Source organism: Gorillibacterium timonense (assembly GCF_001457415.1).
Taxonomy (GTDB): Bacteria; Bacillota; Bacilli; order Paenibacillales; family NBRC-103111; genus Gorillibacterium; species Gorillibacterium timonense.
The window spans coordinates 1,728,010-2,189,382 of record NZ_LN881724.1 but is presented as its reverse complement, the minus strand read 5'-3'; the positions used below and the strand labels follow the sequence as shown (position 1 = coordinate 2,189,382).

Annotated in this window: 437 protein-coding genes, 2 tRNA genes, 5 pseudogenes and 3 riboswitches (2 of these 447 cut by a window edge); of the genes and pseudogenes, 197 read left to right on the top strand and 247 right to left on the bottom strand. The window is 52.2% G+C overall.

The genetic code is table 11. The annotated features are described in order from the left end of the window. The 19 genes from BN2684_RS22710 to BN2684_RS22620 all read left to right on the top strand — a co-directional run. A protein-coding gene (locus BN2684_RS22710; protein ID WP_058304692.1) for an ABC transporter ATP-binding protein crosses the window boundary here: on the top strand, positions 1 to 215 show its 3' end. Its footprint begins 559 nt before the window's first position; the window shows 215 of its 774 coding nt (coding positions 560-774); the start codon falls outside the window, past its left edge; its stop codon occupies positions 213 to 215. A gap of 169 nt (positions 216 to 384) precedes the next feature. Continuing rightward, positions 385 to 2,040 carry a serine/threonine protein kinase gene (locus BN2684_RS22705; RefSeq protein ID WP_058304346.1) on the top strand — a complete coding sequence of 552 codons (1,656 nt, stop codon included), beginning with the start codon at positions 385 to 387 and terminating at the stop codon, positions 2,038 to 2,040. Positions 2,041 to 2,377: 337 nt separating this feature from the next. Then, complete coding sequence (locus tag BN2684_RS22700) at positions 2,378 to 3,499, top strand: P-loop NTPase family protein (RefSeq protein WP_148450054.1); 1,122 nt, start codon at positions 2,378 to 2,380, stop codon at positions 3,497 to 3,499. Then, positions 3,492 to 4,715: a CpaF family protein gene (locus tag BN2684_RS22695; RefSeq protein ID WP_058304344.1), complete on the top strand. Its 1,224-nt coding sequence runs from the start codon at positions 3,492 to 3,494 to the stop codon at positions 4,713 to 4,715. The genes BN2684_RS22700 and BN2684_RS22695 overlap by 8 nt, the downstream gene beginning before the upstream one ends. Then, a complete protein-coding gene (locus BN2684_RS22690; RefSeq protein WP_058304343.1) occupies positions 4,712 to 5,608 on the top strand; it encodes a type II secretion system F family protein in 897 nt (298 codons plus the stop codon). The genes BN2684_RS22695 and BN2684_RS22690 overlap by 4 nt, the downstream gene beginning before the upstream one ends. A 16-nt stretch (positions 5,609 to 5,624) precedes the next feature. Continuing rightward, positions 5,625 to 6,410 (top strand): type II secretion system F family protein, encoded by a 786-nt coding sequence (locus BN2684_RS22685; protein WP_058304342.1) that lies wholly within the window; start codon positions 5,625 to 5,627, stop codon positions 6,408 to 6,410. Positions 6,411 to 6,428: 18 nt separating this feature from the next. Next, the gene (locus BN2684_RS22680) at positions 6,429 to 6,623 is read left to right on the top strand and encodes a Flp1 family type IVb pilin (RefSeq protein ID WP_082652210.1); all 195 of its coding nucleotides are present in this window, start codon (positions 6,429 to 6,431) and stop codon (positions 6,621 to 6,623) included. Positions 6,624 to 6,706: 83 nt separating this feature from the next. Beyond that, on the top strand, positions 6,707 to 7,651 hold the full coding sequence (locus tag BN2684_RS22675) for a hypothetical protein (protein WP_058304340.1): 945 nt from the start codon (positions 6,707 to 6,709) through the stop codon (positions 7,649 to 7,651). Positions 7,652 to 7,663: 12 nt separating this feature from the next. After that, positions 7,664 to 9,934 carry a TadE/TadG family type IV pilus assembly protein gene (locus BN2684_RS22670; RefSeq protein WP_058304339.1) on the top strand — a complete coding sequence of 757 codons (2,271 nt, stop codon included), beginning with the start codon at positions 7,664 to 7,666 and terminating at the stop codon, positions 9,932 to 9,934. A gap of 37 nt (positions 9,935 to 9,971) precedes the next feature. After that, positions 9,972 to 10,604, top strand: coding sequence for a TadE/TadG family type IV pilus assembly protein (locus BN2684_RS22665; protein WP_058304338.1), 633 nt, complete (start codon positions 9,972 to 9,974; stop codon positions 10,602 to 10,604). Positions 10,605 to 10,640: 36 nt separating this feature from the next. After that, the gene (locus BN2684_RS22660) at positions 10,641 to 11,171 is read left to right on the top strand and encodes an A24 family peptidase (RefSeq protein WP_058304337.1); all 531 of its coding nucleotides are present in this window, start codon (positions 10,641 to 10,643) and stop codon (positions 11,169 to 11,171) included. Further along, complete coding sequence (locus BN2684_RS22655; RefSeq protein ID WP_082652141.1) at positions 11,156 to 12,622, top strand: DUF6382 domain-containing protein; 1,467 nt, start codon at positions 11,156 to 11,158, stop codon at positions 12,620 to 12,622. Before BN2684_RS22660 ends, BN2684_RS22655 begins: the two co-directional genes overlap by 16 nt. A gap of 101 nt (positions 12,623 to 12,723) precedes the next feature. Beyond that, entirely contained in the window at positions 12,724 to 13,014 is a 291-nt protein-coding gene (locus BN2684_RS22650; RefSeq protein WP_058304335.1) for a Dabb family protein, read from the top strand. A 346-nt stretch (positions 13,015 to 13,360) separates the two neighbouring features. Continuing rightward, a complete protein-coding gene (locus tag BN2684_RS22645; protein WP_058304334.1) occupies positions 13,361 to 13,627 on the top strand; it encodes a hypothetical protein in 267 nt (88 codons plus the stop codon). A 164-nt stretch (positions 13,628 to 13,791) separates the two neighbouring features. Then, positions 13,792 to 14,823 carry a M42 family metallopeptidase gene (locus tag BN2684_RS22640; protein ID WP_058304333.1) on the top strand — a complete coding sequence of 344 codons (1,032 nt, stop codon included), beginning with the start codon at positions 13,792 to 13,794 and terminating at the stop codon, positions 14,821 to 14,823. Positions 14,824 to 14,826: 3 nt separating this feature from the next. After that, complete coding sequence (locus BN2684_RS22635; RefSeq protein ID WP_058304332.1) at positions 14,827 to 16,743, top strand: ABC-F family ATP-binding cassette domain-containing protein; 1,917 nt, start codon at positions 14,827 to 14,829, stop codon at positions 16,741 to 16,743. Between the two features lie 36 nt (positions 16,744 to 16,779). Continuing rightward, positions 16,780 to 18,396, top strand: a complete 1,617-nt coding sequence (locus tag BN2684_RS22630; protein ID WP_058304331.1) for an ABC-F family ATP-binding cassette domain-containing protein — start codon at positions 16,780 to 16,782, stop codon at positions 18,394 to 18,396. Positions 18,397 to 18,537: 141 nt separating this feature from the next. Continuing rightward, positions 18,538 to 19,053 carry a GNAT family N-acetyltransferase gene (locus tag BN2684_RS22625; protein WP_058304330.1) on the top strand — a complete coding sequence of 172 codons (516 nt, stop codon included), beginning with the start codon at positions 18,538 to 18,540 and terminating at the stop codon, positions 19,051 to 19,053. Between the two features lie 85 nt (positions 19,054 to 19,138). Next, positions 19,139 to 19,771: a hypothetical protein gene (locus tag BN2684_RS22620; RefSeq protein ID WP_058304329.1), complete on the top strand. Its 633-nt coding sequence runs from the start codon at positions 19,139 to 19,141 to the stop codon at positions 19,769 to 19,771. 130 nt (positions 19,772 to 19,901) lie between these two features. Here the strand turns inward: BN2684_RS22620 and BN2684_RS22615 are convergent, their stop codons facing one another. Continuing rightward, positions 19,902 to 20,123 (bottom strand): hypothetical protein, encoded by a 222-nt coding sequence (locus BN2684_RS22615; protein WP_058304328.1) that lies wholly within the window; start codon positions 20,121 to 20,123, stop codon positions 19,902 to 19,904. 99 nt (positions 20,124 to 20,222) lie between these two features. On the opposite strand from BN2684_RS22615, the gene BN2684_RS22610 reads away from it, so the two are divergent. The 9 genes from BN2684_RS22610 (at position 20,223) to BN2684_RS22570 (ending at position 25,571) form a co-directional block, all read left to right on the top strand. Beyond that, on the top strand, positions 20,223 to 20,741 hold the full coding sequence (locus tag BN2684_RS22610) for a hypothetical protein (protein ID WP_058304327.1): 519 nt from the start codon (positions 20,223 to 20,225) through the stop codon (positions 20,739 to 20,741). 81 nt (positions 20,742 to 20,822) lie between these two features. After that, positions 20,823 to 21,491, top strand: a complete 669-nt coding sequence (locus BN2684_RS22605; protein WP_058304326.1) for a DUF6483 family protein — start codon at positions 20,823 to 20,825, stop codon at positions 21,489 to 21,491. 63 nt (positions 21,492 to 21,554) lie between these two features. Further along, the gene (kapB, locus tag BN2684_RS22600; RefSeq protein WP_058304325.1) at positions 21,555 to 21,956 is read left to right on the top strand and encodes a kinase-associated lipoprotein KapB; all 402 of its coding nucleotides are present in this window, start codon (positions 21,555 to 21,557) and stop codon (positions 21,954 to 21,956) included. Further along, positions 21,957 to 22,745 carry a TIGR00266 family protein gene (locus BN2684_RS22595; RefSeq protein WP_058304324.1) on the top strand — a complete coding sequence of 263 codons (789 nt, stop codon included), beginning with the start codon at positions 21,957 to 21,959 and terminating at the stop codon, positions 22,743 to 22,745. Positions 22,746 to 22,747: 2 nt separating this feature from the next. Next, positions 22,748 to 23,590: a histidinol-phosphatase HisJ gene (gene hisJ, locus BN2684_RS22590; protein ID WP_234340305.1), complete on the top strand. Its 843-nt coding sequence runs from the start codon at positions 22,748 to 22,750 to the stop codon at positions 23,588 to 23,590. 104 nt (positions 23,591 to 23,694) lie between these two features. Then, positions 23,695 to 23,901 carry a hypothetical protein gene (locus BN2684_RS22585; RefSeq protein ID WP_058304323.1) on the top strand — a complete coding sequence of 69 codons (207 nt, stop codon included), beginning with the start codon at positions 23,695 to 23,697 and terminating at the stop codon, positions 23,899 to 23,901. A gap of 144 nt (positions 23,902 to 24,045) precedes the next feature. Further along, entirely contained in the window at positions 24,046 to 24,558 is a 513-nt protein-coding gene (locus BN2684_RS22580) for a metallophosphoesterase family protein (RefSeq protein WP_058304322.1), read from the top strand. Between the two features lie 15 nt (positions 24,559 to 24,573). Further along, positions 24,574 to 24,912, top strand: a complete 339-nt coding sequence (gene ytxJ / locus BN2684_RS22575) for a bacillithiol system redox-active protein YtxJ (RefSeq protein ID WP_058304321.1) — start codon at positions 24,574 to 24,576, stop codon at positions 24,910 to 24,912. Positions 24,913 to 25,046: 134 nt separating this feature from the next. After that, entirely contained in the window at positions 25,047 to 25,571 is a 525-nt protein-coding gene (locus tag BN2684_RS22570; RefSeq protein ID WP_058304320.1) for a type 1 glutamine amidotransferase domain-containing protein, read from the top strand. 89 nt (positions 25,572 to 25,660) lie between these two features. Here BN2684_RS22570 and BN2684_RS22565 read toward each other — a convergent pair whose 3' ends face one another. After that, positions 25,661 to 25,930: a hypothetical protein gene (locus BN2684_RS22565; protein ID WP_058304319.1), complete on the bottom strand. Its 270-nt coding sequence runs from the start codon at positions 25,928 to 25,930 to the stop codon at positions 25,661 to 25,663. A 201-nt stretch (positions 25,931 to 26,131) separates the two neighbouring features. Between BN2684_RS22565 and BN2684_RS22560 the strand changes: the two genes are divergently transcribed. The 7 genes from BN2684_RS22560 (at position 26,132) to BN2684_RS22530 (ending at position 34,142) form a co-directional block, all read left to right on the top strand. Further along, the gene (locus BN2684_RS22560; RefSeq protein ID WP_058304318.1) at positions 26,132 to 26,992 is read left to right on the top strand and encodes a polysaccharide deacetylase family protein; all 861 of its coding nucleotides are present in this window, start codon (positions 26,132 to 26,134) and stop codon (positions 26,990 to 26,992) included. Between the two features lie 92 nt (positions 26,993 to 27,084). Continuing rightward, positions 27,085 to 28,200: an aminopeptidase gene (locus tag BN2684_RS22555; RefSeq protein WP_058304317.1), complete on the top strand. Its 1,116-nt coding sequence runs from the start codon at positions 27,085 to 27,087 to the stop codon at positions 28,198 to 28,200. A 945-nt stretch (positions 28,201 to 29,145) separates the two neighbouring features. Next, the gene (locus BN2684_RS22550) at positions 29,146 to 30,975 is read left to right on the top strand and encodes a putative bifunctional diguanylate cyclase/phosphodiesterase (RefSeq protein ID WP_159065832.1); all 1,830 of its coding nucleotides are present in this window, start codon (positions 29,146 to 29,148) and stop codon (positions 30,973 to 30,975) included. Between the two features lie 314 nt (positions 30,976 to 31,289). After that, positions 31,290 to 32,282: an ABC transporter substrate-binding protein gene (locus BN2684_RS22545; RefSeq protein ID WP_058304690.1), complete on the top strand. Its 993-nt coding sequence runs from the start codon at positions 31,290 to 31,292 to the stop codon at positions 32,280 to 32,282. 2 nt (positions 32,283 to 32,284) lie between these two features. Beyond that, positions 32,285 to 32,578: a thiamine-binding protein gene (locus BN2684_RS22540; RefSeq protein ID WP_058304315.1), complete on the top strand. Its 294-nt coding sequence runs from the start codon at positions 32,285 to 32,287 to the stop codon at positions 32,576 to 32,578. Positions 32,579 to 32,640: 62 nt separating this feature from the next. Beyond that, complete coding sequence (locus BN2684_RS22535; protein WP_316245529.1) at positions 32,641 to 33,351, top strand: ABC transporter permease; 711 nt, start codon at positions 32,641 to 32,643, stop codon at positions 33,349 to 33,351. After that, a complete protein-coding gene (locus BN2684_RS22530) occupies positions 33,348 to 34,142 on the top strand; it encodes an ABC transporter ATP-binding protein (protein WP_392389028.1) in 795 nt (264 codons plus the stop codon). The genes BN2684_RS22535 and BN2684_RS22530 overlap by 4 nt, the downstream gene beginning before the upstream one ends. A gap of 112 nt (positions 34,143 to 34,254) precedes the next feature. Here the strand turns inward: BN2684_RS22530 and BN2684_RS22525 are convergent, their stop codons facing one another. Both BN2684_RS22525 and BN2684_RS22520 read right to left on the bottom strand, forming a co-directional pair. Then, entirely contained in the window at positions 34,255 to 34,677 is a 423-nt protein-coding gene (locus BN2684_RS22525; RefSeq protein ID WP_058304313.1) for a VOC family protein, read from the bottom strand. Positions 34,678 to 34,823: 146 nt separating this feature from the next. Continuing rightward, the gene (locus tag BN2684_RS22520; protein WP_058304312.1) at positions 34,824 to 35,360 is read right to left on the bottom strand and encodes a D-glycero-alpha-D-manno-heptose-1,7-bisphosphate 7-phosphatase; all 537 of its coding nucleotides are present in this window, start codon (positions 35,358 to 35,360) and stop codon (positions 34,824 to 34,826) included. A 258-nt stretch (positions 35,361 to 35,618) separates the two neighbouring features. Here BN2684_RS22520 and BN2684_RS22515 point away from each other — a divergent pair, with 258 nt between their 5' ends. The 6 genes from BN2684_RS22515 (at position 35,619) to BN2684_RS22490 (ending at position 42,886) form a co-directional block, all read left to right on the top strand. After that, positions 35,619 to 36,467 (top strand): DegV family protein, encoded by an 849-nt coding sequence (locus BN2684_RS22515; RefSeq protein WP_058304311.1) that lies wholly within the window; start codon positions 35,619 to 35,621, stop codon positions 36,465 to 36,467. Between the two features lie 12 nt (positions 36,468 to 36,479). Then, positions 36,480 to 37,319 (top strand): DegV family protein, encoded by an 840-nt coding sequence (locus BN2684_RS22510; protein ID WP_058304310.1) that lies wholly within the window; start codon positions 36,480 to 36,482, stop codon positions 37,317 to 37,319. A 254-nt stretch (positions 37,320 to 37,573) separates the two neighbouring features. Beyond that, positions 37,574 to 38,599: a 2-oxoacid:acceptor oxidoreductase family protein gene (locus BN2684_RS22505; protein ID WP_058304309.1), complete on the top strand. Its 1,026-nt coding sequence runs from the start codon at positions 37,574 to 37,576 to the stop codon at positions 38,597 to 38,599. Positions 38,600 to 38,662: 63 nt separating this feature from the next. Then, positions 38,663 to 40,969: a thiamine pyrophosphate-dependent enzyme gene (locus BN2684_RS22500; RefSeq protein WP_058304308.1), complete on the top strand. Its 2,307-nt coding sequence runs from the start codon at positions 38,663 to 38,665 to the stop codon at positions 40,967 to 40,969. A gap of 167 nt (positions 40,970 to 41,136) precedes the next feature. Beyond that, the gene (locus BN2684_RS22495; protein ID WP_058304307.1) at positions 41,137 to 42,087 is read left to right on the top strand and encodes an L-lactate dehydrogenase; all 951 of its coding nucleotides are present in this window, start codon (positions 41,137 to 41,139) and stop codon (positions 42,085 to 42,087) included. Between the two features lie 67 nt (positions 42,088 to 42,154). Beyond that, positions 42,155 to 42,886, top strand: a complete 732-nt coding sequence (locus tag BN2684_RS22490) for an NAD-dependent protein deacylase (RefSeq protein WP_058304306.1) — start codon at positions 42,155 to 42,157, stop codon at positions 42,884 to 42,886. On the opposite strand, the gene BN2684_RS22485 is transcribed toward BN2684_RS22490, so the two are convergent. The 5 genes from BN2684_RS22485 to BN2684_RS22465 form a co-directional block, all read right to left on the bottom strand. Then, positions 42,883 to 43,875, bottom strand: coding sequence for a phosphotransferase (locus BN2684_RS22485; protein WP_058304305.1), 993 nt, complete (start codon positions 43,873 to 43,875; stop codon positions 42,883 to 42,885). The genes BN2684_RS22490 and BN2684_RS22485 overlap by 4 nt on opposite strands. 94 nt (positions 43,876 to 43,969) lie before the next feature. Then, positions 43,970 to 44,572 (bottom strand): response regulator transcription factor, encoded by a 603-nt coding sequence (locus BN2684_RS22480; RefSeq protein WP_058304304.1) that lies wholly within the window; start codon positions 44,570 to 44,572, stop codon positions 43,970 to 43,972. After that, positions 44,569 to 45,702 carry a sensor histidine kinase gene (locus BN2684_RS22475; RefSeq protein ID WP_058304303.1) on the bottom strand — a complete coding sequence of 378 codons (1,134 nt, stop codon included), beginning with the start codon at positions 45,700 to 45,702 and terminating at the stop codon, positions 44,569 to 44,571. The genes BN2684_RS22480 and BN2684_RS22475 overlap by 4 nt, the downstream gene beginning before the upstream one ends. A 12-nt stretch (positions 45,703 to 45,714) precedes the next feature. Further along, a complete protein-coding gene (locus tag BN2684_RS22470) occupies positions 45,715 to 46,452 on the bottom strand; it encodes an ABC transporter permease (protein WP_108722270.1) in 738 nt (245 codons plus the stop codon). Between the two features lie 7 nt (positions 46,453 to 46,459). After that, positions 46,460 to 47,365 carry an ABC transporter ATP-binding protein gene (locus BN2684_RS22465; protein WP_058304301.1) on the bottom strand — a complete coding sequence of 302 codons (906 nt, stop codon included), beginning with the start codon at positions 47,363 to 47,365 and terminating at the stop codon, positions 46,460 to 46,462. A 231-nt stretch (positions 47,366 to 47,596) separates the two neighbouring features. Here BN2684_RS22465 and BN2684_RS22460 point away from each other — a divergent pair, with 231 nt between their 5' ends. Next, positions 47,597 to 47,782 (top strand): hypothetical protein, encoded by a 186-nt coding sequence (locus BN2684_RS22460; RefSeq protein ID WP_058304300.1) that lies wholly within the window; start codon positions 47,597 to 47,599, stop codon positions 47,780 to 47,782. On the opposite strand, the gene BN2684_RS24620 is transcribed toward BN2684_RS22460, so the two are convergent. Continuing rightward, positions 47,773 to 47,943 (bottom strand): hypothetical protein, encoded by a 171-nt coding sequence (locus BN2684_RS24620; protein ID WP_159065831.1) that lies wholly within the window; start codon positions 47,941 to 47,943, stop codon positions 47,773 to 47,775. The two genes, BN2684_RS22460 and BN2684_RS24620, sit on opposite strands and share 10 nt — an antisense overlap. Before the next feature lie 94 nt (positions 47,944 to 48,037). On the opposite strand from BN2684_RS24620, the gene BN2684_RS22455 reads away from it, so the two are divergent. The 3 genes from BN2684_RS22455 (at position 48,038) to BN2684_RS22445 (ending at position 51,002) form a co-directional block, all read left to right on the top strand. Continuing rightward, positions 48,038 to 48,514 (top strand): DsrE/DsrF/DrsH-like family protein, encoded by a 477-nt coding sequence (locus BN2684_RS22455; RefSeq protein WP_058304299.1) that lies wholly within the window; start codon positions 48,038 to 48,040, stop codon positions 48,512 to 48,514. Positions 48,515 to 48,594: 80 nt separating this feature from the next. After that, the gene (locus BN2684_RS22450; RefSeq protein ID WP_058304298.1) at positions 48,595 to 50,097 is read left to right on the top strand and encodes an aminotransferase class V-fold PLP-dependent enzyme; all 1,503 of its coding nucleotides are present in this window, start codon (positions 48,595 to 48,597) and stop codon (positions 50,095 to 50,097) included. A gap of 72 nt (positions 50,098 to 50,169) precedes the next feature. Then, positions 50,170 to 50,319: riboswitch (cyclic di-AMP (ydaO/yuaA leader) on the top strand. A gap of 5 nt (positions 50,320 to 50,324) precedes the next feature. Then, positions 50,325 to 51,002 (top strand): CAP domain-containing protein, encoded by a 678-nt coding sequence (locus tag BN2684_RS22445; RefSeq protein WP_234340303.1) that lies wholly within the window; start codon positions 50,325 to 50,327, stop codon positions 51,000 to 51,002. Between the two features lie 188 nt (positions 51,003 to 51,190). On the opposite strand, the gene BN2684_RS22440 is transcribed toward BN2684_RS22445, so the two are convergent. Beyond that, positions 51,191 to 52,552: an MDR family MFS transporter gene (locus tag BN2684_RS22440; protein WP_058304297.1), complete on the bottom strand. Its 1,362-nt coding sequence runs from the start codon at positions 52,550 to 52,552 to the stop codon at positions 51,191 to 51,193. 162 nt (positions 52,553 to 52,714) lie between these two features. On the opposite strand from BN2684_RS22440, the gene msrA reads away from it, so the two are divergent. The 13 genes from msrA (at position 52,715) to BN2684_RS22375 (ending at position 65,585) form a co-directional block, all read left to right on the top strand. Beyond that, the gene (msrA, locus tag BN2684_RS22435) at positions 52,715 to 53,707 is read left to right on the top strand and encodes a peptide-methionine (S)-S-oxide reductase MsrA (protein ID WP_058304296.1); all 993 of its coding nucleotides are present in this window, start codon (positions 52,715 to 52,717) and stop codon (positions 53,705 to 53,707) included. A gap of 89 nt (positions 53,708 to 53,796) precedes the next feature. Further along, positions 53,797 to 53,880: transfer RNA gene (locus BN2684_RS22430), tRNA-Leu, on the top strand. A 462-nt stretch (positions 53,881 to 54,342) separates the two neighbouring features. Further along, positions 54,343 to 54,696: a hypothetical protein gene (locus BN2684_RS22425; RefSeq protein ID WP_058304295.1), complete on the top strand. Its 354-nt coding sequence runs from the start codon at positions 54,343 to 54,345 to the stop codon at positions 54,694 to 54,696. A 166-nt stretch (positions 54,697 to 54,862) separates the two neighbouring features. Then, a complete protein-coding gene (locus BN2684_RS22420) occupies positions 54,863 to 55,702 on the top strand; it encodes a YitT family protein (protein ID WP_058304687.1) in 840 nt (279 codons plus the stop codon). A 165-nt stretch (positions 55,703 to 55,867) separates the two neighbouring features. Then, positions 55,868 to 55,954, top strand: a tRNA-Leu gene (locus tag BN2684_RS22415). Positions 55,955 to 56,177: 223 nt separating this feature from the next. Next, on the top strand, positions 56,178 to 57,473 hold the full coding sequence (locus tag BN2684_RS22410; RefSeq protein ID WP_058300604.1) for an IS110 family RNA-guided transposase: 1,296 nt from the start codon (positions 56,178 to 56,180) through the stop codon (positions 57,471 to 57,473). A 775-nt stretch (positions 57,474 to 58,248) separates the two neighbouring features. After that, entirely contained in the window at positions 58,249 to 59,448 is a 1,200-nt protein-coding gene (locus BN2684_RS22405) for a hypothetical protein (RefSeq protein ID WP_058304294.1), read from the top strand. Positions 59,449 to 59,485: 37 nt separating this feature from the next. After that, complete coding sequence (locus BN2684_RS22400; RefSeq protein WP_058304293.1) at positions 59,486 to 61,471, top strand: FRG domain-containing protein; 1,986 nt, start codon at positions 59,486 to 59,488, stop codon at positions 61,469 to 61,471. A gap of 28 nt (positions 61,472 to 61,499) precedes the next feature. Beyond that, entirely contained in the window at positions 61,500 to 62,783 is a 1,284-nt protein-coding gene (locus BN2684_RS22395; protein WP_058304292.1) for an ApeA N-terminal domain 1-containing protein, read from the top strand. Positions 62,784 to 63,642: 859 nt separating this feature from the next. Continuing rightward, the gene (locus BN2684_RS22390) at positions 63,643 to 63,951 is read left to right on the top strand and encodes a copper amine oxidase N-terminal domain-containing protein (RefSeq protein WP_058304291.1); all 309 of its coding nucleotides are present in this window, start codon (positions 63,643 to 63,645) and stop codon (positions 63,949 to 63,951) included. Next, the gene (locus tag BN2684_RS22385) at positions 63,890 to 64,519 is read left to right on the top strand and encodes a DUF4367 domain-containing protein (RefSeq protein ID WP_108722240.1); all 630 of its coding nucleotides are present in this window, start codon (positions 63,890 to 63,892) and stop codon (positions 64,517 to 64,519) included. The genes BN2684_RS22390 and BN2684_RS22385 overlap by 62 nt, the downstream gene beginning before the upstream one ends. A 156-nt stretch (positions 64,520 to 64,675) precedes the next feature. Further along, on the top strand, positions 64,676 to 64,954 hold the full coding sequence (locus BN2684_RS22380; protein ID WP_082652139.1) for an RNA polymerase sigma factor: 279 nt from the start codon (positions 64,676 to 64,678) through the stop codon (positions 64,952 to 64,954). Beyond that, positions 64,944 to 65,585 carry a hypothetical protein gene (locus tag BN2684_RS22375; RefSeq protein WP_058304289.1) on the top strand — a complete coding sequence of 214 codons (642 nt, stop codon included), beginning with the start codon at positions 64,944 to 64,946 and terminating at the stop codon, positions 65,583 to 65,585. The genes BN2684_RS22380 and BN2684_RS22375 overlap by 11 nt, the downstream gene beginning before the upstream one ends. 54 nt (positions 65,586 to 65,639) lie before the next feature. Here BN2684_RS22375 and BN2684_RS22370 read toward each other — a convergent pair whose 3' ends face one another. From BN2684_RS22370 to BN2684_RS22360, 3 genes are all read right to left on the bottom strand, one after another. After that, a complete protein-coding gene (locus BN2684_RS22370) occupies positions 65,640 to 66,416 on the bottom strand; it encodes an EFR1 family ferrodoxin (RefSeq protein WP_058304288.1) in 777 nt (258 codons plus the stop codon). 45 nt (positions 66,417 to 66,461) lie between these two features. Further along, a complete protein-coding gene (locus BN2684_RS22365; protein ID WP_058304287.1) occupies positions 66,462 to 67,355 on the bottom strand; it encodes a LysR family transcriptional regulator in 894 nt (297 codons plus the stop codon). Between the two features lie 248 nt (positions 67,356 to 67,603). Continuing rightward, positions 67,604 to 68,500, bottom strand: coding sequence for an EamA family transporter (locus BN2684_RS22360; RefSeq protein WP_234340302.1), 897 nt, complete (start codon positions 68,498 to 68,500; stop codon positions 67,604 to 67,606). Positions 68,501 to 68,830: 330 nt separating this feature from the next. On the opposite strand from BN2684_RS22360, the gene BN2684_RS22355 reads away from it, so the two are divergent. The 7 genes from BN2684_RS22355 (at position 68,831) to BN2684_RS22325 (ending at position 78,833) form a co-directional block, all read left to right on the top strand. After that, complete coding sequence (locus BN2684_RS22355; protein ID WP_058304285.1) at positions 68,831 to 69,541, top strand: class I SAM-dependent methyltransferase; 711 nt, start codon at positions 68,831 to 68,833, stop codon at positions 69,539 to 69,541. Positions 69,542 to 69,727: 186 nt separating this feature from the next. Beyond that, positions 69,728 to 71,467, top strand: a complete 1,740-nt coding sequence (locus tag BN2684_RS22350; RefSeq protein WP_058304284.1) for a sensor histidine kinase — start codon at positions 69,728 to 69,730, stop codon at positions 71,465 to 71,467. A gap of 2 nt (positions 71,468 to 71,469) precedes the next feature. Next, entirely contained in the window at positions 71,470 to 73,056 is a 1,587-nt protein-coding gene (locus tag BN2684_RS22345) for a response regulator (RefSeq protein WP_058304283.1), read from the top strand. Between the two features lie 84 nt (positions 73,057 to 73,140). Beyond that, entirely contained in the window at positions 73,141 to 74,922 is a 1,782-nt protein-coding gene (locus tag BN2684_RS22340) for a type 2 periplasmic-binding domain-containing protein (RefSeq protein ID WP_058304282.1), read from the top strand. Between the two features lie 375 nt (positions 74,923 to 75,297). Beyond that, complete coding sequence (locus tag BN2684_RS22335) at positions 75,298 to 76,257, top strand: ABC transporter permease (protein ID WP_058304281.1); 960 nt, start codon at positions 75,298 to 75,300, stop codon at positions 76,255 to 76,257. Between the two features lie 13 nt (positions 76,258 to 76,270). After that, entirely contained in the window at positions 76,271 to 77,206 is a 936-nt protein-coding gene (locus BN2684_RS22330) for a carbohydrate ABC transporter permease (RefSeq protein WP_058304280.1), read from the top strand. Between the two features lie 124 nt (positions 77,207 to 77,330). Beyond that, on the top strand, positions 77,331 to 78,833 hold the full coding sequence (locus BN2684_RS22325; protein WP_058304279.1) for an ABC transporter substrate-binding protein: 1,503 nt from the start codon (positions 77,331 to 77,333) through the stop codon (positions 78,831 to 78,833). A gap of 150 nt (positions 78,834 to 78,983) precedes the next feature. Here the strand turns inward: BN2684_RS22325 and BN2684_RS22320 are convergent, their stop codons facing one another. Further along, positions 78,984 to 80,186, bottom strand: coding sequence for an MFS transporter (locus tag BN2684_RS22320; protein WP_058304278.1), 1,203 nt, complete (start codon positions 80,184 to 80,186; stop codon positions 78,984 to 78,986). Between the two features lie 187 nt (positions 80,187 to 80,373). Between BN2684_RS22320 and BN2684_RS22315 the strand changes: the two genes are divergently transcribed. Beyond that, a complete protein-coding gene (locus BN2684_RS22315; RefSeq protein WP_058304277.1) occupies positions 80,374 to 80,955 on the top strand; it encodes a TetR/AcrR family transcriptional regulator in 582 nt (193 codons plus the stop codon). A gap of 118 nt (positions 80,956 to 81,073) precedes the next feature. Then, on the top strand, positions 81,074 to 81,901 hold the full coding sequence (locus BN2684_RS22310; protein ID WP_058304276.1) for a methyl-accepting chemotaxis protein: 828 nt from the start codon (positions 81,074 to 81,076) through the stop codon (positions 81,899 to 81,901). A 125-nt stretch (positions 81,902 to 82,026) separates the two neighbouring features. On the opposite strand, the gene BN2684_RS22305 is transcribed toward BN2684_RS22310, so the two are convergent. Next, entirely contained in the window at positions 82,027 to 83,043 is a 1,017-nt protein-coding gene (locus tag BN2684_RS22305) for a LacI family DNA-binding transcriptional regulator (protein WP_058304275.1), read from the bottom strand. 221 nt (positions 83,044 to 83,264) lie between these two features. Between BN2684_RS22305 and BN2684_RS22300 the strand changes: the two genes are divergently transcribed. From BN2684_RS22300 to BN2684_RS22280, 5 genes are all read left to right on the top strand, one after another. Continuing rightward, positions 83,265 to 84,317, top strand: coding sequence for a 2,3-butanediol dehydrogenase (locus BN2684_RS22300; RefSeq protein ID WP_058304274.1), 1,053 nt, complete (start codon positions 83,265 to 83,267; stop codon positions 84,315 to 84,317). Between the two features lie 187 nt (positions 84,318 to 84,504). After that, positions 84,505 to 85,236 carry a ZIP family metal transporter gene (locus BN2684_RS22295; protein ID WP_058304273.1) on the top strand — a complete coding sequence of 244 codons (732 nt, stop codon included), beginning with the start codon at positions 84,505 to 84,507 and terminating at the stop codon, positions 85,234 to 85,236. Between the two features lie 122 nt (positions 85,237 to 85,358). Beyond that, the gene (locus BN2684_RS22290; RefSeq protein ID WP_058304272.1) at positions 85,359 to 85,886 is read left to right on the top strand and encodes an SRPBCC domain-containing protein; all 528 of its coding nucleotides are present in this window, start codon (positions 85,359 to 85,361) and stop codon (positions 85,884 to 85,886) included. A gap of 146 nt (positions 85,887 to 86,032) precedes the next feature. Beyond that, on the top strand, positions 86,033 to 86,554 hold the full coding sequence (locus BN2684_RS22285) for a TetR/AcrR family transcriptional regulator (protein ID WP_058304271.1): 522 nt from the start codon (positions 86,033 to 86,035) through the stop codon (positions 86,552 to 86,554). Between the two features lie 126 nt (positions 86,555 to 86,680). After that, positions 86,681 to 87,655, top strand: a complete 975-nt coding sequence (locus BN2684_RS22280) for an NAD-dependent epimerase/dehydratase family protein (RefSeq protein ID WP_187385795.1) — start codon at positions 86,681 to 86,683, stop codon at positions 87,653 to 87,655. Between the two features lie 132 nt (positions 87,656 to 87,787). Here the strand turns inward: BN2684_RS22280 and BN2684_RS22275 are convergent, their stop codons facing one another. Further along, entirely contained in the window at positions 87,788 to 88,846 is a 1,059-nt protein-coding gene (locus BN2684_RS22275) for an AI-2E family transporter (protein ID WP_058304269.1), read from the bottom strand. A gap of 163 nt (positions 88,847 to 89,009) precedes the next feature. Between BN2684_RS22275 and BN2684_RS22270 the strand changes: the two genes are divergently transcribed. From BN2684_RS22270 to BN2684_RS22135, 29 genes are all read left to right on the top strand, one after another. Further along, on the top strand, positions 89,010 to 89,696 hold the full coding sequence (locus BN2684_RS22270) for a hypothetical protein (RefSeq protein WP_148450052.1): 687 nt from the start codon (positions 89,010 to 89,012) through the stop codon (positions 89,694 to 89,696). Positions 89,697 to 90,104: 408 nt separating this feature from the next. After that, positions 90,105 to 90,755 carry a response regulator transcription factor gene (locus tag BN2684_RS22265; protein WP_058304267.1) on the top strand — a complete coding sequence of 217 codons (651 nt, stop codon included), beginning with the start codon at positions 90,105 to 90,107 and terminating at the stop codon, positions 90,753 to 90,755. 236 nt (positions 90,756 to 90,991) lie between these two features. After that, positions 90,992 to 91,258 carry an acyl carrier protein gene (locus tag BN2684_RS22260; protein ID WP_159065830.1) on the top strand — a complete coding sequence of 89 codons (267 nt, stop codon included), beginning with the start codon at positions 90,992 to 90,994 and terminating at the stop codon, positions 91,256 to 91,258. Between the two features lie 4 nt (positions 91,259 to 91,262). After that, positions 91,263 to 92,273 (top strand): ABC transporter ATP-binding protein, encoded by a 1,011-nt coding sequence (locus tag BN2684_RS22255; protein ID WP_058304265.1) that lies wholly within the window; start codon positions 91,263 to 91,265, stop codon positions 92,271 to 92,273. Next, complete coding sequence (locus BN2684_RS22250; protein ID WP_058304264.1) at positions 92,245 to 93,036, top strand: ABC transporter permease; 792 nt, start codon at positions 92,245 to 92,247, stop codon at positions 93,034 to 93,036. Before BN2684_RS22255 ends, BN2684_RS22250 begins: the two co-directional genes overlap by 29 nt. 3 nt (positions 93,037 to 93,039) lie before the next feature. Further along, positions 93,040 to 93,873: an ABC transporter permease gene (locus BN2684_RS22245; protein ID WP_058304263.1), complete on the top strand. Its 834-nt coding sequence runs from the start codon at positions 93,040 to 93,042 to the stop codon at positions 93,871 to 93,873. A 43-nt stretch (positions 93,874 to 93,916) separates the two neighbouring features. Then, complete coding sequence (locus BN2684_RS22240; RefSeq protein ID WP_058304686.1) at positions 93,917 to 95,509, top strand: bifunctional metallophosphatase/5'-nucleotidase; 1,593 nt, start codon at positions 93,917 to 93,919, stop codon at positions 95,507 to 95,509. A gap of 45 nt (positions 95,510 to 95,554) precedes the next feature. Then, positions 95,555 to 95,815: an acyl carrier protein gene (locus BN2684_RS22235; RefSeq protein WP_199825333.1), complete on the top strand. Its 261-nt coding sequence runs from the start codon at positions 95,555 to 95,557 to the stop codon at positions 95,813 to 95,815. Then, the gene (locus tag BN2684_RS22230) at positions 95,816 to 96,958 is read left to right on the top strand and encodes a BtrH N-terminal domain-containing protein (RefSeq protein WP_058304262.1); all 1,143 of its coding nucleotides are present in this window, start codon (positions 95,816 to 95,818) and stop codon (positions 96,956 to 96,958) included. Positions 96,959 to 97,108: 150 nt separating this feature from the next. Next, a complete protein-coding gene (locus BN2684_RS22225) occupies positions 97,109 to 98,632 on the top strand; it encodes a class I adenylate-forming enzyme family protein (RefSeq protein WP_058304261.1) in 1,524 nt (507 codons plus the stop codon). 117 nt (positions 98,633 to 98,749) lie between these two features. After that, the gene (locus BN2684_RS22220; protein WP_199825332.1) at positions 98,750 to 99,589 is read left to right on the top strand and encodes a nucleotidyltransferase domain-containing protein; all 840 of its coding nucleotides are present in this window, start codon (positions 98,750 to 98,752) and stop codon (positions 99,587 to 99,589) included. A 39-nt stretch (positions 99,590 to 99,628) separates the two neighbouring features. Then, a complete protein-coding gene (locus BN2684_RS24795; protein ID WP_199825331.1) occupies positions 99,629 to 99,895 on the top strand; it encodes a hypothetical protein in 267 nt (88 codons plus the stop codon). After that, positions 99,892 to 101,043: a glycosyltransferase family protein gene (locus tag BN2684_RS22215; RefSeq protein ID WP_187385794.1), complete on the top strand. Its 1,152-nt coding sequence runs from the start codon at positions 99,892 to 99,894 to the stop codon at positions 101,041 to 101,043. Before BN2684_RS24795 ends, BN2684_RS22215 begins: the two co-directional genes overlap by 4 nt. A 59-nt stretch (positions 101,044 to 101,102) precedes the next feature. Beyond that, the gene (locus BN2684_RS22210; RefSeq protein ID WP_058304260.1) at positions 101,103 to 101,831 is read left to right on the top strand and encodes a dTMP kinase; all 729 of its coding nucleotides are present in this window, start codon (positions 101,103 to 101,105) and stop codon (positions 101,829 to 101,831) included. A 39-nt stretch (positions 101,832 to 101,870) separates the two neighbouring features. Then, positions 101,871 to 104,513: a hypothetical protein gene (locus tag BN2684_RS22205; RefSeq protein ID WP_058304259.1), complete on the top strand. Its 2,643-nt coding sequence runs from the start codon at positions 101,871 to 101,873 to the stop codon at positions 104,511 to 104,513. Then, positions 104,510 to 105,898, top strand: coding sequence for a type III PLP-dependent enzyme (locus BN2684_RS22200; protein ID WP_234340301.1), 1,389 nt, complete (start codon positions 104,510 to 104,512; stop codon positions 105,896 to 105,898). The genes BN2684_RS22205 and BN2684_RS22200 overlap by 4 nt, the downstream gene beginning before the upstream one ends. After that, entirely contained in the window at positions 105,891 to 107,237 is a 1,347-nt protein-coding gene (locus BN2684_RS22195; RefSeq protein ID WP_058304258.1) for a preATP grasp domain-containing protein, read from the top strand. Before BN2684_RS22200 ends, BN2684_RS22195 begins: the two co-directional genes overlap by 8 nt. Positions 107,238 to 107,256: 19 nt before the next feature. Continuing rightward, entirely contained in the window at positions 107,257 to 108,234 is a 978-nt protein-coding gene (locus BN2684_RS22190; RefSeq protein WP_058304257.1) for a hypothetical protein, read from the top strand. Positions 108,235 to 108,471: 237 nt separating this feature from the next. Beyond that, a complete protein-coding gene (locus BN2684_RS22185) occupies positions 108,472 to 109,905 on the top strand; it encodes a MerR family transcriptional regulator (RefSeq protein ID WP_058304256.1) in 1,434 nt (477 codons plus the stop codon). 43 nt (positions 109,906 to 109,948) lie between these two features. Further along, positions 109,949 to 110,653: a response regulator transcription factor gene (locus tag BN2684_RS22180; RefSeq protein ID WP_058304255.1), complete on the top strand. Its 705-nt coding sequence runs from the start codon at positions 109,949 to 109,951 to the stop codon at positions 110,651 to 110,653. Then, positions 110,638 to 111,906, top strand: a complete 1,269-nt coding sequence (locus tag BN2684_RS22175) for a HAMP domain-containing sensor histidine kinase (protein WP_058304254.1) — start codon at positions 110,638 to 110,640, stop codon at positions 111,904 to 111,906. The genes BN2684_RS22180 and BN2684_RS22175 overlap by 16 nt, the downstream gene beginning before the upstream one ends. 182 nt (positions 111,907 to 112,088) lie before the next feature. After that, positions 112,089 to 113,657: an IS1182 family transposase gene (locus BN2684_RS22170; RefSeq protein ID WP_058304253.1), complete on the top strand. Its 1,569-nt coding sequence runs from the start codon at positions 112,089 to 112,091 to the stop codon at positions 113,655 to 113,657. 135 nt (positions 113,658 to 113,792) lie between these two features. Beyond that, complete coding sequence (locus BN2684_RS22165) at positions 113,793 to 114,578, top strand: ABC transporter ATP-binding protein (RefSeq protein ID WP_058304252.1); 786 nt, start codon at positions 113,793 to 113,795, stop codon at positions 114,576 to 114,578. A gap of 3 nt (positions 114,579 to 114,581) precedes the next feature. Continuing rightward, positions 114,582 to 116,930, top strand: coding sequence for an ABC transporter permease (locus BN2684_RS22160; protein ID WP_058304251.1), 2,349 nt, complete (start codon positions 114,582 to 114,584; stop codon positions 116,928 to 116,930). A gap of 296 nt (positions 116,931 to 117,226) precedes the next feature. After that, complete coding sequence (locus BN2684_RS22155) at positions 117,227 to 117,757, top strand: GNAT family N-acetyltransferase (RefSeq protein WP_058304250.1); 531 nt, start codon at positions 117,227 to 117,229, stop codon at positions 117,755 to 117,757. Positions 117,758 to 117,957: 200 nt separating this feature from the next. Continuing rightward, positions 117,958 to 118,662: a TetR/AcrR family transcriptional regulator gene (locus BN2684_RS22150; protein WP_058304249.1), complete on the top strand. Its 705-nt coding sequence runs from the start codon at positions 117,958 to 117,960 to the stop codon at positions 118,660 to 118,662. Between the two features lie 3 nt (positions 118,663 to 118,665). Beyond that, a complete protein-coding gene (locus tag BN2684_RS22145; RefSeq protein WP_058304248.1) occupies positions 118,666 to 119,364 on the top strand; it encodes a flavodoxin family protein in 699 nt (232 codons plus the stop codon). Positions 119,365 to 119,529: 165 nt separating this feature from the next. Beyond that, on the top strand, positions 119,530 to 121,686 hold the full coding sequence (locus tag BN2684_RS22140; RefSeq protein WP_058304247.1) for an alpha-galactosidase: 2,157 nt from the start codon (positions 119,530 to 119,532) through the stop codon (positions 121,684 to 121,686). 269 nt (positions 121,687 to 121,955) lie between these two features. Further along, positions 121,956 to 122,702 carry an MBL fold metallo-hydrolase gene (locus BN2684_RS22135; protein WP_058304246.1) on the top strand — a complete coding sequence of 249 codons (747 nt, stop codon included), beginning with the start codon at positions 121,956 to 121,958 and terminating at the stop codon, positions 122,700 to 122,702. A gap of 91 nt (positions 122,703 to 122,793) precedes the next feature. Here the strand turns inward: BN2684_RS22135 and BN2684_RS22130 are convergent, their stop codons facing one another. Next, positions 122,794 to 123,735, bottom strand: a complete 942-nt coding sequence (locus BN2684_RS22130; protein WP_058304245.1) for an MBL fold metallo-hydrolase — start codon at positions 123,733 to 123,735, stop codon at positions 122,794 to 122,796. A gap of 261 nt (positions 123,736 to 123,996) precedes the next feature. Between BN2684_RS22130 and BN2684_RS22125 the strand changes: the two genes are divergently transcribed. The 9 genes from BN2684_RS22125 to nrdF all read left to right on the top strand — a co-directional run bounded on the left by BN2684_RS22125 (position 123,997) and on the right by nrdF (position 131,739). Next, the gene (locus BN2684_RS22125; protein ID WP_058304244.1) at positions 123,997 to 124,365 is read left to right on the top strand and encodes a MerR family transcriptional regulator; all 369 of its coding nucleotides are present in this window, start codon (positions 123,997 to 123,999) and stop codon (positions 124,363 to 124,365) included. After that, complete coding sequence (locus tag BN2684_RS22120; protein WP_058304243.1) at positions 124,362 to 124,688, top strand: thioredoxin family protein; 327 nt, start codon at positions 124,362 to 124,364, stop codon at positions 124,686 to 124,688. Before BN2684_RS22125 ends, BN2684_RS22120 begins: the two co-directional genes overlap by 4 nt. 133 nt (positions 124,689 to 124,821) lie before the next feature. Continuing rightward, positions 124,822 to 125,133, top strand: coding sequence for a (2Fe-2S) ferredoxin domain-containing protein (locus BN2684_RS22115; RefSeq protein ID WP_058304242.1), 312 nt, complete (start codon positions 124,822 to 124,824; stop codon positions 125,131 to 125,133). A gap of 203 nt (positions 125,134 to 125,336) precedes the next feature. Next, positions 125,337 to 126,671, top strand: coding sequence for a putative DNA modification/repair radical SAM protein (locus tag BN2684_RS22110; RefSeq protein ID WP_058304241.1), 1,335 nt, complete (start codon positions 125,337 to 125,339; stop codon positions 126,669 to 126,671). Continuing rightward, positions 126,650 to 127,495 (top strand): TIGR03915 family putative DNA repair protein, encoded by an 846-nt coding sequence (locus BN2684_RS22105; RefSeq protein WP_082652134.1) that lies wholly within the window; start codon positions 126,650 to 126,652, stop codon positions 127,493 to 127,495. Before BN2684_RS22110 ends, BN2684_RS22105 begins: the two co-directional genes overlap by 22 nt. Beyond that, positions 127,492 to 127,785 carry a putative quinol monooxygenase gene (locus BN2684_RS22100; protein ID WP_058304240.1) on the top strand — a complete coding sequence of 98 codons (294 nt, stop codon included), beginning with the start codon at positions 127,492 to 127,494 and terminating at the stop codon, positions 127,783 to 127,785. The genes BN2684_RS22105 and BN2684_RS22100 overlap by 4 nt, the downstream gene beginning before the upstream one ends. Positions 127,786 to 128,231: 446 nt before the next feature. Continuing rightward, on the top strand, positions 128,232 to 128,591 hold the full coding sequence (gene nrdI, locus BN2684_RS22095) for a class Ib ribonucleoside-diphosphate reductase assembly flavoprotein NrdI (RefSeq protein WP_058304239.1): 360 nt from the start codon (positions 128,232 to 128,234) through the stop codon (positions 128,589 to 128,591). Further along, positions 128,578 to 130,662, top strand: coding sequence for a class 1b ribonucleoside-diphosphate reductase subunit alpha (gene nrdE / locus BN2684_RS22090; RefSeq protein ID WP_058304238.1), 2,085 nt, complete (start codon positions 128,578 to 128,580; stop codon positions 130,660 to 130,662). Before nrdI ends, nrdE begins: the two co-directional genes overlap by 14 nt. Positions 130,663 to 130,776: 114 nt before the next feature. Then, positions 130,777 to 131,739, top strand: a complete 963-nt coding sequence (gene nrdF, locus BN2684_RS22085; RefSeq protein ID WP_058304237.1) for a class 1b ribonucleoside-diphosphate reductase subunit beta — start codon at positions 130,777 to 130,779, stop codon at positions 131,737 to 131,739. 136 nt (positions 131,740 to 131,875) lie between these two features. On the opposite strand, the gene BN2684_RS22080 is transcribed toward nrdF, so the two are convergent. From BN2684_RS22080 to BN2684_RS22065, 4 genes are all read right to left on the bottom strand, one after another. Then, positions 131,876 to 133,315: a sugar porter family MFS transporter gene (locus BN2684_RS22080; RefSeq protein ID WP_058304236.1), complete on the bottom strand. Its 1,440-nt coding sequence runs from the start codon at positions 133,313 to 133,315 to the stop codon at positions 131,876 to 131,878. 283 nt (positions 133,316 to 133,598) lie between these two features. Further along, on the bottom strand, positions 133,599 to 134,936 hold the full coding sequence (locus BN2684_RS22075; RefSeq protein ID WP_058304235.1) for an AraC family transcriptional regulator: 1,338 nt from the start codon (positions 134,934 to 134,936) through the stop codon (positions 133,599 to 133,601). Next, complete coding sequence (locus BN2684_RS22070; protein ID WP_058304234.1) at positions 134,911 to 136,368, bottom strand: sensor histidine kinase; 1,458 nt, start codon at positions 136,366 to 136,368, stop codon at positions 134,911 to 134,913. The genes BN2684_RS22075 and BN2684_RS22070 overlap by 26 nt, the downstream gene beginning before the upstream one ends. Beyond that, a complete protein-coding gene (locus BN2684_RS22065) occupies positions 136,365 to 137,360 on the bottom strand; it encodes a substrate-binding domain-containing protein (RefSeq protein WP_058304233.1) in 996 nt (331 codons plus the stop codon). The genes BN2684_RS22070 and BN2684_RS22065 overlap by 4 nt, the downstream gene beginning before the upstream one ends. Before the next feature lie 155 nt (positions 137,361 to 137,515). Here BN2684_RS22065 and BN2684_RS22060 point away from each other — a divergent pair, with 155 nt between their 5' ends. Beyond that, entirely contained in the window at positions 137,516 to 139,162 is a 1,647-nt protein-coding gene (locus BN2684_RS22060; RefSeq protein ID WP_058304683.1) for a formate--tetrahydrofolate ligase, read from the top strand. Between the two features lie 121 nt (positions 139,163 to 139,283). Here BN2684_RS22060 and BN2684_RS22055 read toward each other — a convergent pair whose 3' ends face one another. Next, entirely contained in the window at positions 139,284 to 139,592 is a 309-nt protein-coding gene (locus BN2684_RS22055) for an MTH1187 family thiamine-binding protein (protein ID WP_058304232.1), read from the bottom strand. A gap of 292 nt (positions 139,593 to 139,884) precedes the next feature. On the opposite strand from BN2684_RS22055, the gene BN2684_RS22050 reads away from it, so the two are divergent. After that, positions 139,885 to 141,357, top strand: coding sequence for an NAD(P)/FAD-dependent oxidoreductase (locus BN2684_RS22050; RefSeq protein WP_058304231.1), 1,473 nt, complete (start codon positions 139,885 to 139,887; stop codon positions 141,355 to 141,357). Positions 141,358 to 141,467: 110 nt separating this feature from the next. Here BN2684_RS22050 and BN2684_RS22045 read toward each other — a convergent pair whose 3' ends face one another. After that, a complete protein-coding gene (locus BN2684_RS22045; RefSeq protein WP_148450051.1) occupies positions 141,468 to 142,286 on the bottom strand; it encodes a C39 family peptidase in 819 nt (272 codons plus the stop codon). 170 nt (positions 142,287 to 142,456) lie between these two features. Here BN2684_RS22045 and BN2684_RS22040 point away from each other — a divergent pair, with 170 nt between their 5' ends. The 12 genes from BN2684_RS22040 (at position 142,457) to nifN (ending at position 155,741) form a co-directional block, all read left to right on the top strand. Beyond that, entirely contained in the window at positions 142,457 to 144,373 is a 1,917-nt protein-coding gene (locus tag BN2684_RS22040) for an LTA synthase family protein (protein ID WP_058304229.1), read from the top strand. 313 nt (positions 144,374 to 144,686) lie between these two features. Then, positions 144,687 to 145,082 carry a NifB/NifX family molybdenum-iron cluster-binding protein gene (locus tag BN2684_RS22035; RefSeq protein ID WP_058304228.1) on the top strand — a complete coding sequence of 132 codons (396 nt, stop codon included), beginning with the start codon at positions 144,687 to 144,689 and terminating at the stop codon, positions 145,080 to 145,082. Continuing rightward, entirely contained in the window at positions 145,079 to 145,828 is a 750-nt protein-coding gene (locus BN2684_RS22030) for a type 1 glutamine amidotransferase (protein ID WP_058304227.1), read from the top strand. The genes BN2684_RS22035 and BN2684_RS22030 overlap by 4 nt, the downstream gene beginning before the upstream one ends. After that, complete coding sequence (locus BN2684_RS22025; RefSeq protein ID WP_058304226.1) at positions 145,809 to 146,345, top strand: pyridoxamine 5'-phosphate oxidase family protein; 537 nt, start codon at positions 145,809 to 145,811, stop codon at positions 146,343 to 146,345. The genes BN2684_RS22030 and BN2684_RS22025 overlap by 20 nt, the downstream gene beginning before the upstream one ends. Before the next feature lie 530 nt (positions 146,346 to 146,875). Further along, entirely contained in the window at positions 146,876 to 147,700 is an 825-nt protein-coding gene (nifH, locus tag BN2684_RS22020) for a nitrogenase iron protein (RefSeq protein ID WP_058304225.1), read from the top strand. Between the two features lie 34 nt (positions 147,701 to 147,734). Further along, entirely contained in the window at positions 147,735 to 149,294 is a 1,560-nt protein-coding gene (anfD, locus tag BN2684_RS22015; protein WP_058304224.1) for a nitrogenase iron-iron protein, alpha chain, read from the top strand. 19 nt (positions 149,295 to 149,313) lie between these two features. Then, a complete protein-coding gene (anfG, locus tag BN2684_RS22010; protein ID WP_058304223.1) occupies positions 149,314 to 149,664 on the top strand; it encodes a Fe-only nitrogenase subunit delta in 351 nt (116 codons plus the stop codon). A 25-nt stretch (positions 149,665 to 149,689) separates the two neighbouring features. Then, positions 149,690 to 151,078 carry a Fe-only nitrogenase subunit beta gene (gene anfK, locus BN2684_RS22005; protein ID WP_058304222.1) on the top strand — a complete coding sequence of 463 codons (1,389 nt, stop codon included), beginning with the start codon at positions 149,690 to 149,692 and terminating at the stop codon, positions 151,076 to 151,078. A gap of 81 nt (positions 151,079 to 151,159) precedes the next feature. Then, positions 151,160 to 151,558 carry a HEPN domain-containing protein gene (locus BN2684_RS22000; protein WP_234340300.1) on the top strand — a complete coding sequence of 133 codons (399 nt, stop codon included), beginning with the start codon at positions 151,160 to 151,162 and terminating at the stop codon, positions 151,556 to 151,558. A gap of 107 nt (positions 151,559 to 151,665) precedes the next feature. Next, positions 151,666 to 152,991, top strand: coding sequence for a nitrogenase cofactor biosynthesis protein NifB (gene nifB / locus BN2684_RS21995; RefSeq protein WP_058304221.1), 1,326 nt, complete (start codon positions 151,666 to 151,668; stop codon positions 152,989 to 152,991). A gap of 52 nt (positions 152,992 to 153,043) precedes the next feature. Next, entirely contained in the window at positions 153,044 to 154,420 is a 1,377-nt protein-coding gene (locus BN2684_RS21990; RefSeq protein ID WP_082652130.1) for a nitrogenase component 1, read from the top strand. Beyond that, positions 154,407 to 155,741, top strand: coding sequence for a nitrogenase iron-molybdenum cofactor biosynthesis protein NifN (gene nifN / locus BN2684_RS21985; RefSeq protein WP_148450049.1), 1,335 nt, complete (start codon positions 154,407 to 154,409; stop codon positions 155,739 to 155,741). Before BN2684_RS21990 ends, nifN begins: the two co-directional genes overlap by 14 nt. A 52-nt stretch (positions 155,742 to 155,793) precedes the next feature. On the opposite strand, the gene BN2684_RS21980 is transcribed toward nifN, so the two are convergent. After that, the gene (locus BN2684_RS21980; RefSeq protein ID WP_058304218.1) at positions 155,794 to 156,195 is read right to left on the bottom strand and encodes a NifB/NifX family molybdenum-iron cluster-binding protein; all 402 of its coding nucleotides are present in this window, start codon (positions 156,193 to 156,195) and stop codon (positions 155,794 to 155,796) included. A 171-nt stretch (positions 156,196 to 156,366) separates the two neighbouring features. Continuing rightward, positions 156,367 to 156,558, top strand: a riboswitch (Lysine riboswitch). A 180-nt stretch (positions 156,559 to 156,738) separates the two neighbouring features. On the opposite strand from BN2684_RS21980, the gene BN2684_RS21975 reads away from it, so the two are divergent. Together BN2684_RS21975 and BN2684_RS21970 are read left to right on the top strand one after the other, a co-directional pair. Continuing rightward, entirely contained in the window at positions 156,739 to 158,217 is a 1,479-nt protein-coding gene (locus BN2684_RS21975) for an amino acid permease (RefSeq protein ID WP_058304681.1), read from the top strand. A gap of 216 nt (positions 158,218 to 158,433) precedes the next feature. Beyond that, positions 158,434 to 158,925 (top strand): C40 family peptidase, encoded by a 492-nt coding sequence (locus BN2684_RS21970; RefSeq protein ID WP_058304217.1) that lies wholly within the window; start codon positions 158,434 to 158,436, stop codon positions 158,923 to 158,925. A gap of 159 nt (positions 158,926 to 159,084) precedes the next feature. Here BN2684_RS21970 and helD read toward each other — a convergent pair whose 3' ends face one another. Continuing rightward, positions 159,085 to 161,460 (bottom strand): RNA polymerase recycling motor HelD, encoded by a 2,376-nt coding sequence (gene helD, locus BN2684_RS21965; RefSeq protein ID WP_058304216.1) that lies wholly within the window; start codon positions 161,458 to 161,460, stop codon positions 159,085 to 159,087. A gap of 319 nt (positions 161,461 to 161,779) precedes the next feature. After that, a complete protein-coding gene (locus BN2684_RS21960; RefSeq protein ID WP_058304215.1) occupies positions 161,780 to 163,336 on the bottom strand; it encodes an ABC-F family ATP-binding cassette domain-containing protein in 1,557 nt (518 codons plus the stop codon). Between the two features lie 208 nt (positions 163,337 to 163,544). On the opposite strand from BN2684_RS21960, the gene BN2684_RS21955 reads away from it, so the two are divergent. From BN2684_RS21955 to BN2684_RS21940, 4 genes are all read left to right on the top strand, one after another. Continuing rightward, entirely contained in the window at positions 163,545 to 164,453 is a 909-nt protein-coding gene (locus BN2684_RS21955; protein ID WP_058304214.1) for a GNAT family N-acetyltransferase, read from the top strand. Positions 164,454 to 164,471: 18 nt separating this feature from the next. Continuing rightward, positions 164,472 to 167,597 (top strand): GNAT family N-acetyltransferase, encoded by a 3,126-nt coding sequence (locus BN2684_RS21950; protein WP_058304213.1) that lies wholly within the window; start codon positions 164,472 to 164,474, stop codon positions 167,595 to 167,597. Between the two features lie 48 nt (positions 167,598 to 167,645). Beyond that, the gene (locus BN2684_RS21945) at positions 167,646 to 168,521 is read left to right on the top strand and encodes an amidohydrolase family protein (RefSeq protein ID WP_058304212.1); all 876 of its coding nucleotides are present in this window, start codon (positions 167,646 to 167,648) and stop codon (positions 168,519 to 168,521) included. Between the two features lie 161 nt (positions 168,522 to 168,682). Further along, on the top strand, positions 168,683 to 169,762 hold the full coding sequence (locus BN2684_RS21940) for a hypothetical protein (protein WP_058304211.1): 1,080 nt from the start codon (positions 168,683 to 168,685) through the stop codon (positions 169,760 to 169,762). Here the strand turns inward: BN2684_RS21940 and BN2684_RS21935 are convergent. Next, positions 169,759 to 170,607 carry a carbon-nitrogen family hydrolase gene (locus BN2684_RS21935; RefSeq protein WP_058304210.1) on the bottom strand — a complete coding sequence of 283 codons (849 nt, stop codon included), beginning with the start codon at positions 170,605 to 170,607 and terminating at the stop codon, positions 169,759 to 169,761. The two genes, BN2684_RS21940 and BN2684_RS21935, sit on opposite strands and share 4 nt — an antisense overlap. 154 nt (positions 170,608 to 170,761) lie before the next feature. On the opposite strand from BN2684_RS21935, the gene BN2684_RS21930 reads away from it, so the two are divergent. After that, on the top strand, positions 170,762 to 171,364 hold the full coding sequence (locus BN2684_RS21930; RefSeq protein ID WP_058304209.1) for a GNAT family N-acetyltransferase: 603 nt from the start codon (positions 170,762 to 170,764) through the stop codon (positions 171,362 to 171,364). A 28-nt stretch (positions 171,365 to 171,392) separates the two neighbouring features. Here the strand turns inward: BN2684_RS21930 and BN2684_RS21925 are convergent, their stop codons facing one another. After that, complete coding sequence (locus tag BN2684_RS21925) at positions 171,393 to 171,983, bottom strand: biotin transporter BioY (RefSeq protein WP_082652126.1); 591 nt, start codon at positions 171,981 to 171,983, stop codon at positions 171,393 to 171,395. A gap of 91 nt (positions 171,984 to 172,074) precedes the next feature. Here BN2684_RS21925 and BN2684_RS21920 point away from each other — a divergent pair, with 91 nt between their 5' ends. Both BN2684_RS21920 and BN2684_RS21915 read left to right on the top strand, forming a co-directional pair. Then, the gene (locus BN2684_RS21920; RefSeq protein WP_058304208.1) at positions 172,075 to 172,923 is read left to right on the top strand and encodes an energy-coupling factor ABC transporter ATP-binding protein; all 849 of its coding nucleotides are present in this window, start codon (positions 172,075 to 172,077) and stop codon (positions 172,921 to 172,923) included. 3 nt (positions 172,924 to 172,926) lie between these two features. Further along, the gene (locus BN2684_RS21915) at positions 172,927 to 174,684 is read left to right on the top strand and encodes an ATP-binding cassette domain-containing protein (protein ID WP_058304207.1); all 1,758 of its coding nucleotides are present in this window, start codon (positions 172,927 to 172,929) and stop codon (positions 174,682 to 174,684) included. 300 nt (positions 174,685 to 174,984) lie between these two features. On the opposite strand, the gene BN2684_RS21910 is transcribed toward BN2684_RS21915, so the two are convergent. Next, positions 174,985 to 175,584, bottom strand: a complete 600-nt coding sequence (locus tag BN2684_RS21910; protein ID WP_058304206.1) for a nitroreductase family protein — start codon at positions 175,582 to 175,584, stop codon at positions 174,985 to 174,987. A gap of 191 nt (positions 175,585 to 175,775) precedes the next feature. On the opposite strand from BN2684_RS21910, the gene BN2684_RS21905 reads away from it, so the two are divergent. Next, positions 175,776 to 176,333 (top strand): class I SAM-dependent methyltransferase, encoded by a 558-nt coding sequence (locus BN2684_RS21905; protein WP_058304205.1) that lies wholly within the window; start codon positions 175,776 to 175,778, stop codon positions 176,331 to 176,333. 102 nt (positions 176,334 to 176,435) lie between these two features. On the opposite strand, the gene BN2684_RS21900 is transcribed toward BN2684_RS21905, so the two are convergent. Further along, entirely contained in the window at positions 176,436 to 177,485 is a 1,050-nt protein-coding gene (locus BN2684_RS21900; protein ID WP_082652124.1) for a YheC/YheD family endospore coat-associated protein, read from the bottom strand. 510 nt (positions 177,486 to 177,995) lie between these two features. Here BN2684_RS21900 and BN2684_RS25130 point away from each other — a divergent pair. The 9 genes from BN2684_RS25130 to secA2 all read left to right on the top strand — a co-directional run bounded on the left by BN2684_RS25130 (position 177,996) and on the right by secA2 (position 190,768). After that, complete coding sequence (locus BN2684_RS25130) at positions 177,996 to 178,271, top strand: hypothetical protein (RefSeq protein WP_058304202.1); 276 nt, start codon at positions 177,996 to 177,998, stop codon at positions 178,269 to 178,271. 452 nt (positions 178,272 to 178,723) lie between these two features. Beyond that, positions 178,724 to 180,487 (top strand): ABC transporter ATP-binding protein, encoded by a 1,764-nt coding sequence (locus tag BN2684_RS21885; RefSeq protein WP_058304201.1) that lies wholly within the window; start codon positions 178,724 to 178,726, stop codon positions 180,485 to 180,487. Beyond that, positions 180,477 to 182,297 (top strand): ABC transporter ATP-binding protein, encoded by a 1,821-nt coding sequence (locus BN2684_RS21880; protein WP_234340299.1) that lies wholly within the window; start codon positions 180,477 to 180,479, stop codon positions 182,295 to 182,297. The genes BN2684_RS21885 and BN2684_RS21880 overlap by 11 nt, the downstream gene beginning before the upstream one ends. After that, positions 182,294 to 183,226 carry a D-2-hydroxyacid dehydrogenase gene (locus BN2684_RS21875; RefSeq protein ID WP_058304199.1) on the top strand — a complete coding sequence of 311 codons (933 nt, stop codon included), beginning with the start codon at positions 182,294 to 182,296 and terminating at the stop codon, positions 183,224 to 183,226. Before BN2684_RS21880 ends, BN2684_RS21875 begins: the two co-directional genes overlap by 4 nt. 138 nt (positions 183,227 to 183,364) lie before the next feature. Then, entirely contained in the window at positions 183,365 to 185,080 is a 1,716-nt protein-coding gene (locus BN2684_RS21870) for a methyl-accepting chemotaxis protein (protein ID WP_058304198.1), read from the top strand. 133 nt (positions 185,081 to 185,213) lie between these two features. Beyond that, the gene (locus BN2684_RS21865) at positions 185,214 to 187,643 is read left to right on the top strand and encodes a heavy metal translocating P-type ATPase (protein WP_058304197.1); all 2,430 of its coding nucleotides are present in this window, start codon (positions 185,214 to 185,216) and stop codon (positions 187,641 to 187,643) included. A 76-nt stretch (positions 187,644 to 187,719) separates the two neighbouring features. After that, a complete protein-coding gene (gene copZ / locus BN2684_RS21860) occupies positions 187,720 to 187,929 on the top strand; it encodes a copper chaperone CopZ (RefSeq protein WP_058304196.1) in 210 nt (69 codons plus the stop codon). Positions 187,930 to 188,017: 88 nt separating this feature from the next. Further along, the gene (locus BN2684_RS21855) at positions 188,018 to 188,347 is read left to right on the top strand and encodes a metal-sensitive transcriptional regulator (protein WP_234340331.1); all 330 of its coding nucleotides are present in this window, start codon (positions 188,018 to 188,020) and stop codon (positions 188,345 to 188,347) included. 132 nt (positions 188,348 to 188,479) lie between these two features. Continuing rightward, positions 188,480 to 190,768 carry an accessory Sec system translocase SecA2 gene (secA2, locus tag BN2684_RS21850; RefSeq protein WP_058304194.1) on the top strand — a complete coding sequence of 763 codons (2,289 nt, stop codon included), beginning with the start codon at positions 188,480 to 188,482 and terminating at the stop codon, positions 190,766 to 190,768. A 7-nt stretch (positions 190,769 to 190,775) separates the two neighbouring features. Here secA2 and cls read toward each other — a convergent pair whose 3' ends face one another. Beyond that, entirely contained in the window at positions 190,776 to 192,224 is a 1,449-nt protein-coding gene (gene cls / locus BN2684_RS21845) for a cardiolipin synthase (RefSeq protein ID WP_058304193.1), read from the bottom strand. Between the two features lie 259 nt (positions 192,225 to 192,483). On the opposite strand from cls, the gene BN2684_RS21840 reads away from it, so the two are divergent. The 5 genes from BN2684_RS21840 to BN2684_RS21825 all read left to right on the top strand — a co-directional run bounded on the left by BN2684_RS21840 (position 192,484) and on the right by BN2684_RS21825 (position 197,004). Then, entirely contained in the window at positions 192,484 to 193,503 is a 1,020-nt protein-coding gene (locus BN2684_RS21840; RefSeq protein WP_058304680.1) for an aminoglycoside phosphotransferase family protein, read from the top strand. A gap of 52 nt (positions 193,504 to 193,555) precedes the next feature. Next, on the top strand, positions 193,556 to 194,053 hold the full coding sequence (locus BN2684_RS21835; protein ID WP_108722238.1) for an AAA family ATPase: 498 nt from the start codon (positions 193,556 to 193,558) through the stop codon (positions 194,051 to 194,053). A 50-nt stretch (positions 194,054 to 194,103) separates the two neighbouring features. Next, complete coding sequence (locus BN2684_RS25450; RefSeq protein ID WP_082652121.1) at positions 194,104 to 194,262, top strand: YdeI/OmpD-associated family protein; 159 nt, start codon at positions 194,104 to 194,106, stop codon at positions 194,260 to 194,262. Between the two features lie 26 nt (positions 194,263 to 194,288). Continuing rightward, the gene (locus BN2684_RS21830; protein ID WP_058304192.1) at positions 194,289 to 195,566 is read left to right on the top strand and encodes a serine hydrolase domain-containing protein; all 1,278 of its coding nucleotides are present in this window, start codon (positions 194,289 to 194,291) and stop codon (positions 195,564 to 195,566) included. 586 nt (positions 195,567 to 196,152) lie between these two features. Then, a complete protein-coding gene (locus tag BN2684_RS21825; RefSeq protein ID WP_058304191.1) occupies positions 196,153 to 197,004 on the top strand; it encodes an aldo/keto reductase in 852 nt (283 codons plus the stop codon). A gap of 33 nt (positions 197,005 to 197,037) precedes the next feature. Here BN2684_RS21825 and BN2684_RS21820 read toward each other — a convergent pair whose 3' ends face one another. After that, a complete protein-coding gene (locus tag BN2684_RS21820) occupies positions 197,038 to 197,784 on the bottom strand; it encodes a flavodoxin (RefSeq protein ID WP_058304190.1) in 747 nt (248 codons plus the stop codon). A gap of 35 nt (positions 197,785 to 197,819) precedes the next feature. Further along, positions 197,820 to 199,007, bottom strand: a complete 1,188-nt coding sequence (locus tag BN2684_RS21815; RefSeq protein ID WP_234340298.1) for an MFS transporter — start codon at positions 199,005 to 199,007, stop codon at positions 197,820 to 197,822. Positions 199,008 to 199,296: 289 nt separating this feature from the next. Here BN2684_RS21815 and BN2684_RS21810 point away from each other — a divergent pair, with 289 nt between their 5' ends. Further along, positions 199,297 to 200,088, top strand: a complete 792-nt coding sequence (locus BN2684_RS21810) for an AraC family transcriptional regulator (protein ID WP_316245528.1) — start codon at positions 199,297 to 199,299, stop codon at positions 200,086 to 200,088. Positions 200,089 to 200,178: 90 nt separating this feature from the next. Here the strand turns inward: BN2684_RS21810 and BN2684_RS21805 are convergent, their stop codons facing one another. The 8 genes from BN2684_RS21805 to BN2684_RS21770 form a co-directional block, all read right to left on the bottom strand. Then, the gene (locus BN2684_RS21805) at positions 200,179 to 201,255 is read right to left on the bottom strand and encodes an alkene reductase (protein ID WP_058304188.1); all 1,077 of its coding nucleotides are present in this window, start codon (positions 201,253 to 201,255) and stop codon (positions 200,179 to 200,181) included. Between the two features lie 24 nt (positions 201,256 to 201,279). Then, the gene (locus BN2684_RS21800; RefSeq protein WP_058304187.1) at positions 201,280 to 201,978 is read right to left on the bottom strand and encodes an SDR family oxidoreductase; all 699 of its coding nucleotides are present in this window, start codon (positions 201,976 to 201,978) and stop codon (positions 201,280 to 201,282) included. 121 nt (positions 201,979 to 202,099) lie between these two features. Then, on the bottom strand, positions 202,100 to 202,678 hold the full coding sequence (locus BN2684_RS21795; RefSeq protein WP_058304186.1) for a TetR/AcrR family transcriptional regulator: 579 nt from the start codon (positions 202,676 to 202,678) through the stop codon (positions 202,100 to 202,102). Between the two features lie 121 nt (positions 202,679 to 202,799). Further along, the gene (locus BN2684_RS21790) at positions 202,800 to 203,834 is read right to left on the bottom strand and encodes a zinc-binding dehydrogenase (protein ID WP_058304185.1); all 1,035 of its coding nucleotides are present in this window, start codon (positions 203,832 to 203,834) and stop codon (positions 202,800 to 202,802) included. 72 nt (positions 203,835 to 203,906) lie between these two features. Then, positions 203,907 to 204,764, bottom strand: a complete 858-nt coding sequence (locus BN2684_RS21785) for an aldo/keto reductase (protein ID WP_058304184.1) — start codon at positions 204,762 to 204,764, stop codon at positions 203,907 to 203,909. A 44-nt stretch (positions 204,765 to 204,808) separates the two neighbouring features. Further along, the gene (locus tag BN2684_RS21780; RefSeq protein WP_058304183.1) at positions 204,809 to 205,789 is read right to left on the bottom strand and encodes an aldo/keto reductase; all 981 of its coding nucleotides are present in this window, start codon (positions 205,787 to 205,789) and stop codon (positions 204,809 to 204,811) included. Between the two features lie 32 nt (positions 205,790 to 205,821). Beyond that, positions 205,822 to 206,217, bottom strand: a complete 396-nt coding sequence (locus tag BN2684_RS21775) for a cupin domain-containing protein (RefSeq protein ID WP_058304182.1) — start codon at positions 206,215 to 206,217, stop codon at positions 205,822 to 205,824. A gap of 38 nt (positions 206,218 to 206,255) precedes the next feature. Further along, the gene (locus tag BN2684_RS21770) at positions 206,256 to 207,026 is read right to left on the bottom strand and encodes a carboxymuconolactone decarboxylase family protein (protein WP_058304181.1); all 771 of its coding nucleotides are present in this window, start codon (positions 207,024 to 207,026) and stop codon (positions 206,256 to 206,258) included. A gap of 316 nt (positions 207,027 to 207,342) precedes the next feature. Here BN2684_RS21770 and BN2684_RS21765 point away from each other — a divergent pair, with 316 nt between their 5' ends. From BN2684_RS21765 to BN2684_RS25125, 4 genes and pseudogenes are all read left to right on the top strand, one after another. Continuing rightward, complete coding sequence (locus BN2684_RS21765; RefSeq protein ID WP_058304180.1) at positions 207,343 to 207,891, top strand: TetR/AcrR family transcriptional regulator; 549 nt, start codon at positions 207,343 to 207,345, stop codon at positions 207,889 to 207,891. A gap of 108 nt (positions 207,892 to 207,999) precedes the next feature. Next, positions 208,000 to 208,449, top strand: a complete 450-nt coding sequence (locus tag BN2684_RS21760; protein ID WP_058304179.1) for a MarR family winged helix-turn-helix transcriptional regulator — start codon at positions 208,000 to 208,002, stop codon at positions 208,447 to 208,449. A gap of 101 nt (positions 208,450 to 208,550) precedes the next feature. Then, positions 208,551 to 209,357 carry an arsenite methyltransferase gene (locus BN2684_RS21755; RefSeq protein ID WP_058304178.1) on the top strand — a complete coding sequence of 269 codons (807 nt, stop codon included), beginning with the start codon at positions 208,551 to 208,553 and terminating at the stop codon, positions 209,355 to 209,357. Positions 209,358 to 209,361: 4 nt separating this feature from the next. Beyond that, positions 209,362 to 209,454, top strand: a pseudogene (locus BN2684_RS25125) (arsinothricin resistance N-acetyltransferase ArsN1 family A); the annotation flags it as partial. A 221-nt stretch (positions 209,455 to 209,675) separates the two neighbouring features. On the opposite strand, the gene arsC reads toward BN2684_RS25125, so the two are convergent. From arsC to sigZ, 6 genes are all read right to left on the bottom strand, one after another. Then, entirely contained in the window at positions 209,676 to 210,101 is a 426-nt protein-coding gene (arsC, locus tag BN2684_RS21750; RefSeq protein WP_187385793.1) for an arsenate reductase (thioredoxin), read from the bottom strand. A 23-nt stretch (positions 210,102 to 210,124) separates the two neighbouring features. Continuing rightward, on the bottom strand, positions 210,125 to 211,186 hold the full coding sequence (arsB, locus tag BN2684_RS21745) for an ACR3 family arsenite efflux transporter (RefSeq protein ID WP_058304176.1): 1,062 nt from the start codon (positions 211,184 to 211,186) through the stop codon (positions 210,125 to 210,127). A gap of 28 nt (positions 211,187 to 211,214) precedes the next feature. Further along, entirely contained in the window at positions 211,215 to 211,532 is a 318-nt protein-coding gene (locus tag BN2684_RS21740) for an ArsR/SmtB family transcription factor (RefSeq protein WP_058304175.1), read from the bottom strand. Between the two features lie 122 nt (positions 211,533 to 211,654). Continuing rightward, the gene (locus tag BN2684_RS21735; RefSeq protein WP_148450045.1) at positions 211,655 to 211,897 is read right to left on the bottom strand and encodes a hypothetical protein; all 243 of its coding nucleotides are present in this window, start codon (positions 211,895 to 211,897) and stop codon (positions 211,655 to 211,657) included. An 84-nt stretch (positions 211,898 to 211,981) separates the two neighbouring features. After that, positions 211,982 to 213,331, bottom strand: coding sequence for a glycoside hydrolase family 5 protein (locus tag BN2684_RS21730; RefSeq protein WP_058304173.1), 1,350 nt, complete (start codon positions 213,329 to 213,331; stop codon positions 211,982 to 211,984). A gap of 93 nt (positions 213,332 to 213,424) precedes the next feature. Further along, a complete protein-coding gene (gene sigZ / locus BN2684_RS21725) occupies positions 213,425 to 214,006 on the bottom strand; it encodes an RNA polymerase sigma factor SigZ (protein WP_058304172.1) in 582 nt (193 codons plus the stop codon). Between the two features lie 359 nt (positions 214,007 to 214,365). Here sigZ and BN2684_RS21720 point away from each other — a divergent pair, with 359 nt between their 5' ends. Then, on the top strand, positions 214,366 to 215,262 hold the full coding sequence (locus BN2684_RS21720; RefSeq protein ID WP_058304679.1) for a DMT family transporter: 897 nt from the start codon (positions 214,366 to 214,368) through the stop codon (positions 215,260 to 215,262). A 94-nt stretch (positions 215,263 to 215,356) separates the two neighbouring features. Here the strand turns inward: BN2684_RS21720 and BN2684_RS21715 are convergent, their stop codons facing one another. The 4 genes and pseudogenes from BN2684_RS21715 to BN2684_RS25440 form a co-directional block, all read right to left on the bottom strand. Then, positions 215,357 to 216,808, bottom strand: a complete 1,452-nt coding sequence (locus BN2684_RS21715) for a DUF6179 domain-containing protein (protein WP_058304171.1) — start codon at positions 216,806 to 216,808, stop codon at positions 215,357 to 215,359. Continuing rightward, positions 216,790 to 217,278, bottom strand: a complete 489-nt coding sequence (locus BN2684_RS21710; RefSeq protein WP_058304170.1) for a DUF6323 family protein — start codon at positions 217,276 to 217,278, stop codon at positions 216,790 to 216,792. Before BN2684_RS21710 ends, BN2684_RS21715 begins: the two co-directional genes overlap by 19 nt. A 370-nt stretch (positions 217,279 to 217,648) precedes the next feature. Next, positions 217,649 to 217,813 (bottom strand): annotated as a pseudogene (locus BN2684_RS25445) (aldo/keto reductase); the annotation flags it as partial. Position 217,814: 1 nt separating this feature from the next. Then, positions 217,815 to 217,997: pseudogene (locus BN2684_RS25440) on the bottom strand (winged helix-turn-helix transcriptional regulator); the annotation flags it as partial. Positions 217,998 to 218,179: 182 nt separating this feature from the next. Between BN2684_RS25440 and BN2684_RS21700 the strand changes: the two are divergent. Further along, complete coding sequence (locus BN2684_RS21700) at positions 218,180 to 219,598, top strand: helix-turn-helix domain-containing protein (protein WP_058304169.1); 1,419 nt, start codon at positions 218,180 to 218,182, stop codon at positions 219,596 to 219,598. Between the two features lie 278 nt (positions 219,599 to 219,876). Here the strand turns inward: BN2684_RS21700 and BN2684_RS21695 are convergent, their stop codons facing one another. The 17 genes and pseudogenes from BN2684_RS21695 to BN2684_RS21615 all read right to left on the bottom strand — a co-directional run bounded on the left by BN2684_RS21695 (position 219,877) and on the right by BN2684_RS21615 (position 238,140). Beyond that, positions 219,877 to 220,848 carry an aldo/keto reductase gene (locus tag BN2684_RS21695; protein ID WP_058304168.1) on the bottom strand — a complete coding sequence of 324 codons (972 nt, stop codon included), beginning with the start codon at positions 220,846 to 220,848 and terminating at the stop codon, positions 219,877 to 219,879. Between the two features lie 321 nt (positions 220,849 to 221,169). After that, positions 221,170 to 221,964, bottom strand: coding sequence for an SDR family NAD(P)-dependent oxidoreductase (locus BN2684_RS21685; RefSeq protein WP_058304166.1), 795 nt, complete (start codon positions 221,962 to 221,964; stop codon positions 221,170 to 221,172). A 116-nt stretch (positions 221,965 to 222,080) separates the two neighbouring features. Then, entirely contained in the window at positions 222,081 to 223,100 is a 1,020-nt protein-coding gene (locus BN2684_RS21680; RefSeq protein WP_058304165.1) for an AraC family transcriptional regulator, read from the bottom strand. Positions 223,101 to 223,150: 50 nt separating this feature from the next. Further along, positions 223,151 to 224,044, bottom strand: coding sequence for a hypothetical protein (locus BN2684_RS21675; RefSeq protein ID WP_058304164.1), 894 nt, complete (start codon positions 224,042 to 224,044; stop codon positions 223,151 to 223,153). A 230-nt stretch (positions 224,045 to 224,274) separates the two neighbouring features. Continuing rightward, a complete protein-coding gene (locus BN2684_RS21670) occupies positions 224,275 to 226,107 on the bottom strand; it encodes a UbiD family decarboxylase (protein ID WP_058304163.1) in 1,833 nt (610 codons plus the stop codon). Between the two features lie 168 nt (positions 226,108 to 226,275). Next, the gene (locus tag BN2684_RS21665) at positions 226,276 to 227,196 is read right to left on the bottom strand and encodes a tyrosine-type recombinase/integrase (protein ID WP_058304162.1); all 921 of its coding nucleotides are present in this window, start codon (positions 227,194 to 227,196) and stop codon (positions 226,276 to 226,278) included. A gap of 170 nt (positions 227,197 to 227,366) precedes the next feature. Next, a complete protein-coding gene (locus BN2684_RS21660) occupies positions 227,367 to 228,626 on the bottom strand; it encodes an MFS transporter (RefSeq protein ID WP_058304161.1) in 1,260 nt (419 codons plus the stop codon). 34 nt (positions 228,627 to 228,660) lie between these two features. Beyond that, entirely contained in the window at positions 228,661 to 229,443 is a 783-nt protein-coding gene (locus BN2684_RS21655) for a TrmB family transcriptional regulator (RefSeq protein WP_058304160.1), read from the bottom strand. A gap of 166 nt (positions 229,444 to 229,609) precedes the next feature. Beyond that, positions 229,610 to 229,780 (bottom strand): annotated as a pseudogene (locus BN2684_RS25115) (VOC family protein); the annotation flags it as partial. Positions 229,781 to 229,799: 19 nt separating this feature from the next. After that, a complete protein-coding gene (locus BN2684_RS21650; RefSeq protein WP_058304159.1) occupies positions 229,800 to 230,426 on the bottom strand; it encodes a type 1 glutamine amidotransferase family protein in 627 nt (208 codons plus the stop codon). 117 nt (positions 230,427 to 230,543) lie between these two features. Further along, a complete protein-coding gene (locus tag BN2684_RS21645; protein ID WP_058304158.1) occupies positions 230,544 to 231,506 on the bottom strand; it encodes a helix-turn-helix transcriptional regulator in 963 nt (320 codons plus the stop codon). Between the two features lie 172 nt (positions 231,507 to 231,678). After that, entirely contained in the window at positions 231,679 to 232,878 is a 1,200-nt protein-coding gene (locus BN2684_RS21640; RefSeq protein ID WP_058304677.1) for an MFS transporter, read from the bottom strand. A gap of 60 nt (positions 232,879 to 232,938) precedes the next feature. Then, positions 232,939 to 233,967 (bottom strand): ROK family protein, encoded by a 1,029-nt coding sequence (locus BN2684_RS21635; protein ID WP_082652120.1) that lies wholly within the window; start codon positions 233,965 to 233,967, stop codon positions 232,939 to 232,941. Positions 233,968 to 234,236: 269 nt separating this feature from the next. Further along, positions 234,237 to 235,439 carry an iron-containing alcohol dehydrogenase gene (locus BN2684_RS21630; RefSeq protein WP_058304157.1) on the bottom strand — a complete coding sequence of 401 codons (1,203 nt, stop codon included), beginning with the start codon at positions 235,437 to 235,439 and terminating at the stop codon, positions 234,237 to 234,239. Next, positions 235,433 to 236,599 carry a MalY/PatB family protein gene (locus BN2684_RS21625; RefSeq protein WP_058304156.1) on the bottom strand — a complete coding sequence of 389 codons (1,167 nt, stop codon included), beginning with the start codon at positions 236,597 to 236,599 and terminating at the stop codon, positions 235,433 to 235,435. The genes BN2684_RS21630 and BN2684_RS21625 overlap by 7 nt, the downstream gene beginning before the upstream one ends. Before the next feature lie 19 nt (positions 236,600 to 236,618). Beyond that, the gene (locus BN2684_RS21620; RefSeq protein WP_058304155.1) at positions 236,619 to 237,467 is read right to left on the bottom strand and encodes a DUF3737 family protein; all 849 of its coding nucleotides are present in this window, start codon (positions 237,465 to 237,467) and stop codon (positions 236,619 to 236,621) included. A 295-nt stretch (positions 237,468 to 237,762) separates the two neighbouring features. After that, entirely contained in the window at positions 237,763 to 238,140 is a 378-nt protein-coding gene (locus tag BN2684_RS21615; RefSeq protein ID WP_058304154.1) for a VOC family protein, read from the bottom strand. Positions 238,141 to 238,481: 341 nt separating this feature from the next. Between BN2684_RS21615 and BN2684_RS21610 the strand changes: the two genes are divergently transcribed. From BN2684_RS21610 to BN2684_RS21580, 7 genes are all read left to right on the top strand, one after another. Continuing rightward, positions 238,482 to 239,060, top strand: a complete 579-nt coding sequence (locus tag BN2684_RS21610; RefSeq protein WP_058304153.1) for a CD3073 family putative ECF transporter S component — start codon at positions 238,482 to 238,484, stop codon at positions 239,058 to 239,060. Then, complete coding sequence (locus tag BN2684_RS21605; RefSeq protein WP_058304152.1) at positions 239,050 to 239,562, top strand: CD3072 family TudS-related putative desulfidase; 513 nt, start codon at positions 239,050 to 239,052, stop codon at positions 239,560 to 239,562. The genes BN2684_RS21610 and BN2684_RS21605 overlap by 11 nt, the downstream gene beginning before the upstream one ends. Further along, on the top strand, positions 239,559 to 240,401 hold the full coding sequence (locus BN2684_RS21600) for an ATP-binding cassette domain-containing protein (protein ID WP_058304151.1): 843 nt from the start codon (positions 239,559 to 239,561) through the stop codon (positions 240,399 to 240,401). The genes BN2684_RS21605 and BN2684_RS21600 overlap by 4 nt, the downstream gene beginning before the upstream one ends. Continuing rightward, a complete protein-coding gene (locus BN2684_RS21595) occupies positions 240,386 to 241,267 on the top strand; it encodes an ATP-binding cassette domain-containing protein (protein ID WP_058304150.1) in 882 nt (293 codons plus the stop codon). Before BN2684_RS21600 ends, BN2684_RS21595 begins: the two co-directional genes overlap by 16 nt. A 34-nt stretch (positions 241,268 to 241,301) precedes the next feature. Further along, positions 241,302 to 242,093: an energy-coupling factor transporter transmembrane component T family protein gene (locus tag BN2684_RS21590; RefSeq protein WP_058304149.1), complete on the top strand. Its 792-nt coding sequence runs from the start codon at positions 241,302 to 241,304 to the stop codon at positions 242,091 to 242,093. 188 nt (positions 242,094 to 242,281) lie between these two features. Beyond that, entirely contained in the window at positions 242,282 to 242,590 is a 309-nt protein-coding gene (locus BN2684_RS21585; protein ID WP_058304148.1) for a hypothetical protein, read from the top strand. A 23-nt stretch (positions 242,591 to 242,613) separates the two neighbouring features. Continuing rightward, on the top strand, positions 242,614 to 242,904 hold the full coding sequence (locus BN2684_RS21580) for a hypothetical protein (RefSeq protein WP_058304147.1): 291 nt from the start codon (positions 242,614 to 242,616) through the stop codon (positions 242,902 to 242,904). Between the two features lie 34 nt (positions 242,905 to 242,938). Here BN2684_RS21580 and BN2684_RS21575 read toward each other — a convergent pair whose 3' ends face one another. From BN2684_RS21575 to BN2684_RS21565, 3 genes are all read right to left on the bottom strand, one after another. Next, on the bottom strand, positions 242,939 to 243,721 hold the full coding sequence (locus BN2684_RS21575) for an alpha/beta fold hydrolase (protein ID WP_187385792.1): 783 nt from the start codon (positions 243,719 to 243,721) through the stop codon (positions 242,939 to 242,941). A 150-nt stretch (positions 243,722 to 243,871) separates the two neighbouring features. Then, entirely contained in the window at positions 243,872 to 244,240 is a 369-nt protein-coding gene (locus BN2684_RS21570; RefSeq protein ID WP_058304146.1) for an ArsR/SmtB family transcription factor, read from the bottom strand. Between the two features lie 40 nt (positions 244,241 to 244,280). After that, positions 244,281 to 244,601 (bottom strand): ArsR/SmtB family transcription factor, encoded by a 321-nt coding sequence (locus BN2684_RS21565; RefSeq protein ID WP_058304145.1) that lies wholly within the window; start codon positions 244,599 to 244,601, stop codon positions 244,281 to 244,283. 283 nt (positions 244,602 to 244,884) lie between these two features. On the opposite strand from BN2684_RS21565, the gene BN2684_RS21560 reads away from it, so the two are divergent. Continuing rightward, entirely contained in the window at positions 244,885 to 245,421 is a 537-nt protein-coding gene (locus tag BN2684_RS21560; protein WP_234340294.1) for an acetylglutamate kinase, read from the top strand. A gap of 102 nt (positions 245,422 to 245,523) precedes the next feature. Here BN2684_RS21560 and BN2684_RS21555 read toward each other — a convergent pair whose 3' ends face one another. From BN2684_RS21555 to BN2684_RS21525, 7 genes are all read right to left on the bottom strand, one after another. Further along, the gene (locus BN2684_RS21555) at positions 245,524 to 246,336 is read right to left on the bottom strand and encodes a DUF2935 domain-containing protein (RefSeq protein ID WP_058304144.1); all 813 of its coding nucleotides are present in this window, start codon (positions 246,334 to 246,336) and stop codon (positions 245,524 to 245,526) included. A 222-nt stretch (positions 246,337 to 246,558) separates the two neighbouring features. After that, a complete protein-coding gene (locus tag BN2684_RS21550) occupies positions 246,559 to 247,779 on the bottom strand; it encodes a VWA domain-containing protein (RefSeq protein ID WP_058304143.1) in 1,221 nt (406 codons plus the stop codon). A 3-nt stretch (positions 247,780 to 247,782) separates the two neighbouring features. Then, on the bottom strand, positions 247,783 to 250,206 hold the full coding sequence (locus tag BN2684_RS21545) for a DUF5682 family protein (RefSeq protein ID WP_058304142.1): 2,424 nt from the start codon (positions 250,204 to 250,206) through the stop codon (positions 247,783 to 247,785). Further along, positions 250,164 to 251,255: an ATP-binding protein gene (locus BN2684_RS21540; protein ID WP_058304673.1), complete on the bottom strand. Its 1,092-nt coding sequence runs from the start codon at positions 251,253 to 251,255 to the stop codon at positions 250,164 to 250,166. The genes BN2684_RS21545 and BN2684_RS21540 overlap by 43 nt, the downstream gene beginning before the upstream one ends. Continuing rightward, positions 251,231 to 253,039: a HEAT repeat domain-containing protein gene (locus tag BN2684_RS21535; RefSeq protein WP_058304141.1), complete on the bottom strand. Its 1,809-nt coding sequence runs from the start codon at positions 253,037 to 253,039 to the stop codon at positions 251,231 to 251,233. The genes BN2684_RS21540 and BN2684_RS21535 overlap by 25 nt, the downstream gene beginning before the upstream one ends. A 12-nt stretch (positions 253,040 to 253,051) precedes the next feature. Further along, on the bottom strand, positions 253,052 to 254,509 hold the full coding sequence (locus BN2684_RS21530; protein ID WP_058304140.1) for an SWIM zinc finger family protein: 1,458 nt from the start codon (positions 254,507 to 254,509) through the stop codon (positions 253,052 to 253,054). A gap of 120 nt (positions 254,510 to 254,629) precedes the next feature. After that, positions 254,630 to 256,060 carry an aminotransferase-like domain-containing protein gene (locus tag BN2684_RS21525; RefSeq protein ID WP_058304139.1) on the bottom strand — a complete coding sequence of 477 codons (1,431 nt, stop codon included), beginning with the start codon at positions 256,058 to 256,060 and terminating at the stop codon, positions 254,630 to 254,632. A 100-nt stretch (positions 256,061 to 256,160) separates the two neighbouring features. On the opposite strand from BN2684_RS21525, the gene BN2684_RS21520 reads away from it, so the two are divergent. Then, the gene (locus BN2684_RS21520) at positions 256,161 to 256,781 is read left to right on the top strand and encodes a LysE/ArgO family amino acid transporter (protein ID WP_058304138.1); all 621 of its coding nucleotides are present in this window, start codon (positions 256,161 to 256,163) and stop codon (positions 256,779 to 256,781) included. Between the two features lie 168 nt (positions 256,782 to 256,949). Here the strand turns inward: BN2684_RS21520 and BN2684_RS21515 are convergent, their stop codons facing one another. The 6 genes from BN2684_RS21515 to BN2684_RS21490 form a co-directional block, all read right to left on the bottom strand. Then, positions 256,950 to 257,402, bottom strand: coding sequence for a MarR family winged helix-turn-helix transcriptional regulator (locus tag BN2684_RS21515; RefSeq protein WP_058304137.1), 453 nt, complete (start codon positions 257,400 to 257,402; stop codon positions 256,950 to 256,952). 191 nt (positions 257,403 to 257,593) lie between these two features. Continuing rightward, positions 257,594 to 257,995 (bottom strand): NUDIX hydrolase, encoded by a 402-nt coding sequence (locus BN2684_RS21510; protein WP_058304136.1) that lies wholly within the window; start codon positions 257,993 to 257,995, stop codon positions 257,594 to 257,596. A 39-nt stretch (positions 257,996 to 258,034) separates the two neighbouring features. Beyond that, the gene (locus BN2684_RS21505; RefSeq protein WP_058304135.1) at positions 258,035 to 258,937 is read right to left on the bottom strand and encodes a hypothetical protein; all 903 of its coding nucleotides are present in this window, start codon (positions 258,935 to 258,937) and stop codon (positions 258,035 to 258,037) included. Further along, positions 258,901 to 259,461, bottom strand: a complete 561-nt coding sequence (locus BN2684_RS21500; protein ID WP_082652118.1) for a DMT family transporter — start codon at positions 259,459 to 259,461, stop codon at positions 258,901 to 258,903. Before BN2684_RS21500 ends, BN2684_RS21505 begins: the two co-directional genes overlap by 37 nt. Positions 259,462 to 259,490: 29 nt before the next feature. Beyond that, the gene (locus tag BN2684_RS21495; RefSeq protein WP_058304134.1) at positions 259,491 to 260,189 is read right to left on the bottom strand and encodes a Crp/Fnr family transcriptional regulator; all 699 of its coding nucleotides are present in this window, start codon (positions 260,187 to 260,189) and stop codon (positions 259,491 to 259,493) included. An 18-nt stretch (positions 260,190 to 260,207) separates the two neighbouring features. Further along, the gene (locus BN2684_RS21490) at positions 260,208 to 260,633 is read right to left on the bottom strand and encodes a DMT family transporter (RefSeq protein WP_058304133.1); all 426 of its coding nucleotides are present in this window, start codon (positions 260,631 to 260,633) and stop codon (positions 260,208 to 260,210) included. A 157-nt stretch (positions 260,634 to 260,790) separates the two neighbouring features. Here BN2684_RS21490 and BN2684_RS21485 point away from each other — a divergent pair, with 157 nt between their 5' ends. The 4 genes from BN2684_RS21485 to BN2684_RS21470 all read left to right on the top strand — a co-directional run bounded on the left by BN2684_RS21485 (position 260,791) and on the right by BN2684_RS21470 (position 264,128). Continuing rightward, positions 260,791 to 261,381 (top strand): GNAT family N-acetyltransferase, encoded by a 591-nt coding sequence (locus BN2684_RS21485; RefSeq protein WP_058304132.1) that lies wholly within the window; start codon positions 260,791 to 260,793, stop codon positions 261,379 to 261,381. 207 nt (positions 261,382 to 261,588) lie between these two features. Continuing rightward, complete coding sequence (locus tag BN2684_RS21480) at positions 261,589 to 262,602, top strand: ABC transporter substrate-binding protein (RefSeq protein WP_058304131.1); 1,014 nt, start codon at positions 261,589 to 261,591, stop codon at positions 262,600 to 262,602. After that, positions 262,599 to 263,318, top strand: coding sequence for a GTP-binding protein (locus BN2684_RS21475; RefSeq protein WP_058304130.1), 720 nt, complete (start codon positions 262,599 to 262,601; stop codon positions 263,316 to 263,318). The genes BN2684_RS21480 and BN2684_RS21475 overlap by 4 nt, the downstream gene beginning before the upstream one ends. 3 nt (positions 263,319 to 263,321) lie before the next feature. Continuing rightward, the gene (locus BN2684_RS21470) at positions 263,322 to 264,128 is read left to right on the top strand and encodes an ATP-binding cassette domain-containing protein (RefSeq protein ID WP_058304129.1); all 807 of its coding nucleotides are present in this window, start codon (positions 263,322 to 263,324) and stop codon (positions 264,126 to 264,128) included. Between the two features lie 315 nt (positions 264,129 to 264,443). On the opposite strand, the gene BN2684_RS21460 is transcribed toward BN2684_RS21470, so the two are convergent. The 4 genes from BN2684_RS21460 to BN2684_RS21445 form a co-directional block, all read right to left on the bottom strand. Next, positions 264,444 to 264,683, bottom strand: a complete 240-nt coding sequence (locus tag BN2684_RS21460; protein WP_058304127.1) for a DUF3977 family protein — start codon at positions 264,681 to 264,683, stop codon at positions 264,444 to 264,446. Positions 264,684 to 264,706: 23 nt separating this feature from the next. Continuing rightward, positions 264,707 to 264,901 (bottom strand): DUF4177 domain-containing protein, encoded by a 195-nt coding sequence (locus BN2684_RS21455; protein WP_058304126.1) that lies wholly within the window; start codon positions 264,899 to 264,901, stop codon positions 264,707 to 264,709. Between the two features lie 23 nt (positions 264,902 to 264,924). After that, complete coding sequence (locus BN2684_RS21450; RefSeq protein ID WP_058304125.1) at positions 264,925 to 265,428, bottom strand: cupin domain-containing protein; 504 nt, start codon at positions 265,426 to 265,428, stop codon at positions 264,925 to 264,927. A gap of 151 nt (positions 265,429 to 265,579) precedes the next feature. Beyond that, a complete protein-coding gene (locus BN2684_RS21445) occupies positions 265,580 to 265,813 on the bottom strand; it encodes a spore germination protein (RefSeq protein WP_058304124.1) in 234 nt (77 codons plus the stop codon). A 259-nt stretch (positions 265,814 to 266,072) separates the two neighbouring features. On the opposite strand from BN2684_RS21445, the gene BN2684_RS21440 reads away from it, so the two are divergent. From BN2684_RS21440 to BN2684_RS21425, 4 genes are all read left to right on the top strand, one after another. After that, positions 266,073 to 266,765, top strand: a complete 693-nt coding sequence (locus BN2684_RS21440) for a response regulator transcription factor (protein ID WP_058304123.1) — start codon at positions 266,073 to 266,075, stop codon at positions 266,763 to 266,765. Positions 266,766 to 266,862: 97 nt separating this feature from the next. Beyond that, on the top strand, positions 266,863 to 267,786 hold the full coding sequence (locus BN2684_RS21435) for an ABC transporter ATP-binding protein (RefSeq protein ID WP_058304122.1): 924 nt from the start codon (positions 266,863 to 266,865) through the stop codon (positions 267,784 to 267,786). Continuing rightward, entirely contained in the window at positions 267,779 to 268,540 is a 762-nt protein-coding gene (locus BN2684_RS21430; RefSeq protein WP_058304121.1) for an ABC transporter permease, read from the top strand. Before BN2684_RS21435 ends, BN2684_RS21430 begins: the two co-directional genes overlap by 8 nt. A 21-nt stretch (positions 268,541 to 268,561) precedes the next feature. Then, positions 268,562 to 269,476, top strand: a complete 915-nt coding sequence (locus tag BN2684_RS21425) for a sensor histidine kinase (protein ID WP_058304120.1) — start codon at positions 268,562 to 268,564, stop codon at positions 269,474 to 269,476. Between the two features lie 596 nt (positions 269,477 to 270,072). On the opposite strand, the gene BN2684_RS21420 is transcribed toward BN2684_RS21425, so the two are convergent. From BN2684_RS21420 to BN2684_RS21335, 18 genes are all read right to left on the bottom strand, one after another. Beyond that, complete coding sequence (locus BN2684_RS21420; protein ID WP_058304119.1) at positions 270,073 to 270,546, bottom strand: hypothetical protein; 474 nt, start codon at positions 270,544 to 270,546, stop codon at positions 270,073 to 270,075. A 134-nt stretch (positions 270,547 to 270,680) separates the two neighbouring features. Beyond that, positions 270,681 to 272,057 carry an MATE family efflux transporter gene (locus tag BN2684_RS21415; RefSeq protein ID WP_058304118.1) on the bottom strand — a complete coding sequence of 459 codons (1,377 nt, stop codon included), beginning with the start codon at positions 272,055 to 272,057 and terminating at the stop codon, positions 270,681 to 270,683. Between the two features lie 113 nt (positions 272,058 to 272,170). Next, positions 272,171 to 274,393: a M56 family metallopeptidase gene (locus BN2684_RS21410; protein ID WP_058304117.1), complete on the bottom strand. Its 2,223-nt coding sequence runs from the start codon at positions 274,391 to 274,393 to the stop codon at positions 272,171 to 272,173. Further along, on the bottom strand, positions 274,390 to 274,767 hold the full coding sequence (locus BN2684_RS21405; RefSeq protein ID WP_058304116.1) for a BlaI/MecI/CopY family transcriptional regulator: 378 nt from the start codon (positions 274,765 to 274,767) through the stop codon (positions 274,390 to 274,392). Before BN2684_RS21405 ends, BN2684_RS21410 begins: the two co-directional genes overlap by 4 nt. Positions 274,768 to 274,917: 150 nt before the next feature. Next, the gene (locus BN2684_RS21400; protein WP_058304115.1) at positions 274,918 to 275,436 is read right to left on the bottom strand and encodes a flavin reductase family protein; all 519 of its coding nucleotides are present in this window, start codon (positions 275,434 to 275,436) and stop codon (positions 274,918 to 274,920) included. Beyond that, the gene (locus BN2684_RS21395; RefSeq protein WP_058304114.1) at positions 275,433 to 275,969 is read right to left on the bottom strand and encodes a nitroreductase family protein; all 537 of its coding nucleotides are present in this window, start codon (positions 275,967 to 275,969) and stop codon (positions 275,433 to 275,435) included. Before BN2684_RS21395 ends, BN2684_RS21400 begins: the two co-directional genes overlap by 4 nt. A gap of 185 nt (positions 275,970 to 276,154) precedes the next feature. Further along, positions 276,155 to 276,706, bottom strand: a complete 552-nt coding sequence (locus BN2684_RS21390) for a GNAT family N-acetyltransferase (protein ID WP_058304113.1) — start codon at positions 276,704 to 276,706, stop codon at positions 276,155 to 276,157. Positions 276,707 to 276,722: 16 nt separating this feature from the next. Beyond that, the gene (locus BN2684_RS21385) at positions 276,723 to 277,694 is read right to left on the bottom strand and encodes a DMT family transporter (protein WP_058304112.1); all 972 of its coding nucleotides are present in this window, start codon (positions 277,692 to 277,694) and stop codon (positions 276,723 to 276,725) included. Next, positions 277,691 to 278,653, bottom strand: a complete 963-nt coding sequence (locus tag BN2684_RS21380; RefSeq protein ID WP_058304111.1) for an acetylxylan esterase — start codon at positions 278,651 to 278,653, stop codon at positions 277,691 to 277,693. The genes BN2684_RS21385 and BN2684_RS21380 overlap by 4 nt, the downstream gene beginning before the upstream one ends. A gap of 104 nt (positions 278,654 to 278,757) precedes the next feature. After that, a complete protein-coding gene (locus tag BN2684_RS21375) occupies positions 278,758 to 278,970 on the bottom strand; it encodes a hypothetical protein (protein ID WP_058304110.1) in 213 nt (70 codons plus the stop codon). Continuing rightward, complete coding sequence (locus BN2684_RS21370; protein WP_058304109.1) at positions 278,967 to 280,379, bottom strand: sensor histidine kinase; 1,413 nt, start codon at positions 280,377 to 280,379, stop codon at positions 278,967 to 278,969. The genes BN2684_RS21375 and BN2684_RS21370 overlap by 4 nt, the downstream gene beginning before the upstream one ends. Next, entirely contained in the window at positions 280,376 to 281,080 is a 705-nt protein-coding gene (locus BN2684_RS21365; RefSeq protein ID WP_058304108.1) for a response regulator transcription factor, read from the bottom strand. Before BN2684_RS21365 ends, BN2684_RS21370 begins: the two co-directional genes overlap by 4 nt. Before the next feature lie 21 nt (positions 281,081 to 281,101). Further along, a complete protein-coding gene (locus BN2684_RS21360; RefSeq protein WP_058304107.1) occupies positions 281,102 to 282,343 on the bottom strand; it encodes a cell wall-binding repeat-containing protein in 1,242 nt (413 codons plus the stop codon). A gap of 196 nt (positions 282,344 to 282,539) precedes the next feature. Beyond that, positions 282,540 to 283,529, bottom strand: a complete 990-nt coding sequence (locus tag BN2684_RS21355) for a DMT family transporter (RefSeq protein ID WP_058304106.1) — start codon at positions 283,527 to 283,529, stop codon at positions 282,540 to 282,542. Between the two features lie 116 nt (positions 283,530 to 283,645). After that, positions 283,646 to 283,782, bottom strand: a riboswitch (FMN riboswitch). Between the two features lie 80 nt (positions 283,783 to 283,862). Beyond that, entirely contained in the window at positions 283,863 to 284,042 is a 180-nt protein-coding gene (locus BN2684_RS21350) for a hypothetical protein (protein WP_058304105.1), read from the bottom strand. A gap of 12 nt (positions 284,043 to 284,054) precedes the next feature. After that, positions 284,055 to 285,209: a Ger(x)C family spore germination protein gene (locus tag BN2684_RS21345; protein ID WP_058304104.1), complete on the bottom strand. Its 1,155-nt coding sequence runs from the start codon at positions 285,207 to 285,209 to the stop codon at positions 284,055 to 284,057. Positions 285,210 to 285,230: 21 nt separating this feature from the next. Then, positions 285,231 to 286,346, bottom strand: coding sequence for a GerAB/ArcD/ProY family transporter (locus tag BN2684_RS21340; RefSeq protein WP_058304103.1), 1,116 nt, complete (start codon positions 286,344 to 286,346; stop codon positions 285,231 to 285,233). Then, a complete protein-coding gene (locus tag BN2684_RS21335; RefSeq protein WP_058304102.1) occupies positions 286,343 to 287,860 on the bottom strand; it encodes a spore germination protein in 1,518 nt (505 codons plus the stop codon). The genes BN2684_RS21340 and BN2684_RS21335 overlap by 4 nt, the downstream gene beginning before the upstream one ends. 196 nt (positions 287,861 to 288,056) lie before the next feature. Here BN2684_RS21335 and BN2684_RS21330 point away from each other — a divergent pair, with 196 nt between their 5' ends. The 4 genes from BN2684_RS21330 to BN2684_RS21315 all read left to right on the top strand — a co-directional run bounded on the left by BN2684_RS21330 (position 288,057) and on the right by BN2684_RS21315 (position 291,779). Then, positions 288,057 to 288,488 (top strand): MerR family transcriptional regulator, encoded by a 432-nt coding sequence (locus tag BN2684_RS21330; RefSeq protein ID WP_058304101.1) that lies wholly within the window; start codon positions 288,057 to 288,059, stop codon positions 288,486 to 288,488. A gap of 122 nt (positions 288,489 to 288,610) precedes the next feature. Then, positions 288,611 to 289,546, top strand: a complete 936-nt coding sequence (locus tag BN2684_RS21325; protein ID WP_058304100.1) for an alpha/beta hydrolase — start codon at positions 288,611 to 288,613, stop codon at positions 289,544 to 289,546. A 113-nt stretch (positions 289,547 to 289,659) separates the two neighbouring features. Beyond that, on the top strand, positions 289,660 to 290,634 hold the full coding sequence (locus BN2684_RS21320) for a permease (protein WP_234340330.1): 975 nt from the start codon (positions 289,660 to 289,662) through the stop codon (positions 290,632 to 290,634). Beyond that, positions 290,631 to 291,779 (top strand): TIGR03943 family putative permease subunit, encoded by a 1,149-nt coding sequence (locus tag BN2684_RS21315; RefSeq protein ID WP_058304098.1) that lies wholly within the window; start codon positions 290,631 to 290,633, stop codon positions 291,777 to 291,779. Before BN2684_RS21320 ends, BN2684_RS21315 begins: the two co-directional genes overlap by 4 nt. A gap of 151 nt (positions 291,780 to 291,930) precedes the next feature. On the opposite strand, the gene BN2684_RS21310 is transcribed toward BN2684_RS21315, so the two are convergent. The 8 genes from BN2684_RS21310 to rpsN all read right to left on the bottom strand — a co-directional run bounded on the left by BN2684_RS21310 (position 291,931) and on the right by rpsN (position 298,841). Beyond that, the gene (locus BN2684_RS21310; protein WP_058304097.1) at positions 291,931 to 293,058 is read right to left on the bottom strand and encodes a stalk domain-containing protein; all 1,128 of its coding nucleotides are present in this window, start codon (positions 293,056 to 293,058) and stop codon (positions 291,931 to 291,933) included. Between the two features lie 294 nt (positions 293,059 to 293,352). Then, positions 293,353 to 293,502 carry a 50S ribosomal protein L33 gene (gene rpmG / locus BN2684_RS24070; protein WP_082652114.1) on the bottom strand — a complete coding sequence of 50 codons (150 nt, stop codon included), beginning with the start codon at positions 293,500 to 293,502 and terminating at the stop codon, positions 293,353 to 293,355. A gap of 36 nt (positions 293,503 to 293,538) precedes the next feature. Next, positions 293,539 to 294,597 (bottom strand): metal ABC transporter substrate-binding protein, encoded by a 1,059-nt coding sequence (locus BN2684_RS21305; RefSeq protein ID WP_058304672.1) that lies wholly within the window; start codon positions 294,595 to 294,597, stop codon positions 293,539 to 293,541. Positions 294,598 to 294,652: 55 nt separating this feature from the next. Beyond that, complete coding sequence (locus tag BN2684_RS21300) at positions 294,653 to 295,543, bottom strand: metal ABC transporter permease (protein ID WP_058304096.1); 891 nt, start codon at positions 295,541 to 295,543, stop codon at positions 294,653 to 294,655. Next, positions 295,489 to 296,196, bottom strand: a complete 708-nt coding sequence (locus BN2684_RS21295) for a metal ABC transporter ATP-binding protein (protein ID WP_108722265.1) — start codon at positions 296,194 to 296,196, stop codon at positions 295,489 to 295,491. Before BN2684_RS21295 ends, BN2684_RS21300 begins: the two co-directional genes overlap by 55 nt. A 165-nt stretch (positions 296,197 to 296,361) precedes the next feature. Then, on the bottom strand, positions 296,362 to 297,327 hold the full coding sequence (locus BN2684_RS21290) for a TIGR03943 family putative permease subunit (protein ID WP_058304094.1): 966 nt from the start codon (positions 297,325 to 297,327) through the stop codon (positions 296,362 to 296,364). Between the two features lie 15 nt (positions 297,328 to 297,342). Then, on the bottom strand, positions 297,343 to 298,386 hold the full coding sequence (locus tag BN2684_RS21285; RefSeq protein ID WP_082652113.1) for a permease: 1,044 nt from the start codon (positions 298,384 to 298,386) through the stop codon (positions 297,343 to 297,345). Positions 298,387 to 298,571: 185 nt separating this feature from the next. Beyond that, positions 298,572 to 298,841 carry a 30S ribosomal protein S14 gene (gene rpsN, locus BN2684_RS21280; protein ID WP_058304093.1) on the bottom strand — a complete coding sequence of 90 codons (270 nt, stop codon included), beginning with the start codon at positions 298,839 to 298,841 and terminating at the stop codon, positions 298,572 to 298,574. Positions 298,842 to 299,005: 164 nt separating this feature from the next. Between rpsN and BN2684_RS21275 the strand changes: the two genes are divergently transcribed. Next, positions 299,006 to 300,037, top strand: coding sequence for a CobW family GTP-binding protein (locus BN2684_RS21275; RefSeq protein ID WP_058304092.1), 1,032 nt, complete (start codon positions 299,006 to 299,008; stop codon positions 300,035 to 300,037). On the opposite strand, the gene BN2684_RS21270 is transcribed toward BN2684_RS21275, so the two are convergent. Then, positions 300,034 to 301,128, bottom strand: a complete 1,095-nt coding sequence (locus BN2684_RS21270; RefSeq protein WP_058304091.1) for a TIGR03943 family putative permease subunit — start codon at positions 301,126 to 301,128, stop codon at positions 300,034 to 300,036. The genes BN2684_RS21275 and BN2684_RS21270 overlap by 4 nt on opposite strands. A gap of 32 nt (positions 301,129 to 301,160) precedes the next feature. Beyond that, positions 301,161 to 302,201: a permease gene (locus BN2684_RS21265; protein ID WP_234340292.1), complete on the bottom strand. Its 1,041-nt coding sequence runs from the start codon at positions 302,199 to 302,201 to the stop codon at positions 301,161 to 301,163. Positions 302,202 to 302,440: 239 nt separating this feature from the next. Between BN2684_RS21265 and BN2684_RS21260 the strand changes: the two genes are divergently transcribed. Further along, positions 302,441 to 303,010 (top strand): hypothetical protein, encoded by a 570-nt coding sequence (locus tag BN2684_RS21260; RefSeq protein ID WP_058304090.1) that lies wholly within the window; start codon positions 302,441 to 302,443, stop codon positions 303,008 to 303,010. Positions 303,011 to 303,075: 65 nt separating this feature from the next. On the opposite strand, the gene BN2684_RS21255 is transcribed toward BN2684_RS21260, so the two are convergent. Then, positions 303,076 to 303,390, bottom strand: a complete 315-nt coding sequence (locus tag BN2684_RS21255) for a VOC family protein (protein WP_058304089.1) — start codon at positions 303,388 to 303,390, stop codon at positions 303,076 to 303,078. Positions 303,391 to 303,499: 109 nt separating this feature from the next. Further along, complete coding sequence (locus BN2684_RS21250; protein WP_058304088.1) at positions 303,500 to 304,732, bottom strand: aminopeptidase; 1,233 nt, start codon at positions 304,730 to 304,732, stop codon at positions 303,500 to 303,502. A gap of 228 nt (positions 304,733 to 304,960) precedes the next feature. Here BN2684_RS21250 and BN2684_RS21245 point away from each other — a divergent pair, with 228 nt between their 5' ends. The 4 genes from BN2684_RS21245 (at position 304,961) to BN2684_RS21230 (ending at position 309,319) form a co-directional block, all read left to right on the top strand. Beyond that, positions 304,961 to 305,461 carry a DUF4358 domain-containing protein gene (locus BN2684_RS21245; RefSeq protein ID WP_058304087.1) on the top strand — a complete coding sequence of 167 codons (501 nt, stop codon included), beginning with the start codon at positions 304,961 to 304,963 and terminating at the stop codon, positions 305,459 to 305,461. Positions 305,462 to 305,467: 6 nt separating this feature from the next. Further along, the gene (locus BN2684_RS21240; RefSeq protein ID WP_058304086.1) at positions 305,468 to 306,862 is read left to right on the top strand and encodes an MBOAT family O-acyltransferase; all 1,395 of its coding nucleotides are present in this window, start codon (positions 305,468 to 305,470) and stop codon (positions 306,860 to 306,862) included. A 12-nt stretch (positions 306,863 to 306,874) separates the two neighbouring features. Beyond that, positions 306,875 to 308,023, top strand: a complete 1,149-nt coding sequence (locus BN2684_RS21235) for a DHHW family protein (protein WP_058304085.1) — start codon at positions 306,875 to 306,877, stop codon at positions 308,021 to 308,023. Between the two features lie 213 nt (positions 308,024 to 308,236). Then, entirely contained in the window at positions 308,237 to 309,319 is a 1,083-nt protein-coding gene (locus BN2684_RS21230; RefSeq protein ID WP_058304084.1) for an AI-2E family transporter, read from the top strand. 99 nt (positions 309,320 to 309,418) lie between these two features. On the opposite strand, the gene BN2684_RS21225 is transcribed toward BN2684_RS21230, so the two are convergent. Both BN2684_RS21225 and BN2684_RS21220 read right to left on the bottom strand, forming a co-directional pair. Beyond that, on the bottom strand, positions 309,419 to 310,585 hold the full coding sequence (locus tag BN2684_RS21225; protein WP_058304083.1) for an AI-2E family transporter: 1,167 nt from the start codon (positions 310,583 to 310,585) through the stop codon (positions 309,419 to 309,421). Between the two features lie 74 nt (positions 310,586 to 310,659). Then, positions 310,660 to 311,622 carry a phosphotransferase family protein gene (locus tag BN2684_RS21220; RefSeq protein ID WP_058304082.1) on the bottom strand — a complete coding sequence of 321 codons (963 nt, stop codon included), beginning with the start codon at positions 311,620 to 311,622 and terminating at the stop codon, positions 310,660 to 310,662. 104 nt (positions 311,623 to 311,726) lie between these two features. On the opposite strand from BN2684_RS21220, the gene BN2684_RS21215 reads away from it, so the two are divergent. Then, positions 311,727 to 312,590 carry an alpha/beta hydrolase gene (locus tag BN2684_RS21215; RefSeq protein WP_058304081.1) on the top strand — a complete coding sequence of 288 codons (864 nt, stop codon included), beginning with the start codon at positions 311,727 to 311,729 and terminating at the stop codon, positions 312,588 to 312,590. A gap of 214 nt (positions 312,591 to 312,804) precedes the next feature. Next, positions 312,805 to 312,897 carry a YjcZ family sporulation protein gene (locus BN2684_RS24065; protein ID WP_082652111.1) on the top strand — a complete coding sequence of 31 codons (93 nt, stop codon included), beginning with the start codon at positions 312,805 to 312,807 and terminating at the stop codon, positions 312,895 to 312,897. 90 nt (positions 312,898 to 312,987) lie between these two features. Here the strand turns inward: BN2684_RS24065 and BN2684_RS21210 are convergent, their stop codons facing one another. Beyond that, positions 312,988 to 313,197: a TOBE domain-containing protein gene (locus BN2684_RS21210; protein ID WP_058304669.1), complete on the bottom strand. Its 210-nt coding sequence runs from the start codon at positions 313,195 to 313,197 to the stop codon at positions 312,988 to 312,990. 157 nt (positions 313,198 to 313,354) lie between these two features. After that, positions 313,355 to 315,550 carry a heavy metal translocating P-type ATPase gene (locus tag BN2684_RS21205; RefSeq protein ID WP_058304080.1) on the bottom strand — a complete coding sequence of 732 codons (2,196 nt, stop codon included), beginning with the start codon at positions 315,548 to 315,550 and terminating at the stop codon, positions 313,355 to 313,357. 193 nt (positions 315,551 to 315,743) lie between these two features. Here BN2684_RS21205 and BN2684_RS21200 point away from each other — a divergent pair, with 193 nt between their 5' ends. Together BN2684_RS21200 and BN2684_RS21195 are read left to right on the top strand one after the other, a co-directional pair. Continuing rightward, positions 315,744 to 316,115 (top strand): ArsR/SmtB family transcription factor, encoded by a 372-nt coding sequence (locus tag BN2684_RS21200; RefSeq protein ID WP_058304079.1) that lies wholly within the window; start codon positions 315,744 to 315,746, stop codon positions 316,113 to 316,115. Positions 316,116 to 316,221: 106 nt separating this feature from the next. After that, positions 316,222 to 317,736 (top strand): S41 family peptidase, encoded by a 1,515-nt coding sequence (locus BN2684_RS21195; protein ID WP_159065829.1) that lies wholly within the window; start codon positions 316,222 to 316,224, stop codon positions 317,734 to 317,736. A gap of 30 nt (positions 317,737 to 317,766) precedes the next feature. Here BN2684_RS21195 and BN2684_RS21190 read toward each other — a convergent pair whose 3' ends face one another. The 15 genes from BN2684_RS21190 to BN2684_RS21120 all read right to left on the bottom strand — a co-directional run bounded on the left by BN2684_RS21190 (position 317,767) and on the right by BN2684_RS21120 (position 336,222). Then, positions 317,767 to 318,357 (bottom strand): GNAT family N-acetyltransferase, encoded by a 591-nt coding sequence (locus tag BN2684_RS21190; RefSeq protein ID WP_058304077.1) that lies wholly within the window; start codon positions 318,355 to 318,357, stop codon positions 317,767 to 317,769. Between the two features lie 196 nt (positions 318,358 to 318,553). Then, positions 318,554 to 318,886 (bottom strand): hypothetical protein, encoded by a 333-nt coding sequence (locus BN2684_RS21185; protein WP_058304076.1) that lies wholly within the window; start codon positions 318,884 to 318,886, stop codon positions 318,554 to 318,556. 216 nt (positions 318,887 to 319,102) lie between these two features. Further along, positions 319,103 to 322,138: an efflux RND transporter permease subunit gene (locus tag BN2684_RS21180; RefSeq protein WP_058304075.1), complete on the bottom strand. Its 3,036-nt coding sequence runs from the start codon at positions 322,136 to 322,138 to the stop codon at positions 319,103 to 319,105. Positions 322,139 to 322,427: 289 nt separating this feature from the next. Beyond that, entirely contained in the window at positions 322,428 to 323,429 is a 1,002-nt protein-coding gene (locus BN2684_RS21175) for a potassium channel family protein (RefSeq protein ID WP_234340329.1), read from the bottom strand. 48 nt (positions 323,430 to 323,477) lie between these two features. After that, positions 323,478 to 323,867 (bottom strand): DUF350 domain-containing protein, encoded by a 390-nt coding sequence (locus tag BN2684_RS21170; protein WP_058304073.1) that lies wholly within the window; start codon positions 323,865 to 323,867, stop codon positions 323,478 to 323,480. Then, positions 323,867 to 324,553, bottom strand: a complete 687-nt coding sequence (locus tag BN2684_RS21165; protein ID WP_058304072.1) for a hypothetical protein — start codon at positions 324,551 to 324,553, stop codon at positions 323,867 to 323,869. Before BN2684_RS21165 ends, BN2684_RS21170 begins: the two co-directional genes overlap by 1 nt. After that, a complete protein-coding gene (locus tag BN2684_RS21160; RefSeq protein ID WP_058304071.1) occupies positions 324,544 to 325,764 on the bottom strand; it encodes a glutathionylspermidine synthase family protein in 1,221 nt (406 codons plus the stop codon). Before BN2684_RS21160 ends, BN2684_RS21165 begins: the two co-directional genes overlap by 10 nt. Next, the gene (locus BN2684_RS21155) at positions 325,761 to 326,585 is read right to left on the bottom strand and encodes a hypothetical protein (RefSeq protein WP_316245527.1); all 825 of its coding nucleotides are present in this window, start codon (positions 326,583 to 326,585) and stop codon (positions 325,761 to 325,763) included. The genes BN2684_RS21160 and BN2684_RS21155 overlap by 4 nt, the downstream gene beginning before the upstream one ends. Before the next feature lie 25 nt (positions 326,586 to 326,610). Next, entirely contained in the window at positions 326,611 to 326,826 is a 216-nt protein-coding gene (locus BN2684_RS21150; RefSeq protein ID WP_058304070.1) for a hypothetical protein, read from the bottom strand. 243 nt (positions 326,827 to 327,069) lie between these two features. Further along, complete coding sequence (locus tag BN2684_RS21145; protein WP_058304069.1) at positions 327,070 to 327,939, bottom strand: radical SAM/SPASM domain-containing protein; 870 nt, start codon at positions 327,937 to 327,939, stop codon at positions 327,070 to 327,072. Between the two features lie 139 nt (positions 327,940 to 328,078). Beyond that, complete coding sequence (locus BN2684_RS21140) at positions 328,079 to 330,151, bottom strand: acyltransferase family protein (protein ID WP_058304068.1); 2,073 nt, start codon at positions 330,149 to 330,151, stop codon at positions 328,079 to 328,081. 412 nt (positions 330,152 to 330,563) lie between these two features. Beyond that, positions 330,564 to 331,010: a Fur family transcriptional regulator gene (locus BN2684_RS21135; protein ID WP_058304067.1), complete on the bottom strand. Its 447-nt coding sequence runs from the start codon at positions 331,008 to 331,010 to the stop codon at positions 330,564 to 330,566. A gap of 160 nt (positions 331,011 to 331,170) precedes the next feature. Continuing rightward, positions 331,171 to 332,484 (bottom strand): 2-oxoglutarate dehydrogenase complex dihydrolipoyllysine-residue succinyltransferase, encoded by a 1,314-nt coding sequence (gene odhB / locus BN2684_RS21130; protein WP_058304066.1) that lies wholly within the window; start codon positions 332,482 to 332,484, stop codon positions 331,171 to 331,173. A gap of 18 nt (positions 332,485 to 332,502) precedes the next feature. Beyond that, on the bottom strand, positions 332,503 to 335,382 hold the full coding sequence (locus tag BN2684_RS21125; protein ID WP_058304065.1) for a 2-oxoglutarate dehydrogenase E1 component: 2,880 nt from the start codon (positions 335,380 to 335,382) through the stop codon (positions 332,503 to 332,505). A 78-nt stretch (positions 335,383 to 335,460) separates the two neighbouring features. Beyond that, entirely contained in the window at positions 335,461 to 336,222 is a 762-nt protein-coding gene (locus tag BN2684_RS21120) for an MBL fold metallo-hydrolase (RefSeq protein WP_058304064.1), read from the bottom strand. Between the two features lie 121 nt (positions 336,223 to 336,343). Between BN2684_RS21120 and BN2684_RS21115 the strand changes: the two genes are divergently transcribed. Continuing rightward, positions 336,344 to 336,811 (top strand): Lrp/AsnC family transcriptional regulator, encoded by a 468-nt coding sequence (locus BN2684_RS21115; protein WP_058304667.1) that lies wholly within the window; start codon positions 336,344 to 336,346, stop codon positions 336,809 to 336,811. A gap of 1,217 nt (positions 336,812 to 338,028) precedes the next feature. On the opposite strand, the gene BN2684_RS21105 is transcribed toward BN2684_RS21115, so the two are convergent. The 22 genes from BN2684_RS21105 to BN2684_RS21005 all read right to left on the bottom strand — a co-directional run bounded on the left by BN2684_RS21105 (position 338,029) and on the right by BN2684_RS21005 (position 354,679). Then, positions 338,029 to 339,186, bottom strand: a complete 1,158-nt coding sequence (locus tag BN2684_RS21105) for a hypothetical protein (RefSeq protein ID WP_058304062.1) — start codon at positions 339,184 to 339,186, stop codon at positions 338,029 to 338,031. Further along, complete coding sequence (locus BN2684_RS21100; protein WP_058304061.1) at positions 339,179 to 339,733, bottom strand: RNA polymerase sigma factor; 555 nt, start codon at positions 339,731 to 339,733, stop codon at positions 339,179 to 339,181. The genes BN2684_RS21105 and BN2684_RS21100 overlap by 8 nt, the downstream gene beginning before the upstream one ends. Positions 339,734 to 339,870: 137 nt before the next feature. Beyond that, positions 339,871 to 340,974 (bottom strand): GerAB/ArcD/ProY family transporter, encoded by a 1,104-nt coding sequence (locus BN2684_RS21095; RefSeq protein ID WP_058304060.1) that lies wholly within the window; start codon positions 340,972 to 340,974, stop codon positions 339,871 to 339,873. 15 nt (positions 340,975 to 340,989) lie between these two features. Then, positions 340,990 to 341,202 (bottom strand): hypothetical protein, encoded by a 213-nt coding sequence (locus tag BN2684_RS21090; protein ID WP_058304059.1) that lies wholly within the window; start codon positions 341,200 to 341,202, stop codon positions 340,990 to 340,992. A gap of 5 nt (positions 341,203 to 341,207) precedes the next feature. After that, positions 341,208 to 342,371, bottom strand: coding sequence for a Ger(x)C family spore germination protein (locus tag BN2684_RS21085; protein WP_058304058.1), 1,164 nt, complete (start codon positions 342,369 to 342,371; stop codon positions 341,208 to 341,210). Then, a complete protein-coding gene (locus BN2684_RS21080; RefSeq protein ID WP_058304057.1) occupies positions 342,358 to 343,860 on the bottom strand; it encodes a spore germination protein in 1,503 nt (500 codons plus the stop codon). Before BN2684_RS21080 ends, BN2684_RS21085 begins: the two co-directional genes overlap by 14 nt. Positions 343,861 to 344,027: 167 nt before the next feature. Beyond that, positions 344,028 to 344,918 carry a lipoyl synthase gene (gene lipA / locus BN2684_RS21075; protein ID WP_058304056.1) on the bottom strand — a complete coding sequence of 297 codons (891 nt, stop codon included), beginning with the start codon at positions 344,916 to 344,918 and terminating at the stop codon, positions 344,028 to 344,030. Continuing rightward, on the bottom strand, positions 344,882 to 345,640 hold the full coding sequence (gene lipB / locus BN2684_RS21070; RefSeq protein ID WP_392389027.1) for a lipoyl(octanoyl) transferase LipB: 759 nt from the start codon (positions 345,638 to 345,640) through the stop codon (positions 344,882 to 344,884). Before lipB ends, lipA begins: the two co-directional genes overlap by 37 nt. Positions 345,641 to 345,843: 203 nt before the next feature. Next, positions 345,844 to 346,350, bottom strand: a complete 507-nt coding sequence (locus tag BN2684_RS21065) for a ferritin (protein ID WP_058304055.1) — start codon at positions 346,348 to 346,350, stop codon at positions 345,844 to 345,846. A gap of 187 nt (positions 346,351 to 346,537) precedes the next feature. After that, positions 346,538 to 346,879 (bottom strand): histidine triad nucleotide-binding protein, encoded by a 342-nt coding sequence (locus BN2684_RS21060; RefSeq protein WP_058304054.1) that lies wholly within the window; start codon positions 346,877 to 346,879, stop codon positions 346,538 to 346,540. Between the two features lie 28 nt (positions 346,880 to 346,907). Then, positions 346,908 to 347,180: a YqkE family protein gene (locus tag BN2684_RS21055; RefSeq protein WP_058304053.1), complete on the bottom strand. Its 273-nt coding sequence runs from the start codon at positions 347,178 to 347,180 to the stop codon at positions 346,908 to 346,910. 72 nt (positions 347,181 to 347,252) lie between these two features. Further along, complete coding sequence (locus tag BN2684_RS21050; RefSeq protein ID WP_058304052.1) at positions 347,253 to 347,633, bottom strand: spore germination protein GerPE; 381 nt, start codon at positions 347,631 to 347,633, stop codon at positions 347,253 to 347,255. 14 nt (positions 347,634 to 347,647) lie between these two features. Beyond that, positions 347,648 to 347,824 carry a spore gernimation protein GerPD gene (locus BN2684_RS21045; RefSeq protein WP_392389026.1) on the bottom strand — a complete coding sequence of 59 codons (177 nt, stop codon included), beginning with the start codon at positions 347,822 to 347,824 and terminating at the stop codon, positions 347,648 to 347,650. After that, positions 347,799 to 348,596: a spore germination protein GerPC gene (gene gerPC / locus BN2684_RS21040; RefSeq protein ID WP_159065828.1), complete on the bottom strand. Its 798-nt coding sequence runs from the start codon at positions 348,594 to 348,596 to the stop codon at positions 347,799 to 347,801. Before gerPC ends, BN2684_RS21045 begins: the two co-directional genes overlap by 26 nt. Before the next feature lie 97 nt (positions 348,597 to 348,693). Next, on the bottom strand, positions 348,694 to 348,903 hold the full coding sequence (locus BN2684_RS21035) for a spore germination protein GerPB (RefSeq protein WP_058304049.1): 210 nt from the start codon (positions 348,901 to 348,903) through the stop codon (positions 348,694 to 348,696). Next, entirely contained in the window at positions 348,900 to 349,127 is a 228-nt protein-coding gene (locus BN2684_RS21030; RefSeq protein WP_058304048.1) for a spore germination protein, read from the bottom strand. The genes BN2684_RS21035 and BN2684_RS21030 overlap by 4 nt, the downstream gene beginning before the upstream one ends. Before the next feature lie 187 nt (positions 349,128 to 349,314). After that, on the bottom strand, positions 349,315 to 349,476 hold the full coding sequence (locus BN2684_RS24790) for a hypothetical protein (protein ID WP_187385791.1): 162 nt from the start codon (positions 349,474 to 349,476) through the stop codon (positions 349,315 to 349,317). A gap of 71 nt (positions 349,477 to 349,547) precedes the next feature. Beyond that, complete coding sequence (locus BN2684_RS21025; protein ID WP_058304047.1) at positions 349,548 to 350,237, bottom strand: class I SAM-dependent methyltransferase; 690 nt, start codon at positions 350,235 to 350,237, stop codon at positions 349,548 to 349,550. After that, entirely contained in the window at positions 350,221 to 350,976 is a 756-nt protein-coding gene (locus BN2684_RS21020; protein ID WP_058304046.1) for a hypothetical protein, read from the bottom strand. Before BN2684_RS21020 ends, BN2684_RS21025 begins: the two co-directional genes overlap by 17 nt. A 15-nt stretch (positions 350,977 to 350,991) precedes the next feature. Continuing rightward, on the bottom strand, positions 350,992 to 351,498 hold the full coding sequence (locus BN2684_RS21015; protein ID WP_058304045.1) for an NUDIX hydrolase: 507 nt from the start codon (positions 351,496 to 351,498) through the stop codon (positions 350,992 to 350,994). Positions 351,499 to 351,753: 255 nt separating this feature from the next. Continuing rightward, positions 351,754 to 352,368 (bottom strand): anaerobic ribonucleoside-triphosphate reductase activating protein, encoded by a 615-nt coding sequence (nrdG, locus tag BN2684_RS21010; protein ID WP_082652104.1) that lies wholly within the window; start codon positions 352,366 to 352,368, stop codon positions 351,754 to 351,756. Further along, the gene (locus tag BN2684_RS21005; protein ID WP_058304044.1) at positions 352,361 to 354,679 is read right to left on the bottom strand and encodes an anaerobic ribonucleoside triphosphate reductase; all 2,319 of its coding nucleotides are present in this window, start codon (positions 354,677 to 354,679) and stop codon (positions 352,361 to 352,363) included. Before BN2684_RS21005 ends, nrdG begins: the two co-directional genes overlap by 8 nt. Positions 354,680 to 355,170: 491 nt before the next feature. Here BN2684_RS21005 and BN2684_RS21000 point away from each other — a divergent pair, with 491 nt between their 5' ends. After that, complete coding sequence (locus BN2684_RS21000; RefSeq protein WP_058304043.1) at positions 355,171 to 356,718, top strand: MDR family MFS transporter; 1,548 nt, start codon at positions 355,171 to 355,173, stop codon at positions 356,716 to 356,718. A 136-nt stretch (positions 356,719 to 356,854) separates the two neighbouring features. Here the strand turns inward: BN2684_RS21000 and BN2684_RS20995 are convergent, their stop codons facing one another. Beyond that, complete coding sequence (locus BN2684_RS20995; protein ID WP_058304042.1) at positions 356,855 to 357,409, bottom strand: hypothetical protein; 555 nt, start codon at positions 357,407 to 357,409, stop codon at positions 356,855 to 356,857. Between the two features lie 265 nt (positions 357,410 to 357,674). On the opposite strand from BN2684_RS20995, the gene BN2684_RS20990 reads away from it, so the two are divergent. Beyond that, positions 357,675 to 358,838, top strand: a complete 1,164-nt coding sequence (locus BN2684_RS20990) for a conserved virulence factor C family protein (RefSeq protein WP_058304041.1) — start codon at positions 357,675 to 357,677, stop codon at positions 358,836 to 358,838. 127 nt (positions 358,839 to 358,965) lie between these two features. Here BN2684_RS20990 and BN2684_RS20985 read toward each other — a convergent pair whose 3' ends face one another. Beyond that, positions 358,966 to 359,844: a PPK2 family polyphosphate kinase gene (locus BN2684_RS20985; RefSeq protein ID WP_058304040.1), complete on the bottom strand. Its 879-nt coding sequence runs from the start codon at positions 359,842 to 359,844 to the stop codon at positions 358,966 to 358,968. A 190-nt stretch (positions 359,845 to 360,034) separates the two neighbouring features. Here BN2684_RS20985 and BN2684_RS20980 point away from each other — a divergent pair, with 190 nt between their 5' ends. Then, positions 360,035 to 360,280 (top strand): helix-turn-helix domain-containing protein, encoded by a 246-nt coding sequence (locus BN2684_RS20980; protein WP_058304039.1) that lies wholly within the window; start codon positions 360,035 to 360,037, stop codon positions 360,278 to 360,280. 18 nt (positions 360,281 to 360,298) lie between these two features. Beyond that, positions 360,299 to 360,814 (top strand): peptide deformylase, encoded by a 516-nt coding sequence (def, locus tag BN2684_RS20975; RefSeq protein ID WP_058304038.1) that lies wholly within the window; start codon positions 360,299 to 360,301, stop codon positions 360,812 to 360,814. Between the two features lie 21 nt (positions 360,815 to 360,835). Here the strand turns inward: def and coaW are convergent, their stop codons facing one another. The 4 genes from coaW to BN2684_RS20955 form a co-directional block, all read right to left on the bottom strand. Further along, entirely contained in the window at positions 360,836 to 361,669 is an 834-nt protein-coding gene (gene coaW, locus BN2684_RS20970; RefSeq protein WP_058304037.1) for a type II pantothenate kinase, read from the bottom strand. A gap of 30 nt (positions 361,670 to 361,699) precedes the next feature. Continuing rightward, a complete protein-coding gene (locus BN2684_RS20965; RefSeq protein ID WP_058304036.1) occupies positions 361,700 to 362,623 on the bottom strand; it encodes an MBL fold metallo-hydrolase in 924 nt (307 codons plus the stop codon). Between the two features lie 107 nt (positions 362,624 to 362,730). Then, positions 362,731 to 363,759: a phosphotransferase enzyme family protein gene (locus tag BN2684_RS20960; protein ID WP_159065827.1), complete on the bottom strand. Its 1,029-nt coding sequence runs from the start codon at positions 363,757 to 363,759 to the stop codon at positions 362,731 to 362,733. Between the two features lie 161 nt (positions 363,760 to 363,920). Then, positions 363,921 to 366,584, bottom strand: coding sequence for a calcium-translocating P-type ATPase, SERCA-type (locus BN2684_RS20955; RefSeq protein ID WP_058304034.1), 2,664 nt, complete (start codon positions 366,582 to 366,584; stop codon positions 363,921 to 363,923). Positions 366,585 to 366,822: 238 nt separating this feature from the next. On the opposite strand from BN2684_RS20955, the gene BN2684_RS20950 reads away from it, so the two are divergent. Then, the gene (locus tag BN2684_RS20950) at positions 366,823 to 367,809 is read left to right on the top strand and encodes a DMT family transporter (RefSeq protein ID WP_058304033.1); all 987 of its coding nucleotides are present in this window, start codon (positions 366,823 to 366,825) and stop codon (positions 367,807 to 367,809) included. Positions 367,810 to 367,955: 146 nt separating this feature from the next. Here BN2684_RS20950 and BN2684_RS20945 read toward each other — a convergent pair whose 3' ends face one another. From BN2684_RS20945 to BN2684_RS20895, 14 genes and pseudogenes are all read right to left on the bottom strand, one after another. Beyond that, entirely contained in the window at positions 367,956 to 368,531 is a 576-nt protein-coding gene (locus tag BN2684_RS20945; RefSeq protein ID WP_148450043.1) for a hypothetical protein, read from the bottom strand. Beyond that, a complete protein-coding gene (locus BN2684_RS20940; RefSeq protein WP_234340291.1) occupies positions 368,528 to 369,022 on the bottom strand; it encodes a hypothetical protein in 495 nt (164 codons plus the stop codon). Before BN2684_RS20940 ends, BN2684_RS20945 begins: the two co-directional genes overlap by 4 nt. 58 nt (positions 369,023 to 369,080) lie before the next feature. Continuing rightward, a complete protein-coding gene (locus BN2684_RS24785) occupies positions 369,081 to 369,236 on the bottom strand; it encodes a hypothetical protein (RefSeq protein WP_187385790.1) in 156 nt (51 codons plus the stop codon). A gap of 7 nt (positions 369,237 to 369,243) precedes the next feature. Then, entirely contained in the window at positions 369,244 to 369,420 is a 177-nt protein-coding gene (locus BN2684_RS24780) for a hypothetical protein (RefSeq protein WP_187385789.1), read from the bottom strand. Positions 369,421 to 369,461: 41 nt separating this feature from the next. Then, the gene (locus BN2684_RS24775) at positions 369,462 to 369,602 is read right to left on the bottom strand and encodes a hypothetical protein (RefSeq protein ID WP_187385788.1); all 141 of its coding nucleotides are present in this window, start codon (positions 369,600 to 369,602) and stop codon (positions 369,462 to 369,464) included. A gap of 22 nt (positions 369,603 to 369,624) precedes the next feature. Beyond that, positions 369,625 to 370,548: a hypothetical protein gene (locus BN2684_RS20935; RefSeq protein WP_058304031.1), complete on the bottom strand. Its 924-nt coding sequence runs from the start codon at positions 370,546 to 370,548 to the stop codon at positions 369,625 to 369,627. A 135-nt stretch (positions 370,549 to 370,683) separates the two neighbouring features. Then, on the bottom strand, positions 370,684 to 371,676 hold the full coding sequence (locus BN2684_RS20930; RefSeq protein WP_058304030.1) for a type II secretion system F family protein: 993 nt from the start codon (positions 371,674 to 371,676) through the stop codon (positions 370,684 to 370,686). Continuing rightward, positions 371,666 to 373,093, bottom strand: coding sequence for an ATPase, T2SS/T4P/T4SS family (locus BN2684_RS20925; RefSeq protein ID WP_058304029.1), 1,428 nt, complete (start codon positions 373,091 to 373,093; stop codon positions 371,666 to 371,668). The genes BN2684_RS20930 and BN2684_RS20925 overlap by 11 nt, the downstream gene beginning before the upstream one ends. 18 nt (positions 373,094 to 373,111) lie before the next feature. Continuing rightward, positions 373,112 to 374,332 carry a CpaE/TadZ family protein gene (locus BN2684_RS20920; protein ID WP_058304028.1) on the bottom strand — a complete coding sequence of 407 codons (1,221 nt, stop codon included), beginning with the start codon at positions 374,330 to 374,332 and terminating at the stop codon, positions 373,112 to 373,114. After that, entirely contained in the window at positions 374,329 to 375,090 is a 762-nt protein-coding gene (locus BN2684_RS20915) for a CpaB family protein (RefSeq protein ID WP_148450041.1), read from the bottom strand. Before BN2684_RS20915 ends, BN2684_RS20920 begins: the two co-directional genes overlap by 4 nt. Positions 375,091 to 375,325: 235 nt before the next feature. Continuing rightward, on the bottom strand, positions 375,326 to 375,598 hold the full coding sequence (locus BN2684_RS20910; RefSeq protein ID WP_058304026.1) for a hypothetical protein: 273 nt from the start codon (positions 375,596 to 375,598) through the stop codon (positions 375,326 to 375,328). A 332-nt stretch (positions 375,599 to 375,930) separates the two neighbouring features. Next, the gene (locus BN2684_RS20905) at positions 375,931 to 376,572 is read right to left on the bottom strand and encodes a YueI family protein (protein WP_082652102.1); all 642 of its coding nucleotides are present in this window, start codon (positions 376,570 to 376,572) and stop codon (positions 375,931 to 375,933) included. 21 nt (positions 376,573 to 376,593) lie between these two features. Next, the gene (locus tag BN2684_RS20900; RefSeq protein WP_234340328.1) at positions 376,594 to 377,412 is read right to left on the bottom strand and encodes an AraC family transcriptional regulator; all 819 of its coding nucleotides are present in this window, start codon (positions 377,410 to 377,412) and stop codon (positions 376,594 to 376,596) included. Positions 377,413 to 377,502: 90 nt separating this feature from the next. Beyond that, positions 377,503 to 379,616: pseudogene (locus tag BN2684_RS20895) on the bottom strand (ATP-dependent RNA helicase). Between the two features lie 279 nt (positions 379,617 to 379,895). Between BN2684_RS20895 and BN2684_RS20890 the strand changes: the two are divergent. Together BN2684_RS20890 and BN2684_RS20885 are read left to right on the top strand one after the other, a co-directional pair. Next, positions 379,896 to 381,875: a copper amine oxidase N-terminal domain-containing protein gene (locus tag BN2684_RS20890; RefSeq protein WP_159065826.1), complete on the top strand. Its 1,980-nt coding sequence runs from the start codon at positions 379,896 to 379,898 to the stop codon at positions 381,873 to 381,875. 273 nt (positions 381,876 to 382,148) lie between these two features. After that, positions 382,149 to 382,406 (top strand): GlsB/YeaQ/YmgE family stress response membrane protein, encoded by a 258-nt coding sequence (locus BN2684_RS20885; RefSeq protein WP_058304023.1) that lies wholly within the window; start codon positions 382,149 to 382,151, stop codon positions 382,404 to 382,406. Positions 382,407 to 382,548: 142 nt separating this feature from the next. Here the strand turns inward: BN2684_RS20885 and BN2684_RS20880 are convergent, their stop codons facing one another. After that, complete coding sequence (locus BN2684_RS20880) at positions 382,549 to 383,748, bottom strand: CapA family protein (protein WP_058304022.1); 1,200 nt, start codon at positions 383,746 to 383,748, stop codon at positions 382,549 to 382,551. Between the two features lie 166 nt (positions 383,749 to 383,914). Here BN2684_RS20880 and xerS point away from each other — a divergent pair, with 166 nt between their 5' ends. Together xerS and BN2684_RS20870 are read left to right on the top strand one after the other, a co-directional pair. Further along, entirely contained in the window at positions 383,915 to 384,991 is a 1,077-nt protein-coding gene (gene xerS / locus BN2684_RS20875; protein ID WP_058304021.1) for a tyrosine recombinase XerS, read from the top strand. Positions 384,992 to 385,305: 314 nt separating this feature from the next. Further along, positions 385,306 to 386,604 carry an MFS transporter gene (locus tag BN2684_RS20870; RefSeq protein ID WP_058304020.1) on the top strand — a complete coding sequence of 433 codons (1,299 nt, stop codon included), beginning with the start codon at positions 385,306 to 385,308 and terminating at the stop codon, positions 386,602 to 386,604. 96 nt (positions 386,605 to 386,700) lie between these two features. Here the strand turns inward: BN2684_RS20870 and BN2684_RS20865 are convergent, their stop codons facing one another. Next, positions 386,701 to 387,363 (bottom strand): SGNH/GDSL hydrolase family protein, encoded by a 663-nt coding sequence (locus tag BN2684_RS20865; protein WP_187385787.1) that lies wholly within the window; start codon positions 387,361 to 387,363, stop codon positions 386,701 to 386,703. 228 nt (positions 387,364 to 387,591) lie between these two features. Here BN2684_RS20865 and BN2684_RS20860 point away from each other — a divergent pair, with 228 nt between their 5' ends. After that, on the top strand, positions 387,592 to 388,632 hold the full coding sequence (locus BN2684_RS20860) for a DMT family transporter (protein WP_082652100.1): 1,041 nt from the start codon (positions 387,592 to 387,594) through the stop codon (positions 388,630 to 388,632). Positions 388,633 to 388,888: 256 nt separating this feature from the next. Here the strand turns inward: BN2684_RS20860 and BN2684_RS20855 are convergent, their stop codons facing one another. From BN2684_RS20855 to tsf, 65 genes are all read right to left on the bottom strand, one after another. Further along, positions 388,889 to 391,720 (bottom strand): GxGYxYP domain-containing protein, encoded by a 2,832-nt coding sequence (locus tag BN2684_RS20855; RefSeq protein WP_058304019.1) that lies wholly within the window; start codon positions 391,718 to 391,720, stop codon positions 388,889 to 388,891. Positions 391,721 to 392,064: 344 nt separating this feature from the next. Beyond that, on the bottom strand, positions 392,065 to 393,093 hold the full coding sequence (locus BN2684_RS20850; protein ID WP_058304018.1) for a hypothetical protein: 1,029 nt from the start codon (positions 393,091 to 393,093) through the stop codon (positions 392,065 to 392,067). A gap of 106 nt (positions 393,094 to 393,199) precedes the next feature. Then, positions 393,200 to 393,985 (bottom strand): ABC transporter permease, encoded by a 786-nt coding sequence (locus BN2684_RS20845; RefSeq protein ID WP_058304017.1) that lies wholly within the window; start codon positions 393,983 to 393,985, stop codon positions 393,200 to 393,202. Then, positions 393,982 to 394,896 carry an ABC transporter ATP-binding protein gene (locus tag BN2684_RS20840; RefSeq protein WP_058304016.1) on the bottom strand — a complete coding sequence of 305 codons (915 nt, stop codon included), beginning with the start codon at positions 394,894 to 394,896 and terminating at the stop codon, positions 393,982 to 393,984. The genes BN2684_RS20845 and BN2684_RS20840 overlap by 4 nt, the downstream gene beginning before the upstream one ends. Next, positions 394,896 to 395,111, bottom strand: coding sequence for a PLD nuclease N-terminal domain-containing protein (locus BN2684_RS20835; RefSeq protein WP_058304015.1), 216 nt, complete (start codon positions 395,109 to 395,111; stop codon positions 394,896 to 394,898). The genes BN2684_RS20840 and BN2684_RS20835 overlap by 1 nt, the downstream gene beginning before the upstream one ends. Beyond that, positions 395,092 to 395,394: a sigmaY antisigma factor component gene (locus tag BN2684_RS25110; protein WP_316245526.1), complete on the bottom strand. Its 303-nt coding sequence runs from the start codon at positions 395,392 to 395,394 to the stop codon at positions 395,092 to 395,094. The genes BN2684_RS20835 and BN2684_RS25110 overlap by 20 nt, the downstream gene beginning before the upstream one ends. Then, complete coding sequence (locus BN2684_RS20825) at positions 395,391 to 395,810, bottom strand: YxlC family protein (RefSeq protein WP_058304014.1); 420 nt, start codon at positions 395,808 to 395,810, stop codon at positions 395,391 to 395,393. Before BN2684_RS20825 ends, BN2684_RS25110 begins: the two co-directional genes overlap by 4 nt. Continuing rightward, positions 395,782 to 396,339 carry an RNA polymerase sigma factor SigY gene (gene sigY / locus BN2684_RS20820; protein WP_058304013.1) on the bottom strand — a complete coding sequence of 186 codons (558 nt, stop codon included), beginning with the start codon at positions 396,337 to 396,339 and terminating at the stop codon, positions 395,782 to 395,784. The genes BN2684_RS20825 and sigY overlap by 29 nt, the downstream gene beginning before the upstream one ends. 116 nt (positions 396,340 to 396,455) lie before the next feature. Then, the gene (locus BN2684_RS20815) at positions 396,456 to 397,259 is read right to left on the bottom strand and encodes a hypothetical protein (protein ID WP_058304012.1); all 804 of its coding nucleotides are present in this window, start codon (positions 397,257 to 397,259) and stop codon (positions 396,456 to 396,458) included. A gap of 139 nt (positions 397,260 to 397,398) precedes the next feature. Then, positions 397,399 to 397,773 (bottom strand): YlbF/YmcA family competence regulator, encoded by a 375-nt coding sequence (locus BN2684_RS20810; protein ID WP_058304011.1) that lies wholly within the window; start codon positions 397,771 to 397,773, stop codon positions 397,399 to 397,401. 11 nt (positions 397,774 to 397,784) lie between these two features. Further along, positions 397,785 to 399,371 (bottom strand): tRNA (N6-isopentenyl adenosine(37)-C2)-methylthiotransferase MiaB, encoded by a 1,587-nt coding sequence (miaB, locus tag BN2684_RS20805; protein ID WP_058304010.1) that lies wholly within the window; start codon positions 399,369 to 399,371, stop codon positions 397,785 to 397,787. Positions 399,372 to 399,605: 234 nt separating this feature from the next. After that, positions 399,606 to 400,175 (bottom strand): phosphate propanoyltransferase, encoded by a 570-nt coding sequence (pduL, locus tag BN2684_RS20800; RefSeq protein ID WP_058304009.1) that lies wholly within the window; start codon positions 400,173 to 400,175, stop codon positions 399,606 to 399,608. 251 nt (positions 400,176 to 400,426) lie between these two features. Next, positions 400,427 to 401,293, bottom strand: a complete 867-nt coding sequence (locus BN2684_RS20795; protein WP_058304008.1) for a 2-oxoacid:ferredoxin oxidoreductase subunit beta — start codon at positions 401,291 to 401,293, stop codon at positions 400,427 to 400,429. Then, the gene (locus tag BN2684_RS20790; protein ID WP_058304007.1) at positions 401,281 to 403,029 is read right to left on the bottom strand and encodes a 2-oxoacid:acceptor oxidoreductase subunit alpha; all 1,749 of its coding nucleotides are present in this window, start codon (positions 403,027 to 403,029) and stop codon (positions 401,281 to 401,283) included. The genes BN2684_RS20795 and BN2684_RS20790 overlap by 13 nt, the downstream gene beginning before the upstream one ends. A gap of 310 nt (positions 403,030 to 403,339) precedes the next feature. After that, a complete protein-coding gene (locus BN2684_RS20785) occupies positions 403,340 to 403,600 on the bottom strand; it encodes a stage V sporulation protein S (RefSeq protein ID WP_006286829.1) in 261 nt (86 codons plus the stop codon). A 132-nt stretch (positions 403,601 to 403,732) separates the two neighbouring features. Further along, positions 403,733 to 404,527, bottom strand: coding sequence for a TIGR00282 family metallophosphoesterase (locus tag BN2684_RS20780; RefSeq protein ID WP_058304006.1), 795 nt, complete (start codon positions 404,525 to 404,527; stop codon positions 403,733 to 403,735). A gap of 136 nt (positions 404,528 to 404,663) precedes the next feature. Beyond that, a complete protein-coding gene (rny, locus tag BN2684_RS20775; protein WP_058304661.1) occupies positions 404,664 to 406,205 on the bottom strand; it encodes a ribonuclease Y in 1,542 nt (513 codons plus the stop codon). Positions 406,206 to 406,547: 342 nt separating this feature from the next. Continuing rightward, a complete protein-coding gene (locus tag BN2684_RS20770; RefSeq protein WP_058304005.1) occupies positions 406,548 to 407,231 on the bottom strand; it encodes a RecX family transcriptional regulator in 684 nt (227 codons plus the stop codon). 126 nt (positions 407,232 to 407,357) lie between these two features. After that, entirely contained in the window at positions 407,358 to 408,407 is a 1,050-nt protein-coding gene (recA, locus tag BN2684_RS20765; protein WP_058304004.1) for a recombinase RecA, read from the bottom strand. 314 nt (positions 408,408 to 408,721) lie between these two features. After that, positions 408,722 to 409,969, bottom strand: a complete 1,248-nt coding sequence (locus tag BN2684_RS20760; RefSeq protein WP_058304003.1) for a competence/damage-inducible protein A — start codon at positions 409,967 to 409,969, stop codon at positions 408,722 to 408,724. 139 nt (positions 409,970 to 410,108) lie between these two features. Further along, positions 410,109 to 410,690 carry a CDP-diacylglycerol--glycerol-3-phosphate 3-phosphatidyltransferase gene (gene pgsA / locus BN2684_RS20755; RefSeq protein ID WP_058304002.1) on the bottom strand — a complete coding sequence of 194 codons (582 nt, stop codon included), beginning with the start codon at positions 410,688 to 410,690 and terminating at the stop codon, positions 410,109 to 410,111. Then, a complete protein-coding gene (gene rimO / locus BN2684_RS20750; RefSeq protein ID WP_058304001.1) occupies positions 410,687 to 412,015 on the bottom strand; it encodes a 30S ribosomal protein S12 methylthiotransferase RimO in 1,329 nt (442 codons plus the stop codon). Before rimO ends, pgsA begins: the two co-directional genes overlap by 4 nt. A gap of 128 nt (positions 412,016 to 412,143) precedes the next feature. Further along, positions 412,144 to 412,635, bottom strand: a complete 492-nt coding sequence (locus BN2684_RS20745; RefSeq protein ID WP_058304000.1) for a YajQ family cyclic di-GMP-binding protein — start codon at positions 412,633 to 412,635, stop codon at positions 412,144 to 412,146. A 14-nt stretch (positions 412,636 to 412,649) separates the two neighbouring features. Next, on the bottom strand, positions 412,650 to 413,534 hold the full coding sequence (locus BN2684_RS20740) for a helix-turn-helix domain-containing protein (protein WP_058303999.1): 885 nt from the start codon (positions 413,532 to 413,534) through the stop codon (positions 412,650 to 412,652). Positions 413,535 to 413,626: 92 nt separating this feature from the next. Continuing rightward, complete coding sequence (locus BN2684_RS20735; RefSeq protein WP_058303998.1) at positions 413,627 to 414,391, bottom strand: DUF3388 domain-containing protein; 765 nt, start codon at positions 414,389 to 414,391, stop codon at positions 413,627 to 413,629. A gap of 180 nt (positions 414,392 to 414,571) precedes the next feature. After that, complete coding sequence (locus BN2684_RS20730; RefSeq protein WP_058303997.1) at positions 414,572 to 414,826, bottom strand: DUF3243 domain-containing protein; 255 nt, start codon at positions 414,824 to 414,826, stop codon at positions 414,572 to 414,574. 90 nt (positions 414,827 to 414,916) lie between these two features. Further along, positions 414,917 to 415,669 carry an elongation factor P 5-aminopentanone reductase gene (ymfI, locus tag BN2684_RS20725; RefSeq protein ID WP_058303996.1) on the bottom strand — a complete coding sequence of 251 codons (753 nt, stop codon included), beginning with the start codon at positions 415,667 to 415,669 and terminating at the stop codon, positions 414,917 to 414,919. Further along, the gene (gene yfmH / locus BN2684_RS20720) at positions 415,666 to 416,952 is read right to left on the bottom strand and encodes an EF-P 5-aminopentanol modification-associated protein YfmH (RefSeq protein WP_058303995.1); all 1,287 of its coding nucleotides are present in this window, start codon (positions 416,950 to 416,952) and stop codon (positions 415,666 to 415,668) included. Before yfmH ends, ymfI begins: the two co-directional genes overlap by 4 nt. Before the next feature lie 3 nt (positions 416,953 to 416,955). After that, positions 416,956 to 418,239, bottom strand: a complete 1,284-nt coding sequence (gene yfmF, locus BN2684_RS20715) for an EF-P 5-aminopentanol modification-associated protein YfmF (protein WP_058303994.1) — start codon at positions 418,237 to 418,239, stop codon at positions 416,956 to 416,958. Positions 418,240 to 418,354: 115 nt separating this feature from the next. Then, positions 418,355 to 419,134 (bottom strand): spore cortex-lytic enzyme, encoded by a 780-nt coding sequence (sleB, locus tag BN2684_RS20710; protein ID WP_234340290.1) that lies wholly within the window; start codon positions 419,132 to 419,134, stop codon positions 418,355 to 418,357. A gap of 147 nt (positions 419,135 to 419,281) precedes the next feature. Next, positions 419,282 to 421,807 (bottom strand): FtsK/SpoIIIE family DNA translocase, encoded by a 2,526-nt coding sequence (locus tag BN2684_RS20705; protein ID WP_058303993.1) that lies wholly within the window; start codon positions 421,805 to 421,807, stop codon positions 419,282 to 419,284. Positions 421,808 to 421,876: 69 nt separating this feature from the next. After that, positions 421,877 to 422,107, bottom strand: a complete 231-nt coding sequence (locus tag BN2684_RS20700) for a YlzJ-like family protein (protein WP_058303992.1) — start codon at positions 422,105 to 422,107, stop codon at positions 421,877 to 421,879. Next, entirely contained in the window at positions 422,104 to 422,841 is a 738-nt protein-coding gene (locus BN2684_RS20695) for a ClpP family protease (RefSeq protein ID WP_187385786.1), read from the bottom strand. Before BN2684_RS20695 ends, BN2684_RS20700 begins: the two co-directional genes overlap by 4 nt. A 224-nt stretch (positions 422,842 to 423,065) precedes the next feature. Then, positions 423,066 to 424,742, bottom strand: a complete 1,677-nt coding sequence (locus BN2684_RS20690; protein WP_058303990.1) for a ribonuclease J — start codon at positions 424,740 to 424,742, stop codon at positions 423,066 to 423,068. A 251-nt stretch (positions 424,743 to 424,993) separates the two neighbouring features. Further along, positions 424,994 to 425,884 (bottom strand): 4-hydroxy-tetrahydrodipicolinate synthase, encoded by an 891-nt coding sequence (gene dapA / locus BN2684_RS20685; RefSeq protein WP_058303989.1) that lies wholly within the window; start codon positions 425,882 to 425,884, stop codon positions 424,994 to 424,996. Between the two features lie 54 nt (positions 425,885 to 425,938). Beyond that, complete coding sequence (gene dapG / locus BN2684_RS20680) at positions 425,939 to 427,156, bottom strand: aspartate kinase (protein WP_058303988.1); 1,218 nt, start codon at positions 427,154 to 427,156, stop codon at positions 425,939 to 425,941. Positions 427,157 to 427,214: 58 nt separating this feature from the next. Then, entirely contained in the window at positions 427,215 to 428,255 is a 1,041-nt protein-coding gene (locus BN2684_RS20675; protein WP_058303987.1) for an aspartate-semialdehyde dehydrogenase, read from the bottom strand. Between the two features lie 54 nt (positions 428,256 to 428,309). Continuing rightward, positions 428,310 to 428,900, bottom strand: a complete 591-nt coding sequence (locus BN2684_RS20670) for a dipicolinate synthase subunit B (RefSeq protein ID WP_058303986.1) — start codon at positions 428,898 to 428,900, stop codon at positions 428,310 to 428,312. Further along, positions 428,897 to 429,796, bottom strand: a complete 900-nt coding sequence (gene dpsA / locus BN2684_RS20665; protein WP_058303985.1) for a dipicolinate synthase subunit DpsA — start codon at positions 429,794 to 429,796, stop codon at positions 428,897 to 428,899. Before dpsA ends, BN2684_RS20670 begins: the two co-directional genes overlap by 4 nt. Before the next feature lie 166 nt (positions 429,797 to 429,962). Continuing rightward, positions 429,963 to 431,828: an LTA synthase family protein gene (locus BN2684_RS20660; RefSeq protein WP_058303984.1), complete on the bottom strand. Its 1,866-nt coding sequence runs from the start codon at positions 431,826 to 431,828 to the stop codon at positions 429,963 to 429,965. Positions 431,829 to 432,214: 386 nt separating this feature from the next. After that, positions 432,215 to 432,664: a dUTP diphosphatase gene (gene dut, locus BN2684_RS20655; RefSeq protein ID WP_082652099.1), complete on the bottom strand. Its 450-nt coding sequence runs from the start codon at positions 432,662 to 432,664 to the stop codon at positions 432,215 to 432,217. Next, a complete protein-coding gene (locus BN2684_RS20650) occupies positions 432,642 to 433,907 on the bottom strand; it encodes a M16 family metallopeptidase (RefSeq protein ID WP_058303982.1) in 1,266 nt (421 codons plus the stop codon). Before BN2684_RS20650 ends, dut begins: the two co-directional genes overlap by 23 nt. Beyond that, entirely contained in the window at positions 433,904 to 434,992 is a 1,089-nt protein-coding gene (locus BN2684_RS20645) for a polysaccharide deacetylase family protein (protein ID WP_234340289.1), read from the bottom strand. Before BN2684_RS20645 ends, BN2684_RS20650 begins: the two co-directional genes overlap by 4 nt. A 259-nt stretch (positions 434,993 to 435,251) precedes the next feature. Beyond that, on the bottom strand, positions 435,252 to 437,423 hold the full coding sequence (gene pnp / locus BN2684_RS20640; RefSeq protein ID WP_058303981.1) for a polyribonucleotide nucleotidyltransferase: 2,172 nt from the start codon (positions 437,421 to 437,423) through the stop codon (positions 435,252 to 435,254). Positions 437,424 to 437,779: 356 nt separating this feature from the next. Next, on the bottom strand, positions 437,780 to 438,049 hold the full coding sequence (rpsO, locus tag BN2684_RS20635; protein WP_058303980.1) for a 30S ribosomal protein S15: 270 nt from the start codon (positions 438,047 to 438,049) through the stop codon (positions 437,780 to 437,782). A gap of 157 nt (positions 438,050 to 438,206) precedes the next feature. Continuing rightward, positions 438,207 to 439,148 carry a bifunctional riboflavin kinase/FAD synthetase gene (locus BN2684_RS20630; RefSeq protein WP_058303979.1) on the bottom strand — a complete coding sequence of 314 codons (942 nt, stop codon included), beginning with the start codon at positions 439,146 to 439,148 and terminating at the stop codon, positions 438,207 to 438,209. 40 nt (positions 439,149 to 439,188) lie between these two features. Next, positions 439,189 to 440,154: a tRNA pseudouridine(55) synthase TruB gene (truB, locus tag BN2684_RS20625; RefSeq protein ID WP_058303978.1), complete on the bottom strand. Its 966-nt coding sequence runs from the start codon at positions 440,152 to 440,154 to the stop codon at positions 439,189 to 439,191. Then, the gene (locus BN2684_RS20620) at positions 440,145 to 441,134 is read right to left on the bottom strand and encodes a DHH family phosphoesterase (RefSeq protein WP_058303977.1); all 990 of its coding nucleotides are present in this window, start codon (positions 441,132 to 441,134) and stop codon (positions 440,145 to 440,147) included. Before BN2684_RS20620 ends, truB begins: the two co-directional genes overlap by 10 nt. Then, positions 441,131 to 441,487: a 30S ribosome-binding factor RbfA gene (gene rbfA, locus BN2684_RS20615; RefSeq protein WP_058303976.1), complete on the bottom strand. Its 357-nt coding sequence runs from the start codon at positions 441,485 to 441,487 to the stop codon at positions 441,131 to 441,133. Before rbfA ends, BN2684_RS20620 begins: the two co-directional genes overlap by 4 nt. Before the next feature lie 7 nt (positions 441,488 to 441,494). Continuing rightward, a complete protein-coding gene (infB, locus tag BN2684_RS20610; protein WP_058303975.1) occupies positions 441,495 to 444,434 on the bottom strand; it encodes a translation initiation factor IF-2 in 2,940 nt (979 codons plus the stop codon). Continuing rightward, positions 444,427 to 444,759, bottom strand: coding sequence for a L7Ae/L30e/S12e/Gadd45 family ribosomal protein (locus tag BN2684_RS20605; protein ID WP_058303974.1), 333 nt, complete (start codon positions 444,757 to 444,759; stop codon positions 444,427 to 444,429). Before BN2684_RS20605 ends, infB begins: the two co-directional genes overlap by 8 nt. After that, positions 444,746 to 445,060 carry an RNase P modulator RnpM gene (rnpM, locus tag BN2684_RS20600; RefSeq protein ID WP_058303973.1) on the bottom strand — a complete coding sequence of 105 codons (315 nt, stop codon included), beginning with the start codon at positions 445,058 to 445,060 and terminating at the stop codon, positions 444,746 to 444,748. Before rnpM ends, BN2684_RS20605 begins: the two co-directional genes overlap by 14 nt. A 42-nt stretch (positions 445,061 to 445,102) precedes the next feature. Then, entirely contained in the window at positions 445,103 to 446,200 is a 1,098-nt protein-coding gene (nusA, locus tag BN2684_RS20595) for a transcription termination factor NusA (protein ID WP_058303972.1), read from the bottom strand. 49 nt (positions 446,201 to 446,249) lie between these two features. Continuing rightward, entirely contained in the window at positions 446,250 to 446,708 is a 459-nt protein-coding gene (rimP, locus tag BN2684_RS20590) for a ribosome maturation factor RimP (protein WP_058303971.1), read from the bottom strand. A gap of 431 nt (positions 446,709 to 447,139) precedes the next feature. Then, positions 447,140 to 451,471, bottom strand: coding sequence for a PolC-type DNA polymerase III (locus BN2684_RS20585; RefSeq protein WP_058303970.1), 4,332 nt, complete (start codon positions 451,469 to 451,471; stop codon positions 447,140 to 447,142). Positions 451,472 to 451,716: 245 nt separating this feature from the next. Beyond that, positions 451,717 to 452,592, bottom strand: coding sequence for a helix-turn-helix domain-containing protein (locus BN2684_RS20580; protein ID WP_058303969.1), 876 nt, complete (start codon positions 452,590 to 452,592; stop codon positions 451,717 to 451,719). Between the two features lie 88 nt (positions 452,593 to 452,680). Next, on the bottom strand, positions 452,681 to 453,619 hold the full coding sequence (locus BN2684_RS20575; protein ID WP_058303968.1) for a helix-turn-helix domain-containing protein: 939 nt from the start codon (positions 453,617 to 453,619) through the stop codon (positions 452,681 to 452,683). A gap of 283 nt (positions 453,620 to 453,902) precedes the next feature. After that, positions 453,903 to 455,357, bottom strand: a complete 1,455-nt coding sequence (gene proS / locus BN2684_RS20570; RefSeq protein ID WP_058304659.1) for a proline--tRNA ligase — start codon at positions 455,355 to 455,357, stop codon at positions 453,903 to 453,905. 179 nt (positions 455,358 to 455,536) lie between these two features. After that, a complete protein-coding gene (gene rseP / locus BN2684_RS20565; RefSeq protein ID WP_058303967.1) occupies positions 455,537 to 456,793 on the bottom strand; it encodes an RIP metalloprotease RseP in 1,257 nt (418 codons plus the stop codon). A 139-nt stretch (positions 456,794 to 456,932) separates the two neighbouring features. Next, positions 456,933 to 458,084, bottom strand: coding sequence for a 1-deoxy-D-xylulose-5-phosphate reductoisomerase (locus tag BN2684_RS20560; protein WP_058303966.1), 1,152 nt, complete (start codon positions 458,082 to 458,084; stop codon positions 456,933 to 456,935). A gap of 10 nt (positions 458,085 to 458,094) precedes the next feature. After that, on the bottom strand, positions 458,095 to 458,910 hold the full coding sequence (locus BN2684_RS20555) for a phosphatidate cytidylyltransferase (RefSeq protein WP_058303965.1): 816 nt from the start codon (positions 458,908 to 458,910) through the stop codon (positions 458,095 to 458,097). A 20-nt stretch (positions 458,911 to 458,930) separates the two neighbouring features. After that, positions 458,931 to 459,692, bottom strand: coding sequence for an isoprenyl transferase (locus BN2684_RS20550; protein ID WP_058303964.1), 762 nt, complete (start codon positions 459,690 to 459,692; stop codon positions 458,931 to 458,933). Between the two features lie 150 nt (positions 459,693 to 459,842). After that, positions 459,843 to 460,400 carry a ribosome recycling factor gene (gene frr / locus BN2684_RS20545; RefSeq protein WP_058303963.1) on the bottom strand — a complete coding sequence of 186 codons (558 nt, stop codon included), beginning with the start codon at positions 460,398 to 460,400 and terminating at the stop codon, positions 459,843 to 459,845. After that, entirely contained in the window at positions 460,400 to 461,128 is a 729-nt protein-coding gene (gene pyrH / locus BN2684_RS20540; RefSeq protein ID WP_058303962.1) for a UMP kinase, read from the bottom strand. The genes frr and pyrH overlap by 1 nt, the downstream gene beginning before the upstream one ends. 96 nt (positions 461,129 to 461,224) lie before the next feature. After that, positions 461,225 to 461,373, bottom strand: the 3' portion of a protein-coding gene (gene tsf / locus BN2684_RS20535; RefSeq protein ID WP_058303961.1) for a translation elongation factor Ts. Its footprint extends 502 nt past the window's final position; only the last 149 of its 651 coding nucleotides appear in the window; its start codon lies beyond the right edge, outside the window; it ends in the stop codon at positions 461,225 to 461,227.

The window sequence follows — 461,373 nt, the reverse complement described above, 5'->3', positions numbered from 1 at the left end:
AAAGAGACCCCAAGCTGCTCATGCTCTATGTTACTCATCACATTGAAGAAATCATGCCTTCCTTCACCCATTGCGCTCTTTTAGAGGAAGGAAAGCTGCTTAAGGTGGGGCGAAAGGAGGAGGTGCTGCAGGCGGAAGCCTTGTCGCAAGCGTTCGGAGTTCCGATTCGACTTGAATGGTTCCAAGGCCGTCCGTGGGTAAAAGTTGGGCTGTAAACGTGCATATTTAATCTCGTTAAATAATATAATTAATGATATTAATCGTTTGGATAACCGTTTTCTCATGAAGGTCAAAGCCTGATTCACGCGATTTTCCTCTGGACAATATTACCATAGGAAACTTATACTGTGGGGCATATGGCGTGGAAAGGGGGAACGGTTACGTTTGTATGATCCGAAACACAGCTCAGAGCCTCTCAAGCGGGGGGATCTGATCGGAGGGCGATATCGCATTGAAGAAACCGTCGGCCGGGGAGGGATGAGTTACGTGTACCTGGCCGAGGACGTCCGGCTGCCCGGCAAGCAGTGGGCCGTCAAAGCGTCTCTGCGGCATGCGTACGATCCGCGAGGATTCGAGGAGGAAGCGAGGATGCTTGCGGCTCTCGATCATCCTTTCCTGTCAAAGGTCGCGGATTTTTTTCCTCCAGATGACACCGGATACAGCTATCTGGTAACAGATTTCATCAAGGGGGAGACACTTCAAGCCCGTTTTGAAAAAGGAGAGCTGACCGTTCGACGGGTGATGGACATAGCCGTTCAGCTATGCGAGCTGTTCGATTACCTCCACCGCTTAAAGCCGAAGCCGGTCATCTACCGCGATTTGAAGCCAAGCAATGTCATGCTCGACGAACAGGAGCATGTTCGGCTGATTGACTTCGGCATAGCCCGCACCTATACGGCTGGGGCTCATGCGGATACCGTCAGCTTCGGTACAATTGGCTTCGCGTCTCCCGAACAGCTGGACGGGGGCGCGACGGATGTGCGCAGCGACTTGTATTCCCTTGGCGCAATGATCTATTACTTGCTCTACCAAGGAACCTACTACAAGGGAGGAGAACTGCCCGATTCCTCTCTTGTTCCGGCGGAATTCCGAAAGCTGCTCACCCGGCTGTTGGAGAGAAATCCGGATCGCCGCTTTCAATCCGCCAAAGAGCTAGGTGCGGAGATATCCAGGCTCTTGAGGAATGCGAGCATCTCGCATTCAAGCGAGAATGCGGATCAGATCGGTTCTCGATCCACAGATGCCGCTTACCCGTTAAATCGGCAAATCCTCGTCGTCGGAGGAATGTATCCAGGCGCCGGCTCCACATTCTTCTCACTGGCCTTGTGCAGAGCGCTACACCGGTCGGGGATCGGCCATACCCTGATTGAATTTCCCGCCAACGAGCCAGAGCTGTTTAACCTCCTTCACGGAAGCAAGAACGCTCCGTCAAGGGTTAGGGTTGTTCAAGATCTGCTGGAGGGAACGAGCGCGACAGATCGGCGTTCCTGGACTTCGGGATGCAGTGAGTGGCTCCCGCTTGATCCGGACCGAGCCGTTCCAAACCCGGACTCCTTCCTCCGATTGCTGTCTTCCGTCAAGAGCTCCTTTGTGATCCTCGATCTATCGCGGCATTGGGACCATCCGGCAGCGAAGGAATGGATCGCCCTTGCGGATGCCATTGTGGCGGTAGCGAGCCCGCATCCTTCCAAGCTGGCAGCCCCGGTCTGCCGCAGGAATGTGAAGCTGTTGACGGAGTGGCAAAAATCCGGCAGACCTGTTCGAATCGCAGGTAACCGCGACAGTGACTTCGTCGGAAGGAGGGAGTGGCTGGATTGCCTGCCGGATGCCCCTGTGGTGGCTTTGCCTGAGCTGCCAGGTTCCGCTACCCTGGAAGCGGAGTGGAAGGGGCTCCGTATTCAGGATGATCCTGTCCATGGCGCTGCTCTCGCGGAAGCGCTGCGACCGCTTTTGAAGGAGCTCCTCCCCGGTTCGCTCCTGAATGCGGGCCAAAGACAGTCAAGACTTCGCTCCTTCTTTCAAGGCAAGTCATCGTCCTAACGTCTTTCGAAAAGTACTGCTTGCAATATTTGCCGTTTATGATATACTCAAGCCAATTCATGGATATCGAGCGGAAGCGCCGCCGATGCAGAAGTTCTCCTTCTGCGTTGGCGGCGCTTTTTTACGTCCGAAAGCCGAAATATCGGTTGCTCGACTGGAGGAGGAAGCATGGAGCATTGGTTTCGGGACCGTTATCAGCTCATCTTCGCGGCGATGACGACTCTGGTCATCCTTACGGGTTTATGGAGGCTGGTTCACTAGTGATCGGTTAACCATAAATGTGTAGAAATGGTTTGGCGTCGATAGGTAGGGAAAATTGGGAAAGGAGGAGATGATCTTGAGGCCATTGAGACTCGGGATTCTGGAAGATGACAGGGAGTATTTGGAACCTTTGAAGGCTTTTTTTCGCAGCGGAGACGTGGCAAAATCTCATACCTTGGTCGCCTTTACCAAGGCGAATGCCGTTAAGTCGCACTGCGCGGAATCCGGCAAACTCGATATCCTGCTGATCGGAACGACTTATCGGAATGAGGCTGCGAGCTTGGTCGAATTCGCTTCCTTCTGCTGTGAGATTGGCGAGGGAGACTCCGTCATCGGGAATGCGGCTCTGGATATTCCTTTTATCGCCAAATATCAACCTCTGGACCAATTGATGGCTGTATTAAAACAGATGACATCAACCGAACGTATCGCCAAGAGCATCGAGATCGATAAGGCTTCCGAAGGCCGAGTCATTGCCGTCTATTCCGCTTCCGGTGGATGCGGCAAATCCATGACCGCTTGGAATTTGGCTAACGGGCTTGCATATTTCGGCAGTAAGACACTGCTGCTTAGCCTGGAGGCCATCCCCTCTGAGCTTCCTTTCGGCTCACCGAGCGGAGAAGATCGGTTCGGTAAGCTCCTTTATTACTTAAAAGCCGATCCGGCAAGTCTTTCGACCCGAATGAAGGGGTTAACCCAATTTGATCCCCGATCCGGCTTGGCCTATCTGGAGCCGCCTTCGTACAGCGGGGATTTAGACTGCCTTTCCCGAGAGGATACGCAAACCTTGATCACAAGCTTAAAGAGCGGAGGATTTGATTATGTGATCCTCGATTTGTCCTCCTCGTTGGATGAACGAACAGCCGCTTCTCTCACGGAGTGCGACTTGATCCTCTGGCTCGTGACGGATGACATCGGATGTTTGTCCAAGACGGACAAAGCTCTTCGCGAATGGGAGAAGAGGTTGACTGCTTCTATTCGAGATAAAGCTATGCTAGGGATCAATCGGTATACAGGGACGTTGAGCAACCGCATCGAGCCTGGTGGTCTTACACCTGACTTCTATCTGCCCTACCTTCCAGAATGGAAGTCGTTATCGTCGATGAGCCAACTTTTGTCCGATTCCTCCATTCAAGATACCTTGATCATGGCTGTCACCGGCTTCTTTGCAGATAAGGAGGCGTTAGTCCGTGCTTGAGGAGGCAGCCAAGTCAATCCGTGGCCGGATCTTGAGTCTCTTAGAGGAAGGACCGACGAGAACGGACCAAGAACTGCGCAATCTGATCGAAGAAGAAGTTTTCCTCTTCTCACAGAAAAATTACTTGTCCGCTCATGAGAAATGGAAGCTGGTGGAACGTGTTTTTCACTCTTTTCGGGGCTTAGACATCTTGCAGCCGCTGCTCGATGATCCGATCATCACCGAGATCATGATCAACAGCCACGAGGAGATTTTTATTGAGCAGAACGGAGCCGTCTCGCGGGTTGAGGCGCGCTTTGACAGCAAAGAGAAGCTGGAGGATGTCATTCAGGCGGTCGTCTCCAAAGTGAATCGAACCGTCAACGAAAGCAGTCCGATTGTCGATGCGAGATTGTCGGACGGCTCTCGGGTAAATGTGGTGCTCCCGCCTGTCGCGCTGAAAGGTCCGACGATGACCATTCGAAAGTTCCCTTCCCGACCTTTGACAATGGAGGACTTGATCGGGATGGGAGCTATTACGAGAGAGGCAGCATCGGACCTCAGCAAGCTGGTGGAATGCAAATACAACATTTTTATTGGGGGTGGTACAGGCTCAGGAAAAACGACCTTCCTCAATGCGCTCGCAGGATACATTCCTTACGACGAGCGGATCATTACCATTGAGGACTCTGCGGAGCTTCAAATCCGCAACATACCCAATCTCGTCGGGCTGGAAACCCGAAACGCGAACACGGAAGGAAGGGGGGAAATAACCATCAAGGATTTGATCCGGTCTTCGCTCCGCATGCGCCCAAACCGGATTTTGGTTGGAGAAGTGCGCGGGGCGGAGGCGCTGGATATGCTATCGGCCATGAACACCGGTCATGAAGGCTCGATCAGCACCGGTCATGCGAATTCGTCCGTAGATATGCTCAGCCGGCTGGAGACGATGGTGCTGAGTGGAGCCGAACTGCCTCTGCAAGTGGTGAGAAAGCAGATTGCTTCCGCACTGGATATCCTCATCCATTTGAGCCGGATGAGAGACAAGTCGCGCAAGGTTACCGAGATTCATGAGGTTCTCGGGGTGGAGGAAGGGGAAATCCAGTTGAACCCGCTCTACCTGTATCAAGAGAAAGACGGTTCTTCCCCTGGTTTGGTACGGACTGCGAACCGGCTTAATCATTCCCAGAAGCTGGACTTTGCCAGCTTGAAGCTGGAGGAGGTGGGACGTGAATGATAGAGAGAGTCCTCATCGGACTGGCCGCCATGATCGTCCTCCTGCTTGGCGGGAGGATGGCAGCCGATCGTTTTTTCGGAAAAAAATCTTCGTCTTCCGTTGAAGAGCCTCATGAACTTCCTAAAGCGGAAGAGGTTCACTTGGGAGCAGAGTGGGACTACCGGAGCTATACGCTTAGCCGAGGGGAGTACGCGACGGCTATTATTGCAGCCGGGCTAGCCGCTTCGTTGTTTGGTTATCTCTTTTATCGAAGCATATGGGTATCGGCTCTCTTCTTTCTGGCAGGTTTTCTTTATCCGCCTCACCGCGCCGCACGGGTGGCAGAGAAGAGAAGGGATGAGTTAAGCGCCCAATTCAAGCAAGCGCTCTACTCCCTTTCTTCGCTATTGTCTGCGGGTCAATCGGTGGAAAATGCCTTCCGGGGAATCTGTCGGGATCTACTCTTGATCTATCCGAATCCGGAGACGCCGATCATTCGAGAAATGGAACGCATTGTTCGACGAATGGAGCATGGGATTACGATTGAAGAAGCCCTTTCGGATTTTGGTACACGCAGCGGGGTGGAGGACATCATGAATTTCGCCAACGTTTTCTCCATCAGCAAACGAACAGGAGGGAATCTCGTCGAGGTCGTCCGGCGCTCCACGCAAATCATCGCGGAGAAAATTGAGGTCAAGCAGGAAATTGCGGTGTTGTTGGCTCAGAAAAAGTTCGAATCGCGAGTCCTCGGCAGCGCACCGCTCGCCATCGTCGCCTTCCTGTCGCTCGCTTCACCCGATTATATGCAGCCCTTATACGGGAACGCACGGGGAGCAGCGATCATGACGGTTTGCCTGATTGCTTTATTCGGTTGTCTGTGGGTTAGCAAGAAAATCATGAATTTGAACGTTTAAGAGGAGAAGGATCGTTATGAAGGCTCCAGTAAACCTATGGGATCGGCTGGCGCCGCTGTCAGATGCCCTCTTGCGGGCAACCCGCGCAGAGCGTCGTCTTCCTTCGTTATTTACGCGCATCCAACTCGCATTCCTGCAGTTGGAAGGCCCCTCCGCCGATTCCGATCGCGCTCGGAAATTCATCCGGGATTCATTATCCAAAACCTTGCTCGCCATATTACTGGCTACCGGGCTTGGGCTTGCGCTACAGGACCAAACCCTCTTGCTCGCTTGCGTTGTCCTCGCCTGTTTTCTTCCAGTCATGCTCTTTACCGGTCTGAACAAGCGCATTCTGTTCAAGAAGCGAAGCATCGTCGCGGAACTTCCCGAGCTGTTGAATCAATTGGTGCTGCTTGTGAATGCCGGGGAGACCGTCCAGCAAGCTTTGGCCAAATGCGGCGGACGAATATCGCGGGATGCAGAAGAGCCTACTCCCTTACAGAAAGAGCTGCTGCAGCTCATGGCGGAGCTGAACAACCAAATCTCGCTTCCCGTCGGACTTGATAATTTCAGCAAACGCTGCGGGGTACAAGAGGTTTCCTTGTTCAGCAACACCATCCTGTTGAATTACCGACGGGGCGGAGACGATTTTGTGACCAGCTTGCGCGAGCTGAACCGGGGACTCTGGGAACGGCGGAAGGCGCAAGCGAAGATTCTCGGAGAGGAGGCTTCTTCCAAGCTGGTTTTTCCCATGGTGATGATCTTTCTCATCGTAACGATTATCGTCGCCGCGCCCGCAATTCTGATGATGGGCGAATTCTAAGAGAAGGAGTAGATGGACATGAAAGAAAAGCTTATCGGGTTCTGGAAAAACGAGGAGGGGCTGGGCACGTTGGAATTGCTGCTCATCCTCGCCGTGTTGGTCATCATTGCCATTGCCTTCCGCAAATGGATTATTAGCTGGGTGAATGATTTGTTCAAATCCACCAATAAAAACATGATTGAAACGACGCCTCCGGTTTCAATCCCATCATGATCGGCAGCTCAGACTCGTTTGCAAGAATCCATCCATTTTTTCGTAAAGACTGCTTCCTTCATCGTCAGGAAGGAAGCTTCACATTGGAAACGACGATGGTTTTTCCGCTCGTGTTGCTGATCAGCTTCATGCTCCTTTTTGTCAGCTTGTTCATGTGGAGATCGGCTCAACTTGAGCTACGCGCCGATGCAGCAGCCGAGCGGGCTGCCTACAATTGGGACAATTCGTATCGGGAGTCGGTGAGCGGAGCCTATTCCATAAGCAACCGGGACGGTCTCTATTGGAGAACCTCTTTATCCGAGTTGTCTTCGCTGTTTCGTCTATCGAGCGGCTCGTCCAGCAAGCTTACACTGCCGGCTTTTACCGGCGAGGGGCTTGGTCTCAGTCAGAGGAAGCTGTTCAAGCAGACGATGGGTTTGACTGCAGATACCGGAGGAACGCTCACGTACAAGAATAGCCTGTTGGAGAGAAGCGTACAGGTGTCGTTGAACCGGGCTTCGGGTATTCCGAAGCGATTTGGAGCTCTTCTTCCCGAGCAATCTGCAGGAGGCTCGGCCATTTCCTACGTTACCGAACCAGCTGAATTTATCCGTAATCTGGATCTACTGACCAGCTACGCGACCCGTTTATATGAGTATCTGAATAAGAAGGATGCGGAACCGCTTGATCCATTTTCAGAGGATAAGCCCGCCCCGTATATTGATAGTGAAGCCAAAGCGAAAGTGTATGTTCAAGAGCTCGTTAACGGAAAGCCTAAAGCTTTTCCAACCAGCACGGCGGGAAAAGAGCGCCAATACGATGCGGTCGATCCGGATGGGATCGCTCACGATGCGAAGTATACGGTAAATAAGAAAGATGCGCTCGAGCAGATCCAGAAGGATGTCGAGCTAATTAAGAGTGGAAAAATTAAAGGTTGTGTCTGGCATTTCTTTCAGGTCAAGAAGAACAACAAAGGTGCCGATCTCACCCCCGCGCTTCGCAAGGAGCTAGAGGAGAATGGGATTGTCATCGTCATTCACGAACTGTAGGGAGGGAAGCTCATGCGGCGACGACCGCTTAAGCGGTTCCTGTTCAAAGCGGATGGATCCGTTTCGGTCTATCTGATTGTGATCCTTCTCCCGATCTTTTTCTTTAATGCGGTGCTCATTGATCTTGTTCGCTACCAACTGGCGGAACGGGAGACGGAACGCGCCGTGAAAGCGGCCGCTCGCTCCGTCATGTCGGAATACGAAGGAAAGCTCCGGGACTATGGATTGTTTGGCCGTTCGGATGATCTGGAAGAGATGAAGAGTTTGTTTGTCGCCATGATGGAGAAGAACGTCATCTCATCCGACTCGAATGCGGATTTTGCCTATTTGAATTCGACTTATCAAGCAGGCAGCGAACGGATCTCATCCATGTACAGCCTTGCCAATCAACAGGTATTTCGCAATCAGGTGAATGAGGATATGAAGTATCAGGCTCCTATCGAATTCGCGATTGAATTGGCCGGGAAGTTCAAAAAGAACGGGGCAGTCGAAGGAATGGATTCGGCCTCCGATCTGTATGATCATTCCAATGATCTCGAGAAAAAATGGATCGCCATCAACGATGAATTGGACAAGGGCTGGGATTTGGCTCAGGAGTTAAGCGTTCAGGTGAAGGAGAAGGCGGAGAGCTATAAGGTCACCTTGCAGGAACTTAAGGAGTTGTCCGATAAAACGGGCTTGACCACGGTTGCAGATGCAGAGAGTTCGCTCACCCAGATCGAAAAGTCTCTTGAGGATGCGCAATCGGCTATAACCGGTCTGTCCACATCCCTCAACCAAACCGAATCGACTCTCAAGGAGCTGCAAAAGGATGCGAAAAAAAACGCAGAGCGAATCCGTCAGCTTCAGGATTCTATCGCCTCCATGCAGAAGAGCATATCCGATTTAAACCATTCCATCACTGAACTGTCGCAGAAAAAGGCCGATATCGAGCAGCTCGTGAAGGATCTCGCTGCCTATGCTTTGAAAGTCACGGCCTCCAAAGCAAGCCTGGCCTCCGATCAGGAGGCGCTTATCGAGCTGCAACGCGAGGTGAACGATCAAATCGGGGTCGCACAGAAGCTCAATTCCGAGCTCCGAGCGGAGAAGGAACGGCTGATCGCGGAGAGCTCGGGGAAAAGCGAAGCTGCCTCCAGCATCTATAAAGCGGTTTCCGTATTTGAGGAAGATTATTTCATGCATTACCAGATCGACTGCGGGAAAATGCTATCTGCGTTTCATACTCTCGCCATCCATTGGAACGATGCCACTTTTTATTCGGGTGACGATTATGAAACCTTGAATGCGGCCATCGTGGATGCCATTCGGCAGTCGGATCAGTTTGTCTCCAAGCAAGCTCCGATTGAGAACAGCCGCATGTCTAAGCGTAATCAACAAGCCGATCAGCAGAAAACACAGGAATCGGAGCTTAAGAAGCTGCTTGATCAAAGCAAATCGATCGGGATATTCAACAGCGATGCCTATAAGTCGGTCTATGAGCGGCTAACCGGCACTCCACAAAACCGGGAGTCTGGTTTGTATGCCAAGTACATGCGGTTTAATGCGGCTGGAGCGCCGGACATAGGGTCGGGTGGGGTGGACAACCTAGACACCTCCTCTCCCAAAGGCAGCATTAAGAAGTCATTGAATTTTGGGGAACGGATTCAAAGCTTTCTTGTCGACGCGAGAGGGGAGCTCTACTTGAATGAGTATGCCTTGCAGAGATTCTCTTACCGAACGGCCAATTTAGATGATTTTTCCGACCGGTCTTTAGCCGGACAAGAAGCGGAATTTATCTTATACGGCTTCGATTCCTGTCTGGAGAACTACTCCGCTGCCTATGGAGAGATGTTGCTGCTGCTCTTTGCCATTCGAACAGTAGAGGCGATGCTCGAACCGCAAACCGAGATCCTATCCATCGGCTCTCCACTTCTGGTGTTACTCGCTGCTGCAGTTAAAGGAGCGGGGGCGGCGTTTCTAGACATGCAAAAGCTGGTGGATGGCAAAGCCGTTCCGCTCGTGAAGAAGCTGCCGGCCGTGACCGTCACCTACAAGGACTTCCTGCGGATCTTCTATTTGATCCACAGCAATGACAAGAAAATGATGGCACGAATGCAGGCGCTTATCGAAGCGGATTCAGGACTGGATCTTACCCGACAAACCACCTATATCCAGGTTTCAGCTGAGACTTCATTCCGGCTCTGGTTTCTTCCGGGAATCGCAGCAAAGCTCGGGGAGAGCTGGCTGGGTGCCGGGGACGGCGGTCGCAGTAAAGTTGTGGCGACGGCGGTGATGACTTATTAAAGGAAGACGACGATTCCTGCGCGGTTCGAACGGAAGCTTGACCCTGGAAGCCGCCCTTATCCTGCCGTTCTTCTTGCTCTTTGTTCTTGGACTCCATGTTCTGATCCGGCTGTCCGTCACGGAAGCCAAAGTGCAAGCGGCGGCCTCCGAATCGGTGAAGGAAATTGCTACGCATTACGCTCCGGTAGATCGGTTGTATTTAAAGGCCAAGCAAGCGGCGGGAAACACCAAAACCGCCGAGGTGCTAACCTCCGTCATCGATCAAATTAAAGCAGCCAGACAAGCGGCGATCGAAGCTGAGAACAGCGCTCAATCCTATGCTTCCCTCATCCCCGAACCGATCGTTCAATTGCTGGAATGGGAACAAAAGCGGAGGCAGCAGCTTGAAGCATCAGGTCAGGAGACGGTGGATCAGGTCGTCGAAACGTGTATCGATCCCGTCTTGAACGCGGCCTTCCAGCCGGTTGTTTGGCATTACGCAGATGAACGGGTTCTTCGAAAAGACCATTTTCGCATCACGAAGGTGACCATCCCTGATTTGAATGCTTCTGGGGAGCCCTGGTTCGGAGTAGAGGTAGAATACCAATACCGATTGCCGGTTCCGTTTGTGAAGAAGACCGTCACGGTTAAGAAAAAGGCGATGGAACGCGCATGGGTGGGAAAGCGCTAGAAGAGCAATAAAGAAGTGAAAGACAGGAGGAAGCTCATGGAGTGGGTTCTATTAGGGGCTTTGATCACAGCAGCGGGGGTTACCGATATTCGCAGGAGCCGCATACCCAATGCGATCACGATCACGGGAGCGGGAGCGGGAATCGTCTTACAGCTGGCGATGGCCGGCTGGAGCGGAGCTTGGAACTCGATCCTCGGGCTCATGATCGGATTTGCTCCCTTGTTTTTGCTGTATCTCTTCGGGGCTTTGGGTGCCGGGGATGTCAAGCTGTTCGCTGCGATCGGAGCGATCTCGGGCGGAGTCTTCGCACTGAATTGCGCCTTCTATTCGATCTTGTTTGCGGGACTCATCGGAATTGTCATTTTGATCGCTCGAAGACTGGTGAAAGACCGCTTCGGGCGAATCGGATATTTGCTTATGACCTTGATCGGATTGAAGGATGTACAGCCGCTTGCATCCGCTAACCGCAGAGATATGCTTCGATTCCCCTTTATGTATGCGGCAGCGCCAGCCATCGTGCTTATGGCAGCGGATAGCTTTACAGGAAAAGGATGGGGATTTCTTTGATCAAGCTGCATGGATTAACCGGGGAACGGATGGATCGAGGAGGTCATTACCTTGTTATACGGCGAGAGGAATCTCCTTTGACAAGAGTGGATGTCAATCGGACGGAGCGGATGATGCTGGAGCGTCATGCCATCCAAGGGCTGCTTCCGGTCATCGTAGAGGAGCAGGATCTGGATATCACGCTTCTGTACGATTACACGGGGCGACGCCCGCTTTCGCAGGAGCTGCGCTTCCGGTCTCTCTCGGCGGACGAATTTGCTCGTTTGATCATCGACCTGGTTTTCATTTTGGAGAACAGCCTGAAGCATCTGCTTCAAGCTCATCGATTTGTACTCGATCCCGAGCATATCTATTTGAATGGAGATGTACGGAATTTGGAACTGGTTTATCTTCCCTTAACGTGCATGGACCAAGAACCGGACTTCCTCCAGCGTTGGAACGAGCTGATCCGGTCTTTATGGGCGGCCGTCAATGGGAAAGAAGGAAAGGGATACGAGGTCATTCCAAGGCTGATGGAACAATCGGCTGCTCCTGCCGATTATAAACGGTCTCTGCTTGCCGCCCTGCAGCCGACGATGAACCCGCAGCACACGGAACGGAAAGCGGCAATCGCTCCGGAAAATGCGGTTCCGGCGATGAAAGAAGCAGCGAGAAGAAAACCCGCCGCCGTTGCTGGGGTTCCCCCGATGATTAACCGGCACGCCGACCCCTCGCTATCGTCTTCTATGGATGATGCCGCCCCCTCTCCCTTCACAAGTGAACCCCGTGAGTTCATGTCGCAAAAAACGGTACTGCTCTTTGGCTTGCCTTTCTTGGTCAGTTGGGGGTTCTATGCTTGGTTCCTAACGGAGCCGCTGCTCTACCTTGCTTGTGGAGTAACGGTTTTCCTGTTATCCATCGGCTATCACCTCTGGAGAAGAGCGGCTTCTTTGAAGCCCGAGTTGCCGCTTGCTTCCGTTTCGAATCAACCGGCCCCTATTCCTCGCCCCACATCCGGCTTTACGGAAACGCCTTTACTACCTGCCATGATTGCTCAGAGAGAACCGGCAAATTCGGAGTATTACGAGGATCTGTCCAACCGGACCGTATGCTTTGCCGATCCGAATGCAACGGTGCTGTTGAAGAACCACGGGAGTGCGGGGTTAGAGAAAAGAGATGCCTATTTGGAGATGAAAAGGGAAAGTGAGCCTCCCGTACGCCTGCTCATTGCCGAAGCAAGCCTCGTGATCGGACGCGAATCAGATGGCTTGCCGCTATGTGGAGAAACGAAAGAACTATCCCGGCAGCATTGCGAGGTACTTCGGAATGAGGAAGAATGGCTGCTTCGGGATCTGGGATCGAAGAATGGAACCTCGCTCAATGGCTCTCCCTTGATTCCCTATAAGGAATATCCTATCCAACAAGGAGATCGACTGGACTTTGCCGGATTGTCCTTTGTCTTTCATCAATAAGTTTTGATTGTACACGAGGAAGTGGTATACTATCGGAAAAGAGTCTAGCTATGAGCTGTCCAAAGTAAGAAGGGGCAGCGGTGGAGAGGAGCTTGCCGACTATGATCACTCACCTTGTTTTTTTTCGCATGAAGGATACCAGCTCGGAGGGATTGGCCAAAACCAGAGATCTCATTTTAGACCTCAAAGATAAAATACCCGATGTACTCCATATGGAGGTGGGAGTAAACGTCGTCGCCCAGAGCCGTGCTTACGACCTGGCGCTGATCACAAAGTTTCCGAGCCTTGCTGCTCTAGATGCTTATCAAGTGCATCCCGAGCATCTAAAGTTGATCGAGTATATGAACGAGGCGAGAAGAGAACCGTCCGTGTCCGTCGATTTTGAATCCTAGCACGCTTTCAACCCTACTTGTGTGGATACGAACCGGCGTTAATTTGTAGGAGAATAGGTTTGGAAACCGTCGTTTTTTTATGGATTGCGCAGTTGAAGGAGAGCGGTTTGTCCTTCTTTCGTCCAACGATTGAAGTCTTTTCATGACAGAAACATTTCGAATTTGTCGTTATCGGTCATAACGGCTGTCGAAGTAGTCATCGACCGGTTAAAAAACACGACCCACTATTCTACATACAATTGACGTAGCGGTCAACTTCATATATCATAGACACTGAAGTTTTTTTAGTGGAGAAATCTCATTTCATTATGGGGGCTATCATGTGTCGATAAGGGAGTGAAACGCCATGGCTTCAGAAAAACGTAAGAAGCTGCGAATGGATATGCTGGATGAGCTTTATCAGTTCCACCTCTCGGAGAGGGGAAAAAAAGCGCTCATTCCTGGAAACCTGGAGGACCGGGATCCGGAAAAATTTTTCGCGTTGGAATATTTAGCTGATAAAGGGTTAATTCGGTTTAAAGACGAGAATGGTCAGTTAGTCGCTAAAATCACCCAATTCGGAATCAACCTGATCAAGGCTCCGATGATGGGCAATGCTTTACCGACTGCTTGAACAATAGAGCCCGTCAGTGGGAGCCGAAGCTTCGCCTTGGCGCCTCTGCCGGACAACAGACAAGGTCGCGCAGTGTAGCTCCTTCGGGTCAGCTACACTGTTTTGCTGTGTGTATGCCAATAATAGCCGCAGCGCAAAGGCTGCAGAAGAGCGGGGATGGACCGATGAAGAACCGGATCAATCAGGAATACGTGAAGACCGTACTTGAACAACTGCTCGCAATCCCAAGTCCCACCGGGTATGCCCGAAAGGCCATCGAAAAGGTTGGCGAAGAAGCGAAGAAGCTAGGATATGCGTTCGAAACGACACCCAAGGGCATGGGAATCATCACCGTGCCGGGGCAAACCGGCGATGTGCTCGGCTTGACGGGGCATGTCGATACACTCGGGGCGATGGTTCGTTCCATCAAGGACAGGGGAACGCTCCGCTTGACGCCGCTCGGCGGATATATGATGAACTCGATCGAAGGAGAGTATGTTCAGGTTCATACGAGAGAAGGCCACACCGTCAGCGGAACGGTTCTCACGACCCATCCGTCCGTGCATGTCTATCCGGATGCAAGAGATCAGAAACGCGATGAAGCGAACATGGAGGTTCGATTGGACGCGGATGTGGCCAATCGAGGAGATGTTCAGAAGCTCGGCATTCGTGTAGGCGATATCATCTCCTTCGATCCGCGCACTCGCTGGGTGAACGGGTTCTTGAAATCCCGGCATCTGGACGATAAGGCGGGTGTAGCCTCTCTGCTCGGACTCCTGGAGCTGCTCAAGCGGGAAGGGATCACACCGGCGAAGACGCTCAAAATCTGCGTAACCACCTACGAGGAAGTGGGTCACGGCGCTTCTTACTTGCCGGAAGATATCCGCGAGCTGCTGGCCGTCGATATGGGGGCGATGGGCGATGATCTGAGCTGCACCGAGAAGGACGTATCGATCTGCGCCAAGGATTCGTCGGGTCCCTATGATTACGAGATGACCACCAAGCTGATCCGCTTAGCCGAGCGGGATGGTATCGCTTATGCGGTGGATATCTATCCAAGCTACGGGTCGGACGCATCGGCGGCGCTCCGGGGAGGCAGCAACCTCCGCGCGGCATTGATTGGTCCGGGGGTTCACGCCTCGCACGGAATGGAACGGACGCATGAGGAAGCCTTGTGGAACACGATCGCGCTGCTGGCAGCGTATGTGACGGAGTGATGTATGAGCATCTTGAACATTGAGAACTTTACGAAGAGTTATGGAGAGAAGGTGCTGTTCGACGGCATCTCCTTCTCCATCGCCGAGAGACAGAGGATCGGGCTGATCGGAGTGAACGGAACCGGTAAATCGTCCCTCCTCCGGGCGGTCGCTGGCATTGAGCCTCCAGACGGCGGAAAAGCGCTGCACGCCAAAGAGTACCGCATCGAGTATCTGGCCCAGACACCCGAATTTGCTGCGGGGATCACGGTGCTGGAGCATATCTTTCGCGGCGATAATCCGTTGATGCGCACGCTGCGGGACTACGAAGCGGCTCTCGCAGAACTGGAAGCCGATCCGTCCCATCCGAAAAAGCAGGAAAAGCTGTTTGCCATTCAACAGCGAATGGATTCTGAGAACGCATGGGAAGCGGAAGCGCAGGCCAAAAGCATCCTGGGCAAGCTCGGCATCCGCGATTACGGGAAAGAAGTAGCGGCTCTCTCTGGCGGCCAACGCAAGCGAGTAGCGCTCGCCAGCGCCCTCATTCAGCCCGCCGACCTGCTGCTTTTGGACGAACCGACCAACCACATCGATAACCAAACGGTCCAGTGGTTGGAGGAAGAGCTGTCCCGATACCGCGGCGCACTCCTGCTCGTCACCCATGACCGGTATTTCCTCGACCGGGTTACGAATCGGATCTTTGAGCTGCATCGCGGACGGTTGCATACGTATGAAGGCAATTACTCCGTCTTCCTGGAGAAGAAAGCGGAGCGCGAGGAACAAGAGGCATCGTCGGAAGCGAAACGGCAGAACCTGCTGCGCCGTGAGTTGGAATGGCTGAAACGAGGAGCGAAAGCCCGCACCACCAAGCAAAAAGCTCGCATCGAGCGTACGGAAGAGCTTCGCGACCGTAAGGTGGACCGCCCGGACGAAGCGATCGATTTTGCGGTAGGCGGCAGCCGGCTCGGCAAGAAGGTCGTTGAGCTGGAAGACGTCGGTATCCGCATTGGCGACCGCAAGCTGGTGAATGATTTCACGCACATCGTATTGCCCGGAGAGCGGATCGGCATCATCGGACCGAATGGGAGCGGCAAAACGACGCTGCTCAATGTCATCGCAGGCCGGCTGTCGCCGGATGAAGGAACGGTGGAGACAGGGACGACCGTGAAGCTCGCTTTTTACACCCAAGAAAATGAAGAGCTTGACGGGAGCCTCCGCGTCATTGAATATATAAAGGAAGTGGCGGAAGTCATCCATACCATCGACGGAGAAACCATAACGGCTTCTCAGATGCTGGAGCGCTTCCTGTTTACGGGGCCCCAGCAGTGGACGCCGATTTCCCGTTTGTCCGGGGGAGAGAAGCGCCGCCTCTACCTTTTGAAGACCCTTATGGGTGAGCCTAACGTTCTTCTTTTGGACGAACCGACCAACGATCTGGATATTCAGACCTTGTCGGTGCTGGAGGACTACCTGGATCATTTTCCGGGAGCCGTGTTGTCTGTATCCCATGACCGGTATTTCCTCGATCGGACATCGGACCGGCTGTTCGTCTTCGACGGTGCAGGCGGTATTCGCAAATTTGAGGGGAATTACACCGAGTATTTGGATGCAGCCGCTAGGGAAGAAGCGATTGGCGGCGGGGCGGCAGCCAACCCGCAAGCTTCGGGAGCTCCGCAGGCTGAAACGGCCCGGCCCCGAAGCGACAAGCCGCGCAAGCTCTCTTATAAAGATCAGAAAGAATGGGACGAAATTGAAGGAAAGATCGCGGCTTTGGAAGCGAGAAGCGCAGAGTTGAAGCAGCTGATTGAAGCTTTCGGCAGCGATTATGACAAGGTGCGAGACCTCTTCGAAGAAGATCGGAAGGTGACCGATGAGCTGGATCAGGCCATGGAGCGCTGGACGGTGCTATCCGAGTTGATCGAAGAGCTGTCCCGGCCATAACCCAATTCCTTACCTTAATGCAAAGGCGGTATGTACATGATCAGTACCAATGGAATCACACTCCGTTACGGGAGTCGCCCCCTCTTTGAGGACGTTAACATCAAGTTCACCCCAGGCAATTGCTACGGCCTGATCGGAGCGAACGGGGCGGGCAAATCGACGTTCCTGAAGATTCTCTCCGGTGAAATCGATGCATCGCGCGGGGAAGTCAGCATCACTCCGGGCGAACGGATGGCCGTGCTCAAGCAGAACCATTTTGAATATGACGAATTCCCGGTTTTGAAAACCGTCATCATGGGCCACGCCAAGCTCTATGCCATTATGGAAGAGAAGGACGCCATTTACGCGAAAGCCGATTTCTCCGATGAAGACGGCATGCGCGCGGCTGAGCTTGAGGGCGATTTCGCCGATCTGAACGGCTGGGAAGCTGAAGCCGATGCGGCCGAGCTCTTGATTGGCCTTGGCATTCCGAAGCCGATGCATGACAAGCTGATGAAGGAGCTGGACGGCAACGAGAAGGTGCGGGTACTGCTCGCTCAGGCGCTGTTCGGCAACCCCAACATCCTGCTCTTGGACGAACCGACCAACCACTTGGATCTGGAATCGATCAACTGGCTGGAGAGCTTTCTCGCGAAATTCGAAGGCACCGTCATCGTCGTGTCCCATGACCGTCACTTCCTGAATCAGGTTTGTACGCACATCGCGGACATTGATTTCGGCAAAATCCAGCTCTATGTAGGCAACTATGACTTCTGGTACGAGTCGAGCCAGCTGGCAACTCGCCTCATCTCCGACAAGAACAAGAAGATCGAAGAGAAGCGCAAGGAATTGGAGGAGTTTATCCGCCGATTCAGCGCGAATGCCTCCAAGTCCAAGCAAGCGACCTCTCGCAAGAAGCAATTGGAAAAACTCACCTTGGACGATATCCGTCCATCCAACCGGAAATATCCGTTCATCAACTTCAAGCCGGAGCGTGAAGCGGGCAAACAGATTCTGACCGTGGAAAACCTCTCCAAAACGATCGACGGGGTTCAAGTGCTGGACAACGTCAGCTTTACGCTAAACAAAGGCGACAAGGTCGTGTTGGCTGGACCCGATGGCATCGCTAAGACGACCCTGTTCCAAATTCTGATCGGAGAGCTGGAAGCGGACAGCGGCAGCTTCACTTGGGGCGTCACGACTACGCAGGCTTATTTCCCGAAGGAAAATTCGAAGTACTTTGATGGAGTCGAACTGAGCCTCGTCGACTGGCTGCGCCAATTCTCCAAGGACCAAGATGAGCAGTTCATTCGCGGCTATCTCGGGCGGATGCTCTTCTCGGGTGAAGAAGCCGTCAAGAAAGCCAGCGTACTCTCCGGGGGCGAAAAGGTCCGCTGTATGTTCGCGCGGATGATGCTGACCGGATCGAATGTTCTTCTGTTCGATGAGCCGACCAACCACTTGGATCTCGAATCGATCACGTCGCTCAACAACGGCCTGTCCGATTTTGACGGCACCTTGATGATCGTATCCCATGACCATCAGCTGTTGCAGACCGTGGGGAACCGCGTCATCGAAATTGCCCCGAAGGGGACCATCGATCGACTCGCTTCGTTCGATGAATATCTGGAAAATCCGGATGTGCTAAAGCTGCGGGAAGAGTACTACGCGTAAGGACGAGGACTCGGCTGGACGAAGGCTTAGCATCTGGGGGATGGACTGTACCTGATCAGGCTCCTCTCTTTTTAAACGAAGAGAGGAGCCTTTTTTACATAGGCTCTGTAGGAAAAACTTAAGGGAGGAGGTGGGGAGAATATGTTCTTTGAGACTGAGCGACTTTCTACGAGAAAATTTGAAATCGATGATTTTGAGGATTTCCACGAAATGCAGAGCAATGAGAATGTTATGAAGTATATAATTGGAAGAGGTAAAACAAGGACGGAAAATGCAAATGAATTACAGAGAATTATCGAGAGTTACAACGATGATTATACGGATCCACTAATTATGGCTATTTCTGAGAGAAATGATGAAAATCGCCGCATAATGGGAGCATGTGCAGTAGTAAAAAGTGAAAACGGAGCATTTGAAGTTGGATACAGGTTTTCCGAAAAATATTGGGGGAAGGGGTATGGTTCGGAAATTTTGAATGGATTGCTTCATTTTTGTCTTACTGATTTAGCTATGAATAATATAATTTCTATTGTCGACAAGGAAAACATTTATTCTGTAAAAATTCTAGATCGTTCACCTATGCAGTTTATACGAGAATATGAAGAAGAGGGCACGAAGAATATCCTGAGACTTTATAAGCTAGAAAAACCTAATTAATAGAGTGCGATTCCGTCTATACATAATTGAAACCGATTACATAATGAGGTTTATTTCAAATGACCGTGGAAAAGGGGATACCAAGATGAACACAAAGAAAGAACCGACAGGTTATGATTACTTCTCCTATGCTCTTTACGCTTTCGGGGGGCTGGGTCTGGAAATCCTGCTTATGATGGTTGAAAATCAAGTGTATGGATCCTCTGGGAAATGGTCGGTCTCTCAACACCTCCTTCACTGGGGACTAACCTGCCTCCTTTGGGGTGGGATGACGTTAATGCTGGCAAAGCGGCTTCCGTCTGATGGAGCTCCGGTCACAGCCAAGAACGGGTTGATTGCGGGAATCCTTGCCGTTATTGCCATTCTCTATACGTCCTGGGTTTGGGAAGGATTTAAGCCTTACGAGGAGTTCGTCTCTCTCGGAGCGGTCAAATTCATCGGGCAGTATGTCTATTACCTATTTGAGGGAATGCTCATCACCATGATCATCGCATTTGGCCAGAAAGCGTTTGAAGTGTGGTTCAAGACACGCAAGAATATCCCCTATGGCGGATTGCTGCTGGCCCTCACTTGGGGATTGATTCACATTCTGACTCAGGGTGCTACAACCGGATTGTTCACGTTCGTTCTCTCCATTCTTTACGGGCTTGTCTATCTGGCATTGCGTCGTAATGGGAAGCTCTCTTATCTGGTCATTACCCTGATGTTTTTGCTCTAGAGGGTGCGGATAGCGAGAAGCTGGGTTATCGGCTTATAAGAACATGCTTAAGGCTGAAAAACGCAAAAGAACCGCCGCTCCTTCTGGAGACGGTGGTTCTTCGGCTCACCTATGCGACTTCATGCTTCAATTAGCTCCCACCCGTACGTCGGCGCTGATTGTTGACCTTCTTGGTCATTTGACTCTTGGCCGTCAAATTCCCAGCACGCTGATTGTTATTGCCTTTATCCGCCTGCTGGTTTTTCTTCTTCTGTTCCAGCTGTTTGCGGATTGCGTCAGCGAGGCTGACTTTCTTCGTTTCGGCCTGCGACGCTCCCTCGTTCAATTGCTGATCTTGCGGGGTGTTTGTCATACTACCACCTGCTTTATCTGTGATATAGTGTTATTGTAAGGCAACAGCCCAGTACAAGCAAGATGAAGGATTTTTATAGTGAAACTAGGAAGGGTGCCTATGTTCGATCCCACCATTTATGAAAACGTTAAAGTTGTGCTGGAAGGCGCCGCTTATGACCTTGACTCCGATGGAAAGGTTCTGATCAGCGGCCGCAAGGACACAGTCGATTTGGCATCCATGTCTCGCAGTTATCGGATTCGATTCACACGGTCGCATGCCGACGAGAAACCGGAGGCCGAGCTCACACTGTCTGCGGATTCGGAGGATTTGGCTGCCGAGATCCTTGAGCTTCGAGACCGGACCCCAGGGTGCCGTCTTCAGGTCAGCTTCTCTTGCACCGTTGCGAATTCGGAATTGGAATGCAAACGAATTGATTCCTTGATGAAGAAGCTATGGGGAACCGAGCCGAAATTCACCCAGACGCTCTCGTATGAATACGGCCAGGAATCAACCCTTCTTCGCAATCGGATCGATCTCGATTTCCAGCGCAGCTTTGACGAAAGTGTGATTGGGGACATTCCGCGCTTTTTAACCCACATCACCGAAACGCTGGCACGGCTGTCGGACGGTGGATGAAACCGATCCTTTGGTTGCTTCGTAAATGGTACGATGACCCTTTGCCGGCTTAGCCGGAATGTTGACGGAGAGGAGGATATCATGTTTCAACGGGATTACATCGTTCGGATGATGCAGGAATTGACTGAGATGATCGCTACCGTATCCGGACTCAAAAAACAGCACAAGCAGGAGCAGGCTTTTTCTGCCGTGGATGATTTGCTGGGCCGCTTTTTCCGGATGAATTCGAAGCTCCTGAATGCCCTCTCGGAGAAGGATATCCTCGCTATGTTTTCGGCTAACGGATTTCTTGAAGCGGAGAAGGTGCTAACCCTCTCAAGAGTTTTAAGGGAAGAAGGCTCCCTACACGAGAGTTTAGGAGAGAACGAGGAAAGTGTCCGAAGATACCTGAAGGGACTGCTGCTGTCTCTTGGGGTATCGGAGTTGGAAGACACTCCATCGGACTTCTGTAAGGAAACCGTAAGAGAAATACACGCCACCTTGAGGGCATATGATCTGCCTGCATCCGTACAGGAGCGGTTGATCGCCCATTACTTAAAAGCCGGAGAGTTTGCCAAAGCGGAGGACTGCTTGTTCGAGCTTGCGGACGGCGAAGGTCCGTTCGTCGAGTCTGATTCTGCGGCGGCAGCCGGTAACCGTTTTTACGAGAGCTTGCTTGAACGAAGTCCGGAAGAACTCGAGCAAGGCGGATTGCCGCTAGAGGAAGTACGGGAAGGTTGGGCCGCTTATACGGCCCGATTCGGAAGCTAGAGAGAGAAATGGACTGGAGAGTGGCCATCCGACCTATCGCCCATAAGGAGGAAGGATTCGGATATGCCTGTTATCACAGTTGGAGATCTCGTTAAAGCATCGTTCAAAAGCGGAGAATACATCGGTGAAGTTGTCGAACTAACCGAACGCAAAGCGGCGGTTCGCGTGCTCGCGGTTCTGAAGCATCCGGCCCAAGGGGATTTGCATCATCCCAGGAGAGCGGATGTGAACCTGTTTCATCAGCGCAGGGCTTTGGCTTATCAAGAGATCGCGCTCATGCCCCTGCCGACCCTGCTCTTGTATTCGGGAGTGATTCCCGATTACAAGCAGTCGCTGAAAGCGGCGTTGGAGCTGGAAATCGGAGAGCTTCGGGAGCAGCTTCATTATGCCAGCCGGGCATTGGATGAGCTTCGGATCCTGCAGCAAGATTACTTTTCACGAGAAGATTCGGGAGATGATAAATGAATGAATTCCCATGAAATCGATTATCAAATTATGGGGGAAGAAATGCAATGCGTGGAGATCGTTCTTGATCCCTCGGAAAGCGTGGTAGCCGAAGCGGGAAGCTTCATGATGATGGACACTGACATTCACATGCAGACCATCTTTGGAGACGGCTCCTCTTCCGTTCAGCAGGGCTTCATGGGTAAGCTGATGGGTGCGGGCAAGCGACTCCTCACAGGCGAAAGCCTATTCATGACGATCTTCACCAATCAAGGTTATAACAGGCAAAGCGTGACGTTTGCCGCTCCGTATCCCGGCCGGATCATTCCGCTTGATCTCCGCTACCTCGGGGGTAAGATGATTTGCCAGAAGGACGCCTTCCTCTGCGCGGCAAAGGGGGTTTCCGTTGGAATCGAGTTTCAGCGCAAGCTAGGGACCGGCTTCTTTGGCGGCGAAGGATTTATCATGCAGAAGCTGGAAGGAGATGGGCTCGCGTTTGTCCATTCCGGAGGGTATGTCATGGAGAAGACCCTAGCCCCCGGAGAAACCCTCCGGCTTGATACTGGCTGTCTTGTGGCAATGACGCCATCCATCAATTATAATATCGAGTTTGTCAAAGGAATCAAAACCGCTGTGTTCGGTGGCGAAGGCTTGTTTTTCGCAACCTTGACCGGTCCGGGCAAGGTGTGGGTGCAATCGCTGCCCTTCAGCCGGATGGCGGATCGCATCATATCGGCATCTCGGGTCGGCGGACGCAAGGAAGAAGGCAGCATCCTGGGCGGGCTCGGCAATCTGCTGGACGGTGATTGATCATGATGAATACGGAACTCAAGTGGAACGGACACACTCACACTGATTTTTGCCGGCACGGAAGCTCCGCTCCTATGGAGGATTATATCGAAACGGCGATGAAGCACGGCTTCAAGCGGTACACCCTCAGCGAACATCCGCCGCTTCCGGTTGGATGGATCCCGGATGAACCCCTCATGCGGGAATTAGCGATGGAAGAGCACGAATTGCCCGCTTATCTTGATGCAGCGACCGGGGTGAAGCAGCGTTTCGCAGATCGATTGGAGATCCTTGTGGGACTGGAGCTGGACTATCTCGAAGGTCGGACCGGGTATTCGGAAGGAATCCTGGAGCAAACGGAGGGCCGTCTAGAAGACTTGCTCGTCTCCGTTCATTACTTGCGGGGTCGAGGCGGCATGCGCTGCATCGATTTCACACCGGCCGATTTTCGCGAGAATCTTCTCAGCTATTACGGTTCGATAGAGGCCGTTGTCGATGCTTACTACGATCAGGTGGAGCAAGCGTTGGAATGGGCCGCTTCTCTGCCAGGTCAAAAACGGCTCGGCCACATCAATCTCATACGAAAATTCCAGAACGCCTTGCCGGAGATGGACAATGAACAAGTGAAGGAGCGTCTGTCTCGGGTCGTTCCTCTTCTTCAACGTACAGGGCTCGGTCTCGACATCAATACGGCCGGTTTGCGTGTTCCGACCTGCGGAGAAGTTTATGTACCCGTTTGGCTGATCGAGAAGTGCATGGCTTCGGGCATTCCGTGCGTGTTCGGTTCGGATGCCCATAAACCGGAGGATGTGGCGGCCGGTTGGGATTGGTTTGAGGGAACGATTCACGGAATGAACGGGAAATGATAAGATTGGGCCGGTTTCATAGGTGGAAGCACAGACGCCCTTCCGCTCCTGACATAGGATATGGTGTATTCGCACAGTCCATTCAGAAGAGGAGAGGGTAACCGATGAATCCGTATGCCAACATGCCGATGGTATCCCCGTATGAAAATGCGCCGATGGTATCTCCGTATGCCAGCAATATGCCGATCATGCCGGTAGCTGCTGCCGCCTACAATCCTTGTACCGCTGTCGCTCCTGCGCGGAGCGGCATGGATTACGTGCTTGTTCTGTTCATCCTGCTCGTGATCATCCTGCGCATCCCGATCTGCTAATGTAACGTTATGCACCCCGCAAGGCGCATCGACCCTCTTACCGGGATCGGTGCGCCTTGCCGCGTTTGTTTCGAGTTGAGGTTCCCGGTATAATGAATCGTAATCGGTCAGCACCTCATCCATGGACGAGAGAGGAGAGTGAAGATGAGCGTTCGAACGCGAATTGCCCTTGTATCGGATACCCATATGCCTCACCGGGGGAAGGATTTACCCAAGGCGCTTTTCGAAGGAATCGCCGGGGTTGATTTGATCCTGCATGCCGGAGATTGGACGGCTCCTTACGTCGTGGATTTATTTGCATCCATCGCTCCGGTGGATGGGGTAACCGGCAACAATGACGACGCGGAGATTTATTCCCGTTTTGGCCGGCGGAAGCTGTTGACCGTTGACGGCACTCGAATCGGTCTCGTGCATGGAGATGGGTTTGCCCGACCGACCGAAGAGACGGCGAGGAGGTCCTTTTCCAAGGAGGATGTCGATCTGATTGTCTTCGGACATTCCCATACACCCTGGAAAGGCGAATTGAACGGCGTGCTCCTCTTCAATCCGGGATCTGCAATGGACAAGCGACGAGAGCCTCGCTATTCGTATGGAATCCTTGAGATCGGAAGCAGTGGGTTTACTGTGAAGCATAGCTATTATTCAGACAAAACCTGACGAGGGGGAGCCATCTTGAATTGGACAGAACTGACGACGAAGGAAGAATGGGACGCGATAAAAGAAAGCTCGAAAGAAAAGACCGTTGTTGTGCTCAAGCACAGCACGACTTGCCCGGTCAGCGCGAATGCTCTGCGGGAATATGACAGTTATTTAGCGGACAAGCCCGATGCGAATGCCGATTACTATTTGGTCAAAGTCATTGAATCTCGTCCCGTATCCAATCAAATCGCTGAGGACACGGGGATCAAGCACGAGTCTCCTCAGATTATCTGCTTGAAAAAGCAGCAGCCGTATTGGAACACCTCTCATTGGTCCATAACGAAAGCTCATATGAGCGCTGTCTTGGATTGAGGAATCCAAGCGCAAGGCGAGAAGGAAACTGATTTCAGGTCAAGGGAAGCTGCGCGATTGTTTGAACTCTTCGATTATTGGGGTAACTAAAGAAGGTACGTTTGTCCAATCCCAAATCGAAGAGGAGTGACCTCATGAGTAAAATCGCATTTTTGCTGGCAAGTGAGTTCGAGGATTCGGAAATGCAGGTGCCATACGATGAATTGAAGAAAGACGGCCATGAGACCCTGATTATTGGCTTGAAGCAGGGCGAAGAGGTACAAGGCAAAAACCAAAAGGCGCGCTATACAACGGAAGCCGCTATTGAGAATGTAAATGCGTCTGATTTTGACGCCGTCGTGATTCCGGGAGGATCCTCTCCAGAAGGTCTTCGTTCAAACGAAGCGATTCTCCGCTTTGTGAAGGAGATGAACCGGACAGGCAAGCTGGTCGCAGCCATCTGCCACGGACCGCAGATCCTGATTAGTGCTAACCTGCTTAAGGGGCGCACCATCACCAGCTACCCGCCATTGAAGGATGATATGGTGAATGCAGGAGCCAAGTTTGTGGATCAGGAAGTCGTGGTGGATACCAACTTCGTCACTTCCCGCACTCCTGCGGATGAACCGGCGTTTGTTCGCGAGATCAAGAGCAAGCTGGCAGCAACAGTCAGCCGGTAACAGCCTGTATACAAAAAGCCCGGGAAACGATTGAGGCGTTCCCGGGCTTTATCTATTGTCCGAATCCATCTGTTTGTAAGGGTAGCGGATTAGATCATTTTGCTCTCGACGAGACGTCTTGTGCTGGAAAAGAGATATTCGGCTTCATTCAAGCTGAAGCGATGCTTGGCGCATTCCTTCAGGAACCCTTCTCTCAGTACCCCGAGATCCACAATGCCTTCTTCTTTCAGCAGATTGGCGAAAGTGCGGGCATCCATCTGTCCGGCATCAAGAAGCATGAGAACCTTGGAGGAGACGAGATGAAACATTTGCGAGCCGAGCTGCATTTTCCTTTCGTCCAGAACCAATTGGATACTCATAGTAGATAACCTCCATTTATCAGGCTTACAAATTAATTATATCACTAGATCTGAAAAAGAAAAGGGAAAGTTTGACTAAAGTAAGCGATTTCATCATTCTGTCATGATTGAATTTTCATCCAGGCTTCGCATCTCCACAAGTAGATGGGGCAGGCTAATGAAATACCGTCCCGACCATACTTTGCTTGCGGAGGGGTTCTTATGATCTCAATGAAACCGGCGATACTCGCCGTATTGCTTACCTTATCAGGGTTTGGCACTCCATTGCCAAGCCGGAACCGCGCCGAACCGGTTGCTGTTGATCCAGGCATGCTTGTTGAAGCGAGTGAGCAGAGCGGAATTGAGGTTCCTCAGAAACCGCATCGCCCCGTTCAGCGAGTCCGATCTGAAGAGCTGTCCTTGGCGGAGCTTCGGGCGAAGTATCCGAGGCTCTTTTATCTGCGGGGGAATCCCGGGAAGCGTCAGATCGCGTTGACCTTTGACGATGCGCCTGATCCCCGATTTACGCCACAGATTCTCGATATCCTGAAAGCTCAGGATGTGAAGGCAACCTTTTTTATTGTCGGGTACCGGGCGGAGAGGCACCCGGAGCTAGTCAGGCGCATGATCCGGGAAGGGCATGCCGTCGGCGGACATTCCTACGATCATCCTGATTTCTCCCGGTTATCCGATTCGCGATTTCGCGACCAGGTGCTGAGAACAAACGCCATTCTGACGAAGCTTGCCGGTTATACCCCGAACCTCGTCCGGCCACCTTATGGTGAAATAAAGGAAAGTCAGCTCATTTGGTTGGGTCAGCATGGTTTTTATGCGATCAACTGGAGCTCCGATTCGCTCGATTGGCGCAACCTCAAGGCCGGACAAGTGTACGCCAACGTGATGAAAAGCGTAGGACCGGGCGTGATCGTCCTGCAGCATGCCGGAGGGGGCAGAGGGGAGCGGCTGCAAGGAACCATTCAAGCCTTGCCGCAGATCATCCGGGAATTGAAAGCAAGAAGCTACCGGCTGGTCACCGTCCCCGAGCTTTTGAATCTTCCGGATCCCTCCCGGAATCGGGACTAGCGGTGCGATTGGACTGCTAATTCCAACGATTCGTGTTAGAATAGATGGGGCTATGGCCCTCTATCCACCGTACAGAAAGAAGGAATTGAAGCATGTTCGATCCAAGATTGACCCAATTGGCCAAAGGCCTTGTCGGCTATTCCATTAAGGCAGAACCTGGCGAGAACGTTCTGATTGAAGCTACGGGAATCGATACTCCCCTTGTCGCGGAGCTCGTCAAAGCGGTTCGCCTCGCCGGAGCTTATCCTTATGTAAATCTGCGTCACCCGAAGGTCACTCGCGCATTGCTGCTCGATGCAGCCGAAGAACAGATTCGTACCTGGGCGGAGATTGACAATCATCAGATGGAACAGATGCAAGCTTACATATCGGTGCGCGGCGGCGAGAATATCACCGAGCTGTCCGACGTTCCCTCTGAGAATCTGCGTATGTACTCCTCCTTCTACACCCATCCGGTTCATTTTGAAACGCGGATCAAGAAAACCAAATGGGTCGTGCTCCGTTATCCGACTCCTTCCATGGCGCAGCTGTCGTCCATGAGTACGGAAGCATTCGAGGACTTTTACTTCAAGGTATGCTTGCTCGACTACGCCAAAATGTCCCGAGCGATGGACCCGCTCAAGGAGCTCATGGACCGTACGGATCGAGTTCAGCTGAAGGGTCCGGGTACGGATCTGACGTTCTCCATTAAAGGCATCGGAGCCATCAAGTGTTCAGGCGAAATGAATATTCCGGACGGAGAAGTATACACCGCGCCGGTGCGCGATTCCGTTAATGGTGTGATTTCACATAATGCTCCGACGCCATATGATGGCTTCACCTTTGAGAATGTCCGGCTTGAATTCAAGGATGGCAAGATCATTCATGCGACGGCCAACGACACGGATCGGCTGAACAAAATCCTTGATACCGACGAAGGCGCACGCTATATCGGCGAATTTGCCATCGGAGTGAATCCTTTTATCCGCGAACCGATGAAGGACATCCTGTTCGACGAGAAGATCGACGGCAGCTTCCATTTCACTCCCGGAACCTGCTATGACGATGCCTACAACGGCAACAAATCGTCCGTTCACTGGGACATGGTCACCATTCAGCGTCCCGAATACGGCGGGGGAGAAATCTGGTTTGACGGCAAGCTGATCCGCAAGGACGGCCGTTTCGTTCTTCCGGAGCTGGATGTGCTAAATCCGGAGAATCTGAAGTAATCCGTCTACGACGGAGTAGAATGATCGCTCTCTAATGGAAGGCTCTCGTCTTTTTGCTCTCAAAAAGGCGAGGGTCTTTTGCAGTTTTATAGCATTGTATATTTATGCGCTCCTCAAAGTTCGAATAATTGTGACAGATTATAAATAAAGCATGGCGATACTGTAAAAAAATTCCGATTAGGCTCTTGTTAGGTAATATATGGTCTAGTATAATGGTTTAAGGAAGTAGAAAACTTAAAAAGGGAGGGCTAAGTATGTTGTTCGGACTTATCTCTTTGTTGACTCTCTATTGGGGACCGTAAGTGACAAAAATCAGGCTAACCAGCCTGATTTTTATTTTTATCTACTAAAAATAACGATTATCTGCGATAATGGATTTAATCTTTTTGTGTAAAATAATCTATCCATTCCGAGGAACATATGAAAGATAAAAATCTTGTCACGAACTTATTGTTTGCTTTTGGGCTGGCAGCCTGTATTCACTTTATTTACTATATGTTCCATCTAAGTGATTGGAATAATATCCTTATATTCCTGTTATTTGCTATTCTGTTTCAAATCGTTCCTATTATGTTCCCCGGAAGTCTTTCGTTTACTGGAAGCGGAATCATGATTGTTTTTCTTCTGTTTGAATACGATTTGAATGCCAGTATAGCGGCGATTATTATGTCCGTTATCGCCTTCTTTGTCATATGGACTCCAAATCGCAAAAAAATAAATTGGTTTCGCATGTTCTCTAACTTCGGAATGATTTACATATCCGCACTAATGAGTTGGCTTGCGATTTACATCTTCGACAATACACCTTTTTTGATAAAAGCAATTCTATGCTATGGCGTTTTTGAAGTAGCCAATATCATTATTCGGACATTAATCACAAAATCAGTCAGTGTATCAAAAGAAAAAATAAATTTCAGACAAATCTGGAACCTGCAATTGCCGTTTATGTTCGGCTTAATTTTGTTTTTGAAGATCGTTTATCAGGTTAACCATACCTATCAGATGGTCGAAATTATCTTTGCTATCATTGTGATGACCATTATCAATCGCTACAATAATTCGATGACGAAGCAAAATCAGCTCCTTGAAGAGAGCAACCAGCGATATAAATCCCTATTCGAACAAAATCCCGACATCGTATTTACCATGGATATGGAGCAACGCATCACAAGCGCGAATCCCATGTTGGAGAAAAATCTCGGTTACAAGGAATCGGATGTCCTTAACAAGAGATTCGACCAGGCATTCCATGTTCTGGAGGTGGATCGCTTTCATGAGCGATTGGTACAGCTCCAAACTGGCAAGCCTCAAAACTTCCCGTTAACCATCTACCACAAAAATGGGATTCTCCGGGAATTTGATATAACAAGCGGACCTACCATCGTAGACAATCGGGTAGTAGGGGCATATGGAATTGCCAAGGATCGAACGGCCGATAAAGAAGCTGAACGGATCATTCACCGGATGGCTTACTTCGATTCCGTAACGGGATTGCCGAACCGCGCGTATTTTCACAAGAAATTGGGCGAATTACTGGAGATCGCCGAATCGACCGAAGGCCGCTTTGGCTTGCTCTATCTGGATTTGGATCAATTCAAGTACATCAATGATACTCAAGGGCATCACAGCGGAGACAACCTGCTCGTGCAGGTTTCGAGAAGGCTGCTGGAGGCCATTCAGAGCAGCAGCTTTATTTCCCGCTTAGGCGGCGATGAATTCACCGTCCTGCTATCCAGAATTCAAGGGGAAGAAGAATGCATCCGCGTGGCCCGGTCGATCCGGTATTCGCTCGCGGCTCCGTTTCTATTGAATGGACAAGATGTCTACATCACAACCAGCATCGGGATCAGCCTCTACCCGGACAGCGGATTGGATTCGCAAACCCTCGTCAAGAATGCCGATACCGCCATGTATAAAGCCAAGGATTCGGGAGGCGACGGGTATTGCCTCTATTCCTCGGAGCTTCAGAAAGTGATTGAAGAGCGAGTCGTACTCCAAACCAACCTTCGCAAAGCGATGGAGAAAAATGAATTTTCACTGGTCTATCAGCCTCAGCTTGATCTGATCAACGGAGAAGTCATTGGCGTAGAAGCTTTGATTCGCTGGACGAACAGCGAGCTCGGGAGCGTCTCACCCGCCAACTTCATCCCGGAGGCAGAACGAAGCCGGCTTATTATCCCAATCGGGGAGTGGGTGCTGCGCGAAGCGTGTCGGCAGTGTGTAGCTTGGCAAGCTCAAGGGTATCCTCCGATTTCCATGTCTGTGAACCTGTCATCCGTCCAATTCCTAAGCGATGATATCATTCAAACGGTGCGGTCTGTATTGGCGGATACCGGCCTTTCCCCGCAGCTGCTGGAGCTTGAGATCACCGAGGGGATTCTCTTGCAGAATACCAACCGGACGATGAGACTGCTGGGGGAATTGAAAGAGATTGGAGTGCGGATTTCCATTGACGACTTTGGCGTCGGTTATTCCTCGCTCAGCTACTTGAAACATTTTCCATTCGATACGCTCAAAATTGATCGTTCCTTCATACAGGAAATGCATCGGGACATGAAGGACCAACTGATCATCGGGACCCTCATCGATCTTGCTCACAATCTAAACATGAAGGTCGTGGCGGAAGGCGTGGAAACGGAGGTCCAGCTGAACGATTTGATCGTGCGGAATTGCGATTTGGCGCAAGGCTATCTCATCAGCCGCCCGCTTCCGGCCCCAGTCTTGGAAGAAGGGCTCTGGATCACGAAGTCAATCTTCACCGCGAAGAACCGCTAGCAGCAATCCGGTGGGCTTGCAATATCGAGTAAAAAGCGCTATGGTAGAAGCAACAATTTCATAGGCACCGGGAGCTTGATGAAGTCAGGCTGAGATTGCGACCTTGTGTCGCTGACCGGAAATCTGATCTGGGTAATGCCAGCGTAGAGAATAGCATGGGTATGTAAGCCGTCCGGTTATTCCGCACGGCTTTTATTACGTGCGAATAAGCCCGGCAACCGGCATGCTCCCAGCATCTCCGGATCACGAACAAGCCAAGTGAGAAGAAGGAGAGGGAGAAACAAGTGAAGAGAAAAAGCTATGCCACAGCTTCGATGGTGATCGCGTTGGCACTGGTCATTGCCGGCTGCGGACAAGAGAATGGAGCCAAATCTGCAGGTGATGGCAAGAAAGAGCTGAAAGACGTCAAGGTGGTGCTGGATTGGACTCCGAATACCAATCATACCGGCCTGTATGTAGCCAAGGAAAAAGGGTACTATGAAGAACAGGGTTTGAACGTCTCGATCATTCAGCCGGGAGAAGCGGGAGCGGATACCATGGTAGCCTCCGGTGAAGTTCCATTCGGCATCAGCTATCAGGAAGGCTTGACCTATGCTCGTACGGAAGGGGTTCCGCTTGTATCTCTTGCGGCCGTCATCCAGCATAATACATCCGGTTTTGCGGCTCCGGTTGCGAAGAACATCAAGTCCCCCAAGGATTTCGCCGGCAAAACGTACGGCGGCTTCGGCGGTCCGTCGGAGACGGCGATTTTGCAGACGCTGATGGAAGCGGATCATGCGGATTCCTCGACGGTTAAGGTCATAAACATCGGCTCGGCCGATTATTTTACCGCCGTGAAACGAGATGTCGATTTTTCATGGATTTACTATGGGTGGACCGGGATCGAAGCAGAGCTGCGAAACGAACCGCTCGATATGATCTACATGAAGGACTTCTCGCCCAAGCTCGATTACTATACGCCTCTTCTCGTCACTAATGAGAAGATGATTCAGGATAATCCCGATACCGTCAAAGCTTTCATGGCGGCAACCGCGCAAGGCTATGATTTTGCGATTGAGCATCCGGATGAAGCTGCTGACTTGCTGCTCAAGGGGGCTCCCGATTTGGACTCCAAGCTCGTGAAGGCAAGCCAAGAATGGATCAGCAAGCAGTACAAGGCAGAAGCCTCTCAGTGGGGGATTCAAAAGCTGGAGGTATATCAAGGGTATGCCGACTGGATGAAGGAACACAAGATTTTGGATAAGCCGTTTGACTCGGCAAAAGCCTTCACGAATGATTTCTTGCCAGGACAAGGAAAGGGGAACTAATCATGGCCGATACGTTATTATCCATTCAAATCATTCCCAAGACTCCGCATGGAGAAGATGTTATCCCTTATGTGGATCGTGCGATCGAAGTGATTCAGCAAGCGGGAATCAAGCATCGCGTCGGTCCACTGGAGACGACGATGGAAGGCAGCTTTGAAGAGCTGCTGGCGGTCGTAAAGAAAATGAATGAGGCTATGCTCGAGATGGGCAGCCCGAATGTGATCTCCCAGGTGAAGATTTACCACAATCCTTCAGGAGCTTCCATCGAGAAGCTGACGGAAAAGTACGACGAATGAGAAGGCAACGACTAAGCAGAGGTATCTGGCCACCCCTCGCGGTATTCGCCGGATTCCTCTGCGTGTGGCAAGCAGCCGTGTCGCTGTTCGCAACTCCGGGCTGGGTTCTGCCAAGTCCATTGCAGATCCTTCACGAGGGGATAAATGTATTTCCCCGGTTATGGATGCACACGGAATCAACGATTGGCATAACGCTCGCCGGATTTACGGTCGGGTCCTTGACCGGGATAGCGGTCGCCTGTCTGCTTCATGCCGTTCCGGGAATGAAGGAAGGCTTCTATCCGCTGCTCATCCTCTCCCAGAACATTCCGACGGTCGCACTGGCTCCGCTTCTCGTCGTTTGGTTTGGATTTGGCCTCTTGCCGAAGCTGATTCTCATCACATTGGTTTGCTTCTTCCCGGTGTCTGTCGCGCTGCTTGGAGGATTCGCCCGAACCGATGAAGCCATGATGGATTACTTTCGCATGTCAGGTGCAAACAAGCGGCAAATCTTCTTCAAGCTGGAATTTCCAAATGCTCTGCCGGCTCTCTTCTCGGGGCTAAAAATCTCCGCAACCTACAGCGTGATGGGAGCGGTCATCTCCGAGTGGATGGGGGCGGAGAAGGGGATCGGGGTCTTCATGATGAACGCCAAAGCCACCTATCGGGCGGATCGGATGTTCGTCGCCATTTTCATGGTTGTCTTTATCAGTATGGCCCTGTTCGCGCTGGTTGGATTACTGGAAAAAGCGATCGTAAGGCCAGCCGTCAGCCGGAAGGAGGACAGCCGTTGAATCCTAATGGAAATCCGAAGTCGGAGAGACACGATCATCTGACCATCGACCGGATCAGCATGACCTTCAGCGACCGAGGTCGCGAAGAACGAGTGTTGAATGAAATCAGCCTTCACGTCGACAAAGGGGAGTTCGTCTCGATCATCGGGCCGTCCGGTTCGGGGAAAAGCACTTTGTTTCACCTGATCGGCGGCTTGCTGAAGCCGAATTCCGGCCACATTCTGCTGGATGGGACCGAGATCACGGGGGATGTCGGGCATATCAGCTACATGCCGCAGCAGCACGCCCTCTTGCCTTGGCGGACAGTCCGAAACAATGTCATCCTGTCCCAGGAGCTGTCCGGCCGACGTAAAAGCGAGGTGCGCAGAGAAGCGGACCGCTGGCTGGAAAGAGCCGGACTTGCCGATTACGCGGACCGTTATCCGCATCTGCTGTCTGGAGGTATGAAGCAGCGGGTGTCTTTTGTTCGAGCTCTGCTCAGCCCTCAGGAGCTGTTGATCCTCGACGAACCCTTCGGTTCGCTCGATGAATTGACCCGACTCGATATGCAGCGCTGGCTTCTCGATATTTGGGAGCAGGAGAGAAGGTCGGTGCTTTTTATCACACACAGCATAGATGAAGCCATCCTGCTATCGGACCGAATCTATGTGTTCTCCGAGAAACCGACTCACATCCTGAAAGAAGTAAAAGTGCCCTTCGAAAGGCCGCGCAAGGAAGGTATATCCTTGCTTGCAGAGTTTGCATCGCTTAAGCAGGACATCTATTTCACGATGAAGGCGGACAGGAGCTAGGCACTCTGGAGTCCCGGAATTTCGGGTTCCATGGATCTGGTCGAGATGGAGTCCTATCCTTCCAAAAAATAAAACGGCTCCGGAAGAAACGCATCCGGAGCCGTTTTCGTACTTAATGGTTAGATTCGGTGAACACTTGAAAGTTCACTCCGAATTTATCGACGACCGAGCCGTAGCCGGGACTGAAGAAGGTCTCCTGGAACGGCATGAGAACTTGTCCACCATTGGCTAATGCATCGAAGAGCTTTTTGGATTTCTCAAAGCCGTCAGCCGTGATACATAGACTGATCAGATTGCCGGGAGTGACGGGTTGACCGGGGAACGTGTCGGAGAACATGAGCTGAGATTCGCCTATCTGAATCATGGCATGGCTGATTCGGTCTTTGATATCCTCGGAGATCGGATATTCCGGGGTCTCTGGCATTTCACCAAAGGACATCTGGGAAATCACCTTCGCTCCCAGTGCCTGTTCGTAAAAAGCGATAGCATCTTTGGCGGTTCCATCCAGGGTCAGGTAAGCGGTAATCGATAGCATTCTTTCGTCATCTCCTCGGTTGGGATTTACGTGCGGTTTTATTGTACCAGAACCGAACAAGTGTTTGCAATCAATCCGTTTCCGTCACCGCTATTCTTGTTCAACCCACTTTTCATAACGATTGACGCCGCTTCGTATCCACACGGCTAAGGTTGACAGCGTACGAGTTGGCCGAGAAGCCAAGGTACCGCTTCCGCCAAGCTTGGTGCGGAATGGTCGGCGTCCAGGTCTGGAGCTCCGATTCGAACCGTCTTGCAGCCAGCAGCCCGGCCAGCCATGATGTCCGTATCCCGGTCCCCAACCATGATGCTGGCGGACATGTCGATGGCATGCTTTTCAGCTAGACGTTTTAGCATGCCCGGTTTCGGCTTGCGGCACTCGCAGCCCGCTTTCGGACGATGCGGGCAATAAGCGATGTCGGTGAGAATCGCTCCCTTTTCCAAGAGAAGCTTTGTCATGCGTTCATGAATGGCATGCAGCGACGCTTCCTTCATAAAACCAAACCCGATCCCGCCTTGATTGGTTACGACAAAAACCAAGTAGCCGGCATCGTTTAATGCTTTGATCGCCTCCGGTACGCCCGGGAACAGGAACAGCTGGTGAGGATGATTCACGTGACGCACACGGTCGGTTTGGCATTCGTTGATCACACCGTCCCGATCGAGAAATACCGCTCGATTCATGGTTTACCCTCATTTCCATCCACGATGTCGTGAGCATAATGTTTGTTATTGTAACCGATCTTCATCTAAAAGTATAATAGGTGGGTGGGAAACCACAATGGAGGGGTGATAACGGCACACGCAAGTGTACCCGGATACAGTCTCCGCACAGCAGCAAGGGTCGGCATGGGACAAGCAGCTGACAGATGTCCCCTTGATGAAATGGACAAAGGTAACGTTGAGCCGCCCTTACCCGAGACAGGAGGAACACCTGATTTTATGAGGAAAATAAAGATCTTTACCGATAGCACCAGCGACTTGACGCCAAAGCTGCTGGAACGCTTCGATATCGGAATCGTTCCATTGTACGTCGTATTTGGCGAAACCTCTTACCGCGACGGAGTCGACATGGTTCCCGGCACGCTGTACCGGCTGGTTGATGAAACCGGCAATTTGCCGAAAACCTCGGCTCCTTCACCTGGAGATTTCCTATCGCATTTCGAGCCTTTCATTCAGGATGGCTTCGATATTCTCTACATCGGATTGTCCTCCGAAATTTCATCGACGATTCAAAATGCGACGATCGCCGCCAACCAGTTTGAGGAAGGGCGAATCACCGTCATCGATTCTCGCAATTTATGCACCGGCATCGGGCTTCAAGTCGTACAGGCTGCCCGGTTGGCGGAAGAGGGGAAGACGGTTCAGGAAATCACAACCTATTTGCTCAACAAGCGTGGAGACATCGAAAGCGAGTTTCTTATCGATACTCTCGACTATCTGCACAAAGGCGGTCGCTGCTCCAGCGTACAAGCCCTTATCGGAAATATGCTCAAAATTCGGCCGATTGTGAAGGTCGTCGACGGGAAGATGATCGTGCCTGTCAAGATCCGCGGCAAACGAGAGAAGGCGCTCCAACAGTTACTGGACAATGCGCTTGTGAACGCGAGGCAAATGGTTCCAGGAACCCTTTATGTCGCACATTCGTATGCATTGGAGGAAGCGGAATATCTTCGCGATGAATTAGCGAGAGCGACAGGGGAGAAGGACATTCCCATCACAGAAGCGGGCTGTGTGATTTCAAGCCATTGCGGACGGCAGACCGTAGGGATCTTTTATATGAAAGCCTAAGGAGAGATAAGATTGACCATCAAGATCATTACGGACAGCGGCGCGGATTTACCGAAAGAATACCTTGAACGTCATGATATCTCCATCGTTCCCTTATCGGTTCATTTTGATCATGAGAAAATGCCGTCCGACATGGAAGCGCCGGAGTTTTACAAGAAAATGAGGGAAACAAAGGCGCTCCCGACCACGGCGAGCCCCAGCCCTTATGATTTTCTAGAAAAATTCAAGTCAGTGGAGGACGGGACGGACATTCTCGTGATGTGCTTGTCGTCCAATATCAGCAGCACCTACCAGAATGCCTTGATCGCCAAGGAAATGTACCTGGATGAGGGTCATACCAATACGATCGAAGTGCTCGACACCAAAACCTTCTCCCTCGGACTCGGCCTTTTGGTAGCGCTAACTGCCAAAATGGCCCATGCGGGAACGTCTTTCCAGGAGCTTAAGCAATGGGCTGCGCACCAGGCTAAGGAGGTAAGGGCTTATTTTACCCTCGATACCCTGGAAAATGTCATCAAAGGCGGCCGCCTCGACCGGCTTCGCGGTACAGTGGCTTCTGTGCTCAACATCAAGCTGTTGATGCGCATTAGCGAAGAAGGAACGGTTGAGGTGGTGGAGAAGAACCGGGGGATGCAGGCGTCCTTGAACAGCTTGATCAAACGGTTAGAGGAGAAGCAGCACAATTTCGAAAAAGCGGTTCTCGCCGTCTGCCACAGCAATTGCGAAGAACGAGCGCGCGATGTGATCAAAGCGATTCTCGCCAAATATCCGTTTTGCGAAGTCATTCTCTCGGACATGGGGCCGATCATCGGAACCTATGCAGGAGAGGGCGGTATCGGTGTGGCCTTTTAACGAGATTTGATAGCTTGAGAGTTTGAGAGATTACCAGAATGAGTAAAGCCTGCATATCGGGAGAAAGCCTCCGGACTTGCAGGCTTGTTGTTTGCTAGTTTGTCAAAATTGCGAAGGTATAAGCAAAATACTGTGACGACATTCACAGAAATGATACCACAATCGCGTTTTTTTCCTTGATTTAATCGCCGATCATCCTCAATAATGAAGAGTAGGCACGTTTTCTAATGGAAAGAAGAGAGGAAGATGCAAGCATGACCTCATTGCCTCGGGTGAATGAGTTAGGCTTTTTTGAAATCCGGCTGGAATCGATTGGCGGACTTGGAGCTAACCTGGCGGGCAAAATGCTCGCGGAAGCCGGTGTGTCGGGCTCGAACTTTAACGGGGTGAGCTTCTCCTCCTACGGGTCGGAGAAAAAGGGCTCTCCGGTTAAAGCGCATATCCGCTTCTGCGAAATGGGAACCCCGATCCGCGACACCTCCCCTGTTGAACGTCCGCATGTGGTCGGCGTTTTTCATGAGTCGCTCTCCAAGACGGTCAATGTCATCAGCGGAATCTATGAGAATAGCACGGTTCTGGTCAACTCCGCCAAAACGCCGGAAGAGCTGAAGGCGAAGATGAAGCTGATCGGCGGCACCATTGCTGTCGTGGATGCCACCGCCATCGCGCTCGAGGAGAAGAACCGCGTCAACATGGCTATGCTCGGAGCATTGTTCCGGCTATGCCCGTTTCTCGACGCGGAGCAGATGAAGGATGTCATCCGCAAATCTCTGGAAAGCAAATATCCGACCGCCGTTCAACCGGCGTTGAATACATTCGAGAGAGGCTACAACCAAGTGGTCTTTCAGACGTTTGCCGTTCCGGAGGGCAGTGCGATGCCGGAATTCAAGCGTTGGGACACTCCGGTGCTCGGCTATGAAACCCAACCGATCGGGGGTCTTATCACGAACCCCGGCAATAGCATGCTGAAGGATTTGAGCATTTCGCGGTCCGGCATGATGCCTGCATTCGATGAAGACAAATGCATCCACTGTGCATCCTGCGACACCGTATGCCCGGACTTCTGCTTCGTATGGGAGGAGAAGCCCGACAAGAAGGGGCGGCCGCAGCTGTTTCTACAGGGCATCGACTATCAATATTGCAAGGGCTGCCTGAAATGCATCAAGGCTTGCCCGACCGATGCGTTGTCATCCTACCGGGAGACGGACGGCTATGCCGATGAACACCGTGTTCCACATTCATTCCGTCTTGTCGACCGGCTGGCCGGTACGAAGGCGTAAGGAGAACGATTCGCGCATGCCAAGGAAGCAAGAAGGCGTGCAGCGGATCGAGAGGAGGCCGTTATGGCGATCGATATCGAAAACGAAACGCGAATGAAGAGAGTCGAAGAGAAAATTGTCTATGAGTCCGGCAACGAAATGGCTGCTTATGCCGCTCATCAGATCAACTATCATATCATGGGGTATTATCCGATTTCTCCTTCTACCGAGGTTGCCCAATTCCTCGACCTGATGAAGGTGAAGGGCAAGCATGACATCAAGCTGATCGCAGCCGACGGGGAACATGGCTCCGCCGGGATCTGCTACGGAGCATCGACAGCCGGGGGCCGCGTCTTTAACGCGACGAGCGCGAACGGCTACCTGTACATGCTCGAGCAAATGCCGGTTCAATCCGGGACTCGTTTCCCGATGGTGTTGAATCTTGTCTGTCGGTCCGTCTCCGGTCCACTCGATATCCACGGTGACCATTCGGATTTGTATTATGCGCTCAATACCGGCTGGCCGATCCTCATGTGCCGCGATCCACAGGCCGTATACGACATGAATATCATGGCGATCAAGCTCGCAGAGGACCCGGAAGTCCGCTTGCCCGTCATGGTGGCATCAGACGGCTATTTCACCTCTCACCAGAAGCGGCGCGTTTCGACCTTCGCGAACCGTGAAGATGTGCATGCTTTCATCGGCGAGCTTCCTCCGGAAGGCTTCGCTCATACACTCGACCGCGACAACCCGATCACAGTCGGTCCTTATATGAACGAACCGGACTTCATCAACAACTGCTACCAGCAATCCATGGCCATGTACAAGGCGGGTGAGGTCTTCGACCGCATCCGCAAGGAATATGCCGACCTGACGGGACGCGATTATCCCATGCTGGATCTGTACCGGATGGAGGATGCTGAAGTAGCGGTCTTCCTGATGAATTCCGCATCCGAGCTCATTAAGGACGTGGTGGATCAGCTTCGCGCCCAAGGGATCAAGGCCGGTTCCATCGCGCCAAATATCATCAGACCGTTCCCGGCCAAGGAGATTGCCGAGGCGCTGCGCGGGGTAAAAGCGGTCACGGTAGGCGATCGGGCGGATTCATACGGCGGACACGGCGGCAACATGGTCAACGAGATCAAAGCCGCGCTGTTCACGCACGGCAACAAGGACACGCTCGTGATCAGCCGCATTTACGGCCTCGGTGGGAAAGATTTCTTCGCCGAAGACGGCCACAACTTCTTTGCGTTCGCTCAGGATGCGGTAGAGAAGGGATATGTAGAAAAACCGTTTGATTATTACGGGCACACCCCGGGCGACCCCGACAAGGCGCCTCAGCGAGTGGTGGAACCGCTCCGTTACGAGGATGTCAACACGGGGCTTATCCAGGTGTCCCGCGATGCGGTGAGCGGCAAAGTGAACGTGAAGATTCCTCCCTTGCGCTCCCTTGCGAAGAAACCGAAGCGGGTCGCTCCCGGCCACGGGGCATGTCCGGGCTGCGGGATCTTCTCCGGCCTTGAGCTGTTCTTCAAGGGCATTGAAGGGGATATCGTGACGCTATTCCATACAGGCTGCGCGATGGTCGTCACGACCGGCTACCCGTATTCCTCGCACAAGGCGACTTACATTCACAACCTGTTCCAGAACGGTGCGGCAACCCTATCCGGCGTCGTCGAGATGTTCTGGGAACGCAAGCGCAGAGGGGAATTGGATCATCTCGGCCTGAAGGACGACTTTACCTTCGTCATGGTGACCGGAGACGGTGGGATGGACATCGGCATGGGACCGGCGATCGGCGCAGCGCTTCGCAACCACAAAATGATCATCATCGAGTACGATAACGAGGGCTATATGAACACGGGAGCCCAGCTTTCCTACTCCACACCGATGGGGCATCGGACCTCCACCTCGAACGTAGGCAAGGAGAAAGGCGGCAAGCCCTTCCATCACAAGGACACCGCACAGATCATGGCGGCGACGCATATCCCGTACGTGTTCACCGGCAGCGAAGCTTATCCGCAGGATCTGGTGAAGAAAGCGGCCAAAGCGCAATACTATGCCCAGAATGAAGGGCTCGTCTACGGCAAAATCCTCATCGCCTGCCCGTTGAACTGGCTGTCTGAGGACGACATGGGAACGGAGATCGTGAGCGAAGCGGTGAACTCCTGCTTCTTCCCGCTCTACGAGGTCGAGCATGGCGTTACGACCCTTACGTATAACCCGGAAGAGAAGAGCAAGAGAATTCCTCTGTCCGATTGGCTGAAATCGATGGGCAAGACTCGCCATCTGTTGAAGCCGGAATATGCGGATGCGTATGCTTCCTTCGAACAGGAAGTGGAGCGGCGCTGGAACATGCTGAAAGCGAAGAACGAAAGCCCCTACCTCTAAGAATTGGCGAGAGCCATAATGTATAGAAGACGTCTGGATACTCCGTCAGGAGATCCAGGCGTTTTTGCAAGGGGGCGGAAGAGCGGGCAAAGAAATTGCATGGCGTTGGCGAATCTGCTATTCTCTTCGGTAGAAGAGAACCATACATACTTAAGGAGCTGAAGGACATGAGCAAAAAGGGCGATCGTGTGGTGCTGATCGGTGCCGGACAAGTCGGGGCAAGCTATGCGTTTGCATTGCTGAACCGCGGAATTGCAAAGGAACTGGTCATTATCGATAAAAACAAGGACAAGGCACTCGGTGACGTCAAGGATCTGAATCACGGACTTCCTTTTGTCTCTCCAATAAAAATCTGGGCAGGCGATTATTCCGATTGCAAGGACGCGGATATCGTCGTTATCACAGCTGGAGCGAATCAAGGACCGGGCGAAACCCGCCTCGATCTGATCGGCAAGAATTCGAAAATCTTCCGCGGCATCGTGGAGGAAGTGATGAACAGCGGGTTCAATGGCATTTTCCTGATCGCGACGAATCCCGTAGATGTGCTGACTTACGCCACCTGGAAATACTCGGGTCTCCCAGCCGAACGTGTAATCGGGTCCGGTACGATTCTGGATACCGCCAGACTCCGCTTCTTGCTCGGGCAACATCTGCAGGTAGATACCCGCAACGTCCACGCTTATATCATCGGGGAGCATGGGGATACGGAGCTTCCGGTGTGGAGCCATGCCAACATCGGCGGACTGCGCTTGCCGGAATATGGCAAGGCGAACCCGGACAAGGCTCCGAAGCCTGAGGAACTGGATGAAATCTTCGCCAATGTTCGCGACGCCGCTTATCAAATCATCCAGCTCAAAGGCGCGACCTATTACGGAATTGCCGTTGCCCTCGCCAAATTGACCAAGTGCATCCTTCGCGACGAGCATTCCATTCTGACGGTTTCCACCTTAATCAAGGAGCAATACGGATTGGACGATCTGTACTTGGGAATGCCTTGCGTGGTCGGACGAAGCGGTATCGTTGAAGTTCTTCATCTGGATCTCACGGAGGACGAACGCCGGAAGCTGAAAGCCTCCGCGGAGGTTTTAAAGGAAGCGCAACATTCCATCTCGTTGTAAGAAATGTGTTTAGAGAGGGAACAAAGCGGTTTAACAGGTGCGGATAGGGGGAGAGAGTGTGCCTGTGATGGAATCAGCCGAGAAGCTCGCGAGGATCATCCAGGGAGCCGAACGTATCGTTTTCTTTGGAGGGGCGGGAACGTCCACCGAAAGCGGGATTCCCGATTTCCGTTCAGCCTCGGGGCTCTATCGAACGGAGAGCGGCTTCGAATATCCACCGGAGACGATGCTCAGCCGCAGCTTCTTCGACCGCCATCCCGACGAGTTCTTCGCGTTCTATCGTGCGAAGATGCTGCATCCCGACTCCAAGCCGAGCGGCGCCCATCGGGCGCTCGCCCGGTTAGAGCGGGAAGGGCGGCTTACCGGCATCATCACGCAGAACATCGACGGGCTTCATCAGTTGGCGGGAAGCCGTCGAGTCGTTGAGCTGCACGGCTCTGTGCTGCGCAACACTTGCATGAACTGCGGACATAAGCACCCGCTGTCTACCGTTACCGGAAGCAGCGAAATTGTTCCGCATTGTCCGGCCTGCAGCGGAATCATCAAACCGGATGTCGTCCTCTATGAAGAAAGCCTTGATCTCTCAACGCTAGAGCAGGCGGTCCAGCTGTTACAAGAAGCGGATCTGCTGATGGTTGGAGGAACCTCGCTCACGGTTACACCCGCAGCAGCTCTTGTTCGATACTTCCGAGGAAACCAGCTTGTGCTGTTGAACAAGACAGCTACTGCGTATGACCGTGCAGCAGATTTGATTATTCGCGATAACATGGGGGAAGTATTGGAGGTCGCGGTTCGTTAATCTGCGATGAACGAGGATACGTGCTCATCGACGAAGCGGCAGACGGCAGCGGCCCGCTCCGTTTGCTCCATCAGCACCTGAACCGGGTCCAACCCAGCCGTGAAACGCTCCCAGAAATGCAGGAAGACGTCTAGCTTGCGAAGCTGGATCAATGGCGGGAGTAGGCGAAGCTCGGAGGCTTCGAGAGGAAAAACGCTCTGGTAACCGGAGAGCATGTCCGTCATGCTGGATGAGGATATACCTCCGGGAGCTGATAGCTGCTCCGCGAGGCAGACCGCCAACTCCATGGCGCGGATATCCCGCGTGGCGAATTCGAAATCGAGAACAGCGGACACCCGATTCCCTTCCACTAATGCATTTGCATAAGAGAAGTCGCCGTGAATCCATTGCCGGGGAAGTCCGCGAACTTCCTCGGCTTTTTCTTGTAACGCTTTGAATCGATCAATCAGATAACGGACGTCTTCCATAAGTGATGCCAGCACGGGATGGGTTTCAAAGTCGTTTTCGACAGCAAGCAAGATTTCACGGGGAGTATCCAACCGTTCGTCATAGGGAGGATAGGCAGGCGACTCCTTCACTTCCAGAACAGCCATAGCTTGAACAAGGGAGCCAACTACACGGCCGTATTCACTAGCCATTTCGTGCAGGTCCGAGGAAGGCCTGCTTCCGTTCAGATACGGGAAGAGGGAGGCGAGTTTGCCGTCCTCGGCCTCTACCCAAGTAAGGCCGGATTTCGTGGTCACCGGATAAGGAACAGCGAAAGGGAGCACCTGCCGTTGCAACTGCAGAAGGACTTCGTGCTCAGCACGCAGCTTATCCAGATCTTGATGATTCTCATAAATGCGCAGCACCCGGACGCTTCTATCCTCGAGGACGGCGTACCGGGTGGTGTTGTTCATGCCGCTGTCCCGCGTTTCAACCGAAAGAACCTTGGGCAGGGAGTAGTTGGCTAAGATCGTTAGATAATAGGCTTGTTCATTCTCATTCATTGCAGGATGCTGCTCCTTCTTTTTTTGGTTAGAGCTTGAGTTCAATGAGATGGAATTCGGAACAGCTCTCCAAAAAGGGGTGGTCTGCTCTTCGTTAGATCCAACCCTTTTCTTCCGCTAAACGCACGGCCTCGATCCGACTCTTCACTTCAAGCTTACTGAGGATTTCCGAGATATAGTTGCGCACGGTTCCATGCGAGAGGAACAAGGTTTCAGCGATCTGGCCAGCGGCTAGACCGCTGCCGGCGAGCCGTAAAATCTCACGCTCACGCTCGGTAAGCGGGTTCTCGTCCCGCATGATGCCAAACGCCAACTCGGGTGAGACCTCCCGATAACCTGCCGCTACCCGGCGGATCGCTTCGGCCAATCGGTCGCTAGGTTCATCCTTAAGCAGATAACCGAGCACTCCCGCTTTCACGGCGCGTTCGAAATAGCCGGGGCGTTGGAAGGTCGTGAGGATCATGACACGAGTCGGCAAGCCGCGTTCCCGGATATGCTCGGCAACGTCCAATCCGCTCTTCAACGGCATCTCGATGTCGAGCAAGCTTACATCCGGCTTATATTCCTCGATGAAGGCAAGGGCTTCCTCTCCGTTTCTCGCTTGCGCGACAACCTCCAGATCACTTTCGAGCTCCAGCAGGGAGGCAAGCGCACCCCGGAGCATTCCCTGATCTTCGGCAATGACGATACGGATCATGCCGTATCACCTTCCTTTTTTCCTTTTTGCACAATAGGAACGCGAACCGAGAGCCGTGTTCCCGGATTCCCCATTCTCGATCCAATCTCCAGTGTGCCTTCGATCAAGGCAAGGCGTTCCTGCATCCCCTTGATCCCGTTGCCGTTCGAATGCGGCTTTGAGCCCAACCCGAACCCGTCATCCTCAATGGACAGGGTGATCAAGGAGGGGGAAAGCTTCACCTGAATGAGGCATTCCTTTGCCCCGCTGTGTTTGACGATGTTGGTGACCGCTTCCTTGATGCAGAGGCCCAGGATATTCTGCGTCAAGCCGTTCACCGCCGATAAGTCTCCCGGGTAGTTCGTCCGGAGAGTGATTCCGGCTGCATCCAGAATATCCGTGGAGGAAGCAAGCTCCTCCGTGATGGTCAAAGCCCGCATATTGGATACCAGCTCGCGCACTTGACGAAGGGCGGCGCGGGAGGTCTGTTCGATGTCCCGAGCTTCCTGGGCGGCTCTCTCCGGATTTTTGGCGATGAGTTTCTCGACAAGCTGACTCTTTAAGGTGATTAAGGACAAGGTGTGCCCCAAGGTATCATGTAAATCCCTGGCAATCCGAACGCGTTCCTCATGCTTGACCAGCTCCGCAATCTGCTCCCTTGCCGCTCCAAGGTCCTTTTCCAGCTGCTGCTTGCGTCCGAGGGAGCGGATTCCGAAAGGAGATACGAGCATGATCATAAAGAACGGCAGGAGGTAGATGAAATCAGTTCCCGACAATTGCCGGATTTGCAGGATCAGCGGGAGCAGGATCGATGCGGCAAACGTGGCATATGCCCGGTTAAAAGCCGTCTTTGACGAATGCCAGCCGATGAAATTAGCAGAGAAGAAACCCAGGTATAAGCAGTAGGGGTTATATAAGACGCCTAAAATGACGGTGATCGCCATCTGGATTCCAAGCCATATCGAAAAGGCTTTACCGTGCACCCAGTAGAGCTGACGGTATGAAACGAGGAACACGAGCAGCATGAAGTAGCCGAGAATGAGCTTCCCTCCGGTTTCCCCCTGCAAATTGATGACGGGAAGAATGAGGTAGATTGGCCATATGAATGGATAATAGCCGTATTTTTTGGGGAAGACCGAGAATCTCTTCATACCGGACAGCTCCTATGCGACTTCTTGTTTTTTTCGAATATAGAAGGATAGTACCATAAACAAGACCAGGTAGCCCAGTAGGATCATGACCGCATGCCATTCCGGACGCGCCCCGCGCACGATCTCCCAAGCTCCGCTGCCAAAATTATACGAGGGCAGCCACTTGGCAATGTGCTGCATGACCTTCGGGAGAATGTCGATCGGCATCCACATCCCTCCACTTATGGCGAGGATCATGTAGATCGCGTTGCTGACGCCGCTTGCCGTGTCGACCCGACGCATGGAGCCGATGATGGTTCCCAGGGCGAGGAAGGGGAGAGAAGCGATCAAGATCCAAATCCCGCATGCCAACCATTGACCCGCGCTCAAGGTTACCCCATTGATCAGATAACCCGCCAGGAAGATCATCGCGATGGAAAAGAGATGCATCATCGTCTGCCCGAACATTTTGCCTGCGAAGGAAACAGAACCGGGCAGCGGGGTGATCCGCAGGTAGGTGGACCAGCCGTTTGTTCTTTCCTGCACCATGCGGATCCCGAGGGTCATGATGGAGGAGCCCATTACGCTAAAAGCGGTCATCGACATCAGATAATGAGCTTCCCATAAACCGGGATTATCCGCTCCGGTATTCACAATGCGGGTGAAGATGATATAGAACAGGATCGGCATGGCGAGGGACCAGAAGACATAATAGGGGTTTCGGAAAATGCGCAACAGCTCTGCACGGCATTGGGCTTTCAATATCGTCATCATGGGTTTAGTTCTCCTCCGCGATATGGGTCAATTGTTCAAAGGCTTCATCTAAACGGCCGGAATCGATCCGGATGTCATGGATCGGGAATCGGCCGAGAATGAGGGCGGTCAAAGCCTTGTCCGTATTGTCAGTTGTGACGGTAATTCGTCCTTCCTTGAAGTAGCAATCGTCGATCTCGGGCAGTGCGGCCAGCTTCGCTCTAAGCTCTGGGTTGTCCTCATTGGAGTGGAAAGAGACCGATTGCTTGAGAATCCGGGATTTAATCTCCTCGGGAGTTCCGTCCGCAATGAGCTCCCCTTGGTTGAACAGCAGAATTCGTTTGGCGAAATCATCTGCTTCCTGCAAATAGTGAGTGGTGAATACGATCGTCTTGCCTTGATCAGCCAACCGCCTCGCTTGCTCCCAGAACCGACGTCTCGCTGTGATATCCAAGCCTACCGTCGGCTCATCGAAGAACAGAAGGTCGGGATCTCCTGCAAGGGCGAGGGCAAAGCCCAGGTTGCGTTTTTGCCCGCCGGAGAGCTTCTCCGCGTAGCGGTTCAAGTCGGTTTTAGCGAGACCCGTGATCGTAGTTAATTCTTCCAGGGTGAGGGGATGAGGGTAATACGACCGGATCAAGCTAATCAATTCGTGGACACGGAGCCGGTCCATCACGCTCACTTCCTGCAGCATGGCTCCGATCCGTTCCCGCACCTCGCGTTTGCCCGGCTCATGTCCAAATAAACGGATCGTTCCTTCCGTCGGTCGAAGCAGGCCGAGCAGCATGGAGAGGGTTGTTGTTTTGCCAGCCCCGTTCGGTCCGAGAATCGCGACGATTTCGCCTTGATCGATGCGGAAGCTGATTCCGTTTACCGCTTTCTTGCCTTGAAAGGTTTTGCTGACTTTATCCAGTTCAATGATGGTTTCCATGAGGCCGCATCCGCTCCTTCTTGTTCATACCGTCGATCAATTTCATGTCCTTATCTTAGCTTTTAGAAGAGAGAAACATCAGTATGAGGTGTCAGGAGTTGAGGGTGACAAATGTCAGGCGAGAGGGGAAACAGGGAAAAGAAAGATTTTATAAGTAGTGTGAAAAAAATCACTTTATTCTTTGTGAAATGTGTTACAATGTACTTGTAAACAACGATGGGAGTGATTGAGATGAAAGAGATGAACAACGATCAGGTAACGATGAACCTGCTGCAATTTTGCTACACCTGCGATGATGCCGCCGCCTGTGCCAGTGAAGAGATTTGCCGCCATTGTTGGGCCGAGCAAGGAATTCCGGTTGACGAAGAGCAAGCCGGTTCGGAGATCGGCCGCATGATCAACGCTTACTACGAATAATCCTTCTTTTCATTATCAAGATCCTGCCATTTCGATAGATAGGAAATCGCCCCCTTCAGCGTCGCGTTACGCTCGAAGGGGGTTTTCCTTTTACATAGAGTTTGGTGAAGAATAATGGCATTTATCACAGCTGCAGCCTTGGTTTTCTGGTGCTTGCGCATACCTGGATTCCCCTTCGTGAAAACTAACGCAAGATCATTGCGGTCGTGAAGACGGCGAATGACAGAAGACGGAGCGAAGAGGAGTGAAGCAACGATGGACAAACGAATGAATCTGCTTGTATTTAGCGGGGAATACGACAAAGCGATGGCCGCCTTGATTCTGGCGAACAGCGCTCGCGAGCTGGACGTGGAGGTGACGATGTTTTTCGCCTTCTGGGGCTTGTTCCTCGTACGCGATCCGGACAAGCTGACCGATGAGGACAAGACGCTCTATGAAAAGATGCTCGGCCGTATGACCCCGAAGGGGCCGGATGAACTGCCTTTGTCGCGGATGAACTATGCAGGTCTCGGCAAGAAAATGCTCCTGGAGATGATGGAAGACGATGATGCTCCGCCCTTGTCTGCTTTCTTGAAGGGTGCTCGCAAAAAGAACATTAAGTTCTACGCCTGCAAGCTATCGGTGGAGATCATGGGCTTTCAGCCGGAAGAGTTCATACCCGAGCTTGAAATTGTCGAGGCGAAGACGTACTTGAAGGATGCGCTTGAAGCGGATATGCAGCTGTTCATTTAATTCGTTTTCAGCCAAAAGGCAAACCTCATGAGAAGTCCCCGCATATTCTGCTCTTACATGGAATAACGGAGGGGCTGTAGGTGAAGGAAGTTTGCCGACTGGACAACTACACGAGGAGCCACCGGGAGCTTGAGCAGCATTTTTCCCGATTTCGCCGACAGACTCTGGGATACAACGGATTGTTCCGCACTCCGTATGGCATCCAGCGAATTCTGTATGCGGACTGGGCGGCAAGCGGCCGCATGTATGGGCCGATCGAGCGGAAGCTGATCGAGGATTTCGGTCCTTATGCGGCCAATACCCACAGCGAGGCAACGTTTACCGGTGCTATGGTGACGAATGCTTATCGGGAGGCCAAGCGCCTCATCAAGCATGAGATTCATGCGGGGCCGGATGATCTGCTGCTGTTCTGCGGCAATGGCATGACGGCTGCGGTCAACAAACTGCAGAGACTGCTCGGCTTGCGCATGCCGACGGGTTGGGAACCGACTGTCGATCTCCCGGAGGAGGAGAGACCGGTCGTCTTCGTGACGCATATGGAACATCATTCCAACCAGATCTCCTGGCAGGAGACGATCGCGGATGTGATTGTGCTGGAGCCAGATGAAGGCGGTCAAGTCAGCGCGCAGCGACTGGAAGAGGCCGTTCAGAGCTATTCTCATCGCAAAAGAAAGATCGGAGCCTTTACCTCGTGCTCCAACGTGACCGGGATCATGCCGGAGCTCGGCAAGCTGGCGCGAGTCATGCACCGGCACGGTGGAATTGTCTTTGCCGATTGGACCGCCTCTGCTCCCTATTCGCGGTTGACTATGCATCCGGATGATCCGGAGGAAGCGTTGGACGCTGTTTATTTTTCTCCCCATAAATTTCTTGGCGGGCCGGGCTCGAGCGGCGTGCTTGCGGTCAATTCCAAGCTCGTTGTCGGTCCGGTTCCAGACCTCCCGGGTGGAGGAACCGTATTATGGACCGACCGCTGGGGCGGCGTCACTTACTTGGAAGACAAAGAAGAACGAGAAGATGGAGGGACGCCCGGTTACCTGCAGGCGGCGAAAGCGGCTCTCGCTTTCGCTTTGAAGGAGCAGATGGGGGCCGATGAAATCTGCGAGCGGGAATGTCAGCTGACGGAGCTATTGCTGAATGGGATGGACGCGATACCGGGAATCCGAATCCTCGATCATGAGCTTCGCGAGCGGCTTCCCGTCGTATCCTTTACCTGTGAGACGATTCATTATCCATTGATCGTCCGGCTGTTGAACGACCGATTCGGCATTCAATCCCGCGGCGGCTGCTCCTGCGCGGGCACGTACGGTCACTTTCTCTTCGGACTCTCCAAGGACGAATCGGAACGCATCCGCCGTCAGGTCGAGAAGGGCAACCTTCTGGAGAAACCAGGCTGGGTCCGGCTATCGCTGCATCCGATCATTCAAGATGCCGAAGTACGAACCATTCTACATGCACTTCGGCAGGTTATCCGATTCGCTCCGTTATGGCGAAAGGACTACCGCTACGACCCGCAAACAAATGACTATATTCACCTCAGGGCGTCGCATGCACAACCCATGAAGAACTGGTTCTCTCTCTAGGGGAGAGCCGGTTTCTATTATTTACCGGGCCATTTCGCATTCTCCTTATGATAGAATAGAGGCGGTCAAGGAACACCATTCAGGCCGAAGCTCTTGACCGGAGCGCGGGGGAACCCATTTTAGGGGTGAAGACGCTGGACTCGTATCGACGAAAGCGTCCGGGAAGCTCTCTCTTATTCCCGAATCCGTCAGCTAACCTCGCAGGCCGCCAAAGGAGAGTGTACGTTTTGAAGAATAGAACAACCGCTGTTATCTCCCGTCGTCTGCTTACAACCGCACTCGCGGGCAGCTTGTTTGCCGCTCCGTTTCTCACCGCAGGTACCGCCGATGCGGCGTCCGCATATACCGTGAAATCCAACGATACGATGTGGAAGATCGCGGTCAGCCACGGAGTGTCTCTGCAGTCTTTGATCCAGGCCAACACCCAGATCAAGAATCCTAATATCATCTGGGAAGGCATGAGCGTCACGATTCCGAGCAAGACGACGACGGCTCCTTCGACGCCGACCCAAACGACGCCGGCCAAGGAAGACACGGCAACTTCGTATGCGAAGCAGGTTGCAACGATTGTCAACCAGGAACGCGCCGCTGCCGGACTGAGCCCGCTCACCTTCGACTCCGCCCTCTCCAAGATGGCCGTCGACAAGGCGAAGGACATGATCGTAAACAATTACTTCAGCCATACGTCTCCGACGTACGGATCGCCTTTTGATATGATGACCCGATATGGCATCCCGCATTCCTATGCAGGCGAGAACATTGCCAAAGGTCAGCGCACTCCGCAGGAAGTCATGACCGCCTGGATGAACAGCGCCGGACACAAAGCCAATATCTTGAACACGCATTACACCAAGATCGGAGTAGGGTACTACAACGGCGCTTGGGTGCAAGAATTCACGAACTAATTTTGAGTTGATGAAGATGAAGGAAAAGAAGCCCATCCGTTTCGGATGGGCTTCTTTATTGATATTTGTATCGAAAAACCATGATGCGAATTAGGGTAGTTTAGAGACCGATTGGGGGTTGTCCAACAATTCGGTTGCGACTGCCTTTACTGGTCAACCACAGCAAATAGCTAACTTCCGGAGTTCCTTTAGGCTGCGTTCGGTGTACTTTCAGCAGCCGGCGTTTCATTCGGCACCAGGAAGGACGTTGCCAAGGAGAGAACGCTGACGATCAATCCATACAGGAACAGGTTATGGATGCCGGTCATGAATTGGGCGGCCCCAGTTAGCAGGCTTCCCATCACGGTTACGCCGACCGCGGTGCCAATGTTGCGTGAAAACATCATGAGCGAGGTGGAGACCCCCTTCTGATCACCATCGACGAATTGTTGAGCTCCGATGATGGTCACGGTAACAAGAATGCCGAAGGCCATTCCTTGAATGAACAAGGCGAGCAGCATATAGATGTAACTGCTGGTTCCGGTTAGGAAATACAATTGAATGCCTGACAACACAAGCAGAATGTTCCCTACGATCATGAGCTTCGCATAACCGAACCGCATGATCAGTTTTCCGGCGGGAACCGACATCAGCATCCAACCGACAGATTGAGCGAGAAGGGCGACACCGCTGATGAAGGTGGAGTGTCCCTGCTCCTGAAGGAAGGTCGGCGCATAGCTGGCTGTCCCAAATAAAGCAGCGTTGGAGAGGAAGGCATTGATGTTCATTCTCCGAATCGGCACGCCTCTGAACAGAGAGAGCGGCACGATCGGCGACTTTTGTCGGCGCTCATACCAGACGAACAGCGCGAGCACCGCGACCCCGGAGAGGACGAGCCAGACGGCCTCTTTCTCGAATGCGGTTGCGGCGAGCGTGAGGCTGACGCCAACGGTGAAGAGCGCTGCTCCGCCATAATCGACGGCCGCCGGTCTCGGCTCATATTCTTCCTTGTACGCGCGAAGGAAGAACAGCGACAAGAGACAGATGGGTATGTTGATGTAGAAGATCCACCGCCAAGTGGCATATTCGGTGAACATCGCTCCGAAGAGAGGGGCGATTACCGCCGAAATCCCCCACATGGCGGAGAAGAGCGCTTGAATCTTGCCGCGTTCTTCGATGGGGTACAGGTCACCCGCGATGATGGCGGGGAAAGGATTCATGATCCCGGCGCCAATCCCTTGAATCGCACGGAACAGAATCAATTGAAGCATGGTTTGGCTAAGGCCGCACAGGAGCGATCCGAATAGGAATACGATGATTCCCATGGCTAATATGTTCTTCCGGCCGTACAAATCCGAAATTCGTCCGGCAATCGGGGTCAGCACCGTGGAGAAGATCATATAAGAGGCGAAAGCCCAGGCATAGAGGTGATAGCCCCCCAGATCCTTCACGATGATCGGCATGGTGGTGTTGATGATGGTGGTATCCATGGAAGCGACCAGCATGGCGAGAACGATGCTGATCAAAACTTGCAGCCGATTTTGCGTCGGCTTTGCGAGTGCGTGCGGCATTGCGGTTCCTCCTTCTTTCTAAAAAACAGCATTTCCCGATTATAGCGTGTTTTGTTGGGTTCGAACAGGGGAAAGAGAGGGAATCGTTCATTTGAGCCCCTCTCATGTGAAATGCTATACTGAAACGGCAGAACTTTGTTTAAGGACAGGAGGCATAGGCAAATGAACGACAGCATATTACCGGAATCCGGCCACTCATTGGAAAAGGCAACCTTCGCAGGGGGCTGCTTCTGGTGCATGATCACTCCCTTTGAGGAGCGCCCCGGAATCATCTCGGTCGTCTCCGGCTATACAGGTGGCCATAAAGAAAATCCGACCTACAAGGAGGTGTGCTCCGGCACGACGGGGCATACCGAAGCGGTTCAAATCACCTTCGACCCCGCGATCTTCCCTTATGAGGAGCTGGTGGAGGTGTTCTGGCAGCAGATCGATCCGACCGACGCGGAAGGGCAATTCTGCGATCGGGGAGATTCGTATCGGACCGCGATCTTTACGTTTAGCGACGAGCAAAAAGTCATTGCCGAGAAATCCAAGCAGAAGCTGAATGAAAGCGGCCGCTTCAGCCATCCGATCGTCACCCCGATCGTACCGGCCATGCCCTTCTATCCGGCGGAAGAGTACCACCAGGACTTTCATAAGAAGAATCCGTCTCACTACAAGCAATACCGCAAGGGCTCAGGTCGGGATCGCTTTCTGGAGGAGCATTGGTCTCAGAAGGCCAAGCAGGAGAGCCCGGAGGAGCTGAAGCACAGGCTGACCCCGCTGCAATATGAGGTGACGCAGAATAACGCCACCGAGCCGGCATTCCGCAATGAGTTCTTCGATCATCGTGAGGAGGGGCTGTACGTGGACATCGTCTCTGGCGAGCCGCTCTTCACATCGCTCGATAAGTACGATTCCGGCTGCGGTTGGCCGAGCTTCACCAAGCCGGTCGAGGCCGACAAAGTGAAGGAGAAAGGCGATTACAGCCACTTCATGGTCCGAACCGAAGTGCGCAGTAAGGAAGCGGATTCCCACCTCGGCCATGTCTTCACGGACGGTCCTCAGGATCAAGGCGGCTTGCGTTACTGCATCAACTCCGCGGCTCTTCGTTTCGTGCCGATTGACAAGCTGGAAGAAGAAGGTTACGGGGAGTATAGGAAGCTATTTGTTTAAATTAAAGCTTGCCAAGCGACCGAGGATCATGTTATAGTGATCCTCGGTTGTTCGACAAGCCTAGTCGGACAATGGAAATTCTATATTGCGCGGTCATGGCGGAATTGGCAGACGCGCTAGATTCAGGTTCTAGTGTCAGCAATGACGTGGAGGTTCAAGTCCTCTTGACCGCATTACAATGAAGAGCTTCGAGCAAATTTGCCGGAACTCTTTTTTTGTTTTGTATTCTGGAAAATCAATTTGGTATAAGAGATGCATTAAGAGTTCTGCTGTCTGAAGAGATGATTAGTGATCTTGAAAATTTTGAAGGTAATTGCACAAGCTTTTCGAATTCTGTCTAAGGCATAATACAATTCAGAAATAAATCTTTCTGCTGCAGATCAGCGGCATGACTGATTCGTATGCAAGAATGCTATATCGGGAACTGAGTGGAATTGAGTAAACCATGTCCGTAAAAGCTAGCAATGGTTTATTTGATCCAGTCCTTCTAATAAGTATTAATAGAGCCCGTTCAGGGCTCTTTTTCTTTACACGATTTTAACACCTAGGGCCGCTCCCTTAATCCCATGCTTACATCGGAAATGCTAAGCTTTGGGGCGTAGCAAAACTTCTAGGGAAAAGGGAGGGAGCCCATCATGAATGAAGGGCTGCATATCTTGGGATTGTTGTGCATCATTCTGACGGTTCTGTATGCGGCGAAGAGGATCGCAGTTCGTTTGGAGGTGCAGCGGTTGTCGAAAGGTTGGGGGCAGCGGCATTACGAAGAAAATGCCGTGTACAGGGCTGCACGCTTGTTTGCTGCAGGTGGGTCGGCAGAGGAATTGAAACGATTGCTGTCGGACAGCTATCAATTCGACTCTGCGAAGGTGGAGCAGATCCTTTCATTATCCTATTCGGGGCGAGTGGATCACGACTATGCTTATGTGAATTTCATTAAGGCCGTTAACGATGTGTTAGGGGAAGAGGTTTACCGTGCAGCTCAATCTTGACGCTCCAACTCTGCTCCAGGCCCCAGTCTTCAGTTTGGTAAACTAGTAGCATGGTAGCACAGCGGCTTGAGAGGCTGCGAAATCCGTGATTAAATGAAGGAATGAAGCGTGACCCGGCTGGGTAGGGTCACGAGAACGATTGCGGAGAGTAGGCTGTGTGGAAGAGATGAAAAGAACACTTTTGGATTTACTCGTTATCCTATTGGGGGCTTTCGCCTTTGCGCTCGGCATAAACGTATTTGTTATCCCTCACGAATTCGGTGAGGGCGGCGTGGTTGGCGTTACGATCATTTTATACTACATGCTGGAATGGCCGCCGGGCTTGACCAGCTTGATCATCAATATGCTGCTGCTAGCGATTGGGTATCGCTTCCTTCCCAAGAAAACGATCGTCTATACGATCGTTGCCGTCTCCTGCCATTCATTGTTCCTCCACCTAACGGAGGGGTGGCGGATCGTTGCGAACGATCAAATGGTCAACGCCATCTTCGGTGGAGCCATCATTGGGGCGGGCATCGGGCTCATCGTTCGGGTAGGGGGCACCACGGCAGGCACCGTCATCATTGCCAAGTTCTTGAACAAGTTTTGGGATTGGAACATCAGCTACGCCCTTTTGTTCTGCGATGTGCTTGTTGCCTTGTGCTCCTACTTTATCATCGGACCGGAACGGCTGATGTTCACCATCATCATGCTGGTTGTGGCCACCAAGGTGATGGAGCTCGTCATTGCCGGGCTGAACCCGACGAAGGCTGTGACGATCATCTCCAAGGAGCAGGAACGGATCGCGGATCAGGTGAACAAGCTGATGGATCGGGGCGTAACGGTATTAAGCGGCCAGGGGCATTATACGAAGGCCTCGATGGGTGTTCTCTATATCGTGCTCAGCAAACAGGAGATCGCCATGCTGAAGAAAATCGTCAAAGCCACGGATCGTGAGGCGTTCCTTACGATTCACAATCTGCAGGATGTCTTCGGCAAAGGGTTTGTGGATATTCAAAATTCCTAAAGGCCCGCAGTTGCTTCATGTTAGGCCGAATTGAGCGTGAATTGGCTGAATTGTTTGGCTAGCGCGACTTTGAGCCTACAGCTTGCCAAACAACCGAGGGTCATGCTATAGTAATCCTCGGTTGTTCGACAAGCCAAGTCGAACAGCAGCAAATGCACGAAATGTGCGGTCGTGGCGGAATTGGCAGACGCGCTAGATTCAGGTTCTAGTGGTGTAACAGCCGTGGAGGTTCAAGTCCTCTCGACCGCACCACATCTTAAAAACAAACTCTTCTTCGGAAGGGTTTTTTCTTTTATCTAAATGACTTGTTATTACGCTCATAAACAGAGAAATGCACCTCTTATAAAACTTTGATTGGACTATAGCTTAAAGGAGCCATTCCTGTAATGAATTAATTTGAGGTTTGAATGAAAAGAGCACCTTCTGTATACTGGGTTCCGACCAAAGAACAACTCAGCACAGGAGGCACTCTACCATGAAGTATAAGCAATCGAAGAAGCAGAATCAACGGATTACTCGAATTACCGAAAACACCCTGGTAATCGGAGCAGACATCGCCAAAGAAACCCACGTGTCACGGGGGATCGACTTCCGGGGCATCGAGTTGGGCAAGGAATGTGTGTTTCAAAACGACCGTTTGGGCTTGGAAAAGCTGGTATCGTGGATGAAGGAACTACAACGGGAGCATGCCAAGACCGACGTCATCTTCGGCATTGAACCAACCGGACACTACTGGTTTACTCTAGCGGAATTTCTACAGAATGAGGGCATCCAACTCGTTATCGTCAATCCTCACCACGTGAACAAGAGCAAAGAACTTCAAGACAATTCACCGACGAAAAACGACTACAAGGATGCCAAGGTCATAGCAGATCTCATCCGTAACGGCCATTATTCGGAGCCTAGACTTCCGAAAAGGATCTACGCCGATTTACGTATTCTCATGAACCATCGGGAAAAGGTCATGTTAAACCTGGGCCAAACCCAGAGGAGAATTCAAAATTGGCTGGACCGGTTCTTCCCCGAATACCATAGGGTATTTGCAGACTGGGAAGGAAAAGCCTCTCTCATCACGCTTACTGAATTCCCTACCCCACAAGAAATCGTCACGCTCGGCGCCTTTGCGGTCCTAAAGCGGTGGAAACAAGAGGTTAAAAGGGCGGTAGGCATGAAGCGGGCGGAGAAGCTGGTTCAAGCCGCTCGGAGTTCAATCGGCCTTCGAGAGGGCCTAACGGCAGCCAAGATCGAATTGAAGGACCTGCTGGAGCAATATACCTTGTTTGCCCGGCAGAGCGACGACGTCATGCAGCAGGTGGAGCAGCTTCTTGAACAGATACCTGGTGCGGAAGAAATGCTCACAGTTCCGGGCGTCGGAGTCGTTACATTAGCTGGATTTCTAGCTGAAGTAGGCGATCTGCAGGGCTATGACCACAGTCAACAAATCATACGACTTGCAGGCTTCAATCTACGGGAAAACAGCTCAGGCAAGAAGAAAGGCAAGTCCACCATAACCAAACGGGGACGATCCCGGCTTCGGGCATTGTTGTTCCGCGCGGTGATGCCCATGGTGGCGAAAAACGCGGAGTTTAAAGCCCTGCACCACTATTACACGAAACGAACTCAGAATCCACTGAAGAAGAAACAATCTATTGTAGCCCTATGCGGAAAGCTCATTCGAGTCTTGCACACATTGGGGACGAAACAAATTCGTTACAACGCAACAGATGTTTTGGGGCCGGTACGCCAGTCTCAGCTTCAGATGGCTGCTTAATTCAAACCGGAATATTCATTTTGCTTAACCCACGCTTAGAGTTTTACAAATGACAATAGAAGCACGGAGCAGCCGCAGATCATCATCCATAAGGGCAATGACCCAGTAAAGGAGCAAGAAGCGGCGTCCACCCCTTGAGAGGTAGAACGAAGGAATGTGAGGGCATAGACCCCGTGTGACATGGGAGGGTAAACCGTCGAGGGAATGGTGTGGATATCCAAGGTGCGACCATAAGTAGCATCCACAGATTGGAAAAAGGGTTCCAAGCTCTATTCCCGCAACCGGCTCCTCCAGAAAAAAATGTCATGCCAACATGATATCTCCATCTCTTTACAAAGTCGATGTTGTAAATCTAAGAAAACGTGAGCAAATGGAAGAAAACATTAATTTATAGTGGGAGGGATAAAGAAACCTTTAACGAATAATAGTAGAAAGTTGGAAGGGTCTTTAAGGAAATCCGTCGAATAATATTTTTGGTAGATATTTTCTTTTGTGTCCAGGCTGCAGGTATATACGAATAGAAGACGGTATAATTTATTTGCCAAACCTAAAACACTTTGAAAAAGCAAACCTGAAATCGGAGATAACACATAGAAATGCACCAAGTATTACATCAATGTCGCCTTTTGGGTTTTTCGTTGCGCCCTCCAACAATGCATAGAACAACCGAAGATTACTACAAAGCTTCTCAGTTTTTATGTCGGCTTATTTATGATTTCATCGAAGATGATAAAAACTGAGGCCTTTTCTGACAAAAATTCGGAAGGTGATATAGATGAGTGATGGGTATATTGAGTGGCGAAAAAATGAGAATATTCAACCAGTTATTCTGCCAAACAAAAGAAAATTCTATATGGATTTAATCAACATCGAGCAAAGTTGGTCTGGTAGAATGGATACTTGGAGTACCGGAAATACATTTATTATGGAAGCGGAGCAACAATTAATAAATGCAATGGAACTCTTCGAGCAAGGCTATTTTGATAGTGCATACTATTCACTTCGATCTGCAGTTGATATATCAACCACCATGGCTTTTTTATCTGATATGCCTGATGAAGATCGAGATATATTTCTAGATGCATGGAAGGAAACTAAAGACTTTCCTATGCAAGGGCAAATGATAAAACAGCTATCAAGCAAGGGAAATGTATTCACAGACATGATGAACAAGATGCCTACCTTCTTTGAAAGGGCGAAAAGGCTAAGTTCTGAATTAAATAAATATGTACATAAGCAAGGATTTCGTCATTTTTATATTTCCAGAAACCATCCTCTAAACAACAAGTCACAAGAAAATTTCATTAAGAATTTTCAATATTATCTCAGAATGAGTATTGGTGTTGTAGCAGTAATGCGATTAACAATTGATCCTTTTCCTGTCCTCCTAATGGATGAAGAAATACTATACCGTTGCTATGATTCAATGACCGATCCATATAGTGAAGACTTTGTGGATGAATACATTGGTCAAGAGACTATTGATGCGTATAAAACAACTGTTTTTTATCAGTCAAACTATGATTCGTTTATTACCGAAGAAAGAAAAACGCCAGCTGCATTCAATGTTGTTAAACATCAATATATTGATTCAGAAAAAATGGATGAGTTGTTACAGCAATTACCACTAATGACCCTAGATGATATTATCAGCGTTTTAATGGTTTATGCATGTGAAAAGGTAGTAAAGACATATTGTTGTGGTGGATTAGCTATGTATTATACAGAGAAAAATAGCAATCGGCAGGCAATGTCTTGGTCAGGGATTGATTTTAAAAACTTTGCAGGGGCTGAAGAGAGAATAAACCAGCCGTATGACGAGGCGTACATATCGGCATTTCTCTTTGATGGCAAACCTTATTTTGTTGAACATAACGAACCGCTTAACCCGGATGATGTTTCCCGCATATGCGGTATTGTCATAGGTGCAATAAGTAAAATGTTCAAGCAAGATGAGGAATGTGGAGATCAATAGAGCTGCTGTACGAAACGGACAATAAGAGGGTGTAGCAATGGAGCAAGCTAATAGCATAGATCGTTATCTTAAGTTACTCGAACGCTATAACGGGTATACAGAAATGTTCTATAGAGGTCAGCTTGAGAGATATCCCAGTATCCCGCCATCCATAGCACGTGATGAAGGTTATTTGTCCAATGAAAGTTTGATCTTTCACGAATCAGTGAAGATGAAAGCCGATGAGTTTACACCACTTCTTTTTCCACTCCAAAAATTATCAAAGTTACAGCATTATGGTATCCCAACAAGATTAGTAGATGTTACGGTTGATCCATTAATTGCACTTTATTTTGCTGTAGAAAATGTTGATGATCCCTCCGATGGTAACGTACATCTATATCTCAATGCTGGGCACGGCTTTGACAGTAACCATGCAAGATTACTATCTCTTTTAGCCACTTTGCCAGACCATAACATAGACCATGTTGTGACTGAATATAAAAATGTGTTTGGAGATGCTATTACCATTGACATTGCCTTAACTTATATAAAAGAACCTATATTTATTAAACATTGTGACGAGCTAAAAGAATTAAATCCTCGGCTATATAATCAACATGGGGCATTTTTGATTTGTGGAAACGAGACTGTCGATAAAACTATTACAAATAACTTGAAATCACTAGATACACTTAAACCCAACATGACCATCCGCATACCATATGAATATAAGCGATTAATTAAATATGAAATAGATGAAAGGTATGGGATTAATAACGTATCAATCTATCCAGAACTGCCTTCCGTTGCAGATTACATCAAGAGGAAGTATAAAAAAGAGAATTTTTCACCTGATGGTAAATACAACATTGTTCATACCAAAATTCTTTCTCATGGATTTGTACGAAGAATTTCTGTGATTATCGTGCTCAATGCTCAGCTTCGTATTGATCAGATTCGTACTGTTGCAGTTGATGTAATGAATGTATATAAAGAAAATCAAGATGTGGTATGGGTATACGTCGCCAAAACTGGCGAAGATTATATTGTTTCCAATTGGGTTTTGCGCTGTCAATGGATTAGCTCTAAATTGGATGAACGTTACCGTCCATTTACGTTAAAAGAAGCTGACGGAAGGGGTTATTACTGGGAAAGCGGTAACTCTTATAGCACATTGTCTGATTATTATAATGAATTTGTCTTTGACAGCGATAAAAACTTATTTGTATACCACCAAAAGGTGTGGGATGAGTTCACTCCGATTTATAATCTGTTGACACAATCCTATAAAACCGGTGATATCAAAGCTTTTATTGACGAAGTCATTCAACAACAGAGACAAATTTCTAAATTGTATATGCTGTTACAAGATTTCGGGCACTCAAAAAATAAAGAATTTGACGATTTTTTGTATAATTATGACCATGCCGTTAGTGCAATTGATGATCTGCATCTCTGGCTTGAAAACGACAAAGTGAATGAACGTGCAAGTCAATATCAATATGAATCTTGTTTAAAACAAGCAAAGAAATTTGCTGATACTATCAACGAGAAGGCCTCCCTTTGGAAAAATCAAATTGGCGTATCAGATGAAGATTTCGCAAGTATTGATGTTTATAACAGACCAAAGCATGTATACCAATATACACAGACAATACCATTAAACCCTAATGCGCTTCATGTTGATTTTAACGTTCACGTTTCTGTCTTAGCAGATAAAAGATTCAAAATTTCTGGTACAACTAATCTATTTAATGCCGCAAATATCATGCTTTCCGTAAGGCAAAATAGTAGATTATTAGGGCAAGACACGTCAGATGTTTCAGATGGGCAGTTCTCTTTTGCAGTGTTCAGCAATGAAGGTCTTGGCTATGCTCCCGGCGCATATCAGGCAAATATTTCACTATCTGTTCCAGATATTCAATCAATAGAATTTGTCAGATTAGCTGGGATTGAATATGAAAATTTATGTGGAAAGTTTGTTGAGCGAACTGGAATTGGACCTACTGTTAACTATGATTTTGAATTTGAAATAAAATAGGTAGTCTCTTGAGAAGGAGAAAAATAAAATGGACTTTATCAATATTCTAAATAAGTTTGGTGATTTTTGGCTTGTAGGTAAAGAAACACAGGGCTTTACCGGAAAATTAGTTGATCAAGACGGAAGTATTGCTTTGGAGTGTTATATTGAGTGGACTTTAATAGGAAATACAGATGAAATTGCCCCACAAATGATCAATGGTAATGTGGATGGCCAAAAGGTTACCTTGTTATCAGCGTACTGCAAAACAAGAAGTAGCGGTATGCTTTCCACAAAGTGTTCTGCGCTGTTCTCTCCGAATGAAGTTATTATCGGCGCTCATTATTCAAATGAAAACTTTTACGTCATGAAAATGGAGGCCCATTACACAGATCTAGAAAATTGGTTTATGTCTTGTGTTTTCAAACCAACGTATGGTCAAAATTCAATTATTGTAGAATTAGTAAAACCAGAAGAAGTCTCTATAAGTGACAAGCTATGTCGAATCAAATTTAATTTTGGCATGCTTCAAAATTATAAGACGGTGAAGAAATTGGAGTTGACCAATCAAATTACAGTAGAATTTCTCTTTCATAATCCAACTACTTTATTAGATGCCCGTTCAAAAGTTTATTCGCTGAGGAATCTTCTGCTCTATTTTTCCGGAGAAAATCTTGACTGCTATGGCATCAATTTCACAAATGAATACAATGCGGAATGCCGTTATCATCTAAATTTTCAAAAAAAGGTGAAGAGAGATCGGGAACTTCCATATCCGATAACTTACACAGATATTAAGGATTGTTTTCAGAAGATCTGGACTGCCTGGACGACGTTCGTAGAAAATCACGAGCCCTTGAATAACTTATTTTTTGAGGTTATCAGCAACCATTCTCGGTGGAGCAATCAGTTTTTGAATCTAATGCAGGCATTAGAAACATATTCTTGCAGGAATCGGGAGATTGAAGCCCGAAAAGTTTTTATTGAATATCACACGAAAAACCCTAAGAATGAAAAGAGCCTTGCTCTAAAGCATCGTATAGTAGATATTTTAGGGTATACAAATGGAGTGTTTCTGTTGGAACCAGATGAAATTGATACTCTTGCGACCAGGGCCTCAGACACTCGGAATTACTATACACATTATAGTAAAGCTAAAGAAAAGCGAGCTTTTTCAATACAAGACTTCGGAAAAGTCAATCGCTTTTTTCAAGCAGTTATAATTGCAGTTGTCTTAAAGAGTATTGGTGTTCCAGAATCCTGTATCATTCAGGCACAAAGAAAACTCTTTTTTGGAACTGTCCTGTCCGGGATCACGCCATATTTGAAATAGCCCCCAATACAATCGTTAAGTAATCTTTTTAAGTAAATACAGCTTTCTGACTGCCCTGAAACCAATGATATTACGGGGCTTTTCGTGAAAATGCTTTAAGAACACTCGTACCATACATTCAATTAAAACTCTTCTTGAGAAGGGTTTTTTAGCGTTTTACACAGTTTGGCTATGGAATAGGTACGATGGATTAATAATTTGGAGTGATTATATGCTACTGGAATGTTGATAATATGAATCTGATAAGGAGATGATGAAAATGCTTGGTAAGCGGGAACGATTGAGACATGCTATGCATATGGAATAGAATCTGGTTCCTGCCGAAAATGAACACTCACAGGCTGAAATTCACAAGTTGCAATTGGAGATTACAGGGTTATTGTTTGAAGTAGCGCAACCTTTTGTCAAGCCCCAACGGGCATGTCTCATACTGAATGAGAGGCAACGCCTTCATTGGAACAGGAGACAATGGCAGAACTCCGTTCAGAACGGTTGTATAGCTTACTCTAACGCGACCAAACAATCGTATTCAAGATAAAACACTGTTGTACCAATCCCTCATTAAAGGACGAAATGAAATAAATAATACTGTAAAACACGTACATCGGCGGGCTTGAGGGGTACATATAATGGGTTCTAGTGGTGAAACAGCCGTGGAGGTTCAAGTCCTCTCGACCGCACCAACCTTACAACTATGGTTCGCAAATTGCTTATCAAGCAATTATGCGAGCCTTTTTTTGTTCCCTTCTTGTTCGAGCCTTTTTAAGAATAATGGAACTCATGCAACAATTTTCGGACGTCAATTGTGTTTAGAGTGTAGAACCGATTAAACGGTTGAAGATGAAAGGAGAACGAAACGATGAAAAAACTCTCGACTACGATGATGGCCTGCGCACTTACCCTTGCATTGCCGATGTCTGCACTTGCAGCTGAACCATCGGATACGATGCTGATCGCCCCTCATCAAGATAACCAAGTCACGATCACGCAAAAAGAGATCAAGCTGGAGCCGAAGGTGATTAAAGGAGTTACGATGGTGCCGGCTCGGGCTGTATTTGAAGCCCTTGGCTTTACCATTACATGGAACGAGAAAGAGCAAACCATACATGCAGAAAATGGAGAGAGAAACGGATGTTGTGATCGGGCTCGACCAGTATATTGCCTATAGTACGAACTCCCTCGGCATGACAGCTCCCGGCCCTCTCGGTGCAGCCCCTGTCCGAATCGGCGGGTCTGTCTATGTCCCTGTTAAGTTGTTCAGCATTGTGCTGGGAAACCATTCGGATGCCGTTGTTGTAAAGGATGGGAAAATCATCATCAACAAAGAATCTAAGAATATACAGATCCCGGACCCTTTTGTAACCTATGACACGGTAGAAGCGGCAAGAAAGGCGATGGGCGTGACTTTCGCGGTTCCTTCTGAACTTCCCGATTCCTACAAGCAGGCTGAAATTTCTGTTATGAGCGGCACCGAAATGGCACAGATCATCTATAGGGACGGAGAGAACACTGTCCACTATCGTGTATCTCAGGGAACGGGCAACATTAGCGGCGATTATAACGTCTATGAGAACACCAACACGGTTACCATCGGGGAGAGCAAGGTTACCCTTAAAGGGGATAAAGGACTTGTTTCCGTTGCCTCTTGGGAAGCGGGTGGCTTCACCTATTGTGTGATGGCAGATAACGCCCTTTCCGTTGAGAAAGTTCAGACGATTATCAAGAGCGTTCACTAAGGCTGATGTACGAGCAGTCGTGGTGGCCGGATCGTGCTTCATATCCGGGCCGCCTCTTGATCATTTCCAGAGAATAAAAGGGGGAGCCTCTTACGAATAACATTGTCCTGCTGCGGCTGCCTTTCCCATACATAAACGGGGTAAAGGTCGCTTTTCATTTCATCTTATCACGATGGCGCTTTATGCTCGCTTCGCTATTCCCGCCTCGCGATCACTTGTGAGCTAAGGGAGGATCTCTCATATGTGTGGGAGGCTGTGAGTTTGCTCCCGGTTAAGTATCGAGAAGTCATTCACCTGTATTATCAGGAAGACATGACCACGGCGCAGATTGCCAATCTGCTCAACAAGCAGGAATCGACGGTCCGTTCCTTGCTGCGCCGGGGCCGGATGGTTTTGAAGGATCAGTTGAAGGAGGTGTATGACTTTGAGGAATAAATATCAACAAGTGCAAGAATTGATTTCGGTAACCCCCGAAATGGAACAGCGTATCCTGGCGCGGTTAACACAAGCAGAGCGGCCTCGATCCGAGAGGAGAAAGATTGCTTTACGCATCTCTCGAAAGGCCGTTCTCTCATTTGCCGCTTGCTTCGCTCTCGCGATTGGTTTGGTCGTGGCATTGCCTTCTCTTATGACTTCAAAGTCACCTGCCCCTCCCGTACAGATTCCTTTACCTATCGCCCAGTATCAAAACCTATCTGACTTGTCTCAGCACCTTGCGTTTCCGTTATACGACCTTGAAACGTTGCCCGATGGGTACAAATGGGAAAGCGGTTCTGTATGGTTCGGAGAAATCGCCCAACTGAACTACTCGAACGGAACGGAACAACTAACCATGCGGATGGCACCGGGAAAGAACGATGTGAGCGGTGATTACAACACCTACACTCAAATCGAGACGGTTTCCAACGAGTATGGAGAGTGGACGATAAAAGGAAGCAACGGTCTTTATTCCCTTGTAATCTGGGCGAAGGACGGGTACTCTTTCTCGATCTCAAGCAGTAAGCCTCTATCCCGAGTGTCATTGGTGGAGCTGGCGGAAGGTGCAGTTCCCTATGGGGGAAGATGATTGGAGGAGGTTGAGTGCCAGATTGGATAGATACCCATGAGATGAAGAACGCGTTCATGGTAACATATCCGATAGTTTCACTTCAGGATGTCTGTATTGCTTTCTTGTTGCTGTTTTAGTCGAATATTCGATTGCTTTTACAGGGCACCACTGAATACAGGCTACACACTGCTCACAAGCAATACCCCAAATCGGCTTCTTATCCACCATCTTGATATTGCTTACCGGACAAATCCTTTCGCAGGTTTTGCACCCGATACAGGTTTCATTCGCATGAAATTTCTCAGCCATCTTGCTCGAATCCTCAATTGGTTTAGGATCAGAGCCTAAATAATGCCGAAGTAAAAGACTCCCCTTGGGGATTCGGTGGGAACGTTTCTCCCTAACCATTTCTGAAATGCTTCCCGCCTTTTTCTTTGCCCATTTGAAAAACAGGTTCTGAATCACAGGAGGGTAGGCATTGTAGAGATGAATTGAATTGCCCGGCATGATGACAGGGAAACCCGCATGCAGGCGTCCGCCGCTTTCCTTGACGTATTGATCCAATTCGTAAAAAGCTATTCCATATAACCCACCAAATGTAGCTACACTGAAAATGTAATGTGACGTATTGAACTTCAACTTCCTTATAAATCTCTTCACAATCGAAGGGACACGAAGATCGTGAACCGGAAAAACGAATCCAATGCGTTCCTCATGCAATTCAATGTGGTTTTCCTGAATCGCTTCCGCTATGGATATGATCCTTGTATGTCCAAGCTTATTAGCTATGTCACGTGCAACCGTGAGGCTATTGCCAGTCCCTGAAAAATAAAAAATTACCGTTTCCATTCATCAGACTCCTAACAATCATGTTGAAAGAACATAATGGATAAGTTAAAAATTCCACTCTTTGTATAATGCCAAAAAGGCATTAATCGCCGAGGATTTCCATTTGTCCTTGTGATAAACGACTTGGGTGATTAGCTTGAAGTGCTTGTCCCGATAAGGAATCATGACCAATTTCTTTTCTTCGAGCTCTTGAGTAACCGTATATAAAGGTAGTAGGGCTATACCAAGTCCATTTACAGCTAATTGCTTTAGGGTGTGATTGCTGCCTTCAAAAGCCATGAACTTAAACGTTACATTGGATTCTTCGAGCTCTTTTCGAAATAACTCCTGCCAGCTGCATCCTTGACCAGGCATTAGTAATGGATAGACAGACAAATCTTCAAGGGTGATTTCATTTTTATGTGCCAATAAATGACTGGGGGAGGTTAACAGAGCAAAAGGTTCATCCTGCGCCATTTCGACGACAAGGTCGTGTGATGATCGTTTCGTGTCTGAAATAATGGCTACATCCATATTATTTTCCCTGAGCAGAGGCTCGATAGTAGACCCGGATGCGATTTTTAGGATAAGTTCCACGTCCGGATAACGCCTGTTGTATTCCTTCAATAGTTCAGGAAGCTTATACCCGCAGATGGATTCCTCTGCACCGATGATTAGTCTTCCCGTTGGCTTGTCTGCTTCGCGAATAGAACCTTTGGCTTCTTCCCATAGATTCAGCATTTGTCTGGAATAGACGAGAAAATCATTCCCTGCGGAAGTAAGGGAGATCGTTTTGCCAAGCCGTTCGAAGAGCAGCACGCCTAGTTCTTTTTCTAACAATTGAATTTGCTTGGTTATTGACGATTGCGCATATCCAAGTTCTTTGGCTGCTTGTGTGAAGCTGTTTAATCCCGCAATGCTAATAAATGTTTTAATCTGCCTGATCTCCGTATGTCTCATCCTCTCGACTTAAAACAACACCTTACAAGTCTCATCTATAATAGCAAACTTCATTTTCATCTGTATAATGAATCGTATCGATACTATTAATCGATAATATCGATACAAGTCTCGACACCGCTGCATAGCTCTGAGGAGAAAGAAAAGGAGCATACGAAGGAAGTGTCCGAATTGAACGTGTAGAATGCATAGGATCGGCGGCGAAAACCTGTTCTCCCCGATTTCGCCCTTAGCAGATAAGCCTCCTTCTAGAGCAGCAGCAGCAAGGTTCCGGAAACGACGAGAAGCAGGCCTACTGTCGCCTTGCCCGAAAGTTTTTCTTTCAGAAAGACATAGGAGAACAGAACAGTAACGACAATGCTCAGCTTATCGATCGGTACGACCAAGCTGGCCTTGCCTATCTGCAGCGCACGGTAATAACAAAGCCAGGATAGACCGGTTGCTAATCCGGATAAGCCGATGAAGAGCCAGCTTTTCCGGTCGATGGCTTTTACAAGCCCCTGCTTTTTCTGGAAGAAAACAATTCCCCAAGCCATCGCCAGGACAACGACCGTCCGGATGGCTGTCCCTAAATTCGATTCGACGTCTTGGATTCCGATCTTGCCGAGGATGGAGGTGAGAGCGGCAAAGACGGCGGACAAGAGAGCATAGAACAGCCAGGACTTTCCGTTGGCGTTCGACGGCTCTGTTTCTTTTTTCTGAATCATCAGGTAGGTACCGATCGCCAAGACGACAATCCCGGCCCACATGAATGGAGTAGGGATCTCCTTCAGGAATAAAAACGCGAGGAGCATGGTCAGAATCGTGCTGCTTTTGTCAATGGGGGTCACCTGGTTCACGTTGCCGAGCTGCAGGGCTCTGAAATAGCATAGCCACGATGCCCCTGTCGCAAAGCCGGATAATACCAAGAAGAGAAGGGTGCGTCCCGATAGGGCTTGGATAGAGGATTGCGAGCCGACAACCGCAACCATGAGCCAGGAAAACAGCAGTACGACGATGGTTCGCAGTGCCGTAGCCAGATTAGAGTCGGTATCTTTAATCCCCACCTTTGCCAGGATCGAGGTTAGACCTGCAAACAAGGCTGAACCGAAAGCATAGAGAATCCACATTTCAATCACTTCCAAACGATTAAGGTAACGTTTCACGCTATCCATTGTGCTCCTGTTTGGTCTCCCCGTGCAACCCCCAAATGCTTGTGAACCGTTACACAGACGACGCTTCATTAAGCTAACGGGCATGATAACGTAGTATGGTATATTTAACTAAAGGTAAGATATAACAAGGAGGTCACGAAGGAAGCTGATCAACTCGAAAGAGTTCGAGGCTGTGATTAAACGGACGGTTGAACAAAGACAGTAGATAACCACGGAGATCAACTCGTTCTATTCTGGTCAAAAAAGGATTTTGCAGTAATGTGTTTCGTAATTGGTGACTATAGTGAACGACAGATTATATTTTGAAAGGAGCATAGCCAAATGGAAAATCAACTGGAATTGGTTGCTAAATCATACGACAGACATTTTATTGAATATGGAAAAAAGGATGCCCCAGGTTACGATAATTTACCTGATTCTATTACAAATGACCCTGACTATTCTTTATATAAAGCGGAATTAGAAACGGGGTCGGGAGGTAGTGAATGTAGTAGTATTAAGGATTATCTATTACCCCGTACAAATATGAATTTTATTGACCTTGGTTGTTGTTTAAACTTCATGTTTAAGGGATATGACGAATGGCCTTCAACATATTATGGTGTTGATATAAGCAAAGAAACTATTCAAGTGCTTAATGAATTTGTCGATAAAAAGAGTTTAGTCATAGGCGATTTATATCATGGAAGCATACATGAAACACCCTACGAGGACAACTATTTTGACATTGGGGCATGTATCGGGGTACTTGAATATTTTGAAAAAGGTTTTGTTGAAAAAGCAATCATGGAAGCTCATCGGATACTAAAACCTAACGGAAAACTTGTACTTGATATTCCAAACATTAAAAGCCCGACTGGTAGAATTATGATGTTAATAGAAGAATATCTTGGACGACCTGACAAATTCAATTTATTACCTGAAGAATTTGAGAGTATGCTTCAAAATTATTTTGAAATAGAAAGAACAACCAGAGTTGATAATGAATCCGAAAATATGGGCTTTGGGTATTATCTGAGATGTAAAAAATAATTGACAGAAATGGATCAGTCTTAAACTTATTTATCAAAAGCTGACGATTTTGAAATCCAACAGAGTTGGAAGATGTAGAATTATCATGCGAAAATAGAATTCCAAACCAAATTGTATTGTAAACGATTACATATTATTTTAAAATAGCGGAAACAGTGAGAATGCCAAAATAAGGATGGAACCGATATGCGGATCAAACTCAACATTTTTCAAAAAATGGTTGTGCTGCTGCTGATTCTGTTGATACCGGTCCAAGCGCTGTACTATTATTCCATGAACAAAAGCATCACGATCATCCAAGAGGAGCTCATCAAGTCGAGCCTGAACCGGATGGAGCTATTCATGGCGCAATTGGATGCCAGCATCGAAAAATTCGAGCTGATTTCCGCCCCCATGCTCATCGATTCAAACGTGCTTGAATACCTGTACAACTTCAAGATGAGCGATTATTCCCAGATGAAAACCCGACTGCTAATCCAGGAAAAGTTGTCGTTGGCAAGCGTATCGGGTAATTGGCGAAACGATGTAACCGTCTATTTTCCTCAACGAGGCGAAGCCATTTCTACTTCTCCTTCCTATGAATATGATCATGAAGAGCTTGTGAACCGCTTCTCGCTCGGGTGGAGCTATAGTGAAGATTTGAGTATAGGATCTGGGTTTACACGGACCTATATCACGACCGGTCACAAATCGGCTAATCCGGATGATCTAAACCTGGCTGTGCGCATTAACCTGTACAAGTGGAGCTTCGAGAATCTGCTTGACACCTACAAATCGGGCCACTCTGATAATCCGTTCTTCTACAAGGCTGGATACGAGTACATCACGAGCCGGTCTGCCGAAAGCTTGAAGTTAGACGATATTGTCGCAGAGCTGGGGGACAAGGTCAATGGCCAGACGTCTGGGTTTTTGATCCATACATTCGATGGCAAGCGTTATCTCATTACTTATTATTATTCGAACCTCCTGGACTGGCATCTGATCGATTTTGTGCCCCTTGACCAGATTATCGGACCGATCGTTCAGCAGCGGGTGTTGTTCAGCGCATCCTCGATCATTCTGCTCATAACCGGTATTGCTGCCGCATCTGTTTTGTACTGGAACGTCCAGAGGCCGATCTTCCATCTTATCCGCGGTGTGCAGCGAATCAAACGAGGGGATTACGCTTACCGGCTGCCAACGAAGTCGAACAATGAGTTCGCATTTCTGATGGAGAACTTCAACGAGATGGCGGAACAGATCCAAGATCTGATCGAGAATGTCCTGCAATCGCGTATCCATGCGCGTGATGCAACGCTGAAGCAGCTTCAGGCGCAGATCCACCCGCATTTTCTCTACAATAGTCTCGGATTCATCATCAATATGACCAAGATGGGAAAAGATCGAGCCGTCATCGACATGGCGCATCACCTGGCTGACTATTATCGCTATACAACGCGAATGGACAATCAAGGAGTTCGAATCTCGGAAGAGCTTGCCTTCGTTCGCATTCACCTGGAGATTCTCCGGCTTCGCAATGAGACGCTGACCTACAGCATCGAGCTGCCGGATACGCTGGCGGAGCAGCGCATTCCCCGACTCCTTATCCAGCCGATCGTGGAGAACGCGCTTGTGCACGGACTTGAGAACGTCGATTACCCGGGCCAGGTGGAAATCAAGGCTTCTGTCAAGGATGGCCTTGTGAACCTGGTAGTGGAGGATAACGGTAAGGGGATGGACAAGGAGCAGCTCGACCAACTGCTCATGAACCTCCGTATTCCGGCTGGCGATTATGCCGGCTGCGGTCTATGGAACGTGTATCAGCGACTGCAAGGCTATTACGGCGCTGACGCCAAAATCGAAGTGAGTCCATCCAGACTGGGCGGGTTAGCTGTAAGGCTGGTCTGGAGATTGGAGAACGTTAAAGACAAGGGTAAGGGGGAATAGCCATGAAGAGCCTGCTCGTCGTCGATGATGAGAAGCACTATGCAGACAGTCTGGCGGATACGATTCCATGGGCGAAGCTCGGCATCTCTCAGGTTTGGAAGGCGTACAGTGCGATCGAGGCACTGGCCTTAATGGACGCGCGTCCCGTCGATATCCTCATGACGGATATTCGGATGCCGCGTATGAACGGCCTGGAGCTGATCGAGCAAGCCAGGGGACGCATGCCCCATTTGAAATGTCTTCTGCTCACGGGGTACGCCGATTTCGATTATGCACGCAAAGCGATTGAGCTCCAAGCGCTCGATTATCTAATGAAACCGGCCAAGGACGAGGAGCTGCTGGAGGCGATGAGCCGGATCGTCAAGAAGCTCGAGCAGGAGCGGGCGATCGAACAGGGCTTTCGTATTTACCGGGACAACAGCGCAGAGCTGAGGGCAAGCTTGATGCTCAAGGCGTTGAGCGGCAAGCTGTACGGTGATGTGCTTGTCGAGAAGTTGAAGCTGTATGACCTTCCGTTATCCATTCAGAGTCACGTCGCATTGTGCCTCATCCGGTTGGGTCCTCCTTTCGCCGGACAGGATCTCCATTCGCAGTCCCTGATCCGATTTGCGGTAACGAATATGCTAGAGGAGCTGCTGATGGAGCGTTATGATTGCTGGTCGGCGGCAGACGACGAAGGAAATCTGCTGGTTCTGGTGTATGACCTGTCAGGCGCTCCGCCGGATTCAGGATGGGTGCATGTGCGGATCGATCAGCTGCGCCGAGAAGTACAGACCTTACTGAAGGGCGAAATATTCGTAGAAGAGACGGAACACTGTCTTTTCCCGGACGGGTTACACGCCGGTTACATGTCGGCTAAATCTCGGCTGGACAGGAGCGGCCGTTGGCCTGTTCAGCTGCCGAAGCTGAACGAGGAAGAGTCGCGCATCATGCGCAAGCTCTACGAGCCGCCTCTCTTGACGCATCTTTTGGAGACGGAAAAATGGGAGGAAGCGGAGGCGAAAATCCGCGCGTTCGTATCTTCGCTCCTGCACACGGATTCACCGGATCTGATGCGCGATGTCTTTTTTTTCTTATCGAATGCGTTCCAGTATATCGCGAACCGCAGAGGCAGGACGCTTACGCAGATGCTCACTCCCCAACAAACCGCTTTTATAAAAGGGAAAGCGATGCTGCATGCAGCGCAGCTGGAGGTCTGGGCACTGGACTCGTTGCGCACGCTTCGCGATAAGCTGGGCGAGGAATCCGAGGACCACAACCAGATTATCGTCCGAAAGACGCAGTCTTTCATCCGAAAGGAGCTAGACAAGGACTTGTCGCTTACGCTGTTGGCTCGACACGTCTTCGTACACCCGAATCATTTGTCCAGACTTTTCAAGCAATGCACGGGTTCTACAGTTTCGCAGTTCATTTACGAGCAGCGTATGCTCAAGGCCTGTGAGCTTCTTAAGCAAACCAACGACAAAATATACCAAATCGGAATAGGCGTTGGTTATCCCAATACCAACTGGTTCATCCGCAAATTCCGTGAATATTACCAGGTGACACCGCAGGAATTCAGAGATCGATACCGTTCCGGAACGGAGTGAGGGGTTCAAACCGAACGGAGTGATCGGATTGAAATGCGATGCGTAACAGAAGTCGGCTGTTCATATAAGGGGGAGAGCGGGCTGGTGAAGAGACGAAGAAGCGGAACTCTCATTCTTTTGGCGGTTCTGATGCTGGCTGCTTGTTCAACCAGCAGTGGCAGCGGCAATGAAGAGAAGGACGATCCAAAGACGTCTTTCGAAAAAAACGGGAAGATGACAGGAGCCCTTTCAGCGGCTGGCGAAGCTAAGCCGTTGTGGGACTTTAAATACAATCCGCCGATCACGATTACGACCTCCATCGTGGACGAAAACCGGCCGAATGCGTTCAAGCCGGGGGAAAGCCTTACGAACAATGTTCACACTCGCTGGATGGAAGAAAACCTGGGGATCATCACGAAGTTTGACTGGATTGTCAGTAACATCGAGGACGCGAATACAAAAATTCGGCTGGCGCTGGCGGTGAATGGCAAGCTGCCGGATACGTTTCTCGCAGATGGTCAAATCCTGAACGATTTGCTCAAAGCTGACAAATTGCTTCCACTGAACGATGCGATCGAGAAGTATGCTCATCCAAAGCTAAAGGAAGCGATTGAGAAGTATGCGTATACCATGACGGAGGTGACCAAAGACGGTAAGATTTATGGACTGCCCCATTTCTACTCAGGAGATGAGGGAACCGTCATGTGGATCCGCAAGGATTGGCTAGAGAAGCTGTCGTTATCCCCACCTTCAACGATTATCGAGCTTGAAAATGTGCTGAAGGCGTTCTCCGAGCAGGACCCCAATGGAAATGGCATAGACGATGAAGTCGGTTTGGCGGCCTCGCTGAAGGAAGGCCCGTGGAGCTGGATGGGGCAGACCGATGTAATCGCTGGCGCTTTTTCCAAACAAATGCTAAGCACCTTCGACATCAAGCTGTTCTGGAATGAGGATGAGAATGGGAACCTCGTATATGGCGCTGTTCATCCGGACGCCAAAAAATATCTGGAGACGATGGCGTCCTGGATGGCCAAGGGCTACATGGACAAGGATGCCGGTATGATGGACCCGAGCAAGGCAGCCGGACTGGCGACCGAAGGCAGAGCCGGCGTCATGTTCGGCCCCTATTGGATGGGAGGCTGGCCGCTCGGCGACACCGCGAAGGTCGATCCGAAGGCGAACTGGCAGGCCTATCCGCTTCCCGCAGGACCGGACGGGCTAAAGGGCAAGGCACAAAAGCCTTTGTACGGCATATACACGGTGTTTAGCAATGACTTCAATAATATTGAAGCCTGGTTTGCCTATTACAACAAGCTGCTTGCCAAGAATCTCGGACCGGAGGATCCGTACTTCGATCCTCGCTTCGAAAAGGGGTTTCATGAAGGCTACGATTACGTAATCAAAGACGGCAAGGTGATCACCGTCAATTACGAATCCGAAGGCGTGCCGAGTGACCAATGGCCGCTTGCGGATGGTTCGTCCATCGACGTACGATGGATGCTGTATCCGCTGACTGGCAGCGCACCGGTGCTGCCGTATATGAACACAGAGGCGATTAAAAAAATCGTGGAAAATTCAAATGTTGAAGTGACGACTCCGATCGAACAGAGCATCAAGGGATTGAATTCGTCACAACTTAAGGCGGCTGGTCTCGCGATATCGGAGCAACCGCTAGAAATCCCGAACCGGTATTACGGACCGCTGACGGAAGGCATGGAGAAGCACAGAGCGTTCCTGCAGAAACTGGCGACGGAGAGCTACTTGAGCATCATTTATGGAGAGAAGCCACTCTCTTATTTCGATGAGTTCGTAGCCCAATTTTACAAGAATGGCGGCGATGAAATCACAAGGGAAGTGAATGACTGGTACAAGAATAACCGACCCTAATGTCGCTACGGTCATCTAGAAGAAATGAGCTTGAATTCGGTTGTAGGGAACCCCAACCGCCATATCCCGCTGCTAGAGCGGGAATCATGAAACCCCCATTTTCGCTAGAACAGCGGAATGGGGGTTTTGTATTGCTGCCCTCCTAAGAGTACGCGCTTGTTCTCTTCTATAAGAATGAAATTGTTCTATATGATGAGGAAAAGGGTGGAGGTAAATTATCTTTGTAAGCGATTGCAACTGCAATCAACCGATTAATTAGCGAAGAAGAATGGCTAGAGCAGCGAAAGTTTCCAACTTATTCTGCGGAAGGAGTGCAACAACAACCGTGACAGAGACCCTTTTCACAAATAAACCGAAGAAGAAAGTGAGAAACGAATGAAAGCCACATCACTTGCTGCGAATCAGCCCTCAGCGCGAAAGAACCCTATCGTGAAGAATCTCCGCACTTACTGGATGTTTTATCTGATGCTGCTGCCGGGGATCATTCTATTCGTGATCAATAATTACATCCCGATGTTCGGCATCGTTATTGCCTTTAAATCGATTAACTATCAGGACGGAATTCTAGGAAGTCCTTGGGTGGGCATGAAGAATTTCGAATACCTGTTTGCCTCGAAGGATTCGTACATCATCATTCGCAACACCCTGCTATACAACTCGCTATTCATTGTTTTGAACCTGGTGTTTCCGCTGGCGTTCGCGTTGATGCTTAACGAGATGAAGAACCGGTTTCTGTCGAAGCTGCATCAGACGCTCATATTCCTGCCGTATTTCCTGTCCATGATTGTAATCTCGTATCTGGTGTATGGGTTCATGAGCGACGAACGCGGATACTTGAACAGCACTCTGTTGCCGGCGCTGGGCCTGGAGCCGGTACGTTGGTACTTCACGAAGGAAGTGTGGCCGTTTGTCTTGCCGTTAATTAATACATGGAAAAATATGGGGTATTACATGGTCGTGTATTTGGCGGCCATCATCGGAATCGATGACGATTATTACGAAGCGGCTACGATCGATGGGGCAAGCAGGTGGCAGCAAATGAAAAGGATCACGATTCCGTTGATCATGCCAATCATCACGATTATGACTTTGCTGCAGATCGGTCGGATCTTCAATGCGGACTTCGGCCTTTTCTTCCAGGTACCGCGCGAATCGGGGGCGTTATTCTCGGTAACAAATGTAATCGACACCTATGTATATCGCACATTCCTGACCGTTGGCGATATTGGCCTTTCATCGGCGGCAGGTCTGTTCCAATCGATTGTCGGTTTCGCGTTGGTCTTTATATCGAATTGGGTCGTTCGCCGCTTTAATCGCGAGAACGCACTGTTCTAGGAGAGGATCCCCAATGGCTAATACTACGAGCAAAGCTTTGTCCGGTCCCAATCCGAATAATCAGCTGCCGGGGTGGGCATCCGCTTTTATCAACATCTTCTTCGCGATCTATTCGGCTCTTTGTGTTCTTCCGCTGCTCCTTATTGTTTCGGTATCGTTCTCCGATGAGCAGTCCGTCATGACGCACGGCTATCGGTTTCTCCCGGAAAATTTCAATCTGGCGGCTTATAAATTTCTGATTAAGGATCTCAGCCAGATTGTTCATTCCTACGGGATATCGATTAGCGTCACATTGATCGGTACGGTTCTGAGTGTAATGGTGATTTCTCTGTATGCGTACCCGATTTCGAGAAGTCATTTCCCGCAGGCCAAGTTCTTTACCTTCTTCGCGTTCTTTACCATGCTGCTTTCAGGCGGACTGGTTCCTTGGTATTTGGTCTATGTCCAGATGCTAGGACTGAGAAATACGCTGTGGGCACTGATTATGCCGCTCATTATGTCGGCATTCTGGGTGCTGATCATGCGCACATTTTTCAAGGAGACCGTGCCCGGCGCGGTACTGGAGTCGGCAAAAATCGATGGGGCAGGGGAACTGAGGATATTTCTCCGAATTGTGCTGCCGTTGTCGCTGCCAGTTATGGCGACGGTCGCGCTGTTCCAAACGCTGACGTATTGGAACGACTGGTTTCTGAGCCTGGTGTTTATCACGGATAACCACAACATATCCGTACAGTACTTTTTGTACAAGATGATGGTAAATATCCAGTACCTCTCGACCAATCCGAATGCGATGTCCGAGATTATCCGAGCCGGCGGAATGATTAACTTCCCGAGTGAGACCGTTCGGATGGCGGTAGTGATCATAGGCGTCGGACCCATCGTCTTCGCTTATCCGTTTTTCCAGAAGTACTTTATCAAGGGCTTGACTGTCGGCTCCGTCAAGGGATGAATTCTGCAAGCCAATGCCAATCCTACTTTTTCCACATCATCGGCAACGTTCACCCGCTCGCAATGGCTATAACCGATGTACGGTTAAGCATATACCATTTCCTATATGGGGGGATTAATCGAAGATGAAACACTCGAAACGAAAAGTGTCGATGCTTTTTATGCTATTGCTTGCCTTGACTCTAGCTATTTCGGCTTGCGGCAGCCCTAAAGGCAGTTCAAAGAACGCAGAAGCACCCGATGCCTCGAATCTGAAGCCCTACAAGCTTAAACTGGTTTATGAAGGCGCACCGCAAGCGGATGAAGCGGTGGTCGAAGAAGCTCTGAACAAGATTCTTCAGGAAAAAATCAACGCAACGATCGATATCATTGCTGTCGACTGGGGGGCATGGGACGATAAGATCAACCTCATGATCGCTTCTCGCGACCCTGTTGACGTCATGTTTACGGCTTCATGGAACGGCTATGCGAAGAACGTAACCAAAGGTGCTTATATCGATCTCGGTCCCTTGCTCGATAAGTATGGCCAAGGAATCAAAGACACCTTGGACCCGGCTTTCCTGAATGGTTCAAAAATCAACGGTAAAAACTACGCGGTCCCAACAAATAAAGAGTTGGCGTCTTCCGGCGGCATTGTGTACCGCAAAGACATCGCCGATGAACTCGGCATCGACATGAGCAAGGTCAAAACGATCGAGGATCTCGACGCGGTTTATAAGGTGGTCAAGGAGAAGAAGCCGACCATGTACCCGTTGTACACAACGAGCGCAACATTCGCCGCCCACTCCTTCGTCGAGCTGGATTATCTCGGCGATACGACGATTCCCGGCGCCATTGACAAGAACAGCACCGATGCGAAGGTCAAACCGGCGGAAGAATTCCCCCAATACCTGAACGCTCTGAAAGTCACCCATGACTACTTCAAGAAGGGCTATATCAACAAAGATGCCGCTACCTCCCAAACGTCTACCCTCGACGCCTATAAGACCGGCAATGTATTCTCCACTGTCGAGCCATTGAAGCCCGGTAAAGCCGATGAGCTGGCTACAGCGACAGGTCTTGAGGGCAAGCTTGCTCAGATTACGATGACGGGTAAAACGGTAGCGACGTCGGAAACGACCGGCGCGATGCTCGCGATCTCTTCGACCTCCGAAAATCCCGAACGAGCGATGATGTTAATCAACCTGCTGCATACGGATAAAGAGATCGTCAACTTGTTGAATTTCGGGATTGAAGGCACACACTTTACGCTGAATGGCAACGTTATGACTCCGACGGATAAGTCTGGGCAGTACGCACCGGGAGTAGCTTGGGAGCTGGGAAATCAGTTCATTAACTACGTATGGAATACGGAAGCTGCGGACAAGTGGGAGCAGTTCAAAAAGTTCAATGAAGGTGCCAAATCTTCACCGGCACTGGGCTTCACCTTTAACAGCGAACCGGTCAAGTCGGAGGTTGGGGCTCTTGCCAACGTCATCAGAGAGTATCAGAGGGTACTTGAAACGGGATCCGTTGATCCGGAGCAAGAGCTGCCGAAGTTCATCGCCGCTCAAAAATCGGCAGGTCTCGATAAGGTCATCGCTGAAAAGCAAAAACAATTGGATGAATTCCTCGCCAGTAAAAAATAATTTCGAATATGAATTAAAAAGCAAAGCTGCTGTTCGGGCAGCTTTGCTTTTTTATGGTTTTTTTGGGTGATGAGAGATTTGAAAATCCATCAAGGACAGGGAATTGTGAGCTAACGCTTGAGCGGTAATAAAGCGATCACGAAGAGCGGCTTATGCGCTCTTCGTTTGTTTTCTTTCCGTTAAGAAATAGAGGAAAGCGATAAGGGGGAGCAGGAAACCGATGAGAGCTGTTAAGCTCCAACCCCCATGGGCATAAGACCATCCACCCAAAGAGGAGCCAATGGCGCCGCCAATGAAGAAGATCGACATGAAGAGTCCGTTCAAGCGGCCTCTCGCTTCGCTTCCGAGCGAATAGATAGCGCGCTGTCCCAAGACCAGATTTCCCGATACGGACATATCCAGCGTAATCGCGGACACAAAGAGCAGGACTAGCGCAAACGTGGAATGGCTGTGAACCAGCAAGATCAGCAGGAACGAGAGGGCGGCAATGATCATGGCAAGGCCGGTCATGAAGCGGGTCCAGCCTTTATCCGCCAATCTCCCGGCAATCGGTGCGGCGATTGCGCCACCTACGCCGACAAGTGCAAAGAGGGCAATCCCTTGCTGAGACAAGCCAAAATCATCTGCCAAGCGAAGGGGAACCGTCGTCCAGAAGAGGCTGAAGGCCCCAAACAAGCAGGCTTGGTAGAAGGCTCTGCGGCGCAGAATCGGTGTCTGCTTGAAGAGAACCCCTAAGGATACGATTAACTGGCCATAGTTCATCACCCGGAGCGGTCTGCGACGAGGAAGCACGCGCCACAAGATGATGGCGAGCAGCGTGATGACGATAGCTGAGAGGGCAAACACGGCTTGCCAATTCCACAAGCTGGCGATAAAGCTTGCAACCGGACGGGCGAACATAATACCGAGCAGAAGTCCACTCATCACGTTACCTACTACGCGGCCGCGCTGCTCCTCTGAAGACAAGTAGGTCGCATAGGGGACGAGTATTTGAGCGACAACGGAGCCGAGTCCGATAAACAGGGAGGCCGTTAGGAACATCGGAGCGTTCGATGCGAATGCAGCGGCAACCAGAGCGCTAGCTGCGACAAGAAGGGATAGGACGGCGAGACGCCGATTTTCCAAGAGGTCGCTTAGCGGAACGATGAACAAGAGACCGAGTACATACCCGATTTGAGTCAGTGTAACGATTAACCCCGCTGCTGCGGAAGAGAGCCCAGTAGCAATCCGAATCGGACCGACAAGAGTCTGGGAGTAATAAAGATTGGCCACGATAAGACCGCAAGCAGCTGCCAACAGAAACATCAATCCATTTGAAAGCCGGTTTTCTTTAGCTGTTTCATTTGCTTTCATGATAATTCCTCCTCGCATTCCATTGAAATTAAATAATGTACGTACAGTTCAATAAATAATAGCTAAATAATATACTGAACGTACGGTTTTGTAAATAGGCATTTTGCTGTTCTTTTTTTCGATTATTTTGTATATTGAACGTATAGTATTTTATTTAAGGATGACTTGAATAAGGGAGGAGATTCTTGTGAATGCCAAAAGAGGGCGTCCGCGCAATGTAGAAACACAGAAAGCGATTCTGACGGCTTCTTATGATTTGCTGTTGGAAAAGGGATTTGGATCGGTCACGGTGGAGAAAATCGCTGAGCGTGCGGGGGTCAGCAAAGCGACCATATACAAATGGTGGCCCAACAAGGCTGCCGTTGTCATGGACGGTTTCTTATTTGCCGCTGAGGCGAGGCTTCCCGTTCCCGACACAGGATCCGCTCTAGAGGATATTCTTATGCATGCGGCCAATGTCTCCCGGTTCATGACAAGCCGAGAGGGAACCGTTATTACGGAACTGATAGGGGAAGGGCAATCCGACCTCGGACTCGCTGAGGCTTACCGGACCCGATACTTTCAGCCTCGGAGGCAAGAAGCTCGCCATCTTTTGGAGCGGGGGATTGAGCGTGGGGATCTGAAGAAGGAGCTCGACGTCGAAGTTTGCATCGATCTGATCTATGGCCCGATCTTCTACCGATTGTTGATTACCGGCGATCCTGTGGATGACGCTTATGTGAGGATATTGGTAACCTCTGCTTTTGATGGAATTATGGCAAACCGGTAACGGTTCATAAGAGCATTCACATAATATTCATCGCTTTGGAAGGATCTTACTTGGTATGGACAACCATGCTGCCGATATAGTGGGTATTCTCTCCTCCATCATGAAAGGATGTCATACGATGAATATTGTGGATTCACTGCTCCAAAGTTTTCCTTACATTCAGCAATTGTTTCGGGACGAGGTCTCTCTCTCCCTTAATGACAGGACGCATGTTCTTTACTTCTCCGAGACAGAAAACCTACATTTAGGGATAAAAGCCGGAGATCCTCTGCTGCCGGAATATCAAGATTTCAAAGGGCTTGGCGGGAAGAAGGAGAAAATCATCAATACCATTCCGGAGGAAGTCTTCGGGGTTCCTTTCGTGGCTATCTTGATTCCCGTGTTCAATGAGCAGGAGGAGATCGTCGCTCAAATCGGAATCAACTATTCCTTGGAAAAGCAAGCGCACCTGGAGAAAATAACGAGTCAAACCAATGACTCCATCTCATCATTATTGAGTGCCATCGAACAGATTGCTGCGCAATCGCAAGAGCTTTCCGCAACGGCAGACGAGATTCGGAAAAACTCCCAACAAGCCGTTCAGGATTCCTCCGCGGTTGCCGAGGTCACAGGTCTGATTCGAGAAGTGTCCGATCAGACGAATCTCCTCGGCCTGAACGCTTTGATTGAGGCCGCCCGTATCGGTGAAGCGGGAGCCGGCTTTGGCGTCGTAGCCAAGGAAGTCCGTAAATTGTCTGAACATACCAAGAATGCCGCCGTACATATTGAAGAATCCCTTAATCGGGTGCAGAAAACCATCCGTACCATGGAGTCGGAAATCGCTCAAATCACATTTGCAACGGCAGAACAAGCGCAGCTGATTTCTCATTTTGTAGAGAATGTCGAGCTGTTGAATGAGACGAGCGAGAGCCTTAAACAATTGGTGGAAAGCATGCTGATGCAGTAATCGGTTGCGGTCATTCTAAGGATCAACCACATAAAGGGTTTTTTCCCGATTACATAATCAAGGCGTCCAGGCCGTTAAGACCTGAACGCCTTTTTCCATGGATGAACAGGAGATAGGTTTTAGCTTCAGACACGCACTACAGAAAGGCTTGATTGCCGGACGATCAGCCGAGGCTCCAGCTGCACGGTCTCGTATTCGCGCTGCGGGTTCTCGACGATGCGCTTCAAGAGCAGCTCGGTGGCAAGGCTGGCGGCTTCGGCTCCCATGATCGACACGGAGCTGACCTGAGGTTCGATGAGGGTCGTCATCGGATTATTGTCGATTCCGACGACGGCGATATCCTCCGGCACGCGAATGCCCAGCTTCTTAAACCGATTGATGAGGCCGATGGCGACCATATCATTGGCTGCGTAAATGGCATCCGGCCTGTTCTCCAGTCCAAGGAAGGAATCGGCGGCTCGTTCTCCCATTTGAGTCGATAATTCTTCATCGAGGAAGACGAGGGCTTCATCCGCTGCGGTTAAGGATTCCTCGTAGGCGATATACCGATCTTCAATCAGCTTTTTGGATGGGCCGGCGTAAGCGATCCTCGTCCGTCCGATACCGTGGAGATGGTCCATCACCAGCTTGCCCTCCATCCGGGATAAACGGACGATATCCGCTTTCATTCCATCATGTAGCCGCTTACCATAATTCAGAATGGAGACGGGGAGCGGGCAATTGTTGATCAGGGCGCTCAAGGTTTTAGGATAAGCCAAAGGCATGATCAATACCCCATCTACATGAAGTCGGTTGATGTCGCGGATCGTGTCCAGCTCGGCTCTCGGATTGCCGGAGGTGTTGATCTGGATGACCCGGTAATCGTACTGCTTGGCTGTCTGTTCGACAGACCAGGCGATATCCGGAATGATGGCATTGCGAATGTCAGGAACGGCAAGCGCGATTTGCTTGGTCTGCCGGATCTTCAAGCTCTGGGCGGCCGTGTTCGGGGAAAACCCCATCTCTTCAATGATCTTAAGAATGCGGACGCGCGTTTCGGGGTTGATTTCCCCGGAGTTATTGATAGCCCTGGATACGGTCGCTATTCCGACTTGGGCCTTCTTGGCTACATCTCCAATGGTGATCTTGCGTTTGTCCTTCATAGGAACGTCCTTTCGATCCGATCTCATTACCTCTACGATACCATAACCCAAGCGGCGGGAGAATGGTGAAGGGAAAAATTGTATACAAGCTTTTTTCACAATTTCCGGTTCATTTTCTTAATTGGAACGCATCTTTATTGACAATGGTTCGTGCGTGTGCGAGTATTGATTCCGGAAACGATTCCGGTAATGCAACTATAAGCAAATGGGAGATGGACAGAATGCGAGCATTGAGATGGCATAATGTAAAAGACTTGCGGTTGGAATCCATTGAAGTGCCCACAACGCTACAAGGACAAGTGAAGATCCGCGTTGAGTGGTGCGGAATTTGCGGCAGCGACCTTCACGAGTATGTGGCTGGTCCGATCTTTATTCCCCAAGGCACAGCGCATCCGCTTACGGGTGAGCAGGCTCCGATCACGATGGGCCATGAATTTTCCGGTGAAATTATCGAGCTCGGTGAAGGTGTGAAGGAATTTGCTCTCGGCGATCGGGTTGTTGTGGAACCGATCTTCTCCTGCGGCACATGCGAGGCTTGCAAGCAGGGCAAATACAACCTCTGCGAAAAAATGGGCTTTCTCGGATTGGCGGGAGGCGGGGGAGGATTCTCCGAATACGTTTCCGTAAACGCTGATATGGTTCATAAAATTCCAGATTCGTTATCCTTTGAACAAGGGGCATTGGTCGAACCATCTGCTGTTGCACTTCATGCCGTTCGTCAAAGCCAATTGAAGGTCGGCGACAAGGCAGCGGTTTTTGGCGCAGGTCCAATCGGCTTGTTGGTCATTGAAGCGTTGAGAGCTTCCGGAGCTTCGGAGATCTATGTCATCGAGCTGTCGGAGGAGCGCAAGGCGAAGGCGGAAGAGCTTGGCGCCATTGTCCTCGATCCGAAGCAATTCGATGTTGTACAAGAACTGCAAACCCGAACGAACGGCGGCGTGGATGTCGCTTATGAGGTGACCGGAGTTCCGGTCGTTCTCACGCAAGCGATCAGCTCCACCAAATTGGGCGGACAGATCATGATCGTCAGCATTTTCGAAAAAGGCGCGACGATTATGCCAAACGACATCGTGCTGAAGGAACGCAATATGACCGGGATTATCGGTTACCGCGACGTTTTCCCTGCCGTCCTCTCTTTGATGGAGAAGGGCTTCTTCTCGGCGGACAAGCTAGTCACGAAGAAGATCCAATTGGACGAAGTCGTGGAACAAGGATTCGAGGCCTTGCTCAAGGAAAAAAATCAAGTGAAAATCCTCGTTTCGCCTCGACTGTAAGCTGTCGGCAGCAGTCAATCATTCTTAATAGGCTAATGGATGTCAGCATTTATTTGGCTGGTATCCATTAGCTTTTTTTGTCCAACCGGAACCAGGTCATCTGGACAAGATCCAATCTCTTCATCTTTTTCAGGTTGCGCTCATAGGATGGACGAGAGAGCATGTCCGTCCGGAAGGGAGCCAATCGATGAATGAAATTTTGCTTGGCAGCTCAGCCACAGCGTTGTGTACGGCACTCGGAGCATGTCCGGCCCTGCTGTTCACCCGGGTAACTCATCGCGGCAAGGACATTCTGCTGGCCTTTACCGCGGGAATCATGGTCGCCGCTTCGACTTACGGTCTCATTCCGTCCGCCTTGAAGCTGTCCAATCTGGCCGTTTTGACGGCCGGGATTCTGTTCGGAACAGCCGTTCTGATGCTACTGGAACGCGTGCTTCCTCATCAGGATCCGCGGCATTCCGGCTCCGGGAGCGTATCGCACAACGGGGCCTTGCTCTTTATGTCCGCCATGATGCTCCACAATCTCCCAGAAGGGCTGTCCGTCGGGATCAGTTACGGGAGCTTGGAAGGAAGCCTCAGCAGCATCGTCGCCTTGAGCATCGGGCTGCAAAACTTGCCCGAAGGATTTCTGATTGCCCTGTTCCTGCTTACTCAAGGCTTTCGGAGAAGAGCAGCTTTGCTGGCATCGGCTGCGACCGGGATCGTCGAGCTTGTCTTTTGCTTGATCGGATATATCTTCTCGCATCGTTTTCTGGGTATCGTCCCTTATGGACTCGCATTTGCGGCAGGTGCGATGCTGTTCGTCGTCTACAAGGAGCTGATCCCTGAAAGTCATGGGGACGGCAATGAGCGGGCTGCGACCTTTTCTTTTATCATTGGCTTGCTGGTGATGATCGGACTTACGCACGGGTTGAAATGACTCCCTACAATTGATAGCGGTACTCGTACCGGAAATACTCCAAGGCCTAGGCTTGTGCTATAGTAGAGACATCCCGGCAAGATTGCCGCGATAATCTCAACTTGATTGAGGAGGCCTGGCCGATGACGATTCCCACTTCTGACGAATCCATGAAATCCTGGGTAGAGGAAGAACGTTTTCTCGTATTGGAACGAACATTTGACGCTCCGCGACAGCTCGTCTTCTCCTGCTTTTCCGAAGCGAATCATTTGAAGGAATGGTGGGGACCCCGAGGCTGGGATCTCCCGGTATGCAAGGTCGATTTTCGGCCTGAAGGGGTATGGCACTACTGTATGAAATGCATAGACGAGGGCATGGGGGAGTTCTATGGCATGGAATCCTGGGGCAAGGCAATCTATCGGGAAATCGAGGCTCCGGAGCGGATCGTCTATACGGATTATTTCTCGGACGAAGAGGGCAATACGGCTGAAGGCATGCCGGACACGCTGATCACGCTGCAATTTGAGGATTCCTCCGGCAAGACGCGGGTCATGAATCGCGCCGAATTCGAGTCGGGGGAAGCGCTGAATACTGTATTGGAGATGGGGATGCTCCAAGGAATAACGGAAACGTGGGACAGGCTGGCCGAGCACCTGGAGAAGGTTAAATAAGGAGAGGGATAAGGAATTCGTATCCCATTTCCATGCGTTGGGGCTCCATAACTTGGAGCCTCTTTATGTTGCGACGGCAAAAATGATCCGATATACTGAATGAGTTATTGATGAATCACTTTTCATGAAGAGGGGTGGAAACGAGAATGGCAAAAGCTGCAGGAACATCTGTAAATCGGAAGGCGGACATCATTTCGGCTGCAATCGAGGTTTTTGCAGAAGTCGGGTATTATCGCGCGACAACGGCTCTGGTTGCTCAGAGGGCTCAAATCTCACAACCCTATATTTTTCGCTTCTTTGCGACGAAGGAAGCCTTATTGCTATCCGCGCTGGAGGTGTCCTGGTCAAGAATGCTTCAAGCGTTCCGGCAAGTTGTCGAATCGGCTTCTCCAGAGCAACTGGAAATCGGATTGATTCAAGCCTACGAAGAAATTATGGGCATGCATCAGAAAGAAGTCTTGCTGCAGATGCAGGCCCAGACGATCGGGGAAGAAGCGATACGAACAACGATGCGCGAGGGGTTTCGCGAGGTTCGGCAAATGGTTCTGGATGCTTTTCGGAGAGCTCAAATACCCAATCCGGAGGAGCGGACATTGCTGTTCCTCGCTCGAGGGATGCTCTGCAATGTGTCGATGGCATTGGATTTACCGGAATTGAACGAGAAGTAGGATGGTTTTAAACCACCTTCTTCTTTGGTCATTCGATTTTGGTTATTGACTAATCAATCACGACTGAGTATAGTGAAATTATGTTAGTGATTGATCAATTACAAATGATGAAGGGCGGAGCTGCTTATGCAAAAAGCGATCGTAATTGGTGCGGCGGGAGGCACGGGCGCTGCAATCACCGAGGAGCTAGTGAATCGTGGCATTCCAACCATAGCCTTCGGTCGGTCTTCTCGGAAGTTGGAGGAGTTGAAGAGCAGATTGGGTCATCCCAAGCAGTTGACGATTGCTCTCGGAGATGCTTTTCGTCAGGATGATCTGATCGCAGCAGCGAATGAGGTCGATGTCTTCTTTCATTGTGCGAACGTCCCTTACCATGAGATGGTAAATAAGCTCATCCCTTTAGGCGAGTCGGTTATGGAAGCGGCGGATCGATTGGGCAGCAAGGTGGTCGCCATTGACGGGATCTATCCATACGGAAGAAGGAAGATGGAGAGAGCGACCGAAGAGCATCCCAAGGAACCGAACACGAGGAAGGGAAGAATTCGACTTGATTATGAACGGATGCTGTTCGACAGCCGTTGGCAACGAGCTGCGGTCATGATCGTTCGCTTGCCGGATTATTACGGACCAACCGCGAATGACGCTTCTTATCTAGGTTCCACGCTTGAGGCGATCGCGGCCGGTAAACCCGCTTTCTTCATCGGCAATACACGCGTTCCCCGCGAATATGTATACCTGCCCGATGCGGCAAGGATGATTATCGAGCTGGCAGACAGAGAAGCTGCTTATGGGCAGAACTGGCATATTCCAGGCTCCGGGCTTGTCTCCGGCAAGGAGATTATCCGAATCGCACAAAAGGCAAGCGGAAGCCGGCGCCCCGTTCTTCCGTTGGGAAGAGTTGGCCTGTCTTTGTTAGGCATCGGGCTGCCGGTTATGAAGGAGGTTGTGGAGATGCTCTACTTGACCGAAGAGCCGTTCGTTTTGAGCGGGGAGAAGTACGAGCGTTTCATTGGTCCGATTCCGAGGACGGATTTCGAAGAGGGGATCGCCGCCACGATTCGAGAACGGATGGAAAGAAAGGCCAAACAGCGGCAAGTTTAGTTATTGATCAATAAATCACTAATGATGGGATGGAGTGTAGGAACGGAATTAATAAAAAGAAAGCCAGAAGGACGCTGAGCCTTCTGGCTTTTCTATGCTATTCATGACGATTATCCTTCTAGCACTCTTAAGTTATTCATTGGTTTTCTTTAGTGGATCAATCGGTTCGAGTTCTTCCGGGTCCAACGGATCCAAAGGCTGATTCACATCCAGCAGATCCAACAGGAACATGAAGATGGGAATGCCGATGATTAATCCCCAAATGCCCATATAATGCTGCGAAATGATGAGCACAATGAAGGTGTAGAACATCGGCAGCTTCGTTTTGTGCGCGTACAGCCGCGGATTGAGGAAGTAGGTTTCCAGCGCATGGATGACCAGGATCATCACGACGGCCCAAATGACGGTTGGATACCCGCCGATCTGGTACCCGATGATACCGATGGGGATGAAGGAGATGACCACCCCGGCAACCGGGATCAAGCTGAGCAGGAAGACCAGTGCGCTCAGGGCGACCAGATAAGGAAAGCCCAAGAGGATAAGGCCGATCATCGTCAGGATGGTATTGAAGACGGCGATCAAGAGCTGAACCTCGATGACCTTGCCGAACGAAGCGACGAATTTGCGACCGTAATATTCAAACTCTCCATACAGCCAGCTGATCTTGCTAGTGCGGAATTTTTCGGTGAAGGCCGAGATGCTGTGCTTCTGCAGGAGGTAGAAAAAGCTGAGGATGATGACCATCAGAATGATCTCCAGCCATTTGCCAAGCAGCTTGATGTAGGTCACAACGTTGCCCAAATAAGCTTCATAGTTGATCTTTTCGAGGAGAGTGTTCAGCTTTTGCAGTGTCTCGTCATTCTGGGAGTTATCCAGGAAACGGGTGATGTTGTTGATCAGATCGGCGACCTGACCCACGATCCGCGGCACGTAATTGAAGATGGCCGAAAGGAGTCCGGCGACCAGCAAAATATACAGCAGGACGGTAACCAGAGTATTCGAGACGGGGAAAAATCGGTTTAGCTTGCGGACGACGAAATTCTGCAGTCTCCCCATGACGAAGGTGACGACGAAGAGAAGCAGCAGAAGGTTCAGCAGATGGCGGACGCTGTACAGCAGTAAACAAGCAAGTAAAACAAAGGTGATGCGTTTCACAATCGGATGGGCAAAAAATTTCTGGATGGCTTCCACTTGTTTCCCTCATTTAGGTAGGATCGTTCTCTTTATTTTATCCCGTTTGGTTCGCCCATTCAATCTTTTTCTGGCTTCAATACTTCCCGACCAAGCGGCCCACAGAGGATGTTTCTATTCCTATCGGGTTCCCTTTATACTGGGATACAGGGAGGGAGAGACCTTGACTAGAAGATGTGTCATCGTCATCGGACTATTATTGTCGCTGACTATACTTGCCGGATGCTCAAACGGGACGATGCATCTCACGGTAAACCGCAATGGAAGCATCGATCTTTCGGCTGAGCTGCTGCTAAACTCGAAGGTGAAAAAGCTTGTAGGGGACAAGCTGGAAGAACAACTGGCGAGCCGTCTGGAAGGCTCTGGAATCGAGCTTAAGGAGATTCCGGATGGACAGTCGACTCGGTATCAATTCACGAAGACGTACTCCTCTTTCGAATCGATCCAATCTGCTGAGGGTCTTGATCTGGCCGACACGAATGTCCAAGTGACAAAGAACTGGCTGTATACAAAGTACGACATCCATGTTCAACCGAAAATGGATGCTTATGTCGATCAATCGCTGGGGATCGCGGGCACGAATCTTTTGTCCCAATCGGTTATCCGCCTGCTGATGAAGGGGCTTGCATTCGACTTCAAATTAACCCTGCCCTATAATCTGTACGGTGCCAACAATGCGGACGAACAATCCGGCCGTACTTTGACTTGGCATGTCGCACTCCAGGATTCCAATCCGATTCAGTTGGCTCTCTATGTTCCGAATATCCGCAACGATCTGATTACGGCAGGAGGTTTGGTTCTGATTCTCGGAATCGGCGTAATCGGGTTCGTGCGTTATCGGAAGCGATAGGACCTTTGGCTAGGCCGCCGTCTCAGGAAAGAGCGGTAACTTGAGGCCGTTTGTACTTATGGATAGACGATGAATGGTAACATTTGACATGCGAAATGTCAAAAGGGTTGACCGACAAGCTGCGAAACGTGACTTGTTGGCCAACCCTTTTGTTTACTTAGTCGTCCGATGGCATGGAAAATGAACCCATATGGAAAGAAAGACAGTTTTCTTGTCTTTTTATCATCTATCTAAAAGGCAATATATGTCATTCTTCTCTATAATAGAGATGGATGTCCAATCCTTGGGCAAAACCAGGTAAGAGTCGCTAGCCACCATAATAGGCATGGTTGTATAACTGATGCGGAACGGAGAGTGCGAACCGAGTTTGAGCAGGAGCCATTTCAATGAACAGGGAGGCTAAGGATTATGATCAAGGTGGTATTGGCGGAAAACCGAAAGATAATGCGGGAAGGAATCCGATTGATTCTTGAAAAAGATACGGATCTCTGCGTGATCGGTGCGGCTGCTTCTCTTGAGAATGCATTCCTTTTGTGCGAAAGGGAGAAACCGGATATCCTGCTGATGAATGCCGAACTCACCGAAGGGATGACAAGCGATCGGGATTGGCGCATGATGCCCCATCCGAATACCAAGACGATCCTGTTGTCGAATACGCACGACGAGGAGAAGATCGCTTGGGGAATACAGCGGGGAGCAACGGGGAGCGTCTGCTGGGAGATCGATCCGACGGAGCTCGTCATGACGGTAAAAATCGTCGCCATGGGGCTGAGCGTCATCCAAGGACATACGCTGCAAAGCATCGTTCGCAGCCTGAACGGCACAACGGACTCTTCACCTTCACTTGACAAGCCAGAAGTGACATACCCCCTGACCAAGCGGGAGACCGAGGTCATCCGCGAGATCAAGCTGGGCAAGGAAAACCGTGAGATCGCCCGCAGCTTGTACCTTTCGGAAGGAACGGTCAAGAACACCATTTCCTCCATCTTGAAAAAGCTGAATCTGAAAACGCGAGTCCAGCTCGCCATCTTTGCCGTGGAGCATGATATCGGGGCGTAACGAGCAGTGAGTCTGATTACCTATACCATATTATGGAAGAGGACGCAAAGCCAGAAGGTTTGGCAATGCGTCCTTCTTTTTGTCCATCTTGCCATGCAGGTTGGATGGGGAGTTGGTGACGGTCGGCATCTGGGGCAATCATGCAGATTGCGGTATTTTTATACCATCAACAAGAAACGGCACCGTGTAGCAAAGTCGTGCAGAAATCGGGGAACGGGAAAGGAGTGAAGCGAAATTTGGATATTCGAGACAAAATCTGTGAGATTGTTGCGATGGTATTCCGAGTAGAGCCGCAAAATGTCAAAACCCGTTCGGACGATGAGCCGCTGGGGGTTCTTGGCCTTGACTCGCTCAATTGTATGGACATCGTCGTCAATCTGGAGGAAGAGTTCGGCATTGTGTTTGAAGATGAAGAGCTTCTCCTGGACAGTCTGAACACGGTCAAGAAGCTGCGGTTGATCGTGGAGACCAAGCAGGCCCTTCTATCGACGGGAGGCGGTTGAGAGCATGGCAGCTATTCAGATACAGGAGCTGGTGAAGGAATATCGCGTTAGCGTCCGCTCCAAAGGCATCGCAGGAGCGGTCAAAAGCTTGCTGATACCGGAATTCAAGCATGTCCGCGCGGTGGACGGTATCAGCTTCGCGATCGAGAAGGGAGAGACGGTCGGCTTCATCGGCCCGAACGGCGCCGGCAAATCGACGACGGTCAAGATGCTGACCGGCATCCTGTCTCCTACCTCCGGAAGCATAGAAGTATGCGGCATGAACCCGGAAAAGGAACGGAAGCGGATCGCGGCCCGCATGGGCGTCGTCTTCGGGCAGAAGACCCAGCTCTGGTGGGATCTGCCGGTGCTCGATACGTACGAGTTACTCAAGCACATCTACAAGATTCCGAAGCCGGTGTACATGCGGAATTTGGACATGTTCAGCGAGCTGCTCGGGCTTCAGGACTTTATCAAGACTCCGGTGCGGCAGTTGAGCCTCGGGCAGAAGATGCGGGCGGATATTGCGGCGGCGCTCTTGCACGATCCAGAGATTATCTTCTTCGACGAGCCGACCATCGGGCTCGACGTGGTCGCCAAGGAGAAGATCCGGGAGTTCTTGCGTTACGTGAATCGGGAGAAGCAGACGACGATGCTCTTCACGACGCATGACATGGATGATATCGAACAGACCTGCAAAAGGCTGATCATCATCGATCACGGAAGCAAGATCTATGACGGTTCCATGGACGCGATCAAAGCGGCATACGGAAAGGAACGAATCCTCGCTGTGGAATTCGCCGAGAAGGTGGAACCGTTAAGTTATCCAGGGGTTGAGACCGTGGATCGGCAGGGCAGCAAGCTGTGGTTGAAGTTCCGCAAGGACGAAATTCAAGTTTCCCAGCTGATCAACCGCTTGTCGCAGAGCTATAGCATCGTGGATTTGACGGTGCAGGAGCCCGACATCGAAGCGCTCATCCGGGAAATTTACCTTGGGGGGATCCGGATTGAGCCGAGCTTATCTGGAGTTGGCTAAGAAGTCCTTTCAGAACAACCTGGTCTACCGCGCCGAATATATCGCCGGGGTGCTGAACGCCATCGTCATGATTTTCGTCAACATTTCGATATGGCGGGCAATTTACGAAGAAGAGGGAGCTCTCGAAGGGCTGCAGTTCAAGATGATGGCGACATACGTTGTGCTCTCCTTTCTGCTGCAGACCCTGTATGTGATGGATGAATATTTTATCGAGGTGAAGGTGCGAAGCGGACTGATCTCCTCCGATCTCTTAAAGCCGATCAGCTTCCGGATGTTCGTCTTCTCTAACACGCTCGGTACGCTCGTCTTCCGTCTCTTGCTTCAACTGAGCCCGGCTCTGCTGTTGTCGATCATTTTGTTTCAAATGCTGCCGCCGTTTTCCGTGCAGATGGCACTCTATTTCGCCGTCAGCGCCTTGCTCGGCTTCCTGGTGCTGTACAACTTGAACTTCCTCGTCTGGATCAGCTCCTTCTGGTTCTACTGGACGTTCAGCCTCGTCACGATTAAGGATGCGGCGGTGTTGATCTTCTCCGGCGCGTTGATTCCCGTTTGGTTCATGCCGGAGTGGCTCGCCGATTTCGTCCAAGCCACCCCGTTTGCCTCGATCTATTCCACGCCGATCCAGATCTATCTCGGCATGATCCCCGAGGATGAAATTGTGACGGGCATGCTTCGACAACTGGCTTGGGTATTGATTCTGGGCTTGGCCGGGATTGTACTGTGGCATAGGGCTTCCCGCAAGCTGAGCGTACAGGGGGGATGAGCCGTGCCTAAGCATACTCTGGCCGAAAAAGCGGCTCTGCTGTTCCGCTATTCGCAGCTCAATATGAAGCTGGTGCTGGAATACAAGCTGAACCGCAGCTTGATCGCCATCGCGATCTTTTGCCGGGAGATGATCAGCGTGGTCGTCATGCTGCTGATTCTTCTGAGGTTCCTCCACATCCGCGGCTGGGATTTGAACGAGCTGCTGTTTCTCTACAGCTTTCTCTTCCTCAGCTACAGCCTGTTCGTCTTCTTGTTCGCGGGTATTCGGGATTTTGACGGCATGGTGCATTCCGGAGAGTTTGACCGCCTGCTGACGCGGCCAGTCGGGCTCATGTTCCAGATCGTAGCGGCGCGCATCGATTTCTCCGCCACAATCGGCCATGGGGTCGTCGGTGTACTGCTTTTCATGAACACAGCCTTCTCGGTCGGTATCGATTGGACCTGGAAGAACGCCTTGTACTATGTCCTCGTGATCATCGGAGGCACCTTGATTCAGGCATCTCTATTTTTACTGTCAGCCTGCTTCAGCTTCTGGGCGATCAAGACGGAGAACGTGCGCAATTTGCTGTTTTTCAATTCCCGGCGCATCGCGGGGTACCCGATCACCTTCTATCCGGTTTTCATTCAGAAGCTGTTGATCTTTGCGGTTCCTTTTTCATTCGTTAATTTTTTTCCGGCTCAGTATTTCCTGCGCAAAAGCGATTTCGCGCCTTTTTGGGAGGGTTACCTTTATCTGACCCCGGTTGTCGGAATCCTGATGTTCATCCTGGTGTATCTGATTTGGCGCAGAGGGGTCCGCAGCTACACGAGCACAGGCAATTCCATGTATGGCTGAGGACGGGCGCTCATGCCCGATCAAGCGGAAGGCAGGTTGGTACATGAACGCGAAGGCGACCAAACGCTCCTACACTCCGATTCTGGTGTTGACGGTATTGCTGTTAGGAGTCATCGGCTATCTGACCTATCGGTTTGCACCTCTTGAGGACTGGAAGCTGAAGGCCGGTTTTTATGACGACAAGCTAGCGGTCATCAACACGGCGGACATCCACGGAAACATTGTCTATAACGAAGTGAATGGAGGCTACTACACCCTTGACGAGGTAAATGTGGAAATGGGCATGCCCCTCATGAAGGGGGTAGCCGACGAGCTTCGCGCGAAAAACAAGAATTCCCTGTTTCTCGATAGTGGAGACATGTTCCACGGTACGAATGAAGCGAATGTCGATGAAGCGAAGGGCATCGTCGAAGTGGCGAATATGATGGGCTATGATGCCATGGTCGCCGGGAACCACGATTTCGATTTCGGCTTCAAGCGCATGCTGGAGATCAAGCAGGAGCTGAACTATCCCATTCTGTCCGGCAATACGTTCTACAAAGGGGAGCATGCGTTTCCTTCCTATATCATCAAGGAAAAAGGGGGCCTCAAGATCGGCATCTTCGGTCTGACCGTCCCGGATTCCCTGTCGAACATGAACGTGTTCGGAGAACCGGATGTCTCCTTCACTGAACCGGAGGCGGAAGCCCGCAAGATTGTAGCCGAGCTCCAGGAACAAGGCGTGAACGCCATCGTGTTCGTTTCTCACTTGGGCGACGATCTGGACAAGGAGCTCGTGAGCAAGGTGCCCGGCATCGACCTGGTGCTCTGCGGCCACCACCACTGGCTGTACAAGAAGGCGGAGAAGATCGGCGACACCTATCTCGTTGAAGCCGGTTCGTACAGCACGCATGTCGGTTTGGCCGAGCTGTACTTCAAGAACGGCAAGGTCAAGCATGTCGAATGGTCCATCCATCAATCCAAGGATGTGTCCAAGGAAGACAAAGCCGTTGCCGCCGTCGCGGAGAAGTACCATGCCATCGCTCTCGAGAAGGGCAAAGCGGTTGTCGGTCATTCGAAAGTCGAGCTGGACGGAATGCGGACACATGTCCGGACGGAGGAAACTAATCTCGCCAATCTGATCACGGACGCCATGCGCGAGGAGGGCAAGGCGGACCTTGCGCTGCTGAACGGAGGAGGTATTCGCGAGAGCATAAGCAAGGGAGACATCACGCTCTATGATGTCGGCAAGCCGCTGCCCTTCGTCAACTCCTTGATGACCGTCGAAGTGGAGGGGGAGAAGATCTACGAGGCTATTGAGCGCGGGCTTCGGGCTTGGCCTTACGGCTCCAGCAACGGCGGCTTCCTGCAGGTATCGGGGATTGCCTATACCTTTGACGGCTCCAAGCCGGCAGGCAAGCGGCTGGTCAGCGTCACGATGAACGACCAGCCGCTCGACAAGGAGAAGAAATACAAGGTAGCCACGAACGACTATTTGGTCACCGGGGGCGACAACTTCACCGAGTTCGAGAATGCGAAGCGGCTCAGCAAGGGCGCACTTCTGCGCGACGTGCTCGCAGCTTACTTGAAGGAAAAGGGGACGGTCTCTCCTGAAACGGAAGGACGCATCACCGTAACGAATAAGCGATACAAATAGACGTTTGACCATGACGATTGACCATGAATGAAGGAGGAAGAACGCATGACCATGAGCAAAGAACAGGTGGAACAACAGGTATGCGAGATCATCGCGAGTTTTGCACCGCTTGGAGGGGAAGGCATCCGGCCTGATGCGAATCTGCGCGAGACCTACGGTGTGGATTCCCTGGTGCTGGTGGAGCTGCTCGTGGAGATCGAGGAGGCGTTCGGCATTCTCTTCGACAGCAGTTCGTTAACCGATGAGTTCTTCTCGACGGCGGGCGTTATCGCTACTTATGTCAGCGGGAAGCTGGAGGCGGCTTGAATGGAGGCGAGCGGCCAAGCGATTCCGAAGCGGCGAGTGCTTGAGGATGTTCCGCGCTATTACGAGCCTTATGTCAACGACTGCTTCTATAACGCTTACGGCGCTTTGCTGCAGCGCAAAGGAATCAATCCCGCCTTGGCTTTGGCGGATTACCTGTCGTTCATGTATGACCCGGACAGCGAATACATCGGAGTGAACTTTCTAAACCATGCCTCGGCCACCTTCTATTTCACGGAAGAAGAGCTGAACTCTTCGATGGCCTATGGTTATTTGCCAGCAACGTCCGCGTACCTAGAGGGGAAGGCCGTCTCAGCGGTTGATGCCGAGCATTTCCAAATCCGGCTGTATACGCACGAGGATCCTCAAGTGGCTCATGATCGGCTGAAGCAGCTGATCGACGAAGGGGAAGCGGTGATCGTCGTTGTCAATCTGTACGAAATCAGTTATCACCGCGCCTACAAGCAGCAGCATGGCGTCCATGCCGTCGTGATAACCGGCTATGACTTGGAAGAGGGCGTGTATTACCTGTTCGACAAATATACGATGTCGAGCAGTGATTTTGACGGTACCCTTCCGATAGAGGAAGTTGTCGCAGGGCGGACTACACCGAGCGTGACGGTTAATCCGGTGAGCGGAACCACGGTGCGCCCCATGGAGAACCTCTGGATGGAGCTCCATCTGCATCCGTCCTTCCGGTTGACTGAGCTTCTCGCGAAGGAGCTGGTGCTCGGAAGCTGCCGAAGAATGAGGGGGGAGGAAGAGGTGCTCGGTCAAGTCTGCGGGTTTCGTGCGCTGGATGCTTTCATCACGGCACTCCATGCCAAGCTTGAAAAACCGATCGAGCAGGAGGATCGGAATCAATTCCGGTTCTATTACAATTCTGCATGGAAGTCGGTCGCCCGCCAACGCAAACGGTTCCTCGCATTCCTAACGGCTGCCCGGACGGAGTTTGGCTGGTCGTTGGAGGAGTCCGCAGAAGAATGCCTCAAGGAAGCCTCCATGCGGTATGACATCGTCGCCAATCTCGCCTTAAAGTTTGGCTTGACGGGCAAGCCTCAACTTCTTGTGGACATGGCGGAGCAGCTCGTTCTGGCCCGGGAAGCGGAGGAGCGCCTGGTCGCTTGGCTGGAGACGCTGGCGTAGTTACCAGCAGCAATACCAATGGGGACTCCCTAGTACGTTGTCGACCTCACAACGAAGGTATCCACATCCGGTTTCCATGCGGATCGACGCCGCGCTCACGCTTCATATTCTTACGGAGAAGGATGACAACGCAAGAGGAGGAGTTTGCACATGAAGAAGGCGAATTCGCCCTGGGAGCTATTTGTGGAGAGCTGCGGGAAATACAGGCAAGAACTGGTCTTGATCTACAACGACCGAACTTACAGCTATGAAGAGATCTATGAACAGGCGGTTCGCTTCTCGGAGCTGATCGGGAAGTGGAGCTTTCGGATGGGCGGCGTTTATCTCCCCAATTGTCCCGCTTTTCTCATCAGTATGCTGGGCCTGAACGCAAGCGGGAAAGTGTTCGTCTCCTTGTCGTATCAGTTCAAGGGAGATGCACTGATCGAGCTCTTGGATTACGCAGATGTGGAACTGCTGATCACCGATACGAAGGGCTGGGAAGCGATCAGGGATCGGTCCGACTCCCACAATGTCCGCGTCGTTCTTGAAGTACAGGCGGACGAAACCTTCCGCGTCCATGAAGTGCCGGACAAGCTTCCGCGGCCGCTTCCGGAGCTCGGGGCCGACACCTTCGGCATCTGCTTTACGTCAGGTTCCACTGCGCGGCCGAAAGGAATTCTTCTCTCCAATCGCGCCGTGGTCGGAAATGCTTGCGCCATTGCTGAACGCTTGGATTTTCAAGAAGGTGACCGCACGATTCTTCCCCGATCGCTCGCGCAGGCGAGTCCCATTGCGGGAGATGTCTTTATGGCGATCAGCCGGGGCGGTGCGATCATCCTGATGAACAACGTCTTTCACCCGGCGATCTTCCTGAAAGCCATTCAGGATCACGGAGCGAACCAGTTCTATATCGTACGGACCATGCTGCTGCAGATGCTCGAGTATCCCGGACTTAAATCCTATGACCTTCATTCGCTCAAGCGAATCTTGATCGGCGGCATGATCAATCCGATTGGCATCTATCAGGAAGCAGCTCGTTGTGCGCCAGAGGCTAAGGTGTATAACGCTTATGGCGCCTCGGAAGCGGTAGCCCGCGTCACTCTCGGGTTGCATGACGAAGTGATCAACCTGCCTTGGGTGATCGGCAAACCGATCGACGGCTGCTCGATCAAGATTCTCCGCGAAGACGGAACCGAAGCGGAGGTTGACGAGATCGGGGAGCTGTTTATTCAGAGTGATTACCTCATGGATGGCTATTACAAGCAGGAACAGGCCACCCGCGAGGTGCTTACTCCGAACGGCCTGCGTGTGAAGGACATTGGGTACCGGGATGCGGAAGGACGATTTTATGTGCTGAGCCGCAGCGACGACATGATCTCGCAGGGAGGCAGCCGCGCATACCCAGCGGACATCGAGGAGGTTCTGCTGCGGCACGAAGCCATCAGCGAAGCCGTGGTACTCGGCGTTGAGGACCGTAAGCTTGGGCAGCGGATCGTCGCTTTTGTCTGTTTGAAAGAGGGTCGTCAGGCGGCAAGTGCGGAGCTGTTCCGGTGGTGCGCCGCGCAATTAGAGGACCGCAAGGTGCCAAAGGAAATTCACATCGTCGCGAGCATTCCACGCAATGTCATCGGCAAGATCAACAAGAAGGAAGTCAAAGCGATGTACGATAGCCTGCTGCAGACGGGCAGTTAATCGGCTTTGAGGCTGAACGACCCGAAATCGGCATCCGTTTTGTGATAAACGATGAAGATAAACCGTCAGAATGAACAGCTGCTCGGCAATAAACTCTTGATGAGGAGGGCTATTGATATGAATAGACGGGAACTGTCTTTGGAGCGTCAACTGATTCTGATGGCTTCGGTGGAGATTGACGAGAACGAGAGGGAACAGCTGGAGAAAATCCTCGCTTCGCCGCTTGATTGGTCGGAGGTCGTCTATCAGATGATCACGCACCGCACCCTTAACATGCTGACCTACAATCTCAAGAAATTCGGCCTATTCGAACAGCTCGAGGGAGAGCTGAAGCGTGTTTTGAACCTGCAATGGGCGGCATACCGTGAGCGGAATGGCTTCTACGCCGCCAAGCTGACTGAAATCCTCCACGCTTTTGCCGAAAAGGAGCTTGTCCTGACGGTCCTGAAGGGAAATCTTCTCGTGAATACCGTCTATCCGTCCCTGGAGACGCGCACCTTCAACGACCTGGATTTCCTGATGCAGCTGGAGGATGTGAACCGGGTGACGGATGTGCTCGAAGGCTTGGGGTATGTCCAAGGTGAGTATGCGGCGGACCGTCACGAGATCCATGTATCTTCGCGTAAAGCCAAAATGGTCCATCAGATGACAACTCACGAAATTCAGGAGTTCATCCAGCTCTGCGACAATCCGTTCGCTTCCGTTGTGGAGGTGGATGTCAATCACGATATCCTCTGGCGCGGAAATTGCCCTTACAAAGTACCGACGCGGGAGCTAATCAGCCGTGCCGTTCCGATCAATCTATACGGTGCAAAGGGATACCGACTGGACCATGCCGACAACCTGATCCAACTGTGCTGCCATCTGTACAAGGAAGCGGTGCTCATGGTGTGGATCTCCAGCCTCAAGGATTTGAAGCTGTACAAGTTCGCAGACCTGTACATGTACATCCGCTAATTTGCCGCAGAGATCGACTGGGAGCTATTTACGGAGCGGGTGAAGCATTACCAATTGGAAAAGGTCGTTTCCTACAACTTCCACTATATCGGCCTGATGTTCCCGCAGATCGTTCCCGAGAGCATTGCGAAGGCCTTCGCACCAGATGATCTGACCTATCTGGATCAATATGCAATTGAGAACGAAGAGCCGTCCGTTTGGGAATACGATTTCTTCACCCGGCTGTTCGATGTGAACCGAATCCTGAGCGTTGATGGTAACGCGGCAGACAATTTCAAGCGTTTTCAGACGGTGAAATCCAGTTGAGGACCGAAGGGGCAGATGAGTCGGCGGTCATCACGGTCTTGTGCTCCGGTTTCGGGCTCGGGCTTTATATTCCCGGCCTGCTCATCGCCGACCGTCTTCGGTCTCTTGGACGGAAAACGGTTGTCGAGGTATTCGAGACGGCCATTCAAGCGGATAAGCAGGAAGGAATCCTTCGCAGCAAGCAGGCCTGCCACCGCAGCTTCGCAGTAGCCAAGATGTCCGCGCGCATGCCGATGGATATTGCGAAGAGCGTGGATCCCGAAGCGGTTGAACGACTGATAGGCGAATGGGAGGCGGAGGACCGCCGGCATTTCCTGCTGCTCTCCGGGCATTGGCTGCATATCGTCAACCACTACCGGCAGCGCAGAAGCCCCGTTGAGATTCATGCGGATATCCTCTATGTGGACGGAGGGTTGCCGCCTTCCTGGGAGAGCGTCCGCCACTACGAACCGGATTATGCTCGACATTACGGAGAACTCCGCCTGTACGACACTGAACGGGCGGAACTGCTCCACCCGATTCAAGTCGGCTGCACGCGGCCCGTTCCTTACGGGGATAGGCTAAACCGCTGCCTGATTCACGGCGGAGGCTGGGGGATGGGAACCTACCGGACGAAGATCCCCGAGCTTCGCGAGCACGGCTTTGAGCTTGACCTCGTCGCATACGAGCATGGGGAAGAGAAGGAAGCAGCCCCCGGCGACCGCGTGTTCCGAATCGATCCGGATTGGTCTCCATGGCTGAGGAATGCGGAGGATCACTTTACGTTTCCGCCCTTCGGCCGAATCCATGAAGACGGGACTGCCGATTACCGCATCGGTAGCGATCATCATGGGCTCTTCGATATCGCCTCCCGGGTGAAGGCGATTATCGGCAAGCCGGGCGCCGGGACCATGATCGATTCACTTGGCTCCGCGACTCCGTTGGTGCTGCTGGAGCCGTTCGGCGAGCATGAGAAGCGGAATGCCGAGTTATGGGAAGCCTTGGGCTTCGGCATCTCTTATGAGAAATGGAAGGAATCAGGGTTCTCCGATGAGCCATTAATCCGCTTGTATGAGCGGCTGGCCGCTGCGCGCGAATCCAAACCCGATCTGGCTTTGGCTTACTCCCGCCGGTTGGCAGGAGGAGTGATCCAGCCAAAGCACGTTTAGGGAGGGTCCGTCCTCCGTCGCACTCGGCCTATTACCTATAGAGGGACAGGGGGGGGAATGTGAAAGGAAAAGCGAGGAAAGCTCGCGCGACGGGCTGCCTGATCGTATTCGAGGGAGTGAGCGGTTCCGGCAAAAGCGAGGGAATCAACCGGTTAACACGCGAGCTTGTAAATCGGGGAGTGACGGTTTCCGTCGCGGAATGGAATGCCAATCCGGTTATTCGCAGGCTCGTCCGGATTCTGGACGTCTGTCGGATCATGAACCCTGCTGTATACAGCCTTCTTCAATGGATCGGATTTCATCGGAGCTATCAGACCCTCATGAAACCCCGCCTGAAGCGGGGAGAAGTGGTTATTGCCGATCGGTACATCTATACGGGCATGGCCCGAGACAACGTAAACGGCGCTGCTGGGTGGATCGGACGGCCTTGGTACACAGGGGCGCCGCTGCCTGATTTGATCGTCTTCTGCGATACTCCTCCTGCCGTCTGCTTCCATCGGATCGCCTTACGAGGTAAAGCGCTGTATCATCCGAGCCGCAAGTATCAGCTCACTGCGGAGCCCCATAAAGAGCTGCTCTATTTGGAAAACATGCGGGAGTGTTATTTGAAGCTGTTTGCGGAGGCTTCGGGAAAGGGCCAGCCACCTCCGCGAATCGTTCAGGATTTCACTGCGGCCGAGGTGCTGGGAGACGTATGGGCGCTCATCGAGCGCAAGCAGAGCTGGGCCGCTTCCCGTGAAATCGCCACTACGGCTGATCGGCAGGAGCAGGCTGCCGATCATCGTTGAAAATCGGTTCTAGCTTTCCTAAGCGAAGGAGGACAGACGATGGCATTGACCGAGTTTTTGGAGAAATTGCTGACGACGGTTCATTTACCGGTTACCTTCGGTCCCCACGATCCCGTTTCGCTCTCCCGTTGGCTGGTCCGAGCCGTGACCAAGCCGGCGTCCCGTTCTTGGGGGGATAAGCCTTACCTCGACGAGTCCGGTCGAATTCTGCTCACGGCTGAAGCGAATCTGCTCGCTGGCAGCGAGCTGGAAGACAATTGGAGCTATTACAATTCCGATATCATCGGTTCGTTTCAGGAGCCGAACGAGCCGAGCAAACGGTTCGAGCGCAGGCCCGACCGTTACCTCTACGCCGTCACCAACATGTACAGCCCTTCGCCTGTGGAGATGCTTCTGTATGTCATTACCTTCCTGCCATCTCCGCTGAGGCTGTGGATTAACGGCGAGCCGATCATCCTCGCGAGCGAGGATTGGGTTGTGAAGGACCTCCTTGTTCGCGTCCGGTTAAAGCAAGGTAATAATCCGATTCTGGTTGAGCTGCCACTGGGTCTGCGTTATCCGCTCACATCCCAGGAGTTCCTCCTTCGCTTTCAGCCCCTCGCCAGACTGGAGAGGGAAAAGGATGCCTATGCTTATCTGGATTGGGAGCGATTCGAGGGAATGAAGCGGAGCTTGGTCCTGTATCCGGAGAAATGGAAGGTCGCTCCAGGAGAACTGCTGCGGATAACCGTCGTTCCCCGCTATGCTGGAGTCGGCCATACCGGGAAACCGATCGAGGTGATTCTGGAGACCCGATCCGGCGAGCGGCTTACTTCCGAAACTGCCCAAGTCGGAAGCGTCTGCGCACTCGCCATTCCGAAGACGGCGTCAGGCGTGCTCGTTCTGAAGGCGCGTGGTGCAGGACTATCCGCGAAAGCGGTTTTCCTGTTCGCAGGCGATGAAGCGGCAATGAGAGAAAAATTGCTTTCCGAAGTCGCGTTAACGACACAGCTATCTGCCGGGGAGGCGGAATCCTTCCGTCAGCTCATGCAGCTGCCGCATGCGTTCGAATCGTTAAATCAGTATATGCCCTATGACATTCGGGAGACCTTGTTGGAGAAGCTGGACGAGATGGAAACCGCGCTCGCAACCAACCGCTTGGCTCTTTCCGCCGCGGCTTCGCGCAGAATTATCCGGTATCGGCTAAGAGAAACAGGCGACGCCTACTTGGCCTATACGGTGCTTTTGCCGGATGGGTACGATCCGGGCAAGAGCTACCCGGGCGTGTTCTTTTTTCACGATGCGATGGCGCGCAATTATCCCGTGGATTTGCCTTGGATCAAGGATCTGTCTCAATCGGAAGCCGTGATCATCCAAATCGTAGGCATCGGACGCAGCAATTATACGGATGATCTTCAGACGGTTCGGACCATCCGGCATGTCGCAGCCGAATGGAAGCTCGACCGGGATCGGCTATATGGCATCGGCTTCTGTACCGGAACGCACAAGACGTACCGGACCGCCTTCGCCGTGCCTGATCTGTTCGCTGCAATCGCATCGGTAGCCGGAGAGATCGCGCTGAACATCCACAAGCCGGAATACGCCTGGCTCGACAATCTCGGCGATATGCCGGTACTCGGCGTCTGCGCTTACGAGAACTGGTTCTTCAACAGCACGCGCCTCATCGATTTGTGGGGCCGACTGCCAGAAGCGCGCACGGCGGTCTACAGCGGATTTATGCACAACGAGCTGAATGCGCTTCATAATTCTCGGGTTTTGCTGAGGCAGCTCCTGACCTTCCAGAAGGACCGCTTTCCGAGATGGATCGCCTTTGCTCCGCCCGATCCCTGCTTTGTGAAGTCGCACTGGGTTCAGATCATCTGGCTCAGTGTTCCTGGTGATTCTACCCGTGTGCAGGCCGATATCCTCTCGTCCGAGAGGATCGAGCTCGAAACTCGGAATATTGATCGGCTCCGGGTAGTGCTGAGTCGAAAAGACCTCGGTTTGGACGAGGATGTGGTGCTCTTCGTGAACGGCTCCGTTTGCAGCATCCATCTAGGTGGGTATACCTCGATTGAACTCGATACATCGAGCGCTGAAGCCCGCATCGTTTCAACCGAGCTTATGACACCAGAAGCATTCGAGAAGTGGTACCAAGACATCCTCATCGACGAGAATCAGATGGGAATGAAACGGATCTACCTGGGCAAATGCGCCGTTGTCCGGCCCGCCGTCCGCAGTTCGCTCTTCAGCAAGCTCGCTTATCTGCTGCAGAATCCAATAAAGGATCGATACATTTTCTACCGGTATGATACTTGCCGGGAGGCGGAGCTCTCGCTGGAGGAACCGGGCGAGCGTCATTTGATCGTGTTAGTGGACGCAAGAGACAAGACACCTTTGCAGCAGAGGCTGCTTAACGACGTAGGGCTGACTGCGGAAGCCTCCGGTATCTGTTGGGGAGAAGAAGCTGTCGAAGGTGAATATTTCGCCATGGTGTGTACGGCAAATCCGTATCGTCCGGATCGTATGGTATTGTTCGCTGTGACCAATACGGACGCTGTGGAAGAGGAGTGGATCGCTCTCTTAAACAGCTTTGATACGAATCCCGTGTTCTATTACAATGCTTTGATCTATCATCGGGGACGGTTGCGGACCGGCTTTGGCGGTTCGGTCGTTCCTGCTGCGGGGGAGGGTGTTCGATGAGGAAGGAAGCGGAAATGCCGGAGGTAGGAACAGACAAGCGGTTGCGGCAGTTCGCCGAACAATATGGAACACCGCTGTATGTCTACGACGGCGATTGGATCGAGCGGCAATACAGGCGGCTCAAGAGCTGCTTGCCGGAACCATTCGAGGTATTCTATTCGGCCAAGTGCAACCCGCTGCTTGGAATCTGCCAGCTGCTTCGGAGGTTGGGCAGCTCCATGGAGATCGCATCGGCTGGCGAGCTGCATGTCGCGCTTGCAGCCGGGTTTCCACCGAGTTCGATCGTCTGGACGAGTCCGGGCAAGACGGAGCGGGAGCTAGCGGCTGCGATCGATAAGGAAATCTACAGCATTAACGTGGAGTCCGTGACGGAAGCGCGGACGATCAGTCGACTAGCCGAAGCCAAGGGAACAACGGTCCGGATCTCGGCGCGAATCAACCCGGATTTCCATGCCGCGGGAGCGGGCTTGAAGATGACCGGCGTTCCGACGCAATTTGGAATCGATCAGGGGACAGCGGAAGCGGCTCTGAAGGAAATCGCGGCGCTTCCGGGTATTGAGCTCATCGGGCTGCATGTCTTCACTGGGTCGCAGGTGCTCGATGCCGGGGTCTTGGCAGAGACGATGGAGCAGATCATCCGCCTCGCCCTGTCTCTTAGCGAAGCCGTCGGAATCCGCCTGCAGTTCCTGGATCTGGGCGGCGGCTTCGGCGTTCCTTATTTCCCAGGCGAGCAGCCCCTGGATTGCGATCTCTTGAAACGAGAGCTTGCCGCCATCTGGTCTCGTTACGCCGAGAGTCTGGCGGGCGTCCGCATTGGCGTGGAGAGCGGGCGCTTCCTGCTCGCGGAAGCAGGCACCTTCTTAACCCGCGTCCTGGATGTCAAAAGCTGCAAGGGAACGAAATTTGCCGTCTGCGACGGTGGATCAAACCAACATGCTGCGAGCGCCTTCCTTGGCAGATACGTCCGCAACAATTTCCCAATGCGGCTGGTTGCGGCTGCGGAGGAGTCAGCCAGCCTTCATGATCACTCAGACGGAAGCGAAGAACGAGTTCTTGCAGCTGCAGGATCCGCCTATAGCTTGCCGGGCGAAGAAGCTAAGGAGGAGCTGACCGTTGTCGGCCCTCTGTGCACCCCAACCGATGTGATCGGGCAGAAGGTCCGCTTGTCTCCTCCCATGCCAGGAGATTTCCTAGCAGTTGAATGCTCGGGGGCTTACGGCTTGACCCACAGTCCGGCGTTATTTCTAAGCCATTCGCTGCCAGCGGAGGTTCTCCATTATGAGGGAGAAGATCACGTTCTGAGAGAAAGGGGGGAAGCGGAAGATTTCCTGCGCGGCCAGAATGGAATCGGCTGCCGGGAGGAAGACCGCGTGATTCATGTCTGATTCGTTCCATTTGATCCGTTGGCTGACGGAGGAACGTTGCAAAGGAATCATCGTCTGGCTGTTTAATATCGGAGCGGAGAGGTTCTGGAACCAGGTACAGCCCGGAATCGTCGATGTGAATGAAGACCGCATTGTAAGCCGGATGGAGGAAATGAATCTGCTGCTCTGCCGAGAACAGGATATCCTTATCCTGCGCGAGGCACCGAACCCGGAGTACTTGGAGCAGCTTCGCGAATGGGGATTCTCTATCCCGCGGATTCTTGTTCCTGCCTCTGGCGACGAACGGGCCGGAATCTCCGAGCTAGTTCTAAGCGATGACGAATTGTTGCAGGAGTTGAAGCGACTGGCGGAGACAGAGGCGGATGTCGCCTTTGTTCCTTACGCGGCAACCCGCTTGGAGGAAGAAATCGCCGAACGCTGCGGCCTGTCCTTATTTTCCGCACCGGCTGCGGTCAACGCGGCTGTCAACGACAAGATCGGCAACCGCGAAATCGCCGAAAGGCTTGGACTCCCCGTCTGCAAGGGGCGGATCTGTGAGAGCGTCGATGAGATTCGCGAGGCCTACATGGCATTAACAACCGGAGAACCGGCGTTTGAGAAGGTGATTATCAAGGAACCGTACGGAGCTTCCGGCAAAGGGTTGTACATCGTCGATTCCCCTGAGAAGCTTCAGACGCTTCTGCTTCGCTTGAACCGATATGCCCGAAGCCATCCCGACGCCCGCTGGCTGGTGGAAGGCTGGTACTCCAAGCTGGCCGACGTCAATTATCAAATCTACGTTTCTCCAGAAGGCGAGACAGAAGTCTTTTCCATCAAGCAGCAGATGCTCCGAGATACGGTGTATATCGGCTCCCGGTTTCCTGTACCTTGGGAAGGTGAAGAGGAACAGTTGTATCGCCGCTTCGGCGAGCAAATTGGACAAAGCCTGCATTCCATCGGCTATACAGGAGTTGCTGGGATCGATTCGATCATCACGGAGCAGGGGGAGATTATCCCTGTCATTGAAATCAACGGGCGGTTTACGCTCTCCACGTACATCTCCTTTCTCACTCGTGTGCTCGGAGAACGAGCGAAATTCATCAGCCGCTATTTCAAGCTCGTCAGCGACGAATCCCTTTCCTACGCTGATGTATGCCGAAGGCTAGAGAGAGGAGGATTGCTTTACAACCGTTCAATCGATGAAGGAGTGTTGGTTTATACCTCAGGCACCCTCCCTCTGAGAGCCGATGAATCCACCGGCAAGTATCATGGACGGCTGTTTGCGTTGGTTATTGCGGAGAATTGGGAGCGCGTGGATGAGTTGAACCGCAAGCTGGAGACGATGGCCGATCGGTTTTGAGATATTCGGAGGGACGACAGTGGAAGGTATAGAGGTCATAGAAGCCATAGGGATCATTCCTCGCTATGATGAGGATTTCTTCAACTGCTACATGGGGCATCTGCTCAGCTACCTCAAGCTCCTGAACGTGCCGGTGGAGCTTGTCTTCTACAAATGCCTGGAGCCCCTGCAGCGGATCTATCACAGCTTTGTCGTGCATGGGAGAGACCGCTGGCATTTTCCTTCCCCCTACTTCGATCTTCACCTACTTGGGGTTCGCACCTTCCAAGAAGTCTATCCCACTTATGAGCTTGCGAAGCCAAGCATTCTGAGGCGATTGGCGGAAGGGAAGGCGGTTTTCTTTTCAGGTGACGGGTTCTATGTTCCTCATCGAATCGAAACCTATGGCATTCGGCTGCAGCCGCATAATTTTATGCTCACGGGGTATCGAACGGACGAGAACGGTCCGGAATGGTTTGTCCAAGATCATGCGAGGCCGGATTTCTTCGATTGGTATGCGGAATCGATCGTCCGCGATTGCTATGACAAAGCTGAGTATCCGTTCGCCCATTACATAGCGTATTACGAGATCGATCGAGAAAAGCTGGATTCGCTGGATCGATCCAACTTTCGCCAACCTCTGGAAGAGTATCTGGATATGTATTTGGACGACTTCGCCCTCTACGACTCCATTTGCGCGATGGTGAGGGAATCCCCCAACGGAGAAGGCTTGCACTTGAATCGGATGATTGGGCTGGAGCGAACTCTCTTTTTTCTGGCTTCATCCAGAGAGCTGTTCGGTCGATTCTTGACAGCCACTGATTTGGATGATGGACTCGGGATCCTGATTCAACGGTCGAAAAAGGCAGCTTTTACGGCTCGCGGGCAGCTGATGCGAGGGAAAACAGGCGGAGGGAGCAATCGAAATGTTGACCGGTTTGAAGCCGCCATGCAGGAACTGAAGCAGACGGAGCAGACTCTACTCGATACACTCAGGCGCAGATTCCTCGGAATCTAGCGCTTGTTTTTTTGATCCGCAATAGGCAATGAATGCCTTAATGAAAGATATATGAATATACATTGCATTCGGTTTTGTTGTTTCCTAAGATGAGCTTACAGACAGAGTGACAAGGGAATGTAACATCTCTTTAAAAGACTCTAGACTCTCCCGTTGAGTGTAATGATAAGAATGAGATAGATCGTTTTTTCGATCACCCAGATGGTTCAAAATTGCGGCAGAAAGGATGGTGACCCGATGTACAAAATAGGAGAGCTTTCAAAGCTGAGCAAAATACCCGTCAAAACCTTGCGGTATTATGACAGCGAAGGGCTGCTTATTCCGGATGAAATCGACCGTTTTACGGGCTATCGCTATTATTCAGCCTCTCGCCTTGCCGACTGTTATCGGATCGTTGCACTGAAAGAGCTTGGCTTTACGCTTGAAGAGATTAAGCTTCGGATGGAGGCTGACTCAGCAGACCGGATTATCGCCCTGATTGAAGCAAAGCAGGATGAGCTGAAAAATACCCTCATGCTGACCGAGTCGCGGCTCAACCGGCTCGAAGCGGTCAAACAAGTCATGTCGGAGGGGGAAACGGAGACGTTCGATCTTATCATCAGAAGCGCGGATACCCTGCGTGTTGCAGTGCTAAGAAAAGTCTACGCGGAGAAAGAAGAGGCCTTTGCAGAAATCGCGAAAATGAAAAGCCTGCTGCCAAAGAACCTGCTTGGTAGAAGGGAAGTGATCATTAATTATGAAACCGAATACCGCGAAAGCCAGTTTGACCTTGGCTCCTGCGTTGAAATTACAGGTAGGCTGCCGGATGACTTCGCCTTTGAGGACAAAGTCATTCTAGTGCAGTCTGATGTAGCTACTTTGGTATGCAAAAGGCAGGAGCTGGAGAAAGCCTATCCGGCGATGATCAACGATGATATCAACCTGCCGTTTGAGGATGATTCGGATGCAGTCGGCAAATGGAAATTCCTTGATGTCGTACCGAGTGAAGAACAATTTCGATATGGACAGGAGAAATCAAATCAGGGCGTATGGCTTCAAGAGCTGTACTTCCTTCCGAACGGTGAACCGTTTTGGGCAGTCGGAGGTTGGACGAAGGGGTGGCTGTTTACTTCGAGCGGATACCCTGAACGAATCTACAAAAATCGCTACACCCTCCGGACTCATCAGGGGAAAAAACTGATGTTCCTTCACATGAAGGATTACGAGCATGAGGCTCGCGGCGGGATGCCGATCGTTTGGGTGTATGAAAAGGTTTCAGACCGAGCTTTTTCTAGAGACGAGATCCGGATTCGCGACAATACCGACTATCCATTTGTTCCGGATGAGACCCTACTCGGATCGTGGAAAGTCCGTGATTTCGTTTTGAACCCAATGGATTTTGATCCAGCAAAGCAAAGCTTCCCGAAGGAAGAGCTATATTTTGAACGGATAGAATTTAAGAAGGATGGAAGAGCCATCGCGAAGTATGGTCAAAAGGAACCTTATGAACGTTCATGGACGAAAGGCCTTTTGCTTGATTCGAATAATGAAATTGCCGAAACTTATGAGGTCAGAAGGATAGACGAGACTGACTATCTCTTTGTGGAATGGAAAAGCGGAGATTACACCTATGGTGGAAAGCAGCCTTATTGGTATGTGATGGTAAGATCAGCAACTCCTCCGTTAGCTTAATTATGCTAGAATAGAGGCAAACTTCTGTCAGCGGGAGAATGCCATGAATTATGATTGCTTGATCGTGGATGACGAGCGGGAGCTCGCAGAGAGCACAAGTGAATATTTCAACTTGTTCGATGTGCGAACGGCTTATGTGACGAGTGCAGAGGAATGCCGTGCGTTCTTGCGAGAAAACTCGGTGTCTTTATTGCTGCTAGATATCAATCTGGATGAGACCTCGGGCTTCCAGCTGTGCAAAGAGCTCCGTCAGGAAACCGGCATCCCGATTCTGTTTATCAGCGCACGCACTTCGGAGGACGATGTGCTGGTTGCTCTTGAGATCGGCGGAGATGATTACATCCACAAGCCGTATACCCTTCGGGTGCTTCTGGCCAAAGTGAAGGCCGTTCTGAAGCGCTGGAGCAAGGACACGCCGGAGCCCGAGCGAGAAGGGTGGACAGCGGGGCCGGTCCGGATCGATCCGGATTTGCAAAAGGCCACCTTGAACGGGGAACCGCTAAAATTGAAAACGATGGAGTTCAAATTGCTCAGCTACTTGGTCCAGAACAAAAACCGCGTCATTCCCAAAGAAGAGCTTTTCGCCAGCGTTTGGGGAGATGTCTTCGCCGGGGATGGGACCTTGAATGTACATATCCGTCATTTGCGGGAAAAGATCGAGCAGAATCCCAATGAACCTGCCCATATCCGCACGGTATGGGGAATTGGTTATGTCTTTGAGGAGCGCGCCGCATGTTCCGCAAATTGATGCTTCTGCTGGTGGTGGTTGCTTTGACGGGAGGCGTTGCCGTATTCGGGTTTCTGGCTCAACTCAAGGAGGAGACGCCGCTAGACCGGGTTGCGATCAATGCGATGGTGCAGCAGACCGAAATCAACTGGGGGATACCCGAAACGCTAGAACGCTTGGAAGGTCCCTATGCGTATACCCTTCTGGATCAATCTGGAGCGGTTCTGTTCCAGTCGGCAGAGGGGCTTTCCCGCTCAGTGAATGAAGCGCTTCTCAACCGGGAGACCCCGATCGATATCATGGTGAACGGTCAGCTAGTCGGCAAGATCATTATTCACAATGACCACGAGGCCGCTTTCCATCGCCTGAAGATGCGATTGACTCTCTTGAGCGGCGCGATGATGGTTCTCCCGTTCCTGTTAGGCTTGGGCTACATCCTCTATTTGAACAAGAACGTCCTGCGCCCTTTTTCAAAAATGCAGCGGTTTGCCCGTCATATCGCCAAAGGTGATCTCGATCTGCCGCTGGAGATGGACCGGAACCATCTGTTCGGAGCCTTCACCGAGAGCTTCGATATGATGCGGGAGGAGCTGGCGGTCGCGAGGCAAAACGAATATTTGGCCAACAAAAGCAAAAAGGAGCTGGTGGCCGGCCTGAGCCACGACATCAAAACGCCCGTCGCCTCGATCAAGGCCATCACTGAACTGATGCTGATCAATGTCGCGGATGAGAAGACGGAAAGGCAACTGCAGACGCTCTACTCCAAAGCAGACCAAATCGACCAACTGGTGACCGATATGTTCCATTCCACCCTGGAGGAATTGAACGAGTTGAAGGTCAACATCACAGAGGAGAGTAGCGAGCTCCTGAATGAGATCATTCGCAATGCCGACTACTCCGGCGTAATCACCGCTCAGCCCGTGCCTTCCTGTCTGTTGGCAGTGGATGCCATCCGCCTTCAGCAGGTCGTGGACAATGTCGTGCACAATGCCCGCAAATATGCCGGAACGGGTGTTGCCGTAAGCTTCTTGATCCGCGAAGGCTTCTTGGAGGCGGAGTTCGCAGACGGAGGACCGGGAGTTGAGGAAGAAGAGCTGCCCCTGTTGTTTCATCAATACTATCGAGGGAGTCGGGCGGTCAACCAGAGCGGAGCAGGTCTCGGCTTATACCTGTCTCGCCATCTGATGCGGAGAATGCAGGGGGAGATCGAGTGCTATAACCGTCCCGACGGATTTACGGTGAAGCTGATTATTCCACTTACGGGAACGAATTAAGGAATGATTAAGGAATCGACAAAGACCCGCTAAGAACTTCTATTGTACGATAAGAGGGTGTCCCAAAAGTCATCAAGGATGACAGAGGGGCGCCCTCTTTCTCATTTGGACAAACAAAAAGAAACCACTCTTTGGTAAAATGGAGGTACCACCCAACCATAAACCAAAAGGAGTCGGTTTCTTTGTACATTCAATATAGCATGGATCAACTGTGCTTACCAATGGATTTGGAGGAAGACATTCCCGCAAATCACCTCGTTCGCGTGGTAAACGCCGCCGTCAATCGTCTCGACGACGCCATCTTCGACGCGGCGTACCCTGGAGGAGGACGAGATAGCTACCATCCCAAGATGCTCACTAAAGTCATCATCTACGCCTACACCCAGCGCATCTACTCCTCTCGTCAGATTGCCAAAGCCGTGCGCGAAAACATCATGTTCATGTGGATCGCAGGCCGACAACGACCGGACTTCCGTACCATCAATCGGTTTCGCTCGGAGCGTATGAAAACCGTGCTGGAGACCGTGTTTACCGCCGTTCTTCACTTTCTGGCGGAGGAGAACTACGTGCAATTGGAGCATTACTTCGTGGATGGTACCAAGATTGAAGCCAACGCGAATCGGTATACCTTTGTGTGGGGGAAAGCAGTCGTGAAGCACAAGGCCAAGCTCCAGGAGAAGGTCCAAACGCTATTTGCGACAATTGAAGAGGCGGAGAAGCAAGAGGAAGGCGTGCACAAGGGCCGGGATCTTCTCGAAGTGGGCGAGTCGGCAGCCGTTACCAGTGAAAAGCTGGAGCAGGCGGTCCGACAGTTGGAAGAACGCCTGCAGGAAAAGCCCAAGGACAAACCGCTCAAGAAAGCCGTGCGCGCGCTCCGAAAGGACTTGCTTCCCCGGCTTCAGAGGTACGAAACACACCAAGCCATCTTAGGCACGCGAAACAGCTACAGTAAAACGGATCATGACGCGACGTTTATGCGGATGAAGGAAGACCACATGGGAAACGGCCAGCTCAAGCCGGGCTACAATGTGCAGGTCGGTACCGAAAACCAGTTCATTCTCGGGTACAGCGTCCACCAGCGACCGACCGATACGCGCTGCCTCATCCCTCATCTCGAAAAGATCAAGGCTCAGCTCGGGAAACTGCCGAGCACCGTGATTGCCGATGCGGGATATGGCGGTGAAGAGAACTACGACTATCTGGAGCAAAGTGAAGTCGAAGCGATCGTCAAATACAGCACGTATCATCGGGAGACGAGTAAGGCATGGCAGAATGACATCAGCAAGATCGACAACTGGAGCCATGACAGCGAATCGGACACCTGGACATGTGCGGCCGGGCAGACGCTTCATTTTCGTCGAACGAGCAAGGTACTGACGGAAAGCGGATATGAAATCGAATACCGGCATTACCGAAGCACAAGCTGCGAGGACTGTCCGCTGAAATCACAGTGTACGAAAGCACAAGGGAATCGTGAGATTAGGGTCAGCATGAAATATATGCAGCTCAAGAACCAGGCCAGACAGAAGCTCCGCAGTGCAGAAGGGTACGCCTTAGCCGTACAACGCATGATTGAGCCAGAGCCTGTGTTTGGCGATATCAAGAACAACCGGGGCTTTAGACGATTCCTGCTTCGAGGCTTACCAAAGGTGAGCCTCGAGGTCGGGTGGTTGTCGCTTGCCCACAATTTGCTCAAGAAGGCAGCGATAGACGCCAAAAACGAAGGAGCTAAGCGAGAACGGTCCGCTTAGCTCCTTCGTTTCGTTTTTTTTGCTATCCCATTTGCTCCTGAGGTTGTTCCAAAGCTTGCTTTTGGGACACCCTCATTATTATGCCTGATAGAGAAGGCCCGTAATGAGCATCAACCGGATGGGGTGGTTTCGAGGATGATAGCAAGTGATAAGGACGCCGAAAGACGCGTTTTGCTGCAAACCAAAAAGCTGGTGAAGACCTTCTCTCACGGAGGAACCCAGCAGCACGTGTTGAAGAATCTGGATTTACTCCTTTATGAGGGTGATTTCACGGTCATCATGGGAAGCTCCGGGTCGGGGAAGTCCACCTTGCTCTATGCCTTGTCGGGAATGGATAAGCCGACATTAGGTGAGATCTCGTTCGGAGGCTCAGAGATGACCCGAATGAGCAATGACCAACTGGCGGTTTTCCGCAGAAGCCATTGCGGGTTTGTGTTTCAGCAGATCCACATGCTCGATACGATGAGCGTGCTGGACAATGTGCTGACCAGCGCCTATCTGGTCCAGAAAAACCGGGCCGAGGCGGTCCGCATAGCCCGAGAGATGTTGACCCGAGTGGGACTCGACGCCAACACGCAGAAGCGATTCCCCTCGCAGATTTCCGGCGGCGAAGCGCAGCGGGCAGCGATCATCCGGGCCTTGATCAACAGCCCGAAGGCGATTTTTGCCGATGAGCCCACTGGAGCCCTGAACCGTGCAGCGAGTGAAAGCGTACTAGAGCTGTTGACGGAAGTCAACGAACAGGGACAGAGCATTGTGATGGTGACCCACGATGTCAAAACCGCCTTGCGAGGCAATCGGATTCTCTATTTGCAAGACGGGATCGTCATGGATGAGCTGCGCTTGCCCTCTTATCGTGGAAATTCCGATTCGGAGCGGCTTGCGCAGCTTCAAGACTTCTTGGCGAAGCTGGGGTGGTAACGGATGGGATACGCGATAAGTAAGGTAGCTTGGTCCAATATCCGCAAGCGCAAAAGCGCCGCCATCACGTTCATGATTTTGATTTTACTGTCTGTGATGCTTCTCTATATCGGCTTGTCTGTTATGCTGCGACTCGGTTCGTTTCAAGAGCATAAGAAGGAGGAACTGAACGTTCCTGACATAATTGCCTTTTACAAAGAAAGCAGGGAGGTTTCCTCGTTTCAAGAGGTAGTCAAGAACGATCCGGCTACCCTCCATTGGGAAGCCGAGCGTGCTCTGCAAGTCGGAGAGAGCAAGATCCGTTATGCAGACTCGGAGGTTCTGGCCAGCTTGCTTATTCTGAATAAGGATGCTCCGAGATCGCTGTCGCCCTATACGGAGGTTGATCCGCATGCGGAACCGGCTGGGAAGGCGCTGATTTATCTGCCTTACATGTTTCAGCTGTCCGGCGGGTACAAAGCAGGCAACACCTTCACCATTCCGATCAAAGGCAGCTCGTATTCCTTTATGATCGGAGGCTTCTTCGAGGAAGCTCTGCTTGGATCGTTTACGAACGGACCTGTGAAGCTATTCGCGAACGAATCGGCTTACCGTCAGCTAGAGAAGGTGCTGGGCCAAGAGGCTCGATATGAGCTCCTCTCTGGTATCTTGGACAATCCCAGTCAATCGGTTAATAAGCTATGCCAAGACTTGTCTGAGAAGCTAACCGCCTCCGATGCAAGCGGCAACTATACCATCCTCGATGGGGGGGCTGCCATGGAGGGGAACCAGTTTATGGTTCGCATGCTAGCTGCCATTCTCGTGGTCTTCTCTCTCTTGATCGTGAGCATAGCCCTCGTGGTCATGCGGTTTCAGATCCTGGTGCAAATTGAAGATTCCATGGTCAATATTGGGGTCCTAAAAGCAAATGGATATACCTCACGGCAAATCAGAAGCTCCATTCTGCTGCAGTTTCTCTTCATCGGGCTCACCGCGGCTTTGCCCAGTCTGGGGTTATCCGCAGTGGTGATGCCGTTTGTCGGAAATATGATTTCAGCTTCCCTTGGGCTTCTGTGGTCGCCTTCCTTTGATTCGATCAGTGCGGTGGTGAGCCTCATGACCATCGTAGGCTTGCTGCTCTTGGTTGCCTTCCTATCCAGCAGGAGAATTGGAGGCATCACTCCGATTGCCGCGTTGCAAAGCGGGCTCCAAACGCATAATTTCAAACGAAATCCGCTTCCTCTAGCGAATTCGCGGCTTCCCTTGCAGCTGGCTTTGGGGCTGAAGGCTCTTATTCGGCAAACGAAGCAGAACGCAATGCTGGTCCTCATCGTGACGGGACTTACGTTTTCCAGCGTCTTTTGCCTGATTCTGAACTTCAATATGACGAGGGACAACACGGAAGTGATCAAGCTGGTCGGGATCGAACGCAGCAACGTGAAGCTCGCGCCGAAGCAGGGGAAGATCACTCCGGAAAGGTACAACGAGCTGTCCTCCATGGAAGGGGTTCGGAAGCTGGCTCTGCTGGATGGGATGAACGCAACGATTGAGAACCAAATGGTCCTCCTGCAAGTGTCCAATGATTTCAGCAAGCTGGAGACCCAAACGGTCTACAAAGGCAGACATCCGTTATACGATAACGAAATTTCCTTGTCGGGGATGGTGGCGAAGCGGATCGGCAAGTCCATCGGGGATGAGGTCCCGGTCATGGCGAACGGAATCACTCACACCTACATAATTACCGGCCTCAGTCAGCAGATCACCCAATTGGGAATGGTCGCCTCGATGACGGAGGAGGGCTTCGTCAAATTGATGCCGGACTATACGGCCAAAACCTTGGACTTGTACTTAAAGGAGGGGACAGATCCGCAAGCTTTCGTTCAGGAGCTGGAAGAACGGTTCCCAGGAGTTTGGATCACCATGAATATGGAAGAATGGCTGGAGGGGACTTTGCGGACCTTTACCTATGCCATCTCGACCATCACGTGGACCGTAACGGCGGTTACCCTGTTTGTGGTCAGCCTGATCCTGTATCTGGTCATCAAGACGCTTGTCATTCGACGAAAAAGAGAGCTTGGGATCCTCAAGGGGTTAGGGCATACCTCCCATCAATTGATGACGCAGATTACCTTAAGCCTTTTGCCGGTCATCCTCATGGGAGTAGCGGTTGGAAGCCTTCTCGGCTATTTGTACTCCGATCGATTGTTTATGTTGCTGCTGTCAAGTCTCGGCATCTACAACGTGGAGTTCAGCGTGAACCTGCCGGAGGTGTCGCTTCTGTGCTTGGGACTCTTGGCGGTTTCCTGTGTGGTATCTATGCTCGTCTCGCGGCGGGTCCGCAAGATCAGTGTAACCAGCTTGATTACGGATTAATCGTGAACCTCGATCCTCTTGCTGAAAGAAACACGGCTGGAATTCGTTTGGAATCGAGCGACGGAATCCATTCCTATAAAGGAAACTCTCCGTAAAAGGAATGCCCTGCTCATGCTAGGATAAGGAAGAGGGACGGGAAATGACGACCATTTCGAGAAGGGTCGAGCTTTATCTGTCTACTGCGAAAGAGTAAAGAGAAAGGATGAGAGTCATGAAAAAGTCGATGTTGTCCGCTTGTATGATACCCGGGAGGGTTGCAATTCGTTAGCCTTCCCACTAATTAGGGAGGAAATGAAATGAAACTGGTTATGGACCGACTCGTCATCCGAAATGCGAATGCGGAGGATGCGCGAACGTTATGCAAATGGTGGAACGATGGAGCGATTATGGCTCACGCTGGCTTTCCGAATGGGATTGGCACCACGGAGCAGGAAGTCTTGAATCGCATTCTAGCTGATAATGACAGCAGCCGACGACTGATACTGGAAGTCGATGGCATCTCTATCGGGGAAATGAGCTACAGTACCGTTAAAGAGAATACGGCAGGGATTGGCATCAAAATCTGCGATTTTGAGCAACAGGAGAAGGGCTATGGAACTCTCTATTTATCGATGCTGATTCGCTTTTTATTTGAGCAGATGGGATATACCACAATCATCTTGGATACAAACGTGAAGAATAAGCGGGCTCAGCATGTCTATGAGAAGCTAGGCTTTCGACAAGCCGACGTTCGCATGGATTCATGGAGGGATCAGCTTGGCGAGCCACAATCCTTTATCGATTATGAATTGACGGTTGATGATTTCAAAAAAGCCGCTATGATTTAGGTTTGAAAAAGAAAACCGCTTCAATCGGAACCGCCTCTCTAATCATGGGGGGAGACCGATTCAGAAGCGGTTTTTCTTTCGGCCAGTTTACGAGTCTTCGGATTTTGAAGATTCCGCTGATTCGTAAGTGGGTGATTGTCAGGCTAACGATTGTTCGCTATAATGTGGCTATCAACTGTTAGCCAAATGAGGGATTTCGAATGAATGGCAAGGATAGGACACCAGCCGCAGCTTTGGATGCCGGTGAGCAGCCCACCACCAAGGAACGAATTTTGACAGAAGCTTTGACTCTCTTCTCGGTTCATGGGTATGAAGGGGTATCGGTGCGCGATATAGCGGGGGCTGTTGGGATCAAGGAGAGCTCTCTCTACAAGCATTATCGGAACAAGCAGGCCATCTTTGACACCCTTCTCGAAGAGATGAACGAACGCTACCATACGATGGAAAGCGCTTTGGGAATCCCCGGAGCGGCTGTCGCTCCAGTTAGCGAAGCAAAGCAGGGAGTGGAGTTCGATCCAGTTATCGTCTATTCAGAAATCACCGAAGAGGCTCTCATCGAAATGAGTTGTGCCTTGTTTCGGTATTACCTTCGCGACGATTACGCGGCCAAGTTCCGGAGAATGCTCTCCATCGAGCAGTATCGGAACAATGCAGCGGGGAGCGCATTTACAGATACCTTCCTGAACGGTCCGCTCCATTATCAGAGCCTCCTGTTTGCAGGGCTCATGAACGGCGGAGCGTTTCGAGAAGAAGATCCTGACATCGCTGCCTTGCATTTTTATTCGCCGCTCTACCTTCTGCTCTGCCTCTACGACGGTCACCCGGAGAAGGAGGAGGAAGCGCTGGAGAGAGTGAAGCAGCATGTGATTCAATTCCGCAGGGTATATGGGGGAGCGAGGGGATAACGGATGAAAATTGCCGTTCTGCACGGACAGATGCACCGGGGAAGCACGTATCACTTGACTCACTCGGTGCTTGATCGGTTAGGCGGTGAAGGAGCAGAGATTCGCGAATTCTTCATGCCGCGCGATACGCCAGGCTACTGTGTCGGCTGTTACAAGTGTTTTATGGAAGGGGAAATGAAATGCCCCCATTCAGATGCGGTTCAACCCATCGTCGCGGCACTGGAAGAAGCCGATGTCATCATTCTCGATTCTCCTTGTTATGTCTTCGGGATGACCGGCCAGCTCAAGACAACCCTCGATCACGTGGGCTATCTCTGGATGTCTCATCGGCCGAGTGCCACCATGTTTCGCAAGGTCGGCCTCGTGATTTCTACCGCCGCAGGCGCAGGAGCTTCCAAGGTGACCAAGGATCTTCGGACGCAACTCTTTTTCTGGGGGGTGCCAGTCATCCACCGCTGGAGCGTAAAGGTGGCGGCCTTCAACTGGCAGAGCGTGAAACCGGAGACCATTCAGCGAATTGAGCGAAAAGCGTCAAAGCTGGCGAAGCAAATCCGCAAGGAGGTCAACTCTGCTCGTCCAGGCTTCAAAACCCGGATGATCTTTCGAATCATGAGACTGAGCCAAAAGGGGAACAAATGGAATCCGCTCGACCGGGAGCATTGGGTTCGGGAAGGCTGGATGGACAGCGAGCGTCCGTGGTAGCCTCCGGTACATCATGACAGGTCTTCCCGACACTATGACATTCATTCGACTTCTCCGGTTCGGTATAATTCATCGTGTAAGGTTCCGTCGATCGCCGTTTTGCCGCGAATATCTCCGGCATTCGGCTCCGTGCGGGAATTATGCGAGAACGGGAGTGTTCAATCGGTGAAGATTTTAGTCCATGAAAACGAACTGCTGTTTCATTTGCAAGGAGATAAAGTCAGCTACATCGTGCAAGTCGTGAACGGGGTGCTCGTGCACCAGTATTGGGGCAAGAAGCTGCGGGATTCGGGCAACCTTGCTCAGCTTCCGAATTATCCCACACAAGCCAATCTCGACATGACCAGTCAAGAGTATCCGCAGTATGGCAACGGAGACTTCCGCGTACCGGCTTATCAGGTCAAGCTGGAGGACGGAACCCGCATCACGGAGCTGCTGTATGAAGGGTATCGGATCGTTCCGGGCAAACCGGAATTGAAAGGGCTTCCTGGGGTTTACGCCGAGCAAGACGAAGAAGCACTCACGCTTGAAATCACCGCGAAGGATGCTTATTCCGGCCTCACGGTTGTGCTCAGCTACAGCGTATTCGCTGGTTCCGACGCGGTCGCTCGTTCGGCCAAGCTTGTAAATGGCGGAGAGAAACGTCTCCACCTTCTGCGTGCCCTCAGCGCCAGCGTCGATCTGGATGTATCTGATTATGATGTGGTGTATCTGGCGGGAGCATGGTCCAGGGAAGCGCATATGCAGCGCCGTCCGCTGGGTCCCGGCAGCACCCGGCTCGAAAGCCGCCGCGGCATGAGCGGACACCAGCTGAATCCTTTCGTTGCGCTGGCAAGCAAGGGCGCGGATGAAGATCAAGGCGATGTGTTCGGCTTCAGCTTCGTCTACAGCGGCAATTTCCTTGCGGAGGCCGAAGTGGATTTCATGAAGAAGGTGCGGGTGCAGATCGGGCTGAACCCGTTCGATTTCGATTGGGTTCTGGAAGCGGGGGATTCGTTCCAAACTCCCGAAGCGATTCTCGTCTATTCGGCGGAAGGGCTTGGCGGCATGTCCCGTACATACCACAAGCTGTATCGGACTCGTCTCTGCCGCGGACAATATCGTGACCAAGTCCGCCCTATCCTCGTGAACAACTGGGAAGCGACGTATTTTGATTTTACCGCCGACAAGATCGAGGATATCGCCAAGGTCGGAGCGGAGCTCGGGATCGAGCTGTTCGTACTCGACGACGGCTGGTTCGGTAAACGCAACGATGATACGACATCGCTTGGTGACTGGTTTGTGAACGAGAAGAAGCTGCCGCTTGGTCTCGGCAATCTCGCGGAGCGGATCAATAACCAAGGGCTCAAGTTCGGCCTGTGGGTCGAACCGGAGATGATCTCTCCGGACAGCGAGTTGTACCGCGCTCATCCGGATTGGTGTCTGCATGTGGAGGGCCGTAGAAGAACGGAAGCGCGGACCCAGCTCGTATTGGATTTGTCACGCCAGGAAGTGGTGGACTATATCTATGACACGCTCAGTAAAATCTTCAGCAGCGTATCGATCAGCTATGTCAAATGGGACATGAATCGCAGCTTGACCGAGATCGGCTCCGCCGCTGCGCCTGCCGAACGGCAAGGCGAAATCGCTCACCGCTACATGCTCGGCGTGTACGAGCTGATGGAGCGGATCACCACGGCGTTCCCGCATGTCCTCTTCGAAAGCTGCTCTAGCGGCGGCGGCCGTTTCGACCCGGGCATGCTCTATTACATGCCGCAGACCTGGACGAGCGATGACACGGATAGCGTCGAGCGCCTCAAGATCCAATATGGAACGAGCCTGGTCTATCCGGCCAGCACAATGGGAGCTCACGTATCCGCCGTTCCCAACCATCAAGTGGGCCGCTTCACGCCGTTGTCCATGCGCGGCGACGTGGCCATGTCCGGCAATTTCGGCTATGAGCTGGACCTCACCAAGTTCACGGAAGAGGAACGGGTCGAGGTAAAGCGTCAGGTTGCGATGTACAAGGAAATTCGCGGTATCATCCAGCAAGGTGAGCTATACCGCCTGCGCAGCCCGTTCGAGCACAAGGAGACGGCGTGGATGTTCGTCAGCGAGGACCGTTCCGATGCGGTGGTCTTCTTCTTCAAGGTGCTGGCCGAACCGTTTGGGCCGAAAGCGTCCTTACACCTGAAAGGGCTTGATCCCGAGCGGGATTACGTCGTCGAAGGAGTCGGAACCTACGGGGGAGACCGCTTGATGAATGTCGGCCTGTCCTTCGAACCGTTGAAAGGCGATTATGCCAGCAAGGTCTTCCGGCTGAAGGCCGTTTCCTCCCACTAATAAGAATGGAATGAAAGTAGTGTGGAGGCGGTATCACCGTCATTATATGACATGATGTGCTCCGCTTAACGTTTGATTTACTTGAATCGAAAGGACCTGAAAATCTACTTCGCCGTGGATTTTTTGGTCCTTTCTTGTATGGATCGGAAGATCTCCCTTTCATGCGGGCATTCAAGATTGGCGGTTGCGATGAATTTGGTATAAACTAGAATTGCTTTTTTGGTGTTGCGGATTGTCTTCTATCTTAAGAAACAGACGAGGGTGAAACCATGTTCGAGCGAGTAAAAATGAAGCCAATCAAGGATCACATCTGGTTAATGAATGACAACGACGAAGCAACCGGATATCTTGTGATTGGCTCCCAGAAAGCATTGATCATCGATACGATGAACGGCTATGAGAATGTGAGAGAAATTGCGGAAACGATTACAAGCTTACCGCTAATGGTTGTGAACACCCATGGTCATCCTGATCATATCTACGGCAACATTTATTTCGAGGAAGCGTATCTCCATCCGGACGATCTGGCATTGGCACAGCAATTCTATCAGGAGCCGATGTTTACAGAAGCGATTGAACAAATGAAGCTGAAACCGGCGGATTTTCGACCGATTCACGCAGGAGATGTGATCGACCTGGGAGGACTCGAGCTGGAAGTCTACGGTGTTCCGGGACATACCCCGGGAGGCATTTGCTTGCTGGACCGCCAGGATCGAATCTTGTTTACCGGTGACAGCATCATTGAACAGACATGGATGCAGTTGGAGGAAAGTCTGCCCATGGAGGTGTTTTTACAGTCTCTAGACACGCTGAAGAGTATACGCGGCGAATATGATTTCATTTTAACCGGGCATAGCAGAGACTTGGAGGATGCGTCACTCTATGAAGCGCATCGGAATGCTGTGAAAGAAGTCTGTGAAGGAAAAAAAGAAAACGATATCCCCTACGAATGGTTTGGCGGCACATCCAAAGCTCATCCGTACGGCAGCGAACCAAGAAGAATCGTCTATAAATGAGAATGTGTTGAATCCGCATTCCCAGAATGCCCCTTCATCCGGCTGCACTCGATCATTCCTTGGGATGATCCCTAACCCGGACTTGAGGGGGTTATTGGCTTTTGGCGAACAGCCAACGGAAGTTCCACTCGAACACATGGGATAAGCGCCATTCATCATAAGGAGCGGGAACACCCTTCGCCAGCCAGAACTCAACGTCTATGCTGCTCTTGGCTGCTTGCTCTGCATAGGCTTGAATATCCGTCAGATAGCTTGTCATGTCCCTTAGACAGCTCCGGTCCGCAACTTCCCCATGACCAGGGATCACCTTATGAATATCCAGTTCATTGTCTATCCTTTGAATGATGGATACCCATTCCTTCGGTTCGCCATGCAGCATAGCGGGATGCGATCTCCCGAGGATCAAGTCGCCAGAGATCAATACCTTGGCATCGGGCACGTATACGAGAAGGTCGCTCTCGGTATGTCCTCCTCCATACGTAAACAAGCGGATGCTTCGCTCGGAGCCATGAATCCATAACTCATCCTTCAAGGTTAGCGAAGCGCCAACCCGTTGAATAGAGGGGGCAGCCTCGAACAGGTTTGTTTTATCCCCGATTTCATGGTCCAAAGCAAGGCGAACTCTGGGATCGAAAGCAGCGTCTCTCACTTCCGACAAGCCATCGATTTGCCGCCGCAGCCCATCCTGCCAGTCGGCAGTCTCCCCGCGCGGATTCTGATCCAGCAGTTCCTTGGTTCTTATGGATGCGATGATCCGGCTGCCAGGGAAGGATTGATTGCCATAATGATGATCTCCATGAAAATGCGTGTTGACGATGAACGCTGCTGGCCTGTTTGTCAGCCTCTCGGCGGCTTCGCGCAAATGATCAGCCGCTTGAGGTAAGCTGAAGGTATCGACGATGACGGTTGTGTCGCCCAGATCCAAGATGACGGAGTTGGCCGCCGCCCCGCTGCCAGGTTCGGCTATCGCGGCCCAAATCCCGGCTGCCACGTTCTGAAGAGTAAAATAATTGTTTTTTTCAAGCTCTAGCACGAATGCCAACCTCCTCAACTTCTATCCCATGATCCTTTGAATGAATCAAGGATTCCCTTATTATTCCACAACCACGAACGGTCGACTAGGTTTTGTTTTCAATCTGGATTTCGGATGGTTGGACACGCTTGAACGCAAGGCTTAGCGAAGCATGTGAATTTCCGGGCAACCTATAAGTACAAGAAGTATAGCTTTCGCTTGACTCTGACACTAATGTCAGGGTTTATAATGAGGGCAAGTCAAGGAAAGGAGGAGCCATCGGTGAGAATTGGAGAGCTATCGCAGCTGACGGGAGCCAGCATTCGGTCCTTGCGTTATTATGAACAGCAGGGTTTGTTGAAGTCGGATCGCTCGGATAGCGGCTACCGGGAGTACAACCTCACGGCGGTTGAGCAGGTTAAGACCATCCGATTTTATCTATCGCTCGGGCTGACTACCGAAGAAATATCCGGTTTCTTGACCTGCGTCATGAAGAACAAGGAAGCCTTTTGCCAAGAAATCCTTCCGATCTACCGCCAGAAGATGGCCGAGCTCGATGCTCAAATTGGGCTTTTGACCGGTATACGCGCCAATCTCGCCGAGCGGATTACCTCCATCCTTGAAGAAAACGAAGGGAGCGACAAATCATGAACGTACCTACCGTAAATCAAGAAGGGTTCGAACAGATCGTGAACTCGGGGGAAACGGCATTGATCGAATTTGGTGCAAGCTGGTGTGCTCCTTGCCGGGCGTTAGGTCCTATTCTGGACGAGATGAGCGCAGAATACGGAGCTTCCCTGCCAATCGCGAAGGTGGATGTCGATGATTCGCCCGAGCTTGCATCCACTTACGGAGTTATGAGCATGCCGACGGTGATCCTTTTTTATAAGGGTTCACCGGTGGATAAGCTGGTCGGACTGCGTTCGAAGGCCGTCTATCAAGCTGCAGTCGAACGTTCGTGTAAAGTTAGCTGACGCAGATTAAGGACATTTTGAAACAATTTCGAAATGGATCCGCTTCTGTAAGAAATATCATAAGCAAAACGGTGAACATCCCCTATAATTCTCGGCAAATCAGTCACGATAGATGACATGGAGGCGGACGAGAATGAATATGCGGATGAAAGCCTTGAAGCATCATGTGTTCTTTTGCAGCAGCGAGCATTGCAACAACCAGGAGACGGAGCCCGTGATGGAGGCCTTTAAAGAGCAGTTGGTCGAGCATGGGATTATGAAAGAGGTAAAGATCAACAAGTGCAGTTGTTTGGGCCTATGTGGGAACGGTGCGTTCATGCTCGTATATCCAGAAGGGGTTTGGTACTATGACCTTACGCCTGAGGATGTTCCGCAGATCGTCGAAGATCACTTCGTCAATGGTGAAATCGTCGAAGAGAAGATGATGATGCGTCTAGGAAGCTGAGATCAAGTTGATCGAACTCTGTCATAACGCAACAACAAGTAAGCACATCCTTGAGGATGTGCTTTTTGTTGTTCTTTTGGCTGTTGCTTTGGGTATGCACCAGGAGCAGGGATAACGGAGCGGCTAACGAGAGACATTCATGGAGTCTTTCTTGACAAGAACAAACGTTCTTATCTATACTGGATAAGACAGGAGGAACCGATATGGACGTCATCGATAAACTGACTATCCTGACTGACTCCGCCAAATATGATGTGGCCTGCACATCAAGCGGAGTTGACCGTAAGAATACGCCCGGTACGTTAGGAAACGCCGTATCCATGGGCATCTGTCACAGCTTCTCTGCGGACGGTCGTTGCATTTCGCTCCTCAAGGTGCTGATGACCAACGTTTGCATCTACGACTGTGCTTACTGTGTCAACCGGAAATCGAACGACACAAGGCGAGCGGCCTTCACCCCGCAGGAATTGGCCGACCTGACCATCCAGTTCTATCGGCGCAATTACATAGAGGGATTGTTTCTCAGCTCGGGAGTAATGAGGAATCCCGATTATACAACGGAGCGATTAATTGAAACCTTGGAGCTGCTGCGAACCGAATACCGGTTCGGGGGCTATATTCATGTGAAAGCGATACCGGGAGCCGATCCGGAGCTGTTGACCCGGTTGGGGCATTTGGCCGATCGGATGAGCGTGAACATTGAGCTTCCCTCGCAGGAAAGCCTGAAGCTGCTTGCACCGGACAAGACGAAGGAATCGATTCTGTTGCCGATGGGCCACATGAAGGAGCGGATCGCCGAGAACAGCAAGGATATCGTCAAATACCGCCATGCGACCAAGTTTGTACCGGCTGGTCAAAGCACGCAGATGATCGTGGGTGCGACTCCGGATACGGATTACCGCATCTTGAATCTGAGCGAAGGCCTCTACCGCAAATACAAGCTGAAGCGTGTCTTCTATTCCGCTTACACGCCCGTTCTTGAGCATTCGCTTCTTCCGGCTCTCGAATCGAAGCCGCCGCTTCTGAGAGAGCATCGGCTTTATCAGGCGGATTGGCTTCTTCGGTTCTATGGCTTCGAAGCGAAGGAGCTGCTTGACGAGAAGAATCCCAACTTCAATCCCTTGATGGATCCCAAATGCAACTGGGCCATCCACCATATGGAGCTGTTCCCGGTCGAAATCAACAAGGCCCCTTACGAAATGCTTCTCCGGGTTCCTGGTATTGGGGTAACAAGCGCTCAACGAATCCTGAAAGCCCGGAGGACGGGGGCCCTTGACTTCGCCGGGCTGAAGAAGCTCGGAGTGGTTCTTAAGCGCGCTCAATATTTTATTCTCTGCAGCGGGAGAACCCTGGAAGGCTTGCGGATCAGTCCAGACTCGGCTCTGAGAGCGCTTGTGTCCGACAATATGCGTAAGAAGCATTTGCACAAACCGGAAGTGGAGCAGCTCACCTTCTTTGACGAGCTCGACCCGAAGAATCCGCTGAATACAGCGGTTAGCCGGGAGGATGTGGTGCAATGCCTTACCGGACAGATGTAGTCTTCGTCTATGATGGCACCGCAGACGGTTTGCTGACCTGTATCTTCGAGAGCTACGCTCGCAAGATCATCCCTATTGATATTCAACCGGAAGGTTCCGCTGAGCCGGTTCTCTTTGACGTGATCGAGATTCCGACCGTCGAAGAGAAAGCGAGAAGAGTCGAGCAGGGGATTCGCAGCAAGCTCGGCCAGGAAGCTCTCGATCTGATTCAGAATGGCATCTTGACGTGCCACCCGCATAAGGAGCTGGTCGTGCTGCGCTACGTTCGCCTTGGTTTACGGGAAGGGCAAGATGCCCTCAACCGTCTGGCGGATGATACCGTTCACTCCCTGCACAAGGCGGTTCAGGGCCTGAACCGTGAGGTGAACAAGTGGATGGGATTCATTCGTTTTTCCGCTTACGGCCAAGTGCTAGTCGCCGAAATCGAACCCTTGAACGAGGTCCTGCCGCTCCTGGCTCCCCATTTCTGTGACCGGTATGAGAGGGAGGCCTTCCTCATTTATGACCGTACCCATAAGAAGGCGCTCGTGCACCGGCCGGGTGAACATGTTATCATGGAGGTGGACGAGTTGACCTTACCGGAGGCGAGCCGCGATGAAGAAGCGTATCGCACAATGTGGCAAAGGTTCTACGAAACCATAGCCATTCAGGAAAGAATAAACCCGAGAGGGCGTATGAATCATATGCCCAAGCGCTATTGGAAGCATCTGACGGAGATGGCGTCCCCGCGGATCGCGGAATCGGCCGATGCGGTTTATTTGGTCGGCAAGGATAGCGCGGCTGATGATTCATCCGGAATAGAGAAGGAGGAGAAGGAACGATGATTATCATTCATGCCGATTTTAAGGTGTTCCCCGACAAGAAGCAGTCATTCTTGGAGGCGGTTCAACCGTTGGTTCAAGGTTCGCAGGCGGAGGCTGGCTGTATCCGCTACACGTTGATGCAGCTTGTGGGAGATGAGACTGCTTATACGATGGTGGAGGAGTGGAAGGACCAGGAAGCGGTCGATGCTCATAACGCATCCGAGCACTTCCAAAGCTTTGGTCGATTTGCCCCTTCCTTCTTGGCCGACAAAATGAATGTGAAGGTTTTTCGGACAACGGATACGGAATAACGATTACGTGCAGATTGACAAGCTTACCTCCATGCGATTTAGGACGATAACGATTAAGGCGGTTAAATAAATCGCATCGATGTTGTGAATACCATCACAAATGAAAACGTTGATCTTTTCCCATTTGGAGCTGCTCCCTCGAGCAGCTCTTTTTGCTGAAAAAATACTGACGGCATAGGGATGAGCATGAAAAATAGGTCGAAAACCTACACTTTCACCGCTGGTTTTCATGGTTTTCATAGGTAATTATCGAGCAAAAAAACATCGGTCGAGCCGACAAAATGTGATTGACATCACTACATATTGACGTTAAATTAAGTAGTACCGACTACATATGGTGTTTCGAACAATTGTTCGGTGTGTATAGAAGACAAGGGTTTTTATGCGGTTCGAAGCAAGGATTCAGCCAATGCTCGATCGGACTAGCAAGGAAGGGGAGTACAGGAATGGTAGTCGTTTTTGATTCCAAGACGGGCAATGTGAAGAGGTTCGTGCAGAAGCTGAAACTTCCCGCCATCCAAATTCATGACTCCCTGAAGCTGGAAGAACCTTATGTATTGGTGACGTATACGACCGGCTTCGGTCAAGTGCCGGAGCGGGTCTCCGCTTTTCTTCGAGAGAACCACGATCTTCTGCTGGGTGTTGCTGCAAGCGGCAATCGCAATTGGGGAGACAAGTTCGCCCGCAGCGCAGATTTGATCGCGGAGAAATATGAGGTTCCCGTGATCGGTAAGTTTGAATTGTCCGGCACAATGGGAGATGCGGAACGATTTCGTATGGAGGTGAGCCGGGTTGCGGCATATTGAATTGAACAACATGCTGATGAAGCTGGATCCGAACGGATTTTACCAGCTGGACAAGGACCGCGAGGCGGTAAGGGTGTTTATGGAAGAGGTCGGGGCGAAGAGCTTGACGTTCCGCGACACGGCCGAGAAGGTCCGTTATATGATTCAGAATGACTATTATGAGGATATGCTTGCCCATTATTCGATGGAGGAAATCGAGCGGGTGTATGAAACCAGCCACGTCTACGGATTCGAATTTCCTTCCTACATGGCGGCATCCAAATTCTATACCGATTATGCAGTGAAGACGAATGATCGCTCGCAGTACTTGGAGCATTATCCAGACCGCGTGGCAGTCGTCGCCTTGCATCTCGGCAGAGGGAATGTCGAGACCGCGTTGACGCTCGCCCGTTCCATGATGGAGCAGCGGCTTCAACCGGCTACGCCGACCTTCCTGAACGCAGGCAAGAGCCGTCGTGGAGAGATGGTCTCCTGCTTCCTCCTGGAGATGGACGATACGCTTAACTCCATTAACTATGTGCTCAACACCTGCATGCAGCTGTCCAAGATCGGCGGAGGCGTCGCCGTAAATCTCTCGAAGCTGCGTGGCCGAGGCGAGCCGATCAAGGGTGTGGAAGGCGCTGCGAAGGGCATCATGCCGGTGCTCAAGCTGATGGAGGATGCTTTCTCCTACGCCGATCAGATGGGACAGCGCAAGGGCTCGGGCGCCGCGTATTACAACATTTTCGGCTGGGATGTCATGGAGATCCTCGACAGCAAGAAGATCAACGCCGACGAGCGGACGCGGCTCAAAACGCTGTCGATCGGCCTCATCGTACCGAACCGCTTCTACAAGCTGGCGCAGGACAACGAACCGCTGCATATCTTCGCTCCATTCAGCGTCTATAAGGCGTATGGGATTCATCTCGACGACATGAACCTGGATGATATGTACGACACGCTCCTCGCTGACAGCCGTGTGAAGAAGAAGGCGATCATGAGTGCGCGGGACATGCTGACAAAGATCGCCTCCGTCCAGCTGGAATCGGGATACCCGTACATCATGAATCGTTCGAATGCGAACAAGGGACATGCGCTCGGAGGAATTGGCCAGATCAAAATGTCGAACCTGTGCACGGAGATCTTCCAGCTGCAGGAGACGACCGAAATCGCCGACTACGGCCAGGCGGACACCATCCGCCGGGACATCAGCTGCAACCTGGCCTCGCTCAACATCGTGAATGTCATGGAGAAGCGCAAACTTCGGGAATCGGTTCATGAGGGCATGATCGGCCTAACGGCAGTCAGCGATATGACGACGATCCAGAACGCGCCAGGCGTGGTGAAGGCGAACCGGGAGATGCATTCGGTAGGATTGGGTGTCATGAACCTGCATGGCTATCTGACGAAGAACAAGATCGCTTATGAGAGCGGGGAGGCCCAAGAATTCGCACGCGCCTTCTTCATGGCGATGAACTTCTATTCGCTCGAGAAGAGCAGCGACATCGCGGCTGAACGAGGGGATACCTTCTGCGATTTCGAGCGGTCGGATTACGCCACGGGGGTTTACTTCGACCGTTACCTCACGACGGATTACCGACCGATCAGCGAGCGCGTCAAAGCGCTCTTCGAAGGAATCGAGCTCCCGGGACCGGCCGAGTGGGCGGAGTTGAAGACGAAGGTCATGACGAACGGCCTCTATCACGCCTACCGGATGGCGATTGCTCCGACAGCGAGCATTTCCTACATTCAGAATGCGACGTCCAGCGTCATGCCCGTTGTCGAGCGCATCGAAACGCGCACGTACGCCAATTCGACGACCTACTACCCGATGCCTTATTTGCAGCCGGACAACCTGTTCTACTACAAGTCCGCTTACCAGATGGATCAGTTCAAGGTGCTCGATCTGATCGCGGAGATTCAAGCTCACGTCGACCAAGGCATCTCCACGGTGCTGCACGTGAACAGCAATGTGACGACCCGGCAGCTCGCCCGTTATTACTTGTATGCGGCGCATAAAGGGCTGAAGTCGCTTTACTACACCCGGACCAACAAGCTGTCCGTCGAGGAATGCTTGACCTGTTCGGTGTAACGGAGGGCGGGGACAACTCTCTTTCTGGAGCATGTCTCCGCGATTCACCTCGTTCAAAGACCTCGCTAGGGTGTGTTTGTATACATGAGTTAGGCAGATAGGAGGAGCAAGGTGATGAGCGCGATCAAAGCCGTGAATTGGAACCGGCCGGATGATGATTATTCGAAGATGTTCTGGGATCAGAACATCATGCAATTTTGGACCGACGATGAAATCCCCTTGTCAGACGACAAGATGGTATGGGTGACGTTGAGCCCGGAGCAGCGAGATGCCTATATGAAGGTGCTGGGAGGCTTGACGCTCCTCGATACGATCCAGGGCGGAGTGGGCATGCCGCAGATCATGGAGCATGTGGATGGCTTGCAGCGCAAGGCCGTGCTCGCCTTCATGGGGATGATGGAGCAGATCCACGCCAAGTCCTACAGCAGCATCTTTACGACGCTGGCTTCGACGGAGGAGATCGACGCCGTCTTCAAGTGGGTGGAGGAGAATCCCTTCCTGCAAAAGAAAGCGGAGACGATCCGTCAATACTACACGAATATCCAATCGCCAAAGCAGCTTTTCCTTGCGATGTCGGCATCGGTTTTGCTGGAGAGCTACTTGTTCTACAGCGGCTTCTTCTATCCACTTTACCTGGCGGGACAGGGCAAAATGACCTGCAGCGGCGAGATCATCGATCTCATCCTCCGGGACGAGAGCATTCACGGCGTGTATGTGGGCGTTCTCGCGCAGGAGATCTACGCCGAGCTGGATGAGGAGGAGCAAAAAGGCGTATACGAAACCCTCGTCGGCCTTCTCCGCTACCTGCATACCAACGAGGAGCAGTATACCGAGCAAATCTACACGGAGATCGGCCTCGTCGATGAAGTTAAAGTTTTTCTTCGCTACAACGCCAACAAAGCGATGATGAACCTCGGCTTCGACCCTCTGTTCCCAGAGGAGGAAGTCAATCCGATCGTGTTCAATGGTATCAGCACCCACACCAAGCAGCATGATTTTTTCTCCAAAAAGGGAAACGGCTACGTGCGTGCGCTCAATGTGGAGCCGCTCACCGATGATGACTTTATCTTTGAATAAGTGAGCTTCCCGCTAAACTGAACGCAAAAAGACTTTCCTCTCGTGCCGAGGGCGAAAGTCTTTTTGCAGTGCCTGCTAACGATCGACAGAGCTTATGAACGGGAGGATTCCCATACCCGTTCCTTCATGAAAGCAATCACGATTTCTGAAGACTGGTCTTCAATCTGTCCTTGTTTTCTTTGTCTTGCCGATGAGTCTCCCACATCGCTTCGATCTCCTCGAGCGATTTTCCCTTCGTCTCCGGAACGACTCCTAAGGTAAAGAGGAACGTGAACAAGGAAGTCGCGGCAAACATCCAGAAGGTGACAGCTGGGCCTGCGGTAGAGATCAGAGAAGGGAACGACTGGGAGACGACAAAGTCCATCGCCCAGAGGGCCATCGTACAGACAGCTGTAGCCAGGCCGCGGATGCGGTTCGGGAATATCTCGGCGAGAATCACCCAGACGACAGCGCCGAGCGATACGGCAAAGGCGGCAACATAGACCAGAATGGCGGCTAGAACGAGTGGACCGGAGGTGTTGCCGCTGTAGAAGGCATACCCGATCACGGTCAAGCTGACGGTCATAAAGGCGGAGCCGATCAAGATCAGCAGCTTGCGACCGGCTTTATCGACGAGCCACAGCGATAGAATCGTGAAGAGCAGATTGACCAATCCGACGAAGATGGCTTGCGTCAACGAACCGCTCGTTCCAGCTCCTGCCTGCCGGAAAATCGTCGGTGCATAATACATGATCGCATTGATGCCGGTCACCTGCTGTAGAACGGCCATCATAACGCCGACGACGAGGATGATCCGGTGCTTGGATGCAAACAATTCCTTCAAGGTCGCATGCCCCAATCCTTCTTCTTGCTTGAAGGATTGCTTGATATCAAGTACTTCCTTGCGCGCCAGCTCTTCTCCGTGAATCTTGAGCAGAATCGGCAGCGCCTTCTCCGGCTTGCCCTGCTTGATCAGCCAGCGAGGGCTCTCCGGAACGAGAAACAGCAAAAGCAGGAAGAGAACACCTGGAACGACGCCGATGCCGAGCAGAATCCGCCAGCCGGTCGCCTGATTCCACAGCTCGTCACCGAGGCCGGTGATCCCGTATGCGAGAAGCGAACCGAGGAAGATCCCGGTCACCAGCGCCAATTGGTTCATGGCGACCAATCTGCCGCGGTATTTGGCCGGGGCGATCTCGGCATTATAGAGCGGACATAAGGCAGAAGTTAGGCCGAGTCCAAGCCCTTCGATCATCCGGAAGACGATCAGAAGAGGGAGGCTTGGCGACAGTGCGGATACGGCAATACCGGCGATGAAGAGAAGGCTAGCGCCGATCAGCACCTTCTTACGGCCAAGCCGGTCGCCGAGCGCTCCGGCGAAGGCGGCGCCAATCGCGCAGCCGATGATCAAGCAAGATACGGTCCAGCCAAGCATAAAGTCGCTAAGAGCAAAGCGTTCACGCAAAAATGCGTTCGCACCGGACATGGCAGCGGTGTCAAAACCAGCCAGGAAACCGCCAAGCGCAGCGACGGCCGTGACCAGGAAGACGAATTTCATACGAGGTCCCGAATCTGTTGGGATCGTGGAAGTACTCATCACAGTGGACTCCTCTCATGTGGCAATCCTGAATCAAGACTGCCGCTCACTTTCTTATGGGCTTAGTATAACAAGCGGTTCATGATTCATGAGAAACGATCACCTGCACGAATTTATCCGGAACCCGCATTTCTATGCGCTGAACGGCTTTCAAAAGCGATATTTAAGACGGCTAGCATCCTTTTGTCAGGGAAAAGCAAAAAAGTCCAGACCGATCGGTCCGGACTTCAACGATTTCAAGCGAAAAACAAGAGAGAGTGGCGGAAGAAGGCGTCTGATTTCGTCAGCTTTGCCGTTCCCGATAATCACTCGGCGCAATTCCGGTGACCTTGCGAAAAACCCGGCTGAAGTAATTGGGGTCCTTGTAGCCGACACGGAAGCAAATTTCTTTCAGACTCAGCTCGCCCCGTTCAATGAGCTCCTTGGCCTTCGCGATACGCAAGCCTGTCAAATAATCGATGAACGTTTCACCATACTGCTGCTTGAAGATTTTGCTGAAATAGAAGGCATTGAGGTGCACGTAATCCGCGACCTCATCGAGCGACAGCTCTTCCGCGTATCGCTCGCGGATATACTGACGGGCCTTATCCAACACGCTAACGGTCTCTTGCTCGCGCTCTTCCCGAATCTGCTCGAGCGCTTGTGTGACATAAAGCGGGCTTGCATCGGGAGAAGCGAGTCGGTCCTTATGCTGCTTGAACCGAGCGCTGTCCTCTGACTTGAGCTCATCAAACAGCCAGAGCTCATTGCCTTCCTCGCCGAATGTCGAGGCAAAGACGGCTTCAAAGTACGACTGATGAAGCCCCTCCGTACCGGTGCTCAAGGTGCCGATGCCGATGGTAACAAACAAGTGGAAGAGCTGCTGGGCTTGTCGGATCAGCTGTTCGCCAAAGAAACGGATCTCCTGGAGCCAATCTGTCTCGGATGGTCCTGGAGGCTTGCGCAGGAAGATGGCCATATGTCGGTTAATGAGTGCGCTGCTGACTGAGGGGCCGAAGGCTGTCGCCAGTCCATGGAAGGAGCGAAACAGCTTCTTCTCCTGACCGACATGCCCGGAATCCGGGAAAGCGGCGACAACGGCAATTCCGCGGTCGAGCGGATACCGGAGCCAGGCGGCAAACTGCTTGCCTTCGTCATCCAAAGCCGGTTTCGCCATAACCATCAGCGCGAGTTCATTCTCAACAAGCGGCATGAGCTGGGACATTCGGTCGCGAAGCTCCAGCTCTTCGGCGCGCTTGAGCTTATCCTGGTCCAGCTCTTCCAGAAGCTGGCGCAGCAGGGTTACGATTTGGTCCTGCCGAGCCGGCTTCACGATGTATTCCTTCACACCGAGGGAGACGGCTTCCTTGGCATAGGAAAAATAGTCATAAGCCGTCACCAAAACCAGCTTGGTTTCAGGAGCACGGCTGCGGATTTCGCGTAGGGCGGCCAGGCCTTGAATGCCGGGCATATTCACATCCATGAAGACGACTTGCGGCCGCAAGTCCTCGGCTTTCTCTATGGCCGCTCGTCCGTTCGCGGCATGGATGACCTCAAAGCGATCGGGGAAGGAGCGTCGGATAATCCACTCCAAGCCTTCTCGTTCCAAGTCTTCATCATCTGCTAGGAGAATTCGGTACATCGGTATTGTCCTTTCCGGCTGCTGGAATGATCAGCCTGACGGTAGTTCCATGGCCTGGAGAGCTTTCGATTGCGACGAGATCGTTCCGGTTGTAGAGTAGCTCCAGCCGCTTAAATACGTTTCGGGTTCCGATCCCGGTGGAAGCTCCTTTTGACAGTGAGGACGGCTGCGCATCGGACAGGAGAGCGCGGCGCGTTTCCTCGCTCATCCCTTTTCCGTTATCACGAACGGTCAATAGAAGATCAAGGCCTTCACCACGAACATCGATGGAGATGACAGCTCCGCTTACCATATCGGCAATCCCATGAGTAAAGGCATTTTCAACCAATGGCTGAAGCAGGAGAGAAGGGACGCTGCGGTCCAGCATGCTCTCATCTACGGTAAGCTCAAAGGAAACCCGATCGCGAAAACGCGCTTTTTGAATGGCGATATATTCCTGTACATGGCGAAGCTCGTCCCGAATGGTTACCGGCCGGTCCAAGGTTTGCAAATTGTAGCGGAGCAGATTGGAGAGCGAGACGATGAGATCGCTTGTCTGCTCGGCGTTTTCAAGCAGCGCCAGCTTGGATAATACGTTCAGCGTATTGAACAGAAAGTGCGGATGAATCTGGCTTTGGAGCGCTTCTAGCTCAAGCGTCTTCACCAGCCTTTCCTTCTCGTGAAGATCATTATCCCGTTCGATGGATCGTTTGAGCTCCTCCAGCATGTGGTTGATGGACCGGTACAGGCTGCCGATTTCGTCATTGGACGGATTCTCGGGTAGCGTTACGTCTAGTTCTCCTGCTGATACCCGAGAAGCTACCTTCATCAACTCGGTAACCGGTTTGGTCACACTGCGCGATATCCAGCTTGCCAGAGCAAGGGTCAGAGCCGTCCCAAAGGCGAAGACCGCAATGCCGTATCCGAACAGCTTAGCATTCTCGCGGTGAATGTTCTCATACACCGGTTGAAAAAAGGCGAGCTCCGTATCGGTCAGCCTTTGTGCTTCCGATCGAATGAAGCCAGCTGTCTTCTCGGCTGCGAGATAGCGGCTCAGCGCCTGCTCGCTGTTCCCCTGAACCGCGAGATGAAAGGATTGGTCCATCTGTTCGGACAAGGTTTCTGTCAGATGAACGAACCCGGTTAAGATCGATGTGCCGGTCTGAATTGTCCCGTTAGCCTTCAGTTCCGTTCTTACCCCGCTCAAAGTGGAATCAGCCGGAACTGCTTCTCTTGGCGTCATGCTTTCGACTGGATGAAGCAGGAAGGCATACAGCTGCTTCAAGCTCTGATCGGAGGCGGAGACGGTATTTTGGTAGAGCAGAACCCGTTTCATCGTCAGATTGTAGCTGTCTTGAACCCGGTTGCTGCTTTGAAACAGAAAAAACGCAACGAGGTTCATCAACAGGACGAGAAGAGGGAGGATGATGAGCAAGCGGGTGCGAATGGTCATGGCGAATCCGCTCCCTTCGTCCCGGCTGCCGATGGAGCTAAAACAGTGACCGGTGTATACCGATTGGCGGGGACCGATATTCCACGAAGCAGGTCTGCCGTTATCACAATCGCTTCCGCACCCATTTGCTCAGGCTTCTGCACAAGGGAGAGCGAGATTTTGCTAGCCTCGATCGCATTGCGGGTGTCCGGCAGATCATCGAAGGCGTAGATCCGGGTTCTGGCTTCCGCCTTCAAGCTCTCCACTGCATCCATCGCGCCAAGCGCATCCAGTGAGCTCAACCCGACCACATCCGTGATCGCAGGATGGGCCTCCAGCATGAGCCGGGTTTCGCTGGCGGCTTGAAGCCGAGATATGTTCGAGGTGCGAACTTCAGCCACTCGGATGCCGGGATAGGTCGAGAGGATGCTCTGCAGCCCTTCCAGACGAAGCTTCTGGCTGTCGCTCGCCGTGGTGCCGATCAGAACTCCGACAACGGCCTTCCCGTCCGCGGCTTCTGCGATCAGACGGCCCATCTGTTTTCCCGCCTCCCGGTTATCGGTTCCGATATAGGAAGCTCTACGGGAATCGGGCTCATCCGCGTCAAGCGTGAGCACGGGAATTCCGGCTTCTGCCGCTTGATCGATGAGAGCCCGGGAGCGCTCCAGGCCGGTTCCTTGAACAAGAATCGCATCCGCTTTAGAGGCGATCGCCTGCTCCAACAGGGATAGCTGCTCTTCCGCATTGATGCGCAGCGGTCCTACGTAATCAAGTTCAAGGCCGACGCGTTTGCTTTCGGCTAACGCGCTGTCGCCGATCGAGCGCCAATAAGGATTGTCAAGCTCCTGAGAGATGAGCACCACACGTTTCGAAGCAGCTTCCGTCACTGGAACGGGTCGTAGCGGATCAACCCATTCCTTTATTCGAACAGAGGTGGTTACAAACTGGGTTAATACGTAGGCAAAGAGCAGGAACAAGGGCAAGATGATCCAAGCCCATTTGCGGATCGGCATGAGCAGTTCCTTTCCTCCATTCGATAAGAATGGCTTTATTATAGCGAAAGATGGAGAGTTCGGCCAAATGTTGGGGAATCGGTTATTGCCTTTTGGAGAGAGGCTATCCTATAATGGACGGAAAGATCTCATCCATAGGAGCTGTGAAGCGAGAAATGAACCCGATCAAGGCGGCAGCGGCAAAGCTAGGCATGAACGAAGACGATTTGGAACTGTACGGCAAATACAAGGCAAAGATCGCTCCCGAAGTTTGGGACCGGGTGAAGGACAAGGAGGACGGCAAGCTGATCCTGGTGACGGCAATGAATCCAACGCCGGCTGGCGAAGGAAAGACGCTCACCACTATCGGCTTGACGCAAGCGCTCAATCATATCGGGATCAATGCGGCGGCGGCTCTCCGTGAGCCATCCCTCGGACCCTGCATGGGCATGAAGGGAGGAGCCACCGGTAGCGGCATGGCTCAGATCGTTCCGGCGGAAGACATCAACCTCCATTTCACCGGAGATATGCATGCCATTACGGCAGCAAACAATCTCCTTGCCGCCATGATCGACAATCATATTCATTACGGCAACGCGCTTGGCATCAATCTGAACAAGATCGTATGGAAGCGAGCGGTCGATATGAACGACCGGTCCCTTCGGAATATCGTGATCGGACTCGGGGAGAGCAACGGACAAACCCGGGAGGACGGCTTTATTATCACGGTAGCTTCGGAGATCATGGCGATCCTGTGCCTCAGCCTTGATCTGGAGGACCTGCAAGAGCGGCTTGGCCAAATGATTATCGGCTATACGTATGACGGGCGCCCGGTAACGGCCCGCGAGTTGAAAGCGGATGGAGCCATGGCACTGCTTCTGAAGGATGCGATTAAGCCGAATCTGGTTCAGACGATTGACGGCTGTCCGGCGTTTGTTCATGGCGGTCCGTTCGCGAACATCGCACACGGCTGCAGCTCGGTTGCCGCAACCCGGCTCGCTCTAAAAACCGCGGACTACGTGGTGACAGAAGCCGGCTTTGGCGCGGACCTCGGCGCGGAGAAGTTTTTCGATATCAAGTGCCGGTCGGGCAGCTTTACCCCTGCAGCGGCTGTCATCGTCGCGACGGTCAAGGCGCTTAAATACAACGGAGGCGCCGCCAAGGACGAGCTCCAAAGTGAAAATCTGGATGCGCTGCGCAGAGGCTTCCGCAATCTGGAGAAGCATATCGAGAATGTCCGCAAATTCGGCGTTCCGGTGCTGGTTGCCGTCAACCGGTTTCAAACCGACACGGATGCTGAGCTGTCGGAGCTGAAGCTCTTGTGTGCGGCAGCCGGCGTTCCGGCCGAGCTGTCACAGGTCTGGGCGAATGGCGGACCTGGAGGGGCTGAGCTCGCTCGCACCTTGGTTCGGTTGGTCGAGGAAGGAGGTCCGGGCTTCCGTTACCTCTACGAACGTGAGCTTCCCGTTAAGGAGAAGATCAGCCGTATCGTCCGTGAGATCTATGGCGGAGCCGAAGCGCTGTTCACTCCTGCTGCCGAGCGCTCCTTGAAGAAATTTGCCGAGATCGGCTACGGCGATCTCCCCGTCTGCATGGCGAAGACTCAATACTCGCTGTCCGATAATCCGAAGCTTCTCGGACGTCCGGAAGGCTTTACGGTAACCATCCGCGAAGTGAGACTGTCCGCCGGAGCTGGTTTTATCGTCGCGCTAACCGGTGATATCATGACCATGCCCGGGCTGCCAAGAGTCCCCACAGCGGAGAAGCTCGGAGAAGAATTTAGCGAGCGCATCCGACAAGGGCTTGAAACGGTAGAAGTTTAAACCCTGAATCGGGTTGCTAATAAGCTTCAAATCATTCAAAACCTCCACACCTCGATCATCCCATGGATGAAAGGGGAGTGGAGGTTTTATGTTTTCCATACTCTGGATGCATCGAAAGTGGCTACTCCTGCAGTTTTTCGCGGACGGAAGCGAGCTTGGATTCCATGGTGGATTCCTTGTCTCGGCGTTCGTCGATCCGAATGGACGTATTCACCCGCATAGCACCTTTCTCAAAAGGCACCTCGTGCATTCGGCGGACGACCGCGAATAAATCCTCAAGGGTTCCCTCCAGGATGGTGCTCATGGGTGTGAGTTGAACCTTCACCGGCTCTATCGCACTCTCCAGCACCCGGTGAATGTCAGCCACATACCGGCTCACACTTGGACTTTCCGTTCCGACCGGAACGATGGTTACTTCCATGATGGGCATATTCCTGCGCTTCCCTTCGTATTAACGGTTTTTTCTCATTATACCTCCGACGCAATAATATGCCAAAACAGACGTGTTCAGCTGATATGATCAGGCAGTCTCTTAGAATAATGCCATAAATCCGAACGTTAATGTTTGACAAAACAAGATTGTTCGGATATAGTAACTAGGGAAGAGAGAAAGAGAGAGAAACGATCCCGATTCCCAGCGCAGACTTTGTCCGTTATTCCTGCGGCAGCTGCGTTTCTGGGATTTTTTGTTGTCGTTAATCCGATAAAGGAGGATGAAGCGGATGAAACCCTACGATCTGATTGTGGTCGGTGCCGGCCCTGCCGGGATCTTCGCTTGCTACGAAATGACGCTGAAAGCGCCGGGAGCCAAGGTGCTCCTCATTGATAAAGGACATGATATCCATAGACGCAATTGCCCCATTCTGCAAGAGAAAATACAGCTTTGCCCGCCTCCGGCCGGAAGAAAGGAATTTGCCGGTTGTCTGCCTGCCTGCTCGATCACCAGCGGCTTCGGCGGAGCGGGCGCTTACAGTGACGGGAAGTTCAACATCACGACCGAATTCGGCGGCTGGATGACGGACTATCTCGCTCCCTCGAAGGTGAAGGAGCTGATCCGCTATGTGGATGAGATCAATTTGAATCATGGCGCGACTCCCGTCTTGACCGATCCTGGAACCGAAGCGGTGCGCAGCATCGAGCAGCGTGCCTATGCGGCTGGCTTGAAGCTGCTGCGTGCGGAAGTCCGTCATCTGGGAACGGAAGAGAACCTGCTCATCCTGAAGTCGATCTATGACTATTTGCAGGGCAAGGTCGAAATGAGATTCAAGACGGAAGTGGAAGATATCGAAACCGTCAAGGAGGGGGATACCCACCGGGTGACGGGAATCAAGCTGAAGAACGGCGAAAGCCTTCAGGCTGAAGCCGTGATGATCGCACCGGGGAGAGACGGCAGCGCATGGCTGACGCAGCTCTTGAAAAAGCGCAGGCTTCACATGTACAACAACCAGGTGGATGTCGGCGTACGCGTAGAAACCTCTGATGTCGTGATGCGCGAGATCAACGAGCATTTGTATGAAGGCAAGTTTATCTTCAATACATCGGTCGGTACCCGGGTTCGTACATTCTGCAGCAACCCTTCGGGACATGTCGTCGTCGAGAACCATTCCGGCATCATGGCCGCGAACGGGCATTCCTACAAGGACCCCGCCCTCGGTTCCGCCAACACGAACTTTGCGCTCCTGGTATCCCATACCTTCACAGACCCGTTCGACAAGCCGAATGAATACGCGCGGGAAATCTGCAAGCGGGCCAATGATCTGTCCAGCGGCGGGGTGATCGTTCAGAAGTACGGGGATATTCTCAAAAGTCGGCGCTCCACCGCAGCTCGCATTAAGGAAGGCTTCCTCGAGCCGACCCTGCCTGAAGCAGTGCCCGGAGATCTCGGCTTGGTGCTTCCTTACAATACGATGAAAAGCCTGATAGAAATGATGCAGGCTCTTGAAAAGGTGACGCCTGGCATAGCGTCTGAACATACCTTGTTCTACGGAGTAGAAGCGAAGTTCTATTCGGCGCGGCCGAAGCTGAAGGAGACGTTCGAATCGGAGATCGGCGGCCTCTACTGCGGGGGAGACGGCGCGGGAATTACCCGGGGGCTTGCACAAGCGGGCGCGGCGGGAGTCTGGATTGCCCGTAACGTCATCCAAGCAGCTGGAAATCGCACCTCCCTCCCGGAAGTGGAAACAGCGAACGGCTGAGAGCGGCCCGCATCTTTCCTTGAACATGACGTTAATTTTTACATGATCTGAGAACCAAAAAAGCGCAAGGCTCCCAGAGCAGGGAAGCCTTGCGCTTTGTATTTCCGCATTCACTTAAACGTTACGGTCTGTTCGCCCATCTGCTTCCAGGACTGAATGAACAGCTCCCGGTTGACCTTCTTGTCCTTGGTTCCGTCGAGCGGATCATTAATGAAGAGATTTTTCTCGTCATAGCCGGTCAAGACGACCGCATGCTCCTTCCACGTAATGCGGACCTTGCCTTCCTTGCTGTTCCAAGTCACCCAGCTGTCGCTTTGGAGTGGGCCGAAGTTGGAGCTGACCCAGAGAATGACGGGCTTCCCCGCAGCCACCTGAACAAGCGCTTCTTCAAACGGTTTACCGGTGAGGTCGAGAGCTTGATCGGGCGCGATGTCATTCAGCAGCTTGGCGATCGGTTCATGATAGACCCCGAAGCCCTTTGAATTCCCGGTGATATCCCCGACGAAGCCTTTGTGCGGATTTCCCCACGAGAGGATGGAGCCATCTGGGTTGTAGATGAGGTTGGATGTGTCCTTATCAATCATTCGAGCGAGAGTCATTTTATCGGTATCGATCCCCGCGAACATCAGCATCATGGTAAGGCTGGTAACTTCACAGCCGTTGAACAGCTCGGGCAACTGGGAAACAATGGGCACATCAAGGCGAGCCGATGCGGGGAGCTTGGAATAGTCGGCGGATGCGATGACGGCTTGTTCGTTTCGGGTTGTCGGAGCGACTGGCTCTTTAACGTCCACATTACCGTCCACGGGCACTCCGGACGCACTCAACGGCCTTGCGCCGGGATTCCACTGAGATTGAACGACATAGACAGCCAGAACAGTTAAGCATATCAAAACCATTACGGCAGGCACTACTGTTTTGGAAGGCAATTTCCATTTATCCTCCTTAAGGCCGTGGCGAAATTAATAAATTTTTTACAATCGCTAGCGACCGCTGTGCAATTTTGCTACAATTTTGTTTATCTGTTGAGATGCTAGCTTTCCGCAGCACGGCATTTTCGGCATGCTTCGAAATCCAATCGCAAAAGGAGGGGGAGGTCGTGTCCGAACTCGCACGCCTTATACGAAAAAGCCCCTTTTTCATCGTCACGTTACTCGTGTTGGCTAAGGCAGAGCTTTTTCGATTCACGGTTTTTTCGGGTACAAGCCCTCGCAGTCTCATCATTGATCTTTTAAGCGCACTTCTCATTTCTTGTATCATTGAGCTTATCCCGCATCGCCGGGTAAGGCAAGTCCTATACGGTGTGTATTGGCTGATCGCAACGCTGACTTTGCTGGGAGCCACGGTATACTTCCGCTATTTTGGATCCGTCGCGACCTATACGACTCTGTTTGAGTTGAACCAGCTTCCAGCCGTCAAGAGCTCCGTTAAATCGCTGATTACGCCGCTGGAGGCATTGTATTTCGCAGATCTCGTTTTGTTTGCGATCGGTTGGGGCATTCATCTTTGGAAAAAACGGAGAGACCAGTGGATGCTCGCTTATGAGCAGGTCCCGGCTCCATTCAAATTGCCTTATTCCGTCGCTACCGTGCTGGTTTCAATCGCTCTGATATTCTCGGTATTTACGGTACGGGCATCCGCCGACACGACCAATGAACTGAAGAGAGCGGAGCTGGTCGGCTTCACGAACTATCAGGCCTCGGTTCTCTGGAATGCCTTTTCCGCCAAGAGGGAAAAGCCCGATGTGGCTTTGAAGGATATTCCCGCAACCAAAGAGAAGCTGGAGGAGCAGGTGGTACCCGCCTTTGCTTCTTCCTCTTCGACAAGCACCGTGGAGAATCCTGCTTACTTCGGCAGCGAAAAGGGAAAGAACCTGATCATGGTTCAGCTTGAAGCGACTCAGAACTTCGTCATCGGGTTGAGCGTCGCCGGTCAAGAGATCACGCCGGTGATGAACGGGCTGGTGAGTGATAGCTTCTATTTTCCGCAGGTGTTCCAGCAGATCGGCCAAGGAAATACGTCGGATGCCGAGTTTATGTCGAACACGTCCATCTATCCGACTGCGGCCGTCGCCATGTCCAAGGGCTATTCAGATAAGGACCTTCCGTCGCTGCCCAAGCTGCTCGGCGCACAGGGCTATACGACCATGACGCTCCATCCCAATGACGTAACCTTCTGGGATCGGGACAAGCTGTATCCCGCTCTCGGCTTTTCAACCTATTACGATAAGCCCTTTTTCACCAACGATCATTTCAATAGCTTCGGTGCATCCGATGAAGAATTGTACCGGGTCGGGCTGGAAAAGATAAAGGAAGCATCGGCTGCTGGAAAACCCTTCTATGCCCAGTTCGTCTCGCTGTCCAGCCACCATCCCTTTGAAATTCCGGAGGACAAGCAGGAGCTCACCCTTCCTGAGGATATCGCCGGCACCCAACTTGGTAACTACCTGCAGGCCGTCCATTACACGGACAAAGCGCTTGGCAAGCTCATTCAAGGCTTGAAGGATCAAGGGCTGTGGGACAATACCATCCTTGTTCTCTATGGTGATCACTTTGGCTTGCAGGCGAAAGATAACGATCCGGCAGATGTATCGAAGAAGCTCGGAATCGATTATCACTCGCAAATTACACGCTTCAGCATTCCGCTCATCATTCATGCCCCGGGTCAAGAGGGGAAGAGAGTCGAACGGACAGGCGGACAAGTGGATATCCTGCCGACGGTGGCGAATTTGCTTGGCCTTTCCTGGTCGGAGGATGAATTTGTTCCCTTTGGACGAGATCTGCTCAATGCGGAACGGAACGTCGTCGGGATGCGGTATTACTTGCCAACCGGCTCCTTTTACAATGATGAGATTCTGTTCATCCCCGGTACGGGCTTTGAGGATGGCACCGCCTACTCGCTGAAAACACATGAAAAGATCGAAGATTTCTCCAAGTACAAGGGAGATTACGAGTATATCCTGGAATGGATGAAGCTCTCGGACGAATATGTCAAGCAGCTTCCAAAGCACAAGTAAATCGGATACGTCACTTCGTATGCACGAGACTATAGGTGACTTCATGTCATCCTAATCATTCCGACCCCAGCCCGTTCGATTTCGTTCGGGCTGTTTTTTTTGCTATCGTTGAGCACCCGGGGAGCATTCTTTTTCCATTCACCATCCCTTTGTCTGATAGCGTTATCATCTTGAGGTTTAGGTTCAAAATGATAGAATTTTGTAAGAAAAGCTCACGTAAAAAATGACAAAGTACCAAACGAAAGGAAAAATCCATTGAAAATAGAAGAGAGGGGGAAGTATGATGGGTTAAAAATGAAAGGAGATCTTGGAGTTGAAGATCGCATTCGCCTCGATCAACGGGAAATACCTGGACTGTCATTTTGGCCAATGCTCGTCTTTTTCGATTTTCTCCTTCTCGGCAAACGGCTACAAATGGCTGGAATCTCGTTCGATGCCAGAGTATTCGGAAGAAACGCATGGACATGAGCGAATCCAAAGTCGAGTCGATGCGATTCGAGATTGCAAGCTGCTGTTCGTCAGCACCATTGGCAATGAGGCTGTCCAGCGGCTGATGAACGCCGGGATCATGACGATTAAGGTGAATGCAGGGACGGAGATTATCGCCCAGCTGGAGAAGATGCGCCTGATGCTCATGGAGCATCCACCGCTCTGGCTGCTGAGGGCAATGCTCCGTTCCGATGATGATGAGAAGGGAGAAGAAGCATGAGGCTACATTACTTGCAGCACATTGAGCTTGAATCGCCGGGGAGCATCCTGCACTGGGCTGAGTCGCACGGCCATTCGGTCACCCGCACTCTATTCAGCGCTGGAGAGAGCCTTCCCGATCAGACAGACTTCGATTGGCTCGTCATCATGGGCGGGCCGATGAATATTTACGAGGAAGAGCATTATCCATGGCTGTCTGCCGAGAAGGCGTTTATCCGGGAAGCCATTGACCTGGCTAAGCCGGTTCTCGGCATCTGTCTCGGGAGCCAGCTCATCGCCGATGTAATCGGAGGTAGGGTAACGGCCAATCCCCTTCCTGAGATCGGCTGGTGGCCGATTGTGTGGACGGAGGATGCGCAGACGAATCCTCTGTTTTCCCATTTTCCGGCGACTTCCGTCGTCTTTCATTGGCATTATGACACGTTTAGCGTGCTCCCGCCGGATGCGAAGATACTCGCGGCGAGCACGGCTTGTCGCCAACAAGCCTTTTCCTACCGGGATCATGTGTTTGGCTTCCAATTTCACCTTGAGAATACCGATGAGCTGCTGAAGGGCTATATTGAAGCTTCTCCCGAGGTATTGAGCGGGGGAGAGTATATTCAGCTCCCGGACGAGATCCTGGCTCATCCCGACGATGTAACGGCGAATCAAGCATGGATGGATACCTTTCTCAGCCGTCTGGAAGAGAAGTTCGCTTCAAAGGATAAGGATCAGGAGGGGGAACGAGATGGAGCATGTCGGTTATAAGCAGAGAAACTGCGAGGACAAAGAGAAGATCCATGCTTTCTTGGCAGAGACTCGCGTCGGGGTTGTAGGAATTTCCGGTGATGAATACCCCTATGCCGTTCCTGTAAACTATGTTTGGCACCGGGATTCCATCTATTTTCACGGAATGGGCTCGGGCAAAAAGGTCCGTCTGCTGGAGCAAAATCCGAACGTCAGCTTTACCGTTTATCATGAATACGGAACGGTTACCGATCCCGTTCCCTGCAAGGCCGACACCTCCTACATGAGCGTCATGCTCTTCGGAACTGCCGAGAAGGTGAAGGAGGCGGAGGAAGCAGCAGAGGCGTTGCAGAAGCTGATGGAGAAATTCACCCCAGGCTTCTACAAGCAGCCGATCGCCCCTCTCCTGGTTGAGAGATACCGTTCTTCCATGGATGGAAACAAAGTTGCTGTCTACCGGATTGTTCCGAAGCATTTGACCGCCAAAGAGAACGCTGCGGATCCTCAGGCTCTTTTTAAGCATGGCCAACACTCTTGAAGAGCAGCTTTGTTGGAGGATAGAGGATCGCTCGCATGATGTCAGCCGGGTCTTTGACCCGGTTTATTTTTTTGGAATAAAGCGAATGAGAGACGGGGAATGAAGGGAGGAACACGATGGGTTCCCCATTTTTCGCTGATTCGAGGTCACCCCGGGAATAGCTGGTTTTGAAAGCGTATTGAAAAAGGGAAGGGATGGAAAGAAAAATGCGATATGTAATATAATCTAACATTAATTTTGTACATATTTCTAATCCGTTTTCGTGAAGCGCTTACTTTATTGACGTTTTCCGGTAAATCTCGCTAGTATAGGTGTAATCCAACAAACAAGCAACATGTTGATGTTAACAAACATAACGCAATATCATTCGGATAAAGCTGACAACCGACCGAAAGAGATGGAAACCATCAAGCCGTGGAGGTGAGCGAGGGCATAGGGCGCAGGATAGGAAGAACGGCGGAGCGGAGATTGTGACCGATCTCCGTAAAGAGAGAAATCAGAATATTCGAAAAACGAGAGGAGCTAGGACGATGAGAAAAATTGCGATCTACGGAAAAGGCGGTATCGGCAAATCGACGACGCAACAAAACACGGCGGCGGCAATGGCTTATTACTACAAGAAGAAAGTGTTCATTCACGGCTGTGATCCGAAAGCCGATTCCACGCGGATGATCCTTGGCGGGATGAACCAGAAGACCTTGATGGATATGCTTCGCGATGACGGAGCGGAGAACATCACGACCGATAAGATCGTCAAGTCCGGCTTCATGGATATCCAGTGCGTCGAATCCGGCGGTCCGGAGCCGGGAGTCGGCTGTGCGGGTCGCGGGGTTATCACCGCCATCGATTTGATGGAAGCCAACGGAGCGTACACGGATGATCTCGACTTCGTCTTCTTCGATGTTCTCGGCGACGTCGTCTGCGGCGGGTTCGCCATGCCGATCCGCGACGGAAAGGCCCAGGAGGTATACATCGTTGCCTCCGGCGAAATGATGGCGATCTATGCAGCCAACAACATCTGTAAAGGGCTTGTCAAATATGCGAAGCAGAGCGGCGTGCGGCTTGGCGGGATCATCTGCAACAGCCGGAACGTGGATCGGGAACGAGAGTTCCTGGAGGAATTCACAGCGGCGATCGGCACCCAAATGATCCACTTCATGCCGCGCAACAACATCGTTCAGAAGGCGGAGTTCAACAAGAAGACGGTCGTCGAATACGATGCCGACCACGAACAAGCGAAGGAATATGGCGAGCTCGGCAGGAAGATCATCGAGAACGAGATGTTCGTCATCCCGAAGCCGCTCAACATGGATGAGTTGGAAGCGATGGTCGTGAAATACGGTATCGCGGATTAACGGTTCATTCTAACGATAAAGGAGGAATGGAATCATGCCCTATCATACATTCAAATGCAGCGAGTGCATTCCGGAGCGTGGAAAGCATGCCGTGTCAAAAGGACCCTGTGAGGATCTGACGTCGGCGCTTCCGCTCGGTTACCTGAATACCATTCCGGGGTCGATCTCGGAACGGGGCTGTGCCTATTGCGGTGCGAAGCATGTGATCGGCACTCCCATGAAGGACGTCATTCACATGAGCCACGGGCCGGTCGGCTGTACCTATGACACCTGGCAGACCAAACGGTATATCAGCGACAACGACAACTTCCAGCTCAAGAATACCTTCGCAACGGATGTAAAGGAGAAGCATATCGTCTTCGGTGCCGAGCGGCTGCTTAAGCAGAATATCGTTGAAGCGTTCCAAGCCTTCCCTGATATCAAGCGGATGACGATCTATCAAACTTGCGCTACAGCTCTGATCGGCGATGATATCAATGCCGTCGCCCAGGAAGTGATGGACGAAATGCCGGAGGTGGATATCTTCGTCTGCAACTCCCCCGGCTTCGCGGGCCCGAGCCAATCCGGAGGGCATCACAAGATCAACATCGCTTGGATTAACCAAAAGGTAGGAAATGTCGAACCGGAGATCACAAGCGATTACGTCATCAATTACGTGGGCGAGTACAACATCCAGGGCGATCAAGAAGTTATGCAGGATTACTTCAAGCGGATGGGCATCCAGGTGCTCTCGACCTTTACCGGCAACGGCTCCTACGATGATCTTCGGGCCATGCATCGCGCTCATTTGAACGTTCTGGAATGCGCCCGTTCGGCTGAGTACATCTGCAACGAGCTTCGTGTCCGCTACGGCATTCCCCGGCTTGATATCGACGGATTCGGCTTTGAGCCGCTATCCGCCTCCCTTCGGAAGATCGGCTTGTTCTTCGGGATCGAGGATCGGGCGGAAGCGATCATCGCCGAGGAAACAGCCAAGTGGAAGCCGGAGCTGGATTGGTACAAGGAGCGGCTGAAGGGCAAGAAGGTATGCCTCTGGCCGGGTGGCTCTAAGCTGTGGCATTGGGCCAACGTCATCCATGAGGAAATGGGGGTCGAGGTTGTCTCGGTATACACGAAATTCGGCCACCAAGGCGACATGGAGAAGGGCATCGCCCGCTGCGAGGAAGGGGCGCTCGCCATCGACGATCCGAATGAGCTGGAAGGCATCGAAGCGATGAATACGCTGAAGCCGGACATCATCTTCACCGGTAAACGGCCGGGTGAAGTCGCCAAGAAGCTGCGCGTGCCTTATCTGAATGCTCATGCCTACCACAACGGCCCGTACAAAGGCTTTGAAGGCTGGGTCCGGTTCGCCCGCGACATCTACAATGGCATCTATTCGCCGATTCATCAGTTGTCCGGTCTCGATATCAGCGAGGATGAAATCCCGACGGACCACAACTTCAAGACCCAGCGCATGCTGTCCGACGTCACATTGAGCGAAGAAATCAAGTCTTCGACAGAACTTCGCCAATACTCGGGCGGCTTCGATTCGGTCAGCAAGCTGCGGGAACGCAGCTATCCGGAATTTGAACGGCAAGTGACCAAAGCCTGAACAGGAGGGAGGACGGAACATGGACGATTTGATGAAGGACCGTGTCGCTCAGCTCGAAAACTACATCATGAAAAAATGCTTGTGGCAGTTCCACTCCCGCGCTTGGGACCGGGAACGGCAAAACGAACGGATCCTGACGAAGACGATGCAGCTTCTCACTGGAGAGCCGGTCGACAATTCCACTCCCGCCGAACGGTGCTATTGGGTGGACGCAGTTGTGCTGGCGGAAGCTTATCAGACTCATTTTCCATGGATTGCATCGATGGAAAAGGACGCGATCAAGGAGCTCATGCAAGCCTTGAAGGACCGGATCGATTACGTGACCATCACTCATTCATTAAACGAAGAATTGACCGTAAAGCAATATTGAGAAGCCATTCGATGGGAGGGATAGCATGAGTTGTGAAGTCGTCCAAAAGGAGCGAAACGGCGTCATCAACCCGATCTTTACTTGCCAGCCGGCAGGCGCGCAATATGCGAGCATCGGCATCAAGGATTGCATCGGCATCGTCCACGGGGGGCAAGGCTGCGTCATGTTCGTTCGCCTGCTGTTCTCCCAACATTTTAAAGATAATTTCTTGCTTGCCTCCTCTTCTGTGCACGAGGACGGCGCGGTATTCGGAGCGCTGGATCGGGTGGAAACGGCTGTTGATGTGCTGCTCATGCGCTACCCGGATGTGAAGGTTGTCCCGATCATCACTACCTGCTCGACCGAGGTCATCGGCGATGACGTCGACGGGGTCGTGAACAAGCTAAATCGGGGACTGCTGAAGGATAAGTATGCGGGCCGGGAAGTCCATCTGGTCCCCATTCACAGTCCGAGCTTCATCGGGAGCCAAGTGAGCGGGTATGACGTCGCGGTGGAGTCCTTCGTCTCTCACTTTGCGAAGAAAGATAAGCCGAACGGCAAGCTCAATCTGATCACGGGCTGGGTGAATCCGGGAGACGTCAAAGCCTTGAAGCACCTGCTTGCTGTCATGGAGGTCGATGCGACCGTCCTCTTCGAGATCGAATCGTTCGATTCCCCGATTCTTCCTGACAAGAGCGGAGAATCGCACGGCAGCACGACGGTGGAGGATTTGCAGGGAACGGCGAACGCCCTCGGAACGATCGCTTTGAATAAGTACGAAGGCGGCAAGGCTGCCAAGTACTTGGAAAATGAATTTGACATTCCGGCCATCATCGGGCCGACACCGATCGGTATCCGCAACACCGACCTGTTCCTTAACAACGTTAAGAGACTGACGGGAAAGTCCATTCCCAAATCCCTTGTGCATGAACGCGGGGTTGCCATTGATGCGCTGGCTGATCTGGTGCATATGTTCCTTGCAGACAAGAAGGTGGCCATTTACGGACATCCGGATCTGGTGATCGGGCTTGCGGAATTCTGCATCGACTTGGAGATGAAGCCGGTCCTGCTGCTCTTGGGAGACGACAACACCACTTACAAGAATGATCCCCGCATTAAGCAGCTTCAAGCCAACGTCGATTTCGACATGGAAATTGTGCTGAACGCGGACTTGATGGTGTTGGAGAACCGGATCAAGGAGAAGAAGCTGGAGCTTGACTTGATTCTCGGTCATTCCAAGGGGCGATTTGTCGCCATCGATAACAACGTGCCGATGGTTCGCGTCGGATTTCCGGTTTACGACCGCGCCGGTTTCTATCGCCATCCGGTAGTGGGTTATGAAGGAGCAATCTGGCTCGCGGAGGAGATGGCGAACACCCTCTTCACCGATATGGAATACAAGCGCAACAAGGAATGGATCTTGAATGTCTGGTGAGGAAGACAAACGGATTCTACCCGATTCGGAACGGTTCCGGACGGGTGGAATCCTTCTTTCCATCAAAGGGGAGGCGGAAAAATGGAAGCGCAAATGGTCGATATCGGGGAAGACGACGGCTCCGATTACCTTGAACCGCTAAGCCATGCGACCCAGTATCACCGGCGAGCAGAGCAGTTCGTCTCGGAGGGGAGAAGGCACAGCCTGATCTTCAACCTAGCTTCGGTCGCATTGGAATGCTATCTCGTCGCCTTATGCAAGCTTCACGGCATAGAGCCGCTTAACCACAACTTCATCTGCCTGATGAACTCGGTGGAGTCGGTGATGGATTTTCCAAAAGGATTAAGCAAAGACATTCAGTCGCTTGATATTATCTTCGGCATCTGTTCCTTGGATGATTATTTCCACGGCACGCCGGAGCCGAAGGATGCGGAGCGAGTACTCTCGATGTGCACCGAAGTGAAAAAAATGTTCGGATAGAGGAGCAAGAACAGAGCCTGCTATTCGCTATTCGCCACAGTTCGGCGTTGATTTAATAGGGGCAACGGCGTGAAAAAACAACGCAAATCGAAAGGAGAGAGGTGAAGATGGACACAGCGGCTCTTAAGCATCCTTGTTACAATGAGAGTGCACATCATCATTTTGCCCGTATGCATGCAGCGGTAGCACCGAAATGCAACATAAGCTGCAACTACTGCAATCGTAAATGCGACTGTGTGAACGAAAGTCGCCCAGGTGTAACCAGCCGCGTTTTGACGCCGGAGGAAGCTTTTGAGCGCGTTTCGGAGACGGCCGCTCGCCTGCCATCTCTCAGCGTTGTCGGAATCGCCGGTCCCGGAGACCCGTTGGCTAATCCAAATGAAACCTTTCGCACCTTCCGCCTAATCGCGGCTGTCTATCCCGAAATGCAGCTCTGTCTCAGCACGAATGGCTTGGCGCTGCCCGACTACGCGGATGAGCTCGTGAAGCTTGGCGTAAGCCATGTCACAGTCACGATGAACACGGTTGATCCCGCAATCGCTGCGCAGATCTATACCGGAATCTCCTATCGGGGAAAAGCCTACAGAGGGCGGGAAGCCGGCGAAATCCTGATCGCTCAGCAGCTGGAAGGCATTCGGATGATGGCGGAGAGGGATGTGCTGGTCAAAGTCAACTCTGTATTCATTCCAGAATTCGGGGAGGAGCAGATGGCAGAGGTCAGCCGGACCGTCAAGGAGCTTGGCGCTTTTTCTCACAATATCATGCCGCTCATTCTCTCGCCCGGAAGCTTGTTCGAGAAGATTGGGATGAGGCCGCCTGCTGCCGAAGAAATGATCCGCGTCCAGCAGGCTTCCTCTCAAATTATGCCTGTCATGCGGCATTGCCGGCAGTGCCGCGCCGATGCGATCGGATTGATCGGAGCCGACATGAGCCAGGAGCTGGACCGCCTGCCGCAAACCATCCGTTATGAGCGAGAGGAACGCTTGACCCTTCAAGAGGAGCTTGCCGATCGGTCTCGCAGGGGATGTGGAAACGGAGAGCCTGCCGACTGTGAATGGAAGAACGCGGTTCGAATTGCAGTTGCGACAAGGGGTTCGGGTATGATCAACCAGCATTTCGGTCATGCCCGGGAATTCCTCGTCTACGAGGTGATGGACCGTTCGATCCGGCTTTTGGGCGCCCGTAAGGTGCAGGCTTACTGCAACGGAACGGCGGAATGTGGAGACGGAAGCGGGAGCAGGAAGGCGGCTCATCTGGAGGAGTTAATCGAGCTGGTGAAGGATTGTGAGCTCCTGCTCTGCTCGGGGATCGGCCCGCATCCAGCGGAGAATCTGCAGAGAGCAGGTGTTCTTCCGCTCGTGCGAAAGGGAGCGATCCAGGAGCAGCTCGTGGAGAGCGCACGCTTGTACCGGCTCTTTGCCCCCCTTCAGTAGTCCTCTCATCATAATCCGATCATGCCCGCTCTACCGGGAAGGAGGGACGAATGTGCCAAAGGGAAACCGTAATTATTTCTTCGAACCGGATTGCGAGCATAACGGTCGGCAGGAGAAGAGGGGCTGTATGCGATCGAAGGCAGGAGACTCCTCCATGGGAGGATGCGCGTTTGAGGGCTCACTTTCGACGCTTCTGGCCATTGAGGACGCCGCGCATCTCGTCCACGGAACCATGAGCTGCCTCGATAACAATTGGGAGCACGCCGAGGCCATGCGTGAGGAAGCCGGAACTGCTCGGTACGGGTTTTCCACTGGACTTTCCCGCCTTGATCTTATCGAGGGGGGAGAAGCGAAGCTTCGGAGCGCCATCGACTACATTGCAGAGCGATTCAAGCCTCCCGTCATCTTCGTCTATGACACATGTGCCACCGTGCTTGCGATGGAGGATCTGGATACGGCATGCCGGCAGGCGGCGGAGCGGTGGGGAATCCCCGTCGTACCGATTCACAGCGCCGGCAACATGGGCAGCAGGAACATGGGGAATCGCTTGGCCGGAGAAGCCTTGTTCCATCAGGTTATCGGCAAGTCCGACCTTAACGCCCCTTTGAGAGCAGGCTCCTTCCATGTGAATCTCATCGGTAATAACCTCGGAGAAGCCGAAGGTAAAGCCATCGAGGACCTTCTGTCCAAGATCGGCGTTCGCGTGTTGGCCAGCTTTGGGCGAGATAGTCGATTCGCCAATATTCAGAACGCTCACCAGGCCAAGGTCAACATGGTCCTCTGCAACCGCTCGATGATCACGCTTGCTCGCCGGATGAAGGAAAGCTACGGAATCCCCTATTTTGAAGGTTCATTCTATGGATCAAGGGAGATCCGGTTCAGTTTGCGGCAGATCGCCTTTCATTTTCAGAACCGGGAGCTCGATCTGCGCATTGCCCGCTTCATCCGCAAGAAAGAGAGAGCGCTCTTGAAGGACCTCGTTGACTTGGTCAAGAAGCTGAAAGGGAAACGGGTTCTTCTCTACACCGAGGGGATAGAAAGCTGGGCGTTTATCTCCGCTTTGCAGGAGCTTGGCCTGCGATTGATCGCCATCGGCACGAACGGCAGCAATCAGGAGGATTTGTCCCGGATTCGGGAGCGGGCCGGTACGGATACCCATTTGATACCGGATGGCGACGATTCCGCGATCGTCAAGGCATTCCGTGTGCGGAAAGCCGATTTGATGATCGTCAGCGGAAGCCATACGTATTTGCCCATCAAGGAAAAGCTGCCGTTCTTGGAGATTAACACAGAGAAGCGAGCCGCTTATACCGGCTACGAGGGCGTGCATAAGCTGGGCCAGGATGTGCTGAGTCAGCTGGAGCATCCGATCTGGGAGATGCTGAAATGGAAAGCGCCATGGGACGGTGAGCCGGATGATAAGGAATGAACCTGAATGCCCCCTTCAAGAGGAGGGGGCTCGACAGAGGAAGCCGCTCACGGTGAATCCGATCCAAGTCAGTCCCTCGCTCGGTGCCGTCCTGGCCATGCAGGGGTTTTATCGGGGAATCCCGATCCTGCATGGGGCGGAGGGCTGCGCCGAGTCGATTAAGACGATGCTGATGAATCATTTCCGCGAGCCCATCACGCTGCAAGGGATCGCCATGCATGAATATAACCATGTCTTCGGCAGTGGCGACAGCATTCAGGAAGCCTTCGATCTGGCGATCACCCATCACAAGCCGGATGTGATCGGCCTGATCGGGACAACCCTTACGGATATGGTGGGGGAAGATTTGCAGCGCAATCTCCAATCGCTGCGCAAGGTAAATCAAGCTTATCTGCGCAATCGGATCGTGTTTCAGGTTCAGGCTTCCGATGAGGAAGGCTGGATGGAGACCGGGTATGCCCAAGTGACGGAAGCGGTCATCGACGGCATTATCGAGCTCAACAAGCAAATTGTTCGCAAGAAACAGCGCAACCGGATCAATCTGCTTCCAGGTCCACATTTGACGCCGGGGGATGTCATTGAGCTGAAGGAGATCATCGCTTCCTTCGATTTGGAGGTTCTCACTCTTCCCGATTTGTCGCTGTCGCTGCCGGGACATCTGCTTATGGGCCACAGTGCTCTGACACGAGGAGGAACTCCGATTGAGCATTTGAAGGAGGTGCCCTCTTCCGGCTTTACGATTGCCATCGGCTCCTGTATGGAAAATGCCGCCAGACGGATGGAAACCGCCTTTCGAATACCTTATCAGGTGTTCCCAGGAGTGACGGGACTCAAGGCTACCGATGATTTTTTTTCGTTTCTCCAAAGCTATGGCAGAGGGGCGGCACCTCCGTTAAAATACCGCTGGCAAAGAGAATTTCTGCTGGATGGGATGCTCGACGCCTGCTCCGTCTATCGGGACAAGAAAGTCGTGGGGGCGCTTGAGCCCGATCATGCGGCTGTTATGCAGGGCTGGTTGAAGGAAATGGGTGTGAGTTCCTTTTGCTGTGTCGTACCGGATCATTCGAGGAACTTGAACCCTTCCGGTAGTCTTCAAATGGGGGATTTGGAGGAGCTTGACCGGATTGCGGCAGACGGGGCCGACTTGTGGCTGAGCAGTTCAAGGGGAGAGTGGTGGGCAAAAAACAGGGGGATTCCGTTCTATCCGATCGGGTTTCCGGTCCTTCGCCGGTTGGGCTATCCGCTTACGTCAAACGTAGGGTATAAGGGAACGCTGGATCTGATTCATCGAATTGGAAATCGGCTGCTCATGGAGAGGTAGACTTGTCGATTTATCCGGCTCGTATCGTCGGATTTGAGCGAAGGACTTAAGGTTATGGTTTTCTTTGGCTTTGCTTTAGCGCCTTCTCCAACCAGGGAGGAGGCGTTTTTTTGAGCACATCCTGAAGCTTTTCCAGCTCAGCAAGAATGGATGTCCCATCGGCCACTTGGATGGGCATCAAGCGCTGAGCGGTTAGCCGGGCGGCAGCGGCAGACCCGATCCGGGTGCTGTACACGAGGAGACAGTCCGAAAGAGCATGGATGCGCTGAGCGATTTTGTCCCGGTCATGACCGAGCGGAGGAATATCCTCCAGCGAGTGGACGCTGCCCACGATGGTATCGGGGAAACGGGTCAGCTGTTCCTTGTCGAGACCGTATACTGCAAAGCGGTGGGTTAGCCCAAAATGCATATTAACGGATTTCCCGTCACTGGTGCAAAAGGCGATTTTGATCAAGTTGCGCCACCCCCCAATCGATGCCAGTATGGGTCATGCTTCCTTCTAGTTTAGCAAATTCAGCCTTACCGTGGGCAAATTTTTCTAGATGATGGAACATTGTCACCTGACGCGCCTTGTTATATAATGGGGAACGTACGACAATTGAACAATGCCCTCATCACAGACTCTGGATGGGGTAGAGGTCGCGGTAGTTATGAGTAGATCGGGGAAGGCGCTGACACGCCTATGATACCGATTGAAGGGAACCACCGCCGAAGTGTTTGCAGCAGTCAGACTGCGGGCGCTGGGGCCGTATCCGAAAGGAGCGGAACTGTCACACGGAGCTTTTCCAAGCTCGCCGTGTGTTGTGCTATCTTCATGGAAGGCCTTTTGATGCGGATGTTAGGACGATAAGCCTGACCGCGGAGACGGATGTTTGGTTCCCGCGGTCTTTCTGTGTTTCTGTGTGTTCCGCACATTCCTTCCTGACGTTGGCGCGGTCGTAACAAGGGGACCAAACCACAAAAAGGAGTGTTCGAGCAAGTGAGAAATCCCAAAGAAATGGAAGCGCATGCACCTACGCAGGTGAATCCGGACAAGGCTGGGCAGTACGATCAGAATCAGCTGCGCCGCGGCCTCAAATCTCGACACATGACGATGATCTCGCTAGGGGGAGCCATCGGCACGGGGCTGTTCCTGGCCAGCGGAGGGGCGATCCATTCGGCTGGCCCCGGAGGAGCGCTGCTCGCATACGGCGTCATTGGCATTATGGTCTATTTCCTCGTGACCAGTCTTGGCGAAATGGCTACCTATATGCCGGTGTCCGGTGCATTCAGCACCTATGCGGACCGGTTTGTCGATCCGGCCTTCGGGTTTGCCATCGGCTGGAATTACTGGTACAACTGGGCGATTACGATCGCAGCTGAGCTGTCCGCTGCAACGCTAATCATGAAGTTTTGGTTGCCGGACAGTTCTTCGTTCATCTGGAGCGCCTTGTTCCTCGTGCTGATGATCGGGCTCAATCTGTTATCGGTCAAAGGGTATGGCGAGTCCGAGTATTGGTTTGCTACCATCAAGATCGTCACGGTTATCGTCTTTATCATCGTCGGTATTCTGATGATCTTCGGAATCCTTGGCGGAGAAGCAGTCGGCTTCACCAACTTCACCAGGGGCGACGCACCGTTTCACGGCGGCTTTCTGGCTGCTCTCGGAGTCTTTATGGCTGCCGGATTCTCGTTCCAGGGGACGGAGCTGGTCGGCATCGCAGCAGGCGAAAGCGAGAACCCGCGCAAGAGCATTCCTCGTGCCATTCGTTCCGTCTTCTGGCGTATCCTGTTGTTTTATATTTTGGCCATCTTCATCATCGGCATGCTCATTCCCTACACCAATGAGAATCTTGCCAGTGATGCCGTTCAGATGAGCCCGTTCACCATTCTGTTCGAGAAGGCGGGGCTCGCATTTGCAGCGTCAGTCATGAACGCCATCATCTTGACCTCCGTCCTATCGGCGGGGAACTCCGGCATGTATGCTTCGACGCGGATGCTCTGGGTTCTGGCCAAGGAAGGCAAAGCGCCTCGGTTTCTCACGAAGCTGAACAGGGGCGGGGTTCCGGTCTATGCGCTTCTCGTTACCGCAGCCTTCGGCCTGCTCGCGTTTCTCGCATCCTTCTTCGGGGACGGTGTTGTTTATTTGTGGCTGCTCAACGCTTCCGGCATGACGGGCTTTATCGCATGGCTCGGCATCGCCATCAGCCATTACCGCTTCCGCAAGGCTTATCTCGCTCAAGGGAAATCGCTCGCCGACCTTCCCTATAAAGCGAAATGGTACCCGTTCGGTCCTTTGTTCGCGTTCGCGCTCTGCCTCGTGGTCATCATTGGCCAAAGCCTGTCCGCATTCTCGGACGGAGCCGTGGATTGGCAGCTGCTGGTCGCCTCTTACATTGGAATTCCGGTCTTCCTGGCCTTCTGGCTCGGATACAAATGGACGAAGAAGACAAAGGTGGTTAAGCTGGAAAACTGCAATTTCGATGTAGAAGCTTGATTTCGCCTTCATAAACCGAGCTTGTACCCAAAAAAGCACCTCTTCAACCTTCCAGAATCATTTCCCATGGATAATCGTGGGCGGGTGAAACCCTTTGCGTGGACAGGCTTTCATCCGGTTTTCAAGCTTTCCTGCCTTTCGGTGGCAAGGATTCCCGGTTCCTTTCGCCCGGAATCCCTGTTAGTCTGATGCCAGACACCGAGAGGAGAGATGAACATGAAACAGATGAAGAAGTTCACCGCACTGTTGCTTGCCGCCGTCCTCACCTTCGGGGCTGCTACGATGATTGCCGCACCCAAGGCGGAGGCTGCTACGGCATCCTCGACTGCAAGCAAGGTCATTTCCATTGCCAAATCCTATCAAGGCAAGGTTCAATATGAATATGGCGTTCGCAACGAAAGCAAATTGATCTTCGACTGCTCGTCCTTCACGCAGTTTGTATACAAGAAGGCAGGAATCAAACTTCCTTGGGGCGCGAATATGCAAACCAAGTATGGAACGAAGATCACCAAAATCTCCAATTTGAAGCCGGGAGATCTCGTTCACTTCAGCGTGAGCACACCGGGCAAGATCGGTCATGTCGGAATCTACATCGGCAACGGCAAGTTCATTCACAACCTCAGCCCGAAATATGATGTGGTCATCAGCGACATGTCGAGCGGCAACTGGAAAAATCGGTTCATCCAAGGGACTCGCGTTATAAAATAATATTTACGGATAACGAATAGGAAACACCTTCAACCTAGCGTATGTCTGTATGTCACCAAATCCAAAGTCGCTCTTATCGATACGAATCAAAGAATCATCCTTAAAACAAGCGTTCCTCCTTCTGGACTGCCGAAGGAGGAACGCTTGTTTACGATATCGTTACCTTTGCTGCTCGACCGTGAACGTCTCGGAATCTGCGTCACGCAAGAATGGATTTAACGGTCCAGGACTGTAGAGGGTCAAATGATGCATCGCTCTCGTGCAAGCGGTGTAAAACAGCTTTCGTTCGCTTTCAGAGGAATAGGCGGCTTCCGAAGCATCATAGATCAGCACAGCGTCGAACTCCACGCCTTTTGCCAGATAGGAGGGAATCACCGATAGCCCCTTCGAGAAGGATTGGCTGTCCTTCGAGATCAGACGGACCGGCAAAGCATCCTTCAATTCCTCATATGCGCTTCGGCTCTCGGCTGCAGTTCGACAGAGGATAGCGACAGTTTCATACCCTTGCTCCTGAAGCGCTTGGGTATCTTTAACGATTCGATCCCGTCGGCTGTTTCCGTCCGCAAGCCGGACGACCAAGGGCTTCTCCCCATAGCGCCGGAAGGGAACGATCTCTTCATTACCGTCCAGCATGCTGCGGGTAAACTCGACGATCTCCCAGGTGGAGCGGTAGCTCTGAGTTAAATGAATCGTCTCGGTCTTATCCGGTCCAAAAAGCTGCAAAAGCGGAGTTCGTCCCGATAGGGTTGTGGAATGGGTGAAGATGGCTTGATTAAAGTCGCCGAGCACCGTCATTCTCGCCCGCGGGAACAGTCGTTTCAGAAATTCAAATTGGAAAGCCGAATAATCCTGCGCTTCGTCGATCACGACATGACGGATTTGCGTATTCGTCTGGAAGCCCTTCACAAGCTCGGTGAGATAGAGAAGAGGAGTGGCATCCTCATGCGGGAGCCGCTTCGCATTCAATCGTTCTACGGTAATCCGGCAAATTTCCGGCCACGCGTTCGGCAGCGCATGACCATTCGTCAAGCCGACCATCTTCGCGGGATCTCGGAACAGCTCCAGATAGAGCGAATGAAGATCGATGAACTCCAACTGCTGCACAGAACGACGCAAAGGAGCAAAATGATCCTTGACGATCATCCTGCGAAGAATATCTTCTTCCTGTAGGCTGTCCTCGAAGGAAGGATCCTTCTCCTTCAGCCTCTTGCGGAATTGGACATAAGCTTGCTGGTACCGGTCCCGATCCTGATAATCAAGCTCATCCGTAACCCAGTCTTCGGAACGTTCGGCTTTCTCCAACTCCTTCAACCGTTCCAGCAGCGACTGCCGGGTTAGATCCATCCGGTTTGACACCTGAATGGATTTATCCAGGCGGTAGAAGCAATCGCGGATTTCAGAGGCGTCGATGTAGACGCGTCCGTTCTGCTCCAGGCTGTGAAAGAAGAGGCCAGATCTGCCGGATTGGAGCACATGATTGCGAATGGCATCCAAATAGGCTTCCGATGCCTTGAAGCGGATTCCTTCGAGGCGGGCTTCATAAGTGGAGTCATCCGTTTGTCCCAGTACATATTCCATCTGATCGTAAGGATCTTCCACCTGATATTCCGGCTGGAGCGAATGATCCAAGTATTCTTGAAAAGTAGTCTGCAGCATGTTTTCTTCTCCGAGCTCTGGAAGTACGGAGGCCACATAGCTGTTGAACATCGGGTTCGGGGAGAAGAGGATGATCTGGTCCGCCTTTAAATAGCTCCGGTGCCGGTAGAGAAGATAAGCCACCCGCTGAAGTGCGGCAGAGGTTTTCCCGCTGCCGGCCGCTCCTTGAACGATGAGCATCGGGCTGGTCAGGTTGCGGATGATGCGGTTTTGCTCCTTCTGGATGGTCGCGACGATGCTCTTCATCTGCGAATCCGCGCCGCGGCTGAGCGCCTGCTGCAGCAGCTCGTCTCCGATGGTTACGCCGGTATCGAACATCATCTCAAGCTGTCCGTTTCGGATGACATACTGGCGCTTCATATCCATCGTTCCAGTGATCGTCATCACGGGAGTCTCATAGCTGGCAGGGCCGGGTGAATGATCATAATAAAGACTGGCAACCGGCGTCCGCCAATCGTAGACGTAGAAGGCTCCCGTCTCTTCATTCTGGAACGTGGCGAGTCCGATATAGAACGGCTCCGAGTCGCTTTCCCCGGTCTCGGTAAAGTCGATTCGGCCAAAATAGGGAGAAGGGAGGAGACGGATCATTTTCTTTAACCGATCCGCTTGATTGCGGTGGCCGATTTCCCGCTCCGTAAGCACCTCCGCCTGCTGACGCATGGAAGCGTACGTTTCGATGACATCATCGGCCGTGCCGAGGTCGATGGAAACCCCGTCCCAGAAATGCTTTCGAATATCGACGACTTGCTCGCGAAGGCTTCCCACGATCGGTTCCAGATGCTCAATTTCCTGCTGAAGCAGCGTTTCCACTTTCGCTATCCGCGTAGTTTCTGTCTCCCAATCCGCATTCGTTACCGATTCGTGTTGGTTGTCAGACATTTCGACTCACCCTTTCCTCAATCTGATCGCATTCCTTGCTTCTAAAAATAAGGATTGACAACGGCGCGTACACACTGGTATAATAAATGACAGATACGAAGTGTGTATCTCTTTTTCTGTTTATACAGACAATGGCTGATTTAGTGTAGCATGTTTTGATTTGGAATGCAATCCACCGCTTAAATCGGGCGGAAGGAGTGCTTTTTTTATTTGTGTAATTATCTAACGATACGGTTTGACAAGAGAGCATGCAAAAGGAGCCGCCCGGCCATCACGCAATGTGAAGGCAAGGCGGCTCTTGTTCTGTTAGCAGATCGAATTAAAATACCTTCGTGGTCCACGATTCGCAGTTCCAAACGTCGGTTGCGATCTCGCGGTAAAACTCTGGTTCGTGGCTGATCAGCAGAACGCTGCCCTTGTAGGCTTTAAGCGCGCGCATCAGCTCCTCCTTGGCATCGACGTCCAGGTGGTTCGTCGGTTCGTCAAGGACGAGAAGGTTCGTTTCGTTATTGAGCAGCTTGCAGAGGCGCACCTTGGCTTTTTCGCCGCCGCTCAGCACCTCGATCTTGCTCTCGATATGCTTGGTCGTTAATCCGCATTTGGCAAGGGCTGCGCGAACTTCAAACTGGTTGAGGGAGGGAAACTCGTTCCAGACTTCCTCAATGCAGGTGTTGGAGTTAGCAGTCTTCACTTCCTGCTCGAAATAGCCGATATGCAGATAATCCCCCAGCTCTACAGTACCGGAGAGAGCGTGGATTTCGCCCAGGATGCTGCGAAGCAATGTCGTTTTACCGATACCATTCGCCCCGGTTAAGGCGATTTTCTGTCCGCGTTCCATGAGGAGGGTGAGCGGGCGGGAAAGCGGTTCGTTGTAGCCGATGACGAGATCCTTGGTTTCAAAGATCGTCCGACCGGATGTCCGTGATTCCTTGAACTGAAAGACCGGCTTCGGCTTTTCCTTGGCCAGCTCGATAATATCCATGCTGTCGAGCTTTTTCTGACGAGACATGGCCATGTTGCGGGTCGATACCCGCGCTTTGTTGCGGGCAACGAAGTCCTTCAGGTCGGAGATTTCCTGTTGCTGGCGCTTGAAGGCGGATTCGAGCTGCATTTTCTTCGCCTCATGCTGTTGCTCGAAGGTATCATAGTCGCCTACGTAGCGGTTGAGCTCCTGATTCTCCATGTGGTAGATCAAGTTGATGACACTGTTTAGGAACGGAACATCATGAGAAATGAGGATAAAGGCGTTCTCATAGTCCTGCAAATAGCGCTTTAGCCATTCGATATGCTGCTCGTCCAAATAGTTCGTCGGTTCGTCCAACAGGAGGATGTCCGGCTTCTCGAGAAGCAGCTTTGCGAGCAAAATCTTCGTCCGCTGACCGCCGCTCAAGTCATGGACGTCCCGGTCAAGGCCAATTTCGTCCAACCCGAGTCCGCGTGCCACTTCCTCAACCTTGGCGTCGATGACATAGAAATCATGATTCGTCAGCGTATCCTGGATCGTGCCGACTTCCTCCAGCATGCGGTCGAGTTCATCCGGAGAAGCAGAGCCCATATCGGTGTATAGCTGATTCATCTTGGCTTCCAGCTCAAACAGGTAGGAAAAGGCCAGGCGCAGCGCATCGCGGATGGACTGTCCTTTTTGCAGAACGGCATGCTGATCGAGATAACCGACCCTCACGTTCTTGGACCATTCCACTTTGCCCGCATCCGGCTCCAGCTTACCGGTGATAATGTTCATGAAAGTCGACTTGCCTTCGCCGTTTGCGCCGACCAGTCCGATGTGCTCGCCCTTAAGCAAGCGGAACGATACGTCATTGAAGATGGCCCGGTCGCCAAACCCGTGGCTGATATTTTTTACGGTGAGAATGCTCATGGTCTTCGATTCAAGCTCCCTGTCATGGTATAGTCCTTCTGATTATAAGCGGAGAACCGGGGGAAACTCAATGCTGCACTTACTAAAATTGTTGCAAAGAGATGGGAGATAATCCGTTTATACAAAGTTCCCCTTTGATCCTGTCGTAGAATAGCGTATCGTTAGGGGAGAAAATATGAAATGGTAGGATAAGACAGGAGGGATCCGTTTGACGGAATCGACGAGTGCTCATTCTCCAATCGGCCAATGGATGTTGCCGCAGGAAATGAGCGCCGATATGAAGATTGAAATCCATGAGCTTGCACATGTATGCAATCAATACGAAGGCATTAGCCTCAAGCTGCACATAAGCATGTTGGAAAATCGCAAGCCGGGAGAGCGGCGAGATTTTCTATGGCGGGATTCAGAAGGAACGCTTGTCGGTTATTTGGGGCTTAACAGCTTCGAAACGGATTCAGCGGAGGTAGTCGCTATGGTGCATCCGGATCAGCGGCGTCAAGGGATCATGACTGAGCTGTTCAAAACCGCAAAAGTAGAAGCGGCCGCTCAGGGGATGAGCAAGCTGATCTTGATCTGCCCAGAGAACTCTGCTTCCGGACAGGCTTACATAAATTCGCTTGAAATCCAACGCAGCTTCTCCGAATATGTGATGAAATGGTCCGAGTCGGATGACTTGGGAAAGCAGGCGGATAAAAGCGGGATCTCTCTTCGCTTTTGTGGAGCGACTGAGCGAGAATTGATTATAACGCTTGATATGGGCGGGTACGACATGCCTCGGGAAGATGCGGAGCTGTATGTGGATCAAGTGCTTGAGAACAGTCCGGAAGACCGAATTTACGCCGCATTTCAAGAAGACGGGCAGCCCATTGGGAAAATCTGCATCCAATTGAAAGAAGGAGCCGCGTTTATCTTTGGCTTCTCCGTGCTGCCGGAATGGCGCGGCCAAGGCTTCGGACGAAATATCCTTCGGGAATCGATCCAGCTTGTTCGTTCCGAGGGTTGTACGTCCATCCGACTGGAAGTGGAATGTGAGAATCGGAATGCGCTCGGGTTGTACCACTCCTGCGGATTCCGAGAGACGGCGGTTCAAGATTATTTCAATTATGGTATTTCATAAAAGGAGTTGTTACATAGAATGTTAACCCAAGAAAAGACGGACTCGGTCCGTATTGTCGAGTATGATCATTCGTATGCGCGAGCGGTTGCGGACATGTGGAACCGCAGCAACGAAAGCTGGGGAGGAGGCAACAGCCAACGAACCGAGGACAGCGTGCGCAGTGATATGGAAAACTCGACTAATCTCCATGTGTTTCTCGCCATTGACGGGGAAGAGGTTGTGGGCTTCTGCAGCTTTTCCCATTACAAATCGGATGAAGGCGCGCTCTATGTTCCACTGCTCAACGTTCGTCCCGATTATCACGGGCGGAAGGTGGGTCGGAACCTTATACTGAATGCCGTTCGCAAGACCGTGGAGATGGGCTGGCCGCGGCTGGACTTGTTTACTTGGGCAGGCAATACCAAAGCGGTTCCGATGTATAAGAAATGCGGCTTTTTCTGGGAAAAGAAAGACAATTCCGTGCACCTCATGAACTTCATTCCGACCGTCCTGCAGACGGAAGCTCTTGCCGCGTATTTCAAGAAAGTGGATTGGTATGCGGACAGCACACGCAAGCTTGTAATTGAACCGGATGGCCGCCGGGTAAGAGGATTTGACTTCTTTGAATACACCTGGCAAAAGAATGGACTTTCTCTTAGAGCCGAGTTCGAGAAAACCGGCCGCGGGCTGACTGGGCTGACAACGCCGGAGTACGAAATATCGACTGAGGTCGAAGATCATGATCTGGTGTTCGGCGGCCGCTACAAGGTCCTCTACCGGATTGCCAATAAATCAGCTGCGCCCTTGGCGATTGAGATGAAGGGAAGGGATGACAAAAACATCCGGTTCGCTTCCAGCTGTACAATCACGGTTGCGCCAGGTGCAGTTGAAACGATTGAAGGCGAGTTTGCTCTGGATCCCATTGAGGAAGAACAAAATGATTGGAAAACCCATCCGGTGGTCATGAGTGAATGGTTGATCGACGGACTGCGGGCCGAATTCAGGCTGGGCGTCGCTCCGAAATTCCCCGCGAAGATTACGATGACCCTGCCGAACCGAGAGCTGTTTCCCGGAGTGCCGGCCGAGCTTTACCTGAATATCGAAAACAACTTCCGGGAGGAAGCCGAGTTTGCATTTGGATTGCCGGCAGACGATGCGGTAGAATGGGAGAAGCCGGGCGTATCCATCCGCGTGCCCGCCAAAGGGAAAGCTTCCGTTCCGGTCCCTTTCATCTTGAAGCGGTATGGCCTGTTCACTCACGAGGTGGATGTTCAAGCGAAACCTGTCAGCCAAGCGGAAGTAACCTTTAAACGCAAGCTGCATGTGCTGATCAAAGGCTTGAACGGGCTTTTCGGAGGGGATGCAGGCGAGCATTGGTCGGCGGTGAACGGTCCTCTTGCGCTTCACTTAACGAAGCAAAACAACGATCTCTGGATCGATTATCCCCACTTCAACCATAGTGCCTGGTGGATGTACCCCAAGCTTGGCAAGCCGTTCTCAGCCGAGTTTTCGAAGAAGCAAGCGGAAGACGTGAAGATTCATGAAGAGTCGAACAGCTTGACGATGGAGATTCTATTCGAATCGGAGGATTTCCCCGGCTATCAGATCAAGTCGGTGGCGAAGCTGCTCGGAAGCGGCTTGGTTGAGCATTATTACGAGGTCTGCAATACCGGGGATGAAGAAGCGGAAGAAAGCTTGACTCTTCTGAATAACTTCGGCTTTTTCGGAGAGCATTTCATTTTGCCGTATCGCGGCCGCTATGTGGACATGATGGATGAATATTCCGGCAGTTCGGACCATTGGGATGCAGGTGAGCTAACGGAAAATTGGATGTTCTGCAAAGGCGATCACTATTCCTACGGCATCTGTTGGGATGCCTCACTGCCGCTCGTGAAGACCGAATGGTTCAATGGGCTTGAGATCCCTCTCGGGAAGATCGGAGCAAAAGCCTCCGTACGCACTTCATCGACTTTCATCGCCATTGGCACCTTCGGGCATTGGTGGGATTTCCGCTGCTTTGCTCAGAAACGCCGGGATCCGATTATTCCGGTACTGGATCGCCCTCTCGACCTCGTCGTGAACGGTGGGAATCCTTTCGGAAGCGGAGAAGTAACAGTCGAATTGATCGAACGGAAGAATGTCGAGATGGCCGGCACCTATTCACTCTCTCTGGTTAGCGGGGACGGTCAAGAACGGGAAGCCGCACGAGTCGAATTGCCTCAAGCAGACGTGCACACGGGCAGGCTCATCTTGAAGCCGGAAGTGTTCGCATCGAGCGGTAAGGAATCAAAGATTCAAGCGGAATATCAGGGAGAAGATTGGACCCAGCGGCGGACCGCGCTCTTCTTCCAGACCGGCGATGAGCCCGTCGATTGCAGCATGGAGGAAACCTCGGCTGGTACAACTTACTCGGTATCCAACGGTGTACTGTCGATCGCGGCAACGCCGGCATTCGGGAATGTGGTACACTCCTTGAAACAGAATGGAGTGGAGTGGCTGGACAGCTCCTTCCCCGAACCCTGCCCAAGGTCCTGGTGGAATCCATGGCATGGGGGACTTGGTTTGGAAGTACCCGGTATCAACGGCTTCTCCCTGCAGGAAGAGCCGAGAAGCGCCTCCTGGGCCAAGCTCACGGACGATTTCGGCAATGAATGGACAGGACTTCGCCTGACTACCCGCATCGAGAAGCATGAAGGGAATCGGGGAATCACCGTCGATCAATACCAGCTGATGCTCCCCGGAGCTCCTGTCTTGTGCACACTCTATTCTGTCACCAATGGAACCGGGCTGTATCATCCGAATTTCATGTTGATTAGCCGCAACTTCTTCCGCCCTTCGCCGGAATTCTCCGAAGGATGGATGGAGATTCCGGGCGAGAATCGGTTCCACATGGGCCAAGTCGAAGCCGAGATCACCCTCGAAGGCTTGCTGCGCATCGGAGCGGTGAACCGGAGCGGCCTGCTTCACGCGGTTCATCATCATCAGCAAAGAGCCTGGGCCTATTTGAATAACAAAGTACTGAATCATGTCCTCCATCACGGCATGGAGCTTCCCGGCGGCCAAACTCGCTGGAGTCAGCCTTCATTCCTGGTGATGGGAGAGCAAGAGCTGCATCAGGAAGAAGTACAAAGCCTGTTGAGGGTTACTTTTAACGGGGTTAAATAAAAGAATTCATGCCATCAATTAACGGCATGAACAAAAGGAGGGGACGACTTGTCCATCATTGATATTCACATCCACCTGTCGGACATTGAAAGCTTCCGCCGAACTGCTATCGATTTGTCTAGTGTTGACTACACGGCGGCAGGCTTGAAGGCGGAATTTGACAAGAACGGAGTCGTCCTCGGCATTGGCATGGGGGTGACGGAGCAGACGAAGGGAGCCTTTCCCGATTCGTCCTCGCCCAATCCGATGGGACTTGATTTGGAGCCGAGTGTTCCTCCCTTTCTCATGGAATGTGTGGGAATCAATCCGAACCGTCTCACTGGAGAGCATGCGCTGGAGGAACTGGATAAGATCGAAGCGCGCCTACAAGCTCCCGAAGTGGCCGGGATCAAGCTGTACGCCGGTTATTATCATCATTTTGTCTACGACAAAATCTATGGCCCGATCTATGAGCTTGCGGAGAGGTACCGGGTTCCCGTCGTCATTCATACCGGTGATACCTATTCCATGAACGGACTCTTGAAGTACTCTCATCCGCTTACCGTGGATGAACTGGCTCTGCAGCAGCGCGGAGTTAACTTCATGATCTGCCATCTTGGAGATCCTTGGGTGATGGATGCTGCGGAGGTGGTGGCAAAGAATCCGAACGTCTATGCGGATTTGTCCGGTCTCGTGGTCGGAGATGCCGCCCATTTCGAGCGCTTTATGAACGAGCCGCTGTTTATGGATCATTTCCGTCGAGCGCTCGTCTACTCGGATCATTACGAGAAGATGCTGTTCGGAACCGACTGGCCGCTCGCACCTATCGGACTTTACGCGGAATTCGTCCGACGTCTTGTTCCTGACCGTTTCCATGAGGCTGTATTCTACCGCAATGCCTTCGATGTATTTCCCCGCATCAAGCAGAGAATTGCAGTTCTTTAATGTCGGATTTTATCAAAACGGAACCTGCTTTAGCACGGATGATGTCGTGCGAAGTCGGTTCCGTTTTTTGTATAAATATGGGATTGACGGATACACATGCCAAAGATTATGGTAAAGATATACGTGAAAAGGAGCACATGAGAGCTGGGGAGGGATGATCGATGAAAACCCGCTGGTTGAGCGGAAAAATGATCTTCGGCAGTATAGTCCTTTGCAGTATCCTAACGGGTTGTTGGAGCGCCGGCAATGAAAGAGCAAGTTCCTCCTCCGAAGCGATGACAGCCAACGAGACAACCCCTCCCGAATCGGATGTTCAGTTACCCGCGAGCAGTGAACCGATAGCCTCACCAGTGCCAAGCACAGGGGAAGTGTCCGCCAAAGCGAATACGCTAAAGAAGCTCCTGGAGGAGCACAAGATTGATCTATCCCGCTACAAGATTGATCCTGAGGTGTTCTCAGCTTACATAGACGATCAATTTAGCGGAGATCCTAATGAATTTCTCATGGTACTCATCAAATTGTACGGCAATGACTTTCCGCTCATTCTTCAGGAGTTTGATCAATGGGCGGCAGAACGCATTCTCGTGCAGGCATTGGGAGACAAGGGGTTTGACGTCGCTTCAGCGGAGATCGATCCGACGGACTTGCTCGGCTATATTGCTGAATATCAGGATGGGGATCTGAATCAATTTTGGGAATGGTATCAGGAAATAGTCGTTGAAGACATCGACAAAGTTGCCTTTTTGAAGGATATGGTTGCGCAGTATGCCTATGAAACTAGAGAAAAGCTTGCAACCACAACCATGATGGCCTATTTAAACGAGTTGGGGTTCGACGTCGCCAAAGTAGGACTGGACTCGTTTGATGTAAGGAACTTTATTGAAAATTACTTTAAAGGAAACCCCGATACCTTCCTTGCTTATCTTAAGCAGAACTACCAGCTCAATTTCACTCGCTTTAGCGAGGACTTTCAAACCAATCGCCTCGCGCTCCAATCCCAATTGAGCCCATCCGGATCAGGTCAAGGCAATAGCTCTGACATGTTTGTGGATCAGCCTAACCCCTATCCGAATAACCCGTTTGACGCAGCGATTACGGGCACGGACATCACGGGGTCCATTCCACCACTGGCGCAAAGACCATATGACAGTTATGAGGCCCAATATTTACATGATCGATTTATGATGGAGGTCATTGAGGATAACTTCAAAATGCAATACGGTCTTCGTATTACGGATTAAGATTTGGTATAGCAATCGGGACGGCGATCTTTGAAGACGGGAATGCGTGAGCGGGCTTCCTTAACCCGATTCAGATCGATGATCGCCGTAAGCACCTCTTCATCCAGCCCGGCTTCGGCGATCACTTCGCCCCATGGATCAATGATGAGCGAATGCCCGGCGAATCGGTTGTCTGGGTCTATTCCGGCCCGATTGCAGGCGATCACGTAGCATTGGTTCTCAATGGCCCGCGCGATCAACAATGCACGCCAATGCTCCAAGCGGACGTCAGGCCATTCTGCAGCAACGAACAGCACCTCAGCGCCTGCAAGCACGTGCGCCCGGATCCATTCGGGAAACCGGATGTCGTAACAGATGACGCCCGCGCTGACGATGCCGTCCAACTGGAACAGTCCTTTATGGCTTCCCGGCTTCAGATAGCTGGGCTCGTTCATGAGCCCGAAGAGATGCAGCTTATCATAATGACCCAATAATCGCCCATCACGATCAATGAACGGCATGGAGTTGTAGATTCCATTCGCCGTTAGCCGAGCATAGGAGCCGCCAATCACGGTGGTCTGATAGGTCCGAGCAAGTGAGCTTAAGAAAGCAATCGTTTGGTCGCCCTCCGGGTCCGCTATGACAGACAAACGGGGCAGATCATAACCGGTCGTCCACAGCTCTGGCAGCAGGAAGAGGGAAGCGCAAGATTCTCCGGTTTCACGATCCAAAGAGGAGTTTCCATTTCCGCGCTCACAGGCATTTGCTGCTGCGGCCAATCGGATCATTTCTTCCGCTTTCGCGTAATTCGCTTCGGGTTGACCGAAGGCAATCGTCATCTGGATGCAGGATACCTTCCACTTCATAGGAGAACCTCCTTGTTGATGAGGATAAGGACAAGGACAAGGACAAGGAACAATCCCACTGTCTTGAGTGCAGATGCAAGAAGCGAGCCGACAAGCTATACTGGAGGAGAGACCAAGCACGTCTGAAACGTGCTTTTTTCATTGGGAGGATGACATGATTCGTGCTGCTGTTCGAGATGACGCGCCTTGGGTGAGTTCCCTTATCCTGGACGCGATTGATGATATCGCCTTGTATTTAACCGGAACCGAATCTCCGGAGCATGCCTTGCGAGCGGTAGAGGACTGGTTTCTTCGTCCGGGCAACCGGCTCAGTTATGAGAATATCCGTGTGGCTGTCGATAATGGCCGTGTAACCGGGATGGCGCTCATGTACCCAGGAGAGCATGGTTCGACGCTAGATGCTCCGCTTCTGGCTCACCTGCGGGAGATGAGTCCGCAAGCTCTGGAAGCTTTTCCGGCAGAGGCATGCGAAGATGAGTTCTACCTCGATTCTCTTGCGGTTTCAGCGGAGGCTCGGGGGAAAGGGATCGGTACGGAGCTTATCCGCGATTTCGAAGCGGAGGCAGCCCAGCGACAGTACCGGAAGGCTTCGCTGCTCGTATCCCAGGACAAACCGAAAGCGGAAGCCCTGTACCGCTCATTGGGCTATCAGAAGGATGGGGAACGAATGCTCTTGGACCATCAGGTGTATTACCATATGGTCAAGCTTCTGCCTCTGAAGAATGAAACAACCGGCAATCCCCAAGAGAAGGAATAGGCCGGTTGCGAGTGATGACAATTTCAGGTTAATCAAGAGGTACGACTTGATCCTGAGCGGACAGCCGAGGCAGCAGATTCAGCTTGCGCACCGTGGCCGTGATGAGTACGGCGGCCCCCACCTTGATCAAGTCACCGGGTATAAAAGGAACGCAGACGAGCGCGAAAGCTTTGCCAAGGGATATTCCTGCCAAGTGGGCATACCAAGGAACTCCGGTCAAATAGACGAGCCCGCTGCCAACGATCATCGCCGCAGCCATCAGGACGACCGAGAAGGGACCGTTCCCCTGAATTCGGGAAACAAGGCGGCCCGTTACGAAGGCGGAGATGGGGAACATCCAGATAAAGCCGCCTGTCGGTCCAAGAATGAACGAGAGCCCTCCTGCGCCATGCAGCAGAGGGAAGCCAAGCAGAGTCAGAACAAGGACGATGCCAATGGAAAGAAAGGCATAGCCTCCTCCGATCATCGCTCCGGTGAGCAGGATGGCCAAGGTTTGCAGCGATATCGGCACAGGTGTGAAGCCAAGCGGAATGGTAACGGCGCTGAGCACCACAAATATCGCCGCGAACAGCGCAACATAAGCGATTGCGCGTACAGGCGGTGTTTGATTTTGCTTCATGCGGTTCACGCATCCTTTCACGGAAGAGTCGCCGTGATTATAGCATATCCCGCTATTCTTGTCTTACGAAACATCGATGCTGGAGGTTATCATGAAGGACCCGAACCCGTTACTCTTGAATAAGGCGAGTGTCGCTTTTCGTAATGGAACCGGAATCCAGCTAGCTTTGGATGGGGTGAATCTGCAGCTGGTACCCGGCGAATTTGTTGCGCTCATTGGAACCAACGGCAGTGGGAAGAGCACCTTGCTGAAGGTTTTGGCGGGGTTGCTTCCTTTGTCAAGCGGAGAGCTGGATTTCGGCTGGTCAAAGGCTTGCCGGAAGGCGATAGTCTTGCAGAACCCCGAGGCGCAGCTGCTCGGAGAGACGGTGGAGGAGGATCTGCGATTCTCGCTTGAACAAGCGGATGTCCCTGCGGATTGTAGAGAGGCAAAGCTCATGAACCTGCTACGCCAATGCGGCCTGACCGGGTTGGAAAAGCAGCCGCTGCGAAGCCTGTCAAGCGGACAAAAGCAGCTTGCCGCCATAGCCGGAGGCTTGGCTCTCGATGCCCGGCTGCTCTTGTTTGACGAAGTGACCGCCTATCTCGATCCGCTTGAGGCGAAACGGGTACTCCACTTGGCTTCTGCGCTGTGCGCTGAAGGGCGAACCGTTGTCTGGAGCACCCAGAATCCGGTGGAAGCTGTCGAGGCGAAGCGGGTGATTTCTCTACGGGGCGGGGCTGTTAACGATGACGGCACGGCGGTCGATTTTTTTTATGGTCGAAACGGTGTGGAATCTGCCAGTGAACAGCTTGGCCTTCAAGCTCCGCATCCGGTCCTGCTTGCACTTGCCCTCGCGGATCGGGGAATTTATTTGACTCCGCCTCCTCTCACGGTGGATGCGTTCATGGAGAGACTGGCGGAATGGAAGAGCGGTAGGAAGAACGGAAGGGAGAGCTGATCCTTGGATTTGTTGGTAGATGGAATAACCGTCAAGCGGGATCATCAGATAGCTCTCGACCTGTCCGGTAAAGAGCTCCATATTCAGAAGGGCACAGTCACTCTCCTGCTTGGAGAATGCGGCGCCGGAAAATCGACCCTTTTGCTTGCCGCCGCTGGTTTGCTTCCGCTTTTTTCAGGCTGTGTTCAAACGGTTACACCTCCAACCGAATCAGGTCTTTTGTGTGCGGAGCAACTCATGGGGAATTGCTCCATCGGATATATGGGACCGCAACCGGAGCAGCAGCTGTTTGCCGATTCCGTCTTGGACGAGCTCACTTACAGTCTCGGATGGAGGACGAAACGAACGCTCCTAGCGGAACGGTTGGACCGTATAAGAAAAGTCCTTCGAGAAATGGGGCTTCCCGATACAGACGATTTCCTCAACCGGTCACCATTTTCCTTAAGCGGCGGGCAGAAACGGAGATTAGCCCTCGCTGGCACCTTGCTCCTAGAGCCGAATTGGCTTCTTCTTGATGAGCCGACCTCTGGATTGGATGCGGAGGGGAAAGACCGGCTGCTCCCTGCCATCCAAAGCTTCCGGTCACCTCACATAGGCGGCGTCCTGATCGCCAGTCATGACGCGGATTATTTCCTCCCGATTGCAGATCGGGTTCTCATTCTTCAGCAGGGGAAGCTTGTTTTTGACGGAACACCGGAGAGCATTTGGCGAGACCCCCGTCATTTGTGGCGTGCAGGCTTGGCTGTCCCCGAATCGATGCAGCTCGCAAATCGGCTTAGGGAGGCCGGGTTTGATCTTCCCGGTCTGGGAACTTCTCTTCAGGAGTCAGCGGATCATCTTGCTCAGGCTCTACTGCAGAAGGGGCCAAACCGTTCTCTTGAGAAGCCCGTTGATTCAGATATGGGGCTAGCCCTGATCGTGAATGAGCCGTTACTTCCGCTTAGCAGAAGTGAAGATGCTCCTACTGAGAAAACTACGGTCCAAGAGATCAAACCCACTCGTGAATCGAGGATGAAGAAGTTTGATCCGAGAGCCGTATGGGGCTTCACGATGCTGCTCGGACTTGGCGTCTGGTTTCAGCGAGAATGGAGCGGCATCGCCATCGGCCTTCTGATCACTCTAACGGTGATCCGTGTTTTTCAAGTCCCGGCGAAAACGATGTTCCGATTGAGCCGCTACTACGCATGGCTTGCCATTTTCTCGACCATTTTGGCTGGCCTAACATGGAAGGGCGGAGACATTGCTTTTCTAGGTGGACGAGTGGGCTTTTCGTTCATGGAAGCGGGAGAGACTTTCCGGCGTCTATTTCAGCTCTACCTCGTTATGTGGCTTGGTTTGCTGCTTCCCTTGACCCAGAGCCAGCTTCAATTGAGGAGCGTGCTCACTCAAACCTTGCGGCCGCTTGGCAGAATGGGCTTTCCGGTGGAGGCGGTTTCCCTAGGGATCATGCTGTTGTTCCGATATATTGCGGTCATCGGGGAAGAATGGAAGAAATACGCGCAGATCGCCAAAACTCGCAGGACAGGGAAGAGAGGGAGCCGCTGGTTGAAGCTTCAGGACATCCGCCCCCTGATGCTTCCTTTCTTTCTGTCCGTTCTGCATATGGGGGAACAGACCGCTCTTGCTTTGGAAGCAAGAGGTTACATGGGGGAGAGGCAAGCTGCTCCCTCTTATGCTTACCGATTATCGTTGAAAGATGGCTTGCTTCTCATAGTAGGGGCTCTCGGCGCTCTCCTTCTGTTTATATACGCTCAAGGGTAGAAGAAGTCTAGTTCTGTCGTAAAAGTAACATAACAATGATTATGTAACCTAAATCAAAATGATCGGCTCATCAGATCCTTTATGTGATTAACTAATTGGTTTGTGTACGTAATGAATTGAAGCTCGACTCCATTGTCAGCATGCACAAAGGAACGGGCTGCCCACCTTGAACTATACCCGGACCATACAAAAAAAGCTCCCATTCATACGGGAGCTTTTCACATAAAGAAGAGTAGCTATCGCCTTGCAGATGGAATCGGCTTTAGGTGGATCCCCATCCATCCGGTCAAATGAAATCCATTACTTAAAAACCTTCAAACGATCTTCCACCGGGCTAAACGCCTTGTCGCCGGGCTCGGCAGTAGGAGCGCCAAAGGGGAGCTGTGCAATCAGCTTCCAGCTTGCAGGGAGGCTCCAGGTTTGCTTGACTTCGTCATCGATCAATGGATTGTAATGCTGGAGCGACGCTCCGATGCCTTCCGCAGCAAGAGCGGTCCAGACAACGAATTGGAGCATACCGGAGGATTGATTCGACCATACTGGGAAATTATCTTTGTATAGCGCGAATTGCTCCTGAAGACCTTCGACGACGGCTTGATCCTCGAAGAACAAGACCGTACCATAGCCGCTTTGAAAAGAGGCAAGCTTCTGTTCCGTGGAAGAGAAGTTATCCGCCGGAACGATCTTGCGGAGTGTTTCCTTGACGATCGTCCACAGCTTATCATGCTGCTCTCCGAACAAGACGACCACGCGAGCGCTTTGCGAGTTAAATGCGGAAGGAGTATGTTTGACGGCTTCCCCGATGACTTCTTCAATTCGTGCTTCGGATACCGGAATATCTTTGCTGATTCCATAAACGGATCTTCTGGTTTTCAATGCTTCAGAAAAGTTGGCTGACATATTGTAATGAACCTCCTTTATGTAAGTGGCTTCACTTCGAGCATACATCAAGATATGGGAAAATGCAACTCGTAGGGCTGCTGATGATTTAGCATTTCATCCCCTTCTGGAAAAAGGTATTATAAAGAGGTGTATTCTCCCCTTTACCTCTTTTGCGAGTTCATTCTCCCATTAGAAAGCAGGTTTACCGGATGATTCAAGCAACAATCGGAAATGAAAATCTATGCTTCGATACATCGCAGGAATTGTTTTCGCCACAAAGAATTGATCTTGGAACGCTGGCGATGCTGTCCGTTACCGAGTTTCAACCGGATGATCTCGTTCTGGATCTAGGGTGCGGCTACGGCGTTGTCGGGATCACGGCGGCTAAACAAATTGGAGCGGAGCGCGTCGTGATGGCGGATGTGAATCCCCTGGCCGTAGAGATGGCTACCGCCAATGCAGAACGAAACGGGGTTGCGGGAATCCGAATGTATGTCAGCGACGGATTAGCTTCCGTTCCGGAGTTTGGATTTACGAAGATATTGTCCAACCCTCCTTACCATACGGATTTCAGCGTGGCCAAGGGGTTTATCGAGAAGGGCTTCAATCGCTTGAAGCTCGGCGGACAGATGATCATGGTTACAAAGCGCAAGGATTGGTATAAGAACAAGCTTATCTCCACCTTCGGAGGGGTGAGAATTCATGAACAGGACGGTTACTATGTGTTTATCGCCGAGAAGAAAAGCGGCTCTTATGCCAAACGATAAACAAACCGATAAGTAAATTGAAGGAAGACTCCACCCGGTGATGCGGGGGAGTCTTTTTCTTAACCGAATGAGTGGGCTTTCCAGTGGTGCATGATCTCAGGCTCAGGGCTTGACTGAACGGTTACGGCCGTGAGACAGCAGATATGCCGCATAAGCAATCGGATTCTGATAGACGGATCGGGATTGCTTCTGCCGCTTATAGATGTTTTTTTGCGGAAAACCATTCACCTCAATTATCTTGAAATCCCCATCGGAATTCACTCCAAAATCGACGGAAATTTCACCGAGATGCAACCCGCCTTGCTGTTCGATACTCGAAGCGGTTAACAAGCTAGTTTCTTCGAGTTTATTTAGCAGGATGGGAGTGGCTTCTTTGGATAATGACTCTTGCAGCTTTTCATCCGCAGAAGATACGCTCCTGCACATACTCGTATTAAAGAGGCCGTCATGAGCGATTCGGCAGACGGAATTTGTCACTCCCCATTGCCCGAACCCGCTTTTCTGAACGAGTACCCGAATATCAACCTGCTTACCGTCCAACTGGAGCAGCGATATTTCTTGTTGAATCAAATACTCGTTCGATCCAAGAAGCTTGTTGATTTCTAGCTCGAACTGAGATGGGTCCATAAGAATGAGGAACGGGTCATGATAATGCTGCGAAATATGAAGTTCCCGAGGGGCTTTCCGCTCGATTCGGTATACGCCACGCCCTTTGTATCCGAGGGTTGGTTTCAAAAAAATGGCTTGGTATTGGGCAAGCATACGAGTAAGGTTTTCAAAGCTATAGGGAAGGGTTTCAGGCAAATAATCGGATAGATGGGCATCTCGAAGCATGAGGTCCGTCTCTAATTTGTTGAAATGATTGATTTGATTGAACTGCGGAATCTGGTTGAAGTCTTCATTCGAAGTGGGAGATCGTTTCGAATTGTAGCAGCGATTATACACAACATTGGGAAGAGGAACCCATATCTGTTTAAACTCCTTGTTCGCATAGGAAAGGGCCAGCAGTCCCTTTTTATTCGGCTTGATCGAGGAAGGCGTAAAGGCAAACATGTGAAGACTCGGAGGCAAGTATTTAGAATACGTCTGTAAGGCTTGTGTTCTCTGCCCGGGAGTGGCAACCATAATCCCGATATACTTTCTCCTACTCATAGAAACCCACCTTTCCGCACGGTTGGGATTTGTATCACTTTATGAAGGCTGAGATCAATCTGTATGGACAGATGGAAGGGGTGAAAGAAGGGCGGCAAGCTCGATTGGGGCAGATGCCTTATTTCCGTTAAGTAGGTAAGTGTTCTTTCCGCTGAAGGCTCCTATCGCATATTTTGTACGGACATCCAAAAGGGAGCGTGATTAAAGATGGGGAAATGTCCATGTCCTCCAGGCCCGCCTGGACCAAGAGGACCGGCAGGAGAGCAGGGGCCAGCGGGAGGACAAGGGCCAGCGGGAGAGCAGGGGCCAGCTGGGGCGCAAGGACCGGCAGGAGCACAAGGGCCAGCAGGGGCGCAGGGACCCGAAGGGCCTGAAGGACCCGAAGGACCAGCTGGGCCCGGGCTGTTGGCGATTTTTTTAGGGTCCGACCAGTCGGTATCTCCCAATGACTTTTTGGGACTTGGTACCTCTCAGGGAGGATCAAAGGGTTTTGTCCGAAACACCGTAGTAGTGCCGCAAACAGCAACCATTACAGGATTGGTCTTCAGCATCCGCGATGAAGAGTTGGAGGACACCGACGAGATCACGGGAGAAATCTTCAGGAGCGTGGATTGCGGAGTAACCTCCGTTGCAACCGGAATCAAGGTCACGATAACGGCACCTGATTGCTGCGGTTCCGCAACCGGCAACCTTCAAGTGAATCAATGCGATCTGTTGTCCGTTAAAGTGACGGCTGGCAGTGCTTTGCAGGACGGCGCAGCTGCGACGATCCTTTTGCAGGTTTAATGATGCTTTACCTTCGCGATCATGATAACCGTGGGGTTGGAATTGAGAATAGGGCTTGGCTGCTTCGAGATGACTCCGGGATAATCCGGGGTCATCTTGCTTTCTATGAATGCCCTGTCTAACCCGTTCATTTTGAAAACAATCCTTGTCAATTTTCATTTCGTCATTGTTAGATGATCGGCGGTCCTCTATACTGAAAGAAACCTTCAAGTGCCGGGAATCACCGCTGAAAACCGACTTCGGATCATCGCATAGCATTAAAAAGCAGGAAAAGGGCTTAGCCGAACGGGTGTTGCGACCCAAGATAGAGGGCACGGAGGAATTCTTTCAACTCGAGAATTTCTTTTCTTTTTGTCGGCCTATGACGTGTTTTCGAATCAGATTCCCGGTACAACACTCTGCAAAGGAGGGATACGAGAAAGAAAACCACTTGAGAAGGAGCTGAACCCGTATTGGAAAGCGGCAACTCGGAAGGTAGAGCGCTGCTGAAAAAGCATGTGCTCGGCCGATTACCCGTCTATGGATGTGCATTTGCGTTACTCGCTTGCGCGAATGTCGTGTATTCGTTTTTTCCGAAGGTACTCGGGGATTTTACAACGGCCTTGGAACAGAATGGCCTCACTTCAACCGCTATCCTCCGCTACAGCCTCTATTTGGTGGCGATCGCCATCGGCTATGGAGGGCTGTTCGGAATCGGCCAGTACCTCAATCACCAGATGGGCCGATGGTTTGAATTTCGCACGCGGGAGAAGCTGTTCTCTCATTTTTCTACACTCAGCGAGGCTTATTACTCTCGTAACGGAATCGGCAAACTGCTCAGCTATGTCATGAATGATGTGACGACGATTCGTGAATCGATCGCGAATGGGCTTAATCAACTGACGAATGCGATCGTTCTTCTCATTTCGGTCCTGGTGATGATGTCGCTCAGCGGGATTCCGTTATACCTGATCGGGGTCTGTGCCTTGCCGCTCCTCACCATTCCGTTTCTCGTCGTCTTCTTTGGTCCGCGGATTCGGGAACGATCTAGACAGGTGCAGGAGTCGCTTGCGGACATGACCGAGTCAGCCGAAGAGCATTTTGGCGGAATTCGCGTTACGAAGACGTTTGCGGTAGAAGGCATCGCCTGGGATCGGTTCGGCCAAAAGGTGGAGGCGATACGGGAGAAGCAGCTTCGGCTTGTTCAAGCGTCCTCGTTATTTCAGGCGTTGATTCCTTTTGCTGGTGGGATCTCGCTTGCCATTGCGATCGCCTACGGCGGATACTTGGCTGCGAACGGAGCGATCTCCCTCGGGCGTTTCGTCGAACTGACCTTCTATATGAAGATGATTGTGACCCCGCTACAGCAGATCGGCAATGTGTTCAACATCCTACAACGCTCACGCGCCTCGCTCGACCGGATCGACCAGCTTCTGGCCATGAAGCCGGATATCCGGGATGCGGAACATGCGGTCGACCTGCCCTTGCACGATTCAAGTCTCGATATCCACGGGCTCACCTTTACTTATCCCGAAGCGACGCAACCGGCGTTAAGAAACATCTCGATCTCCTTAAAGCCCGGTCAGACGCTTGGGATCGTAGGCAAGACAGGGAGCGGTAAATCAACGCTGGTGAAGCTGCTGCTTCGCGTCTATGATCCGCCCAAAGGAGCGATACGAATCGGGGGACGGGATATTCTCGATGTGAGGCTTGCAAGCCTTCGCGGCCGGATTGCCTATGTCCCACAGGACGGCTTCCTGTTCAGCTCGACGATTCGGGACAACATCGCCTTTTACGACCGATCCGCCACCCTGGAGCAAGTTGAACATGCGGCGAAGCTCGCCGAAATCTATGAGAGCATCACAAGCTTTCCGCAAGGGTTTGATACCCGTCTTGGAGAGAGGGGAATGACCTTGTCCGGCGGCCAACGCCAGCGGTCCAGCATCGCGAGGGGGCTGCTGAAGGATGCGTCTCTTCTGCTTCTCGACGACAGTGTCAGCGCGGTGGATGCGGTCACGGAATCACGCATTCTCGCCAATCTGCGCAAGGTGCGTGCGGGAAAGACCACCTTGATTATCGCTCACCGGATCAGCGCCGTGAAGAAGGCGGATCTGATCGTCGTATTGGACAAGGGAGAAATCACCGAGCAGGGAACCCATGAAGAGCTGCTCGCCATGGGCGGCTTCTACGCCTCTCTCCATAAGCTGCAGGAAGGAGGAGATGCCGATGCCGGGTAAATCGGGTAAATCTAATCGAAGAGATGGGTTTCGGGCGCTTCTCGCTTATGCAGCTCCCTATAAACGAACCTTTGTGGCGGTGGTGTTCTGCTCTCTGTTCGCTCTGTCGGCTGACCTGCTGCAGCCCTATCTGATCAAGACCGTGATCGATGAGAAGCTGCTCACCGGGAGTCACGGCATCAGCCGAATCTTCGTCATCGGCGGCCTGTACCTGCTGCTTGCCATCATCGCTCTTATTTTTACCTATCTGCAGCTCAATCTGCTGCAGCGGGCGGGCCAGGGGATTGTGGCTACGTTACGCAACGATTTGTTTCGGCATATTACCCGCCAATCAATGGCTTTCTTTGACCGCCATCCGAGCGGTTCGCTCGTAACCAACGAATCGAGCGACACCGAGACGATTAACCAATTTTTTACCGGTGTCCTGCAAAGTCTCGTGAAGGATGGACTGTCGCTCTTTCTCATCGTCGGATTCATGTTCGCACTCGATGCGCAGCTTGCTCTGTATTGCTTGCTGTTATTTCCGATTATCCTATGTATCACGATTCTATTCCGCCGCATGCTGCGCGAATCGTATAAAGCGTCGCGTTCCCGGCTCTCCAGGCTGATCGCTTTTCTCGCGGAGAATCTTGCGGGCATGGGATTGATTCAGACCTTCCATCAGGAAAAAGAACAGACGGACCGCTTCCGCGAGCATAACCACCTCTATCGGCGGGCAACCCTGAAGGAAGTGAGGTCGACCGTGCTGTTCAACCGCTCCTTCGATGTGCTCGGTAACCTGACCGTCGCTTTCGTCGTTTGGGCGGGGGGAGAGGCGGTTTTGAAGCAGCGGCTGGAATTTGGCGTCCTGTATGCCTTCATCGCTTATATCCGCCAGTTCTTTCAGCCGATCAACAGCATCACTCAGCAGTGGAACACGCTGCAGTCCACCTTTGTGTCTGTCGAAAGGCTATGGGCCATCTTCTCCCGCGAGCCCGATGTCCAAGAACCCGCAGCGGAATCGGCGGTTCGGATTGAGGAAGATGGCATGAAGGGCCGAATCGACTTCGATGCCATTCATTTCTCCTATCAGCCTGGCACCGAGGTGCTTCACGGCTTGGATCTCCATCTCGATCCGGGAGAATTCGTCGGAATCGTTGGGGAGACAGGAGCCGGTAAAAGCTCCCTCGTCGGTCTGCTGACCCGCTTCTATGATGTCACATCGGGCAGCGTCCGGATCGACGGCACCGATATCCGCATGCTTCCGCAAACGGACCTGCACCGGTTTGTCGGTCTCGTCCAACAGGAGCCGTTCTTGTTCTCTGGCTCGATCATCGACAACGTCCGGCTGTTCCGGCCGGATATCGCTCGTGAAGAAGCCGAGGAGGCTTGCCGGCTTGTCGGGGCTGACCGTTGGATCAGCCGCTTAAAGCATGGGTACGACACTCTGTTATCCGAGAGAGGAAGCGGGTTATCGGCAGGTGAGCGGCAGTTGATCAGCTTCGCCCGCATCGTCGTCTTCAAGCCACGTATTCTCATTCTGGACGAGGCCACAGCGAACCTGGATTCTCATACCGAGAAGATGATCCAGCAAGCGCTTGGAGTCGTATCCGTCGGGAGAACGACGCTGGTCATCGCCCACCGCTTGTCCACCATTCAGAAGGCGGACCGCATCGCCGTCATGCGGGACGGCCGAATTGCCGAGTCCGGCACGCACAAAGCTTTGTTAGCCTTAAACGGTTACTACGCGGGACTGTACCGGCATTCCCAACGAGGCAAACAGGAACCCGTTTATCACAACCTAGACAGCGGAGAGGAGATATCCCGATGACCATCAAACGAATTCTGTACACAGGCACATCGACACCGGAGCTGGAGGAAGCCCTCCGTACCATGGGCAAGGAGCTTCGCCTGCAAAAAGCGACCGAGGTGACTCCCGAGGACATGGAATGGGCGGATACGTATGTCGGAAGCCGGTTCCCCGAGAAGGCGGGGTTCGGGAATGTTCGCTGGGTCCACACCTTAAGCGCGGGGGTCGATTTCTTCGTAAAGGACCGCGAATGGCCCGAAGACATCCTGCTCACCCGAACGATCTGCTCCTTCGGAAGGATGATCAGCGAGTACTGTCTGGGTCATCTGCTCCGTCATTACCAACGCCATGCTACCTTCCATGAATTGCAGCAGAAAGCACGTTGGGGCGGCCGCGAAGAGTTGCCGGAGACGATTCGCGGCAAACGTGTCGTCGTGTTCGGGACAGGCGTCATCGGTACCGAGGTGGCGCAGATGCTGTCGGATCTGGGGATGCATGTGGATGGAGTCTCCCGATCTGGGGAAGCGAAAGCCCCCTTCGTCACCGTAACCAAAACCGATGCATGCAAACAGGTGTTAAAGCGAGCCGACTGGGTGATCAGCACCCTGCCACTTACCGATGAAACAGAACGGTTCTTCAACCGTGAAATATTCGCTTCATTGGACCAAGCGGGTTTCATCAATGTCGGCAGAGGGAAAACGGTGGTAGAAACGGATCTGCTTGATGCGCTCGATCGGAAGCAGCTCCATACGGCCGTGTTGGATGTGACGGTTACCGAGCCACTGCCGCAAGAGTCCCCGCTCTGGACGCACCCTGGAGTGATGATCACCCCACACATCTCTGCCGTTACACCGCCAGGGGAAGGCGCGGAATGCTTCCTTTCCACACTTAAGCTCCGCGAGGAAGGGAAGCTTCTCCCCAATATCGTCGATTTATCCAGGGGCTATTAATCGCCTTTTCGTTGGAAGCAATATCCTCCGCTGAATCATGAAAATGATTGTCGATTACGATCTCTTTATGCTTTATAATGAGTTTTGCCAACCATGAGAAATGGCGATAATTGGGGAGCCTGAGACGGGGGAAAAGAAATGAAAGAAAAAGCGAGAAAGCGATTCGGGATCGGCTGGCAAGTGTTTGTCATCGTGCTTGTACTGGTATTGTTAGCCGTATTGTTCATGGGAGGCGTCGTTGTACAGCGGGAGACCAACCGAATGAAGTCAGACGCGAAAATTTCTATGAGCGAATTGATCGCCATGGAAAGAGCTATGTTTGATCTGAAATACCAAGGCGATTGGGAAGTGAAGGACAATCAGCTCCTCAAAGGCGGCGTAACCCTTAACGATAACAATGAGATCATGGATTTTATTTCTGAATCAAGCGGGAATCTAGCTACTCTCTTTTTAAACGATACGCGCATTGCCACTTCCGTTAAGGACGATCAAGGAAATCGGAGAACCGGCACCCAAGCAGATGCCGAGATTGCCAAACAGGTTCTTCAGGAAGGCAAGCCTTATTACGGAAACGCCAATGTGGCGGGAACGATTATGTATTCCGCTTATGAACCCGTAAAGACCAAGGACGGAAAAATCGTCGGCATGATGTTTCTCGGAGATCCGGAGCTTAAGAAAAACCTCGAAGACTCCTGGAAAGAGCCCTTGAAGCTGACTCTTCTTATCGAGCTGGTTGTTGTTCTGATCGCCCTCCTTGTGACGGCCTTGTACTCCTTTAGAATCAAGAAGAAGCTGGAGAGAATCGAGACCAAGCTGTCGTTGGTTACGGCTGGGGATTTGACCTCCCCTTCTGTCGCAGCCGGACATCGGGATGAGATCGACAGCTTGTCGCACAGCGTGAATCAGATGAACGAGGATTTGAAAACGATCGTCACCAACATCAGCGACGTTTCCCATCAGGTCGCCGCGTCCTCTGAGGAGCTTTCTGCGATTGCCGAGCAAACGAGCGCTTCGACGGAGCATGTCGGTTCGCTCACCGAGAATTTAGCGGATAGTGCGGAGCAGCAGATGCAGCTGGTGAAACGGACCTCAGACACGCTTGAAGAGATAACCGGCGAATTGCGCTCCATGTCCGAGCTATCCGTGGTTGCCGTTCAGGGAATGATTCAGACCGCAAAGGAAGCGAATATCGGATTCGATGAAGGCCGCGAGGTGCTCGAGCAGATGCGGGAAGTGATGAAGTCTACGGATCAGACGTACGCCTCCATTGGCAAGCTTGCGGAGCGCTCCGGCGAGATCGGGGGAATCGCCCAGATCATGACCAATCTGTCCAAGCAGACCAACCTTCTCGCGCTTAACGCCGCGATCGAAGCCTCCCGCGCTGGCGAGAGCGGGCGAGGATTCGCGGTCGTTGCAACGGAAATCCGTAAGCTTGCCGAGCAATCGGCGGCTTCTGCACAGCAGGTGGCCGAGCTGGTCGAGGTCATTCTGACCGACACCGCGCAAGCCAAGGAATGGATTACAGCTGACCGTGAGGCTGTCATTGCGGGTACGGAGAAGACGGAACGGATCAACGAAGCGCTGGGTTCCATTCTTGCCAAGGTAACGGATGTGACGGACAAGCTGAAGGGAGCAGCCTCATCGGTCCAGACGGTGAATGATAGCACCAAGGATTTGGCGGCCATGATGTCGGATGTGAACAACGCGGCAGATCAAGCCACCGAAGCGACTCAGCAAGTATCGGCTTCTTGCGAGGAACAGCTGGCCGCCATGCAGGAAATCGCCAGCTCGTCGATGGCGCTCGCTTCCCTTGCCGAGCAGCTTCAGCTCACCCTCAGCCGATTCAAAATCTAACAAGTGTCAGATTGGACTCCAGCAGTCGCTCGTCGCGGCGGCTGGAGTTTTTTTGTATAGATGTGGAAAGCATAGCTTGAAAATGTTTCTCATTGGTGATATAGTGATGACATAGGGTAGGGGGGTATAGTAAATGAACGAAAATCATACGAAAGCTAATGAGCATTTGACGTTCTCGATTACCGGTATGACCTGCGCCGCTTGTGCTTCTCGCATCGAGAAGGGAATCTCCAAGCTTCCCGGTGTCGTTGAAGCGAATGTGAATCTGGCAACCGAGAAAGCTTCAGTGGTCTACGATTCCGTCTCTGTCACTCAGGACGTGATCGAGCATAAAGTTGCGGATCTGGGTTACGGGATTCGCCGGGATAAGGCAGAGCTCGATATCACTGGAATGACCTGCGCCGCTTGCTCCGCAAGGATCGAGAAGGTGCTGAACAAGCTTCCAGGCGTAGAAGCGAACGTGAACCTGGCTATGGAGAGAGCGACGATCCATTATAATCAGACACAGGTTACCGTGCCGGAGCTGATCGCTAAGATTGAAACGATTGGGTATGGAGCCAAGCCCCATGTGTCGGAGGATGGGCAAAAGGAAGAGAAGGATCGTCATCTGCGGATGCTCAAGCTCCGTTTCGGTATCTCGGCGGTATTGTCCATTCCGCTGCTGTGGGCGATGTTCGCTCACTTCGGACTCGGGTTGTACGTTCCGGAGCTGTTCACCAATCCCTGGTTCCAATTCGCGATCGCCACTCCGGTGCAATTCGTTATCGGCTGGCCATTCTACCGCAGCGCTTATAAGGCGCTCAAGAACGGCAGCGCGAACATGGATGTGCTCGTCTCTCTCGGCACCTCGGCCGCCTATCTCTACAGCGTGATCGAAACGATCCGTTATGCACAGGAAGCCTCCGGCCATCACATGGAGATGCCGCAGCTGTATTTCGAAGTGAGTGTTATCCTCGTGACGCTGATTCTGCTCGGCAAATGGTTTGAATCGCTCGCCAAAGGCCGTACCTCAGAAGCGATCAAGAAACTGATGGGACTGGCTCCGAAGAACGCAACTGTCATTCGAGATGGCCAGGATTTGCTCATTCCCGTAGATGAAGTGAAGGTGGGGGATCGCATCCGGGTGCGTCCCGGTGAGAAGATTCCCGTCGACGGGGTCGTTCTTGAAGGCGCGTCTGCTGTCGATGAATCGATGCTGACCGGGGAAAGCCTTCCGGTGGACAAAAAAACTGGCGATGCGCTCATCGGCGCGACGATAAACAAGAACGGTTCATTGATCATGGAAGCGGGCAAGATCGGCAAAGAGACGGCGCTCGCCCAGATCATCCGGATCGTCGAGGAAGCCCAAGGCTCCAAGGCTCCAATTCAACGGCTCGCCGACCGAATCTCCGGCATCTTCGTTCCGGTCGTGGTTGGAGCTGCAGTCCTCGTGTTCGCACTTTGGTTCTTTGTCTTCGATCCGGGCAACTTCACCCGTGCCTTCGAGAACGGCATCGCTGTATTGGTGATCGCCTGCCCCTGTGCACTCGGACTTGCGACGCCTACTTCCATCATGGTCGGAACAGGCAAGGGAGCGGAGCATGGTATACTCATCAAAGGCGGCGAGCATCTCGAAGCAGCCCACCGGCTGACCGCGATCATTCTCGACAAAACCGGCACGATCACCAAGGGCAAACCAGAGCTAACGGATTTGCAGGTTATCGGAGAGTGGGACGAGAACGACCTGCTCACCTTGGCAGCCAGCGCGGAGAAGGGCTCTGAGCATCCTCTGGCGGAAGCGATCGTCAAGGGAGCGGAAGCCCGAGGCTTGACCCTCAGCCATCCAGATTCCTTCGAAGCCATTCCCGGCTATGGCCTGGTGGCGGCGGTTAGCGGCCGTCAGGTTCACATGGGAACCCGCAAGCTGTTCCAGCAGGAAGGGATGGACATCGGAAGCCTGGAGGGTACCATGGAACGCCTAGAATCCGAAGGGAAAACGGCCATGCTCATCGGCGTCGACGGGCAAGCTGCCGGTCTCATCGCGGTAGCGGATACCGTGAAGGAAGGATCGGCCGATGCTATTCGCCGCTTGCAGAAGCTCGGGCTTCAGGTTCTGATGATTACCGGGGACAACCGGCGAACGGCGGAAGCCATTGCCCGCCAGGTCGGGATAACCGAGGTGCTGGCGGAGGTTCTGCCGCAAGACAAAGCGGGAGAAGTGAAGAAACTGAAGGACCGGGGAGCTAAGGTTGCGATGGTCGGCGACGGCATCAACGACGCGCCTGCGCTCGCCTTGGCGGATGTCGGCATGGCGATCGGCACCGGAACGGATGTGGCCATTGAAGCCGCCGACATCACCCTGATGCGCGGCGATCTCGCGAGCATCGTCGATGCCATTGAGCTCAGCCGCAAGACCATGCGCAACATCCGGCAAAACTTGTTTTGGGCGTTCTTTTACAATTCCGTCGGTATCCCTGTTGCGGCTGCCGGTCTCTTGGCTCCCTGGATCGCCGGGGCGGCGATGGCATTCAGCTCGGTATCGGTTGTGATGAATGCTCTCCGGCTGAAGCGGGTTAAGCTGTAAGCAGCAAGTTCAGGCATTCCTCCTCACTGAGGGTTTGCATAAATTCATGTTGAAATGAAAAGGAGAAGTGACGATCATGGCACAAGTCGTATTGAATGTGGAAGGCATGTCCTGCAATCATTGTGTTCAAGCCGTAGAGAAGGCTCTTGGTAAGCTGAGCGGAGTCGATAAGGTGAAGGTCGAGCTGGCCGAGAAGAAGGTTTCGGTCGATTACGAAGAAAATCAAGTAACCGTGGACGCCCTGAAATCGGCCATTGAAGACCAAGGCTACGATGTGGTAGGGTAAGGGAATGGAACCGAGGTGCCTGGAGGGGAGAGCAGATCCTCTTCTCCTCCTGCATCCTGGAGAAAGGAGTTCGTTTGGTATGGAATCGATGGAAGTAACCGGCTGCGAAGCTTGTTCGCATGAACCGGATGCCGTTGGAACGAGGAAGAGCCATCATAGCGACAAGCTGAAAGCGAATCTCGTCACCCGGTTGAACCGGATTGAGGGACAAGTGCGTGGGATCAAGGGCATGATCGAAAAAGACACCTACTGCGACGATGTCCTGAATCAGATCAGCGCCATTCAATCCGCACTCTCCGGCGTCGGCAAGCTGCTGCTCGAGGGGCACATGAAATCCTGTGTCACCGAGAGGCTGCAGGAGGGAGACAAGGAAGTCATTGATGAGCTCCTGATCACCATTCAGAAGCTGATGAAATAAACGGCATGCGCCGAGCGCATGCCGTTTTTTGATAGAGCGTGTTTGCAAACACGCTCAGATGCGCAACGGGTTGTCCGTCTGCTGCGTACTAGGTGTAGATCGCCCATCTTGCTTGTAGAAAGGAACTTTTCGATGCCTATATTCGGGAAACTGAGCGAGCGAATCGATCAGTCGATACGCAACCATCGCTTGAAAGCTTATATCAAGACGTTGTCAGAAGTTCGCCGTTTGGATTATTCTGGATATTCCGATGCGGATCTGCTCCGACAGTCGCTAGAGCTTCGGGAGCGGGCAAATGCCGGAGAGACCACACAAGAGCTGCTCGTTCCAGCATTTGCGCTCGTAGCGGAAGTGTCTGAGCGAAAGCTCGGGTTAGTCCCCTTTGATACACAGCTGCTGGCAGGAGCCGCGCTTGCTGACCGCAAGCTGGCGGAAATGCAGACGGGTGAAGGTAAAACGCTTGCCGCAGTCTTCGCTGTGTACCTTCATGCTTTATGCGGACAAGGAGTTCACGTCTTCACCTTCAATGATTACTTGGCGGAGCGGGATGCCCGTTGGATGAGTCCGGTTTATGCCGCGCTCGGTCTTACCGTCTCGAGCGTCCAAGCGGATATGAGCCCGGAGTCACGCCGTACCGCCTATTCAGCCGACGTGACGTATGTGACGGCCAAGGAAGCCGGATTTGATTACCTGCGTGACGGACTTGCTCGCAAGCCAGAAGATCTGCTGCACCGGGCCTTGCATTTCGTGCTCGTGGATGAAGCGGATTCCATCCTGATCGATGAAGCCCGAGTTCCGCTTGTTATTGCCGGCGAAAAACCTGCGGAAGCCAACCCTTCCGCACGAATGGCCGCGATCGCTGCCCAGCTTGAAGCCGATGCGGATTATGATACGGATGAGTTCAAACGGAATGTTTTTCTGACGGATGAGGGTGCCCAGAAAGCAGAGCGGCTACTTGGCATTGAGAGTCTATACGCTTCGGAGCATCTAGCTGAGCTGACGGGCCTCAATTGTGCTTTGCACGCCAAAGTTCTTCTTGTCCGAGATGTGGATTATATCGTACGGGAGGGAAGGGCCGAGCAGGTGGATTCTGCAACCGGTCGGGTTGCTGAGAATCGGCGTTGGCCGGACGGGCTGCAAGCTGCCGTGGAAGCCAAGGAAGGGCTGGAGCCACAGACCCGGGGGCAGGTGCTCGGAACGATTCCTCTGCAGCATTATCTCAGCCTGTATCCGAGTATGGCGGGGATGACCGGAACGGCCTTGACCTCGGCCGATGAGTTCAAGGAAACTTACTCGCTTGATGTTGTCGTCATTCCTCCGCATCGGTCCAACATTCGTGAGGACATGCCGCCTTTGATCTATACACATCCCGATAGCAAACGGAATGCGATCGTGCAGAAGGTGCTCGATATTCATCGATCCGGTCGTCCGGTTCTTCTTGGTACGGCCAGTGTCGAGGAGTCCGAGCAGCTTGCCGTTCGGCTTGAGGAGGCTGCGGTTCCATGCCGGGTTTTGAATGCCCGGAACGACAAGGAGGAAGCGGGAATCATCGCCAGAGCCGGAGAGCTCGGAGCGGTAACCGTGTCGACGAATATGGCCGGACGAGGAGTAGATATCCTGCTCGGAGGAGGCCGCGAAGTGGAGTATGCTCAAGTCAAAGCGCTTGGCGGACTCTATGTGATCGGGACCCATCTGCATGAAAGCTTGCGGATCGACAATCAGCTCCGCGGGAGAGCGGGGCGCCAAGGTGATCCCGGTACCACCCAGTTCATGGTCTCCCTGGAAGACGATCTTCTGGTACGTTATGGACTGAAGGATGAGCTGCCCGATAACATGACGGGCCTTCGCCAAGCAGAACCGGTGAATACGCCTGCATTAGAGCGAAAGCTCACTCACATTCAGCGGGTTGCCAACGGCCATCAGTTTGAAGCGCGCAAAAATCTCAACTCTTATTCCGATACGCTTGAAGAACAGCGGCGAATTTTCCGGAAGGAGCGCGAGGACGTCCTATTCGACCGTGTCATCTCGTCGCCTCTATCTGTATTTGATCCGGCTTGTTATGAACGGCTGCTTTCGATTCTAGGTGAAGATACCCTGCGCAAAATCGAAAAAATCGCCGCTCTTCATTATATGGACAAGGTGTGGACCGATCACCTTGACTATATGAATTACTTGAAGGAAAGCGTCCATTTGAGCAGCATCAGCAACCGCAATCCACTTGATGAATTCAACGTGAATCTGATCCGTTCGTTTACGGATCTGCCCGGTCGCGTCGAAGATCAAACCGTCCAGTATCTGCAACGATTGCGCCCGACGTCCGCATTCGATCCGGAGCGGGATGGGCCGAAGCAATCGACCTCAACCTGGACTTATGCTGTCAATGATCTGTTTTTGCTGACTCGCCGTTCGATCTTTGACTAGGGAAAGCTTAGAGAATGGGGGAGAGTAGGCGGCTGACCGATTCCTTGATTTTGACCCATTTCGGACGGTGGATATATTGGTCCAGCGTGAGCAGGCGGGACATCTCGATATCCTCCTGAAAGCTGCGGATGAGCTTCTTCGATAATTCCTCGTCATATACGAACGCATTGACCTCAAAATTGAGGCGGAAGCTGCGGACATCGATGTTAGCTGTCCCAACCGAAGCCACTTCCTCGTCGACGACAAGGGTTTTCGCATGAATGAAGCCATTCTCGTACAGATAGACGCGCGCTCCCGCTTTGAGCATCTCTCCGACATAGGAGAGCGTCGCCCAATGCACAAAGGGATGATCCGGTTTGTCGGGGATCATCAGCGTCACGTCCAGACCCGATAGAGCCGCGATGCGCAGGGCATCCATCATGCTGGCATCCGGAATGAAATACGGCGTTTGAATGTAGATGGAGCGCTTCGCAGACGAGATCATCTTGATATACCCGTCCTTGATCACCTCCCAGACCGAATCGGGACCGCTGGTAACAATCTGGACTCCGGCGCTCCCTTGCTCAAGCTGGCCTGGAAGCAGCTGCGGAAAGAAATTGAATGTCCGAGACGGCGCCGCTTGATTCCAGTCCAGCATGAACCGGCAATGCATGAAGAAAACCGAAGGACCTTGAATACGAAGATGAGTATCGCGCCAATAGCCGAATTTCGGATCAAGCCCCAAGTATTCTTCGCCGACATTGAACCCGCCGACATAGCCGATCCGTCCGTCCAGAATGACGAGCTTTCGGTGATTTCGGTAATTCAGCCGGGTGTTGATCAAACGCAATTTGGATGGGAAGAAGGCTTGGGCTTGTCCGCCCGCTTCCCGAAACTCACGGAAAAACGCTTTATTCAAGCGGCGTGAACCGAGTTCATCGTACAGCACCCGGACACATACGCCTTCCCTGGCTTTCTGGGTGAGCAGATCGATCAGCTTTTCCCCGAGCCAGTCCTTCTGGAAGATATAATATTGAACATGAATGTATTCGGTCGCATTGTTAATGTCCTTAAATAGCTGATCGAATTTGTCATGCCCGTCTGTAAACAGGTCGATCTTGTTCGTTTCCGATAAAATGGCATGGTTATTGTTCAAGAACATGTAGATGAGGTCCCGATTATGGAACGAGGAGGGGTTATGGAACCGATAATCGCCGGTGCGAATTTCATCCAATTGAGCGACAACGGCTTCCTCGAGCATAAGCTTTTGCCGGCTGTCCCAATGGAAGAGGGGAACCCTGCGGAAGTTTTGAGCGAACAAAGCATACAACACAAACCCTAAGATCGGGATAAAATACAAGACGAGCAGCCACGCCCATGTGGAGCCTGCGTCCTTACGCTCCTGGAAGATGACGACAAGAGCAAAGAGCATATTCAATACAAGAATAAATCCGAGGAAAAATGCGGTCAGATTCATGGCGGGAAGAGTGACTCCTTTAGTGTGATGAGTGTCGTGGAATGCTTTATTATACCTCCATCAGGGGGGAGAGAGAAAGCAGGATTAAAATGTAGACATAACAAATGTTATGTTAACTAGTGAAAGTCGATATCAAACAGTTTTCATAATGATGGAAAAAATGATTATAACCGTAACCTTCATTGACACGTTGTGGCCAAGAGCTCTACTGTTAGATTTGAAGCGACTTCATGGAATCAGGATGAAAGAAGGGTATAACTTGAGTAACTTATCCTACCAATTGAATTTTGAAAAACTATGCATGATGGTAGAGCTTGGCGAGCTGGTTGGTGCGCCAGTAGCGTTAACCGGCGGCCTCTTGCATAAAATGTTTGCTATCCAAACAACTCAAGGGAAATATGCCATAAAAGCGTTAAATCCTCAAATCATGTGTAGGCCAACAGCTATGCATAACTTTATCCATTCCGAAAACATTGCAGCTGCTGCAGCAAAAAACGTCTCAGCACATCCCGCAAAACGATTTAACAATACAGCTGTGCAGCAGGTAGACCATCAATATTTTCTCGTGTTCGATTGGGTAGAGGGGAGAAGTCTGAAACCCAATGAAATCACTACGGTTCACTGCGAAATCATGGGTGATCTTCTAGCGGATATCCATAGGACGGATTTCACAGATCTGGCAAATACGAAAGATGAACTTCTTGTTGAAGCGCAGCCAACCGATTGGAATTCTTATTTGCAACAAGGGCTAGCGAATCATTCGGAGTGGGCTAGTTCGATGCAAGAAACAATCGAACAGCTTTACGATTGGAATAGGAAAGCGATTCATGCTGGACTGCTGCTTGGGTCAAACACCGTTATCAGCCATCGAGATTTAGATTCTAAGAATGTGATGTGGAACCAAAACAATCCTATACTCATTGACTGGGAAGCAGCCGGATCTATAAATCCAATGCAAGACTTACTTGAAACCGCTATCTATTGGTCAGAAGATGAAACAGGCAGCTTAGACAAAATGAGACTTTCCGCTTTTCTATCGGGATATAAAAAGAAGCAAGGACCCGTTCAAGCGGATTGGAAGACGGTAGTAGAGAATGGGTTTATGGGGAAATTAGGTTGGCTGGAATATAGCTTAAAGCGGTCCTTACGAATCGAATGCACAGACGAGAATGAACAGCAGGTGGGAACAGAACAAGTTATCGCAACAATCGATTCCATAAAACGATATGCGAGTATGGTGACTGAACTAGAGCAGTGGCTAAATGACGAATGCAGATGAGAAGATACTCGTCATAATAATTTCATCTAATACGATTTCAGGGAGATAACGAATGGAGAAGAAGTTGCCGTTATTTATTGTGACAGGAGCCAGCGGATCCGGAAAATCATTTGTCATTAGCGAACTAAGGAGAATCATGCCTGAATTTGATATTTTCGAGTATGATAACCTAATCGAATTCATTGGGTTTGATTGGGAGAAGATGAGGAATATTTGGCTTCGAGTTGCACGAAATATTGCTTCTAGCGGACGAATGACCATCATTTGCGGAACTTTGATGCCGTGGGATCTTGAAGAGTGTGTGGATTATCATAGTTTTAAACATGTTTATTATCTGAATCTTCATTGTGATGATGAAACGAGAGAATTACGATTACGGCAAAGAAATTGGTCCGAAGAAATGATTCAAGAACATCTAAGTTTCGCCAAATGGTTGATTGAAAATGCTGATAAAGCTTACAAACCGCCAATGCCGATAGTCGACACGGCTAATCATGACGTTAGTGAGGTTGCAATTCAAATCAAGGAATGGATTCAACAATACATTTAAATAGAATGGATCACTGCACAACAGCGTGAAGTAATATAAAACTTCGAACTTTGTGTAGAAACCTTGAAGATCACGATATTCTGGATACATTTCAAAGTCAACCTGATTACATGAAGCGAGAACAGATCAATTATATTGAACTTGCAAAGAAGGAAGAAACAAAGAATAACCGAATTCTAGCTTTGATTCGTAAACTAAAAGATAACTAGATCCAGGTGCAGAGGAGGACCTTGTCGTGCAGTGCCCCAACTACTTTGAACAGTTAAAAACGGCTATTCCGTTGTTAATGGATGAGCACAACTTACCTGGATTATCCATCGCTTTTGTAAGGAACGAGGAAATTATATTTTCGGATGCTTATGGTTATTGTGATTTGACGAAAGGATCGCCGATCACGCCAAACACGCAATTCAGTGTGCAATCAATATCAAAAACGTATACGGCGTTTGGGTTTATGTTGGCTATTCAAGACGGTAAAGTATCATTGGATGATGCTTTAAAGAAACATGTTCCAGCCTTTGCAGTAAAGAGTAAAGACGGGCAAGATTATTCATCGGAGATTACATTTCGTCATCTGCTGAAGCACCGATCCGGTCTGGCTCATGAGGCACCCGTTGGTAATAACTTTGTTTATGGTGCATTTGATGAACATATTAGCAGCATCAACAATACTTATCTGCGATTTAAGCCGGATGAACAATATTCTTATTCAAATCTGGGCATTGACCTTGTTGCCTATGCATTGGAAAAGATTTATGATATGCCGTTTGACGAATACATGAAGGAAAAAGTATTTATTCCCCTTGAGATGACCAGCAGCACCTTTAGCCAAAGCGAATTTCTTGTACATATGGATAGTGCGTTTGGTCACGACAAGACTTCCTTGCCGAAACATCCCATATCGATGCTGGGAGCGGGAGGGATGTATTCCTGCGTTAACGATATGGCTCATTTTGTAACATGCTTCCTTAATCAAGGTGAATATAATGGCCGGAAAATCATGAACAACGAGATCCTTCGGTCCATGTACAACGAGTATCCAATATCCGATTCATGGACCTATCATCTTGGAATGGAGATCGGCTTATGGAAGAAAAGGCCGCTGCTTAACCATAATGGTGGCGGTTTTGGCTTTTATGCAACACAAGATATTTTGCCCGAGAGCGGCTTGGGCGCTGTATCTTTAACCAACTCTGTGAATCATCCAAACATTCAGCTTAGCATGGTTCGGAATACGTGGACTGACATTTTTGAAATGCAAGATCTAGGGCTTGAAGATTGTAAGCCTCTTAATGAAGCAGATGTCCAATATGTCGGAATATATGAAGCCGCCTACAATGGCGGTTCTTGGAAGCTGGCTGTGTATCCTCGAAACGGAAAATTATATTGCAACAATCAAGAGTTAATCGGCCATGAACCTGGAGTGTTTTTCACTCAGGCGAATGATTGCATCCAATTTGAGAATGATAAGATGACATACAATTATATTTCATTAAAAAAGCAGAAGAACTGAGCGCAAATTCGTTAGTTTAAGGAAGAAGCATGAAGTTGATATATGAGTCATAGTCGCAGCGATTCGACTATACATGTTCGCAAAACCCGTATTTTATACATATGTGTATACGGCTTTCTCGCGACCTGATCTCAGACATTTTGGGATCAGGCCGTTTTTGGAACCTTTGCCCCCATTTGTTACTTCCAGTTTTGAGGTTCGATTTTCATGGATCAACGAAATCTACTTCGCAATGAACTCGAAGCCATTATTACGGCTTCTGGCTCCGTGATCGGAACGCATACATTTTAGTTGCGGCAGTTCACGAACATCGGAATGCGCTCCCGAAAGCTCAAGACTCGTAACGATCTGCTTTTACCGACCTATCGCGTTCAAGTCGAACGCATGATCGCCGAACTTGATTTAGCCATAGCCTCTTCTTCCCGCAGAGTCTCACGGATAGCCCGGACATCACTTAGGAGAATTAGGCAAGTATACGGCATGAATGATATACCGATTCTCCTATCATCTGGATCATAATAAGCATGTGGTGGATAGATATTCAGCATTTGAGAAACAATAGATCAAAACATATGGAGGGTTTGCTGTGCGAAAAGTAATCTTAAACAACGGTGTGGAGATGCCAGTACTTGGTTTTGGTGTGTTTCAAATTGCCGATCAAAGTCAGTGTGAACAAAGCGTGTATAACGCGATATCTACAGGTTATCGGCTGATTGATACAGCTGCATCCTATTTAAATGAAGAAGCCGTCGGCAGAGCAATTAAACGTGGCGGTGTAGCAAGGGATGAGTTATTTATCACTACGAAGCTTTGGGTTCAGGATACAGGTTATGAGAAAACCAAAAGAGCGGTTGAAAAATCACTAAACCGGCTACAATTGGATTATCTAGATTTGTATTTAATCCATCAGCCGTTTGGTGATGTATATGGCTCTTGGCGCGCGATGGAGGAGTTGTATCGGGAAGGTAAAATCCGGGCAATTGGAGTAAGTAATTTTCATATGGATCGTTTGATTGATTTCATTATTCACAACGATGTTGTTCCTGCCGTAAACCAGATTGAAACGCATCCGTTCAATCAACAAATTGAAAGTGCTGCCTTCATGAAGGAGAACAAGGTCCAGATCGAGTCCTGGGCGCCATTTGCTGAAGGGAAAAATAACCTGTTCCAGAATGAACTGTTGACTGCCATAGCTGAAAAGTATAATAAATCTGTTGCTCAGGTCGTTCTGCGCTGGTTGATTCAAAGAGATGTTGTCGTGATTCCCAAGTCTATCCGTAAAGAGCGAATGGTTGAAAACTTTACTATCTTCGACTTTGAACTGAGCCAGGAAGATATGGACTTGATTACTGTATTAGATACGAAGCAGAGTCTCTTCTTCTCCCATCGCGATCCTGAAATGGTTAAGTCTCTTTCTAACCGCAAATTGGATATCTGACAAACGTAAGAGATAACGACAAGAGCAGAATGCTTACTTTGCATCTGCTCTTGTTTCGTTCCTAATTTCACGCAGCCACGCGGATACGGCTTCTTCTGCGTTTGAGACTTTAGTACGTTCTATTTCAAAGCCATCTAGGACAGCTGCCCCAGGGACAAGCTCTCTAATGGCTGAAACAGTCTGCCCCGGTCCATACCCCGCATGCGTGCAAAAAGGGATGATGGTTTTACCCGAAAAATCATATTCGGACAAAAACGATACGAGTGGCGCAGGGAGACTCATTCCCCATATAGGATATCCCAGGTACACGACATCGTAGTCATCCATTTTATTTACTTTCGTTTTTAGCGACGGCTTGTCCCCTGCCCTTCTTTCTTCCGTCGCCTGCTTCACCGTTGATTGATAATCCTCCGGATAAGGTTCTACAGTTTCAATCCGGAATAGATCGCCGCCCACTGCTGCCTGCACCATACCGGCAATCACTTCTGTAGTTCCAGCTTTGCTTGTATCACCGACTCTCAAGCTTGCCCCGGATACCGCATCTGCATCTTCGGAAGAGGAGATAGATCCTACTTTGGTGAAATAAACGATGAGAGCTTTACCGGGTCCACGGTCAGTCTGCCCATCATCTACTGGCTTGCATACAGGTGGAACAGGAAGTGTGCTTTGGCTGGCCGCGATATTCGGCAGTTCTTCGGTACGGTTGTCATCACATGCTGCAAGCAGTGTCATTGATAACACAAGAATCAAAAGTAAAGGGATTGTTGTGCTTTTTTTCAAAAGTGTCGCCTCCTACGCTGTTTTCTACTTGGAAATTAACCTTTCGAGTTTACAGCAGAACGGCTCCGGCTTAGCGATAGAACTGCGATAATGGCAGCAAGCACTACCGAAATGACACTGATCCAAGGAATCGCCATGATTGAAAAACTTCTAATCGCTATCCCCCCTATTCCCGCTCCTGCAGCAAAGCCCATCTGTACGAACGAGCTGTTTAAACTTAGAACAATACTGGAAGCCTCAGGGGCAAGCGAAACAAGTTTAAAATTCTGGGTTGGACCGAACGTCCAGACGGATATTTCCCAAACCACAAGGAACACTATAGTGACGATTATCCATCCAGAAACGGTGGATTGCAGCACCAAGGCAAGCGCTTGAATAGCCATCGAACAGAAAAGTGTACGAGTAACACCAATACGATCCGCCAGGAAGCCGCCTAATCTGGAACCTATTAAGCTGCCTATTCCTAATGTTAGGAGGATGACACTCATCCTGCTTTCCATCGTTGGCATATCTGCAGCGAGAAAGGGTGTAATATAGGTATCTACCACTGAAAAGCCGACAAATACAAAGAAAGTCACACCCAAGGTGATTGCAATCTGCGGCTGCTTCAGGAAAGAGAGCCGCCGGGATAACGGCACAGAAGCTTCCCCTTCCATCGCTGGAATAACTTTCGCCACGAAAAAGACCGCCAGTAGGCATAATAAACCTATGCCCCAGAATATGGCCTGCCAAGTATAGGAGGCTGCGATGATACGGCCGATTGGAACTCCGAACACAAGTGAGGAGCTGAATCCCATTGCCACATTGGACATCGCAGAGCCTTGTCGTCCGGGAGCGGCTAGCTTTGAGGCCAGCGAATAGGCTGTAACTACGAAAATTCCGGTCCCGAGTCCAAGAACAACACGAGATGCCATCAATAGGATAAAGCCCGGAAGCGTAAGTGTTGAAGCAATTCCGAGCAAAATGATAATAAGCGCCATTACTAATTGCTTGCGTTGGTTCATCTTCGCTGTGGCTATCATTACGATAGGGGTTCCAATCGCATTACTGAGTGCGAATGCAGTGATCAGCTGACCTGCAGTGGATACGGATACTCCGGCGGACGCAGCTATTTTATCAAGCATCCCTACAATACAGAATTGCGTCGTTCCTACCAAGAAACTGATTAAGGCGAGCATGTATATTTTCCAGTTATTATTCATTTCCTTGATTGATCCTCTCATTATGATTTTGTCCTATCATCTAATTATGTACGAAAAAGCAAATAACCGTTATCCTGATCGTACTAAATGATTGCCTATTCCTGTCATATCGATAACGATACGGATCATTTTTGTTTATAATCGAGAAAAGATAACGGGAGGAATAACATCATGTCTGAGGCAATCCTTCATCAGCAAAAAAAATGGCAAAGCTCATTCAGCAATTTTCACCTAAAGATGGTGTGTTTGAGACCGCTATTCCCAATCTATTTATCTCCAATACTCCGAAGTATCTGAACCTGCGTACAGGGTGTATAAGCCTTCTTATTGCGTAATTGCCCAAGGGGTTAAAGAGGTGCTCTTGGCGGAGGAACGATTTGAATATGGATCAACTGATTATTTGATTGCTTCTATGAATTTGCCTGTCGTTGGCCAAATTATTAGAGCTTCAACCGAGGTCCCTTATCTGAGCATTAAATTAGAATTTACCAATGATCAGATAGTAGAGGTGATTAACGAGGCTAATGTTCAAATAGTGCCGAATGATAATACAAAGCGTGCCCTGTTTGTAGGGCAAATGGAGCATTCCTTGATGGATGCGACGCTAAGACTTATCGAATTGCTTACCCGACCAGAAGACATTCCGTTCCTTGCTCCACTAATTACAAAGGAGATTTTGTATACCCTTTTGAAGGGGCCTTATGGTGTTGCGCTGGGTCAAATCGCCATGATCGGCAGCAATACTTATCGGATTAGAGAAGCAATTGATTACATGAGTACAAATTTCGATCAATCCATACGTGTTGAAGAGCTAGCCGAAACAGCGAGTATGAGTCTCTCCTCTTTCCACCGTAATTTTAAGGAAGTAACGGGTATGAGTCCTATTCAATTTCAAAAGCAATTGAGGTTGCAGGAGGCACGGCGTTTATTGCTTACCGAATCTGCGGAAGCTGCTGAAGTTGCTTTCCGAGTCGGTTATGAGAGCGCCTCCCAATTCAGCCGTGAATATTCCCGTATGTTTGGTTCACCGCCCAGATCTGACATGAAACAATTAAAGGAAAGGTATGACCCGGCTAAAAGTATCGTTTTCTTGGGGGACTAAACTTTCCCGAGCGAATGATTTCCAGGTAGTGATATTAACAAATCATAAAGGATCCGCTCTGAGAGCGGACCCTTTATGATTTGTTTACCCTTATGGTTGTTCTAATTCCTTCATCGTCGGATAGTCTGTATACCCTTTGCTTCCATGACCAAAGTACAAACTAGCTCGGTCTGCTTCATTTAATGGATAACCGGATTGAAGACGTTCGACGAAATCAGGATTGGCTAATGACCATACCCCGACAGGCACCACATCGGCAAGGCCATTATCCAGATCGACGCAAAGGTCGTCAAGTGCCCGCCCAGCCCGATTGACCAATAACGAATTGGGCCATAACGAACGGATTTCCCGGAGCAGAGCGTCATTGCCGAGATGCATGACATGAAGGTAAGCCAGATCGAATTGGGCTATTTGTTTGATCAGATAACGATACACTTCAAAGCCTTGCTCTCCTTCATCAATTCCTCCGAGCGTTGTCCCTGGAGAGATTCGGAAGCCCGTTCGATCGGCCCCGATCTCTTCGACGACAGCTTTAACTACCTCAATCGCGAAGCGAGCTCGATTTATCGCGGATCCGCCATAGGCATCCGTTCGTCTATTCGAATTTTCGCTGATAAATTGATTGATGAGATAACCGTTGGCCCCGTGAATTTCGACTCCGTCCGAACCTGATTCGATCGCTGCCGCTGCTGCCCGGCGGAAGTCATCGATCGTCGTACGAATGTCTGCCTCGGTTAACTCGCGCGGAATGGGGATCTTTTGCATCCCTTTGGCCGTAAACATCTGCGCAGCGGGTGCGACAGCCGATGGAGCTACGGGCTGACGATGATGCGGTGTATTGTCTGGATGGGACATGCGCCCGGCGTGCATAAGTTGGATATACACATACCCACCAGCCTGGTGAATTGCATCTGTCACCTTTCTCCATCCTTCAATATGCTTGTCCGTATAGATTCCGGGCGAACCTAAGTACCCTTGGCCATCATCGGAAGGCTGCGTGCCTTCTGTAATAAGCAACCCCATGGATGCTCTCTGTGCATAATACAAGGAGCTTAATTCTCCCGGTGTACCGTCGCCTTGCGCACGACTGCGAGTCATTGGCGCCATCGCCAACCGATGGGGCAATTCCATTCTTCCAACCGTTGTTTTACTCCATATCTTTTCCATTGACAAACTCCTCTCTATTTGAGCTTAAGCAAAATGTGGGTAAATCGCTGCGACTCCGCCGGTCAACGCATTTTTTATCTTGCGGCTCGTGTCGTCGGCAATAATCTCATAGCTCCCGGAAGCTATGCCATCGATAGCGATTTTGGCAATTTCCGCAGGGTTGGACTTGGGAGCATTCACCCCCGTTGTCATGTCTGTCTCCATATAGCCAACATGCAGGCCGGCTACTCGAATGTTTTGAGGATGCAGACTGATGCGCAGATCGTTCGTTAGCGCCCACTCTGCCGATTTCGCGGAGGAAAAAGCTCCAATAGTACCCGTACTTACCCATGATAACGCGGAGAGAATGTTTAGAATGGCCCCTCCCCCGTTATTTGCAAGGATGGGCGCAAAGCTTCGAACCATGGAAAGGGTGCCGAAGAAGTGCGTATTCATCTCCAAATGGATTTGATTGAGGTCACCGTCAAGCAAAGAAGCGCCTGTAGACGATCCGGCATTGTTGATGAGAATCGTCACATCCTTCGCGACTTCAGCAGCTTCCGATACTTCCTGAGGGTTGGTAATATCGAGCCTGACAGGTATAGCTCCCGGAATGTCAACGGACTCCGGATTTCGTGCCGCGGCGTACACCTTAGCTCCTCGGGATAGAAGTTCAAGAGCCAGATGACGACCAAAACCTCGGTTCGCGCCAGTAACGAAAGCCACTTGCTCGGAAATGTTCATTTTATTGATCTCCTTTATCGTTTGTAGTAGATATGGGGGGAGGATAATCAAAAATGTCGAGCGCTCCCTTTATTGAGAATGATCATTCTAGAATGGGTGAAAAAAACTCGCACCAGAAAGATCAAACCTCCAAAAATTCCATTGAAGTATTGGCTATCCGGCGAAGTTTTTCTTCGGAGATCGAGGTACGGGCCATAACCCTTAACCCAACCCACACATTATGCAGATATTCTGCCAGTTCCTCAGCATCTTTATCAAGGGTGAATTCTCCATTTCGCTGCCCCCAAACAATGATTTCTTTGAGCAGCTGCTCTGCTAGGGTGAACGATCTTGTGGACTTCGAATCAACATCGGCATCGCGCGCTGCCAATTCCACCGCAGAATTTACCATTAGGCAGCCGGGTGGGGTTTCCTCGTCTTCGAGAATCATAAAGCTAAAGATGATCTGCAGAGCTTGTTTAGCCGACTTGGATCGCTTAATTTCTCCTGTAAGCGCAGCGCTGACTTTATCGCCATAACGATCCATGGCTTTGAGAAACAGCGAATGCTTATCGCCAAACGTGTCATACAAGCTTCTACGATGGATTCCCATGTGATCGGTCAGATCGGACATGGATGTCTTCTCGTAGCCCTGTTCCCAGAACAGCCTCATCGCTTTCTCCAATACTTCGTTCTCTTCAAATTCCTTGCTCCTCGCCATTCCCTTTCCCTCCCGTCCATACTATAACATATCGGGAACGATCGGTAAAGAATAAAAGGAGATGTACCACTACCCATTAATGGCTTGTGGTACATCTCCTGGTTTATGGCTTCAGCACTTGTTAAGGCCTGATTAACACTTTGAGTGCTTCCCGATTGTCCATGGCGCGATAGCCCTCCGGAACGCCGTCCAGATCGACTGTTACGTCAAAGACTCGGCCCGGTTCAAGGCTTCCGTCAAGAATGTCCGGCAGCAATTCATCCATGTAGGCGCGTGTTGGCGCCGGTCCTCCCGTGAGTGTGATATTGCGCCCGAACAGACTTGCAAAACCGACGGGAGCATTCTCATACTGCGGCACGCCAACGCGGCTGATCACCCCGCCCGCCCGGACAGCTCCAAGACTCATTTCATAAGCTGGCATCAGCCCGACACATTCGAGGACCACATGTGTCCCTTCCCCATTCGTCAGCTCCCGGACCTTCGCGATTCCTTCTTCTCCGCGTTCCGGAACAACATGGGTTGCGCCAAATTCAATGCCAAGATCGGTCCGTTTCTTATGACGGCCCATCAGAATGATTTTCCTCGCGCCGAGCTTCTTCGCTGACAGGACGGCGAGTAGGCCGACAGCTCCATCGCCGATAACGGTTACCGTCGTATTCTCGTTCACTCCGCCCTTCACCGCCGCGTGATAGCCGGTGCCATAGACGTCTGACAAGGTTAGCAGGGATGGCAGCAAGGGAGAATTCTCATCGATTTCATCAGGCAGTTTAAACATGCTCCCCTGTGCTTGAGGAATTCGAACATATTCGGCTTGGCAGCCCGACATAAAGCTTCCGTGGATGCAGGACGTCATAAGTCCTTCTTTACAAAAGGGGCAGGTGTTATCTCCGACGGCAAAAGGCACGATGACCAAATCGCCTTTGGTAAACCCAGAAACCTCCGAGCCCATTTCTTCGATTCGTCCGATCACTTCATGGCCCATCGCTTCGCCTTCGCCATGCTCATGGGCGTGCATGTTGTGATAAGGATGCAGGTCGCTTCCGCAAATACAGGCGGCAACCACCTTCAGAATCGCATCGGTCGGTTCCTGCAATTGTGGTACGGGGATTTCCTCCACGCGAACATCGCCTGCAGCATACATAATATTGGCCTTCATTCTTTGTTTCCACCTCTTCATCGAATTTACTGTACAGGACAGCATCTTGCTTGTTTTCATGCCCGAGGAGCTTTATTCCAGCCCTTTTTTGGCGTAATCCGTTAAAAACTCAACCGTTTGCGGATCATAGTGAGAGAAAAATGCACTTTCTCCCGTATCCAGCGAGGTTAGTTTCACCATATCTTCTGCCGTCAGTTCGAAATCAAACACGTTGAAGTTTTCTTCCATACGCGTTTTGTTTACTGTCTTTGGAATAACAACCACGCCACTCTGAATCAAGAAGCGTAAAGCAACTTGGGCTGTCGATTTCTGAACCTTGTCTCCAATTTCTTTGAGGGTCGCGTTCGTAAACAAATCGTTTCTTCCTTCGGCGAAAGGCCCCCAGGATTCAATCTGGGTGTTATATTTCTTCATAATTTCATTCGCCTTCACTTGCTGGTTGAAGACATGGGTTTCTACCTGGTTGACGGCCGGCACCACTTCGCTGAATTGAACAAGGTCGATGTATCGGTCCGGGTAGAAGTTGCTGACGCCGATCGCCTTGATTGTCCCCGCCTTGTAGAGCTCCTCCATCGCACGGTAAGTGCCATAGTAGTCATTGAAGGGCTGATGGATAAGAACCAAGTCCAAGTAATCAAGCTGAAGCTTTCTCAAGGATTCCTCAAGAGATGCTTTCGCCTTGTCATAGCCCGCATTCGAAATCCAAACCTTCGTGGTGATGAAGAAATCCTCTCTAGGTATTCCGCTTTCCTTAACCGCACGGCCAACGGCTTCTTCATTCCGATAAGCTTGCGCAGTATCAATGGAACGGTAACCGACACTTATCGCATCCCGCACACATCGTTCGCATTCTGCCGGATCCGGAATCTGGTAAACCCCATAGCCCAGAATGGGCATCTTTACTCCGTTATTTAACGTTACATATTCCATTTGTTGTTCCTCCTCCTTGCTTGTTATAGCCATTCATCTCTGCCTTACTGAGCTCCCACTACCCGATGCGGGACATACGGTTCTTCCAGGAAAGCAACCTCTTCCGGGGTTAGCTTCACCGCAAGAGCGCCTACCGCATCCTCCAGCTGCGCTAGTTTCGTTACGCCGACAATGGGGGCGGCAACCGATTCTTTTTGCAGAAGCCAGGCAAGCGCGATATGGACGTGGGATACGCCACGCTCCTTAGCGATGGACGCCACGCGCTCCACGATTACCCGATCCACATCGGCGGTCGCATCGTACTTGGATTTTTGAATATAGTCGGTTTCGGACCGATGGGTGGTTTCCGACCAGTCGCGGATCAGTCTTCCCGATGCCAGCGGGCTGTAAGGAGTGACCGCAATGTTCTGGTCCTTGCATAGCGGCATCATCTCCCGCTCCTCTTCCCGGTACATGAGGTTCAGGTGATTTTGCATGGAGACAAAACGCGTCCAGCCCCTATTCTCCGCCACATGCTGAGCTTTCTGAAATTGCCAAGCATACATAGCCGAAGCGCCGATGTAGCGAGCCTTTCCGGACTTCACCACATCGTGTAGAGCTTCCATGGTTTCTTCAATGGGTGTGTTGTAATCCCAGCGATGGATGATGTAAAGATCCACATAATCGGTGCCCAATCGCTTTAAGCTTTTGTCGATTTCACTCAGGATGGCCTTTCGAGAAAGCCCCGCTCCATTGGGGCCTTGATGCATGCGTCCCCATACCTTTGTTGCCAGGACAATCTCATCGCGATTGGCGTAGTCCTTGAGCGCCCGTCCTGTGATTTCTTCGCTAGTCCCTCCCGCATAGATGTTGGCTGTATCAAAGAAATTGATGCCGAGCTCAAGGGCTCTTTTGATCACAGTACGGCTCTGTTCCTCATCCAACACCCATTGATGCCATTCCGGTAGCGCCTCTCCGAAGCTCATGCACCCGAGGCAGATTCGGGAGACGTCCATTCCGGTATTGCCAAATTTGATGTATTCCATTCGTAAGACCTCCGTTTTCGAAGTTCAAGATATTAGAGCTGATCAAACCATTTATCCTCGACGGCTTCAAACCATTCGGTATCCCCTGGCGTCATGGCCAGATGGACAAACCAGCTGTCTTTGGTCGCGCCATGCCAGTGTTTCACGTTAGGAGGAATGTTGATTACATCACCGGTTTGGAGCAGGCGAGCTGGCTTGTCTTCTTCCTGATACCAGCCCTTGCCGCCTGTAACCAACAGAACTTGTCCCGCCCGATGAGCATGCCAGTTATTTCGTGCCCCTGGAGCAAAGGTTACGTTTCCGATTGCCGTATTCAGAGGAGCCGGATCCGTAAACACCATCTGTAGGTAGGCGTCGCCTGTAAAGTTGACGATAACCTTTTCTCCCAACGGAAAAATGGTGCTCTTACTAAGATGTTCATTTTCCATGGTGGATCCCTTCTTTCATTCAAATTTAATTGTTCCGCTTATTCTCCTGCGGGAAAATCCGTAGAAGCTACCTCATTCACACAGCGCAGAGCATTCAAACTGCGCGGATAACCAATGAAAGGCAGGCATTGGGAGATCACCTTAATCAGGAACAACTTATCGTTTCCAAGCCTCATATTGGCTGCGGCATGGCTGATCAACTGTGGCTCGCATCCGCCCTGGGCCAATAGAAAGCAGAAGGTTATCATCTCTCTGTCCTTATAATCGAGACCTTTTCGCGTATAGAAATCCCCGAAGCAGTTAGCGGCGAGCCAACGATTGATGTGCCGGCTCTCCTCCGGGCCTGATTGCCAGAAATCCCGCATGCCATCTCCAAAAATGTCCACCTGCGCCTGATTTCCCGCCTCCAAGCGGTTATCCAAGGTCGTTGTTGCTTGACCTGGCAAAGGCAGCTCCACCCCTCGTGCGATCAAGATCTCATTTATAGCATGCAGAAAAGGAACCACTCTTCCGATGCCAAGATAAGGAACGGACTGATAAACCACTTCTTTAGCTTCAACAGGCGTAACGCCAAAGTTCAGTGCTACCGGAAGCATGGCTTTAAACTCATCTATGCTTTGACTGCCGACCAGAACGGACAAAATAGCCATCATGCGGGTACGATCATCCAGGTCGTCCTGATTGACGACCTCATCAAATGCGAAGTTGTCAAATCGTTCAATGAATTCCGGATCCGTCTCCAACAGCTTGGATGGATAGCCCGGAAACAATCGTTCATGGTACTTTTTCGCTGCTTCGGTTATTTCCATTGCTTGCCCCTCCAGTCGATTCAATAAAACTGGCTTATCGCTTGCCGGACTTGGCCAGTTATCGCTGCATCCCGTTTGGCAACATTATTTTTAAGCACAATTATTATAATGTGCACATGTCTATTATTATAATCCGATTAAAGTTGTTGCCTATTGTTAATTCGAAGCGATTTGTACAGTAATGGATAGATTCTAGAAAATTGTTCATTATTATTGTATTGATAAGATAATAAACGTTTGTTTATAATTATAAGCAAGTTCATAATAGAACAATGATCCGTTACTAATGACGACATAAGAAAGTTCGGTGAGCGAGATGTCGAAAGTGGACAGAAGAATTCTCAAAACACAAGAAGCCTTGAAAACGGCCGTGATTGAACTCATGGCCGAGAAAAATTTCGATGATATTACCATTCAAGATCTCTCGGATAAAGCAAATGTGAGCCGAGGAACGATCTATCTCCATTACATGGATAAATACGACTTGCTGGACAAATTGATCGAGACTCATATCCAAGAGCTTCGGGTGCGATGCGAAGCAGCAGCTGATTTGGATTTTGTAACGGGTTCGGTGGTTTGGACGGAATATTTTGAGGATAATTACACCTTTTTCGCCACGATGCTAGCAAGCAAGGGAGCCCCTTTCTTCCGCAATCGATTTCTGGATTTTCTCGTTGAAGAGTTTCAAAATGAAGTGGATAACACCAAGGGCAAGAACGAAGGATTAAATAAAGATCTTGTCGTTCATTTTGTTGCATCCTCGTATGTAGGCATAGTCGAATGGTGGTTTACGAACGAGAGGCCCGTCTCTTATCAAGTGTTAGCCGAACAATTGGGTACCTTGTTGGAAAGAATCTGCGAGTAATCCAATCAAAAGCATGATTCTCCAAACTAAGCTTTGACGTTCTCACGCGATAAATACTTGCATAATGCAAATAAAGATGGTATAACTTTCCTGTGAGGTGAAGTTCGAATGGATAACAAACGCGAGTTGTTTCAAATCATGACCCGTCGATTCGGCCTGCTCAATAAGAATTGCTGCACGATAGGCGGCTGTGACATCTCCCCTATCCAAAGCCATATTCTTTATGAAGTAGATCGACAGCATAAACCCTCCATGCAGCAAATTGCCAACACGTTAGGTACAGATATCACAACCTTCAGTCGGCAAATTCAAGCTTTGATCAAGATGAATTTGTTAAATAAGACACCCGATCCCTCGGATCGCCGAGTCTACACCTTGTCTTTAACACCTGAAGGGAAATATGTCGCTACTACGATTGATAAGCAAATGAATGATTACCTGGATGAAGCCTTTTCGTATATGAGCTTAGCGGATCAAGAAATGGTCCTTCGTTCGATTCATCTGCTTAATGAGGCTATGGCGAAGTCTGATAAGTGTTGTCGGCCAATAATGGGCTGACCTCATTTCACCTAATACTTGCAAAGTACAATTAATTGAAAGGAGGTTCTGTTTGCTGCTCTGTGCAACCTTACTGGTAAAAAAAATGAGGAGGGAATTCCATGACCCCGCTATCCCATGATCAAATTCGACATAATGTCCGTGGCCGTTACCGTCAAATTGCCCTGCAAGAAAGCCAAGGAAGCACATGCTGCCAAAGCCCTGCGTGTTGTGATCAAGGTAAAGATGCGAATCTTGTATCCGAGCAACTCGGTTATTCGCAAGATGATTTCTCTTCCGTTCCAGTTGGGGCGAATCTGGGCCTCGGTTGCGGCAATCCTCAAGCTATTGCAGAAATTAAGCTCGGTGAGACGGTATTGGATTTGGGCAGTGGAGGTGGATTTGATTGCTTCCTGGCTTCTCGTCAAGTTGGTGTTGAAGGAAAGGTGATTGGAGTTGATATGACACCGGAAATGATCAGCCGGGCGCGTAGTAACGCTACGAAAGGCCATTTCATCAACACCGAATTTCGCCTTGGTGAAATCGAACAGTTGCCTGTGGCCGATCAAACCGTGGATGCCATCATCTCCAATTGCGTAGTCAATCTTTCACCGGATAAGCAGCAAGTGTTTCTTGAAGCGTTCCGTGTCCTCCGGCCGGGTGGGCGGTTAGCCATCGCGGATGTTGTTGTTACGGCTGAGCTTCCTCCTGCTATTCGAGATGATATTGATGCGCTTTATTCGGGCTGTATTTCGGGCGCTTCTTCCATTCAAGAGCTCGAAAGGCTGTTGAAGAAGAGCGGTTTTACTGCTATTTCAATTGAGCCTAAGGATAGCTCCAAGAGCTTTATTAAAGAATGGCTGCCAGGCTCTGATCTCGACCAATTCCTTGTCTCCGCCGTCATTAAAGCAATAAAGCCAACCCTTTGAACATAAAGCTGGGTACCGAGAGGTTGATGTTTTTGAAAAGCAAGGAATACTGAAAGGGCAATTTATTGATGTGATGGCTATGGAAAAGATATTGTGATCCTTATAAACAGGGAACGCAGAGAAACCGAGTAGTCTCTTCTGGGGACCACCGGTTTCTTTGCGTTCAAGGGCTTATTTCTTATAAATGTTATGCAAAGCTTCCCATTGAGCCGGTTTCACATGACCATCTCCTGCAAATCATTCGCACCGCCCATAAATATGCTTTCGTTCACTAATGCATGGTAGGAATGACTCATGATGATCCCCTTTGCTTCGAAGTTACTTGTCTTCTCCCACAAACGCTTCAATTCTTGCCTTCACTGCATCCCGCACTTCCCGGAATTTCTCCATGATTTCATCTTCGGTTCCTGTTGCTTTGGCGGGGTCGTCAAATCCCCAATGCCATTTCACCACGTTCTTGTTGGAGATCACCGGACAATGTTCATCCGCATGGCCGCATAAGGTAATCACATAATCCGCTTTGTTCAAAATTTCAGGATCGATCACCTTGGATGTATGCGTGCTGATATCTACACCCGCGTCATGCATGACTTGAACGGCTCGAGGATTCAAGCCATGAGCCTCCAAACCGGCGCTTTTAACGATATACTTCTCTCCTCCAAGGGCCTGCAGAAATCCATCTGCCATTTGGCTGCGGCAGGAGTTTCCTGTGCAAAGAAAATAAACCAGCTTTTTGTTGTCCATGAGTGTCATTCTCCCTCTGTGGGTTAGTTTTTGAGAGCTTTCGTTTGGAAATATTTACGCTGAAACTGTAGAGCTACGTTAACCAGAGCAATCATGACGGGTACTTCCACCAATGGTCCGATTACCGCAGCGAAAGCGGCTCCGGAATGAATGCCGAAAACACCTACTGCGACGGCTATGGCTAGTTCGAAATTGTTGCTTGCTGCCGTGAAAGCCAGAGTAGAAGTTACGGGATAACCAGCTCCCATTCTCTTGCCCATGTAGAACGAAATCAGGAACATGATGACAAAATAGATCAGCAGCGGGATCGCAATCCGCACAGCATCAAGCGGCAGCTCCACAATCGTATTGCCTTTAAGCGAGAACATAACGATGATCGTGAACAAGAGTGCGATGAGGGTGAGCGGGCTGATTTTCGGGATAAACACCTTTTCGTACCAAACCCGGCCTTTGGCCTTGACAACGATGAGCCGGGTTATCATCCCGGCAAAGAAAGGAATTCCTAGATAGATCAATACACTCTTCCCGACTTCTCCGATCGTGATGGAAACGGACATTCCTTGTAAACCAAACCACTCGGGCAAGATCTTCACAAACACATAAGCGTAGATGGAGTAGAACAACACTTGGAAAATCGAGTTGAAAGCAACTAATCCGGCGGCATACTCGGTGTCGCCTTTGCACAAATCATTCCATACAATCACCATAGCGATGCAGCGAGCCAGGCCGATCATGATTAGCCCCACCATATATTCCGGATAACCATTCAGAAAGACGATGGCCAGGAGGAACATTAGAATCGGGCCAATGACCCAGTTTTGAACGAGGGACAGGAGCAAGACCTTCCAGTCGCGAAAAACTCGTCCCAGCTCTTCATAACGAACCTTTGCTAGAGGGGGGTACATCATTAACATGAGGCCAATCGCGATCGGAATCGATGTCGTCCCGGTTTGATAGTGATTCAGATAATCAACGAAATCCGGATACCCGTAGCTTAATCCAATCCCAATCCCCATTGCTAAGAAGATCCATAACGTTAAATAGCGGTCTAAAAATGAAAGCTTTTTTCTTGCTGTAGCGCTCATTTCAGCCCACCTCACCTTCCCTCGTTGTTTATTTGCAGCAATCTTCTGCGCAAACCTGATCTGTTTTCTCTTTTTGAGAAGGGAGCACTCGCAGCAATTCCTCCAGGTATGGTTTTTCTTGGAGCTTTAAACGATAGTAGATCCATTGTCCTCTCCGACTTTCGCTTACAAGTCCACCGTCTTTTAATTTTCGCATATGTTGGCTTACGTTTGGCTGGCTTGTTTGCAGCAGTTCAGCCAACTCACATACACAGCATTCCCGTTCACGTAAGAAGGATAATATGGTTAATCTCGTTTTATCTCCTGTCAGCTTTAATTCCTCAGCTAGCTTTTCAATGGAGATCATAGGTTCATCTCCCCTTCGTCTTATTTTCTTAGATCATTATATAATTATCTGATTATATATACAACCGGTCAGGCATAAGAAAACCCGGTTCCAGATCTGGAACCGAGTTTGACTTTTTCCCGTTAGCAAGACTTCCCGCAAGTACCTTTGAAGTTACTTCCTGTTGGCTCTTGTTCTGAGGTAACATCTTCAAGTCCACAGCAAGAATTACTCGCTGCCTCGCAGCTTGTGTTTTTATCGGAGCCACAGCTTGACTTGACTCCAGAGGCTTCAACCGAGACCCGATTTTCCTTAGAACCGCAGCACGAGCAGTCAAATTCCTCTTCTTTCGTAATACCAATCCTGGCTTTCTTAATTTTGAACATCCAGCCTTCCTCCTTGTTTTATCATTTGAACAACCTATTAATTGCACAATGCAACTAATGCCCTGGTTAACATTCCTTTATCAATCATTCCGCTCTTTTCGGTAGTACTCCTGTATAGGATTTTACAAGTTCGACCAGTTCTTCTCCTCCCTCACAATTCATGAACAGGAATGATTCGGGGTACCTCTTCATTTCTTCCCAGGGGATGGATCTCAGCGTAGGTTTAACGAGATGATGAATGTGCAGCTCATTAAGGAGGGAGAAGATTCTAAATTTCAAGCTCTCTCTTGAGCTGTCCTCAATGATGTAAGAAAACTTCATTTCCAGCATTTCAAAGATCTCTTTGGCAATGGTGGAATAACTGCGATCTTTCCTCTCCCATTGATACCTTAATGTCTTTGCAAATGACATCCAATCCGTGTCCTCCTGAGGGCGAACCATCCCCATTGCTCCAGCGTCTTTATACGACCACAGAGTCCACGAAATTCGGTTCTTCTCAAATAGGTCTAAGCAATCCTTAATCAAAAGCAATCCTTCCCATAAATGTTCGTTGGGAAAATGTCCACCTGTTTCTCCTGCCCAAAGAGGCATTCCAGTCTGCTTGCGCAACTCGGTAAAATAAGCAATCTTCGCTTCCAACTCCGCTCGTCTCTTCTCAACTTCCGTATTTAGATATACATGCTGACCGGGGTAAAAGTGGAATGAAAGGGCTTGCTGATATCCTCCCAAGCTAGTAAAGATACTGAAATCTTTAGCCCAATCGTCGCCTTCAAGGAACAAAATATGATGGGGATCTTCTTCTCTTATCGCATGAATTACTTTCTCATAGAAATCATTGAATGCATCTCGATCGGACACAAAAGAGGGTTCATTGAGGATATCATAACCAGCGATGATTTCCTGATCTTTATACCTGCGGGCGATGACCCTCCATAGATGAATCATCCTTTCTCTCAAAGAAGCGTCTTGCCAGAACCCGCTGACACCGGTCTCCCCTCCGCCATGTGAATCAGGATTTTGTCCTCCTGGAGAGGAGTGCAAATCCAGAATGGCATAGATTTCAAACTTGTTGCAGAGCTCAAGGACACGGTCCAAATGGGTAAACCCATCCATTTTAATAAGACCGGGTGACTGATCCTCCACAAAATGCCTGTAATCGAAAGGAAGCCTAATTACGTTAATTCCTAGACTCTTCAAGAAAATGAAATCGTCCTCGGTAATAAAATGATGCAAAAAATCATCAAAGAATTGTTCAGCATTTTCCTTTCCGTACACTTCCGAATACGCATGACGAATGCTCCTTTCGGTTCCGGGTATTTTGATCATAAAGTTTTCTAAGTCCATCCATGATCCGATGGATACCCCTCTTAACATGATTTCTTTGTTATGAAGGACAAATTGACCGTCTTCCGTCTGAATGAAATTTGATTTCATCTGTTCTTCACCTGCCTTCCCGTGTAAACATGGGCTTACACTAGCTCATATAGGAAGACGAAGATCGAAGTGAAAAGACGCAAAAATCGTTAATTACTTTTCATTCAAGGAGCAGCAGCTACAAAGAGGGTGAATATTAATAATGGTTCCAAAGCGATCAAGTTCAAAATGACAGCACTTCATTAGATTATTTCTTAACATTTCACGTCCTCGTTGGACACGAGACTTAGCCCCCGATACGGAAATCCCTAGTGTGCTAGCCAGTTCTGCCATGGTTAACTCTTCAAATTCGACCAGAATAAGCGCTTGTGAATATTTTACAGGAAGGTCATGGATCATTCCTAATAAACCAGCAGCCACCTCATGAGCTGGGCCAAATTCAATCCAATCATTTTCGGAGCTCCCGAGCCCTTGATCTACTAAAGGTATCGCATCAATGTCCTCTTCCTTGTTTTTATGCTTACGATAATAATCGATAATTGTATTTCGTGTGATTTGATAAACCCAACTGCGGACTCTTATATCCTCCTTTAGCGAATCAATATTAGTATGAATTTTAATAAAAACATCCTGTAATAGATCCTCGACAACAGAAGGATTGGAGACTTTTTTAGAAATAAAAGATCGAAGACTTGAATTGAACTCTTGCCAAATATTTTCGGTAGTATACTTCATACCTTTCACCTACTCGATTATTCATCAGTCTTTATCGTTACATGCGCCTTCCTTGGCTATTAATCAAATTAATTTGATGTTATGATCATAATACACATGAAATATGGAATCAAATGTAATCTTTCACTCAGCGTTCGGTTCGTTATTTTAATCGTGCAGGCTAAGTCCTTTGTCAGCTTATCAATCACATTGTACCATTTCTCGTGGTTCGATAGCTGAGCGGTTAGCATGAACTCATATTCCGGTTCAATCCAATGTTCATCGTTTTTATGCAAATTCTTTGCCACTCGCCGTTCGAGCTGCGTTATAATGGCCAAGGTAGAGGATTGAAATGAATGGTAGTGGAAGGAAAATTCATCATGAACAAACGTAAAGTGTATCTCTTCTTAGTGTTGGCCAACCTGTTCTGGGCGGGAAACTACATATTTGGCAAATTGGTTGTAGCGGAACTCTCTCCCATCCAGATGACGTTCTGCCGTTGGCTGATTGCGGTCTGCTTGTTGTTTCCAATTGCCCAATGGGTGGAGAAGCCTGCCTGGAAAGCGGTTTGGAAAAACTGGCCTCTGCTCCTGCTCATGGGGCTGCTGGGGGTAATCGGCTATAATCTGCTTCTCTATGAAGCTTTACGTTTCACTACGTCGCTCAATGCTTCTCTGGTCAATGCGATGAATCCCGCTCTGATTGTGTTTTGTGCCGCGCTCTTCCTGAAGGAACGGCTTTCGAAGTACTCCGTTCTCGGCTTGCTCGTCTCGCTTGTTGGGGTGCTGTTGGTCCTGACTAAAGGTCAGCCGGGTTTCATCTTTCAAATGGCATATAACGCCGGAGATTTGCTGATGCTGGCCGCGATATCCGTGTGGACCACCTATTCCTTGTTGGGTCGCAGAGCCAAAGGGATTCCGCCGATTGCCGCGATTGCCGTATCCGCCCTGCTCGGACTGCTGGTAGTCCTACCCTTTTTCCTAGCTTCGGGCAATCCGTTCCCCTTGAGTGGAAAAGCGGTCATCGGTATCGTTTATATCGGGATATTCCCTTCCGTCGCATCGTTTATCTTTTGGAACGCCGGCATTCGGGAAATTGGAGCAAGTCGCTCGAGTATATACATGAACCTGATTACCGTATTTACGGCGATCCTGAGCGTTCTGATGGGAAATGGGATCGAAGTCTCGCAAATCATCGGCGGTCTGCTCGTCTTTGCAGGAGTCTATCTCTCTGCAAATAACCGTTCATTCGGGAGACATCCCCGTCGCGACAGCTAGAGCGTGTTAGCAAACAAGCTCTAGTACGCTGTCATTTCAAAAACTAGTGGTTATCATATCACTCTCATACCGATTTACGCCGTTACGTCTTCGCCTAATTAAGGTTGACAGCGTATTCGTTCAATTGCTCATAGTCGATCTGATCCATGGCTTCCTCAATGGCCTGCAGCCGTCCCCGGTTCATCCCTTGCAGACACCGGACAAATTGCATCTGCCACTCCATTGGATACTCGTTCCCCAAGTGCAAGATCGAGGGCAAATCCGGAGCTTCGCTTCGAAGCTCTTCATAGAAAACGATTTTGGCCAGAACGGCCAACTCCATATCGCCAAATGCATGGAACAGGGCATCAAATTCATCCCCATATAAGCTGTCGGATTCAAGCATATCGAGGTAGTCATGCAAGGAATGGAAGCTTGCTAAGATCAGCTTAACCTTGTCTTCTTTCCTCTCGACTGCCATGATCTCGTGCATAAGCCTTCTTAGCTCGATATCGCTCATTCGGTCTTCTTCGCTGAAGGAAATGACGGGTGAAATCGCACTCGCTTCCCTCTGTGTCAGGATAACAGCCCGCAAGCTGTTATGCTTCGCGGCATTCTCCACTCGTTGGACAAGTGGTTCTAAACTTGCTTCCATGTATTCCTTCATTTGCGAATGAACGGACAATTCCTGTTGAAGCTTATCTGCCGCAGCGGAAAGAAAGGATCGAATTTGTGGTATCGGGAGGCTTATGAATTTCTGCTCCAACCGGTTGTATTGAGACTCCGATATCGTGATCGTATCTGCCGCTCCCCCTGAACCAATCGAGAATATCGCTTGATGAAATACGAGTTCGAAAATATTGAACAGCTCGATTCGATAATTAAACCGGCACTCCCTTCCGTAGAGGGTAAGCAATTCCAACAGTTCCTGTCGATCGAACCTTGCGCAAAAATCGTTCTCCAGCTTCAACCGTTCCAGGTACTGTTTCATATAGAAAACACCCTGAAGCTGCATGTCATCGATAGCCAGAGGATAATCAATGCTCGCCATCGTGTTGTGGGCATCGAAGACGATTCCGTATTTTCGAAGAAAGATAGGCAATGACTCATCGATGGTTAGGTTGTACGCGTCGACCGGAACCTCCAGCTTAGTCCTTTTTATTTCTTTATATAGCTGCTTTGCTTCTTCAAAGCATTGGGAGACCTTTTTGACGCCTCTTTCATAAATGTGGCGAACATCAATCGTTTTGAGATACAGGATCGCCTTCTCCGGTGTCACCAAGCTGAATAGATACGCATCCGTCGCATACATGATGGAGCTCAGGATGCTTTCTACTGTCTCCGTGCTGACTGAGGTGCTCTCGCCTCGGGTGAATTTTCCGATCTGCTCCTGCAGGATCTGCATGAACGCATGCTGAATACGCGCCATCTCCGGGCTTGTCAGCAGTCCTGCTTGCAAACCTTCGTTTAGTAAGGAGATCGTATATTGATTACGATGCAGCCGGGATTTGCGGATGCCGCACCGAACGGTCAGTTCACTCCCGCCTTTTAGATGTTCCGATCCCAATCGTCATCCTCTCCTTCTTGAAGCATTTCATTTCGCTGCAAGCTACTTCGAAACTCTGCGGCATACTCTTCGAGTCTGCTCTTTGCCAGTTCCAAAGAACCCTCGCAATCCTCTTCGAACGCTTCCTTCATTCTGCTCATGAGCATCCGGTCGCTGATTCTGTCTTCGGTTTCATTTTTCAGGTAGTAAAAGAGTTCATGCAGCTCCTGGAGTGTATTCGCATAGTTCTCCTGCTGGATGAACGAGGACGTTGAGAATGCTTCGATGAGCTCCTTGGTCACCTCGATGCTCAGCTCCACACGCCCATAGCTGTACAAGACCTGACTTCTCCCCGCCAAAAGCAGCTCGACGTCCTCAAGGTTCAGGATCAGTCCGTAATCTTGGGTCTTCTTGTTCATGTCCAGTAATTCGATCTTATATTGCTCCTGCATAGACATGCTCAAGGAGTTGAACATGCGAGATAAAAACATGCGGATGTCCTCCCTTCGGCTTTTTATGGACATTCCATGCAACTTACAGCCTCAAATTTTACTGAAAATGAGAAATTAATGATTGACATTAAGGCTAAAGTGTGATATAATAAATGATTAATTAATCACCAAATAGTTTATTCTGTTTTACCGTTCATGTCAATCCTAAAAGCGCCTTGGCGCTTTTCAAAACAGCAAAGGGGATGTATGTGTCGCTTCCTAACGACACATACATCCCCTTTTACATATGGCTGAGTTTTGTCACCCAAAACACGATTCCCTGTTCCATTTATGATCGTGCACAAGTGTCAGCTCCTAGAGCGATTTCGGTTACCCTATAGTTCATCGACATTACCAACTCATAGCTTCTTTTTATCCGATAAGTCGAAAAAATGGTTTCCAACGCTCGCCAGGCTTCCTTGAATTTCCCTTCAACCGGCCAGTGAATCAGGTACAAATCCAGGTAATCGAGACCTAGTTTGTTCAAGCTCCTGTCATAAGCGGCGAGCGTTGACTCATATCCCAAATCGGCATTCCCATCCATAGTCGGTCAGCGAATAAACCACTTTAGGAGGGATCTGCTCGTATATCGTCTGCTTTACGACACCGTCCGCTTCCAGCTCGCGCAATTGCTGGGCAAGCATCTTTTGGGTAATGCCGCGCATCAATCTCTTCAATTCGCTCGTCCGCTTCTCCCCTTTGTCCAAATGGCACAGGATGTCGTGCGAACCGCCCCGCCTGTCGGCGTGTCGCTTCAACCTTGCCCATGGGGAACGTGCAGGGACAAGAGTGAGAGAACGAAAAACGGATAAAAACAATACATCGACATTTTTCATATTCATAATAATGGGTACTCCCTTTTTGATTATTGTATTATGGATACAGAAAGGAGGGCGGTGATATGGAATCGTTGGAAAGATTGAACAAGTTAATCTCGTATGTCGAGGAAAACCTTGACGGAGAGATAGACAACCAAACATTATCCCGTATAGCGGTGTGTCCGCTCGCCGTGCTACAACGTCTATTCGTATTGATGACAGGCGCCACATTAACAGAATATGTGCGCTTAAGACGGCTCGCTCGTGCTGCGTACGATGTGCGCGGCGGCCAAGAGAAAGTGATTGATATAGCCATAAAATATGGCTATGATTCTTCCGATACATTTTGCGTGGCGTTCAAAAGAAGATACGGTATGACACCGACGGCGGCGAGAGACACAAACGCGATTCTTCCTGATTATGACCGCATCTCCTTTACCCCATTTATCAAACGAGTTAAAGGAGATGTGACCATGAACCAATCAAACAAGGTTCTCAAAACCAAGTGGCATCAACCGCACGCTGGTTCTGATCACCACTTCCATCCGTTGATGGACAAATATCAAGGACAGAATTACGCATTCAACGCCTGTATGGCATTGCTGATGAAATACCTCGGCGAAAGCAAAGACTATGACTACTGGTTCTTCTCGGGCGTTTCTGGCGACTGTTTCACGCAAGTCTACGGTCAAGACCTGACCAAGTGGTATCAATGCCTGTCACACGCTTGCTTCGACGAGCACTTGATAAAACGTGTATTCGACGCTTGCGGGTACGACTACACATTCGTCACTCCGGAGTCGTTCTCCGCAAACAGAGAGAAATATCTACAAAAAGTTGTCAGCCATATTGACCGTGATTTGCCCGTCATTGTCAAGGGGCTCGGCTTCCCGTTTGAAGGTAGGCTGTATCCGGTCGAGGAAATTTCCTGCATCGTAGGTTATGAAAACGGAGGGCAAGTCTTGTTGTACTTGCCGGATACTTCAACTACCCCCACACCCTTCCCGTTGGATATTCCTTATACGCTTGTATTTTCCGAAGAAAAAAAGAAAGCGCCAACACTGCCGGAAGTATACCGCCAGGCGATTGCGAACATCCCTTCGCTTAACTTAGCTTCGCCTCGGAACGGTGTATCGTTTGGAGCGCACGCATTTCTTGACTGGGCTGAAGCCTTAGAAAATGGGAAGTTTGACGATATTCCCGTTGAGGATTTGGACTGTTGGCCGCATTACGGCGCATATCTGTGTATCATTGCATCCAATGTATCATGCCCACATTTCCTAAACAGGGCGAAGGAATTATGTCCCGATATAAAGGAACTGCCGGCAATCAATGCGGTCATGGAAAAAATGTGCGCGCATATGGATGAGTTTTGTAGACTTGAGGGCGGCTTCGGTATGGAGGAGTACAAACTGAAAGACCGCGAATTAATGCAGCCTGTCTGTGAAATGATTCGTAAGTATGCTGGGTTTTACAACGAGCTGCTGGCCGCTTTTAGATGAGGGTTTTGGTTTAATCATAATAAGACCGCCTTTTTCTCATGCCGCCATTCCCCGTGTTGATCGGTTCTTCTCTTTCTCCATGCTTCGTAGATTTCAAGTTCCTACGGCGATAACGGCAGCCCTTCCTTTTTTCGATTGATAATTGCGTTTCAAGAACGCTATGAGTATGGTCCCGCGGACTATCTGATTGCTTCCATGAACCTGCCGGTAATCGATGAAATCATGAACAAACGTGACCCTCCACTGAGAGTCACGTTAGCCTGTTAGCCTAGGTTTCTTTATCCATTAAGTAGCGTCATCTGCTCTTTCATGTATCGGGTACCTTGAACGACGTTTTTGGGGCTTACGGCCTCAATACGGGCCAAATCCTCTGAAGTAAGTTCAACTTCCACAGAAGCAGCATTTTCCTCTAGATAGTTGATTCGTTTGGTTCCTGGGATCGGTAGAGCACCATTAGCTAAGGTCCAAGCCAGGGCCAATTGAGAAGCCGTGCACTTCTTTTCCATAGCGATTTCCTTGATTTTATCTACGATTTCAACGTTTTTCTTGAAATTCTCCCCTTGGAACCGTGGCATATACCGGCGAAGGTCATGTTCATCCAAATCCTCAAACGTTCGCAGTTCACCCGTAATAAAGCCTCTGCTTAGTGGACTGTAGGCGACATGGGTAATTCCCAATTCTCTTGTCGTAGGGAGAACTTCTTCCTCAATGTCCCGGCTCCAAAGAGAGTATTCGCTTTGTAAAGCTGAGATCGGATGTACAGCATGTGCACGACGAATGGTGGAAGCAGATGCTTCCGAAAGGCCAAGATAGCGAACCTTTCCCGCCCTCACCAGCTCCGCCATGGCTCCAACCGTTTCCTCAATAGGGACATTTGGATCAACCCGATGCTGGTAGTACAGATCGATATAGTCTACATTTAATCGACGCAGGCTCTCTTCTATTGCTTGTTTAACGTAATCGGGATGACCACTAATCGTTTCATAATTGGGCGTGTACGAAAACTTTGTCGCAATGACGGCCTGATCTCTTCGTCCCTTGAGCGCCTTGCCAAGAAGTTCCTCGTTATGTCCATTTCCATAAACGTCAGCGGTATCGAACAACGTGACGCCTATTTCCAGAGCACGGTGTATTGTTCGGATGGATTGCTCATCATTCGTTTCCCCATACATGCCAGGAGACATCCCCATGATTCCAAGACCAATGGAAGATACGACCATGTCGCTATTTCCTAATTTCCTTTGCTTCATCAAGTTTTCCCTCTCGATCGGTAGATGTGTTTTGTTGATTTTCCAGTTGGTTTAATAGGTCGCTTTCCGAACGGATCCTGCCCTTCTCCATATCCTCATAGATGGCCAGCTTGTTATTCACCGCATCAATCGCTTCAACAAGTTCTTTCTGTCGTTTGTGCAAAATCCTAAGCCTTAAAGTGCACTTGAAAGCAACCCTTATTTTTGTACCAGTGACTTATATTGAAAAGGCGCAAGAACTACCCGTGAAGAGTGAGTTCATGCGCCTAGTTGTTGTTAGCTCAAATACCGTAATTTACATGCCCTGCCTCATACCGTTGATTAGAAAATGGTCGGCACCATGCCCCCATCCATCCGGATTGGAGAGCCTTTAAACGCGGAAGCATAAGGACTACATACGAAAGCAGCCAGTCGGCCGATTTCCATCGGCTTGATGAAGCGCTGAATTTCAGATTGAGGCAGGTTTGTCTTCATGAAGGCTTTTTCTTTATCCGTAAACGTCATATCTTCATTTGAGTAAATGCTCTCGATGATTTGCTGTACATTTTCGGATAGCGTGGGTCCCGGCATGATCGTATTGACCGTCACTTCCGTACCCGCTGTCAATTTGGATAGACTTTTGGACAAGGACAACAGCATCGATTTGGTCATGCAGTACTGGGGCATCTGACCAGAAGGCATGATGGCTTCCTCGCTCGCAATAAAGATGATCCGCCCATAATCGTTGTTCAACATCTTCGGGAGATACAATTTCGCCAATCCATTTGCGGCGAGAACATTGGTTCGGAAGTAGGTTTCCCAGACTTCATCGGTCACATCCTCATATCGCATGATTTCGTAAATGCCCATATTGTTTACCAAAATATCTACGATGGGATATTTCTCGAATAAAGCTTCCCTTTGTCCCTTATCTACGATATCGGCTACCGCATTCCGAGGAGAAGTGGTCGGGAATTTTGCCTTGATTTCCTGTACCGTTCGTTCAACCTCTTCCGCGTTTCGCCCATTAATCAGTACATCAACGCCTTCTCGGGCTAGCTCGATGGCAATCGCCTTGCCGATCCCTTTCGTCGATCCTGTCACAAGTGCTGTTTTGTTGGCTAATCCCATATCCATTTCCCCATCTCCTTATCTACTTGATGCTTGGGATAGGGATTATTCTACCTTGTCCGGGTCGTTCGGTAACTAGTTTAGCGCGCCATTCTTCTTACCGGACACGCCAACTTCGTATATCAACGGAACGTTAAGACCTTATGTTCAGTACGCCAAAGGGATGGAGTATTCCCCTCCCATTGGCGGAAAGCACGGTAAAACGAGTTCTGGTCCTCATAGCCGGTAAGGAAGGCTACTTCTTTAATGTCGAGCGAGGGATCCGCTAAGTATTCCAGAGCTTGCTCATGTCGAGCTTGCGTCAACAGCTGCTTGAAGCTCGTGACTTCGTCCGTGAGTCGACGCTGTAAGGTGCGGTCGCTCATCCCGAGTTCACGAGCTACCGCTTGAATATCGGGGCGCCCTCCAGTGAGGCTGCGTTTCATGATCCATTTGACCGTTTCGATAATGGAGCGACCGCCTTGCCGTTCATCCAAACGATGATCCAGAGCGGGAGTCAGGATCTCCAACAGCTCTTCATTATAGGTGACGAAGGGAAGATCCAAATCCTTTCGATGCAGCGTCAATCGGTTGCATTCTGCACCAGTCTGGATTCGGCAGCCGAAGTACGCATCCAACGTCTTAACGTCGCCCATTGGTTGTGAGAATTCGACGAGTTTGGCAGTCAACGGCTGGCCGGTACCCCGCCGCCCAAGCTCCAGAAGTGTGGCGAGCGTGATCCCGATCAGCACCGTCGGACCGGAAAGCTCCGTATTCTGCCACTCCAGCTCGATTCTGCAGCTTTCCCCTTCTTCGGTAAGCCGCAACCTCTCAGGCGGACACAGCTGTTTGTACCGGACCATTCGGGTTAGAGCGTCGCGATAATCGCGAGCATGGTAAGTCGCCAAGACAGACGGCGGATACTGCGCGGTATCAAACACAGTCGAAAGCTTGATGATTGCAAGGGAGATGTCGCCGATGAGATCGGAATAGGCTTGCCAGATCGCGAAATACTGGGCGGTGGTGACCCCAGCTGGCTCGTTAACAATCGCGAGCGGCAGCCGCGCCTGAAGAACGACTTCGTAAGCGGATATTCCCAATTCGCGCAAACCGGTCCAGAATCCTGGCGGGATTTTGATGCGGTCATGGGTATGGGCTGTCATTCGTAAAGCCTCCTTAAGTATCTTGCCGCATGAAGAGGCAGCTGCTCGGTTCAGCCTTTTAGCCTCTGAACGAGCACGTCTGTTAATTCCTCAGCCGTGTTCCATACCAATGGCCGGATATCTTCCACTTGTGAATGAAGGGTATCAGCATCCCTGTTGTTTACAGTCCATATCACCGGGATTTTCAACGCGAGTGCGTAACCAGCCATAAGATACACCTCGGGGGCTCGATCAGTTATATCAGCGATTATCAGTTTACTGTCTGCGATAAGCTCCAGTGAAATCTTATCCTGACTTTGCGTCTTCCAATAGCTGAGCAAATGGGGTTGATACCCGCATTGCTCGATTTTGGGGAGCAGCTTATCCGACCATTCGGTGCGCAAATCCTCTTCGTCGGGGATAAGCAAGAAGCAGGGCTCTTTTCTTTTATCACCCGCGCTTGCGATGGCTTCGCCCCACCCTTTTTCGGTGAGCCGAAAGGTCATGCCCTCCCTGAGAAGCAACTGCTCATTTATCAGCATATCGATGAGATAGACCAACTCTTGCAGATTGGGAGAGTACGTCAGGTTATAGCTGCTGGAGAGTGGATGAATGACAACCGGTTTGCCTGCGCCATCTGAATGTCTGTACAAAAAGTGCAGCAGCCGGTTCCCTTTCTCTTGAAGGGTCAATGGAATACTCGGATCATTCGTAATGGGTTCCAAATCGCTTGCAGATAGGGAGATCTTATCCCCACAATCCGTCCTCTCTCGGATATACGCCGATAGGATGTGGAACATGTCGCGTTTCATCTTCTGCGGGAGGGCTTGGACCGGTTCGTAGCTAGCCCTCAACAGACGATAGGAGCCGCCCGGAGAGCATGAGCAGCTCATATATCGATCATAATCGCCTTCCGGTATCGTGGGAACGATCTCGTCGCAGAACAAGCAGTGCTTCTTATTCATAACAGCTCTTCACCTCGAATCCTTGGGTTCTTATACCTTACCAAGGTTTTTTCGAAATGTTGAGAAGCAGATTTTTCCTTTCGTGAAGAGCACTCATCGATTCGGTATCGACGTGAGAGTGAAAACTCCGAAAATGCTGGATTTTTAGCTCTTAAGCGAATTAGTTCGAAATCAAACTAAAGCAAGTAAGTTCAAATTCACATAGTTAACATAATATATTATATGTCTACTTATTTCAAAATCCCTTCCAAACTTGCCCCTTTGGCAAACAAACGTTCGATCCTCTTCTCAACCGTCGGATCAGGGATTAACGGCGGTGCTTGATGCGGTTTGGTCCGGGCATCAATGATGAGATTGTCGCAGCCCCAATGCTTATGCTCATGGAAGCTGTTCACGCCGTACATGTCGTGGGAAGGATTGCTGCGCGTAAAGGTCGCCCACAGGAAGTTGCCGATAGACTCGCTGAGAAACGAACTATCATCGCATAAGATGATCATCGGACAAGACGGAATGGGTCCCTTCTCTCGGAGCGCGTCGCACAGACCGCGCAATTCAACCTCTGCATCAGCGTAGCTCGTAAAGGCAGGACCTTGTATCGCCACAATGCCCGGCATAATGAGCTGAACGGCTTCATAGCCGCGAATGTTCTTTAGGGAGTCCGGGACCTCTCGGCACAGTTCTCTTTGTTTGTCGCCATAGGCTGCGAGAACAACTTTACTTCCGCTGTTCAATCCCGTCCCCGAGTAATCGAGGGTATCGATCGTCGTGTTCGTGTGGAAATGAATGTCTCGACGCAGATCGATCCGCTCCAAGATGTGAGCAAGGAATTTGACTTCCTGATGGGAATCGAGCGGTTCATTCTCTTCTGCCGTGATGAACAAGTACTTTGCCAGGCTTAATTGTCCTGTGCCCAGTATCCGATTGGCCAAGGTTAGGAGCTCAGCAGGCTTCTTCACCCTCTGATAGGGTGTGTATCGTTCGCTGCCGATCGCAAAAAGCAGCGGATGAACCCCCGCAGCATCGACGGCGTGGACCTCTTTTACCCCGGGAATCTCATATTTGATCGAATCGCCGGTCAACTCATGGATGAGCTTGCCAAACGCCGTATCCTCCTGCGGAGGTCTTCCTACGACCGTAAAAGGCCAAATCGCGTTGGGTTTGGCGTACACTTTATGGATTTTCATAACGGGAAAGGGATGTACCAGGCTGTAATAGCCCAAATGATCGCCAAACGGCCCTTCGGGTTTCGTTTCTCCGGGATAGATTTCCCCCGTGATCACAAAATCCGCATCGCTGCTGATACAATGGCCATCGACGTAGTTATAGCGGAAATTGCGCCCTGCCAGCATGCCGGCCACGGTCATTTCGCTCAACCCTTCCGGCAGCGGCATGACAGCTGCCAAGGTATGCGCCGGAGGCCCGCCGACAAAGCAGCTTACCTTCAGCGGAGCTCCATGCTGATTGGCTTTAGCCTGGTGAATGCCGATCCCGCGATGGATCTGATAGTGCAGACCAATCTCCTGATTCATTACATATTGATTTCCGCTAAGCTGCATCCGGTACATCCCTAGGTTGGAATTCATGATTCCAGGTTTATCGGGGTCTTCGGAGTAAACCTGCGGCAGTGTAACAAAGGCACCGCCATCGTTCGGCCAATGGTGGATGAGGGGAAGATCAGAAATGCGAATCTCTTGCGCCATCACCGGAAGCCGGCCGCGATTCTTAATGGGCAGCGCTTTAAACGCTGTGAGTCCAGTAGCAAGATGAGCAAAAGGATGCTTAATGGCATTAATCGGTTCGTTGCGAACGGCCATTACCTGATGTACAGCTTCCCATGTATGGCGGAATATAAACTTGCTGCGCTCGAGGGAGCCAAACAGGTTGGACACAGCGCGAAAGCTGGAGCCTTTTACCCGCTCGAACAAAATGGCTGGCCCGCCTGCCTCATACACTTTCAAGTGAATGGCGGCCATCTCCAGATAAGGATCTACTTCTTCCTTGACACGGACCAAATGTCCATGCTTCTCCAAATCAATCAGGCATTCTTCTAACGTCCGATACATGGTTTTCTAACTCCAATCGTATATAGTTCATCACATTACCTCAACTTCATTTCATGTCATTAACCTTTTGACGAAACGTCATCAACTGGCTGTGTTCTCTGTACTTCATGACGAATCTTTGCAGCTGAATCCTGCACTTGGGCTCCTCCATCGGCTTAACACATCCGTTTACGATACGATGGATTTGGGGATCGTTACGGTCGACATGGCAAGCTTCTTTTGATCGTCATTGACGTGTGTGTAAATCATCGTGGTTTCAATGGAAGCATGCCCCAGCAGCTCTTTGACAACCCGAATGTCCACGCCGTTCTTAAGCAGCATAGTCGCAAATGAATGGCGAAGCTTATGGCAAGACAGCTTCATGTCCGTCACTTTGGGGTTGTGCTCCTTGAAGGCCTGAAACGTTTGGGATGCGATCTTCTGAATTTGCCGGATCGAGAGACGTTTCCCTTTCTGGGAAACAAAAAAAGCGTCCTCCTTCGTGCTGTAAGGGGTGATCCGTTCCTTCTCGACCTCGATCAAATAGTTCATCAGAAGCTCGGGGACGGGGATTTCGTTCCATTTCCTCCCTTTTCCAAACACTTCGATCGTTCCCTTCGCCTTCTTAAAGTCCTTGAGGTTTAAGCGATGCACCTCTCCCACCCGCAAGCCGCAGTACCCCATCAGAAGAAAAATGGCAATGTTGCGATGCCGGTAACGCCCTTCGAAATAGTTCAGGGACTCGACGAGGTCTTCCTCTTCGAGATAGACCGGTTTCTTGTTCTTTTCGGTCTTTGATTTTTTGACTTCTAATGCAGGGTTCCGAGTCGCCAGTTCAAAATCCATCAGGGCCACATAGAATGACCGGATCGCAGATAGAGTTCGATTTCTCGCCCGATCACCGATGTTCCTCTTGGAGACCAGAAATTCAATCACATTCATTTTAACGGCTGCTGCGGCAGAAAGTCCATTTAAGGACTCTAGGAAAGCCTTCGCTTCCCTCATGTACTCCCGTTGGGTTGTGTCAGTGAACCCGGCTTGCTGCATCCATATTCGGAAGGCACGAATTTGATCTCCGTACTCTTCTTCGACTTCATAATCGCGAGACAAACGGCCTTCTCCTCTCTCTATTCCCCAAAAAGTCGCTTAGAATCGAAAGTGCGCAAAACTCTTGTTTTGTGCACTTTATTATAGCATAGAACGGTGAGATGCAAAAAAAGATGACCCCTGAGCTTGCGCTACAGGAAATCATCTTTTGTGCGGCCATTAGATCGAAAACTTTACCGACCCGATCCTTCTAATCCTTCCTTAATGGTTGGGCTATTGTCGTAATACGTCTTCAAAGTCCTCAACTCCGGGAACATGTACATCCACAAGAACGCGACAGCAATCGTACCGAAGCCGCCGATAATCGTCGCATTCACTGCGCCAAACCATCCTGCCATTGTACCCGATTCAAATTCCCCCAATTGATTGGAGGTGCCGATGAACAGCATGTTGACCGCATTCACTCGTCCTTGCATGTCATGCGGAGTATTTAATTGAACCAGCGTCGTGCGGATGACTACACTCACCACGTCAGAAGCGCCGATGAAGAATAGGGCGACCAAAGATAGAGTGAGATTGGTCGACACGGCGAACAAGATGGTGGACAAGCCGAATACGGCCAACGAACTGAACAGGTATTTACCAATTGCGTTCTGGATGGAATAACGAGCAAGCACGAATGACATAAGCAAAGCACCGACAGCTGGCGCCGTCCTCATCAAGCCCAATCCCCAGCTTCCGGTCCGGAGGATATCTTCTGAGAAAATAGGCAGAAGAGCGGTTGCGCCTCCGAGCAGAACGGCAAACAAATCAAGCGAGATCGTGCCCAGTATGATTTTCCGCTTGAAGACAAAGCGCAACCCCGTGAGCAAGGAATCCATGCTCGCCGCTTCTTTTTTGTGATCGATTCGGCTGACTTTCAAGGTCAAGATCAAGAATGCGGATATCAAAAGAGCTACAATCGATATAAGGTAGACGGTAGAAGGCCCGAACACGAGCAGCAATCCCCCTAAAGAAGGCCCAACGATCGAAGCGGTTTGGCTAGCCGATGCAGTCCAAGCAGCCGCTTGCGGCAAGCTTTCGCGATCCACGAGATCCGGAACGAGTGCGGATGTCGTTGGATTCTCAAAGGAACGGGACGCACCGAGAACCGCGGCAGCGATCAAAATATGATAGCTTTGAATCCAATCGCCGAGGCTTGCCGTAACCAGCAAGGCAACAACGCCGCATTCCATGATCTGACAGATGAACACAATCTTACGACGTTCGAACCGGTCTGCTACTTGACCCGCAATCAACGTAAGCAGAAGCATGGGGATGAATTCCACGAGACCTACTAAGCCCAGACTAAAGGCGTCACCGGTTAAGGCATACATTTGCCAGCTGATGGCAACCGTCAGCATTTGAAAGGCGGTTGTTGTAAAGATCCGGGCAAACCACAAATGACGGTATGAGCGGTTTGTTCGGAGGACGGATGGACTTGATGCAGTGATGGTTACCCCTCCTACTCTCTATCTTCTCTGTCTGTTAGGCATTCCACATCTCTGGATGTTCCTGCTTGATGATCTGATAATGTTCACCGTATTTCTGAAGCAGTTCTAGGCCAAAATCCTGCTCAATCTGCGTAAGGATCAAATCATGCTCATAAGAGCTGACTAGCAGCTTCACGATGCTGGGATGGTTGCTCTCCAGCACGGATTCCTCAGGATTTCCACAAAGGCTGCCCACAAGCGCATTTTCCTTATCGCATAATAAAGTGAAGTGTCGGATCCGGTTCGGTTTCTCCTTCGGACGCTGGTGAATGATGACGTGATCGAGTGAAGTGTGGCATTCGCCTATCACGATCAAATAAACGGATACTCCCCTTCTCTCCGCTTCCAAGAGGGAAGCTTCCATCAGATGCAGATCCTCCGCCCATATATCAAGGAGAATCGTCTGCTCGGTGTTGGCTATTAATCGCCGGACCGTTTGATGGACCAGCTTGTTGCCCTTCCAATTCGCAAAAAAAGGCGGTGTACTAGGCGGGGCGGTTAGTTCATCCAGCAGCGTGCGGGCTGTCCGATCAAAATCGGATTGCAGCAGCTTAATAACCTGTTTGATCGGCACAGCCTCGTATAACACCGGATCTCCCTCAAGAATGCGACAAATGCCTCTCTCATGCAGAATGCGGAGCGCGGAATAGACGTTCGTTCGGGATACCGATACATGCTTGGCTACTTCATACCCGGAGATATGGGGCTTCTCATGCAAAACCAGATAGCATTTCGCTTCTAGCTCTGACAGCCCGAGCTTCCGCAATTGTTCAATCATGGACACCCTCCATTTCCTCAAAGATATTAGTGTTATGTTAGAATACGACTAATGAATTGTCAAATAAAAAACGCGATTCCAATTGGTATCGCGCTTGCGGCCAGAATTCCGGCCAGTGTGGGTATTCAGCCCAACGATGGCCAACTATTTAATACAGGTATTACATTTATTCTCCACTAAAGCTTTTGGCCCATTCAGCTACCCTGCGACTACTTTCTTCTTCTGACAAATCCTCAATCCTGGTCATAATCGACCCTCTTACTCCAAAAGGATCCAATATACTTCCGAATCGATCAACTGAAACAAAGTTTACAACCGCTTCCCGTACTTTTACTCCTCCTTAAATGCTGAACCCTTCATTGGATTGAATTCATCAACTCAAAGAAGTATTTGGATTCATGAGTCTTATTTAGCCTATACCAGGCATCTACTGTTTTTGAAGAAAACACACCCAGAGCTTTCAAGACGTGTACAGAAAATTCCAACGGAGCTATTCCAGATGCTGTGATCAGTTTTCCATCCGTTACAGCAGACTCCGTCTTGTAATACTTTTCTCCTGCATAAGTGGGACAGATCATTTTAAGGTATTCCAGATCATTGCTTGTATGCCCACGTGAATTCAGCAATCCTGTCTGGGCAAGTGCCAGTGTAGCACCACAAATCGCTGCAACCCAGATACCTTCCTTTAAACACCTCTCAGCGATTTTTAAGAGGGGGTGGTGAATGGTTTCTGTCCATGTCGTTCCACCGGGTAAAATCAATAGATCTGATCTTTCAATGCGGCACTCATCCAATTTGATGTCAGGCAGTATGTTCAATCCGCCCATTGTAGTTACTGGAGTTTTATCAATTCCCACGGTAACTATTTTTGATGGGGCCAGTCCCTTTTTATAATATCTTCCCGAGTTCAGTTCGGCAGTTAAGTAGCCTATTTCCCAGTCTGCCATTGTGTCAAACACATAAAGATATACCGTATTATTCATTTGCAAGTTCTCCTTATTTTACAATTCATCAAGTGATACCAACCATTCATCGATCGGTAATCAATGATTATCATCATAATAAAATGACTTCACTGACATCCGCTGTCAGTGAAGTCATTAAAGTTGATAATATTCCATTAACTCCGACACAACACCAACTAGTTTTTCCTTCAAACTCTGTGGTTCGATTACTTGAATGGATTTCCCGTAGGATAAGAGAAAATAAGGAACATAAGTATGAATTGATTTTTCCTCAAGTAAAAAGATTGCTTGATTTGATGTACGCTCTTTCAGATGATGCCCCAAAAACCAATGCAGGCATAAGTCATCCAACGCCTCTGACCTACCTTCGATAATTAAAGCAATTAACCCGTCCTTACCGACTAAATCAGGTAATAGATTTCGCACAAAAAATTCCCGAGCCGAAAAAGCTTCGGAACGCTTAAATATGTTTTGAGTACGCTTGATTTGTAAAATCCGTCCTACCCGGAAACTGCGGATCTCATTTCTCAGGTGGCAAAATGCAACAATATACCATTTGTTGTTCCAGTAAACCATTCCATAGGGATCTATCACCCTAGTCTTGGATTGATCATCACGACGTGTGCGATAATCAATTTCTACAGAGAATTCGTTTGCTACAGCGTGCTCCAATTCCGCCAATACTGGCTGAATAGAAGGGTCTCCCATACGGTTTATAACTTCAAATCCAGCCAAATGACGGCTAAGTATACTTTCCTGCTCCTGATTCGAATACATTTTCAATTTGCATGTCGCATTGCCTAATGCCTCACTCAAAGGGTATCCGGCTTCTTTTGCAAAAGCAGCAGCATGAAGGAGTGCCTTTTTTTCTTCAATATCAAATAGCAGAGGTGCTCTGATAAAATGATTCAGCAAGCTATACCCGCCATTATGACCTGTGTCGGATATTATAGGCACTCCACTGGCACATAATGCATCAATATACCGATAAACTGTCCTTATATTTATTTCTAACTTTTCGGATATTTGTTTCGCAGTCATTTTCACGCCCGAATTCAACATCCATAGAATTGCCAGCATATTATCTTTTTTTGGCATAACTTATCCCTCATCTTTTATTAGGATCGCACGAAATTAATAGCTTTGCGAATCGCCTACATCCCTTTATTCATCAATCTTTCAGCCTTTCAATCCTCACGCAGCATTCAATGTGTCGACTCCTAACTCAGTTAAATATTATATTTTCAATAAACAGAAATTCCCTCTTCTACTAAATGAGCTCTCTCCGCTTAGACAAATAACCGTACAATATCAACCCGGTCACGGCACATAACGCCGCGCATAACCCGATCACACCATAACCGGCCTGAAGGCCGCGCAGCAGCCCGACTTGAGAATCAGCGCCGGCAAGCTTCTTGACGGTTTCGATGACTCCCCCGATGAGATAATTGCCGATCACACTGCCAAGACCCATCAACGTAACCGTAAAGGTGATGGCGGTATCGCTTCCGTTCGGGTATCGTTTGGCAATAAACGCCATAACCGTTGGATAGATCATCGCAATGCCTATCCCCGCCGCAGCAAAAAGGAACGCGAAACCTTCCCCGCCGATAATGCCGGCAAACGTGCAAACCGCTGAAAAACCCGAAAAAAGGATCAACGATAAGGTAAAGCCGATTCGATCGGTCAGAGGACCGAGCAAAAGTCGCGCAAGTGCAAAGCATAAGAAAAAGGCAGAAAGCATGCCCGAAGCCTTAACCGTATCCCAATGATAAGCCTTTTCCAGGAAGTTGACGAGCCAGCCTCCGACGGCCAATTCCGATACGACGCCAAACGAAAGCACAAACACCATGAGCCATAATACCGGATCCTTCATCAACGCTTTCAAGGGAATACGATCCTCATGCTGAATGTCATCCCCCGGAAACGTACTGAACAAGGCGAATACGATCGGCACTAGAGACAAGAGAAGCATCACGAGATACATCCCGCGCCAGTCGAGCGTATATCCGTTGACAGTAATTCCCATCAGGCCTGTTGCGATGAGCGGTGCAACTGTCGAGCTAAGGCCATAGAAGCCGTGGGATAAGTTCATCATCGTACCTGTGTTTTTCACAAAGATTCGAGCACCGAGGATAGCTAACCCGATCTCCAGCATCCCGTTGCCAATATACATCAGGAAGTACGATGCCGAGAACATGAAATAGTGATGGGAAAAGAAGATAAGCACACCTGAGAGCGTCATCGATGCGAACGCCATAATCGTGACCAGCTTAATTCCCCATATCCGAGTTAGATAAGCCGTGAAGGAACAAGCGATCAAATAGCCGAGAGCGTTAAGGGATAGCAAGGTGCCGAGCTGTGATTCATTCAGCATAAAGTCATACTGGATGCGTGGAATGGCCGGTCCTTTGATATTTTCCGAAAAGCCAAATATGACGAATCCCAAAAAGATGGTTGCCAGCTGCATGGCATAAATTTTGTTGAATTTACTAGACTTTTTCTCCACTCGATGGTTTCTCCTTCGGTTCTATCTTTTCTCGATGAGCTGCAACCGGTAGGTTAAGGACTCCAAAGTCGCCGTCACCAACCCTTTCATGTATTCCTGCTGCGTATCTCTTTGAATAAAGAGCTCCGGCATATGCTTTTGCGGAATGTCCTTCAAGCAGCCCTCATAGAGGTTGTTCAATTGACTCTCATGGGGAAGCTCGCCGGTTATCGCGATCGTTACCGGGTTGATGATCGCGATGATGGAGGTTAACGTATGGACAGCTAACCGGACAAACCCTTCATCGGTATCCAACTGCTGCAATTGTTCCTCGCGCGAGACTCCAAAGGGTAAAAAGGAAACCTCGCCGCCAAATTTGGTGTTGCCGGATAAAATACGTCCGTCTACGATGAAACCGGCTCCGGGAAAATGATTTTTCGGAAACGTAACGATGGCAAACGTTTTTTCCTCTTCGAAGTTTTGCAAAAGGTAAAAGCCGTAAACCGTCATGTTCATATCGTTTTCGATGGTGACGGACAGCTCGTATTTATCTTCGAAATAGGCACCTAACGGCTTGCCTGCAAGATCCGGAACATCGCAGACGCCGATGACTCCACGATGGACGACACCCGGGATTCCGATGCCGATCGCTTGAACATTACGGTTTTCGCTAACCAGCTTTTCGATAAGCTCATCCAGCACATCGACATCGATATGCGACAGTACCTTTGACTCTTCTCGGATGACATCTCCAACCAGATCGACGATGCGGCAATGGATGGAGTGTATGCCACCCTCCGTCTTTACCAGCAAACAAACGACACTGCCGAAGTCAGCGTTATACTTATACGGTTTGGCCGGCCTCCCGCCGCTTGATTCTTCCGGCTCCAGCTCAATGACTTCGCCTGATGCAACTAGCTCGTTCAAGATGGTGCCGCAGGTGGCCACGCTCAGCTTGGTGAGGCTGGCGATCGACGCCTTGGTTCCGATCCCCTGTGCCTTCAGCGTGTTCTTGACGAGCTCCACATTCATTTTTTTTACTTGAATCGTATTGTGCGTAACCGGTTCTATTTTTTGCTCACCCCATTATCCAATACTTCTTATAACTGTTTTAATAAATGAAGTGTATGACATCTTTTTTCGTTCGTCAATCCCTCTTTTATGGTTTTGGATCGGCTCATCCTTATAATGGCGGCGAATTCGTTGAACGAAAAGGTGTGGAATCAATCGGAAAGTCGAAATAAAAGAGACATTCTCCCAAAGAGAACGTCTCAAATAAGCGAATACCTGTCGCATGGAATGGATCGTATAACCGGCAGGCGTTCGCCTTCCCCTTCCATTTACTCAAACACTTCCTCGTAGAGGTGAAGGACTTCGTCGGCGGTTAAGGGATGAGTTGCCGCTAAGAAATTGTGGCCCAAGCCCCCTACCCGGATCGTCTCCTCGGCCATCACCTTCAGAGCCTCTTGTTTTATACCCAGGTTCTTCAGAGTGTCCAAGGTCCCAATTTCCTTAAACCATTCCTGCACCGCTTCGATCGTCGCATCGCAAGCTTCCAGATCATCTTCGTGCTTGACCTGAAAAACTTGACGGCCCAAACGTGCTAAACGCTGGGGACGATCTTTGCGAATGATTTGGCGAAAATAGGCCGGTGTAAGGACGGCTATCCCACGGCCATGAGAGATATCATAAAAGGCGGACAAGGTATGTTCGATTTTGTGGACCGGATTGCTCCCTTCTCTTCCTGCACTGGTTAGGCCGATTAAGGCGAGGGTGCTGGTCCATATCAGATGAGCGCGAGCATGATCATCTTCTGGGTTCTCAAGCGCCGGTTTGGCGTATTTCACCACATTGCGCATAAGGCCCTCTGTAAGTTCATCCTGTACATCCGCATTCTCATCTCCCGTCATATATCCCTCGTACAGATGAGCGAAGATGTCTACGGCCCCGTCTGCCGTGTAATGGGCTGGGACGGTATACGTTAATTCCGGATCAAGAATCGCAACTCGGGGGAATAATGCCGGTCCTGATACTCCAGCCTTTTCCTTTGTTTCCCAGTTGGTGATGACCGCATTCGAATTCGCTTCAGAACCCGTTGCCGCCAAAGTCGGAATCGTAATGACAGGAAGAGCTTCCTTAACGGGCTGCAATTCTTTCCAGAGGCCTGTCTTGTTTCCCCGAATATATTCATGAATGGGTCTACCGGAAATGGCAACAGTCGCGATGGCTTTGGCAGCATCCATTGCAGAACCGCCGCCTAAAGCGAGAATCAAATCACAATTCTCATCGCGAGCCATTTGTCCGCCTCGATCTACTGTCTCGGCTCGCGGGTTAGGCTCGACCTGATCAAATACAACGAATCCGACACCAGCTCCCTCAAGTGACTTGATCACCTTGTCTAGAGCCCCCGTTTTTTTCGTCGAGGAACGGCCGGTGACCACAAGTACCTTTTTGGCGTGCTCTCTCACAATTTCGCCTGTTCTGCCTACTTCGCCTTTGCCAAAAATGATTTTCGTTGGGATGTGTAACGAGAAATTTAACATACCGATGACACGACGCTCGCCAGTCTTTCCAAGCCCTCAGCCAATCGCGCTCTTGGACATGCGATATTGATCCGAAGAAATCCTTCGCCCGCTTCCCCGTATATGACGCCGTCCGTTATTCGTAGGCGCCCTTTCTCCAGGATTTTTTGGCTGAGCTCTTTTGAGCTTATCCCAAGGCTTCTACAATCGACCCACATCAAGTAAGTGGCTTCCGGGAGTACGGTCTTCACTTTCGGCATCCTTTCCTTAAGAAAGGCCATGAAAAAATCGCGATTTCCCTCGAGATAGTCCAGCAATTGATCCAGCCATTCCTCCCCCCATGTATAAGCGGAGATCAAGCCTTCAATTCCAAAGACATTCGGTTCGATCGCCTCATTTCTGTTTAATGATCGATTGATTTTCTGGCGATTCTCGGCGTTTGCCGCGATGATATTGGAGGTTTTGAGACCGGCGATGTTGAAGGTTTTGCTGGGAGCTGTACATGTGACGGAGTTCATGAGAAAAGGTTCACTTAAAGAGGCGAATGGAATAAATCGAGTACCTTTATACACCAAGTCCCGGTGAATTTCATCGACCACAACCAAAACGTTATGGCGCAAGCAGATATCGCCTAAGCGTTTCAGCTCGTCCTCGCTCCAGACTCTCCCTACGGGGTTGTGAGGATTGCACAGAATGAAGAGCTTTACTTTCTCATGGGATGCCTTTTCCTCAAAATCGGCAAAATCGATCTCGTACGAAACTCCATTGAACGTAAGCTCGTTTTCGACGATTACGCAACCATTATTGGTAATGGAAGACGCAAAGTGATTGTAGACAGGGGTTTGAATCAGGATGCGATCCCCCGGCTCCGTAAAAGCTTGTACAATCGCGGAAAGCGAGGGGATGACTCCCGTACTGGCTTCAATCCATTCCTTCTTGATTGTAAATTGATGACGCTTCTTCCACCAGCCAATCTCAGCTTCATAATAGGCATTAGGAAGAGTGGCATAACCAAATATGCCGTGCCGTACCCGTTCTTCTAAGGCTTGAATGATCGGCTCGGCGGCCTTGAAGTCCATATCCGCAACCCACATGGGGAGAATGTCTCGCTCTTTTGTGTTCGCCCACTTCACACTATTCGAGTTTCTTCTATCCAGGATTTGATCAAAATCGTACTTCAATGAAATGCCTCCTCTTTGTTTATCGATCAACCTTCGCGTGGATAATAATCTGCGTATTGGAGCCGTCCAGTTCGGGATCGTCCCAAATAAGCTCATCGATCCCCTCAGCCTGTATGACTCCACCGAGTGGATTCTTCACGCTGTGAATCGTGTTCTTGATATCCGCTTGAACAGTGGAATACTCAAAGCATAAGTCCGTATCGATCATCTCGCAATTTTCCATAACCAGGTTCTCCGTGTAACACAAGGGCTGTGTTCCTTTGATTTTGCAGTTCACGAGCCGCAGGTTTTTGGAATACCAACCGAGGTATTCTCCATCGAGAACCGAGTCATAGACCGTAATATCCTCCGAATTCCAAAAAGCATCCTTGGAAAGAATCGTGCTGTTTCGAACTACTCCTTTCTTAACATGCTGAAAGGAATAATCACCCTCTAATCGGAAGTAATCCAAGTCGATATCGCTGCCATGCAGCAATAAGTAGTTGCCCTTGAAGTCCGAATCCGAAATCTTTACGTTGGCACAGTCCCACAACGTTTCATTCGTATTCATGATGGTTTTTTGGATGGTGATCGTATGAGCATCCCGGAATATTTTTGGCGCATCCACTCGGCAGTTGCTCATGAATACCTCGCTGGTGTACCAGATCGCCGCACGACTGCCGTCAGCGAAATAGCAATCCTGAATATCGACTCCCGTATGATGCCAGAATGGATATTTGCTCGAGAAAAAGCAATCGATCGCCTGCACATTCCGGCTCTCTTTAATCGCGGATTCCCCGGGAAGAAACTCGCTATCCTTGATGATCACATCACGAACCTTGTACAAAGGCCGTTCTCCCTCAAAGGTTTCATTTTCAATTACTCTCATAAGGCTCATCCCTTCTACCTAATTCTATCACGATATGGGCTGGGTGGGTACGTAAGCGAACAGCAAAAGGCTAACGAACCATGTAAGGTCGGCAGCCCGTTTTACGACGGATCATTTTTTGAATGAATGTTTCTTTCAGACGTATCAAAGAATTTGATTCGAAGTACGGCAGTTAGCGATATTATGGCACATCGAGTTCACTCGAAGTCAAGCGATAATTACAAGCAGATCGGCATTAAAAAGAACATCCATCAGGATTGATGGATGTTCGTCACGTATTAGATGCTTTTTGAGTTTATTTTTCCATGACCGCAAAATAGTTGTTTTCATCGTCTGCAAAATTGAACACTCTTCCCGAGGGTAGGGTGACCATCTCTCCCACCGTAATTCCTTTCTCCGCAAAGTCTTGATACAGGGCATCAAGCTTGTCCGAGAAAAACATGATGGAAGGGGTGCCAAGGTTCATCGACGGATCCATCTTGGCCACGAGTTCCTTGTTGTGCAGAATGAATGTCGTCTCCGCTTCAATAGTCGGAGCGATTTCAATCCAATGCATTCCTTGGCCATTATCTTCTTCAGACACGATAACAAACCCAACCTTCTCCGTCCAGAATCGCTTGGCTTGATCTTGGTCATTGACATATAGCATGACCTGTCCAATTTGATGGATCATCTGCGGTTCTCCCTTCGGATATGAAGAAATCTGTAACGATTATTTTCTTTTAACCATTTCAGTATACTTGATTACCTGCGTTTTATCCTCTCCACCCCCTTCATCACATCACGGAATGAATCATAATTGAAATAAATACCATTGACGCAGCGGAATTTCTGATTAAAATAAAACTCAATAATACCCATGCATTTACTTGGATATTAAATCGTCTGTAGCGCGGACCTAACATATCCGTCGCGCTCGTTATGTACAAAGGGGGCTTCTGATTCATATTCACTGCATCATGAGTTTGATTGCGGGTACTTTTATGAATCTATGAATCTTTAGGAGGAAAATCGATGAAGCAGAGAACACTTGTCATCACCCTTGGAGCCCTCGCCATTGCCATCAATGTCATTGCGGGGACGGTTGTCAGCAACTTGAAAATCCCTTTTCTCTTCCTCGACACGGTCGGCACCATCTTCATGGCAGCTACGTTCGGTCCGCTTTGGGGAGGGGTTGTCGGTTTACTGACGAACCTTGTGCTCGGCGTCACCTCCGGCTACACCGCCATCCCTTTCGCACTGGTCAATATTATTGTCGGCCTCGTTGTCGGTTATGCCTCCCGTAAAAAAGGCTTCACCTTCTCTTCCGCTCTCTTCTCCGGCATCATTCTGGGCGTCTTGTGCCCGGCTGTCGGTTCGGTTATCGCCATCGGCTTATTCGGCGGATTGACCGGCGGCGTGCAGGACGTTGCCGTTCTCTGGCTGAAGCAGGCGGGAACCAGCTTGTTTGCGGCAGCCTTCCTGCCGCGCCTCGGCGAGAATCTGATCGATAAGATCCTATCGGCTTTGCTTGTCTACTATGTCGTGAAAAATTTGCCGCAATCCTTGATCAAACGACCATCGGTCCGAAAGGGCAGCTCCCGTGCAGCGTAGTAAGAAAATCCTCGTCGCCTCCCACTGCGTAATCAATCAGAATGCGGTAGTAGGAGGCGAGGCTCGTAGTCCAGGCGTCATGAAAGCGGCAGTCGACTGGACCTACGAGCAAGGGTACGGACTGTTCCAGCTGCCCTGCCCGGAATTTACCTTCCTCGGCCCGGAGCGTCCGCCGATGACGTTTGAGGAATATGATACACCTGAATTCCGCGCACATAATCGGAAGATTCTGCAGCCAGTAGTGGAGCAATTGAAGACCTATCAAGATCACGGGTATACCCTTGTAGGCGGACTTGGTATTGCCGGTAGTCCCTCATGCGATCCTGGTAAAGGCGTATTCATACGAATTTTTCTGGAGCTGACGGCTGAAGCGGGGGTCGATATCGATTTCTTCTGGCAGATTCCCAATACACCGGAAGGGCATTTCGATCCGCACGATCCGGGCAGCCGCTTCGGACCCACCCGCTCGATCTCACATGCGGAAGGCGGATCCTCCTCATGATCAAGATTCAGGATGTTACGTTCTTCTATGACGAAACCAGTGAACCTTCTGACAATGCCGGCGTTAAGCCGGCATTGTCCCATCTTACGCTCGATATAATGCCGGGTGAGTTCGTTGCCTTCCTGGGCCGCAACGGTTCAGGTAAATCCTCTCTTTCACGCTTGTTGAATGGAATCGAGCTTCCGACCGAAGGCGAAGTTGTCGTTAACGGGCTGGCGACAACTGAACCTCATTCGATTTCAGCGGTTCGCCGGGCGGTGCAAATCGTCTTTCAAAACCCGGAAAATCAGCAGGTAGGCTTGACCGTAGGCGAAGACATCGCCTTTGGTTTGTCCAATATCGGCTATCCTCAGGAGAAGATGGCAGACCGGATCACCTGGGCTATCCAGCTTGTTGGTCTGGAAGCCGATGAGGAACGTCCGGTCAGCCATTTGTCCGGCGGTGAGAAACAGAAGCTTGCTCTTGCCTCTGTGCTCGCGCTAGCTCCGCAGTATCTCATTCTGGATGAAGCGACATCCATGCTCGATCCGGTCGCGAGAAAGCAATTTGTTGAAACCCTGCACGAAGTGAGAGCTCGCTTCCCGTTCACCTTACTTTATATCACCCACCATTTGGAGGAAGTGATGACAGCCGACCGCTGGATGCTGTTCCGCGAGGGAAGCTTGGTCGCATCCGGGTCTCCCGCAAAGTTGGAACGGGATGAAAGTCTGCTGGAGGAATGCGGACTGGAGCTGCCCTATTATCACGCCTTAGCCGAACGGCTGCGCCAACATGGAATACCCGTCACTTCCTCGCTGGATGAGGCGGAATTGCGAGGTGTCTTATGCAGATCCAATTAGACCATGTCTTCTATTCCTACGGGAAACAGCGTAGAAACAAACCGCTCCCGGAGCCATTGGTGCTCGCTGATCTGGAGCTGATGGTGGAACGCGGCGAAATGCTTGCCGTCGCCGGCAAATCGGGTTCGGGCAAATCGACCTTTCTTCAATTGATCAAGGGGTTTCTGGCTCCTTCCAAGGGCAGCCTCCTTCTGGATGGAACCGATCCACGGCTGAACCGCAAGTCCGAACGGTTCGACCGGGTCGGCTTCATTTTTCAATATCCAGAGCATCAGCTCTTCTCCACCACCGTATTCGACGATATCGCCTTCGGCTTGAGAAGCGCCAAACTGTCACCAGAGGTAGTGGAGGCAAGAGTCCATCAGGCCATGCAGGCCGTTGGGCTGGATTATGAACAGTTCAAGGATCGCAGTCCCTTTGAGCTGAGCGGTGGCGAAAAGCGGCGTGTGGCGATTGCCGGAGTCGTGGTCCTGGAGCCGGAGGTCATGATTCTCGATGAGCCGACAGCCGGGCTTGATCTGCAATCGCGGACGGCTCTGTTCGAGCTGCTGCATGCCATGAACCGCGAGCAAGGAATTACGGTGATCTGGGTCAGCCATCAATTGGAAGAGATTCTTGCACACGCCAATCGGATGATTGCGCTGCAAGCCGGTCGTTTTATTGCGGACGGTCCCCCTTCCATTCTGCTATCCGATCCTCGGCTGCTTGATGCATTCGGCTGGGAAGAGCCTCCTGCTCTGGTTGTTACCCGCCTTTTGAGGGAATATGGCATCGTCCGGGAGGATCGGCCGCTCACCAGTGAGGAAGCTGCCGAAGCGATCATCCGTTATCGTCAAGCCAAGCCGCTGACGGAAGCAAGCCGCTAAACCTTCGTCAGTTTAAGGAAAAGAGGGAATCGGGATGTCCAGCACAGCATTTTACCTGTATCAGAAACGGAATTCATGGCCGGAGCGTTGGGATCCTCGGATCAAAATTGTGAGCGTCCTCCTGTTCGGAGCTGCCCTGCTGATCACACGCAATCCCGAGCTTAAGACCGTGCAGCTCCTGCTTCTCTTTATCGTATGGGGTATGGCACGCTTGCCTTGGCGCACGCTTCTGTATACTCTGCTTTCCCTTACTCTATTTTTTGCATCCACTATGATCTATCAAGCGATTCTGTTATCCGATCCAGCCGATGTCTTCATTGCCGCAGGCCCGCTGCATTTCTCGACCCGAGGAGCGCTTAACGGTCTCATGATGTGCGAGCAGATCGCCGGAATCGTGCTGCTGCTGTCGCTCTTGGTTCGAACGACCTCACCGATCGTACTCGCCGAAGGGTTGGAGCTGCTGCTGAAGCCGCTCACAAGGTGGCGGTTGCCCGTCCACGAAGCGGTCATGATGTTCTCCATCGCACTGCGGTTCTTGCCCATCCTGGTCGAAGAATTTGACAAGATTCGCAAAGCTCAGATCGCCAGAGGCGGCGGGTTTCACCGCAAAGGCGTGTTCACCCGTTTCGGCGGTGTCCTGCCGATGCTCATGCCTTTGTTCGTCATGTCGATCCTACGAGCCAAAGAGTTGGCTATCGCCATGGAATCCCGCTGCTATCAAGGCGATGAAGGACGAACTCCCATCCGCAACTACCGGTTTCAAGCGGTTGACTATGCGGTTCTCGGCTTTTCGACACTCCATTTCCTCCTCATTTGGATTTGGTAGCTGCGTGCCTTGTGATAATCGTAAAACCAACATCATTCTCTTGTGCGTCGTCAGGAAGCAGCGGCAGACCATGACTTTCTTTACGGAGTCATCGTCTGCCGCTGTTTTCGATTGGAGTCAGCACCTCTTCTAGGCAAACGCATATGCTGAATGTAGTACAGAAATCTCATGCATGCGGAGGGTAAATGATGAGTATCCAGCAAGCAGGGCAAACCGAACAAGTGTTGTATCAAGCTGATTCCTCTACAGTGAACACGATAAAAGCTACGCGAGATCGTCTTCATCAGGTATGCAAGCAGTATGTGAACCACCTGATTCGTGTGCAGACGCTCGATGGAGACGTTTTTGAAGGGATTCTCTTAGGCTGCAGCAACGGGGTTCTCTTCTTAAGGCAATCGGGGGCAGTTGCCGTTCACCGGTTTATGCCTTATTCCGCAAGCTCCGATATCTTGACTCTCGTCCTTTTCGAGCTGCTCGTCATTACTTTGCTTATCTAACTATAACCAAGGAGTGAACCGACATGGCGTTTATGCCGCCGCAAGGACCGCAAGGAATGCAGCAAGCCCCCACCTCTCCTCCTCCGCAATTTACACCCCAACAGCCCGCAGCAACTGCTTTTGCCGTTGATCCCGGAGCGATATCGGGATGTCTGTTCCGGTATACCTTCATCTGGCCGCGATTCGGAAACGGTTTTTGGTTTTTCCCGACGTTCGTCGGACGCACTTCCGTTGCCGGCTTCCGTTGGACGGGAAGGACCTGGGTTTACTCGGGGCTTGACTTAAGGTTCATTCAATCGTTTACCTGCGTTTAAGAGTATGGATGAGAAGAGCGGCGACTGCGCTCCGTTAACCCCGGATGGCATTCGCCGCTCTTTGCCTTGCCTGTACAGATTCCAGAAACAAAAGAATGGCATCATTCACCGCGATCGGGTACTCTCGTACCATATGCGGGCCATGATTTCCGCCCTCAACAACGAGATAAGAAGAACCTGGAACGAGTGAAGCCAACTCCTTGACTTTCGCCTCCCCGGCAAACGGGTCCCGTTCCCCCGTGATGAAAAGTGTCGGACACGAAATGCAGCCTAGCTCATCACTCGTCAACTGCGGGTACAGGCGCCAATCACGGGCGGATTGCCTCATGTATTCCTGCCAATTTCCTCGATGCGCTTCCTCGTGCCGTTCGATCATTTGCTCGATCGTATCCTGCTTTCCATGCTCGATGAGCCATTCGGGTTCATACTCGTCTGCCCCGGCCGGATCGCAAATCCCGCTCGTCCCGATCGTGGTCAAAGAAGCAATTCGATCTGGGTGCCGAACCGCAGCATAGAGACCGACATTTGCGCCAAGACTGTACCCGATGAGATGGGCGGACGAAATGCCGAGTTGCTCCATGAACGCCACGATATCCTCTGCAAGCTGAGGAGTGGACCAAGACAGACTCTCACATCGAGTCCTTCCATGGCCGCGGAAGTCCGGGTAATAGCAAGCGTAGTTCTTTTGAAAATCCAACAGCTGACTGGCAAAAGCCAATATCCCGCGTGAATAGCTGCTATGTAAGAAGATGACGGGAGCGCCTCTCCCCATTTTCTCGTAATACATATCCAAGTCTTTTACTTGAACATAAGGCACTCAAACTCGACCTCCTAACCCTCACTTCGAATTCGAATAACCGCATTCATCAACCGAGCGGATGACGAGCGTAAAAAAACCGCTAATCCAATAATCTTTCAATTCGATCAGCGGTTCTTTGCTACAGACGAAGTTGACTTACGCTCGATATTACCCTCTCAGCTCGCTAATATGAACCAAGCCTTGGTCAAAAATCTGTTTGACATGCTCATCATCCAAGGAGTAATAGACGATTTTCCCTTCCTTCCGGTTCTTCACCAGCTTCGCTTGCTTTAACACCCGCAGCTGATGGGAGATCGCGGATTGGGTCATATTGAGCAGAGCGGCGATGTCGCACACGCACATTTCCGCTTCGTCCAACGCCCAAAGAATCTTAATCCGGGTCGAATCACCAAACACCTTAAAGAGCTCGGCCAAGTCGTACAACGATTCTTCTTGAGGCATTTTTTCTTTCACTTTATTCACAACATCCTCATGGATGACGTCACAGCTGCATTTTTCCGCCAAGTTGTTTGTCATGAGTTACGAACACCTCTTTCGTTAGGGGTAATTTGAATATTCAGGATTGGTCCCGGAAAAGGCAGCACAGAGACGGAGAAAGCAAGTGATTCATCTCCTCATGATTCAAGCTGTAATAGCTCCAGGTACCCTTCGTTTTCTTTAAAATGAGATTCGCATCCAATAGAATTTTCAAATGATACGACAGCTTTGATTGTTGCATGCCGACTCGGTCACTCAATTCACAGACGCAAACCTCTTCTCTTCGGCATAGCTCGAACAGGATTTGAAGCCGCTTCTGATCGGCCAAGGCCTTGAATTTCCCTTCGAAGCCTTCGATGTCTACAGCAGAATGTTGGTCGACAGGTAGAGGCGTCTCCATCTGCATCCCTCCTCACTTGGCAGCTAACGGCTACATGGCTTGTTGCGCAGATGATTCCTTTTCAAGAGGTTGATCAATTAATTTTGATAAATGGAATATACGATAGATGAGCCAAAAAATCAAATGCTTCACTGACTTCTATAGTCAAGCACCCGGAAACCGCCCTGCCTATATACTGTGGAAAATGGCAAAAGGCGGTGTGATTCCCAGCATGTACTCTTACTCGCCAAATGAGTATTCCTATGCGTATAGACCGGCTCCTGCAACGATATGGACACCGGCAATGGTGAAATTGAATCAAGATTTGCGTTTGTTATGGTCTCAGCATGTGTATTGGACCCGACTGGCGGTGAACAGCATCGTCGGGAAGCTTCCCGATGAAAAGGCGACGCTGGAAAGGCTTCTTCGAAACCCGAAGGATTTCGCGGCAGCATTAAAGCCGTATTATGGCGCCGTAATCGCCAATCGGTTTGCCCAGCTGTTTACGGAGCATCTGACCCTTGCGGCCGAGCTTGTGAAAGCTTTGCGTGACGGGGATTCTCGGGCAGCGGCGGATGCCAACAAGCGCTGGTATGCCAACGCGGATGAAATCGCCGATTTTCTTAGCCGCATCAATCCTTTTTGGTCCAAGGAAGAGTGGCGAAAGATGCTCTATGAGCACTTGCGGCTTACGACCGAGGAAGTCTCCACTCGTCTTGCTGGAAATTATGCGCAAAATGTCGCCTTAAGCGATCCCATCGAAGCCCAAGCGCTCGGAATGGCGGATGTGATGACAAGAGGGATTGTCCGGCAATTTCCATCTGCCTTCCGACTTTCATGAACATGGCATTTCATAGGAAGAAAGAACAATGCAAAAAGACCAAGTATCCTCCTGTTCAGGTGCTTGGTCTTTCTTGATTCAATTGTTCTATGCTGCTGAATCTCATGGAGTCGCTGGCAGGCCTGATTTTCCGGCCAAGCTTGCTTCAAAGCTATCGATGATCTCAAGAAAATGCTGGGCTTCTCGGAAAACATGGTCCGCCAAGAGCGGATGAATGATGCTTTTGATTCGGCAGGCTTCAATGAGGTCTTTTGCTGTTTTCTTAAAGTCACGGAGAGCTTTCACGGATACCCGGTTTTGGTCCAGGAACTGGCCGAGAAGCGGCTTCGTCTGCGATTGTGGGCGCATGGAATCCAAATCCCTTGCCTGGAACAATAACTGGTCAAACTCATCGCTGAAATGGTTGGCCTGGTCCACGAGCTTGCGCTCGGAAGGGTCGAGCAAATGGCTGATGAACTTCGCATGGTCCGCCATAATTCTCAGGAAGAATACGTTTTCGTCAATGATGGCGTCGGGCAAGGGTTCCAGTCTTCCCTGATTTAACTCCTCCAGCCGATTTCGGAAATAGTTCGCCTCGCGGCTCACGTGGTCTACAAGAAGAGGAAAGTTGTTTGCACCGGGGAGCTGGCAGGTCAAGATCAAGCCAAGGATCTTCCTCTTGAAAGCCCAAATATGGGAGACTGCCGTATGCACCTCTTGGTTAAAGCGCTTGATCACATTCGGATCGGTGCCGATGGTGAACGCATTCGCCTGATTTTCGATTTTCTCGAAGACCGCATAAAAGCCATTAGCCTCATTAATTAATTGCGTATCTTCGCAACGAAATCCCAACCGCAAAAACAATGAATGCTCCTTCATGATTCGCGACCAAAATCGCAGCTCTTCCAGCGACCGCGCCACAAATTCATCCGACATCGGCAGCACTCCTCCTTGGATATCTTCCTCCCATTCCTATGGAGCAGAGCTTGGTCTTTATTCCCCGTCCTTCACCGTTTCTTGAATCGTTCAAGATTTCATCTTCTCACTTCGCTATGTGCCCGATCTCATTAATAAAAACCGATCAAGAACGATATGTTCCTGATCGGCAAAACGATCGACTCGCTTATTTGCATTGCACCCAAATCACAGGCTGCTCATTCAAGTTCCGGTACGCTCGGCAAGCCGCTGCAGATCGACCCCCTTGAGCGCGCCTTCGATGAGCTCCGGCAGCTTGTCGGGAGAGCAGCCGAAGCAGGGAATGCCGAATTGGGCCAGCTTCTTCGCAACATCTTCATCATAGGAAGGAACGCCATCATCCGCCAGTGCGAGCAAGCAGATCGTCTTCACTCCGGATTCATGCATGTCTCTGAGTCTGCGGATCATCTCTGTCCGATTGCCGCCTTCGTAGAGATCGGAGATCAAGAGGAAGATCGTCTTTCTCGGTTCCGTGATGAAGCTTTCGCAATAGGTGATCGATTTGTTGATGTCCGTTCCTCCACCCAGTTGAATGCCGAACAGCATGTCGACGGGGTCATCCGCACATTGCTCGCTCAGGTCGACGACCTCGGTATCGAAGGCGACCACATGTGTGTCCAGTGACGGGAGGCTTGCAAAGATCGAGCCTGCGATGGATGCGTAGATGACGGAGTTCGCCATGGAGCCGCTTTGGTCGATATCGAGGATGACCGTCCATTCCTTGCTTCTGCGGGCGCGGTCAAAAAAGTAGACCTTCTCCGGAATCAGCAGCTTGCGCTCGGCGTCATAATGCTTCAAGTTCTTACGGATCGTGGTGGTCCAATCAAGACCGGTTGAGGAAGGCAACGGCGAATGCTGCCTGCGGTTGAGAGCTCCCGTTACTGCGCGGGTCAAGTCCTGTGCCAACCGCTTCACAATATCATCGACGACCTCTCGGACGAGCTTCCGAGCCGTCTCCTTCGTGCGCTCGGGTATTTGTCCTTTCAACGTCAAGAGAGTCGCAACCATGCCGATATCAGGCTTCACCTGCGATAGCAGCTCGGGTTCGAACAAGAGCTGAGTCAGCCCTTTCCGCTCCACTGCATCCGCCTGGATAACCGACACGATGTCCGGCGGAAAAAAGGATCGAACATCGCCCAGCCATTTGGCGAGCTTGGGTGAGGATGCACCGAGGCCGGCTGTGCGCGAACGGGCTGGCCCCGTATTCGAGCTGCCAGAATCGGAGCCGGAAGCCCCGGACGTCCCGTCATAGATGGCCGCAAGCGCGTCATCCATCAGGGCACCCTCCCCGTCTAGAAGAGCCTGCCCTGCGGCATCTCCTACCGCCTGCTGCAGCCGTTCTTCGGAGGCGGCTCCCAGAATGAGCCTCCAGCGTTTTACTTGTTCCGGATCGAGTGTGGTCATAGGCTACAAGTCTCCAAAGTCAAAATCGTTAAGTTCATCGAGCTGCTCCTTCTCTTCCTCGTTAAGTGGCTGCTGAAGGACTTCACCCGTCTGTTCAGAGCCGACACCCCAGAGATCGCCCATCAATTCGGCGATGGTCGCCTTCTCTCGCGGCTCGAACGTCCCGAAGGCTCTGCGGAGAAACACGAGCGACCGCTTGAACGCATCCACATCCAAGGAGGCGATGTAGGAATCAAGCTGTCTCCACAGATAGTCACGAGACAACAGCGCGTACCGGTTGCGCATAGCCAGCCCCTCGAACCAGCCGGCGCCGAGATCCGCCGGAATGCCCGGCGACAGTCGACGCGATACTTCCCGGGCACACTCTTCTTCTCCGATATCGTTAAGCTCAAGAAGGATGGAAAAGGCATATCCCGACAGCTTGGCATTCCGGTCGTCCCGAGCCGCCAACTCCTTCAGCTTCGCCATCCAGAGCTGTTCTGCCACGGTCTCAGCATGCTCTCGGGCAACCCCGTGCATGGCACGGATGGCTTCCATCTTGCTTGCCGCGGCATCATCATTACAATTCGCAGCTTCCAGAAGCATCAGGGAACCGCGCAGGAACAGCTGTTGGAGAATCGGAACGAGCGCTTGCGTATCCATCCTTCGAATGGAGCCGAACTGAAGCAGAACCGACAGCTCGTGAACGGTAGCCGCAATCTGCTCGAAGTTCCCGGAATCAACGGCAAGCCCTTGTAGGGTTCCCGTCGCTTGCCCCATGATCTGCGGCAGCCCGCATTCGCATGATTTGCGAATCAATCGCGCAGCCTCGGCAATATCGCTGCAGGCGGACAGCTCTTCATGAAGTGCGTAAGCCGTAGCCAACTCGACGGTCTCACCCTTCAGTGTCGATTCCACCGTTTCGATCTCAGCCTCCGGCGACCATTGCAGCACCCAATGCTCCGCCCAGGAGGCATCCGCCTGCCGGATCTGCTGCTTGCGGGCGAATCGGATTCCGAGCGCGGCCAGGCGATGCAGGAAGATCGAGCGGTTCAAATCGAGAAAAGCCGATTCCTCCGATTTCACCTTGCGGTTTTCTCTTAGATCCAGCTCCAGATCGGCTGCAACCAAAGATTTGTATTTCTCCAGCTTCAGCCGCTTCAACTCGCGGTTCAGATCATCCTGAACGGGTGTTTGGCTGACCCCCTCCGGCAAGCTGCCGATGGCGGTGCCGATATCTGTTCGCGCCAGAGCTTCGGCGATGACTGCGAAGTCTCCATAACCGAACAGCACGGTGGCCGCATCCCGAAGATCCTTCCAAGTTGGCTGGTCTCCATCATGCAGAGCAGCGAGCGCTACCGCCAGCCGCACTCCTTCGATGACGGAAGCGGTTGACCGCCATGTACCCTGCTCGCGTAAGTGCCGAGCAACCGATGACAGGTACAAGGCGGGCAGCTTATCCAGCTCGTCCTGCTTCATGCATTGCCATAACAGCTCAAAATAAGCCGGGGCGGCATTCCCCGCACCATAACCGGAATGCGAGGACAGCTTATAATACGAATAAGGCATTAAGGTCATTCGCGTGGCAACTCGAGGCAGCTTGTCCAGCTCTTCGTCGGTCATGGCCGAATAACGACTGTTCAAAGCCGGAGTATGATGAGCGCCACTTACGACGACAATCCGCTCTGGCAAATGTCCGGCTGTTACGGCGGCTTCAATCCTGCGCCGCATGAACGCTTCGCGAATTTCATTGTAGGCCGATTCCTGCGGAGCCAGCTTTCGCTCATCCTCCTCCGTCAAGTCTCTCATTTCGCTGGAATAGTGAAGGATGGCGCTCTGGTAAGAGCCCGGCTGCAGCTGGTGTTCGAAGCAACGCTCCCAATACGATTCGTAATCCGGCTCGCCGGAGAGCTCCGCGATCCGATCATACAGGTTTCGTTGAAGAGAAGCGAAGCCTCGCTCAGCTAATCGAGAAGGCGCATCGCCACCCTCTCCTTCCTCCTCTTCAGACCCATCTGCCTTCGCCGCGGGATCAAGATCTTCGATAGCATCGGCCACCACCGTTCGCCGGCGTTCCATGAGCGCCAAGGAGATATCCGTCGGCAGATCGATAAATTCCGCATGAGAGCCGTTTTGGGCGGCCCACTTGAGCGCTTGGTATTCGGGAGAGTACTCGGCGAATGGATACAGCAGCGTTCGAACGGGAAGTTGCTCCGTGTAGGCCAAGAGAGCGACCGGCGGAACGACTCCGCGCGAGACGAGCTGAGTCGCCAGCAGCCCGGCATCGCTCGGTCCTTCGATGAGGACGGCCGTCGGCTTCACCTCCTGAAGCAGAGCGAGCAGGTGATGAGAGCCGGCCGGCGACAGGTGACGAATGCCGAAATAATGCGGTCCGGCCGAGCCGCTCACCCGTTCATCTCCGTGCACGCGCTGTACAGGCTCCGCCATGACGCCCCCCGCTTTTTCATGACATTCTCCAAGTATTCCTTCCAGACGATCCGATCCTTCTCCTCGTCCTTGACGATCGCTCCCTGCAGCCCGGCCGCCACATCCTCGTCGCTCAGTTGGCCGCTGCCGAAGCTCCCAGCCAGCGCCATGCTGCCCGTCAAGAGCGAGATCGCTTCGGCGGTGGAGATGACGCCGCTCGGCGGTTTAATCTTCTCTTTGCCGTCCAGCGTCAGCCCGCTCCGCAGCTCCCGGAAGATGGTTACCACCTTGCGGATCGCCTCATCGTCCGGCTGTGCAGCCTTCAGCTCGTAATTCGCGGAGATTTCAGCGACGCGCCTGCGTACGATATCAATCTCCGTCTCGATGCTCGAAGGTGACGGAAGCACGAGGATATTAAAGCGCCGCTTCAAGGCGGCGGACATCTCGTTGACGCCGCGGTCGCGCGTATTGGCCGTCGCGATGATGGAGAACCCGCGCTCGGCGGCGACCTCTCGACCGAGCTCCGGTATCGAGATCGTCTTCTCCGAGAGGATGGAGATCAGGGCATCCTGCACCTCCGATGCGCAGCGGGATATCTCCTCAAAGCGTGCGATACCGCCGCTCTCCATCGCGCGGAGAATCGGGCTGCGAATCAGCGCTTGATCCGAGGGACCTTGAGCCAGCAGCAGCGCGTAATTCCAGGAATAACGCACATGCTCCTCGCTCGTGCCCGCCGTTCCCTGCACCACCTTGGAAGAATCCCCGTGAATGGCCGCCGTCAGATTCTCGGACAGCCAGGACTTGGCCGTTCCCGGTTCCCCGATCAGGAGCAGCGCCCGGTCGGTGAGCAGGGTGGCGATCGCCATTTCGATGAGGCGTTTGTTGCCGATATATTTGGGTGTGATCAGAGTTCCTCCCGCTTTACCGCCTGTGATGAACGTGAGTACCGCCTTGGGCGAAAGCTGCCACCCTGCCGGCTTGGCATCCCGGTCGGATTCCCGAAGAGCCTCCAGCTCTTGTGCATATAGCTTTTCCGCAGAAAGTCTTAAGACCGTTTGCTTTTGATCCATCCCCATAACCCCTTTCCACTCTCCTCTGGTTCATCCGACGCCGCTTCAAGCGCTTCGACGATTTCAAGCAATTCGTTTCTGACCGATTCGTAAGCGAGATTCTCCACATACCAACGGATTTCCGGCGCTTCGGATTTCGGCATGGAGGCGAGCAGCTTCTTCATTCGCCAGTCCACGTAGTAGATGCTGCGCGACGAGCTGTCATTCAGCACCTTCAGGAGCAGCTCCGGCGCCTTCTTATAGCCGATTCGGAACAGTGCAAGCAGCGTATTCCGGGTTGTTAGGTCGTGGAAACGGGCAGAGCTATCCAGCTTGGCGGTTAAATAAGACGTGATCTCGCGGTCAGCGCGATGTGCGAAGACACAGACGAAATCGAGCAGGTCTATCTGGGCAAAATGCTTCGCCCAGCGCGGGTCCCACGCGTCCTCAGGCACAACCGCCTCCGCTTCGTCGTCCAAATTTTGCAGTTGTGTAGCTGTTAACCGATTAATTGCCCGCTGCAATTCCTTGGAAGCGACCGTACGTCCTTTCATTTCGGGAGAGAAGCGGTCGAAAACCTCCTTCGGTGTGAGCAAGCGATAAGCAGCCAGGAAGCTGTACCGGATGAACCGATTCTTGTTAATCTGCTGAAGGTCCAGCACAAATTGGTTTGCTTCCAGGATGTCCAGCCCGAGCAGCAGCTCGGCGGCTTCCTCTTGAACAGCTTCGGTCTCCGGCACGAGAAACGCTTTTGTGGAAAGCAGCTTGCGCAGATAAACGAAGATGTCGTCCGACAGCTCTCGGTCCGCCTCTTCAAGACTGCGCAGATCGATATGAAGCTGCTGTAGCGCTGCCTCTAGCTCGCTGCCCGCACTCCCGAGGAAGCGATCGAGATCTTCATCCGCCTGGGCGATCAATCTTCTGTGAAGCTCAACGGAGCGGCATTCCTGAACGGCTTCGAGCGCCAGCTCTCGGTCCTTGGACGTCACAGCCTCGAACAAACGATCGATGGCCTTAGCCGAGCCCAGTTTGGATAATGCAGAATAAGCGGCTGCCCGAACTTCCTTGCGCTTCTCTCGGCTCACCTCGAGGAGCAGGGCTTCATGCTCCTTGTATTCACCGAGCATCGAGATCGCTGCTACCTTCAATTCGGGTGAGCCTGTGGTGGCAGCCTCCAAGAGAAGCTCCTGTACAGCGGCACCCTGCAAACGGTGAAGCAATCGAAGTCGGCGAGCATCCCCTTTGCCACCGTGTAGATCGAGCTGGCTCCGGAGCACCGGTACCGCTTGGATGCCGTATTCCGGAATCCAGTTCTCTTGGATGTAATCCGGTATTTCCGCATAGCTGTCATCGAGAGCCGAGCAAGCAGCCGGGAGCGCGCGCAGATCCAGGAAGCTGCGATCCTCATCCGCCTGTCGAAGCTGTTCCAGCCTGCCTTGTCCTTTGGTAGTGAGCGCTTCGATCAACGGCTGCAGCTTTCGGTAGGAAATGTCCGTGGTCAGCGTAAGACCTGCACCGTCAATCGTCTGCAGCTCTCCTGCCGTTTCCGTCTTACCTTGGGTATGGAGTACGGCGCTCAGAAGTGTCGCCAGCTCCAGCAGCTTAACCGGACTCTCTTCGCGGGAAGAAGAAACGAGAGTCTCGGCCGCATCGGCCAGCCGGTTGAATACCGGAGCAGATTCGCCGAGCTTTCGGAGCAGAGGGAGCAGCTTGCTCACTCGCATGTCGCCTTCGGCCAATGCGCTTCCGGCGATAAACAGGCGGCGAACTTCCAGCTGCAAGTCCGACAATAGATCTACACTCATGTTCGTCACTCCTTAATACAACAGCCGAATGATCCGGCGGTCCGTGATAAGACTCATGATTTGAACTTCCAGGCGTCCGCTGTCGAGATCATGTCGGAACATGACGAGCGCGGCCTGGTCCCGCAAGTCCTCTTCCTTCAACAAGGGAAGGAGATTCCGAGCCTGCTGCGGAGCCATGACGATATCTCTCTCCGAGACAGGGAGCTGTTTGCCTTGAGCATCCCGAAAGACATAGGAATCTCCGATTCTTTCAATGCTATGATAGGCAAGTAGATACACGGGGTTTTTCTCCGCCAGCGGATTCTTGATGTCATTCTTCACCCGCTTGATCACCTCAGGGAAAGAATCAGCCGCCAATGCTTTCACCGCGTCGCAATCATGCCCGCTCCGCTCCCGGAATCGCGCTTTCTCCCATCTGACCCGGGGATTCGTCTCGCCGGGGTAGATGAACAGCTCCTCGGCTTGAATGATCTCCTGAACCGTGTCCTCTTCCTTGATATATTTGGCTGCGCGGAACGGACGCATGGTCCGGGTCGTGTAAAGAACGCCGTCCTGGAGGTCTATCCACCAGCCAGTATCGACGTATTCGCCGCGGGCTTGATCCTCGTACGACAAGAAGGACAGCTGCATCAGCTCCGCTTCCGCCTTGGTTCGGCCAGCTTCCCGCAGCTCGGCAAGCTGCCAGGCATGTCCCAGTTGCTCCTCGATCGTCGTAACGCTATCCATCGGCAGCTCCGGCTCCGCCGACCGCTGCTCCAAATACGCTTTGCCTTTCTTCACCAAGGCTTGCAAGCGAATGATCTGCTCGATCATTCGAGAGTAGACAGCTTCTTGATCGGTCTCTTCCTTCAGAATAAGCACCAGCTCGCGAAGCTCGGCTTGCGCGCCGGGAACATAGTAGTTCCCCAGCTCCTTGGCTTGATCCTCAAGCAATTTGAGCGATTTGGCGTCCACTCCTCCTAGCCCGGTCTGGACAAGCTGAAGCACCAGCTTCTCCAAGAGATTCAAGCCTTCCAACTGAGCGTTCCTTTTCTTGAGGAACGCGCTCTTCGACGTCCCTTTGCGCTTCGCTTTCGGGCTGTCGCCTTCCGTTTCTAAAGCCGCCGTCTCCTTCTTCTTCTCTTCGCGCTTCTCTGCCTTCTCGCGTTTCTCCGCAATGTCCTGCGGAATCTCGGCCTTCTCAAAAGGCTTTCCGAGTGCATGCGCATACAGCAAGCCTAGCGTATGCTTACAGGGGAACTGCCTGCTCGGGCAGGAGCAACGGAACACCGGAGCGCTTTCCTGGTTGAAATCAGCGGAGCAGCGGTACGGGTCCTTGCCGCTGCCCTTACATTCGCCGAACAGCAGCGTTTCATCTTCGGTTACGCGGAGTGCGGCAAAGCTGTTCTTCTTCACCAAATCGCGGCCGTTCTTCATCGCCGCCGCATTCGGCGCTAAGCTGTCTACATAAGCCTCGGTTATCGATGTCATTTTTTACCTCGCAATTTAGGAAGGAATCGTACTTACTTCCACATGAATCCTGAATCTCCTGCTCCTTCTTCTTCGGTCAAGCAGACGAGTCCCGGATGAGCTCAGCGGTATCGACCGAGCTTATTCAGTTCTTCCGATGGATTCCCGCAAGATCCGCAATCCATGTTCAATATCGGCGAGGGAAGCGTAAGCGAAGGACAAGCGAAGGTGATGATCATCGTTTGGGTCGTAGATGTATCCGGGATTAATCAATACCTTCTGTTTAAGCAGTTGAAGAAATAGCGCCTTGTTCACAACCGGTTCATGGAAGCGAAGCCAGATATAAAAACCGCCCTTCGGCTTCTCCCAAGCCGCGATGGCGGCATAATCCCGCTGTAGAAGCTCCTCCACTGCCTCCGCGCGTTTCCGCAAGTTGGCGCGCAGCTCCAAGAGATGCGCTTTGTACCGTCCGCTTATCAGCCAATCCGTGACGACCTTCTGGGCGATGGTGCTTGCGCCGTAGTCCGTCTGCATTTTGATATCCGCCAACCGCTGGATCACAGGCTCCGGCGCAACCACCCAGCCGATTCGGAGACCGGGGCTTAGCCATTTGGATACGCTGCCGAGGTAGAGCACTTGACCGGAGCTATCCAGCGCCTTCAAGGCAGGCGGCGCCTCTCCAAACAATAGTTCATGATATACATCATCCTCGATGACGGGGATGCGCATTGCCTGGCAGGCTGCCATCAATTCAACCCGATCCTCGTTCGTCATCACGCGTCCCGTCGGATTGTGAAGAGTCGGTACGGTATACAAGAGGATTTGCCGATTGCTCCTCTGTCTCTTCAAGGCTTCGGTCAAGGAACCCCCACCATCGACCGACAGCACCCGCATGCCAGCCGAATGAAAGGATCGGACCGAGTTCAAATACGACGGGGCTTCATGAAGGACAACCGCCTGCGGCTCAAGTACGCCCACCGAAATCAACTGAAGCGCTTGAAGCGCCCCCGAGACGATGAGGATGCAGTCGGGGGAAGCTTGAATACCCCGATTCTCTCGTAAATAGCGGCTGATGGCCTCGCGCAGAGCCAGACTTCCACGAGGCGATGAATAACCGATATCTCTGGCATCCAGAGTGATCGCCTGTAACGACTGCTCGATGGCGGCTACCGGCAGCAGCTCGGGGGAGAGCTCTCCCGTGCCGAGCCGAATGATGGAAGCGTCCTGTTCATGCTCATTGATGAGCTGAATCGTTTGCTGGTTCGGCTCGTGAAGGCTCGCATGAATGCGTTTGGGCCAGTTGGGATCGGTGCGGCTTACAAGCAAGTTCCAGCCGTTGTCAGCGACATAAGTTCCTCCTCCCATTTGGGCTTTGAGAATCCCGTCCGCCTTAAGCTCATCCAGAACCGGAATAAGGGTGCTGCGGTTCACCTCCAGCATCTCCGCCAGCTTTCTCTGGGAAGGAAGTCTTGTCCCAGCCGGCCATTCGCCTTGTTCGATTCGAATGAGCACCCAATGGCGGATCTGTTCATGCAGGGTCAGCTCAGCCGAACGGTTCGGCTTCCAATGCATACAAGCCCTCCTTTCAAATTGGATGGGTCAAATCCCAACCAATTGGTGGTTCCCTCTTCTTTTTAACACGTTTAAAGTAAGGGGGAAAGGAGATTCTTCCATGCAAACGGTTCTTCACGGCTTTTTCCTGTCGCTCGGGCTCATCTTTCCTCTCGGGGTTCAAAACGTGTTTGTGTTTTCACAGGGGGCCAATCAACTGACGATTCGCAAAGCTCTGCCAGCCGCTTTGACAGCCGGTGCTTGCGACACGCTGCTCATCTCCTCTGCGATATTCGGCCTCGCTTGGGTCGTACTACGGCTGGAGTGGCTGCGTCTGGGCTTGATGGGCGTCGGAATCGTCTTCCTTCTTATTATGGGGGGTTCTATCTGGAAGGCGAAGGTCGAATCACTTGAGACGGGTGGCGGAATGCCGCTCAAGAAACAAATTCTCTTCACCCTGTCGGTGTCGCTTCTAAACCCTCATGCCATTCTCGACACGATTGGTGTGATCGGAACGAGCTCTTTGCGCTATGCGGGAGCCGAACGGCTCGTATTCGCCGTCACTTGTATATCCGTATCCTGGTGTTGGTTTATCGGCTTAGTCTTCGTTGGTTCGGCCTTTAAGAAGCTGGATAAATCGGCTCGGCTTCTCCGAACGATCAACCGCTGCTCGGCTATCTTCATCTGGTGTACAGCTTTGCTTCTCTTAAAGACATTGCTGGATTCCATTCACCTTGGATGAAGGGTTTGGGACCCGACCATCCCGCAGAGAATGAAAAAGCCATCCAGAACGTTCCCTCCTCAGCGAATCGCTGAAGTCGCGGGGAACGGTCGGATGGCTCATTGGTTGTGAACGGCTCTCGTAAATCACATGTTCTCGTGATATCGGCGAGCGGAAAGCGCCATTGGTTCAGCAGGGCGCTTGCTTCATCATGAAATGAAGGGATTCGATCATTTGCTTGGCTTGCACTTCATCCATCTCGAAGGAATGGACTAACCGCTCGGGAATGGCCGCAGCCTTCTGCTGCAGCTCATGCCCCGCTTCGGTCAAGGATACGATCACTTGGCGCTCGTCGATCTCGCTGCGGGAACGCTTGACGAAGCCTTGGCTTTCCAGCTTCTTCAACAGCGGGGTCAACGTTCCTGAATCGAGATACAGCTTCTCGCCAAGAGCCTTTACCGGGATCTTATCCTTCTCCCAGAGAGCCAGCATGGTGATATATCCGGTATAAGTCAGCCCAAGCGGCGTGAGCAGCGGTCTGTATTTCTTAATAATCTCCTTCGAGCATACATAAAAAGCGAAGCAGATCTGATTGTCCAGCTTCATCCGTTCACTTGCCGGTACGGTGAGTTTGTCGTTCATTGCACGATTCCTCCTTGATCCACTCGCATGCTGGTCTCATTAAATTGTAAACAATTAAATAGAGGAAGTCAAGGAAGATTGCACCTTGGGTCGCCGAAACTGCCTATAAAAAAGCCTATCGCTTTCCTTGGTGACAAGGAAACGATAGGCTTTCGACACTTTGAAGCCATTTATCCGATTCAGAACCATTATTATGCGATCAATGCCAATTGGTGCAGCTGCTCGAAGATCAACTGGCTCACTGCCGACACCTGATCCCGGTCTGCATAAGAAAGCCAAGCTAGCTCTTCGATCTCGGCTGCGGGCTGCAGCTCTCCAACGTAATCCGCCATGTAGCATGTCATTCGGACTTGGATTCCGACCGCCTTGCCGTGAGCAGGCGCTTCGAAGGTTCCGAACAAGGAAATGCTCTCCGAGAGGATGCGAACGGAGATCTCCTCCGCAATTTCTCGACACAAGGTTTCCTCGTCCGTTTCTCCCTGCTCTCTCTTGCCGCCGGGAAGATAAAACGCAGCTTTTCCCGCCGATCTGGCGCACAGTACTTTACCGTCCCGAATGTGAACCCAGGCGATTTTATCGATAGATGTGCTCATGCCGCGCCCCTCTCCCATTCATTTGCTTAAGTTAATCGTCTAGCGCAACCCTGCGCACTTTTCCAGAAAAGCGAGCACCTTCTCATTGTTCACCTGACCCGGGTTTGCTACGGCAATCAAGCCGTCATTAAGGATCGGAAGCGATTTGCCAAAAGTCGTATTCGTAAAGTCAATGCCGTATTCAAGCTCTTCACCCGTTTGATTATTAGCTGCCTTAACAATCGTCCCTCGCTTTACAGCTTCTTCATAGATCTTAGCAAATTCCGGTTTCGTGAGATCAGCGATCGAATCCTGTCCTGCCATCCAGTTCAAGCTATCCTTGTCCAAGACGAGGACGTCCGGGTAATCGGCCATGAGCTCGGCCATCGCTTTCTGCGTATTGGCCATATCGAAGCCTCCTCCAGCCGATTTGGACGAAGGCAGAAACAGCACGCGAACCTGCACTCGCTTCCATTCGGGGAAAGCCTTCAGCAGCGCCTGTTGGACCAGCTCGCTTTCCTGACTCTGATCCTCCGCCTGATACGATCCGAGGAACATAATATTCAAGTCGACTGGGGGCAAAGCAGCCTCTCGCCTGCGATCCTCCACGATATTCCAAACGAAGGAGCCGACCCCAACAATCACAACGAGGGCAGCAAGGATCATCAAAATCTTCGTCCGGTTGATCCGGAAGAAGTCCTCCGAACGGCTGACGGTGCCGGACAGCTTTCCGAATTTTTTGAGGCGCTCTTCCTCCGCTTCATTCACCACGCGCTTGGCTCGGTAATCGAATATGGTGCGGTAGGCTTCGATATCCGCCTCCATCTCTTGCAAAGCATCCGCATTCCCGCTGACGGAAGCGGCTTTCTCCCGTTTCAACAGCAGGTCAAACCTGCGGTCCAGCTCTTCCTGAGACGTCGCTTCATTCAATCCGAGTCGCTCATATGCTTCTTTGATGTCCACGATGGTATCTCCCGCCCTTTTCCGTTCGTATCCTTACTCAATTCGTTAGTAATAATACTCTTACGGGCAAAGGCATGTAAAGGATTCATTTTCCCTCCCATTTGATAGACGAGCACTCCACCGATGATGATGAGAACACCGATGAGCTTGTTCGTGGAAAAGGGAACCCGTTCAAGACCGAGCGCACCGACAGAATCGAGAATCAAAGCCGTGCCGAGCTGAGCAGTCATGACCAACGATACGGAGAATGTTGGGCCGGCGAGGCGAAACGCCCGAACCAAGCAGATGACCACGCCGACACCGATCAAGCCGCTGAAGAGGTACCAGGGCTTTATGCTCGACACCCGGAAGAAGGCTGCGCCTTCCGAAATCGCACCAAGTGTAAAGGAAGCGAGAAAGCCCAGACCGAGAACGATGGCGGTCGTCGACCATGATCCGGTCTTCTCGTTCATTTTGCTGTTAAAGATATTTTGCAGGCTGACCAAAGAGCCGGCCACTAGCGCCAAAATAATTCCCATTGCCATACCATTCTCTCCTTTGATCCAAATGTTTCTTATTCGTACATGTTATCGCCCGCAACCAAGCGAAGGCCTTCCCGATCGAGGATTTGAAGGAAGCCCTTGTCACGTTTGATCAGCCCTTCCGCACTGAGCTTCTTCAACACCCGATTCAGATGGCGGTAGCTGGTGCCGATCAGGTTGGCGGTGTCCTTAAGGCTGGCCAAGCTGACATGTCCCTCGAACTGGACGTCATTCTTGTCATAGCAAACAGACAGCAGATAGCTGGCAAGCCTCGCTTCAACCGAATGCAGCAGATTGAAGCTGAGCGAGCTCGATTTGCGTTGGAACTTCTCAGCGATGATTTTGAGCAAAAAGCGAAGCAGCGGAGCGTGATCCCGCCCGAACTCGTTCACAGAACGGAAGGGTACCCGGATCATGCGGACCGGAGTTACCGCCTCCACGGTGTTCATGATGGGAATTCCTTGGATATATTCAATGTCGCCGATCACTTCAATCGGAGTGAGAAACGAGAGAATCAAGGTGTTTCCTTCCTCCGAGGTTGTGTACACTTTTATTTTCCCTTTGACGAGCACGTACAGATAAGCGGGCATTTCTCCCTGCGAGCAGATTAAGTCTCCTTCGCCGAAGTTGCAGAACGTCAAGTGAGCCCGCAACGGCTCAGGAAACAACGGAAGCAACTTGTAATGAGCCAGCTCCTGCTCCAGATCGGAGGGCTTTGACCGTTCCTTCATAGTTATCCTCCCGCTCAATTACAGATTAAGAACGACAATGCCGGTGATCATGAGCCCAAGCCCGATGAATTGCGGCAGCTTCATGTTTTGTTTGACAACCTCGAACCAGCCGTTCTTATCGATCAAGAAGGTCAAGCCGAGTTGGGCAATCAAGAGGACGGCGATGGCGACGGTTGCGCCGATCGTTTCAATGGCTGTGACCTCGTTGAAGATGATCACCGCAGCGAAGGCTCCGCTTATCCGGTACAGAGGCTTCACCTGTTTGATCCCTTGTCGATTGCCGTCTCTTACGATCATTAGAATGAGTAGCGCTGCCAGAAAGCCGGTAAGCTGGGTGAGGGTCGCCGCCTGCCAGGTGCCGATATCCTTCCCGATGGTCGTATTGGCAACCCCTTGCAATGTGATGAATGCTCCTCCCAGAAGAGCATAGATGATTCCTTTCATGATTCTCCCCCTGTCTTTTTCTCCTTCTCATTAAAAGACAGATCCCGTGAAGAGGATAGGACATATGTCCTCAGAACGGGGAAAATAGGGAAATTGTTCATCTTATGATACCATGAATTCATATGGGGCCGATCCAACGGCGTTGGGAGACGAATGAATGAAGATTGAGATAATAGCCTATCCCCGCTGGGAGGAAGCCGCTTGGAGTGAGCTTGGCCCGATCTATCGAGACAGCTTTCCGCATGGCGCGAAGCCGGAAGCCATTCTTCGGCGAATGATCGACCGGGGTCTTGCCGTTCTCCACGGCGCCTATCGGAAGGGTGAAGCCGTCGGGATGGCGGTGACGGGCTTTAGCCGGGAAGAGGCGGATGATGTGGATGATACGGACAAGGAGCAAAAACCGAGGATGATCATCGATTACTTGGCGGTACGACAAGACATCCGCGGACTCGGGATCGGCAAGCAGTTGTTCGACGGCTTGAAGGCTTGGGCCGTCGCTTCTGAAGGCATCGGCTCGATTTTAATCGAGGCTGAAGCGGAGGACACCCCGGAGAACCGGAAACGCATGCAATTTTGGGAATGTCTCGGCTTTCAAAGCACCTCGTATATCCATCAATACCGATGGGTGCCGGAACCCTATCGCGCTCTGCTCCTCCCACTCGATCTGAACGCCCTTGTCCAGGATGACGGGAAAGCGCTGTTCCGAGAAATCACTCGCTTCCATGAGCTTAGCTTTCGGAAAGGATAGCGGACGAACATGGCAGGTCAGTTAAGCCAACTTCATTCGCGATACCTCTCTTCACCGTAACCTATTCGCGTTAGGGTGACGTAAGTTAACCACCATAATTGCAGGTTGTCTCCCCTATTGTTTATGGAATTGTCATATATTCTTCCGCGATCAAATTGTTCGGACTGACAGCGAGCCTTATAATGGGGAAAATCGGAGGTGAATGGCATGAAATCCGATACCGTACTCGATCTTGAACGAATGCCTAAGCATCTGCTAGCGCTTCTCCCTTGCCCGCTAAAAGTGCCGCTCGAAGAGGCCTACCTACTGCAGCGGGAAGCATTGCTTCCCGCTGGAGTTGAAGGGGATTCCGGGGACATTCGCTTTGAAGGAAACGCCAACCAAAGTGAATTTTATAACAAAGTGAGTGACCTTAAGGATGTTGATGAGCTCCCGGACATCATCATCTCGCCGGGGATCAGCAGCTTCTTCCATGCGGACTTCCGAAGCCGGTTTCTGGATACGGAGGTGTTTGCCGACGCATCTGTATGCACGCCGAACGAACGGTTTCAAGCTGCCGGGCTGCTTGACCCGACGGGCAGAACCACCCTGCTCTGCGTGAATCCGCTCGTGATGGTAATTGATACCGGCAAGCTGGATGGCCATCCTCTGCCCTCCCGGTGGAGCGACCTCCTCTCTCCGCTGTATCGCAAACAGATCACGATGAGAGGTCATCAGGGCAGCTTCTGCGAGACCGTCCTGCTCACCCTGCGGCATACCTTGGGTGACGATTCACTGCACCAGCTTGGCTCCAATGTCGCGGCAGGCATGCATCCCGGCCAAATGGCCAAGCTCGCCGGGTCGGATCAGCCGGGTGCGACCGCTGTCTACATCATGCCCTATTTCTATGCAAAGATGATTCGCCGCAAGGAGCGGGTCCGGGTGGTGTGGCCAGAGGACGGAGCTATCGCCAGTCCCGTCCTGATGCTAATGAAGCGGAACGCCTCCAACGTCTCCCGAAGCATCGCGCGGTTCTTTTTATCGGAAGAGACGGCGGAGCTATGCGAGCAGGCGATGTTTCCATCCCCCTTCTCTTCCGAGCGCTCATCCGCTTCCTCCCAGACAGCCGGTCAGCCACTCTGCTGGATGGGCTGGGATACGGTGTGGAACAAAGAGATCGGCCGCCTTACAGAACAGGCGAATGCCGAGTTCCTTCGCGGCTTCGAGGAGAATACACCATGAAGTTGATCACGGTCGCAGGTCCCCCATCCTCCGGCAAAACCTCGGTCATGCTGCGGATCATTCCGTTCTTGAAGGAGCGCGGGCTTAAGGCAGGGGTCGTCAAATTCGACTGCATCGCTTCGGCGGATAAGGAACGGTATGCGGAGAAGGATGTTCCTGTCCTGCTCGGACTCGCGGGGAACTTGTGTCCCGATCATTTTTTTGTCACGAACATCGAGGATTGCTTGCAGTGGGGAATCTCGCAGGGGTTTGATCTCTTGATCAGCGAAAGCGCTGGCTTGTGCAACCGTTGCTCGCCCTTCATTCGCGGCTCGGTCGCCCTCTGTGTGATCGACAATCTCTCTGGAATGAATACGCCGGCCAAGATGGGGCCACTCTTGAAGCAGGCCGATGTCGTCGCTGTAACGAAGGGGGACATCGTCTCGCAAGCGGAACGGGAAGTATTTGAATACCGGGTCCGCCAGGTCAATAACCGCGCCGAGGTGCTTCAGGTGAACGGGCTGACGGGACAGGGAACCGAAAGGCTGGCCCGGCTGTTTGAGGAAGGTGCGGAGCTGGAGAGCTTGAATGGCAGCAGGCTGCGGTTCTCGATGCCCGCAGCCGTATGCTCCTATTGCCTCGGAGAGACGAGGATTGGTAGTGACTATCAGATGGGGAATGTGAAGAGCATGGTGATTCCGGCTGCGGACCGCCCCGATGCGGAAGGAGCGTCATAAGCGATGATCGAGTCCGTTACGATACGCGGAGGGCGTTTCAAGAATGGGGCACCGGAAGCGGTTGAGATCACACTTGTGCCAGGCGATATCACCGCGATTGTCGGGGCGACAGGCTCAGGAAAAAGCCGTCTCCTTGCTGATATCGAGTATTTGGCGCAGGTGGATACGCCAAGCGGCAGACAGATTCTGATCAACGGAGACGTTCCCGACTCCAAGACCCGCTTTTCCCGAGGAAGTAAGCTGATCGCACAATTGTCGCAGAACATGAACTTCGTCATGGATGCCACAGTGGAAGAATTCATTGTCATGCATGCGGAGTGCCGGGAGGACGGCAAAGGGGAAGGTGATGCAAGCGATCGAAACGAATTGATCCACCAAGTGGTTAGCTCCGCCAACCGGCTAACCGGAGAACCGTTGTCTCCCTCTTCTCCCCTGACCGCTCTCAGCGGAGGGCAATCGCGGGCCTTGATGATCGCGGACACAGCCCTGCTGTCGGACAGTCCGATCGTCCTGATCGATGAGCTGGAAAATGCAGGCATCTACCGCGATGAAGCGCTCCGGATGCTGGTTCGCGTTGGGAAGATCGTCCTCATGGCCACTCATGATCCGCTGCTCGCTCTCGCCGCTCATCGGCGAATCACTCTCAGCGGCGGCGGAATCGTTCAGGTCTTGACAACGAGCGACGAGGAAAAGAGGCTGTTAAGCCGCCTTAAACAAGCAGACACCGCTCTGCTCGCCATTCGGGAGACCCTCAGGCGGGGAGAGCGGCTGTCGGAGAACAGCTCTTTATTTCTTCTTGCCCATGAATAGTGGAATCATGAGCAAATGCATCAACGGACAAAGCAATACCATACCGAAGCCGAGAATGCTCGTCGCTTGTCCCCGGCTCGCATTGAAGGCGAAGAGCCCTCCTAATAGGAGCATGGGGACGATGCAGCAGAGTAACATCATCCAGCCGTGCTTTTTGTGATGGGATTTGGCGTTATGAGAATCGGTCTTTTCTAGGTTTGGTTCCTGCGAATCATGATTGCCGCAGCAGTTCATCGGTATCCCTCCAGAGTTGGCTTGTTGAACCCATACTAACAGCCATTTGTGTGGAAACCGTGTGTGCGCCGCTCTCTTCTCTTATTCTCCGCTTAAACCGATGATCCACTTGAATTTTCTGGAAGGCTTTCGAGTAAGCTTGAGACCTTCCCGGCTATCTAATATGAGGACCCGGTGCCCGATCCACAGCCTCATGTAAACCGAATGGCAGCGAAAAGGCCGCTGAAATCCCTTGACTTCCGTTTCCGTTCCATCCTCATGCTCGAGCTCCGTTCGGAGCAGCCAGCGATTCCCGATGCCGAACTCCACGTATTTGCGCAATTCGCCCGATACTCCCGCTTTCGTCACTTTCTGCGTTTGAATACGGCAACGACCATCATGGTTGCGCCTTGCGCTTGATTTGTGTCAAAGACGGAGACAAGCTCCCATCCTTCATTCCCAAGCGCGTTTAGATGCAATTCAAACTCATTGTCATCGAGCTTGCCTCCCCAGAAACCGCTGGTTTTCACTTGAATCGTCTTGTATTCCCATCGTTCCATCACATAATCATCTCCTTATCTCCTTAATCGGGTAAGCGCAATCCCTTCCATTTATTGCGTACTTCGGTTTCTCCTTTGAAATAATCTACTTCGCTGTCGACGTCATAGATTCGCTGCTCAGCAAGCATGATGTTGATCTTGCCGGAATCCGGATATTCCACTGCGTCTAACCCGTTCTCTGTCCGAATATCCAAGTACTTGCAGGGCAGGTCCGTATGGTTAAACAACTGATGCGCCCCGCTTGGCCCCGTCTCAAAGAAGAGCAGATCGCCCGCTTTTACTTCTTCTACCCCTATGGGTGTGCGAAGCATTGCGGCTCCTTCCAGGATGACGAACAGTTCTTCTGAACTGTGGTGGTAGTGATAAGGGTACGAATACTTGTCGGGGTCGAGCGACCGGATGTCGAACGTCAAATGCTTGGACTGTGCGAGGCGAGAAAGTCTCTCACTCGTATGCCAAGCGAATTCAGGAACGGGAGATTGCTTTTGGGTTAAGGGCAAGGAATCAATTTGGAATCTTGTCGCCATTCAAGGGCTCCTCTCAATCGGATAGGGATTCAAAATCAAAGTTAACATAACATTAATTATGTTTACTTTATTTTGATTTCTATGCTTGTCCGCTTGCTCCCTCCTACTACTTCGCGGAAGACCAGCGTTTTCCTTCCTTTTCCATGCCTATTTAGATCTGTTGATTTGCATTAGGCGTATCCACGATATCAGGATCGATCGTATTCGTACTGCCATTGCCAATTGCTGTGGTGCTAAAGAAACTATCGCCCGGTGAAAAGGAGTCTGCACCTGCAAAAATTTTGCAGTTGCTCGACAAGTTGATGAAGCCCGTGTCGCCGATCTGCACATTGGAGCCGGAAGCCACACTGTTGATTTTGATTCCTCCGATGACGAGAGACGGCATGACACACGCTCCTTTCCCGGATCGGGATGATTTGAATCGAGATATCCAACGCAAATGTCTTGGTTAGTGTATGTGGAAGTCCGCCTACTTGCCACTGCATGAAATCTTGCCTTCAACCCCTTTTTGCAGTAGAGCGGTCCCGATGATCTCTCATTCGCAGCGAGTCGCTGACTTATGTTATGCTGATTCTGCTGGAAAACCATCTCATGTGGAAATGAGTCGCTGTTTTTCGAATCCACTAGAAGCGAAAGGAGCTTCTATGAACCAACCGATACACATCCTCGTCGCGGAAGATGACAGCGACATTAGCAAGCTGCTGTGCAGTATGATGAAAAAGAGCGGTTATATCCCGCAGCCCGCCTTTTCCGGAACGGAGGCCCTCCTCTATCTGGAGCAAAGGCACTGGAGTATGGTGCTGCTTGATCTCATGCTTCCGGGGATGTCTGGAGAAGAGCTCCTCGAACGGATCGGTGAGTATGGCGATATACCGGTCATGATTCTATCCGCCAAAGTGGAGCAAGAGAGCAAGGTGCTTGCCTTGCGCGGAGGGGCAATCGATTACATAACGAAGCCATTCGATATCGAAGAAGTATCCGCTCGGATCGATACTCATCTGCGTTTATATGCTCGATTAGCGCAACCGGCCTTGCCTGCCGTACTGCAGCATAAGGGGCTTGTCGTTGATCTTAGCGCCAAGTCCGTCATAGCCGAGGGAACGGTGCTCATGCTCACCGCACGGGAGTTTGAGATTCTTGCACTCCTCATGTCTTCGCCAAAAAAGGTCTTTACAAAAGCGAATTTGTACGAGAGCGTGTGGAACGAGCCCTTTCACGGGGACGATAACACGATGAATGTTCATGTGAGCAATCTCCGCGGGAAGCTAGCCAAAGCTGCTCCGGGACAAGAGTGGATTGAGACCGTTTGGGGGATGGGTTATCGTCTCAAGCCGTAACCCTATTGTCTTAAGAGATTCTTAAGATTCGGCTTAAGCTCTTCTTATGGTCCGGTTTCTACACTTGGTCTATCACATGAAGGAGGCCAAGACGAAGATGCACGAGTATGTGTTACGAACGAACCAAATCACCAAAACCTTCAAGAACCACACGGCGTTGGACAAAGTCAGCCTGTCCATTCACAAAGGCTCGATTTATGGCTTTATTGGCCAGAATGGAGCAGGCAAATCCACGCTTATACGTATGATAACCGGACTTTCCTTCCCAACGAAAGGGACAATCGAGCTGTTTGGAGCAAGCGACGAGCGAGCGCTCATCGAAGCCCGGAAGCGAATGGGCTGCATCATCGAGAGCCCGGCTTTGTTCCCGCACATGTCCGCCAGCGAGAATTTGGAAGCCAACCGTATTCTACGCGGCATCCCCGGCAAAGAATGCGTTTCGAGGATGCTGGAGCAGGTCGGGCTTCAAGGAGCAGGCAAGAAGAAGGCGAAAAACTTCTCGCTCGGAATGAAGCAACGCCTCGGTCTGGCCATTGCCCTGCTCGGTAATCCCGAATTTCTGATTCTGGACGAGCCGACCAACGGACTTGATCCGATGGGCGTCGTGGAAATGCGGGAATTGCTCAAGAAGCTAAACCGAGAGCTCGGGATTACCATTCTCATCTCAAGCCATATCCTGAGCGAGCTGCACTTGATGGCGACCCATTACGGCATCATTCATCATGGCCGGCTGCTGGAGCAACTGACTGCCAAAGAGCTGGATGAGAAATGTCAGCACTATCTGCTCATAAAAGTAGACCAACCCGATAAGGCGGCCACGGTCATTCGAAGCGAGCTGGGGACATCTGATTTTGAAGTGATGCCAGATGGTGCAATTAAGCTGTTTAAACGCATCGAACAGCCCGGCGTCATATCCTCGCTGTTGTTCACGGCCGGTCTGACCATTGAGCAATTTATGCCCATGGGCGAGGACTTGGAGAGCTATTTCACGAAGCGGATCGGAGGTCCTTCCCATGATTAATCTGATCCGAGTCGAGTTGTTCAAACTGCGCAAAAACCGGTCATATTGGGTATTGGTGTTCACCATTGCCGCGATCTCGCTGCTCTATCCCCTGCTGTATTACTTCGATCGGCAAAACAGCGGAACCCTTCAGTACACCGGCATCGAGTTTTTGTTGACCTTCTTGTCCAGCAACGCCTATGTTCTTAAATTCGGAGTAGCGGTTCTCGCAGGATTCTTCATCTCGAACGAGTACTCGACGGGTGTCATGAAAACCATCGCTTCATCGGGTCACACCCGGGGGCAGCTGTTCACAGCCAAGCTGCTCGTATTCGCCGTCGGAGCGATGGCGCTCTCCCTCGTCTTCCCGGTCGTCAGCACGATCGAAGTGACCATGCTATCCGGCTTTGGGAATGTACCAGAAGGAGTGTCTCTCTTCTTCCTTCCACGAACCCTTGGGCTCACCTTGCTCTACACGGCGGGTTATGCGGCCATTGGAGCTCTGTTCACTGTGATTCTGACGGATAGCGGAAAGACGATCAGCTTCCTGGTCATCTTCTTCATCATGATCGATATGGCGCTGGCCGCAATCGGTTCCAAAGTCGCATTCGTGGACACCGTCTACGACTATTCCATCTTCAAGCTGGTGGCAGATATCGGCAAGCCCAGCATCGACAGCGGAGATTGGTCCGCCATCCTGCTGGTCCCCCTTCTGACCTTTGTCGGATGCGGGCTGCTCGGCATTCTCGTCTTCCGGCGAAAAGAAATCAAATAACCTGGTAAGGAGCAGAAAGAGATGCTCTTCCTCATGATCCTATCCGTTCTGGCGGCGGCTCTTCTGCTCCTTCGCCTGTTCTTGACACGGCGCGAGCTGGAACAGATGACTGAGCAGCTGCGACGTTGCAATGAGCGGGAAACCGGCAAGAAAATGACGGTCACCCTATTTGATCGAAAGCTCGAAGCGCTTGCGGAGCAAATCAATCGGCAAAGCGAGCGGATCGTGGAAGCGGAAGCCCGCGAGCGGAGAAGCGAGAATGAGCTTCGACAAGCAATTGCGAACATCTCACACGATATTCGCACTCCGCTCACTTCCATATCCGGCTACATCCAATTGATGGAGACGGAGACGTTAACTCCGGAGGAGAGGATTGAATACCTCGCTATCGTCAAAAACCGAGCCAAAAGGCTGCAAGCCCTGATCAGCGATTTCTTCGAGCTATCTATGATCGAGTCGTTGGATTATCCGCTCAAATCCAAACGACTAGGGATGACTGCCCTTCTCTCAGAGATTCTAGTCAGCTTCTATGATTCGTTTATCGAGCGCGAACTCACATCCTCCGTCTGGCTGCCGGACGAGATCCTTCCGGTATACGCTGACGAATCCGCTGTTCGCAGAGTCGTCGAAAATTTGCTTATCAACACGATCAACCATGCCACTGGTCATGTGGTCATCCGCCTCGAAAGCGAGCAGGAGACAGTCGTTCTGACGATCATGAACGAAGCGAAGAACCTCTCCGATCAAGATGTCTCCCTGCTATTTGACCGGTTCTACACCGCCGACCGAACTCGATCCGCTGGAGGATCGGGACTCGGTCTTTCGATTGCCAAAAGCCTGATGAGCAAGATGGGCGGTACGCTGACCGCTCAGCGAAACGGCGAGAACCTCGTCATGACCTGCCGCTGGAAGCTTGCTGGACGAGATTCAGTTTAAGAATGAGGAAAGTTTGCTCTGGTATTCTAGTTACTAGAAGAAGATGGAATTCAAGCTTATATGAAAGCAGAATGGAGATTCGGATGAAGAAGGATTGCTCAAGCTGTTCCTGCCGTTCGTCGGCATCCTGTTTTTGTTATTCAACTGGTAGTCTTAGTGGTAAAGCTCCGGAGAAGGAACAGCATCCGCCGCCAAACTTTTTCGTTGCTGCTTAGCATAATACTGGCCCTTCCCCTTCTTTTGACCATGAATGTGATCCCTTGGGCTTATCCTGCAGATGTTGCGAAGCTCTCGCCCGCCGTTACGGTGAAATGGCCGCTCAAAGAAAAGACAGTCGTGGGTTGGGGCGGAGATACGACCGCCGTTAATTTACCCCATGTCATATGGGCATCGGAACGCTGGGCTTATGATTTGGTCATGGAACCATACAACACCGGAGACTCACGGTTAGAAAGCTACGGGATCCGGAACCAGGAGGTACTCTCGCCTGTATCGGGCACCGTCATTGCGGCCTATGATGACGAGGAGGATATCCAGCCCAATACCGAAGACTTTCAATCGGCAGAGGGAAACCATGGATTTTCAGTTGACGCGCATTACGCTTCAAATACCGGAAGCTCTGAATGCTGCCGGGCTCTTTCTACGATGGGGCCTTCGAAGATATTCACAAAAGCCACGTTGCTAGAACGTATGCTGAGCAGACGGCTGTCAGGATGAATGCCGAACGCTTCCTTCGCTTGGTCAGGCAAAGAAAGCCGCCCCTCGTTATCCAAGCCAGCAGAAGCAAAAGTCCTCCCCTTTTGCCGAAAGAAGACCTCGTCTTGCCTAAGATCATCGCCTTCAAGCGCCGGCGCAACAACGGTCAACATATGGGATTCATATGTCTTCATCAACTCCAAGGACATGACGCTAAAGCCCTTCGAGGTCCGGCTGCCCGACATCAGAAGAACCTTCTTGTTGCCGATTAATTGATAATCCATAAGGGCTTCCTGTGGAAGCAGAATAGAACCGTCATCGTTAACGGTCAACCAGCCGTAAACATACTTTCCTCCGAATGTGATATGAGGCATAAGTGCACTCCTTTTATAATAGTGTGTATGCAAACCGATCTAATACGCTGCTAACTCAAAAACCATATTTTTCGCCCCCCTTCACATACCGATAGACGCCGCTTCGTATCCACACGGTTGAAGTTGAGAGCGTACTAGGCGATATCCGGCTCCTGCTTCCTCGCATCAAAGGCGTGTATCCAACGGAACCGGTTTACTTTCACGATAGCGACGAAGCATTTGAGAATTTGATCGGATTTCAAACAGACGAAAACGAACATGGGAGATAAGTTCCAGACGAAGGCGCAAAGGGCCGAAATCGGGAGCACAATGAGCCACATGAAGATAAAATCGTTGTACAGCACAAACCGGGTATCGCCGCCGCTGCGAACGATTCCGGTGAGCACCGGCATCTGATAGGCTGTGCCTACAGCCGTTATCGACAAGACCGTCATGAACTGCAGGGCAAGCGATTTGGCTTCGGGGGTGACGGAATAGAAGCCGAGAACTTGTCCTTTTATGACATAAAGTATTAACCCCGTTAATAACCCTATCCCTACATAGAGAACCTGTAAGGAAATCGCGTAGCCCTTCACCTTATCGACCTTTCCTTCCCCGATGCTCTTGCCGATGATCACCGCCGTAGCGCTGGCTGAGGCATAGGTCACGACCGTTACCATTTGAAAGATCGTGGTGGCAATGCTGTTTGCAGCGATGGCAGCCTCCCCCATGTGGCCGAGTATAGAGGTTTGAGCAGCCATTGCGACTCCCCACAAGGCGTTCGAGCCGAGAATCGGGGAGCCGATTCGAATGTAAGATTTCACCAAGGCGAGATCGATGGACAAGAAATCTTTCAAACGCAGCTGAATGCGAGAATCATACCGCTTCAGGAAGAAGCAAACGATGACGAACTCGATGATCCTCGCGGTCAAAGTCGCAATGGCCGATCCTTGAACTCCGAGCCTTGGAAAACCAAAGTGACCATAAATGAGCAAATAATTCAGGCATACATTGATGATCAGAGTAGATGCAGATACGACGAACCCGATGCGGACGATTTCCACGCTGCGAAGGGAAGCCAGCAGAATGTTGGTCGCCGAGAAGAACAGGTAGGAGAAGCAGATGATCCTCAGGTATTTGACTCCCTCCGTGATCGCCGCCTCTCCATTCGTAAAGAGAGCGAGAGAAGCATGAGGGAATAGAAAAACAGTGATTCCGAGCACGAGTGCGACAAACAGAGCGATTCTCATTCCGATACTCGTCGCTTGCCGAACCGAAGCGAGATCTCGAGCGCCCCAAAACCGTGACGAAAGGATAACTACGCCTTCGGCGGCGCCCATGACAAGCATTTGCAGCAAAAACTGAATCTGGTTGGCCAAAGCTACTCCAGACAGCGCGGGTTCGCTGTAAGCTCCAAGCAGCACATTATCCGAAAGCCCCACACTGAGCGAGATGAGGTTTTGCAAGCCAATCAGGACGGTAAGTCCAAAAAATCGTTTGTAAAAGGCAGGTTCTTTAACAAGCAAGCTCATGATGTCCCTTCTTTACTCCCAAGGTTTATTGCATACTGGGCCGTCGTCTACCAGAAACAACCTTCTTCAGTATACAGCAAACCCACTATGGGGTCAGAAAAAAAACCTTCCGCTTATCGCGGAAGGGCCTCCCATTCCTGGGTAAATACATCGAATTTGATTTCTATCGTCTCGCCGTCCTTTTTGACGGTCCCATAGAGGTATCCGTCCCCGTAGCCCCCGCCCAGCCAGTCCTCTCCCACCGGAGTCAGCCCGAAATCGCTGAGGAAAGGGAGCGAAAGGCTCTTGAGCTTCTCCAGATAAGCAGTTCCGCTCGTGATATCCTTCAGATTCGGAGCATTCTCAATCAGTAGATTCGTTTGGGGTCCGCCTGAGGTTTCGTCATACACGGTTCCGGTTATCGGATTGACCCGATAGGTCATCCCTTGCACATCTGTCTCCTGCGGATGAGAGGTAAACGAATACTGATCGTCCTTCATCGCGAATGTCCAGCCCTCCGTTCCCATCCTCTCTGCCATCAAACGCTTGGTCGTCGCTTCATCCAAGCTGGATTCGATAGCGAAAGGAACGACTAGCACCTGTTTAACCAACAGATCACTTCCATATTCGGCGATGGCTTGAACCGGAAAATCTCCGGGAGAAGCGGCTCCCTCCGCCAACGCTTGAATCCGGTTCCCTTCAACCGTATACTTCACACGCGAACCGAACGAAATGCCCTCGCTCCAGTGACCCGCAACCGCTTCGGGATACACACGCCCCCACTGCTTCCCGGATGACGAGGCGCTCAAGTACACCTTTTCGCTTCGTTTCATGATGGCGATTGAGACTTCCCGGCGAATCGCATCGAGTGAATTTTCGATAGTCAGCTCGCGGAAATCCGGAAACTGAAGAACGTGAAGGGTCTGCTGAATAATGCCCGTTCCATAGCCTTCTGTCAAGATAATAGCCGCTTGCTCCTCCCCATTCCCGGTTAATGTGAAGGCATGAATCTCAGGGGCATAGGTCGGATTGGTCACCGTGATCCAGGGAAAGCTCTTCGTTGTGTTTCCATAGCTTACCGTGAGCCCCTTATAAACGTCTCCTTTTGCTCCGGAAGGAGCGAACAAGGAGATTTCCTTGACTATCGCGAGCGGACCGGACGGTTTATCCGCTTGGGCGGTTGCCGCCGGAGCAGCCGACTGTCCGGCATCTGCTGTAGGGATTAACGCGGAAGGTGCCGGGTTCGCCCCGGAAGAAGCGCTCCCTGTTACCGCCTTCGTCATGGCACAGCCACCGAGGACAAGGACAACAACCATCCCGAGAACGGATAGCTTGTAAGCCTTTGTCTCAGCCGATGCGATCCGCTTAAGCCTTCGCCTAAGCTCCTTCTTGCCGCCCGATATTCCTCCAGCTGAACCGGCGTACCGGACAGGAGTGTTCATTGTCTCCAAAAGGCGTATGATTGTATTTCCATAGCTCTGAGACTGTTCTGAACCGATCGTTGAGAGAACCAAGGAATCGCATGCGAGCTCCTGGTCCTCCCGCATTTTCCGATAAGCGTACCAGAGCAGCGGATTAAACCAATGTACGGCAACGAGGAAGGAAAAGATTCCGTTAATCATCAGATCTTTTCGCTTTAGATGCGCGAGCTCATGCAGAAAGAGGTGACGAAGCTCTTCATCTCGAAGGCTGCCGGCTACCCTTGGCAATAGAATCTTCGGCTTCACGATTCCAAAGAGAGCGGGACCTGTCACCGCATCCGTTTCCATTACAGCGAAGGACCTTCGGATTCTCATCTCCTGCGCACAGGCCCGGCTGATCTCCAACACTCTTTCGGAGGGGGCAGCAGACGTTATGCGGACACGTGAAGCGAAGCGGAGGCTCGGAATGGCAAATAGGCTCAACATGAAACCGACACCCGCAAGCCATAACCGAGGAATCGCTTCGGGGAGCTTTTCGATCCCATTCTTAGCGGCTTTATCCGGTTCTGTGGCCTTTGCTGCGAAATCGCGGCTCTCCTGTGCAGATAAGGTTGATGTTTTGGCTTCAGGAAGCCCCTTCACCTCTTCGGTACCAGGCTGAGTGACGAAGCTTCCCTTCTGAGGAACCTGATCCGTCGAAGTGGAGTTTCCTCCCGATTGATCCATGGCGTAAAGATTATAGAGACTCAGTGGGCTCTCGGGAGTCCAAGGCACTAGAAGCCTCACGATCACGAGCAGCCACAGCCAAGAAATGGCACGGGGATTAAGCCAGCGCCGAAGCAGCACGCGAGCTAGCAGGATCAGCAGAATCAACAGGGTCGCTTTCAGGGAAACGCTCGCGATCCAAGAGAACCCTTCACCGAGTGCCGGATTCATTTCTTCTCCTCCCTGTCGTCCAGAATGCGTTTCAGGTCGGCGATGTCCTCCCGAGACAGCTTCTCCTCTTTCAAGAAATGAACCAACATGGCCTTCGGTGTCCCACCGTACAGGCGTTTGAGAAAGGATTGGGTCTCCGCCCTCACGCACTCTTCTTCCTTAACAAGTGGATAATACGAATAGATTCTTCCGTCCTGGACATACCCGAGCGCTTGTTTTTCCACTAAGCGCTTGATCAGCGTTCGCACGGTTTTGGGACTCCAGTCCTTGCTCCCCTCCAGCTCTTCGATCACCTCGTTAGCTGTTCGCGGCGGCGCGGACCAGATGATCTTCATCACTTCCCACTCCGCTTCGGATATTCTGGGCAATGACATCGTAAAAGCCTCCCTCACTTGGACTACATCAGTAATCCGCAAATTGATATTACATTTGTAATCCTTGAATGTCAATAGGGGAATCGGTCGGTTACGGATAGATAGAAAAAGCCGCTCGTTTCGAGCGGCCGGATGGATGCGACTATTCGATTATGAGCGCCTCTTCACCAAGCAGCGGGTGATTTCCCCTATGTACATCCGATGGTAATCCTTGTTCGGGTAAAACTTGTCAAGAGACGGATCGACGAAATGATCCGGTTGAAGATCATGGACATATAATTTGCGGCATTCCAAGACGAGCCGAGCTTCCTGGAACGAAACCAGCCCCGGCTTCTCTTCCACCGGTGTGATTCCAGCCGCTTCGAATTTATCTCCATCGCGACCGGATTTCTTGCCGCAAATCTCCAGCGCCTTCCGATATTCCTCCGAAAAGAAAGATAGCGTGAAGGTTTCACTAGCTTCAAGGAACTCATAGGTGTATCGGGTCGGCCGGACGACACAGGTAGCGACCGGCTTATGCCAGAGGATGCCGGTTCCTCCCCAGCTTGCGGTCATCGTGTTGCAGTTGCCGAGTGTCCCCGCCGTGATGAGCATCCACTCATCACCAATCAGGCGAAAGATGTTATCCGTTAGCTCGTTGGGGCTAATTTCATCAAATTCCTCCGTCATTTTGCCGCCTCCTTTGTCTGGTTACCCAAACGAATGATTCGTTCCTCCATCGATTTGCGTGTCCGTTCAGCCGTTCGCTTCCCTGCGGCATAACCGAGCGGAGTGAAAGCGATCGGCTCCATTCCTCTGTCTATACCGAGCAAGCTGCGGGCGGCTTCAATGGTAAAGGCTGCCACCCAGCAAGTGCCGAGCCCTTCAGCAGTTGCCGCCAGAACGAGATGATCCATCACGATTGCCGCATCGACGTCGCTGTAGCTTTTGCCATCCCGATGGACCCAGGCTTCCCCCGGAACGGAGCAAACCGCCAGAACATAAGGCGCTTCAATAAACCAATCGCGAGGATAGACCGCCTGTAAGGCGTCCTTATAGTCAGCAGTCGGAATCACGAACACTCGAAAGGGCTGCCGATTCGCCGCGGTTGGCGCGAGCAGCGCCGCTTGCAGCACCCGCTCCAGCTTCTCCGATTCGACCGGCTTCGAGTTGTCATAGGATCGCACGCTGTAACGGCTCTCTACGATCTCCTGCCACTCCATAGGTTGCCTCCTTCTCTTTGCTTTTTGCTTTTTGCTTTTTGCTAAGTGTAGCAAATCCCGATGGGAATGTGGGGATATTCACAAAATCGTCGGATCAAGCCGTATGACGCCGTTACGCGGTTTTGATAGATGAAAACGGCTCCCCCATTAGGAGAGCCGCTGTACTCTGTACATTTTCATTTGTCTCACTTATTCGGAATCGGTTTGTCATACAGATGGAAGCCATCCTTCTCTCCGCAATAGCGGAAGCCGCAGGATGGATAAAAACGGTTGAGGGCTTGGTTATGCCCGATGCAATCCAACCGGAGGAACTCCTTACCGGGATAGCTTGCCCCGGTTTCGGCCCATTTCAAAAAGGCGCTTCCCAGACCCTTGCCCGAATAGTCGCGGTTCACCATCAGCCGATGGATGTAAACCGCCTGCTCGATCCGGCCGTCTTCATTCCCCCACAGCCGGTGATCCCAATCGCTCGGGTTCCATTGGAGGATCATCATTCCGGCCCACTCAGCCTTGTCGGGGTCGCGAAATCCGAACACATCTCCCCTCGCGATCGCATCGGGCATGCGGTGATCGTCTTCCCCGCTCAGCAGCTTGTTCCATTGGGTCGAGCCGGTGCTTTTCAGCCAGCGCGCTGTAGATAGCATGAGTTCCGACAGGGCATCCGCATCTTCCGCTTTGGCACGGTAAGCTTGAATCCCGTCCATCACTTCCGAATTGACAATATGTACCGCATTCATAATTGATTTCCTCCTTTCATTCTCTTGCTTGCAGCGGCGGATCGGCAAGAACGGCCGCCTCCTGCCGGGTTCTCTTCATGACTTTGTTCCGGGCTTGGCTCTGAGAAAGGGATAGAAGCACCACTGTGCCGATGATGCACAGGGCTCCCAGCCAGTCGATCGGACCGAAGGCACTGCCCAGCCACAACACACCGAGCAAGGCAGCGGTCAAAGGCTCCAGGCAAGCGAGGACGCTGGTCTCGGAAGCATCCAGAATGTTTAAGCTCTCCATATAGCAGAAGAAAGCGATCAGCGTCCCAAAGAGGATGATAAAGCCTACACCGAGACCGCTTGACAGGTTCCAATCCCCGGAAAATCGCCAGGGAGGTTGTACAAAGCTTAGCGCGATCCCTCCGAGAAGCATCCCCCACCCGACTACCGTTCCGGAACCCCATTCCCGCAGAAGCCGAATTGGCTGTAGCGTGTAAAAGGCAAGGGCAATCGCTGAAACGATGCCCCAGATTAGCGCAGCGGGTGTCATCGAAAGCGAACCGATCCGGCCGTGGGTCGCAAGCAGCAGCGTGCCTGCGAAGGAGAGGGCAACGGCGGTCAGCTCGCGCGCGGTCGGCATTGTCCGCCGCCGCAAAGCAAGGTAACAGCAGATGAGGGCGGGAGCCAAATACTGCAAGACCGTCGCGGTCGCCGCGTTGGCATGGCGGATCGCGGCGAAATACGTGTATTGAACCGCCAGCATGCCGAGCAGGCTGAACAGGAGCAGCTCCAGCACGTCCTTCGGCGATGCCCATATCCGCCAGATTCGGCCCGGGCTGCGGACCGAAACGATCAACAGCATGGCGAGGCCGGCGACAAGCAGTCGGACATCGACCAGCCATTCCGGTCGGAGATGGTGCTGCTCAAACAGATATTGAGCGACAGAGCCCGATATCCCCCACAAGGAGGCGGCGGTCAATACGAGAAGGATTCCTTTGGCTTTCCGCCCTTGGCTCATACTTGCTCCAAATGCTTGCGGATGAATTCATGAGCTCTCCGCATGTGATCCGGTCCTGTCCAATGCCCGTTGAACGGGTACACGACCATCTCTTTTTGCTGAGTCGGAATCCGGTTGTAAGCAGCATAGATGGTATCCGGCGAACAGACCGGGTCCTTCAGGCTGACCGAACAGAGCAGCGGCTTCTCGATTCGATGCGCCAGGTTCATGGCATCGAAATAGCTGAGCGTCTCCAGGACAAGATCGAGCTGCTCCGGATGTCTTCCCACATAATCCGCCGCTTCTGAGATCGAGCCTGCCGAATTCAGAATCCCGTGATCGAGATGGCACATATTCGGCAAGGAAGCAACCGAAACGCAGATCTCCTCGGGCATGAGGGCGCTGACCATGAGAGTAAGTCCGCCCCCCTGGCTCGTTCCCATGACGATGATCCTTTCGGAATCAATCTCTGGCTGCTCGCGAACAAACCTCACCGCCCGCATCGCATCGACCGTGATGGCTTTGTAGTAATAGGAATCCTTGTCATGGATATTTTGCGTTACCCACCCCTTGGACATCCCGTTGGTCTGATCCAGCGTATTGCCGGTGATTCCGCCTTGTCCGCGAACATCCATCGCAAAGACTGCATATCCCATCAACAGCCATGCGGCATGATGCTCAGGCAGCTCGCGCGAACCGGTATATCCGTGATACAGCACGATGCAGGGAAGCGGACGGCGAGGAGCATTTTCCGGGAGGAGCAGCCAGCCGTGAATGGGTGTTCCGGCAAAACCGGCGTACACCGTATCATAAACGGTCGTTCCGCAGAGCGGAGAGTCCACTTTCGTTCTTTCTCCCTTAAGCTCGGCTGCTCGCTCTTCCTGAAGCGTATTCTCCCAAAAAGCCTCCAGATCCGGCTGAGCCGTCCGTTCAGGCCTATATCCTTCAAGATCTTTGATCCTTCTCGCAATGGCGTTCATTTCTAGCTGTCCTCCTAAAACTTGTTTCTACCCAGCTTAATACAAGAGGACCCTTTTGGCTATCCCGGAAATGCGATTCGCCGGATCGATCCGCTTAGCTCCCATCAGCGCCGGGACCTCCGCGCTCTCCACCCTTTTACACCGGTGTAGACCAGCCAGCCGAGCACAAGCAGACCGAACGTCCAACCACAAAAGGAACGCATATAACCTCGTGGAGTGAACAGACCTTCATAGCGAAAAGAATATGCAGACAAGCTGAGGCAGGCAAGCCCCATCGCGATCAGCAGCAGAGCCATGAAGACGTCCTTCTTTCTCATTGCGGGTCTCCCTCCTGCTCCCTCAAGCGCGGAAAGCGCAGCTCAAACCGACTGCCTTCCCCGGGAACGCTGTCCACATGAACGGTTCCTCCCTGAAGCTCCGTCATTTGCTTAACGAGGGCCAGTCCGATGCCGCTGCCTCCGTATTCTCGCGAGCGAGATTTTTCCACTCGGTAAAACCGCTCAAACAAATACGGCAGTTCTTCCGGCGCAATCCCGATTCCGGTGTCTTCAACCGCGAGAAGAGCGGTCGCATTCAATTCCACAGCGACGCGGAAGCGGATCTCTCCACGTTCGGTGTAACGAATGGCGTTCTCGGCCAAATTGAGCAGCACCTGTTCCATCCGCTGCGGGTCACCTTGAATCAGAATGGGTTCTCCGGACAGGAGCAGTTTGACCGAAAGTCCTTTGTCCCGCGCTCGATTGCCGATTCTTTCCGCCGTTTTGACCGCAAGCCCATTCAAATCTACCCTTTCCAGGGTGATATCGAGATTCCCTTCCTCCATCCGCGAAAGCTCGAACAGATCGTCCACTAAGCGGTGCAGCCGGTTTGCCTCCTGACGGACAATAGTCAGGTAATGATCTCGCTCCTCTTCATTATCGTACAACCCCTCCTGCAGGACACGGCTGTAGCCCTCCAGATACGTGATCGGGGTCCGCAGCTCATGGGAGATGGTGGCGAAAAACTCCTGCTTCGTATCTCGGTTTCTCTCCAGCTCGGAGGCCATTTCGTTAATTGCGCGCGCCAAATCTCCCATTTCGTCTCGACGTTCCGCTTCAATCCGCGTCTCAAGCCGGCCTACTGCGATCCTTCGAGTAGCCTGCTGCATGGTCACGAGCGGCCTTGTCAGAGCACCCGCAAGAATCCAGATTAGGCCGAGGGCGAGCAGGATAGCTCCAGCAGCCGAAAAGCCGAGGAGGTTGCGAATCGCGTGCAGCGATTCATCCATATGCCGAGTGGAGGACAAGACATAGAGCGCAGTCCGCTCCTTGCCTGGCGCATCAAAGGGCTGGCCTGCAACGAGGAACCTCTCGCCTCCAGCTGTTCGGTGGAAAAAGCGGATGGATTCGCCTGCCTGGATGGAGGTAAGATCCTCGGAACGGATAAACGTCAGATCGCCGGGATCATGACTGCCGGAATGAAGAACGGAGCGCCCGCTATTGTCAACCTCAATCAGGGTCACATCGGAGAACTCCGCGAAGGTATCCAGCGAATGAGCCAAGTCCACCTCTCCTGACGAAGCCATCGAGATAAAATGGCTTGCCAGTTCGTCCAGCTCCGTCTTCATCTCCGCTTCGTAGAAGGTCGCAAACATGCGGTCGATGGTCAGACCGAGCAGGAGAATGATCACCATTAACAGAGAGAGCATCGCCAAGCCAAGCCGTAATCCAAGCTTAGTAAGCCTCATTCCCCCGCACCATCCGCATGAAATTTGTAACCGACTCCCCAAACCGTTCGGATCGGTTGGTAAGAAAGTCCGGCTCGCTGCGCTTTCTCCCGAAGATTCTTCACATGGGTATCCACGACACGCGATTCCCCTTCAAACTCAAGTCCCCACAATCGCTCGACAATCTCCTCGCGGGTGAAAGTACGCCGCGGATTCTCCCCCAGGAGACAGAAGAGCTCAAACTCCTTCGGAGTGAAATCCGCTTCCTTGCCCGCGATCATCACCCGCCTTCCTTCCGGGTCAATCTCCATCTCCGAATAGTGGAGAACACGGTTCGCTGGCTGACTGCGCTGGACTCCCGTGCGGCGAAGCAGCGAATGGATTCGGGCGATCAGCTCCTCCGGCTCGAACGGCTTGGTCACGTAATCATCCGCTCCGATGCGAAGGCCCTGCACCTTGTCCTTCGTATCTGTACGGGCCGTCAGCATGAGAAGCGGGACGTTGTTCTCCTCCCGGATCTTGCGGCAAACCTGCCACCCGTCCATGTCCGGCAGCATGACATCCAGCAGAACGATCGCGAACGACTGCTTACCGATGAGAGCGAGCGCTTCTCGCCCGTTTGCTGCCTCGTATACGGTAAAGCCTTCCTTGCGCAAAAAGATTTTGAGCAGATTGCGCATGTTCCATTCGTCATCCACGATAAGAACCGATAGCCCGCTCATGCGATCCCTCTTCTTTCCAAATTAATGCCCGGAGTGCGGGTTGGCTCCGTTGTCCGAAGCAATTTCTAGCATTTGATCGATTTCATCCTGCGCTTTAACGCTGATGGCAGCTGCATCCCCCGTCAGCCAAGCGTGATTGTACGGTCCCTCCGCTGGGGAGTCCTTAAATTTCGGCTGTAGACTCATGACGTACTCCATAACCGGAGCTGGCATTCCGGTTTTGTCTGTCAGCAGGAGAGGCGCATGCTTGCCCAGATGGGAAAAGGAGGCCGCCGCTATGGCGAGCGCCGCTTGTCCCTTGGCGACAAACGAGAAATTGTGCCCAGGCGTCGTGATTCCCCAGCCGAAGTCCGTCGCTTGATCCTTGAAGGCTGCAAAGGCTACCGCATTCTCATAAGGATTCTTACCGGCAATACGCGTCACCGTGCCATAGTTTTTCAGCTCGTTGACAACTTTGTCAGAGATGACGGTAGACTGACCGAGAACGTAAAGTTGCGCCTTGCCGTTGCGGTTCTTCAAGGCTTCCGCTGTCGCCGCGGGAATTTCGTCCTTCGCGACATAGAGCAGCGGTTCCGGCATATGGGCGATCCAGTTGACCGCCGGTAGCGTGTAGTCCGCCTCTTCCGAAGAGCCGATGATTACGCCTTCCGGCATTTCGCCTGCAACCTTGGCGTAATAGGCGTCAACCGCCTGCGCCACCTGCGCCGGATCGCTGCCGGGTATCGCGTCGGTCTTCCAGCCTGCCTCCGTTAGCTGATGGATTACATTTTCTCCTACATCGCCTACGATGACAACCTGAATGCCCCTATTCCCTTCCGCACCCAACGGATTCAACCGCTTCAGCTCGGCAAGCGTTGCGGACGGCACTTCATCCTTCGTGAGAAAGAGCACAGGACCATTGCTCGGATGGTGAATCAAGTCGGCGCTGACAGCCGCAATCTGCCAATTCGCCGGATCGGTCAGCACGACGCTTGCGGTACGGCTCGCTTCCGACAAGGCGGGCCACAAGGTCCGAGAAACCAAGATCGCGGCTTCTACCGGATCGGAGGTTTGAATGCGGGTTGTGTTCTTGGTTGCCAGCCAAGGGACAGCTGTTAGTGTGCCCGTTGCAGGTTGTGCTGCCGTTGCTGACGGTGCAGCCGCTCCAGTTTCCGTTTGCGAAGCCTGCTCGGTCGCTTCCTTGTCACGCTTGTCAATCGTGCATCCCGCCAGGATGGAACCGATCAGCAGAAGAGTCCCCGCTGCTTTGATGGCTTTGTTCATCTGAATCCCTCCACACTACTCGATGTGATGTTTGTCACTTTATAACCTACTTTACCCATCAAATGTGTGGAAATGATGAAGTTACCGAACCTATAGAAGCAACAACAAATGAAAAACGGCCTCCTTAGCGGAGACCGTTCCTTTTTTTGCCTAATTATATGATGATGGAACGACATTAACGAGTCTGAACCTTCGCTCAATTGGGCAGTTCGTTCGCGCTTTGCTTTTGCCTCGAAATCAAGTACAAGACCCCCCAGATCAACAGGAAGCCCGTGATTTGAGCCGTGGTAACGACCTGCTTGTCGGCAAGCCAGCCGAGATGATACGCGAGCCAATTGATCAAGATCCCCGCCATCGGGAAACTGAGCTCGGCCAAGGTGGCGTAAGAGGCTTTGATGGCGCTGAGCCCTTTGTAATACAGCAGCATGCTGAGGAGGCCCGGCAGGAGCGCTTGCAGCAGCAGATTGACGGTAACTCCGGCGATAGGTCCGAGCTCAGTCGGCAAATGCCAGGCATCGCGGGTGACCAGCACCATGACGAACAAGAGCGGAAGAGCCATCGTGAATCGGAGCGACGTTACCGTTTCATATTTCATGGAACGAAGCAGGTAGCTTCCCATAACCGTGGATCCGCCCCAGAGGACAGCGGCTCCGATCGAATACAAATTTCCGGCTTTGATGAATTCCATGTGGTCCCCGAAAGGCAGCGTCCAACCGAACGTCAGCAGATACGTGCCGGCGAGAGCGATGGCAACAAACACCCCGAACGATTTCGGCAGGGCTTCTTTGAGAACGAGTCTTGCGAGCAGGATGGCCATGATCGGCTGAAGCTTTTGCAGCAGCAGGACCGCATTCAAATCTCCGTAGGCGACGCCTCGAGTGAACAGGACGGTCGCGATGGCCGACCCTCCCCATGAGACGAAGAGTAGCGCGCCAAGCTGGCGGATGCCGATCCCCTTCAGATCAGCGCGATTTTTCCAGAGCACCGGTGCGGCGACGAGCACGAGCAGGATATGCTCCAGGAAGACGAGCTGCGTCGAAGTCATGTGCTGCAGCAGCAGGTTGCGGAACAGCGGATCGACGCCCCACAGGGCCGCGCCGATTACAACAAACCAGAATTCCTTGCGCACGCGCGGCATGCGCATAGCGGGTGAAACGGGTACTTGGACATTGTTCATCTGACTCATGAGCGGCTCCTTCTGACTTTCGAGACATTGCGGTAAAAAAGGCCCCTCCCTGCGTGTTCGCAGATAAGGGGCCTGGTCAAACAAGCGTACGGAAGCAGAGCTCCGCTAAGCGGCTTGTCGATCTTCTACCATCCGGACTTTCACCGTCGGCCCTGGAATTGCACCAGATCAGTCCCTGCATGTGCGGGAGTCGCGGGCTTCGTCCGAAGACGTTACCGCCGGTAGGGACTTGCACCCTGCCCCGAAGATCTTTGTTTTCATTTGATTTTCTTATTCCGAGCATAACCCAGTCACTTACGAAAATCAAGTGACATTCTTATGACGTTCCAAATTTCACAAAGTATCGGAGTCGTTCGATTTTTCTTTTTGGGTATCCGGAGTTTCCTTCTTCCACGGAGGATCTCCATACTGATGGAGGAGCTGATTCACTCGATAGACCGCATAAGGAATAAGAAAGGCTAGCACCGTATACCCCATTACCTCGATTGATGGAATGCGCATGAAGGCTTGCATGCTTCCCCTCCTCTACTCCGTTTTGAGAATGGAACCGACGAAGGCAGCCTCGACACGGACATGAACGCGAACCTCGCAGTTGGAGAACAGCTGCTCTCCGTCCTCCCAATCCGGTTCAATCTGCTCCCAGATTCGGTGGTGATTCTTGTCAAGGAATTCACCCAGCCCTAAGATGTCGCTCTTGTATTCCGATTGAAGCTTGCGGATCACTTCTTCGGTCATTTGCACGATCTTACGCTCGAACGCTTGCTCCGATTTCTGAATAAGTGAATGATCCAACACGGACAGCTCCAAGTGTGACTCACCCAAGTTGCCTTGGGTCTCGATGTCGATATCAAATACGGGGTGCCTCGGACTCGCGGTATTTGCCCGTATACGTCGTTTCAGCTTCTTTACCTCATACACGATGTAATCGTCCTCCAGCTTTGTTTCAATCGCGGTGGATTTGATCGACCCGGTGATCAGATTCCGGCTTGTGGTCTCTTCCGCATTCAAAAACCCCCTCAATCGGTTGTCTTTGCCGTGAAAAACGGCCGCTCCGCTCAACATGATCTTATGGTCATCCGGAAACCCGGCGATAACCGGCATAGCGAAGCTAGCCTTGCGCAGCAGAAACCGGTGAACATCTCCAATATTGGTCGGTGGTGTGATCGAACCCGTCTTCCGCGGATTTTCGGCGGTGGAGTCGATGTACTGGGCAGGCAGAGATTCGAGCCGGGGCCTGATGGAGAGAATTTGGGCCGCTTCTCCTTTCGTTACCATAACCTTGGCCGCCCTCCTCGTCTCCGAGTCGCGAACGAGCAAGTCCAGGACATTGCCGATATCCCCTTCCCGGGATAGTTTTTCGGATAATAAAATCACGCGATTATGCTCCAGATAAGGCGGCCTGCTGGACGTGTTGGACATATCCCGGGTTGCGAGGAAGAGAGTATTCGCGACTGCTGAGAGATTAAAGAAAGGCTCCTCAGGCCCGCCCTCTGAAGATTTATTTTGCATGGCTTTGGGAACTACCATTTGATAGGTCACCTTCAGCTTCCGCTCTGGAGCTTGATCGATGGCCGTCGCCACGATGAAGCCGCGGTCCTCGATTTCGATCTTGTCCCAGCAGCCGGTCAGAAGAAGGATAACGCTGAGGCCGAGCGGTAATCTGTAGATGCGCGTTATCATCCTGTCCCCTCCTTCTATCGCTCATTGCGACTTCGCGTCTCCTTTAATCCCCCGGAGAACAGCGAGTAGCAGGAAAAACGCAGGCAGAATCCACCCAACCACAATCCCCATGTAGCTGATCCATTCGCCATAAGTTCGAGATTCGAGTAGATTACGCGGCTGTAAGGACACGAGAAACAACAATGGAGCCAGAATGAGCAGAAGCCGTATTCGCTCGGTTCGCGGCCGCAGCGATTGGATCGCGAGAATCGTCACATCGAGCGCCATCACAGCCGTACAAAACAAGCTGAGCACCCAACTGAGGAAAAAAAACGATTCGAACCGCTCGATCAAACCGCCGGGAACCTCCACCTGCTTCGCCAGCTCGGCTATCGGATATAGGGTGTTCTCTACGACGACTTCGCTGAACACCCCGATCGCCACAAGAAAGAGCGACAGGTAAACTGCAATCGGGATGATCATCCCAATGACAACCGCCCTCTTCGTATGTTCCGGTTTACCGATGTGGACATTGTAGAAGAGAAGAATCTCCGCCCCGAGATAGGAAAAAACCGTTGTCTTGGAGGCTGCCGCAATACTCCATGCAGGGGTGATGAACATCGGCTTAAGCTCTTGGATGTGGAAAGCCTTCATACCGAACATCAGCAGGATGAACAGAACAATCAGAACGACAGGCAGGAAAAGCGTATTCAGCCTGAGCAGAGTCAAGCTGGAACCAGAGGCCCCATACACAAGAACAAGCAGGAAGACGAGGCAGATGGCTTCAACCGGCGTTTCATCAAACAGGTAAAGCTTGGAGATGCTGGACAACCCCCGGATCTCATAGGTTGTGAATAGAAACATGTAGAGAGCGAACAGTCCCACTGCAACATGCGCCACGAAGGGATGAGTGATCCGGCTGATCATGTCGTGATAGTTCGCTTGCGGAAACCTTGTCGTAAGCTGCGCAAGAAGTACGGAGAAGAGGATGGCAACCAAGCCGCCCAGCAGGATGGAGATCCAGCCGTCCGTTGTATGTGTACTGCTCGTCAACGCATCTGGCAAGGTGAGTATTCCGATTCCGATGATCATTTTACTCACGGTAAAAGTGACAACTCGCGGGCTGACGAGCGGGTCTGCATAGCCGACAGAGCTCATGGCGATTTCCTCTTTCCCGCCTCGCTTGCTCGTTGAGCATTGCGGGGCTGCATGAAATGGGGGCGATTCTTCAGCATGGTAAGGGGAGCGCGTATGAATAAATCGCGCCAGTCCGAGCCGAGCTGAGGAGCGATGGGCGCTGTATAGGGCACTCCGAAGCTTTCCAGGCGCAGAAGATGGATCACGATCATGATCGCGACGAGAATGATTCCGAAAAAGCCGAATATCGCCGAGGCGATCATCGTGCAAAACCGAAGAATTCGGAAGGTAATTCCGGCACTGTAGGAGGGGATGGCAAAAGAAGCAACCGCCGTTACCGCTACGACGATGAGCATCACCGGACTGACCAAGCCTGCTTGAATGGCCGTCTCTCCAATGACGAGACCACCCACAATGCTAATGGTTTGACCCATCGGTTTCGGCATCCGAAGCCCGGCTTCCCGCAAGAGCTCCAGCGTCCCTTCCATCAGGACGGCTTCCACGAATGCGGGAAAAGGCACGCCTTCGCGGGCTGCCGCCACCGAGAAGACCAAGGTAAACGGGATCAGCCCCTGATGAAACGACACGAGAGCGATGTAGACAGCCGGCAAAAACAGCGTGATGAAAATGGCAATGACGCGAAGCAGCCGAATGAGCGATCCGATCAGCCAGCGCTCGTTGTAATCCTCTGGGGATTGGATGAGCGACACGAAGGTGGTTGGTAAAATAAGCGCGAATGGAGACCCGTCCACCAGGATCGCCACTTTTCCTTGAAGCATGGAGGAGACGACCTTATCCGGCCGCTCTGTATGAAGGAGCTGTGGGAACGGAGACAGAAAGCTGTCTTCAATCCACTGCTCCACCGTTCCGGACTCAGGAGCCGATTCGATATCGACCGAAGCCAGCCGTCGCTTCACTTCTTCGACGATGTTGAGGTTCACGATGTCTTGAATGTAACAGATGGCTAATACCTGATTCGATCTTCGGCCAATGCTTTGGGTTTCAAACACAAGCTCCTTATCCCGAATTTGCCTGCGCAAGAGCGCCAAATTCCGGAAGATGCTTTCCGTGAAGCCGATTCTCGGACCCCGCACCAACGCCTCCGTTTGCGGCTCCTCAATCGCTCGTTCCGGCCACTTCCGGCTCTTGACGACTACCCCCTGCTCGCATCCCTCGATCAGAAGCACCGTATCGCCGGACAAAACCGCCGGAATCAAATCCTGCCATAATGTCGTACGGCGCGCGATCCCAACGGGTAGCACTCTCGCTTCCATATCATCCAGAAGCTTACCGATAGCCGCTTCCCTGTCTCCTTTCCCCCGCTCCTCCTTCATCGTCTGCAGAAGATGAATGATGTCCTCTTGGATGAGCCGATCATCTGCCAAGCCATCCATATAGAGAACCAAGCACGGATCATCCGTTCCACCGGCTTTGATGAATTTCACTTGGAGATCATCCGGATTATGAAGAAGTTTGCGCAGCTCGTTCAGATTGTCCCTTAGCGATTTCGAGAGCATCGGCTTGTAGACGCTCATTCACTCACCCCACCTATTGCCTTTCCTTCCTCATAGTGGTACCCGAAAGCAACGGTTCCTACTCGTCCTCAACGAGGCTTTGCCAATGCATAAGCCAAAGTGCTGCAACGACAATGCCACTTAAAAAAGAGCAGTGGATACTTTCCGCAGGGAGGACTATTCTGAAAAAAGAACCCATTATCCGGGAGGAGTCCTCATGACCGAATACTTGCGAGGCCAGTTGGCCGAGCTCGCCGGAGTCAATCTTGAAACCTTGCGCTATTACGAAGAGAAAGGCCTGCTGCCGCCTCCCCGCCGAAGCGACACCGGTTATCGCTTGTATACAGAGGAAGCCCTGCTTCGCTTAACCTTCGTCAAGAATGCCAAAAGCTGCGGATTTACGTTGAAGGAAATCCGGAAGGCGCTGGTGAAGTCGGGCAGCGTCGGCATCCCGCTTGAGGAATTTGCCCAAGTCATTGACCGCAAGCTGGCCTCTACCGAGAAGGAAATCGCTGCATTGGAGGTCCGGAAAACGATCCTTCGCCACTTGAAACAGGAAATCCTCAGCACGGACCCACAACCGGATATTCGAGCGACTTTGCGGGAGCTTCGGATGGATGAAGCACCTGTTGAACCCGATGAGGGATAAACTCGATCTCGACTTGACCTTGACCTTTACCTTGATTTTGACCTTGACCTTGTAGCTACCTACAGGCTTTAAACTGGGCGCATACGCTCTGGTTAATGAGCGAATGAAGGAGGCTGCAAGAGATGAAAACAGTGATTGAAGCGACCAACAAACCGTTAGCAGAGAAAGTAAAAGAACAGCTAAGGCAAACAACCGGCTTTTCCCAGCAAACAGTGAGCGAAATCCGCGAAGGCTTGGTGAAACAAGCCGAGCAGCTGCCCCCTCTTCCGGGAGTGGTATACCGAGAAGCGGGCGCCGAAGGAATCGCTGGCGAATGGGTCCATGTGGAGGATGGGACCCAGCTGGCGTCCGACAGTGTCATCCTCTACCTGCATGGAGGCGGCTTCGTGGCGGGCAGCGCGACCGTGTACCGTGATCTGGCGGCCAGGATTTCACGGACAAGCAGAACCCCCGTGCTGACCGTCAATTATCGGCTGGCTCCCGAACACCCTTATCCGGCTGCCCACGAGGACTGCCTCAACGCTTATCGAGCGCTCATCCGCCTTGGGTTTGCGCCGGAACGAATCCTTCTCGGGGGAGATTCCATCGGCGCCAGTCTCGTCCTGATGACGTTGCTCCAGCTGCGCGATGAAGCAGCCCCTCTTCCCTCCGGCGCTTTCTTGCTGTCGCCGCACACCGACCTCGTACATTTGGACGGAGAATCGTATGAATCGAATGCCAAGAACGATCCCACCGGAAGCCGGGAGGCGAATGAGCGGCTCTTATCGGCTTATTGGCAGGACAGAGGAACCGATATCCCTCTGCTCCTCTCCCCGCTTCGCTGCGATCTGTCCGGTCTTCCGCCTCTGCTCATCCAGGTAGGCAGCGACGAGGTCTTGTTGAGCGACGCCGTCCGATTTGCTACCGCAGCGGAGTCGGTAGACGTCTCCGTCCGGTTGGAGATTTGGGAGAGCATGTGGTGTGCCTTCCAAACGATGGCGTTCCTGCTGCCGGAGGCAACGGCTGCCATCGAGCACATCGGCTCTTTTATTCGGGAACGACTCGAACGGCTAGAGTAACGTAAATGAGTTGCCCACACGCAAAATCGGAGTATAGTAGAGAATGCGTAAACTTCCGAATTGGCGGTGGGCTAGTGAAAACCTTCTATCAACTCAATACAATCTTTCTCAGCATGATTATGGAAGCGATCCCCTTCGTGCTAGTTGGCGTTCTGATCTCCGGCGTCATTCAATCCTTTCTCTCTGAACGTTGGATTGCGCGAATCATGCCGAGGAATCGGTTCCTCTCCACGTTGTTCGGAGCGAGTATCGGAGTGTTCTTCCCCTCCTGCGAATGCGGGATCGTTCCGATCACGAAAAGATTGCTGAACAAAGGCGTTCCTTTGCAAGCGGGAATCGGATTCATGCTGACCGGTCCGATCATCAACCCGGTCGTCCTGTTCGCTACGTATATCGCCTTCGGCAACAGCTGGAAGATGGTGCTGATTCGATCCGGAATGGCGTTTGTCGTCGCTGTCTGCGTATCCCTCGTTCTGGGCTTGCTCTTTCCGGTTATGCCGCTTCGCGATTATAAACAGCCTTCCTCTCATCCGAATGGCGCTAAGCCTCTCGCCGATGGGAGTGGATCGCGTGTTCATCTCGATACGGAGGAAACGGCCTGCGCTTCAGAGTCGACCTTGAACTCCCGCTCGGACGTTCGTGATCGAGCTTCTCGCAACCGTAACCGCAGCCGAGAGGTGATGAGCAGGCTGTACCACGTTTGCCTTCATGCGATCGACGAGTTCTTTTCCGTAGGCAAATATGTGATCATCGGCGCCTTTATCGCCGCTTCCATGCAAACCTTCATCCCCACCTCGTCGTTGATGAAGCTGGGCAATAGCCCATTAATGGCATCGCTTGTGATGATCGGACTCGCCTTCACGATGTCGCTGTGCTCCGAAGCGGATGCGTTTATCGCCTCCTCCTTCCGCAGCACCTTCTCTGTCGGTCCGCTCTCTGCCTTTCTCGTCTACGGACCGATGATCGACATCAAGAATACCTTGATGCTCTTGGGCGCATTCCGCAAACGCTTCGTCATCGCCTTGATCGCCCTCGTCACATGCTTCACGCTGATCGGTTCTCTCATCGTTGGGAGGTTATTCGGATGAAACGATTTGTCATCATGCTTGGTTTTGTTCTGATGTTCGTGTTCATTCGTGTGGAAGGCAATCTGAACATGTACATCAACACCAAATACGCCTACTTGTCCGATATGACCATCGCCATCCTCTCCTTGCTCTGCGTCGTCGAATTCATCCGGGTCTTCCGGGAAGAGCGCGCCGAAGAGCGGCGGAAAGCGCTGGAAGCCACAGAAGAAGAGAGCCGACAGAAGGCTGAGAAGCATCACGATAACGAAGAACAGGATGACCCCAGTCAACCTTATCTACAGGAAAGTACCTACCGGGATACGGGCTCAGAGATACACGATAACCATTCACTTGTTAGCAACCAGATTCATGATCACGACCATCATGCTCACGATCACGAACGTGCGCATGATCACGACCATCATGCGCACAATCATGATCACATTCATGATCACGATCACCATGCGCATAACCACGGACATGCTCACGATCACGATCAAATGGGGCATTCCCACGCCCATGACCACGATGGCCATTCGCATGGTAATACGACCCGTCTTCAGCGTGCGATTACGTATCTCATCCTCTGCGTTCCCATTTACACCGGCATCTTTTTGCCTATTCAGACCCTCGACTCAAGCTTTGTGAAGGCAAAGGGATTTTCCTTTCCCAGCCTCGATGTGTCCGCCGACAATCCCGGCAATCATCAATTCCTGCGGCCGGATACGAGCATCTTCTACGGCAAGGACGGGTACGAGAAGCTGAAGAAAAAGGAATTGGCCGAATTTGCGGGCAAGGACGAGATTCCGCTGAACGAAACGGATTATTTGAAGGGGATGGAAGTTCTATATAATTTCCCTGGAGAGTTTATGAGCAAGACCGTCTCCTTCGACGGCTTCGCTTACAAAGGAGAACAGGTCGAAGGCAATCATTACTTCGTCTTCCGCTTCGGCTTCATCCATTGCGCCGCCGATTCTGGTGTGTTCGGGATGCTGGTCGATTTTCCCAAAGGTACCGAGCTGAAGGATGATGATTGGGTCCATGTCACCGGTACTCTCTCGTCGGAGCTGTACCAGCCCTTCAAGCAAACGCTGCCTGTGCTGGAAGTCACCTCTTGGGATCGGATTGAAGCACCCAAGAATCCTTACGTCTATCGCAATTTCTAGGATAACGGAGACTTAGCAAGAAGAAGAGCGAACATGCGAAAGAAGCTTCCAAAACCGCAGCTATTGCGGCAATGGAAGCTTCTTTGCATAGGTCCTGTATCACTAGATCGGAGCGCGCTGCTCCCTATTCAGCGTAAGAATATCACCGCATTTACCGGAACAGACGGAGCGGAAGCGTGAACTCCGGGAAGCCCGCTGCGTAAGGCGTGTATTCGTACGGATCGAAGAAGACGACGATCGCATCGTTTTGCAGGTAGAACGACTGGTTATCCTTAATGGATTCGAACGGCGTCAGCAAATAATCCTGATTGGCGAATCTCTTCTTGATCTCTTTGTTGATGATGGTTTTGTAGTTCGGGTTGCCGAGCGCTGCCTCTTGAAGCGTCAAGACTTTGCCGGTTTTGAGATCAAAGGTGAAGGGAATCCGTGCAGGTGACCCATGCGCCCCGCCTAGATACAGGTAAGACTCTAAATAGAGGCTCAGCTTGTCATGGACGTTCGATTTGATGAAGTAATTCACGGTGAAGCTGTTCGGAGCGGCCCCCGGTTCAGATTCCTTCAGATCCTTACGGGCTTCTGCGGCCATTTTTTCGACTTCCGTTTTCAGAAAGCTATTGATCTTGTCCTGAACGGCTTTATCAGCCAATCCAGTGAGCTGCGGGTATTGAATCTCGAATTCCTGCTTGCTGGTCGTTTCGTTGATGGTCTTCGTCGTGATCGTCAAAGCATTGATCGGCAGCGCCGTAATCGTAATCTGCTTGTTGGCGTTATAATCGACGTTATAGCCCAAGGTCTCCAGGAAAAACCGCAGCGGAATGTAGGTCGTTCCATTCCGGATCACTGGCGATGTGCCATATATCTTTTGACCGTTAATCGTATAGGGGCGCGGATCGCTTTCCTTCGTCACGATGGTGACATTACGGCCGCTGACGGTGGAGGATTTGGTCGCAGGGTCCCAGCTGACTTTCAGCCCCAGCTTGTCACTGAGAAAACGGAGAGCGACGTACGTGGTATCGCCATTCTTCGAGACGGCCCCGGGAACGGATTGCACTTGGCCGTTAATTTTCATCGTGAGAGTTTTCGGAAGGATGGCATTCGCCGCAGCTTGCGTCTCTTCTCCCGAATAAGTGGAAGCCGCATGGGCCGTCAGGGCGGAAGTCGGGATGATAGAAAGGCTTCCTCCGGCAAGCAGCGATACGGCTAAAGGAACCGATATCCATTTGGTTGGGGCAAAGCGTTTGACAGATTGGCGGTTGGGTTGAGGTTGGATGACTTTCATACGGATATCTCCTTTGCGCGTTTGGGTTGGGCAGGTAATCCTGCCCCTCGTCATTCGGTATCTCCGAAAGGAGGGAAGCTCATGCATCCAATCGGTACACTTCTTCTTCACTCCAGGATCAGGGAACCGAATCATAGGAATAGACGATTTGGGTTTCAAGAAAGTTCCATTCTGTTGATTGCGATGACGATTAATTTGCCTAAACAAAGGGACAAAATTCCGAATTGAAAAACCCTCTCCGGATCGATGGGATTCCGAAGAGGGTTTCATTAATTATATTTATATTTTGTTGCATTAACGAGTTTCCCTATGCAGGGTTTGTCTCGCCAACCTCGGGCAATACTTCACCAACTCTAGCCGACCAGGCGTATTCTTCTTGTTCTTCGTAGTGATATAGTTTCGGTCTCCGCATTCCGTACAAGCTAATGTTACGATCACTCGCATCTCCTGATTCCCTCCTTTTTCATTCTTAGCTGGTGCCTATTCGGATAACGCCTTCTTGAGGGCTTCCAGGTTGTTCTTCATGATGCCGATGTAGTCGAGTCCCTTCTGCCGCTCCTCATCCGTAAGCCCTTCGAGCGGATTGAGCACATCGGTCTTCGCACCGATCTCCTTGGCGATGGTTTCGGCGATCTTAGGCTCCACCAACGTTTCGAAGAAGATGGTCTTCACCTGATGGTCTTGAGCAAACGTAATGACCTCTGCCATTTGCTCCGGAGAAGGCTCCTGCTCAGGGGATAGACCCGCAATGGGAACCTGCGTGAGTCCGTATTCCTTTGCCAGATAAGCGAAAGCGGCGTGTTGGGTAATGAAGTCCTTGCGCAGTACGTTTTGAAGATCCGTTTTAAAGGCTTCATCCAGCTCTTTCAGCTTCGCGATATAAGCGTCGGCGTTCTTCTGGTATTCGTCCTTGTGCGCAGGGTCGGCTTTCTTGTATGCCTCAGCGATGGTTTGAACCTCTTTCTGGGCGAGCACGGGGCTCAGCCAGACATGGGGATCCAAGCCATGCTCCTCTTCCTCATGGCTACCTTCACCTGTAGAATCATGGTTATCTTCCTCGTGACCCGCTTCCCCTTCATGGTCGTGGTCATGCTCGTCTTCCCCTTCCGCAAGCGTAATGCCTTCGCTAGCTTTCACATCGACTCGCTTGTCGCTCGCAGCACTTGTGATCACCTTGTCCGCCCAGCCTTCTACGATGCCGTTGTAGACAAAGAGATCCGCTTCTTGAATAGCCGCGACATCCTTCGGCGTCGGTTCCCAATCATGCGGCTCAACTCCGCCTCCAATGAGTGCGGTGACCTCCGCGTAATCTCCGCCAACCTGGCGAGCGAATTCGTACATCGGATAAAAGCTAGCCACAACCTTCAATTTCTTGCCTTCAGCCGGTGCGGGTGAGGCGGATGCCGTTACTGCTGAACTTGGAGATGCGGAGACAGTTGAAGAATCGGTCGCCGCCGATGGGGTGGCTTTACCGCAGCCGGTCAATAGTACAGCGCTGGCGAGGATGACAGAAAAGGAAAATTTAACAGGGGATGAGATCGATGGTTTCACAGGTGTTCCTCCTAATGAGATGAATGATATTGAATGGGGAAGATTAGTAGTCCAGTCCCTTTTCCGAGCCGTGTAGATTCTGCCCTTTTCGAGAAGGCGACGACTTTGCTTTCTTGCTGTTCTTGGAACCAAACCGTTTCCAGCCTTGATGAATCCCCGTACCGACCAGCCAGATGCAGAGCAGCACGAGGGCAATCGTTCCACCAGGGGGCGTGCTCCATTCATAAGAAGCCGTAAGCCCCGAGAAAACGCCAGTCATCCCGATGCCGATGGAGATGACAATCGACCATGCAAAAGACCGGGATAAGCGAATCGCCAGAGCGGCAGGCAAAACGATGAGGGAAGAAACGAGCAGGACTCCGACAATCGGCATCGCCGACGCGACGATCATGCCGGTCAATACGCTGAAGGCAAAGGTCAAGCGATTAACAGGTACTCCGATGGAACGCGCTGTTTCCTCATCGAAGGTCAACAGATAGAGCGGCCGGCGAAACAAGGCGAAGAATAAACCACCGATTACGGTCACAATCGCGAGAAGCAATAGCTCTGTGGTATTTACCGCTACAACTGTTCCGAACAAGTAGGAGGAAAAGCTCCGGGTCAAGCTTTTGTTCAGGCTCATCAGCACAACCGCAAGAGAGAGTCCGCCGATCATGATGATGGCGATGGAAATTTCGCTGTAGGATTTATAGCTCCGCCGCACATATTCAACGGCCACTGCGCCGAGTACGGCGGTCAGAAATCCGGCAAGCGTGGGGTTAAACCCGAAATAGGCGCCAGCTGCAACTCCAGCGAGGGAAACATGAGACAGCATGTCCGCCATCAGCGCTTGACGGCGCAGCATCAGATAGACCCCGAGCGTCGAGGCCAGGACCGCAATCATCCCGCCGGCATAAAATGCCCTCTGCATGAAGTCGTAGTGCAGCATCGCCATCCCCCCTCCTCCGTTCGCTCCAGTTCGATGATCCGATCGAGCCGATCCTTGACCTCCTCCAGGTTATGGGTCACCATCAGAACGGTGCTTCCTCTGCCGCGAACTTGCTCCTCCATCAGTTGGTAAAAATCCATGCGACTGTTCTTATCCATGCCGGTGACTGGCTCATCCAGGACGAAGAAATCCGGCTCCTGTACGAGCGTCCGGGCGATGCAGATCCGCTGTTTCTGACCTCCCGACAGCTCGCCGATCCGATTCCCGCGATGCTCCCACATGCCGACCTGTCGCAAGCCTTCCTCCACCTTGCGGTGATCCTCCGGCAGCAGCCGCTTCAGCCAAGCGCCTTTCCGGTATCGTCCGGAGAGGACAAACTCCTTCACCGTGCTGGGAAACCCACTGTTAAATGCGGAGAGCTGCTGGGGTACGTACCCAACTGTGAGGGGTCTGCTATCGGCGCATCGATCTGCCAATTGAATCAATCCACTCCAAGGCTTCAGCAAACCGAGCATAAGCCGCAACGCTGTAGATTTGGATGCGCCGTTCGGGCCGGTTAACGCAACGAACTCGCCCTGCCGGATCGACAGGCTGGCATTGACCAGCGAAGGAACGTCTCCATACCCGAAGACCACTTCCTCCATCTTGACGATCTCCATGTTCATCACCTTTCCCTGCTTTGCCGCCAGCATCGGCGTATGTCAAAAGCAGTCTTTTCTTATACGTAATAATTACGATATTGCACGATGCATTCGCTTAGCCGATTCAACGAGTGCGCTGTCAGCCCTAATCGTGTGGATAGGAATCGGCGTGGATCGACTGTATTACCGAATTAGATCTTGATAATCCCCGGTATAGAGATAGACGTAAGGATTCGCGGGAGCCGTAGACGGAACAACGCTACCATCAGCCAGAGCCAAAACCGGTTTTCCATCAACCTTCACTTTGCTGATGGTTCCAGTCACGGAAACCCATTCGTCCTGCTTCCAATCGCGGCTATTCACATCCCGAACAAGCACGCCATAGGAGGAGGAATCCGCCGCGCAGCAGGACATGACCAGTCGAGCGACGGCGAATTCGTCGCCCTTCATTGTTTTATCCCGGTAGACAAATCCACTGATCGTCATGGTCTTCCCGACAAAGCGATCGAGATCCAAATCGACCGCGCGGAGAACCTCCAAGTACCCCTCATCCGGTACCGAGATTCGATCTTGGTTATAGAGCCGCTTGGCGAGCCAAATGAAATCCTCATTGTAGCCGTCAGTTTGAACATCCTCTGAAGCTCCGGTCGAAAACCCTCCCGAATCGAAAGGCCCGGCAGCCGAAACACCTTTTGCCGTAGAAGATGACGCAGACAGAAACCCGACTGTCCCATCCGGGCCGCTCAGGGATATTCCTTTGACGGCGGTCAATTCGCTTCCTGAAACCCCGTCTGGAAGCAGAAATCCTGTTAGGAGCGGCAGCAGAAACAAGAGATAGAGCAGCCCGCTGGACCGACCTCTTGAAGCCGGGTCCGGCGCACAGCAGTCGCAATCCATCCGCTCCTCCCGGCGTGTTCCGAGCGCCAACCAGATTTGAGCTCCCGCCACAACAATCAATCCCAGTGCAGCAAGCTTGACGAGCGTCTCCATCCGAGGAGCGATGTAATGAAAGAGATTGCCGCTCTGAACGAGATAGAGAATGTAGAGAGAATAAGCAAGCAGCAGCAAGGCTCGAAACAGATAGTGGCGGACCATGCGGCTATCTGCTGGATGTCCAGCCTCATGGTTCATTCGTGTTTCCTCTCGCATCTAGAGTCCTCCTTCTCAAGTCAAGCCCAGAGCGGACCCAAATTGATGAATCAGCAGGACTCCGCCGAGGACGAACAGAACGACTAGAATCGAAAGCAGCAGCACGAATTTTCCCCGAAAAACCGAGAGCAGCATCAAAGTTCCTTTCAAATCGAGCATCGGTCCCAGCACAAGAAACGCGAGAAGCGCGCTCGGTGGAAAGGCTCCGGTGAAGGAGGCGGCCACAAAAGCGTCTGAGGTGGAGCACAGCGAGAGGACAAAGGCGAACCCCATCATTACTAGGCTTCCGGTGAGCGGATGGCTTCCGATCCCGGTGATCGCCGAGCGAGGTACCCCCGTCTGAATGGCTGCCGTTAGCACGGAGCCCAGGAGCAAATACTTGCCCATCTCAAAAAACTCATGGCCCATGTGTGAGAACGCCTGCGAGAGGCGATGTCCGATCGCTGTCGGTGTACTCCCTTCCTGCCGAGCTTGCTGAGCTTGTGCGTAGAGCTGCTCCTTATCAAGCTTAAGCGGCTGCCGGATTTTGATCGCATACACGACGAGTGCGATTCCGCATCCGACGAGCAGGCCAAAGCCCATCCGGGCGTAGCTCATCTCCGGATTGGAGCGGAAAGCCGTTAAGGTTGCCGCATAGACAACCGGATTGACAATTGGGCCGACCAGCAGGAAGACAACGCCGATATAAACCGGCATTCCCTTCGCCATCAAGCGGCGCACGATGGGAACAATGCCGCATTCGCAGAGCGGAAACAAGACGCAGAGAAGACAGGCAACCGCGATCCCTCCGAGCGGATGGTTCGGAATGAGCTTCCGAAGGGTCTGTTCGCTAACGAAGACCTGCATGAACGCAGATACCGCAACTCCGAGCAGCATGAAGGGCAGCGCCTCCAGAACGATGCCGATCAGCATCGTCTTAAAGGACATGATGATATCCGCAGCCGGAAGTGTCATCGTCAAGGCGCGGTGGTTCGGGCTTAACCGGATCACCGTCCCGGCTGTACAGATGACCAATAGGAATAGCCAGGGTATACTCGTTCTGAAGCTCCCAGTGCGCATAGGCAATCCTCTCCGTCCAGCCCCCTTGCCGGACCGTTTGTCTTACCTATACCCTATTCGGAGTGAGGACAGGTTATGTCCGGAGTCTCCCTATAATCCGTACAATCCGCCTGCAATGCGCGTTATCCATGGTCTTGTGAGCGTTCACCCTGACTTCAAAGCCTCAACCAGCCAAACGATGCTTCTCACCAGCTGGACTTGGTCACGCCAGGGATTTGCCCCTTGTGGGCCAACTCCCGGAATACGATTCGGGATACATGGAACTTCCGCAGATAGCCTCGCGGTCGTCCTGACACTTCACAGCGGCTCTTCAATCGAGTCGGAGAGGAATCCCGCGGCAGCTTGCGGAGGGCTTCCAGGTTCCCCTGGAGCATAAGCTCTCTCCGTTTGTCCGCATAGCGGGCTACCAGCTCCTGCCGTTTGCGTTCTTTCATGATCTTCGATGTTTTGGCCATATCTGGCGCCTCCTCTTATTCGTAATTATTACTATATAATACGATTAAAGCATAAAACACCGCTCTTGACAAATATCTTTTACCAAACCCTTTGCCAAATCCATGATTCGAGAGTAAGATTTAATCGTAAATATTACTAATTCACTTGAGAAAGGAACCTTGCGATGAGCATCCCTGTCCTGATCCTGAGCGGCTTTCTCGGAAGCGGCAAAACGACTCTTCTCCTCCACCTTCTGGAGGAAGCGGATGCCCGCGGTCTTCGTGCCGGCGTCTTGATGAATGAACTCGGAAAACGGGATGTCGACGGACAAATTGTAAGCGAAACGTCCGATATCGCCCTATCGCGACTCCTGGACGGCTGCGTCTGCTGCACGAAAAAAAGCGAGCTGGCCGGAAGTCTCGCTTCCCTATTGCGGACCAAGCCCGATCTTCTGATCATTGAACTCACCGGCGTTGCCAATCCGGAGGAAGTGGCCGATGCCTTGACCGAACCCGAACTGCTCGGAAAAGTGAAAATCAAGCAAATCGTCACTGTACTGGATGCGGAGCACACCCTTGAGTACAACAGCATCTTTGCCTCGGACAAGGAGCTGGTGAGAACGCTGCGCAGGCAAATTGAAGTCGCAGACCAGATCCTTCTCAACAAGATCGACCGGGTAAAGCCTGCTCTGCTGCCCAAGCTTGAGAAGGCGATCCGCAAGCTGAATGATCGGGCTCCGCTGATTCCGACTCGCATGAGTCAAATGGAGCTGCCCCCTCTCTTCGAAGGAATTCGACCGGGTGAAAGCGGCGCTATCCCCGTCCGCCGCCCTCTTCGCGTATCAACCGGAGCAGTTCCGATGGTAATGAACCGGGAAAACCCTCCTGTACAGAAGGAGCAGCCTGCTTCCTTCTCCCGCATCCGGACCTTCCTGCTCGAATTTCCGAACGGAGCCGGACTGCCGCTTCCCAAGATCGAACGTTATTTGTCCCTTTGGGGTCAGGGTCTCCTGCGAGCAAAGGGCTATGTCCCTCATTCCAGCAAGGGTACCCAGTTGCTGCAATATGCCGGTAAGCGGGCCGAATGGACTCCCGCTCGATATGAAGAAGCCCCCTACCTGGTGCTCATCGGACTCGATCTGGATGAGAAGCGGTTGCGAACAGAATGGGAGGCTCTCTTTCCGACAGGGGTATCGAAGGAAACAGCCAGAAGCTAATTACCCGATCCAGACAGCTCAGCAAAATCGCCCATATACGGATAGACATAGGGAGAGTCCGGCGCTTGGATCCGGCTGATGGATTCAGCCTTCACGGTGATGATCTCCTGACCTTGATAAGTGGAGCTCTCGATGGTCCCCGTCACGGTGACCCAATCGTCCTTCTGATACGTAGTGGACATCGACGACCGGACGAGAAGTCCATATGGCGCCGCGTCGGCAGAGCAGCATTGCATGGCTAGGCGTGATACGACAAAGCTCCCCTCTCCCATATCCTTCTCTCGATATACGAACCCGCTGAGACGGATCTTCTTGCCAAGAAACGGTTCCTTGAACAGATCCAGCGCTCCGAGTATCTCCATAAAGCCGGTTTCCTTCACATCGACGAGGGAGTGTGCGGCCAATTTTCTGCCGAGCCTGGCATAGTCCTCCATGTAGGGATCCGTGGTAGCAAAAGGATCATCGCCCGTACTCTGAGCCTCAGGCAACGAACCGTTCGGCGGGGTAATATCTCCCTCGCCCGGTGATGCCGTAGGAAGGGAGCCAGTAGAAGCGGCATTCTCTCCATCGGCATCTGGGCTTTCGAAAGCCGCTCTCCCCTCTTCGTCTGTAGAGCTCCAGCTCTCGGCAGATGGAACTGCCGCACTCGCCCGACTCACCGGCTCCTTCGACGGAGCCGATTCGGCGAGGAGCTTGGCCTTCTTGACCGCTAACACATTCGCGTTCAGGTTCATCCCCTTGACAGCGGCAACGCTTGCGCCCATCACTGAATCCGGCAGCAGAAGGCCGAGGCTGAGCGGCAGCACAAATAAACCATACGTTACCACATTGCGCAGGAGTGACCTTGAAGGAGCGTGCGTGCAGCAGCCGCACGCTCCTTCCTTCGGCTTGCCGAACAGGCCGAAATACGCTTGAAAGGCGCCGATGATGAACAGCGCGACTCCCGCATATTTCACCTGCTGCTCCAGCCGGGGAATGATGTAATACGACAGCTTTCCGATCTGGACCAGATAAGCGATATACGCGGACAGCCCCATCAAGATAGCGGCTCGAGCCAGATAATGAAGGGACTCTCTTCGGGTATCATTCATAAACGCGCTCCTCTTTCATAGTCGTAAGCTTGCTACCACAATGCATAATGGGACAGGATGAGGGAGCCAATCAGCACGGTCACCGTAATCAACCCCGCGAGCAGTAGGACAAACCGAGGCTTGAAGACCGACAGCAGCATCAAGGTGCTCTTGAAATCAAGCATCGGTCCGAAGACGAGAAAGGTGAGCAGCGAACCGGACGAGAACGTCCGGGCAAACGAAGACGCGACGAACGCATCCGAGGTGGAGCAAAGGGACAGCACGTAAGCGAACCCGATCATGAATAGATGCGACACAATCGGCTGCTGTCCGATCTCCGCCATCCCCGCCCTCGGAACAAAGGCCTGGATCAGCGAGGTCATCACCGAGCCGAAGATGAGGTACTTGCCCATGTCGAAGATTTCACCGCCGGCTTGCTCCATCACGGCGAACAGCTTGCCCATGCCTTTTGCCTGAGTGCCAGATTCCTCTTCGGGACCTTCCCCAGATTCTGCCGCCTCGCTTCGGTACAAATCCTCCTTGGTCGTTTTGAGTGGATCGCTTTTAACGAAGGCATAAAGGATGAGTCCAATGACCAGCCCAACCAAGAGAGCGAGTCCCATCCGCGCATACACCATCTCCGGGCGAATTCGGAACGCCGTATAGGTCGCGGCGAAAACGATGGGATTCACGATCGGTCCGACCAGAATGAATACGACTCCTACATAGAGCGGCATGCCTTTTCGTATCAGCCGCCGGACTACCGGAATCATCCCGCATTCGCATAAGGGGAAAAGGATACCGAGCAGACAGCCGAAAGCAATGCCGAGAATCGGATTCTTCGGAACGAAGCGGCGGATCCAAGCTTCCGGAACCACCACTTGCAGGATGGCGGATACCAATACTCCGATGATGAGATAAGGAAGCGCTTCGAGAAAGATGCTGATGAACATGGTCTTGAAGGTCTGTACGCCTTCGGTTCCAAAGGAAGGAACCTTCAAGATTCCCCCTGGATTCATCGCGATCCAAATGATGAGGAACATGGCAAGTCCAAACAACAAATGAATACCGAAATTAGCTGCAGAGCGGCGCAAGAGGTGAAGCTCCTTTCAAAATCACAAGGATCGTTCGTTGCAGGCTGCGAATGGAGTCATTATAGCATAATCGTAATATTTACGTATATACAAAGAGATGAAAGGCATCTGTACCACCTATTCGTCTGCTTTCGCTATACATGCATGAAGAAATTCGCTACATCTTTCCGTTTCGGAATGCCAACACCTCTTTTTACCGTCCATTGTGGTAAAATAAGCTAAAAACAGTGAGGTACCGAATGGGAGTATCGATTTCGATTCCGCCGATTGCCTTCGTAGGGATTGCGTTGGTTATAGGCAACGTAATTTTTAGCTTCGGAAAAAGCAAGCTGATGAATACGAGCTTTATTCTCCTGTCTTCTATCTTCTCCCTCGTGGGTATTGTGGAGATGATGGTAGCACGCCCTCAATTTATGGAGAGGTTAAAGTACAGCGCGAGCCGTCGGGATTTTGACTCCACATTCGTAGAATGGGCGAAAGACAAGTATGATTCTTTTGCCGTTATTTCGATAATCGCGACGTGTACGGCGATCCTACTATTCGTACTCATTTTGATCATATCAAGGAGTCAGACCGGTTTTCTTTGGGAGTATCATACGGGGATCGTGATTGTCTTGATGATCCTTCATTTTTTTGCCGGAGTTGGTTATGGGTTGTCGACGTTTAATAAATGGTTCGACATCGCAGGGCCTATCTCGAATCTAACCATTGATGCATGTTTGGCTATGCACCTTCCGCTCGTGGTGAAAAGGCTGCTCGTTCGTAAAAGTAAAGGGGAAAGCTCACTGACAATAAAGCCAGCAGAGTAAGCTAGACTAGAAGAATAGAAGCCCGAAGGACAACCAACCGCATTCGTTCATTTCCCTCTCTTGCTTCACAATTGTTCAATATAAGGTCCCAATGGATAATCGATTTTTGCACCATCTTTTAAAACTTCATAGGCTCTCTTTACATTTTCTTCATTACCTTCACCAAAGTGGAAGCAAAATTGCATAGTATTACCATTTTCCCTCTCATCAAGTGCCTCTGATATAGCTAACACTTGCCCGTAGGCCTCTAATTCAGCATGAAGATAGCTTCCATCTTCGTTCTTACTTTCATGTAATAACTTAGCATCAAAAGCCTTTTGATACATTTTTACTGCTTCAACACTATTCTTGAGATACATTTGCATCATGGTTCTTACCATTACTTTTCCTCCTGCTCAAATATACAGCCAAGAAAAATCACTGTAATTCCGAATATTCCTGCAAAATAGGACCTCTTCTCCACCGTGGATGAGAGGTCCTTTCGTTCAATTAAATCAGCGCCCAGTTGCCGGACCGAAATACCGGTTCCAGCGTTCCATCCGCTAATTCTCCGTCGATATCCATTTCGGCTGAGCCGATCATGAAGTCGACATGCGTCAGGCTTTCATTCAACCCAAGCGCAGCAAGCTCCTGCGGCGAGAGATCAGCGCCTCCTTCAACGGAGCTGGAAAATGCCCGGCCGATCGCCAGATGATTGGAGGCATTTTCGTCGAACAAGGTATTGAAGAAGATCAGGTTGGAGTTCGAGATCGGCGAATTGTGCTGTACGAGCGCCGCTTCCCCGAGGTAATGAGAGCCTTCATCCAGCTCGATCAGCGCCTTCAAGCTTTCATAGCCCTTCTCCGCTTTGAAATCGACCACCCGGCCCTTCTCAAAGGTGAGCGTGAAATTCTCGATCAAGTTGCCGTTGTAGCTGAGCGGCTTCGTGCTGGTTACATAGCCTTCGGTTCCTTCCCGATGCGGGGAAATAAATACTTCTTCCGTCGGAACGTTCGCATTGAAATCGTTGCCCTTGGCATTGGCCGACTTGCCACCGCTCCAAATATGGCGATCAGGCAGCGCTACCGTAAGCTTCGTCCCCGGCGCGCGGTAATGGAGCTTCTTAAATTGCTTGGCGTTCAGCTGCTCGATTCGCTCATTCAGAGCTCCATTATGAGCTTTCCAAGCGGCGACCGGATCCTCTTGGTCGGCACGGGTTGCGCGGAAGATAGCTTCCCAGAGAGCGCGGACCGCTGCTTCTCCCTTAAGCTCCGGAAATACCTTCTCAGCCCAGGCAACGGACGGAGCGGCGATAATCGACCAGGTTGCCCGGTCGGTGAACGTATATTCGCGCCATTTGGCGAGAGCTGCACCGGCCGCTTTCTGGAATGCGGTGGTACGCGATGGCGCCGTACCGCTCAACAGATCGGGATCGCGAGATTCGATCAGCAGGTAGGCTCCACCCTCCGCCGCGACCTTGGTAATCGCATCTGCTCTCCATTGCGGGTATTCCGCGAAGGAATCCTCCGGTGCGAGCTTATAACGAAGACGGGTCACTTCGTCATCCACCCACTCAACTTGGACAAGCTTCGCTCCTGCTTCATAGGCTTTACGCACGACCAGGCGCACGAATTCCGGCTGGTGCAGCGAGGTATTGATCCATACGGTTTCGCCGGGCTGCACATTCAAGCCAACCTTCACCGTAAGCTCCGCGTAATTTTCAAGACATTTTTCGAAATCCATCGTTTCTTACCCTCCAATATGGAATAAATTCTCTCCACCACTACCTTCGACAGGCAGGCGCGCTTCTCCTCTTTTACCAGGATGTACGGCGAGTTTCCTCTCCGTATTCTAGGCTTTACCGAACAGTGGAAAAAGATAACAGCCATGATGCTGCAACAATCGAGAAGCGATTGCCGTTTGAGAGAGCGACAACCAATCAACCAAAACCATTAAGGAGTCGACCCCAAAATGAACCTCACTTCCCGCAAGAGCATGCTGTTGATTCTCGTAGTTCTTCTTAGTCTTGCCGCCGCAGGCTGTACCAATATGAAAAAGACTGCTGCAGCTGAGCCTACGCTGCCCCCCCAGGAGATGGTCGATGATATCCTCAAGCAGGTCGAGCAGCCCTCCCTCATCGACATTCAAGCCGATGCCGTTAAGGACATGTATGACATCGACCCGGCTCTGCTTGAAACGTATGTCATCAAAATGCCGATGATGAACATCAAAACCAATGAGCTCGCAATCCTTCAGGTGAAAGAGGAGAAGGACCTTCCGACGGTGGAAGCTGGTGTGAAGAAAAGAGCGGAAGCCGTGCAAAAGCAGTTTGAGACCTATTTACCCGATCAATACGAAAACGCCAAGAACTACAAGCTAGTCACCAAAGGAAATTATGTGCTGTTCGTCATCTCCGAGGATGCGGATAAAATCGTTAGCTTGTTTGAAGGCTACTTCCCGGCTGGAAAGTAACCCATCATGGTATTCAGCAGCCTGATCTTTCTCTTCCTGTTTCTGCCGACCGTTCTGCTTCTCTATTACGCTTCGCCCCGACGTATTCGCAACCTGGTCCTGTTTCTGACGAGCCTGCTTTTTTATGCCTGGGGAGAGCCGATCTATATCGGCATCATGCTTCTATCCACGATCACCGATTACAGCTTCGGCTTGCTGCTCGATCAGCCAAATCGGTCTCCTCGCGCGCGGAAGCGGATCGTTGCCTCGTCCGTTATCGTGAATCTAGGTCTGCTTGGCTTTTTTAAATATGCGGACTTCCTGATCGGTACAGTCAATTCGCTGGTCGGCACAGCGATTCCAGCCACTGACCTTCCGCTGCCAATCGGGATTTCCTTCTACACCTTTCAATCGATGTCCTATATCATCGACGTCTATCGTGGCAAGACGAAGGCTCAGCGAAACTGGATCGATTTCGGCGCGTTCGTGGCGCTTTTTCCGCAGCTGGTTGCCGGACCGATCGTCACCTACAACACGATTGCGGAGCAGTTGAGATCGCGCAGGGAGACCTTCGAGCAATTTGCAGAAGGAGCTCGCCGCTTCGTCATCGGGCTCGCCAAGAAAGTGCTGCTCGCCAACAATATTGGTCTCGTCTGGGACGGCATCGCTTCCCTTTCACCTGATAGCCTTCCCGTCTTCACGGCGTGGCTCGGACTCGTCGCCTTCGCTTTTCAAATCTACTTCGATTTCAGCGGCTACTCGGATATGGCCATCGGCCTTGGGTTGATGTTCGGCTTCCGGTTCCGTGAAAATTTCAACAAGCCCTACGCCTCCCGCAGCATCACGGATTTTTGGCGCAGATGGCATATATCACTCGGCACCTGGTTTCGCGATTACGTCTATATCCCGCTCGGAGGCAACCGCCACGGGCTGGCTGCGCAGCTGAGGAATATTCTGATCGTCTGGCTGCTCACCGGCTTCTGGCACGGCGCGAGCTGGAATTTTGTCCTTTGGGGGCTGTACTTCGGATTCGTACTGAGCTTCGAGAAGCTCATCTGGCTTCGCTGGCTGGAGCGTTCGCCGCGGTTCGTGCAGCATTCCTATGCCATCGTGATGATCCTGATCGGCTGGGTCTTCTTCGCCTTTACGGATCTTGGCGCGATGGGAGACTTTTTCCGTGCATTGACCGGTTTGAACCACCAGGCTTTGTGGAACGAGAGAACCCTGTACCTGCTCTATACCAACGGCCTCCTTCTCATCATGCTGATCGGCGCCTCTCTCCCGGCTCCCCAGGTAATCCGGGTCATTTGCCGCAAGCTTCCGTTTGGTTTGTCCGCACTAAGTCTCGGTCTGCTCTTTTTCCTGTCGGTCGCTTATCTCGTGGATGCCAGCTACAATCCGTTTCTCTATTTCCGTTTCTGAGGAGGGACCTTCATGACCCCAAAGCAAAGCAAGCTTCTATCAGCCGGTTTTGTTGCGATTCTCTTTGCCGCCGCCCTCCTGTTTCTCGCACTCCCGGTGCAGGGCTTCTCAGAGACGGAGAACCGCCGTTTGCAGGCATTTCCACAATGGTCCTGGACAAGCTTACAGGACAAAAGTTTTACGGACGGGATCGAACGCTACATTTCGGATCATTTCCCCTTCCGGGATCAATGGGTTGCGCTAAAGTCGCGGATCGAGCAGCTGCGTCTTCAACAAGAAAACAACGGCATCTTCAAAGGCAAGGATGGCTATCTGCTGGAGACGTTCCTAGAGCCGGATTATGCGACCATCGCCAAATACACGGATGCCATCAAGACCTTCGTCCACAAGCTCCCAGGAGTGAACATTCGTTTCCTGCTCGCACCCAATTCGATTGGACTGAATGCGGACAAGCTCCCTCCGTTTGCCGAGGTCTATCCAGAGGAGAAAGTCAACGAGTATATCGGCAATCAAGTAAATGGGCAGCTCGATTACTTGAACGGATTCGATTTCTTGACCGCCCAAGCAAATTCCGAGCAGCCGCTCTATTATCGAACGGATCATCATTGGACGACTTCCGGAGCCTATCAGGCTTACCGGGCTTATGCCGCTCAAATGGGTTGGGTACCGCTTGCTCCAGAGGACTTCTCGATTGAAACGGTAACGGATCGTTTCCTCGGAAGCTTCCATACCCGCAGCCAATTCGCCGGGTTGACCCCGGATTCCATCCAAGTGTATCAGCCTAAGCAGCCTGTGGCCAGCACCATGACGGTTGTCGATACGGGAGAAACATTCGACAGCTTGTATTTCCCAGATTTCCTGCAAAAGAAAGACAAATACTCCTATTTCCTAGGCGGCGTTCATGCTCTTGTTCAGATTCGCACGGATTTGCCTTCCGGCAAGGCAACGAATGAAAAGCTTCTCGTCATCAAAGACTCTTACGCACACAGCTCCATTCCTTTCTTGACGCAGCATGTGGCAGAGATCGATGTGATCGATATTCGCTATTACAACGGCAGCCTGGCTTCGTATGTACAGCAAAATGGAATCACGGACGTCCTGCTGCTGTTCAACACCTCCACATTTGTCGAGAATACGGACCTGATCAAATTCAAGCGCTAGCAGAGAAACGGTCGGTTATGCCCGCCTCGAACTGGAGGCTCTCCGTTCGAGGCCGGCCCATGACATACCGATTGACGCCGCTTCGTATCCACACGATTAGGTTGACCGCGTATTAGCAGGAATTCGTTATCATCTTGGGGAATAGGTTATACGCCCGAGCTTTTGGGGTAATGATTCATTACTAGACCGATGGATAACGATTGGGGTGCCCTAATGCTGCAGAGCCGCTTTTTCCGCAACTCTCTCAAGATAATTGCCGTCCTGTTAATCATTTTTTTGACGACCAAGGTGAGCTTTCTGCTCAATCCGATCATTTCCATGATCAAGATTTTGGCGCTCCCCTTCATGCTGGCGGGCTTTTTTTATTACATGTTTCGGCCCTTGGTTAATTATTTGACCCGAAGAAAGGTAAACCGGTCCGCTGCGATTCTGCTGCTCTATTTCGTCCTCGCCGGGTTCATTACCTTACTGGCGATTCTCGTGTGGCCGCTGCTCAGAACCCAGGTACAGAATCTGATGAACAACATTCCTCAACTCGTCAGCGGCTTTCAAATCCAACTGAATCAGCTCCAGGACAGCCGGTTCTTCTCCATGCTGGGACCAAACGAAACGGATTGGACGCAAAACCTGACCAAATACCTCGACTCGAGTATTACTTACGTCACCAACTACTTGTCCAATTCCGTATCGGCGTTTACGAATTTCTTATTTGTGATCTCGACGGTGCCGTTCATTCTCTACTATATGCTGAAGGAGGGCGGCAAGCTCTCCAAAGCGGTGCTTAAGGTTACCCCACGAGCTTATCGCAAGGATGTCAAGGAAGCCTTATCTGATATGGATGGAGCGCTGAGCGGGTACATCGTAGGCCGGGTGATCATCACTTCGCTGCTTGCCTTGATGATGTACATCGGGTTCCTCTTTATTGGATTGCCCTACTCTCTGCTGCTTGCGGTGGTTTCGCTCTTCTTCAATCTGATTCCGTACATCGGACAATTTCTCGGTGCGATCCCTTGTCTGATCGTCGGATTCATTGATTCTCCCACGACGGCGATCTGGGTTCTCGTCATCATCCTGGTCGCGCAACAGATTGAAGGGAACTTGCTGGCACCGCATATCTACGGCAAGCGGCTGGATGTCCATCCGTTGACGACTGTCGTGCTCGTTCTCGTCGGCGGCGATCTTCTCGGCATCGTCGGCATCCTGGCCGCTCTTCCCATCTACCTCGTTGCGAAGATTATCGTCGTGCTGCTCTATCGGCTGTTTCTCGCGGAAAAGGTGGAGGAATTCGTGGAATAGACCAGCCCGATCGTACAATGACTCATCTCCAGGGAAATGAAAAGGAGGCCCTTTCGAATGAAATGGGTCTCCTTTTTGGGCTGCGTTTCCTTATTCAGCTTATGGCTGTGGTGGCGGAGAAGCAGGACCGTCAACCGCTGCCGGAATCGGGGCATACCAGCCGGACCGCTCCCGGAACCAGGCGAAGGCGTTCGTGACGATTACCTTCAGGATAGCATATCCGGGTACGGCTAGGACAATTCCGACAAATCCGAATAGATTGCCTGCCGTCAAGATCACGAAGATGATGGTCACCGGATGGATGTGCAGACTCTTGCCCATGATCTGCGGCGAAATGAATTTCCCCTCGATCAATTGAACGAGCGTCCAGATCACGATCATCTTCAGCAGCATCGCCGGGGAGGTGACGATCGCGACGATGAGCGCAGGTGTGATAGCGATGGCCGGCCCGAGATAAGGAATGACGCTCGTACAAGCGGCGATCAGGGCAAGCGTAAGCGAGTATTTCAAGCCGATGATCAGGTAGCCGATATACAGAAGCGCACCGATGCAGAAGCTGACCGTAATCTGTCCACGAATGTAGGAGCTGATCTGACGGTTCATCTCGGACATGATTCGGAAGGAATAACCGCGCATCCGGGTAGGTGCTATACCAAGAATGAACTTGGGCAGCTTCCGCCCATCCTTTAGCAGATAGAACAGAATGAACGGTAGGGTAACCAAGGCGAGAACGATATCCTTAAGGACGTTAATGAACGACCCGACCCCCGTCACTGCATCCTGCAAAAAGCCGCTTACTTTACCGGACAGGTCTTGCGTCCAAGAGGATGGATCGGTCCCCGTCCATTGATTGAATTGACTCAAATAGCTGCTGCTCATGAATTTGCTGACCTGCTCTTGGGCTTGTTCGCTGTAGCGAGGGAAGTTCCCAATCAGCCCATTCACTTGCCCTGCCAAAAAAGGAATGACGTTCAGGAACAGGACGACAAGCAGCCCGGCAATCACCAGGTACAAGCCGAGTATGCTGTACCCCCGCTTGATCTTCTTCGACTCCAGAAAATCCACGATAGGATTCAGCAGGTAATAGGCAATACCGGTCAAAATTAAGGGCAGGGCAACCGTCTTGAACAGAACGGTCAATGGTTTAAACACAAATCCGATTTTGGAGTAGACCAGAATGGTCACCCCGATCAACAGCAGAACCAGCAAGGTTCTGACCAGCAGATTCGCCTGCAGGATGGATTTCAATCCGTTTCCGATGCGCATTTCTCTCTCTCTTCTCCTCCTCGTGTTCATCCCCGTAGTCATAGGCTACCATACGGGAATGGGCAGGCAAGGTTTCACTTCATTTTCAGGGCCTCCAACCCTTCCTTCAGGTTGGAATGAGCCCAAGCGATATGATCTTTGTTCTCATACTGCCGATAATAACATTCAATGACCATCACCAGATCCAGATAGAGAACGTATAGGTCCCGGCGAACTCGTTCCGCTTCGGTGAAATGTTCCTTTCCGTATCCGCGTCGATATGCAGTCGAGGAAGAATTGAACTTCCCGAAATAAACTTCCATAAGCGGATCCGCCCAAAGTGAGCGCTCAAAATCGATGATCCCGACGATCCGTTCGTCCTTCACAAACACATTACCGTCCCATAGATCCCAATGAACAAGCTGCGGGACGTTCACTTCGGAGCAGGCATCGAGCCGGCTCTCCACCTCGCGCTCCAAGGCTTCATAAGACAGAGGCAGCTCGATTCCAGCCTCCTTACCGTCAAGCAGAAGATCCTCCATCAGGATTTGGAAAGCGTCCTTCCACGTCGAAGCCGAGCCATTTTCCAAGCAAAAATAACCAAACCGCTTTCCTTGTATGGCGTTGATCCGCCGGTTATAATCGCCGAGAGCAAATTCGATTCCATCTCTCGCCTCGGGTGAAAGAGCTTCCTTGACTTTGTTGTAGGGCTCGCCCTCCAGATATTCCATCAGGAAATACTCGCATGGCACCAGGCTGCCCGATGGATCGTAGGTATACACTTGCGGAATAGGAACTCCGTTTGATTGGGCCTGAACGAGTCGGAGCGCCTCCACCTCCGCCCGCATATTATCCCGCTCGCAGCGCATCGTCTTGAAGCCTTTTACAGGTGCGGCCTTCAGGATGACCTTGCGGTCGTCCTCCAGTTGGATCGCATAGGCCGTATTGGCCCATCCGTCCGACAACTCCTTCAAAGATACGACTTTTTCCTTCATGGTCTCCGCTGTGATCCTCTGGATTTGCTCGATTGTAAGCTTGCTCTTCATGGTACTGTTCATATTGTTGGTCTCCCGTTTCCAATGTAAGTTTGATAAACTAATCATACAGGATGAAGAGAGATTCGTGAACGCTTTCAATTTCAATTTTGAAAGGAAGGCGCCTTATGAAAGATTACTTGTCCACTCGAATCGATTTAAGATGGAGCCTCGCGGATGGAACTCGCATGTATGCTTGGCGGTCCGATCCCGAGGATGCTCAACAAGTCCAAGGCGTTGTCGGTATCGTGCATGGGATGGGCGAACATTCCGGCCGTTATGAGCATGTTGCCGCCTATTTGAATCATGCCGGCTATGCCGTAATCACCTTTGATCAACGCGGCCATGGCCGAACCGTCGGCGACCGAGGCCATACCCCTTCGTATGATGCGCTTCTTGAAGGCATCGACCGTCTCGTTCAGGAAGCGGACCACTACTATCCCGGACTCCCCTTCTTTCTCTACGGCCACAGTATGGGCGGCAACACGACGCTGAATTATTTGCTGCGTCGACGTCCACAGATTGCCGGCGCTGTCGTCAGCGGTCCTTGGCTGGAGCTCGCCTTCAAGCCACCGCTGCATCAATTGGCGGCCGCCCGGGTTGCATCTGTGCTTTATCCGACGTATACCAGCCAGAGACCGATGAAGGCGGAGGATTTGACTGCTGATCTGGACATGCAGAAGAGGTATTTGGAAGATCCGCTCGGTCATGGACAGATTACGGCCGGATTCTTCTGCGGTGTGCAGAAAGCTGGATTATGGGCACTCGCCAACGCAACGCGCCTTCAAGTTCCGCTCCTTCTCATGCATGGAGGGGCCGATCAGGTCACCTCGATTGCGGCCAGCCGTCGATTTGCGGAACGTGCCGGCGAGTTATGCGAATTCATGGAATGGCCGGGAATGAAGCATGAGCTGCACAATGAGACGGATCGATCTATCGTCTCTGAAGCGGTGCTAAAGTGGCTGAACGGAAGGCTGCAGCGGCATAGTTGATTTCAGCGTATGGTATCGCATCCTTCATTCGCAAGAGCCTGTCCTTCTTGAGAAGGAAGATAGGCTCTTTTCCATCCCTTGCTGATGCGGAGGTAGTCCTTCACCTCTCTCCAACAAAAAGTTCAGTCGGCGCGGTTTGAATGGGGGAATGACCATACCGTTCCATCCTCTCCGCCATATAATGCTGAAGTTTCATTGGAAGGGGTGAGTAACGATGGGAGTTGTTGCAGGGGGATACGGTTCTTCCTTCGCTTTTGTACTGGTGCTCTTCGTTCTGCTGGTCATCATTCTCAAATCCTTCTATTAATCCCGGCAATCCAATTAAAATAAGAAGGCGGTCCCTTATGGGATCGTCTTCTTATTTTGCTGCTTGCTTGCATCATTCGATTAATCAGGGCTACTCGGTCATCAGTAAAATGGAAGATGATTTGATGACTGCCGTGACCTCTTTGCCTTCCGTAAGCTCCAGCTCTTCCGCCGCGTCTAAGGAGATGATGGAGGTAAGGCGTTCTCCTCCGGCAATTTCGAGTATGACCTTCGCATTCACTTGACCTTTTTGGACTTCCAGCACTTTGCCGCTCAATTGGTTTCTGGCGCTCAGCTTCATGTCACATCCCCTTCCATGGTTGTTAGGATGGACGAGAATTATGCGTTTGTCCAAGCTGATTTCGTCCTTCGCTTTCCCCATTATACCAGATTCTTCTATCAACTGGCACTTGAATAGGGAGCATTTTCTGACATAAGCTGTCGATGGAGTCGAAACCTTACACGGAAGGCCGGGACTGGGCTCGAAGCACTCTCATGCTGTTGAGAACCGCCAATACTGTCACTCCGACATCGGAGAAAACCGCCTCCCACATCGTCGCGAACCCGAAGGCTCCAAGGATGAGAAAGATGCCCTTCACGCCGAGTGCAAAGATAATGTTCTGCCAAACAATCCGTCTCGTACGGCGCGCGATCTGAATGGCGGTCGCGATCTTAGACGGTTGGTCCGTCATAATCACGACATCGGCCGCTTCAATGGCCGCATCCGATCCGAGCCCCCCCATCGCAATGCCCACATCGGCTCTCGCCAACACCGGAGTGTCGTTGATGCCGTCTCCAACGAAGAGAATCTTATCCTTAGCACTCTTCATCCGTTCTAGCTGTTCGATTTCCTTCACCTTGTCGGCAGGTAACAGCTCGCTGTGCACCTCATCGAGCCCCAGCTTCCGTCCAACCGCTTCACCGACGGCGCGGGAATCGCCCGTCAGCATGACGGTTTTGCGAATGCCGAGTCGTTTCAGCTCGCGGATGGCTTCAGCGGAGTCCTCCTTCACCTGATCGGCGATCGAGAGGAACCCGGCGTATTTACCATCGATGGCCAAATGAACGACGGTGCCCGCGGATTCCGCTGCGGTCCAAACGACGCCTTCCCGCTCCATCAGCTTCGCATTGCCGGCCAGAAGCGTTTTCCCGCTAAAGCGAACTTGAACACCGTGACCGGAAATTTCGTTATAATCCGACAGCTCTTCCTGGCGAATAGTTCTTCCGTATTTGCTCCGAATGGACACGGCGATCGGATGGCTGGAATAGGCTTCTGCATAAGCCGCATATTCCAAGAGTTCATCGGCTGTGTAAGGAGCTTCCGGCGAGATTTGATCCACCTGGAATACGCCTTTGGTCAGGGTGCCGGTCTTGTCAAACACGACGTACTTCGCGTCGTACAGTGCTTCCAAATAGTTGCTTCCTTTGACCAAAATCCCTTCCTTGGATGCCGCGCCGATGCCGCCGAAGAACCCGAGCGGAATCGAGACCACAAGCGCACAAGGGCAGGAGATGACGAGGAAGATCAATGCGCGGTAAATCCAATCCTGGAACTCGGCTCCGTTCACCACGAGAGGCGGAATCAAAGCCAGAAGAAGTGCCGTAATGACGACGACCGGAGTATAATAGCGGGCAAATTTGGTGATAAAGTTTTCCGTCTTCGCCTTGTTGGCGCTGGCGTTCTGTACCAGCTCAAGAATTTTCGATGCGGTGGATTCCGCAAATTCCTTTGTGACCTCTACCTTCAACAGACCGCTTCCGTTGATGGACCCGCTGAGCACCACGCTCCCCGCCGAGGCTTCCCGGGGAACCGATTCGCCGGTCAGAGCGGAAGTATCGAGGAACGAGCTTCCCTCAAGGACGATACCATCCAACGGCACGCGTTCACCGGGCTTCACCAGAATGCGGTCACCGACTTGTACCTCCTCAGGAGAAAGACGAGCCTCTCCATGATCCGTCAATACGTTGGCATAATCCGGACGAATGGCCAGGAGCGATTTGATCGAACGGCGTGACCGGTTGACAGCCATGCTCTGGAACAGCTCTCCGACCTGATAAAACAGCATGACCGCTACGCCTTCCGGATATTGCCCGACGGCAAACGCACCGATGGTTGCCAGCGACATAAGGAAAAATTCATCGAACACTTGACCGCGGCTGATGTTTTTCAGAGCCTGGAACACAATATCCGCACCGACCAGCAAATACGCTGCGACGAACAGAAGAATACTAAAGGTCGATTCAGGCAGTGTCCAAGCGACTGCCGTAATCGCGGCACCGGCAATCAGACGACCGATGAGCAGTCGGTTTCCGGAAGCGGAATGCTCATGATCGTGCCCGTGTGCATGATCATGTCCATGTTCGTGTTCGTGGTCATGATCGTGAGCCCCACTTTCTCGCTGACGGCCTGTCCGGTTGACTTTCACCTTCACATGCGGCTCCAATCGGAGAACGACATCTGTGGCCTTCGTCAACAGGTCCTCTTCCTTCTCATGCGGGATTTCCAGAACCATGGTCTGATTTGCAAAATTTACGGAGCAACGGGTCACGCCATCGATCTCCTGTACGCCCCGTTCGATTTTTGCCGCGCAATGGGCGCAGTCTAGCCCTTCCAAAGACAGCTCACGCCGGATCAATTCCCTTGAGGTTGCCATATTCATTCCTCCACTCAATAACGTATGAGCAATTGTTCATATATAGTATATTCACCACCTTGCCGAATTGTCAATCCATCTTTCAATCAATCTTCCCATCAATTCTGGTGGAACCTTAATAAATGTTCATTTCGCTCTTCTTTGGCTTTGGATATAATAGGAACAGGTAAGAACTCCAACCGTGGAGGTTATTATGCCACAAGAATTCGATACGCAAGAGGAATGCGATGCCTCATGTCCAGGTACCGTTTCCGACTTGAAAAGCGTGAAAATCGGGATGACCGACAGGGAAGCTGCTACGGAGATGGCCGACTGGTTTAAAGCCTTCAGTGACCCGACCCACATCCGCATCATCTCCGCCCTCCTGCAAAAAGAGCTTTGTGTCCATGACCTGACCGTGCTGCTTGAAATGGGACAATCCGCTGTCTCCCATCAGCTGCGCGAGCTGCGAAATCGGCGGATTGTTAAACGCCGCAAGCAAGGCAAGACGGCTTATTATTCCCTCGATGACGCGCACATCGAACAGATTTTTATGCAGACCTTGCAGCACATCGGCCATGCCTGAAACGCAAATGGTACTTCCTGCGGAATTGGTGCAGAAGCGGCGGCGTAAGAAGAAACGGTTGCTGTTCACAGTTTTATTCGTGTTGATTGGAATCGGAGGGTTAAGCTTGTATCGATATATCACGATCCCAGGCCCGCAGATTGAAGTCAAAGAACTCACCCCACAGCAAAAGGCCGAGGACTTCCGCTATCTAACCCAATTGGTCGCAGACGTCTACCCTTTTGCCGATGCCGTTAAACAGGAGAAGGGTCTTATCGACATCAACGAGCGGGCCGACGAATACGTGGCAAAAGCCGAAAAGACATCCGATAACAAGGCCTTCCTTTCCCTCCTATACGAGTATATGATCACCCTTCAACAAGCCGGTCACGCAGAAATCCTCTACTCCGAATCCTATAATCCGGTCTTAAGCTATTGCTACCGAATTCCCAAGAACGCTTATCGGACCCAACATTATTGGAGCCGATTGGCCTCTTCGCTTCCCTTCTATTCCCATTCCAGCTTGAACGTCCGGTATCGGAACGGTACCTACGAGCTTGTTGAGGAAGCGCAACTGGATGGGGTGACCTTGCCACCTGGAACTCAGATTCTCAAAATCGACGGGTTGCTCACTGATGATTATGTGCGCAGTCTGATGTCCCGGATCAGGCTCACGCTAGATCCGCTGCTGGACAAGCTGTTTGTGCAGGATTTGTTCGCCGTCGATCCGGGTGAGAACGTCTTGGATTGGGAGGTCGACTTTCTTAAGCCAAATGGCGAACATGTCGTTCTTGAGGTTCCAAAGCTTACCGGATATGCCGACCGCATGGCAACGGATCAGACATACTCCCAGAATACAAACGTGATTACTCGCCAATTGGACGGAACGAAAACGGGATATATCAAGATATTTTCATTCGGCCGCTCGTCCAAGGAAGCGGATCGGAGTATCATTCAGGAGTTCATGCGCAAATATGGGCAAGACTTGGACAAGCTCATCCTCGATGTAAGGGGCAACGGCGGAGGTGAGCAGGATTATTGGACGGATCTCCTTCTCCGCCCCCTATTGAAGGAACCGATAGACGCAGAGTTCGATGGGGCCATAAAGAGCCGTTTCAAAGAACGACTCGGGTTCCGTTTTACGATCTATCGCAAATTCGTCACTTCGACGCTTACCAATGCCAAGCTTTATGGAGTGAGCAGCGTCGAGAAGATCGCAAATCCCTCCGATCTGGATGACACATGGGTAACCTACCGGGTCAATAAGCATCTAACGCCTTTGGATTCATTCCCGTTCAACGGAAACGTCTATGTGCTTATTGACGGGAACAGCTTTTCCGCGGCGGACAGCTTTGCCATGACCATGCAAAAGCTGAAGCTCGGAACGCTGGTTGGGACTCCGACAGCCGGAGGGGACTCGGAATACTTGGAGCCATATCGCTTCTCTCTACCCAACAGCGGCATCCTCTTCCGCCTCGAACCCGAACGGAACTGGAATCAAAACGGTCAAACCAATGAGATCTACGGAACCCAGCCCGACATCCGACTCCAGCCTTCGGAGTATCCCACCGAGTATCCTTCCGATTACGAAATCGATACCCTCCTTCGCGACAGTTGGATTCAGCGGATCATTCAGGAATAAGAAGAGGCTGTCGAGTTCAACAGCCTCTTCTTATTCGGCGGTGTTCTCTGCTGAGCGTGCACCGGATTGCTCGATAATCGAACCGAGTCTCCCCGCCGTAAATTCCCCCGCCAGTATGTCCATCAGAATAGCATCGTGATAGTGGCCGGCAATAAGCCGGGCTTGCCTTAGCCTTCCGATCTCTTTAAAGCCCACGTTATGATAACAACGAATCGCCTTCTCATTGAAAGCAAACACTCCGAGCATCATGCTGTTCAAGTTCAGCAGGTTGAAGCCATAATCGAGGAGCAGCGTCAGGGCTTCTTTCCCGTACCCCTTGTTCCAGTACTCCTTGTCTCCAATGAAAATACCAAGCTTGCCGCTGTTGTTGATGAAGTCCAGAGAGAACAGCAAGCATCGGCCAATAGGCAGCCCGCTCTCATTGTGGATGATGAGAAACGAATGGCTTTGTCCGTCGCTTTCGATTTCCCTGCGCATCCGTTCGGCATAAATTGGCGTGTATGCCTCTCCTCCAAGCGGCAGGGTCACTTCCAGATCATTGAGCCAAGCTGCAATTCGCGAGGCATCTTCCGGCCGAACGGTCATCAGAGACACTTGATCACCCGGCAGCTTGAACGTCATAACGGCTTCCTCTCCTCCCGATAATCCTTTCCTACCTGATACATATGCCTGGAGCGTGTTTTCAAACCGAAATCCTTCCTTTGAAATCTCCGCGAATCAAAAAAACCGGAAGCAGAAAAGCTCGCTTCCGGTTTCATTTCGTTCGTTTCTGCGATCCCTATACTGACAGCATCAGCCTGATAGGGCTTCCAGCTCTTTAAGGTTCACGCGAATTCGACCGATTCCATTCCTCTACAAGCAAGCGTTCCGAGGGATGGAGTTCATGTGTGCCGCCCAAACCTGATGGATGGAGCCCATGAGTACCACCTCTTCCAGAAGGATGCAGGGAGTGAGCGGAATCCATCGCCAAATCGCGAGAACGGCGAGCGAGCGGCAGGCCGAAGCCATCCGGCATCTCGTTCAGCTTGCCGATAATCCCATTCATTTTCTCCGACAGCTCCCTCAGCTTGCTCTTCGTCTCTTCGGCGCTCGTGCGAATGTTCTCCCGAAGCTCCTCTTGAGAAGCCTTCTTCTTGTTGTTCTTGATCAACGCGGCCCCTCCTCGCTCTGGATCAAATATCGGATACCCCACATGGGACTATCCCGTTACTCTCACCTTACCCAGGGAAGAAGCTTTTAAACCATGCAAAACGGCAGGGGAACCATCACCGGTTCCCCTGCCGTCTACCCGAGCAACAAAAGTGCGCTCGCATTATACTGCCATCATAATGAGTTTAGTATCTTCGCACATGTGCGAAAGTTCTAGTTAGAAGGTCGAAGTATCTTGAGCAGCGGCAACGGCGGCAACGGCAGCCGTTCCTTCTCGACGTTGACGCGCCGATTTACGGAAGTGCAGCAGCTCGTATACAGCAGGAACAATGACCAGTGTAAGGAAGGTCGCAGCGGTCAATCCTCCGACAACGACGATGGCGAGGCTCTTCGATACGATGCTGCCCATCTCGGTTTCACCGAACAGCAGCGGGAGCATAGCGCAAATGGTGGCGAGCGCGGTCATTAGAATCGGCCGCATCCGGGTGCCGGCCGCTTCCAGGAGCGATTCGCGAATGGACATGTGCTCTTCGTTGTGCTTCACCCGATCGATGAGCACGATGGCGTTCGTCACGACGATGCCCACGAGCATCAATGCGCCGAAGATTGCGGTATAATCCGGAGTTACGCGTGCTACGATCAGCCCGATGACGGCTCCGATTGCTGCGAGCGGCAGAGACATGATGATGGCAAAGGGCGCGCGCAGCGTCTTGAAAGTTAGAACCATGATCAGATAAACCAAACCGATCGAGACGAGAAGCACCATGAACAAGCTGGACATATCGGAGGACTGATCCGCAGACGCACCCCCGACAAGAACGTCAACACCTTTCGGAACAGTCAGCTGATCCACCGCTTTCTGAATGTCCTTCCCTACTTCCGAAAGCTTGTTGGGATCGGCCTGAGCGGAGATGCGGACATACGGTTTGCCATCCTTGTGGTATAGCATACTCGGCTCGTTCTCGGAGTGAATCGATGCCACTTGGGTGAGAGAGACCGGTCCTGCAGCCGTGGTGATGGTCAGATTTTTGAGCTCATCCAGCTTCTGCGGAGAGGCAAGCGGCTCCAATTGGACGGTGGATGTGCGGTTCTCCAGCGTGATCGTTCCAAGCGGGATCGGATTCAGCATGCCTTGCAGCTGCTGTGCGACTTCCGAGCCATTTGCCTCAGACGGATTGACTTCGATCTTGAAGACCGGCTTCGTATTCTGCTCGTTGCTTTCCACCTTATCCACGCCGGATACCGGTTTGATCTTATCAACGGCTTCCTTGGCTACCGCACCGAGTTGGGATGCGTCATCGCCGACGATATCCACATAGACGCTGGTTGAGCTTCCTCCCATTAGATTCAGTACTCCAGCCGTTAGCGTACCGCCCGGATATTGATCCTTGGTTGCTTTTATGCGCTCCTCAAACGCCTTGGCTTCCTTTCCATCCTTGAGAATGATCGAGTAACTGACAAGGGTTGGGGAGACGACAGATCCCCATTTGGCATTCTCCGAGCTGTTTCCGCTTTGCATCAGAACGTATTTGCGTTCCGGCTGTGCGATCAGGTAGCTTTCCAGGCGCTTGCCCTCTTCGATAACCTTGCTTACGGGGGTATCGCTCGGATAGTTCAGTTCCACGCTCATGAAAGTGGAATCCTGGGTACTGACAGCTCCCTTCGGCAGCTTGATATAAGCGGCGATCGAGCCGACGAAGACGACAAGAACCAGGATGAGCGGAATAGCTTTGTGCTGCAAATTCCAATCCAGGAAGCGGATGAACGATTGCGGCGGCTTATGCTCCTTCAATGGCGCCTTGCGTAACAGCACCGAACCGAGCAGAGGAACTACCGTTAAGGCGACAAATAAGGATCCGAGAAGCGAATAGGTGACCGTCAAGGCAAACGGCAGCAGCAGGGCTTGCATGTTGCCCTTGAGGAGCCCCATCGGCAGAAAGACAGCGACGGTCGTGATGGTCGATGCCGTGATGGCCGTTGCCACTTCCTTGGTCGCATCGATGAGCATGTCGACGGAGAATTTCTCCTTTTGCAGACGCCGGTAGATGTTCTCGATGACGACAATGCTATCGTCTACGAGACGGCCGACGGCAACCGCAACCCCGCCGAGGGTGATGATGTTCAGCGTGACGCCGGATAGACTCAGCAGATACAGGGTAAGCGCTAGAGACAGCGGAATGGAAACGATCGTGATGAGTGTAATCCGCAGGCTGCGCAGGAAGAACAGAATGACGATCGTTGCGAACAGCGCGCCGAGCAGCACCTCGCGCATCATGCTGTTTACGGAATCGACGATAAAGTCCGAGGTATCGAAGAAGATGTCCATCTGCAGCTTCCCGCTGTATTCTTTGTTCAACCGTTCAACCGTCTTGGCGATTTCCTTACTGACCGTAACGGCATTGGCCTTCGCTTCTTTATTGACCGCGGCGAACAGTGCATCATTGCCATTCAAGCGGCTGATGCTTTCCGTGACATCCTTGGTGGTGACATCCGCTACATTCTTCAAGGGTACGCCCGGCAGGATCGGCAAATCCTTCAAAGCATCCAGACTGCTTAAGGAGGACGTGACCTGCAGGTTACCGCTTTGGCCATCCAATGTCAGCTCACCTGCGGAGACCGAGCTGTTCCGCCCCTGCAGGAGAGTGAACAAGTTTTGATAGGGAACCGCGGCTTGCGCCATTTTTGCGGGATCGGCCTTAACCGATACGACAGGGGCGCTTTTTCCGTCCAGCATGACGTTAGCGACGCCTTTGACTTTTTGCAGCTGGTTCACGACATCCTTCTGCAGCTGTTCCTGTTCCTTGGAAGACAATCCGTCTGCGAACGCGATGGAGAGCTGAGAGATCGGGATCATGCTGGTGTTATATTGCATGACGTAGGGCTTCGATACTCGTTCCGGAAGCTGAACCTGACTGAGGGCCTCTTCGGCTTCCTGCTTAGCTTCTTTCATCTTCGTATCCGACTCAAAATACAGGTCGATCTTCGTGTACCCATCTCCGGATGTGGAGAAGGCATTCTTCTTGCCCTTTAGCCCGTTTAAGGCTTGCTCTAACGGAGCGGTAACCTCGCTTTCCATCGATTTGGCGTCATAGCCCGGTCCAATGACGGTGATAGTTAGCGTGGTATCGTCCGCTGACGGCACCAATTCCATAGGCAGACGGAAATAACTCAGAATGCCGACGACGAGGACCATGACAATCAATAGGCCGACCGCCGATTTGTTGCGAAAAGACCAACGGGTAATGCGGTTCATGATAATGGCTCCTTCCACTCTCTTTTTTGATTTGGCTTACTACTGTCTTCTATGTAGGTTTCCTTGATCAGAATAGAGCTTTCGGAAGCGATTGTCTTCTAACCCGGGTTGAGGGCGAAACCGCGACCAAAGTCTAGGAAGGAGTTGGCCTTTGGTTCATGTACTTCTGCCTCGAAGGCTTGCGAAGATAAAGAAAAACCCGCATGAGCGGGGAAGATACTCTCCCCCCGCCGTGCGGGCATTAGTCGTGTCGTGCGGGTCAAATGGGTCATGCAAGGTTTGTCCTTCATCAAGAACCGGTTCGGCGTCCGCCCACTATTCTTCGATAGGTGTCCTCATCCGCAACGACATAGAGCCGCGCTTCCGCTGGAATCCGCTCGCCAAGCTTGCGATTGATGCTGAGATCGCCGCGGTCGGAGAGCAAGGTCGCTCCCTGTTGCAGAAAACCGTGAAACGCGTCCGCATAGGTGCTCCAGGCCGGATCAGCCGGAACCTCATAGAGATCGTCGCCATGCTGGCGGCTGATGAGCTGCTGAAGCACCTCGGCGTTTCCTTCCTGCAGAGCAGCCCGGACGGCAAGGCGCGAAATCGCATCATGCGACAAGATAAACTCGTTCACCTGAACATGTCGGAAATTCTGGATGTTCTTCTCCAGAAGAATTTCTACGGTCGTGTGAACCTTCGGAGCGATCCGCTCGATGCTGGAGACGATGAGCAGCGTTTTTCCGTCGGCGAGCGACGTCTCGTCGATGCGCAGGTCTGCAAAAACGATGGCCGCCTTCGCGTTGGTAATTCCCGCCTTGATCAGCACCTCATCGTCAGAGGGATCGCCTTTGACAAAGTGGACACCCGGCAGCTGTTCCATCGGATGCTGACCGGATTCGTCGATCAGAACGATGGGCAGATCAGCTTGATAGGCGGCAATTTCCTCCACGGCTGCTTGCGCTTTTCGGTTCCAATTGATAATGATGATGTGATCCTTGCCACGAAAGGTCAATTCTCCTGCTCTCCTCTGACGGTGAACCGATCCGAACCCGTCGATCACCTTGCCGATGACGAGGCTTAGCAGACCGATTCCGAAAATGTACAAAAAGATCGTAAAGCCCTTACCAACCGCGGAGTGAGCAAAATAATCGCCGTAGCCCACCGTAGCCATCGTCGTCAGCACCCAATAAAACGCATTGAACCAGTTGCCAAACGTATCCGGCTCCAGCAAATAGGCCAAGCTGGCGCTGACCAATACGAACGAAACGATGAGGATGCCGAGATGCTTTTTGCTCACCCGAAGCATGCTTCTCGTGAGACGCACAATAAAATGCAAGGCCGTTCCCGCCTTCTATTAAATGATCAAGCTGCTCACCGCAAAAGCGCTTCCGATGAAAACCAGACACAGCATAATCCCGACGGCGACATTTCCCTTTTCCAGCTCCTTGGAGACGTTGAAGCCGAGAGTGACCAGCTCAAAAATCCAATAGGCCGCGATCAAGCAAACATAGCCGATGGCGAACCAAAGCATCATGAACCAGATGGACGTATTGGTGAAAGCGGCAACTCCCAGAATGATTGCTGTAGCAAGGAACTTCCCGCCGAGCGCGAGCCCCACCGCAACATTGCCTTTCTTTAACTCTTCCATATCATTGAACGGCGTCATCCAATGAAAGATGACCATTCCCAGCAATTGCAACAAAATAATGACCACTACGCTAACGACGATATTCAAGACAACCATTAATTCGCCCACCCCCGGAATTTGGCATATGCCGCGTCATAATCCGTAAAATCATGAACCTGCTCGAGAACGACTTCGGCCGTTTTCGCTTTTTCCAGCTTCTTATACCGGTCATCATCAATCGGCTGCTTGACCTGATTGCCCGATGGCAGCTCCAGCACGGCAAAGTTGCGCGTTTTGTCCTTGTATTTCGTCTTGTAGACTCCAACAACTCCGACATCCGTCTTAACCGTTACCTTCAAATTCGCCAAATCTTCTTCAGCCTTGGCTTTTTCCTTGTAAGATTTGATCGTGTTCCAGGCGGATAGCTTGATGTCGGTCCGCTGTTCTTCGTTGACGCTCATCTGCGCATCCATGTACTGCATGGTCCAGATCTTGTCTCCAGTAGCGTAGTTGTCGTCGTTCGGCAGCAGCTCATTGTCGGGTAGAACGGTCATATCACTGCCTACCAGATCGCCTACGGTATTCTCAACGATTCGATAATCCCAAGGGATGCTCTCGACATCCGCCGAAGCGGTCGTTTCCTTGCTCTCGACGGTGCTGAAGACGCTGTCGGGATTATTCGTGCACGCCGTCAACCCGACAGCGAGCAGCACTGCCGCCATCCCTAACGTGGTTCGGCTCAGGCGGGAGCGGCGCTTGCTTGTAGCTGCGCCTACTTCCGATATCCGACTCTCTACTTGCATGATGATCTCACCCCTATAGGTATAAAATGACTCGTATTGCCAGTGATCGGCCCGCCCGCACGGCCGAGCAAGCCGCAGGGCTTCCCGTTAAGCATGAACAGTCCGGTCAAGAGGTGAAGCTCTCCTTCCGCTGTTTCGACGCGGGCAAGCTCCGCCCTTTTCTGGAACACTGTCGGGAATAAGGTGCTGGTGTCGAAGCCGTCTTGGTCTTCGATCTCCAGGTTTCCCTGCCGGTCATACATGCGGACAGAACCGCCTTCGCGGCCGAACATCGATTTGGATACGAAGCTGCCCGAGAAGACCGCCTTGTTGTACGTCGGCAGCAGATAGCGTTCGATAGCGGCGCGCTCTTCCGGCGTGAACAGAAGACCGAGCTCGTATAAGCCCCAAGCCGCCGCCACAAGTCCCTTCGATTGCAGCAGAATGCTGTGCGGCGGGTTGAACAAAGCGATGCGGCCGGTTTCGATCCCGTAGGCGAGCGCTTCTCCCCCCTCATCGACGGCCATCCATTCCTTCGGATACAGGGCGAACATTCGGTCGATCTCTCGGCCGTTTGCGTCCTTCACGATGCCTTTGTCGATGGAGAGATCGAGGCAGTCGGCAAATTGCACCTCAAGACCGCTGTGACGGGCAAGCGCTTCAACCGTGCCAGTATCCTCCAAGTGGCTTCCATAATCGACACAAGCGACCGTATCGGGACGATATTCCGCCCATGCATCGTGGACGGCATCCGCCATTCCATCATTCACACATTCGATTCCGGCCTGCCTGCAGAGCCAGGGAGTGGCGATGGAGGCCTCCACATAGCCGGTTGGAGTATCCGCGTTCAGCTCCAATAGCTTGAGTTCCCCCGCATCGCTGACTGCGAAGTCAAACCGCGCATACCGGCTGATCAAGCCGGGAGGAGGCAGCGGGCAAACATCAAGCATTTTCCAGAGGACCTCAGGAATACCGATCAGATCATAGAGAACGTGATTTCGATGCACGTAACGGGCTGCTTTGTCGAGAACGATCCAGAGCACGGCTGCCGCAGCTTCAAGCTCCTCATAGACCGATCGATCCAGGAGCACGATCTGATCGATCCAATAAGCTTCCTCCTCCAGATCGGCCCAGGTAAAGCCAATGTCAGCCAGCTCTTGAACAAGCCGATCACGATCAGGCCGTGGCTGCCCCGTTACGGTAAAAACTGGGCTTCCTTCTCCGATTGTCATCCGCCAAAGCTCCCCCGACTGGTCGACTTCGAGCTGGAAAAGCTCGATTTGGAGCTGGATTTGCTGACGGATTTCGATGAGCTGGAGCTGCTGGTTGATTTGCTGCTGGAACTCGATGAGCTAAGACTGCTTGAGGTTCCTCCGATGCTTCCCGATTTCGAAGACGTCGCCCGCTTTTTGAAGGTGCCGCTTGTGGAGGATGTCTTCGGTTTAACGGCTGAACCCGCCACTGCTTTATTCTGGAATTTATCGCTGGAATACGTTGCGGGTTTGTAGGTGCGATTGCTTCCCGCGTAATAGCCTTTGTGATCCGTGTAATAGTTCGTTGTCGAATAACGTGCACCGCTGTTGAACAGCATGTGGTACAAAAGCACGTCATCCCAGCCGAAACCTGAGTGGTAGCCTCCGTACTGATTGATCACGGTTGTGTTCGATCCAGTCCCCGTCCCGGTTCCCGATCCGCCAGAAGCTCCTTCGGTTTCTTGATTTTTCTCAATTTCTTCAAGGGGAAGGCTCCAGTCGGCATTCTTGTCGAAGTACGCCTTCACCTCTTCCGTTGACCAGGAAACAAGCTGCGGCTCATCCGCCGATGCGGCCGAGCTGTTCGCTTCGGCTACCGCCGCTCCCGTTCCAAGAAACGCATTCGCAAACAACGCGATCCCAAGGGACGTGGACAGCACCTTTAACGGCTTGCCTTCCGGTGACCCGCCTGCAGGCGATACCGCTCCGATCGGTGTAAGATCGACTGCCGTCATCGCTTTCTGAGCTGTCGCAGGAGCAGCTTGGTCAGGGCGGCGTTCGTTTTGACTCTCTTCGTTCATTGCGCTCTTTCCCCCTATTCTTGCCTCAATCATGCCTTACCGACACCAGGAGCAGCTCAAGCTTATTCGTATCCACATTCAGCCGCCCTTCAAGCGTTTCGTACTCTTGACCATCCACAATCAGATAATTGATGTGCTCCAAAGCCGCGACCATGTTCGTGTTCCAGGTCCGTTCCTCCAGCAGAAACAGCTCTCCTGTCTCCAGCTTTTGATACAGAACGACATCGATTCCGTTATCCAATCTTCAGCCCTCCTATCCTTCGCCTGTTCGTCCTCTTGGACGCGGCGTGATTCCCGATGATTGATACGGGGAACGAAGAAAAACGTTCCGGAATTTGCCAGGCCGAGTTAATAAACGGGTAGCCGGAAAGTAGACTCTTCGGATTATGCCAAAAAGAAACCGCTTTAGCTCAAATTCAAACGGCCATTACTGTCCATTTCGTTCCTCTAAGCGGTTTGAACACATGCCTTATCCCTACAGCGTTCAGCCAAATTTTCTCCGGTACCCGCACTTCCTGCACAGTTCCTCAACGGCTGTCCGTCTGGAAAATCCCTCCTTCAAACGGAGTGCCCGTTCCGATTCGATAATGTCGGCAAAGGATGCTTCCTGAAGATTCCCCAGATTGATGACGCCTTCTCCGTCCAGACAGCAGGGAACTACCGTGCCGTTAGCCAAGACAGCGGCTTGGGTTCTCAGCCCATAGCAAAATCCCGCTCCATCGTCCTCGGGAGCGTTCAGGCTTGGCCATTCAAAGACGAGATCGCGGTTGAGATAGACCCGCTCTGCCAGCTTGATCCCGCTTCCCGGAGCAAGCGGACGCGACAACTCCCCCGCGGTCGGATAGTACGCAGACAAGCGTTCCAACAGCAGACGGTTATGTGACCAGTACGAAGCGCCTTCCTCCTTCTCTTCTCCATTCCATAGCCGAAAGGACACATGGATTCCGGAATCTGCCGCATCTCTGGCAAATGCAAAGAGAGGGGCCAAATAAGCGTCAAGCCGCTCGGGATCGTTTCCCTCAAAGCTGTGCAGCGATAGGTTCACCTGACGGAGAGCCGGCTTGCCGAGAAGCTTGTCCCGCATTTTGCCGATCAAGGTTCCGTTCGTTGTGATCACCGCTTGCAGCCCCTCTTCCTTGCAGGCGTCGAGCAAATGATCCAGCTTTGGATGCAAGAGCGGCTCGCCTTTCACATGAAGAGCAACAAGCGAGGTATGCAGCTTCACTTCTTGAAGGCGGCGGCGGAACTCATCGGGCTTGATGAACTCCGCGCGCCGTTCCGTAGGCGGACAGAAGGAACAGGACAGGTTGCAGACACTGGTGATTTCGAGATAAACCTTTTGAAAGGGCTTCATAGCTGTTCGTCCGCTCCTTATTCCGTGTAGGCAAACTTCTTCCATCAGCTTACAGGAAAACGGTGTATTTTTCATTACATTTTTCTCGTTAAGCCAAGCAAAACAGGCTGCCGCATCGTAGCGACAGCCTGGGGGTCGATTATTGGAATTCAGCGTAAACCAGCTTGGCGTATGCCTTTGCTCCGGAAGGGTTTAAATGAACGCCGTCGGGTGCAAAGTACTCGTCATGGCCGGCGCTCGCCTCATACCAATTGATGAGGGTGGCATTTGCATAATTCGGGACGACATGAGAGAGCATGGAATTTACATTGGACTCCCAAGGCCGGGGAACCCGCACGTTAACAAAGATCACCTGGTCAACTTCCTTCAAGGAATCGAGCAGGGCTTCCAATTGCTTCTTGGTGAAGGCTCCGTTTGTTCCCAGATTGAAGATCACCCGTTTCCCGAGCGAACCTGACTCTTTAAGCCCATCGACGATCTCCTGGGCATCCCACATTTGGCGGCCGATCTTGCCGTCGACGGATATTCCAGGGGCGAGCTCTTGAAAATAGGGTTCCGCATCCAGCATAACGGAATCGCCGATGGCGGTTGTTCCTTGCCCCTTCCCTTTCGAATGCGTGGCGCCGGGTTTGGGCGAAGGGCTGTTCGGTGCCGAACTCGGTGAACCGGGCGTTGGGGACGCGGGATGAGTCCCATCCGGCGAGCCCTTCTCTCCATCATCCTTCGGTTTTTCCGGCTCAGGTGTTGCGGTGGGGGCTTTGGAAGGACTGGCGGTCGGGGCCTTGCCAATGCCTGAAGAAGGCTTTCCGCTGCCTGGAGTCGATTGGGACCCCGTCGGCTTCGTAGATTCCGTTCCCGTTTCTGCCGGTTTAGCTGGTTTCTCGGAAACGACTCCTTCTGAAGGGGTAACCGCCGGACTAGGGCTCGGTGTGACGGAAGGGCTTGGCGTGTTGTCAGGTGTTGGTTTCGTTTCCTGCTTCGTTCCCGCATCCATGCCGCTTGCCAAGGCGCTCGGGAACACCTGAGATGCTCCGCCGAAGAACAAGGCAAATCCGATAAAGAGATAACCGGCTCTTCTCAGGATGAGTCTTCTTCCTTTTGCATTTGACAAGCTTTTCCGCAGTCGTGACAGCGCTCCGTGACGGATCGGATTTTCGATGTATTTGTAAGAGAGGGCCGCGAAGACGAGGGTGGCAGCGACTTGTAAGATCACGCGCACCATCGAAGGACCTTCCGTATGAATAGCCGGAGTTGTGAGGACAATTACCGGGTAATGCCAAAGATAAATGCCGTAAGACCGTTTGCCGAGCCATTTCAGAGGCCTTGCTCCAAGCAGATTACCGAGAAGGCTCGCCGGATGGGCCAGGACCGCAATCAGCACAGCCGTAAGGATAGACAAGAGCAGCAAGCCACCGGGATACAGCGATTCGCTGTATTGATCCGTGTGCCCTACCATCACCAGGATGGCGGCAAGAGCGGTGATCCCGATTCCGTCCAGTGCGAGCTTAGTTGCCGGACGAATGCGGTCCGCCGAAAGACGGGCGCTCGGCCAAATCATAGCAAGTGCGGCGCCGATCAGCATGCCGAACGCTCGGGTGTCCGTCCCGTAATAGATGCGACTCGGGTCCATACCCGGTTCGAACAGCAGCTTCATCAGAAGAGCGGATATCCCTGCAATCGACAAGGTGAGAGCAAGAAGTCTGCCCCGTTTCGGAGGAGTCCGCAGGGCGAATGCCAAAACGAGAGGCCAGATCACGTAAAACTGTTCTTCTACCGCAAGCGACCAAAGATGGCCCAAGGGCGACGGAGTCCCAAAGCTATCAAAGTATGAAACCTTGTGAAAGATGAGCCACCAGTTGTTGACGTAAAAGAGAGAGGCAAGGGTGTCCCCTCTTAGAGAGGGAATGGCAGCGCCCGTGAAGGAGGTCCATGCCAGGACGGCCGCAAGAACGGTAAACATGCCTGGCAAGAGCCTTCGGGCGCGTCGAAGCCAAAAATCTTTAAGCTCGAAGGAGCCGTTCTTTTTCCAGCCGGAGATGAGGATGTCTGTGATCAAATAGCCGGACAGGACAAAGAAGATTCCGACTCCGAGCAAACCGCCGGGAGCCCACCGCGTATTCAAATGGTACAAAATGACGATAAGCACGGCGATCGCCCGGAGCCCATCTAGGCCGCCCATGTAACGAAGGGATGAAGCTTGCGGCTGTTTCATGCGGATTCACCGCCTATCCGACAGACAATCAGGCAGACAGAAGGGATCCATGGGGTGGGGGAAGGATTGCTCATGATGACGGGTCGATCTCCTTTTCTCTCTTTTACACATAGGAATGGAAAGTTATGAATAATTTTTCGACATTATTCGACATTTTTGAGTGGTGACAAATACGCTGCCCGAAGGAAAGGAACGAATGATTGAAGTTTTTGTTAAGATCGCTCATGTTTTCGTCTTACTCATGCTTCTCACCTCTTCCCCTTATCTTCTCATTAAAAAAGACGTCGAACCTTCGTCCTAAGTTTCATCATGAAACGAAAAAACCGCAGAGCTTGATCGACGATTCGATCCTGCGTTCTGCGGTTAGGCTGCAAAGGGCAGTAGGAGTATGAAGTTGGCGCAAACCCCCGGATTAATCCAGGGATGAAACCCCGTCCTGGCGGCATTCCTCACACAAGCCGTAGATCTCAAACCGATGATTGATGATTTTAAAGTTGCCCGGCAAGGAAAGCATCTGATTCATGGGACAGTAATCGAAGGTGAGCGTCTTCTCACAGTTTACGCAGATCAAGTGGTGATGATGATGATGAAGGCAGTTAGCTTTGAACTTTAATCCGCCTTCTTGAAAATAGACCTGCTCCAGCACGCCCATCTCGCTCAGCATTCGCAAATTGCGGTATACGGTATCGAAGCTCACACCCGGGTAGGTGAGCCGCATTTGATCATAGACATCCTTTGGAGAGAGATACCCCTCTGTTCCGGAAAAGATTCTCGCAAGCGAGCGGCGCTGATCCGTGATTCTCCAGCCGCTTTGCGCCATGGCATCGACCATATCCTGTTCCTGCTGCTTCTCGGTCATCCGGCAATCCCTTCTTTCGCGTTCCTAGAGCGTGTTTGCAAACCCATGAAACAGTCGAATAACAGGTGAGAGTCGCACGACCGAAGGTCGGGTATGCAAACACGCTTTAAGCCCATTGTGCCGCAGAAATTGTCGGCATGTCAAGCCGCCTCGGCGCTCTCTATCCTTCCAGCAAAAGCTTCTCCGGGTCCTCCAAAAGCTCTTTGACCGTACGGAGAAAGCGAACCGCTTCGCTTCCGTCGACGATCCGATGGTCATACGAAAGGGCAATATACATCATCGGTCGGTTCGCCATCCGTTCTTCATCGATGGCGACCGGTCTCCTTTGAATGGTGTGCATCCCCAGGATCCCCACCTGCGGGGCATTCAGAATCGGAGTGGACAAGAGCGAGCCGAATATTCCCCCATTCGTGATGGTGAAGGTCCCTCCGTTCAGATCGTTAAGCGACAGCGTATTGCTGCGCGCCCTCCCCGCTAACTCGGCGATGCGCTTCTCGATATCGGCGAAGCTGAGCCGGTCTGCGTCGCGCACCACCGGAACGACGAGCCCTTCCTCTGCGGATACGGCGATCCCGATGTCGTAATACTTCTTCACGAGGATATCTGTGCCGTCGATCTCCGCATTTAAGAGCGGGAAGCGCTTGAGTGCCCCGATCACCGCTTTGGTGAAAAAGGACATGAAGCCGAGTCCGACTTCGAATCGGTCGTGAAATTCCTGCTTCCTTCGCTTGCGAATATCCAGAATAGCGGTCATATCCACTTCGTTGAACGTGGTGAGCATTGCGGCGGTTTGTTGCGCTTGCACCAGTCTTGCCGCAATGGTCTGTCTTCTCCTTGTCATTCGAATCCGCTCAACGGGCTTCTCCGTCGCTGCCGAATCCACGACGGAAGCCGTCTTGACTTTCTCGATCTCCGGCGCCGGCGCTGCCTTTCCCTCTCCTGGCTTAAGTTCCCGTTCAGCCGCGATCAAGGCTCCCGGCTCATGGCCGCGAGCGGCGAGCAGCCGGGCTTCCTGAGTGGTGATTCCTTTTTCCCGGGCTAGCCTGCGTATAGAGGGAGGGGCCACTGCCTCGGCCCCCGAAGGGGAGCTGATTCCTTCTTTGCTCAAATATAGGCTGCCGCTCGCCGTCTCTGTCTCGTCTATCCTGCCGTGCGTTTGAGTTGCGGGTGGTTTCTGGGCAGGCGCAGCGACCTTACCCGGTGTCGAACCCGCTTCTTCCGGAGTTACAGAAAGCGTCGCTCCTTCCGGGCGGATGATTCCAACGGCTTCACCGATCGCAACGGTCTCCCCTTCCCTGCGGATGATTTTGTCCAAGGTTCCATCCGCTTCGGCCGTAATCTCCACATTGACCTTATCCGTCTCCAGCTCCAGGAGAGCATCGCCGAATCGAACGGATTCACCTTCTGATGTCAGCCACTTGGCGATGGTTCCCTCCGTAATCGACTCTCCGAGCTCGGGTATCTTGATCTCCATACCGCTTCTCCTCCCCACTTACCCGTCGATTTTTAGCGCTTCCGCAAGGATCCTCTGCTGTTCTAACCGGTGAATATGCTGATACCCGCTCGCCGGACTGGAACGGGAGGGTCGGCCTATGTAGCGCAGCGCCATTTCGGAAGAAAGCAGCTTCCTCATCCGGTTGTCCATGAAGGACCACGCTCCCATGTTCTTCGGTTCCTCCTGGACCCAGACCACTTCCGAGAGGTTCGGATAACGCGTGAGCACCTGCTCGAGCTCCTTCTGAGGAAAAGGATAGAGCTGCTCGATTCGCACCAGATGAAGAGCGGCCAAATCCGCTGGTCGGGTCTCCTCCAGCTCAACGGCGATTTTTCCGCTGGTAAGCAGGAGTCTCCGGACATCGGATTCTTTTTGCCCCGGCAGCAGGCGGTCGATTACAGGTTGAAAAGCTCCTGTGGAGAGCTCTTCGACGGGTGAAGCGACCAAGCGGTTGCGAATCAAGCTCTTGGGGGCCATTACGATGAGCGGACGAGCATATTCGGTATGGCACAAGGCGGCTTGCCTGCGCAGCAGATGGAAATATTGTGCGGCTGTCGTGACGTTGGCGACGATCCAGTTGCCCTCCGCCGAGCACTGCAAAAACCGTTCCAGCCGCGCGCTGGAATGCTCTGGCCCTTGCCCTTCATAGCCGTGCGGCAGCAGCATGACCAGGCTCGAGCTCTGCGACCATTTCACGCGGCCGACGGAGAGAAACTGGTCAAGGATGACCTGCGCCGCATTGGTGAAGTCGCCGAACTGAGCCTCCCAGAGGACGAAGGTATCCGGAGAATACACGCTGTATCCGTATTCGAACCCGAGCACAGAAGCCTCTGACAACGGGCTGTTGTGTATGGCAAAGGAAGCGTCCGCCTGCATCAAGCGATGAAGCGGCGAATAGGTCAAGCCATTCTCTTCGTCGTGAAGCAGCAGATGCCGGTGAGCGAACGTCCCCCGCTCCGAGTCCTGACCCGTTAACCGGATCGGGGTCCCTTCGGATAGAAGGGTCGCGAATGCAAGCGTTTCGGCGAAGGCCCAATCCACCCTTCCGCCTTCGCGAAGACTGTCCGATCGCCGCTCCAGTATTTTCTTCAGCTTGGGATAGACCGCAAAACCGTCCGGGAACTTCAGTAGCTCTTGGCCGATCTCTTGAAGCCGCTCCAATGGCACCCCGGTCGAGAGCTTCTCTTGTGGGTGCCCGCCAAGCGGCTCGATGAGATAGTCGCCTTCATCCGCCCCCGCTCCTCGCTTCATCCTCTCGTACGCGTCTTGGAGGGACTCCTCGATCTCCCGTTTGATTTCATCGACTTTCTCGGATGAAGTGACCTCTTCCCGGATCAAATGATCCGAATAAAGCTTCCCTACCGATGAATGAGAGCGTATCTTGCCAACCATAAGCGGTTGAGTCGCTTCCGGATCATCCGATTCATTATGACCATACCGGCGGTAACCGACAAGATCGATCAAAAAGTCTTTCCCAAACGTATTCCGATAGTCGCAGGCCAGCCTAACCGCAGACAGACAGGCCTCCGGATCGTCTGCATTCACATGGACGATCGGAATTTCGTACCCTTTCGCCAGATCGCTTGCGTAGTGGGTCGAGCGGGAATCCCGGCTCTCCGTCGTGAAGCCAAGCCGGTTATTGGCGATGATATGAAGAGTTCCTCCGCTGCGATACCCCTTCAGATTGGAAAAGTTAAGCGTCTCCGCAACAATGCCTTCGCCGGGGAAGGCGGCGTCTCCGTGAATCAGCACGGCAACGGCTTTGCCTGAGTCCTGCTGCGGGTATCCTCTCTCGCTGCGGTCATCCTGAGCGGCGCGGGCAAAGCCTTCCACAACCGGATTGACAAACTCGAGATGGCTCGGATTGTTGGCAAGCGTGATGCGAATCTCGGCCTCTCGGCCTTCCCTCAGCATTCGGAAGCCGCCCAGGTGATATTTCACATCGCCGGTCCAGCCAAAGTTAATGCCCATCGAGCCTTCGGACGGAATCATATCCTTGTTGGGAGAATGATGGAACTCGGAGAAGATCTTCTCATACGGTTTTCCGAGTATGTGAGCCAGCACATTGAGCCTTCCCCGATGAGCCATTCCCATCAGAAGATGCCGGGCGCCACCGCCAGCAAAAATCTTAACGATCTCTTCCAGCATCGGGACGAGCATATCCACGCCTTCGATTGAAAATCGCTTTTGGCCGACAAACGTCTTGTGGAGGAAATGCTCAAATCGCTCGGTCCGGCTTAGACTTGTGAGAAGTGCCATTCGTTCCACCCGAGACAATGGCTCGACAGCGCCCGGGCTTTCCACTCTCCTGTTCAACCATTCCCGTTCTTCCCGCTCATGAACATGGCTGAATTCATAGGCGATGGAACCCGAATAGAGCCTTTTCAGGCTCTCGATCGCTTCCCAACTATTAGGCGTTTTCTCACTCGAATACTCCCAGATAAGCTCAGCCGGTAACCTTTCCAGAGCTTCGCGCGTCAATCCATACGTCTGAAGACTCAGTATGCTGGCGTCGGATGGAGCTCGCAAACCAAGCGGATCGGTATCGGCCGCCAAGTGGCCGTATGTACGAATTTGCGAGACCAGCTTGCCTGCGGCAATGGCAATCGCCAGCTTATCAGCTTGATACCGATCTGCCGCCGTATCGGCGAGGCCCATGCCGGAGAGCCTTTCGCTTAAAGTTCCTTCTTCCCGTTTCCTTCGAGAAGTAGCTGCGGAAGCGGTCTCCGGCGGCCCCCATTCTTCAAATGACTTGCGAAACGTAACGTCTACCGACTGCGGATCTTCCACATAACGATCGTATTGCTCCAGAACATACCCCAGATTGGGGCCGCTGAAGAACGCCCAGGGCGACCTCTTCGCTTCGCCGTTCGTCATTGCCGATTCCTCCGTCCGTCGTTGATGGGCAGACTTACACCTATTTATACCCAGCAATCGCCGAACTGAACACTCTTTCTAGAGAAGATCAATGGTTTCTCCATCCTGAGGAATAATTACCCGATCGGTTAGCCCTTCTTGCAATAGCCCTTCTCTCAATTCGTTCCGGGTGAGGTGGCAATGATTGATCGCTTCCATGTGAACGGCAATAATCCGACTCTTGGGAGCGTAACGAGCTACCTTAGCCACATCTTCCGTTTCCATCGTGATTACATCTCCATCGAGAAAACGCGCTCCGCCCGCATTCAGTACGATCCAATCCGGACGGAATTCATCCAACGCTGTCCGAACTTCCTCGCACCAAATGGTATCCCCCGCTACATAAACCGTCGGCAGACCAGCCGCTTGAAGAACAAACCCGGAAACCGGACCCATCCGCTCCCCGACCTCTCCTGTCCCATGCCGACCGGAAGTTCGGCTCAGCAGCACTTCTCCGATGCGTTCGGACGCTTGCACTTCGATGACCGACGTGAAGCCTTCATCGCGAAAAGCTTGCTCGGTTCCGGGTTGGGTGTACACGGGTATCGCATGGTCCAAGCTGCTGGCCGCCGACAGATCCCAGTGATCGGGATGCCGATGAGTGACCAGAACGGCATCTGGCCGGACTAGCGAAGACTTGGCCAGCGGCAGTGTCACAAGCGGATTTCGAAGAGCATTGGCTGTATGGTGAATCGGAGGCTGCGCCCCGGCATCATCCAGCATCGGATCGAGTAAAACCTCTTGTCCTCCATACCAAATCCGAATCGTTGCATGGCGAATCAATTGAACAGCTGCTTTCATGTTCGATCTTCCTTCCTGGATCGTCCTTTGATACAATCAATCATAGCGGACGGAGTGAAACCGGGGAATGATCTGGTGAAAGGAAGAATCACGATTTCGTTTCAAAATGAAAGGAATGCTCATGGACGTTTCCATCGATCGGTCGGATTTGTTGATCCTGCAATGCTTGGCTGAGAACGCAACTCTAACCCATAAGGAAATTGGCTCGCGCGTCCATTTATCCGGTCAAGCGGTCGGACTCAGAGTCCGCAAGCTGGAGGATGCCGGAATCATCGAGGGCTATTCCGCTCGTTTGTCGGCTCCCCTCCTCGGACTTGGCATGGAGGGATTTGTGCTCATTTTTTTGAAGTCCCCAATGGAGCACGAACGGTTTCAAGACTTCATCCAGAAGGCCGAACCGGTTGAAGAGGCTCATCGAATCAGCGGTGACGGCTGCTATTGGCTGCGGGTTCGAATGCCTGGCCTGCCGGAGCTGGACGCGTTTCTCGATGAGGTTCTTCAATACGGCAACTATAAGCTCTATCTCTCGGTGAAACGCTTGAAATCGGTTGGTGTCGACCCGCTCAGGGCTCTGCCGCCGCAGCTGTAAGCGCACAAAAGAGAGTGTCCCAATAGGAAACTTTGCCCCCCCTTAGAAACAACATAGGACGATATTTAAAAGAAGCCAAGGAGCTAAGCGGCTTGTTCTCGCTTAGCTTCTTGGCTTCTTGGAGTCTTAGCTTCTTGGCGTCTTAGCTTCTTGGCTTCTTGGCTTCTTGGCTTCTTGGCTTCTTGGCTTCTTGGCTTCTTGGCTTCTTGGCTTCTTGGCTTCTTGGCTTCTTGGCTTCTTGGCTTCTTAGCTTCTTGGCTTCTTAGCTTCTTAGCTTCTTAGCTTCTTGGCTTCTTAACGTCTATCGCCAACTTCTCGAGCAGATGGTGGGCAACGGAAAGCCCCCGACCTCCAAGCTTACTTTGGGTATGTTTCAAAGAAGAAACCAGAAACCTTTTCAAGCCCCGGTTGTTTTTCATATCCTCTAACACGGACTCTATGTTCGATAATGCGCCCACAGCCAGCACCAAGCCTTCTTCTTCGCTTTAGAGCACAAGGAGGGGCCTGTAGATGGACGAGAATGGCGCAGCTTAGCAACCTGCATCGATTAATGGTCCAGATATGATTCTAGCGGAAGCCGCACAATCCACATTAGAAGAATGATCCTGATTCGATTCTAGCGGAAGCAGAAGCAGTTAAATAGCTCAAAGTGGAGCGCTTTTCCACCTAATGGAAATGGATGCAGTTATTTGACTAGCTGCGGAGTGAAAATCGGCGGTTGGCGGCAAATAGCTGCGTCTAGTTCCGTTAGATTTTCAACTCCCTGCCTATTGATTATATAGCGGCTATCGTCGCCGTTAGCATAAAACGCATCCTTACTGCGTTCGAAAAAAGCACCCTAACAACCTAAAAGCCGGGAGGCTTTCGATCGCCTACAAGGTGTTCCAGAAGGCGCCTTTCACTCGACTACAAAGTGTTCCAGAGGGCGTCTTTCACTTGCCTACAAGGTGTTCCAGAAGACGCCTTTCGATCGCCTATCGCCTACAAGGTGTTCGAGAAGGCCGCGATTGATTCTATATGAAAGCGAATCAAGCAAGCCCGACAAACCCACTCGCTTGATTTGCTCCCCTATTTCATCATTCAAAAAAAATTGGGACTGTACCCAAGCAGGTAAAAAACCTGCTAGTGGCACAGCCCCCTTTATTTAAGCGAGTTTTACCATGCTGCTTGACGGCGTTCATCCGGTAGAGCGGCTTTGGCTTGGCCGAACGGAGTCGTCACTTCCCGTTCAATTCCTGCTCTCCAGCCGAAATCCACTTGGACGCGTACTTTTCCAGTGCCCACTGGACCATGACAAGCTGCTCGCCCTTGTTCCGGGAAACCGTGAGCAGCGGCTGGTCGCCGCCATGAGCCGAATATTCATACAGCTTAATAGAGGATTCCGTGAAGATCGCCATCATATCGTGATCGGGCGAGGTTACGGAATCGAGCGCATTGGGCTCGATCTCGACAATCTCGTTCCAGGGCCGATCGAGAGTATCATGATTGACGAGCCGATCGGATAGCTCCGTACTCAACAGAGTAAGCCCGATCCCGCCTGGTGAATGGACCGTGCGACCGGTAACGGGTTGGATATCGAGCGCATTCTTGTAAGCGGCCTTCCAATTCCCCGCCTCCCGGAACACCGTCCAAGAATCCGCATAATAACGGCCTTCCGTAAACTCGGTCAAGTTCAAGCGATTCTCATCAGGTGCAGCGCCTTTGGCATATTCCTTCAGATCTACATTCCACAGCTGACTTGGAACGGCTGTCGCTTCGCTCTTCGTCTCGAAGGACAAATACTTATTACCCGCATAGAGCAGCTTTTCCAATCGAACCGTCTCGTTTAACGGCTCGGATTGCGCATCCGTCGAAGCTTTCGCTTGGATGCTCGCTTTTCCGGCCTGCTCGATATGCAACGACTTCCCTTCCCCAGCCGGATCGGCTGCATTATCGAGCTTCCAGAAGACCTGCCCGTAAGGAATCAGTATGCCGCTGCCTGCCGCCACTGCCTTCACCCGACCATCCTGATTGGCAAACATCAGGCTGCGGTACGATGCCTCATTATTCTCCTTATCCTGCCGCAAGCCGAGCAGCAGAACCGACTGAATCTCCTTTTTGGCCAAAGCCTCGGTTTTTGGCGATTCCGCGCTTTTCGACAACCCCTCCGCCAAAGGAGAGGAAGGCGGCAGCAGTTGAACCCTCAAGATGATCAGCAGGCAGATGACGAGCGTGCACGCTCCAGCTATCGCAGCAAAGCGGTAATGGGGTCTCTTGCTCACCGGCTTGCGATCCAGCTCTCTCATAATTCTGCGCTTCAATTCGGGTTGGAAGCCCTTCTGGGGAAACGGGTCCTGTTCAAGTCCTTTGAACCAATCGTCGTGTTCATTATTCATGAGACTGGTCCTCCTTCATCTTCATGATTTTGGAACGGGCGTGGAACAATCTGGATTTAACGGCCCCTTCCGTAATCGACAGCATACTGGCTATTTCCTTCATGGATAATTGATGATGGCCATACAGAATGAGAACCTCCCTGTACTTGACCGGAAGCTTCATGACGAGATCCCAAATCTCCGATACCGCATATTGGCCCATGACCGCTTCCTCCGCCGATTGTTCCGAAGCGGATTCGTCGATCGTTTCGAACAAGACGACCTTGCGGAAGAAGGCGGAACGCCGATAATCGTATGCCGTGTTCCTCGTGATCGTAAGCAGCCAAGATTTCAAGGAACCTTCCTTGCGCAAGGTAAACAAGCTTTTGTACGCCTTAAGAAAGACATCTTGGGTGATGTCATCGGCCAGGTCTCGCTTGCGGGTAATGCTAAACGCATAGTTCCAAACATCGTTTCCATATGAATTCATCAGATCGGCGATAATCGTCTTGCGATCGTCGCTGTCTGTCATGGATTTAAGATAATCCCATTCCACCCGAATGCTCATCCCCTAACCCCCCACAGTATAGACGATGCAGGGTTTGAAAAAGTTTGCTCATCTCTAAGTTGTATCACAATTTTCGAAAAAAGGCTCGAAAGATTTCTTCCAGCCTGAGGAGAATGAGCCGCACGTCCGTTCGGGTTTCAAGAGCCGCTTGTCGCGGCTTGTTGAGGTTTCTTCCGATAGGAGCGGAATTCCGCAACCGCCAAAACGAGAAGAGGCAAAACGACTTGGAAGGGGAATGCGTAATACTGATAGATATCATACGCCCACTCGGCCATCTCCATCATGCTGGAGTAAATGAAGGTCGCCAGATAGACCATGAGTAAGCCCACTTGCAGAACGATGGAGCGGTAGTTCTTCAAGCCAAGTACGCGAGAGAGGCCGACGCATGCTGTGAGGAGGCAGACACTCACTTTCACGAAAAGCGCGCTGAGAAAAACAACCGCCGACGAGCCTTCGATCCGCTGGAGAAAGTTCCCTACTTGAATCCGGCTTGTTGCCACATAAGTTGGAAAATACAAGCTTCCAGCAATATCGGATCCCATGATCATGGTGTTTCGGAGCGATGTCAAGATCATGGTTACCGCGGCCAGAACGAGGCTCGCTAGTAATACTTTGTAGCCTTGGCTCGGCTTTTTTAAGGATGAAAACAAGGTTAAGAACAACACCGATTCCGCAAAAGGGAAGGAAAATGCCGAAAACCCATGGATCAGTACAGGCTTCCAGCCATGCTCGAGGATCGGCAGCAAATAATGAAGCTTATACTTCGGAAGGCTGAGCAATTGGACGGATAGGTAGACGAATATCACACCTATAAATAAGATCGCCGCGGTCCGGCCAATCACCTCCTGACCTGCAACAACAACCCAGATGCACAGGAGGCCGACCAACAGCATCGGCACAAACATAGGGGTTTCTGTATAAGCGACCGATTTATTAAATTCTCCGAAATTGCGCAAGACGAGGGAACCGAGATGAAAGGCGAACCAAATATAGAAAACCGAGACGACCCGGCCGATCCACGGCCCGAGAGCAGCAAAGAGAATTCCGAACAAATCTTGTCCCGGATAAAGCACCAGCAGCCGACCGTATGCCAGCATCATGGGCAACGCATACAGCATTCCAACTAGGATCGCCAGCCAATTGTCGCTCATGGTTCCACCGGCGCTTCCCATGAAGAGCGAGGTCCCGATCAGGAAGAGAGATAGCACCGAAAAAGCTTGCAGCCCCGACAGTTTCTCCAAGAAAATGAACTCCTTTCAGCTTTTGCTCCCGATGACGAGCTCAACCAGTTGTCTCAAGGAAGTGGCTGGGCTGGGGAGATTGACTCCGGCTTGAAGTGCAATCGCCGTTGATAATCCAAGAACCAGAAGGATGGCATTGACGGTGAAATCCTTCCTCCAACCTTTGCGAAGGAGTCCGTACGATTCGATGGCCATGACCGAATAAACAAGCAGAACCAAGACAATCATGAACTTCACTCCCTCACTTGAATGGAGCGCGAAGTCTTCGCCGTGCTCCGGAGATGGACTTCAACCGAAACGTTCACATCCAATTGAGTAAAGGCTTCCCTCCAGTTATTTTCTACCGTTCTCCACAATTTCGGATCATGCTCATGCAGGTAAGCTCCAAAACCAAAAATGTCGGAGCCGTATTTTTCCTGAATCCGAGTAATCAGATCTTCAATCCGATATTCAAGGGCTCTAGCTACTCTTCGTTCAATAGCTTCCCGATCTTTTACCGTCATGAAGGGTTCTTCATCGCGGATTTCATCCATAGACACATCCGTCTTCACCTTAATCGCAATAGAAGGCAAGCGATCCTTCTTATGGATCAACTTTAGGGACGTTTTGTTCTTTAGGATCTCCAGGCTGATCGCATTAGCTTTGTTAGCTCCATCGATCAACAGAACCCCGCCTTTAATCTCGTCCTTCACAAACTGGCAATATAACGTTTCTTCCCCATTCAGAGCCCCTCTATACTTGCCCAACTCCATGATGGCCGAACCCTCCAAAGTAACCGTGGAACGGTTCTTATAGGGAGATAAATAAACGAGGGGAGCGATCGGTGTTTTGCCGGCTCGTTCGATCTGGTCCACCATATCCCAGATTTCCATGATCGGTGCTTTCCCTACGCTTTTTTGATTCCTCAGAATTTCACTGGCTTCGAAGGATACGATCTGTCTGCCGACGGAGGTTGAATGAAGAATATCTTTGGCCATGCCATCCTTGGTGATCATGATGTACATGTCTGCTCTTGTCTCCGTATCTCGGCAAAACCAGTCCAAATACGGCGCCACTCCTTCCCTGGCGATGTCCTTGCTTATGATGATGGTTTTGGCATGACTCCAATAGAGCCTTTTGCCGATCATCGAAATCATAGTCCTCACGATGTCGAACATGGATTTGCCGGACAGGCTGATCACCTTGGCACGATTGATCGAATTGGAATTGGTCGCACTCTCCACATCAACGATTTCAACCGTCAGCATGATCTCTCCGTCTTTCTCTCCCTTGTCGATCGCCAGGCCGCTGACAATCATCAGGTCATCGATCTCTTTATAGCTCCAGCAGCCGGTTATTGTGGTCAGCAACACAAGAACGGCGAAGAGTCCGGCTAACCGCCGCTCATTGCCGGCCATGAGGCTTTCCTCCGCTTCGCACCGCTTGTCTGATGTGGTTTTTTACCGCGATCCTCTTGCTTCTCACGGTCATGTCCCACCACGGAGCACGTAATAGCGTATCCTTCACCATATCCGGTTGGATGGTGGAGAGCGGATACATATAGTTGACTCCGAACGTTTTGATGCTCATCAAATGGATCAGCAAGCCGATGAGGCCCATGAGATAGCCATAAAGTCCGAGAAACGAACCGCATCCCAACAATAGAAAACGCAAGATCAAGGTTGCTCCTTGAAGCCGGATCGTAAGCAGCCCCGTGATCCCGGTCAACCCGACCACGATGACCATAGGAGCGCTGACAATGCGGGCATTCACAGCGGCTTGCCCAAGCACGAGCGCTCCGACAATGCTGACCGCTTGACCGATGGGGGCCGGAATTCGCGTTCCCGCTTCGAGCAAAATTTCGAAGATCACGATCATCATGATCGCCTCCAGCACAGTTGGAAACGGAATTCCACTGCGAGAGGAAGAGATGCTGAGAAGAAGCTGGGTGGGAATCATCTCCTGATTGAAGGTGACCAGCGCCACATAAACAGCCGGGATGCTGATGGACAAGAGCGCTCCCATGAAGCGAAGCAAGCGGTTGAAGGATGACGTGAAGTAGTTGGAATAGTAGTCGCCAGACACCTGAAAATATTCGACAAATAGGAAAGGGACGCTGAGAACCGCTGGACTGCCGTCTACAAAGATCGCAATACGGCCCTCCAGTAGTTTTCCGGCGATGACATCGGGCCGTTCGGAATAGCCAATGGTCTCAAATGGAGAAGACGGGTAATCCTTTATCATTTCCTGGATATAGCCGGAGTCGAGGATTCCGTCAATATCGATGTCATCGAGGCGCTTGTTTACTTCTTGCAGGATTTTATCGGAGACGATGTCTTCTATATAGGCGATGCATACGCGGGTTCGGGTTCGTTTTCCCATTTCCCTGTATTGGAATTTCAATTCCGGCTGTTTGATCCTCTTTCGGATCATGGACAGATTGGTCGTCAGCACTTCCGTAAAACCCTCGCGCGGACCGCGTACCAGCTTCTCCGATTCCGGCTCTTGAACCGATCGGGTTTCCGGTTTCGCCGTACCGATGATCAGCACTTCCGCCTCGCCTTCCGCAAGCAGAAGCGAATCCCCCGTAAAGAGGGCGAGCATGATTCGTTCAGGCTCTGCTGTGCGTTCCACGCTCCCGCTGATGATCAGACGATCGATCAAGCTGGTGAGTCGTCCGTTGTTCTCCGCCCCCTCCTTGAGAGTACCCAGAAGGATCGGCTGCACGATAAACCGATTCACCTGATCCTCATTGGTCAACCCCTCTATATAGAACAGAGCTCCTGCTATTGGCGTCGAAAAGGGTAAGGGAATCCGACGAGTCTTAAGCGCCTCATCTCCCTGGAACCTGTCCTGGATCATCTGGATATTGTCATCAAGTGATTGACTTAGACGGAACGCTTCCATTGGCTTACCTCCTTTGCAGAAGGATTGATCAAACATCATCCAGGGAATTATTCCCTGTTGGCTCGCAAACCATGCAGCCGGTAGGAATGTATGCGCCCAACACAAAAAAACGGCTTTGACCGCGGCATTAATCGCCGCTAATCAAAACCGTTTCATGAGAGCGTATCTTATTCTGCCGAAGCAGCCTGCTGCAAATGCTTGGAGGCGGACTGTACCTGTTCATGCGCGTGATAGGAGCTGCGTACGAGCGGACCGGACTCTACGTGCTGAAAGCCTCGAGCCAGCCCCTCCTGCTTCAATTGGACGAATTCATCTGGGTGGTAATAGCGTTCCACCTGCAAATGCTTCGAGGAAGGCTGTAGATATTGGCCGACCGTTAGGATGGAACAGTCCACTTCACGCAGATCCTCCATCGCTTGGAGAATCTCGTCCCATTCCTCTCCGACTCCCAGCATGATGCTCGACTTGGTCGGGATATTCGGTTCCATCTCCTTCGCTCTCTTAAGAAGCTCAAGCGACCGGCGATATTTCGCTTTGGCGCGAACGCGATCGGATAAGCGCTCGACCGTCTCGATGTTGTGGTTGAGGATGTCCGGCTTTGCGTCCATCACGATCTGGAGTGCCTCCCGGTTCCCTTGAAAATCGGGAATCAGCACTTCGACAGAACAGAGAGGCAGCCGTTTGCGCACGGCACGGATGGTCGCCGCGAAGATGGCCGCGCCTCCGTCGGATAGATCGTCACGGGCTACCGAGGTGATGACGCAGTGCCGCAGCCCCATTTTGGCTGCGGTATCCGCTACCCGTTCCGGCTCTTCCCGATCATATTCGGTCGGTTGACCGGTTGTCACCGCACAGAACCGGCACGCTCTCGTGCAGATGCTGCCGAGAATCATGAAGGTCGCGGTCCGGTTCGCCCAGCACTCGAATAGATTGGGGCAGCGAGCCTCCTCGCAGACCGTGTGGAGCGTCTTGTCGCGCATCATGTCTTTAATGTCCTGATAGTTCTCGCCTTTGGACAGCTTTATGCGAATCCAATCTGGCTTTGGCAGCTTTTCCACTCCTCTTCCTCCTTCTCGGTTATGAACGGTGTTTCGGGTGAATACCCGAATGTCTCCAGAAAATAAGGCAGAAGCTCCTTGGCGGCTTCCTCAACGGTAATCGATGTTCCCAGGCATTCCTCAAGCGAGGTTACCCCATAATCACGGATTCCACAAGGGATGATTCCCGTGAAACCTTCTTGTTCGATACCGGCTTTGATGTTGAATGCAAACCCATGGCTCGTGATAAAGCATCTACGGCTTCGCCCGCGATTGGCTTTGACACCGATTGCCGCGATCTTCCGTTCCCCGACCCACACCCCGGTATACTCGGATTTTCGGCCGGCTGTGATACCGTGAGAACCCAAATACCGGATGATCACTTCCTCCAAGGCCCGCAGATACCCGTGAAGATCGACGCGAGCCCCTTCGAGTGCCAGAATCGGATAGCCGACCAATTGACCGGGTCCATGATAGGTGATGTCTCCTCCTCGGTCGATTTCATACAAGGAGATACCGCGTTCAGCAAGCTGCTCCGCATCTAGAAGCAAATGCTCCGGATGCTTTTGGGTGCCAATGGTGTACGTGGGCGGATGCTCCAGAAGCAGCAGCGTGTCGCTTACGCTTCCCCCGTCCACTTCGGTTACGAGTCGCTTTTGCAGATCCCATGCCTTCTGGTAATCGATTCTTCCCAGCCAGCCGACTCGAATCTCTTTATGTACTGCCGTTTGCTCCATTCTCATCACCATTCGGTCTGATTTTTGAGCTTGAGTGTGTCTTCAACCCTAACACGCACTCATTGAGAACGAATCTCGTTCATCAGTATACCCCAAGGGATAGGAGCATTCAAATCCAACTCCTGGCGAAAGCTCGATATCGGAGACTCGCTTTCCTACAAATAAAAAACCAGTCCTCCAAAAGAGGACTGGCGTTGTTTCCTAAGCGTTTATTGTGCAGCCGGAGCCGCACCGCGTTTGCCAAGCTCGGCATCCAGGATAAACAGGGCGTTGCCGTCGTTGCCGATGCGGCGCAGCCGCTGAACGATGCTGTCGACGGTGGATTCCTCTTCGACCTGCTCATCGATAAACCATTTGAGGAATTGGTAGGTCGCATGCTCGCGTTCGTTCAAAGCGATATCCGAGAGGGCATAAATACGGCGGGTGACCTCTTGCTCGTGTGCGTAAGCCGATTCAAATGCTTCGAGCACCGAGTGGGTATCGTTCTTCGGGCTCTCCATTCCGGAGATGGTTGCACGCTTGCCAAGGTCATTGATGAAGTTGAAGATCTTCATCCCATGTGCTTGTTCTTCCTCCGCCTGCCGAACGAACCAGTTCGAGAACCCTTCCCAGCTCTCGGAGGCACAATAGGCGGCCAGCGCCAAGTACGCGTGCGAGGAGAAAAATTCGAAATTCATCTGATCGTTTAACTTCTCCAGCAATTCTTCACTTACCATTCCATCCACTCACCTTTCTTTTATAAGGAATTCGGAATTCATGAAATCCGCAAACCAGTGCCCGGACAAGAAGTTACCCGGTTATGTAAGGAGACAAGCCGTTCTCCACTCGTATTATAACATTTCTTACCACTATTCCGCAGAATGCAAACAAAATTGTCACAAAAATCGCGTTTGAAGACGCGCGTTAAGCCTTCCACTCCAGCTGGCGCCCGCCGATGACATGAAAATGAAGATGCGGAACCGTCTGCTGACCATCCGAGCCCACATTGGAAACGATGCGGAAGCCGCTCTCTTCGATGCCGGTTGCACGTGCCACCTCGCGAATCCCGTGATGCAGGCGAGCCAGCAGCTCCGCGTCGGCATCGCCGAGCTTCATGGCCGACTCGATATGCTTCTTGGGAACGGTTAAGACGTGCACCGGCGCGAGCGGTGAAATATCCCAAAATGCGAGGACATCATCATCCTCATATACCTTCTTCGAGGGCAGCTCTCCCCGGATAATTTTGCAAAAAAGGCAGTCTTCCATTTGCGGGTTCCTTCCTTTCTCCACTTTCTTATTTGTAGGATTTCCAGTCCTGTTTGCTATTCTCAAGCAAGTAGGCAAAATCATTATTCCGTCGGTCTTCTTCCGCTTTGCGGGCTTCCTCCGCTTTTCGCCGCTCTTCCTGCCTGCGAGCTTCTTCCGCCGCCTTCAAAGCTTCCGACTGGCTTTTGGCTTGTTCCTTCAGCTTCTCCCGGATCTCGGGCCGGATTAGATCTTCCAATGTGGTAGGCTTGTCCGACGAAATGACTCGAGGAGCAGGGTTCGGTTTCTTCTTCTTGGCCATCATATACTCACCTCAGCGATCGACTTCATTATAACAGAAACCCGACCCGCGCAGAACAGTTCAAGGGCCGGGTCATTTCGTGTCCGGTTGAACCGGCTGGTTCAACTCCGCCAGCTGCCTGAACTGCTTGATTCGGGATTCGGAGCGGATCGTATGGGTCGACCCTGCTTGGAGAACGGCGGAGGTGGACACGCTGTTTACCCGAATGCGCTGAACTTGAATGCTTCCCTCATCCCGCTTGGTAAAATGAATGCCCGCTGGAACCGGCAGCCGCGGAAATTGACGTTGAAAGATCGGATAATCCTCATAATGCCCTTCATCACCGAGGTTGTTGATGATATCCCTGCGAACCGCAATCGCGCGGGTCCGGGGAGTAATGAGCCGATTGTCCCCAATAAAGATCGTGGAAGCAAAGGCAACCGTATCGACGTCGAGAAAACCGATGATACTCATTCGTGACATCCGGTTCACCTCGCCGGCGGAAGCGGAACGACAGGACCTACCGCTTCTGGCGGCGTATCCGCCATCGCAGACAGGTTCACATTGCACACATCTCCCACCAGCAGGAGAGAGGAGCTTGCGACCCCAATGACCCGAATGGAACCGACCCGGATATCTTTATTCACCACCTGAAGATTCATCATCCTGTTCCTCCTCCTCTGCCGCGGCTCTTTGCATTTGCTCCATATGCTGATGAATCGCAGTTGCCACATCCCGTTTGACTTTCTCGACGATCTGCTCCAAATCGGCGAGGCCTGCGGGATCAAGCGGCCCTTGCGCCGTGGAAAGGTAATAATTCACCCGGTCTCCGATTTGATCATGCAGAGAGCGGGCCATCTGGTCGCGGTAAGCGGAATCGAGCGAAAGCCGATACGCATTCGCATACTGTTCGATGAGCGGCGGTACATCTTCGGCCATGAACCGGTCAACCGAGCGGTAAGGCTCCGCATCTGCCATAGGAGTTGACCCGGAAGCGCGAACTTGCCCTCCCTCATTTGGTTTATAGAATCCACTTGTCGCACTTGGAGCGGTCGTCATGCCTGCATCGACGGCTGTTCCTGTGGCGCCACTGATGCCGCTGTTGTCTCCGCCGTTACCGTTCGGAGAACCGCCTGCTGCACCTGCCTCATCCGACCAATGCACGTCGAAGGCTTCCTTAGACCCATTCTGCCATTGATTCAACAAATCCTTCGTCCCGGGAGGGGAGATGCCGATATGAAGCGCTCCTTCCAATTTCTCGACCTTCAACTGATCAAACGTATATTCGATCTTATCGATTTTCATTTGCGGAACTGTTCCGAGCTTTTCTACCTGATTCATGAGTTCCTTAATCATGCTCTCCAACTCAACGATCTTCCCCGTTTGCCAAGCGATCTGCTGCTGCAGTTGATAGAGCCGCGCGTCCCACGACATCATCCCGTTCTCCCCTCTCCCTACCAGTCTATGCGGGCAGAAGAGGCCGCATACAGGGCAAGGCAAACGCTCCTCCAAGCCTTGGAAAAAGCAAATGCCCTCAACCGGTCGGAGAGGGCAAGGGAACGACAATCGGTTCAATACCAGCGGTTTCTTCTGTTGCGCTCGTCGTTCCAAATCCGCCCGTATCATGTAGATTGGCAAGCGCCTGAATGGCCCCAGCCGTCCCGATCTGAACAACGGAAGCGTTGCTGACCAGATCGATGCGCAAATAATGGATGCCAATGGTCTGGTAGACGGTCATGTTCATATGCTCGCCACCTTTTTCACCGAATCGTCTACCCCGTCGGGGTCAAAGGTGTTCGTCGAGCTGAGCGCATTGTTCGTCACCGGAAAATCTCCCGTATTGAATGAACCTGAACCGGCGTACGATTTGGAGGAACTGGTCGGACTGAGCACCAGAGAATCGCCGATATGAATGATCGAGCTGGGTCCAACCGTGTTGATCTTGAAGCTGCCAACGATCGAAGGCAAGGGCCATCCTCCTTTGCCGGAAGATTCCTAAGCAGTGTATGCGCAGTCCGCCCATACCGTTCCTCAGCTAATTTTCTGTCAGCTTAAACGTTTGACTTATCGATAAGCTCAATTCAATAAGCGCATACGTTTGGCTTACTTGGTCAGTCTGTAAGCTCCGCCTATTCATTCCTTTCATCTGTTTGGATTAAAACCGTGGGGTTCTCCTTTTCTCCTCAATGTAGAGATCGAGTGCGGTGATGCCCCGATGGGCAAGCTTCACGACGAGAACAAACAAGTAAATGACAGCCACGAGCCCGGCTAAACAGAAGAGCATGTAAAATAACGATAAGATACCGGCTATATGCATTCTTCCACCTCCATAATATGGGTTTCTATACGAAAACTTGCTCATGACGTTTCAGGTTTGATCTCTGTCGCTTAAGATTCCTGCTCTCTTCGTGCGGTCAAGCTCCGCAGTCGATAGGAACGGGGAGCATCTCCCTCCGGCGGAAAAGCTTCCAGCCAATCGCGCGTCTCCAGGACCTCAAAGTCCGGCACCAAGCCGCGCAATTCCTCTTCGCTGTAGAAATGAGCGTACTTCCCAGGCTTGTACAGGTAAGTGCCCTGCTCCAGCCGCTCCCCCTTCCCACAGTTGTCGTCTTCATTGGAAAAGACGGTCAAGTACAGGATTCCACCCGGTTTCAGATGGGAGAGAATGAACTTCATCAAGCGCCGTCTGTCCGTTTCCATAAACAGATGTAGAAGATCGTAGCAGTAGATTCCGTCATATCGCTTCGGAACAAGGTCTGCCTCGAAGATTGATCCGACCCTAAACCGCGTGTGCGGATCAAAATTCGTGCCAAGCTGAACGGCAGATGGCGAGATTTCGATCCCGTCCACCTCAAACGATGCAGAGAATACCCTTGTATTGCGACCGTAGCCTGCGCCTGGTACGAGAAGAGACCGGACATTGAAGCGTTCAAACCAATCGGCTGCAGCCTGGGCGGTCGGACTCGGCTCCGCGCTCCAGATCAATCCTTCCTGTGCGAAACGTCGCTCCCAATACTCTCCGATTTTCTCGGCTTCATCGGAAGCTGTACCGAGCGTTGATTCAGAGGGTTGTTCCATCCTGCTGTCCTCCTATCCAACGGAATATCGCGTACTGCCGCTTCCCGACCTTGCCGGCTTGCAGCCGTTTGTAAGCCTCATGGGTCAGTTTCTGCCCTTTATCCGCAACCACAATGACGATGGCATCACGATTCAGGCATCGGGTCAATTGCGACAGGAACGCCTGGACCGGCGCATCCGCTTCTCCTTGCCAAGAAACCAACCCTCCGTAGGGAAGATCCGTAACGACCAGATCCACCTCTTTGACCTCTTCCGGCGGGACAGCTCCCGTACTGTCGTGATGGTGCACCGCCCAATCTGGGATACGCTCCTGCTTGCTGACAATCTCAGCAAGCACACTAGCGCTGATTAACGCTTCCCGGTGAGAAGGCTTTCCGTAGAGTCGCTCCAATTCTTGGAGTTGTGCGATTCGCTCCTCCATCCCTACCGGAGTTAAGAGCGACAGATTGCGGCGCGCGACTGAGAGCACATCGTCATTCAGATCCGCTCCGTCTATTCGCGCGAATAGACCCGGCTGCAGAAATCCGAGAAGAGCAGCCAAGTATCCTCCCCCGCAGAATGGATCGTACAGCCGGTAAGGCGCAGTCTTCCCCGATAACCGAAGCTGTTCCACTCCCCGCTGCACGAGTTCACTCGCCAATCGAACGGGAAATGCCGTCGTGCCATGAGCGCCATATAGAACGCGTCCGCTTGCGAAATCTTCTTCGTTTCTCTTCGTGGTCGCAAATCGGTAGTCCATGTCATCTTCCTTCCGTCATAGATGCATAATTCCTTGCAGCAGAGCTTGGAGCACGGCAAACACAAGCTCCGAATCTTGAATTCGTCCTGCACGGATTTCATTCAAACAATCCGCAACGGGAATTCGGAGCACCTCAATATTCGCTTCATGCGCCATAAGCTGTTGGTCTTCCTGCTGCAAGATTTCCTCTGTGTAGAACACATGAGTCACTTCGTTGCTAAGCCAGGAGGCGGAGTACATTTTACCCAGGTAGAGCAGGCTCCCGCAGCACAAGCCCGTCTCCTCCTTCAGCTCTCTCCGGCAAGCATCCTCCAAGGCCTCGCCTTCTTCAACGCCGCCTCCGGGCAATTGAATGATCCAATCTTGTACCGGCTGTCGGAACTGCCGAATCAAGACAAAGTCTTGGCCGCAGCGGACAAGAACGGTTACGGATTGCTCGTTTTGTTTGTGCAAGCTGAGCTTGCCATGTTCATTCTCATAAAGTGCCGCTTTTTCATTTCGGAAACGAAGGGTCTGGCTCATTTGGATCTCCTCAAGTTATGACGAAAGCTGTCCCTCATCATAATGAACGATGTATTGGAATCCATCGGAATGGACTAACCTCATAAAAAGAGAAAACCCTAACAGTAAATCCAGTAGGGTTCTCTTGAAGGATACTTTATACGTTTCATTATAGAAAGCTTCCGGCGGCTTGTCGATCCAGTACGCTGTCAGCTGAAAAGCCGTGATCTCCGCACAACTTCCCATACCTATTGACGCCGATACACATCCACACAATTAGGGCTGACAGCGTACCAGGTCGGCCGAAACCGCGTGTCCGACCCGGCGGGATTCCGCGACGTTCAGAATGCGCTGATTGGAAGAACCGCGGAACAGAAGCAAGGGATCCCGCAGTTGGGCCATGAATCGGCCATCCACCAGAAGGTCCGTCTGCTCTAGCAAGCGATGCCAGCCCCGTTCCGCTCCGATCGGAGAACTTAGCCGTTCATACGTGTACCCGGTGTAAGTCATGACGGACAGCCCCAGCTCATGAACCTTCTCCGCGAGGTACGCCAATACTTCCGGCTGTTCAAAAGGGTCTCCTCCACTCAGAGTTACACCGTCCAGGAGGGGATTCGCCCGAATCTTGTTCAGCACCGTCTCCACCGTGACCAGCCGTCCACCCTCATAGGCATGAGTCTGTGGGTTGTGGCAGCCCGGACAAGCGTGAGGGCAGCCCTGGGTGAACAGGGTGAAGCGTAAGCCTGGTCCGTCCGTGATGGAATCCTCCACCCAATCGGCGATTCGGAGAAGAGAGGCTTCCGTCAATTCCGCACAAGCTTGTCTTCCCAGTTCGGGAGCAGAAGCAGGCAAAGTGGAGGAAGTCACGTTCGATGCGTAATCCTTATCCATGCTTGACCCGATCGCGTTCTTCCGCTTTCTTCGCATCGTTAAAGCGGTCGAGGGTGCCGACCAGGTAGCCGGTAATCCGGCGGATGCGCTCGAAATTGCCGCGTCCGTCCGCTTCCGTCCGTCCGCAGGATGGGCAGGAATCCTCGATGACTCCAGAATAACCGCAGACCGGATCGCGGTCGAGCGGATGGTTGATGGAGCCATAACCGATGCCGGCTTCCTTCATCGCCCGGACAATCTTCTCGAATGCCGGAAGGTTGAAGGTCGGATCTCCATCGAGCTCAACATACGTGATATGGCCAGCATTGGTCATCGCATGATAGGGAGCTTCGATTTGGATTTTCTCATAGGCCGTCAGCTTGTGATAAACCGGAACATGGAATCCGTTGGTGTAATAATCTCGATCCGTTACGCCGGGAATGTTTCCAAAGCGTTTGCGGTCCATCTTGACGAAGCGACCGGCTGTCCCTTCCGCCGGTGTCGCGAGCAGGCTGAAGTTCAACTGATAGCGTTCGCTCGCTTCTTCCATCCGATCGCGCATGTGACCGATGATGCGAAGCCCCATTGCACGGGCTTCCTCCGATTCGCCATGATGCTCGCCAATGAGCGCCTTCAAGCATTCTGCGAGTCCGATAAAGCCGACTGACAAGCTTCCGTGCTTGAGCACTTCTCGGATCGTATCTTCCCGACCGAGCTTCTCGGAATCGATCCATATGCCTTGTCCCATCAGGAAGGGGAAGTTCTTCACCTTCTTCGAGGCTTGGATTTCAAAGCGCTCCAGCAGCTGTTCGATCACCAGATCGATCTTCTCGTCCAGCTCCTTGAAGAACCCGTCCACATCCGAGGGATGCTTGATGGCGAGGCGCGGCAAAGGAATCGTCGTGAAGCTCAGGTTCCCCCGGCCGTGCGTCACTTCCCGATCGCGGTCATGGATATTGCCGATGACGCGGGTCCGGCAGCCCATGTAGGCGATCTCCGTCTCCGGACGTCCTTCCTTATAATATTGCAGGTTGAAGGGCGCGTCGATAAATGAGAAGTTCGGGAACAACCGTTTCGCGCTGACGCGGCAGGCGAGCTGGAACAGATCGTAGTTCGGATCTTCCGGATTGTAGTTGATGCCTTCCTTCACACGGTAGATCTGAATAGGGAATATCGGGGTTTCCCCATGGCCCAGTCCCGCCTCCGTAGCAAGCAGGATGCTGCGGACAACAAGTCGTCCTTCCGGCGTCGTATCCGTACCATAATTGATTGAGCTGAACGGAATTTGAGCTCCCGCCCGGCTGTGCATCGTGTTTAAATTGTGAATCAAAGCTTCCATAGCCTGATACGTGCTGCGTTCTGTCTCCGCGAGCGCTTCGGTAAGGGCAAACTGCTGCATCTTCCGAGCAGCCGCCGAATCACCGGTGACGTCCGTCAGTTCAAGGCGCTCGGCTTCCAGTTCTAGCTCCGTCCTCACCATTTGCGGGTACACTCCCCGCAATTTCCATTCCCCCAGCAGGTCGGCAAGACGTGTTTTCGCTTCTTCGGGGCGATCGCACAGCAGCTCAACCGCCTTCAGCAGATTATTCTTATAGTGACGGCTGTAGGTCTTGGCGACGCCCTTCGCCATGCCGTAATCGAAATTGGGGATGCTCTGTCCGCCATGCTGATCGTTCTGATTGGATTGAATGGCGATGCAAGCGAGCGCGGAGTAGCTATTGATGTCGTTCGGTTCCCGCAGCTCGCCGTGTCCGGTGCCAAAGCCGCCTTCGAACAGCTTTTGGATGTCGATCTGGCAGCAGGTGGTAGTGAGGGTCAGGAAATCGAGATCATGGATATGGATATCGCCCTGCTTGTGTGCGCGCGCATGATCGGGATTGAGGACAAACAGCTCATAAAACTGCTTGGCACCTTCGGAGCCATACTTCAGCATGGTTCCCATCGCCGTGTTGCCGTCGATGTTGGCATTTTCCCGCTTCAAATCGTTGTTCTCGGCATCCTGGTAGGTGAGATCCTCATAAACCTTCATGAGCCGCATATTCATCTCGCGGGCGCGGGTGCGCTCGGCTCGATACAAGATATAGGCTTTCGACGTTTCGGTAAGTCCGGATTTGATCAGTACTCGTTCCACGGTATCCTGAATATCTTCCACATGCGGAGTACGACCCGCTTTATCGTTTTCCAATTCCACCGTGACTTGCTCCGCCAGCCGAAGTGACTGCTCATAGCCGGCTTCTCCGGTTGCGGAGGCCGCCTTCAAGATGGCTTGCCCGATCTTCTCAATGGCGAACGGCGCTTCCCGTCCGTCTCTCTTCTGGATTTTCATCAGCATAATGACGCTCTCCCAACATGAAAAAAGTGGCCGGTTTTACCGAAAAAAGCAGAAAAAAAAGAAGCGTATACAGCCGCAGCCTATCTGGAATAACGCGGCTGGTTATCTTTGCTTTCGTAGGGGTAAAACCGTTTGTTTGTCTATATGTAGTTCGCAAAACAAAGATTACTTCAAGATATGGTAGGTGTCAAGCATCCGGGCTTGGCTTCTCTGAGGGATAAGAGAGCCGCAAAAATCGGATAACGGCGCGGTAAACTCCGGCTTTTGCCCCTATCATCCGTCGGGGTCATCGGCTAAATTTCGTCAAGCTGTCACCAATTCCGGTTCTATTTTTCCGAAAGCAACGAAAGCCCCTTGACCCGTAACCTGCTCTCTGCTTTATGGACGGAATGTGAAGGACGCTCGCTTGACTTTGAGGATGGCCATTCATACACTTGATCTAGTTCACCGGATGAAGAAAGCAGAACAAACAAACGAAAGGAGTTGGTCCCATGACAATAAAAGAAGGATCCATTAAATTCGTGATCACCGGCTTGCTCCTTGCGATTCTCATGTCGGCCATGGACAATACGATCGTGGCTACGGCGATGGGTACCATCGTCGGGGATCTCGGCGGTTACAATCAGTTCGTATGGGTGACGTCGGCGTACATGGTCGCGACGATGGCAGGTATGCCGATCTTCGGCAAGCTTTCCGATATGTATGGCCGGAAGCGTTTTTTTGTCTTCGGGCTCGTGTTCTTTCTCCTCGGCTCCATGCTCTGCGGAATCTCACAGAATATCGTGGAGCTCAGCATCTTTCGGGCGATTCAAGGGATAGGTGGCGGCGCATTGATGCCGATTGCCTTTACCATCGTATTCGACATCTTCCCCCCGGAGAGAAGAGGCAAAATGACCGCTTTGCTCGGAGCAACCTTCGGCGCCGCGAGCGTGCTCGGCCCGCTGCTCGGGGCTTATATCACGGAGTACATCAGCTGGCATTGGGTGTTCTACGTGAACGTTCCAATCGGGGTTGTCTCTCTTCTGCTCATCCTGCGTCATTATCAGGAATCTCCCGTTCATTCGAAGCAAACGATTGACTGGTGGGGAGCCGTTACGCTGGTGGTCTCCGTCGTCAGTTTGATGTTCGCGCTCGAATTGGGAGGTAAGGAACTCGCTTGGAGCTCTGTACCGATCCTCGCGCTCTTCGCCAGCTTCGCCGTATTCCTGGCTGCATTCTTTTGGATCGAACGCAAAGCAGAAGAACCGATCATCTCCTTCTGGCTATTTCGCAAGAGGCTCTTCGCCTACTCCCAAGTGCTCGCGCTGCTGTATGGAGCCACGTTCATTATTTTGACGGTGTACATCCCTATCTACGTACAAGCTGTCTATGGAGGAAGCGCCACCTCAGCGGGACTCATCTTGACGCCGATGATGCTTGGTTCCGTTGCCGGCAGCGCCATCGGCGGCGTTTTCCAGACCAAGACCAGCTTCCGCAACCTGATGATCGTCTCCGTCATCGCGTTTATCGCCGGCATGTTCCTGCTCAGCACCTTGACTCCGGACACGCAGCGCATCTTCTTGACGCTGTATATGACCTTGGCCGGCTTCGGAACCGGCTTTTCCTTCTCGCTCCTGCCAACCGCCTCCACGCATAAGCTGGAGCCGCGTTACCGGGGTACCGCCAACTCCACCAATTCGTTTCTCCGCTCGCTTGGAATGACCCTCGGCGTCACCCTGTTCGGTACGATCCAGAATCGGGCCTTCCTCACCAATCTGACCGAGCAGTTCAAGGGTATGTCCGGAGGACAAGGAACGTCCGGAGCCGGAAACGGCGGAATGCCCTTCCAGGTGGACGATGTTCGAACGTTATTTACGGATACCGAACGCGCCAAAATCCCTCCGCTCATTCTGGAGAAGATCGTCCAGGCGATGTCCTCTTCGATCACCCATATCTTCCTGCTCGCCCTCGTTCCGTTAGCGCTAGCCGCTCTCGCCGTCGCCTTCATGGGCCATGAGCGCGTGCAAGCGGGGCCGCAGGCTGAACCCTCCGCTGACTGATCATTTGGCCTAGGGCCGAGTGGAGCGCGTCAGAACCCCTGTTGAACAGAAACAGCTGATCGAATTGATCGCAAAAAAAGCCGGAACCCGCATCATGGGGTTCCGGCTTTTGGCATTCCTATGGATTTGCGCATCCTTACTTGGCGATGTCGCTGATCACGTATCCGCCTTCAGCGGTTTTCTTGGCGGTGTAAACTCCGCCGTCCTTCAAGGTCATCTTCACTTCGTCCGCGCTTCCGGCAAACGTAACGTCATCCTGGGAAGCCGTAGCAAGAATCGATGCCGTTACGAACGGATCGGCTTTCACGACGATGGCTTCACCGGCTTTTTCGTCCGTCAGGTAGTGCGCAAGCACTTTTTCCGTAAGGGCCGGATCGAGGTAAGCATTCAAGAATGCAGCGGCTTCTTCTTTATTTTTGGCAATGGTGGAGGTCAGAACCGGTTTGCCGTCCTCGGTCGTTTCTTTCGTGAAGAGCTGGTTAATTTTTTCTTCAGCAAGACGGCCGGCGATGTAAGCCTTCGCTTGGTACAGGCTTGCGTCTTCGGCAGGCGCTGCGGTCGGAGCGACCGTCGCGGCTGCTGCCGACTGCGTCGGAGATGCGGATTCCGCGTTCTTGTTGTCCGACGAGCATGCTGCTGCGGAAATGGATAAGGAAAGAATGAGTGCTCCTAAAGCAAGTTTCTTGTACATTTGGTATACCCCTCTCTCTATCGTTCTTGCAGAATTAAATTCCTGAAATTAGGATATTAACTCTGCAACACAAGTACATACTTTACCTGAAATGACTCCAGAATGCAATTCAATTTCGGTGAATATCCGCTGTAATAATTGGCTATAACCATTTTTACCGTCAATTTCGATGGTCATGACAGCTTTCGCTTGTCGCTTCTTTCAAGCAATCTCCTTATGGTATCATAAAAGACAAAAGCATCTATTCCAGCAGAGGAGTGTCCGTATGAAGCTCATATCCATTGAACCGACGCCAAGTCCGAATTCCATGAAGCTGAATCTGGATGAGACTCTACCGGCGGGAGACCGCCGAACCTATACTCCCGATACGCTGGAGCAAGCCCCCGAAGAGGTGCGGAAGCTGTTCACGATTCCCGGTGTGACCGGGTTATACCATGCGGCCGATTTTATGGCCATCGATCGGCATCCGAAGAGCGACTGGCAGCCGATCTTGCGTCAGGTTAGAGCCATTATGGGAGAAGCTCCAAACACTGGAGATTCGTCTCGTGGAGGGACAATTCTTCTCGATACGGATCATCAGGTGGTTGGCCCGTCCGACTCTTGGGGAGAGGTGCGTGTCGCCGTTCAGTACTTCCGGGGAATCCCGATGCAGATCCGCGTTTACTCCGGCGAGCGCGAGGAACGCTTGGGACTCCCCGGCCGCTTCGCGGAAGCAGCAATTCAGGCCGGTCTCGCCTCCCCCAATCTGATCAAGGAGCGCAAGCTGGAGGAGCACGGAGTGCGTTACGGCGAGCTGCAGGACGTACTCGGAGAAGTTTCAGCCGAACTCGACGCCGCTTATTCCGAGGAGCGACTTGCCCACCTGGTTGCAAGCGCAGGCGAGCTCGCTCCCGGCGAAACTCCCATGGAGGGCAAATCCTCTCTCCCGGTTTCCGACGATGTCTGGAGTAATCCGGATTGGAGAATCCGCTACGCGGCTTTGGAGAGAATCAAACCGCAGGAGGAATCGATTCCGTTCTTGAGGAAGGCCCTTCAAGACGAAAAAGTGTCCATTCGCCGCTTGGCGGCTGTCTATTTGGGAGATGTGCGGACTCCGGAAGCCATGCAGCTGCTTTATTCAGCGCTTCAGGACCCGTCTCCCATCGTCAGGCGGACAGTAGGCGATACGCTGTCCGACATCGGCGATCCCGAAGCAGCGGTGCCAATGGCAGCGGCTCTCCGTGACCGGAACAAGCTCGTGCGCTGGAGAGCCGCGCGATTCTTGTATGAAGCGGGCGATGAGCGCTCTCTGCCTGCTCTGCGTGCTGCGGAGAACGACGCGGAATTCGAAATCCGCATGCAGATCCAGATGGCGATCCAGCGGATCGAAGGCGGCGAGGCGGCAGCGGGTTCCGTCTGGCAGCAAATGACGGGACGCGAGCGGAATTAAACGAGTCACAGAGACATGACCTGCGCCACGCGCATCAATAAAGGCGTACGAAGAGGAACCTGCTCCTCTTGTACGCCTTTATGAGTTACCAGTTATTCCGGTTTGCAAGAAAATGCTAAGAATTACCCTATTCCCTATTCTCCCCTTGCTTTGCCGATCGCTCTTTCACCGGCTTCGCAGCCTTCCGCTTCGCTAACGGATCCTCATGGATCAAGGATTCGTATCGGCTTAAGTCCACTTGCGGGTAGTCCAGCTTCAAATCCTTGAAGGCGGATACGATGATCTTGAGCGTGAGGTAATCCCGAAACCAGCGATGGTTGGCTGGAACGATATGCCACGGGTTGTGTTTGGTCGACGTCTTGGCGAATACATCGTTATACGCTTGCTGATACTCGTTCCAATACCGCCGTTCTTCCAAATCGCTGTGATCGAATTTCCACAGCTTTTCCGGGTTGACCATCCGCTCCTCGATTTTCTTGAGCTGAAAATCAGGAGAGATGTGAAGGAAGATCTTCACGATCGCGATGCCGCTGTCCGTCAGCAGCTTTTCGAATCGGGCGATATGCTTGAAGCGCCTTTCGACTTCGTTGTCGTCCACCAGCTTGTGGACGCGCGTGATCAAGACATCTTCATAATAGGAACGGTTGAATGCGGTGATAAAGCCTTTGGGAGGTGTTACCTTGTGCGTCCTCCACAAAAAATCGTGGGCGGCTTCCTCCGTCGTTGGCGCTTTGAAGCTCTCCGCTCGAAATCCCTGCGGATTGAGTTCGGACAACACCTTCTTGATGACGCCGTCTTTGCCGCTGCAGTCCATCCCCTGAAACAGGATCAGAACCCCGTTCGTTTTGCTCGCAAACAGCTTTTCCTGCTCTTCCTTGAGCTCTTCCTTCAATTTCTCGAATTCCTCGGCAATCTCATCGCGGTCGGTATATTTTCCCGTATCCTCCGGATCGAACTTGGTCAGCAATCCTTCGGTTTTCCCGTCAATCCGATAACGCTGCAGCATGGTTCATTCCTCCCCATTGGCTTGCTCTTAGTATTGCCCTTTATCCGTCACTATTCAATCAAACCGGCATGAGGCGTCGCCGTTCCCTCTTTTCCTTTCGATATCAATCGGGTATAGTTAGTCATGTACGAATAAAATTAGGCACCGCCTACTATTCTATGGCGTAACCTTAACAACAGGGGTGAAGATCTTGCTGGTATGGATGCTTCGACAAGTGATGGCTGCTAGAGGAATCTGGTCCGGCGCGGCACTCGGACGGCTGTTGAAGGAAAGAGCGGGTTATGAGCTGTCCGCCCCTTCCATCAGCGCCTTAGTATCGGGAGAGCCCAAACAGATGAAAGCAGACACCATGAATGCTTTATGCACAGCCCTAGCCTGTACGCCAAACGATCTGTGGAGCTTTACCCCTGACGAAGAACAGGAAATTACAAGATGAGAAAGGAAGTATGACCCGATGACGACTCGACCGATTCTCCCCTTCGGAGATCCTATTCTGAGAAAGACCGCACGCCCCGTAACGGAATGGAATGACCGACTGTCCCGTTTGCTGGATGACCTGGGAGAGACGCTTTATGCAGCCGAAGGACGCGCAGGACTTGCCGCCCCGCAGATCGGCATCCTCCGAAGAGTGATTGTCATGGACTGCGGGGACGGGCTGATCGAGCTCGTCAATCCGGTGATCATCGAACGCAGCGGCGAGCAATACGGAACCGAGGGCTGCTTGTCCTATCCGGGGTATTACGGGAAAGTAAAGCGTTCCGAACAAGTAAAACTCACGACGATGGATCGCAGCGGAGCTTTGCGGGAGCTAGAGGCAAGCGGGTATTTGGCCCGGTGCATTCAGCATGAAATCGATCATTTGGACGGCATCCTCTATATCGATCATATCCAAAACGGAGAGCTCTATTTCAACCAAACCGATCAACCGGCGAGTCTGTACGACATTCAACGGAGAACCCGAAAGAATTAAGTTTTAAGGTCTTTAATGGCCTTAAGCAAAAGTCAGCCAAGCTCCGATCGCTCCACAGAAGCCGCCGTTTGCCAGCATGACGGGCTCGCATTCCCGAATGCGGGTGTAGCGCGCAACGATTTCGGTAAGCGGCGGGTTGACATCGAACAGCGACCCGGCATAAACCACCTGGTTCGTTCCGGCCAAAGCCGCCGCCATTACACTGACCGTTGTGATCGTTTCCCCGACGAGGCCGAGCACCGAAGCGAGGACATCGGCTTTTTGCGGAGTCTCCTTGCTCTGAAGCACATAGCCAAAATTGCTCGCCGTCAAATCTCCCGGTATTGGCGGAATTGCCCCTTCATAGATGTGGCTCACAAGCAAGTCGACTCGCTCGCGGTCACCGTCAGCGGAAGCCTTGACGATGGAATCGAAATCGCTCTCTCCCGTCAAGAGAGCCGACAAGCCCATGACCGTCCCCCCGCCGACACCGGTCCCGATGATCCGATGAGAGCCGCTGCTCGCAACATGATGCACGGAGGTTCCCGTTCCCGCGTTCGTCAGAATGAAGGAGTCCAGCTCAACTCCATCCCGCTTCAGCAAATACAAGGCTCCGCCTACCGTCGCGTCAAATTCTCCTAGTTGCGATGTTTCTCTCTGCAGCAAGCTTGTGAGGACACGGCTCTTTCCCCCGGTCAAGCAAACCTTCGCTTCTGGATGCCGGGCGATCCAATCCGCCGCTTCCCGAATGCGGGAGGTTGGGATTTTCATCGTCTCCGGTTCCGCTCCACGATTCGTATGCTTTCCGCTATAGGCGATCTTGATCAGGGTTCCTCCAGCGTCCACTCCAATGCTCATCTGCTTTGATTCCGACATGTGTCTCTTCCTCCAAAGATGTTTCTTTCGTTATAGGGTTGTTCTCGTTCTTATGTAATTCAAATTCGACTTGTACAAAAAATCCGCTTTCCAAGACTGATAAGATTGGGGGATTTCATCCAGTTCATCCACATGCTCTGCTTGCTTAAACAGATCTTCGATATATCGTCTCATGACTGCAATCGAACGGCTGTCGCCAACCGGACCGTGCCCGGGAATCACTTGAGAGTAGTTGTCAGCTTCCAAGCAATTGAGAATCTTCACCCAGTTCTGCGGGTCACCGCCATCCAGCATGGGATGATTGTCGATCGACACCAGATCACCGGCAAAAAGCACCCCTTCATCAAGAACCTCCATGGCCAGATCGGACGAACTGTGCCCGGAGCCGCAGGAGAAAAGGCGAACCCGGCGATCGGTTCCCTCGATGATCCGTTCGTCCTCAATTACATCCGTTGGCGAAACGAGGCGAAGCTCAGGCAGAGCAATCCTCATCTCCTTCAAAAAAGACAGCTGGTTCCTTAAAGCCGCGCGTTCTGCATCGGATAGGGTATCTTGCTCAAGCTTGCGGGCTAGCTCAAGAATGTCCTCATCCAGCTGGGGCAGCATGCTCTGCTGTTTGCGGATTCGCCCGGGGTGTTCCCTCTCAATCCACTCCTTGGTTACCGGGGTGGAAAGAACAGGAGCCGCTTCAAACACTTGATTGCCGCGAATGTGATCCCCATGCCAGTGACTGTTCACGACGATAAATTCCGTGTGACCCGTGAAGTGAATCGCCGCTTCCTTTAAATCCTGGGCAGCTTGGGGAGCGTTGAACGTATCAAACACGATAATCCGGTCTCCCAGGTCCACGAATCCGCCATTTCCCATGGCAGCTCCATCTTCCCGCGCTAGAGCTGCGTAGATCCCTTTCCCAACCGCTTCCAATGTAAAATGGTTTGAAGTCCATGCCGTCATTGTCGTTCATCTCCTTATGAAAAGCAACTCTAGGTATACGAGTGAATGAGAACTCCTCAGAAACGTAGGAACTCGCTCGTTAGAAAGAAAATCTTCTCCTTGTGGCCTTAGCCTCCGATGAGCTGTTCGTCGTCCAGAGAAGCAATGGGTACATCCCGGTAGATGCGATCGCGGGCTTCCGTCTGAGTGCGGGTAAGCCTCTCATTCTTCGCTAGCTCCTCCGGGCTTACCTTCTTGTTAATTACCATATACAAGGTCAAATCCCTCAGCTTGAGGAGGTAAGGAATCTCTTTTAGCCATACCGGGTCGAGCTTGAATTCCTGATAATACCCATCCCAAAACGCTCGGAAAAAATCCGCCGCAAATCGGTCCCGGCTCCCTTCATAAGACTCCGGCAGCCCCCAGGCTACCGAATAATATAGCGGAATCGCCAGATCATGAACGTACCAATTATAGCTGCAATCGTCGAAATCAAACACGCGAAGCTTAGCACCGTCTACAAAGAAGTTACCCGGATGAATATCGGTATGAAGGAGACCATAAGAGCTCGAATCTCTCGGCAGAGAATGAAGATGATCGAACAAGGCGTTCAGCCGGTCGAGCATCCATTCCTCTCCTTCGTTAATGTAATCTCTCGCATGATCCTTCAATTCATCTTCGTCCCAATGCGGGCGGCTTGGGAGGTGTTCCGGCCGAACGTATGTCTGGGTCGCTCGATGAATTTCCCCTGTCTTCCTACCCCATTCCCGGAACAGCCTACTGTTCCATTCATCCGGGTCCGAATAGCGCGGATGATGCCCTTCCGCTTTCTCAAAGAGGGAAACGCTGAATACCGTATCATCCTCCGCTTGAACCGGCACTACATACCGTTCATCCAGAGAAGGCAGCGGAGCCTGCACCTCCACTCCGTTATCGATCAGATGGTTCACCCAGTCGAGTTCGCTCTCGACCTCCTCCGGACTCCGATGGCTGCTGTGAGTCAGTCGAAGGATGTAGGCTTTGCCGTCCTTCGTGGCTTCGTATACATAGTTCTCAAAGTCACCCAGCAGCTTGAGCCCTTCTCGGGACAAGCCAAAGGCGTCCAGCGCTTGATCCATGATCCCTTCGGTATAAACGATCTCTACAGCCTTTTCCACGTGCTCTTGCCACATCCTTTGTCATTCCACGATTTCCTCCATTGTAAGGGCAATGATTTCCACCCGGCAAGGCTAAGCGTAATGAAATCGGAAAATTTCCCATGCAAAAGGCCGCACCTGAACCAGGCAGCGGCCTATTAGCCGTGTAACCATAAGAAGTCTTAAACGATGGGCGGAACCATCTCCTTCTTCTTGAAGATCTTGATGATCTCCACAACGACTACGATGAGCAGCGCTCCTCCGATAATCAGGCTCCATTGCTCCCAGCTCAATACCGTCAAGCTGAAAATATCCTGGAAGAACGGAACGAGCATCACGATGAGGATCAGCAGAGTCGATGCGGCGGCGGCTAGCAGCATGTATCGGTTCGAGAACAAACCGATCTTGAAGATCGATTCTCTCTGAGAGCGAACGTTAAAGGCATGCGTGACCTGAATAAAGCCAAGGGTGCCGAATGCCATCGTGATCGCTTCAGGCGAGCTATAGCGATCCAGAGCATAAAAGAACACGCCGAGAACGATGGCCGCTTCCAGAATGCCCTGATAAAGGATGGTCCAGCCCGCCCCTTCCGCGAAGACACTGGCATTGGCCGGTCGAGGGGGTCGTTTCATGACACCCTTCTCTGTCTTCTCAACCCCGAGTGCGAGGGCGGGGAAGGTGTCCGTGACCAGGTTGATCCAAAGAATATGAATCGGGAACAGGATGACCGCTCCGAACATAGTCGCGATAAATAAGGTGAGGACTTCTCCAATATTCGCCGAGAGCAAATATTGAATCGCCTTCTTGATATTGCTATATACTTTGCGGCCTTCCTCCACAGCAACGACGATCGTCGAGAAGTTGTCATCAGACAGCACCATATCCGAGACTCCTTTGGAGACATCGGTTCCTGTGATCCCCATGCCCACTCCGATATCGGCAGTCTTGAGAGCGGGGGCGTCATTCACCCCGTCTCCTGTCATGGCGACGACCTTGCCCTTCTCTTTCCATGCTTTTACAATCCTGACCTTATGCTCGGGGGATACCCGCGCGTAGACCGAGTACTGCTCCACCTTTTGAATAAACTCGTCAGGCGGAATCCGATCCAGCTCGCTGCCGGTGATTGCCTCGTCACCCGGAGCCAATATGCCCAGCTCACGCGCGATGGCGGAGGCCGTATCCTTGTGATCGCCTGTAATCATCACCGGACGTATTCCGGCGGTTCGGCATACTTCCACAGCGGCCTTCACTTCTTCGCGCGGAGGATCGATCATTCCAGTCAGCCCAACAAAGGTGAGCTCCTTCTCCCAATCTTCCGGCTTCGGGTTGTCCGGCAGCGTCTCCGTTTCCCGATAGGCTAGAGCGAGCACGCGCAGCGCCTCACTCGCCATCTCCCGGTTTGCCGCATGAACCTGCTCTTTGCGCTCGGAACTAAAGCCTTCTATTCGGCCTTGAACGGCGATTTGCGTGCACCGTTCTGCCAGAACATCCGGCGCCCCCTTGACGAAGACGAGGTATTTGCCGGGCTCCGTTTCGTGGAAGGTCGTCATGAGCTTGCGATCGCTGTCAAACGGAATTTCCGCCTTTCGCGGAAGCTTTGCCTCCCATTCCGGTTTGGAATACCCCTGCGTCTTCGCATACGCCACCAAAGCGGTTTCCGTCGGATCGCCGATCAGCTTAGCATCTTCTTCTCCATTCCCGGATCCGGATTCATCCACCTTCGCATCATTGCAAAGGCTCATGATCTGCATCAGGCGCTCGCCTTCCAGGGAATCCTTGAAGGTTCCCTGCTCCTCCAGCCATCCATTTCCGGAATAAAGACGTTTGACGGTCATCTTGTTCTGAGTGAGGGTACCGGTTTTGTCGGAGCAGATGATTTCCGTGCTTCCAAGCGTTTCGACGGCAGGAAGCTTGCGGATGATCGCATTCTGCTTCGCCATCTTCTGAACGCCCATGGCCAGCACGATGGTCACGATGGCGGGTAGTCCCTCGGGTATGGCCGCAACAGCCAAGCTGACTGCGGTCAAGAACATATCCAGGTAGCCCCGTCCTTGAAAAATACCTGCCGCAAAGATAACCGCCGCGATGATCAGCACCCCGATGGTGAGGGTTTTGCCAAGCTCCGTCAGCTTTCTCTGCAAGGGAGTTATTTCCGGATCCCCGCCGGTCAAATAGCCGGCGATCTTCCCCACTTCCGTCGACATTCCCGTCGAGGTGACGACCCCGATACCCCGACCGTAGGTGACGCTGCTTCCCAGATAAGCCATGTTGACGCGATCGCCGATCACAATGTCTTCTTTCTCGAGAGGAGCCGTCCCTTTCTCAGCCGGGACCGATTCACCGGTAAGCGCGGCTTCTTCGATCTTCAGGCTCGCTGCTTCGATAAGCCGCATATCCGCCGGTATGTAATCCCCTGCTTCAATGAGGACGATATCCCCCGGTACGAGCTCATCCGCACGAATATCGGCTACCCTTCCGTTTCGCTTCACGCGGGCATGCGGTGAAGACATCTTTTTCAGAGCGTCAAGGGCTTTCTCCGCCTTCGCCTCCTGAAAGACGCCCAAAGCCGCATTCAGAATCACGACAAGAAAAATGATCACGGAATCCGCAATCTCCCCTAGAATGCCGGAGACAATCGCCGCAGCGAGGAGGACGATGACCATAAAATCCTTGAACTGCTCAAAAAACTTTTGAAGCAGGGATTTATGCTCCCCCTCCTTCAATTCATTCTTGCCATATTGAGTCAGCCTTGCTGCCGCTTCCACGTCCGTCAATCCGGATTCGCTCGTTGTCAGCGATGTTACGACTTCGGCCTCGCTCAGAGTATGATAATTCCCGTTCTTCACCCGAGTACCTCCTTCATATGAAGTAGCATTCGTGCCTCGCCTCCTCGTTCAGTTCATGGAGGCAATATACACCCTTCTATTCCTTAAACCCAATTTCAAGGAATGTCACTAGGCTTCCCCATCCTTTCGCAGGTCACTCGGCCGTAAGGGAAACTTCTTCCAAGAGCGAAATTCATTGCCCGATGTAACGTGCTATGCTACAATCTGCAAAAGATAAATGGGGTCGGAGGATGCGGTTGTGAAAAAATCTTACGTCGCGGATGCAGTCCTGTTAGGCGTTACCATTATTTGGGGCTTCATGTTTATCGTGGTTAAGAATGCTCTTGATGTGATGCCAGCGATCACGTATTTGGCCATCCGCTTTGGTTTGGCTTCCCTGTTCATGCTGGCCGTATGGCGGTTATCCCCGAAGAAATCCCGAGGCCGCCTGAAAAAGAGCACCATTTGGAGCGGGATCGTTCTCGGCTTCTTCCTCTATGGAGGATTTACAGGTCAGACGGTGGGGCTTCTGTATACGACCGCATCCCGGGCCGGGTTTCTCACTGGGTTTCTGGTCATCATCGTTCCGCTTCTTTCACGGCTGTTCTTTAAAACCCGCATTACGGTTTCCATGAGCATCGGAATCGGCATTGCGTTTATTGGACTCGGCTTGTTGTCGATCGACAAAGCGGAGCCCTTTCAATGGGGCGATGGGGTCATTCTTCTGGGAGCGCTGGCTTTTGCCGTCCATATCATCCTTACGGACCGGATAACCGCGCTGCACGATACCTATCCCCTGGTGTGGGTTCAGCTGTTAACGGTATCGATCCTCTGCTTCGCAACTTCCTTCGCAGCGGAAGACTGGCGGCATGTCTACCGCCTCGATGTCCTGCTCGATCCGAAGGTCGCTTTCGCTTTGGTCATGGGCTCGCTCTTCGCGACGACCTTCGCTTATTGGGCGCAAACGTATTTCCAGCGCTTCACCTCCCCAAGCCATACCGCTTTGATCTTTGCCTCGGAGCCGATATTCGCGGCCATAGGCGGTTATCTAGTTGCAGGCGAACGCATGACGATTCAGGCTTTGATCGGCGCCTGCTTGATCCTGCTCGGAATCCTGCTCACGGAAGTGAAACGGCCGTCTGCCGAAGCAAGCCAGGAATCCGCTTCTCCGGGATCGTCCACATCTGGCAGTGATTCCCTCTCTTCCACTACTACGTCATCCTCGGCGGCAGGTTCCGCCTCCTGATGTTCATAAGTCGCTTAGGAATTCAAACAGGACTTCCGCATCGTCCTTTCGGGACGTCACGGCAGTCCTGTTTTCGACGGAGATGTAATTCAAAGGATCATTCATGTACTTAATAGTTATCTTCGATTCCCCCACTCCGCTTATATTTAGCGAAAGCGGATACTGGATACGCTGCTGAGGATGAGCGGCTCAAGCCGGGTTGAGCCGATGGCGGATATCCGAAACTCGACGATAGCGACTACCGACGGACCGTATATCGTAACATCGACGGTTCGGACAGTCTCGTCCAGACTTGCTTCATAGAGAACAAGGCTCCGATGAAGAGTAACCGGATACGTCAGGGCTGTCACGAATTCGAGGGTATGAACCGCCGGCCTCCGAGCGAGAAAACTGCCCGGAAGAGGATCGCCCAGGTCGTCCAAACGGAGATTCCGATACAAATATTCGGTGAAATGCCGCTGTCCCGCTTCCTCATCCCATTCCAATCTTCCCTCTGCGAGAGCATCCGGGTTCACGTCCAAGGATGCCGCTCGGGTCGCCAAATCCAGGATGGGCTTTGCTTTGTTTACGCTGAGGGTCTGCTTGCTCCAATTAAACGAGGCAAGCCATATGGCCGTCAAAGAAAGAATAGCGAGAAGAGCAAGGAGCAGAATCGCCACTCCTCCTCGTTCATTGCGCCAAATGGAAATGCGCCGTCCGGTTCCATATCGCTTCCTCTTCATTCGTATGCCTCGCTTCGACCGTATAGAGTGACTTGAAAGTATCCTTCTGATTGGTTGGACGAGGCCGAACCCCCGATAGCCGCCAGCATGCGAGCCAAGGTTGGCGCGGGATACCGGATGACGACAGTCACCGTCGGGTCCGGTGAATCCCTCAACACTTTGACCGGAGTGCTGCCTGAGTAATCCGGATAGCTATTCCCCTTCACTGTCACCTCGCCCATCCCTAAGTGATCCAAGCGGTCTGTGGTGGATACGGCGATTGCCGGGCTGAAATAGCCGACCGCTTCCGCCTCTTTCAGCGCATGATTGGCGATGGTGTTCAAATGATCCAGCTTCATCGTGTACACGAAGAAGGGAACGATGATCAAGCAGAGAAACAGAAGGACGGGCATGATCATGAGGGTGACGAGCAGATTGGACATTCCTTTCTCATTGGACAGAAATCCCCTTCGCTTCCTAGAACCATTACGCCGCTGCCCGAGAGTCTTCATGATGCCCCCCCTCCTCCTTCACCGATCGGTCTGGAGTGTGACTTCAAGCCCAACTCCTCTAATCCGTAACATAATCAAAGCTGCGCAGCGAATGGCTCACCTGGCCGTGACCGGAGCGGAGCGAGTCCTTGAGACTTCCACCTCCGTTGAACAGGTACACTGCAAGGCCAAAAAGCAAAACCGTCATCAGCAGGGTGGTCACTAATTTGCTCATGAATGGGTTACGGCGCCGAGAGGGTTACGTTGCCCGTCGTCGTATTCACGGTAGTCGTCGTTAAAGCCGTGTTGATGGTGCCTCCCTTGGTGACGACGCCGGGAGCTACCTGCTTTCCTCCTACATACAGAGCAGCGCCTGCCAGCAATACCGTGAGGCAAATCGTTACGATTAACTTAGCCATGGAGAAATCCCTACTTTCCTAGTTTGGTTGATCCTTCATTCTTATTGGAATGCATCCCCGATTTGGGTTCGAGTATGGGTTCCTGCTGACTGTGCGGCAGGAATAAGCTGGCTTCCGATCACGACCAGGACCGCTCCCGCCAGCAGAACCGTCAGCAGAACGCTGACAACGAGCTTGCTCATCGATATCCTACCTTCTTTCCCTTTACGGGATGGAATAATTGCTCCACAGCTGGGTCTGAACGGTGATGAGCCATGGATAGAGAAACAGAAGAACGACACAGCTGAAGGGAATCATGATATAAAAGCTGATCCAAATCGGAGCATTTTCCAGCCTGCGGGCGACATCCGACTCCAAAGTCGCCTCAATGCTTCGCGCCTGCTCTTGCAGGACTTTCACCACGTCCTTGGTCTCCGCTCGGCTTAATGCGTACAAAGCATTGACCAAGGGAAAAACCTCCGATATCCCGACCGCTTCCTTGAACCGCCATATCGCTTCCTGTTGGTTTTTCCCCCACATGGCGGCTAATTCGAGAATATGCGGCTTTAGTAAGACGAGCGGTCGGCTCGCACGAAGCAGCACATCCCGGATATCGGCGTTCTCACTCACGCATAAGGCCAGGCGTTCCGCCAGCTTGGAGATTTCAAACAGGTAGCGGCTTCGAGCCCGGGAGGCAAACACCAGGAGAAGGAGATCGGGCAGCCACCAGCCGATCGAACCGCCGATAATGCCGATAGCCAGCGCCTTTCCTGTTAAGGCTTGACCCGATAAAACAAAGCCATTCTGCGCTTCCCTCAACAATACCGTCATCGCCCCAAGAAAAAGGGCTGTCCCGACCTTCAGCAGTTGGAATCGCTTATACGACCAGCTTACTCCGATACCGGCCAACCTCGCGCGATCCAAATAGGCTCGGCTCGAAGCGGATAACTTGTCTGTGGGTTCCCCCTTCATCAAACTCGCAGGCGATTCCCGGGCATGGGCCAGCCTGCTTTTCAACGTACCGATTCGACTCATCCGGTTGATCCGGACTCCGCTGACAAGCGGCAGCCAAAATAGCGCACTCCCGCACAGAAAGAGCACGAACAAGACTAGCGGAACCGGACTCAGCCTCCACAGAGCCAACACCATCAAAATCCCTCCTTTACTCGGTTTTCACCCCATTCAACACAATCGCTGTCAACTCTAATCGCGTGGATATGAAGCGGCGTTAATCGGTTGAGAAGTCGTGCGAATACAAAGGGTATTGTGTTGAAAGCGTATGGGCTAAAAGGGTTTGCGCCCAGATCGCACCACCATGAGCAAGGAAGCAAAGAGTACGACAATGGAGATCGTCATCACCTTCTTCCCTCCCGGCTCCAAGAAATAGTGACGAAAATTGCCGGTATCCGCGTAGATATTGAACAGCACCACGAAGGCGGCAAAGCCGACCATCAGCGTCGTGCCGATGCGGTAAGCCGTGATCATCGCCATTCGCTTTTCTTCGTTGCTTTTGGCCGTCTGCATATGGGCGACAAGCTTATGGAGGGCTTCCGTAATGTCGGTGCCATAATGAGCTCCCATCAATAGCAGATCGGCCAGATCATCCGCCCAGTGATTGTCGATCCGCTTAGCGAAATCGTGTAAGGCTTCCTGAGTCGTCTGCATGTGCAGGTTCACCACGAGACGATTCCACTCCCTGCGGACATCGGCGGGCATCGTTCCTGAAGCCTTCACAAGCATTTCATTTAAAGTCAGCGCAGGATTGTAATGCCCGATGATGTTCTGAACCAGCATAATCATACGGGTTGCGATCCGATTCCGCTTCTTCTGCACGCGGAACTTCAAATAAAAGAGCGGCAGTGATGCGAGCAAACTCCCGGCAAACAGGTTCATCAGCCACGGATTCGCACGCACGAAACGATCGGCGCCGGTCGCATAATGCTGCTGAAGGATCCCAACCGCCGCTTGCGCACCGAAGCTTCCGATAAGGAAAACAGCTAGCATCATTGACAGAAGCCACTCGGGTGCCGCTTTCCATTCGGCGAATTCCATGTCCGCCGCCAACCGTCTGACGACGGGATACCGGAGCAAGTAACGATGATTCTCCGCCGTTACCGCGTCCCGATAACGGCGAATCCTTCGCCTCCGTGCCATTCGGCGAGAAAGGGATGGTCCAATGACCAGGATCAGCATCGCCGTCCCGATGATCCACAGACTGAGGAAGAGTCCTTGAGCTGCTCCCTGCACCAGAGATTCCGGCAGTGAATTACCGCTCATGAACCATCACCCCCAGATTCTGCAGGACGGATGTTGTTGCCCCATTCGCAATCAAATGCTGTTGGAGAGGGTGGCTTATCGCTTCGCCGGTTCGCCACCAAGTCTGTGAGGAATAGCACCACTCGACAAGCGGTTTCGCCTTCGCTTCCCCACATTCATCCACATAAAGCTCCGTTATCTCGGTCACGACTCTTCGATTCGTCCCGTTAATCCGTAAGAGCCTGAGAAAAACGACGATATTGAATGCGCGAGCGATTCGACTTTGGGTATCTCGATGATCATGATCCCGTCCGTCTTGCCGGATCATATCTTCCACATCAGACAGAAAGGAGTCCCGGTATTTCGTATGCATCGTTGCCATCACGTCATGGCCTCTCAACGCGCCTTGAACCGCTTGGGCAACCTCGGCTCCTTTCGCTTCCCCCAGAATCACCCAATGCGGGGACATCACCAGGAGCGGTTTATAGGCTTCTTCCATCGTCAATCGAACGTCTTCCGCCTCCCGGGCTGCCAATATGTTGCGCTTCCCCCTCAGCCGATCGCGAAGAGAGATTTCAAAATCCTTTTCCAAGGTGCGCAACCGTTCCTGCTCCCCTGTTTCCTGGGCTAGCGCATAGAGAAAGGTGGTCTTCCCCGTATTGGTGGAGCCGCCGATCAGGAAGCTGGCATGATAATGGACGAGCTGTTTCAGGAGCTCCGCAGAAGGAATGTCAATCGTTCCAAGCTCGACCAGCTTGTCCAAGCTGACATCCTTAACGATGAAGTTGCGAATATGGATGCTCGGCACATCGGTGTAGGGTTCCCTCGTCATGACAAGCCGCGAGCGGTTCCAAAGATAGGTTTGAAGGACCGGCTGCCGCTCGTGAATCGGTTTTTTACCGCAAAGGGCGAGCCTCTCCTGGAGGATGCGAACATCGTCGAGGGAAGCAAAGCTCCGATGATGAAGGAATTGCTCTCCGTTGCGCAGCAGGAAGATGTCTCGTCCGATAACCTGCACCTCTTCGACATCGGGAAGCTGCAGCAGATCCTCAATGAGACTGGCGCCGCAGGTTTCCGCATAGATGCTGTCCGTCGCGCTGCAGCCGTCGATCAAGGTGGAAGGATCGACATCGATGCGATATTCCATGATCAGCGTCTCAATGAGAGCCTTCATGCTATCGCGAGCTTGAGGATCTCCCAGACCCGCCTGTAAAATGTCGTGATGCAGCTCGGAGTCCTTCGCGGCTCGGCCTGTCAAATGCTCATGGACGACCACTGCCGCTTCTCTCAAGCCCATTCTCCTGCCGCCAATCGGCACATCGGAACGCTTCCGCCCGCTCGAGCTCCAAACCGCCTGCTGCTTGATGTCTTCCAAATAGGCATCCGCCCGAAAAAGCTGTCGGGGCTTCATCCGATCCTGTCTTCCAACGGGTTCCATGATTTCACTCCTGTCCGATCAATCCCAGGCGATGCGGCGACCAAAGCGCTGCCACAGGTGTTTCCTGCGCACCGGCTTCGATTCCATTTCGATTCCCGCAGCACCCGCGGCTTCGGCCGCTAGCCGGGAGACGGCTTCGTTGAAGCTTTCAGCTCCGGGCTGATTGTAAAACGGCACTCCTTCATCCACCGCTTTGGCTCCGAGCTCCAGGGGCAGCATCGGCAGCTCCGCCGCCATCTCCATGTTCAGATGTGCGGATGCGGCGGCCGCTTCTCCCTTGCCTAGCGACTGATTCATGACAAAGCGGATGTCGCTCGTCTTCAAGCCGCAGTACTTCCAATAGCAGGCATACCATTCACTCCAGCTGATTCGGTAAGAGTCATATCGAGGACGCGTGACCAGCCAGCGCACATCTGCGCCGCGCACCCCGCAAACCGTAGCGGCATTGTCCGGATAACCGTTGAGATCTAGCAGCGTCAAATCGAAGGCTTTCCGCGATACCGTCAACAGGCGATCGATCATCTCCGGCGTGAAATCCGCGGCGGAATCTCTGCGGGGACTTCCCGGAAGGATGAACAGCCGCCTCAGCTTCGAATTTGTGATGCAGCCTGCCAGCAGTTCATCCGCAGTAAGGGATTGCGTCTGCAAGCGCGGCCGAAGCTTCACGTTGGTGGCAGTGGCCGCTTTCAGGTTCAGGTTGGCGCTCAAGGTAGGGTTCTTCAGGTTCAAATCGAGCAGGCCGATGCTGAGCTCGCTGTTCGCCGCGAGAGTAAGGGCCGTATTGACCGCCACCGTTGACGCCCCGTCTCCGCTCGCTGCAGACCAGACCGCAATCACCTTTCCGTCCAGTCTCGCCAACGCGGAAGGCTCAGGCAGCCCCAATCGGTCATAGAATTGGGCTGCTGCTTCCTCGGCAGACAACGCAAGCGACAGGACGGATATGTCCGCCTCTGCAGCGAGACGAGTCAGTACCTCGAGAAAAAGGGAATCGTACACGCGACCGTCGGGGATCACGGTCAATTCCGCGCCGCATCTGTGGACCGACAGCTCGCGAATGACATCCCAGGGGTACCCGTCTGCAAAAAGCTGAAGATCGACAGCAATATGATCAAACTTCTCTTCCATGCGAAACAGCAATTGCTCGCGGCTTGCTGCAGTATGAACTTGGAACAAACCAGGCTTGACATCCATCAGCCGCAAATACGCATCCGGGTTTCGCGTTCCCACTAACAGCTTCATGGTTTGACTCCTTCCGATTCGAGATTGAGCAATTCGGGTTTGACGGCGTTGTGCGCCAGCCAATCGGCGAATTCGGACGTGACCCGCGCCGGCTCGCTGTTCGCCTCCGTCAGGTTAGGCAGCGCGAGGCGGATCGTCCCGTGAACGGAAGCCGCCGCAAAAGCGGCATATACTTCGTCGCTCATGATATACGTATTGAGTTCCGGCTTGCCGGGAGCTCGACCTCTCGATGACGCAAGCTGGGCGGCATCCCCCGCCAGCATCGAATCGACTCCGAATTTGTCTCCGACCTCGACCCCTTCCGCCGTCTTTACGCCAGCCACTGGCAAGCTTTCAATGATTTTCACCGCGGTGATCCGTTCTTCTCTCTGATCGCTTGTCTGTCCCTTCCACTCCACCCAGACATCGACGCGATCACCGCGCCGGACCATGTTATTCACGTTGGTTGCCGCGTCGGTTTTGAAACTGTAATACCGTTCGCCAGTCATCGGCGTCAGCTTCACCTCGGACAGCTTCCAGGCTGCAAATTCCTCATCTCGACCAATCGGCACGACAACCTGCTTGCCGATCAGCTCGTTCGGATCCATCACGGCATCCGCACGATGAGCAGCCGACGAAACCGTTACGGAGTGAAGGAGAGAGACATCCACAACTTCACCGCTGAGCAGGGTCCTTACCGGCATGAGGGTCTCCACCGTGCTTTTGCTATGCTCGAGATGATTCATAAACAGCAGATACCCGAGAACAGATAATGCCATCAGCAAGGCTCCGGAAATTCCAATGATCCACCTGCGCACCGATATCCCCCTTTCCCGTCCTTGTTCGCAGACAACAAAAAAAGCACCCAAACAGCCACTAACGGCTGATTCAGGTGCTTCCTGAACGTGCAATCCTTATCCACGAGGAACTTCTTGTGGACGATTATAACGGATTGCACTCAATCTGTAAATACCTTCCTTGTTGAGGAGTGACTATGCGACTAATGGGGAGTGCCTATATGGATTGGAGCTCCTTCTCCAGCTTGGAGGTGATGACGGCAAAAGCCTCGCGTCCGAAAACGGAGGAGCCTTCACCCAAGCTCCTAAGGCGGCCGTATTCTTCTTCGGTGATTTCCAGACAGGACGATTTCGGTACAAGAAGAACCGAACGCGTCTCTTCGCGAACCAACTCGTAAGCGGTTTCAGTTTGAACGGCATTTTCTTCTCGAACGTAGAGCTGCTGGTAATCTTCATCGAACATATCGGCATGAATAAAATACTGTTTCATCATTATCGCCTCCCTGTTTTAAATTGTACTGCACAGGGATCAAGGCGTGAAATGATTTGTATCACGGCGAAAAAAGAAAACGTTCTCAAACTTTCTCATAGCGAACCTCAAGTCCGCTCTGTATTTGCCTTTCAACCGAAACGAAAACGAGGAGCCAAAGGAAATTTGTTAGGTTTTATTTGTGAAAACGGTCACATTTATGGGACAATCAACGTCCCATAGGGACGAAAATCGCCAGTAACACTCCCTCCTGTTACAGAGGTTTTAAAGATCTGTGTCATGGAATGATGTCTTATTTTCCCGCCACTCCCCGCTCCACTTCCCCATGAAGATCATCCCTCGTGACCGGGACATTTCTCGCCAAATAATCGGTCCAGCATAGACATCACGCGGTAGTGCCCCTTCTCTTCAGGAGCTTTCTCTTGGATGAGGGAGTAGCAGTTCAGGCAGATTTTTTTCCCCGCCGCTTGGATCAGGAGATCCGGGATTCCTTTGTCCCTCAGCTTTTCTTCTCTCGTCTTGATTCGAATCTCCTCATCAGGCACATCGACTGCTTGATCGCTGACCACCACCAGCGCCAAATCCCCTTGAAATTCCGAATCCCGGCGAGTGGTGCTTTGTTTGCCGAGGGAAGCGGCCAGGTGCTCATATTTGTCGTTGTGCCGATCCGGTGTGCTCCCGTCGATGATAAGCTTATCTGCTCGAGGATCTGTCAAGGCAACGCGGATTTCTTCATAGATTTCTGGCTCCGCCATCTGTTTCTTCGTCAAAACCTTGAGCACCCGCTCACGAAACTCTCCAAGAAAATAACGCTTCTCATCTCGGCGCAGCTCGGGAGCCCCATGAATTCCGGCCTGCAGTGTTCGCTCAAGGGCGCTGTGACTGGCAGCCCAAGCTGCCGTTTCGTTGATGGATGGTTCCTCTGGAGTGACGGCTGGTGTTTTTTGCTTACCGTTTTGCTCCTCTGGCGGCATACAAATTCCTCCTTCTCGGGATTAGGATAATCGATTTAACCTGCGGAACAGATCCGGGGTCATGCCCTCGGCTTTTTTGAATAGAAGGCTAAAATAACCCGGCGTCTCGAAGCCAACCATTCCCGCTATCTCTTTAAGCGGGAGATTTCGTTCCTGCAGCATGATTTCTTTGCTTTTGCGGATGCGCAGCAAGTTTAAATATTCCATCGGACGCATCTTGACTGTGCGGCGAAAGATCAAGCAAAAATGTTTAGCCGACACGCCGATCACCTCCGCCAATTCTTCCAGCGTAACGGGGAGCGGGTAATGGGTTTCCATATAGTCGAAAACAGGCTGAAGCCGTTCCGAGCCGCTCTCATGACTGCCGGTGGAACCCCAGCTTAGGTAACGTGTCATGTCCAGGAGAAGCGAATAGGCAGCCTTCGAGCATTCGAGCCCGATGAGCGGCCGGTTGGACAGCGCGATGGCTTGGGCGCTGCGAAGGTGGGCGAGCAGCGGAGCCGGCTGCTGAACCTTGTACACCCCGGATCGGGTCAGACCTGCCAGCTTTGCAAGCGGCTCTACCTGGGGCCCATATAGGGTAATCCAATCCACTTCCCACGGTTCGATGCCTTCATATTCATGAGGCTCATGGGGATACAGAAACATGCCCGTACCGGGAAGCACCGGGATTTCTTCCTCCCGAACGCGAAGGACACCGCTGCCCGAGCTGCAGAACAGCCATTGGAAGGAAGGGTATCCCTCCTTGCGTACTGTCTTCTCCTGATGATCCCAATGACCGACGCTCTTCGAATATACCGGCAGGAGGGTCTCCTGTTCTGTCAGAATCAAAAATGCCATGCGGTCCACCCACACCCCTCCTTGCTACTCCCATGTATCCAACGATTAAGGATGACAGCGTACCAGTCATAAGCGAGATTGCGAAATATATCAGCTTCGCGGGCGAACACGGTTTGTCGGTATGGCGGCGGTCGGGTCATCAGGCCAATAATGCTTCGGGTACCTACCCTTCAGATCCTTCTTCACCTCGAAATAACCGGATTGCCAAAAGCTCGCGAGATCACGAGTCACTTGAACCGGACGCTGCGCCGGCGACAGCAGATGGAGCAGCACCGGGACTCGACCGTTGCCGATTCGCGGAGTCTCCTTCAACCCGAACACTTCTTGCAGGCGTACGGCAAGAACAGGAGATTCAGGGTCGCTGTAATCGACTGGGATTCGAGATCCGCTCGGGACAACGAGATGCGTGGGCGCCCATTCATCCAACAATCGCTGTTTGCTCCAAGGGAGCAAGGAATTCAAAGCGGCCTGCAGATGGAGACGGTTTAAATCCGATCGGCTCTTCATTCCGGTGAGATGCGGCCCCAGCCAATCGGGCAGCGTGGCAAGCAGCCCCTCCGACGATACGTCGGGCCAATCCGGGTCCAGCCTGCCGAGAAAATGAACCCGGTCCACCCATTGCCGGGTTCCCTTCGACCAAAGAAGAATATCCAGGCCGGTCAGACGGATTCCCGCGAGCAGAGCGGCTTGCACCCGCTCCGGATCGGGGGAGGGCAGCGGCGCTTCCCGCAGGACGAGCGCCCCCAAGCAGCGCCGCTGACGTGCGCGAACGGCTTGAGCGGCCGGGTCCCATTCGATCGCGGCCTCTTCATGGATGAGCTCGGCGGCATGCTCCGCGATCTCCTGCTCGGACAAGGGGGCGGCGAGACGGATTCGTCCGTCGCTGCCCCGATCGTCCAAGTCCGCCACGACGAGGTAACGCGAGGCGGACAGCACCTGCGGACCGGGAAGAACGGCACCGCGCCCGCCGGACAAGCGATAGCGTCCGCCGTCCTGCCGTTCGGCGATCCGGTCCGGGTACGCGAAGGCGAGCAGGAGCCCGCTCGCCTCCTCTTCCTCGGACGGCACGCGCCCCAGGCGGCCAGCTCAAGCGCGAGCGGCGCGAGGTCCGCTTCGTGCATCTCCGGTGTGCTGCGCGGGGCGAGGCGACTCTGTTCGTCCGCCGTCCATAAGCGGTAGCAGACGCCCGGGGCTACGCGCCCCGCTCGCCCGCGCCGCTGATCGGCGGCCGGTCCCGAGACGGGTACGGTGACGAGCCGCGTCATCCCCGTTCGGGGGGAGAAGCGGGACACGCGCATTAAGCCGCTGTCCACGACGATGCGCACCCCTTCCACCGTAAGGCTCGTCTCGGCGATCGAGGTGGCGAGGACGACCTTGCGCATTCCCGGAGAGGCGGGTGTCAAGGCCCGATCCTGCTCCTCCGAGCTCAGGTCGCCATACAGCGGAGCAAGGAGAACCGGACCTCTTCGTCCATCAGCCAACCATTCGGTCAGCCGTTCTTCCGTCCGGCGGATTTCGGCCAATCCGGGAAGGAAGACAAGCGCATCCCCGGGATGCTGATCGAGCGCGGTCAGAACGGTACGGGCAACCGCCGTTTCCAAAGCGCCGAATCCGCCCTCCAGCGGCCGCTCCCGGTAGACGGTATCGACCGGATAAGATCGTCCGCTGCTAACGAGAACTGGCGCTCCTCCCATCAGCAGAGCAACCGGCTCCGGCTCCAGAGTTGCGGACATCACGACCAGGCGCAAATCTTCGCGCAGAAGCTCGCGCGACTGTAAACAAAGAGCAAGCCCGAGATCGGCATGCAGATTTCGTTCATGAAATTCATCGAACAGGACGCCCCCAACTCCTTCCAAACTGGGGTCATCCTGCAGCATGCGCGTGAGAACACCTTCTGTGACCACTTCAATTCGGGTAGAAGGACCCGTACGTGTATCCATACGAACTCGATAGCCAATGGTTTCCCCAACTTGCTCTCCGAGCTTGCTTGCCATGTAGCGGGCGGCGCTGCGGGCCGCTAATCGGCGCGGTTCAAGCATAAGAAGCTTCTTGCCGTCGAGCCAGGGTTCGGTTAAGAGCGCGAGCGGGACCTGCGTGGTTTTCCCGGCTCCCGGGGGAGCAACGAGCACCGCCATCCCCGGGTCCCGCAGCATCCTGCACAATTCCGGCAATACCGGATCAATCGGCATAGCCGACACTTTCATCACTCCAAGCGCTTCAACTGGGTTGCTTTCTACAATAGAACGTGTAATCAAACTGCTAAGACGTATGGATCAGACGAGAAGAAACGCCGGAGCATTCGGATCGTGGAGCGTCCATCGGGCGAAATATTCAAGTTGAGCCGTTCGCAAGCCGCTTTAAAAACAGGTTTAGTACAAATGTGATGGATAATTTACAAAAACGCAACTTTTTCTTCGGAACTTCGTCTATCCAATGTCGCCAAAATTCCTCATTCATCCAAAATGAAATCACAGAAGGAGAGTATGATGAAAGCAACAGCCAGACTATTCAAACGCGTTCTTCCCGTATTGTTGATGCTGACCCTCCTGCTCACGAGTGTACCACCTGTGCATGCGGTTGGCATTGTGCCGGAGTACATATTGACTCTTTATGTCAATCAGGCCAAGGTTTCCTTGAACGGAACCACCTTTTCCTCCGCTCTTCCGACGGTGGTTCAATCCGGTGTCACGTACGCTCCTCTCAAGACTTTAACGGCCCGCTATGGCTATTCCATCCGTTTTGACGGAACCTCTAAGGAAGCGGTCGTTACAGGAGAAGGCAAAGAACTGCGCTTCAAAACGGGCACATCCGCTTATCGCCTGAACGGCACTCCCGTCGCCTTCACCGGCAAAGTTTATGAGAAAAGCGGAGTTACGATGATCCCGGTGAGAGCCTGGGCGCAAGCGACCGGATCGACACTCACGGCTAGCGGCAAAACGCTGACTCTCGCTTGGGGGCAGAAAAAAGCGACAGCCGAGTTCGAAGTGTCTCCGAAAGAAATTTATGCCACACAAACCGCTGTCACTTACACGAGCAAATCGGTGAACCCGAGCCGCATCTTGGATGAAGAATGGATGGGGAATGAGACCATCTTCCCCGAGGCGGGCACGTACACCGTCACCCATTCGGTTTATGACATTACCGGCGGCTGGAGCGCTCCTTATTCGGTTACGGTTCAGGTTAAGCCTCCCAATGAAGCTCCGCATGCCTATTTTGAAACGGATAAAACGACGTACAAGATCGGGGAGCCCATCTTCCTGACCGATATGTCCACCGATGACGAGGATGCCATCACCAAGACCGAATGGACGAACAACGAACCCGCATTCTTTGCGGCGGGCGACTACACCATCAGCCTTCGCGTGGAAGATAAGCACGGATTCTCTTCCGATTACAGCCGAACCATCACCGTTACTTCGGATGTGATGTACACCAAGGACGAGTTCAATCTGATGTTTACGCCTGTCGGCAAAAAATTCGATATCGTCGGCAGCACCGTCCTCAAAATGACCGACGTTCCTTACCAATATTCCGATACCGAGCGAGTACTCATGATCTCGGACAGCCCGGAACGGCTGACTCAGCCCGGTATTCTGTACAGCGATTCTCAGGAAGGCAATCTCAGCATGTTTATCTACCATGAGAGCGCCGTTCAACAGCCTCTGCGCATCTTCCTGGCTGCAACCAATGAAGGGAAAACGACCGAGATCGTCACCCTTGGCGCGACCGGGAAGGCCGGTCCAAATCCGGTTGGCGCTTATACCGGTAAAGTCGCCGCCGCCCGCTATTTTGAAAATCGGCTTACCGGTACGGAGACCGAAACGGTGCTGAAGCCGGGAGAAACCAAGCTCATCATGCCTTCCATCGGCTCCGTCGCATTGAATTATAAAGATGTTTTGTCCATTCATGCTGACCTGCACACGACTTCTCCGATTCGTCTGACCGCTTTCGTGGTCAAGGATGGCGACGATCCGCTCTTAACCTTGCCCACGCTGAAGCCCCTGGATCGGGACGGCCATGTGCGCGGTACCTTCATGGGCGCGGATCGGACGTTCTATGTCAAGCAGACTTTGGGTGAACAAGCGGATCGCATCCTGTATGGGGACAACAAGCGCGATCCGTACATGTTCGGAGCCGACATGCTGACCGGACGTACGGAGAACAGCGGTGGCAATTATGGCATTCTGTACCGTGCTACCTTGAAGGTCAAAGCCAATACGATGATTGCCATAAATGCTCGCGGCGGATTGTTCGCAGGCGTTACGGAAGTCAACGGCAAGGTCGTCTCGGTAACGGACGAAAGCATGCTGACCAATCCGAATCAAGTATGCGTGCTTTACCGAACGGGCAATGAGGACGAAACGGTTGAGATGACGTTCATGACCGGTCTTGGGTCCAACCTGCCGGTGAACCTGCTGTTCCTGCCGCTTCCGAGCCGCGATCCGGCCAAAGTGTATCCTTAACCAGCCCCAACTCATCAAAACTCCGTTCGAATCAGGGACTGCTCCCGTGCAGAGTTCAAGCTGCGCGTGGGCAGTCCTCTTTTCATGGTCAAAAGCTGAGGAAGTATAAGGACAAAGGCGGATGCCCATACTATGCTTACAGGTTTCGCCCGTACCCGTATTTACAGAGCATGAAAGGGTTTCCTGTTTAGCTGCGAATCGGACGGGTTAATAGTTACCATCAATGAGAACCATCAATAAAGAGCAGCTCAACTCAAAAGGAGGAAACAAACAATGGGATTTATCTGGTCGTTGATTATCGGTGGGATCATCGGATGGCTTGCGGGCCTCATTATCGGGCGTGACGTCCCCGGCGGAATCATCGGAAACATCATCGCGGGCTTCATCGGGGCTTGGCTCGGCAGCCTGATCCTCGGGAAATTCGGACCGGAAACCGGCGGTTTCTACCTTGTCCCGGCTTTGATCGGCGCTGTGGTCCTCGTCTTCATCGTAAGCCTTATTCTCCGCTCCATGGGCCGCAATCGCGCATAGGGGCTTACGATTACCTGGAAAAGAAAACTTCCTCGTTCTAACCAGCAGGCAGAGCCGAGGCTTCCGTTCGGTTCTCCGCTGAGGATACAAAAAAGCCGCTCACCTGAATTCGGGTGAGCGGCTTCGTTTCGTATGACGGTCCTTATTCGCCAACGGAAAGCTCCGGCATGTACTTGGTGAGCAATTGGAGGGTGTCCTTCTCGTACTTGGATCGCTCCGGTAAAATTTCCAGAGAAGCGGTATGCAAAGGCACGATCCTATACCCCTTCCAATTGCGAAATTGAATGTAGGTCGGCAGTATGCCGGGATTCTCCACGGAAACCTCTGTTCCCGAAGCAGAATGCTTGAACACCAAATCCATTCGGGCGATTCCACCGATTTGACGGTAAGGATCCAATTTCTCCTGAGCGGCCAGAAAATTGCCGAGGGAGTAAAAAACCAACGTCCGGTTTCCGTCCTTCCCCTGCACCCATTCCACCGGCTGAAGGACATGCGGATGATGACCGATCACCACGGCTGCCCCTTCATCGGCGGCCAGTTGAGCCCACTGCCGCTGCTCCTCGTTCGGGATTCGGGCGTATTCGATCCCCCAGTGCATGCTGACCACGACCGCATCCGCTTCCTGCTTCGCTTGACGGATATCGGCGATGAGCCGGTCCTTATCCAGCAGATTGACCAGGTATTCCTTGCCTGCAGGCACCGGGATCCCGTTCGTTCCGTACGTATAAGCGAGGAAAGCGATCTTCACACCCTTGCGCTCGATGATCCGAATGCGGTTCCGCTCCTCTTCGCTGCGGTTCGCCCCCGCAAAGAGAATCCCCAGCTTATCCCAATGGTCCGCAGCCTGTACAATGGCCTTCTCGCGAAAATCCAACGTATGATTGTTCGCCATCGACACGATATCCACACCGGCGTCCTTCAGGGCATCTCCCACCTCGAAGGGACTGTTAAATGCCGGGTAGCTGGACAATCCGAGGCTTTCGCCCCCGATGATGCTTTCCGAATTGGCAAAGGTGATGTCAGTCGCTTCAAGCTTTTCTTTCACCTGCTGAAACATCGGGCGGAAGTCATACGATCCGTCTTCCTTTCGCGCGTCCTTCCATACGGAAGAGTGGATTAAAACATCCCCGATAGCAGAAAGCGAAATTCTGGTTTCCGTCTCCGGAACCGAAGGTACTGCCGTCGGCTGCGGAGTCGCTGTCGCTGTAGTTGTAGCTTCCGCTGTAGCGGCTTGCGTCGGCACTCTCGTTTCTTCCGCAGATGGCTTCGAACACCCTGTCATGATGAGCAGGACAATGATCAACAGCCACCCTGCCCGCCATTTCCCCTTTTTATCATGCATCTCTCTATCCCTCTTTTGTATAATTTCGGATGAGTCCGACTTCCATTGTACTTGTTTTCACTTCGAATTACATCCTGTAATTGATCGGCTTTTTGCTTTTCCGGGTCCTTTTCATCCTGTACAATAGAGGCAGTTCGATTAACTCATTCGCCAAGAGGTGCCTTCCATGAATATCATCAAAGCCAAAGACCGGGAGGAGCTCGAGAAGCGGATCCCCTTCATGCCTTGGTATGTGGAAAAGTTCATCATGTACAAGCTGCCTGACCTGTCCCCCTCGTCTCTCTTAGAATATACGCGGGATTATGAGACCTTCTTCCACTTTCTGATGGCCGAGGGACTAACCGATGCCACCCGCATGCAGGATATCCCGATCGAGGTGCTCGAACGGCTTCATATGGACACCATCGACCATTTCCGCATGTTCCTCGCCTCCAAGAAGGACAGCGCCAATACCAAAACGACAATCTCCCGGAAGCTCTCTTCGTTGCGCTCCTTGTTCCACTATTTGAGCCAAATTGCCGAGGATGACGATTTTTATCCTCTATTGAAGCGCAATATCATGGCCAAGGTGGAGATCAAGCGCACGCACCGGCCCAAGGACACCGCCGCGAAGCTGGAGGGCAAGCTCCTGCAGGAATCGGAGATCGTCGAGTTCATCGATTACATCCGTTCCGGGTTCGAGGAGGACATCGCTCAGAATAAGCAAGCTCTGTACGCTTACCAGCTCAACAAGATCCGGGACGCCTGCATCGTCAGCCTGATTCTCAATTCCGGGCTTCGCGTCTCGGAGGTCGTTAACCTAAACCTGGACGACCTGGATCTGAAAAAGAAAACCGCTCATGTATACCGCAAGGGGAAAAATGACGACACCTTCAAGACGCCTGTCTACTTTCGCGGGAACGCGCTTGAGGACCTGACCCTTTACCTGGAGCAGCGCAACGCCCATTACCGTCCGCCCAAAAAAGAAAAGGCACTCTTCCTCACGATTCCGAACGGACAGAAGGAAGGCAAGCGGATGACGCGCCGAGCCATCCAGGAGATGGTCATCAAATACGCCAAGCGCTTCGGGAAGCCATACCTCACCGTTCATAAGCTGCGGCATTCGTTTGCAACCGACTATTACTTGCAGAACGATCTGTACCGCACCCAGGAGCAGCTCGGCCACGCTTCTCCCGACACGACACAAATCTATGCTCACCTGACAGACAAAACGATGTCGGATGCCATCGACAACCGCAAATAAGGCTTACACTGCTAGTAGAACCAAAAGAACCTTCGACCCGCACGGGAATCTGCCCCGCATCTATCGGATCAAGAGGTTCTTTTTTATTCAAACCAACCAGACAAGACCCTGCAGTAGTCCTTATACCACGTATCTTCTCGATGGGTACCCGGCAACATGGTTACTACCGATAGCGTTTCCAAAAATCCGCTTTCTCAAAGCGATAAAATAAACTGTCTGTCACTTTTCGTTCACAAAATGGGAGATGCGGGAGAGAAACGGGTAAGTTACAATGAAGCTTGTGTGTGAAATCCACCAGGAAGAAGAGGCTCCCAATGGACCTTACGTACCGGTATCTCCGGAATAACATCCGCAACAATTTGAACATGGGCATCGCCTCAGCCTCATGCATCAATTTCACGGTGCCGTTCTTCGCGGTCATCGCCGCCAAATTCGGTGCGACGAACACGGACTACGCCTTGCTGAACTCGGTTCCGGCTCTTATGACGATCATCGCCACTTTGCCAGCTTCCGCGATTATCGGTCGCTTCCGGCACCAAAAGCGCATCGCCGCCGGGATTATGCTAGCGAGCCGCCTCTCCTTCCTGCTCATGGCTTTGCTCCCGTTGTTCCACTTCCAGCAGGTTCAGATGCTGATCCTCCTGGTCGGACTCTATACGGCGGCAAATGCCATCTCCACGGTTAGCTGGCAGGCCATCATGGGAGAGCTGATCCCCATTCAATACCGCAACAAAGTGTTCGCACAGCGAAACATTTTTTCCAACTTCATCGGGATGGGTGTCGTGCTCCTGGCGGGCTGGTACATCGATCACTTCTCTTTTCCCTATGGCTATCAGACTGCCTATGTGCTGGGAACAGTCTGCGGGCTGTTGGAATGCTTCTACTTCATCCGGCTGATCGTTCCGAGCGAGGATCTCCCACAGCCCGCTGCTATCGGTTCCGGCGATGCGGAAGAGGAGCCATTGGAACGCCGGGCAACCGCTCGCGAGCGTTTGAAGGCGTTTACGAATACGTTCCGTTTCCAAGCAGGTCCGGAGTTCTATCTGTTCTGCACAGCCGCCATGATCTTCACCTTCGCCTGGATGATGGCTTGGCCGGTATTCACGAAGATTAAGGTGGACATCCTTCACGCGACGAACATGCAGATTAGCATCGACACCGTTGCCTCCGCGATCGGCTCCTTGATCGGGTTCCGCGTTTGGCTGAAGGTGGCGGATCGCAAGGGAAACGGACTGACCCTCTTCCTCGCCACCTTGGGGATCGCCTGTAATCCGATCATGTGGCTGTTTGCCAATTCCATGAACGAAGTCTATGTCGCTGATATTCTCGGGGCGTTCGTAACGGCAGGCTATACGCAGTCCCTGTTTAACCGCCAGTTGGAGATTCTGCCTGCCCCTTCCCGGCAGAAGGCGATCGCCTTCTATACGACCCTATCGCAGATCTCCGCGATCTTCGCACCGATTCTCGGCATGCAGGTCTATGAATGGCTGTCCTTCCATGGAACGATGTACGTCTCAAGCATCGGCCGCGTCTTCGGCTCTCTCTGCTTTCTTGTCATCCTGTTCCCGACTGTACAGCGCATGTTGACTCGCAACCGGCGCTTGGGCGCATAAGAGATTTGGCACCAAAATAGAAGCCATCCTTCCGGATGATGAAAAACCGGAGGATGGCTTTTGTTATGCACTGCCTATTTTCATCTATTAGGATGGTTACTCTTCTTCCCCATTCCAGGAGAAATCTACTGCATTCAGAAAAGCTCTTGCGATGCACATATGACCGGGAACATTCGGGTGAACCCGATCCCAAGCCAGGGTGGCCGGATAGATATGACGAAGCATTTTATCGAGCGCTTCTTGCAGATCCACATAGACGCAATCATATTTCGCGGCGATCCGTTTAACAGCCTTCCCGTACAAGTCCATCGTTGCCCGCATCGGATCGGAGCCGTTCTTTTCCAGATAGAACGGGGTCATGAGAACGAGGCCCTTCACCTGAGGTCTTGTCTGAGCGACCAGTTCTTCCAGCGTCGATTCATATTCTTCGACATAAACATGACCTTCGGTTATATGAGGGGTGTCAAATTGGCGCCACACATCGTTGATACCGATCAGGATGGAGAGCCAATCGGGGTTGAGCGCCGTGACATCCGTCTCCCAGCGCGCCTTCAAGTGGCGGACCGTATCCCCGCCGGTTCCCATGTTGACCACACGGATGTTCCGTTCCGGGTAAACGGAGCCGAGCAGGCCATCCACCAGGGAAACATAGCCTTTGCCAATGGCTTCGAAGAGCCCCTCTCCTACAGGCCGGCTGCGCCCGCAATCCGTTATGGAATCTCCGATCATGACCAGCTTATCTTTATATTCGAGTTTCACAGTAGTCTCTCCTTTTCCATTGAAAACTGCTACCTTAGTTTTACCACGAAACGAAGGGACCAACAATGCCCTTTGTGTGAAAAAGAGAAAGACTGCTGTCAAGTGCAGATACATTCTGTAGCTGTCTTTGGCGATAAGGCTTGAATCTGCTCATATTCTGCGGTTGCCTGGGAAATAACCGCTCGGGAAATCCAAATTGGAAGTGACAAGCGGGAAGCCGCGTGTATAATGGAGAAGGCCTCAATTGGCCTTATCATCATCCGGAAAGGAAACTTGCCTGTGTCCTCCCTCTCCTCCACTACGAAACGCAGCAATAGCTTCTATGGTCTGCTGATGCTAATCGGCATCATCGCCATCTCCTTCTCGTCCATCTTCATCAAATGGTCCTCCGCTCCCGTCTCGGTGATCGGCATGTATAGACTAGCGATGACCTGCGCGATTCTATCGCCCTTCCTCATTCGCCATCGCGCGGAGATCCGCCGCATCTCCTTCCGGCAATGGCTGCTCCTGACCGCTTCCGGCCTCGCTCTCGGCTTGCACTTCTTGTTCTGGATGGGTTCGCTGCGCTATACCTCCGTTGCGAGTTCGACGGCCATCGTCGCCTTGGAGCCGGTGCTGGTCATGCTCGGGTCCTATTGGGCATTCCGGGAGAAAAACCATCCCCTAGCGGTGATCGGCATGCTGATTGCGATAGGCGGAGCCGTACTAATCGGGTGGGGGGATTTTGGCCTCTCCAGCCGAAACCTCTATGGCGATCTGCTCTCCTTCATCGGAACGGTCGCCGTCGTCATCCACGTCCTGCTCGGGTCTAAGCTTCGTGAGACGATGTCCACCTTCGTCTACAGCTTTTTTGTTTTTCTGCTCGGGGCAGGAGTATTGATGGTCTATAACCTCTTTCTCGGCTATTCCTTCACGGGTTATGCGAGCCGAGATTGGGGCATGTTCTTTCTCCTCGCCGCCGTGCCGACCCTGTTTGGCCATTACCTCTTTAATTGGTTGCTCAAATATTTACGGGCCTCGACCGTGTCGATGTCCATCCTGGGAGAGCCGGTAGGCTCGACGATATTGGCCTACTTCTTGCTGGATGAATCTGTTACCATACTGCAAGGAAGTGCGGGCTTCCTGCTCTTGGCCGGCGTTTGGCTGTTTATGAAGGGAAACACCATCAGGGTTGGAGAGCTTGCTGCGGAATCGAGAGAAGCTACAGCCGCATCGGCTGCGCAAGCATCCAACAACGGTACTGCCAACTCTGAGTTACCCGTGTCCTAGTCCTAGTAAAGCTCATAAACAAATCGTTTCTGTATGATGATCAAAAAAAAGAGGCTTCTCCACCCACCATGAAAACGGTGGGCGGAGAAGCCTCTTAGCATCAGACGAAGCGGTTTGAGCCTTTTGTCAGTGGATCGACCTTTTCCGATGGAAATGGCGATGGTTTCGAGCTGGCAATTTCAAAGAGCATTACGGATAAGCATGGGTTTGATATAGGTTACCCCATCATCGAACCGATAACGCTATTTGCATGATCCTAACGAATCACCACGTTATCCACCGTTACGGTTGCCTTATCCGCAAAATAGACACGGTATTCCAGCTTGCGTCCCAGCGTTTGCTCGAAGGAGAGGGTGAAATCCTGGTATTGGTTGGCGACAGTGAACTGCTGCCGGGTAAGCGAGCTTTGGACGAGAGTGCTGCCGGTATTGGCGTCGCGAACGTCGATTACGGCGACGACATCGTTATCGGCGGTGTTGTTGTCCACCTTCAGACGGAAGGTAACGGCCCGCGAGCCGACCGGGACATTGGAGTCATACGGACCATACAGCATATGTCCGCTGTTGTCCTGGGTTGGGTTTGCCTGCCATCCGTCACTTACCGCACGGCCGACCGAGTGAGCGACGACGGTACCCTCGGCTTCGTATTTTCCAATGTTTTTCGTGACCGTCACCTTGTCAATATTGACGGCAGCCACATCGTGATAATAGGCTCTAAATTCCACTTCATGTCCGGCGGGATTGTCGAAGGCCAGGCTGAAATCCTGATGGAGCCCGGCAGCCTTGAATTGATTGCGGTACACGTCAGAGGATTTGAGCACCTGTCCGGTCGTATTATCTCGCACATCTAAGGTCAGAACCTTGTCGTTATTGCCGGCAAGCGAATCGATATTGATCCGGAAGGTCGCCGTCAATCCCCCTGCAGGATTAGCGGTTGAGTACCCGCCCCACAGCATATAACCCGGGCTGTCTTGAGCGACGTTGGCAGTCCAACCGTTTGTGCCGGCGCGGCCTACGCTATGGCTGAACGGTGAGGATGCGTAGGTTGTGTTTTCGGCTTCCAATCGCGCAACGAGGGTATCCGGATCAACCGGCAGCCCGTAGTATTCGCGGACCAGTTGAAAATACGTGTCGGTCCGGACAAAGACAATGTTGGCGTTGGACGCAAAGTGATTGGCGGTATCGAGAATATCCTGGTAATTCGTTTGCCACGGATTGGCCTGAACGGTGAGGAACAACGGTTGTTGTCCGTTCCAGCCAACATTCGCCTGGGAGATGGTATTGATTAAGGCGTCGGCGGAATCTCCATAGGTTGTATTCAATCCCTGAACGGGCAAAAGGTTGTTGTAAATCGAAATGCTGCCGCCTGCTTGCTGCGTCGTCAAGCCCAGCAAGGAGGGGGCGTTATTGGCAAAGCTGTTGCCGACATTGCCGTTAATGCCGCCATTGATAAAGTTCCAGATGGTGGCAATTTTCAATCCTGAGCGCTTCATGTAATCATTGGACTGGGTGATAAACGAGTCAAGGTACGTTTGATTGCTCCAGAAATTCGGATAGGTATACCCAATGCCGCTGGGGCCGGAAATAAAAACGTCGTTGGCGGTAGCGGTATTGTAGTAATAGTTCAGTACGCCGGGCATCGCATCGAGCATAGCGGGCGATACGGTCCAGCCGAGGGGGACGCTGCCCCGGCCCGGGCTGTCCCACAAATTGCGGAAGTGGCGCTCCATATATTGCAGATTGTCGCCGTCGCTCATGATGAGCGAAACGTAAATTTTATTATCCAACGGGATTTTGTTCGGTGTAGATTTGACGGCAACGTTGCGGGAAGTTCCGCCGAACACCGTCAGATTGGTGGAATAATCGGCGGCAATGGTTGACAAGCCGTATTCCGAAACCCGTTCAACCCCGGAAGCTTCATCCGGCCACCAGCCCATGTAGGCGGTGCCAGGGGCCATTTCTGCAAGGAATTGCCGCAATAAGGTATCCTCGGCGGGAATTCTCGGGTCCAGCCAAACGACTGAAGCTCCGATAGCAGCGGAGTAGTCGCGCAGATGTCCCGGCAATTTCGGATCGAGACCGACTATTACCCGTTTGGTCGTTTGCGGCCAATAATTGGTTTTCAAATAGTGATAAACCTCAAGCTTGTTGGCAAACTGGTTCTGCAAATCATCGAGAATCGGCAGGTTGTAAGGAGCGGAGGTCAGCATCGACACCAGCTCGGGCCCTGCCACAATGCCGTTCTTGACGCTCGCGATGGTTGCCGCAAGGTTAAGGGTGTCCGGGACATTATAGTCATAGACGACGATGCCGCTGATCTCGCTGCGATATTTGGTGATGAGCGACCATTTGTCCGTGACATCGGCATAGCCAAGCCCAAGGGAGTTGGCCCAAGTATAACTTCCTTCTTCTTCACCCAGCGTGTACATGCGGGGCTGGTCTTTGGCCAAAAGGCCCTTCAATGAGGTGAACAGGTTGGAGAGATCGACCAGGCTGCGGGGGGTCGTTCCGACGCTGGATACGCTGACGAGAGAGGTCCCAAGCCAGCGAACCCGGAATTCGAGAGAATGGCCGGCCACCGCGTTGGTGTAGGGCAGCTCGAAGCGCTGGAAGGAGTTGGCGGAGTTCCACATCTGGCGGGTGAGTGTCTGCGTTGCAAGCACCTGACCGGTGGTATTGTCACGCACATCGATAACGACGACATCCTGGTTGTTGGCGGTGTTGTTGTCTACTAGCAGATTGTAGTAGGCCGTATTGTACCCTGTCGGAATGTCAGTTGCATAAGGACCGTAAGCGAGCATTTTATTCGGCGTATCGATGGAAGTGCGGGCTGTCCAATATTTCTGTCGATTGCTGGTTTGCTCCTGTCCCGTTTCGTGGAAAACTTGTGTTCCCGTCGCGCTGTACGAATAGCTGGTCTTGAGGCCAATGGCGTCAAGGGTAGCCGCAGGCGCTGACAGGGTGGGCAGAATTTGCGAGGCCGGCCATGAAACGGCGGCGTCGGCTAGAGATGGCGGGATGAGGAGGGAAATACAAAGAATAGCGGATGAAACCATGGTGATTCCCTTTCGTTTGAGTCGCTTGAACATGGTGAAGCTCCTTTCGATTGTTTTTGAATTCGCTTACATTTCTTTTGATCATCCAAACCAACCTCCCTTATCGTGCGGGAGAGAATCGAAAACTCCGACTCATAATGAATAATAAATATATACAACATATTAGTCAATATTGCATTTGTATCTTTCTGGTTTTTTTCTGGGCTAGTGATGTCCGACCGAATACGAAAAGAGGCTTCTCAGCCCGCCATGAGCGGTGGGCGGAGAAGCCTCTTTTGGGTTCGGTTCAAATCGTTCTTCCTTACGATCGTATCGGTCAAGTGTTCCGCAAAGATGATTCAGGTGCATATAAGAATCATCATCAACCCCGGATCGGCTCACTGGACAGAGGCGAAGGCTTTTACTTCCTGATCCGTTGCCGGGAGAAGTTCCCCTTTGTCGAAGGCACTCCCATTCCACGTGCGAATTACTTTGAAGTATCCGGTTGTATCCCCATTGCTGTAATAGATGTTCGCGAAACCGTTCTGACCTTCCATCGGATAGAGCAGCGAATCCCAATGGCCTGCGGAGTAGATACCGGATTCCAGCAATTGAATACCGTCGTGGCGGATCGTATACAAGTCGTAGAAGCTGCCATTGCTTCCTGCCCATTGGCCGAGCGAGAAATCCGACTGCCCGTCTCCGTTGTAATCCGCCACTTGAAGCGCAAAGGGCGCATTCCGTTTGCGGAAGGATTGTTCCTCCTCGAGCCCAAGTCGAAATAGCACCTTGTCTCCACGGGCGACGGTCAACTCGCAGTGGCCGGTATAGAAGGTTCCTTCATACGGACCGGGATTCGGATCCGTCACCTCGGCGCCGCTCACCATCGTGAATCGAATCGCTTCCTGCTGCCCGTCGCCATCGATGTCAGCTGCCGCCGTACCGAGAAGAATCGGCGCCTCCAGCGCAACCCGAGCCGCTGTTGAAGCAGGCTTTGCATCTTCTCCTGAAGTCTGCGCTGTCTCCTTCTCCCCGACGTAAAAGTTCGCATCCTGCATTTTATGGACTTCCGGGGCGTAGATGTGAATCATCGCGGTGTAAGTTCCCGGCTCCGCAAACGCATGCTTTGCCGTGAACAGATCCGGTTGGTCCGAGGTGGCGCTGAAATCGATTCGTTCTCCGCTGCCATTTTCCACAAGCTTCTTCACCTCGATATATACCTCGGTGTCGTTAAAGGTGATCGGCCCCTTCAAACGAATGGAAAGCTCGGCTTTGGTCCCGGCGGCAATCTTGGTCGGTTGGGTAGCAAACTCCGCGCTCACTTGCTCCGGGCGAATCTGCGATTTCCCGCTCTCCTTCGAGGCTTGAGCGCAGCCGGACAACAGAAGTAGAACAAGCAAAGCTAGTCGATACCGATGCGATTTCATCGCGATTCATGTCCTCTTTTCCGGCAACTGTGCCTGATGTCCATGCTATGCTACCTGTTTATCATATTGCAGGGACAAAAGCAAACCGGGAAGCAGAACGAGCCGATCAATCGCTGGCCGTTAAAGCCATCCGCCTGAATGCAAAAACAGTAAACGCCAGGATCAAAACAAGCAGAACGACCGAGACAGAGATACAGAGCGGGAAGTGATCGGTTCCGTTTCCGTTAAGCAGAAACTCACGCGCATGAATCGTGAGTCTTCCAGGACTCCAGGTCATCCACGACGATAAGGTTCCGGAAAGGATCGAGAGAACCGCCGCACTCACAAGTGTGACCGCCGCCGCGGCTGGTGCTGATCGCAACAGGGTGCTGAGCAGCAGCGTCACGGTCAAGTAAAAGGCGAACCACAAGCCATATAAGCCAAAGCCCTCCATCGCCCTGCCTGCATCGACAGAACCGATCAGCATATCCGTATAAAACCAGGCTCCCAAATACCCGAGTAAAAGCGAGCCGAGCGATAGCAGTTGATAAGCAAGCCATTTGGATGTGATGTAGGTAAGGGGAGAGACCGGCTTCGCCATGATCATGCCCGTTACTCCCCGGTTTCGCTCGCCGGCGACGGCGGACATGGCCGCTAAGACGACAACGAGCAGCCCGATTGAACTGAAATTGGACAACGTCCCGGCCATCACTTCCATCGGCTTCGGCACCGGAATCTCCATAACAGCTCCTTCGGGCAAATTGCCAGCGGATTTAATCAGATCCGGCAACAGATACGAGGATACCGGCTGTGAAATGCCCAGAAGAAGAAAGACAAGCGGAATCCAGATCCATTTGTAGCTGCGGCGGAATTCCAGCCATTCCTTGCGAAATAATACCGACCAAGCCATCATGCTCCGACCACCTCCAGGAAGAGCGCCTCCAAGGAGGCATAAGAGGCTTCAAACCGCACAACGGGAATGGCTTCTCGGGCAAGCTCGGTAAGGAGTACTGCCCGTGCTTCTTCCCGGTTGTCCACCTGAAGAGACAAAGAGCACTGATCTTCGGATAACTTAACGCTGTTAATGAAGGGATACCGGGTCAATCCGGCAGCATAATCAATGAGCGATTTCTCGGAGGTGATCTCAATCTGTGGCTTCTGATGCATGCGCCGGAGATCGTCCAATGCTCCGGCAAGGGCGATGCTCCCCCTGTTTAGAATCAGGACATCGTCGCATAGCTCTTCCGCATCGTGCAAAACATGAGTGGAGAACAGCAGATTCGTCTCCTCCTTCATTTCTCGAAGCAGGTCGATCAGCTCCCGCCGGCCTACCGGATCAAGGGCGGATACCGGCTCGTCAAGAACGAGCAGCTCCGGCCGGTGAACCATCGCCTGGGCAATGCCGAGCCGCTGCTTCATGCCTCCGGAATAGCCTCCGATCCGGCGTTTCGCCGCATCCTTCAACCCGAGCCGCTCCAGCAGCTCATCGGCGCGTTCAGTCAGCTTCTTCCCGTGCAAGCCAAACAATTGACCGGCAAACTGCATGTATTCCTTGCCGGTCATCCAATTGAAGAAGACGGGCTGCTGCGGCAAATAGCCGATCCGTTCTCTTCTGTCTCTCGCTTCTTCTCGATTTAACGCGATTTGTCCCGAAGTTGGAGGCAGAAGGCCGCACAGCATGGACAGCGTGGTTGTTTTGCCGGCCCCGTTCGGCCCGAGCAAAGCCGCGGAGCGGCCTTTTGCAAGAGTGAAAGAGATGTCGCTTACGGCTGTCACCTCTCCGAACCGCTTGGTCAGATTAGAGACCGTAAGGATCGGCGCCATCAGTCATTCCTCCTGCCGAAGATGAAATAAACGACCGGTCCGAGGATTTCGCCCAGCACAATGATGACCGCCCAAACCCACTTCGGTCCACGGATACGGGCGGGATCGTTTCGAATCAAATCCGTCAAGGCAACGATCATGAGGACCAATTGAATTACCAGTACAGGAAGCAGCAGCTTCCAATCAAACCCAAGCTTATCGGTCAATTCGTTCATCAGAATCCTCTCCATTCGGTCGACGCCGGCTTTGCCAGCGCCTTTGGATGTTACCCGCTCCCCCCCGAACCACCAGCCAATATACGATCAAGGGAGTGGGAAACTGGATGCAGCCCCACAGTCCCCAGAACCAATGCCATGCCCCTCGCTTCTTCGCATCCCGAAAGAGCCACGTCCCCTGCGTCAGCAACAACAGAGCAACCAAGAGCCAAGCCCAGACCGGCAGACTCTCTTCGGAATGGGCCGGAAGCTCGGCCATAAGGATATCCAGAAGCCCGCTCATGGCTTCGCCTTCCTTCCCTCTCCGTTCCGCAGAAACCGGAGTGTAAGCAATAGCAGCGGAAACACGGTGCATCCAATTTGGAGAGGAAGGACAATGCGTGGCGCATAATGGAGCATGAGGAAGAATACGCTCAGGATCGCAACCGCCATGCTGAGAAAACCGATGGTTTCGATTCGGGAACGGCGGCGCGATACGGTTTGCTGAGCTTGCAGCAGAGCGGTAAGCTGAGGCAGACTCGGCTCCACCGGTTTGACGGCATCATCCAGACTGGACAGCCCCGTCCGCAGCATCTCAAGAAGCTCCGTGTCGGCAGGAATGATGTTATCCGAAGCTGAAGACGGCTCTCTCCAATCGGCTTGTTGAGGGACCATGCTGCGTTCATGCGGGTTAAACCGGTTGATCTGTCTTCTCTTCATGCTCGGTCAGCTCCTTTCTCAGCCAAATCAATCCATGATGAATGCGGGATTTCACGGTTCCTTCTGGGACTCCGGTCATGGCGGCAATTTCCTGCTGTGAATAGCCGTAATAATGCTTGAGTACAACGGCTAACCGGCTGTCAGCCCCCATGGTGGAAAGGGCATCCAGCACATCAAGCCATTCGGCTCCCGCCGCTTCAAGCCGCCACTTTAGAAGTCGACCGGTCTGCTCTTCTTCCTGCGCATGCCGCAGCAAGAACCGTCTTTCTCTCCCCTTCCGGCGTTCCGCATCAATCACGAGCCGAGTAGCGATGGTGATCAACCAGGTGGAGAACTTGGCTTTCCCGTCAAACAGCCTGATTTTCTCCACGGACCGAAGCATCGTCTCTTGGGTATAGTCAGCAGCCTTATCGGGGTTCAGGGTGATTTTGAGCAAATATCGGTATAGAAAGGAATAGTTCTCTTTGAGCAGTTCCGCGAGGGCGTTTAGATCCCCGCTCCGGGCGCGCTCCGCAAGCCGGTTATCCATGTCCACTCCGCTTCCACCCCCGAACTTATCCTACTTACGTTCATTTGACGTACAGCTCTCCCCATTCGTTCACCGCATTCAGCACTTTTTTCATAGCCTACTGGAGCAAACGATTCTTACCGGATTACATTCAAGATTTGCCGAACTTCCCGGTGATCTCCAGGAAGCTGAGCCTCTTTGCTTTTGAATTGGGAGGAGCCGTCTCCATCGAGAAAGATCCCATCCCTATAATCCTCACCGCCCCACTCCCGGACAGCCGCACGGAAGTTCTCCGCCGTGCAAAGGTCATTGGTAACGAGGAGGACCACCTTATTCTTTATGTCATAAACAAGCCCTGTCCGCATATGCCATTCATCGATTCCGGGCATGTGTTCATCCTCTGCTAGCCTATGCCAGTTAGCTTCATCCTGCAGGTTCATGCTGATTCCGCCTTGCGCCCAATAGCGTTCGTGATCCGACAAAGTCAGCTCTTCCACCGAGGAGACCTTCTGTACCGAAAACTGCCTGCTTGCGCGATCCCAGACGAAGGTTCCCCGCGCGTACTTTTCATTGCTCCAACCTGAGCCATAGTCTTGTTTTTTTCCGATTACGGGAACTCCGTCGTTTACGGCAATGCTGAGCAGCGCCTTTTGATAAAAGAATCCCCCATTGATTCCGAAATAGGGACTATCGTTCAGATTCCGATCGATCGCCGTTAATTGAATATTGTCCGGATCGGTCCATATGCCGTGCAGCTCGATCCCGTTCGATGCGGTATAGGACCCGTAGGAATAGTCGTTAGGTGTCGGCCATTCCGGCGGCTTCTCCGATGTCTGCTGTCTCCAGAATCCAAATCCGATGCCGCCGATCAGAAGCAAGCTGCACGCGGCAAGTCCAATGAACAGTTGCTTTCTCGTGAATCGATTCTCAATGAGACGCATGAATTGATCCTCCAATTGTCCTTCAAGTCGTTATCATTCCCTTACCATTTCTCTATGCCAAAGTCCTGAACCTCTTCCGTGGACAAAAAAAGAAGCGGTGCGCCCCTCGGAGGCGCAGCCGCTTCAAATGATCGGTCCGTTACTTTTTGTCGAAATCGATTCTTTCGGAAACGGTATCCCGAACAGCGCCGACCGTGGATTGGAGAAGGTCGTTCATCTCCACCTGCATCTGCTGGAACTCTCGCACGAGTGGGATATTGTCCATCTCCTCCTGCAGGACAGCAATTTCCTGCTCAATCTTCTCTGCCATCTTTTTGTTGCCGAGCGCTTCGAAGCCGACGATTTCCTTCTGCTTTTTCTTAATGGCGCTAATTAACGCTTGAACATGCTCATTGCGAGAGATTTTCTCTTCCGCTTTCCGATAGAAATCCGCTTCGTCTGATCGGGCGATCAACGCGGCAAGCTCCTGTGCTTTGGCCAGAATCTCTTCACGCTTCGTCTCATTCACTGTCATATCGGCCCCTCTCATGCGCGGCGGAGAGCCGGCTCTTCGACTAGCTCCGCTCGCAGCAGCCAGGTTTGCGGTTCGGTGATCTTCACTTGAACCAGTTGTCCAATCAGCCCCTTCGGCCCCGCAAAATGAACGAGCTTGTTGGTGCGAGTCCGGGCGGAGAGAATCTCTGGGTTCATCTTGCTCTCACCTTCCACCAGCACCTCGACAACCTGATCCTTCAGGATATCGTTGCTGTGGCGGCTGAATTCATTCAACGTCTCATTCAATTGAGCCAGCCGCTTTTTCTTCGTTTCTTCGGTGATGTCATCGGCCATGCCAGCAGCCGGAGTTCCCTCCCGAGGCGAATAGATAAACGTATACGCGCTGTCAAAGCCGACCTCCCGCACAAGCGACAAGGTTTCATCGAACTGCTCCTCCGTCTCGCCCGGAAACCCGACAATGATATCCGTCGTGAGAATGGCATCCGGAATCGCAATCCGAATCTTGCGAACGAGCTCCAGGTACTGTTCCCGGTTGTATTTGCGGCTCATCTTCTTCAAGATTTCGGAGCTGCCCGATTGAACCGGCAGATGGATGTGCTCCATCAGGTTCCCTTTCTTGGCAAGCACCTCAATCAGATGATCGTCGAAGTCGCGGGGATGCGAGGTCGTGAACCGAACGCGGGGAATATCGATTTTGCGAATATCGTCCATGAGATCGCCAAACCGGTATTCGAGATCCTCAAAGTCTTTGCCGTAGGCGTTGACATTCTGACCGAGGAGCATGATCTCCTTGAAGCCTTGACGAGCCAAATCGCGCACTTCGGCGAGAATATCCTCGGGACGGCGGCTGCGTTCCTTCCCCCGTGTGAACGGGACGATGCAATACGTGCAGAATTTATCGCAGCCATACATGATGTTGACCCATGCCTTGATGCCTTCCCGCTTCTTAGGCAGATTCTCGACGATGTCGCCTTCCTTCGACCATACCTCGATCACCATTTCTTTGCTGAACATCGCTTCCCTTAGCAGATCGGGCAGGCGATGGAGATTATGCGTTCCGAAGATCAAATCGACGAACGGATGCTTCTTCATGATCCGGCCGACAACGGCTTCTTCCTGCGACATACAGCCGCATACGCCGAGAATAAGTGACGGCTTCTCCAGCTTCAAATGCTTAAGATGACCGAGCTCGCCGAAGACCTTGTCCTCGGCGTTCTCCCGGATCGCACAGGTGTTCAGCAGAATGATATCCGCCTCCCGACGGTCTTCCGTCGCGGTGTATCCCATCTCTTCAAGCAGACCGCGCATCGTCTCCGAATCATGCTCATTCATCTGGCAGCCGTAGGTCGTCAGGTGATAGAGCTTACCTTCACCAATGGTCTGCATATCTTTGGGAACTTGAAAGTCATAATGAACTTCGATAGATTCTTTCCCGCGGCGTTTGCCTTCCTTAAAGTCAGGGCGCGAATTGATCTGTACGGTCCGCCCTTTGATGCGGTAAGTCGTTTTACCGTCTTCTTCGGCTAAAACTTTGGCATCCGAGAAATCAAAGTATTTCGAGTAGTCCTTCTCACCCTTGCCGGATTTTAAGTCCGGTGAGCGCTTTTCCTCTTTCATGAAGTCACATCCTCTATTATCGTTACCATGGTTTGCTGACGAATTTCGGATCGGTGATTCGTTGGATCGAAGTCCAGTACATAAGTATACCATAAGGAGGACGGCCTGATCTACGAAAGCCGGTCATCCCAATGCATCACCGGTCGGCTGAATGAGCTCCCTCAAACAGGAAAAGCCGCTTCCTCTTCAGGAAACGGCTTTGGCTTTGGCTCATGCGAGGGTTGTTGCTTCGGCTTAGCCGATGATTTCAGCCAGATCTCCGGTTTTGGCGCCGGCTGCATTGGCTTCATCCGTATCGATGTGGAAATCCAGCGCAAAGCTGTCCGATACGCGGGCGATGACGTCTTCGAATACGAGCGGGCGCTCGGTGTTTACGCGAACTTTCAGCAATTGCTTGTCTTGAATGCCCCATTTTTCGGCGTCCGTCGTATGGAAGTGGATGTGCCGGGCGGCAACAATGGCTCCTTCGGTCAGCTCGACTTCGCCTGCGGGACCCACGACCTTGATTCCCGGAGTTCCGGTGATATCGCCGGACTCGCGAACCGGTGCCTTCACACCGATCGCAAAGGAGTCGGTGCGGGAAATTTCAAGCTGGGTCGCTTTGCGGACCGGGCCGAGAATGCGAACCTTGTCAAACTTGCCCTTCGGTCCGATGACAGCGACGGTTTCTTCAGCGGCGAATTGGCCGGGCTGGGAAAGGTCTTTCATGACATGCAATTCGGCGCCTGCGCCGAACAAGGTTTCCAGATCCTTCTGGGTTACGTGGATATGTCGTGCGGATACGCCGACAGGAACTTGTTTCATGGTCTCTTCACTCCTTGGGTTTCAAGAGCACAGCCTTCGATTCGTGCCAAGGCTTGCTTGTATTGGGACAGCAGGGATATGGATATCAAGGCTCGTCCGCGATCGTCGCATCTTGGTTCAGCCGGAATTGGGACGGTCTTGAAAATCCCCTTCTTATTTTACTCTTTTTTACCCAAAAGAAAAGGCAGATGCATCACACACCTGCCACTTTTTTGCTATCGTATGATTAATCCGGTTAACATTTAAAATCATTAATAAAATTCGGCTGCAAGTTCATGGAATTGCTGCTCGGTTAGTTCGATATCCTGAAGGACAAGCGGCTCTTGCCGGAAGCCGGGAACGAGCTCCTCATACGGGGATCGAGATTTATCCTGATAGATCAATCCGGTTAAAAGCCCTCCCGCCTCCATAAGGGAAGTCATCGCCATGATCCGATTGCCGGGATCATAATCGGGAATAGCCTCCACATCCTTCAGGTTATCTTTAAACCATTCGTAGGTATTCACTTTGTTGAAGGTGACGCACGGGCTGAATACGTTCACCAAGGAAAACCCTTTATGCTTGATTGCTTCCTCGATGAGCTCGGTGAGCTGCTTGATGCTACTGGAAAAGGACTGCGCCACGAAGGTCGCTCCGGAAGCGAGAGCGATTTCGAGCGGAGACAAGGCTGCTTCAACGGAGCCTTGAGGCGTGCTCTTGGTTTTGAACCCGACGGCGCTGCGAGGCGATGTCTGTCCCTTGGTCAGCCCATAGATCTGATTGTCCATCACAATATAAGTCATATCGATATTGCGGCGAACCGCATGAACCGTATGCCCCATGCCGATGGCAAATCCGTCTCCGTCTCCTCCGGATGCGATGACGGTCAGCCCCCGGTTCGCCATCTTCACTCCTTGTGCTAGGGGTAGAGAACGGCCGTGAACCCCATGGAAGCCATAAGCGTTCACGTACCCGGATATTCTCCCGGAGCAGCCGATTCCGGATATGATGGCGAGATTTTCCGGCTCAAGCCCGACATTTGCCGCTGCTCGTTGAATGGCCGCCTGGACGGAGAAGTCGCCGCAGCCCGGGCACCAATTCGGCTTCACTTGGTTCCGAAAGTCCTTTACGGTTGCCATGCGAACATCTCCTTGCAAGCGGAGTAGATTTCCGAAGGCAAAAATGGATTTCCGTCGTATTTCAATTGATTGCGAATCCGGTCGGCATATTCGGGCAGATGCATCTTGATCAGGTTCGCCAATTGGCCGGTCGCATTGTTCTCCACGACAACGATCCGTTTGGCGCGATCCATCTGCGGCTTCATCTCTTCAATCGGGAAAGGATGCAGAAGGCGCACTGTCACATGATTGGAGGTGATTCCCTCTTCTCGCAGGCGGTTCCGGGCTTCGTCAATGGTACCGCCGGTAGAGCCCATCCCGATGATCAGGAGGTCCGGCTGCTCATGCAGAGACTCGGCGACAATCGGATCCGTCATGCGCAGCTTGGCGAGCTTAGACAGCCTCTTGTTCATCATCTTCAAGCGGTTGGTTGAGCTTTCGGAGGGCCGCCCGTCTTCCCCATGCTCTACGCCGGTAACATGATGAATCCCGTTCTTTTGTCCGGGTATGGATCGCGGTGAGATTCCGTCCTCCGTCGCTTCGTAACGCTTGAACAGGCTGCCATTCTCGCGGGGTTCGATCTCGGCTTGCAGCTTCCCGCGGTTGATGGAGATCCGATGATAATCGAAGGGCTCCGCCGATTGCTTGCCGAGACTCAGCTGCAGATCCGTCACCAGAATGACCGGGCATTGATAAATTTCCGCCAGATTGAAGGCTTCCACCGTATCGTAGAAGCATTCCTCCACTGTGCTCGGAGCGATGACGATCTTGGGGATCTCTCCATGTGTTCCGTAGATCATGGCATTGATGTCGCTCTGCTCCTGCTTCGTCGGAAGCCCTGTCGAGGGCCCGCCTCGCTGAGTGTCCACGATTACTACGGGCGTCTCGGTCATGCCAGCCAGCCCGATCGCTTCCATCATGAGCGACAAGCCCGGTCCCGCCGAAGCCGTCAATGCACGAGCTCCTCCGTAATTGGCACCGATCGCCATGGTAATGGCAGCGATTTCATCTTCGGTTTGAATAACGGTGCCTCCGAGCTTGGGAAGCACTTTGATCAAATATTCCATGATCTCGGAAGCCGGAGTGATCGGGTAAGCGGCCATGAACCGGCAGCCGGCTGCGACAGCTCCAAGTCCGATTGCATCATTGCCGATCAGGAACAGCTTCTGCTTGCCATCGGCTTGACCGAGCCGAAATTCGTCCAATGGACCTCCTGCAAGCTCTAGGACGTATTCAGCACCGCGTTGAACCGCTTCCAGATTTTTCGCCACAACTTGGAGGCCCTTACGGGCAAACTCTTCTTCGACCGCTCGGTTCAAAACCTCGAGAGGCAGGCCAAGCAGCGCCCAGGATGCTCCGGTAGCGACCATATTTTTCATCAGAGAAGTGCCAAGCTCTTCTGCGATTTGAGTGATCGGAACGGAATAAAGCCGCACCTCTACCCCGGTGGGCAAGACCGGGTTAAACTTCGCATCGGCAACGATGACTCCATCTCCCGTTAGTTCAGTCGCATTCAAATCAATGCTTTCTTGATCGAAGGCAACCAAAATATCCAGCTCATCCGCAATGGCACGCAGCGGTTCAATACTGATGCGAATCTTATTATTCGTGTGCCCGCCTTTAATGCGCGATGAAAAATGACGATACCCGTACAGATAATACCCCAATCGATTCAAAGCCGTGGAAAAGATCCGGTCGGTGCTCTCCACGCCTTCTCCTTGTTGTCCGCCGATCTTCCAAGACAATTCCCTCTTCACAGATCGTTCATCCCCTTTGAATGATCCTGCAATGGTTTGGGAAATCCTTCGTTCGTTAACAATTTTGTCACATTCTCTACTTCAAGATTATGAGAATTATTATCAAAAGGCAAGGGGATCTGCCTTGGAAAGGTATAGCATTATTAGATGAATTCCATATCATAGATAGATTGTTTTCGAAATGTTAACCGCTTACAAGATATTAGAATAAAAAAAATGAATAGGAGTCATTAACTGAAGGAACTGACGCAGGAAAAACCTGTTTACCCGAAAGTAAACAGGACCCGTCCACTTTGTAATTGGTCACTCCTTAACGAGGCTCGACAATCAATTTGATGGCGGTGCGGTCTTCCCCATCGATCACAATATCGGTAAAAGCCGGAATGCAGATCAGATCCACTCCGCTCGGTGCGACAAACCCCCGGGCAATGGCAACAGCCTTAATGGCTTGATTGAGTGCTCCGGCTCCTATTGCTTGCAGTTCAGCGGCCCCGCGCTCCCTGAGAACGCCAGCCAAAGCGCCGGCTACGGAGTTTGGATTGGATTTTGCTGAAACTTTCAATACTTCCATGAAAGGTACCTCCTCAGGAATGATGAATGGTTTCCAATATTCATCCTATTCGCATGAGAGGTCATTCATGCCAGCACGATCGGGATCATCGTTCGATCCGAATCGAATCAAGCTCGTCGCGGTCCCTGATGCTTACTCGATAATCGTTCGGTCCTCATCCATCCGAACCAATTGAATGGATTTGGCACGCTGGGTTGCGTCGTCGGTTTCGATCAGAACACCGTTCAACTGCCATTTTCCTTCATCCACCGTGAAGCGGACAGGCATGCCGCTCAAAAATTTACTGAGTACCGCTTCCTTCTCCATCCCCAGAATGCCATTCAGCGGGCCAGTCATTCCGACATCGGTCACATAAGCCGTACCATCCGGCAGCACTCGCTCGTCATGACTCTGGACATGCGTATGCGTACCGACCACAGCCGATACCCGACCGTCCAGGTACCAGCCCATGGCAATCTTCTCGGATGTCGCTTCCGCATGAAAATCGACGAGGATCGGAATTCTGCGGCTCGCAAGCTGCTCCAGGATTTCGTCCGCTTTACGGAAGGGGCAATCCATGGGGGGCAGGAAGGTCCTCCCTTGCAGGCTGATGATGGCCAGCTCTTTCCCTCCTGCTTTCAAAACAGCCCAACCGGCACCGGGGTTGTTATCCGGAAAATTGGCCGGACGAATCAGGCGAGGCTCTTCATCGATAAACTCATAGATTTCCCTCTGATCCCAGGTATGATTGCCCATCGTGATCCCATGAATCCCCCATTCAAAAAAGCTGGTCACGATCGGTTTGGTAATTCCTCTTCCATGGGCAGCATTCTCACCGTTCACCACGATAAAATCCGGGCGATGCTTGCTCTTAAGTCCAGGCAGCCGCTTGCGGAGCGCTTCTCGGCCGACCGATCCGACTACGTCTCCGATAAACAGAATTCTCATAGCAGACTCTTAGCTCCTTCCTCCACCCTGTTCGTTACAATTAAACCTGATTACTTGTATGATGGATAGCGGTCCATGTTCAAAACCCGGCGGAAAGATGAAAAGTGGCCGATTCGGCCACTTTTCGAATGGATTGTTATTTGGCGTATTCCACCGCGCGGGTCTCGCGAATAACCGTGACCTTAATATGCCCCGGATAATCGAGTTCGTTCTCGATTTTCTTCGTAATGTCCCGAGCCAAACGGAATGCTTCCGTGTCGTCGATCTTCTCGGGCTGCACCATGACGCGAATCTCGCGACCTGCTTGAATGGCGTAGGATTTCTCGACTCCTTCGAAGGATTCGGAGATGTCCTCCAGCCTTTCCAACCGCTTGATGTACGTTTCCAGTGTCTCCCGACGTGCTCCGGGTCTTGCTGCAGACAAGGCGTCTGCCGCCCCGACAAGCATCGCGATGACTGATGTAGCTTCCGTATCTCCATGGTGGGAAGCAATGCTGTTGATCACGACCGGATGTTCCCTGTATTTGCGTGCGATTTCTACGCCGATTTCCACATGGGAACCTTCCACTTCATGGTCAAGCGCTTTGCCGATATCGTGCAGAAGTCCGGAACGTTTCGCCAAAGTAACGTCTTCCCCGAGTTCTCCTGCCATAAGTCCCGCCAGGTAGGCAACTTCCATTGAGTGCTTGAGTACATTTTGACCGTAGCTGGTCCGAAAACGCAAACGGCCCAAAATCTTGATGAGGTCCGGATGCAGACCGTGAACGCCAACCTCGAAGGTAGCCTGTTCCCCGTATTCGCGAATCCGTTCGTCCACTTCCTTGCGGGATTTCTCCACCATTTCCTCGATGCGGGCGGGGTGAATCCGTCCGTCTGCAACGAGCTTCTCCAGAGCATTCCGGGCAACTTCGCGGCGAATGGGATCGAAGCCGGACAGGATGACCGCTTCAGGCGTGTCGTCGATGATAAGGTCAATACCGGTGAGCGTTTCCAAAGCCCGAATATTACGACCTTCTCGACCGATAATCCGGCCTTTCATTTCTTCATTCGGCAAGGTGACAACCGATACGGTGGTTTCCGCCACATGATCGGCTGCGCATCGCTGAATGGCGAGGGAGATGATCTCCCGGGCCTTCTTGTCTGCTTCTTCCTTGGCCTGTGTCTCAATCTCTTTGATCATCTGTGCCGTCTCATGACGGATTTCCTGCTCAACATTGGTCAAGATGATGTTCTTCGCATCTTCCAAAGTAAGCCCAGAGATCCGTTCCAGCTCGGCAACCTGACTCTTCAAGAGCTGATCGATCTGTGCTTGCGTTTCATCGATCCGCTTCTCTTTGTTGGCCATTTGTTCTTCTTTGCGTTCCAGAGAATCGTGTTTTTTATCCAGTGATTCCTCTTTTTGTAACAACCGCCGCTCTTGACGAGCAGTTTCGTTTCGACGTTCGCGAATTTCTTTTTCCGCTTCGGTCCGAAGTTTGTGAATTTCGTCCTTCGCTTCGAGCACCGTTTCCTTTTTCAAGGCGTCGGCGTCCTTTTTCGCCTGTTCGACAATCAATTCAGCCGCACGTTCGGCGCTTGAAATCTTCGCTTCAGCAAGAGATTTCCGGATAAAATATCCAATCCCAGCGCCAAGAAGGCCAACGAGAAGGGAGATCAATGCCGCAAGCCATGTTGGCATGCTAGACATCTGCTGTTTCACCTCCTCGCTATTCCCTATAGAGTAGCTTGGGATTTGTTCGGTTTTTAACCCATTCCATTTCCAGGAATATCTGGATTCTCATGTTTGGTGCCGGCCTTCGATTTATCCGGCCTTCGATTCGCAGGAATACAGAATAAAAAGTAAAAATTGGCGATTTTACTTTGCGAATCTCCCTCTTGTCATAAAGAGTTATCAATATTTTATCTTTTTGTTCAGATTCTTGTCAAGTTTCCCGACAGAGGAAGCTTGAAATTCGCCCAAACCCAAGACTCACATCGGAACCATACGGTACCAAAATGATGAAAAACCGTGCTGCGAGCGTTACTCTTGCTCCCATTCCCAGTCATCCGAAATCGTTTCTCCGGCACTCACTTCTTTGACCACCGCAGAGACAAGCTGCGGAGAATACCCTCTGCGGGCCAAAAAGGCGAAGAGCTTACGCTTTTTGTCCGCAGGCTCGCCGGAGAGAAGCTTCCATCGCTTGGTTGCAACCGTAAGCGCCTGCTGCTTCTCTTCCTCAGGATCGATCCGACCGATGGCATCGGAGATGATCTGCTTGTTCACGCCCTTCTGTCGCAGCTCTTGCTCGACCCATTTCCGACCTTTCTTTTGCAAAGTAATCCGTTCCTTGGTCCACAGCTCGGCAAAATCCAGATCGTTCAGATAACCTTGCTCGCCAAGCTGATCCAGAACCTGTTGGATCATCGGAGGCTCATACCCCCGAGTCTTCAGCTTTTTACGCACCTCATCGATCGACCGCGACCGCACACTGATGAAGCGAATCGCATCGAGGTAAGCCCGATGTTTCTCATCGGCCTGCAGGATTTCCTCCAGCCTGATCTTATCCACGCTTTCGCCCTTTAACAAGCGGTATTGGATCAACAGATCCTCATGGACGGATAGCGCATATTCTCCATCCAGATACAGATTGTATCGACTGCGGTTCTTTTTCTGCTGCTCAACCTGTGTAATAACCGCCACCGTCTGTTCTTCTTGCTCCGCCATGCTGATTCCGACTCCTTATGCTTCATCGTTCACGTCTCCGGATAGGCAAATGCCGCAGCCGGAATACACCGGTTGCGGCACGACTGACGAATCGAATTCGGCTGCTAGAGCCGCTTGCTCTTCCTCTTACTCTTCTTCGAAGGCTAATTCGTCGTCTTCCTCTTCTTCCGCTTGAGCCGACGGAATGACAGTGGAAAGATTGCTGTTCTCCCGAATCTTCCGTTCGATGGTTTCCGAAATCTTCGGATTGTCCTTCAAGAACTGTTTGGCATTCTCACGGCCTTGACCAAGCCGTTCGCCTTCAAAGGAATACCACGCACCGCTCTTGTCGACGATATCCATCTCCGTCCCGATATCAACCAGGCTTCCTTCCTTGGAAATGCCTTCGCCGTACATCATATCGACATCCGCTTGTTTAAACGGAGGAGCCACTTTATTCTTCACGACCTTGATGCGCGTGCGGTTACCCACCATGTCATTCCCTTGCTTGATCGACTCGACGCGACGAACGTCAAGCCGGACGGTTGAATAGAACTTGAGTGCGCGTCCGCCCGGCGTTACCTCGGGGTTGCCAAACATGACGCCGACTTTCTCACGCAATTGGTTGATGAAGATGGCGATAACCTTCGATTTGTTGATGGCGCCCGACAGCTTCCGCAGAGCCTGGGACATCAAGCGGGCTTGCAGGCCGACATGGGAATCGCCCATCTCTCCTTCGATTTCGGCCTTCGGCACGAGGGCGGCCACGGAGTCAATGACAATGATGTCAACTGCGCCGCTGCGCACCAATGCTTCGGCAATCTCAAGCGCCTGCTCTCCCGTATCCGGCTGGGACAAGAGCAGCTCGTCGATGTTGATGCCCAGCTTGCGGGCATAGAGCGGATCAAGGGCATGCTCCGCATCGATGAAGGCAGCTTGTCCTCCCGTCTTCTGTACTTCTGCGATCGCATGCAGAGCGATCGTGGTCTTACCGGAGGATTCCGGGCCGTAGATTTCAATGATTCTTCCTCTTGGGAACCCGCCGGTTCCGAGGGCTATATCAAGAGCCAGGGAACCGCTCGGTACCGTCTCCACTTGCATGTGGGTGGATTCTCCGAGCTTCATGATGGATCCCTTGCCGAACTGTTTCTCAATGTTGCGTAATGCCATCTCCAACGCCGCGCGACGATCTGACAATCGACTCACATCCCTCTCTCAACTGTATAGGTTTATTTTACTCGATTCCTATGCGTTTGCCAAGCATTTTTCGAACATATATTCGCATTTTTAATCCTTCTGTTCAAAAGCCTCTGTCCATACGACTCAGCTTAAAAGACAAGCACCGCAGCGAAGGATGAACCCCTTCGCTGCGGTGCTTCCGCTGCTCGTTGTCCTCATTATAAGCCGATCTCAGTCGTTCTGCAAGCGATTTTACGCTAGCACAGACCCGCGCAAGTAAGGTTACCGACGTACATGATGCTTGATCGCGAGAGCATGAGAAGGAGATTCCTTTATGCCTTCAATTGCTTCCATAAGTAATACAACGCCGATTTGGCTGCCTTCAGCTTGATCGTCTCGCGGCTGCCGTTAAAGCGGGCCTCGATAACCTCCGCTTGAGCGTTCATGGAGGCAACGCCGAAATAGACCAAGCCCACCGGCTTCCCTTCGGATGGATCGGGTCCGGCAACGCCTGTGATGGAGACCGCATAATCGGTCTCCGCCCGTTCGAGCAGCCCTTGTGCCATCGCCAGCGCCGTCTCGGAGCTTACGGCCCCTGGCGCTTCCACTCCCTCAAGCAACTCCGCAGGGACTCCCAGGAAAGCGGCCTTCAGCTCATTGGAGTAAGAGACGACACCGCCTTTGAACACCGTAGAGCTTCCCGGAATCGCCGTCAGCAGATCGGACAGCAATCCGCCTGTGCAGCTCTCTGCTACGGCTAGCGTCTTCTTGTTATCCTTCAGCTTGCGGAAGATCACTTCCTCAATCGTGACATCCTCTTCGGCATACAAGTATTCGCCGACGCGGCTCACGATCTTCGCCTTCACTGGCTCCATTTTGGAGAAGGCCTCATCTTCGGTAGCTGCACGGCTCGTGAGACGGATCGTCACTTCCCCTTCCTTGGCATACGGGGCGATGGTCGGATCGGTCTGCTCCTGAATCAGATCGAGCAGCGCATGCTCCAGATTCGATTCGCCGATACCCGCGAACTTGAGCATCTTGCTAAAGAGCGGCAATTCGTCCGTCATGATACTGCGAATCCAGGGCAGTGCGTAATCGCGGAACATCGGGATCATTTCTTTTGGGGGACCAGGAAGCAGAATATAGCTCTTACCGTCCTGGGTAACGGCTGTGCCGATGGCAAGACCGGTATCATTCGTGAGCGAGACGCTTCCTTCAAGGGTCATGGCTTGACGAGTGTTGCTTGCCACCATCACGACATTCCGTTCGGCAAAGAACTTCGTCATCTTGTCCATGGCGGGTTGGTCGACGACAAGCGCACGACCGAGCCGCTCGGCAAGCACATCCTTGGTGAGATCGTCCAATGTCGGTCCAAGGCCTCCGGTGCAAATGATGAGCTCCGCCCGAGACTCAGCAATGGCAAGCGCCTGCTTCAAGCGGTCGGGATTGTCTCCGACTACGGTCTGGAAGTAGACGTCAACTCCAATCGCAGCGCATTGCCGGGAGAGATACTGCGCATTGCTGTTAACGATCTGGCCGAGCAGCAGCTCCGTGCCTACGGCGATTAATTCTGCTTTCATCTACTCTTCCCCTTCCTGATTAACGGCAAAGATCATCTATGTACCCTAGAAGTAAAAGCTCCTTCCCTTCTTCCTGGCACTATCCGATCCGTTGAAGAATCGGATAATACTAGGGAGTAACGGCAAGGAGCTGTCAAAATCAAGAATGATCGTGATTGAGCAAATCTTTGTTCTTCACAAAATAATCGATACCGGAGTAGATCGTAATAACAACAGCGATCCACATGGAGATATCATCAAAAGGAAAATCAATAAGCGCAAACGGGAAATTGTTGAGCAGCAGCGCGATGATCGCGGTGATCTGCGTCGCCGTCTTCCATTTGCCCCACTTGCTCGCGGCGAGTGCTTGGCCTTCCAGCGCAGCGACCTGGCGAAGCATCGTGACCGCCCATTCCCGGCTGATGATGATGATAGTCATCCAGGCCGGGCATTTGTCCAGCTCGACGAGGCAGATAAGTACTGCGGTCACCAGCAGCTTGTCGGCCAGCGGGTCCAGCAGCTTGCCCAGATTAGTAACCATCTTATTCTTGCGGGCGATGTACCCGTCCAGGCTGTCCGTGCTGGCCGCCAGGATGAAGATCAATGTGCCGATCAGCTGATTGTACGTGATTTCGAAATCAGCGAATTCAATCGTCGGCAATTTGACATTCATGAGGAGAATGATGACAATGATCGGCACAAGAAAGATTCGTGCCAGAGTGATCTTGTTGGGGAGGTTCATGCGATTTCCTCCCCGGACAAATCGAATTCGAACGAATGTGTGATGCGCACCTTGGCAATCTCCCCAATGCTGGTCCGGCAGCCCGCCACGAACACTTCTCCATCGATTTCTGGAGCGTCATATTGGGAGCGGCCAACGTAAATGTCATTGCGGCCATCGTATTTCTCAATCAGGACCTCGATCTCTTCTCCGATCATCCTACCGTTTCTTTCGTTCGCAATCTCTCGTTGAATCTCCATCAGCCGGTTGGCACGAAGCTCCTTCACGTCATCTGGAACCTGAGCTGGCAGCCGGGAAGCAGGAGTATCTTCTTCTTGGGAGTAGGTAAAGACCCCAAGGCGATCAAATTTGACTTCCTTGACGAAGGCTACGAGCCGCTCGAAGTCCTCTTCCGTCTCTCCGGGGAAGCCGACGATCATCGAGGTGCGAAGGGATACTTGGGGAATCCGCTCGCGGATCTTGGCGATCAGCCCGCGCACGTCACGCTGCCTGCCGGGTCTTCTCATTCGCCTCAGAATCGAATCCTCGCTGTGCTGCAGCGGAAGATCGATGTAGTTGCACACCTTCGGATTGGATGCCATCTCTTCGATCAGCTCATCCGTGAAAAAGCCCGGATACGCATAATGCAGCCGCACCCAGCGGACTCCTTCAACTTCACTCACACGCCGGATCAGCTCCGGCAGGCGATGCTCTCCGAACAGGTCCATTCCATAATTGGTGGAATCCTGAGCGATCAGGCTGATCTCCTTCACTCCCTGGGCTGTCAAGCTGTGGACTTCCTCCAAAATGGATTCCATCGAGCGGCTGCGGAAGGCCCCTCTCATCAGCGGTATGCTGCAAAAGGTGCAGGCATTGTCACAGCCTTCGGCTATCTTCACATAAGCGGTATGCCGAGGTGTGGAGAGCTTGCGGGGCAGTCTTTGTTCATAGTCAAAAATCGGGTTGCCTACGTAGGCGGGTTTCTGGCCTTCTAATGCCTTGTCGATGATTTCGTTGATCTTATCGAAATCGCCGGTCCCGACGATACCGTCGATCTCGGGCATCTCGTTAAGCAGTTCTTCCTTGTACCGCTGCGTCAGGCAGCCGGATACAATGAGGGCTTTCAACTCTGCGGTTTCCTTGAGATCCGCCAAATCGAGAATCGTATTAACCGATTCTTCCTTGGCCGCATCAATAAATCCGCAGGTATTAACGATGATTACGGTCGCCTCTTCCGACTTGTCCGTCAGCGAATAACCGCGTTCGTGGATCAAGCCGGACATGATCTCCGAGTCGACGAGATTCTTCTCGCACCCGAGCGTAACCACCTTGATCTTTTCAGTCATGGCGGAGCCTCCAATGATGTCCCTTAAACTTTCGTTACAAGTATAATACATGCCTGAAATCGTGTCAAAATAAGCGAGGCCACCGGTTTCAGCCTTAACCGGCAGCCTCGCGTTTGCTCAAAAAAGCCTTATCGGAAGTTGAGGAATTGCAATTCGACCGGAAGATCCGCCTGCTTCAAAAGCTGGATGATCGCTTGGAGGTCGTCTCTGCTTTTGCCGGTAACCCGGACTTGATCTCCCTGAATCTGGCTCGTGACCTTACGCTTGGAATCGCGGATCATGATGTTGATCTTCTTGGCGATTTCTTGGTCGATCCCTTGACGAAGCTTAATCTTCTGCCTGACCAAGCTGCCGGAAGCCGGCTCCACCTTGCCGTAATCGAGATTTTTCAGCGAAATTCCGCGTTTGGCCATCTTGGAGGTGAGAATATCAAGCACGTTCTGCAGCTTAAACTCGTCATCCGAGAGAACGACCAGCTCTTCCTTTTCCAGCGTGATGCTGCTCTTGCTGCCCTTGAAATCAAAACGCGTCTCAATCTCTCTGGAAGCCTGATTAAGCGCATTGTTCAGTTCCTGCATATCGATCTTGGATACCACATCAAACGAATTTTCATTCGCCATCCGTTCCACTCCCTTTATTCGCCACTCGTTTCAGGCGACGGCGATACGGAAGCCGTCCCGAATTCGAGCTGAAATTTTTTCGTGCTGGGGTTCGGTCCTACCGGCAGATCCTGCCCGTTCACCGTCACCTTCGCTGCGTTCGCCCGACCTAATCTCAGGAAGAGAGCCTTGCTGGATTCCCATGTGCGTTTGTCCGCATTCACAAGCGAGCCTTGCTCCACCAGCTCCTTCTTCCCGTTCGTGATCGTCTCCAAGCTAAACCAGCAAGCGTCTCCGATGATCTCCAAATCGAGCTTCATGGTTGCCGAGCCGCTGATCTGGTAGAAATCGGTTGAGCCTTCCGATTTGATCAGCTTGACGGTTGCTTCGGGGGTCGGAGTGGGAGTCGCCGTCGCCGAAGGAGTCGGAGTTTCGCTGGGGAGCAGCGCACTCGCATTGTTCAGTGTCGGGGCCGGCGTCTTCTCGGTGATCTTGTTCTGATCCCGGTCGGTTACGGTCTTCGACGGGTCGTTCCCGTCCTTGCTGATGAAATAATAGAGAACCGCGACGATCAGAATGAAAAAAGCCCAAAGCAAGAGGCCGGTGATCCAGCTTCCCCATTTGATCGGCACCTTCGGCTTGGAACGGGTCCTTCGAAGCGGCTCCTGTGTTGTCTCTGGAACCGAGGCGGGAATTACATTTTTATAGAGGCCGAGGACTTCATTCGGGTCAAGCCCGACTGCTTCCGCATAGCTCTTGATGAACGCGCGGACATAGAAATTCCCCGGCAGAACTTTGAAATTTCCTTCTTCAATCGCTTCCAAGTACCTTTTGCGAATCTTCGTCGTCTCTTGAAGATCCTCCATGGTGATGCCTTTGTCGAGCCTTGCCTTTTTCAGCATCTGGCCAAGTTCGAACACGCACGTCACCTCCTTATATCGTAACGCAGCCCATCGTAAGTGGATTGCGCATCTATCCCTTGAATATAGACGATCCTAATCGGCTTTAGGATTCAGAATCCTTCATATTGATCGGCAAACGCATCATAGGAGATCACTTCATCCACCGAATTGCGCAGCTCGATGATGTAGTCGAAGTCACTGTACTCGTATTCGGATTCGCGAACGAAGATGTCCGGGTGCTCGATTACCTTGGTGGACGGCGCCTTCATGATGTCTTGCAAAAGGGCAAAATGCTTCTCGTTCGACCGGATGGTCGATACGATCCCATCGATGATGAACACGTTGTTCGGATTCATTTCGTCGTCCGACAGCTGGCTGCGGACGGTTTGGCGAAGCAGCGTCGAGGAGACGAAGGTCCATCTCTTGTTTGAACATACGCTTCCGGCAATGATCGATTCGGTCTTGCCCACGCGCGGCATGCCGCGCAGACCGATCACCTGATTGCCTTCTCTCTTGAAGATTTCACCTAAGAAATCCACGAGAAGGCCGAGTTCGTCTCGGGTAAAGCGAAAGGTCTTCCGGTCGTCTGAATCCCGCTCTATGTACCGCCCGTGGCGAACGGCCAAAATGTCAACGAGCTTCGTGGCGCGAAGGGCATTGACGGTAATGTTGTCCACTTTCTGCAATAACTTACCCAACAATTCGATCTTCTCATCATCGTTCGTTTGCAGGAGCATCCCGCGTGTGCGGTCCTCTACCCCATTGATGGTGATGATGTTGATTTCAAGCATCCCCATCAGAGAGGCGATATCCCCCAGCAAGCCAGGCCGATTTTTATGAATTTTGTACTCCATGTACCACTGTTTCATTTCCACACAAAACACCCGTTCCTTAAGGCTAGAATGGTTCCGTTCATTATTCTACAGGATAAGACAGTAAGCTTCAATAGCTCAGCGAAAACGTATGATACTCCGTCAAACAAGGGAGACCTCCCGGCCTTGCTTGGGAGGTCTCGCTCAAAGATGTACTGGCTGCTGCCCCGATCGAAATCCGGGTTATTTGGCCGCTTTGGCCAGCTTCACCATCACGCTGGCGATGCTTTTACGTTCTTGTTCGTCGCCCGCTTCCCACATGTCCTTCAATAAGCGCTCTTCCGCATTTTCCGGATCGATCTTATCGGAGAGATAGCCGCCGATCTCGGTCGCCAGATTGACGAGGGTTTGATCGTTAATGCCGACCCTCTCCGCTGCTTTAATCCGGTCGCCCAGAAAGCTCTGCCATTTCTCGAAGGACTTGAGTATCGTTGCCATCCGTAACCACTCCTCTCTCGGATAGATGAAAGCAGTCGTTAGGATTTCCCGAAAGAGAAAGCGTTATGCGTTCCTTAGATCAGTCTTGGATCAGGTGATCCAACCGCCGTTCGCACTGACGATTTGGCCAGTGATGTATCCCGATTCCGGGAGGGAAAGGTAATAGACCAGCGAAGCGATTTCATCCGGACGGGCGAAGCGGCCAGCCGGAATTTCCTGCTCGATGGCTTGCTTCTCCTCGGTGCTGAATCCTTTCATCATTTCGGTGTCGACCGGACCCGGCGCAACGGCATTCACGGTTACACCGGAAGGAGCCAGTTCCTTGGCGAGTGCTTTTGTGAAGGCGTTAAGGCCCCCCTTAGAGGTCGAATACGCGACCTCACAGGAAGCGCCAGCCATTCCCCAAATGGATGAAACATTGATGATGCGGCCGTATTTGTTCCGGACCATCTCGTTCATAAACAGTTGAGTGGTAAGGAAGGCTCCCTTCAAGTTGATCTCCATAACCCGGTCCCATTCCTCGTCCGTGAGATCCGAGAGGAGGCCGTAGTGGGAAACCCCTGCATTGTTCACAAGGATATCTGGAGAAGAGAATCCGTGAGAAGCGATCTTCTCCTTCATTTGTTGGATCTGCTCCCTGGAACGAATATCGCAGGAAACCGTGAGTACCCGTGAGCCCAGCTCCATACAGCGCCGTGCCACCTCATTGGCCGCTTCATGCGAATTCAGGTAATGCAGAATGAGGGGAAGCCGGGCGGAGGCAAACCGCTCAGCGATCGCAGCTCCGATGCCGCGGCTTGCCCCCGTGATCAGGACCGTTTGTTCCGGGAAAGCTTTGCTCATGCTTCCTCGCTTCTGACAATGCATACCGCCAGCCGATTCCAATCGAAATGCTCCCGCAGAAGTCCGTTGATTTCGTCCAATGTCAAGGAATCATACAGGGGCAGCAGCTCGAACAGATCGCCGCCGCTAAACCGATAGCGGGTGAATTCGTTCGCAATGGCTTCCGGAGAGTTCAACATGCGCAGATAGGAGCCGATCCTCTTCCGCCTCGTCCGTTCGAAATCCGCCTCGCTGATTCCGGAAGCGAGAACCGGCTCGATCCGTTCGCGGAAGCGGGCGAGCAATCGATCGGGATCTGGCGTATCGCCGCCGATGATCGAAAAGGCGTAATCCGGCGAGAGGTTATACTCATGGCCGAACGAATCCGAGATCAGGTGCTCGTCGTACAAGGACTGGTACAAGGGCGTGCTCGGCCCGAGAAGCGCGTCGAGCATCACCTTAACCGCCAGCTCTCGGCGCACCAGCTTCTCACCAACGGGAGTGCCGGACGGTTCCTTAAAACCGAAGAACATCTTCGGCAAGGAGACCGGCAGATGGACGACCACTTTCTTCTGCCCCACTTGGGCCGGCTCTTGGGGCTGCAGCCGTTCGATTGCGCCTTGCGGTTCATAATTCTTCGCCGCTTGATTGGCGCGGACAAGGTCGAACACTTTCTCTGGCTCTACGCCGCCAACGACAAACAGGATCATATTGCTCGGATGGTAAAAGGTTTTGTAGCATTCGTACAGGGTTTCCTTGTCGATATGGGAGATGGTTTCCACCGTACCGGCGATATCAATCCGCACCGGATGTTCCTGATACATGGCGGAGATCAAGCCGAAATACGAGCGCCAATCCGGGTTATCGTCGTACATTTTGATTTCTTGGCCGATGATCCCCTTCTCTTTCTCCACGTTCTGATCCGTGAAATAGGGATGCTGGACGAAATCCACCAGCGTCTTCAAATTCTCATACACATGATCCGTGGCGGAAAAGAGATAGGTCGTTCTCTCGAAGCCGGTGAAGGCGTTCGCTGAAGCCCCATGGGAGGCGAAGGTCGCGAAGATATCGCCTTCTGGTTCTTCAAACATCTTGTGCTCGAGGAAATGGGCGATTCCGTCGGGAACACGGATATCCTTGCCTCCGTCAAGACGGAAATGATTGTCGACGGAACCGAAATCGGTCGTAAACGTCGCATACGTTTTGCTGAAGCCGGGCTTAGGGAGAACATAAACGGTCAAGCCGTTTGGAAGCTCCTCCTTGTACAGCTTCTCCTGCAGGCGGTCGATCTGAATGACGTCCATCGGTCAGTCCCCCTTCCGGTCGCGCAAGAAGTAGATCGTATCGAGTTCTACCGTTTGCGCCACCTCTTGAATGGCTTCCGGAGTGCAAGCCGCCACTTCCGCGGCGAGCTCCGCTGCCGTCCTCTTTTTGCCGGACAGCACGGTGTTGAAGTCGAAGGCGATCATTTCATAAGCGGAATCGTTGATTTCGCGCAGCTGATTGGTGATCATGGCTCTCGTTTGGGTCAGCTCGGTTTCGCTGTATTTTCCCGCCTTCATATCGGCCAGCTGCTCCTGAATAATCGTGCAGGCTTTCTCATAATTGCCGACTTCAATGCCGGATTGGATCGTCATAATCCCCTTGTGTCCGTCGAAGCGGGAAGCCGCGTAATAGGCGAGGCTCGCCTTCTCCCGGACGTTCAGAAACAGCTTGGAGTGGGGATAAGCCCCGAGAATCCCGTTGTACATCAAGGCGGCGGCGTAGCGATCGTCGGAATAGGTAACCCCGCTGCGAAGACCCATGTTCAGCTTGCCTTGATTGACATCAAGCTTCTCGATCACGGTATTGACGTCGCCGGTTTTCCCGGAGATTACCGAGTTTGGATAGCCGGGTATTCCCGTTCTCGCCGGGAAATCAAAGGTTTCCTCAACGAGAGCTTTCGCTTCCTCTTCCGTTGTGTTCCCTACTATGTACAAATCCATCGGCGATTCCTTCAGCCAGGTGAGGTAATTCTCGTACAAAGCCTCCGGTGTAATGGCGGCAATCGCCGAGAGTTGGCCGAGAGGGTGAAGACGATAAGGTTCGTTCTTGCACATTTCCTCCATGCAGCGTTCAGCCGCATAACGGATTTTGTCATTGACGATCGCTTCGAGCTTTTTGCGAACCGTTTCCTTCTCGTCTTCCACATATTTACTGACAAAATGTCCGTCCTGAAGAGCCGGCTTGGTCACCGCTTCCCCAAGAAATTGCAGGCCTTGCCGCAGCAAGGATTCCCGTTCGGTTACGAACTTGTCGTCCACGATGTCCAGCTGAAATTGAACGAGCTGGGAATCTCCCCGCTTATAGACGTCGAATCCGAATCCAGCGCCGTACAGGTCCGCTTGCTTCTCCCGGAATTGCTGAGTAGTCGGATAGGATCGGGTTCCTCTCCTCAGGACGAACGGAGCGATCGCGTTAAGCGTAACTTTCTCTTCTCGGAGAGGAGTTCCGATATACAAGGCGACGGCAAACGTCTTAAAACGGTCCGTCGGTAAAACATGCAGCCGGACATTCCCGACTGTGGTTCGGCGAAATGCAGTTTCCGTCAAATCCGTGCACTCTCCTTCTTAAGTTCAGGTGTATCCATTATATTCCTTGCGCAAGAAAAGAAGCAACCTGACGGGCCGCTTCTTCTCCTGTTTACCGGTTCCACTCCTACCATTCTCATTTGCAAAAGATATGCTTGCCGATCTTCATCACCTGCGGACGGCTCCATATCCACTTGGAAGTAGCAGTTTCCGGGTTAAAGTAATAGGTGCAGCCGTTAGTCGGATCGACGCCGTTGATGGCGTCCTGGACGGCTCTTCTGGACGTATCGTTCGGAGTGAGCCAAATTTGCCCGTCGGCTACCGCCGTGAAGGCACCCGGCTGGAAGATAACGCCCGAAACGGAATTGGGGAAGTTGGAGTCCCCCACCCGGTTAAGAATGACCGCCGCTACCGCGACTTGTCCCCGATAAGGCTCGCCGCGGCTCTCGCCATATACCGCATTGGACATGATCTTGATGTCGTTCTCGCTGATTCCGGGATGGGAGCTGGCGGTTGAGCCTGTATCCGCTGCCGTTCCTCCGCCGCCGGATTCGGGTTTATACGCTCCGGTGGGCTTCCAGTTTTTTGTCGCCTGCCATAGCTTCAGCTTCGTTTTCCCTCCGACGATGCCGTCGGCCTGGAGGCCGAATTCGCCTTGAAACCATTTCACCGATTTCAAGGTGCGCCAGCCATAGATGCCGTCCAGCTTGCCCGCATAGAAACCGAGATAGTGCAGCCTGCCTTGCAGCTCGTACACATCCGAGCCAGTTGTGCCGTAGCGTACCGTCTGTTTACTGAAGACTTCCTGAGCAGGCCCTGCTCCTTGCTTGATCTGAACGACTGCCACCAGAGCCAGAATCAACGCCATGGAGAGGATGAGATAACGGTAGGTGTAGTTCTTCTTCGTCATGCGCATACCCTTCCTTCCTGTTCGTGGTTCCTTTGTCTGGCTTAGTATTCAACTTCCGGTGATTTCTATGCGAAGGCGGCAGGACGAACAGATAAGAAAAGCCCCGTGGTCCCGGATAAGGAACCACGAGGCGAGTTTCATCATGAAGTGGGGTTATGAGCTGATGCGTGTCTGCTGGAATTGCTCGATCGAGACGAGAACTTCGCGGGGTTTGCTGCCTTCATAAGGGCCGACAACGCCTTTGGCTTCCATGGCATCGATCAGTCTGGCGGCACGAGTATAGCCAACCCGCATTCTCCTCTGAAGCAGAGAGACGGAAGCCTGCTTCGCTTCCACGACGATTTGAACCGCTTGATCGTACAACTCGTCTGCAAACAAGTCCTCTTGCTCGGGAGTTTCGTCAAGCTGCGGCACCAGGTCCTCCTGATACTGCGCCTTCTCCTGATGGCTCACGAAGCCCACCACCGACTCCACCTCTTGGTCTGATAGGAAAGCACCTTGCACGCGAACCGGCTTCGAGGCTCCGACCGGCAAATACAGCATATCGCCGCGGCCGAGCAGCTTCTCTGCCCCAGCCATGTCGAGAATCGTCCGGGAGTCGACCTGAGAGGAGACTCCGAAGGCGACGCGCGACGGAATATTCGCCTTGATGACACCCGTGATGACATCCACCGATGGTCGCTGAGTGGCGATGATCAGATGGATGCCTGCAGCCCGGGCCATTTGCGCGAGTCGGCATATAGCGTCTTCCACATCTCCCGCCGCCACCATCATCAAATCGGCAAGCTCATCCACGATGACGACAATCAGCGGCAGCGGAGCTTCGGGATTCGGGTTGTTCGGATCGGTCACGTGCGAATTATATCCTTCGATATTCCGCGTACCGGTTTTGGAAAACAGCTCGTAGCGCTTTTCCATCTCCACCACGATCTTCTTCAGGGCGAGGGAAGCTCGGCGCGGATCGGTAACGACCGGTGCAAGCAGATGGGGAATCCCATTGTACACATTGAGTTCGACCATCTTCGGGTCGACCATCAGGAATTTGACCTCATCCGGCTTAGCCTTGTACAGGATACTCGTAATGATCCCGTTAATGCATACCGATTTACCCGAACCCGTCGCGCCGGCTACCAACACGTGAGGCATTTTGGCCAAATTGCCGACGATGGGCTGCCCGGAGATGTCGCGCCCCAGCACAACCGTCAGCTTGGCCGTCGCATCCTGAAAGAGCGAGGTCTCCATGACTTCCCGCAGCGTGACGATGGACACTTCGGAATTCGGCACCTCAATGCCGATGGCGGACTTGCCGGGAATCGGTGCTTCCATCCGAATGTCCTTGGCAGCAAGCGCCAATGCAATGTCGTCCGTCAAGCTGACGATGCGGCTGACCTTCACGCCGACATCGGGCTGGACTTCGTAGCGAGTGACAGCCGGTCCGCGTACCACTTCCAGAACCTTCGCGCGAACGCCGAAGCTTTCCAAGGTCGCTTCCAGCTTGCGGGCATTCGCTTTGTAATCGCTCAGCTCCGATCCTTTGCCCGCTGCAGCCGGTCGGGTCAGCAGGTTCATTCCCGGCATTTGATAAGGCTTCGGCGGAGGGACCTGCTGCAGATTCAACACGACTTCACCGGCATCGACGCCTGCAGCCGAATCAGCAGCCGGCGATTGTGCGCCTTGCGGAGGTGCGCTCTGTACGGCAGGCTCATTCCCAACAAAAGGCATACCGGAGGGCATGTCTGTTTCATCCAGTGACGGTTCAACATGATCGAGAAAATCGCGGATAAACGGAGTTTCTTCTGCCCTCTCATCGCCAGTTGGAATCTCATCGGTAAAAGCGCTCTCTTCAGCGGGTGCCAACGGGGTGACGTCGACAATGGTTCTTCCCTTTCGATTTCCCTTCTCCTTCTTCAAGACGGGAAGGACGGCGCCATGAGATGCATCCTCTTCTTCCTCGTCCTCGTCGAAGGCATCGTCCGGGATGGAACCGTGCAGAAAGGCGGGTTTCTTTTTCACAGTGCCGCTGGAGCTCTTCTTGCGTTTTGGGAAGCCGATTTTCCTGCGGATGCCCTTGTTCACCGACCGGAAGAAAGCACGGATCTGCCTCCCCACCTCGACAAAGGAAATGCCGGTTACGAGCATGATGCCCACTGCAAACAAGGCGATCACGACGATAACGGTTCCCTCGTAGCTGAACAGATAGTCAAGAGTGGCATACAAGGCCGCTCCCAACACTCCCCCGCCCACCTGGCGAACCAGGATGTCACTTTCCGAAGGATACAATCGGATTCCCTCGGATAGAATGTTCCACGTTTCATTCCATATAAAGGACGGAGTGACATCGCCCGGATGTACGACAAGCTTGCGCATCATCGCCATTTCCATCAACAGGACGAATCCAATGAGCAAAAGGAGCAATCCGGTCTTCTTCGGAGTCCATTTGCGCGGCCATGCCCGATTGATCATCACAAAGAAAGCGACATATATGACCATGAGCGGAATGACCCAATCCAGCACCCCGATCAGAAATCGAAAAAGTATGGTGAGTGAGCGACCGACAGAGCCGGCCCGAAACAAGGCGATTGCGGAAAATATCAGCATGCCTATGCCGTACAATTCATATTTGAGAACGGTCTTTGTTTTCTTCTTGGATGTTTTGCGCTTCCTGCTCTTCGCTGCCAATATTTTCACCTCCGTTAAGCATTATAGCACAAGCACCGGAGGTTCAGATAGGCTCAGCCGATCAGCGACTTATTCCCTGATCGATGTGGGTTGATAATGAATCACTGTACCTGGCGCGTAGAGTGGATTCAGGTAATCGGCCAGATTGGCACTGTAAAGACGGATGATCCTCGCCCGTGCAGAACCGAGAAATTCAACCTGCATACAGATTCCGTCGATCACGGCATCCTGATAAGCATAGGAGGCGTCTTCGATTCCAGCCAATACCAGCTCATGAGGAAGGATCGTATGCAAGGTCATTGCAGTGGCACCTCCGCTGCAGGCTGTTTGCTTCGGCGCTCTTCGATTTGCCGGTTCAACACGGCGATGGCTTCTCCGATCCCTCCCACTTGATTGATGAGACCGAACCGGACAGCATCCGGTCCTCCAACCGTCGCGCCGATATCCCGGGGAACCTCCCCAGTCTTGAACAGCAGCTCCTTCAGCTTCTCTTCCGAAATTCGGGAATGGTTGACGATGAAGCGATTGACCCGCTCCTGCATCTTGTCCAGGTATTCGAAGGTCTGTGGAACGCTAATAACGAGACCGGTCATTCGAATCGGATGGATGGTCATGGTCGCCGATTCCGCTATAATCGAATAATCCGCGGATACGGCAATCGGAACTCCGATGCTATGGCCGCCTCCCATCACCAGGGTAACCGTCGGTTTCGTCAGACTGGCGATCATCTCCGCAATCGCCAAGCCCGCTTCGACATCTCCTCCTACGGTGTTCAGGATGATCAGCACACCTTCGATGCGCGGATTTTGCTCCGCCGCCACCAACTGCGGGATGAGATGCTCGTATTTGGTCGTCTTGTTTTGCGGCGGGAGGATCATATGCCCTTCCACCTGGCCGATTACTGACATGCAAAAGATGTTGCTCTCCATATTCGGAACATTGATTTGGCCGAGCTGTTGAATGGTATCGACGGGACCGCGTTTCGCTTCATCCGGATTTTGTTCAGGCGGGGTCTGTTCACTGCGATAGTCCATCATATTTCCTCCTCTGGCAAATTGGCGAAGTCATGCCCCTAGTATGCCCGGACTTTACGATCCCTTCTCGTTCTTCTCGACTTGTTCAATCGCTCCTCCTTCGAGGGGGAAATCCTCTGGGGATCCCCGGAAATCCATGTGAAGCCAAAAAAAGCTCCCCGGACGAAGGTCCGGAGAGCAAGTGGTCTGGGTAACGTTCAAGTGACTGACTGATGGGCCCGGCTTCAAACCTCCATAATAATCGGGAGGATCATCGGCCTTCTTCTGGTTTGTTCATATAAAAAGCGTCCAAGGGCTTCTTTCACATGAGTTTTGAGGGAAGCCCATTCATTTACATTTTCGCTCATTAATTTGTTCAAAGTGCTCGTTACAATCCGGCTGGATTCCTCCAGCAAGCCTTCCGACTCCCGTACATAGACGAAGCCGCGCGAGATGATATCCGGTCCGGACAGAATGACTCCCTCCTGCTTGCTGAGGGTGACGACGACCACCAGAATCCCGTCCTGCGACAGCAGCTTGCGGTCACGCAAGACGATATTCCCTACATCTCCGATGCCAAGACCGTCGATCAGAATGTTGCCGGCTTGGACCTTGCCGCTCTTGCGGGCGACACCGTTCTGGACTTCCAGGATATCTCCATTATCGGTAAGGAAGATGTCTTCTGGATCTACTCCGACCGATTCCGCCAGCTTGCCGTGCTGGCGCAGCATCCGGTATTCCCCGTGAATCGGCATGAAGTAGCGGGGCCGCATCAAGTTGAGCATCAGCTTGAGCTCTTCTTGGCTGCCGTGTCCCGATACGTGAACGCCGGAAACCGAACCTGGTCCGTAGATGACATGCGCGCCGAGGCGGAAGAGTTCATCAACGGTTCGACCGACGTATTTTTCATTCCCCGGAATCGGTGTTGCCGAGATGACAACCGTGTCTCCGGGAAGAATTTCAACCTTGCGGTGGGTATTGCGGGCCATCCGCGTGAGCGCAGACATCGGTTCTCCCTGGCTGCCCGTAGACAAAATGACAACGCGATCGGCCGCCATCTTGTTGATTTCTTCCGGTTCGATCAGCATTCCGTCTGGTATGCGCAGATAGCCGAGCTCGGAAGCGATGGAGACTACATTCACCATGCTGCGTCCGACTACGGTTACCTTACGGCGGTTGATTTCCGCTGCGTCGATGACCTGTTGGATCCGATGCACATTCGATGCGAACGTAGCAACGACTACCCGTTGCTTGGCTCGACGAAATACATCCACCAGTTCGGCTCCGACGCTCTTCTCCGAACCCGTATAGCCTGGGCGTTCTGCATTCGTGCTGTCCGAGAGCAAGAGCAGGACGCCATTCTGGCCGATCTCCGCCATCCGGTGCAAATCGGCATACTGCCCATTTACGGGAGTCTGGTCGAATTTAAAGTCTCCGGTATGGACTACCACGCCCTCCGGAGTCTCCAGCACGATCCCGACCGAATCGGGGATGCTGTGGTTCGTCCGGAAAAAGCTCGCCTTGATGGAGCCAAGCGTTAACTCCGAGCTCGCGTCGATGAGAATCCGCTTGGTTTCACCGAGAAGCCCAGCTTCCTTCAGCTTCCCCTCAACAAGCCCCAGCGTCAGCTTCGTGCCGTATACGGGCACGTTTAATTGCCGAAGTACATAGGGCAGCCCACCGATATGGTCTTCATGGCCGTGAGTGAGAAGAATGGCGCGAACCTTATCCCGGTTCTCGATCAGATAAGAGATGTCCGGAATGACAATGTCTACACCGAGCATGTCCTCTTCCGGGAATTTCAAGCCCGAGTCGACAACGACGATATCGTTGCCATATTGTATGCAATACATATTTTTACCGATCTCGCCCACGCCGCCAAGGGCAAAGACCTGCAGTTTGTCTGCGTTCTTTTTAGCCAAAACAGTTCCTCCTTCTTGAATTGGACGACGATTTTATATGCCAAACCTATATGAACCGCACCAGTCACTTGTTTCCATTATACATGATGGAAATCGGCAATTACAAGCTGGTGTGAGTAGTGTTACCAAACCGAAGGGATAACATGCCGATTTCGCAAGCGGTTTTCCTGTGATTCGACGACAAAAAAAACCAGTGCTTTCAAGCTCTCAAGCACTGGTTTTTCGTAAATCGAGGGTCACTATGAATCCGCTTAGGCCTGAAGCTCCGGAAACAGCTCACGGATGAAGCGGCTTTCCGATTCGGTAACGGGAACGAGCGGTAGCCGAAGCCCGCCAACCTGGTATCCGTGGTGTATCAGCGCGTTCTTGACCGGAGCCGGGCTCGCAACCCGATGCGGACAGAAGAACAGCCCCTTGAATACCGGATACAGCTTGTGGTGCATGGCGGCAGCTCCTGCTATATCGCCGGCCAAATAAGTTTCGATCATTTCCTTCATCTTCGCACCGATGACATGACTGGCTACGCTGACCACTCCATGCGCCCCAATGGACAGATAAGGCAAGGTCAGTGCATCTTCTCCGCAATAGACCTTGAATCCCGATGGAAGCGACAGCAGCAGCTGCGTAATGTGATTGAGATCTTCATGCGCTTCCTTCGTTGCGACGACGTTCGGCAGCTCGGCAATCCGAAGAACGGTCTCCAGCTCCACGTTAACGCCGGTCCGGCCCGGAATGTTATAAAGCATAACCGGCAGATCGGATGCTTCCGCCACAGCCTTAAAGTGCGAGTAGATGCCTTCCTGGGTTGGGCGCACATAATAAGGAGCAACGAGCAGAATCCCATCCGCTCCTACCGCTTTCGCCCGCTTGGTCATTTCGACGCTGTGCGCCGTATCGTTGCTGCCTGTACCTGCGATGACCTTGCAGCGCCCAGCGGCGATGCGCACCGTCTCGCGGAACAAACCTTCCTTCTCATCATCGGTTAGCGTGCCGGATTCTCCGGTTGTGCCGCTGACGATGAGAGCATCGCTCTTCTGTTCTTCAATTAAGTAATCAATCAGACGCTCCAACTGCTCCCAATCAATCTGAAGATCATTATCAAAAGGGGTTACCATGGCTGTAATCAATCTTCCGAAATCCAAAGCAGTTCCTCCGTTCCTGACTAGCATCGATTCCTCGGGAACAAGGTCTCCCGACTATTCGTTAAGCAAAAATTTCGTGTGCAGCGCCTGTACGGCTCGGATCATATCCTTGCCATGAACCAGCACCCAAATCGTAATGTTCGAGTCTGCCGATTGCAAAATGGTGACGTCTTGTTCGGTGAGGGCTTCGACGATCCGAGCCATGATGCCGGGAACGCCTGTAATCCCCCCGCCGATGACCGACACCTTCGCGCAGCCGGTCAAAACCTTGGGATCGTAACCCATTTCCCGCAAAGTAGTTGCAGCGCGGTCCGCCACTTGGTCGGATACCGTAAAGACCAATCCGGATGGATAGACATTGATAAAGTCCACGCTGATGGACTCCTGCGCCATCGCTTTAAAGACTTTAAGTTGAAGGTCATATTGCCCTTCCTCTTGGCTGATCTGGATCTGGGTCACATTTGCCACATGAGCGATGGCGGTCACGGTTCGATCGCCGACCCGTCCGCCTGCTTCGCGCGCTTCCGACAGACCGGTCACAAGCGTTCCCTCCGACTCCGCGAAGGTGGAACGCACCCGAACCGGCATATTCGCCTGCATGGCGATTTCGACAGCTCTGGGATGAATGACCTTAGCTCCATTGTAAGCCATATTGCAAATCTCGGTAAAGGAGATTTGCGGCAGTTGGCGCGCATCGTGTACGATCTTCGGATCCGCGGTCAAGATACCGTCGACGTCGGTGAAGATGTCGACGATGTCCGCATGAAGCGCAACGCCAAGCGCCGTGGCGGTCGTGTCGCTGCCGCCACGGCCGAGCGTCGTAATATCATCGGTTGCGGTTCTGCCCTGGAAGCCCGTCACGATGACGACCTGTCCCTCTTGGAGGAGATCCATGACCCGAGCCGGATTGATGGACAAAATTTGAGCATTGCCGAACGTATCGTTCGTCAAAATTCCCGCTTGTCCTCCGTTCAATACAGATGCGGGGATTCCTTCCGCATGAAGCAAACCGCATAGCGTAACCGCGGAGATCATCTCCCCGCAGTACAACAGCATATCCTTTTCCCGTTCTGGCAATCGGCTCCCCGTGTCGGAGACGAGCTCCAACAGGGTGTCGGTCGCATAGGGCTCGCCTTTGCGTCCCATGGCCGACACCACGACCACCAGTTTGTATTCCTCCTGAAGCGCCTTCCGGATATGCCGGATGACATGCTTCCTTGCTTCCGCGTTCGATACGGATGTGCCACCGAACTTCTGCACGAGAATCCGCACGGTTCTCCCTCTTTCCTGCCTCACGGTACGTATTGAAATTCCAAAGCCTTAAGTCGGCTTAGTTCTGCTGTTGGACCAGGTATTCTCCGATCTGAACGGCATTCCATGCAGCGCCCTTCAGAAGATTATCCGAAACGATCCACAGATTCAGCGCGCGCGGGTTCTCCAGATCGCGGCGGACGCGTCCGACGAAGGTATCCAGCTTACCGGCCGCATTCGTTGCGAGCGGATACCGCTGGGCAGCCGGTTCATCCTCCAGCACGATTCCCGGAGAGTTCGCCAACAGCTCTTTAACCTCTTCGATGTCAAAATCGCTCTTCAATTCAACATAAACGGATTCCGAATGCCCATAATAGACCGGAATGCGCACGCATGTCGCGGTTACCTTGAGGCTCTCGTCTCCCATGATTTTCTTCGTCTCGCGAATCATCTTCATTTCCTCGTTCGTGAAGCCGTTGTCGAGAAATTTATCGATTTGAGGAATGGCGTTAAACGCGATTTGATGCTTCACTGGCAAGGAAGATACAGGAAGAATGTCCGGATTGACCGGATTACCGCTCACAGCCTCCGTCGATTGCCGCTTCAGCTCCTCGATGGCGCGGGCGCCGGCGCCGGATACGGCTTGATAAGTAGAAACGATGATTTTATCGATCCCATACCGATCATAAAGCGGTTTGAGCGTCGCCACCATTTGAATCGTCGAGCAGTTCGGGTTGGCGATGATCCCCTTGTTCTTGTCGGCTTCGCCGATATTCACTTCCGGAACGACCAAGGGAGTCTCCGGGTCCATGCGGAACGCGTTCGTGTTGTCGATGCAGACGGCCCCCGCCTTCACGGCAGCCGGAACCAGCTCCTTGCTGATATCTCCGCCCGCGCTGAAGAAAGCGATCTGCACACCGGCAAAGCTGTCCGGAGTCGCTTCTTCCACGGTGATTTCCCTGTCCTTAAACTGAATCTTCTTGCCAGCCGAACGAGCGGACGCAAGCAGCTTGAGCTCACCTACCGGGAAATTCCTCTCCTCCAACAAGCGGATAATCTGCTGGCCGACCGCTCCGGTAATCCCGACGACGGCAACATTGAACGCCTTTTGTTCCGACATTGCTCCGACACTCCCCTTTTTTATTGCGATGTATGGTATGAATCTGGCAAATGATTAGTGGAATCGCTCGATGATGAGCGGCTGCAGCTGCTTGCCGGCTAATGCCGCTTCGCAGGTTTCGGGAATCAGCTCCATCTTGGCTACGAGAGAATTGGGCTTCGCGAGCGGGGCGTCCTGACCAAAGGGTACGAAATAGAGGAATTTGGCCGTGAGAAGCTTGGCGATATTCGCTGCGTTTAGTCCGAGGCCGTCGTTCGTGGAGATGGCAAGCACGAGCGGGCGCTGGTTGCGCATCTGAGCTTTGGCCGCCATCAGGACGGCTCCGTCTGTCATGGCATTAGCCAGTTTGCTGGTGGTGTTCCCGGTGCAGGGCGCGATGACGAGTACGTCAAACCGCTTGGAAGGACCGAGCGGCTCCGCCTCCACAATTGTAGAAATGATATCATTTCCGGTACGTTCTTTCAACTCTTTTTGCCAGGAATCGCTTGTTCCAAAACGGGTATCCGTCGTCATGAGCGTCTGGGATGCAAGTGGCACAACGTTCGCTCCAGCACTTACCAGCCGGTCGATTTGCGGCATAACCTCCGCGAAAGTGCAGTGAGAGCCGGTGAGGGCGAAGCCGACGGTTATTCCCTGGAAATTCATGTGGGTCTCCTCCCATTTCCTTGTTCTTCGGTCAACAGTTGACTGAGGGTTTCCCCGATGATTTTGCCCGCCGTTCTTGGTGCAACGATTCCCGGAAGGCCCGGAGCGAGCATCGCTTTGATCCCGCGCTTCTCTGCATAACGGAAATCCGTACCGCCAGGCTTGCTCGCGAGATCCAGGATGAAGGCATGGGCCGGAAGCTTGGCGATCACATTCGCCGTCAGCACGAGCGACGGAATCGTGTTGAAGATTAAGTCGGCTTGAATGGCTTCATCGGCCAGTGAATTCGGATAGAAGGGATAAAACCCCATTTCATAAGCACGGGCGTAGTGCTCGGGCTTGCGAACCATCACCGCCACCTTGGAGCCGAGGCCTTGCAAGACGCGAGCCATCGTGATCCCCGTGCGACCGAAGCCCAGCACCAGGCTGCGCGAACCGTGGATGGTGAAGTCGGTGTTTTGCACGGCGATCATGAGAGCCCCTTCCGCTGTCGGAATCGAATTCAGGATCGCCACGTCGTCACGGTCGAACAGCTCCGTCAGCCGAATGGAATGAAGCTCGCACAGCTTTCTTAAATAAGGCTTCGCCATTCCCGTGAAAATGTGAACATGCGCAGGAGCGGCGGAAATCAATTCCTCCGTGAGAACAAGGGGCTTTGCCGAAAACAGGGAATCAATGCGGCCGGTGTCGTCCGTTCCCACCGCCGGCAAAAGTATCGCGTCGGAGCGGGAGATCGCCTCGGCCGTCAGTTCCGCCTGCCTCACTCCGCTCAAGCGGCACTCCCAATTATCAAAACCGATAATCTGAACGGCCGCATCCATTTCACTGAGCCGTCGGATCACCTCCAATTGTCTCGCATCCCCGCCGATGATGGTTACCCGGGTACCGGTAAGCATGTGGTCACACCCTTTTTGGCCTTTGTCGATAACGTATCCTATGCCTTGCGGGCGGGATGGGTGATTCCCCACGCTTTTGAAATCGAGGGGATGATTGTCGTTCGACTCCATGAAAAAAACCGCCTGTGCCGATTAGGGCAGCAGACGGTTCGTCATTCCGGAGCAATCAGTATCGTTCCGGCAAGGTTTTCACGTAATCATCGCACAGTTTGATCAATTGAAGCGCACGGTCATATTCATCCTTCGTGGTCTCATTCGGGCCTCCCTGCGGCTCCTCACCCTCCGGCAGAGGATACGTTTCGCCGTCCTCATACCCTTTACCCGGTACGAAGATAGCTTTGTTCGTAATGAAGGAACCTGAGGGCAAATAATAACGCTCGGGGAGCAGATCGTTCCGGTTGTTCAGAATGTCCTGTCCGAACACGACCTGATTCTTCAGGGACAAGTCCATGAGATTGGCAATCGTCGGCAGGAGGTCGATCTGGCCTCCGACATGACTGTAGGTCCGCGCTTCCAGCTTGCCCGGCACAGAGATGATCAGCGGAATATTCAGCATATCCTGATAATTGTATTCCCGGCCCAAATATTCCTTCAGCAGATCCTTCTCATGGTCGGTCAAGGAATACACCGGCATCCCCATATGATCCCCGTAGATGACGATCAAGCTGTTATCCCAAACCCCATTCGCCTTTAATTCCTCGATAAATTGGCCAAGGGCATGGTCCGCGTAGTTCTCCGCCGTAATATAGTCGTTCACGAAGGTTCCCTGGTACTTGTCCGGCAGCTTGATCAAGCGGCGCTCTTCCGGCAGGTCGAAGGGATGATGGCTCGACATGGAGATGACGTTTGCGTAAAATTTTGTGCCTTCCTTTTGCAGGCGGCCCATCTCCTCAGCGGTTTTCCGGTAGAGTACCGGGTCCGAAGCCCCGAAGAAGAGAAAATCCTCATCCTTGAAAAAGGTTTTATCGTAATGGCGGTCGAAGCCAAGTGCTGCATACAGCTCCTTGCGGTTCCAAAACTCCACATCATTCGTATGGAAGGTAACCGCATCGTACCCTTCGGTCTTGAACAGCTTCGGCAAACTCGGCAGCGCCTTATCCACATAAGTCTGAGCTGCTGCTCCGTTCGGCGGAACAAAGAGAGAAGTATTCAACAGATATTCAGCGTCAGAGGTATTCCCCTGCCCCGCTTGCTGGAAGAAGTTTTTGAAATACACATTTTCCTTCGCCAGCTTGTTCATGTTCGGGGTCAGCTCAATGCCATCGATGGATTTGCCAATCAGGATGTCTTGGAAAGCTTCTAACTGAATGACGATGACATTGCGTCCTTTGGCTAGCCCCTTGAACTGCGCGGGCTGAGTAGGATCAAGCGCATTCTCACCCTTGAGTGCCTTCACCATCTCCGGCGTTACCTGAACGGGTTTGTCAGAGCCTTTAAAAAGGTCGGAAGCAATCGTGTATACCTCGTAATTGAGGATACCCATATGCTGCGCCTGCTTCACTTCATTGACGATATCCCGGTTAAACCAAACCGCTCCGAACGAAAAGACCAAGGAAACGATAAAGCCGAGAGAAATCCACGTCCGATAACGGGCTTTCGCGCGCCCCCAAGTCCGGAACTTACGGGAAAAGGCTTGCAGCAGCAGCATAACGACGATGTCCACGTAGATCAACAGAAAGTAAGGATGCATCAAATGAAAGACGCTTCCTTTGACCTGCGTCACTTGATTGGCCTGCTGTAGTGCACGATAGGTCACGATAACCCCATAATATTTGTAATACATAATCGCTGCAAAATAGATGGAGGTCAGCACGATGTTGACGATCATGTAGCAAACCATCTTCCGCTTATCGGAAAAGCGCTCGATCAAGCAGAACAGCACCCAAATGGAGAAGATCGCTGTCACAAGCGGGAGAGCTTCCACCGAAGCTCCAAAGATGACAAACCAGGACAAGTAAATCTTAAAGATCATCAGGATGGTAAAAACAAAAAACGGTGTGGTGTAAAACGGCTTGCTTGCTTCACGTTGCATGATGATTTCCTCCCGGCCACATGGGTACAGCTGACTTGCCTAGGGCGTGTTAAACCGGATTCCCGTTGGTTGGACTTAAAGAAATCGCGGGTATTTGCTCGTCCTGCTCATTCTTCAAACGATTATGTTTGTCCGTTTCGGACATCCCCGCAGTTTGAAAACACGCCTTAGTCTCACTTAGTACGCTTTCAACTTAAAACGAAAGTACCCGCCCTCTTTACCATACCAATTAACGCCAACTTGTATCCACTGCTTAATTCCATTTACCGCCAGTTTCGTAATACGGCATAAGCTTACACTTGGTTTCCGTTTTTTTCAAGATCGGATGCCACAACCAAACAAAAACAGGCTGCCCGAGCGGGCAGCCTCTGCCTACTAAATTGGGTTTAACGTTTGCCGGTGTGACCGAAACCGCCTGCTCCTCTATCGGTTTCAGGAAGCTCGTCCGCTTCAAGCAGCTCCACTTGCGGCACGAGCTGAAAGACCATCTGCGCGATCCGCTCTCTCCGATTGATCACAAACGGCTCGCTTCCGAGGTTTGCCAAGAGCACCTTCACTTCTCCCCGGTAATCCGCGTCAATCGTTCCGGGCGAGTTCAAACAGGTGATTCCATGCTTCAGGGCGAGCCCGCTGCGCGGGCGAATCTGAGCTTCAAGTACAGCCGGCATCGCCAGCTGAAAGCCGGTCGGAATGAGCGTCCGCTCTCCTGGCTTCAGCTCGACAGGCTCAGCGACAGCGGCATACAGATCGAAGCCTGCTGCCAGCTCGGACATTCGTTCGGGCAGCGGAATGTCGTCTGAACCGGGAAGCTTCTTAATGAGCACTTGATGAAGCAAAGCAATCCCTCCTAACCGCCTGAATGGCTTTGTCGCTTCCGCCTACCATGGCGGCAGCGAACGGATGCGAGAACAGCTCGCGGGTTAGGCCTTGGACATCCTCCATGGACACCGCCTCAATACGGGCCAGAATCGAATCGATCGGTTCATGCTTCCCGAGCATGAGCTCGTTCTTCCCGATGCGGTTCATCCGGCTGCCGGAGCTTTCCAGTCCGAGGATGAGGCTTCCCTTCAGCTGTTCCTTGCCCCGCCTCAGCTCTTCTGGGGTTAAGCCTTGCTCCAGCACTTCCTGCAAGAGCTCCAGGGTCAGCTTCAATACCTCATCGGTTTGCTTCGGAGCGGTTCCGGCATAAATCGTGAACATGCCACTGTCGGCATGAGCGGAATGATAGGAATAAACCGAGTAGGCTAGACCCCGTTTTTCGCGGATCTCCTGAAATAAGCGGGAGCTCATTCCTCCCCCAATTGCATTGTTCAACAGAACCATGGAGTAAAGGCGCTCATCTTTCAGCCCGCAGCCAGGCAGCGCGAGGCAGATGTGGTTCTGTTCGGTCTTCTTCCGATGATACTCCAGGCTCGCTTGAAACTGAGGAACCTCAATTTGGGCCGGTGTTCCTGCCGTACGGAAGGAACCGAAGCGGTCTTCAAGAAGCTCCAGGATCGTAGCCGGATAATTGCCTGCTACCGCAATCACCGTATCTTGAACCCGATAGCGTTCCGACATATAATTCCGTAAGGAATCGGGAGCAAAGCTCTTCAGATTCGACTCCGTTCCCAAGATGGTATACCCGAGTGGGTGAGAGCCATATGCCGCTTTGGCGATGAGATCGTGAACAAGATCGTCAGGGGTATCTTCATACATCGAGATTTCCTCCAGAATGACTCCCCGCTCTTTGTCCAGTTCTTCCTGATCGAAACGGGAATGAAAGAACATGTCGGACAGCACATCCACGGCAATAGGTAGATGCTCATCGAGCACCTTTGCATAGTAGCAGGTGTACTCTTTCGTGGTGAAGGCGTTCACGTTGCCTCCAATGCCATCGAAGATATCGGCGATATCTTTTGCGCTGTGCCGGTCGGTTCCTTTAAAGAGCATGTGCTCGATAAAATGGGTGATTCCGTTTTGGTCGGGACGTTCATTGCGCGAGCCGGCTTTCACCCAGATGCCGAACGAGACGGAACGCAGGGTATTAATCGGTTCAAGGACGACCCGAAGGCCATTAGATAATTCATGTTTGATCACGGAGTACCTCCATATACATTAATCGGATCCGAGGTGTTGCTTATCCCCGGTAAAGGCGTGTTCCCCATCCATTCAATAGGGGAAACCCTCTTGGTTGAGAGTAACTCGCTGACCGTTCCGAGGGCCAGCCCCTTTTGCTTAATCATGCGAATGATTCCGGGAAGGGCGTCCCGAGTCGAAGCAGTCGGATGCATCAGAATCAAGGAACCCGGTTCCAAACGCGAATTGATCCGGCGTAAAATGACAGAAGGCTCGGGTTTCTTCCAATCCACGGTGTCCACCGTCCAAAGCACGGTCGTCAAGCCTTGTTCCTTGGCGATCCAAACCGTTTGCTGATTGAAGTCTCCTGACGGCGGCGCAAACAGCGTGTTGGTTACCCCGAGCTTGTCTTTCAACAGCGCTTGCGTCTTCGCAATCTGTTCGACAGCCTGAGAGCGGCTAAGCTCGCTCATATTGGGATGAGAATACGCATGATTAGACAATTCATGGCCGGCAGAGCCAATTTGCTTGGCCAATTCAACATGCTTCGACAGCCAAGAACCGTCAAAGAAGAATGTAGCATGAACGTTTTCGTTAAGCAAGGTTTCCAACATGGCTGGCAAATATTCTTCTCCCCACGCCACGTTGATCATTAGCGAAGCCATAGGCTTGTCGGGATTTCCCTTGTAGATGGGCTGGGTCTCCAAATCGGTTAGATTCACTTTAGGAGCACGCTCGTTATAGACAAAAGGCAACGGATCCTCCGCTCCCGTCTTATGGGCGAGAGCAAGCTTGATCGTCTTCTCCACGTCTACTTCAAGCCCGTTGTAGCCGGGGATCGCTTTCCATACCCGGTCGATGCGAGCATTTACCGGTGGTTTGTTCAGCTTTGCGGCTTCAGCTTGGATTCGCTCTCGAAGAGCTTCTTCTGATTGGGGAGTTTGCTTGGCCTTATTGTCCGATAATGCAGCCCGGCTGGCTTGCAGCTTGCCCTGCTTCACTTTGGACACATACGCGTCCACACCAAGCAACGGACCGCTCGACCAAATCACGATAAGGATCAGGCAAAAGGCAATAACGGCGATACGCTCATTCGGCTTTCGCACGGGAAACCTCCGTTCAGGCATGTACCCAGTATGCTGCCAGCGTACGAGCCTCTTTTGCTTCCATCGTATGCGTACGAGGCCAAGCTTAGAAGCGGAACAAAGGAAGTCCACCGTCACGAAAAAAGCTTATCAGCGGTTGCCGATAAGCGAGATAAGATTGGAGAAAACCGCATAAGCAGGCTGCTTTCCCCTTTATGTGAAAGTAAAAAAGGGAGAACCTCGGGGGTCTCCCTAAACTACTTTATTCCATTGATGATTGTTATCTTCTCTCTGGGCGCGGTCCGCGCGGACGGTCGCCGGACGGACGTCCTTCGGGGCGAGGTGTGCGTACGATCTCCGCGGATGCCGTCGGATCAAGTACAACCTTGCGAGAGAGATTGATTCTACCTTGCGGATCGATTTCCGTTACCTTAACGGTGATCGTATCGCCTATGTTCACGACGTCTTCCACCTTCGCAACCCGCTCGGTTGAAAGCTGTGAAATGTGGACGAGCCCTTCCTTACCGGGAAGGACCTCAACAAAGGCGCCGAATTTCTCCACCCGCTTAACCGTACCGAGATACGTCTCTCCTACGACAACATCGCGTACGATGCCTTCGATAATGGAGCGAGCCTTCTCGTTCATTTCCTGGTTGGAGGAAGCGATGTACACCTTGCCGTCTTGCTCGATATCGATCTTCACGCCGGTTTCGTCAATGATCTTGTTGATGATCTTGCCGCCTGCGCCAATGACATCCCGAATTTTGTCCGGGTTGATCTGCATGATGATGATCTTCGGAGCGTATTTGGACAGCTCTTTGCGCGGTTCGCTGATAGCACCCATCATCTTGTCCATGATGAACAAGCGGCCTTTGTACGCTTGGCTGAGAGCTTCAGACAAGATTTCGCGGTTTATGCCGTCGATCTTGATATCCATCTGAATGGCGGTTACGCCTTTGCTCGTCCCTGCCACCTTGAAGTCCATATCGCCCAGATGGTCTTCCATGCCTTGAATATCCGTCAGAATGGAGACATGATCGCCATCCTTGATGAGACCCATCGCAACCCCGGCAACCGGAGCCTTGATCGGAACACCGGCATCCATCATCGCCATGCAGCTGGCGCAGATACTCGCCTGCGAGGTGGAGCCGTTCGACTCCAGCACTTCTGCAACAAGACGAATCGCGTACGGGAATTCTGCTTCATCCGGAAGTACCATTCCCAGAGCGCGCTCACCGAGGGCACCATGACCGATTTCTCGGCGACCTGGAGCACGCAAAGGCCGTGCTTCCCCTACGCTGAACGGCGGGAAGTTGTAATGGTGCATGAATCGTTTCGACTCTTCCAAGTCGAGGCCGTCGAGGATTTGGACATCGCCGAGTGCGCCGAGGGTACAAACGCTGAGCGCTTGAGTCTGGCCGCGCGTGAAGAGTGCGGAACCATGCGTCCGAGGAAGCAGCGACGTTTCGCAGCTGATCGGGCGAATTTCGTCCAATGCTCGTCCATCCGGGCGAACCTTGTCATGGGTGATTAGACGGCGAACTTCCTCTTTCACGATGTCGTAGAGGACTTCCTTCACATCGCCGATCTTATCAGAATCCATCTCATAGCGTTCTTCGAAATGCGCGACGGCTTCCGCGTTAATCGCGTCGATAGCATCCTGACGCGCTTGTTTCTCACTGATGCTGACCGCTTCAACGAGACGGTCAGCCGCATAGTCGCGAACATCGCGGTTTACCGCTTGATCGACCTGATGCAGAACCACTTCCATCTTCGGTTTGCCAGTCTCCTGCGAGAACTCTTCAATCTTCGCAACGATCTTCTTAATTTCCTCATGGCCGAACATGATCGCTTCCAGCATAATGTCTTCTGGAACCTCATGAGCTTCGGCCTCAACCATCATGATGGCATCCTTCGTTCCGGCAACGACAAGGAACAGTTCTGTCTTGTCGGCTTGCTCGACGGTTGGATTGATGATGAATTCACCATCGATCCGACCGACAATAACACCACCAATCGGACCGCTGAACGGAACGTCGGAGATCGTCAACGCCGCCGAGGTTCCGATCATGGCGACGATATCGGGTGCGCAGTCCTGATCCACACTCATGACCAGATTGACGATCTGGACATCGTTACGGAACCCTTCCGGGAACAGCGGACGAATCGGACGGTCCGTCAAGCGGCTCGATAAAATGGCCTTCTGGGTCGGCCTTCCTTCGCGCTTGATGTAACCTCCGGGGATTTTGCCGACGGCATAGAGGCGTTCCTCATAATTCACCGTAAGCGGGAAGAAATCGAGATCCTTCGGCTCAGACGAAGCGGTTACCGTACAGAGAACCGCCGTATCGCCATAACGGGCCATAACGGCACCGTTCGCTTGCTTGGCCAATTTGCCGGTTTCAAGACTGAATGTCCGCCCCGCCAAATCGAATTGAATGATTTTTTCCATAGCTGCCTCCTACTCAAAGAAACTGTTCGCTGCAGTTCGTTATATGGACCCTCGGACATCGGTTTCATTAGCCAGTATGTCCCTAAGCCCATCCTTTCAACGGTGAACGATGATCGCTTCCTTTACCCGTGCATGGACGAGAAGCGCTTTCCCTATCCAATATGAAAACCGTAAAAGCAGGGTTGCCCCTTCTTACGGAAAAACTCCAGTCGTCATACTGCGTTCCAGAATGCGCCAAAGGAGGTTGTCCTCTTCCGCTGCAGGATCATTCTGGATGCTTGAATAAGCCAAGAAAAAGCAACCTTGTCCCCCATACATTCGGCATGGGGGAACACCGGTTGCTTCCCGCTTCGATATTACCTGCGAAGACCGAGCTTTTCGATCAGCGCGCTGTACCGTCTCACGTCGTTGTTCTTCAGGTACGTCAGCAGTTTACGGCGCTGTCCGACCATTTTGAGCAAGCCTCGACGAGAGTGGTGATCCTTCTTGTGAACGCGCAGATGGTTGGTCAGGTTGATGATGTTTTCCGTCAGGATCGCGACTTGAACTTCGGGAGAACCCGTGTCCGTTTCGTGAACCTTATGTTCGGAAATCAACTCTTGTTTCCGTTCCTGGGTCAATGCCATGTACGCTCACCTCCTTTTCCTGTTCTTTCTGTTTCATCCCCGTAAGCCCAGAAGCCGCCGGTGAGTGCGAGCATCCAAGCAAAGGTTCGGTAGCAATACCGTTAAACAGTATAGCATATCCAAAGGTTAGAAGTAAATGATTCGATACCAAACCGGATTAAATCATCGCTAAACGGGATTTGGCCTCTTCCGCATCTCGCGCAATCTGAGAAACCAACTCGTCCACGGAAGCGAATTTCCGTTCCGGCCGCAGCATGGAATGAAATTCGACGCGCACCTTTTGGCCGTACAGCGATCCGGAATAATCAAGAAGATGAACCTCCAAGGTGCGTCCTTCATCCACATCAAAGGTCGGTTTTACCCCGATATTCATCACCCCGCCAAACTCCCCGTCATCTGTCTGGACACGTACGGCATAGACCCCATTGGCGGGAATCACGTAAGGTTGAGTGGGCTGTACGTTCGCGGTGGGAAAGCCGATCGTCCGGCCTCTGCCCGCTCCCGTTACCACTTCCCCGCAGATGGTATACGGACGGTCGAGAAGCAGATTCGCTTCGCCCACATCGCCAGCAAGGAGATATTCCCGGATGAGCGTGCTGCTGACCTTTTGTCCGTCCGCGTGAAACGGCCGGATGACCTCAACCGCGAATCTCCCCTTCGCTAAGTTGGCAAGAGAGTCAGGGTTTCCTTCCCCGCCACGGCCGAATTTGAAATCGAAGCCGACCACTACCGTCTCCAAATTCAACTTCACGAGAATCTTCTCGACAAACTCGGCAGGTGGCAGCTCGGAGAAAGCCTTGTCGAAGTTCACCAGAAACGTATAGGTGAGTCCCAGCCGGTCCAGCAATTCAAGCTTATCCGGGAGCGGAGTCAGAATTTGACGATATTTGTCCATTCCAAGAATTTCTCTCGGATGAGGATGAAAGGTCATAACAGCGGATGAAAGCTTCCGTTCCTCCGCGCGGGTAGTCGCCCGGCGAATCACTTCCCGGTGCCCTTGATGGACACCGTCAAAGTCTCCGATGGCAAGCACAAGGCCCGGCGAAGAGGCAAGATCAAGCGGAAGCTGATAGAGGTGATTCAGCTCAATGACATGCATGGTCTGTCTCCGGTTCTTAAGAATTTTTGCCTTCTTCGGCTTACGTAAATACTTTTTCCGGCTTAAGCAAGGTTCGGGATGGGTCTAATCGGAAAAGTCCGAGAAAAAGCTCCTTCTCGGCGGAATCCTCCGGTTGTCCGTAAACCCGATACAATCCTTCGACCCATTGCTCGCTGTCCGGCAATCCTTCTGCTCGTATCGTTCTTCCCTGAAGCGCGAATCGAGCTTCCCGTGCAGGCAGCCGACAAGCCGGAAGATAAGAGATAGCTTCATCAGAAGGAATAAAGCAGGACGCCAGCGTCCCCTCGTCTCGTCGCATCGCAATTTCATCCAGTGTTACGCAGCGTTCTCGACCGATCCCCCCTGTACTCGTCCGAACGAGATCGGACATGACGGCGGGGTACCCGAGAGCTCGACCGATATCCGAGCAGAGGGTCCGAATATAAGTGCCTTTGGAGCATCGGACGCGGATGCGAATATCCGGATGAGGCTGCTCAAGATTCATCCCGAGCGTTTCAATCGAATAGATTTCGACCTGTCGCGGCTTGCGTTCGACTTCCATACCGGCGCGCGCCAACTCATAGAGTCTCTTTCCTTCGATCTTCACGGCGGAATACATCGGCGGAACCTGCTCAATCACACCGACAAACCGCTTAAGCATGGTGTGAACCTGATCGGCCGACAGGTTTACCTGCTCCACCTGATCGATTACCGTTCCCGTAGCGTCTTCCGTGTCGGTCGAATAGCCGATCGTCAGGACAGCCTCATATTCTTTGGGCAGATCCTGAATATATTCCACTACTCGCGTCGCTCTACCCACGCAAAGAGGCAAAACTCCCGTGACGGCAGGATCCAGCGTTCCGGTGTGACCAATTCGGCGGATGCCGAGCAGACGGCGCACTTTGGCGACGACATCGTGAGAGGTAAAGCCAGACGGCTTCCAGACTGGAAGCACGCCTTCATAGGATTCATGGGAACCATTGGATTCCTTCGCATTCACGCCCATGCTTTCCCTGCTTCCCGAACCACGTCCGCCACAACTTCTTCCAACGAGCCAGTCACGGTACAACCGGCTGCGCGGATATGCCCGCCTCCTCCGAAGAAGCTAGCGACTTCGGCAACATTCACTTCACCCGCAGAACGCAGGCTCACTTTGAAAATGCCCGGTTTCATTTCTTTAAACAGGATGCCAACATCTACCCCCTCGATGTTGCGAGGGTAGTTGACTAGGTTGTCCATATCGTCGCTTGTCGCTCCCAATTCCTCGATATCGGAATGAGAGATGCAGATCCAAGCAATTTTACCGCCATGGGAAAAAGAAAGACTTCCGAGCCCCTTCTGCAGAAGCCTGACCTGAGATAAGGTCAGCCTCTCCAGAAGTCGAACGGCGAGCTCGCTACCCGGAACCCCCCACTGCAACAGTTCGGAGGCGATCTTCATCACTTCGGGATTCGTATTCGCGTAGCGAAACCCGCCTGTATCCGTGAGCATACCCGTATAAATGAACGTAGCCAACTCTCGATTCCAGGTAAGAGATAACTCGTTAATGAGCGAATATAGAATCTCGGCGGTTGCCGCCGCGTCCGGGTGTAAGAGTTGCACCGTTCCAAAACCGTCATTCGTCCGGTGATGATCGATGTTAAGAAGCGGAGTTCCTTCCGGAATCCGCTCCATAACCTTACCAACTCGGGCGTAGTCAGCGCAATCCACCGTCACTACCTGCTTAAAAGAGACGGAAGGATGGAGCGAGTCATTCAGAATGATGCGGTCGCCCGCTAAAAAAGCGAATTTAGTCGGGTTGCCGGAATCATTGATCATCGTAAACCGTTTCCCAAGCTGCGTAAGGATTTCCCCCACCGCCAAGGTGGAACTGATGGCATCCCCGTCTGGATTGACATGGGATACCACCAGGAAATCGTCCCCCTCGCGGAGAAAGCGGGCGGCTTCTTTCAGCTGCTCGGAGAAAAGCGCCTTGCTTGCGCTCATTCTTCCGCCTTCCCTTCATTCAGTTCGGCAAGCATCGCTTCAATCTTGCTTCCATAGTCGATGGAATTGTCGAACTTGAAGATCAGCTCTGGAACGACCCGAAGCCGGATTTTCTTGCCGAGCTCGGAGCGCAGAAAGCCTTTCCCTCGGGCGAGCGCCTTCAGGGTGGCTTCCCGCTGCTCCTCTGAACCGAGAACGCTAAGGTAGACCTTGGCTTGCGTCAAATCATTCGTGACTTCAACGCCTGTAATTGTCAGAAACCCGATGCGCGGGTCTTTAAACTCCAGTTGAAGAATCTGGCTGAGTTCCTTCTTGATCTCTTCGGCAACCCGGCCCGTTCGAATTCTGGCCACTGATCAATCACCTCTCTACGGTTTCCATAACGAAGGCTTCGATGACGTCGCCTTCTTTGATGTCGTTGTATTTTTCGAGAGTGATGCCGCATTCGTAGCCTTGAGCTACATCCTTCGCGTCGTCCTTGAACCGCTTCAACGAATCGATCTTGCCTTCGTAGACCACGATGCCGTTTCGAATCAAGCGAGCTTCGGCCGAACGGGAGATCTTGCCTTGCGTGACCATACAACCCGCGATCGAGCCAACCTTGGATACCTTGAAGACGTTGCGCACTTCAGCATGGCCGATGACGCTTTCCTTGAAGATCGGATCGAGCATCCCCTTCATGGCTTGCTCAATTTCCTCGATGACGTTGTAGATGATGCGGTGCAGACGAAGATCAACCTTCTCCTGATCGGCAGCGAGCTTCGCTTGCGGTTCCGGACGAACGTTAAACCCGATGATGATGGCGTTCGATGCCGAAGCGAGCGAAACGTCGGATTCCGTAATGGCACCGACACCGGTGTGAATGATCTTCACGCGCGCACCTTGTACGTCGATCTTTTCGAGCGAGCTTCGCAGGGCTTCAGCAGAACCTTGAACGTCTGCTTTGATGATGACGAACAGATCCTTGATCTCGCCTTCCTGGATATGTTTGTACAGATCATCCAGGGTAACACGGACGTTGGCGCCCATCTCCGACTGCCGCAGAGTGATTGCGCGGCGCTCAGCGATATCGCGGGCTTTGCGTTCATCTTCATAAGCGAGGAACGGATCGCCAGCATGTGGGACTTCGGTGAGACCGGTGATTTCAACCGGCGTTGAAGGCCCCGCCTCCTTAAGTTTCTTGCCTTTGTCGTTTACCATGGCGCGAACGCGACCGAAGCAAACACCGGCAATAAAGCTGTCGCCGACCTTGAGCGTCCCGTTCTGGATCAGCACGCGAACGACCGGGCCTTTGCCCTTGTCGAGCTCAGCTTCAATGACCGTACCTCTGGCGCGTTTGTCAGGGTTCGCTTTAAGCTCCTTGACTTCGGAGACGAGAAGGATCATTTCCAGCAACTCTTCCAGGTTGGTGCGCTGCTTCGCGGAGATGTTGACGAAGATCGTGTCTCCGCCCCATTCTTCCGGAACGAGTTCATATTCGGTAAGCTCTTGTTTAATTTTGTCCGGGTTAGCGCCCGGCTTATCGATTTTGTTCACCGCGACGATGATCGGTACACCAGCCGCTTTCGCGTGGTTGATAGCTTCGACCGTCTGCGGCATGACGCCGTCGTCGGCTGCGACAACCAGAATCGTGATGTCGGTGACTTGAGCGCCGCGCGCACGCATCAAGGTGAAGGCTTCATGACCTGGGGTATCCAGGAAGGTGATCTTCCTTCCGTTCACTTCAACCTGATAAGCCCCGATGTGCTGGGTGATGCCGCCGGCTTCGCCTTCGGTCACACTGGACTCGCGAATAGCATCAAGCAGCGTCGTCTTCCCGTGGTCGACGTGTCCCATGATGGTGACGACGGGCGGACGTTCCTGAAGATTGGCTTCGTCGTCAACCTCTTCGATGGCTTCGAAATTATCTTCGTCGACGGCGATCTTCAATTCAACCTCTACTCCGAATTCAGTAGCGAGCAGTTGGATGGTATCCAGATCAAGCTCTTGGTTGATGGTGGCCATCGTCCCCATCAACAGAAGCTTTTTGATGACTTCGGAAAGGTCCTTATGCAGCAATTTGGCCATTTCGCCAACCGTCATCGCGCCGCGCACGATGATTTTTTTCGGCGTATTGTCCACCTTTTCCTTACGGACCATAGGAGCTTGATTACGCCCTCTGCCGCGATTGTTGCGATTGCCGCCGGCGCGATCGTCATAACGCTTGCCGGTCTTCTGGCGTTTGGATGCTACGCCTTCATTGGCTTTGACATCCATTTCATCCACGCCGGGAACGAACGCATTTCGATTCGGGCGTCCGCTAGCATCGTGGTTGCGCGCCGGGGTCTTTTCTTTTTCCTTCTCCTTGAGACGACGAGGTTCTGGTCGGTTAGCGGTTGTAGCTGCCGGAGCGGGAGCACTGGCTGCCGGACGTTGTCCATAGCCTCCGCCTTGGCCCTGCGGACGGCCACCTTGACCACCTTGGCCGCCGGAACGGTTAAACCCGCCTTGACCTTGTGGACGGCTGCCTTGGCCGTCGCGGTTGTAACCGCCTTGGCCTTGCGGACGGCTGCCTTGACCGTCGCGGTTGTAGCCGCCTTGGCCTTGCGGACGGCTGCCTTGACCGTCGCGGTTGTAGCCGCCTTGGCCCTGCGGACGGCTGCCTTGACCGTCGCGGTTGTAGCCGCCTTGACCCTGCGGACGGCTGCCTTGACCGTCGCGGTTGTAACTGCCTTGGCCTTGCGGACGGCTGCCTTGACCGTCGCGGTTGTAGCCGCCTTGACCCTGCGGACGCTCATTCCGCGTCGGCTGATCGCCTTGCGGACGTTCCGACCCGCTGGAAGCTTCTTGAGCTTGGCGCTCTACGCCAGCGCGTTCGCTTTGGCTGCCATTGCTGCTCGAAGCCGCTGCCGATCCGGACGCCGCTGGAGCACTTCCTTGGCTTTGCCCTTGGGCCGGCGCATTTCCGGTGCTAGCAGGACGGTTGCTGTTGTTGCTGCCTGCTGTGTTCGGCTGACCTTGGCCGCCTCCTGATTTGGAGCGGTCCCCACCCTGGCCTTTGTGAGCATGGCCTGTGGAGCCTTGGCCCTGCTTGTTGCCGTTGCCGCTTTCCTGTGCGCGTTTGGCGGCTGCATTCGATTTAACATCGTGGAAGAATTTCTCGACGGCATGAACGGATTCGTTCTCCATGACGCTCATGTGGTTATTAACGGAAATATTCAGTCGTTTAAGAATCGTAATAATCTCCTTACTGCTCATATTCAAGGATTTGGCGTACTCGTACACCCTGAGCTTATCTTTATTATTGTCTTGTTTATTCAAATCGTTCCACCTCCGCAGGTTTTCCCTGACTCTCGGTTAACAGCCGAGCAAATCCGCTGTCCGTGACTGCCACAGCAACCCGAGATTCTTTCCCGATCCCGGCGCCGATCTCGTCCCGGGTACCGTATTCCACAAGCGGTATATGATAATGGCTGCATTTGTCGGCATACTTTTTTCGGGTATTATCCGACGCATCAGCTGCGAGGAGAACCAGCTTGGCTTCCTGCGAACGGACGGCATCCAGAACAGCCTGTTCGCCATGAACCACTTTTCCCGCACGCATGGCCAGCCCGAGCCGGTTATAGAAAAGATTACTCATCGTCATCTCCCGCCTCAGCCTGAACAGCCCGAAACTCATCTTCCGACTTGATGAAGTCCTGCTCGAGCCTCCGGTAGATGTCCGCTCCAACCGGCGCCTTCAAAGCGCGGTCGAGCGCTTTGTTCTTCGATGCAAGCTTGAAGCAGGACAATTTGCCGCACAGATAGGCGCCGCGTCCCGACTTTTTGCCCCGAAGGTCAATCTCGGTTTCGCCTTCCGGTGTGCGGACGACTCGGATCAATTCCTTTTTGGGCATCATTTCCTGACACGCCACGCATTTGCGCATGGGGATTTTTCGCTGCTTCATTCGTTCCACCGCCTGTCTTGTTCCCTGTGCTCCCGTACTCGATTAATCGACGCTGATCGAATCCTGGGGTATTTCGTCTGTCAGCGATTTCGGGCGGCCGTATTCCTGTTCCGCCTGAGTCTCGCTCTTGATATCGATCTTCCAGCCGGTCAGCTTGGCAGCCAGTCGGGCATTTTGCCCTTTGATGCCGATGGCGAGCGATAGCTGATGATCCGGAACGATCACGCGGGACATCTTCTCGTTCTCAAACACATTGACCTCCAGCACCTTGGAAGGGCTGAGGGCGTTTGCCACGTAATCCTCTACGGAATCGGACCAACGCACGATGTCGATTTTTTCGCCGCGCAGCTCATTAACGATCGTCTGCACACGGATCCCCTTCGGTCCGACGCAGGATCCGACCGGATCTACTTCGGGATTGCGGGAATGAACGGCAATCTTCGAGCGAAGTCCGGCTTCCCGGGCCACCGAACGAATTTCAACTACACCGTCATAAATTTCCGGCACTTCCAGCTCGAACAACCGTTTGAGAAGTCCGGGGTGGGTGCGGGACAGGAAGATTTGAGGTCCTTTTGTCGTGTTCTCCACCTTGGTGATGTAGGCTTTGATGCGATCGTTGTGCTTGAACTTCTCGCCAGGCATAAGCTCGGTCAACGGGAGCACCGCTTCCACCTTGCCGAGATCGACAAACAGGCTGCGGGTATCCTGCCGCTGCACAATGCCGGTGACGATGTCCTCTTCCTTCTCAATAAAGGCATTGTAGATCAACCCACGCTCCGCCTCGCGAATGCGTTGGGTTACAACTTGCTTGGCGGTCTGTGCGGCGATGCGTCCGAAATCCCGAGGGGTGACTTCGATTTCGACGATGTCGCCGAGAACGAAGTTCCCGCTGATCTCCCGGGCCGCTTCAAGAGAAATCTCAAGGCGGGGATCCAGCACTTCCTCACTGACGGTCTTCCGGGCGTAAACCTTGATGAGCCCCGTCTGACGGTTGATGTCCACACGGACGTTCTGAGCGGTATTGAAATTGCGTTTGTAGCTGGAGATGAGCGCAGCCTCGATCGCATCGATCAAGATGTCTTTGCTGATGCCCTTAGTGGTTTCAATTTCCTGCAGCGCATCGATAAAATCGGTATTCATGACGCTTTTCTGTTCCCCCTTCCAAATAATTGCAGGCTACATCCCGCGGTTAAAAGACGATGGCTAACCGGGCTCCGGCGACCTTGTCGCGCGGAATGTCATATTCCTTCTTCCCCAATTGAACGGTCAGCGTATCATCGCTCACCGCGGTCAGGCGGCCTTCGAATTCCTTTAAACCGTGAATCGGTTCATACGTCGTGATGAGCACCTGCTTGCCTTGCGCTTTAACGAAATCCTGGGGCTTCTTAAGCGGCCGCTCTGCGCCCGGCGAGGAAACCTCCAAAAAATACGCATCCGAAATCGGATCGAGTTCGTCCAGCTTCGCGCTCATGAACTCACTGATTCGGCCGCAATCGTCGATATCAATTCCGCCATCCTTATCGACATAAATGCGCAGAAACCAGTTGCTGCCTTCCTTTACGTACTCGACATCCACCAGTTCGAATCCCTGCTCTTCCAACCAAGGAATTGCGAATGCTTCTACGGTTGACTTGATGTTCGCGCTCAAGCGGCTAACCCCCTTTGTACCATCTTTTTCTGAAGTCCGTTCTCGCAGCCGCCTGGGCGCGCGCACGAATAATCCGACCCGCAACCTTCCCGGACGCATGACGATATACGGCGAAACCGTTCCTGATGCGAAGGAACGGAGCCGTTTACCCGACAAATCAGAGCGGCAAGGCTGCCGTATACATATGAGGTCTGATTTATAAATGTAAAGAGTGGGTTTCCCCACTCTCTCGCAAACGGACGTTTACTTTCATTATTGCCAAAAAAAATTATACCATAACCGGTGAACCCTTACAATAGCCGTAAAGCAAAAAACCTTTACAATTGCCCGGATTTATTGGATTCAGAAAAAGTCTCCGAATTCAAACTGCCAGTTGGTGTAGGACATATCATATCCGTTCACAGGTCAATCCGTTCTGTGGATTAGGCCTACTAGAAGAGCGAAAGCTGGTTCGACTCCGGCATTCCACGGAAACAGCCAAGCGAAGTCAGCAGCTCCACAACGGTCTTTGAAGCCTTAGCACGCCGTTGGAAATCTTCCACCGATAGGAAGTCTCCCTCATCCTTAGAAGCAGCAATCTGCTTGGCCGCATTGTCTCCAATCCCGGCTATGGCAGAGAAAGGTGGGATCAAGGAGTCGCCGTCGACGAGAAACTTCGTGGCATCGGACCGGTACAAGTCGAGTGGCTTGAAAGAAAATCCCCGTGCCGTCATTTCGAGACCCATCTCGAGGATGGGGCACATCGCCTTTTCCTTTGGAGCAGCCTGGAAGCCCTTGCCTTCGATTTCGATCAGCTTCTTCAGAATCGCATCATAGCCCTGGCAGAACAGTTCGATATCGAAGTCCTCCGCCCGTACCGAAAAATAGGTGGCATAGAAGGCGATGGGATGATAGAGCTTGAAGTAAGCGGTCCGTACCGCAGAAATGACATAAGCGGAAGCATGCGCCTTCGGGAACATGTACTTGATTCTCTCGCAGGAATCAATGTACCAAGCCGGAACGTTGCATTTGCGCATTTCCTCTTTCCATTCCTCGGACAAGCCTCTCCCCTTCCGCACGCTTTCGGTAATTTTGAAGGCGAGACCCGCATCCATCCCCGCCTTGTAGATCAGGTAGAGCATGATATCGTCCCGGCAGCCGATTACGGTTTTGATGGTGCAGACGCCGCGCTTGATCAGTTCCTGGGCGTTGCCAAGCCAGACGCCGGTTCCGTGTGACAAACCGGAGATCTGCAACAGGTCGGCAAAGCTGGTGGGATGCGTCTCCTGGAGCATCTGCCGAACGAAGCCGGTGCCCATCTCGGGAATGCCGTAAGTGGCAACCGAAGTGCGAATCTGGTCAGGTGTAACCCCGAGCGCATCGGTGGAGCTGAACAGGCTCATCACCTTCGGATCATTCATTGGAATCGTCGTCGGATCGATGCCGGTTAAGTCCTGGAGCATCCGCATCATCGTCGGATCATCGTGCCCGAGAATATCGAGCTTCAGCAGGTTCTCTTCGAAGGAGTGATAGTCAAAATGGGTCGTCATCCATTCCGCGCTCGTGTCGTCCGCGGGGTACTGGACCGGCGTGACATCCTCGACATCGATATAATCCGGTACGACGACGATACCGCCGGGGTGCTGCCCGGTGCTGCGCCGAACACCCGTACAGCCCATGGCTAGCCGCTCCACTTCCGCCTTGCGCCATGTTTTACCAAGATGCTCTTCATATTTCTTCGTATAGCCGAAAGCGGTCTTCTCGGCTACCGTGCCGATGGTGCCCGCCCGGAAGACGTTCTTCTCGCCGAACATGACCTTGGTGAAGTTATGAGCCTCCGGTTGGTATTCCCCCGAGAAGTTAAGGTCGATATCAGGAACCTTGTCTCCTTTGAAGCCGAGGAAGGTTTCGAACGGAATGTCCTGTCCTTCTCCCTTCAAGGGACCGCCGCAGTTCGGGCAAGCCTTGCTCGGAAGGTCAAAGCCGGACGGAATGCTCCCGTCGGTGAAGAACTCGCTGTACTTGCACGCCGGGCACGTATAATGCGGCGGCAGCGGGTTAACCTCAGAGATACCGAGCATCGTCGCCACGAACGAGGAGCCGACCGAACCCCGGGAGCCGACCAGATAACCGTCGGCATTCGATTTTTTCACAAGTTTTTCCGAGATCAGGTAGTTGGCGGAGAAGCCGTAGCCAATGATCGGCTTCAATTCCTTCTCGAGACGCGCCGTCACGATCTCGGGAATCGGCTCGCCATACATTGCCTTGGCCGTCGTATAGCAGGTGGAGCGGATTTCCTCCTCCGCCCCTTCGAGAATCGGCGAGAACAGACCGTTGTCGGTAGGACCACCTTTACGCGGGAACAGGCTGATCTCCTCGAACTCGTCCGCCAGCCGGTCCGTCGCTTCGACGACGACCTCTCTGGCCTTCTCCGCTCCGAGGAACGCGAATTCCTCCAGCATTTCATCCGTCGTGCGGAAGTGGGCGTCCGGCTTGCGCTGATCCTTCAGCGGACTGAAGCCGGTGATACCGTTGATCGTGATGTCGCGGCAAATCTTATCCCGCGGGTTCAAGTAATGCACATTGCCAGTGGCGATCACCGGCTTGCCCAGCTTATACCCGATCTCGCAGATGGTCCTCACCGCTTTTTCCAGATCCAGCTTGCTTCCCACGAGGCCCTTGTCGAGCAGATGCAGGTACATCTCGATCGGCTGGATTTCAAGCACATCGTAAAATTCGGCCACCCGCTCCGCTTCATCGCGGGTTTTGTTTAGAACCGTTTCGAAAAACTCGCCTTTCTCGCAGCCGGAGATGACCATGAGGCCCTCCCGGTATTCAGTCAATTTGGTGCGAGGAATCGTCGGCACCCGATTAAAGCTTTCGGTATGTGACAGGGAGATCAGCTTATAGAGATTCTTCTTGCCAGCCTGCGTCTTGGCGTAGATGTTGCAGTGAAATGGCCGCTGGTTGGAGAGATCCTTACCCATGTTGTCATTTAATGCTGACAGCTTGGCGAAGCCTCGCTCCTGTACAGCATCCTTGAGCATGCCGTGCAGGATACCCCCCAGCGCTTCAGCGTCGTCGATAGCGCGGTGATGGTTCTCCAGGCTTACCTTGAACTTGGCTGCGAGTGTATTGAGTCGGTGGTTCTTCATATCCGGATACATGAACCGAGCGAACTCCATGGTGTCGAGCACCGGATTCGACAATGTCGGCATCCCGAGCTGCTTCAGGTTGGCTTGAATGAAGCCCATGTCGAACGTCGCGTTGTGAGCGACGATGACGCAGTCTCCGACAAACTCAACAAATTCCGGCAGCTTCTCCACAAGCTCCGGAGCTCCTTTCACCATGTCGTCGGTAATGTTCGTAAGCTGTGTGATGTTATACGGTATTGTTTCATGCGGATCGATGAAGGTGGAGAATCGATCGATGACCTGGTCCCCGCGCATCTTCACCCCGGCGATTTCAATGATCTTGTTGTTCACCACGGACAAGCCCGTGGTTTCAATGTCGAACACCATGTACTCCGTGTCTGTAAGGGAACGATCATCCGCCTGCATGACGATGGGGACCGCATCGTTCACGACGTTCGCTTCCACGCCGTAGATGACCTTGATGCCATGCTTCTTCGCCGCTTTCCCCGCTTCCGGAAAAGCTTGTACCGTGCTGTGATCCGTGACCGCGATCGCCTTCATTCCCCATTTGGCCGCGGTCTTGATATATTCATCAATCGGCGTAATGCCGTCCATCGTGCTCATGGCCGTATGAAGATGGAACTCAACCCGCTTCTTTGCAGCTTCATCCTTGCGGGCGGGAGGAGCGGATACCTCGCAGAGGTCCGACGGCATGAACATCAGCTCAGGCGGTTGGCTGAACGTGTCGTATTCGATTTTACCGCGCGTCTTGATCCATTTGCCGTTTTCCAACAGGCTGTAGACCTTGGCGTCTTCCTTGTTGCGAGCAAATGCTTTGACCATGATCGAATCGGTGAAATCCGTCAGGTTGAACATGAACAGGGTATTGCCATTCTTCAGCTCTCGGGAATCGAGGCCGAACACCATCCCCTGAATCGTAATTTTCTTTTCGACATCCTGAATGGTTTGAATCGGAACCGGGGTATCCCTAATGTCGTAGCCCAGCATCAGCTTGACTTCCGCCTCTGCCAGCTTCGCGGATTCGTTCTCCTTCTCAATGGAGGTGAAGATCTCTTGAACGACACTGTTACCTTCCTGTTCGATCAGCTTGGCGAACTGCTCCATTTCCTTCTCGCGGTTGTCGGAAACGGTAAGCGTGACCTGGCAGGCATGTCCGAAGTAATCGTTGAAGAAGCGGATGATGAGACGGTCGAGCTGCTTCTTGCGGGCGAGATCCAGACCGATACTGTCAAGCAGATGGAGGGTGATGCGCGTTCCGTCCACTTCCATTTTCGCCTTCGTCAGCCAGCCGTTGATGGAGACTTCCTCCCGCTGGATCCACTCGATGAGCATCCCCCAATATTCTTCGACGAGCTTCTCTTTTGGACAAGCATCCCCGTAGCGGATGACAAAACGAATTTTCGCAATATGTTGAAATTTCTCCTGAATAATCCGGCAAAAGGATCGATAAACATCCGCCGGAACCAGTGTATCTTTAGACAAATGGATGGTCCAGAAGCGGTTCTCTTGGCTGACCTCCACCTGGTCGATATAGCCGTCGGCGAAATAGGACGCCACCACTTCCTGCGGAACTTCGGCAGCCTGCATCAGCTGCTCAAAGCGGGTTCTCTTGTCCGCCAAACTGCTCAAATCAGATCACCTCAAACTCAAGTCTCTCACAAAAAATTTTTACTAGGCAGAAACCGCCACAAAGAAAGAGCAAAGGAACGGACTCGTTTCCCAGTCCATCCCCGTGCTCTTTCTATTGTAGCGGATTGAATGGCTTTCTACCACTTGAAAAATAAAGAGATTCGACTCCGATCTAGAGCGTGTCTTCAAGCCCGTGGTATCGCCGGAGCTTTTAGGGTTTCTTTTTTTAAGACACGCTCAATGCTTTACCTACGCGCTGCCAGTCCTTCAAGCGTTTTGCGACTTAAAAAGGGAGCAAGGCCGGCCAAGTGAATAAACTGCCCTCTCTCCGCCGCCAGCTCCGCCAAATGATCGAGCGTCTCCCGGCTGACAAAAGGAGCGAGTGCCATCAGATTGTGATCGAGCCCGTTCCTAGCCCAATCGATCGCCAAACGGTCGAGTACCTCCCGGCTCACGAACGGTGCAAGCGGCTGAAGCTGCCGTAAGATTCCCGGCTTGCCGCTAGCCGATTCCGCCAGCTTGTCCAACACCGACCGGCTCAAAAAGGGAGCAAGCCCGACCAAACCCTCGTAATCCACTTCCGATTCCGCCTGCTCGGCAAGCTTATCGAGGGCTTCGCGGCCTAGAAATGGCGCAAGCGGCACCAGCTCGGATAACCGCTTCGACTTCGGTGCGTCAATCCAGTCGACCTCCTCCTCCGTCTGCATCGTCTGAGTCGGCTCGTGGGTCTGTCCATTCTCCGCCGCTTCCTCCACTCGGGCGTCAAGAGAAGCCCGAAGCGGCTCCACCTCATTCTCCGGTGTGACTTGCAGCGAATCCGAAGCTTGCGAGTTTCCTAACAATGCGTCTACGCTCACTCCGAAGAGCTCCGCCAATTCCGGCAGCTTGGAGATATCCGGCATCGAGGTTCCTCTCTCCCAATTGCTCACCGCTTGATAGCTGATGTCCAGACGGTCAGCGAGCTCCATTTGGGTCATGTCGGCCTTCTTGCGCAGTTCATTGATCGTCTGGCCCACCTGTCTCATATCGAACATCTCGTCAAATCCTTTCGAGTTGGATTCATCCTCGTACGTTGTCAGCTTAAAACCGTGCTCTCCGCAGAACTTCCCATACCCTTTCATGACGATTCATCTCCACACGATTAGGGCTGACAACGCACCAGCGATCGCAACAAGTGCTAGTTGATCAAGCGTTGTCGAGCGGTTCAACTTACTTCATTCCGAAGCTCTTCCTCAAATAATCATCCAGAAATCCTTTTGAAAGAAAAGGTAGAATCGGTTCCAGCGCTCGAATGCCATGCTTCTCCATCGTGTCGCCTGCTAAGCGTCCAAGTGTTTCCTTATCCAGAAAAGGCGCCATATCTTCGATAGCGTCCAGTCCTTTCTTCTCGTAAAGCTTCTCTGCCATCCGCCCGAGCTCCTCTTTCCCGAGAAAGGGAAACAAATCCTCGACCTGACCCCATTTATCCTGATCCATCAAGATGTTAGCGCACTGTGCTAAGGTATCTCGGCTGGCAAAAGGGGCGAGGTCTTCGATGTCTTTTCCGTTGCGAATCAGGGCAAGAAGGATCTTGTCCATGAATTCTCTAGGGAGAAACGGGGCGAGATCCTCGACGTCCTCCCCGCTCTCGGCCATTCCGAGTGCGATCTCTCCGAGCAGATCCCGGCTGAGAAAGGGAGCGAGATCCTCCAAGCCTTCCTTGTCGCCGGAAGCGACCGAGGCCGCCGCCAGCTGATCGAGGGTATCTCGGCTGAGAAAAGGTGCAAGCTCCACGACATCCTCAAGTCGGGTTGCTTTCATCATACGGGCCGCCACCTTCTCCGCCTGCTGCGGTTTTAAGATCGGAGCAATCTCCACAACCTCTTTCGAGCTCACCTCATGGTTGTTCATGTATTCCTCTACCTTGTTCTCGATCACACTATGTACCAGACCGGGATTCGAAGTTTCTCCCAGCAGCCGATCCACGCTCACTCCAAAGATCTCCGCGAGCTCGGGAAGCTTGGAGACGTCCGGCATCGAATTTCCCCGCTCCCAGTTGCTGACGGCTTGATAGCTGATGCCCATTCGATCCGCGAGCTCCAATTGGGTCATATTGCTTTCTTTGCGCAATTCACTGATGGTTTGTCCTACTGCTCTCATGTCGAACATGTCGTTCATCTTCCTTTCGGTTGGGATGAGTCTAGCTTAGCGGCTCGTCCGGTAAAAAGGCTATCAAGCATTGATTGAGAGAGTGCGATCCGCTTCACTCAAGCATCAGTTGAGTTGGCTTCATTCTAGATAATGGATCTCTTGGATGGGTTTCGATCAGTCGTTCAGCATTCATTCTTTCAGGAGTTTCAGGGGGATCGAGACGCAACCTACCGCCGGTTCTAGTACGCCGAGAATACAAAACAGCCTTGTCCTCCGGAAAGGAAGACAAGGCTTGTTCTTCTTAATATGCGCGGCCAAAGACAACGGTATGCTTAGCAGGCTCGCCGCAGCATACGCAGGTTGCTTTCGTCTCGGCGGCTTCGAACGGGATATTGCGGCTCGTCGCACCGGTTTCTTCCTTGACCTGAGCTTCGCAGGCATCGGATCCGCACCAGCCAGCAAGAGCAAACCCCTTCGTTTCTTCCAGGAAGCGATTCAGCTCGTCCATCGTGTCTACGGATGTGAAATGCTCTGAACGGAACTGCTTCGCCTTCTCGAACATCTCCTGATGAATTTGGATCAGCATCGCTTGGACTTCTTCCGTAAGATTGTCCTGAGAGACGATTTTCTTCTCGCCGGAGACGCGGGAGACGAGGACGGCTTGTCCGCTCTCCATATCGCGGGGACCGATCTCGATACGCAGCGGAATTCCGCGCATTTCGTATTCGTTGAACTTCCAGCCGGGGCTTTGGTTCGGATCGTCATCGACCTTGCTGCGAACGCCGGCTTGCTTCAATGCGGCGTTGAGCTCTTGCACGCGAGCGACAACCGGCTCGCGCAGCTTGGGAGGACCGACTGGAATCATGACCACCTGTGTCGGAGCAACCTTCGGCGGCAGAACAAGACCGCGGTCATCCCCATGAACCATGATGATGGCGCCGATCAAACGGGTGCTGACGCCCCAGGAGGTCGTATGACAGAAGGTGTGGGTGTTTTCCCGGTTCAGGTACTTGATGTCGAAAGCAACGGCGAAGTTCGTTCCCAAGTAGTGGGAAGTTCCGGCTTGTACCGCCTTGCCGTCCTTCATCATCGCTTCGATCGAATAGGTGTCCACCGCACCCGCGAATTTCTCCGATGGAGTCTTCTGCCCCATGATGACCGGAATGGCGAGCACCTCTTCGACGAACTCGCGATAAATCTCCAGCATCTGCATCGTTTCCCGGCGGGCGTCCGTTTCGTCTTCGTGAGCGGTATGCCCTTCTTGCCACAGGAATTCGCTTGTTCTCAGGAACGGCTGGGTACGTTTCTCCCAGCGGACGACATTCGCCCATTGATTGATCAAGAGCGGCAGATCCCGGTAAGAATTGATCCATTCGGAATACATATGTCCAATCATCGTCTCGGACGTCGGCCGGATCGCCAGTCGCTCTTCCAGCTTCTCGCCGCCTGCTTCTGTCACCCATGGAAGCTCGGGATTAAAGCCTTCGACATGCTCCTTTTCCTTTTGAAAGAAGCTCTCCGGTATGAAGAGCGGGAAGTAGGCGTTGCGATGCCCCGTTTCCTTGAATCGCGCATCCAGATGCTTCTGACAAAGCTCCCAAATTTCATAGCTGTCCGGCTTGAATACGATACAGCCGCGGACGGGCGAATAGCTCATCAGGTCGGCTTTCTTGATGACATCGATGTACCAGCGGGAGAAATCCTCACTCTGCGGAGTAATCTCTTTGACGAATTGTTTTTCCTTATCCTTCGACATGGCAACCTCCAGCCAAGATGCAACGTTCGCCGCCTCCATCGGGAAGAGACGCGTTTCATCTAGAAATAGTAACCTCTCAAGAACTGCATACAAACTCTATCCTATAGAAATGACACAGCCAGGACCCTCCTCCATTCGAGGAAGCCCCTGACGCGCATTCCGTTTAGGGTTTAGAGAAATCAACCTTGAAACAGACGCAAAATATCGTTGTAGGTAACGGCGATCATGAGGAGCATGAGCATGGCAAACCCGATGAAATGAACGAGACTTTCCCGGTTCGGATCGACCGGCTTGCCGCGCAGCGCTTCAATGATGAGAAACACGAGCCGACTTCCGTCCAACGCCGGTATCGGCAGCAGATTGAAGATGGCGAGATAAAGACTGAGCAGCGCGGACCAGCGGATCATCGGGGCTACTCCCGCCGAAGCGATCTCGGCCGTGAATTTGACCGTTCCCACAGGACCAGCAAGGTCATCCATCTTGAAGTCGCCGATTACCAGCTTCTTGAAGCCGGCCAGAATCTGCTCGGTCATGAAGGTCATATCCTTCCATGCGTTAGTGATGGCTTCTCCCGCTTGGGTGCGCCGAGTCTCATAACCGAGGGCGGTCCCGATGCGAACGGTCTCGCCCATCTGCACGGGGGTCACTTCCTTCTGCAGCTGTTCTCCTCCGCGATTCAGGATCAGCTGAACCGGTTGTCCGGAGGATTGCTGGATCAGCTCGACCAAACGGTCTCCATTCGGACCGATGGCTTCTCCGTTCACAGAGAGAATGACATCTCCCTGCTTCAAATCGGCCTTGGCTGCGGGACTTCCCGCTTCCACCTGACCTAGCTTGATATGAGTCGGGATACCAGCGGATAAGGCATAGATCAAGAACAGCACGAATGCGAGCAGAACGTTCATCACAGGGCCAGCCAAGATCGTAAGGAAACGCTGCAGGACGGTCTTGCCGCCGAATTGACGGTCCTTCGGAGCGATCTGCGTCTCTTTTCCTTGGCTGATGATTTCAGCCTTCGGATCTACAGCAAACCGATGGCTTTCACCATCAACCTGAAGGACAACGAAAAGACGCTCTTCCAGATCAAAATCTTCGATCTCGCCGACGAGGAGATTCGGCAAGCGTTCAAATCGGTCCGTATGCAGCTCCGTAATCTTGTTATCCTTCAATCGAATCCCTACGGTTTGCCCAGTCGCCACTTGTAGAATCTCGGGGTCTTCACCTGCCATGCGGGCAAAGCCGCCGATCGGCAGCAACCGAAGAGTATAACGGGTCTCGCCGCGTTTATACGAAAATAGCTTCGGGCCGAAGCCAATGGCAAATTCTCTCACCAGAATGCCTGCGCGCTTAGCAAAATACAGATGTCCGAATTCATGCAGCGATACCAAGACAAAAAACATCAGGATGATCTGTAAAGCGATTTGGATGGAATTCATGGGCTTCTACCCTCCTTGCTGCGGATGTTGACGGCCATTTATTGTTCTAAGATTACCATGTTTTCCGAGAACAATACAAGCCGGGCCGCTCCACGTAAACATATGCGCGATGCGGTTCTCCGATGCCTGGATAGCGGCATTAGCTGCGCGGCCGCACCTCCGCCGCATGTCGTCTTGCTTCGGCATCGGCTGCGAGCAAATCATCAAGCCCAGGGCTTGCGATCGTTGCATGTCTCTCTACAGTCACGGCTATAACATCCTCGATACCGAGGAACGAGATTTCTCCCCTCAGGAATCGAGCGACCGCCGTCTCATTCGCAGCATTAAAGACAGCTGGAAGAGTCCCTCCCGCTCTCCCGCATTCATAGGCGTATCTCAAGCAGGGATAACGATCGTAATCCATCTCGCGGAAATGAAGGAGTCCAATTTGCGCCAGATTGAGAGGCGTCGTCGGAGTCGAAAACCGGTCTGGATAGGTGAGCGCGTATTGGATAGGCACGCGCATATCGGGATTACCCAATTGAGCGATCACGCTGTTGTCTTGAAACTCCACCATCGAATGGATCACACTCTCGGAATGAAGGATCACATCGATCTGATCGTAATCCATACCAAACAGCCAATGCGCCTCGATCACTTCGAGCCCTTTGTTGACCATAGTAGCCGAATCGATCGTGATCTTGGCTCCCATGGACCAATTGGGGTGATTGAGTGCTTCGGCTACGGTAACTCCGCGAAGCTGGTCCCTCGTGCGATCGCGGAAAGAACCGCCGGAGGCGGTAATGATCAATTTGCGGACATCGCCAAGCTTCTCTCCGTTCAAGCATTGGAAAATCGCGGAATGTTCGCTGTCAATGGGCAGCAGGCGGACTCCCTTCAGTTGGGCCGCCTTCGTGACCAGATGGCCGGCGCTGACGAGGGTCTCCTTGTTGGCGAGTCCGATGTCCTTGCCTGCTTCAATCGCTGCAAGCGTTGGCCCAAGCCCCATGCTGCCGACGACAGCCGTGATTACGAGGTCCGCCTCCGTACCAGCGGCGGCCTCCGTAAGCCCCTCCGCTCCCCAAACAATCTTCACGGAGGAATCGGTTAACGTGCGCAGCCGGTCTGCAGCTTCTTTATTATGTACAGATACCAGCTTCGGCTGGAATCGGCAAATTTGCTCGGCGAGCAGATCGACATTCGTGCCTGCGGCTAATGCTTCAACCTGATAACGATCCGGATCATGAGCGATGACATCGAGAGCTTGGGTTCCAACCGAGCCTGTCGATCCGAGAATAGCTAGTTTCTTCATAAGGTTCACCTCACAATAAACCAATCAGATGCAGGAATGGGAAAACGATCAGCCAGCTGTCCGTCCGGTCGAGGATACCGCCGTGACCAGGAAGGAGAGTGCCGGAATCCTTCACGCCCTTCACCCGTTTGTAAGCGGATTGAATCAGATCTCCAAGGGTCCCTACTACCGCGATGACAACCCCCATGGCCGCAGCATGTCCAAGACTGACCCACTCAGGTTTCGCGAAGTGGAAGGAAATCGTAACGATGACCGCGATGACGATGCCGCCGACCGCACCCTCTACCGTTTTATTCGGGCTGATCGCAGGCCATAGCTTCGTCAGTGTCCAAAGCTTGGCTTTGCCGATCAGACTACCGGTGAAATACGCTCCCGCATCCGATGCCCAGATGGCAAGAAAAACAAAGAGTGTCCAGAACAACCCGTGTTCTCCGGTCAGCCGAGTCTCGATCATGTAGCGGTAACCGATTCCCAAATAAGCGGCTCCGAGGAACAAATAGGCCGCTTGATCGACGGTTGTGCGGTTCTTGGTAAAAACCGTCACGCTGAGAAGAAGAAATAGCAGAAACCAGATCAACCGCTCCGGCGTTACCACTTCTTCATAACGGAGACCCGGTTTGAAAGCCGGAACGAGAAACAATGCGAGTCCCCCATAACCGCAGAGAACGGCGGCCTGCACCCTTCCCAGCTTGTTCATTCGAACGAATTCGTCGTATCCGATTAGTGCCATAAGAGTGATTAAGCCTGCATAGGCGTAGCCGCCAATAGCCAACATCCCGATAAACGCACCGCCTGCTAGGACGCCGGTGATGATTCGCGTGCGCATGAGTCAAAGGCTCCCTTCGATCATTTCAATCTGCCGTAACGCCGGGTTCGATGTTGATATTCACGAATCGCTTCGAAGAAATCCTCATCTCCGAATTCTGGCCAGTAGCGATTGGAGAACCAGAATTCCGTGTAGGCCGATTGCCAAAGCATGAAATTGCTGAGCCGAAGTTCACCACTCGTGCGGATAAGCAGATCCGGATCCGGCATCCCAGCTGTGAGCAGCTTGCCGGCAAAATGCGATTCGGTGATGCTATCCGGGCTAAGTTGCCCCTCTGCTGCTTCTCGAGCCACCGCTTTCACTGCTTCCAGAATTTCGCGGCGTGAGCCGTAATTGAGCGCAAAATTCAAGATCAATCCAGTATTGTGGCGAGTATCCGCTTCGGCTTGATCCAGAGCGGCTAACGTGTGTCCGGGAAGTCCTTCCCGCCAGCCGGTCATGCGAACTTGGACATTCTTCTCGATGAGTTCCTGCAGTTCAATGGCGAGAAACTCCGAGGGAAGCTTCATCAGATAATCGACTTCCTCCTGCGGGCGGTTCCAATTCTCCGTGGAGAAGGCATACATCGTTAAGGCTTTAACTCCAATGGAATCGGCGGCGATTGTCACCCGTTTCACCGCCTTCATGCCGGCGTGATGCCCTGCGATTCGAGGAAGACCTCGCTGCTTGGCCCACCGTCCATTCCCGTCCATGATGACGGCAACATGCTCCGGAACATTCTCCTGCTCAATCGCAGGAGCTTTGTCCGATCCTATCTTCGACTTTTTCCATAACCGAACCATAGTTACCTCCAGCGCAGACTGCAAGAAGTATCGCAGCCTTGTCTTCATTCAGAAAGAGGCGTTTTCTTACCCGGTGAACCGGGACTCAAAAACGCCTCTTTGACCGATATGCAAATGGGTTGCTGCATCGAACGAGATGCAAGCCGGGGGTTAAACTTCCATGATCTCTTTTTCTTTGGCAGCGAGGATCTTATCCACTTCGACGATGTAACGATCCGTCAGCTTCTGGATTTCATCCTGATGCCGGCGAGTTTCGTCCTCGGAGATGCCGTCGGTTTTCTCCAGCTTCTTGATGTCGTCATTGGCATCACGGCGGATATTCCGGACGGCCACCTTGGCCTCTTCCCCGAATTTCTTGGTCATCTTGGCCAATTCAGCACGGCGCTCCTCTGTCAAAGCAGGGATGACGATCCGAATGACCGTTCCGTCATTCGACGGGTTAAGACCGAGTTCGGATTTGAGGATCGCCTTCTCGATGGCCCCCATTGCGGACTTGTCCCAAGGCTGAATCAGCAAGGTACGGGAATCGGGGGTGGTAATCCCGGCCATTTGATTGAGCGGGGTCATCGAACCGTAGTATTCGACTTGAATCCGATCCAGGAGGGATGCAGAAGCGCGTCCGGCCCGGAGGCTGGCCATTTCCCGTTTCAGGGCGACCATCGCTTTTTCCATGCGTTCTTCCGCGCTTTTTTTCACGGATGCTGGCATTACACGACACTCCCTTGTACGATTGTACCGATTTTATCACCCAGCACCACTCGCTTGATATTGCCCTCTTCCATAATGGAGAAGACGATCAGCGGGATGTTGTTGTCCATGCAAAGCGAGGATGCCGTTGTATCCATGACACCGAGGTTGTTGCTGATGACTTCTAAATAAGTCAGAGTTTCGTATTTAATCGCCGTCTTGTCTTTGAAAGGATCGGCGGAGTAGACACCGTCCACTTTGTTTTTAGCCATTAGGATGACTTCCGCTTCGATTTCGGCGGCGCGGAGAGCGGCCGTCGTATCGGTGGAGAAGAACGGGTTGCCGGTTCCTGCCGCGAAAATCACGACACGGCCTTTTTCAAGATGACGCATAGCCCGTCTTCGGATGTAAGGCTCCGCAATTTGCTGCATGGAGATCGAGGTTTGGACGCGCGTGGGAACCCCCACGTTTTCAAGCGCATCCTGCAGAGCGAGAGAGTTCATGACGGTGGCGAGCATTCCCATGTAATCGGCGGTTGCCCGGTCGATTCCTTTGGCGCTGCCGGCAATTCCCCGCCAGATATTACCGCCGCCGCATACGATGGCGACTTCCACGCCGAGCTCGTGAACGCTCTTCACTTGTTCCGCTATGGAATTGATGGTCTGGGAATCGATTCCATACCCCAGCTGGCCGGCCAGCGCTTCACCGCTGAGCTTCAGCACGATCCGTTTAAACTTGGGCTGTTCCAAACCTGGTTACCTCCATTAAGTAAGATAAATGCCGGATTCCATTTCAAAGGAAGGAACACGCATGGCGCCCCTTCCCTCTCAAACGAAACTTTACGATTACATTTTGGCTTGAGCCATAACTTCTTCTACAAAGTTGTCTTGTTTCTTCTCAAGACCTTCGCCCAGCTCGAAGCGAGCGAAACGGCGAACCGTGATGTTTTCCCCGATGGTGCTGATTTTTTCATGAAGCAGTTGGGAAATCGTTT

Coding starts and splice junctions, on each gene's coding strand:
- BN2684_RS22285 (WP_058304271.1), top strand. CDS start 86,033: ATGGCAAAAGCTGCAGGAACATCTGTAAATCGGAAGGCGGACATCATT.
- BN2684_RS21875 (WP_058304199.1), top strand. CDS start 182,294: ATGACCATCAAACGAATTCTGTACACAGGCACATCGACACCGGAGCTG.
- BN2684_RS20825 (WP_058304014.1), bottom strand. CDS start 395,810: ATGAAGAGAAGACAGATCAACCGGTTTAACCCGCATGAACGCAGCATG.
- BN2684_RS21145 (WP_058304069.1), bottom strand. CDS start 327,939: ATGAAGCCCTTTCAAAAGGTTTATCTCGAAATCACCAGTGTCTGCAAC.
- BN2684_RS22115 (WP_058304242.1), top strand. CDS start 124,822: ATGAATATGCGGATGAAAGCCTTGAAGCATCATGTGTTCTTTTGCAGC.
- BN2684_RS21380 (WP_058304111.1), bottom strand. CDS start 278,653: ATGAACGCCATTGCGAGAAGGATCAAAGATCTTGAAGGATATAGGCCT.
- kapB (WP_058304325.1), top strand. CDS start 21,555: ATGCCTGTTATCACAGTTGGAGATCTCGTTAAAGCATCGTTCAAAAGC.
- BN2684_RS21855 (WP_234340331.1), top strand. CDS start 188,018: ATGGAAGTAACCGGCTGCGAAGCTTGTTCGCATGAACCGGATGCCGTT.
- BN2684_RS22110 (WP_058304241.1), top strand. CDS start 125,337: ATGGACGTCATCGATAAACTGACTATCCTGACTGACTCCGCCAAATAT.
- BN2684_RS21060 (WP_058304054.1), bottom strand. CDS start 346,879: ATGGAAGACTGCCTTTTTTGCAAAATTATCCGGGGAGAGCTGCCCTCG.
- BN2684_RS22200 (WP_234340301.1), top strand. CDS start 104,510: ATGAGGAAGGAAGCGGAAATGCCGGAGGTAGGAACAGACAAGCGGTTG.
- BN2684_RS21255 (WP_058304089.1), bottom strand. CDS start 303,390: ATGGTAAGAACCATGATGCAAATGTATCTCAAGAATAGTGTTGAAGCA.
- BN2684_RS21500 (WP_082652118.1), bottom strand. CDS start 259,461: ATGGCAATGGGAATTATTTTGGCGCTAGTGGCCGGCTCTTTGGTCAGC.
- BN2684_RS21585 (WP_058304148.1), top strand. CDS start 242,282: ATGAGTATCCAGCAAGCAGGGCAAACCGAACAAGTGTTGTATCAAGCT.
- BN2684_RS22410 (WP_058300604.1), top strand. CDS start 56,178: ATGAAGTATAAGCAATCGAAGAAGCAGAATCAACGGATTACTCGAATT.
- BN2684_RS21805 (WP_058304188.1), bottom strand. CDS start 201,255: ATGGAAAAGATATGGAGTAAAACAACGGTTGGAAGAATGGAATTGCCC.
- proS (WP_058304659.1), bottom strand. CDS start 455,357: ATGTCGAAGGATAAGGAAAAACAATTCGTCAAAGAGATTACTCCGCAG.
- BN2684_RS21400 (WP_058304115.1), bottom strand. CDS start 275,436: ATGACGGAGGAATTTGATGAAATTAGCCCCAACGAGCTAACGGATAAC.
- BN2684_RS22060 (WP_058304683.1), top strand. CDS start 137,516: ATGAACCCGATCAAGGCGGCAGCGGCAAAGCTAGGCATGAACGAAGAC.
- BN2684_RS22255 (WP_058304265.1), top strand. CDS start 91,263: ATGGCAGCTATTCAGATACAGGAGCTGGTGAAGGAATATCGCGTTAGC.
- BN2684_RS21930 (WP_058304209.1), top strand. CDS start 170,762: ATGATTCGTGCTGCTGTTCGAGATGACGCGCCTTGGGTGAGTTCCCTT.
- BN2684_RS22650 (WP_058304335.1), top strand. CDS start 12,724: ATGATCACTCACCTTGTTTTTTTTCGCATGAAGGATACCAGCTCGGAG.
- BN2684_RS22425 (WP_058304295.1), top strand. CDS start 54,343: ATGAATGAAGGGCTGCATATCTTGGGATTGTTGTGCATCATTCTGACG.
- BN2684_RS20935 (WP_058304031.1), bottom strand. CDS start 370,548: ATGGTGTTGGCTCTGTGGAGGCTGAGTCCGGTTCCGCTAGTCTTGTTC.
- sleB (WP_234340290.1), bottom strand. CDS start 419,134: ATGCGCATGACGAAGAAGAACTACACCTACCGTTATCTCATCCTCTCC.
- BN2684_RS22550 (WP_159065832.1), top strand. CDS start 29,146: ATGTTCGGCTTAATTTTGTTTTTGAAGATCGTTTATCAGGTTAACCAT.
- BN2684_RS21015 (WP_058304045.1), bottom strand. CDS start 351,498: ATGAGCCAGACCCTTCGTTTCCGAAATGAAAAAGCGGCACTTTATGAG.
- BN2684_RS21610 (WP_058304153.1), top strand. CDS start 238,482: ATGAAGCAGAGAACACTTGTCATCACCCTTGGAGCCCTCGCCATTGCC.
- BN2684_RS20900 (WP_234340328.1), bottom strand. CDS start 377,412: ATGGCATTTTTGATTCTGACAGAACAGGAGACCCTCCTGCCGGTATAT.
- BN2684_RS20660 (WP_058303984.1), bottom strand. CDS start 431,828: ATGCAACGTGAAGCAAGCAAGCCGTTTTACACCACACCGTTTTTTGTT.
- BN2684_RS20885 (WP_058304023.1), top strand. CDS start 382,149: ATGGGATTTATCTGGTCGTTGATTATCGGTGGGATCATCGGATGGCTT.
- BN2684_RS21250 (WP_058304088.1), bottom strand. CDS start 304,732: ATGGATTTCGAAAAATGTCTTGAAAATTACGCGGAGCTTACGGTGAAG.
- BN2684_RS21490 (WP_058304133.1), bottom strand. CDS start 260,633: ATGAAAGGAATCATCTATGCTCTTCTGGGAGGAGCATTCATCACATTG.
- BN2684_RS22370 (WP_058304288.1), bottom strand. CDS start 66,416: ATGGAAACGGTAATTTTTTATTTTTCAGGGACTGGCAATAGCCTCACG.
- BN2684_RS21200 (WP_058304079.1), top strand. CDS start 315,744: ATGCCACAAGAATTCGATACGCAAGAGGAATGCGATGCCTCATGTCCA.
- BN2684_RS21770 (WP_058304181.1), bottom strand. CDS start 207,026: ATGGAAATAACCGAAGCAGCGAAAAAGTACCATGAACGATTGTTTCCG.
- BN2684_RS21345 (WP_058304104.1), bottom strand. CDS start 285,209: ATGATAACGCGCATCTACAGATTACCGCTCGGCCTCAGCGTTATCCTT.
- BN2684_RS20860 (WP_082652100.1), top strand. CDS start 387,592: ATGGAGAAGGCCTCAATTGGCCTTATCATCATCCGGAAAGGAAACTTG.
- BN2684_RS21260 (WP_058304090.1), top strand. CDS start 302,441: ATGGGAGTATCGATTTCGATTCCGCCGATTGCCTTCGTAGGGATTGCG.
- BN2684_RS21530 (WP_058304140.1), bottom strand. CDS start 254,509: ATGACATCGATAACCGAGGCTTATGTAGACAGCTTAGCGCCGAATGCG.
- anfK (WP_058304222.1), top strand. CDS start 149,690: ATGAGTTGTGAAGTCGTCCAAAAGGAGCGAAACGGCGTCATCAACCCG.
- BN2684_RS22050 (WP_058304231.1), top strand. CDS start 139,885: ATGAAACCCTACGATCTGATTGTGGTCGGTGCCGGCCCTGCCGGGATC.
- BN2684_RS20995 (WP_058304042.1), bottom strand. CDS start 357,409: ATGTACAAGAAACTTGCTTTAGGAGCACTCATTCTTTCCTTATCCATT.
- rimO (WP_058304001.1), bottom strand. CDS start 412,015: ATGACTGAAAAGATCAAGGTGGTTACGCTCGGGTGCGAGAAGAATCTC.
- BN2684_RS22305 (WP_058304275.1), bottom strand. CDS start 83,043: ATGAAGGACAAACGCAAGATCACCATTGGAGATGTAGCCAAGAAGGCC.
- BN2684_RS21165 (WP_058304072.1), bottom strand. CDS start 324,553: ATGCAAGTAGAGAGTCGGATATCGGAAGTAGGCGCAGCTACAAGCAAG.
- BN2684_RS21245 (WP_058304087.1), top strand. CDS start 304,961: ATGAACCTCACTTCCCGCAAGAGCATGCTGTTGATTCTCGTAGTTCTT.
- BN2684_RS22280 (WP_187385795.1), top strand. CDS start 86,681: ATGCAAAAAGCGATCGTAATTGGTGCGGCGGGAGGCACGGGCGCTGCA.
- BN2684_RS21375 (WP_058304110.1), bottom strand. CDS start 278,970: ATGAGAAAGAAGGACGTCTTCATGGCTCTGCTGCTGATCGCGATGGGG.
- BN2684_RS22205 (WP_058304259.1), top strand. CDS start 101,871: ATGGCATTGACCGAGTTTTTGGAGAAATTGCTGACGACGGTTCATTTA.
- BN2684_RS20910 (WP_058304026.1), bottom strand. CDS start 375,598: ATGAAACAGTATTTTATTCATGCCGATATGTTCGATGAAGATTACCAG.
- BN2684_RS21410 (WP_058304117.1), bottom strand. CDS start 274,393: ATGAATCCGGCACTCGGTGAAGGGTTCTCTTGGATCGCGAGCGTTTCC.
- BN2684_RS21620 (WP_058304155.1), bottom strand. CDS start 237,467: ATGAGAGTAATTGAAAATGAAACCTTTGAGGGAGAACGGCCTTTGTAC.
- BN2684_RS20845 (WP_058304017.1), bottom strand. CDS start 393,985: ATGATGGCTTGGTCGGTATTATTTCGCAAGGAATGGCTGGAATTCCGC.
- copZ (WP_058304196.1), top strand. CDS start 187,720: ATGGCACAAGTCGTATTGAATGTGGAAGGCATGTCCTGCAATCATTGT.
- BN2684_RS22385 (WP_108722240.1), top strand. CDS start 63,890: ATGCAGAAAATGGAGAGAGAAACGGATGTTGTGATCGGGCTCGACCAG.
- BN2684_RS22540 (WP_058304315.1), top strand. CDS start 32,285: ATGGCCGATACGTTATTATCCATTCAAATCATTCCCAAGACTCCGCAT.
- BN2684_RS21215 (WP_058304081.1), top strand. CDS start 311,727: ATGAAAGATTACTTGTCCACTCGAATCGATTTAAGATGGAGCCTCGCG.
- BN2684_RS21135 (WP_058304067.1), bottom strand. CDS start 331,010: ATGACCGAGAAGCAGCAGGAACAGGATATGGTCGATGCCATGGCGCAA.
- pgsA (WP_058304002.1), bottom strand. CDS start 410,690: ATGAACCTCCCCAACAAGATCACTCTGGCACGAATCTTTCTTGTGCCG.
- BN2684_RS22545 (WP_058304690.1), top strand. CDS start 31,290: ATGGTGATCGCGTTGGCACTGGTCATTGCCGGCTGCGGACAAGAGAAT.
- BN2684_RS22460 (WP_058304300.1), top strand. CDS start 47,597: ATGAAAGAGATGAACAACGATCAGGTAACGATGAACCTGCTGCAATTT.
- BN2684_RS21160 (WP_058304071.1), bottom strand. CDS start 325,764: ATGACAATCGGAGAAGGAAGCCCAGTTTTTACCGTAACGGGGCAGCCA.
- BN2684_RS21700 (WP_058304169.1), top strand. CDS start 218,180: ATGGAATCGTTGGAAAGATTGAACAAGTTAATCTCGTATGTCGAGGAA.
- BN2684_RS22525 (WP_058304313.1), bottom strand. CDS start 34,677: ATGCTATCGATTACCGCTTACCTGACCCTGGATGGAACCGCCAAAGAT.
- BN2684_RS22420 (WP_058304687.1), top strand. CDS start 54,863: ATGAAAAGAACACTTTTGGATTTACTCGTTATCCTATTGGGGGCTTTC.
- cls (WP_058304193.1), bottom strand. CDS start 192,224: ATGAATCTGACCGCATTTTTCCTCGGATTTATTCTTGTATTGAATATG.
- nifN (WP_148450049.1), top strand. CDS start 154,407: ATGATAAGGAATGAACCTGAATGCCCCCTTCAAGAGGAGGGGGCTCGA.
- BN2684_RS22565 (WP_058304319.1), bottom strand. CDS start 25,930: ATGAGTATCCAATTGGTTCTGGACGAAAGGAAAATGCAGCTCGGCTCG.
- BN2684_RS21155 (WP_316245527.1), bottom strand. CDS start 326,585: ATGAACGAAGAGAGTCAAAACGAACGCCGCCCTGACCAAGCTGCTCCT.
- BN2684_RS22185 (WP_058304256.1), top strand. CDS start 108,472: ATGTACAAAATAGGAGAGCTTTCAAAGCTGAGCAAAATACCCGTCAAA.
- BN2684_RS22070 (WP_058304234.1), bottom strand. CDS start 136,368: ATGACCATTCGCACCCGCTTGCTCATCATCCTCCCTCTTCTCGTCCTG.
- BN2684_RS21395 (WP_058304114.1), bottom strand. CDS start 275,969: ATGGAGTGGCAGGAGATCGTAGAGAGCCGTTACAGCGTGCGATCCTAT.
- BN2684_RS22295 (WP_058304273.1), top strand. CDS start 84,505: ATGAATGAAATTTTGCTTGGCAGCTCAGCCACAGCGTTGTGTACGGCA.
- BN2684_RS20620 (WP_058303977.1), bottom strand. CDS start 441,134: ATGAGCGCAAGCAAGGCGCTTTTCTCCGAGCAGCTGAAAGAAGCCGCC.
- BN2684_RS22175 (WP_058304254.1), top strand. CDS start 110,638: ATGTTCCGCAAATTGATGCTTCTGCTGGTGGTGGTTGCTTTGACGGGA.
- BN2684_RS22685 (WP_058304342.1), top strand. CDS start 5,625: ATGAAGGCTCCAGTAAACCTATGGGATCGGCTGGCGCCGCTGTCAGAT.
- BN2684_RS22470 (WP_108722270.1), bottom strand. CDS start 46,452: ATGACGATATTGAAAGCCCAATGCCGTGCAGAGCTGTTGCGCATTTTC.
- BN2684_RS22480 (WP_058304304.1), bottom strand. CDS start 44,572: ATGATCCGTATCGTCATTGCCGAAGATCAGGGAATGCTCCGGGGTGCG.
- sigY (WP_058304013.1), bottom strand. CDS start 396,339: ATGGATAACCGGCTTGCGGAGCGCGCCCGGAGCGGGGATCTAAACGCC.
- BN2684_RS21455 (WP_058304126.1), bottom strand. CDS start 264,901: ATGGAACGATGGGAATACAAGACGATTCAAGTGAAAACCAGCGGTTTC.
- BN2684_RS22390 (WP_058304291.1), top strand. CDS start 63,643: ATGAAAAAACTCTCGACTACGATGATGGCCTGCGCACTTACCCTTGCA.
- BN2684_RS21230 (WP_058304084.1), top strand. CDS start 308,237: ATGCTGCAGAGCCGCTTTTTCCGCAACTCTCTCAAGATAATTGCCGTC.
- BN2684_RS21285 (WP_082652113.1), bottom strand. CDS start 298,386: ATGCGCACTGGGAGCTTCAGAACGAGTATACCCTGGCTATTCCTATTG.
- BN2684_RS21905 (WP_058304205.1), top strand. CDS start 175,776: ATGATTCAAGCAACAATCGGAAATGAAAATCTATGCTTCGATACATCG.
- BN2684_RS22485 (WP_058304305.1), bottom strand. CDS start 43,875: ATGAATGAGAATGAACAAGCCTATTATCTAACGATCTTAGCCAACTAC.
- BN2684_RS22505 (WP_058304309.1), top strand. CDS start 37,574: ATGACCTCATTGCCTCGGGTGAATGAGTTAGGCTTTTTTGAAATCCGG.
- BN2684_RS21370 (WP_058304109.1), bottom strand. CDS start 280,379: ATGAGGCTTACTAAGCTTGGATTACGGCTTGGCTTGGCGATGCTCTCT.
- rpsN (WP_058304093.1), bottom strand. CDS start 298,841: ATGGCCAAAACATCGAAGATCATGAAAGAACGCAAACGGCAGGAGCTG.
- nrdG (WP_082652104.1), bottom strand. CDS start 352,368: ATGGATAAGGATTACGCATCGAACGTGACTTCCTCCACTTTGCCTGCT.
- BN2684_RS21760 (WP_058304179.1), top strand. CDS start 208,000: ATGGATAACAAACGCGAGTTGTTTCAAATCATGACCCGTCGATTCGGC.
- BN2684_RS21630 (WP_058304157.1), bottom strand. CDS start 235,439: ATGTTAAATTTCTCGTTACACATCCCAACGAAAATCATTTTTGGCAAA.
- BN2684_RS21390 (WP_058304113.1), bottom strand. CDS start 276,706: ATGAATGCGGTACATATTGTCAATTCGGAAGTGATGGACGGGATTCAA.
- BN2684_RS21765 (WP_058304180.1), top strand. CDS start 207,343: ATGTCGAAAGTGGACAGAAGAATTCTCAAAACACAAGAAGCCTTGAAA.
- BN2684_RS22345 (WP_058304283.1), top strand. CDS start 71,470: ATGAAGAGCCTGCTCGTCGTCGATGATGAGAAGCACTATGCAGACAGT.
- BN2684_RS22655 (WP_082652141.1), top strand. CDS start 11,156: ATGGGGATTTCTTTGATCAAGCTGCATGGATTAACCGGGGAACGGATG.
- BN2684_RS22310 (WP_058304276.1), top strand. CDS start 81,074: ATGAATATTGTGGATTCACTGCTCCAAAGTTTTCCTTACATTCAGCAA.
- hisJ (WP_234340305.1), top strand. CDS start 22,748: ATGATGAATACGGAACTCAAGTGGAACGGACACACTCACACTGATTTT.
- BN2684_RS22515 (WP_058304311.1), top strand. CDS start 35,619: ATGAGGAAAATAAAGATCTTTACCGATAGCACCAGCGACTTGACGCCA.
- BN2684_RS22490 (WP_058304306.1), top strand. CDS start 42,155: ATGGAATCAGCCGAGAAGCTCGCGAGGATCATCCAGGGAGCCGAACGT.
- nusA (WP_058303972.1), bottom strand. CDS start 446,200: ATGAATACCGATTTTATCGATGCGCTGCAGGAAATTGAAACCACTAAG.
- BN2684_RS22690 (WP_058304343.1), top strand. CDS start 4,712: ATGATAGAGAGAGTCCTCATCGGACTGGCCGCCATGATCGTCCTCCTG.
- BN2684_RS21090 (WP_058304059.1), bottom strand. CDS start 341,202: ATGATTGTCTTGGTTCTGCTTGTTTATTCGGTCATGGCCATCGAATCG.
- BN2684_RS21775 (WP_058304182.1), bottom strand. CDS start 206,217: ATGGAAAATGAACATCTTAGTAAGAGCACCATTTTTCCGTTGGGAGAA.
- coaW (WP_058304037.1), bottom strand. CDS start 361,669: ATGTCGGAATCAAAGCAGATGAGCATTGGAGTGGACGCTGGAGGAACC.
- BN2684_RS21240 (WP_058304086.1), top strand. CDS start 305,468: ATGGTATTCAGCAGCCTGATCTTTCTCTTCCTGTTTCTGCCGACCGTT.
- BN2684_RS22500 (WP_058304308.1), top strand. CDS start 38,663: ATGGCGATCGATATCGAAAACGAAACGCGAATGAAGAGAGTCGAAGAG.
- BN2684_RS22235 (WP_199825333.1), top strand. CDS start 95,555: ATGACCATGAGCAAAGAACAGGTGGAACAACAGGTATGCGAGATCATC.
- BN2684_RS22265 (WP_058304267.1), top strand. CDS start 90,105: ATGATCAAGGTGGTATTGGCGGAAAACCGAAAGATAATGCGGGAAGGA.
- BN2684_RS22615 (WP_058304328.1), bottom strand. CDS start 20,123: ATGACAAACACCCCGCAAGATCAGCAATTGAACGAGGGAGCGTCGCAG.
- BN2684_RS21515 (WP_058304137.1), bottom strand. CDS start 257,402: ATGAACGACAAACTCACCGTACCGGCAAGTGAACGGATGAAGCTGGAC.
- BN2684_RS21560 (WP_234340294.1), top strand. CDS start 244,885: ATGGTGAAATTGAATCAAGATTTGCGTTTGTTATGGTCTCAGCATGTG.
- BN2684_RS22120 (WP_058304243.1), top strand. CDS start 124,362: ATGAACGTACCTACCGTAAATCAAGAAGGGTTCGAACAGATCGTGAAC.
- BN2684_RS21600 (WP_058304151.1), top strand. CDS start 239,559: ATGATCAAGATTCAGGATGTTACGTTCTTCTATGACGAAACCAGTGAA.
- BN2684_RS22400 (WP_058304293.1), top strand. CDS start 59,486: ATGGAGCAAGCTAATAGCATAGATCGTTATCTTAAGTTACTCGAACGC.
- BN2684_RS21435 (WP_058304122.1), top strand. CDS start 266,863: ATGCACGAGTATGTGTTACGAACGAACCAAATCACCAAAACCTTCAAG.
- BN2684_RS21670 (WP_058304163.1), bottom strand. CDS start 226,107: ATGTATCGGACGTTAGAAGAATGCCTGATTGATTTGGAGAAGCATGGA.
- BN2684_RS21340 (WP_058304103.1), bottom strand. CDS start 286,346: ATGAGCTCTGTCGGCTATGCAGACCCGCTCGTCAGCCCGCGAGTTGTC.
- BN2684_RS21415 (WP_058304118.1), bottom strand. CDS start 272,057: ATGAGCTTGCTTGTTAAAGAACCTGCCTTTTACAAACGATTTTTTGGA.
- rnpM (WP_058303973.1), bottom strand. CDS start 445,060: ATGAAGCAGCGAAAAATCCCCATGCGCAAATGCGTGGCGTGTCAGGAA.
- BN2684_RS21870 (WP_058304198.1), top strand. CDS start 183,365: ATGAAAGAAAAAGCGAGAAAGCGATTCGGGATCGGCTGGCAAGTGTTT.
- BN2684_RS21940 (WP_058304211.1), top strand. CDS start 168,683: ATGAAAACCCGCTGGTTGAGCGGAAAAATGATCTTCGGCAGTATAGTC.
- BN2684_RS21555 (WP_058304144.1), bottom strand. CDS start 246,336: ATGTCGGATGAATTTGTGGCGCGGTCGCTGGAAGAGCTGCGATTTTGG.
- odhB (WP_058304066.1), bottom strand. CDS start 332,484: ATGGAGATCAAGATACCCGAGCTCGGAGAGTCGATTACGGAGGGAACC.
- BN2684_RS20815 (WP_058304012.1), bottom strand. CDS start 397,259: ATGCGTCTCATTGAGAATCGATTCACGAGAAAGCAACTGTTCATTGGA.
- BN2684_RS21520 (WP_058304138.1), top strand. CDS start 256,161: ATGCAAACGGTTCTTCACGGCTTTTTCCTGTCGCTCGGGCTCATCTTT.
- xerS (WP_058304021.1), top strand. CDS start 383,915: ATGAATATCATCAAAGCCAAAGACCGGGAGGAGCTCGAGAAGCGGATC.
- pduL (WP_058304009.1), bottom strand. CDS start 400,175: ATGAAACAAGTTCCTGTCGGCGTATCCGCACGACATATCCACGTAACC.
- BN2684_RS21290 (WP_058304094.1), bottom strand. CDS start 297,327: ATGCGAGAGGAAACACGAATGAACCATGAGGCTGGACATCCAGCAGAT.
- BN2684_RS21335 (WP_058304102.1), bottom strand. CDS start 287,860: ATGAGCGTCTACAAGCCGATGCTCTCGAAATCGCTAAGGGACAATCTG.
- frr (WP_058303963.1), bottom strand. CDS start 460,400: ATGCCAGCATCCGTGAAAAAAAGCGCGGAAGAACGCATGGAAAAAGCG.
- BN2684_RS21720 (WP_058304679.1), top strand. CDS start 214,366: ATGAACAAACGTAAAGTGTATCTCTTCTTAGTGTTGGCCAACCTGTTC.
- BN2684_RS21020 (WP_058304046.1), bottom strand. CDS start 350,976: ATGGACTACCGATTTGCGACCACGAAGAGAAACGAAGAAGATTTCGCA.
- BN2684_RS22585 (WP_058304323.1), top strand. CDS start 23,695: ATGAATCCGTATGCCAACATGCCGATGGTATCCCCGTATGAAAATGCG.
- BN2684_RS21650 (WP_058304159.1), bottom strand. CDS start 230,426: ATGAATAATACGGTATATCTTTATGTGTTTGACACAATGGCAGACTGG.
- BN2684_RS20550 (WP_058303964.1), bottom strand. CDS start 459,692: ATGGTTCGGTTATGGAAAAAGTCGAAGATAGGATCGGACAAAGCTCCT.
- BN2684_RS21815 (WP_234340298.1), bottom strand. CDS start 199,007: ATGAGAGGATCAATCAAGGAAATGAATAATAACTGGAAAATATACATG.
- BN2684_RS21975 (WP_058304681.1), top strand. CDS start 156,739: ATGGAAGCGCATGCACCTACGCAGGTGAATCCGGACAAGGCTGGGCAG.
- gerPC (WP_159065828.1), bottom strand. CDS start 348,596: ATGATGTCGTGGGACGCGCGGCTCTATCAACTGCAGCAGCAGATCGCT.
- BN2684_RS21385 (WP_058304112.1), bottom strand. CDS start 277,694: ATGAGCCAAGGGCGGAAAGCCAAAGGAATCCTTCTCGTATTGACCGCC.
- BN2684_RS22300 (WP_058304274.1), top strand. CDS start 83,265: ATGCGAGCATTGAGATGGCATAATGTAAAAGACTTGCGGTTGGAATCC.
- BN2684_RS24780 (WP_187385789.1), bottom strand. CDS start 369,420: ATGGCTAAGTTAATCGTAACGATTTGCCTCACGGTATTGCTGGCAGGC.
- BN2684_RS21970 (WP_058304217.1), top strand. CDS start 158,434: ATGAAACAGATGAAGAAGTTCACCGCACTGTTGCTTGCCGCCGTCCTC.
- BN2684_RS22025 (WP_058304226.1), top strand. CDS start 145,809: ATGGAGCATGTCGGTTATAAGCAGAGAAACTGCGAGGACAAAGAGAAG.
- BN2684_RS22560 (WP_058304318.1), top strand. CDS start 26,132: ATGATCTCAATGAAACCGGCGATACTCGCCGTATTGCTTACCTTATCA.
- lipB (WP_392389027.1), bottom strand. CDS start 345,640: ATGAGAATGGAGCAAACGGCAGTACATAAAGAGATTCGAGTCGGCTGG.
- BN2684_RS22105 (WP_082652134.1), top strand. CDS start 126,650: ATGCCTTACCGGACAGATGTAGTCTTCGTCTATGATGGCACCGCAGAC.
- BN2684_RS20915 (WP_148450041.1), bottom strand. CDS start 375,090: ATGGCATTATCTGTTCTCGGGTATCTGCTGTTTATGAATCATCTCGAG.
- BN2684_RS21050 (WP_058304052.1), bottom strand. CDS start 347,633: ATGAGTATCATCGGTTTTCTCGACGTCGATACGGTTGCCTTTGCTTCC.
- BN2684_RS20850 (WP_058304018.1), bottom strand. CDS start 393,093: ATGAAATCGCATCGGTATCGACTAGCTTTGCTTGTTCTACTTCTGTTG.
- BN2684_RS21880 (WP_234340299.1), top strand. CDS start 180,477: ATGCCGGGTAAATCGGGTAAATCTAATCGAAGAGATGGGTTTCGGGCG.
- BN2684_RS21675 (WP_058304164.1), bottom strand. CDS start 224,044: ATGAATAAGAAGCACTGCTTGTTCTGCGACGAGATCGTTCCCACGATA.
- BN2684_RS24775 (WP_187385788.1), bottom strand. CDS start 369,602: ATGAGCAAGCTCGTTGTCAGCGTTCTGCTGACGGTTCTGCTGGCGGGA.
- BN2684_RS20555 (WP_058303965.1), bottom strand. CDS start 458,910: ATGCGCACGCGAATCATCACCGGCGTCCTAGCAGGCGGTGCGTTTATC.
- BN2684_RS22160 (WP_058304251.1), top strand. CDS start 114,582: ATGGGATACGCGATAAGTAAGGTAGCTTGGTCCAATATCCGCAAGCGC.
- nrdF (WP_058304237.1), top strand. CDS start 130,777: ATGAGCGCGATCAAAGCCGTGAATTGGAACCGGCCGGATGATGATTAT.
- BN2684_RS20920 (WP_058304028.1), bottom strand. CDS start 374,332: ATGAAGCTGTTAGTGGGAACGCGAAACCCGGATGCGTATTTGCGGCTG.
- BN2684_RS20905 (WP_082652102.1), bottom strand. CDS start 376,572: ATGCCGCCAGAGGAGCAAAACGGTAAGCAAAAAACACCAGCCGTCACT.
- BN2684_RS21920 (WP_058304208.1), top strand. CDS start 172,075: ATGAAGGACCCGAACCCGTTACTCTTGAATAAGGCGAGTGTCGCTTTT.
- BN2684_RS21085 (WP_058304058.1), bottom strand. CDS start 342,371: ATGGCCGGCAATGAGCGGCGGTTAGCCGGACTCTTCGCCGTTCTTGTG.
- BN2684_RS20730 (WP_058303997.1), bottom strand. CDS start 414,826: ATGGCAACGATACTCAAGTCCTTCGAGAAATGGCAGAGCTTTCTGGGC.
- BN2684_RS22660 (WP_058304337.1), top strand. CDS start 10,641: ATGGAGTGGGTTCTATTAGGGGCTTTGATCACAGCAGCGGGGGTTACC.
- BN2684_RS21695 (WP_058304168.1), bottom strand. CDS start 220,848: ATGAAGCAAAGGAAATTAGGAAATAGCGACATGGTCGTATCTTCCATT.
- BN2684_RS21105 (WP_058304062.1), bottom strand. CDS start 339,186: ATGAATAATGAACACGACGATTGGTTCAAAGGACTTGAACAGGACCCG.
- BN2684_RS22320 (WP_058304278.1), bottom strand. CDS start 80,186: ATGAAAGCAAATGAAACAGCTAAAGAAAACCGGCTTTCAAATGGATTG.
- BN2684_RS22335 (WP_058304281.1), top strand. CDS start 75,298: ATGAAAGCCACATCACTTGCTGCGAATCAGCCCTCAGCGCGAAAGAAC.
- arsB (WP_058304176.1), bottom strand. CDS start 211,186: ATGAGCGCTACAGCAAGAAAAAAGCTTTCATTTTTAGACCGCTATTTA.
- BN2684_RS21525 (WP_058304139.1), bottom strand. CDS start 256,060: ATGCATTGGAAGCCGAACCGTTCGGCTGAGCTGACCCTGCATGAACAG.
- BN2684_RS20855 (WP_058304019.1), bottom strand. CDS start 391,720: ATGTTCAAGCGACTCAAACGAAAGGGAATCACCATGGTTTCATCCGCT.
- BN2684_RS21315 (WP_058304098.1), top strand. CDS start 290,631: ATGAAACGATTTGTCATCATGCTTGGTTTTGTTCTGATGTTCGTGTTC.
- BN2684_RS21935 (WP_058304210.1), bottom strand. CDS start 170,607: ATGAAGTGGAAGGTATCCTGCATCCAGATGACGATTGCCTTCGGTCAA.
- BN2684_RS21580 (WP_058304147.1), top strand. CDS start 242,614: ATGGCGTTTATGCCGCCGCAAGGACCGCAAGGAATGCAGCAAGCCCCC.
- BN2684_RS21000 (WP_058304043.1), top strand. CDS start 355,171: ATGACAATAAAAGAAGGATCCATTAAATTCGTGATCACCGGCTTGCTC.
- BN2684_RS21570 (WP_058304146.1), bottom strand. CDS start 244,240: ATGACAAACAACTTGGCGGAAAAATGCAGCTGTGACGTCATCCATGAG.
- BN2684_RS21450 (WP_058304125.1), bottom strand. CDS start 265,428: ATGGCGACAAGATTCCAAATTGATTCCTTGCCCTTAACCCAAAAGCAA.
- BN2684_RS21680 (WP_058304165.1), bottom strand. CDS start 223,100: ATGACAGCCCATACCCATGACCGCATCAAAATCCCGCCAGGATTCTGG.
- BN2684_RS20840 (WP_058304016.1), bottom strand. CDS start 394,896: ATGGCGCCGATCCTTACGGTCTCTAATCTGACCAAGCGGTTCGGAGAG.
- BN2684_RS22640 (WP_058304333.1), top strand. CDS start 13,792: ATGAAGAACCGGATCAATCAGGAATACGTGAAGACCGTACTTGAACAA.
- BN2684_RS22325 (WP_058304279.1), top strand. CDS start 77,331: ATGAAACACTCGAAACGAAAAGTGTCGATGCTTTTTATGCTATTGCTT.
- nrdI (WP_058304239.1), top strand. CDS start 128,232: ATGGTAGTCGTTTTTGATTCCAAGACGGGCAATGTGAAGAGGTTCGTG.
- BN2684_RS21950 (WP_058304213.1), top strand. CDS start 164,472: ATGTTAACCCAAGAAAAGACGGACTCGGTCCGTATTGTCGAGTATGAT.
- BN2684_RS21140 (WP_058304068.1), bottom strand. CDS start 330,151: ATGAAACAGCCGCAAGCTTCATCCCTTCGTTACATGGGCGGCCTAGAT.
- BN2684_RS21445 (WP_058304124.1), bottom strand. CDS start 265,813: ATGCCGTCTCTCGTCATCGGAGGAATCAAAATCAACAGTGTGGCTTCC.
- BN2684_RS20700 (WP_058303992.1), bottom strand. CDS start 422,107: ATGACCTTGCATACGATCCTTCCTCATGAGCTGGTATTGGCTGGAATC.
- BN2684_RS20745 (WP_058304000.1), bottom strand. CDS start 412,635: ATGGCGAATGAAAATTCGTTTGATGTGGTATCCAAGATCGATATGCAG.
- BN2684_RS21035 (WP_058304049.1), bottom strand. CDS start 348,903: ATGAACATGACCGTCTACCAGACCATTGGCATCCATTATTTGCGCATC.
- BN2684_RS20940 (WP_234340291.1), bottom strand. CDS start 369,022: ATGAAGACTCTCGGGCAGCGGCGTAATGGTTCTAGGAAGCGAAGGGGA.
- BN2684_RS20880 (WP_058304022.1), bottom strand. CDS start 383,748: ATGCATGATAAAAAGGGGAAATGGCGGGCAGGGTGGCTGTTGATCATT.
- BN2684_RS22355 (WP_058304285.1), top strand. CDS start 68,831: ATGGAAAATCAACTGGAATTGGTTGCTAAATCATACGACAGACATTTT.
- ymfI (WP_058303996.1), bottom strand. CDS start 415,669: ATGAGCAAAGCTTTCCCGGAACAAACGGTCCTGATCACGGGGGCAAGC.
- BN2684_RS20770 (WP_058304005.1), bottom strand. CDS start 407,231: ATGGCGGAGCAAGAAGAACAGACGGTGGCGGTTATTACACAGGTTGAG.
- BN2684_RS21275 (WP_058304092.1), top strand. CDS start 299,006: ATGAGCATCCCTGTCCTGATCCTGAGCGGCTTTCTCGGAAGCGGCAAA.
- BN2684_RS22475 (WP_058304303.1), bottom strand. CDS start 45,702: ATGAAGAGATTCTCGGTCTTCCCCAAAAAATACGGCTATTATCCATTC.
- BN2684_RS24790 (WP_187385791.1), bottom strand. CDS start 349,476: ATGCATATAGCCGGTATCTTATCGTTATTTTACATGCTCTTCTGTTTA.
- BN2684_RS22145 (WP_058304248.1), top strand. CDS start 118,666: ATGAAAATTGCCGTTCTGCACGGACAGATGCACCGGGGAAGCACGTAT.
- BN2684_RS22075 (WP_058304235.1), bottom strand. CDS start 134,936: ATGTACCGAATTCTCCTAGCAGATGATGAAGACTTGGAACGAGAAGGC.
- BN2684_RS21780 (WP_058304183.1), bottom strand. CDS start 205,789: ATGGAATACATCAAATTTGGCAATACCGGAATGGACGTCTCCCGAATC.
- BN2684_RS22220 (WP_199825332.1), top strand. CDS start 98,750: ATGAATAGACGGGAACTGTCTTTGGAGCGTCAACTGATTCTGATGGCT.
- BN2684_RS21655 (WP_058304160.1), bottom strand. CDS start 229,443: ATGATTGAACAATTGCGGAAGCTCGGGCTGTCAGAGCTAGAAGCGAAA.
- BN2684_RS21925 (WP_082652126.1), bottom strand. CDS start 171,983: ATGAAGCAAAATCAAACACCGCCTGTACGCGCAATCGCTTATGTTGCG.
- BN2684_RS20945 (WP_148450043.1), bottom strand. CDS start 368,531: ATGAAGAGGAAGCGATATGGAACCGGACGGCGCATTTCCATTTGGCGC.
- BN2684_RS21355 (WP_058304106.1), bottom strand. CDS start 283,529: ATGAGTCAGATGAACAATGTCCAAGTACCCGTTTCACCCGCTATGCGC.
- BN2684_RS21210 (WP_058304669.1), bottom strand. CDS start 313,197: ATGAAGCTGAGCGCCAGAAACCAATTGAGCGGCAAAGTGCTGGAAGTC.
- BN2684_RS20785 (WP_006286829.1), bottom strand. CDS start 403,600: ATGGAAGTATTGAAAGTTTCAGCAAAATCCAATCCAAACTCCGTAGCC.
- BN2684_RS22240 (WP_058304686.1), top strand. CDS start 93,917: ATGAACGCGAAGGCGACCAAACGCTCCTACACTCCGATTCTGGTGTTG.
- BN2684_RS21740 (WP_058304175.1), bottom strand. CDS start 211,532: ATGATCTCCATTGAAAAGCTAGCTGAGGAATTAAAGCTGACAGGAGAT.
- BN2684_RS22635 (WP_058304332.1), top strand. CDS start 14,827: ATGAGCATCTTGAACATTGAGAACTTTACGAAGAGTTATGGAGAGAAG.
- BN2684_RS21120 (WP_058304064.1), bottom strand. CDS start 336,222: ATGAAAGCAGCTGTTCAATTGATTCGCCATGCAACGATTCGGATTTGG.
- BN2684_RS25110 (WP_316245526.1), bottom strand. CDS start 395,394: ATGAGCGGGCTTCTGGATATCCTTATGGCCGAGCTTCCGGCCCATTCC.
- BN2684_RS20870 (WP_058304020.1), top strand. CDS start 385,306: ATGGACCTTACGTACCGGTATCTCCGGAATAACATCCGCAACAATTTG.
- BN2684_RS21360 (WP_058304107.1), bottom strand. CDS start 282,343: ATGAACAAAGCCATCAAAGCAGCGGGGACTCTTCTGCTGATCGGTTCC.
- BN2684_RS22555 (WP_058304317.1), top strand. CDS start 27,085: ATGTTCGATCCAAGATTGACCCAATTGGCCAAAGGCCTTGTCGGCTAT.
- BN2684_RS20760 (WP_058304003.1), bottom strand. CDS start 409,969: ATGAAAGCAGAATTAATCGCCGTAGGCACGGAGCTGCTGCTCGGCCAG.
- helD (WP_058304216.1), bottom strand. CDS start 161,460: ATGTCTGACAACCAACACGAATCGGTAACGAATGCGGATTGGGAGACA.
- BN2684_RS21735 (WP_148450045.1), bottom strand. CDS start 211,897: ATGTTCAAAATTAAGAAAGCCAGGATTGGTATTACGAAAGAAGAGGAA.
- sigZ (WP_058304172.1), bottom strand. CDS start 214,006: ATGAAGTATACTACCGAAAATATTTGGCAAGAGTTCAATTCAAGTCTT.
- BN2684_RS22405 (WP_058304294.1), top strand. CDS start 58,249: ATGAGTGATGGGTATATTGAGTGGCGAAAAAATGAGAATATTCAACCA.
- BN2684_RS21310 (WP_058304097.1), bottom strand. CDS start 293,058: ATGAAAGTCATCCAACCTCAACCCAACCGCCAATCTGTCAAACGCTTT.
- BN2684_RS21420 (WP_058304119.1), bottom strand. CDS start 270,546: ATGCCTCATATCACATTCGGAGGAAAGTATGTTTACGGCTGGTTGACC.
- BN2684_RS21710 (WP_058304170.1), bottom strand. CDS start 217,278: ATGTTTTTATCTCGCATGTTCAACTCCTTGAGCATGTCTATGCAGGAG.
- BN2684_RS20575 (WP_058303968.1), bottom strand. CDS start 453,619: ATGTTCGACATGAGAGCAGTAGGACAAACCATCAGTGAATTGCGCAAA.
- BN2684_RS22520 (WP_058304312.1), bottom strand. CDS start 35,360: ATGAATCGAGCGGTATTTCTCGATCGGGACGGTGTGATCAACGAATGC.
- BN2684_RS20985 (WP_058304040.1), bottom strand. CDS start 359,844: ATGCTGCAGCGTTATCGGATTGACGGGAAAACCGAAGGATTGCTGACC.
- BN2684_RS20990 (WP_058304041.1), top strand. CDS start 357,675: ATGAAGCTCATATCCATTGAACCGACGCCAAGTCCGAATTCCATGAAG.
- BN2684_RS21470 (WP_058304129.1), top strand. CDS start 263,322: ATGATCGAGTCCGTTACGATACGCGGAGGGCGTTTCAAGAATGGGGCA.
- anfD (WP_058304224.1), top strand. CDS start 147,735: ATGCCCTATCATACATTCAAATGCAGCGAGTGCATTCCGGAGCGTGGA.
- BN2684_RS21800 (WP_058304187.1), bottom strand. CDS start 201,978: ATGAACATTTCCGAGCAAGTGGCTTTCGTTACTGGCGCGAACCGAGGT.
- BN2684_RS21595 (WP_058304150.1), top strand. CDS start 240,386: ATGCAGATCCAATTAGACCATGTCTTCTATTCCTACGGGAAACAGCGT.
- BN2684_RS20925 (WP_058304029.1), bottom strand. CDS start 373,093: ATGGAACCCGTTGGAAGACAGGATCGGATGAAGCCCCGACAGCTTTTT.
- BN2684_RS21235 (WP_058304085.1), top strand. CDS start 306,875: ATGACCCCAAAGCAAAGCAAGCTTCTATCAGCCGGTTTTGTTGCGATT.
- BN2684_RS21590 (WP_058304149.1), top strand. CDS start 241,302: ATGTCCAGCACAGCATTTTACCTGTATCAGAAACGGAATTCATGGCCG.
- BN2684_RS21540 (WP_058304673.1), bottom strand. CDS start 251,255: ATGGATCAAAAGCAAACGGTCTTAAGACTTTCTGCGGAAAAGCTATAT.
- BN2684_RS21510 (WP_058304136.1), bottom strand. CDS start 257,995: ATGAGCACATCTATCGATAAAATCGCCTGGGTTCACATTCGGGACGGT.
- BN2684_RS24065 (WP_082652111.1), top strand. CDS start 312,805: ATGGGAGTTGTTGCAGGGGGATACGGTTCTTCCTTCGCTTTTGTACTG.
- msrA (WP_058304296.1), top strand. CDS start 52,715: ATGAACGACAGCATATTACCGGAATCCGGCCACTCATTGGAAAAGGCA.
- anfG (WP_058304223.1), top strand. CDS start 149,314: ATGGACGATTTGATGAAGGACCGTGTCGCTCAGCTCGAAAACTACATC.
- BN2684_RS22135 (WP_058304246.1), top strand. CDS start 121,956: ATGTTCGAGCGAGTAAAAATGAAGCCAATCAAGGATCACATCTGGTTA.
- BN2684_RS21865 (WP_058304197.1), top strand. CDS start 185,214: ATGAACGAAAATCATACGAAAGCTAATGAGCATTTGACGTTCTCGATT.
- BN2684_RS20930 (WP_058304030.1), bottom strand. CDS start 371,676: ATGAGCGGTAATTCACTGCCGGAATCTCTGGTGCAGGGAGCAGCTCAA.
- BN2684_RS22055 (WP_058304232.1), bottom strand. CDS start 139,592: ATGCCCATCATGGAAGTAACCATCGTTCCGGTCGGAACGGAAAGTCCA.
- BN2684_RS22455 (WP_058304299.1), top strand. CDS start 48,038: ATGGACAAACGAATGAATCTGCTTGTATTTAGCGGGGAATACGACAAA.
- BN2684_RS21835 (WP_108722238.1), top strand. CDS start 193,556: ATGGAGAAGAAGTTGCCGTTATTTATTGTGACAGGAGCCAGCGGATCC.
- BN2684_RS22680 (WP_082652210.1), top strand. CDS start 6,429: ATGAAAGAAAAGCTTATCGGGTTCTGGAAAAACGAGGAGGGGCTGGGC.
- BN2684_RS21190 (WP_058304077.1), bottom strand. CDS start 318,357: ATGACGTTCAAGCTGCCGGGTGATCAAGTGTCTCTGATGACCGTTCGG.
- BN2684_RS21205 (WP_058304080.1), bottom strand. CDS start 315,550: ATGGCAACCTCAAGGGAATTGATCCGGCGTGAGCTGTCTTTGGAAGGG.
- yfmH (WP_058303995.1), bottom strand. CDS start 416,952: ATGGACGTCATTCAGATCGACCGCCTGCAGGAGAAGCTGTACAAGGAG.
- BN2684_RS21005 (WP_058304044.1), bottom strand. CDS start 354,679: ATGCTGATGAAAATCCAGAAGAGAGACGGACGGGAAGCGCCGTTCGCC.
- dpsA (WP_058303985.1), bottom strand. CDS start 429,796: ATGCTTACCGGTACCCGGGTAACCATCATCGGCGGGGATGCGAGACAA.
- BN2684_RS22630 (WP_058304331.1), top strand. CDS start 16,780: ATGATCAGTACCAATGGAATCACACTCCGTTACGGGAGTCGCCCCCTC.
- BN2684_RS20695 (WP_187385786.1), bottom strand. CDS start 422,841: ATGGACTATCGCAGTGAACAGACCCCGCCTGAACAAAATCCGGATGAA.
- BN2684_RS20670 (WP_058303986.1), bottom strand. CDS start 428,900: ATGAATTTCCAGGGAATAACCGTCGGCTTCGCCCTCACCGGCTCTCAC.
- BN2684_RS22595 (WP_058304324.1), top strand. CDS start 21,957: ATGAATTCCCATGAAATCGATTATCAAATTATGGGGGAAGAAATGCAA.
- BN2684_RS22230 (WP_058304262.1), top strand. CDS start 95,816: ATGGAGGCGAGCGGCCAAGCGATTCCGAAGCGGCGAGTGCTTGAGGAT.
- rpmG (WP_082652114.1), bottom strand. CDS start 293,502: ATGCGAGTGATCGTAACATTAGCTTGTACGGAATGCGGAGACCGAAAC.
- BN2684_RS21125 (WP_058304065.1), bottom strand. CDS start 335,382: ATGACGAACGGCGAAGCGAAGAGGTCGCCCTGGGCGTTCTTCAGCGGC.
- BN2684_RS21055 (WP_058304053.1), bottom strand. CDS start 347,180: ATGGCCAAGAAGAAGAAACCGAACCCTGCTCCTCGAGTCATTTCGTCG.
- BN2684_RS21225 (WP_058304083.1), bottom strand. CDS start 310,585: ATGCGCATCGGAAACGGATTGAAATCCATCCTGCAGGCGAATCTGCTG.
- BN2684_RS22330 (WP_058304280.1), top strand. CDS start 76,271: ATGGCTAATACTACGAGCAAAGCTTTGTCCGGTCCCAATCCGAATAAT.
- BN2684_RS21320 (WP_234340330.1), top strand. CDS start 289,660: ATGATTATGGAAGCGATCCCCTTCGTGCTAGTTGGCGTTCTGATCTCC.
- BN2684_RS21910 (WP_058304206.1), bottom strand. CDS start 175,584: ATGTCAGCCAACTTTTCTGAAGCATTGAAAACCAGAAGATCCGTTTAT.
- BN2684_RS21330 (WP_058304101.1), top strand. CDS start 288,057: ATGACCGAATACTTGCGAGGCCAGTTGGCCGAGCTCGCCGGAGTCAAT.
- BN2684_RS22465 (WP_058304301.1), bottom strand. CDS start 47,365: ATGGAAACCATCATTGAACTGGATAAAGTCAGCAAAACCTTTCAAGGC.
- arsC (WP_187385793.1), bottom strand. CDS start 210,101: ATGGACAACAAAAAGCTGGTTTATTTTCTTTGCACAGGAAACTCCTGC.
- BN2684_RS20965 (WP_058304036.1), bottom strand. CDS start 362,623: ATGACGGCATGGACTTCAAACCATTTTACATTGGAAGCGGTTGGGAAA.
- BN2684_RS21485 (WP_058304132.1), top strand. CDS start 260,791: ATGAAGATTGAGATAATAGCCTATCCCCGCTGGGAGGAAGCCGCTTGG.
- BN2684_RS21480 (WP_058304131.1), top strand. CDS start 261,589: ATGAAATCCGATACCGTACTCGATCTTGAACGAATGCCTAAGCATCTG.
- BN2684_RS22195 (WP_058304258.1), top strand. CDS start 105,891: ATGTCTGATTCGTTCCATTTGATCCGTTGGCTGACGGAGGAACGTTGC.
- BN2684_RS21495 (WP_058304134.1), bottom strand. CDS start 260,189: ATGAAGGAACGGTCAAAGCCCTCCGATCTGGAGCAGGAGCTGGCTCAT.
- BN2684_RS21900 (WP_082652124.1), bottom strand. CDS start 177,485: ATGAGTAGGAGAAAGTATATCGGGATTATGGTTGCCACTCCCGGGCAG.
- BN2684_RS22495 (WP_058304307.1), top strand. CDS start 41,137: ATGAGCAAAAAGGGCGATCGTGTGGTGCTGATCGGTGCCGGACAAGTC.
- secA2 (WP_058304194.1), top strand. CDS start 188,480: ATGCCTATATTCGGGAAACTGAGCGAGCGAATCGATCAGTCGATACGC.
- BN2684_RS21685 (WP_058304166.1), bottom strand. CDS start 221,964: ATGGATATGGGATTAGCCAACAAAACAGCACTTGTGACAGGATCGACG.
- rseP (WP_058303967.1), bottom strand. CDS start 456,793: ATGAATTCCATCCAAATCGCTTTACAGATCATCCTGATGTTTTTTGTC.
- BN2684_RS21180 (WP_058304075.1), bottom strand. CDS start 322,138: ATGAACCGCATTACCCGTTGGTCTTTTCGCAACAAATCGGCGGTCGGC.
- pnp (WP_058303981.1), bottom strand. CDS start 437,423: ATGGAAAAAATCATTCAATTCGATTTGGCGGGGCGGACATTCAGTCTT.
- nifH (WP_058304225.1), top strand. CDS start 146,876: ATGAGAAAAATTGCGATCTACGGAAAAGGCGGTATCGGCAAATCGACG.
- BN2684_RS22610 (WP_058304327.1), top strand. CDS start 20,223: ATGTTCGATCCCACCATTTATGAAAACGTTAAAGTTGTGCTGGAAGGC.
- rny (WP_058304661.1), bottom strand. CDS start 406,205: ATGCCAACATGGCTTGCGGCATTGATCTCCCTTCTCGTTGGCCTTCTT.
- BN2684_RS22225 (WP_058304261.1), top strand. CDS start 97,109: ATGAAGAAGGCGAATTCGCCCTGGGAGCTATTTGTGGAGAGCTGCGGG.
- BN2684_RS21170 (WP_058304073.1), bottom strand. CDS start 323,867: ATGGTTGTCTTGAATATCGTCGTTAGCGTAGTGGTCATTATTTTGTTG.
- BN2684_RS21615 (WP_058304154.1), bottom strand. CDS start 238,140: ATGATCCATCAAATTGGACAGGTCATGCTATATGTCAATGACCAAGAT.
- BN2684_RS21045 (WP_392389026.1), bottom strand. CDS start 347,824: ATGATGAATCTTCAGGTGGTGAATAAAGATATCCGGGTCGGTTCCATT.
- BN2684_RS21175 (WP_234340329.1), bottom strand. CDS start 323,429: ATGCTTCGGGTGAGCAAAAAGCATCTCGGCATCCTCATCGTTTCGTTC.
- BN2684_RS22670 (WP_058304339.1), top strand. CDS start 7,664: ATGCGGCGACGACCGCTTAAGCGGTTCCTGTTCAAAGCGGATGGATCC.
- BN2684_RS20630 (WP_058303979.1), bottom strand. CDS start 439,148: ATGCATGTCATTGAGCTGAATCACCTCTATCAGCTTCCGCTTGATCTT.
- BN2684_RS22150 (WP_058304249.1), top strand. CDS start 117,958: ATGAATGGCAAGGATAGGACACCAGCCGCAGCTTTGGATGCCGGTGAG.
- BN2684_RS22155 (WP_058304250.1), top strand. CDS start 117,227: ATGAAACTGGTTATGGACCGACTCGTCATCCGAAATGCGAATGCGGAG.
- BN2684_RS21365 (WP_058304108.1), bottom strand. CDS start 281,080: ATGAGCGGGCTATCGGTTCTTATCGTGGATGACGAATGGAACATGCGC.
- BN2684_RS21640 (WP_058304677.1), bottom strand. CDS start 232,878: ATGCAGCTGGCAACCATCTTTTTGGGATTCGTCATATTTGGCTTTTCG.
- BN2684_RS21325 (WP_058304100.1), top strand. CDS start 288,611: ATGAAAACAGTGATTGAAGCGACCAACAAACCGTTAGCAGAGAAAGTA.
- BN2684_RS21550 (WP_058304143.1), bottom strand. CDS start 247,779: ATGACCACACTCGATCCGGAACAAGTAAAACGCTGGAGGCTCATTCTG.
- BN2684_RS24785 (WP_187385790.1), bottom strand. CDS start 369,236: ATGAGCAAATTAGTGACCACCCTGCTGATGACGGTTTTGCTTTTTGGC.
- BN2684_RS20605 (WP_058303974.1), bottom strand. CDS start 444,759: ATGACGATGAGTAATCTTTTCTATAACCGGCTCGGGCTGGCCATGCGT.
- rpsO (WP_058303980.1), bottom strand. CDS start 438,049: ATGGCATTGACCCAGGAACGGAAACAAGAGTTGATTTCCGAACATAAG.
- BN2684_RS22620 (WP_058304329.1), top strand. CDS start 19,139: ATGAACACAAAGAAAGAACCGACAGGTTATGATTACTTCTCCTATGCT.
- BN2684_RS21430 (WP_058304121.1), top strand. CDS start 267,779: ATGATTAATCTGATCCGAGTCGAGTTGTTCAAACTGCGCAAAAACCGG.
- BN2684_RS21300 (WP_058304096.1), bottom strand. CDS start 295,543: ATGGCGATGCTGCACTACGACTTCATGCAGAGGGCATTTTATGCCGGC.
- BN2684_RS21080 (WP_058304057.1), bottom strand. CDS start 343,860: ATGGAAGCGTTCCGTCTAAGTCAATCACTTGATGACAATATCCAGATG.
- BN2684_RS21795 (WP_058304186.1), bottom strand. CDS start 202,678: ATGGCGAGGAGCAAGGAATTTGAAGAGAACGAAGTATTGGAGAAAGCG.
- BN2684_RS20795 (WP_058304008.1), bottom strand. CDS start 401,293: ATGGCAACCGTAAAGGACTTTCGGAACCAAGTGAAGCCGAATTGGTGC.
- BN2684_RS21545 (WP_058304142.1), bottom strand. CDS start 250,206: ATGGCGGAGCCTGTACAGCGCGTGCACGGAGATGAACGGGTGAGCGGC.
- BN2684_RS22625 (WP_058304330.1), top strand. CDS start 18,538: ATGTTCTTTGAGACTGAGCGACTTTCTACGAGAAAATTTGAAATCGAT.
- BN2684_RS22065 (WP_058304233.1), bottom strand. CDS start 137,360: ATGCCGATCCGCAAATGGGCTTGGATCATCTTGCCCTTGTTCCTGCTC.
- BN2684_RS21730 (WP_058304173.1), bottom strand. CDS start 213,331: ATGAAATCAAATTTCATTCAGACGGAAGACGGTCAATTTGTCCTTCAT.
- BN2684_RS21790 (WP_058304185.1), bottom strand. CDS start 203,834: ATGAAGGCCAATATTATGTATGCTGCAGGCGATGTTCGCGTGGAGGAA.
- BN2684_RS22570 (WP_058304320.1), top strand. CDS start 25,047: ATGAGTAAAATCGCATTTTTGCTGGCAAGTGAGTTCGAGGATTCGGAA.
- BN2684_RS21565 (WP_058304145.1), bottom strand. CDS start 244,601: ATGGAGACGCCTCTACCTGTCGACCAACATTCTGCTGTAGACATCGAA.
- BN2684_RS22395 (WP_058304292.1), top strand. CDS start 61,500: ATGGACTTTATCAATATTCTAAATAAGTTTGGTGATTTTTGGCTTGTA.
- BN2684_RS22080 (WP_058304236.1), bottom strand. CDS start 133,315: ATGAGTACTTCCACGATCCCAACAGATTCGGGACCTCGTATGAAATTC.
- BN2684_RS20890 (WP_159065826.1), top strand. CDS start 379,896: ATGATGAAAGCAACAGCCAGACTATTCAAACGCGTTCTTCCCGTATTG.
- BN2684_RS20580 (WP_058303969.1), bottom strand. CDS start 452,592: ATGAAAGGGTATGGGAAGTTCTGCGGAGAGCACGGTTTTAAGCTGACA.
- BN2684_RS21295 (WP_108722265.1), bottom strand. CDS start 296,196: ATGGAGATCGTCAAGATGGAGGAAGTGGTCTTCGGGTATGGAGACGTT.
- BN2684_RS22000 (WP_234340300.1), top strand. CDS start 151,160: ATGGAAGCGCAAATGGTCGATATCGGGGAAGACGACGGCTCCGATTAC.
- BN2684_RS20835 (WP_058304015.1), bottom strand. CDS start 395,111: ATGAACGAATTGACCGATAAGCTTGGGTTTGATTGGAAGCTGCTGCTT.
- BN2684_RS22350 (WP_058304284.1), top strand. CDS start 69,728: ATGCGGATCAAACTCAACATTTTTCAAAAAATGGTTGTGCTGCTGCTG.
- BN2684_RS22580 (WP_058304322.1), top strand. CDS start 24,046: ATGAGCGTTCGAACGCGAATTGCCCTTGTATCGGATACCCATATGCCT.
- BN2684_RS21755 (WP_058304178.1), top strand. CDS start 208,551: ATGACCCCGCTATCCCATGATCAAATTCGACATAATGTCCGTGGCCGT.
- BN2684_RS22440 (WP_058304297.1), bottom strand. CDS start 52,552: ATGCCGCACGCACTCGCAAAGCCGACGCAAAATCGGCTGCAAGTTTTG.
- nifB (WP_058304221.1), top strand. CDS start 151,666: ATGGACACAGCGGCTCTTAAGCATCCTTGTTACAATGAGAGTGCACAT.
- BN2684_RS21025 (WP_058304047.1), bottom strand. CDS start 350,237: ATGGAACAACCCTCTGAATCAACGCTCGGTACAGCTTCCGATGAAGCC.
- BN2684_RS22645 (WP_058304334.1), top strand. CDS start 13,361: ATGGCTTCAGAAAAACGTAAGAAGCTGCGAATGGATATGCTGGATGAG.
- BN2684_RS22180 (WP_058304255.1), top strand. CDS start 109,949: ATGAATTATGATTGCTTGATCGTGGATGACGAGCGGGAGCTCGCAGAG.
- BN2684_RS21960 (WP_058304215.1), bottom strand. CDS start 163,336: ATGAGCATTCTCACCGTAAAAAATATCAGCCACGGGTTTGGCGACCGG.
- BN2684_RS22100 (WP_058304240.1), top strand. CDS start 127,492: ATGATTATCATTCATGCCGATTTTAAGGTGTTCCCCGACAAGAAGCAG.
- BN2684_RS24620 (WP_159065831.1), bottom strand. CDS start 47,943: ATGCGCAAGCACCAGAAAACCAAGGCTGCAGCTGTGATAAATGCCATT.
- BN2684_RS21350 (WP_058304105.1), bottom strand. CDS start 284,042: ATGCAAGCCTTCATGCGCATTCCATCAATCGAGGTAATGGGGTATACG.
- BN2684_RS22290 (WP_058304272.1), top strand. CDS start 85,359: ATGACGATTCCCACTTCTGACGAATCCATGAAATCCTGGGTAGAGGAA.
- BN2684_RS22030 (WP_058304227.1), top strand. CDS start 145,079: ATGAGGCTACATTACTTGCAGCACATTGAGCTTGAATCGCCGGGGAGC.
- BN2684_RS20675 (WP_058303987.1), bottom strand. CDS start 428,255: ATGTCGGAACAAAAGGCGTTCAATGTTGCCGTCGTCGGGATTACCGGA.
- def (WP_058304038.1), top strand. CDS start 360,299: ATGACGACTCGACCGATTCTCCCCTTCGGAGATCCTATTCTGAGAAAG.
- BN2684_RS21535 (WP_058304141.1), bottom strand. CDS start 253,039: ATGAGTGTAGATCTATTGTCGGACTTGCAGCTGGAAGTTCGCCGCCTG.
- BN2684_RS20810 (WP_058304011.1), bottom strand. CDS start 397,773: ATGACAGTGAATGAGACGAAGCGTGAAGAGATTCTGGCCAAAGCACAG.
- BN2684_RS21785 (WP_058304184.1), bottom strand. CDS start 204,764: ATGGAATATGTAACGTTAAATAACGGAGTAAAGATGCCCATTCTGGGC.
- BN2684_RS21425 (WP_058304120.1), top strand. CDS start 268,562: ATGCTCTTCCTCATGATCCTATCCGTTCTGGCGGCGGCTCTTCTGCTC.
- BN2684_RS21100 (WP_058304061.1), bottom strand. CDS start 339,733: ATGAGCATTCGGGTGGAATGGGATTATCTTAAATCCATGACAGACAGC.
- BN2684_RS21115 (WP_058304667.1), top strand. CDS start 336,344: ATGGACGTTTCCATCGATCGGTCGGATTTGTTGATCCTGCAATGCTTG.
- BN2684_RS21270 (WP_058304091.1), bottom strand. CDS start 301,128: ATGAATGATACCCGAAGAGAGTCCCTTCATTATCTGGCTCGAGCCGCT.
- BN2684_RS21065 (WP_058304055.1), bottom strand. CDS start 346,350: ATGGTAAGTGAAGAATTGCTGGAGAAGTTAAACGATCAGATGAATTTC.
- BN2684_RS20560 (WP_058303966.1), bottom strand. CDS start 458,084: ATGAAGAAACTAGCTATTCTCGGATCGACAGGCTCGGTTGGAACCCAA.
- BN2684_RS21440 (WP_058304123.1), top strand. CDS start 266,073: ATGAACCAACCGATACACATCCTCGTCGCGGAAGATGACAGCGACATT.
- BN2684_RS21645 (WP_058304158.1), bottom strand. CDS start 231,506: ATGCCAAAAAAAGATAATATGCTGGCAATTCTATGGATGTTGAATTCG.
- truB (WP_058303978.1), bottom strand. CDS start 440,154: ATGGGCGTGAATGCGAAGGAATCCAATGGTTCCCATGAATCCTATGAA.
- BN2684_RS21405 (WP_058304116.1), bottom strand. CDS start 274,767: ATGTCATTGCCCAGAATATCCGAAGCGGAGTGGGAAGTGATGAAGATC.
- BN2684_RS20780 (WP_058304006.1), bottom strand. CDS start 404,527: ATGAGAATTCTGTTTATCGGAGACGTAGTCGGATCGGTCGGCCGAGAA.
- BN2684_RS22605 (WP_058304326.1), top strand. CDS start 20,823: ATGTTTCAACGGGATTACATCGTTCGGATGATGCAGGAATTGACTGAG.
- BN2684_RS21220 (WP_058304082.1), bottom strand. CDS start 311,622: ATGAACAGTACCATGAAGAGCAAGCTTACAATCGAGCAAATCCAGAGG.
- BN2684_RS22165 (WP_058304252.1), top strand. CDS start 113,793: ATGATAGCAAGTGATAAGGACGCCGAAAGACGCGTTTTGCTGCAAACC.
- BN2684_RS21475 (WP_058304130.1), top strand. CDS start 262,599: ATGAAGTTGATCACGGTCGCAGGTCCCCCATCCTCCGGCAAAACCTCG.
- BN2684_RS22365 (WP_058304287.1), bottom strand. CDS start 67,355: ATGAGACATACGGAGATCAGGCAGATTAAAACATTTATTAGCATTGCG.
- miaB (WP_058304010.1), bottom strand. CDS start 399,371: ATGAAAGAGGAAAAGCGCTCACCGGACTTAAAATCCGGCAAGGGTGAG.